This is a genomic window from Novosphingobium sp. BL-S-34, from assembly GCF_056857015.1.
In genome coordinates, this window is sequence record NZ_CM166473.1 from 152,501 (window position 1) to 613,873 (window position 461,373).

At 66.3% G+C, this 461,373-nt stretch carries 349 protein-coding genes and 1 pseudogene (1 of these 350 running past the window's edge); 177 read left to right on the forward strand and 173 right to left on the reverse strand.

All coding sequences use genetic code 11. The annotated features are described in order from the left end of the window. The 4 genes from AC1VV3_RS15020 to AC1VV3_RS15035 all read left to right on the forward strand — a co-directional run. Nucleotides 1–376, forward strand: the end of a protein-coding gene (locus tag AC1VV3_RS15020; RefSeq protein WP_482962691.1) for a TolC family protein. It extends 911 nt beyond the left edge of the window; only the last 376 of its 1,287 coding nucleotides appear in the window; its start codon lies beyond the left edge, outside the window; its stop codon occupies nt 374–376. After that, complete coding sequence (locus AC1VV3_RS15025) at nt 373–1,539, forward strand: efflux RND transporter periplasmic adaptor subunit (RefSeq protein ID WP_482962692.1); 1,167 nt, start codon at nt 373–375, stop codon at nt 1,537–1,539. The genes AC1VV3_RS15020 and AC1VV3_RS15025 overlap by 4 nt, the downstream gene beginning before the upstream one ends. 4 nt (nt 1,540–1,543) lie before the next feature. Further along, nucleotides 1,544–4,774 carry an efflux RND transporter permease subunit gene (locus AC1VV3_RS15030; protein WP_482962693.1) on the forward strand — a complete coding sequence of 1,077 codons (3,231 nt, stop codon included), beginning with the start codon at nt 1,544–1,546 and terminating at the stop codon, nt 4,772–4,774. 345 nt (nt 4,775–5,119) lie between these two features. Beyond that, nucleotides 5,120–6,451 carry a hypothetical protein gene (locus AC1VV3_RS15035; RefSeq protein ID WP_482962694.1) on the forward strand — a complete coding sequence of 444 codons (1,332 nt, stop codon included), beginning with the start codon at nt 5,120–5,122 and terminating at the stop codon, nt 6,449–6,451. Between the two features lie 36 nt (nt 6,452–6,487). Here the strand turns inward: AC1VV3_RS15035 and AC1VV3_RS15040 are convergent, their stop codons facing one another. The 5 genes from AC1VV3_RS15040 to AC1VV3_RS15060 all read right to left on the reverse strand — a co-directional run bounded on the left by AC1VV3_RS15040 (nt 6,488) and on the right by AC1VV3_RS15060 (nt 14,404). Then, nucleotides 6,488–8,584, reverse strand: coding sequence for a glycoside hydrolase domain-containing protein (locus tag AC1VV3_RS15040; protein ID WP_482963145.1), 2,097 nt, complete (start codon nt 8,582–8,584; stop codon nt 6,488–6,490). 2 nt (nt 8,585–8,586) lie between these two features. Beyond that, nucleotides 8,587–9,816: an SGNH/GDSL hydrolase family protein gene (locus AC1VV3_RS15045; protein WP_482962695.1), complete on the reverse strand. Its 1,230-nt coding sequence runs from the start codon at nt 9,814–9,816 to the stop codon at nt 8,587–8,589. 11 nt (nt 9,817–9,827) lie between these two features. Then, a complete protein-coding gene (locus AC1VV3_RS15050; RefSeq protein ID WP_482962696.1) occupies nt 9,828–12,743 on the reverse strand; it encodes a TonB-dependent receptor in 2,916 nt (971 codons plus the stop codon). An 85-nt stretch (nt 12,744–12,828) separates the two neighbouring features. Further along, complete coding sequence (locus AC1VV3_RS15055) at nt 12,829–13,830, reverse strand: FecR family protein (RefSeq protein WP_482962697.1); 1,002 nt, start codon at nt 13,828–13,830, stop codon at nt 12,829–12,831. Further along, on the reverse strand, nt 13,799–14,404 hold the full coding sequence (locus tag AC1VV3_RS15060) for an RNA polymerase sigma factor (protein WP_132267159.1): 606 nt from the start codon (nt 14,402–14,404) through the stop codon (nt 13,799–13,801). The genes AC1VV3_RS15055 and AC1VV3_RS15060 overlap by 32 nt, the downstream gene beginning before the upstream one ends. 224 nt (nt 14,405–14,628) lie before the next feature. Here AC1VV3_RS15060 and AC1VV3_RS15065 point away from each other — a divergent pair. Further along, nucleotides 14,629–15,500, forward strand: a pseudogene (locus AC1VV3_RS15065) (S1/P1 nuclease). Nucleotides 15,501–15,575: 75 nt separating this feature from the next. Here the strand turns inward: AC1VV3_RS15065 and AC1VV3_RS15070 are convergent. From AC1VV3_RS15070 to AC1VV3_RS15080, 3 genes are all read right to left on the reverse strand, one after another. Further along, nucleotides 15,576–15,833: a hypothetical protein gene (locus AC1VV3_RS15070; protein WP_134094532.1), complete on the reverse strand. Its 258-nt coding sequence runs from the start codon at nt 15,831–15,833 to the stop codon at nt 15,576–15,578. 123 nt (nt 15,834–15,956) lie between these two features. Beyond that, the gene (locus AC1VV3_RS15075) at nt 15,957–16,271 is read right to left on the reverse strand and encodes a hypothetical protein (RefSeq protein WP_132267153.1); all 315 of its coding nucleotides are present in this window, start codon (nt 16,269–16,271) and stop codon (nt 15,957–15,959) included. A gap of 218 nt (nt 16,272–16,489) precedes the next feature. Beyond that, complete coding sequence (locus AC1VV3_RS15080) at nt 16,490–19,066, reverse strand: TonB-dependent receptor (RefSeq protein WP_482962698.1); 2,577 nt, start codon at nt 19,064–19,066, stop codon at nt 16,490–16,492. A gap of 425 nt (nt 19,067–19,491) precedes the next feature. Here AC1VV3_RS15080 and AC1VV3_RS15085 point away from each other — a divergent pair, with 425 nt between their 5' ends. From AC1VV3_RS15085 to AC1VV3_RS15095, 3 genes are all read left to right on the forward strand, one after another. Then, nucleotides 19,492–19,677, forward strand: coding sequence for a DUF1289 domain-containing protein (locus AC1VV3_RS15085; RefSeq protein ID WP_442047588.1), 186 nt, complete (start codon nt 19,492–19,494; stop codon nt 19,675–19,677). Between the two features lie 135 nt (nt 19,678–19,812). After that, a complete protein-coding gene (locus AC1VV3_RS15090) occupies nt 19,813–22,722 on the forward strand; it encodes a PAS domain-containing protein (protein ID WP_482962699.1) in 2,910 nt (969 codons plus the stop codon). Nucleotides 22,723–23,158: 436 nt separating this feature from the next. Beyond that, nucleotides 23,159–23,785: a carbonic anhydrase gene (locus AC1VV3_RS15095; RefSeq protein ID WP_132267147.1), complete on the forward strand. Its 627-nt coding sequence runs from the start codon at nt 23,159–23,161 to the stop codon at nt 23,783–23,785. A gap of 150 nt (nt 23,786–23,935) precedes the next feature. Here AC1VV3_RS15095 and AC1VV3_RS15100 read toward each other — a convergent pair whose 3' ends face one another. The 4 genes from AC1VV3_RS15100 to AC1VV3_RS15115 form a co-directional block, all read right to left on the reverse strand. After that, nucleotides 23,936–24,685, reverse strand: a complete 750-nt coding sequence (locus tag AC1VV3_RS15100; RefSeq protein WP_482962700.1) for a hypothetical protein — start codon at nt 24,683–24,685, stop codon at nt 23,936–23,938. Between the two features lie 2 nt (nt 24,686–24,687). Further along, nucleotides 24,688–26,832 (reverse strand): TonB-dependent siderophore receptor, encoded by a 2,145-nt coding sequence (locus AC1VV3_RS15105; RefSeq protein WP_482962701.1) that lies wholly within the window; start codon nt 26,830–26,832, stop codon nt 24,688–24,690. 386 nt (nt 26,833–27,218) lie between these two features. Beyond that, on the reverse strand, nt 27,219–29,249 hold the full coding sequence (gene rpoD / locus AC1VV3_RS15110; RefSeq protein ID WP_482962702.1) for an RNA polymerase sigma factor RpoD: 2,031 nt from the start codon (nt 29,247–29,249) through the stop codon (nt 27,219–27,221). A 288-nt stretch (nt 29,250–29,537) separates the two neighbouring features. Continuing rightward, nucleotides 29,538–30,227: a cold-shock protein gene (locus tag AC1VV3_RS15115; protein ID WP_132267139.1), complete on the reverse strand. Its 690-nt coding sequence runs from the start codon at nt 30,225–30,227 to the stop codon at nt 29,538–29,540. 643 nt (nt 30,228–30,870) lie between these two features. On the opposite strand from AC1VV3_RS15115, the gene AC1VV3_RS15120 reads away from it, so the two are divergent. Next, entirely contained in the window at nt 30,871–32,754 is a 1,884-nt protein-coding gene (locus AC1VV3_RS15120) for an ATP-binding protein (protein WP_482962703.1), read from the forward strand. On the opposite strand, the gene AC1VV3_RS15125 is transcribed toward AC1VV3_RS15120, so the two are convergent. The 10 genes from AC1VV3_RS15125 to AC1VV3_RS15170 all read right to left on the reverse strand — a co-directional run bounded on the left by AC1VV3_RS15125 (nt 32,751) and on the right by AC1VV3_RS15170 (nt 41,225). Beyond that, nucleotides 32,751–33,113, reverse strand: a complete 363-nt coding sequence (locus AC1VV3_RS15125) for a response regulator (protein ID WP_482962704.1) — start codon at nt 33,111–33,113, stop codon at nt 32,751–32,753. The two genes, AC1VV3_RS15120 and AC1VV3_RS15125, sit on opposite strands and share 4 nt — an antisense overlap. A gap of 164 nt (nt 33,114–33,277) precedes the next feature. Further along, complete coding sequence (locus tag AC1VV3_RS15130; RefSeq protein ID WP_482962705.1) at nt 33,278–33,937, reverse strand: cytochrome b/b6 domain-containing protein; 660 nt, start codon at nt 33,935–33,937, stop codon at nt 33,278–33,280. Continuing rightward, nucleotides 33,934–34,266, reverse strand: a complete 333-nt coding sequence (locus AC1VV3_RS15135; RefSeq protein ID WP_482962706.1) for a high-potential iron-sulfur protein — start codon at nt 34,264–34,266, stop codon at nt 33,934–33,936. The genes AC1VV3_RS15130 and AC1VV3_RS15135 overlap by 4 nt, the downstream gene beginning before the upstream one ends. Next, entirely contained in the window at nt 34,263–34,760 is a 498-nt protein-coding gene (locus tag AC1VV3_RS15140; RefSeq protein ID WP_482962707.1) for a VOC family protein, read from the reverse strand. The genes AC1VV3_RS15135 and AC1VV3_RS15140 overlap by 4 nt, the downstream gene beginning before the upstream one ends. Next, nucleotides 34,757–36,097: a DUF1552 domain-containing protein gene (locus AC1VV3_RS15145; RefSeq protein ID WP_482962708.1), complete on the reverse strand. Its 1,341-nt coding sequence runs from the start codon at nt 36,095–36,097 to the stop codon at nt 34,757–34,759. The genes AC1VV3_RS15140 and AC1VV3_RS15145 overlap by 4 nt, the downstream gene beginning before the upstream one ends. A 14-nt stretch (nt 36,098–36,111) precedes the next feature. Then, nucleotides 36,112–37,803: a DUF1592 domain-containing protein gene (locus AC1VV3_RS15150; RefSeq protein WP_482962709.1), complete on the reverse strand. Its 1,692-nt coding sequence runs from the start codon at nt 37,801–37,803 to the stop codon at nt 36,112–36,114. Further along, entirely contained in the window at nt 37,800–39,026 is a 1,227-nt protein-coding gene (locus AC1VV3_RS15155) for a hypothetical protein (RefSeq protein ID WP_482962710.1), read from the reverse strand. The genes AC1VV3_RS15150 and AC1VV3_RS15155 overlap by 4 nt, the downstream gene beginning before the upstream one ends. A gap of 27 nt (nt 39,027–39,053) precedes the next feature. Beyond that, nucleotides 39,054–39,896: a COG4315 family predicted lipoprotein gene (locus AC1VV3_RS15160; RefSeq protein ID WP_482962711.1), complete on the reverse strand. Its 843-nt coding sequence runs from the start codon at nt 39,894–39,896 to the stop codon at nt 39,054–39,056. 1 nt (nt 39,897) lies between these two features. Then, on the reverse strand, nt 39,898–40,356 hold the full coding sequence (locus AC1VV3_RS15165; RefSeq protein WP_132267121.1) for a c-type cytochrome: 459 nt from the start codon (nt 40,354–40,356) through the stop codon (nt 39,898–39,900). A 71-nt stretch (nt 40,357–40,427) separates the two neighbouring features. Continuing rightward, nucleotides 40,428–41,225, reverse strand: coding sequence for a sterol desaturase family protein (locus tag AC1VV3_RS15170; protein WP_482962712.1), 798 nt, complete (start codon nt 41,223–41,225; stop codon nt 40,428–40,430). A gap of 274 nt (nt 41,226–41,499) precedes the next feature. Here AC1VV3_RS15170 and AC1VV3_RS15175 point away from each other — a divergent pair, with 274 nt between their 5' ends. Then, the gene (locus AC1VV3_RS15175) at nt 41,500–42,336 is read left to right on the forward strand and encodes a LytTR family DNA-binding domain-containing protein (RefSeq protein WP_482962713.1); all 837 of its coding nucleotides are present in this window, start codon (nt 41,500–41,502) and stop codon (nt 42,334–42,336) included. 120 nt (nt 42,337–42,456) lie between these two features. On the opposite strand, the gene AC1VV3_RS15180 is transcribed toward AC1VV3_RS15175, so the two are convergent. The 4 genes from AC1VV3_RS15180 to AC1VV3_RS15195 all read right to left on the reverse strand — a co-directional run bounded on the left by AC1VV3_RS15180 (nt 42,457) and on the right by AC1VV3_RS15195 (nt 50,341). Further along, nucleotides 42,457–44,079 carry a family 43 glycosylhydrolase gene (locus tag AC1VV3_RS15180; RefSeq protein WP_482962714.1) on the reverse strand — a complete coding sequence of 541 codons (1,623 nt, stop codon included), beginning with the start codon at nt 44,077–44,079 and terminating at the stop codon, nt 42,457–42,459. Nucleotides 44,080–44,129: 50 nt separating this feature from the next. After that, nucleotides 44,130–45,692, reverse strand: coding sequence for a GH39 family glycosyl hydrolase (locus AC1VV3_RS15185; protein ID WP_482962715.1), 1,563 nt, complete (start codon nt 45,690–45,692; stop codon nt 44,130–44,132). 111 nt (nt 45,693–45,803) lie between these two features. Next, the gene (locus tag AC1VV3_RS15190) at nt 45,804–47,384 is read right to left on the reverse strand and encodes a tryptophan halogenase family protein (RefSeq protein ID WP_482962716.1); all 1,581 of its coding nucleotides are present in this window, start codon (nt 47,382–47,384) and stop codon (nt 45,804–45,806) included. A 59-nt stretch (nt 47,385–47,443) separates the two neighbouring features. Next, on the reverse strand, nt 47,444–50,341 hold the full coding sequence (locus tag AC1VV3_RS15195) for a TonB-dependent receptor (protein WP_482962717.1): 2,898 nt from the start codon (nt 50,339–50,341) through the stop codon (nt 47,444–47,446). A 359-nt stretch (nt 50,342–50,700) separates the two neighbouring features. Between AC1VV3_RS15195 and AC1VV3_RS15200 the strand changes: the two genes are divergently transcribed. The 8 genes from AC1VV3_RS15200 (at nt 50,701) to AC1VV3_RS15235 (ending at nt 66,187) form a co-directional block, all read left to right on the forward strand. Then, the gene (locus AC1VV3_RS15200; RefSeq protein ID WP_482962718.1) at nt 50,701–51,801 is read left to right on the forward strand and encodes a LacI family DNA-binding transcriptional regulator; all 1,101 of its coding nucleotides are present in this window, start codon (nt 50,701–50,703) and stop codon (nt 51,799–51,801) included. 246 nt (nt 51,802–52,047) lie between these two features. Next, nucleotides 52,048–54,336 carry a WD40/YVTN/BNR-like repeat-containing protein gene (locus tag AC1VV3_RS15205; RefSeq protein ID WP_482962719.1) on the forward strand — a complete coding sequence of 763 codons (2,289 nt, stop codon included), beginning with the start codon at nt 52,048–52,050 and terminating at the stop codon, nt 54,334–54,336. Beyond that, the gene (locus tag AC1VV3_RS15210; RefSeq protein WP_482962720.1) at nt 54,333–55,970 is read left to right on the forward strand and encodes a DUF5597 domain-containing protein; all 1,638 of its coding nucleotides are present in this window, start codon (nt 54,333–54,335) and stop codon (nt 55,968–55,970) included. Before AC1VV3_RS15205 ends, AC1VV3_RS15210 begins: the two co-directional genes overlap by 4 nt. A 38-nt stretch (nt 55,971–56,008) precedes the next feature. Further along, complete coding sequence (locus tag AC1VV3_RS15215; protein ID WP_482962721.1) at nt 56,009–58,900, forward strand: TIM-barrel domain-containing protein; 2,892 nt, start codon at nt 56,009–56,011, stop codon at nt 58,898–58,900. A 265-nt stretch (nt 58,901–59,165) separates the two neighbouring features. Further along, the gene (locus AC1VV3_RS15220) at nt 59,166–61,310 is read left to right on the forward strand and encodes a TonB-dependent receptor domain-containing protein (RefSeq protein WP_314466743.1); all 2,145 of its coding nucleotides are present in this window, start codon (nt 59,166–59,168) and stop codon (nt 61,308–61,310) included. Beyond that, nucleotides 61,310–62,389, forward strand: a complete 1,080-nt coding sequence (locus AC1VV3_RS15225; RefSeq protein ID WP_482962722.1) for a PepSY-associated TM helix domain-containing protein — start codon at nt 61,310–61,312, stop codon at nt 62,387–62,389. The genes AC1VV3_RS15220 and AC1VV3_RS15225 overlap by 1 nt, the downstream gene beginning before the upstream one ends. A gap of 267 nt (nt 62,390–62,656) precedes the next feature. Further along, a complete protein-coding gene (locus tag AC1VV3_RS15230) occupies nt 62,657–64,756 on the forward strand; it encodes a galactocerebrosidase (RefSeq protein ID WP_482962723.1) in 2,100 nt (699 codons plus the stop codon). A gap of 15 nt (nt 64,757–64,771) precedes the next feature. Further along, nucleotides 64,772–66,187, forward strand: coding sequence for a glycoside hydrolase family 28 protein (locus AC1VV3_RS15235; protein ID WP_482962724.1), 1,416 nt, complete (start codon nt 64,772–64,774; stop codon nt 66,185–66,187). Nucleotides 66,188–66,233: 46 nt separating this feature from the next. Here AC1VV3_RS15235 and AC1VV3_RS15240 read toward each other — a convergent pair whose 3' ends face one another. From AC1VV3_RS15240 to AC1VV3_RS15265, 6 genes are read right to left on the reverse strand one after another with little or no spacing between them, the layout of a single operon-like run. Continuing rightward, entirely contained in the window at nt 66,234–66,932 is a 699-nt protein-coding gene (locus AC1VV3_RS15240) for a response regulator (RefSeq protein WP_482962725.1), read from the reverse strand. Beyond that, nucleotides 66,929–69,574 (reverse strand): DUF4118 domain-containing protein, encoded by a 2,646-nt coding sequence (locus AC1VV3_RS15245; RefSeq protein WP_482962726.1) that lies wholly within the window; start codon nt 69,572–69,574, stop codon nt 66,929–66,931. Before AC1VV3_RS15245 ends, AC1VV3_RS15240 begins: the two co-directional genes overlap by 4 nt. Beyond that, nucleotides 69,571–70,161: a potassium-transporting ATPase subunit KdpC gene (gene kdpC, locus AC1VV3_RS15250; RefSeq protein ID WP_482962727.1), complete on the reverse strand. Its 591-nt coding sequence runs from the start codon at nt 70,159–70,161 to the stop codon at nt 69,571–69,573. The genes AC1VV3_RS15245 and kdpC overlap by 4 nt, the downstream gene beginning before the upstream one ends. Before the next feature lie 11 nt (nt 70,162–70,172). Further along, nucleotides 70,173–72,221 (reverse strand): potassium-transporting ATPase subunit KdpB, encoded by a 2,049-nt coding sequence (gene kdpB, locus AC1VV3_RS15255; RefSeq protein ID WP_482962728.1) that lies wholly within the window; start codon nt 72,219–72,221, stop codon nt 70,173–70,175. A gap of 10 nt (nt 72,222–72,231) precedes the next feature. Then, nucleotides 72,232–73,935: a potassium-transporting ATPase subunit KdpA gene (gene kdpA, locus AC1VV3_RS15260; RefSeq protein ID WP_482962729.1), complete on the reverse strand. Its 1,704-nt coding sequence runs from the start codon at nt 73,933–73,935 to the stop codon at nt 72,232–72,234. An 11-nt stretch (nt 73,936–73,946) separates the two neighbouring features. After that, a complete protein-coding gene (locus tag AC1VV3_RS15265) occupies nt 73,947–74,036 on the reverse strand; it encodes a potassium-transporting ATPase subunit F (protein WP_132267089.1) in 90 nt (29 codons plus the stop codon). A gap of 397 nt (nt 74,037–74,433) precedes the next feature. On the opposite strand from AC1VV3_RS15265, the gene AC1VV3_RS15270 reads away from it, so the two are divergent. Continuing rightward, complete coding sequence (locus AC1VV3_RS15270; protein ID WP_482962730.1) at nt 74,434–75,843, forward strand: dihydrolipoyl dehydrogenase; 1,410 nt, start codon at nt 74,434–74,436, stop codon at nt 75,841–75,843. Nucleotides 75,844–75,898: 55 nt separating this feature from the next. Here the strand turns inward: AC1VV3_RS15270 and gstA are convergent, their stop codons facing one another. From gstA to AC1VV3_RS15290, 4 genes are all read right to left on the reverse strand, one after another. Further along, nucleotides 75,899–76,495 (reverse strand): glutathione transferase GstA, encoded by a 597-nt coding sequence (gene gstA / locus AC1VV3_RS15275; RefSeq protein WP_482962731.1) that lies wholly within the window; start codon nt 76,493–76,495, stop codon nt 75,899–75,901. A gap of 19 nt (nt 76,496–76,514) precedes the next feature. After that, nucleotides 76,515–76,838: a hypothetical protein gene (locus AC1VV3_RS15280; protein ID WP_132267083.1), complete on the reverse strand. Its 324-nt coding sequence runs from the start codon at nt 76,836–76,838 to the stop codon at nt 76,515–76,517. 109 nt (nt 76,839–76,947) lie between these two features. Further along, a complete protein-coding gene (locus AC1VV3_RS15285) occupies nt 76,948–77,532 on the reverse strand; it encodes an Lrp/AsnC family transcriptional regulator (protein WP_207913003.1) in 585 nt (194 codons plus the stop codon). Nucleotides 77,533–77,581: 49 nt separating this feature from the next. Then, nucleotides 77,582–80,035 carry a zinc-dependent metalloprotease gene (locus AC1VV3_RS15290; protein WP_482962732.1) on the reverse strand — a complete coding sequence of 818 codons (2,454 nt, stop codon included), beginning with the start codon at nt 80,033–80,035 and terminating at the stop codon, nt 77,582–77,584. A gap of 680 nt (nt 80,036–80,715) precedes the next feature. Here AC1VV3_RS15290 and AC1VV3_RS15295 point away from each other — a divergent pair. The 6 genes from AC1VV3_RS15295 to AC1VV3_RS15320 all read left to right on the forward strand — a co-directional run bounded on the left by AC1VV3_RS15295 (nt 80,716) and on the right by AC1VV3_RS15320 (nt 89,741). Beyond that, nucleotides 80,716–83,550 (forward strand): TonB-dependent receptor plug domain-containing protein, encoded by a 2,835-nt coding sequence (locus AC1VV3_RS15295; protein WP_482962733.1) that lies wholly within the window; start codon nt 80,716–80,718, stop codon nt 83,548–83,550. A gap of 75 nt (nt 83,551–83,625) precedes the next feature. Continuing rightward, nucleotides 83,626–85,230: an amidohydrolase gene (locus AC1VV3_RS15300; RefSeq protein ID WP_134094230.1), complete on the forward strand. Its 1,605-nt coding sequence runs from the start codon at nt 83,626–83,628 to the stop codon at nt 85,228–85,230. A gap of 5 nt (nt 85,231–85,235) precedes the next feature. Next, nucleotides 85,236–86,828 (forward strand): amidohydrolase, encoded by a 1,593-nt coding sequence (locus tag AC1VV3_RS15305; protein WP_482962734.1) that lies wholly within the window; start codon nt 85,236–85,238, stop codon nt 86,826–86,828. A gap of 230 nt (nt 86,829–87,058) precedes the next feature. Next, nucleotides 87,059–87,382 carry a DUF485 domain-containing protein gene (locus tag AC1VV3_RS15310; RefSeq protein WP_482962735.1) on the forward strand — a complete coding sequence of 108 codons (324 nt, stop codon included), beginning with the start codon at nt 87,059–87,061 and terminating at the stop codon, nt 87,380–87,382. Nucleotides 87,383–87,396: 14 nt separating this feature from the next. Then, nucleotides 87,397–89,097 (forward strand): cation acetate symporter, encoded by a 1,701-nt coding sequence (locus AC1VV3_RS15315; RefSeq protein ID WP_132267240.1) that lies wholly within the window; start codon nt 87,397–87,399, stop codon nt 89,095–89,097. A gap of 77 nt (nt 89,098–89,174) precedes the next feature. Continuing rightward, entirely contained in the window at nt 89,175–89,741 is a 567-nt protein-coding gene (locus AC1VV3_RS15320) for a hypothetical protein (protein WP_482962736.1), read from the forward strand. A 10-nt stretch (nt 89,742–89,751) separates the two neighbouring features. On the opposite strand, the gene AC1VV3_RS15325 is transcribed toward AC1VV3_RS15320, so the two are convergent. The 3 genes from AC1VV3_RS15325 to AC1VV3_RS15335 all read right to left on the reverse strand — a co-directional run bounded on the left by AC1VV3_RS15325 (nt 89,752) and on the right by AC1VV3_RS15335 (nt 93,402). Further along, nucleotides 89,752–90,717, reverse strand: a complete 966-nt coding sequence (locus AC1VV3_RS15325) for an enoyl-CoA hydratase/isomerase family protein (RefSeq protein WP_482962737.1) — start codon at nt 90,715–90,717, stop codon at nt 89,752–89,754. Nucleotides 90,718–90,860: 143 nt separating this feature from the next. Then, nucleotides 90,861–91,646, reverse strand: a complete 786-nt coding sequence (locus tag AC1VV3_RS15330; protein ID WP_482962738.1) for an enoyl-CoA hydratase/isomerase family protein — start codon at nt 91,644–91,646, stop codon at nt 90,861–90,863. A 28-nt stretch (nt 91,647–91,674) separates the two neighbouring features. Continuing rightward, on the reverse strand, nt 91,675–93,402 hold the full coding sequence (locus AC1VV3_RS15335; protein WP_482962739.1) for an FAD-dependent oxidoreductase: 1,728 nt from the start codon (nt 93,400–93,402) through the stop codon (nt 91,675–91,677). A 177-nt stretch (nt 93,403–93,579) separates the two neighbouring features. On the opposite strand from AC1VV3_RS15335, the gene AC1VV3_RS15340 reads away from it, so the two are divergent. Next, entirely contained in the window at nt 93,580–96,000 is a 2,421-nt protein-coding gene (locus AC1VV3_RS15340; RefSeq protein ID WP_482962740.1) for a CaiB/BaiF CoA transferase family protein, read from the forward strand. Between the two features lie 38 nt (nt 96,001–96,038). Here AC1VV3_RS15340 and AC1VV3_RS15345 read toward each other — a convergent pair whose 3' ends face one another. Genes AC1VV3_RS15345 through AC1VV3_RS15355 form a run of 3 tightly spaced genes read right to left on the reverse strand, consistent with a single transcriptional unit; the run spans nt 96,039 to nt 100,119 of the window. Beyond that, a complete protein-coding gene (locus AC1VV3_RS15345; RefSeq protein ID WP_482962741.1) occupies nt 96,039–98,123 on the reverse strand; it encodes a hydantoinase/oxoprolinase family protein in 2,085 nt (694 codons plus the stop codon). 11 nt (nt 98,124–98,134) lie between these two features. Further along, nucleotides 98,135–99,949, reverse strand: coding sequence for a hydantoinase B/oxoprolinase family protein (locus tag AC1VV3_RS15350; protein ID WP_482962742.1), 1,815 nt, complete (start codon nt 99,947–99,949; stop codon nt 98,135–98,137). A gap of 29 nt (nt 99,950–99,978) precedes the next feature. Next, complete coding sequence (locus AC1VV3_RS15355; RefSeq protein ID WP_165921434.1) at nt 99,979–100,119, reverse strand: hypothetical protein; 141 nt, start codon at nt 100,117–100,119, stop codon at nt 99,979–99,981. Between the two features lie 269 nt (nt 100,120–100,388). On the opposite strand from AC1VV3_RS15355, the gene AC1VV3_RS15360 reads away from it, so the two are divergent. After that, a complete protein-coding gene (locus AC1VV3_RS15360) occupies nt 100,389–100,706 on the forward strand; it encodes a Rieske (2Fe-2S) protein (RefSeq protein ID WP_482962743.1) in 318 nt (105 codons plus the stop codon). 37 nt (nt 100,707–100,743) lie between these two features. Here the strand turns inward: AC1VV3_RS15360 and AC1VV3_RS15365 are convergent, their stop codons facing one another. Next, a complete protein-coding gene (locus AC1VV3_RS15365) occupies nt 100,744–101,715 on the reverse strand; it encodes an AraC family transcriptional regulator (RefSeq protein WP_482962744.1) in 972 nt (323 codons plus the stop codon). A 105-nt stretch (nt 101,716–101,820) separates the two neighbouring features. Then, entirely contained in the window at nt 101,821–104,274 is a 2,454-nt protein-coding gene (locus tag AC1VV3_RS15370) for a TonB-dependent receptor (RefSeq protein WP_482962745.1), read from the reverse strand. Nucleotides 104,275–104,577: 303 nt separating this feature from the next. Here AC1VV3_RS15370 and AC1VV3_RS15375 point away from each other — a divergent pair, with 303 nt between their 5' ends. From AC1VV3_RS15375 to AC1VV3_RS15390, 4 genes are read left to right on the forward strand one after another with little or no spacing between them, the layout of a single operon-like run. Beyond that, a complete protein-coding gene (locus AC1VV3_RS15375; protein ID WP_482962746.1) occupies nt 104,578–105,429 on the forward strand; it encodes an SDR family NAD(P)-dependent oxidoreductase in 852 nt (283 codons plus the stop codon). A 16-nt stretch (nt 105,430–105,445) separates the two neighbouring features. Beyond that, nucleotides 105,446–106,774: a cytochrome P450 gene (locus AC1VV3_RS15380; protein ID WP_482962747.1), complete on the forward strand. Its 1,329-nt coding sequence runs from the start codon at nt 105,446–105,448 to the stop codon at nt 106,772–106,774. An 11-nt stretch (nt 106,775–106,785) separates the two neighbouring features. Then, nucleotides 106,786–107,631 (forward strand): SDR family NAD(P)-dependent oxidoreductase, encoded by an 846-nt coding sequence (locus tag AC1VV3_RS15385; RefSeq protein WP_134094243.1) that lies wholly within the window; start codon nt 106,786–106,788, stop codon nt 107,629–107,631. Nucleotides 107,632–107,636: 5 nt separating this feature from the next. Beyond that, the gene (locus AC1VV3_RS15390; protein ID WP_207913001.1) at nt 107,637–107,966 is read left to right on the forward strand and encodes a 2Fe-2S iron-sulfur cluster-binding protein; all 330 of its coding nucleotides are present in this window, start codon (nt 107,637–107,639) and stop codon (nt 107,964–107,966) included. Between the two features lie 4 nt (nt 107,967–107,970). Here the strand turns inward: AC1VV3_RS15390 and AC1VV3_RS15395 are convergent, their stop codons facing one another. The 3 genes from AC1VV3_RS15395 to AC1VV3_RS15405 form a co-directional block, all read right to left on the reverse strand. Next, the gene (locus tag AC1VV3_RS15395; RefSeq protein ID WP_482962748.1) at nt 107,971–111,432 is read right to left on the reverse strand and encodes an indolepyruvate ferredoxin oxidoreductase family protein; all 3,462 of its coding nucleotides are present in this window, start codon (nt 111,430–111,432) and stop codon (nt 107,971–107,973) included. A gap of 64 nt (nt 111,433–111,496) precedes the next feature. Then, entirely contained in the window at nt 111,497–112,909 is a 1,413-nt protein-coding gene (locus AC1VV3_RS15400) for an aromatic ring-hydroxylating oxygenase subunit alpha (protein ID WP_482962749.1), read from the reverse strand. Beyond that, entirely contained in the window at nt 112,906–114,198 is a 1,293-nt protein-coding gene (locus AC1VV3_RS15405; RefSeq protein ID WP_482962750.1) for a metal-dependent hydrolase family protein, read from the reverse strand. The genes AC1VV3_RS15400 and AC1VV3_RS15405 overlap by 4 nt, the downstream gene beginning before the upstream one ends. A gap of 174 nt (nt 114,199–114,372) precedes the next feature. On the opposite strand from AC1VV3_RS15405, the gene AC1VV3_RS15410 reads away from it, so the two are divergent. Both AC1VV3_RS15410 and AC1VV3_RS15415 read left to right on the forward strand, forming a co-directional pair. Continuing rightward, nucleotides 114,373–114,846: a VOC family protein gene (locus AC1VV3_RS15410; RefSeq protein WP_482962751.1), complete on the forward strand. Its 474-nt coding sequence runs from the start codon at nt 114,373–114,375 to the stop codon at nt 114,844–114,846. A gap of 4 nt (nt 114,847–114,850) precedes the next feature. After that, entirely contained in the window at nt 114,851–116,218 is a 1,368-nt protein-coding gene (locus tag AC1VV3_RS15415) for a hypothetical protein (RefSeq protein ID WP_482962752.1), read from the forward strand. On the opposite strand, the gene AC1VV3_RS15420 is transcribed toward AC1VV3_RS15415, so the two are convergent. Further along, nucleotides 116,184–117,050: an alpha/beta fold hydrolase gene (locus tag AC1VV3_RS15420; protein ID WP_482962753.1), complete on the reverse strand. Its 867-nt coding sequence runs from the start codon at nt 117,048–117,050 to the stop codon at nt 116,184–116,186. The genes AC1VV3_RS15415 and AC1VV3_RS15420 overlap by 35 nt on opposite strands. 32 nt (nt 117,051–117,082) lie before the next feature. Next, nucleotides 117,083–118,051, reverse strand: a complete 969-nt coding sequence (locus tag AC1VV3_RS15425; RefSeq protein WP_482962754.1) for a TauD/TfdA dioxygenase family protein — start codon at nt 118,049–118,051, stop codon at nt 117,083–117,085. An 85-nt stretch (nt 118,052–118,136) separates the two neighbouring features. On the opposite strand from AC1VV3_RS15425, the gene AC1VV3_RS15430 reads away from it, so the two are divergent. Beyond that, entirely contained in the window at nt 118,137–118,847 is a 711-nt protein-coding gene (locus AC1VV3_RS15430; RefSeq protein ID WP_482962755.1) for an IclR family transcriptional regulator, read from the forward strand. A 15-nt stretch (nt 118,848–118,862) separates the two neighbouring features. Here AC1VV3_RS15430 and AC1VV3_RS15435 read toward each other — a convergent pair whose 3' ends face one another. Next, nucleotides 118,863–119,921, reverse strand: coding sequence for an aldo/keto reductase (locus AC1VV3_RS15435; RefSeq protein WP_442047493.1), 1,059 nt, complete (start codon nt 119,919–119,921; stop codon nt 118,863–118,865). A gap of 655 nt (nt 119,922–120,576) precedes the next feature. Here AC1VV3_RS15435 and AC1VV3_RS15440 point away from each other — a divergent pair. The 13 genes from AC1VV3_RS15440 to AC1VV3_RS15500 all read left to right on the forward strand — a co-directional run bounded on the left by AC1VV3_RS15440 (nt 120,577) and on the right by AC1VV3_RS15500 (nt 157,025). Continuing rightward, a complete protein-coding gene (locus AC1VV3_RS15440; protein WP_482962756.1) occupies nt 120,577–121,371 on the forward strand; it encodes a SapC family protein in 795 nt (264 codons plus the stop codon). 251 nt (nt 121,372–121,622) lie between these two features. Further along, complete coding sequence (locus AC1VV3_RS15445; protein WP_482962757.1) at nt 121,623–139,745, forward strand: hypothetical protein; 18,123 nt, start codon at nt 121,623–121,625, stop codon at nt 139,743–139,745. 99 nt (nt 139,746–139,844) lie between these two features. Further along, a complete protein-coding gene (locus AC1VV3_RS15450; protein WP_482962758.1) occupies nt 139,845–145,517 on the forward strand; it encodes an autotransporter outer membrane beta-barrel domain-containing protein in 5,673 nt (1,890 codons plus the stop codon). Nucleotides 145,518–145,811: 294 nt separating this feature from the next. Next, complete coding sequence (locus tag AC1VV3_RS15455; RefSeq protein WP_482962759.1) at nt 145,812–146,111, forward strand: STAS domain-containing protein; 300 nt, start codon at nt 145,812–145,814, stop codon at nt 146,109–146,111. Next, nucleotides 146,108–146,476, forward strand: coding sequence for a response regulator (locus AC1VV3_RS15460; RefSeq protein WP_086492540.1), 369 nt, complete (start codon nt 146,108–146,110; stop codon nt 146,474–146,476). The genes AC1VV3_RS15455 and AC1VV3_RS15460 overlap by 4 nt, the downstream gene beginning before the upstream one ends. Further along, complete coding sequence (locus tag AC1VV3_RS15465) at nt 146,473–148,500, forward strand: chemotaxis protein CheA (RefSeq protein WP_482962760.1); 2,028 nt, start codon at nt 146,473–146,475, stop codon at nt 148,498–148,500. The genes AC1VV3_RS15460 and AC1VV3_RS15465 overlap by 4 nt, the downstream gene beginning before the upstream one ends. A gap of 6 nt (nt 148,501–148,506) precedes the next feature. Beyond that, nucleotides 148,507–149,034: a chemotaxis protein CheW gene (locus AC1VV3_RS15470; protein ID WP_132267025.1), complete on the forward strand. Its 528-nt coding sequence runs from the start codon at nt 148,507–148,509 to the stop codon at nt 149,032–149,034. A gap of 53 nt (nt 149,035–149,087) precedes the next feature. Further along, nucleotides 149,088–150,776, forward strand: coding sequence for a methyl-accepting chemotaxis protein (locus AC1VV3_RS15475; protein ID WP_482962761.1), 1,689 nt, complete (start codon nt 149,088–149,090; stop codon nt 150,774–150,776). A gap of 69 nt (nt 150,777–150,845) precedes the next feature. Beyond that, entirely contained in the window at nt 150,846–152,651 is a 1,806-nt protein-coding gene (locus AC1VV3_RS15480; RefSeq protein ID WP_482962762.1) for a methyl-accepting chemotaxis protein, read from the forward strand. Then, nucleotides 152,648–153,121: a chemotaxis protein CheW gene (locus tag AC1VV3_RS15485; protein WP_482962763.1), complete on the forward strand. Its 474-nt coding sequence runs from the start codon at nt 152,648–152,650 to the stop codon at nt 153,119–153,121. Before AC1VV3_RS15480 ends, AC1VV3_RS15485 begins: the two co-directional genes overlap by 4 nt. Nucleotides 153,122–153,251: 130 nt before the next feature. Then, nucleotides 153,252–154,064, forward strand: a complete 813-nt coding sequence (locus tag AC1VV3_RS15490) for a CheR family methyltransferase (protein ID WP_482963146.1) — start codon at nt 153,252–153,254, stop codon at nt 154,062–154,064. 4 nt (nt 154,065–154,068) lie between these two features. Next, on the forward strand, nt 154,069–155,157 hold the full coding sequence (locus AC1VV3_RS15495; RefSeq protein ID WP_314466784.1) for a chemotaxis-specific protein-glutamate methyltransferase CheB: 1,089 nt from the start codon (nt 154,069–154,071) through the stop codon (nt 155,155–155,157). Continuing rightward, a complete protein-coding gene (locus AC1VV3_RS15500; protein WP_482962764.1) occupies nt 155,157–157,025 on the forward strand; it encodes a hypothetical protein in 1,869 nt (622 codons plus the stop codon). Before AC1VV3_RS15495 ends, AC1VV3_RS15500 begins: the two co-directional genes overlap by 1 nt. On the opposite strand, the gene AC1VV3_RS15505 is transcribed toward AC1VV3_RS15500, so the two are convergent. The 3 genes from AC1VV3_RS15505 to AC1VV3_RS15515 are packed head-to-tail and all read right to left on the reverse strand — an operon-like array spanning nt 157,022 to nt 159,422. Continuing rightward, the gene (locus AC1VV3_RS15505) at nt 157,022–157,879 is read right to left on the reverse strand and encodes an SDR family NAD(P)-dependent oxidoreductase (RefSeq protein WP_482962765.1); all 858 of its coding nucleotides are present in this window, start codon (nt 157,877–157,879) and stop codon (nt 157,022–157,024) included. The two genes, AC1VV3_RS15500 and AC1VV3_RS15505, sit on opposite strands and share 4 nt — an antisense overlap. Further along, nucleotides 157,867–158,232 carry a hypothetical protein gene (locus AC1VV3_RS15510; protein ID WP_314466787.1) on the reverse strand — a complete coding sequence of 122 codons (366 nt, stop codon included), beginning with the start codon at nt 158,230–158,232 and terminating at the stop codon, nt 157,867–157,869. Before AC1VV3_RS15510 ends, AC1VV3_RS15505 begins: the two co-directional genes overlap by 13 nt. Further along, nucleotides 158,229–159,422, reverse strand: a complete 1,194-nt coding sequence (locus AC1VV3_RS15515) for an aromatic ring-hydroxylating oxygenase subunit alpha (RefSeq protein WP_482962766.1) — start codon at nt 159,420–159,422, stop codon at nt 158,229–158,231. The genes AC1VV3_RS15510 and AC1VV3_RS15515 overlap by 4 nt, the downstream gene beginning before the upstream one ends. 15 nt (nt 159,423–159,437) lie before the next feature. Between AC1VV3_RS15515 and AC1VV3_RS15520 the strand changes: the two genes are divergently transcribed. Next, complete coding sequence (locus tag AC1VV3_RS15520; protein WP_482962767.1) at nt 159,438–159,656, forward strand: hypothetical protein; 219 nt, start codon at nt 159,438–159,440, stop codon at nt 159,654–159,656. A gap of 73 nt (nt 159,657–159,729) precedes the next feature. Further along, nucleotides 159,730–160,302 (forward strand): ferritin-like domain-containing protein, encoded by a 573-nt coding sequence (locus tag AC1VV3_RS15525; RefSeq protein ID WP_134094264.1) that lies wholly within the window; start codon nt 159,730–159,732, stop codon nt 160,300–160,302. A 61-nt stretch (nt 160,303–160,363) separates the two neighbouring features. Here AC1VV3_RS15525 and AC1VV3_RS15530 read toward each other — a convergent pair whose 3' ends face one another. Further along, on the reverse strand, nt 160,364–161,053 hold the full coding sequence (locus AC1VV3_RS15530) for a hypothetical protein (RefSeq protein ID WP_482963147.1): 690 nt from the start codon (nt 161,051–161,053) through the stop codon (nt 160,364–160,366). Nucleotides 161,054–161,100: 47 nt separating this feature from the next. Then, entirely contained in the window at nt 161,101–161,574 is a 474-nt protein-coding gene (locus AC1VV3_RS15535) for an NUDIX domain-containing protein (RefSeq protein ID WP_482962768.1), read from the reverse strand. A gap of 169 nt (nt 161,575–161,743) precedes the next feature. Between AC1VV3_RS15535 and AC1VV3_RS15540 the strand changes: the two genes are divergently transcribed. From AC1VV3_RS15540 to AC1VV3_RS15555, 4 genes are all read left to right on the forward strand, one after another. Then, nucleotides 161,744–162,643, forward strand: coding sequence for a LysR substrate-binding domain-containing protein (locus AC1VV3_RS15540; RefSeq protein ID WP_207912999.1), 900 nt, complete (start codon nt 161,744–161,746; stop codon nt 162,641–162,643). Between the two features lie 82 nt (nt 162,644–162,725). Beyond that, nucleotides 162,726–163,634 (forward strand): SDR family NAD(P)-dependent oxidoreductase, encoded by a 909-nt coding sequence (locus AC1VV3_RS15545; protein WP_482962769.1) that lies wholly within the window; start codon nt 162,726–162,728, stop codon nt 163,632–163,634. Nucleotides 163,635–163,680: 46 nt separating this feature from the next. After that, nucleotides 163,681–163,926: a hypothetical protein gene (locus AC1VV3_RS15550; protein WP_482962770.1), complete on the forward strand. Its 246-nt coding sequence runs from the start codon at nt 163,681–163,683 to the stop codon at nt 163,924–163,926. A 165-nt stretch (nt 163,927–164,091) separates the two neighbouring features. Beyond that, nucleotides 164,092–164,559: a hypothetical protein gene (locus AC1VV3_RS15555; protein WP_132267001.1), complete on the forward strand. Its 468-nt coding sequence runs from the start codon at nt 164,092–164,094 to the stop codon at nt 164,557–164,559. A 45-nt stretch (nt 164,560–164,604) separates the two neighbouring features. Here the strand turns inward: AC1VV3_RS15555 and AC1VV3_RS15560 are convergent, their stop codons facing one another. Together AC1VV3_RS15560 and AC1VV3_RS15565 are read right to left on the reverse strand one after the other, a co-directional pair. Then, on the reverse strand, nt 164,605–165,948 hold the full coding sequence (locus AC1VV3_RS15560; protein WP_482962771.1) for an MFS transporter: 1,344 nt from the start codon (nt 165,946–165,948) through the stop codon (nt 164,605–164,607). Nucleotides 165,949–166,075: 127 nt separating this feature from the next. Beyond that, nucleotides 166,076–166,792, reverse strand: a complete 717-nt coding sequence (locus AC1VV3_RS15565) for a GntR family transcriptional regulator (protein ID WP_482962772.1) — start codon at nt 166,790–166,792, stop codon at nt 166,076–166,078. 191 nt (nt 166,793–166,983) lie between these two features. Here AC1VV3_RS15565 and AC1VV3_RS15570 point away from each other — a divergent pair, with 191 nt between their 5' ends. Genes AC1VV3_RS15570 through AC1VV3_RS15605 form a run of 8 tightly spaced genes read left to right on the forward strand, consistent with a single transcriptional unit; the run spans nt 166,984 to nt 174,547 of the window. Further along, nucleotides 166,984–167,967, forward strand: coding sequence for a PDR/VanB family oxidoreductase (locus AC1VV3_RS15570; RefSeq protein WP_482962773.1), 984 nt, complete (start codon nt 166,984–166,986; stop codon nt 167,965–167,967). Between the two features lie 13 nt (nt 167,968–167,980). Then, nucleotides 167,981–169,075 (forward strand): Rieske 2Fe-2S domain-containing protein, encoded by a 1,095-nt coding sequence (locus tag AC1VV3_RS15575; RefSeq protein ID WP_482962774.1) that lies wholly within the window; start codon nt 167,981–167,983, stop codon nt 169,073–169,075. A 10-nt stretch (nt 169,076–169,085) separates the two neighbouring features. Next, nucleotides 169,086–169,964 carry a gallate dioxygenase gene (locus AC1VV3_RS15580; protein WP_314466796.1) on the forward strand — a complete coding sequence of 293 codons (879 nt, stop codon included), beginning with the start codon at nt 169,086–169,088 and terminating at the stop codon, nt 169,962–169,964. After that, entirely contained in the window at nt 169,964–170,326 is a 363-nt protein-coding gene (locus AC1VV3_RS15585) for a hypothetical protein (protein ID WP_482962775.1), read from the forward strand. Before AC1VV3_RS15580 ends, AC1VV3_RS15585 begins: the two co-directional genes overlap by 1 nt. A 22-nt stretch (nt 170,327–170,348) precedes the next feature. Continuing rightward, nucleotides 170,349–171,401 (forward strand): aromatic ring-hydroxylating dioxygenase subunit alpha, encoded by a 1,053-nt coding sequence (locus AC1VV3_RS15590; protein WP_482962776.1) that lies wholly within the window; start codon nt 170,349–170,351, stop codon nt 171,399–171,401. Further along, nucleotides 171,398–172,420, forward strand: coding sequence for a PDR/VanB family oxidoreductase (locus AC1VV3_RS15595; RefSeq protein ID WP_482962777.1), 1,023 nt, complete (start codon nt 171,398–171,400; stop codon nt 172,418–172,420). The genes AC1VV3_RS15590 and AC1VV3_RS15595 overlap by 4 nt, the downstream gene beginning before the upstream one ends. Further along, complete coding sequence (gene fdhA / locus AC1VV3_RS15600) at nt 172,417–173,601, forward strand: formaldehyde dehydrogenase, glutathione-independent (RefSeq protein WP_482962778.1); 1,185 nt, start codon at nt 172,417–172,419, stop codon at nt 173,599–173,601. The genes AC1VV3_RS15595 and fdhA overlap by 4 nt, the downstream gene beginning before the upstream one ends. A 25-nt stretch (nt 173,602–173,626) precedes the next feature. Then, the gene (locus tag AC1VV3_RS15605) at nt 173,627–174,547 is read left to right on the forward strand and encodes a LysR substrate-binding domain-containing protein (RefSeq protein ID WP_482962779.1); all 921 of its coding nucleotides are present in this window, start codon (nt 173,627–173,629) and stop codon (nt 174,545–174,547) included. Between the two features lie 7 nt (nt 174,548–174,554). Here the strand turns inward: AC1VV3_RS15605 and AC1VV3_RS15610 are convergent, their stop codons facing one another. Further along, nucleotides 174,555–176,195 carry an alginate export family protein gene (locus tag AC1VV3_RS15610; RefSeq protein ID WP_482962780.1) on the reverse strand — a complete coding sequence of 547 codons (1,641 nt, stop codon included), beginning with the start codon at nt 176,193–176,195 and terminating at the stop codon, nt 174,555–174,557. A gap of 362 nt (nt 176,196–176,557) precedes the next feature. On the opposite strand from AC1VV3_RS15610, the gene AC1VV3_RS15615 reads away from it, so the two are divergent. Both AC1VV3_RS15615 and AC1VV3_RS15620 read left to right on the forward strand, forming a co-directional pair. Then, the gene (locus AC1VV3_RS15615) at nt 176,558–177,283 is read left to right on the forward strand and encodes an alpha/beta fold hydrolase (RefSeq protein ID WP_482962781.1); all 726 of its coding nucleotides are present in this window, start codon (nt 176,558–176,560) and stop codon (nt 177,281–177,283) included. Continuing rightward, the gene (locus tag AC1VV3_RS15620) at nt 177,280–177,726 is read left to right on the forward strand and encodes a nuclear transport factor 2 family protein (protein WP_482962782.1); all 447 of its coding nucleotides are present in this window, start codon (nt 177,280–177,282) and stop codon (nt 177,724–177,726) included. The genes AC1VV3_RS15615 and AC1VV3_RS15620 overlap by 4 nt, the downstream gene beginning before the upstream one ends. 77 nt (nt 177,727–177,803) lie before the next feature. On the opposite strand, the gene AC1VV3_RS15625 is transcribed toward AC1VV3_RS15620, so the two are convergent. From AC1VV3_RS15625 to AC1VV3_RS15635, 3 genes are all read right to left on the reverse strand, one after another. Beyond that, nucleotides 177,804–180,578, reverse strand: a complete 2,775-nt coding sequence (locus tag AC1VV3_RS15625; RefSeq protein WP_314466803.1) for a TonB-dependent receptor domain-containing protein — start codon at nt 180,576–180,578, stop codon at nt 177,804–177,806. A gap of 79 nt (nt 180,579–180,657) precedes the next feature. Beyond that, nucleotides 180,658–181,845 (reverse strand): MaoC family dehydratase, encoded by a 1,188-nt coding sequence (locus AC1VV3_RS15630; RefSeq protein WP_243654273.1) that lies wholly within the window; start codon nt 181,843–181,845, stop codon nt 180,658–180,660. Nucleotides 181,846–181,936: 91 nt separating this feature from the next. Beyond that, on the reverse strand, nt 181,937–183,019 hold the full coding sequence (locus AC1VV3_RS15635; protein WP_482962783.1) for an AraC family transcriptional regulator ligand-binding domain-containing protein: 1,083 nt from the start codon (nt 183,017–183,019) through the stop codon (nt 181,937–181,939). 252 nt (nt 183,020–183,271) lie between these two features. Here AC1VV3_RS15635 and AC1VV3_RS15640 point away from each other — a divergent pair, with 252 nt between their 5' ends. Genes AC1VV3_RS15640 through AC1VV3_RS15670 form a run of 7 tightly spaced genes read left to right on the forward strand, consistent with a single transcriptional unit; the run spans nt 183,272 to nt 190,447 of the window. Then, nucleotides 183,272–185,611, forward strand: coding sequence for a TonB-dependent receptor (locus AC1VV3_RS15640; protein ID WP_482962784.1), 2,340 nt, complete (start codon nt 183,272–183,274; stop codon nt 185,609–185,611). Between the two features lie 5 nt (nt 185,612–185,616). After that, nucleotides 185,617–186,618 carry a zinc-dependent alcohol dehydrogenase family protein gene (locus tag AC1VV3_RS15645; RefSeq protein WP_482962785.1) on the forward strand — a complete coding sequence of 334 codons (1,002 nt, stop codon included), beginning with the start codon at nt 185,617–185,619 and terminating at the stop codon, nt 186,616–186,618. A gap of 36 nt (nt 186,619–186,654) precedes the next feature. Beyond that, nucleotides 186,655–187,185, forward strand: coding sequence for a nuclear transport factor 2 family protein (locus AC1VV3_RS15650; RefSeq protein WP_442046016.1), 531 nt, complete (start codon nt 186,655–186,657; stop codon nt 187,183–187,185). Further along, nucleotides 187,182–188,078, forward strand: coding sequence for an SDR family NAD(P)-dependent oxidoreductase (locus AC1VV3_RS15655; protein ID WP_134094283.1), 897 nt, complete (start codon nt 187,182–187,184; stop codon nt 188,076–188,078). The genes AC1VV3_RS15650 and AC1VV3_RS15655 overlap by 4 nt, the downstream gene beginning before the upstream one ends. Next, complete coding sequence (locus AC1VV3_RS15660; RefSeq protein WP_134094284.1) at nt 188,068–188,634, forward strand: nuclear transport factor 2 family protein; 567 nt, start codon at nt 188,068–188,070, stop codon at nt 188,632–188,634. The genes AC1VV3_RS15655 and AC1VV3_RS15660 overlap by 11 nt, the downstream gene beginning before the upstream one ends. A 5-nt stretch (nt 188,635–188,639) precedes the next feature. Next, on the forward strand, nt 188,640–189,527 hold the full coding sequence (locus AC1VV3_RS15665; RefSeq protein WP_482963148.1) for an SDR family NAD(P)-dependent oxidoreductase: 888 nt from the start codon (nt 188,640–188,642) through the stop codon (nt 189,525–189,527). Next, nucleotides 189,524–190,447, forward strand: a complete 924-nt coding sequence (locus AC1VV3_RS15670; protein ID WP_482962786.1) for an SDR family NAD(P)-dependent oxidoreductase — start codon at nt 189,524–189,526, stop codon at nt 190,445–190,447. Before AC1VV3_RS15665 ends, AC1VV3_RS15670 begins: the two co-directional genes overlap by 4 nt. Before the next feature lie 43 nt (nt 190,448–190,490). Here AC1VV3_RS15670 and AC1VV3_RS15675 read toward each other — a convergent pair whose 3' ends face one another. After that, a complete protein-coding gene (locus tag AC1VV3_RS15675; RefSeq protein WP_482962787.1) occupies nt 190,491–191,495 on the reverse strand; it encodes an aldo/keto reductase in 1,005 nt (334 codons plus the stop codon). A gap of 2 nt (nt 191,496–191,497) precedes the next feature. Then, nucleotides 191,498–192,337 carry an amidohydrolase family protein gene (locus tag AC1VV3_RS15680; protein WP_482962788.1) on the reverse strand — a complete coding sequence of 280 codons (840 nt, stop codon included), beginning with the start codon at nt 192,335–192,337 and terminating at the stop codon, nt 191,498–191,500. A gap of 183 nt (nt 192,338–192,520) precedes the next feature. Here AC1VV3_RS15680 and AC1VV3_RS15685 point away from each other — a divergent pair, with 183 nt between their 5' ends. The 4 genes from AC1VV3_RS15685 to AC1VV3_RS15700 all read left to right on the forward strand — a co-directional run bounded on the left by AC1VV3_RS15685 (nt 192,521) and on the right by AC1VV3_RS15700 (nt 199,439). Continuing rightward, nucleotides 192,521–193,369: a fumarylacetoacetate hydrolase family protein gene (locus AC1VV3_RS15685; RefSeq protein ID WP_482962789.1), complete on the forward strand. Its 849-nt coding sequence runs from the start codon at nt 192,521–192,523 to the stop codon at nt 193,367–193,369. 61 nt (nt 193,370–193,430) lie between these two features. Further along, nucleotides 193,431–194,159 carry an SDR family oxidoreductase gene (locus AC1VV3_RS15690; protein ID WP_482962790.1) on the forward strand — a complete coding sequence of 243 codons (729 nt, stop codon included), beginning with the start codon at nt 193,431–193,433 and terminating at the stop codon, nt 194,157–194,159. A gap of 52 nt (nt 194,160–194,211) precedes the next feature. Beyond that, on the forward strand, nt 194,212–196,221 hold the full coding sequence (locus AC1VV3_RS15695) for a right-handed parallel beta-helix repeat-containing protein (protein ID WP_482962791.1): 2,010 nt from the start codon (nt 194,212–194,214) through the stop codon (nt 196,219–196,221). Further along, entirely contained in the window at nt 196,218–199,439 is a 3,222-nt protein-coding gene (locus AC1VV3_RS15700) for an alpha-L-rhamnosidase (RefSeq protein ID WP_482962792.1), read from the forward strand. The genes AC1VV3_RS15695 and AC1VV3_RS15700 overlap by 4 nt, the downstream gene beginning before the upstream one ends. A 19-nt stretch (nt 199,440–199,458) precedes the next feature. Here the strand turns inward: AC1VV3_RS15700 and AC1VV3_RS15705 are convergent, their stop codons facing one another. From AC1VV3_RS15705 to AC1VV3_RS15755, 11 genes are all read right to left on the reverse strand, one after another. Beyond that, nucleotides 199,459–201,522 carry a glycoside hydrolase family 2 protein gene (locus AC1VV3_RS15705; protein WP_482962793.1) on the reverse strand — a complete coding sequence of 688 codons (2,064 nt, stop codon included), beginning with the start codon at nt 201,520–201,522 and terminating at the stop codon, nt 199,459–199,461. A gap of 10 nt (nt 201,523–201,532) precedes the next feature. Further along, entirely contained in the window at nt 201,533–203,158 is a 1,626-nt protein-coding gene (locus AC1VV3_RS15710) for a rhamnogalacturonidase (protein WP_482962794.1), read from the reverse strand. Nucleotides 203,159–203,230: 72 nt separating this feature from the next. Continuing rightward, nucleotides 203,231–204,361: an FMN-dependent L-lactate dehydrogenase LldD gene (gene lldD / locus AC1VV3_RS15715; protein WP_482962795.1), complete on the reverse strand. Its 1,131-nt coding sequence runs from the start codon at nt 204,359–204,361 to the stop codon at nt 203,231–203,233. Continuing rightward, on the reverse strand, nt 204,358–205,167 hold the full coding sequence (locus AC1VV3_RS15720; RefSeq protein WP_482962796.1) for a kinase: 810 nt from the start codon (nt 205,165–205,167) through the stop codon (nt 204,358–204,360). Before AC1VV3_RS15720 ends, lldD begins: the two co-directional genes overlap by 4 nt. Beyond that, the gene (locus AC1VV3_RS15725; RefSeq protein ID WP_482962797.1) at nt 205,151–206,110 is read right to left on the reverse strand and encodes a 2-hydroxyacid dehydrogenase; all 960 of its coding nucleotides are present in this window, start codon (nt 206,108–206,110) and stop codon (nt 205,151–205,153) included. The genes AC1VV3_RS15720 and AC1VV3_RS15725 overlap by 17 nt, the downstream gene beginning before the upstream one ends. Further along, nucleotides 206,107–207,273, reverse strand: a complete 1,167-nt coding sequence (locus AC1VV3_RS15730; protein ID WP_482962798.1) for a fumarylacetoacetate hydrolase family protein — start codon at nt 207,271–207,273, stop codon at nt 206,107–206,109. Before AC1VV3_RS15730 ends, AC1VV3_RS15725 begins: the two co-directional genes overlap by 4 nt. Nucleotides 207,274–207,275: 2 nt before the next feature. After that, nucleotides 207,276–208,046: an enoyl-CoA hydratase/isomerase family protein gene (locus AC1VV3_RS15735; protein WP_132266946.1), complete on the reverse strand. Its 771-nt coding sequence runs from the start codon at nt 208,044–208,046 to the stop codon at nt 207,276–207,278. Next, nucleotides 208,043–209,179, reverse strand: a complete 1,137-nt coding sequence (locus tag AC1VV3_RS15740; protein ID WP_482962799.1) for an extracellular solute-binding protein — start codon at nt 209,177–209,179, stop codon at nt 208,043–208,045. The genes AC1VV3_RS15735 and AC1VV3_RS15740 overlap by 4 nt, the downstream gene beginning before the upstream one ends. Continuing rightward, nucleotides 209,176–210,366 carry a CaiB/BaiF CoA transferase family protein gene (locus AC1VV3_RS15745; RefSeq protein WP_314466825.1) on the reverse strand — a complete coding sequence of 397 codons (1,191 nt, stop codon included), beginning with the start codon at nt 210,364–210,366 and terminating at the stop codon, nt 209,176–209,178. Before AC1VV3_RS15745 ends, AC1VV3_RS15740 begins: the two co-directional genes overlap by 4 nt. An 11-nt stretch (nt 210,367–210,377) precedes the next feature. Next, on the reverse strand, nt 210,378–211,124 hold the full coding sequence (locus tag AC1VV3_RS15750) for an SDR family NAD(P)-dependent oxidoreductase (RefSeq protein WP_482962800.1): 747 nt from the start codon (nt 211,122–211,124) through the stop codon (nt 210,378–210,380). After that, nucleotides 211,121–212,299 carry an aldose 1-epimerase family protein gene (locus AC1VV3_RS15755; RefSeq protein ID WP_482962801.1) on the reverse strand — a complete coding sequence of 393 codons (1,179 nt, stop codon included), beginning with the start codon at nt 212,297–212,299 and terminating at the stop codon, nt 211,121–211,123. Before AC1VV3_RS15755 ends, AC1VV3_RS15750 begins: the two co-directional genes overlap by 4 nt. 73 nt (nt 212,300–212,372) lie before the next feature. Between AC1VV3_RS15755 and AC1VV3_RS15760 the strand changes: the two genes are divergently transcribed. Further along, a complete protein-coding gene (locus AC1VV3_RS15760; RefSeq protein WP_132266937.1) occupies nt 212,373–212,732 on the forward strand; it encodes an L-rhamnose mutarotase in 360 nt (119 codons plus the stop codon). Nucleotides 212,733–212,775: 43 nt separating this feature from the next. Here AC1VV3_RS15760 and AC1VV3_RS15765 read toward each other — a convergent pair whose 3' ends face one another. After that, on the reverse strand, nt 212,776–213,519 hold the full coding sequence (locus AC1VV3_RS15765; RefSeq protein ID WP_442046035.1) for a FadR/GntR family transcriptional regulator: 744 nt from the start codon (nt 213,517–213,519) through the stop codon (nt 212,776–212,778). Between the two features lie 150 nt (nt 213,520–213,669). On the opposite strand from AC1VV3_RS15765, the gene AC1VV3_RS15770 reads away from it, so the two are divergent. From AC1VV3_RS15770 to AC1VV3_RS15785, 4 genes are all read left to right on the forward strand, one after another. Then, nucleotides 213,670–214,824: a mandelate racemase/muconate lactonizing enzyme family protein gene (locus tag AC1VV3_RS15770; RefSeq protein WP_482962802.1), complete on the forward strand. Its 1,155-nt coding sequence runs from the start codon at nt 213,670–213,672 to the stop codon at nt 214,822–214,824. After that, nucleotides 214,824–216,095 (forward strand): MFS transporter, encoded by a 1,272-nt coding sequence (locus AC1VV3_RS15775; protein WP_442046037.1) that lies wholly within the window; start codon nt 214,824–214,826, stop codon nt 216,093–216,095. Before AC1VV3_RS15770 ends, AC1VV3_RS15775 begins: the two co-directional genes overlap by 1 nt. An 80-nt stretch (nt 216,096–216,175) precedes the next feature. Further along, nucleotides 216,176–218,923 carry a TonB-dependent receptor gene (locus AC1VV3_RS15780; RefSeq protein WP_482962803.1) on the forward strand — a complete coding sequence of 916 codons (2,748 nt, stop codon included), beginning with the start codon at nt 216,176–216,178 and terminating at the stop codon, nt 218,921–218,923. Between the two features lie 65 nt (nt 218,924–218,988). Continuing rightward, the gene (locus AC1VV3_RS15785) at nt 218,989–220,413 is read left to right on the forward strand and encodes a DUF1593 domain-containing protein (RefSeq protein WP_482962804.1); all 1,425 of its coding nucleotides are present in this window, start codon (nt 218,989–218,991) and stop codon (nt 220,411–220,413) included. Between the two features lie 15 nt (nt 220,414–220,428). On the opposite strand, the gene AC1VV3_RS15790 is transcribed toward AC1VV3_RS15785, so the two are convergent. Both AC1VV3_RS15790 and AC1VV3_RS15795 read right to left on the reverse strand, forming a co-directional pair. Continuing rightward, nucleotides 220,429–221,583, reverse strand: a complete 1,155-nt coding sequence (locus tag AC1VV3_RS15790) for an ATP-binding protein (protein ID WP_482962805.1) — start codon at nt 221,581–221,583, stop codon at nt 220,429–220,431. Next, nucleotides 221,580–222,368, reverse strand: coding sequence for an alpha/beta fold hydrolase (locus AC1VV3_RS15795; RefSeq protein WP_482962806.1), 789 nt, complete (start codon nt 222,366–222,368; stop codon nt 221,580–221,582). The genes AC1VV3_RS15790 and AC1VV3_RS15795 overlap by 4 nt, the downstream gene beginning before the upstream one ends. A gap of 293 nt (nt 222,369–222,661) precedes the next feature. Here AC1VV3_RS15795 and AC1VV3_RS15800 point away from each other — a divergent pair, with 293 nt between their 5' ends. Further along, the gene (locus AC1VV3_RS15800; protein ID WP_482962807.1) at nt 222,662–223,573 is read left to right on the forward strand and encodes an alpha/beta hydrolase; all 912 of its coding nucleotides are present in this window, start codon (nt 222,662–222,664) and stop codon (nt 223,571–223,573) included. 68 nt (nt 223,574–223,641) lie between these two features. On the opposite strand, the gene AC1VV3_RS15805 is transcribed toward AC1VV3_RS15800, so the two are convergent. The 3 genes from AC1VV3_RS15805 to AC1VV3_RS15815 all read right to left on the reverse strand — a co-directional run bounded on the left by AC1VV3_RS15805 (nt 223,642) and on the right by AC1VV3_RS15815 (nt 227,363). Beyond that, nucleotides 223,642–225,057 (reverse strand): CapA family protein, encoded by a 1,416-nt coding sequence (locus tag AC1VV3_RS15805; RefSeq protein WP_482962808.1) that lies wholly within the window; start codon nt 225,055–225,057, stop codon nt 223,642–223,644. 100 nt (nt 225,058–225,157) lie between these two features. After that, a complete protein-coding gene (locus tag AC1VV3_RS15810; protein WP_482962809.1) occupies nt 225,158–226,666 on the reverse strand; it encodes a sensor histidine kinase in 1,509 nt (502 codons plus the stop codon). A gap of 31 nt (nt 226,667–226,697) precedes the next feature. Beyond that, nucleotides 226,698–227,363, reverse strand: coding sequence for a response regulator transcription factor (locus AC1VV3_RS15815; RefSeq protein ID WP_132266921.1), 666 nt, complete (start codon nt 227,361–227,363; stop codon nt 226,698–226,700). Nucleotides 227,364–227,621: 258 nt separating this feature from the next. Between AC1VV3_RS15815 and AC1VV3_RS15820 the strand changes: the two genes are divergently transcribed. Then, on the forward strand, nt 227,622–229,256 hold the full coding sequence (locus AC1VV3_RS15820; protein WP_482962810.1) for a serine hydrolase domain-containing protein: 1,635 nt from the start codon (nt 227,622–227,624) through the stop codon (nt 229,254–229,256). Between the two features lie 76 nt (nt 229,257–229,332). Then, entirely contained in the window at nt 229,333–232,026 is a 2,694-nt protein-coding gene (locus AC1VV3_RS15825; RefSeq protein WP_482962811.1) for a TonB-dependent receptor domain-containing protein, read from the forward strand. 103 nt (nt 232,027–232,129) lie between these two features. Here the strand turns inward: AC1VV3_RS15825 and AC1VV3_RS15830 are convergent, their stop codons facing one another. From AC1VV3_RS15830 to AC1VV3_RS15860, 7 genes are all read right to left on the reverse strand, one after another. Then, nucleotides 232,130–232,855 carry a fimbrial biogenesis chaperone gene (locus AC1VV3_RS15830; protein WP_482962812.1) on the reverse strand — a complete coding sequence of 242 codons (726 nt, stop codon included), beginning with the start codon at nt 232,853–232,855 and terminating at the stop codon, nt 232,130–232,132. Continuing rightward, nucleotides 232,852–235,356: a TcfC E-set like domain-containing protein gene (locus AC1VV3_RS15835; RefSeq protein WP_132266914.1), complete on the reverse strand. Its 2,505-nt coding sequence runs from the start codon at nt 235,354–235,356 to the stop codon at nt 232,852–232,854. The genes AC1VV3_RS15830 and AC1VV3_RS15835 overlap by 4 nt, the downstream gene beginning before the upstream one ends. 10 nt (nt 235,357–235,366) lie before the next feature. Beyond that, nucleotides 235,367–235,861, reverse strand: a complete 495-nt coding sequence (locus AC1VV3_RS15840; RefSeq protein WP_132266913.1) for a hypothetical protein — start codon at nt 235,859–235,861, stop codon at nt 235,367–235,369. 88 nt (nt 235,862–235,949) lie between these two features. Continuing rightward, on the reverse strand, nt 235,950–236,465 hold the full coding sequence (locus AC1VV3_RS15845) for a hypothetical protein (RefSeq protein WP_442046049.1): 516 nt from the start codon (nt 236,463–236,465) through the stop codon (nt 235,950–235,952). Between the two features lie 302 nt (nt 236,466–236,767). Then, entirely contained in the window at nt 236,768–237,763 is a 996-nt protein-coding gene (locus tag AC1VV3_RS15850; protein WP_482962813.1) for an alcohol dehydrogenase catalytic domain-containing protein, read from the reverse strand. A 63-nt stretch (nt 237,764–237,826) separates the two neighbouring features. Next, the gene (locus tag AC1VV3_RS15855) at nt 237,827–238,351 is read right to left on the reverse strand and encodes a nuclear transport factor 2 family protein (RefSeq protein WP_482962814.1); all 525 of its coding nucleotides are present in this window, start codon (nt 238,349–238,351) and stop codon (nt 237,827–237,829) included. Between the two features lie 10 nt (nt 238,352–238,361). Continuing rightward, nucleotides 238,362–239,201: an SDR family NAD(P)-dependent oxidoreductase gene (locus AC1VV3_RS15860; protein ID WP_482962815.1), complete on the reverse strand. Its 840-nt coding sequence runs from the start codon at nt 239,199–239,201 to the stop codon at nt 238,362–238,364. Nucleotides 239,202–239,280: 79 nt separating this feature from the next. On the opposite strand from AC1VV3_RS15860, the gene AC1VV3_RS15865 reads away from it, so the two are divergent. From AC1VV3_RS15865 to AC1VV3_RS15875, 3 genes are all read left to right on the forward strand, one after another. Continuing rightward, nucleotides 239,281–240,192, forward strand: coding sequence for a LysR family transcriptional regulator (locus AC1VV3_RS15865; protein WP_482962816.1), 912 nt, complete (start codon nt 239,281–239,283; stop codon nt 240,190–240,192). A gap of 183 nt (nt 240,193–240,375) precedes the next feature. Next, on the forward strand, nt 240,376–242,889 hold the full coding sequence (locus tag AC1VV3_RS15870) for a TonB-dependent receptor plug domain-containing protein (RefSeq protein WP_482962817.1): 2,514 nt from the start codon (nt 240,376–240,378) through the stop codon (nt 242,887–242,889). Between the two features lie 8 nt (nt 242,890–242,897). Beyond that, nucleotides 242,898–243,998: a cytochrome-c peroxidase gene (locus tag AC1VV3_RS15875; protein WP_482962818.1), complete on the forward strand. Its 1,101-nt coding sequence runs from the start codon at nt 242,898–242,900 to the stop codon at nt 243,996–243,998. Here the strand turns inward: AC1VV3_RS15875 and AC1VV3_RS15880 are convergent. After that, nucleotides 243,985–244,341, reverse strand: a complete 357-nt coding sequence (locus AC1VV3_RS15880; protein WP_482962819.1) for a hypothetical protein — start codon at nt 244,339–244,341, stop codon at nt 243,985–243,987. The two genes, AC1VV3_RS15875 and AC1VV3_RS15880, sit on opposite strands and share 14 nt — an antisense overlap. A gap of 62 nt (nt 244,342–244,403) precedes the next feature. Here AC1VV3_RS15880 and AC1VV3_RS15885 point away from each other — a divergent pair, with 62 nt between their 5' ends. Further along, a complete protein-coding gene (locus AC1VV3_RS15885; protein ID WP_482962820.1) occupies nt 244,404–245,135 on the forward strand; it encodes an energy transducer TonB in 732 nt (243 codons plus the stop codon). Between the two features lie 37 nt (nt 245,136–245,172). On the opposite strand, the gene AC1VV3_RS15890 is transcribed toward AC1VV3_RS15885, so the two are convergent. Next, a complete protein-coding gene (locus AC1VV3_RS15890; protein ID WP_482962821.1) occupies nt 245,173–246,486 on the reverse strand; it encodes a cytochrome P450 in 1,314 nt (437 codons plus the stop codon). 227 nt (nt 246,487–246,713) lie between these two features. Here AC1VV3_RS15890 and AC1VV3_RS15895 point away from each other — a divergent pair, with 227 nt between their 5' ends. Beyond that, a complete protein-coding gene (locus tag AC1VV3_RS15895; protein ID WP_165921425.1) occupies nt 246,714–247,307 on the forward strand; it encodes a TetR/AcrR family transcriptional regulator in 594 nt (197 codons plus the stop codon). A gap of 20 nt (nt 247,308–247,327) precedes the next feature. Here the strand turns inward: AC1VV3_RS15895 and AC1VV3_RS15900 are convergent, their stop codons facing one another. Beyond that, entirely contained in the window at nt 247,328–248,053 is a 726-nt protein-coding gene (locus AC1VV3_RS15900) for an SDR family NAD(P)-dependent oxidoreductase (protein WP_482962822.1), read from the reverse strand. Between the two features lie 522 nt (nt 248,054–248,575). Here AC1VV3_RS15900 and AC1VV3_RS15905 point away from each other — a divergent pair. Further along, the gene (locus tag AC1VV3_RS15905) at nt 248,576–251,356 is read left to right on the forward strand and encodes a TonB-dependent receptor (protein WP_482962823.1); all 2,781 of its coding nucleotides are present in this window, start codon (nt 248,576–248,578) and stop codon (nt 251,354–251,356) included. A gap of 17 nt (nt 251,357–251,373) precedes the next feature. Here the strand turns inward: AC1VV3_RS15905 and AC1VV3_RS15910 are convergent, their stop codons facing one another. Beyond that, the gene (locus AC1VV3_RS15910; protein WP_482962824.1) at nt 251,374–251,562 is read right to left on the reverse strand and encodes a hypothetical protein; all 189 of its coding nucleotides are present in this window, start codon (nt 251,560–251,562) and stop codon (nt 251,374–251,376) included. Between the two features lie 315 nt (nt 251,563–251,877). Here AC1VV3_RS15910 and AC1VV3_RS15915 point away from each other — a divergent pair, with 315 nt between their 5' ends. From AC1VV3_RS15915 to AC1VV3_RS15925, 3 genes are all read left to right on the forward strand, one after another. Beyond that, nucleotides 251,878–253,182: a sugar porter family MFS transporter gene (locus AC1VV3_RS15915; protein WP_482962825.1), complete on the forward strand. Its 1,305-nt coding sequence runs from the start codon at nt 251,878–251,880 to the stop codon at nt 253,180–253,182. An 85-nt stretch (nt 253,183–253,267) separates the two neighbouring features. Beyond that, nucleotides 253,268–254,092, forward strand: coding sequence for a TetR/AcrR family transcriptional regulator (locus AC1VV3_RS15920; protein WP_482962826.1), 825 nt, complete (start codon nt 253,268–253,270; stop codon nt 254,090–254,092). Between the two features lie 227 nt (nt 254,093–254,319). Then, nucleotides 254,320–256,521, forward strand: a complete 2,202-nt coding sequence (locus AC1VV3_RS15925; protein WP_482962827.1) for a glycoside hydrolase family 3 C-terminal domain-containing protein — start codon at nt 254,320–254,322, stop codon at nt 256,519–256,521. Between the two features lie 120 nt (nt 256,522–256,641). Here the strand turns inward: AC1VV3_RS15925 and AC1VV3_RS15930 are convergent, their stop codons facing one another. Then, nucleotides 256,642–258,489, reverse strand: coding sequence for a DUF885 domain-containing protein (locus AC1VV3_RS15930; RefSeq protein WP_482962828.1), 1,848 nt, complete (start codon nt 258,487–258,489; stop codon nt 256,642–256,644). 189 nt (nt 258,490–258,678) lie between these two features. Between AC1VV3_RS15930 and AC1VV3_RS15935 the strand changes: the two genes are divergently transcribed. Beyond that, complete coding sequence (locus tag AC1VV3_RS15935; protein ID WP_482962829.1) at nt 258,679–260,379, forward strand: thiamine pyrophosphate-binding protein; 1,701 nt, start codon at nt 258,679–258,681, stop codon at nt 260,377–260,379. Nucleotides 260,380–260,394: 15 nt separating this feature from the next. Here the strand turns inward: AC1VV3_RS15935 and AC1VV3_RS15940 are convergent, their stop codons facing one another. The 3 genes from AC1VV3_RS15940 to AC1VV3_RS15950 all read right to left on the reverse strand — a co-directional run bounded on the left by AC1VV3_RS15940 (nt 260,395) and on the right by AC1VV3_RS15950 (nt 264,482). Then, nucleotides 260,395–262,182 carry a DUF4153 domain-containing protein gene (locus AC1VV3_RS15940; protein WP_482962830.1) on the reverse strand — a complete coding sequence of 596 codons (1,788 nt, stop codon included), beginning with the start codon at nt 262,180–262,182 and terminating at the stop codon, nt 260,395–260,397. Between the two features lie 451 nt (nt 262,183–262,633). Beyond that, nucleotides 262,634–264,073, reverse strand: coding sequence for an NAD-dependent succinate-semialdehyde dehydrogenase (locus AC1VV3_RS15945; protein ID WP_134094333.1), 1,440 nt, complete (start codon nt 264,071–264,073; stop codon nt 262,634–262,636). Nucleotides 264,074–264,275: 202 nt separating this feature from the next. Then, nucleotides 264,276–264,482, reverse strand: a complete 207-nt coding sequence (locus tag AC1VV3_RS15950; RefSeq protein WP_482962831.1) for a hypothetical protein — start codon at nt 264,480–264,482, stop codon at nt 264,276–264,278. 141 nt (nt 264,483–264,623) lie between these two features. On the opposite strand from AC1VV3_RS15950, the gene AC1VV3_RS15955 reads away from it, so the two are divergent. Then, a complete protein-coding gene (locus AC1VV3_RS15955) occupies nt 264,624–264,983 on the forward strand; it encodes a hypothetical protein (protein ID WP_482962832.1) in 360 nt (119 codons plus the stop codon). 56 nt (nt 264,984–265,039) lie between these two features. Here the strand turns inward: AC1VV3_RS15955 and AC1VV3_RS15960 are convergent, their stop codons facing one another. The 5 genes from AC1VV3_RS15960 to AC1VV3_RS15980 all read right to left on the reverse strand — a co-directional run bounded on the left by AC1VV3_RS15960 (nt 265,040) and on the right by AC1VV3_RS15980 (nt 271,318). After that, complete coding sequence (locus AC1VV3_RS15960; protein WP_482962833.1) at nt 265,040–266,848, reverse strand: M14 family metallopeptidase; 1,809 nt, start codon at nt 266,846–266,848, stop codon at nt 265,040–265,042. 22 nt (nt 266,849–266,870) lie between these two features. Beyond that, complete coding sequence (locus AC1VV3_RS15965) at nt 266,871–269,051, reverse strand: TonB-dependent siderophore receptor (protein WP_482962834.1); 2,181 nt, start codon at nt 269,049–269,051, stop codon at nt 266,871–266,873. Between the two features lie 349 nt (nt 269,052–269,400). Continuing rightward, nucleotides 269,401–269,988: a fasciclin domain-containing protein gene (locus AC1VV3_RS15970; RefSeq protein ID WP_482962835.1), complete on the reverse strand. Its 588-nt coding sequence runs from the start codon at nt 269,986–269,988 to the stop codon at nt 269,401–269,403. A gap of 87 nt (nt 269,989–270,075) precedes the next feature. Next, nucleotides 270,076–270,750: an anti-sigma factor gene (locus AC1VV3_RS15975; RefSeq protein WP_482962836.1), complete on the reverse strand. Its 675-nt coding sequence runs from the start codon at nt 270,748–270,750 to the stop codon at nt 270,076–270,078. Nucleotide 270,751: 1 nt separating this feature from the next. Further along, nucleotides 270,752–271,318, reverse strand: coding sequence for a sigma-70 family RNA polymerase sigma factor (locus AC1VV3_RS15980; RefSeq protein WP_132266868.1), 567 nt, complete (start codon nt 271,316–271,318; stop codon nt 270,752–270,754). 231 nt (nt 271,319–271,549) lie between these two features. Here AC1VV3_RS15980 and AC1VV3_RS15985 point away from each other — a divergent pair, with 231 nt between their 5' ends. Next, nucleotides 271,550–272,623 (forward strand): Ca2+-dependent phosphoinositide-specific phospholipase C, encoded by a 1,074-nt coding sequence (locus AC1VV3_RS15985; protein WP_482962837.1) that lies wholly within the window; start codon nt 271,550–271,552, stop codon nt 272,621–272,623. A 15-nt stretch (nt 272,624–272,638) separates the two neighbouring features. Here the strand turns inward: AC1VV3_RS15985 and AC1VV3_RS15990 are convergent, their stop codons facing one another. Genes AC1VV3_RS15990 through AC1VV3_RS16005 form a run of 4 tightly spaced genes read right to left on the reverse strand, consistent with a single transcriptional unit; the run spans nt 272,639 to nt 277,893 of the window. Next, nucleotides 272,639–273,985: an MFS transporter gene (locus AC1VV3_RS15990; RefSeq protein ID WP_482962838.1), complete on the reverse strand. Its 1,347-nt coding sequence runs from the start codon at nt 273,983–273,985 to the stop codon at nt 272,639–272,641. Nucleotides 273,986–274,014: 29 nt separating this feature from the next. Continuing rightward, complete coding sequence (locus AC1VV3_RS15995; protein ID WP_482962839.1) at nt 274,015–275,292, reverse strand: MFS transporter; 1,278 nt, start codon at nt 275,290–275,292, stop codon at nt 274,015–274,017. A 25-nt stretch (nt 275,293–275,317) separates the two neighbouring features. Next, nucleotides 275,318–276,877 (reverse strand): alginate export family protein, encoded by a 1,560-nt coding sequence (locus tag AC1VV3_RS16000; RefSeq protein WP_482962840.1) that lies wholly within the window; start codon nt 276,875–276,877, stop codon nt 275,318–275,320. A 17-nt stretch (nt 276,878–276,894) separates the two neighbouring features. Continuing rightward, on the reverse strand, nt 276,895–277,893 hold the full coding sequence (locus AC1VV3_RS16005; protein WP_207912993.1) for an MBL fold metallo-hydrolase: 999 nt from the start codon (nt 277,891–277,893) through the stop codon (nt 276,895–276,897). A gap of 150 nt (nt 277,894–278,043) precedes the next feature. Between AC1VV3_RS16005 and AC1VV3_RS16010 the strand changes: the two genes are divergently transcribed. After that, nucleotides 278,044–278,703, forward strand: coding sequence for a TetR/AcrR family transcriptional regulator (locus AC1VV3_RS16010; protein ID WP_482962841.1), 660 nt, complete (start codon nt 278,044–278,046; stop codon nt 278,701–278,703). A 79-nt stretch (nt 278,704–278,782) separates the two neighbouring features. Here AC1VV3_RS16010 and AC1VV3_RS16015 read toward each other — a convergent pair whose 3' ends face one another. After that, nucleotides 278,783–279,922, reverse strand: a complete 1,140-nt coding sequence (locus AC1VV3_RS16015) for an FAD-dependent monooxygenase (protein WP_482962842.1) — start codon at nt 279,920–279,922, stop codon at nt 278,783–278,785. Between the two features lie 137 nt (nt 279,923–280,059). Here AC1VV3_RS16015 and AC1VV3_RS16020 point away from each other — a divergent pair, with 137 nt between their 5' ends. The 4 genes from AC1VV3_RS16020 to AC1VV3_RS16035 are packed head-to-tail and all read left to right on the forward strand — an operon-like array spanning nt 280,060 to nt 285,926. Further along, nucleotides 280,060–282,534, forward strand: coding sequence for a TonB-dependent receptor (locus tag AC1VV3_RS16020; protein ID WP_482962843.1), 2,475 nt, complete (start codon nt 280,060–280,062; stop codon nt 282,532–282,534). A gap of 22 nt (nt 282,535–282,556) precedes the next feature. Continuing rightward, nucleotides 282,557–283,960, forward strand: coding sequence for a sulfatase-like hydrolase/transferase (locus tag AC1VV3_RS16025; RefSeq protein WP_482962844.1), 1,404 nt, complete (start codon nt 282,557–282,559; stop codon nt 283,958–283,960). 9 nt (nt 283,961–283,969) lie between these two features. Then, nucleotides 283,970–284,890: an NAD-dependent epimerase/dehydratase family protein gene (locus AC1VV3_RS16030; RefSeq protein ID WP_482962845.1), complete on the forward strand. Its 921-nt coding sequence runs from the start codon at nt 283,970–283,972 to the stop codon at nt 284,888–284,890. Nucleotides 284,891–284,921: 31 nt separating this feature from the next. Then, complete coding sequence (locus tag AC1VV3_RS16035; protein WP_132266850.1) at nt 284,922–285,926, forward strand: LysR family transcriptional regulator; 1,005 nt, start codon at nt 284,922–284,924, stop codon at nt 285,924–285,926. A gap of 27 nt (nt 285,927–285,953) precedes the next feature. Here the strand turns inward: AC1VV3_RS16035 and AC1VV3_RS16040 are convergent, their stop codons facing one another. Continuing rightward, nucleotides 285,954–286,400 carry a winged helix-turn-helix transcriptional regulator gene (locus AC1VV3_RS16040; protein ID WP_482962846.1) on the reverse strand — a complete coding sequence of 149 codons (447 nt, stop codon included), beginning with the start codon at nt 286,398–286,400 and terminating at the stop codon, nt 285,954–285,956. Nucleotides 286,401–286,510: 110 nt separating this feature from the next. On the opposite strand from AC1VV3_RS16040, the gene AC1VV3_RS16045 reads away from it, so the two are divergent. The 4 genes from AC1VV3_RS16045 to AC1VV3_RS16060 all read left to right on the forward strand — a co-directional run bounded on the left by AC1VV3_RS16045 (nt 286,511) and on the right by AC1VV3_RS16060 (nt 290,322). Next, nucleotides 286,511–287,320: an SDR family NAD(P)-dependent oxidoreductase gene (locus AC1VV3_RS16045; protein ID WP_482962847.1), complete on the forward strand. Its 810-nt coding sequence runs from the start codon at nt 286,511–286,513 to the stop codon at nt 287,318–287,320. Then, on the forward strand, nt 287,320–288,903 hold the full coding sequence (locus tag AC1VV3_RS16050; protein ID WP_482962848.1) for a phytoene desaturase family protein: 1,584 nt from the start codon (nt 287,320–287,322) through the stop codon (nt 288,901–288,903). Before AC1VV3_RS16045 ends, AC1VV3_RS16050 begins: the two co-directional genes overlap by 1 nt. Further along, nucleotides 288,903–289,142: a hypothetical protein gene (locus AC1VV3_RS16055; RefSeq protein WP_482962849.1), complete on the forward strand. Its 240-nt coding sequence runs from the start codon at nt 288,903–288,905 to the stop codon at nt 289,140–289,142. The genes AC1VV3_RS16050 and AC1VV3_RS16055 overlap by 1 nt, the downstream gene beginning before the upstream one ends. A 109-nt stretch (nt 289,143–289,251) precedes the next feature. Continuing rightward, a complete protein-coding gene (locus AC1VV3_RS16060) occupies nt 289,252–290,322 on the forward strand; it encodes a VOC family protein (protein WP_482962850.1) in 1,071 nt (356 codons plus the stop codon). A 6-nt stretch (nt 290,323–290,328) separates the two neighbouring features. Here AC1VV3_RS16060 and AC1VV3_RS16065 read toward each other — a convergent pair whose 3' ends face one another. The 6 genes from AC1VV3_RS16065 to hisD form a co-directional block, all read right to left on the reverse strand. Further along, nucleotides 290,329–291,330, reverse strand: a complete 1,002-nt coding sequence (locus AC1VV3_RS16065) for an MBL fold metallo-hydrolase (RefSeq protein WP_482962851.1) — start codon at nt 291,328–291,330, stop codon at nt 290,329–290,331. 62 nt (nt 291,331–291,392) lie between these two features. Further along, nucleotides 291,393–291,680 carry an antibiotic biosynthesis monooxygenase family protein gene (locus AC1VV3_RS16070; RefSeq protein WP_482962852.1) on the reverse strand — a complete coding sequence of 96 codons (288 nt, stop codon included), beginning with the start codon at nt 291,678–291,680 and terminating at the stop codon, nt 291,393–291,395. Continuing rightward, nucleotides 291,677–292,084: a VOC family protein gene (locus AC1VV3_RS16075; protein WP_482962853.1), complete on the reverse strand. Its 408-nt coding sequence runs from the start codon at nt 292,082–292,084 to the stop codon at nt 291,677–291,679. The genes AC1VV3_RS16070 and AC1VV3_RS16075 overlap by 4 nt, the downstream gene beginning before the upstream one ends. 5 nt (nt 292,085–292,089) lie before the next feature. Beyond that, nucleotides 292,090–293,241 (reverse strand): alpha/beta hydrolase, encoded by a 1,152-nt coding sequence (locus AC1VV3_RS16080; RefSeq protein WP_482962854.1) that lies wholly within the window; start codon nt 293,239–293,241, stop codon nt 292,090–292,092. A 25-nt stretch (nt 293,242–293,266) separates the two neighbouring features. Further along, a complete protein-coding gene (locus tag AC1VV3_RS16085) occupies nt 293,267–294,022 on the reverse strand; it encodes an SDR family NAD(P)-dependent oxidoreductase (RefSeq protein WP_482962855.1) in 756 nt (251 codons plus the stop codon). A gap of 2 nt (nt 294,023–294,024) precedes the next feature. Beyond that, complete coding sequence (gene hisD / locus AC1VV3_RS16090) at nt 294,025–295,356, reverse strand: histidinol dehydrogenase (protein WP_482962856.1); 1,332 nt, start codon at nt 295,354–295,356, stop codon at nt 294,025–294,027. 186 nt (nt 295,357–295,542) lie between these two features. Here hisD and AC1VV3_RS16095 point away from each other — a divergent pair, with 186 nt between their 5' ends. Genes AC1VV3_RS16095 through AC1VV3_RS16115 form a run of 5 tightly spaced genes read left to right on the forward strand, consistent with a single transcriptional unit; the run spans nt 295,543 to nt 299,752 of the window. Then, nucleotides 295,543–296,487 carry a fumarylacetoacetate hydrolase family protein gene (locus AC1VV3_RS16095; RefSeq protein WP_482962857.1) on the forward strand — a complete coding sequence of 315 codons (945 nt, stop codon included), beginning with the start codon at nt 295,543–295,545 and terminating at the stop codon, nt 296,485–296,487. After that, the gene (locus AC1VV3_RS16100) at nt 296,484–297,032 is read left to right on the forward strand and encodes a cupin domain-containing protein (protein ID WP_482962858.1); all 549 of its coding nucleotides are present in this window, start codon (nt 296,484–296,486) and stop codon (nt 297,030–297,032) included. The genes AC1VV3_RS16095 and AC1VV3_RS16100 overlap by 4 nt, the downstream gene beginning before the upstream one ends. Continuing rightward, nucleotides 297,032–297,781, forward strand: coding sequence for an SDR family NAD(P)-dependent oxidoreductase (locus tag AC1VV3_RS16105; protein ID WP_482962859.1), 750 nt, complete (start codon nt 297,032–297,034; stop codon nt 297,779–297,781). Before AC1VV3_RS16100 ends, AC1VV3_RS16105 begins: the two co-directional genes overlap by 1 nt. 50 nt (nt 297,782–297,831) lie before the next feature. After that, the gene (locus tag AC1VV3_RS16110; protein ID WP_482962860.1) at nt 297,832–299,046 is read left to right on the forward strand and encodes an MFS transporter; all 1,215 of its coding nucleotides are present in this window, start codon (nt 297,832–297,834) and stop codon (nt 299,044–299,046) included. After that, entirely contained in the window at nt 299,039–299,752 is a 714-nt protein-coding gene (locus AC1VV3_RS16115; RefSeq protein ID WP_482962861.1) for an SDR family NAD(P)-dependent oxidoreductase, read from the forward strand. The genes AC1VV3_RS16110 and AC1VV3_RS16115 overlap by 8 nt, the downstream gene beginning before the upstream one ends. Before the next feature lie 3 nt (nt 299,753–299,755). On the opposite strand, the gene AC1VV3_RS16120 is transcribed toward AC1VV3_RS16115, so the two are convergent. Further along, entirely contained in the window at nt 299,756–300,955 is a 1,200-nt protein-coding gene (locus AC1VV3_RS16120) for an MFS transporter (protein WP_482962862.1), read from the reverse strand. Between the two features lie 10 nt (nt 300,956–300,965). Next, on the reverse strand, nt 300,966–302,000 hold the full coding sequence (locus AC1VV3_RS16125) for an aldo/keto reductase (protein WP_482962863.1): 1,035 nt from the start codon (nt 301,998–302,000) through the stop codon (nt 300,966–300,968). 114 nt (nt 302,001–302,114) lie between these two features. On the opposite strand from AC1VV3_RS16125, the gene AC1VV3_RS16130 reads away from it, so the two are divergent. Together AC1VV3_RS16130 and AC1VV3_RS16135 are read left to right on the forward strand one after the other, a co-directional pair. Next, nucleotides 302,115–303,026: a LysR family transcriptional regulator gene (locus AC1VV3_RS16130; RefSeq protein ID WP_132266818.1), complete on the forward strand. Its 912-nt coding sequence runs from the start codon at nt 302,115–302,117 to the stop codon at nt 303,024–303,026. Nucleotides 303,027–303,167: 141 nt separating this feature from the next. Further along, nucleotides 303,168–304,715, forward strand: coding sequence for a methyltransferase regulatory domain-containing protein (locus tag AC1VV3_RS16135; RefSeq protein WP_482962864.1), 1,548 nt, complete (start codon nt 303,168–303,170; stop codon nt 304,713–304,715). Nucleotides 304,716–304,728: 13 nt separating this feature from the next. On the opposite strand, the gene AC1VV3_RS16140 is transcribed toward AC1VV3_RS16135, so the two are convergent. After that, a complete protein-coding gene (locus tag AC1VV3_RS16140; protein ID WP_482962865.1) occupies nt 304,729–305,373 on the reverse strand; it encodes an alpha/beta hydrolase in 645 nt (214 codons plus the stop codon). 165 nt (nt 305,374–305,538) lie between these two features. Beyond that, on the reverse strand, nt 305,539–305,925 hold the full coding sequence (locus tag AC1VV3_RS16145; RefSeq protein ID WP_482962866.1) for a hypothetical protein: 387 nt from the start codon (nt 305,923–305,925) through the stop codon (nt 305,539–305,541). 372 nt (nt 305,926–306,297) lie between these two features. Here AC1VV3_RS16145 and AC1VV3_RS16150 point away from each other — a divergent pair, with 372 nt between their 5' ends. Then, entirely contained in the window at nt 306,298–308,058 is a 1,761-nt protein-coding gene (locus AC1VV3_RS16150; RefSeq protein ID WP_314466893.1) for an EAL domain-containing protein, read from the forward strand. Nucleotides 308,059–308,087: 29 nt separating this feature from the next. Here the strand turns inward: AC1VV3_RS16150 and AC1VV3_RS16155 are convergent, their stop codons facing one another. After that, nucleotides 308,088–308,297 carry a hypothetical protein gene (locus tag AC1VV3_RS16155; RefSeq protein WP_132266810.1) on the reverse strand — a complete coding sequence of 70 codons (210 nt, stop codon included), beginning with the start codon at nt 308,295–308,297 and terminating at the stop codon, nt 308,088–308,090. Between the two features lie 414 nt (nt 308,298–308,711). On the opposite strand from AC1VV3_RS16155, the gene malQ reads away from it, so the two are divergent. Then, nucleotides 308,712–310,772, forward strand: a complete 2,061-nt coding sequence (gene malQ / locus AC1VV3_RS16160; RefSeq protein ID WP_482962867.1) for a 4-alpha-glucanotransferase — start codon at nt 308,712–308,714, stop codon at nt 310,770–310,772. Nucleotides 310,773–310,788: 16 nt separating this feature from the next. On the opposite strand, the gene AC1VV3_RS16165 is transcribed toward malQ, so the two are convergent. Both AC1VV3_RS16165 and AC1VV3_RS16170 read right to left on the reverse strand, forming a co-directional pair. After that, nucleotides 310,789–313,206 (reverse strand): TonB-dependent receptor, encoded by a 2,418-nt coding sequence (locus AC1VV3_RS16165; protein ID WP_482962868.1) that lies wholly within the window; start codon nt 313,204–313,206, stop codon nt 310,789–310,791. 142 nt (nt 313,207–313,348) lie between these two features. Continuing rightward, on the reverse strand, nt 313,349–314,380 hold the full coding sequence (locus AC1VV3_RS16170; RefSeq protein ID WP_482962869.1) for an alpha/beta hydrolase: 1,032 nt from the start codon (nt 314,378–314,380) through the stop codon (nt 313,349–313,351). A 138-nt stretch (nt 314,381–314,518) separates the two neighbouring features. Between AC1VV3_RS16170 and AC1VV3_RS16175 the strand changes: the two genes are divergently transcribed. Further along, the gene (locus tag AC1VV3_RS16175; RefSeq protein WP_482962870.1) at nt 314,519–315,076 is read left to right on the forward strand and encodes a DUF1993 domain-containing protein; all 558 of its coding nucleotides are present in this window, start codon (nt 314,519–314,521) and stop codon (nt 315,074–315,076) included. Nucleotides 315,077–315,100: 24 nt separating this feature from the next. Here the strand turns inward: AC1VV3_RS16175 and AC1VV3_RS16180 are convergent, their stop codons facing one another. Continuing rightward, nucleotides 315,101–315,832, reverse strand: a complete 732-nt coding sequence (locus AC1VV3_RS16180; RefSeq protein WP_134094372.1) for a helix-turn-helix transcriptional regulator — start codon at nt 315,830–315,832, stop codon at nt 315,101–315,103. Between the two features lie 97 nt (nt 315,833–315,929). Here AC1VV3_RS16180 and AC1VV3_RS16185 point away from each other — a divergent pair, with 97 nt between their 5' ends. After that, nucleotides 315,930–316,541 carry a glutathione S-transferase family protein gene (locus AC1VV3_RS16185; protein ID WP_482962871.1) on the forward strand — a complete coding sequence of 204 codons (612 nt, stop codon included), beginning with the start codon at nt 315,930–315,932 and terminating at the stop codon, nt 316,539–316,541. A gap of 230 nt (nt 316,542–316,771) precedes the next feature. Here the strand turns inward: AC1VV3_RS16185 and AC1VV3_RS16190 are convergent, their stop codons facing one another. Both AC1VV3_RS16190 and AC1VV3_RS16195 read right to left on the reverse strand, forming a co-directional pair. Continuing rightward, nucleotides 316,772–317,392 carry a response regulator transcription factor gene (locus AC1VV3_RS16190; RefSeq protein ID WP_482962872.1) on the reverse strand — a complete coding sequence of 207 codons (621 nt, stop codon included), beginning with the start codon at nt 317,390–317,392 and terminating at the stop codon, nt 316,772–316,774. Then, nucleotides 317,389–318,963, reverse strand: coding sequence for a sensor histidine kinase (locus AC1VV3_RS16195; RefSeq protein WP_482962873.1), 1,575 nt, complete (start codon nt 318,961–318,963; stop codon nt 317,389–317,391). The genes AC1VV3_RS16190 and AC1VV3_RS16195 overlap by 4 nt, the downstream gene beginning before the upstream one ends. 215 nt (nt 318,964–319,178) lie before the next feature. Between AC1VV3_RS16195 and AC1VV3_RS16200 the strand changes: the two genes are divergently transcribed. Further along, on the forward strand, nt 319,179–319,409 hold the full coding sequence (locus AC1VV3_RS16200; protein WP_132266798.1) for a hypothetical protein: 231 nt from the start codon (nt 319,179–319,181) through the stop codon (nt 319,407–319,409). Nucleotides 319,410–319,475: 66 nt separating this feature from the next. Here the strand turns inward: AC1VV3_RS16200 and AC1VV3_RS16205 are convergent, their stop codons facing one another. Together AC1VV3_RS16205 and AC1VV3_RS16210 are read right to left on the reverse strand one after the other, a co-directional pair. Continuing rightward, complete coding sequence (locus AC1VV3_RS16205; RefSeq protein WP_482962874.1) at nt 319,476–321,461, reverse strand: TonB-dependent siderophore receptor; 1,986 nt, start codon at nt 321,459–321,461, stop codon at nt 319,476–319,478. 275 nt (nt 321,462–321,736) lie between these two features. Then, nucleotides 321,737–322,246: a winged helix DNA-binding protein gene (locus AC1VV3_RS16210; protein WP_314466903.1), complete on the reverse strand. Its 510-nt coding sequence runs from the start codon at nt 322,244–322,246 to the stop codon at nt 321,737–321,739. A 121-nt stretch (nt 322,247–322,367) separates the two neighbouring features. Here AC1VV3_RS16210 and AC1VV3_RS16215 point away from each other — a divergent pair, with 121 nt between their 5' ends. From AC1VV3_RS16215 to AC1VV3_RS16245, 7 genes are all read left to right on the forward strand, one after another. Continuing rightward, a complete protein-coding gene (locus AC1VV3_RS16215; protein WP_482962875.1) occupies nt 322,368–325,991 on the forward strand; it encodes a hydantoinase B/oxoprolinase family protein in 3,624 nt (1,207 codons plus the stop codon). A gap of 24 nt (nt 325,992–326,015) precedes the next feature. Beyond that, nucleotides 326,016–326,705: a 5-oxoproline transporter, DUF969 family subunit gene (locus tag AC1VV3_RS16220; protein ID WP_482962876.1), complete on the forward strand. Its 690-nt coding sequence runs from the start codon at nt 326,016–326,018 to the stop codon at nt 326,703–326,705. Next, nucleotides 326,702–327,655: a DUF979 domain-containing protein gene (locus tag AC1VV3_RS16225; protein ID WP_132266788.1), complete on the forward strand. Its 954-nt coding sequence runs from the start codon at nt 326,702–326,704 to the stop codon at nt 327,653–327,655. The genes AC1VV3_RS16220 and AC1VV3_RS16225 overlap by 4 nt, the downstream gene beginning before the upstream one ends. Next, the gene (locus AC1VV3_RS16230) at nt 327,652–328,659 is read left to right on the forward strand and encodes a DUF2891 domain-containing protein (protein ID WP_482962877.1); all 1,008 of its coding nucleotides are present in this window, start codon (nt 327,652–327,654) and stop codon (nt 328,657–328,659) included. The genes AC1VV3_RS16225 and AC1VV3_RS16230 overlap by 4 nt, the downstream gene beginning before the upstream one ends. Nucleotides 328,660–328,743: 84 nt before the next feature. After that, nucleotides 328,744–329,673, forward strand: coding sequence for a histone deacetylase family protein (locus AC1VV3_RS16235; RefSeq protein WP_482962878.1), 930 nt, complete (start codon nt 328,744–328,746; stop codon nt 329,671–329,673). A 110-nt stretch (nt 329,674–329,783) separates the two neighbouring features. Next, the gene (locus tag AC1VV3_RS16240) at nt 329,784–330,041 is read left to right on the forward strand and encodes a hypothetical protein (protein WP_132266782.1); all 258 of its coding nucleotides are present in this window, start codon (nt 329,784–329,786) and stop codon (nt 330,039–330,041) included. Nucleotides 330,042–330,156: 115 nt separating this feature from the next. Then, on the forward strand, nt 330,157–331,797 hold the full coding sequence (locus AC1VV3_RS16245; RefSeq protein WP_482962879.1) for a S10 family peptidase: 1,641 nt from the start codon (nt 330,157–330,159) through the stop codon (nt 331,795–331,797). 54 nt (nt 331,798–331,851) lie between these two features. Here the strand turns inward: AC1VV3_RS16245 and AC1VV3_RS16250 are convergent, their stop codons facing one another. After that, nucleotides 331,852–332,586, reverse strand: a complete 735-nt coding sequence (locus tag AC1VV3_RS16250) for a FadR/GntR family transcriptional regulator (protein ID WP_482962880.1) — start codon at nt 332,584–332,586, stop codon at nt 331,852–331,854. Between the two features lie 185 nt (nt 332,587–332,771). On the opposite strand from AC1VV3_RS16250, the gene AC1VV3_RS16255 reads away from it, so the two are divergent. The 11 genes from AC1VV3_RS16255 to AC1VV3_RS16305 all read left to right on the forward strand — a co-directional run bounded on the left by AC1VV3_RS16255 (nt 332,772) and on the right by AC1VV3_RS16305 (nt 349,204). Then, nucleotides 332,772–335,531, forward strand: a complete 2,760-nt coding sequence (locus AC1VV3_RS16255) for a TonB-dependent receptor (protein ID WP_482962881.1) — start codon at nt 332,772–332,774, stop codon at nt 335,529–335,531. Between the two features lie 37 nt (nt 335,532–335,568). Beyond that, nucleotides 335,569–337,281 (forward strand): GH39 family glycosyl hydrolase, encoded by a 1,713-nt coding sequence (locus tag AC1VV3_RS16260; RefSeq protein WP_482962882.1) that lies wholly within the window; start codon nt 335,569–335,571, stop codon nt 337,279–337,281. A 92-nt stretch (nt 337,282–337,373) separates the two neighbouring features. After that, entirely contained in the window at nt 337,374–338,612 is a 1,239-nt protein-coding gene (locus AC1VV3_RS16265; RefSeq protein ID WP_482962883.1) for an MFS transporter, read from the forward strand. Continuing rightward, the gene (locus AC1VV3_RS16270; protein WP_482962884.1) at nt 338,609–339,787 is read left to right on the forward strand and encodes an L-rhamnonate dehydratase; all 1,179 of its coding nucleotides are present in this window, start codon (nt 338,609–338,611) and stop codon (nt 339,785–339,787) included. Before AC1VV3_RS16265 ends, AC1VV3_RS16270 begins: the two co-directional genes overlap by 4 nt. Beyond that, on the forward strand, nt 339,784–340,650 hold the full coding sequence (locus tag AC1VV3_RS16275; RefSeq protein ID WP_482962885.1) for an NAD(P)-dependent oxidoreductase: 867 nt from the start codon (nt 339,784–339,786) through the stop codon (nt 340,648–340,650). The genes AC1VV3_RS16270 and AC1VV3_RS16275 overlap by 4 nt, the downstream gene beginning before the upstream one ends. 122 nt (nt 340,651–340,772) lie before the next feature. Beyond that, on the forward strand, nt 340,773–341,510 hold the full coding sequence (locus tag AC1VV3_RS16280; protein ID WP_482962886.1) for an isocitrate lyase/PEP mutase family protein: 738 nt from the start codon (nt 340,773–340,775) through the stop codon (nt 341,508–341,510). 202 nt (nt 341,511–341,712) lie between these two features. Continuing rightward, a complete protein-coding gene (locus tag AC1VV3_RS16285; RefSeq protein WP_482962887.1) occupies nt 341,713–342,285 on the forward strand; it encodes an RNA polymerase sigma factor in 573 nt (190 codons plus the stop codon). Between the two features lie 76 nt (nt 342,286–342,361). After that, on the forward strand, nt 342,362–343,288 hold the full coding sequence (locus AC1VV3_RS16290) for a FecR family protein (RefSeq protein WP_482962888.1): 927 nt from the start codon (nt 342,362–342,364) through the stop codon (nt 343,286–343,288). A gap of 92 nt (nt 343,289–343,380) precedes the next feature. Continuing rightward, a complete protein-coding gene (locus AC1VV3_RS16295) occupies nt 343,381–346,557 on the forward strand; it encodes a TonB-dependent receptor (RefSeq protein ID WP_482962889.1) in 3,177 nt (1,058 codons plus the stop codon). 68 nt (nt 346,558–346,625) lie between these two features. Beyond that, nucleotides 346,626–347,624: a phospholipase C/P1 nuclease family protein gene (locus AC1VV3_RS16300; RefSeq protein ID WP_482962890.1), complete on the forward strand. Its 999-nt coding sequence runs from the start codon at nt 346,626–346,628 to the stop codon at nt 347,622–347,624. A 35-nt stretch (nt 347,625–347,659) separates the two neighbouring features. Then, nucleotides 347,660–349,204 carry an alkaline phosphatase D family protein gene (locus AC1VV3_RS16305; protein WP_482962891.1) on the forward strand — a complete coding sequence of 515 codons (1,545 nt, stop codon included), beginning with the start codon at nt 347,660–347,662 and terminating at the stop codon, nt 349,202–349,204. A gap of 34 nt (nt 349,205–349,238) precedes the next feature. On the opposite strand, the gene AC1VV3_RS16310 is transcribed toward AC1VV3_RS16305, so the two are convergent. The 8 genes from AC1VV3_RS16310 to AC1VV3_RS16345 form a co-directional block, all read right to left on the reverse strand. Next, complete coding sequence (locus AC1VV3_RS16310) at nt 349,239–350,306, reverse strand: YeiH family protein (RefSeq protein WP_482962892.1); 1,068 nt, start codon at nt 350,304–350,306, stop codon at nt 349,239–349,241. A gap of 207 nt (nt 350,307–350,513) precedes the next feature. Beyond that, nucleotides 350,514–351,404: a LysR family transcriptional regulator gene (locus tag AC1VV3_RS16315; protein WP_482962893.1), complete on the reverse strand. Its 891-nt coding sequence runs from the start codon at nt 351,402–351,404 to the stop codon at nt 350,514–350,516. A gap of 129 nt (nt 351,405–351,533) precedes the next feature. After that, nucleotides 351,534–353,312: an IlvD/Edd family dehydratase gene (locus AC1VV3_RS16320; RefSeq protein WP_482962894.1), complete on the reverse strand. Its 1,779-nt coding sequence runs from the start codon at nt 353,310–353,312 to the stop codon at nt 351,534–351,536. 131 nt (nt 353,313–353,443) lie between these two features. After that, entirely contained in the window at nt 353,444–354,208 is a 765-nt protein-coding gene (locus AC1VV3_RS16325; RefSeq protein ID WP_482962895.1) for an HvfC/BufC family peptide modification chaperone, read from the reverse strand. Next, the gene (bufB, locus tag AC1VV3_RS16330) at nt 354,205–355,047 is read right to left on the reverse strand and encodes an MNIO family bufferin maturase (protein WP_482962896.1); all 843 of its coding nucleotides are present in this window, start codon (nt 355,045–355,047) and stop codon (nt 354,205–354,207) included. Before bufB ends, AC1VV3_RS16325 begins: the two co-directional genes overlap by 4 nt. Before the next feature lie 75 nt (nt 355,048–355,122). Continuing rightward, nucleotides 355,123–355,392 (reverse strand): BufA2 family periplasmic bufferin-type metallophore, encoded by a 270-nt coding sequence (gene bufA2 / locus AC1VV3_RS16335; protein ID WP_314466926.1) that lies wholly within the window; start codon nt 355,390–355,392, stop codon nt 355,123–355,125. Nucleotides 355,393–355,478: 86 nt separating this feature from the next. Further along, nucleotides 355,479–356,081 (reverse strand): DUF1109 domain-containing protein, encoded by a 603-nt coding sequence (locus tag AC1VV3_RS16340; protein ID WP_482962897.1) that lies wholly within the window; start codon nt 356,079–356,081, stop codon nt 355,479–355,481. 36 nt (nt 356,082–356,117) lie between these two features. Next, the gene (locus AC1VV3_RS16345) at nt 356,118–356,657 is read right to left on the reverse strand and encodes a sigma-70 family RNA polymerase sigma factor (RefSeq protein WP_442046127.1); all 540 of its coding nucleotides are present in this window, start codon (nt 356,655–356,657) and stop codon (nt 356,118–356,120) included. A gap of 159 nt (nt 356,658–356,816) precedes the next feature. Here AC1VV3_RS16345 and AC1VV3_RS16350 point away from each other — a divergent pair, with 159 nt between their 5' ends. Together AC1VV3_RS16350 and AC1VV3_RS16355 are read left to right on the forward strand one after the other, a co-directional pair. Further along, nucleotides 356,817–357,080, forward strand: coding sequence for a BufA1 family periplasmic bufferin-type metallophore (locus AC1VV3_RS16350; RefSeq protein ID WP_442046128.1), 264 nt, complete (start codon nt 356,817–356,819; stop codon nt 357,078–357,080). Between the two features lie 90 nt (nt 357,081–357,170). Further along, nucleotides 357,171–357,656, forward strand: a complete 486-nt coding sequence (locus AC1VV3_RS16355; protein WP_482962898.1) for a DoxX family protein — start codon at nt 357,171–357,173, stop codon at nt 357,654–357,656. On the opposite strand, the gene AC1VV3_RS16360 is transcribed toward AC1VV3_RS16355, so the two are convergent. Together AC1VV3_RS16360 and AC1VV3_RS16365 are read right to left on the reverse strand one after the other, a co-directional pair. After that, nucleotides 357,628–359,967: a GH92 family glycosyl hydrolase gene (locus AC1VV3_RS16360; protein WP_482962899.1), complete on the reverse strand. Its 2,340-nt coding sequence runs from the start codon at nt 359,965–359,967 to the stop codon at nt 357,628–357,630. The two genes, AC1VV3_RS16355 and AC1VV3_RS16360, sit on opposite strands and share 29 nt — an antisense overlap. 79 nt (nt 359,968–360,046) lie before the next feature. After that, the gene (locus tag AC1VV3_RS16365) at nt 360,047–360,340 is read right to left on the reverse strand and encodes a hypothetical protein (protein ID WP_482962900.1); all 294 of its coding nucleotides are present in this window, start codon (nt 360,338–360,340) and stop codon (nt 360,047–360,049) included. A gap of 253 nt (nt 360,341–360,593) precedes the next feature. Between AC1VV3_RS16365 and AC1VV3_RS16370 the strand changes: the two genes are divergently transcribed. Both AC1VV3_RS16370 and AC1VV3_RS16375 read left to right on the forward strand, forming a co-directional pair. After that, nucleotides 360,594–361,049, forward strand: coding sequence for a DUF4126 domain-containing protein (locus tag AC1VV3_RS16370; RefSeq protein WP_132266730.1), 456 nt, complete (start codon nt 360,594–360,596; stop codon nt 361,047–361,049). Next, nucleotides 361,046–362,431 (forward strand): FAD-containing oxidoreductase, encoded by a 1,386-nt coding sequence (locus tag AC1VV3_RS16375; RefSeq protein WP_482962901.1) that lies wholly within the window; start codon nt 361,046–361,048, stop codon nt 362,429–362,431. The genes AC1VV3_RS16370 and AC1VV3_RS16375 overlap by 4 nt, the downstream gene beginning before the upstream one ends. Nucleotides 362,432–362,547: 116 nt before the next feature. Here the strand turns inward: AC1VV3_RS16375 and AC1VV3_RS16380 are convergent, their stop codons facing one another. The 4 genes from AC1VV3_RS16380 to AC1VV3_RS16395 form a co-directional block, all read right to left on the reverse strand. Then, nucleotides 362,548–364,704, reverse strand: a complete 2,157-nt coding sequence (locus tag AC1VV3_RS16380; protein ID WP_482962902.1) for a TonB-dependent siderophore receptor — start codon at nt 364,702–364,704, stop codon at nt 362,548–362,550. A 215-nt stretch (nt 364,705–364,919) separates the two neighbouring features. Further along, nucleotides 364,920–365,636, reverse strand: a complete 717-nt coding sequence (locus AC1VV3_RS16385) for an NAD-dependent deacylase (protein ID WP_482962903.1) — start codon at nt 365,634–365,636, stop codon at nt 364,920–364,922. Nucleotides 365,637–365,687: 51 nt separating this feature from the next. Next, the gene (gene dmeF, locus AC1VV3_RS16390; protein WP_482963149.1) at nt 365,688–366,656 is read right to left on the reverse strand and encodes a CDF family Co(II)/Ni(II) efflux transporter DmeF; all 969 of its coding nucleotides are present in this window, start codon (nt 366,654–366,656) and stop codon (nt 365,688–365,690) included. A 17-nt stretch (nt 366,657–366,673) separates the two neighbouring features. Continuing rightward, nucleotides 366,674–366,949, reverse strand: a complete 276-nt coding sequence (locus AC1VV3_RS16395; RefSeq protein ID WP_134094407.1) for a metal/formaldehyde-sensitive transcriptional repressor — start codon at nt 366,947–366,949, stop codon at nt 366,674–366,676. A gap of 210 nt (nt 366,950–367,159) precedes the next feature. On the opposite strand from AC1VV3_RS16395, the gene AC1VV3_RS16400 reads away from it, so the two are divergent. After that, a complete protein-coding gene (locus AC1VV3_RS16400; RefSeq protein ID WP_482962904.1) occupies nt 367,160–369,280 on the forward strand; it encodes an ATP-binding protein in 2,121 nt (706 codons plus the stop codon). A 57-nt stretch (nt 369,281–369,337) separates the two neighbouring features. Here the strand turns inward: AC1VV3_RS16400 and AC1VV3_RS16405 are convergent, their stop codons facing one another. After that, nucleotides 369,338–370,699 carry an aminotransferase-like domain-containing protein gene (locus AC1VV3_RS16405; RefSeq protein WP_482962905.1) on the reverse strand — a complete coding sequence of 454 codons (1,362 nt, stop codon included), beginning with the start codon at nt 370,697–370,699 and terminating at the stop codon, nt 369,338–369,340. Nucleotides 370,700–370,754: 55 nt separating this feature from the next. Between AC1VV3_RS16405 and AC1VV3_RS16410 the strand changes: the two genes are divergently transcribed. Continuing rightward, nucleotides 370,755–371,714 carry a DMT family transporter gene (locus AC1VV3_RS16410; protein ID WP_482962906.1) on the forward strand — a complete coding sequence of 320 codons (960 nt, stop codon included), beginning with the start codon at nt 370,755–370,757 and terminating at the stop codon, nt 371,712–371,714. Between the two features lie 128 nt (nt 371,715–371,842). Here the strand turns inward: AC1VV3_RS16410 and AC1VV3_RS16415 are convergent, their stop codons facing one another. The 5 genes from AC1VV3_RS16415 to AC1VV3_RS16435 all read right to left on the reverse strand — a co-directional run bounded on the left by AC1VV3_RS16415 (nt 371,843) and on the right by AC1VV3_RS16435 (nt 380,008). Continuing rightward, nucleotides 371,843–372,379, reverse strand: a complete 537-nt coding sequence (locus AC1VV3_RS16415) for a hypothetical protein (RefSeq protein ID WP_482962907.1) — start codon at nt 372,377–372,379, stop codon at nt 371,843–371,845. Nucleotides 372,380–372,511: 132 nt separating this feature from the next. Next, complete coding sequence (locus tag AC1VV3_RS16420) at nt 372,512–373,510, reverse strand: FecR family protein (RefSeq protein WP_482962908.1); 999 nt, start codon at nt 373,508–373,510, stop codon at nt 372,512–372,514. Beyond that, nucleotides 373,503–374,030, reverse strand: coding sequence for an RNA polymerase sigma factor (locus tag AC1VV3_RS16425; RefSeq protein ID WP_482962909.1), 528 nt, complete (start codon nt 374,028–374,030; stop codon nt 373,503–373,505). The genes AC1VV3_RS16420 and AC1VV3_RS16425 overlap by 8 nt, the downstream gene beginning before the upstream one ends. A 109-nt stretch (nt 374,031–374,139) precedes the next feature. Next, nucleotides 374,140–377,031 (reverse strand): TonB-dependent receptor, encoded by a 2,892-nt coding sequence (locus tag AC1VV3_RS16430; protein ID WP_482962910.1) that lies wholly within the window; start codon nt 377,029–377,031, stop codon nt 374,140–374,142. 244 nt (nt 377,032–377,275) lie between these two features. Then, the gene (locus AC1VV3_RS16435) at nt 377,276–380,008 is read right to left on the reverse strand and encodes a TonB-dependent receptor (RefSeq protein WP_482962911.1); all 2,733 of its coding nucleotides are present in this window, start codon (nt 380,006–380,008) and stop codon (nt 377,276–377,278) included. A 511-nt stretch (nt 380,009–380,519) separates the two neighbouring features. On the opposite strand from AC1VV3_RS16435, the gene AC1VV3_RS16440 reads away from it, so the two are divergent. Beyond that, nucleotides 380,520–382,895, forward strand: a complete 2,376-nt coding sequence (locus AC1VV3_RS16440; protein ID WP_243654262.1) for a DUF3772 domain-containing protein — start codon at nt 380,520–380,522, stop codon at nt 382,893–382,895. Between the two features lie 59 nt (nt 382,896–382,954). Here the strand turns inward: AC1VV3_RS16440 and AC1VV3_RS16445 are convergent, their stop codons facing one another. Next, a complete protein-coding gene (locus AC1VV3_RS16445; RefSeq protein WP_482962912.1) occupies nt 382,955–384,379 on the reverse strand; it encodes a sensor histidine kinase in 1,425 nt (474 codons plus the stop codon). Further along, complete coding sequence (locus AC1VV3_RS16450; RefSeq protein ID WP_207912989.1) at nt 384,376–385,044, reverse strand: response regulator transcription factor; 669 nt, start codon at nt 385,042–385,044, stop codon at nt 384,376–384,378. The genes AC1VV3_RS16445 and AC1VV3_RS16450 overlap by 4 nt, the downstream gene beginning before the upstream one ends. Before the next feature lie 352 nt (nt 385,045–385,396). On the opposite strand from AC1VV3_RS16450, the gene AC1VV3_RS16455 reads away from it, so the two are divergent. The 4 genes from AC1VV3_RS16455 (at nt 385,397) to AC1VV3_RS16470 (ending at nt 389,077) form a co-directional block, all read left to right on the forward strand. Further along, nucleotides 385,397–386,113 (forward strand): nucleoside/nucleotide kinase family protein, encoded by a 717-nt coding sequence (locus tag AC1VV3_RS16455; protein ID WP_482962913.1) that lies wholly within the window; start codon nt 385,397–385,399, stop codon nt 386,111–386,113. 71 nt (nt 386,114–386,184) lie between these two features. Next, complete coding sequence (locus AC1VV3_RS16460; protein WP_482962914.1) at nt 386,185–386,907, forward strand: nucleoside/nucleotide kinase family protein; 723 nt, start codon at nt 386,185–386,187, stop codon at nt 386,905–386,907. After that, on the forward strand, nt 386,907–388,244 hold the full coding sequence (locus AC1VV3_RS16465; RefSeq protein WP_482962915.1) for a lipopolysaccharide biosynthesis protein: 1,338 nt from the start codon (nt 386,907–386,909) through the stop codon (nt 388,242–388,244). The genes AC1VV3_RS16460 and AC1VV3_RS16465 overlap by 1 nt, the downstream gene beginning before the upstream one ends. Before the next feature lie 11 nt (nt 388,245–388,255). Next, on the forward strand, nt 388,256–389,077 hold the full coding sequence (locus AC1VV3_RS16470; protein WP_482962916.1) for a hypothetical protein: 822 nt from the start codon (nt 388,256–388,258) through the stop codon (nt 389,075–389,077). A gap of 73 nt (nt 389,078–389,150) precedes the next feature. On the opposite strand, the gene AC1VV3_RS16475 is transcribed toward AC1VV3_RS16470, so the two are convergent. Then, on the reverse strand, nt 389,151–389,972 hold the full coding sequence (locus tag AC1VV3_RS16475) for a hypothetical protein (RefSeq protein ID WP_482962917.1): 822 nt from the start codon (nt 389,970–389,972) through the stop codon (nt 389,151–389,153). Beyond that, nucleotides 389,969–390,466 (reverse strand): RNA polymerase sigma factor, encoded by a 498-nt coding sequence (locus tag AC1VV3_RS16480; protein WP_482962918.1) that lies wholly within the window; start codon nt 390,464–390,466, stop codon nt 389,969–389,971. The genes AC1VV3_RS16475 and AC1VV3_RS16480 overlap by 4 nt, the downstream gene beginning before the upstream one ends. Nucleotides 390,467–390,570: 104 nt before the next feature. On the opposite strand from AC1VV3_RS16480, the gene AC1VV3_RS16485 reads away from it, so the two are divergent. The 3 genes from AC1VV3_RS16485 to AC1VV3_RS16495 all read left to right on the forward strand — a co-directional run bounded on the left by AC1VV3_RS16485 (nt 390,571) and on the right by AC1VV3_RS16495 (nt 394,056). Then, nucleotides 390,571–391,812 (forward strand): S8 family serine peptidase, encoded by a 1,242-nt coding sequence (locus AC1VV3_RS16485; protein ID WP_482962919.1) that lies wholly within the window; start codon nt 390,571–390,573, stop codon nt 391,810–391,812. Nucleotides 391,813–391,941: 129 nt separating this feature from the next. After that, on the forward strand, nt 391,942–392,802 hold the full coding sequence (locus AC1VV3_RS16490) for a hypothetical protein (protein ID WP_482962920.1): 861 nt from the start codon (nt 391,942–391,944) through the stop codon (nt 392,800–392,802). A 288-nt stretch (nt 392,803–393,090) separates the two neighbouring features. Continuing rightward, nucleotides 393,091–394,056 carry a GGDEF domain-containing protein gene (locus AC1VV3_RS16495; RefSeq protein ID WP_482962921.1) on the forward strand — a complete coding sequence of 322 codons (966 nt, stop codon included), beginning with the start codon at nt 393,091–393,093 and terminating at the stop codon, nt 394,054–394,056. Nucleotides 394,057–394,122: 66 nt separating this feature from the next. On the opposite strand, the gene AC1VV3_RS16500 is transcribed toward AC1VV3_RS16495, so the two are convergent. The 8 genes from AC1VV3_RS16500 to AC1VV3_RS16535 form a co-directional block, all read right to left on the reverse strand. Then, nucleotides 394,123–394,368: a LuxR C-terminal-related transcriptional regulator gene (locus AC1VV3_RS16500; protein ID WP_482962922.1), complete on the reverse strand. Its 246-nt coding sequence runs from the start codon at nt 394,366–394,368 to the stop codon at nt 394,123–394,125. Nucleotides 394,369–394,517: 149 nt separating this feature from the next. Continuing rightward, nucleotides 394,518–395,606, reverse strand: a complete 1,089-nt coding sequence (locus AC1VV3_RS16505) for a nuclear transport factor 2 family protein (RefSeq protein ID WP_482962923.1) — start codon at nt 395,604–395,606, stop codon at nt 394,518–394,520. Beyond that, complete coding sequence (locus AC1VV3_RS16510) at nt 395,603–396,361, reverse strand: SDR family oxidoreductase (RefSeq protein WP_482962924.1); 759 nt, start codon at nt 396,359–396,361, stop codon at nt 395,603–395,605. Before AC1VV3_RS16510 ends, AC1VV3_RS16505 begins: the two co-directional genes overlap by 4 nt. 24 nt (nt 396,362–396,385) lie before the next feature. Next, complete coding sequence (locus tag AC1VV3_RS16515; RefSeq protein ID WP_482962925.1) at nt 396,386–398,707, reverse strand: TonB-dependent receptor; 2,322 nt, start codon at nt 398,705–398,707, stop codon at nt 396,386–396,388. 156 nt (nt 398,708–398,863) lie between these two features. Further along, on the reverse strand, nt 398,864–400,201 hold the full coding sequence (locus tag AC1VV3_RS16520) for an aromatic ring-hydroxylating oxygenase subunit alpha (RefSeq protein ID WP_482962926.1): 1,338 nt from the start codon (nt 400,199–400,201) through the stop codon (nt 398,864–398,866). Between the two features lie 157 nt (nt 400,202–400,358). Further along, on the reverse strand, nt 400,359–401,063 hold the full coding sequence (locus tag AC1VV3_RS16525; protein ID WP_482962927.1) for a TetR/AcrR family transcriptional regulator: 705 nt from the start codon (nt 401,061–401,063) through the stop codon (nt 400,359–400,361). A gap of 240 nt (nt 401,064–401,303) precedes the next feature. After that, a complete protein-coding gene (locus tag AC1VV3_RS16530) occupies nt 401,304–402,596 on the reverse strand; it encodes a DUF2264 domain-containing protein (protein WP_482962928.1) in 1,293 nt (430 codons plus the stop codon). Nucleotides 402,597–402,598: 2 nt separating this feature from the next. Beyond that, nucleotides 402,599–403,510, reverse strand: a complete 912-nt coding sequence (locus AC1VV3_RS16535; protein WP_243654259.1) for a DUF4861 family protein — start codon at nt 403,508–403,510, stop codon at nt 402,599–402,601. Between the two features lie 175 nt (nt 403,511–403,685). Between AC1VV3_RS16535 and AC1VV3_RS16540 the strand changes: the two genes are divergently transcribed. The 6 genes from AC1VV3_RS16540 to AC1VV3_RS16565 all read left to right on the forward strand — a co-directional run bounded on the left by AC1VV3_RS16540 (nt 403,686) and on the right by AC1VV3_RS16565 (nt 412,897). After that, nucleotides 403,686–404,420, forward strand: a complete 735-nt coding sequence (locus AC1VV3_RS16540; protein WP_482962929.1) for a FadR/GntR family transcriptional regulator — start codon at nt 403,686–403,688, stop codon at nt 404,418–404,420. A 78-nt stretch (nt 404,421–404,498) separates the two neighbouring features. Next, a complete protein-coding gene (locus tag AC1VV3_RS16545; protein ID WP_482962930.1) occupies nt 404,499–407,357 on the forward strand; it encodes a TonB-dependent receptor in 2,859 nt (952 codons plus the stop codon). A 152-nt stretch (nt 407,358–407,509) separates the two neighbouring features. Beyond that, nucleotides 407,510–407,635 carry a hypothetical protein gene (locus tag AC1VV3_RS16550; protein ID WP_314466970.1) on the forward strand — a complete coding sequence of 42 codons (126 nt, stop codon included), beginning with the start codon at nt 407,510–407,512 and terminating at the stop codon, nt 407,633–407,635. Nucleotides 407,636–407,663: 28 nt separating this feature from the next. Further along, nucleotides 407,664–408,800 carry a glycoside hydrolase family 88/105 protein gene (locus AC1VV3_RS16555; protein WP_482963150.1) on the forward strand — a complete coding sequence of 379 codons (1,137 nt, stop codon included), beginning with the start codon at nt 407,664–407,666 and terminating at the stop codon, nt 408,798–408,800. Nucleotides 408,801–408,812: 12 nt separating this feature from the next. Beyond that, on the forward strand, nt 408,813–409,649 hold the full coding sequence (gene kduI, locus AC1VV3_RS16560; RefSeq protein WP_482962931.1) for a 5-dehydro-4-deoxy-D-glucuronate isomerase: 837 nt from the start codon (nt 408,813–408,815) through the stop codon (nt 409,647–409,649). A gap of 23 nt (nt 409,650–409,672) precedes the next feature. Further along, nucleotides 409,673–412,897, forward strand: coding sequence for a glycoside hydrolase family 2 TIM barrel-domain containing protein (locus AC1VV3_RS16565; RefSeq protein ID WP_482962932.1), 3,225 nt, complete (start codon nt 409,673–409,675; stop codon nt 412,895–412,897). Nucleotides 412,898–413,000: 103 nt separating this feature from the next. Here AC1VV3_RS16565 and AC1VV3_RS16570 read toward each other — a convergent pair whose 3' ends face one another. From AC1VV3_RS16570 to AC1VV3_RS16605, 8 genes are all read right to left on the reverse strand, one after another. Next, nucleotides 413,001–413,939 carry a metallophosphoesterase family protein gene (locus AC1VV3_RS16570; protein ID WP_482962933.1) on the reverse strand — a complete coding sequence of 313 codons (939 nt, stop codon included), beginning with the start codon at nt 413,937–413,939 and terminating at the stop codon, nt 413,001–413,003. An 80-nt stretch (nt 413,940–414,019) separates the two neighbouring features. Next, the gene (locus tag AC1VV3_RS16575) at nt 414,020–416,512 is read right to left on the reverse strand and encodes a TonB-dependent receptor (protein WP_482962934.1); all 2,493 of its coding nucleotides are present in this window, start codon (nt 416,510–416,512) and stop codon (nt 414,020–414,022) included. Between the two features lie 105 nt (nt 416,513–416,617). After that, complete coding sequence (locus AC1VV3_RS16580) at nt 416,618–417,580, reverse strand: FecR family protein (protein WP_482962935.1); 963 nt, start codon at nt 417,578–417,580, stop codon at nt 416,618–416,620. Further along, nucleotides 417,538–418,110 carry an RNA polymerase sigma factor gene (locus AC1VV3_RS16585; protein ID WP_132266628.1) on the reverse strand — a complete coding sequence of 191 codons (573 nt, stop codon included), beginning with the start codon at nt 418,108–418,110 and terminating at the stop codon, nt 417,538–417,540. The genes AC1VV3_RS16580 and AC1VV3_RS16585 overlap by 43 nt, the downstream gene beginning before the upstream one ends. A 175-nt stretch (nt 418,111–418,285) precedes the next feature. Continuing rightward, the gene (locus tag AC1VV3_RS16590) at nt 418,286–420,700 is read right to left on the reverse strand and encodes a glycoside hydrolase family 2 TIM barrel-domain containing protein (RefSeq protein WP_482962936.1); all 2,415 of its coding nucleotides are present in this window, start codon (nt 420,698–420,700) and stop codon (nt 418,286–418,288) included. 189 nt (nt 420,701–420,889) lie between these two features. Then, nucleotides 420,890–421,750, reverse strand: a complete 861-nt coding sequence (locus tag AC1VV3_RS16595) for a hypothetical protein (protein ID WP_482962937.1) — start codon at nt 421,748–421,750, stop codon at nt 420,890–420,892. Nucleotides 421,751–421,926: 176 nt separating this feature from the next. Further along, nucleotides 421,927–423,327 carry a DUF1254 domain-containing protein gene (locus AC1VV3_RS16600; RefSeq protein ID WP_482962938.1) on the reverse strand — a complete coding sequence of 467 codons (1,401 nt, stop codon included), beginning with the start codon at nt 423,325–423,327 and terminating at the stop codon, nt 421,927–421,929. Next, on the reverse strand, nt 423,324–424,721 hold the full coding sequence (locus AC1VV3_RS16605; protein ID WP_482962939.1) for a DUF1254 domain-containing protein: 1,398 nt from the start codon (nt 424,719–424,721) through the stop codon (nt 423,324–423,326). Before AC1VV3_RS16605 ends, AC1VV3_RS16600 begins: the two co-directional genes overlap by 4 nt. Nucleotides 424,722–425,075: 354 nt before the next feature. On the opposite strand from AC1VV3_RS16605, the gene AC1VV3_RS16610 reads away from it, so the two are divergent. Further along, entirely contained in the window at nt 425,076–425,720 is a 645-nt protein-coding gene (locus AC1VV3_RS16610) for a response regulator (RefSeq protein WP_482962940.1), read from the forward strand. 145 nt (nt 425,721–425,865) lie between these two features. Here AC1VV3_RS16610 and AC1VV3_RS16615 read toward each other — a convergent pair whose 3' ends face one another. Together AC1VV3_RS16615 and AC1VV3_RS16620 are read right to left on the reverse strand one after the other, a co-directional pair. After that, nucleotides 425,866–426,315, reverse strand: coding sequence for a GFA family protein (locus AC1VV3_RS16615; RefSeq protein ID WP_482962941.1), 450 nt, complete (start codon nt 426,313–426,315; stop codon nt 425,866–425,868). Between the two features lie 66 nt (nt 426,316–426,381). Beyond that, complete coding sequence (locus AC1VV3_RS16620; RefSeq protein WP_482962942.1) at nt 426,382–426,936, reverse strand: TetR/AcrR family transcriptional regulator; 555 nt, start codon at nt 426,934–426,936, stop codon at nt 426,382–426,384. Nucleotides 426,937–427,167: 231 nt separating this feature from the next. Here AC1VV3_RS16620 and AC1VV3_RS16625 point away from each other — a divergent pair, with 231 nt between their 5' ends. The 6 genes from AC1VV3_RS16625 to AC1VV3_RS16650 all read left to right on the forward strand — a co-directional run bounded on the left by AC1VV3_RS16625 (nt 427,168) and on the right by AC1VV3_RS16650 (nt 434,937). Continuing rightward, on the forward strand, nt 427,168–429,687 hold the full coding sequence (locus tag AC1VV3_RS16625) for a TonB-dependent receptor (RefSeq protein ID WP_482962943.1): 2,520 nt from the start codon (nt 427,168–427,170) through the stop codon (nt 429,685–429,687). 148 nt (nt 429,688–429,835) lie between these two features. Continuing rightward, nucleotides 429,836–431,107 carry a cytochrome P450 gene (locus tag AC1VV3_RS16630; RefSeq protein ID WP_482962944.1) on the forward strand — a complete coding sequence of 424 codons (1,272 nt, stop codon included), beginning with the start codon at nt 429,836–429,838 and terminating at the stop codon, nt 431,105–431,107. A gap of 13 nt (nt 431,108–431,120) precedes the next feature. Continuing rightward, a complete protein-coding gene (locus tag AC1VV3_RS16635) occupies nt 431,121–431,882 on the forward strand; it encodes an SDR family NAD(P)-dependent oxidoreductase (RefSeq protein ID WP_482962945.1) in 762 nt (253 codons plus the stop codon). Nucleotides 431,883–431,989: 107 nt separating this feature from the next. Beyond that, the gene (locus AC1VV3_RS16640) at nt 431,990–432,844 is read left to right on the forward strand and encodes an SDR family NAD(P)-dependent oxidoreductase (protein ID WP_482962946.1); all 855 of its coding nucleotides are present in this window, start codon (nt 431,990–431,992) and stop codon (nt 432,842–432,844) included. A gap of 52 nt (nt 432,845–432,896) precedes the next feature. Next, on the forward strand, nt 432,897–434,174 hold the full coding sequence (locus AC1VV3_RS16645) for a M24 family metallopeptidase (RefSeq protein WP_482962947.1): 1,278 nt from the start codon (nt 432,897–432,899) through the stop codon (nt 434,172–434,174). A 310-nt stretch (nt 434,175–434,484) separates the two neighbouring features. Beyond that, on the forward strand, nt 434,485–434,937 hold the full coding sequence (locus AC1VV3_RS16650; RefSeq protein ID WP_132266591.1) for a hypothetical protein: 453 nt from the start codon (nt 434,485–434,487) through the stop codon (nt 434,935–434,937). Between the two features lie 72 nt (nt 434,938–435,009). On the opposite strand, the gene AC1VV3_RS16655 is transcribed toward AC1VV3_RS16650, so the two are convergent. Continuing rightward, on the reverse strand, nt 435,010–435,939 hold the full coding sequence (locus AC1VV3_RS16655) for an AraC family transcriptional regulator (RefSeq protein WP_482962948.1): 930 nt from the start codon (nt 435,937–435,939) through the stop codon (nt 435,010–435,012). A gap of 150 nt (nt 435,940–436,089) precedes the next feature. Between AC1VV3_RS16655 and AC1VV3_RS16660 the strand changes: the two genes are divergently transcribed. Then, nucleotides 436,090–437,058 carry an SDR family NAD(P)-dependent oxidoreductase gene (locus tag AC1VV3_RS16660; protein WP_482962949.1) on the forward strand — a complete coding sequence of 323 codons (969 nt, stop codon included), beginning with the start codon at nt 436,090–436,092 and terminating at the stop codon, nt 437,056–437,058. A 29-nt stretch (nt 437,059–437,087) separates the two neighbouring features. After that, a complete protein-coding gene (locus tag AC1VV3_RS16665; protein WP_134094453.1) occupies nt 437,088–438,080 on the forward strand; it encodes an aldo/keto reductase in 993 nt (330 codons plus the stop codon). Nucleotides 438,081–438,178: 98 nt separating this feature from the next. On the opposite strand, the gene AC1VV3_RS16670 is transcribed toward AC1VV3_RS16665, so the two are convergent. Together AC1VV3_RS16670 and AC1VV3_RS16675 are read right to left on the reverse strand one after the other, a co-directional pair. Further along, nucleotides 438,179–439,075 carry a bestrophin family protein gene (locus tag AC1VV3_RS16670; protein WP_482962950.1) on the reverse strand — a complete coding sequence of 299 codons (897 nt, stop codon included), beginning with the start codon at nt 439,073–439,075 and terminating at the stop codon, nt 438,179–438,181. A 210-nt stretch (nt 439,076–439,285) separates the two neighbouring features. Continuing rightward, on the reverse strand, nt 439,286–440,572 hold the full coding sequence (locus tag AC1VV3_RS16675; protein WP_482962951.1) for a DUF6683 family protein: 1,287 nt from the start codon (nt 440,570–440,572) through the stop codon (nt 439,286–439,288). 243 nt (nt 440,573–440,815) lie between these two features. Here AC1VV3_RS16675 and AC1VV3_RS16680 point away from each other — a divergent pair, with 243 nt between their 5' ends. Beyond that, nucleotides 440,816–441,694 (forward strand): pirin family protein, encoded by an 879-nt coding sequence (locus AC1VV3_RS16680; RefSeq protein ID WP_482962952.1) that lies wholly within the window; start codon nt 440,816–440,818, stop codon nt 441,692–441,694. Nucleotides 441,695–442,098: 404 nt separating this feature from the next. Here the strand turns inward: AC1VV3_RS16680 and AC1VV3_RS16685 are convergent, their stop codons facing one another. Further along, nucleotides 442,099–442,794: a peroxiredoxin-like family protein gene (locus AC1VV3_RS16685; RefSeq protein WP_482962953.1), complete on the reverse strand. Its 696-nt coding sequence runs from the start codon at nt 442,792–442,794 to the stop codon at nt 442,099–442,101. A 109-nt stretch (nt 442,795–442,903) separates the two neighbouring features. Beyond that, on the reverse strand, nt 442,904–443,737 hold the full coding sequence (locus AC1VV3_RS16690) for a LysR substrate-binding domain-containing protein (RefSeq protein ID WP_132266573.1): 834 nt from the start codon (nt 443,735–443,737) through the stop codon (nt 442,904–442,906). A gap of 276 nt (nt 443,738–444,013) precedes the next feature. Here AC1VV3_RS16690 and AC1VV3_RS16695 point away from each other — a divergent pair, with 276 nt between their 5' ends. From AC1VV3_RS16695 to AC1VV3_RS16755, 13 genes are all read left to right on the forward strand, one after another. Beyond that, nucleotides 444,014–444,820 (forward strand): ABC transporter permease, encoded by an 807-nt coding sequence (locus AC1VV3_RS16695; RefSeq protein WP_482962954.1) that lies wholly within the window; start codon nt 444,014–444,016, stop codon nt 444,818–444,820. A 35-nt stretch (nt 444,821–444,855) separates the two neighbouring features. Next, nucleotides 444,856–445,653: an ABC transporter ATP-binding protein gene (locus AC1VV3_RS16700; protein WP_482962955.1), complete on the forward strand. Its 798-nt coding sequence runs from the start codon at nt 444,856–444,858 to the stop codon at nt 445,651–445,653. Next, on the forward strand, nt 445,650–446,270 hold the full coding sequence (locus AC1VV3_RS16705; RefSeq protein ID WP_482962956.1) for a cysteine dioxygenase family protein: 621 nt from the start codon (nt 445,650–445,652) through the stop codon (nt 446,268–446,270). The genes AC1VV3_RS16700 and AC1VV3_RS16705 overlap by 4 nt, the downstream gene beginning before the upstream one ends. Next, nucleotides 446,267–447,499 carry a rhodanese-like domain-containing protein gene (locus tag AC1VV3_RS16710; RefSeq protein WP_482962957.1) on the forward strand — a complete coding sequence of 411 codons (1,233 nt, stop codon included), beginning with the start codon at nt 446,267–446,269 and terminating at the stop codon, nt 447,497–447,499. The genes AC1VV3_RS16705 and AC1VV3_RS16710 overlap by 4 nt, the downstream gene beginning before the upstream one ends. Before the next feature lie 26 nt (nt 447,500–447,525). After that, on the forward strand, nt 447,526–448,617 hold the full coding sequence (locus AC1VV3_RS16715; protein ID WP_482962958.1) for an LLM class flavin-dependent oxidoreductase: 1,092 nt from the start codon (nt 447,526–447,528) through the stop codon (nt 448,615–448,617). Nucleotides 448,618–448,723: 106 nt separating this feature from the next. After that, nucleotides 448,724–450,058, forward strand: a complete 1,335-nt coding sequence (locus tag AC1VV3_RS16720; protein WP_482962959.1) for an LLM class flavin-dependent oxidoreductase — start codon at nt 448,724–448,726, stop codon at nt 450,056–450,058. A 23-nt stretch (nt 450,059–450,081) separates the two neighbouring features. Next, the gene (locus tag AC1VV3_RS16725; protein ID WP_482962960.1) at nt 450,082–450,942 is read left to right on the forward strand and encodes a TauD/TfdA dioxygenase family protein; all 861 of its coding nucleotides are present in this window, start codon (nt 450,082–450,084) and stop codon (nt 450,940–450,942) included. 3 nt (nt 450,943–450,945) lie between these two features. Continuing rightward, entirely contained in the window at nt 450,946–451,884 is a 939-nt protein-coding gene (locus tag AC1VV3_RS16730; RefSeq protein ID WP_482962961.1) for an ABC transporter substrate-binding protein, read from the forward strand. A gap of 96 nt (nt 451,885–451,980) precedes the next feature. Then, the gene (locus AC1VV3_RS16735; RefSeq protein WP_482962962.1) at nt 451,981–454,500 is read left to right on the forward strand and encodes a TonB-dependent receptor plug domain-containing protein; all 2,520 of its coding nucleotides are present in this window, start codon (nt 451,981–451,983) and stop codon (nt 454,498–454,500) included. Nucleotides 454,501–454,772: 272 nt separating this feature from the next. Next, complete coding sequence (locus tag AC1VV3_RS16740) at nt 454,773–455,048, forward strand: HU family DNA-binding protein (RefSeq protein ID WP_132266543.1); 276 nt, start codon at nt 454,773–454,775, stop codon at nt 455,046–455,048. Between the two features lie 86 nt (nt 455,049–455,134). After that, nucleotides 455,135–455,605 carry an aminoglycoside 6'-N-acetyltransferase gene (gene aac(6') / locus AC1VV3_RS16745; protein ID WP_482963151.1) on the forward strand — a complete coding sequence of 157 codons (471 nt, stop codon included), beginning with the start codon at nt 455,135–455,137 and terminating at the stop codon, nt 455,603–455,605. A gap of 757 nt (nt 455,606–456,362) precedes the next feature. Continuing rightward, nucleotides 456,363–456,590: a hypothetical protein gene (locus tag AC1VV3_RS16750; protein ID WP_482962963.1), complete on the forward strand. Its 228-nt coding sequence runs from the start codon at nt 456,363–456,365 to the stop codon at nt 456,588–456,590. A gap of 147 nt (nt 456,591–456,737) precedes the next feature. Continuing rightward, the gene (locus AC1VV3_RS16755) at nt 456,738–458,015 is read left to right on the forward strand and encodes an extracellular catalytic domain type 1 short-chain-length polyhydroxyalkanoate depolymerase (RefSeq protein WP_482962964.1); all 1,278 of its coding nucleotides are present in this window, start codon (nt 456,738–456,740) and stop codon (nt 458,013–458,015) included. Between the two features lie 24 nt (nt 458,016–458,039). Here the strand turns inward: AC1VV3_RS16755 and AC1VV3_RS16760 are convergent, their stop codons facing one another. Beyond that, the gene (locus AC1VV3_RS16760) at nt 458,040–458,924 is read right to left on the reverse strand and encodes a LysR family transcriptional regulator (RefSeq protein ID WP_431567485.1); all 885 of its coding nucleotides are present in this window, start codon (nt 458,922–458,924) and stop codon (nt 458,040–458,042) included. 88 nt (nt 458,925–459,012) lie between these two features. Between AC1VV3_RS16760 and AC1VV3_RS16765 the strand changes: the two genes are divergently transcribed. Next, complete coding sequence (locus tag AC1VV3_RS16765) at nt 459,013–461,352, forward strand: arylsulfatase (RefSeq protein ID WP_431567484.1); 2,340 nt, start codon at nt 459,013–459,015, stop codon at nt 461,350–461,352. Nucleotides 461,353–461,373 lie beyond the last annotated feature (21 nt).

Below are 461,373 nucleotides of genomic sequence, written 5' to 3' on the forward strand. Positions count from 1 at the left end.
GGTCTTCAACAATGGCCGGGCCGCTTTCGACCAGGCCAGTGCCCAGCGCAGCCAGGCGGAAGCCCAGCGCCGGGCCAGCGCGCTCGATATCGAACAGGCCATCACCAATGCCCAGGCCGAGGCGGACAATGCCGCCGCGCTGGCACGGACCGCATCGGGACCGGCGCTGGTCGCAGCACAGGAAGCGGCCCGCATCGCGCGCATCGGATACCGCGAGGGCAAGTTCGGCCAGCTCGATCTGCTCGATGCCGAACGCACGCTTGCCGAAACCCGCGTCGCTGCGATCGACGCGCTTGCCGCCTATCAGAATGCCCGCGCGCAGCTGGAGCGCCTGACCGCGCCCGCCGTCGCACCGCAAGTGGGGAACGGATTGTGAAGACCTTCAACAGATACGCCTACGCCGCATTTCCCTTCGCCTTGGCCTTGCCGCTCGCACTCGCTGCCTGCGGTGGTGGCGGTTCCCAGGACGCTGCGCCCACGCCGGAGAAGCCCGAAGCGGGCCAAGCCGCCCACGCCGATGAAGGCGAAATCACACTGACGCCGGCGCAGATCGCTTCGGCAGGCATCCAGATCGGCCGTCCCATGGTGGGAGGCTCCGGCACTCTCGAACTGCCCGGGACCATCGAGGCCGACCCGCAAGGCATGCAGGTCGTTTCCGCCGCGATCGGCGGCCGTGTCGTGGCGCTGGGCCAGAATCTCGGTCAGTCGGTCGGTCGCGGTGGGATCATGGCCGTGATCGAGAGCCGGGAAGCGGCCGTCCTCAAGGGCGAAGTCGAAGCCAGCCGCGCGCGTCTGGCCCTGGCCAACGCGAATCTTGCCCGCGAGCAGCGTCTGTTCAGCCAGCGCGTTACGCCGGAGCAGGATCTGATTGCCGCGCGCACCGCAGCAACCGAAGCGCGGATCGCCTACCGGCAGGCGCAGGGACAGGTATCCGCCGCCGGTGCCGGAGGCGGCGGGCTCAACCGCCTTGGCATTACCGCGCCGATCTCCGGGCAGGTCATCGCCCGTAGCGTCATCCTGGGCCAGACGGTCGACGCCAATGCCGAATTGTACCGGATCGCCGATCTTTCGAGCGTCTCGCTCGCGCTGAGCCTGCAACCTGCCGACGCTGGGCGGGTGAAACCGGGTAGCCCGGTGACCGTCACGGCTTCCGGCCGCAGGGCCACTGGCAAAGTGACGTTCGTATCCCCCGCGCTCGACGTGCAGACGCGCCTCGTGCCGGTCATCGCCGCGCTGGACAACCGCGGCGGAGAATGGCGCGTGGGCGAACCCGTGACGGCTTCCGTCCAGCTTGGCGGCGAAAGCGGGGACGGCGCCGTGCGCGTTCCGAGCACCGCCGTGCAGACGGTGGAGGGCAAGAGCGTGGTCTTCGTGCGCACTGGAGCGGGCTTCCGGGCGGTGCCGGTGACGCCGGGCGACAATGCCGGGGGCACCGTGATCGTCCGTTCGGGCCTGACGGGCACCGAGCAGATCGCCACCACCAACAGCTTCACGCTCAAGGCCGAACTCGGCAAGGGCGAAGCGGCGCACGAGGACTGAGCCGATGATCGCTTCCATCGTCAATTGGGCGGTCGACAAGCGCTGGCTCGTCCTGCTGCTCACCGCGCTTGCCGCCGCCATCGGCGCTGCCGCCCTGTACCGTCTTCCCATCGACGCGGTGCCGGACATCACCAATAACCAGGTGCAGATCAATATCCGCGCCCCGGCCCTCTCACCCGAACTGGTCGAAAAGCAGGTATCCTTCCCGATCGAGACCGCGCTGGCCGGCATTCCCGGCCTCGACCACACCCGCTCGCTCAGCCGCAACGGCTTCTCGCAGATCACGGCCGTGTTCGACGAGAGCACCGACATCTACTTCGCGCGCCAGCAGGTGGGCGAACGCCTCAGCGGCGTGACGCAAGACCTTCCCCCTGGCGTCAACCCGGAGATGGGCCCGATCGCCACGGGCCTTGGCGAGGTCTATATGTGGACCGTCCGCCTCGAACACCGCAGGGATGACAAGCACTTGCCCGGTGAGCCGGGCATGCAGCCGGATGGCAGCTACATCACGCCGGAAGGCGAGCGCCTGACAAACGATACCGACAAGGCGACTTATCTGCGCGCGGCGCAGGACTGGATCGTCGCGCCCTTGCTGAAGAACACCAGGGGGCTGGCCGGGGTCGATTCCATCGGCGGCTATGCCAAGCAGTTCCTGGTCGTTCCGGACGTCCAGCGCCTGGCGGCGATGAGCATCACGCTCACCGATCTGGCCACGGCTCTGGAGCGCAACAATACCAGCGTCGGCGGCGGCTTCGTCGACCGTAACGGCGAAGGCCTGGCCGTGCGTTCGAACGCGCTGATCCAGAATGCCAGCGAGCTTGCGAAAGTCGTCATTGCCACGCGAGAGGGGGTTCCTGTCACTCTCGGTCAGGTTGCCGGCGTCAGGACCGGACAGGCGGTCCGCATGGGTTCGGCGTCCGAGAACGGTACTGAAGTCGTGGTCGGCACCGCAATCATGCGGATCGGCGAGAACAGCCGCACGGTCGCCACGGCGGTCGGGGATCGCCTTCGGGAGATCAATGCCTCGCTGCCGCCCGACGTGATCGTGCAGCCGGTCCTGGACCGCACCGAACTCGTCAATGCGACCATCAGGACTGTCGCCCGGAACCTGGGTGAAGGCGCCTTGCTGGTCATCGTCGTGCTGTTCGCGTTGCTCGGAAACTTCCGCGCCGCGCTGATCGCTGCCATGGTGATCCCGGTTTCCATGCTGCTGACCAGCTTCGGTATGCTCAGGACCGGCGTTTCGGCGAACCTGATGAGCCTTGGCGCGCTGGACTTCGGCCTGATCGTCGACGGGGCCGTCATCATCGTCGAGAACGCGCTGCGGCGCATTGCCGAGGCACAGCATCGTAGCCGCCGCCTGCTCACCGTAGAGGAGCGCCTGGCCACGGTCGCCACGGCTGCGCGCGAGATGATCCGGCCCTCGGTCTATGGGCAGGCGATCATCATTCTCGTCTACGTTCCGCTGCTCACGCTCACCGGTGTCGAGGGCAAGACGTTCGTGCCGATGGCGCTGACGGTCATCATGGCGCTGGCCTTTGCCTTCGTGCTCTCGCTGACGGCGGTGCCGGCGGCGATCGCGATCTGGCTCTCCCGCCGCGTGGAGGAAAAGGAAGGCCGGATCATGACCTGGCTCAAGGCGCGCTACGAGCCGGGACTCGACAAGGCGATGAAGCGGCCGACGATGACCGTGGGTGTCGGCGTGGCCGGCTTCGCCGTGGCCATCGCCGCGTTCGTGGGGCTGGGACAAGTGTTCCTGCCGCAGCTCGATGAGGGCAACCTGCTGATCCAGGCGCTGCGCATTCCGGCCACCTCGGTGCAGCAGAGCCAGGCGATGCAGGTGCCGATCGAGCGGATGATGTCGCGGCAGCCGGAAGTGCAGTTCGTCTTTTCGAAGACGGGCACGGCCGAACTCGCATCGGATCCGATGCCGCCCAATGCCACCGACATGTTCGTGATCCTGAAACCGCGCGATCAGTGGCCGGACAAGCGCCTTGCCAAGGACGAACTCGTCGCTCGTCTCGAAAAGGCGCTGAATGAATTCCCCGGCAATGCCTACGAAGTCACGCAGCCCATCCAGATGCGCTTCAACGAACTGATCGCAGGCGTGCGCGGGGACATCGCGGTCAAGGCCTTCGGTGAAGACTTCGGCGCCATGAATGCCACGGCCGAGAAGATCGCCGGGGTGCTGCGCCGGACCCGGGGCGCCACCGACGTCAAGGTCGAGCAGACCACGGGTCTGCCCATGCTCGACATTCGCGTCGATCGGGATGCCATGTCCCGTCTCGGCGTGACCGCGCAGGACGTGCAGGACATCGTCACCGCCACGCTGGGCGGCCGCGAGGCTGGCATGATCTTCGAGGGGGATCGCCGTTTCCCGGTGGTGATCCGCCTGTCCGAAGCCCAGCGCGCCGATATCGGCCTGCTGCGGCAGGTACTGGTGCCGGTGCCTGGCGGGCGGTTCGTGCCGCTTGCCAGCGTTGCCGATATCGGGATCGCGGAAGGCCCGAACCAGATCAGCCGCGAGAACGGCAAGCGCCGCGTGGTGGTCCAGGCCAATGTGCGCGGCCGCGATGTCGGTAGCGTGGTGGAAGATGCCCGGGCGGCGATTGCCGGCGAGGTCCGTCTTCCCCCGGGCAGCTATCTGGAATGGGGCGGCCAGTTCGAGAATCTCGCCTCCGCCAGGGAGCGTCTGCAACTGGTGATCCCCGCCTGCTTCGCCCTGATCCTGCTGCTGCTCTACGGGGCGCTTGGCTCGATCCGGGACGCGGCGATCGTGTTTACCGGGGTGCCGATGGCATTGGTCGGGGGCGTATTGCTCCTGTTTGCACGGGGTATGGATTTCTCCATAGCCGCGGCCGTGGGCTTCATCGCGTTGTCGGGGATCGCGGTGCTCAACGGCCTGGTCATGGTCTCGTCGATCCAGGACCTGATGCGCCAGGGCATGGAGCGCGCCGCGGCCGCGCGCATCGGCGCGCTCCAGCGCCTGCGACCCGTGGTCATGACCGCGCTCGTCGCCAGTCTCGGCTTCGTGCCGATGGCGCTGGGCAGCGGAGCGGGTGCGGAAGTGCAGAAGCCGCTGGCCACGGTCGTGATCGGCGGGTTGCTCTCGGCAACCCTGCTGACGCTTTTCGTGCTGCCCACGCTCTACGCCCGCTACGGTCGCAACGACCTGCCGGCCGAGGAAGGTCGCGGCGATCCGCCTGGTTCGGACGGATCGGCCACATTCCCGTGAACGGTTTCGGCGCCAGTGTCGCAGCCGGGGATGCCACGGTGCATGGCGGACCTATCCGGTGACTTCCGATGGTCGTAGGACGTCGGTAGGAAGTCTGGCGATCCGCCGATTCCAGCGCCGCGTCAGCCCTCAGGATTTTCCCGATGTGCTGCTGCGGGAGGCCTTGCGCTAGGACAACCCGCCGGGCGACCAGGCATCCAGAAGTTCCCGCGCGCCTTTGCCGGGGCGCGGGAGCGGCGCAAGCTCACCCGGCTCGGGACAAGGAACCTGAACGATGTACGAAGTCATCTTCGTTGGAGGCTCGAAAGCGTTCGCAGGCATGATCCCGGTCCGGGAACCGCAGCTATGCTGATCCTGGGCCATGCGCTTGTTCAGGCGGCGGCGCTGGCGGCTGTCATGCCCGCACTTCCCGCGGACGGGCAGCCGGAACCGTCCGGCGCGGAAGCCTCGGCCGGGCATGGCGATAGTGCGGCCTTGCCGGCCGATCCGCCCGCGCCCGCCGCCCCCGTGGCCTTGCCTGAAGAGGACGCAAAGCCCCCGGCGAAGGACGGGGTTCTCAAGTTCGGCGTGGGCATTCGCGGGCGAGTGGACGTGCGGTTCAACGATGTCGACGGGTCGGGCGCCCGGCGCACGTCGACTCACTTGTCATTCGATACGGTGATCCTGAAGCTCGACTACGATTCGTCCACGTTCTTCGGGGCCGCCGAATATCGTTTCTACGGCGGCAGTTTCATCTACAGCCGCAAGAACGGCTATGACGGTTATCCCGGCGAAGTGAACTTTCCCGCCTACGCCTACATCGGCGCGAAGCTCTCCGCATCGGACAAAGTGACCCTGGGCCTGCAACCGGTGCCTTTCGACGACCGCTACTGGGGCAATTCCTGGTACAACAGCCTGGGCTTCGTCTACGGGCTTGAGGAAGTCTACGATGTCGGGATCAGCTACGGCCATTCGGGCGAGACGCTCTCGTTTGCCGCCGGCCTCTTCCCCACGACAGGACCGGCGGTGATGGGCCAGAGCAGGGACAGTGCCCGCTACAGCGTCAACATCGTGCGCGGCGATTCCTATCTGCCCGATTCCTCGGACAATGCAGAGCGGAACATCGTTGCAGGCAGGGTGCAATATGCCCTTGCCGCCTCGGATCACGGGAAGCTGACGCTGACAGGGTCGGCGTGGCTTTCCGACGTGCACAACTTCGACACGGGCAAGGATGGCTCCCGGCGCGCCTATGCCCTCAGCCTGACCGACGAAACCACGGCGCTGCGCAAGAAACTGCTGGTGGCCCGGCAAGCCATCAATCCCGCCAATGCCGGCCGCAGCGACCTGATCGCGGTGGGCGACTACGATTCCTCGTACAATATCGCCGCCAGGAGCACGATGGCCTTTGGCGAACTGAGCCATCCGATCGAGACGAGGCGCTTCCCGTTCAAGATCAATCTCTACGGCAGCTATGCCCGCGTCTTCAAGGATGCGAAGGGCTTCGCCGATACCCAGCGCTTCAATCTGGGCGCGTTCTGGACCGACAAGGCGAGCGGACGCATTCGCGTCTGGACGGAAATGCTGGTCGGCCGCAACGATCCCTATGTCGGCGCCGGGCAGTTCGTGTCCGGCGGCGCGCAAGGCGGCGACGACCGGTGGAAGACTTCCCTGCTGATCATGGCGGGGTATTATTTCTGATCGGGCGAGGCAGTCCCTCCGGCCTCAGCCATCTTTCTATCGTTGCACCGGCGGAAGTGCGCCGCCGCCTGCCTGATCGGAGGCCACCTGCAGGCGGCCGCCTTCGGTGAGGGCACGGTGGTCGATCTTCATCGCCGGCAGCGAAGCACCGTTCCACGTCGCGGTCTGGCCCTCCCCGGTGCGATGCCTTTGCTCGATCCTGAAGGGAGCGCCGCCTTGGGGATGCACGGTCGCCTCCAGAAACGCGGGGGTGGTGACGACGTACTCCGGCTTGCCGGGCGTCAGGGGGTAGAGCCCCAGGGATGCCCAGACATACCAGGCCGCCATGCCGCCCGCATCGTCGTCCATCCCGTCGGCATAGCCGACGGGATCGAGTGCGAAGCTGCGTCCGTGCCAGGGCCGGGGGCGTTTGCCGGCATTGGTGTACCAGTGGTCGATGGGGCTATCGAGGATCTCGCGGACCAGCGATGCGGTCCGGGCGGGCTGGCCCGCGGCGGAGAACAGGAACGGCGCCTGGATGTCGGGCTGGTTGGTCATGTTGAACAGCCCCTGGTCGAAGAAGCGGCCGAGTTCGCGGCCGAAACGGGCGCGCCCCAGTTCCTGGTCGATCATCCAGTCGAGATCGAACACGGGGGCCCAGCGATATTGCCACAAGGTGCCCTGATAGAGACCTCGCGCCTTCACCACATCGAAATCGGGCGCAACTTCCTTGAATACGCGCTGCCACATGGTCCGGTAGCGCAGCGACCGTTCGTGCAGGCTGGCCGCGAGCGGGCGGTTGCCGATGTCGCTTGCCAGTTCGGCGGCGGCCCAGACGTCGTAAGCCGTCTCGATCTGCTGGTCGGGCGCCTCGTTCGGAAGCGCGTCGAGTTCCTTTATCATCAGCGGAAGGATTTCCGCCGCGTCGAAGCCGCCGATTCCCTTGCGGCGGAAATCGAGCAGGGCGACACCGGCGTGTTCGGTACGCACGGTGATGAACGGTTCGTTCTGCGTGCTCCACTGCGCCTTGCCCGCCAGGTAGAGTTCCGCGAGCGACGCGGCGATGTCCTCGGACCTGACCGGATCGAGAAGCGCGATCAGCGGCAATTGCGTGCGATAGTTGTCCCAGATCGCCCAGCCCGAATAGCGATGATGGCCGCGCGGTACGCGGTGCAGGGTGCCGTCCGATTGCCGGTAGCGGCCATCCGCGTCGTCGATCCTCGCGGGGGTCTGAAGGACGCGGAAAAGGTGAGTGTAGAACAGGCGTGCGCGCTCGCCGCTGCCCGGCACTTGCACCCGGGCGAGTTCGCGCGCCCACTCCGTCCGCGCCTCGCGCCTGACGTGTTCGAGGGACCGATGCGCCGCGCCTCTTTCCAGCACGCGCCGTGCGGAGCGCGCGTCCACGACCGAGAGCCCGGTGCGCATTTCGACGCGATCGCCGGCCCTGACGGCAAAATCGTAGGCCTGCCGCTCGTCACCGAGTGAAATCGGTGCGGCCTTTACCGTCTGGCCGTTACGGCTGAGCGTACCGGCGAAGGACAAGTGATAGACGCCCTGGTCGCACACGGTTCCGGCGGACATGCTGCCGCGCATGTCGCCGGCCTGGCGCTTCTGCCATTGCGCGCTGTGGCGCTTGGTATAGCTGTGCCGCGGATCGAGCACGACGCGTATGGTTCCGGAACGCGGCATGGTGAAGCGCGAGATTCCCACCGCGCCTGCGGCGGCCAGATCGGCGCGAATGCCGCCGCCGTAGCGCACGCTGTACCAGCCCGGTCCGGCCTGTTCGGACGCCTTGTCCATGGCCCAGGGCGCCGTGTCCCCCGCGTAGCCGACCGAGACGAGCAGATCGCCCCCACTGCCGCCGCACCCCACCCCGACGGCGCGGGTATGGGAGAAGCCGAGGAGATGGTCCGCCTGGTAGTCGTAACCGGCATGCTGCGCCGGAACCGTATCGGGAGACAGCTGCACCATGCCGAACGGGCCGGTCGCGGCGGGCGTCAGCTGGCCGTGATCGCCTGACGTCCCGACGAAAGGATCGACCAGGTCCACCGGAGCGGGCGCTTCATCGGCCCAGGCCGGCGGGCAGAGCAGCCCGATCCCGAGGGGGCAGATCCAGAAGCGTAGCTGCACGGCAAGCCTGCCGGTCTTCATCATCGTCAAGGTGTGTTCCTGAACAGGGAAAGCGGGATCGTGCGGCCCATGGCTTCATAGCCGCCGTTGCCGGGATGGAGGTGATCCCCGGAATCGTAACGCCGCTGGACCATGGGCGGGCTGGATGTGTCGCGCAAGGCCGCGTCGAAGTCGATCACGGCATCGAATTCGCCCGCGCCGCGGATCCAGGCATTGGCGCTCTGGCGGGTCTCTTCCATCTCGCGGGTGAAAGCCTTCCAGCCGAAGCCGGGCGTGATCGTGCCGCCGTAGATGCGGATGCCTTTCGCGTGGGCAGCCGCGATCAGCTTCCTGTACCCGGCGATGAGGTCGGACGGTCCGAGCGCCGGTTCGCCGGGCAGAGTGGCACGCCAGATGTCGTTCACGCCTTCCAGCACGATCAGGTGGCTGACACCGGGCACCGAGGCGACGTCGCGCATGAAGCGGTCCACCGCGGCGGTCCCGCGGCCTTCGCGCAGCAGACGATTGCCGCTGATCCCCATGTTGACGACGCCGCACCGCGGCCCCGAGCGACTTTCGATCAACCTTCTGGACAGCACGCCGGGCCAGCCCCGCCAGTCCGGACGGGTGCCGCGCGCGCCTTCGGTTATGGAATCGCCCAGCGTGACGATCGTGCAGGCCGCAGCGGGGTTATGGACGGTCAGCTGGGTGACCAGCGGGCGCAGCTTGGCGGGTTGCAGCGCGGTGCCTTGCGCATCGACGGTGCCGGGAGCGAACGCCGCCGGGAATGCCGCATTGCCGGCCACTGCGGTGCTGGGGCCGGATGTCACGATTTCCACCAGCAGGTCCTCGCCCGCCGTCACGGGGAAGTCGCTGGAGAGCGTCTCTGCCACCTGGCCGCCCGCTATGATCGCGCCGACCCCCGCGGCAAAGGCCAGGGGCCTGCGACTCGCGGCCGCGAGCGCGAAGCCTTCCGCTCCGGCTGCACGGGAAATCGAGATCGCTGCGATGTGCAGGCTTCGGGCGCCTTGCGGGTTGCTCAGCATCAGCCGCACCGCGTCTCCCGTCTGGCTGGCGCGGATGCGATAGCGATAAGTGCCTTCCTGGTTCTCGGTCTTGACGCTGCCTGTCGCAGGAGAGGTGGCATAGCCCCAGGCCCCCGCCCAGCCTTCGTCGGCGGGCCGGGCGTGCTCCTGGCTTGTGGCCGCCGCGGCAGGCGCGGCGAGAGGGGCGGCAAGAGCCGGGACGAGCCAGGCGGCGGCAATCAGGCGCTTCATGTTCGGCCCCTTCAGAACTTGAACCGCAGGGCGGCGGAATAGACGCGGCCTTCGAAATAGACGCGGTCGGTGAAGGCCTTGGCGCCCCAATAGGCCCGCTGCGGGCGATTGAGCAGGTTGGTGCCGTCCACCGTCAGCGAGAGGTTGCGGTTGAAGTTGTAAGTTGCCGAGGCCGCCAGGCGTGAGATCGGGTACCAGTTCAGGTTCTTGGAGGGATCGGTCAGATTGTAGCTGAGCGTGAAGTCGCTGCGCCAGGACCAGGCGACTTTCGCGCGGAACCGGCCGTCATCGTAAAACAGGCTGGCATTGTAGCTGTGCTTCGAGATGCCGGCCGTCTGCCCCTTGAAGGCGGCGGTCACTTCCGTTGCCGGGAGGTTCTGCGCGGAGTCGATATATGTATAGTTCGCCGAGGCGCCGAAGTGCCGCAACAGGCCCGGTGCGAAGTCGAAGAAGGTGTTCGCGCCCACTTCCACACCCTTGATATATCCGTCGCCCGCATTGACGTACTTGGTCACGTCGACGGTTCCCAAGGCGCCGGGGATCGCATCGTCTTCCACCGTCGTCTTGACGATGTAGCCCGTCACGTCCCGGTAGAATCCGGCAAGCGAGATCGAGCCCGTGCGGCCGAAGTAATATTCCAGCGAGAGGTCCCAATTGGTCGAGCGCACCGGTTTCAGGTCCGGATTCCCCGAAGTGGCGATGCCGGTGTAGTCGCCCGACGCGCTCTGGACCTGCACGAGTGCCACGGTGGGATTGAGGTTGGCGAAGTCTGGCCGGCTGAATGTGCGCGTCCAGGCGCCTCGAAGCTGCAGTTCGGGCGTGAAATGCACGATCGCCGTGATCGCGGGGTCCACGTCCACGTAGTTCTGCCGGCCGTGGATCGGCGCGTATCGGGTAATGGTGCCGCCGGTGGTCGGGGTGTTTTCGCGAATGCTCTGGGTGCCGTCGATGGAGAGCCAGGTGTTCACCACGCGCAGGCCCGCCACGCCGTCGACCGGCATTCCCGCCAGTTCGAAGCCGTACTTGAACTGCCCATAGGCCGCGAAGCTCTGCTCCTTGCCGTCGAAGGCGGCAAGCGGATCGTAAGCCGGGCGGCCGTCGTCGGTGAAGTAGCCGGGCTTGAGCGCGCTCACGTAATCGTTGAGCGCGATCACGTTCGCTTCGCTGTTGAGATAAGTGGCGTCATAGCCGACCCAGCCCGTGGGAATGGCCGCATCGTCCCCGCCCGGGCGGCGCGACAGCACGGCGGGCGTCTCTCCGCCCGGAAAGGCGGACATCGGCAGCTTGAGCGCGTTCAGGTCCACCAGCCCGGTGCCCGAACGATATTCGGCGGTGCGGCGGGCATAGCGAAAGCCCGTCTTGAAGGCGCGAAAGAAGCCGGTGCCGGTATCGAGTTCCAGGTCCGTGCGCCATTGCAGGCCCTTGCCCCTTTCCCGCTGGCGCGTGTCCGAATAGGCGCGGACATGGAACTGGTCGATATCGCCCAGATCGGCAGTCGGGTAAGCATAGGACAGCCCGCCCCATGTGCCGTCGCTCTGGAAGGTCGCGTCGATGACCGGCGCCTGGTTGAACCCGAGCAGGAACAACTGCTGGTCCGTCTCGATCCGCGATGTGGTATAGACCGCGCTGGTGGTCAGCGCGGCGATGCCCGACTTGAAGTCGGCGCCGAATTCGATCTGGGTCGTGTCCAGCAGCTGGCGCGTGTGGTTGGAGCGGGCACCCGAGTTGGCCGTTGCGGTGAAGCGGGCGCTCTTGACGATCTGGGTGCCCTCTACCAGCTCGACATTGGCGAGAGCCGTGTTCGCCGCGATGTTCGTCTGGAAATCGGTATCGGTGTAAGTGTTGTCGTCCGTGACATTGGTGGCGCGCAAGTGCAGGCCGAAGTTGTAGGCAGGGCGCCACTGGATCTCGCCGGTCAGGACCGGGCGCTCGTAGTGGCCCTTGGGGTTCTTGGCGAGGATGCCGGTCGGCAGGCTGTAGCCGGCGGGGGTAGTCTGCGGGCCCAGGCTTTCGCGATACGATTCGTAGTAGTCCCGCCGCGTGTAGCTGGCATTGACGAGCACGCCGATTTCGCCCGCCCCGGTATCCCAGTTCCCCGCGACGAGCACGTCGCCGTTGTACATCAGCTTGTCGGCCTGATCGTCGTAGCTGCCGCGCAGGGTGGCCGCGACGCTGATGCCCTTCCTGAAGTCCAGGGGCTGGCGCAGCTGGACGTCCACCGCGCCGCCGATGCCGCCTTCGATCAGGTCGGGCGTCAGGGCCTTGTAGACTTCCATCGAGCGGATCAGTCCGGCCGGATAGCTGTTGAGCAGAGTGCGCCGCGATACGCCCGTGTAGGCCTCCTGGCCGTTGATGGTCGTCACCACGCTGGAGATCCCGCGAATGGTGATGGCCTGGCCTTCGCCGCGGTTGCGGAACACCTGCACGCCGGGCAGGCGGGCGAGCGCCTCGGTGGCGCTGTTGTCGGGCAACTGGCCGATATCTTCGGCGGCGATGGCATCGACGATCGCGTCGGACTTGCGCTTGATGTCGCGCGCGGTGCTCAGGCTGGCGCGAAAGCCGGTGACCACGATGTCATCCGCGGCGGCGGCATCGCTGGGAACCGGCGCGCGCGCCTCGCTCAGCTTCACGCGGCGCAGGACGATCCGCGCACCGTCGTCGGCGGCCACTTCCAGGCCGGTGCCCGCGATCAGCAGGCGCAGCGCGGCGCGGGCATCCATGGGGCCTTTCACGGCGCGGCTGCGCAGCGCTTCAAGGCCCTCGCCCGGCGCCACGATCTGGATCTGCGCCTGCCTGCCCAGCGAGGCTATGGCGCTCGCCATCGGCTGGGCGGGAATGTCGAACTGGCGCTGCTGGGCAAGCGCAGGCGTGGCAATGGCACAGGCGACGACAGCCATGCCGCAGCCGGAAAGAAGTCTCGAATGCATGAGTAACGATCCCCACCAGCGGCGCGTCTGCCGCTTTCGAGGGCTAGATGCGAGGCCGCCGACGATCCTCCATCCCCAGGCAATTTTATTTTCGCGAGAGCACGACGGCATCGTCGCGCTCGGTCAGCCGCAGGCCGTGGGCGAGGGCGGCGGCCTGCGCGAAGCCCTTGGGATCGCTGGTGGAAAAGACGCCTGCAACTTTCAGGCCGGCCACCTGGGGATCGTCGATGACGATCCGGCGGTCCGAATAGCGGGCATATTGGCGCGCCGCATCGCCCAGCGTCAGCCCGGTAAGGTCCATCTCGCCGCGTTGCCACAGGCCCAGGCGGTCGACTTCGCCCACCGAAAGCTGCTCCCGCGTGATCGCGCCTTGCGCAGGTACGGTCATGCGGTCGCCTGCCGCCAGCAAGGCCGGTGCCGCGCCCTTCGCCTGCACTTCCACGCGGCCTTCGCGCACGATGACCGCCACTTCGCCAAGCTCCGAAAGGTGGACCAGGAAGCTCGTCCCGACCACCCGGATCCGCACCGGTCCCGCTTCGACGATGAAGGGGCGGGAAGCGTCCTTGGCGACGTCGAAATTCGCTTCCCCGGCCAGCATGCAGATCCGGCGTTCCAGCGGCTTCATCGCCACCGAGACTTCGGTTCCGGCATTGAGCGTCACGGCGGATCCATCCTCGAGCGCAGTGCGGCGCACGGTGCCCTTGTCTGCCGTCAGGCTGGTGCTTCCGGCCAACCGGTCCAGGCCCAGGGCCACGAGGAGCGATGCCGCCATGGCACCGGCCGCGCCGCCCAGCCATAGCCTGCGGCTCATCACGCGCTGCTCGGAAACGCGCGGGGTTTCGGCCGAGACCTCGGGAATGCCGGTGGCCACCTCGGGAATGTCGCGGTCTACGCCGAGTGCCACGGCGCGGTCGAAATAGGCGTTTGCCGCCATTGCCCGTGCGAAGGCGCCGGCGTGGCGCGGGTCGGCGGCCAGCCAGGCGTCGAGTTCAGCCTGGTCCTGCGGATTCAGCGTGGCGGCATCGACGCGCAGCGCCCACTGCGCCGCGCGCTCGTCAAGCGCGTTCACGCGGTCGGGATCTGTCACTGGTCTCGCTGTCGTCTCGCTGTTCACGCACGCTAGATGACGCATTGCGGACATTTCCGCCACGCCCGATTGCGTTTGTGAGGATCGCGAGCGCCTTCACCATGTGTTTCTCGACCGTGCTCTCGGCGATGCCGAGCGCTTCGGCCACCTGGCGCTGGCTCAGGCCCTGGATCTTGCGCATCGTGAAGACTTCGCGGCAGCGGTCGGGCAGGGCGGCAATGGCCGCGGAGACTTGCGACAGTTCCTGGCGGTCCGCAGCGACCCTTTCAGGCGTCGGGGCGTCCTCCGGGATCTCCAGGAACTGTGCGTTGGCTTGCACGTCGATGGTCACGATCCTGGCGCGGCGCAGCGATTGCAACACGACGGACTTGGCCACTTCGAACATATAGGTTCGCGCATTGCGAATGTGGTCCACCCGCTCGATCGACGCGAGGATCGCGTAGGTTTCCTGGACGACATCGTCCACTTCCAGCCCCGCGGACGCCGTGCGCGCGGACAGCCACTGCCGCAGGGCAGCTTCATGCGGGAAGACATTGCGTCCCAGCCAGACGGCGCGTTCACGGGAAAAGGACATCGACGCCGCGACTATCCGGGCTGCATGACAATTTGGATACAGCGGCGCTCAAGGACGAAAGTTCTCTCCGGCATGGCGGATAGGCGCGCGCGCCGCATCTAGCAGGCGGCCCAGGCGCTCGCAGCCCCGATCCCTGCAGCGAAAGGCCGATGCTGACACCGTTCGGTCGGGACACCGGAGGACCAATGGCGAAATTCAGAATATGGCTGCAAGCGGCGCTGGGCATGGCGTCTGTTTCGCTTGTGGCGACCACGAGCCCTGCCCATGCCTGGACACGGACCGGCCACGCCGCGATCGGCTTCGTCGCGGAAGCCAAGCTCAAGACCGACAACCGCGAGGTCTGGAACAAGCTGGCCGAGATTCTGGACGGCGCCGAATTCTACGATGAGGCGGTCGCGGGCTGGGCGGACGATGTCCGTACCGCGCACCCCGAGCTTATCCATACCGTGCGCATTCCCGTGCTGGGCGCCGTGCCCTCGGCCTCGGACCCGGCCTGCATCGCCGACCAGCCCGAGGTCAGCTGCGCCGACAAGGCCATCGCCCATTACGCCGCCGTTCTGAAGGATGCGAACAACCCCGGCAGCAGCGGCTGGAGGCGCTGAAGTTCATCCTGCACCTGGTGGGAGACCTGCATCAGCCGCTCCATGGGTCGGAGCCCGGCGGCGCGCAAAGCAAAGTGCTGATCCCCGGAGGAATACTCAACGTGGATGCCAATGGCGCGGCTCTGGCCAGCGACGTTCATGCGGTTTGGGATTACGCGATCATCAAGCGGCATGGCCTGACCGCGGTGCAACTGGGCCGGCAATTGTGGGACGATGCCACGCTGGCGCCGCCCACCGGCCTGACCCCGCGCGACTGGGCCGTGGAAAGCCGGAACCTGGCGAAGAAGTACATCTTCCTCGATCCCGTGACGCCCAGTGCCAACGACGCCTACAAGGTCCCGGCATGCGGCGGCCGCACGGGGATCGCGTGCCCGGCAGCGGCCAGGACGATGCCTGCCGACTACGAGACGGAGAACTATTACCTCGTCTCCTATCGGCTCAAGCAGGCAGGGCTGCGGCTGGCCGAATATCTGGTGAACTTGATGGGGACCTGACCGGCAGGCGCGAAAGACCTTCGGCCTCCCGATGGGGCCGGAGGTCTATGCTTCCGCCTGGAGCGGCCCGTCGCCTCAGGAAGCGGTGTTCGGGCCCGAACCCAGGCTTGCCGCGATTTCCTGCTCGGCCGCGGTCGCTTCGGCGATGAGCTGGCGCAGGGCCTTTGCGGTGTCCTCCAGAAGACCCGCGCCAAGCGGGCGCTCCCCGTTCACAAACCGCCGGATCGCGCGCTCGTCTATGCCGAGGCGGCGGGAGAAAGCGGTGGTGCCGCCGAACAGCTGGACGCAATAAGCAAAGTGTTCACGTTGCTCGTCGATCGAAGATTCTGCCATTTTACCTGCCTGTTGGTTCGCTGGTCTTGCCATAGGCGATCTTGCGCGGGAGGCAAATGGCGCCTGCTCGCGCGGCTTTCACCGGATGTCACCGCACTCTCGGGGGCGGGCATGGCAGCCCTTTCAGTTGCCGTCCGCATCGACGGTGAACACCATGGGCTTGCCGCGAGACGTGGGTTCCCAGCCGGCCTCAAGCGCGGCGCGAATGCCCCGCGAGACGATCGCGTCGCCGATCTGGAGGCGTCCGCGCTGCATGCCCTTCATCAGACGTTTCGGCGGGGGGAACTCCAGCAAGGCGCCGCGCTGGGTGTTCTTGCGCTGCAACGCAACGGTCATGCCTCTCCAGCCGTCGAAGTCGTCCCACTGCGGCTCGCTGCGCAGCTCCCATTCATATTGAAGTCCATCGACCTCGACGATACCGGCTAGCTTGTTGGTCATGCCGGTACGCCTAGCAGGTCTCGGCCGGCAAACCACCTGCCGATCGGCGGTGGCGAACAACATTTCCGGACGAGGCCGCTATTCGCCGCAAGGGCCGGGTCGCTCGCCTGCGGCAGTGCGCGGCCGAGCGGGAGCGGCGCGCGATGTCCGCGAAAGCCCGGTGAGGCTCTCGCGGACATCGTATCATCGCCTCTTCTGCCCGGACGAGGGGCCTGTGCTCAATAGGCCGCCGACAAGGTCAGGAACCACTGGCGCGGTGCGATGGGATAGGCCGAATAGCTGTTCGTGGCCGATCCGATCGAGAGCGTCGACACGCCCTCCTTGTCCGTCAGGTTGGTGACGTTGAGCGCGAGTTCCACTTTCTTGAGCGGCAGGACACCGTCCGGAACCCGCCCGGCGACGCGCAGCGAGGTCAGGAAGTAGGAGGAAACGCTGGCGTCGTTGGTGAAGGTGGCGAAGCGGCGGCCGACAAAGTCCCCGATCGCCTGCACCTCGAACGGACCGACATTCAGCGTCGCCACCGTCTTGTTCATCCACTTGGGCGTGCCGGGCAGCTGCTTGCCGCAAGTCGGCACGATCCCGCCCGTGACGATGTAGCCGCCGATGCAGGTGTCAGTGGCCGCACCGATGCCCTGCGCGGTGGAAGTGTAGTCGTTCTGGTACTTGGACAGGTTGTACGAGATCGCATTGTAGAGCGAGAACACGTTCCCGATCCGCAGCGTGACGGCCGCGTCGACGCCGTCGGTCTTCACGTCGCCGACATTCACCAGGGTGGAGGTGCCGCCGGTGATGCCGCTGCCGGCGATCCCGCCCGGATTGGTCGGGATGGCGAGCAGGCGATTGCTGAAATCGACGTGATAGTAGTTGATCTGCGCCTGAAGCGCCCAGCCGTTGGAGAAGCTGCGGCTGGTGCGCAGGCCCGCTTCGTACGTCCAGCTGGTCTCGGGCTTGCCCTCGTCGGCGAAGGCGTCGAACGCGGCCTGGCTGCCGGTGAACCAGGGGCCGCCGCCGCCGGCGAGATAGGCCTGATACTGGCGCAGGTTCTTCTGGACGTTGAAGTAGACCTGCTCGTGTCCGTTGAAGTCATAAGTCGCGCCGAAGGCCGGCAGGAACCAGTTCTTCGTGTTGATCTTGCCTTCGGGCAGGGCGGTGGTCCCGCCCAGCGAGCCGAGGCGCGGCTGCACCGGGAAGCGGCCGCTGGCCCACTGCGCGCTGGTCTTGACGCCGCCCTGGACGAGCAGCGCGTCAGTCACCTGCCAGGTGTCCTGGAGGTGGAGCTGCAACTGCTTGATCCGCGCCTCGCCCTGATACTGGGTGAACAGCGGGTCCATGACATCGCGGGGACGGACATAGGGCGTGCTCAGCGAGGGATCGGAAACCGGCACGGCGTACCAGCGGCGCCACTGGGTGGTGCTGTTGTGCTCGAACCAGCCGCCGAATTCGATCTTGTGGCTGCCAAGTTCGACGCTCGCCGCAGAGATCACGCCGAAGCGGTCGATGCGGTATTCGGTCGTGCGGGTAATCATGCCGGAGCCGCCGGTCGCGGCCAGCAGTGCGGCGCCGGACGCAGCCGCCTGGGCGGTGGTCAGCGCGGTGCAGGCGGCGGGGCGGATGCCGTTGCCATTGGCGCCGAAGCGGCAATTGGTGGGCAGGTTGGCATAGTTCGGATCGAGATAGGCCTGCGCCGTGGTGATCGACTGGCCGAGCGGGCCGGCCACCACGCCGGCGCCGTCGTTGTGGTGATAGTAACCCGTGGTCGACCAGGTGATCTTGTCGGAAAGGCGGGCATCGTAGCGCACATAGCCGAGATAGTCGGTGCGCTGGGCGTCCGAATAGTAATTGCGGTAATTGCTGCCCTCGGACGCCGGAGAGTTTCCAAGCGGGGTCAGGTAGCTTGTCCGATAACCGTCGAAATCGGGATAGAAGAAGGGCTTGGTATAAGGGGTATAGAGCTGGACCGGGGTGGCCGTGCCGCCTGCCGAAGGCTTGAAGAACACGGTCGCGTCCTCGTTCGGCTGCGTCATGTCGTTGTAGTCGAAATAGAGCGTCAGCTTGCCGGCATCGCTGTCGTGCACGAACTTCGCATTGGCCTGCCAGCCCTTCTGGATGCCGTCGAAGTCCCAGGCCCGCGCCCTCTGGCGGACGCCCGAGATATAGCCCGAATTCCCGCCGCCGATGTCGCCGCTGTCGACCCGCAGATAGGTGCGCGAGGTGCCGTAGCTGCCTACGGTCTGCGCGCCGCGAATGCCGAATTCGCCCTGGGGATCGGAGGAGAAGGTCTCGACCGTACCGCCGAGGTTGCTGTTCGAGGGCGTTGCCAGGTCGCCCGCGCCGGTGGCCACGACCACCCGGCCGACGTTCTCGGAAATGACCGCGCGCTGCGGGGAAAGGCCGTTGTAGTTGCCGTAGCTCTGGTCGCCCAGCGGGATGCCGTCCATGGTGTAGCCGAGCTGGTTGCCGGCAAATCCGTGGACGAAGATCTGCGCGTTCTGCTCGTTGTTCCCCCAGGGATCGGCAGTGATGTAGAGGACGCCGGGCAGGGTCTGGATCGCCTTCAGAGGCGAGACGCCGGGAAGGATCTTCTGGATTTCGACTTCGGAGATCGCCGTGGCGGAGCGGGTGGTCTTGGCGCCGGTCACGATGATCGCGCCGTTGCTCTCGCCCGCGTCGACGTCTGCGCTTGCCGAAGGGGCCTCGTCACGCGCCATCGCTTGCGCCGCGGAGCACAGAGCGAGCGCGGTACCGGCGAGCATTGCGCAGCGCACGGCCCTGGAGGCCGATGGAATTGCCGTCATCTGATTGTCTTCCCCAAACCTTGCTGCCGGTGCGTTCACCGAGCGACAGGTCGGTTAGCCAAGCGACGTGGCGGTTTGACTTACCTTTGGTGACAGTAGGGTTTCAGTACCGGGGGCGGCTATGTCCGGTGAAGGCAAGGCGAATGGTGGGAATGGCGGATTTGGATCAGAAAAGCCGCCTTAAGCCAGTGGCTCTATGCGCCGGGCTGGTGTGTAAATGGCCTGACATGTTCAAAAATGGAGGAAAATTTGTTCAAGAACGAGCGGCCCTTTAATAGGTAGTACGCGACTTTCCTCTGGCAATTAAGTTGGCCTCTGTTTCGTCTCGCTCCGCCCTTGCGCGCGGGGGCCGCTGCCGCGAATTAGGGATTATACCTCGCAGGAACAGGGAAGCGGCGCTAAAGGCGGCGCATGGAAATGCGTCTGTGAGTGCCAAGGATCCCTGCATATCGGTGTGCCAGTTCGACGGTAAGTCGGGTTGGTGCCGTGGATGCGCCCGTACCCTCGAAGAAGTGCGCAAGTGGCGCAAGCTGCAGCCCCATGGCCGCAAGTCGATCGAGCGCGAACTTCCGCGCCGGTTGCAACGCCTTGCGGCGCGCGACGGTGGGTGAAGGCGTGCTTCTGCGCGGCGGTTTTTCGCAGAGGACAGGGAACGGCCTCTTCGCCGGAGCGCTTCCCCGTCACGCGCCGCGATTTGCAACCGTGCAGCGCCGGGCAGCCTGCGGAACGGATGAAGAGCCTTTTTGATGACCGAACCTTGTGATTTCGAAGCTGCCCGTCTCGAGGCCCTGGCGCGTTACGACGTCCTGGATTCGCCGCGCGAAAAGGCCTTCGACGAAATCGCGGAGCTGGCAGCGGCGATTTGCGGCACGCCTATCGCCGTCGTCAATTTCGTGGGTGAAGGGCGCCAGTTCTTCAAGGCGGAAGTGGGCCTTGGCCTTCGCGAAACGCCCATAGAGACCTCGTTCTGCATCAAGGCCCTGCTGGAAGAAGACTTCCTCCTCGTGACCGATGCCACGCAGGACGCGCGGTTTTCGGACAATCCGCTGGTCACGGCCGAACCGGGCCTGCGGTTCTATGCGGGCGCGCTGCTCAAGACGGAGGACGGCTACCCCGTCGGGACCCTCTGCGTGCTGGACTATGTCCCGCGCGAACTGGATGCCGTGCAGGAAAAGGCTCTGCGCGTTCTTGCCCGGCAGGCGCTGACGGCGCTGGACCTGCGCCGCGCGGCCGCCGTGGCCGAGATGGAGAAGAAGCGCCTCCGGCACGCGCAGGAAGCGGGCAAAGTGGGCCTGTTCACGGTAGAGATCGCGCAGGACAGGGTCTACCCGACGCCCGAGCTTTGCCGGCTCTACGGGCTTCCGGTCAAGGCGAGCTACCAGACCTCGGACTTCGAGCAATGCGTCGTTCCCGAAGACCGGGCGCGGGTATCGAGCCTGCACGCCCGCTCTGCGGGGACCGGCGAACTCTCGGTCGACTACCGCGTGAAGGATGCGGCGACGGGAGAAATACGCTGGCTGTCGCGTACCGCCGAATACGAGCGGGATAGCTCCGGCACGCCGGTCGGCTTCGTGGGCGCCGTGCGCGACATCAGCGGGCACCGGGAAATCGTGGCCGCCCTGGCGCGGAGCGAGGAACGTTACCGGGCCTTGTTCGAGGCGCTCGACGACGGTTTCTGCATCATCGAATTCTTCGACGGCCCGCACGGTCCCCTGAGCGACTACGTCCATATCGAAGCGAATTCGGGCTACGAGCGCCAATCCGGCATTGCCAATATCGTCGGGCGCAGCTTGCGGGATCTGGAGCCGGAAGATGCGGAAGGCTGGGCCGAACTTTACGGCGAAGTGCTGCGCACCGGCAAGCCGATCCGTTTCGAGCGCTATTTCCTGGCCGCCGGGCGGCACATCGAAGTGTCCGCCTCCCGGGTCGAACCGGCATCGCTGCGCCAGGTCTCGGTCATGTTCCGCGACATCGAGGCACGGCGCCGGGCCGAAGACGCCCTGCGGGCCAGTGAGGCAATCGCCCGAGAGAACATCGATCGGGTGAATCTCGCCCTGTCCGCAGGCGCGATCATCGGCACCTGGTTCTGGGACATCCCGACGGACAGCTTCACGGTCGATGAAGGTTTCGCCCAGACTTTCGGCTTCGATCCGGGGCAGGACCGCGTGGGACTGAACCTCGCGCAGATCGTGCGTTCGGTGCATCCCGACGATCAGGCGCGGCTTTCTGAGGCGATGAACAAGGCCATGGCGGAAGGCGGGGCCTATGCGCATCAGTACCGGGTGCTGCGCGCCGATGGCCGCTATTACTGGATCGAGGCGAACGGCCGCGTCGAGATGGGGCCGGACGGGACGGCGGTGAGTTCGCCCGGCGTGCTTCTCGATATCGAGCAGCGGCGCATGATCGAGGCGGAACGCGACAGCGCGGCCAGCGCGCTGCGTGCGCTCAACGAGACGCTGGAACAGCGCGTCGCCGAGCGTACCGCCGAACTGATGCATGCCGAAGCGCAATTGCGCCAGGCCCAGAAGATGGAAGCCGTGGGGCAGCTGACGGGCAGCCTGGCGCACGATTTCAACAATCTGCTTGCCGGCATATCCGGCGCCCTGGAAATGGTGGGCACCCGGCTCAAGCAAGGGCGGCTGACCGATGTCGACAAGTATCTGGTCGCGGCACAGGGCGCATCGCGCCGCGCCGCCGCCCTGACGCACCGACTGCTGGCGTTCTCGCGGCGGCAGACGCTCGATCCGCGGCCGACCAACGTGAATGCGCTGGTCAACGGCATGGCGGAGCTGATCCAGCGCACGGTCGGGCCGGCGATCCAGGTCGAGACGGTGGGCGCGGCCAGCCTCTGGCCCACGCTGGTCGATCCCGGCCAGCTGGAAAACGCGCTGCTCAACCTCTGCATCAATGCGCGCGACGCGATGCCGCAGGGCGGGCGCATCACCATCGAGACTGCGAACAAATGGCTCGACCGCACGGGCGCGCGCACGCATGACGTTCCCGAAGGGCAATACCTTTCGCTCTGCGTCACGGATACCGGAACCGGCATGACCGCCGACGTGATCGCCAAGGCCTTCGATCCCTTCTTCACGACCAAGCCCATCGGGCAGGGCACCGGGCTGGGGCTGTCGATGATCTATGGCTTTGCCAAGCAGTCGGGCGGGCAGGTCCGCATCTATTCAGAACTGGGCGAAGGCACGACGGTCTGCATCTACCTGCCGCGCCATTACGGCGAGGTCGGCAGCGACCTCGAACTTGCCACGCACACGGCCGATCTCGGCGCCGAAGTGGGGGAAACGGTGCTGGTCGTCGACGACGAGCCGAGCGTGCGGATGCTCGTCACCGATGTCCTCGAAGACCTGGGCTATGCCGTGATCGAGGCGGCGGACAGCGTTTCCGGCCTGCATGTGCTGCAGTCAGACGTTCGGATCGATCTGCTGATCAGCGATGTCGGTCTGCCCGGCGGCATGAACGGCCGCCAGATGGCCGATGCCGGCCGGCAGAGCCGCCCGGACCTGAAGGTGCTGTTCATCACCGGCTATGCGGAGAACTCGGTGATCGGTAACGGTCATCTCGAGCCGGGCATGCAAGTGCTGACCAAGCCTTTCGCCGTGGACACCCTGATATCCCGCGTGCGTGACATCACCGCGGAATGACCTGCGCGCGGGCGGGGAACGGACCTGCCCGTCGCACCATGAATAGAGGCCCCGTAGAGATGCATTCGGCTACGGGGCCTCAGTTTCAGCCTGGTGCGTCTGACCGACACAGACTGACGGCCACATAGCAATCCACCAGGCCGATCCGGACGCGCCTTCATCAGAGGGCGTGGGTCGCAATCGCCCGAAGTGAGAGCCAAGCGTTTGTAAGGACGCGATGTTCCGCGGCCTCTCGGAATAGTCAGGGCCATCGGGCGCGCGATCCTTGCGGCGCTGCTTCCCCTGCGCATTTTGCCGCAGCCCCTGCCGATGCCTGCGCGAGCAGACGGCAACCCATGCCGCGTGCCCGGAAACGATACGTAACCGGCGAGCTAAGCGCCTGAGACTTGCGAAGGCCATTTCCTGCCTCATCCGAATGTTCGAAGGAGATTGATTAGTGGCGACATCCAACACCCTGGCTACCGCGCAGCCGACACCGGACGAGGCTCTGCAGCGCCTGGTGGACGGGAACCGCGCATTCGTTGCCGACCAGCCGTCGCAGTCGGACATCTCGCGCGAGCGCCGTCTCGCGCTGGCCGAGGGGCAGCAGCCCTTCGCAACCCTGGTGGGATGCTCGGATTCGCGCGTCGGCCCCGAGCAGCTGTTCGGAGCAGGCCTTGGCGAGCTGTTCATTGTGCGAACGGCCGGAAACAACGTCGATGCGGCGGGAATGGGTTCCGTGGAGTATTCGGTCAGCGTCCTGAAAGTGCCGCTCATCGTGGTGCTCGGCCACGAGAAATGCGGCGCCGTCGCGGCTGCCGCGGACGTCGTGACCAAGGACGTGCGCTTCCCCGGCAGCATAGGCCGCATGATCGAGCCGATCATTCCGGCGGTGCTGGCAGCCCAGCGCAATGTCGGTGAGGAAAAGCTGGTGGACGTGGCCGTCGAGGAGAATGTCCGCCGCATGGTCGAGCGGCTCCAGACGTTCTCCGAACCGATGCTGATCGAGCCGCAGGAGCGGGGCGAACTCAAGGTCGTGGGCGCGGTGTACGAACTCGCCACCGGCCGGGTGCGCTGGCTCTAAGCCGCCGTCCACCCCGGCAGACGAGAGCCCGACCGCGAAAGTCGGGCTCTCGCCGGTATCAAAGAGAGATACGGCAGGTTGCCGGTTGAGGCCGATCGGCGGCCTTCCGGCAGCTTCCGGCCCTCGGCAAGGTCCACCTCCAAGCGGTCGTCACCGTTTCGCGCCACAGGACTTGCGGCCGGCCCTGGTCCAGGCAATGGCGCTATCGAACAGCTTGCGCCCGGTATCGGTCATGCGGGTGAAGCTGTTGTTTTCCATGCCGATGAACACCCGGCGGGCAGGGGCGAGGTGGTCGTGATCCATCGTCGCCCCGGCCTCGTAGCCGAAAAGGGTCGATTTCTCCGGCTCGCCCGGCCAGGTCATGATGACGTCGGCGCCCAGCCCCGGCTTGCCCCAGCCTGCCGGTGTTCGGGCTTCGGTCCAGGTCCCGAGCCCTGCGGGGATTCCCGCCGCCAGCGGATGAGGCGCGCGGACCAGCCAGAAGTAGTGCCCCGTTTCCAGCTCGCCGAAGTCACTGTCGCGGCGCAGGCCGGTCATCCACAAGTCGTCGAGCAGGTCATTCTCCCAGGTCACCAGCGGGATGCCCATGTCGCGAAGGCGCGTGATGACCGAGCGTTCGGCGGTGAACTGGTTGGAGCGGACCGTGGAGGACATCACCACCAGATCGAACCCGCAAGGATCCGGCATGCCGGCACCACCTTGACCCGCCAGCCCCTCGCTGACGGTCACGCTGTAGCCCAGTTGTTCGAGCCGCGCCTTGACTTGCGGATCGGCCGAACCTCCCGGCGGATCGGCGCGCATCAGGAACAGGATGCGGCCCGCATCCCCCGCGGGCGCGGGAAGGGGCGCTGCGGCGCTCGCCAGCAGCAGGACGACGATGGCGGCGAACGCCTTGCCCATCCTCAGAAGCTCCCGCTCAGGCCGACAAGGAAGCTGCGACCTTCGCCCGGCACGACTTGCGAGCGCGAAACCGAGGATTCCATGTAGTAGTCGTTGGTGATGTTCTTGACGTTGAGCGACAGGCGGACCTTGTCTGCCAGCTTGTACCAGACACTGCTGTCCAGGCGCGTATAGCCGCCGATGCTGAAGCTGTTCTCCAGGTCGCCCTGGCGGTTGCTGGCCGCGAAGACGCCGCCGCCAAGCCCGAAGTTGCGAAGCGCCCCGTCGACCGGTTCCCAGGTCAGCCAGAAGCTGCCGCTCCACTTGGGCACGCCGATCAACTGGTTGCCGCGCGCGTAGTCGGTCGATTCCCGCACGGTCGCGTCGGTATAGGCGCCGTTGGCGATCACTTTCACGCTGGGGCTGATCGAGCCCGAGAGATCGAGTTCCACGCCGCGCGACCGCTGCACGCCGGCGTTGATATTGTAGCCGACGTTGTTGGGGTCCTGCTGCGTCACGTTTTCACGGGTGAGCTGGTACACGGCCAGGGTGCCGCCCAGACGGCCGCCGAACAGCTCCGCCTTGACGCCGGCCTCGTACTGCTTGCCCTTTTCGGGATCGATGGGCTTGCCGTCGATGGTCGGTTCGGGTTTCGACTGGAACGAACGGGTGAAGTCGGCAAAGAGCGAGATATTGGGCACCGGCTTGAAGACCAGTCCCACGCGGGGCGACCAGGCCTTGTCATCGGATTCGTACTGGGTCGTGCCGTGGTCGGACTGCCGTGCATGGTCGTAGCGCACACCGGCCAGCAGATTGATCTGATCGCCGATGTCGATCTGGTCCTGCAGGTAGCCGGACCAGGATTTGGCCTGGACCTTGCGGTCGGCGGCGGGAACGAAAGTTCCGGGCTCGGCGCCGTAGACCGGGTTGTCGATGTCGATCCGGGCCAGCGTGGCACGGGCGAACGTGCGGAAGCGGTAGGACTTCACATATTCGCCGCCGAACACGACGGTATGGCCGATGCCGCCGGTCTTGAAGCGGGCGACCATGTCGGCCTGCGCGTCGTAGTTGTGATTGTTCTCATGTTGCTCGACGGCGGTGCGGGTGACGGTGCGCGCGCCGGTCGCGGCGTTGACGGCCACGGTGTTGCCGTAGTTGATGCCGAACAGGTCGAGCTTGCCTTCGTCGTAGTGGCCGATCTGGCGGATCGTCAGCCAGTCGGTCAGCTCGTGCTCGATGCGATAATTGAATTCGTAGCGCTCGGATTCGGTGGTTGCCCAGCGCTCGCCAAGGAAACGGGTGCGCGGAAGGTCGACCACCAGGTCGCCATCGGCGTCGGTCGTGGCGATGATGCCGCGGTCCGTCTGGTTGTGCTGATGCGCATAAGTGAGGCTGGCGATCACGCGGGTGCGGTCGTCCGGTTCCCACAGCACCGATCCGGAGAGGAACAGGCGGCGGTAGGGCACCAGTATGTCGCGGAACGTGTCTCCGGTCTGGGCTGCGCCGATGAAGCGCACGGCCAGGGTCTTGGCGGCATCGACCGGGCCGGTCACGTCGATCTGGCCGCGTGCGAAATCGTTGCTGCCGGCCTGGACCGAGAAGTTCATCGCGCGCTCGAAGCGCGGCTGCTTGGTGACGATGTTGATGAGGCCGCCCGGATCGCCGCGACCGTAGAGCACGGAAGCGGGGCCTTTAAGCACTTCGATGCGCTCGATATTGGCCATGTCGCGGTAGCTGTCATTGGTTTCGATCGCCGGGCTCAGCATGATCGAATCGACGGCGTAGTACGATGAGCGGAAGCCGCGGATCGTGAAGCTTTCGGAGCGGTTGCCGGCATTGGTCCCGGCCTGGATGCCGCTGACGTTGCGCAAGGCGCTGGTGAGATCGAGGATCTGCTGGTCGTCGATCACGTCGCGCGGCACGAACTGGATCGACTGCGGCACATCCATGATGTCGGTGCCGGTGCGGGTGGCCGTGGTCAGCTGCTCGACCTTGTAGTCTTCGCTGCGCTGGCCGAGCACGGTGATTTCGGAAGAGCGGTTCTGGTCGGATCCGGCAACGGCCTCGGCCTCTTCCGCTTGCGCCATTTGCGGAGATGCGGCGGCGATCCCGAGTGACCATACGAGCGCAAGCAGCGGAGCGCGGCGGCCCCGGACGAGATTCGACATTCGAAGGATTCCCTGTTCGACCCTGGTTTTGGCCCCCCGTTATTGAATATGCGAGTCAGTTGCAAGACAACCGTTTGCATATGTTTGGAGGTGAGCGGTCGGAACTGGGTTCCCCACGAGCAAGTGCGTCCGAAAGCGATGAGCGATCGAACGGTCTTACGGCTACGGGGAGATGCGGATGGGGCGGCAAGTGGCTTCGACGCGGAGCGTATCGAGAAGCTCGGTCGTCAACGAAATGCCGCTATCCCCTGCACGGGGACGGCATGGTGCCGGAGGTTAGGTGCGCGGCTGCGGATCGTAGGGGGCGTCTATCGGCGCGGGCAGGATCGGCGGAAGTGCATTGCCGTGGCAATGCACTTCCGCCGATCCATGCTCGGATTCGGTGTTTAGTCCAGGAACGCGCGCATGATGCGCGAGCGGCTCGGGTGCTTGAGCTTGCGCAGCGCCTTGGCCTCGATCTGGCGGATACGTTCGCGGGTGACCGAGAACTGCTGGCCGACTTCCTCAAGGGTGTGGTCAGTGTGCATGCCGATGCCGAAGCGCATGCGCAGCACGCGTTCCTCACGCGGGGTGAGGGACGACAAGGTGCGGGTGATCATTTCCTTGAGGTTCGCCTGGATCGCCGCATCCACCGGGATGACCGCATTGGCATCCTGGATGAAATCGCCGAGGCTGCTGTCTTCCTCGTCGCCGATCGGCGTTTCGAGCGAGATCGGCTCCTTGGCGATTTTGAGGACGCGCTTCACCTTTTCGAGCGGCATGGACAGGCGCTCGGCCATTTCCTCGGGCGTGGGCTCGCGGCCCTGCTCGTGAAGGAACTGGCGGCTGGTGCGGACCAGCTTGTTGATCGTCTCGATCATGTGCACCGGGATACGGATCGTGCGGGCCTGATCCGCGATCGAGCGCGTGATCGCCTGACGGATCCACCAGGTGGCGTAGGTCGAGAACTTGTAGCCGCGGCGGTACTCGAACTTGTCGACCGCCTTCATCAGGCCGATGTTGCCTTCCTGGATGAGATCCAGGAACTGAAGGCCGCGGTTCGTGTACTTCTTGGCGATCGAGATCACCAGGCGCAGGTTCGCCTCGACCATTTCCTTCTTGGCGATGCGCGCCTCGCGCTCGCCCTTCTGGACCATGTTGACGATGCGGCGAAACTCGGGAAGCGCCATGCCGGTGGCGGCGGCGATGTCCGAGACTTCCGCGCGGATGCGTTCGACCGGATCGACTTCGGCCTCGGCGAAGGCCGCCCACTTCTTGTCCTTCTTGGCCATGTCGGTGAGCCAGGTGTCGTCCAGCTCGCGGCCGACATAAGTCTCAAGGAAGTCGGCCCGCTTCACCTTGTGACGCTCCGCCAGGCGCAGCATCTGGCCGCCCAGCGTGGTGAGGCGGCGGTTGAAGGCGTAGAGGTTGTCGACGAGATATTCGATCTTCGTCGCGTGGAACTTCACCGATTCGACTTGCGCGGTCAGGTCTTCGCGCAGCTGCTGGTACTGGTCTTCCTTGGCGGCCGGGAAATCGATGCCCAGCGCCAGCGCGTCGAGACGCTCCGACTGGAGGCGCTCGAAGGCCTGGAACAGTTCGGTGATGAGCATGAACTTCTCAAGCGCTTCGGGCTTGAGGGCCGCTTCCATCTGGGCGAGGCTGAGGGTGTTGTCCTCTTCCTCTTCCTCGGCTTCGCGCTTGGGGATCGGGTTGCCGTCCTCGTCGACTTCGTCGCCGGACTCTTCCTCGACTTCGTCCTCGTCCTTGAACGAGGGGCCGGCGGTCTTTTCGCTGATCTCGCCGTCGTCGTCGCCTTCACCGTCCTCGGACAGGCTTTCCGGTGCGGGCTCCTTCGAGAGCATGGCGTCGAGATCGAGGATCTCGCGCAGCTGCATCTCGGCGTTGTTGAGCGCTTCGGACCACTGGATGATGGCGTGGAACGTGATCGGGCTCTCGCAGAGGCCCAGGATCATCATGTCGCGACCGGCTTCGATCCGCTTGGAAATCGCAGCTTCGCCTTCGCGGCTGAGCATTTCCGCGGCGCCCATTTCGCGCAAGTAGAGGCGTACGGGGTCGTCGCTGCGGCCGAGCGATTCAGTGCTCTTGCTGTCGGCGGTGCGGCGGCGGGTGCCTTCGCCGCTTTCTGCAAACGCGCCGTCGCCATCGCGATCGTCGTCGGCTTCCTGATCCGCCTCCGAATCGGACGAATCATCATCGTCTTCGTTCTCGACGATCTTGACCCCCATCTCCGAGATGGCGGCCATGACGTCTTCGATCTGCTCGGAAGACATCTCGTCCTGGGGCAGGGCAGCGTTCAACTCGCTGACCGAAATGACCCCAAGGCGCTTGGCGCGCGCGATCAATCGCTCGACCGAGCCTCGGCTGGAATCGATCAGCGGAGCGTCGTTCTCCGCGCCAAAATCTTCGTTACTCATTCGTTCGCCTTATATCCCATATGTCCCATCCGTGGCGGTTGCTCCGCCAGGACAGACACAGGGGTCTGTAAATGCCTTGCCTGACATGCCTGCAAAACGCCATGGGGCTGTCGCGCTACAGGGGTCATTACCTGAAGCCGGCAGGCTACAGATAATAACGCAGCGATGCACCTACAACCGTTCGCCTGGTCGCCGAGTTTCCTCGGTCAAACCAGGCAGAAGCGGGTCCAGTCAATATTCGACGTGCTGTCAAGGCCTTGGCCCGTAAAACGGGCCAAGGCCTGCAACTCAGCGAAGGACCAGATTGACGGCCGAGGACTTGCCGCGACGATCGATCTCGATTTCGAACTCGAGCTGATCGCCTTCGTGCAGGCCCGACAGGCCCGAACGCTCAACGGCACTGATGTGCACGAATGCGTCGGGCTGGCCATCTTCGCGGCTGACGAAGCCGAAGCCCTTGGCAGCATTGAAGAACTTGACCGTGCCGCTGGCGCGTTCACCGGTCGACTGGCGCTGGGCCGGTGCCGATTCGCGGCGCGAGGCGGTGATCACTTCGCCCACGATCGAGAGATTGGTTGCGGAGACCTTGCCGCCGCGTTCCACCAGCTGGAATTCCAGCGTCTGGCCTTCGGCGAGCGTCGTCAGGCCGGCGTCCTGCACGGCACTGATGTGCACGAAAGCGTCGTCGCCGCCTTCGTCGCGCTGGATGAAGCCGAAGCCCTTATCCGTGTTGAAGAACTTCACCACGCCGCTGCCCTGGCCGATTACCTGTGCAGGTGCGCCGCCGCCGCGCGGGCCGCCGAAGCCGCCGCCGCGCTGTCCGCCGCCGCCGAAGCGGTCGTTTCCACCGCCGAAGCGATCATTACCGCCGCCGAAGCGATCGTTTCCGCCGAAACGGTCGTTGCCACCACCGAAACGGTCGTTACCACCGCCGAACCTGTCGCGACCGTTACCGCGATTTCCTCTGTCAAACGACATGACTAAATACGTACCTTCACTGCGTTCGGTGAGAATTCGCCCGTGCGCTTGAACGCGGCACGCCGGACGGAAGAACAATCAGCTTTGAATACGCGGTTTCCCTGTCGGGAACACGATGGCCGGGGACTGATCGTAAGATGCAAGGGGCATTGAAAATCAAAATCTAAGCGAACTATTCTAGTAACCCATACTCTGAAATTCAAAAATGCCAATTTGCGCTTTTGGGCGTTCTGAAAAACCTGTCCCCAAATCGAGCGTTTTGCCGTTATGAACACGGAAATCGCCTTCATTGATTGTATTAATGGTATCAAAGGCGCACTTTATATCCGGAGCACCTCTTGGGACCGGAATCCCTGATCCGCCGGCCCATAGCACCGAATTATCCGGCAGGCCATCGGGGAGCCGATACCCGCAGCATTTTTTACGACGAGGGTGGATCTTTCCGGCAGAGCGGCCTTCCGAAGGCCGATTCCCGCGCGGTCTGCCCCCCGCCCCCGCGACGAAAACCGTGCGGTGGCCGGCCAGCAGGAAACTTCCATGTGGCCCGTCGTTTATGGACAGAAGTGGGCAGACTCCCGGGGCATATCGTTCTAACGTCGATCTGCCACGCCATCGCGCGGGAACGCTCTTGAGTGCCGAGAAAATGACCGATCTGCTCCGCTCCCCCCTGTCGGCGCCGGCCGAGGAAAACGCCGATCTGTTGGACATCGACCTGCTCCAGCGGATCAGCGTGGAGCTGATCGCCGAGCATGATCTGGCGGAACTCTACGGCAAGATCGTGGATGCGGCGGTGGCCATCACCGGCTCGCAGTTCGGGACCATGCAACTGCTGTGCCCTTACGGCGACCCTTCCGGCAACGGCGGAAAACTGCAATTGCTGTGCCACCGCGGCTTGCCAGAAGAGGCGATCGCCTTCTGGCAATGGGTCAGCCCAAGCGCGCTGAGCAGTTGCACGATGGCGCTGCGGTTCGGGCAGAGGGCCATCATTCCCGATTTCGAGGAATGGAGCGAGATCGCCGGCACGGATGACCTCATGGCTTTCCGCCGTGCCGGTATCCGCTCGGCACAGACCACGCCGCTCCTGTCGCGTTCGGGCACGCTGCTCGGGATGATCTCGACTCACTGGACGAAGCCCCATCGCCCATCCGAGCGCGACCTCAGGCTCCTGGACATTCTCGCCCGGCAGGCGGCCGACCTGCTGGAACGCACGATTGCCGAAGAAGCGCTGCGCGCCCGCGAGGCGGAGCTTCGCGATACTTGCGCGGCGCTGCGCGCGGCCGAGCAGCAGCAGGACCAGGTCCAGATCGCCTTGCGCCAGCTCAACGAGACTCTGGAAGAGCGGGTGGAGGCCCGGACGCGGGAGCTGGCGGAATCCGAAAGCCAGCTTCGGCACATGCAGAAGATGGATGCGATCGGCCAGTTGACGGGCGGCGTGGCGCACGATTTCAACAATCTGCTGACGATCATCCGGTCCTCTGCCGATCTGCTCAGCCGCCGCGAGCTGACGCCGGAAAAGCGCCAGAAATACGTGAAGGCGATTTCCGACACCGCGGACAGGGCCGCCAAGCTCGCTGGACAACTGCTGGCTTTCGCGCGCCGCCAAGCGCTGACGCCTCAAGTGTTCGAGGTCGGCGACAAGATCGGCGCCATTTCGGATATGTTGCGCACCGTGGTCGGCTCGCGGGTGTCGGTGGACGTCACGTCCTTGCGCTCGCCCTGTTTCGTGGAAGTGGACGCCAGCCAGTTCGAGACGGCCTTCGTGAACATGGCCGTCAATGCGCGCGACGCGATGAACGGCGAAGGGCGTCTGGTCGTGGAGATCGACACGTTCGACGGCGTTCTGCCGATGCAGGGCATGACGGATCCGCGGGGATCTTTCGTGCGCATTTCGGTCACTGACGAGGGTTCGGGAATTGCCCTCGATCAGATCGACAGCATCTTCGAGCCGTTCTTCACCACCAAGGCGGTGGGCAAGGGAACCGGCCTGGGGCTGAGCCAGGTCTATGGGTTCACCAAGCAATCGGGCGGCGAGATCGAGGTCCGGAGCATGCTGGGGCAGGGCTCCACTTTCATCATGTACCTGCCGCAAGTCGAGGCCCCGGCTTCGTCGCAGGGGGGCGACGCCGAGCAGGGATCATGGCTTGCGGAAGGCCGGATTCTCATTGTCGAAGACAACGAGCAAGTGGGCGAGTTCGCGTCGGACCTGCTTCGGGACCTGGGATACGAGACCCTCGTCGCCAAGGACGCCGCTTCGGCCATTGCCATTCTGGAGACCGCGAGCGAGCGAATCGACGCCGTGTTTTCCGATGTCGTGATGCCGGGCATCGACGGGGTGGAGTTGGGGCAGCGCGTTCGGGACCGGTGGCCCGGCGTTACCGTCGTGCTCACCAGCGGGTATAGCCACGTTCTTGCCAATAATAACCAGCATGGATTCGGGCTGCTGCACAAGCCATATTCGGTGGAAGAACTGTCCCTGGCCTTGTCCGACGCCGGGGTCGGGAAGCGCGCGCCTTCAGCGCTCTCCTAAGTCGTCGGGCTGCAGTTTCTGGTCATCTCGTCGATTTCACGGCGCAGCGTTTCCACGCGATAGGGCTTGGGAAGGAAGCGGCCGTCGTCGGGGATTTCATTTTCCGACGGCCAGGTGTCCCCGGAAGTCAGCAGGAGCTTCATCTTGGGCCATCGCTCGTGGACGATGCGGGCCAGTTCCAGTCCGTTCAGGCTTCCCGGCATGCGGATATCCGTGAACAGTACCAGGACCTCGTTGTAGGCTTCCAGGATCTCGAGCGCCTCGTCGGCGCTGCCTGCTTCCAGGACGTCGTACCCGGCTTCTTCGAGCGCGTCAGTGCCGATCACGCGGATCAGCGCTTCGTCCTCGACCAAAAGCACTTTCTTTTCCAATATCATATCGAGTGGCGGTCCATGGTCATGAACCAACTATACGAACCGTGGGGCCGCCTCGTTCCCGGGCCTTGCGAATTGATCGGCAAGGTCTCGCGCGCATGGGGTGAAGCGTCGACAGGACTGAGGCCTGCCGGATCGGTGGTGGACGCCTAGAGCCCGAAGCCCTTGCTCGCCTGCCAGGCCAGGAGGGCGGCCAGTCCGGCTGCGATGACGAAAGCGCCGAACCGGGCCGGTTTCATGGGAACGATTTCCGCTCCAGCGCCGCGATCGCGCCCGGTCAGCATCGGGCCAAGCAGGTTGCGTCGGCGGAACAGGGCATAGAAGGCGATCGCCGCCAGATGGAGCCCGATCAGGACCAGCAATGCGTCGAAACTGAAGGCATGGATCGCGGCGGCGAGACGGCCCTGATCGAACGACACCAGGAAGGACAGCGGCCCGGAGTCCAGACCGTCCACGTCAGTGGCGAAGAGGCCGGTGCCCACTTGCAGGGACAGGAACGCAAGCATGGCGAGCACGCTGTAACCGCCGAGCGGGTTATGCCCCGCCCGGGGCGTGCCTTGCCCGCCGAGATACCTTCCGACGGCGCGCGGGGAAGCGAACAGCGCGGCCAGCCGCGCGGTGCTCGATCCGAACAGCCCCCATAGCAGCCGAAACGCCAGGAGGCCGAGCAGGGTGATCCCGGAGAGATAGTGCCAGTCCATGTGGCGATTCTCCGCGCTCCACCAGGAGAACGCGAACAGCAGCACGAGCAGCCAGTGGAAGAGGCGGGTCGGCAGGTCCCACACCCGGATGCCGGCCGCCGCGCTCACTTGGCGGCTTTCGGCGCGAAGGATTGGCACAGGCCGCCGGCCGCCACGGGGCCACCGGACAGCATCTGGCAATTCCCGCAGGCAGCCGACGTGCCGGTGAAGAACGCGCAGAGTCCGCAGCGCCGGGCGGGGTTCGTCGAGGCGTCGACATAGCCGAGCGCCCGCCTTCGGCTCTTCTGCATATAAGGCAGCGTGGCCGGGTCGTAGCAGGCGGGCCTGGCGGCCGCGTCATTCGCCTGGGCATTCAGGCGGCCCCCGAATGCGCTGCCGCCCAGCGCCATGCCGAGCCCGCAGGCCTGCGCGAGGATCTGTCTGCGCGAAATGCTCATCGCGGTGCTCCTGCGGCGCGCGTGCTCTGGATCACTTCGAGGGAATAGCCTTCGGGATCCTCAAGCTGCAGGACGCGGTAGCCCTGAGCGACTTCGCGAGCCGGGGGATGGGCGATCCCGGCGGCGTCGAGACGGGCCAGCAGGCCGTCCATGTCGGTGACGCGCAGGACGATGCGATCGAAGGCGCCGCCATGCGTGAGCCTTGCCGGGGCGCCGGGCGCGCTGTCGTGGACAAGGTTCAGCCCGGCCTCGCCCGGATCGGCGGAAAACCGCAGCATGTATTCGCGGCGCTGGCCGTGATCGAGCGTCATGGCCAGCGTCATGCCGAAGGCCGTCCGGTAGAAGGCGAGTTCCCGGTCGATCGAGGCGGACTTGAGCACCGTGCTGACCAGACGCGCCGGCGCCTCCCGGGGCGCAGCCTGTCCCTCGGCCGCGGCCGGGACGGGCAGCAGCGGGATCGCGGCCAGCGCCGCCAGCCATGCACGCGCCTTCATGCGACCAGCTCCCCGATCGACTTCCCGGTCTCCATGCTCTTCGCGCCCCATTTGTCGATGGGTACGCCCATGACCTGCTGGAGCGTCAGGCCCACGCGGCTGATCGGCGTGCCCAACCCGTCGACATAGATGCCGGTCTTGATTCGCCCTCCGGCGCTGCCGGCGGTCATCATGGGAATGTTGTCGATCGTGTGGAACTTGGCGAATTCGGTCTCGGAGTGGGCGAAGACCAGCGTATTGTCGAGCAAGGTCCGGTCGCCCTCCTGCACTTTGTCGAGCGCGGCGACGAAGTAGGTCCAGGCTTCGAAGATGCGGTTGAGGAAGTAGGTCGCCTCGGGCTGGTAGCCGAGCCGGTTGTCGAGCGCTTCCTCATGGGTGAGCTGGTGGTGCGTGATCGTGCTGCCGATCCGCGTGAGCGAGGAGGCGCCGTTGTTGAACATCATGTTGAACACCCGGGTCTGGTCGCAGGCCAACGCCATGACGAGGAGATCGGTCATCAGCGCATGGTTGGCGACGACGTTCTCGATCTCGGCATTGACCGCGCGGTCGGCGACAGGCTGCGGCACCAGGCAGGCCTGGAGGGGCTGCGGCCGGGTGAGTTCGACATCGAGCTGGTTTTCAAGCTGGCGCACCGAGGTGAAGTACTGGTCCAGCTTCTGCCGGTCGGCTGCGCCCACCGCGCCCTCCAGCGCCTTGCGCTGATCGGTGACGGCGGAGAGCACGCTGCGCCGCGCCATGACTTCGGGGTCGGGCGTGAAATCGGCGCTGTTCGGATCCTTGAAGCCGGTGCCGAACAGGCGCTTGTACAGCCCGGCCGCAGAGCCTTCGGACGGATTGAGATTGCCGCCGCCGCGCCCGCTCAGCGAGTTGCGGGGATCGCCGGATGCAGATGTTTCGAGACTGCGGAACCGGGTGCGGGTGCCGATGCGGTCGCCGATGGTGACGTCGAAGCTCTCGCCCGGCAGGCCGCCCTCGGCCGTGAGGGCGCGGCCGGTGCGGATCGCGGGGCCTCCGGACGTGTGGGGCAGGTTGGGGGCGCCGTCGAGCATGACGTTGAAGTTGCCCAGGATATTGATCTTGTGGGCATGGTCCTTGATCACTTCCAGTTCCGGCTTGAGGTCGTAGCCGGATCCGGGATTGTCCGGGAACCAGCGGCTGGGGTTGACGCCCAGCCCCCAGAACCAGGTGCCGAACCGGACCGGCACGGGAGCGCCGGTTGCAGCCATCGCCACGCCGTTACCGTCCAGGAAGATGTCCAGCAGCGGTACGCCCACGGTGATGGCGGCGCCGTTCATCATGCCTTTCAGCGCCAGGCGCCGCGAGATGTCGAATGCCATGGATGGTTTCCTCTCTAGCGCCGCGTCGCCACCAGGGTGGTGCCGGCCTTGATGCTTTCGGTGGGGACTTCGTAAGTCTGCGGCAGGCTCGCGATCGTCTCGATCAGCTGGCGCAACCGGTAGCCCTGGGCCGCAAAGGCGCCTTCGAGCCGTTCGATCAGTTCGCCGTCCTCGCTGGGGCGCCCGGTCGCATATTCGAGTGCGCGGGACGTGACGCAGAGCGTGGCGTCCTTGCTGGCGGCAATGGCCTTGCCCAGCCCGTCGCCGCCGGTGAAGCGGGTGTCGTCCATTTCGCCCGAGACGTCGATCGCGGCCTCGTTCTCGAACCTGCGGAAGCCGCCGATCCCGTCGAAGCGTTCCAGCGGGAGGCCGATGGGGTCGGTGATCTTGTGGCACCCGGCGCAGACCGGATCGGTGGTATGGGCATCCAGGCGGATGCGGGCCGTGGGCATCGCCTTGTTGCCCGTGTCCTGCACGGCGGTGAAGTTCACGTTTCCGGGGGGATTGGGCACCGGCTGGCAGAGCAGGAGTTCGCGGATCGCCCGGCCCCGCAATGTCGGAGAACTGCGTCCGGAATGGGAATACATCGCCAGGAACCCGGCGAGGCCCAGCAATCCCGAACGATCGGATTCGGCCGTGAATTCGTAAGGCACCCAGCCTTGAGACTGGCTGACCGGCACCCGGTAGAGCGCGCCCAGCGCCCGGTTCATCCAGGTCTTGCGGGTGGTGAACAGCTCCCGGTAATCGCCGTCGCCGTCCAGCAATTGCGTGGTGATCGTGCGGAGCATCTGCTCGGGCAGGGCCTGGAGCACGTCCTGGTTGAAATAGGGATAGATCACCGGGTCCTTGGCCAGCTCGTCGAACTTCTCGAACAGCAGCATGTCCGAGAAGAAGGCCCGCAAACCCTGCTCGAAGCGGGGCGAGGCGACCATGCGCCGGACGGTGGCGGCAAGCTGCGGCTGATCGGTCAGCCTGCCCGCGGCCGCCGCATCGAGCAGGGCGGCATTCGGCGCCGAATTCCACAGCATGAAACTGAGCCGGGCGGCGCGAGAATTGTCGTCCAGACGCATCACGCCGGGGCGCACCGGATCGGGCTGGGCCGTCTCCACGACGTAGAGGAACAAGGGCGAGACGAGCATCGCGCCCAGCGCCAGTTCCAGCCCTTTCGCGAAGGACCTGGTGGGACCGGCACCTTCCCCGGCGATGCGGACGTAAAGCGCCAGTTCCTGTTCGCTGAGCGGGCGGCGGAACAGCAGGCGGCCGAGCGGCGCCAAAGTGCGGCCCGCGCATGACGCATCGGCGCCCGCGGGATCGGCCGGGGCACAGGCGGTGAACTGCGCGCGGTGCTCTTCGTCAAAGACCTGCCGGGCGATCTCACGGGCCATGGCGTCGAACTGCTCCAGCCCTGAAGGCGTAATGGCCGCGCTGCGGGCGCCGGAGGCGATGAGCTGGTGCGCGGGGCGGACGATCGGCTCGAACCGGCCCGCCACGCGGATGTCGCTGCCGAAGATGTCGGCAATGCTGTTGCGGTATTGCGCCTCGGTCAGGCGCCGCATTCCGACCACCTGGGGATCCGTGAGCAGCGCCGGAGAGCCATTGGCCTCGGCATGGACCGGCGCGGAAGTCGATGCGGTGCCTGCCAACCAGAGCGTGGCGGCAAGCGTGACCGCCGCGATTCCGAGCGGCACGGTGCGAAACGGGCTCATAGGGTCTTGTTCCCGGCATGTGCGGTCCCGGCGGGCGCGATCCTGGCAGATGGAGCCGGCACGTCGTTGATGAAGGCGGGGACGGCGTAGAGGTTCATGGCGCTGGATACGCCGGAGCATGTGCCGGTTTTCGGATCGCGAATGCCATCGGCATACTTGCGCAAGGTCGCCAGGGTGCCCGCGCAGTCGATGCCGGCAGCCAGAGCCGCACCGGCACCGCCGATCGCGGGGCTCTGGATCACGTCGAACACCGGCCGGTAGCCACCGACAAGGCCGCGCAGCGATCCGTCCGGCTGGAAGGCGAGCCTGAGCTTGGCATGCCGGAAATCGTAGGCGGTCCGCGCACCCCGGATGTCTCGGGCGCCGCCCTGGCCCCAGGTCTGCGCCAGCTTGATGTCCTGCGCATCCGTGACCAGCACGCCGCCCACGATGTGGCCGTGCAGGGCATTGCGATGGCGCGGCGGCTTGTCGGAGATCGTGAAGCTGTAGCCGGGCAGGAAGTTGCCGTGACTGTCCAGTTGCGGACGATCAGGCGTGTTGGCGTAGATCACTTCCACATCGTCGTCGTTTTCCAGGCTGTCGACGCCGCGCAGGAGGATGACCTGCGTCCACTCGCCCGAGGCGTGGAACTGCCGCATGCCGGTGAGGAGGTCGCCGCCGATCCCGTCCTTGCCGCGCCATTCGAGCGTGCAGCCCATCACGCGGTATTCCTGGTTGTCGATCCCGGTGCGCCCGTCGGGCGCGGTGAACTCTTCATGAGAGCAGCTTTCGCCGGGCGCATCCCCGTCCAGGTCCAGCCCGCCCGCATGAGCGCTTTGCACGGTCGCGAGCAGCGGCCGGTCGAACTTGTCGGGCTGCGAGCAGATGTTGGTACCATCGGCGCCGAACACGGTGGCCTGCCAGCGTTTGGTGAGTTCGGGTTCGTTTTCCTTGCGCTCCAGCCGCGCCCGTTCGTCGGCGGGAAGCGAGGCCAGATAGATGTCGCGAACCTTGGGGCTGGTGCCCTTGGGGCAGGCGTCCATGCCCTGGATCACCGGCGGCACGAAGTCCTGGACCACGAAGCCCATGACCCCGCCCGGCGGCGGGGCGGGCAGCGTGCGCGACGGCGCCTCGGCGCGCGCCGGGGCCTCCATCGAGAGTGAGCCGGTCAGCGCCATGAGCGCTGCCACGCCAATGGCAGCCCCGCCGCACATCAGGCCCAGCCCTGTTTTTCCTCTGTCCAATTTGCCTCTCCCCGTTTGTCGTCGTTGTCAGGGTCGCAGTATCTGGCCTCCGGACGGGACAGTGCCCGAATCGCCGGCGGTGCCGACGAAGACGCGCTTGCCCTTGAAGGTCCATTCGGGCTCATCGCCGGCGAGACTGACTTTCCATTCGCCGAGGCCGCTGCTCGCCATGGGCGCCGGAAGCGGCCGCCAGGCGCAGTCCCTCTCGCACTTGCCCGTGAACAGCACGCGGCCCTCCCGGTCGGCAAAGGCATAGGCGCCGTCGATGAAGGCCGTGGTGACGACGCCGGGAGCGGCTGGTTTCGGCGGCGGCGGCACGTATTTCAGCGTGTTCCAGCGTTTGTCGTCGGCGTCGGCGTCATTCCCGTCGGCGCCATCCCCGTCGGCAGGGCGCGTCTTCGCGCCGGTGCGCGTGAACACGAGGTGCCAGCCCTTGTAGACCCATTGCTTGCCCTGCGCCCCATCGATCACGGTCCAGTCCGGAGCCTTGCGCGGGTCCATGAAGCGGTCATCGGCGGTCTTCTCGAAGCCGGCGGGATAGCGGATATTCGCGGCGGAGCCCGCGGGGGCAGCCAGTGCCGTCCAGTTTTGCGCGCAATCCGCATCGCAGAACCGGGCCGGATCAGGCGCCCAGCGCAGGAGCGTGCGCATGTCCAGGCCGTAAAGCACTTTGCCTTTCGCATCGGTATAGACGCTGGCATTCCCGAGCTTGCGGACGCGCACGCCCGGGGGGAAGGGGGATCCGTCCGCCGCGGCGATCGGGAGATCCGCGGGCTGGGCCGAAGCGGGCAGCGACGCCGCGCCCAGCCCGGCCAGCGCTGCAACGGCGGCCAGGGAAGCCTTCCGGGCCATGCCGGTATCCAGCCGCATCTCAGTGCTCGGGCGCGCGGAAGGCGTCATGGCAGGCCTTGCAGGTCCCGCCGAGCTTCTGCGCGCTGAGGCGGATCGCGGCCACATCCTTGGCGGTCACGGCGCGTTGCAGATCGTCGGCGGCTTTCGCGAAAGCGTCCTGCGCGCCCTTGAACTTCGCGGGCTGGGACCAGATCTCGGCCTTCGCGCGGGTCTTGGCGCCGGACTGCGGGCCGGATCCTGCCGGAAACCACTCGTATTGCCCCCGCGAGGCATTGCGGATCTGCCGGACGGACTGCGCGATCAGCACGGTCTGCACTTCGCTGCCACGCAGGCCGTCGTTGACACCCTTGAAGGCGGCGCCGAGTTCCCGGTAGTTGTCCACGCGGGCGCGGACGGTGTCGGCCGGTGCGGCCAGCAGCGGGGTAGCCGCCAGCGCTGCCGCCAGGACCATGGCGCTCGTTCTTGCCCGAACGTTCATCTGTCACTCTCCCGTCTTCGTGGCCGTTTTCCGGCCGATCGTTGTGTCTTTTCGCGTGGGTCGTGGGTCGGTCAGGCTTCTGCGCGCTCGGCGCTCAGCTCCGCGAGTGCGGGGCCGGCCGGGCGCCGTTCGGAGCGGGCCTTGACCGCATCGAAATCGGCTTCGTACTTCTTGCGCATGGTGCCGCAGAGACGGTCCCAGATCGTGGTGTAGCCGCCGAAGTTGCCCGTGAAGTAGCGGTGGTGCTGGTCATGGAAGGTGGCCGTGATGAACCACTTCGTGGCCCATGTACGGTTCCACCAGCGCGGCAGGAATTCGTAGCCCGAATGGACGTAGAGGCCCATGATGATATTGGTCGGCAGGATCAGCGCCATCGTGGCCGGGTGGACCGTGAAGACGGCCAGGAACAGCGGGACGAAGCCGCCGTTGATCATCGATTCCAGCGGATTGACCGACAGGGTGGTCAGCAGGTTCGGCGATGTCGACTTGTGGTGGAGCTTGTGGACCCAGCTATAGACCGGCTCCTTGTGCATCCAGCGGTGGAGCCAGTAGAAGTAAGTGTCGAACAGGAAGAAGTAGGCGCCGAATTCCAGCGCGATCATCCACCAGGGCGCTGCTCCGCTCTGGAACGTGATCCAGCCGTGCATCTTGAGCCAGGCCGAGGCCGAGCCGATGATCTTGCCCGAGATTGCAAGCGTGATCACCGCCACGATGGCCTCGTTGCGCAGGATCTTCCACTTGAAGCCGCGCGGCTGGATTTTCCGGGCCTTGAAGAAGCCGCTGACGATCCCGGCGATCACGCCGGTCGCCACGAACGCCCAGAGCCAGACCGTCAGGGCCTGCTCGCCGGTGAAGAATGTGCCGATCATCGTTGCTGTTCAGGCAAGCGCCACGGCGAAGGCGACGACATGCGCCAGGACGGCAAGCGCTCCGGCAAGGACAAGGGGGCGATAGTGTTCGGTGACCATGATAGTATCCTGTGCTGCGATGCCGCGAGCCACTTGCCGGCGGCGTTGTCGAAGCTCAGGTGACAGGCGGCGATTGGCGGACAATCGGTTTTACGTTACGCAGGGGGATACGACGCCAAGCCGGCAGAAACACGGCGGTTTTCCAATTGGCGCGTCGCAGGCAGGGAGAGTTGGCGTGAACTGGTTGCGGCGAATCCTGATCGAATTCTGGGCCATGGCGATCGTCGCGGCGATAATCGGTTTCCTCGGCCCCTTCGGTACCTATCTGGAGGCCGATTTCATGGGTCGGGTCTGGCGCTGGTGGATGCACCTCATGGGCGCCTACGTGCTGGTGCGCCCCTCGATCCTGCTCTGGACCAGCATCGCCGATGCCACCGCCCTGCCGAAGAGGATGCTGGTCTATTCGGGCGTGTTCCTGTCCAGCTTCCCGCTCGCCATGCTGTGGTCCTGGAGCGCCGGGGCCTTTTTCCACGGGCTGGACGGGTTCGGCGGCATTTTGCCTTTCGCGATGCTGAGCGCGATCGGCGTTCTGGGGGTTGCCATCTGGGCGCGCGCCGTGGACCTGCACCTGGCTGCGGCCCTCGCGCCGAAGGATCGGCCTGCCGCCCTGGCTCCCGAGGCGGCGCCCGTCGCTCGGGCAGCACCTGAGAGCATTTCGACGCCCGATGAAAAGGCCGAGCCGCGCCTTCTCCGCCGTCTTTCGCCCGGCTTCCATGGCCCCGTCATCGCCTTGCAAAGCGAGGACCACTACGTTCGCGTCCATGGCGTCCGTGGCTCGGAGCTGGTCTTCATGCGGCTTCGCGATGCCATCAGCGAGATGGACGATTGCCCTGGCGAGCAGGTCCATCGCAGCTGGTGGATGGCCCGCGGCGCCATCGCCTCTGTCGAGGCCGACGGCCGCAATCGCACCGTCACTTTGCTCAACGGCGCCAAGGCACCCGTGGCCCGCGATTCGGTCTCGCGGCTCGAACGCAAGCAGTTCTTCGCCGAAAACGATGCCCGACTGACGTGAGGCCCGGAACGCGGGCACGAGCTCGGCGCAGCGCATTTCCGCAAGAGCCGCGACGCGGCGGTCTCGCGTCAGCCGATCAAGCGCAAATCAGGAACAGGGCCCAGCCACCATGGATTGCCGTCATGCCACCGCGTTGTTGGCGCGGTAGCGGAAGTCGCGCAGCCGGGCGGAGCCTTTGCCCGCCACATAAATCCCCAAGCGCAGGCTGAGGAAGCCGCCGAAGGTGTTGTGATGGAGGCCGGAGACTTCCATGCGCGTATCGTGGCGCTTCCAGGTGCGGCCTTCGTCGTGCGAATAGTGCCAGGTGACCACGTTCTCGTCGCTGGTCACCCGCAAACGGATGCTCTGCGCGTTCTGGGCGATCCCGGCCCAGGTCAGTTCCTGGGAATATTCGAAGAGCTTCAATAGCTTGGATGTGAAGCCCAGACCGGCATAGGCCTTGTGGTTGTAGAATAGCAAAAGGCCCGCCTCGGCCTCCTCCCCCAGCAGGTCCAGTGTCACTTCGGCCTGATAGTGACGGTCGCCGGCAATGCAGGTCAGCGGCGGCGAGTCATCGGGCGACGTGCCGCTGGCGGTGATTACCATGCCGCCTTCCCGATAGGCGGCGCGGGTTTCGTTGCCGGTCGGCGCGAAGAACGTCCATTGCCGGCCCATGCGGTCCTGCGAGAAATCGTCCGAGAGCGCGGGCGTGGAAGGCGACAGCTTTCCGCCGGCTGGTTTGGCCAGCGGCTGCGACAGATCGCCGCCCTTTGCTCTGAACCAGCCATCAGGCGTCCATTCTATCGGCTCCAGCAGGGTTTGCCGGCCGAGAGTCCGCATGCCGTTTTCGTAGCCGTGGTAGACCATCCACCAGTCGCCCGCCGGGCCTTCGACCAGAGTGGCATGGCCGCGCGACCACCAGGGCTCCGCCGTGCTCTGCGTGCGCACGATTGGATTGTGCGGGCAATGCTCCCAGGGTCCATGGACGGACCGCGACCGTGCCACGATGACCATGTGTCCGGTTACTGGACCGGCCGTGCCGCCAATGGCGGTGACCAGGTAGAACCAGCCGTTGTGCCGCATGAGCTTGGGGCCTTCGGGCGCGAAGTTCTCGACGATCCAGTCATCGGGATAGCGCCATGGATCGTAGGCTTTCTCGAGGGGGCCGTCGGTGGCCAGGCCATCGTCGGTGAGGCGCACCTTGCGAATGCCGTTGGTGAAAAGGTAGCGCCTGCCGTCCTCGCCCACGACGTGCCCGGGATCGATGCAGCCGGGAATGTCGAGATCGATGGGTTCGCTCCAGGGCCCGCGAATGTCATCCGCCCAGATCACGTAGATCGACCACGGTTTGCCGTCCGGAGCGGCGGGCAGGTAGATGAAGTAGCGGCCCTTGTGCCTGATCAGATCGACCGCCCAGACACTGCCCAGGTTGTTGCCCAGCGCCGGGCCGATCGGCGACCAGTTCACCAGGTCGCGCGATTCCCAGATCACCAGGCCGGGGTAGTAGTCGAAGGAAGAGAACGTCATGTAATAGACGTCCCCATCCTTCAGGATCGTGGGATCGGGATGGTCGCCCGAAAGGATCGGATTGCGATAGGTTCCATTGCCGAGGTCGGCCTTGCGCTGGCCTTCGGCTCCCGATCCCCATGCCGGAGGAGTCTGGGCGGCATGGGCGGTTTCCCCGGCGGCAAGCGCGTGCGGCAATGCGGGAAGCGCCGCGCCGGCGAGGGCCCCCTTGAAGATGGTGCGTCGCGTGAAGCTCACGAGAATTCCCTGGTCGTTACGAAATGAGGTCTGCCGCGGAAAATGGCGGTTCAGGCGGGGTCGATCGTGACCAGCACGACGTCGTTGGTCTGCATGGGCAGGGCAATCCGCGCTGTGCCGTCACGGCCGACCGAGATGGTTTTTTCCGTTTCCGGAAGATCGGCGGTGTCCTTCTGGAACAGCGCGATCTGGGCGGCGTCGATGGAGCCGGGCATACCCATGTCGATGTAGCGCGAGAGCGGATCGTTGTGACGGTAGCCGGTGCGGCGGGTGACGATCCGGTATCTGCCGGGCGCGAGATGGTCGACGCGGAATTCCACCGGTTCGCTGGGCTGCGATGGTTGCAGGCGGGTGTAGAACGGCTTGTTGCTGAGTGTCTGGACCGGCTGATGCCAATCCCACACCACGGCGGCGATGGTCCTGCCGCTGCGCGATGCCAGTGCATATTCGTCGGCCACCGGAATCGAGCGGCCGCGCAGGGCATGGAGGTACTTGTAGGCGAACCAGGCCGGCTTGCGGATGCCTTCTCGGTTCATCAGCCCGAAGCCGCCGTGGAACGGGGTGGGCGGCGGGCCGGGTTCCTCGAAAAGGTCGGTGTAGGTCCAGTAGCTCATGCCCTGGGCCAGGCCGGCCGATTTCTTGAGCTTGGTGAGAATGTACGGCGCGCTGATATAGCTGTCATGCACGAAGTCGCGCGGGGTGTAGCTGGTGCTCCACTCGGTGAAATAGAGCGGAATGCCGGGGAAGGCGGAGGCTTCGATCTGCGCACGCACACGGCGTACATCGCCGGTGACGGCATCGGGTGAGGGCGAAAGTTTGGTATCCTGCTTGCCCTGCTCGTCCAGAAACCCGCCTTCGACGCCGTAGCTGTGGGTCGTCACGAAATCGACCGGAAGCTGGTTCTGCCGGGCGTAGTCGAGGAATTCGGGCACCCAGGCCGCCCCTGCGGTGGCAGGGCCGCCCACCCGAAGCCGGGGGTCGATCGCCTTGATGGTTCTGGCGGTATCGCGATAGAGGTCAAGATAGGCGCGCTGATCGGCGCCTTCCCAGAAACCGTCCAGGTTCGGCTCGTTCCACAGCTCGAAGTACCAGCTGCGCACTTCGTCAGCGCCATATCGTTCGCGCATGTGAGTCACGAACGTCCGGATCAGATCGCGCCACATCGCCGGGTCGGGGTGCGAGGTATTGCCCTTCCAGTAGAACAGCTGAAGGTCCGAGGTGCGCATCGCTGCCGGGGTCCATCCCAGTTCGACGAATGGCCGGATGTTCTTCGCCAGCAGCGCATCGTAAAGCGCGTCGATCTCGGTCCAGTCATAGACGATCCGCCCGTCCACCTTGCGCACGGTGCCCAGCACATCATGGAAGATGTCGTGGAAGCGGATGTAACGAAAGCCAAGTTCCTTCGACACCACTTGCAGCTGTGCCTGGCTGTCGGGACGCTTCAGCGTGCCGGGGTAGTCGGAACCGACCGAGAGATCGAAAAAGCGGTCGACCGGCCCCGCGTCTGCGGCGGCATCGATACGAACCGAGCGCTGGGGGCCGTTCCCCTCGGCATGCGCCGGACTTGCCAGAACACAGGCGAGAGCGGTGAGTGACAGGGCAGTGGCTTTCATAAATCCTCTTCCAGCAGATCCCGATCCGCTATCGAACGGAATGGTAGCGCAAACAATTTCAGGCGCAGCGGCGCCGCATGGGCCTTCGCCGGTCAATGTGGGGATGCAAACCTATCCCGCCGCGCTGGCAAATGCCTGCACCGTCGATCCCGCCGGCTCCGCGAGCATCTGGCGCAAAAGGGCACGGTTATCCGGCAGGTTCTCCACGGCGAAGCCGCTCTGCCGTCGCACCTGCTCGAACGCCTCCTGCGCTTCGGCGCGAAGACGCATGACCCCGGCCTGGGCCGACAGGTCCGTTTTCCAGCCCATGCCGTACAACACGCATTGCCAGCTGGTGGCCGGAAACACGTCTATGTTGGGATTGAAGTCCTTTTCGTTGGGAGGACGATGGCGCCACCTGTCCAGCAGTTCGAGAAGGCTGTCCGGAATGGTTTCCCGGCGCACGTTGTCGATCCAGAAATCGGAGTCGACGCGCCTCGTCAGGCTGTAGTGTAGTTTCAGAAAGTCCCGCGCGCGCTCGTACCGCTGCAGCATGATGGCATTGAACTGACGGGCGGAGGTCTCATAGTCGCCGGCCCAGGGGAAGAGATTGGCAATGGCGCCGGCGGCAATTTCCGAGAAGACGATGCCCGTAGCTTCCAACGGTTCGAAGAAGCCGCTGGAAAGGCCCACGGCCACGCAGTTCTTGTGCCAGTTCACTTCGCGGTAGCCGGCGTCGAACCGCAAGCGGCGTGTCGTGACCGCCTCGCCCTGTGCGCCGAGATAGCTGCGCAAGGTGCGCTCCGCTTCCTCGGGCTCGCAGTGGGCGGAGGAATAGACGTAGCCGGTGCCGCGGCGCGTCTGGAGACCGATATCCCAGATCCAGCCCGCATCGCGGGCGGTGGACAGCGTCGCGGACTGGATCGGCGTGTCCGGCGCGCCATAAGGGACTTGTGCGGCGATCGCGCTGTCGCAGAACAGCACGTCCGTGCAGCTTTTCCACTTCTGGCCCAGCGCCTTGCCGATCAGTTCCGCGCGAAAGCCGGTGCAATCGATGTAGAGGTCAGCCTCCTGCACGCCGTGGTTCTGCGTGACGACGCCGGAGATGGCGCCTTCCTCGGTGCAGAAAACGTCCACCACGGTGTCGGATATGTGCCGCACGCCATTGGCGACACTTTGATCGCGCAGTAGCTCTGCCAGAGCGCCGGCATCGAAATGGAATGCGTAGTTCATTACGCCGGCATATTCGGGATGAGACGCCAGTTTTGGCCCGCGCAGGGCGTCCACCGTGCGCTTCTGGGGGGTGCTGGCCTCGTCCCAAGGCGTTTCGCCGGCCTCGCCCAGCAGCCAGTAGGGGAGATACTCCGGCCCGCCCTTGCGGTCGTCCGCTTCCTGAAATCCGTGGAGGTAATTGGCCTGAGCGCCTTGTCCCGCCGGGTGCAGCCAGTCGACGAATTTCACGCCCTGCTTGAATGTCGCTTCGCAGCGGCGGAGCAGTTCCTTTTCGGGGACGCCGATCCGCGCCAGGGTACGCCGGATGGTTGGGAAGGTGCCTTCCCCCACGCCGATGATGCCGATTTCCTGAGATTCGACGAGTGTGATGCGGGCGCCGCCGGGCAGGTCTGCACCCAGTGTCCTGGCAAGGTAGCCGGCGGTCAGCCAACCGGCCGTGCCGCCTCCGACTATGAGAACCTGCTTCGCCTCGGCACGCATCGCGCCAATCTCCCCAACGCAGATCGGGCGGACCGCCTGGTCCGCCCGACTTGTACTTATCAGAACGTGACGTTGATACCCATTCGGTAGCGACGATCGCTCTGGAACCAGCTGCGCCCGTAAAGTTCGCCTCCGGGGTTTCCGCCCATGAGCGTCTTCTGGGTTGCATTCAGGATGTTCTGCGCCTGGAGCTGGACGTTGAAATGCTCGTTGACGCGCAACGTCAGGCCCGCGTCCAACGTCCCGTAGCTGGCGCCATAAACCGGAAGGTTGGTCGCCACGCTCTTGGATGTGCCGGATGCGTCCACATAAGTATAAGTATTGTTCGTGCCGCTTGCCGTGGTCGACTGCAGATATTTCGAACGCCAGCTATAGGCGATGCGCAGCGAGAACGGATCCTTTTCGTAGAGGAAGGCGGCGTTGAGATTGTGCTTCGAAAGCCCCTTCAACGGAACGTTGTTACGCTGGACGCCGTCGATATCGAAGTACAGGTCGCCCGGATTCTTGCTGTCGATGAAGGTGTAGTTCGCCTCCACGCCGATCCCGGCGAGCCAGCCCGGAAGCTGATCGAGGAACGTGCGGCCGCCAAGTTCGATGCCCTTGACCGTGGCCGTCTCATCGGAGGTGTGCGCATCGTTGGTAGTGGCGAGGGCCTGTTCCGAAGTGCCGTCGGCGAATTGCACCGTGACCTGGCGCTGGGCGGCGCCGAATACGACAAGGTCCTTGATTCGCTTGTAGAAGCCGGCGACGTGCAGCGTCGTGCCGGGCTTGGGATACCACTCCAGCGAGAGGTCGAAATTGTTCGACATGGTGGGCTTGAGGGTCGGATCGCCACTGGTCGTCGTATAGTTCGCGAAAGTGTCGGGGGCTCCGTTGCCGGAGCCGGACAGGGTGTTCACGCCCAAGGTTCCCGATGCGCGCAAGTCGTAGAACGAGGCGTTGTCCATCGTGATGTTGTACGCTGCACGGATCTTAATGGCGTCGGCCGGGGCATAAGTCAGGTTAACCGCGGGCAGGACGCGGGTATATTCCGCTCCGTCGTCGCGAATTTCGGCGGCATTGGCGAGCGTAAAGATCGCCCCGTTGCGCGAAAATTGCGTGGAAGTCTGCTGGAAATAGCCCGTGCTGTCATTCTTGACGTTTACGACACGCACACCGGCGTTACCCGACAGCTCGGATTCTCCCCAATTGGTGCCGAAATTGACCATCGCGTAGCCAGCCAACGTCTTGGTGCTGAAGTCGGTCTGATCGTTGGGCAGAATGAAGCCCGGCGTGCGTCCCGGCGCGCCGCCGTACAGGTCGAAGAAGCCCTGGACGCTGGTGTTGCGGATGAAATCCTGGGCGGGGAAATACTGGGTTCCGGGTAGCTGAACGTCTCCACGGAAGAAATTCTTGAAAACGTGGGTTTCGTAGTCGCCCGCACGGCCATCGGCAAAGGAAACCACGGGAGATCCGTTCCAGCCTTGGCCCAGCGCGGACCAGGCGTAGCCGTTGTCCAGGTCGCGCTCGGTGCGCTTCGACCACCGACCACCGACTTTCACCGACTTGAAGAAGCCTTCGCCGACGTCCCATGTCAGGTCGCCCTGGGCGGTGTCCATCTTGCCGGAGTTGTCATTGTTATGCGGCATGACCGCCTGCCAGGCGTAGTTGGCAGGGTCGAGCAACGCGGCCTGAGTGCCCGCCGGCACGGAAATCTGCGGCAGGCTGCCGCTCAGGTCGAGGCCGTAACTGGTGGGGAAGTCGACGGTGCGGAACACCGATATGCGATCGACCGTCGCGGTGGACTTGGTGTGCTGGTAGGAAGCCTGCACTACGATCGGCAGGCTCGTGGGAGCCCAGGTCAGCGATCCCGAGATGTCCTCGGTCTTGTTCTTGCCCTCCCAGTAAGCGGAAGTGCCGCCGCTTGAAATCGCGGCGCCGGTAGGCAGGCCCGTTGCGGCGTCACGCTGGAACACTGCGGGTGACGAAATCAGCCCGCCGTTGTCGTCGAACACGCTCTGCGAAGGATCGACGGCAAGGTTCTGCGAGGTGACGAACGAGCCGTATTCGGAGTCCGTGTTGCTGTACTTGGACTGGAAGTAGATGCCGGTCAGCGTCAGTTCGGGTGTCGGCGCCCACTGGACCGCGCCGTAGATGCCGTCACGCTTGCGCTGGTAGTTTTCCTCGCCGTAGGTGTAGCCGCCGGGGATGAAGTAGTCATTGCCTTGGATGTTCGTCCGATAGAACTCTTCCATGCGGACGAACTGCGATTTCGTGGACAACTGGCTGTGCGCGTAGTCGAATACGAAGCCGAGATCGCCGATGCCGGTGTCGAACTTGCCGGCAACCAGGCCCGAAGCGGAGTAGTCCGTCTTCTGCGACAGATCGCCTATGCTGACGTCGGCCGTGCCGGCAAAGTGCAGGCCGTAGCCGTAGTCGAAGGGCAGTTTGGTGCGCAGATCGACCGAACCGCCGGTGCCGCCTTCGATCTGGTCGGCCGTGGACGACTTGTAGACGTCGACAGCCTGCATCAGTTCGGGCGTGACGTCGCTGAACTGCAGCGAACGCCCGCCATTGGCGCTGAAGATGTCGCGGCCATTGAGGCGCGAGGCGACGCCGGAGAGGCCGCGGATCTGGATGCCCGAACCCTCGGCGGAATAGTGATCGGGATCGTTCAGCGACTGGAAGCGGACGATGGTGACGCCCGGAACGCGCTGAAGGACTTCGGTGATCGAGTTGTCGGGCAATTTGCCTGCATCGTCAGCAACCACCGAGTCGACGATCGATATGGCGTTCTTCTTGCGGTCATCCGCGGACTGAAGCGCTGCGCGGCGACCGGTGACGACGATGGCGTCCGTATCGGCGACCGGCGTTTCCTGGGCGGTGCCATCCTGCGCCATGGCGCAAGGCACGATGCCGGCGGTCGAAAGGCCAAGGCAAATGACGCTAGCGTGCGTGCGAAAGCTCAATTTACGCATAATTCCCCTCCTGAACTCTGCAGTGGAGAATGTGCCCCCTCCTGCAGACTCGTCGCCCCAAGCGATCTTCGATGTGATTCGATAGAATAGATTTGAAACGCGGGCAACAAAATTGGGAGCGTTACCATTTACGCTATAGCAATGGTTTGCATGTTGTCTCTGGTCCGCTTTTGGGATCGTTCCCGAAGCTGTATTTGCAGAATCGGGAGAGCAGCGCGCTGGCGTCGCCGTGCAGGAAACTGGAAATCGGCTCCGGAGCCTTTGACGATGATTGCGCTACCATTAAGCGGTGAATGCGATTTTTCGGCCCTGATCAAGCATCCGCTTTCCACCGGCGGAAGACGTGCTAGACGGTGACCATGTCCGAAAGTGAGCGCAAACGCCGCAGCTCTAAGCCCCGTCAGGCCAAGGCGCCGACGATCGTCGACGTTGCCGCGCTTGCCGGGGTGTCGATGATGACCGTTTCGCGGGTGATCAACTCCGAGCAGAAGGTCCGGCAGTCCACGCGCGATGCCGTGAATGCCGCGATCGCGAAGCTCAACTATGCGCCGAACCGGGCCGCGCGCAGCCTGGCCGGTGCGTCGCAACTGCGGCTGGGCCTGCTTTATTCGAACCCATCGGAGGCATTCCTCAGCGCCTTTGTCGTGGGCAGTCTGGAGGAGGCGGGGCGCTCGGATGTGCAGATCATCGTCCAGAAAGTGGAGGACGGGGAGGACCTGGGTCTCGCCGCGAAGCGCATGGTGGCCGGCGGCATTCACGGCGTGATCCTGCCGCCGCCGCTGAACGAGGCGAACGAGGTGCTCCGGGTCCTGCGCCAGACGGACACGCCCACCGTGGCGGTGACGACGGCGGTTCCGCATGAAGGCATCGCCACTATCATGATCGACGATCGCAGCGCGGCGCGCGAGATGACCGCGCACCTGATCGAACTGGGTCACCGCAGGATCGGCTTCATCGTCGGCCATCCCGAACTTTCCGCCAGCGGCGCGCGGCTGGAAGGCTATCGCGAGGCGCTGGCCGAAGCGTCGATACCTTTTGACGAGGCTCTGGTGGCCCAGGGTTATTTTACGTACCGATCCGGGCTGGATGCAGCCGAGGAGCTGCTTTCGCTGGAAGATCAGCCTTCGGCGATCTTTGCCAGCAACGACGACATGGCGGCGGCGACGGTGGCGATCGCACATCGGCGCGGTCTGGACGTGCCGGGCGATCTTACCGTCTGCGGTTTCGACGACGTGGCACTGGCGACGACGATTTGGCCAGAGCTTACCACGATCCAGCAGCCGATCATGGAGATGAGCCGCCGCGCGGTGGAACTGCTGGTGACATTGCTGCGCAACGACCGCAAGGAGCAGATCGGCGACTTGCGGATCGAGGTGGATTACAAGCTGGTACGTCGCCAGTCCGATGCCGCACCAAGGCGCCGGCCGGCGATGCGCCCGCCAGTGCCCAGCTGGGGCTGAACGCAGCGGAAGCGTCCGTTCAGCTACGGGTATTAACTTGGTTCAGCATGGCCTGACAGCCATCTAAATTCCTTATCTTGTCGTGGCCTGCTCCCGTAATAGCCGCCGAACTATTTGCGTGACCGTCATTTTTCTTCTGTTATGTTAGCGTTATCGATATGAGCTGATGGATGTTAAGGCGCGTCAACGAGCGCGTCGGCTTCTTCAAGCGAGAGGATGAATGGGGGCGTGGGCATCCGTAGGGCAATGAGCGCGCGATCGATTTCGTTCGCAATCGCAGCGGTTGGCGCAGTAGCGGCAGCGTGCGGACCGGTCGTTGCAAGGGACGCCGGCACCCATCTCTCGTCGGCGTCCTCCGACGCTGTTCCTTACGACTGGCGCAGCGTGCGCGCGGGCGGCGGCGGTTTTACCCCCGGCCTGGTGTTCAGCCCGGTGGAGCGGGGCCTTGCATGGCTGCGCAGCGACATGGGCGGCGCCTATCGCTGGGATGCGCGCGCCGGGACGTGGATTCCGCTTCAGGACGGCGTTGCCGAAGGCAGCTTCATGGGAATCGAGAGCATCGCCGCCGATCCTGTCGATGCCGGAACGGTCTATCTTGCCGCGGGCATGAACTGGTCCGCGCCGGCTGCGATCTTCCGCTCGGCCGACTATGGCAAGACCTGGCGCGGGACGCGCGTGCCTTTCGCGATGGGCGGCAACGAGAACGGGCGCGGACTGGGCGAACGGCTCGCCATCGATCCGTTCGCGCACGATCGCCTGCTGTTCGGCTCACGTCATCAGGGGCTCTGGGCCAGCGACAACGCGGGCGCGAACTGGCGCAAGCTGGATGCCTTCCCGCTCGCGGGGCTGGGGCTGCCGACCAATCGGCGCGAGACTCACGGCGGGCTTTCGTTCGTGGTGTTCGATGCCAAAGTGCGCGGCCGAGTTTTCGTGGGCAGCACCGATGCGGGCGAGCGCCACCTGTTCCGGTCGGACGATGGCGGCAGGACGTGGCGCGCCGTTGCGGGCGGCCCGGCGAGTGATCTGCTGCCGGTAAAGGCGGTGATCGGGCGCGATGGACTGCTGACGATCACCTATTGCGACGGCATCGGCCCTAACGGCATTACGCGCGGCGCGGTGTGGCGCTTCGATCCGGCGCGCGATGAATGGCGCGATGTCACGCCGATCAAGGGCGCGGAGGCACCTGTCGGCGGCTACATGGGCGTAGCGGTGGCCGCGTCCGACCCGCAGACCATCGCCGTCAGCACGGTGGACCGGGGCAAGCCGGTCGATACCGTATGGCTCAGCCATGATGGCGGCGCGCATTGGGACGAATTGTGGAAGCGCTCGACCCGCGATGTGTCGGTAACGCCGTTCCTCGATTTCGGGGGTAAGGCGAATTTCGGGCACTGGATCGCGGGCCTTGCGATCGACCCGTTCGACGCCAACCATGCCGCCTATGTGACGGGCGCGACCGTCTATGCCACCGACGAATTGCAGAAGCCGGGCACGATGGCTTGGGCGCCGTGGACTCAGGGGATCGAGCAGACGGCGATCATCACATTCGTCAGCCCCACAGGCGGCGCGCATCTGGTTTCAGGCTTCGGCGATATCGGCGGCTTCCGGCACGACGACTTTGCCGTCTCGCCCGCCAGCCAGCACGTCAATCCGTTCCTGTCGAACACCAATACGCTGGACTTCGGCGGCCGTGCGCCGCTGGTGATGGTGCGCAGCGGCAATACGCATGCTCGCGTAGTGCCGGACACTTCGCTGGCATGGTCGAGCGATGGCGGCGCGACATGGACGCCGCTGCACGTGCCGCAAAGCGTCCCGCGCGCCGATGGTACGCCGCCGCCCGAAGCGACGGGCAATGCCGCGATTACCGTTTCGGCCGATGGCGGCACTTTCCTGGTCGAGACCGACCAGCCCCGGATCACCCGTGATCGCGGCGCTACATGGCAACCCGTCACCGGCTTGCCGAGCCGCGTGCGTGTGACGGCCGACAAGCAGGACGCGCGCCGCTTCTACGCGATCGACTTCGCGAACAATCGCGTGGTGCGCAGCGATGATGGCGGCGCGCAATTCTATGCGGTCGCGGGCAAGGGCCTGCCGGCCGACCTTTCCGCCGCCCGCAACGACAACCGAGAGGCGCCTGCGCCGATCCTGGCCGATGCCAACCGGGCGGGCGCGCTCTGGTTCAATCTGGGCGGCGCGCTCTATAGTTCGACCGACTTCGGTGAGAATTGGGCGCGCACCGGCCAGCCTATCGCTATCGAGCGCTATGGCCTTGGTAAAGCCGCGCCGGGCCGCGATGTGGCGGCGCTCTATGCGCTGGGCGCGGTCGGTGGGCTGCGCGCGGTCTGGCGCTCCATCGACGGCGGCACAACGTGGCAGCGGATCAATGACGAGGCCCACCAGTGGGGCCTGCGCATCCGCGTGATTTCCGGCGACCCGCGCCAGTTCGGGCGCATCTACATTGGCACCGATGGCCGGGGCATCGTCTATGGCGACCCGAAAGAACAGCCAGCCCATAAAACCGGGGACGGGACAGAATGAAAAGCAAAGACTTCATCGCATCGCTCATGCTGGCGGCCGCCATCGGCGTGGCCGCACCTGCCCATGCCCAGGATGCCGCAACGCAGATCCCGCGCATGGAAAGCCGCGACGGCCGTCACGCGCTGATCGTGGACGGCAAGCCGTTCCTGATGCTGGGCGCGCAGGCGAACAATTCCAGCAATTATGCCGGGTCGCTCGACGCCGTCTGGCCGGTGCTGGACGCAATCCACGCGAACACGCTGGAAATCCCGGTCGCCTGGGAACAGGTGGAGCCGGTCGAGGGTAAGTTCGACTTCACGTACCTCCAGACCCTGCTCGATGCCGCACGCGCACATGACAAGCGGGTGGTCCTGCTGTGGTTCGGCACCTGGAAGAACACCAGCCCCAGCTACACGCCTTCGTGGGTGAAGCTCGACAACAAGCGCTTCCCACGCATGAAGGCGCCGGACGGTTCGGACCACTACGTGCTCAGCCCGCTGTCGCAGAACACCATGGCTGCCGACCGACGCGCCTTCGTAAAGGTGATGGAATACCTGCGCGATCATGACCGGCAGAACACCGTGATCATGGTTCAGCCGGAGAACGAGACCGGATCCTACCGCGTGCCGCGCGATTTCTCGGCCGAAGCCAATGCCCTGTTCGCAAAGCCGATTCCGGCGGCGTTGGCCAAGAAGATCGGCAAGTCCGGCACTTGGGAAGCGGCGTTCGGCAAGCAGGCACCGCGCGCGTTCAACACCTGGTACGTCGCCCAGTTCGTCGATGCGCTGGCGCAGGCGGGCAAGGCGGTGAAGCCGCTGCCGATGTACGTCAACGCCTCGCTCGCCGGGCCGTCCAACGTGCCCGATCCCACCGGCGTCGCCAGCGGCGGCCCGCAGTGGGACGTGCTGGACATCTGGAAGGCCGGCGCCCCCGCGATCGACTTCGCCGCGCCCGATATCTACGACCGCAACAGCGCCAATGTGATCCAGTACCTGGACAAGTATACCCGTCCCGACAATGCGCTGATGGTGCCGGAGATCGGCAACGCGAAGGAATTCGCGCGCTTCTTCTGGGCCACCATCGGGCGCGGGGGCATCGGTTTCGCGCCGTTCGGCATGGATGACACCGGCTACTTCAACTATCCGCTGGGCGCCACCGCGCTGGACAAGGAAACGCTGGCCGCTTTCGCGCTGCCCTATGGCACGCTGGCGCCGATCGCCAGCGACTGGGCCCGGATCGCTGCGTCGCGTCCCACCTGGGGCGCTGCCAAGCCGGACGACAATTCGCCCCGCGAAACGGTGATGGGCAAGTGGAAGATCTCCGCCGACTGGGGCCAGTGGCAATTCGGCCAGAAGGACTGGACCTGGATCCCCACCAAGCCCGCACCCTGGGCCGACCAGCCGGTGGGCGGCATGGCCGTGGCTCAGCTTTCGGACACTGAATATCTGATCATGGGCGATCACGTGCGCGTCAATTTCTCGCCCGCGAAGGGTGAGAGTAACGGCGTGATCGTCGCCGTGGAGGAAGGCACGTTCAAGGACGGCAAGTGGGTGACCACGCGCGTCTGGAACGGTGACCAGACCGACTACGGCATCAATCTTATCGACCGGCCGCAAGTGATCAAGGTCACCACCGGCTTCTATTCTTCCAAATAAACGCAAGTGACCGCTGAAGGCGGGCAGGGGATCATGACATGAAGCAATTCACGATGGCAACACTGCTGGCGGGCTCCGTCCTTTCGCTGCCGGCAGTCGCGCTGGCCGCCGAAGCGGGCGTGGAAAACGTACCTGGCGGCGTGGCGGTCATCCCGCAGAGCGGTCCTTCCGATCGCGTCGAAGTGACGCTGCATGGCGATGGCATCTTCCACGTGGTCGCCCATGCGCGCGGGATGCAGGCACCGACCGCCAGCGCCAGCCTGATGGCGCCGAACCCGCCCGCCGCCGGCCAGTACACCGTCAGCCAGAATGCCGGCCATGTTACCGTGAAGGCCGCGAAGGCCACGGCCGACATTGACCTTGCCAGCGGGCAGGTGCGCTTCCTGGACGCGGCGGGTAAGGAACTGCTGGGTGAATCGGCCGCCACCGTCTTCACCCAGACCAAGGCGGACGGCACCCCCTACGTCGCCGTTTCGCAGCAGTTCAACCGCGGCACCGACGAAGGCCTCTATGGCCTTGGCCAGCACCAGCAGGCGGTGATGGATTACAATGGCGAGGACGTGGAACTCGCCCAGCACAACATGGACATCGGCGTGCCCTTCCTCGTTTCCAGCAAGGGTTACGGCCTGCTGTGGGATAACGAGAGCATCACCCGCTTCGGCAACCCCGCCGCCTATACCTTGGTCGGCGATAAGGGCGGCATGAAGGTGACGAGCGGCGGCAAGCCCGGCTTCTCCGCCAAGTACTACCTGGACGACAAGCTGGCGGTCGCCCGCCAGGAAGCCACGGTGGACTACCAGTTCCTGGACGATCAGGCGAAGTGGCCGGAAGCCGGCAAGGCCAAGACCGTCGCGTCGGAGCAGGGCCAGAACACCGCCGGTAACGCCGTGCAGACGCAGAAAGTGGTGTGGGAGGGCGACCTCCAGCCCGACAAGACCGGCACGCACAAGTTCCAGCTCTACGGCTCCAGTTACTACAAGGTCTACGTCGACGGTGAGTTGAAGCTCGATCGCTGGCGCCAGAACTGGAACCCCTGGTACGCCAATTTCGAAGTGCCGATGACGGCGGGCAAGCCCGCGCACATCCGCATCGAATGGGATCCCAACGCCGGCTATATGGCGCTGCTCCACAACGATCCGCTGCCCGAGGCGGACCGCCATTCGGTATGGTTCACCAGCGAAGTCGCACGCGACAAGGATTACTGGTTTATTGCCGGTGGAGACATGGACGGCGCGATCGCCGGCTATCGCCAGCTGACCGGCAAGTCGGAAATGATGCCCAAGTGGGTCTACGGCTTCTGGCAGTCGCGCCAGCGTTACGACACCGCGAAGGAACTGACCGGCGTTGTCGAGCAGTACCGCAAGCTTCAGTACCCGCTCGACAATATCGTGCTCGACTGGCGCTACTGGACGGACGATTCCTGGGGCAGCCACAAGTTCGACCCCAGCCGTTTCCCCGATCCCGCCGCGATGGTCAGCACGGTGCACGGCGATCATGCCAACATCATGATCTCGGTCTGGCCGAAGTTCTATCCGACCACGGATACCTTCAAGGAACTGGACGCGGCCGGCGCGATCTACCACGGCAACTTGCGCCAAGGTAACAAGGACTGGGTCGGCCCGGGCTTCGCCAACACCTTCTACGATCCGTACTCGGCCAAGGGCCGCGGGATCTTCTGGCGCCAGGTGGAAGACCGCATCGCCAAGTTCGGCTTCGACGCCTGGTGGGCGGACGCCAGCGAGCCCGACATGCATTCGAACCTGTCGATCGAGAAGCGCATCGATACGATGGGCCCGACGGCGATGGGTCCGGCGACGGAGTTCTTCAACTCCTACCCGCTGATGAACGCGCGTTCGTTCTTCGAAGGCTGGCGCGGCTTCAAGCCGGACGTGCGTCCGTTCCTGCTGACGCGTTCGGGCTTCGGCGGCCTGCAGCGCTACGGCGCGGCGGTCTGGTCGGGCGACGTGGCCACGCGCTGGTACGACCTGCACGCGCAGATCTCGGCCGGCGTGAACACCGGCATGTCGGGCCTTGCCAACTGGACGCACGACATCGGCGGCTTCTCGGTCGAACCGCGCTTCGCAGCGGAAAAGCCCAAGGCGGCGGACCTCGACGAATGGCGCGAACTGAACCTGCGCTGGTTCCAGTTCGGCGCGTTCAGCCCGCTGTTCCGCAGCCATGGCGAGCAGCCCTGGCGCGAGATCTACGAAATCTCGCCCGAAGGTTCGCCGATGCGCGCCTCGATGGTGTGGTATGACGAGCTTCGCTACCGCCTGATGCCCTACATCTATACGCTGGGCGCGGACACGTACCAGAAGGACGGGTCGATCATGCGCGGCCTCGTCATGGACTTCCCGGAGGACGCGAAGGCCCGCAAGGCCAATGACCAGTACCTGTTCGGCAAGGCCTTCCTGGTCGCCCCGGTCACCACTTATCAGGCGCGCGAGCGGGAGGTCTACTTCCCCGGCACCGGCGTGACCTGGTACGAATTCGGCACCGGAAAGACCTATCAGGGCGGCTCCAGCGCCACCATCTCGGCCCCGGCCGAGCGCATGCCGCTGTTCGTCCGCGCCGGCTCCATCGTGCCGATGGGCCCGGTGATGCAGTATACCGACGAGAAGCCCGACGCGCCGATCACGCTGGTGGTCTATACCGGCGCCAACGGTACTTTCTCGGTCTACAACGACGATGGCCGTTCGCAGCAGTACCGCGACGGGGCGTGGGAACGCATGCCGGTGCGCTATGACGATGCCAGCGGCACCGTCACCATCGGCGCGCGTGAGGGCAAGGGCTATGCCGGCATGCCGCAGAACCGCACGGTTCGCGTCAAATGGGTCGCCCCGGGCCAGAGCGTGGCCGAAGCCACCACGTTCGACGCCGAAGTGCGCTGGACCGGCAAGGCGCTGCAGGTGAAGCGCCCCAAGCGCTGAGCATGAACGGAGCGGCCTCGCTCTCGCCTTCGAGAGTCGGGGCCGCTCCGGCATGTCTTTCGGCCGCCGCGTGTGGCCGGCGACGACAGGCGCGGTATCGCGTAATCCGAGAGGAACCTGAAGCGACATGAAGGGCCTTCGCGCAGCCCTTGCTGCCCTCGGGCCGCTTCCCGCTGTCACTTGGCAGCAGTCGCTAATGCGAGTGACTTGCATTCGAGGGGGATGGCGTTAGAAGGCCGCCCGATAAGGGAGGCCTCAAAAAATCATGATCCGTCATTCGATGCTCGTCTTGCCGCTTGTGCTGACCGCGGCGCCCGTCGCTGCGCAGGAATTCAGACCGGACCAGGGGCTGGACGAAGGGATCGTGGTCACGGCGGCCCGCACCGCGCTGCCGATCAACACCCTGCCGATGACGGTCGACGTGATCGACAACGCCGCGCTCAGCCAGCAGGTGGCCATCGGCGGCTCCATCGTCGATGCGGTTTCGGCGCTTACGCCTTCGTTTTCGCCCACCCGGCAGAAGCTGTCCGGCGCGGGAGAGACCCTGCGCGGGCGCTCGCCGCTCTATGCCATCAACGGCATTCCGCAGACGGCACCTCTGCGTGACGGCGCGCGCGACGGGTTCTCCATAGATCCGTTCTTCGTCGACCGCGTGGAAGTGATCTACGGTTCCAACGCCCTGCAGGGGATCGGCGGCACCGGCGGCATCGTCAACCAGGTGACGGTGGGACCGCCCCGGCAGGACGGGATTTCCGGGCGCGTGCTGGTGCAGGGGAATTCGGACACGGGCTTCAGCGATGACGGCATGGGCGGCAAAGTCGCCGGCCTGGTCGGCTGGCGGCAGGGGCGCTTCGACGCCACGGTCGGCGGGGCCTTCGAAAAGCGCGGCGTGTTCTACGATGGGCACGGGGATCGCATCGGCACCGACCTGACCCAGGGCGAGACTCAGGACAGCCGCTCGTGGTCGGTGTTCGGCCGCTTCGGTTATGCGGTATCGGATACGGCGCGGTTGGATCTCATGGTCAACCGCTTCCAGCTCAAGGGCGAGGGCGACTACGTCTCCGCCAATGGGGACTACACGCGCAACCTGCCCACGACCTCGGTTCGAGGGACCCCGCCGGGCGTGCCTGCCACCAATCGCACGGAAAGTGCGGCGCTGACCTATACGGATACCGCGCTCTGGGGTGGCAACCTGATGCTTCAGGGCTTCCTCAACCGTTCGCGCGACACGTATGGCGGTGAGATCGCCCCGATCGCCACGTTCCAGGATGCCGCGATCGCCCCGCTGGGAACCCTGTTCGACCAGTCCCAGAACCGCAGCCGCAAATTTGGCGGCAAGTTCTCCTATGAGCGCAAGGTGCCCGGCCTGGAGGCGCTGACCGTCATCGTCGGTCTCGACGTGCTGTTCGACAAGACCGAGCAGCGCCTGATCGCCACGGATCGTTCGTGGGTGCCGCCGGCGGAATATCGCAGCCTGGCGCCTTTCGCGCAGTTCAACCTCGCCCTGCTGGACGACGTGCTGCACCTCGCGGCCGGCGTGCGCCATGAGGACGTGCGGATCACCGTCGACGATTATCGCACGCTCGCCAGCTACGGCGGCGGCTTTGCGGTTTCGGGCGGCACGCCGAAGTTCAGCGACAACCTGCTCAACGGCGGCGTCATCCTGGAGCCGTGGAAGGGCATCCGCGCCTATGCCAGCTATGCCGAGGGCTATACGGTGCCCGACGTCGGCCGCATCGCGCGCGCTGTCAGCCGGCCCGGCGTCGACATCGACAACTACGTCAACATCAGCCCGATCGTGTCGAACAACCGCGAACTGGGCGTCGAGGTGAAGCGCGGTCCGCTGGATGCCAGCGCGGCCTATTTCTGGTCGACCAGCAAGAACGGCTCGCTGCTGGTGCAGAGCGGCGGCGTGTTCGAGGTGCAGCGCCAGCGCGTCGAGATCCAGGGGCTGGAGATCAACCTCTCGGCCCAGACCCCGGTGCCGGGGCTGACGCTTTCCACCGGCTATGCCCACCTCATCGGGCGCACCGACGGTTCGGACGACGGCATCGACAAAGTCGACCGCGATCTCGACGGGGCGAACATCTCGCCCGATCGCCTCAACCTGGCGGCCAGCTACCGCCAGGGCGCCGTCTCGGCACGGGTCCAGACCCAGTTCTTCCTTTCGAACAAGTTCGAACGGGCACCGGGCGACTACAACGAGACCTACAGCTTCGGCGGATACGACGTGACCGACCTCAGCTTGCGCTACGATACGCGCTTCGGCGGCGTGACGCTGGCGGCGCAGAATATCTTCGACACCTTCTACATCGACTACTACACCCAGACGGTGCGCCCGACCGACAATGCCCATTTCTTCGCCGGTCGCGGCCGCAACTTCACGCTGAGTTGGGATTACCGCTTCTGATGAAGCTGCTGGACACCCTGCATCGCTGGACCGGGGGGCTGGTCGGCCTGCTGCTGGCGATCATGGGGCTGACGGGCGCGATCCTCGTCCATCGGGATGCCTGGGTCGCGCTGCCTCATGCCGGCGACGCGCAAGTGCAGGGCACGCAAGTTCTGGCGGCGACGGCCGCCAGGCTCATGGCCGATCCGGCCAGGCGGCCGCAGTCGATCACCTTCGCCAATGCGGACTTCGGGCTGGACCGGCTGGCCTACAAGGGCGGCGCCGGGGCCTATGTCACGCAGGCCGGCGATCCGGTGCTCGACTGGAGCAGCCAGTGGGCACGGCCCGAACTGTGGCTTTCCGATTTCCACCAGCACCTGCTCGCAGGCGAAGAGGGCGAAACCGTGATCGGGATCGCCGGTCTCTGCGGCCTGTTCTTCGTCATCAGCGGGACCATCCTGTGGTGGCGGACGCGCCGGACATTCGAATTCCGGCTCTGGCCTGCCCGCATGACGCGCCCGTCCATCGTGCGCCAGCACCGCGACCTGGGCATCGTCATCGCCCCCTTGCTGGCACTCTCGCTGGTGACCGGCACGGTGCTCGTGTTCCGGCCGCTGGCCGCCGTCATCCTCGGCCCCGGCGCGCCCCACGAGATCGACCGGGCGCTGAAGCCGCCCACTGCACCGGCAGCCGCGCTGGCCGACGATCTCGACTGGGCAGCGATGATCCGCGCCGCGCGCGGGCGCTTCCCCGCTGCGGAAGTGCGCAGCCTTGCCCTGCCGCGCGCCGATGGCGGACTGATAACCCTGCGGATGCGCGGTCCGGGGGAATGGTTGCCCAACGGCCGCACGACAGTATGGTTCGCGGCGGACACCGGCCGCATCGTCGCGGCCCGCGACGCCGCCGATCTCTCCGGCAGGGTGACGGCGTACAATGCGCTCTACCCGCTTCATGCCGGAAAAGTGGGCGGCTTGCCGTTTCGCCTGGTCATGACGCTCTCCGGCCTCGGCCTTGCCATGCTGGGTACTTTCACCTTGTGGTCGTTCTGGTTCAGACGGCCGCGGCGGCGCGCTTCGCCAAAGCCGCTCTCCAGCCGCTGATCCGCCTTTCGGCTGCTTCACGGCGTTCCGCGGCACAAGAGCGATTGTGCAGCCCTTTCAATTGTGCCAGCCTTGGTTGTGCCAGCGTTGGCACAAACGATCCTGCGGGCGCGGTCAGGGACTGCGTGACGTTGCGGCTGAGAAGGGTAGAGGATGCGGAAATGGCTGCGGCAAGCAGACAGCACGGTCGATAGCGGCAGGCGCCGGCATCTTTTGGTCGGCGCCTTTGCCGCCCTGCATTATGCCGCTTTGCGCAGCTTCCCCGCGATGGCACGCGAAAGCGTGGAGCCCGGCGAAACCCGGTTGAGGCTGCGGGGGAACCGGCCGGGCGAGCGCTTCGACGGGATCGGCGTGGTGAACGGCGGCGGTGCCACTTCCGTGCTGCTCAAGGACTATCCCGAGCCGCAGCGCAGCCAGATCCTCGACTTGCTTTTCAAGCCCAGGTTCGGCGCATCGGTCAGCGCCCTGCTCGTGGAGATCCCCGGCGACGGCAATGCCACCCAGGGGTCCATGCCCAGCCACATGCACGCGCGGGACGATCTGGATTACGGCCGCGGCTACACCTGGTGGATCATGAAGGAGGCGAAGGCGCGCAATCCCGGTCTCAGTCTCGATGCCACGGCCTGGAGCGCGCCCGGCTGGCTGGGGGATGCGGGCGGGCACTTCGACAAAATGCCGGGACAGGGCGACGCCAAGTTCTTCTCGGCCGATACCGTCGACTATTACCTCAAATGGCTGGAGGGTCTGCGAAGCGTTCACGGGCTTGAGTTGGACGCGATCGGTGTCCGCAACGAAAAGGGCGTCTCCTTCGCTTTCGCCAAGGCTTTCAAGACGGCGCTGAGAACGCGCGGTTTCGGGCAGGTCAAATTGCATGCCTTCGACAACTGGCCCGAATGGAAGCTGGATTTCGTGCCGCAGATGCTGGCCGACAAGGAACTGCGGGACTCGATCGACATCATCAGCGCTCACACGTTCCATTCCAACTTCAAGACCACGCCGGAGGTACGCGCGGCCGCCAGGGCGATGGGCAAGCCGATCTGGAACAGCGAGGACCACGTCTACAAGAAGGGTTTCGACTGCGCCCTGGGCATCGTCGAATGCTTCAATCGCAATTATATCGACAGCGGCGCGACCAAGATCGTCAACTGGTATGACATCGCCGCGCTCTATCCGCTGGAGCCTTATTCCGAAGACCCCGCAGCCCTGCTGGCGCACGAGCCATGGAGCGGGCACTACCGGGTGCGCGAGGCGCTCTGGGGCTATGCGCATTACGGGCAGTTCACCGAGATCGGCTGGACTTACGTGCCGGGCGGCAGCGGGGTGCTGGCGAAAGGCGGCTCTTTCGTCACGCTAAAATCACCGGACGGGAACTTCAGCACGATCATCGAGACGAAGGGCGCCCAAGGGCAGCAACGGATCCGGCTGGACATCGGCCCGGGGCTTGTGCGCCGTCCGCTCTGCCTCTGGCGCAGCACCGCGCGCGAGCAGTTCGCCCGGCAGGCGGATCTCCACCCGCAAGGCGGCAGCGTCTCGGTCATGCTGGAGCCGGACGCGATCTACTCGCTGTCGACCACCACCGGCCAGCAGAAGGGCGCCTTCTCCGATATCCCGGCGCCGAAAGCCTTCCCCTTTCCCTATCACGACCGCTTCGGCGACTATCGCGCGCCGCAAGCGAGCGGGTACCTGCCGCGATATACGGCGGATATCGCCGGCGTCTTCGAACTCACCGACCGGCCCGACGGCCAAGGCCAGTGCCTGCGGCAGGTCGTGCCGGTGCCCACGATCTCCTGGGCACCGGATTGGCGGCCCTATACGATCCTGGGCGATGCGGCCTGGTCCGATTACGAGATCGCGAGCCGGGTCTGGCTTGGCGCCGGGGACGTCGCGGGCATCATGGGGCGGATCAACCATGTCGGCACCGGCTATGGCTTCATCCCCAAGGGCTATTTCTTCGAAGTCGCGGACGGGGGCCATTGCCGTCTGGTCGCCATTCGCGGGAAGAAGGATCCCAGGGCCCCGGTCGGCGATGCCGAACAGCAGGCGCTTCTCGGCAAGGCGGCAGGCGCCGCGCAGGGCGGGGAGTTGCTGCTCGCCCATGCTGCCGTGCCGACGCTGCGTCCGGGCCGCTGGCATGACCTGGGCCTGCGCTTTCAAGGCGAAGAGATCACGGCCCTGCTGGACGGCAAGCCCGTGCTCACGGCGCGGGACGGGATTTACGGAAAGGGCATGGCCGGCTTGCTGGTCGGGCAGACAGCCGACCGGGTCAGTCGTCCCTGGTTCGCGAACATCATCGTCAAGCCGCTGGGCGGGCCGGAGCCGGCGCCGTTCGTGCCGGGCGCTCGCCATGTGCCCATCTATCGAAGCTGATCAGGAGCCAGGCCGTTGAACCGCATCCTTTCCCGCCGCACATTGCTCCACGCGGCGAGCGCCGCGCCGCTGCTGACCATGCCCGCCCTCGCTGCCGCTGGCGGAACGGCCCCGCGGCAGCAGCATGTGCGCGTGAAGGCGCCTTTTGCCATGCCCGATATCGAGGTGCCCGATTTCTCCGCGAGCCGGATCTTCCCGATCACCGATTTCGGCGCGCGGCAGGACGACCAGCAGCGCACCGGCATGGCCATCGACAAGGCGGTGGCAGCAGCCAGCGATGCGGGGGCCGGCACGGTACTGGTCCCGCCGGGCCTGTGGCCGACCGGCAGGATCCACCTCCGCAGCAACGTCAATCTTCACCTCGCGAAAGGCGCGACGCTGCTCTTTTCCGACGATCCGCAGGACTATCTGCCAGCGGTGCAGACATCGTGGGAAGGGATCGAATGCTACAACTATTCGCCGCTGATCTACGCTTATGGGTGCCACAACGTCGCGATCAGCGGGCCGGGGAAGCTCCAGGCGAAACTTGAGCTTTGGAGCCGGTGGTACGCCCGCCCCAAGGCGCATATGGACGCATTGGTTGCGCTCTATCAGATGGCGCGCAGCGACAGGCCGGTGGCCGAGCGGCAGATGGCGGTGGGTGAGAACAACCTGCGGCCGCATTTCATCCAGTTCAACCGCTGCCGCAACGTGCTGGTGGAGGACATTTCGATAGAGGGCAGCCCGTTCTGGACCCTGCATCCGCTGCTTTGCCGCGACGTGGTCATCCGCCGGGTCAGGATCCACGCGCATGGCCACAACAACGACGGCGTGGATCCGGAGATGAGCCAGAACGTGCTGATCGAGGATTGCCAGTTCGACCAGGGCGACGACGCGGTATCGGTGAAATCGGGGCGCGACATGGACGCCTGGCGACTGGGCGTGCCCGCGAAGAACATCGTCATGCGCAATTGCCGCATCGTGAACGGCCATCAACTGATGGCGATCGGCAGCGAGCTATCGGCCGGGATCGAGAACGTCTGGGTCGACAACTGCCACTTCGTGGGAGACGGGCAGAAGAAGGACGGCACGGCGGTGCCGATCGACAACCTGCTGTTCGTCAAGACCAACGAGCGCCGGGGCGGCTTCGTCCGCAACATCCACATGTCGAACGTCACCGCCACGACGCTGGCCGGCAGCGTTCTGGCCGTGGAGACGGACGTGCTCTACCAGTGGAAGACCCTGCTGCCCACGTATGTCCGCAAGCTGACCCCTATCGAAGGGCTTCACGTTCGGGACGTGCAAGTCGGCCATGCCCGCTCGGTCTGCGCGATCGCCGGGGAAAGCGAACTCCCCGTGCGCAACGTATCGCTGCAAGGCGTGGAGGTTCGCGCGCTCACCGGCCCCGCGGTCGTCACGAAGAACGTCGAAGGCTTCACGAACCGCGCCTGATCGGCCGGTGGCGAGTGGCCAGTGGCTAGGAACGCGGAACGCGGTATCAGAGGTCTTCCGCAAGGCGCAGGCGGTAGCCGATGCCCGCGTCGTTGCCGATGATCCGCGGGCGCTGGGGGTCGGTTTCCAGCTTCTGGCGCAAGGCCCGGACCAGGACGCGCAAGTATTCGACATGGCGTTCTGCGGCGTCGGGCCAGACATGTGCCATGATCCGGTCGTGAGTGATGACCCGGCCGGGGAATTCCGCGAGCTGGGACAGCACGGCGTATTCCTTGGGGGTCAGGCGGACTTCGCGGCCGCTCTTCACGATCCGGCGCGAGGCCAGGTCGATAGAGAGATCGCCTATCACGAGAACGCGGCCGTTCCCGCTGCCGCGTGTCATTCTGCCTCGCAGCGCCGCGCGCGCGCGGGCGAGCAGTTCGGCGATGTCGAAGGGTTTGGTGAGATAGTCGTCAGCGCCAAGGTCGAGCGCGGCGACCTTTTCCTCTATCGCGTCGCGGGCCGAAATGACGATGAGCGCCTTGTCGCTATGTCGCTTGATCAGCGGCACCAGTTCCAGGCCATCGCGATCGGGCAGGCCGAGATCGAGCAGGACGAGGTCCGGCTCCTCCTGCGCCAGCAGTTCCAGCGCCTCGCGCGCGTTTTCCGCCGCCACCACGGCATAGTCCGCGTCCGCCATGGCCCTCTGCATGAGGGAGCGAATGTGCGGTTCGTCGTCGACGATGAGGACTTTCGGAGCCGTCATGGAAGGTCCTTGCTATCGAGAGGCACGCCGATCAGCGCTGCGGGAATGCGAATGGTGAAGCCGGGCCCCGGGGCCGCGTCATCGCCCGCCGCTTCCACCGACAGATCCATAGCCTGGGCGAAGGCTTTCACAATGCCCTGAACGCGCGCGGACCCGGTGGCGTGGTGAGGCGCGGCCCCGATTATCGAGAGCGTGATGGCGTCGGGCAGGCGGCGGCAGCGGATCAGGAGTTCCCGTTCCGCGGCGCCGCCGGCGCTGTCGAGCAGGATGACGAGGCAATGGCGCAGAAGCCCCGGGTCGACCCGCACGGGGGGCATGCCGGGCGCGATGTCTATGGTCACGCCGGAATCCTGCCGTGACCGGCGGGTTTCGTGCAAGGCATCCGCGACGGCGCCGAACAGGTCCGTCTCTTCGGCTTGCACGGGCAGGGCGCCGGTTTCCAGACGGGCCAGATCGATGAGCGCAGCTGCCAGGCGGTCGAGCCGCGCGGCCTCGGCTTCGATGAAGCCCGCCAGGTCTGACGATGGACGGCGCTTCATGTCCCGGGCCGCGGCGACGATTGCGGAGAGGGGGCTGCGCAGATCCTGGTCCAGCGCGGAAAGCAAGGCCGCGTTCAGCCCGTCCGGCGCGGCGATCCGGCGCGCCTGCGAATGCTCCGTTTCCAGCGCCATGCGGTCGAAGGCGATGGAGGCCTGGTCGAGCAGGCTCATCAACAGGGGCAGTCGGTCGGACCGGAGCGGGTCGCTGGCGTCGCTCCGGGCGATCCCGAGTACGCCAAGGACACCGCGCGCGGTGCGCAGCGGGTGAAACAGCCAGTCCGATGCGGTCAGCGTGGCGGAGCCGCGTCCGGCGGGCAAACCCCTGTCCAGCGCCCACTGCGCGGCGGCGATCTCGATCTGCCCCAGTCGGTCCTCGGGCGGAAACGCGGCGCGAAGCTCGGGGCCCTGGGGGGTGGGGAGCAGCAGCACCGTCTTAACGTCGAGCAGCCGGGCGACTTCCGCGCAGATCGCCTGGAGCAGCGCCTCCTGCGTCGCCGCGGCGGTGAGCCGGCGCGAGAAGCCGGCCAGCGCGGCGTTCTGGCGCGCGCTCGATCCGGCAAGGTCCGCCTGCGCGTGGACGCGGGCTGCGAACTGGCTGGTGGCAAAGGCCACGCCCAGGAGGACGAGGATGGAGACGACGTTTTCCGGGTTGCTGACCGTCAGTGTGCCGGTGGGCGGCAGGAAGAAGAAATTGTAGGCGAGGCTGGCGGCGAGCCCGGTGAACAGTCCGGCGCGCAGGCCGAATGTCGCGGCGGCGAACATGACCGGCACCAGGAACAGCAACGCGATATTGCCAAGATCGAGCACTTCGACGAGCACTCGCCCGGCCGCGGTCACTGCGGCGACCATCAGTAGGGACCAGAGATAGTGCGACGGCGGCCCCCAGCGCCGGCGCGGGCCACGCTCTCTCCGGCCTCGCGGGACGGCCTCCGCCGCGAACGGCAGGACATGGATCGCCACGTCGCCGATGCTGCCCAGCAGACGGTCCACCGCCGATCCGCGCCGCCGCACGCGCCAGTGGGAGCGGTGAGACTTTCCGGGCAGGATCTGGCCAGTCAGGATCTGACCAGTCGCGATCTGGCCGATCACCAACTGGGTCGCCCGTTCCTGCCGGGCGAAGTCGCGCAGCCCTTCGACTACACCGACGGCCGGAATGCTGGCGGTGGACGCGCCGAGCCGGGAGGCCAGCGCCAGTGCTTCGGCCAACTGGCGGCGATCCTCCTCGCGGAACTGGCGGTCGCGCCGGGTCTCGATATGGACCGCGCTCCAGGGCGCCCTCAGCGCATCGGCCAGGCGCTTGCCCGCGCGAACCAGCCCGGCCGCGTGGGCATCCGCGCCGATGGCGACCATGATCCGGTCGCCCGCGGCGAAACTGCCCGCGAGGGCATGGGCGCGCAGGTGCTCCAGCATCTGCGCGTCGACCGCCTGGGCCGCGCGGCGCAGAGCCAGTTCGCGCAAGGCCGTGAGGTTGGATTTCGAGAAGAAGTGGCCGAGCGCCCGCGTTGCCTCATGCGGGATATAGACCTTGCCGTCCCGCAGCCGCTCGATCAGCTCGTCCGGGGGAATGTCCACCACTTCGATCTCGGCCTGTTCGAGGATCGAATCCGGCACCGTCTCGCGCACGCGGACGCGGGTGAAGGAGGCGACGACGTCGTTCAGGCTCTCGACGTGCTGGATGTTCAGCGTGGAATAGACGTCGATCCCGGCGTCGAGCAGCTCCACCACGTCCTGATAGCGCTTGGGATGGCGGCTGCCGGGCGCATTGCTGTGCGCCAGTTCGTCGACCAGCACCAGGCCGGGGCAGCGTTCGAGAATGGCGTCGAGGTCCATCTCGTCCAGCGCATGGCCCCGGTGATCGACCTGCCGCCGGGGGATGATCTCGTGGCCGCCCAGAAGTGCCTCGGTGTCCCGCCGGCCATGGGTTTCGGCGACGCCCACGATGACGTCGGCGCCGGCATCCCGGCGCTGGCGGCCTTCGGTCAGCATTTCCCAGGTCTTGCCCACTCCCGGCGCGGCGCCGAGGAAGATCTTGAGGCGGCCGCGTCCCTCCCCCGCGGCGGCGCGCAGGAGGGCTTCGGGTGAAGGCCGATCGGCTTCGGTCACGGCACGGGCTTGCGGCCGATGGCATCGAGCCGCCGATTGAGCATCAGGACGTTCACGCGCGGTTCGCCCAGAAAGCCCAGGATCGGCCGCTCCACGGACTGTTCGACCAGGGTCTCGACCGCCGCGCGATCGAGGTTGCGGACGCGGGCGACGCGGTCCACCTGGTAAAAGGCCGCCTCGGGGCTGATGTCGGGATCGAGCCCCGAGGCGGAGGTGGTCACCAGGTCGGATGGAACGGGTCGACCGGGTGCCGCAGTCTGCAGCGCGTGAATGTCGCCCCCCACGCGCTCGGCCAGCACGCGCGAGGCGGGGCCGAGGTTGGATCCGGAGGAGGCAAGGCCGTCGTAGCCCTTGCCCGCTGCCGAGGGGCGGGTGTGGAAGTAGCGTTCCGTAACGAAAGCCTGCCCCACCACGGAGGAGCCGACGATCCTGCCGCGTTCCGCGATCAGGCTGCCGCCCGCCTGGGCGGGGAACAGGAACTGCCCCAGTCCGGTGATGGCCAGCGGATAGGCGAGGCCCAGCAGCAGCGCGAAGAGCACCGTCATCACGAGGGCCGGACGCAGCGACGAAAGGATATCCCGGTTCATTCCATGTCTCCTCAGGCGAGGCCCAGGCCGTTCACGGCCATGTCGATGAGCTTGATGCCGATGAAGGGCGCGATCAGTCCGCCCAGGCCGTAGAGCGCCAGGTTGCGCGCCAGCAGCGGGCCGGCGCCCATCGGCCGGTAGGTCACGCCCCGCAGCGCCAGCGGCACCAGGCAGGGGATGATCAGGGCGTTGAAGACGATCGCCGAAAGGATCGCGCTTTCCGGGGTGCCGAGGCGCATGACGTTGAGCACGCCGAGCCCCGGATAGAGCGCCAGGAACATGGCGGGAATGATCGCGAAGTACTTGGCGACGTCGTTGGCGACCGAGAACGTCGTCAGGGCGCCGCGGGTCATCAGCAGCTGTTTGCCGAGGCCCACGACTTCGATCAGCTTGGTGGGGTCGCTGTCGAGATCGACCATGTTGCCCGCCTCGCGCGCGGCCTGGGTGCCGGTGTTCATGGCGACGCCCACGTCCGCCTGCGCCAGTGCGGGTGCGTCGTTGGTGCCGTCTCCGCACATGGCGACCAGGCGTCCGCCTTGCTGTTCCTTGCGGATCAGCGCCAGCTTGTCCTCCGGCGTAGCCTCCGCAAGGAAGTCGTCCACCCCGGCCTCGGCAGCGATCGCGGCGGCGGTCAGGGGATTGTCGCCGGTTATCATGACGGTGCGGATGCCCATGGCACGCAGTTCGCCGAAGCGTTCGCGGATGCCGGCCTTGACGATGTCCTTGAGGAAGATCGCGCCCAGCAGGCGGCCGTTCGAAGCGACGGCCAGCGGGGTGCCGCCCGCCCGGCCGATCTCGTCCGTCACGCGGCGCAATTCGGTGGCGGCGGCGGTGGCGGCGGCCTCGGGATGGGCGCGCAGGATCGCCTGGACCGCGCCCTTGCGAACCTTGCGTTCATCGGTGTCGATGCCGGAAATGCGGGTCTGGGCCGTGAAGGGTATGACGGTCGCACCTTCGGGCAGCGCGTCCGGGCCAGGTCCGCATGTCTCGCGGGCGAGCAGGACGATCGACCGCCCTTCCGGCGTCTCGTCGGCCAGGCTGGCGAGCAGCGCGGCTTCGGCCAGTTCGGCCGTGGTGGCGCCGCCGACCGGGCGGAACTCGCTGGCCTGGCGGTCTCCCACGGTGATCGTGCCCGTCTTGTCGAGCAGCAGCACGTCGATGTCTCCCGCCGCCTCGACCGCGCGGCCGGACTTGGCGAGCACGTTGAAGCGCACCAGACGGTCCATCCCCGCAATGCCGATGGCGGAAAGCAGCGCGGCGATGGTGGTGGGGATCAGGGTGATGAGCAGGGCGGCCAGGATCGCCACCGGCACCGTGCCGCCGGCATAGCTGGCAAAGCCCGGAATCGTGCCCACCGCGATCAGGAAAATGATGGTCAGGCCCACCAGCAGCAGGGTCAGCGCGATCTCGTTGGGGGTCTTCTGGCGTTCCGCGCCTTCGACCAGCGCGATCATGCGGTCGAGGAACCCCTGGCCGGGATGGACGGTGACACGCACGCGGATCTCGTCCGAGATCACGCGGGTGCCGGCGGTCACGGCCGAGCGGTCGCCGCCCGCCTCGCGGATGACGGGGGCGCTCTCGCCGGTGATGGCGGCCTCGTTGACCGAGGCGACGCCCGCGATCACTTCGCCGTCGGAGGGGATGAGGTCGCCGGTCCGGACCAGTACCACGTCGCCGCGCCGCAGGGCGCTGGCGGGCACTTCTTCGTAGCGGTCGTCCGCGCCGAGGCCGTCTCCCTTCAGCCGCCTGGCGGTCAGTTCGGCCTTGGCGGCGCGCAGGGACGCGGCCTGCGCCTTGCCGCGCCCTTCGGCCAGCGCCTCGGCAAACGTGCCGAACAGCACGGTCAGCCAGAGCCAGAGCACGAGCTGGATCTTGAAGCCGGCGGCCAGTCCGTCATGCCCGGCGATCAGCAGGATCGTGAGCAGGACGGCGACGACGGCAGTGGTGAACATCACCGGATTGCGGATCAGTTCGCGCGGGTCGAGCTTGCGGAACGCATCGCCGATCGCGGGGAGGATCAGGTCTGCGGTGAAAAGCGAAGTCTTGGCGGATCGAGCCATGGGTTGATCCTCAGAAAAGCTGGCCGCGGATCATCGCGAGATGATCGGCAACGGGGCCAAGGGCGAGGCCGGGCAGGAAGGTCAGGCCGCCGACGATCAGCACGATGCCGATCAGCAGGCCGGTCCAGAGCGGGCCGGTGGTGGGGAAGCTGCCCGCGGTAGGCGGGGTGTGCCTGCGGGCGGCGAGGCTGCCCGCCACGGCCAGCATCGGGATGATGATGAAGAATCGGCCGATCCACATGGCGATGCCCAGCATGCCGTCATAGAAGGGCGTATTGGCCGTCAGCCCGGCGAAGGCGGAGCCGTTGTTGCCGACCGCGGAGGTGAAGGCATAGAGGATCTCGGAAAATCCGTGCGGTCCCTTGTTCAGCGGTCCGGCCAGCCCGGCGGGCAGGACCGAGGCGAGGGCGGTGAAGCCCAGGATGACGAGCGGCAGGACGGCGATGGCCAGCACCGCCAGCTTGACCTCGCGGCTTTCGATCTTCTTGCCGACATATTCCGGCGTGCGCCCGACCATCAGCCCCGCCACGAAAACGGCCAGGATCGCGAACAGCAGGAACCCGTAGATCCCCGCGCCCACGCCGCCGACCACGACTTCGCCCAGCTGGATGTTGAACAGCGGCACCAGCCCGCCGAGCGCGGTGAAACTGTCGTGCATGGCATTGACCGCGCCGCAGCTCGCCGCCGTCGTGACAACCGAGAACAGCGCGGAAGCGGCGATGCCGAAGCGGACTTCCTTGCCCTCCATGTTGCCGCCGCCGAGGCCGAGATGATGAAGCACCGGGTTGCCGGCGGCTTCCTGCCAGTACGTCACGGCCGTGCCCGCCAGGAACAGCGCCATCATCGCGGCCAGGATCGCCCAGCCCTGGCGCGCATCGCCCACGGCCTTGCCGAAAGCGTGAGTCAGCCCGGCCCCGATCGCGAAGATCGAAAGCATCTGCACCAGGTTCGTCAGTGCCGAGGGGTTCTCGAAGGGATGGGCCGAGTTGGCGTTGAAGAAGCCGCCGCCGTTGGTGCCCAGCATCTTGATCGCCTCCTGCGACGCCACGGGGCCGAGCGCCAGCGTCTGCTTCACGCCTTCCAGGGTCGTGATATCGACCGATCCCGCCAGGGTCTGCGGCACGCCGCTGGCGATGTAGAACAGCGCCAGCACGGTGCAGAGCGGCAGCAGCAGGTAAAGCGTCACCCGCGTCATGTCGGCCCAGAAATTGCCGATGCCCGCTGCGCTCCTTCGGGCAAAGCCGCGGAACAGCGCGAAGGCGAGCGCTATGCCGGTGGCGGCGGATAGGAAGTTGTGCAGTGTCAGGCCCAGCATCTGGCTGAGGTTCGACATCGTCGATTCGCCTGCGTAGCTCTGCCAGTTGGTGTTGGTGGTGAAGCTCACCGCCGTGTTGAACGCGAGGTGCTCGCCCACGGCGGGAAGGCCGCGCGGGTTGAGCGGCAGCAGCGCCTGCATCCGCAGCACGAGATAAGTCAGCAGGAGCAGCACGGCGTTGAAGATCAGCATGTGCACGGCGTAGCGCCGCCAGGACTGGTCCTCCTGCGGATCGATGCCGGAGAGGCGGTAGAAACCGCTCTCGACCGGGCCGAGCACGGCGTGAAGCGGGGTGCGGCGGCCTTCGTAGAGCGCGAAGAGCCAGAGGCCCATCGGCCGGACGAGCGCCAGCAGCAGGCAGACGAAAGCTGCGATCAGCAGCCATCCCTGATAAGTCATGGGATCGCCTCCTAGAAGCGTTCGGGCCGCGCGAGCACGGCGACGAGGTAGACGAGAAGACCGAGCGCGGTTCCCGCGCCCAGCCAGAGATCGATGGTCATGGCTGCCTGCTCCTCACGCCCTGTCGCACAGCGCCGCGTAGCCGAGGCTCGCCGCCAGCAAGGTCAGGAAGAGGCCGATCCAGAGGATGTCCTGCATGGTGATGCTCCTGCACGCCCATCGCCGCGCGGTGCGGCGGAAGCGATTGCAGCAGCCCCGCTAGCCCCATCCGCCGTAAACATTCGAGACGAGGCTGGGGCCGGTCGCATAGGATTTGCATATGATGGCCCGCACGGGGCCGCTGCCTGGGCCGCCTGCTTCATGAGCCGCAAGTCCCGGCGGAAGGCGCGAACACTTGGCGCCCTCGCGAGTTGTTCCAGGCAAAGGAGACAGCGATGACGAAGATACGGCAGCCGGGCGACAGGGCCCGCTGGAACGGCCATGGCGGTGCGGCCCGGCATGACTGACCGGACCTGCGATGTCGCCATCGTCGGCGCGGGCACGGCGGGCCTTGCTGCCGAGCGTGCGGCCCGGACCAATGGCGCCTCCACGCTGCTGATCGATCCGGCCTTTGCCGGCACCACCTGCACCACGGTGGGGTGCATGCCTTCGAAACTTCTGATCGCCGCGGGCCAGGCGGCCCATGCGGCCCGGCACGCGCAAGTCTTCGGCGTTCGCGCGGAGCCTGTGGTGGATGGCGCCGCGGTCATGGCGCGGCTGCGGGCGCTGCGGGACGGGTTCGTGGCCGGCGTGAAGGCCGAGTTCGGGAAGCTGCCCAAGGGCACGATGCTAAAGGGACGCGCCCGGTTCGACGGTGCGGGCAAGCTGGCCATCGACGACGGCACCAGCGTCACGGCGAAAGCCGTCGTGATCGCCGCGGGGGCCAGACCCTCGGTTCCCGATTTCCTCAGCGAGGTCGGTCATGCCGTGCTGACGAACGAGACATTGTTCGAGCTTGAGGCGCTGCCCGGCTCCGTCGGCGTGATCGGCGCGGGCCCCCTGGGCCTCGAACTGGCGCAGGCGCTGGCGCGGCTGGGAGTGGACGTTGCCGTGTTCGACGAAGGCGAAAGCCTGGCCGGACTGGAAGACGAGGCGATCGCGCAAAGCCTGCGCCAATGCCTGGAAGCCGAATTCGCGGTCCATCTCGGCGTGAAGCTCTCGGCGAAAGCCTCGGGCAAGCAGGTCCGCTTGTCCTGGACGGGAAAGTCCAGGGGGGATGCGACTTTCGACCATATCCTGGCCGCGGCGGGGCGCCCTCCGCAGCTTGCCGATCTGGGGCTGGAAACCACCGGCCTCGCTCTCGACAAGCACGGCGCGCCGAAGACCGACCCGCGGACGATGCAGTGCGGCGATCAGGCCATCTTCATTGCCGGTGACGCCGAGCATGGCCGCCCGGTGCTGCACGAAGCGCAGGCCGAAGGCGCCATCGCCGGCCGCAACGCCGCCCGCTTTCCCGAAGTGAAGCCGGGGCGCCGCATGCCGCCGCTCTCGATCATGTTCACTTCGCCCGCCATGGCCCGGGTCGGCGAAGTGCCCGAGGGCGCCGCAACGGTGCGCGGCGCCGCCTCCTACGAAGACCAGGGACGCGCCAAGGTCTTTGCCACGAACGCGGGCTGCGTGAAGATCGATGCCGATGCGAAAGACGGCCGGCTGCTGGCGGTCCAGATGGTCGGGCCGGCCGTGGAACACAGCGCCCATTTGTTCGCGCTGGCCATCGACCAAGGGCTTACCGCCGACCAGATGCTCGCCATGCCGTTCTATCATCCCACTTACGAGGAAGGCCTGAAACCGGCGCTTCGGGCGATCTGCGATGCGATCAGCGCACCCACCGCCTCCGACCGGGACGATGGCTTCATGCCCGGCGGATGACGGCCCGGGCCAGGTCCTGACTCAAGGCCGCCTAGCCTTCTAGCCCCCAAGTCCCCTAGTCCCCTAGCCCCTCCTCTGCCAACGCCTGCTGGATCGCGGCGCGCTGCGAGAGACGCTCGTAGTAGGACGAGAGGTTGGGCGGCACGTCGAGGCCGACTTTCTCCCTGGCCCAGAACAGCATGACGAAGAGGTAGCAGTCGGCGACGCCGAACTGATCGCCCAGCGCGAATTCCTGGCTGGCCAGCGCATCCTCGAACAGGCCGAAACGCTTGCCCAGCTGGGTCTTCGCGGCGGACTTTGCCTCGTCCGAGGAGCCCGGCTTGAAGAAGGGCGCGAAGCTCTTGTGCAATTCGGTCGAGATATAGGCGAGGGCCTCGAGCGCCCGGAACCGGCCGAGCGGCCCCTGTGGCATGAGGTTTCCGGCCCGGTCGGCGATATAGCCCAGGATCGCCACGTTCTCCGTCAGGACACCCCCTGCGTCGAGGCCGAGGGCCGGGACATAGCCCTTGGGATTGACGGCAGTATAGTCCTCGCCTTCGGCGGTGGTGCGGGTCTTGAGATCGACTTTGTCGGTGGTGAAGGGCAGCTTGCTTTCGATCAGCGCGATATGGTCGGCAAGGCTGCAGGCGCCGGGTGCGTAATAGAGCTTCATGACGGTTCCTCTTCCTGGATCAGGCTTCAAGCGTCCGGGCCTTGCGATCGGCCCATTCCTTGCCGGCGTCCCCGCCCCACAGCAGCCAGGCGATGAACCCGGCCGAAGGGTCGCTGTTGGAATTCCATTTGTGAGTCGCGGTGTCCTTGTCCACGGCGTGACGGGCGAAGTAGCTGTGCATGGACTTCACGTCGCCTGCGCGAAGATCGTGGCGGCCGGCCAGCTGGTGCGCGCGCTCGACGCCCACTTTGGTCCCGCCGCGGCCGAACTTTTCGCGCAGGCGGAGCCCGCGCCTCGCGGCTGCGGCCATCTTCATCGTGGGCCTGAAATGCGGCTCGGTCATCCATCGCTCTCCCGATCTGACGACAGGTCAACGTCGCCAGGCATCGGGCGGTTTCGCGGCGGACGCGCGCCTTGTCGGTTTTCCCGGCCGGAATACCGGCGCGGAGCGACTACTTCGCGGCGTGAAGCGGCCGGTTGAGGATGGCCGGCGCGATCTGGCGGCTGGCCACTTCGCGCAGCACGAAGCTCGATCGGATGCGGCGGACATGCGGCAGCACCGACAGCTCCTTGCGGTAGATCATGTCGTAGTCTTCCAGCGACTGGACATTGAGGATCATCAGGAAATCGGTATCGCCGGTGACGAAGGCGCAGAACTGCATCGAGGGGCTGTCGAGCACGGCCTTCTCGAAGTCCTGCAGCACGGATTCGGCCTGCGAGACAAGCTCGATCGAGACCATCACCAATGTCCCGTAACCCAGCGCGCGGACGTTGAGGTTGGCCGAGTAATGGGTGATGTAGCCCGCTTCCTCCAGGATCTTGCGGCGGCGGGCCACGGCGGTGCTGGACAAGTGCACTTTTTCGCCCAGCCAGACGTCCGATGCACGCCCATCCGAAACGAGCGCGCGCATCAGGCGAAGGTCGGTGTCGTCCAGTTCGTGCTGCATTGGCTTGCCGCGTGCTGCCTCAAGCCAATGCAGCTTGCTGGATTGCATATCCATCCTGATGAGCGCCCCTCTTTTTTGTTTCGAAACCATAGTGCCGGGTTTCCCTTCGATTTCAAACAAAAGGTGCGGGTCTGAGGCGTTATTCGGACAGAATGTTGTCGAACCAGCCGGTTTCGCCCCCGATCGGCATGCCGGCGGGGATCGGCGGGCGCGGGCGGCTGAGCTTGCCGATCTCGGTTTCCAGCCGCTCGGGATCGCCGAGCAGGGCTGCCATGGAGACTTGCCACAGGCCGTCCTCGGAGCCGCTCCTGACCCGGGCAAAGCCCTTGGCGGTATCCTTGAGATAGCCGTCCAGCAGCGCGGCAACGTCTGCGGGGGTGTCCGGATCGCGCCGGGCCGAGGCGATCGTCAGCAGGGCGGTCTGGGCGATCCGGCGCGAAACCGCATCGCCATGGGCGGCGATGACGGGCGACAGCTTGTCGAGCAGCGTGGCGACGCCGGGCTGGGCCGCATCGTAGCCGTGCTGGATGTGCAGGCGCGTCAGGCGCGCGGGGGCAAGCAGGCTGTCGAGCGTCATCTGCGCGCCCACTTGCGCGGCGACGAGCGGATCGAACACTGCCGATCCGGCCCCGCGCAGCACTTCGGGCGCTGCCTCGGCATCGGTGCGGGCGCTCGTGCCGCTGGACAGCAGCATGGAAAGCGCCGCCGGAACCGTCAGTTCGCGGGGGGAGAGCGTGGCGATGAGCGCATCCATCGCCGCCATCTGGTCGGCGGCCGGGACCGGGCGGGGCGTGTCGCGTCCATCGCCGACGACCGCGTATTCGTAGTTCACCCCGCCTACCAGCTTGCCGGTGGCGTCGATGGAATAGCGATGGAACAGCCAGATCGGCACGAACTTGCGGCGCAAGTTGGAGAGCGGCTCACCCGCCAGCAGCACGTTCGGGCCAAAGCCCGACAGCGCGAGCCGGCGTACCGCCATCGTATGCGCGAGATCGGCGGGGGTGTCCTGCCCTTCGGTCCACATGTTGACGCCGGGCACCGCGAGATCGGGGGCGCGGCCGTCGATGTCGGTGCCGTAGATCAGGCCGGCCTTGCGAATGGCGTCGGCCTTGGCCGCTGCTTCGGCATCGCCGTCGATGCCGGGTGCGGGCTGGCCGTATAGCCAGTCTACCGTGAACTTGTCCCACTTGCCGATGCCTGTGGCATAGGCATCGCCGAGGTCCAGCCGGCCGTCGGCGATGCCCACTTTAGGCCCCGGGTAGTCCATCACCGAGGCGCGGTCCTGCAGGCTGGCCTTGAAGTTGTGCACGAAGCCGATGGCATGGCCCACTTCGTGCGCGCCCAGCTGGCTGATCCGTGCGAGGGCCACGCGAACCGGGTCGTTGGCGCCGCCGGTGTTGTTCTGCGCCGTGCCGACCAGGCCTTCGAACACGGTGATGTCCTGCCGCACGCGCAGCGCGCCCAGCACGACCACGCCCTTCACGATCTCGCCGGTGCGCGGATCGATCACGCCCCCGCCGTAGGACCAGCTGCGGTTCTGCCGGTCGGTCCAGTTGACCACGTTGTAGCGCACATCCTGCGGGTCGACGCCGGCGGGCAGGATGGCCACCTGGAAGGCGTCGATGAAGCCGGCTGCGTCGAAGGCATCGGCCCACCAGCGCACGCCGCTCGCCAGGGCGGAGCGGATCGGCTCGGGCGCGGCGCTGTCTATGTAGAAGACGATAGGCTTCTTCACCGGCGATCGGGCCGCGCTGGGGTCGGTCTTCTCCAGCCGGAAGCGGTTGGCATATTCCACCAGCATCGGGCTGCCCAGCGGCGTGCCGAAATCGTAGACCTGGGTGGCGTGGCTGCCGGAGCGAATGTCGAACTTGCGCGGCACGAAGCCGGGCTCGGGCAGGGCCACCAGCGAGGAATGGACGGTGACGCTCACGGCACGGCCATCCGGGGCGAGGACGTCGAGTTCCTTGCCCGCGCTATCGGCGGTGAAGGTCTGGACGGTTTCGAACTCGACGTTCCGGGGAAAGACCTTGACCGACGCCGGGTCGAGGGCGCTGAGTTTCTCCGAGAGCTTGTAGCCCTTGGCGCTTTCGCCGATGGCGCCGGCAAGGTCCATGGCGTCGCTGGTGAGGAGCGGCGTCGCATCCACCGTCACGCCGCCGCCCGCTTCACTCACCACTTCGAGCATGGCTACCGTGCTGAAGGGGAAGCTCGCGCGGGCGCCCTTGGCCACTTCGGCATCGCCGCTCGCCCGGTAGCGGGGGTTTTCGAACAGCACCGCGACTTTGCCGCCCATGCGGCGGAAGACCAGGATCTTGGTATCGCCCTGCATGCCGCGGTCGATGCGGATCGCCGCCGAGCCGAGGCCGGTCTTGATCGCCTGCGTGAACAGGTAGCGGCCCGACAGACCCTCCGCGTCGGCCGCGGGCAGGGTCAGCAGCAACCGTCCTTTGGCGGCGTCGACCAGAACCGGAAGCAGGGCCCCGTCCGGCGACGAGACCACCGCGGCCGGTGCCGCCGCCACGGCCATGGGCGCGAGGCAGGCTACGGCGCAACCGGCGGCGAGAATGGATTTCATGCGGGCGACGATGGACATCTTGGAAGGTTCCCCTGGGAGCGGACGTTCGAAGGACAACGAGACGGCGGCCCCTGTTCGCCGCGCTTGTCTCGCTCTTGCAGCAAGCCTAGCCGAAACCGGACGCAGCTTCCCCGAACTTATCGGGCCGGCCGCACCGCGCCGTGATGGAATCCTGCGCAAACGATCGCAAGGACGTGAAATTCCGGCGTGGTCGCGCTGCCTCTCGTGAAAGTCCCAGCCCTTAGGCGCGATGCTGCACTGCATTTTGCGAATCAGGCCATGGCTGATTTCAGGAACGTGCGTCTTCGCGAAAGCGGATGCATCTTTCTTGCGCGATATTGCTAATCGGTGATGAAATCCGTCGCGTGGGGGTGAAAATCTCCTGAACTTTCGTGGGATCGTTCGCACCCTTGCGGATAGTATCGCAGTAGTCAGGCAGCAGTCCGGGTCGGGAGCAACCGACATCGAAGCGGACATTGCCGGATGATGGAGCGTCCGCGGATTTGGCGGGTGCGGGGAACAGGGGTTCCGACACAGTTAGGCGTCGACAAGGCACCGTGAGGGCGGTGCGTGTTCGCGCGCCTGTCCGGGGCTGCCAGTTCTCCATCCATCGGGATGAGGGCGCCTGTGGCGAGAAACAGTCACAGGGAGTTTTCGCGATGCGCAATGCAGTCCAGACCTCGCGGCGCCGAGGCAATATGGATACCTTTTCAGCGCGCTCGATCCGTGCCCTGCTGCTGGCAGGCGTGGCGGCGCCCTTGCTGGTGGCGACGCCGGCGCTGGCCCAGAGCGCTGCGGTCGATGAGGAACCGGTCAACGATATTGTCGTCACCGGCTCGCGCATCGTCGGCGACGGCTACAGCGCGCCGACCCCCGTGGCGGTACTGGGAGAGGCGGATATCGCCGCCCAGGCGCCTGCGAACATCTCCGATTTCGTGAACCAGCTTCCCGCCATCGCTGGCAGCGGCACGTCCGGCAACAGCTCGGGCGGCCTGTCGAACGCGGGTGCGGGCATCAACTCGATCGGCCTGCGCGGCCTGGGCGTGGGCCGTACGCTGGTGCTGGTCGACGGGCAGCGCTCGGTGGCCTCGACCGTGGGCGGCACGGTGGACATCAACACGATCCCGCAGGACCTGGTGAAGCGCGTCGAAGTCATCACCGGCGGCGCCTCTGCCGCCTACGGTTCGGACGCGGTGGGCGGCGTGGTCAACTTCATCCTCGATACGGGATACGAAGGCGTCAAGCTGGGGGTCGATACCGGCCTCTCCACCTATGGCGACGCCTACAATTACCGTTTCACCGGCACCGCGGGCTTCTCGCTGCTGGATGACCGCCTGCACCTGCTGACCAACGTGTCCTACTTCAAGCAGACCCGCGAGGAAGGGATCAACCGCGACTGGAACGACAGCGGTTACTTCCAGATCAACAACCCCGCCTATGACGGCACCAACGGCGCGCCGCAGCGCCTGGTCGGCAGCGGCATCGGCCCGGCCGGCTACACGGCCGGCGGTCTGATCTCCAGCGGACCGCTGCGCGGCACCTATTTCCTGGGCGAGGGGCAGACCGCCCAGCTCACCTATGGAACCGTCTCCAGCCCCTGGATGATCGGCGGCGACTGGCAGACCACGCTGGACGGGCACCTCGGCACCAATACCCTGGTTCCCCTCGACGAGCGACTGAGCCTGTTCCAGCGCGCCGGCTTCGAGATCACGCCGGATATCGAGATCTTCGGGCAGTTCTCCTACAACCGCTCGGTCAGCGCCAGCTCGTACCAGCAGACGCCCAGCACCGGCGTTTCCATCGCGGCCGACAATGCCTACCTGCTCAGCCAGTATCCCGCCGTTGCCGCGGCGATGGCGGCGCAAGGGCTGTCCTCGATCACGGTGGGCACGTCGAATGCCGGCTTCCCGATCCCGGGCAGCAATATCAAGCGCGAGGTCTATCGCGGCGTCGTGGGCGCCAAGGGCCAGTTCGACATGTTCGAAAAGGCCATGAACTGGGATGTCTACTACCAGAAGGGCGTGACCAAGGCGCGCGAGGAGCTGACCAATACCTGGCTCAATTCCCGCATGGCCCTGGCGCAGGACGCCGTGTTCGACGGTACGGGCAATATCGTCTGCCGCTCCACCCTGACCAATCCGGGTAACGGCTGCGTGCCCATCGACAGGCTGGGTACCGACGGTCCCTCGCAGGAAGCGCTCAACTACATCTACAACGACGGCAACCAGCCGCTGCGCCACCAGACGATCAAGCAGGACGTTGCCGCCGCCACGATTTCCGGCAAGGCCTTTGCGCTGCCGGCCGGAGACCTGGCTTTCGCCACCGGCGTCGAATGGCGGCGCGAGCAGATCGACGGTTCGGTGGATCCGCAGTACAATTCCGGCTGGCTCTACGGCAACTTCCGCGTGAACCAGGGCAAGTACGACGTCTACGAGGGCTTCCTCGAACTCGACGTGCCCATCTTCGACGGCATGAACGTCAATGCCGCCGCGCGCGGCACGCATTACTCGACGTCGGGCTGGGTCGGCACATGGAAGGTCGGCGCCAACTGGCAGGCCATCGACTCCCTGCGCCTGCGCGGCAACATCAGCCACGACATCCGCGCGCCCAACCTGGAGGAACTGTTCGCCGCCGGTACCGCGCGCACCAATTCGGTCATCATCCCGACCGGCGCCGATGCCCCGCAGACCGGATCGCTGCAATTCGTGCAGAACGCCTTCGGCAATCGCAACCTGAAGCCTGAAGTCGCCGACAGCTGGACTCTTGGCGCCGTGTTCGAACCGACGTTCCTGCCGGGCTTCTCGCTCTCGTTCGATTACTATTCCATCCGGATCAAGGACGCGATCGGTTCGATCACCGCCCAGCAGACCGTGGACTTGTGCTATGAGCAGGGGATCAGCTCCTATTGCCCGAACATTCATTTCGTGAACGGGCAGCTCAGCACGATCGACCTCACGCCGATCAACTTCGCGCGCCAGAAGACCAGCGGCTTCGACATCGAGGCCAGCTACGCGGTCCCGGTCGGCCCCGGCACCCTGCGCCTGCACGGGCAGACCACCCATTACATCAAGAACGTTGTCGACGACGGTATCAGCTTCCCGATCGACTATGCCGGCGTCCTGACCAGCGGCACGTATGCCTCGCCCAACTGGGTCTACCGACTGAGCGCCTTCTACGACATCGACCCGGTCAGCTTCAACCTGGTGGCGCGCGGCTTTACCGATGGGGTCTACGGCAACGACTGGATCGAATGCGACGGCGATTGCCCGGTCAGCACCGCGCAATACCGCACGATCAACGACAACTCGATCAAGGGCGCGACCTATTTCGACGCTTCGGTGGACTTCAAGTTCCCGGCGATGGGCGGGGTCGGGCACCTGACCTTCATCGTCAACAACCTGCTGAATAAGGACCCCGTGCTCGTGGGCAACGGGCCTGACGGCAACAATGTGCCGGCTTACGCCCAGACCAACCGGAGCCGCTACGACGTGATCGGCCGCACTTTCCGCATGTCCGCCAAGGTCGAGTTCTGAGTTTCCAATTGCCGCGTTTTTCCATCGGGCGGCAGTGCCCGGTGGAAAAACGCTCCATGAGAGGATGATCGTATCATGAAGACGTTCAAGCGCCCGGCGTTCGCGGCCGCCCTTGCAGCCGCTCTCCTATCCACCGGGCTGGGCAGCGTGCCGGCCCATGCCGCCGCGCCTCAGGCATTGAAGGAAGAAGTTTCCGCCGAAGTGGAGGCCCAGCGCAAGCAGATCCAGGTCATGGTGGACCAGATCTTCAGCTACGCCGAACCCGGTTTCCAGGAAGTCCGGACGTCCGAATACCTCACCGGCATCCTGGAAAAGAACGGCTTCAAGGTGGAGCGCGGCGTTGCCGGCATTCCCACCGCCTTCACCGCCACATGGGGCAAGGGCGGCCCGAAGATCGCGCTGGGCAGCGACATCGACGACGTGCTCGGCGTCTCGCAGACCCCCGGCCTGCCTTACCTCAAGCCGCTGGTAGAAGGAGCGCCCGGGCATGGTGAGGGGCACAATGCCGGCATGCCGCTGATGGTGGCCGCGGCCATCGCGGTGAAGAAGGTCATGACCAGGCACGGGCTCGAAGGCCGCCTGATGCTCTGGCCGGGCGTTGCCGAGGAACTGCTGGCGACCAAGGCCTATTACGTGCGCGCCGGCCTGTTCAAGGATGTCGATGCCTCGATCTTCACGCATGTCAGCTCGGACTTCTCGACCGGCTACGGCGAGATGGGGGGCAACGGCATGGTCTCGGTGGAATATACCTTCCACGGCAAGACCGCGCACTCTGCGGGCATGCCGTGGGAAGGCCGCAGCGCGCTCGATGCGGTGGAGATCATGGATGTCGCCTGGAACTTCCGGCGCGAGCACCTGCCGCTGACCCAGCGCTCGCACATGATCATCACCAACGGCGGCGGACAGCCCAACGTGGTGCCGGACAAGGCCAGCATCTGGTACTTCTTCCGCGAACGCACCTTCGACGATATCCGCAAGCTCTACGAAACCGGCAACGACATCGCCAAGGCCGCAGCTTTGGCCACCGGCACGACGATGAGCCAGCAGACGCTCGGCTATGCGGCGCCCAACTTCGGCAACAAGCCGCTGGCAGAGGCGGCCTATGCCAATATCAAGGCGGTGGGCATGCCGAAATGGAGCGCCGACGACCAGGCTTTCGCCAAGGCCGCGCAGACCTTCAACGAGCGCAAGATGGAGCCGCTGAAGGACGAGGTCACCGAACTCTCCACGCCTGAAAACCGCAAGCCCTCCACGGGCGGCGGTTCCGACGACATCGGCGACATCATGTGGGCCGTGCCGACGATCACCATCCGATTCCCGTCGAACATCCCGAACATGATCGGCCACAATTCCACTTCGGCCTTCGCGATGGCGACCCCGATCGCACACAAGGGCGTGGAAGCGGGGGCCAAGGCCGTGGCGATGACCGTGCTCGACATCCTGACCACACCGCAGCTGGTCACTGACGCCAAAGCCTATTTCACCGACGTCCAGCTCAAGACGGACAATTACGCGCCTGTCCTCACGGACAAGGACGTGCCCGCGATCTGGCTGAACGAGCGCAACATGCAGCTCTACCGCCCGCTGATGGAGAAGTATTACTACAATCCCGCCAAGTACCCCTCGTACCTAGACCAGCTCGGGGTGAAGTATCCCACGCTGACGAAGCCGGCGGAGTGAGCCGAATGCGCAAGAAAGCCCTTGTCGCCGCCGCCCTTGCGGCAGCCTCGCTCCTTCCCGGCGCCGCCCAGGCCGCTGCGGATCCGGCGCTGAAGCAGGAAGTCAGCGCCGCCGTGGAGGCGCAGCGCAAGCAGATCCAGGTCATGGTGGACGAGATCTACTCTTTCGCCGAACCCGGCTTCCAGGAAGTGAAGACCAGCGAATATCTTGCCGGGATCCTCGAAAGGAACGGCTTCAAGGTGGAGCGCGGCGTTGCCGGCGTGCCCACGGCCTTCACCGCGACATGGGGGACCGGCGGGCCGAAGATCGCGCTGGGCAGCGACATCGACGGGCTGCTCGGCGTGTCCCAGGTTCCCGGCGTGGCGGACGTGAAGCCGCTGGTCGAGGGCGCGCCGGGGCATGGCGAGGGGCACAATTCGGGCATGCCGCTGATGGTGGCCGCGGCCCTTGCCGCCAAGCAGGTCATGACCAGGCACGGCATCCAGGGGCGGCTGATGCTCTGGCCGGGGGTTGCCGAGGAACTGCTGGCAACCAAGGCCTATTACGTGCGCGCCGGCCTGTTCAAGGATGTCGACGCGTCGATCTTCGCTCACGTCAACACCGGTTTCGGCACCGGCTGGGGCGATCTCGGGCTTACCGGCATGATCTCGGTCGAATACGAATGGAAGGGCAAGACCGCGCATTCCGCGGCCATGCCGTGGGAAGGTCGCAGCGCGCTGGACGGCGTGGAGCTGATGGACGTCATGTGGAACTTCCGGCGCGAGCATCTGCCGCTCACGCAGCGTTCGCATGATGTCATCACCAATGGCGGCGGCCAGCCCAATGTCGTGCCCGACAAGGCCAGCAGCTGGTACTATTTCCGCGAGAAGGACTTCGCCGCGCTGCGCGGTCTCTATGAGACCGGAAACCAGGTGGCCGAAGCCTCGGCGCTGGCCACGGGTACGACGGTGAGCCGCAAGGTCCTGGGCTTCGCCGCGCCGAACTACGGCAACAAGCCCCTGGCAGAGGCACTCTATGCCAATATCGAGGCGGTGGGTGTTCCGCAATGGTCCGCCGCCGACCAGGGCTTTGCCCGGGCCGTGCAGGTGAAGAACCACCTCAAGGTCGAGCCGCTGCCCGACAAGGTGGCGCCGCTTTCGACACCGGACACCCGCGGCAATGCCAGCTTCGGCGGCTCGGACGACATCGGCGACGTGATGTGGACGGTGCCCACCGTCACCATCGGCTATCCGGCGAACGTGCCGAACGTGATCTTCCACCACGCCACTGCCGCGATGGCGATGGCCACGCCGATCGCGCACAAGGGGACCGTGGTCGGCGCCAAGGCGGTGGCGATGACGATACTCGACCTCGTCACCACGCCGCAGCTCATCACCGATGCCAAGGGCTGGATGCGCGATGTCCAGCTGAAGGACCAGAAGTACGATCCGCTCATCGCCGCCACCGACATGCCCGCGATAGACCGCAATGCGCGCACGATGGCGCAGATCCGGCCGGCGATGCAGCCCAAATACTACGATCCGGGCAAGTACGATTCCTACCTGCAGCAGCTCGGCATAGACTACGAAGCCGCGGGTCGCGAAAACTCCGGCGCTTAGCCTCAGGCGCGCCGACCGGCCGGGGCCAAGATCACCCTGACGAAAGCCAACTGCCCCGGCCGGCTTCTTTCCTCGTACTGCGCTTTCGGCGGCGGCATCGGCTGGCCGCGCAGCCCGGCTGCCGGGCGGTCATGGCCCGGAAGGCCCGTCGCGGCTGCGCATTAAACATTAGATATTCCGGGAAATTCGGCATAGCATCCGCCGCAATATTGCGAGAGAGGGTGCGAAGCATGGATCCTGCAGAACCGGCAGGCGGCGCGTTGCAGCGTGTTGCCGAAGACCCGCGCTATCACGCGCTGGTGGCCCGAAGGTCGCGTTTCAGCTGGACGCTGACAGGGGTGATGCTGGCGGTGTTCTTCGGCTACATCGTGGCCATCGCCTTCCGCAAGGACCTTCTGGCGACGCCGATCCGCAACCATGTGACGACCTGGGGGATCCCGGTGGGTCTGGGCGTGATCCTGGTCGGGATTGCGCTAACGGGGATCTACGTGTCCCGCGCCAATCGCGAATTCGATCCGCTGCTGCAGGCCATCAGGAAGGATGCCGAACAGTGATCGCGCCATTCCGCATGACGCGCTGGGCGGCGGTCGTTTCCGCCTGTTGCCTGCCGCTGCCAGCCCTGGCCGATGCCTTGACGCAGGAAACCCGGCAGCAGGCCGTGAACTGGCCCGCCATCCTCATGTTCGGCGCCTTCGTGCTCTGCACGCTGATGATTACGCGCTGGGCGGCGGGCAAGACCCGGACCACCGCCGATTTCTACACGGCGGGCGGCGGCATCACCGGCTTCCAGAACGGCCTGGCGATCGCCGGCGACTACATGTCCGCCGCATCGTTCCTGGGCATCTCGGCGCAGATCTTCGCGGACGGCTATGACGGGCTGATCTACTCCACCGGCTTCCTGGTCGGCTGGCCGATCATCCTGTTCCTGCTGGCGGAGCGCCTGAGAAACCTGGGCCGCTACACTTTCGCCGATGTCGCCTCGTTCCGCTTCGCGCAGACCCCGGTTCGGCTTTTCGCGGCCTTCAGCACGCTGGCGGTCGTCCTGTTCTACCTGATCGCGCAGATGGTCGGCGCCGGGCAGCTGATCAAGCTCCTGTTCGGCCTGCCCTACTCCTATGCCGTGGTCATCGTCGGCGTGCTCATGACGCTCTACGTGCTGTTCGGAGGCATGATCGCGACGACATGGGTGCAGATCATCAAGGCGGTGCTGCTGCTGGGCTGCGCCACCGTGATGGCCTTCGCCGTCATGGCCAGCTTCGGCTTTTCGCCGGACGCCCTGTTCGCCAAAGCGGTGGAAGTGAAGACGATGCTGGCCGGGCAGGCCGGGGCAGACCCGGCCTCGGCGGCAGCGAAGGGCCGCTCGATCATGGGGCCGGGCAATTTCATCAAGGACCCGATCTCGGCGATTTCCTTCGGCATGGCGCTCATGTTCGGTACGGCGGGGCTGCCGCACATCATGATGCGCTTCTTCACCGTGCCCGATGCCAAGGCGGCGCGGAAGTCGGTGCTCTGGGCCACGGGCTGGATCGGCTATTTCTATCTGCTCACGTTCATCATCGGCTTCGGCGCCATCGTCATGGTCGCTACCGAGCCCGCATTCCTCGACCCGCTGACGGGCGGCCTGCGCGGCGGGAGCAACATGGCGGCTCTCCACCTGGCCGACGCGATCGGCGGCAATCTGTTCCTCGGCTTTGTCTGCGCCGTGGCATTCGCGACGATCCTGGCCGTCGTCTCGGGGCTGACGCTGGCCGGCGCATCGGCGGTGAGCCACGATCTCTATGCCTCGGTCCTGCGCAAGGGACAGGCCAGCTCGGCGGAAGAACTGCGCATTTCCAGGCGCACGGTGCTGGTTCTCGCCGCAATCGCGATCGTGCTGGGCATTCTCTTCGAGAAGCAGAACGTGGCCTTCATGGTAAGCCTGGCTTTCGCGCTGGCGGCTTCCGGCAATTTCCCCGTGCTGCTTCTGTCCGTGCTGTGGAAGGGCTGCACGACGCGCGGGGTCGTCTGGGGCGGTTCGCTCGGCCTGGCCCTCGCGCTCGTGCTCACGGTTCTTTCGCCCACGGTATGGGTGACGGTGCTGGGCAATGCAGAGCCGGTGTTCCCTTATTCCTCGCCCACGTTGTTCTCGATGCCGCTGGCCTTCTTCACCATCTGGATCGTCTCGCTGCTGGACCGGTCCGGGCGGGCGGCGGTGGACAGAAGCGGCTATCCGGCACAGCGCATCCGGTCGGAAACCGGGATCGGCGCAGCAGGCGCCAGCGCGCACTAGGCGAATTGCAGCGGCCGAGGAACGGCCGGGCGCAAGCCGCGTTGAGAGGGAGGAGGGGGCAAGCCGGAGCCGATGCTTTGCCCAGTTACGTTCTAGTCGCAGTGGGTGCCTTGGGTGCTGCCGCCCTCGGGTTCGCGGCGACCAGCGTGATTCCCACGCATATGAAGATGCCGGAGGAAGCCGCGCAACGGTCAGGTTCTTCGGATGCGCTGCCCGCCTACGATCCGGCTTATGGCGAATCGGGAAGCGGAGCCTCCTTCGTCAGCGACACCGGCTTCACCGGCCAGGGCATGCCGCGATGGCTGGAAAGCCAGGACGACCATGGCGCAGGCGCGGACGGCCAGCTCTGGCAGGCCGCGACATATGGCGCCGAGGGGCAGAGCTTCGATGAGGCCTATTCCGCAGCGGAAGATCGGCTGTCCGACGATCCGGGATCGACATCACCGGACAAGGCCTCCGAAGCCGCGGCCGCCGCCGCGCGGGCAGCGGCTGAAGTCAAGGAAGCCGAAGTGGGCGAGATGGAAGCCGCCCGCGCGCCCGTGTCGATAGCCCCGGTAGCGAATGCCCCAACGCCGAACTCTCCAACCTCGAACTCTTCGGCGCCGAACTCTTCAACCCTCGCCGCCGCAGCGGTCCCCTACTGACCGGCTCGTTTCACTCCGCCGCCTTGCGACCGCCTTTGCTCAGGCGCCATTCGGCCGGGTAGAGCGAATCGTTGTCCTTCACGGCATTGTTGAGACCCCGGCCGAACGTCTCCTTGTTGAGCGTGAATTCGTCGGCATCGTTCTTCACCTGGGCCAGCATCGATTCCAGCCATGCGGTCATGATCGAGCCCATGTATTCGCCCTGCTGCTGCTTGTAGGTCTCGAACAGGGTCTTCTGCATGAAGACGACATCGGTAGGCCGCGTGATCGAGCAGGCATGGGCATATTTCGCGACTTCCGCCTCGAGCCGGTCCCGCGGGACCACGCTGTTCAGGAAGTTGCAGTCCTGCATCTCCTTTGCGGTGAAGGGGCGTCCGGTGAAGACCATCTCCTGGAACTTGCGCAGGCCCATCATCTGGGCCCACTGCCACATGCGCGGGGCCCAGCCGACATAGCGGAACGAGGGGTGGCCGAAGAGCGCGTCGTCGGACGAGATCACCAGGTCGGCATCGGCGGCCTGATAGAAGTGCCAGCCGTAGCAATAGCCCTTCACCTCCAGGATGCTGATCTTCTTGAAGTCCTGCAGCGTGCGGCACCCGAAGTTCGAATTGGCGTATAGCTGCGTCAATTGCGCGAGATAGCGATAGCTGCCCTTGGGGGGATAGCGGACGTCTTCCCCCGCACCGATGCGGAATTCGTGCAGCAGCGAATATTCGCCTTCCGCGGCCAGCATCTCTTCCTGCTCGGGAAGGTCGGCGCCGCCGCCCAGGTTGTTGCCGGCGCCGCGGATCACCAGCACCTTGACGTCATCGTCCACGTTCGCGCGGTGGATGAGATCGGCATAGCGCAGCCGCGCCGCGGTGGTGGGTGCGTTCAGGAGGTCCGGACGATTGAGCGTGATCGTCGCGATCTTGGTGGCGGGATCCTTTTCGTAGAGGATGATGTCCTCCGGGTTCGGGCGATCCGCTTCAGCCATCGTCTTCTCCTTTTCGCGCAAAGACGCTCATTCGGCGGCCCGTCCAGATTTCAGGCCGACTTCGGCCCATCACTCGGCTTGCGGTCCTGCGGCGGCAATGACTGGCAGTGAAGTGACACCACCCTCTTCGCGCCATCCCGCCGCTACCGGCCGGTGAAAGCAGGCGCGCGCTTTTCGGCGAAGGCTCGGGCGGCCTCGGCGAAATCCTGGGTTAGCAACCCCAGGACCTGGACGTGGTTCTCCAGTTCCAGGGCGTTCTGGAGCGGGGCATCGAGATTGGCCCACATCACCTGCTTGGTGTGCTTGACGGCATAAGGAGCGTTGGCCGCGATCGTTCGTGCCACTTCCAGCGCACGGTCGAGCAGGCTGCCGGGTTGTGGCAGATGGCTGACGAGGCCGATAGCCAGCGCTTCCTCGCCGATTACGGGGCGGCCGGTCAGCATGATCTCGAAGGCCCGGCCGGCGCCGATCAGGCGGGGCAGGTGATAACTGATACCGCACTCGCCCGCGCTGAGGCCCAGTTTCACGGCTCCGACCAGAAACTGCGTAGACGGCGCGGCGATGCGCACGTCGCAGGCGAGCGCGATGCCCAGACCGGCGCCCACCGCCGCCCCCTGGATCGCCCCGATGACCGGCTGGCGCATCTTGCGGATTTGCTCGATCAGGCCCGAGAACACTTCCTGAAGCGCCATCCATTCCGGCGCGTTTTCCGGCCCTTCCGCAATCGCCTCCTTCAGGTCTAGGCCCGCGCAGAATGTCGGGCCGTCTCCGGCCAGCACGACGACCCGGCACGCATCGTCGACGCTCACGCCGGCCAGCGCTGCCGTCAGCTCCTGCGCCATGGCGACCGTGAGCGCGTTGCGCGCCTCGGCGCGGGCCAGCCGTACCACGGCCAGGTTCGCAATCCTTTCGACGATGACAGAGGCCATGGGCCCTCCTGCAAGAATGGGATCGCGCTCAGATTGTCGCCGGTTCCCGCACGTCCACGGCCTCGCGCATGGCGGCCCGCCGTGCGATGTCGTTCGCGGCGATGTAGCCGAACACCATGGCCGGGCCGATCGTCCCCCCGGCGCCGGGATAGTTGAGGCCGAATGGGCTTCCGGCGGCGTTTCCAGCCGCATAGAGACCAGCAATGGGTGTGCCCCCGGTATCGACCACGCGCGCCTGACGGTCCGCTTTCAGGCCGCCCTTGGTGCCCAGGTCGCCCAGATGGATCTGCACCGCGTAGAAGGGCGCCTCGCGGATTGCGCCGAGTGCGGGATTGGGCTTGCAGGTAGGGTCGCCGAAGGTCTTGTCATAGATCGTCGAGCCGCGGCCGAATTCGGGGTCCTCGCCCTTGCGGGCATACTCGGTCATCCGGCGCGTCACGTCTTCCAGCTTGACCGGATCGACGTCGATCCTGCGCGCCAGTTCGCCAACGGTGTCTCCCCGGAAGATATAGTGATCCCACCAGTCGACCGGGATCGCGCGGTCCGGCATGATCGCGGCGGGAAGGATGCCGCCCGCCGTGAACTTCCTGCGGAAGGCAGCGTCGAACACCAGCCAGCACGGCGTGTTGGCGCCGGTCGCGCGCTGATCGGCCACCATCGCCGCGCCGAAGCGATCGTAGGAGCAGGCTTCGTTGACGAACCGGTCCCCCTCGCGGTTGACGCAGACACTGTAGGGACGGCCCACGTCGAACACCGCCTGGTGTACTTCCTCGAAATTGGAGGCGGAGCGGCTGGGCAGGATCATCGTCGGTGCCCACCAGCCTTCGCCGGTATGTTCGGTGGCCGCGCCGATGGCTTCGGCGGCGATCAGCGCCTCGCCGGCATTCGCGCCCTGCGGCGTACTGCTCCACCAGATCGAGGTCCTGACCGGATAGAAGCGATCGCGCAGCGCCTGATTCCACTCGAACCCGCCCGCGCAGATCACCACGGCGTGGCGGGCCTCTATCTCATGGCGGCGGCCGCGATGGCTCACGGCGACGCCGATGACTTTGCCGTCTGCGATGAGGAGCCGCTCCAATCCGGTCTCCAGCCGGATCTCGACGCCCTTCTCGAAGAGCCTGGCGAGCAGCGGGCCGATCAGCGCCGCGCCGGAAACGAACAGCCGGTCGCGGCGAGTGATCCTGCGGGTGCTGCGATCCTTCCAGTAGCGCCCGATAACCCTGGCGATCATGCGCTTCCAGCCGGCACTGCGGGCGGCGATGGTGAAGGTTTCCTCCAGATTCATCGCATAGCGGTTGAACAGCTTGAAGCGGGGATATTGCTCGCGCACCAGCGGGAACCTGTCTCCCAGCAGGCGACCGTCCCAGGGCGGCATCACCAGGCTGCGGTCGCTGCGCGATCCGGGCAGTTCGGCGAAGTAGTCCGGCCAGGGCATCGGCATCATCGCGATGCCCTCCCGCCCGAGCCAGTCCAGCATTTCGCGCCCGGTATCGACATAGGCTTCCAGCCGGTCGCGGTCCACCGGCCCGCCGATGACGGCGTCGAGGTAGGTCAGCGTCTCTTCGCGCGTGTCGCTGGTGCCGCCCAGCCCGTGATTGGGGATCCAGGCGACGCCGCCCGAGGTGGCGGACGTGCCCCCGTACTTATGCGCCTTCTCCACCACCAATACCCGCAGGCCGAGATCGTGCGCGCGCAGGGCGGCAGTCAGCCCGGCCGCACCCGAACCGACGACGATCACGTCGAAAATGTCGCTCATCGCCATCCTCCCGTTCTGTTCCCTGCCTGGCCTAGCCATGATCGGCCGCGCCTTCGCTGCCCTTCTTCACGCACTGCGTTCTCGGGCTGGTGCGGCTGCAAATCAGGACAACTATGCCCGCCCGGCCCCGGCCTATACCGCAAGACGAGACAGCATCAGCGTGCAGGGGGAGCGGACGTGTCGGCTTTGAAGGGGCTAAGGATCGTCGAACTGGCCGAGCAGGTCGCGGGGGAATATTGCGGCAAGCTGCTGGCCGATTTCGGCTCGGAAGTCATCAAGGTGGAGCGTCCCGCAGGCAGCCCGACCCGGCGCCTCGGTCCGTTCCTGCATGACCGCCCGGAAAGCGGATGCAGCGGGCTTTTCGCCTACCTCAACAGCAACAAGCAGTCGCTGGTGCTGGACCTGGCAACGCGTGCGGGGCGTCTGCGGCTGGACCGGCTCCTGGCCGGCGCCGACGCGGTGATCGACGACCACGGCGGCGCCTGGCTCACCGCGCTCGGCCTCTCTCCCGCCACGTTCCGCGAGGAGCATCCCGGCCTGATCCTATGCTCGGTGACGCCGTTCGGGCTGGACCCACCACCCGAGCGCGCCCATGCGACGGACCTCATCGTCACGCACGCCAGCGGCCTGGGCTATCATACGCCCAGCGCCGCCGATGCCGAGCGGCCGCCGCTGAAGGGGCCAGGGCGCTTCCTGGCCAGCTACGAGGCGGGCCTGGAAAGCGCGCTCTGCCTTGCCGCGGCGCTGCACCGGCAGGGGCGAACGGGGCAGGGGACCTTCATCGATGTCTCGGCGCAGGAGGTGCTCGCGGGACGGCTCGACTACGTGCTCGGCCAGATGATCGCCGGGGACATGGATGTCAGCGAGAGCCGGCGGCAGTTCGACCTTGGCGGGCCGGGCGGCATCTTCCCGTGCCGCAACGGGTTCATCTACGTGTTCCTGACCACGCCGGGCCATTGGCATGCGCTGCGCGGCCTGATGGGAGACCCCGAGGAGCTGCGCGACTTCCCGGCCGACTGGCTGGAGCGGGGGCTGTCGCCGGAGCGCATCGCGGCTTGCCGCAAGCACATGGTGGGCTGGCTGGCGGGGCTGGACAAGGACGAGGCGGCGGCATCGGCGCAGGCCAGCGGCATCACGCTCGTGCCGATCAACGACATGGGGGATCTCGGCCAATCGCCGCAAGTCCGCCACCGGGACTATTTCACCCGCGCCGAACTGCCGGGCGGGGCGGGAAGCGCGCTGTTCCCGACCGTCGGCTATCGGCTCGCGGCAACCCCTGCGAGGATCGCGGCGGCGGCTCCCGAACTGGGGAGCGCCGCGCCGGACCACCCCCCGCCGGACCACCCCCCGCCGGACCACCTTCCGCCGGACAATCGCCCGCCGCGACCGCCAGCCCGCAAGGTGGCCGGAAAGGGGCCGCTCGCCGGGGTCCGTGTGCTGGAACTGACCAAAGTCTGGGCCGGACCCTATGCCGGCAAGCTCCTGGCGTTCCTGGGCGCCGAGGTGATCCGGGTGGAGAGTCTGGGCTCGCTGGACGTGACGCGGAGCTACGGCGTCAGCGATGTGAACAAGGCGCCGGGGTTCATGGCTGTCAATCCGCAGAAGCTGTCGGTCCAGATCGACATGAAGAGCGAGGCGGGACGGGCGCTGCTCAAGCGGCTGGCGGGTACATGCGACATCGTGCTCGAAAACATGCGCCCCGGCGCGCTGGAGCGGCTGGGGCTGGGCTACGAGGCCCTGAGGGCGGTGCGTCCGGACATCATTCTCACATCGATGAGCATGTATGGGGCCGATGGGCCGCTCGCCTACCAGACCGGCTATGCGCCTTGCTTCGTGGCGCTCAGCGGGATGAGTTCGCTGGTCGGCTACGAAGGCGAGGCGCCTTCCGGCATGAATGTCCGCTATGCCGATTCCAGCTTCGGTGCGGCGGCCGCCTTCGCCTCGCTGGTTGCGCTGCGCCACCGCGAGGCGACCGGCGAAGGCCAGTTCGTGGACGTCTCCGCGGTGGAGACCCTGACCAGCCTGATCGGCGATACGGTCATGGATTTCAGCATGAACGGCAGGGTGGCCGCCTGCGACGGCAATCGCCATGCGGACATGGCGCCGCACGGGCTCTATCGCTGCACCGGAGAGGACTGGATTGCGCTGGCCGTCCAGTCCGATGCGGAGTGGCGGGAGCTGGCTTCCCGCATCGGCGTGCCGGGATTGGCCGAGGACCGGCGTTTCGCCGCGCTTGCGGATCGCAAGGCCCATGAGGCCGCGCTGGACGGCCTGATCGCGCAGTGGACGCGCAAGCAGGATGCCGCCGCGCTTGCCGCTGCGTTGCAGGCGGCGGGGATAGCCGCCGCCAAGAGCGCCAATTCGGTGGACCTGATCGGCGACGGGCACCTCTGGGCGCGGGGGTTCTACCGTCATGTCGAGGATCAGGACGGTCAGCCACGCGCGGTTCTCGGCCCGTCATGGCGCCTGTCGGACCCGGCCGCCATCACGCTCGCGGCGCCGCGCCTCGGGGAGCACAATCGCTATGTGCTGGGCGAGATCATGGGGCTTTCGGCGGAAGAGCAGGCCCGCCTCCACGAAGCAGGTGCCTTGCGCTGAGAACGCGCGAAAAGGTCTGTCCCCAGCGCGGGATGGCGTCAGCCGCTCTCGCTCATCTTGACCAGTTCGTAATCGCCCGCATCGTCGACCAGGCACTTCCAGCCGGCGTAGACGACGATGGTGGTGAAGGTTTCCTCGATGATCGCGGGGCCAAGGATCTCGTGCCCGGGCCCAAGCTCGGCACCCCGGTGGATCGGCGTTTCCTCGAAGCCCTGGCCCAGGTTGGCGCGGCGCATCAGGGCTGGCTGCGGGGCATGGGCGGCGACGCTGGTTCCCCTGCCTACCGCGGGAGAGGGCGTCTCCACCGAACTGGCGAGACGGACGCCGGTGATCTCGGGCAGTTCGTGCTCGCGAATGTGGCCGTATTCCTCCTGATGGCGCTGGTTGAACAGCGCGATGGCGCGGGCGGGCAGGTCTTCATCGACGAAGGCCAGGTCGCCCAGCCGGTCTCCGGCGTGGATGTCGAAAGTCAGCGCAAAATTCTGCCCGGGATAGCGCATGTTCATCTGGTAGCGCGCGGTGATCCGTTCGGCGGCGAACTGCGCGGCTTCGAAATGGCGCTGCGCCCGATCGGAGAGTTCCCGCCACATCGCCCGCAGGCGGTCGTTGTCGGCGGCAAGCGCGGGCACGATGTAGGATCGCTCCTCGTCTATGCTAGGATTGGCCACGAGCGTGCCGAGGGCGGAAAACGTCGGCGAGGCCTTGGGCACGAGCACGCGCGCGATGCCCAGATCTTCGGCCTGGATCGCCGCGAACACCGGGCCGTTGCCGCCATAGGCCAGCATGACCATTTCGGCGGGATCCATGCCCTTGCCCGCGGTGATCCGCCGCACGCCTTGCGACATCCTGGCATTGACCATGCGCCAGCAGTCGAAGGCGGCCTGCTCCGCGTCGTAGCCCAGTTCCCGCCCCAGCGCGGCAAAGGCTTCGTCGACGCCGGTGCGCGAGAGTGAGAAGCTGCCCCCGGCAAAACCCGCGTCGGTCGAGAGGATGCCCAGCATGACCAGGGCATCGGTGATCGTCGGTTCGCTGCCGCCGCGCCCATAGCAGATCGGTCCCGGCTCGGACCCGGCCGAGGCAGGGCCGACCTGAAGCGCGCCGCCGCTGACGTGGCAGATCGAACCGCCGCCCGCGCCCAGGGTCTCCACTTTCACCATGGGCACGCCGATCAGGTAGCGGTGGTGCATGTTCCAGCCCGCCTCGGCCGGCGCGCTGCCGTCCCGCACGACGGAGATGTCGTAGGAGGTTCCGCCCATGTCGACGCACAGGATATCGCGGTAGCCCTTGGCGGATCCGACATGGGCCGATCCGATCACGCCCCCCGCCGGCCCGGAGGCCAGCACGCGGATCGGCGCGCCTTCTATATAGTCCACGGTCATGACCCCGCCGCTCGCCTGCATGACCATGAGCTGCCGGGCATAGCCGGCGTCCCTGACGCGGTTCACCAGTTTTTCGAGATAGGAATAGACCCGCGGGGCGACATAGGCGTTGACGATCGTGGTGCTGGTCCGGTCATATTCCGGCGCGCGGGGCAGCACTTCGTGGCTGGCGCAGACCTGCACGCCGGGCAGTTCCTCGGCCAGGATCGCCGCGATGCGCCTTTCGTGGGCGGGGTTCACGAAGGAGAACAGGAGCGAGATCGCCACCGACTCCACGCCTTGCTTCCGCAGCCGCGCGCAAGTCTCGCGCACGGCCGCTTCGTCGAGCGGCTTGTGCACCGTCCCGTCATGCAACATGCGTTCGGGCACCGTCAGGCGGCGGCGACGCGGGGCGATCTGGATGGGCGGCTCCAGGCGGACGTCCCAGATGTCCTCCTTGAAACCCCGGCGGTACTCCACCTCGTCGCGGAACCCCTCGGTGGTGATGAGGCCGGTGACGGCGCCGTTCATCTCGATCAGGGTATTGTCCGCGACAGTGGTGCCGTGGACGATGGTGTCGCAGGCGCCGAGAAAGTCCGCGAGCGCCAAGCCTTCCGTGTCGGCCAGCTTCTGCAGCCCGGTCATGACGCCGAGCGAGCGGTCTTCCGGCGTGGAGAGGTTCTTGTGAAGGCGAACCTCCGTACCCTTGAGCAGGGCGAAGTCGGTGAACGTGCCCCCGATGTCGATGCCGACGCGATAGCCCATCGTTTCCCCCCTCAGGCAGCCGCAGCCATGGTCATGTTCCGGCGCAGCGCCGCCGTGGCATCGTGGTCCACTTCGAGGTCGTATTCCGCGATGCTTCCCTTGAGGATCACGCCGTAGCGGCTTCGCGCGGCCTCGATGCTGACATATTCGTCCAGCACGTCCTCCTTGACCGCTTCGGGATCGCGCGCCAGCGGCGGGCCGAACCCCGCGCCGCCGCCATGCTGATAAGCGATCACCGCGCCCGCCGGGAGCATGGCCTGGGCGGTCTGCTCGATCCGGTATTCGTTCGGCGTGCCCACCTCGAACCGGTTGGAATAGGGAATGGCGTCCTCGCCGCCGCACATGCCCCGCAAGGGGTGGTCGGCCGAGACCATCCAGGCCATCGCCGTCACGGGTTGCAGCACCTGCTTGACGTTGAGGCTGCCCGGCGCGCCGCGCCACTGCCCGGCGCCGCCGGCGTCGGTCGTCATCTCGCGGCTGATGTTGAGGATGGGATAGCGCGTTTCGGCATCCTCGGCCTCGGACAGGATCAGGCTGCCGAGGCTGACCGGGCACGATCCCCAGCCGTCGATCCCCGGCACGGCGGATACGTCCATCGATCGGCAATCGACGCCCTGGTCCATCCACATCGTGCCGGCTTCGTCGAAGCCGATCACCGCATTGGGCATGCCGATCTTGTAGAGCTGCGGGGCGGAGCGCTGCGGCGCGACGTTGCTGAGCGCGAGGCACACGGCTTCGGTGATCTCGCAGGCCGGATGGAAAGAGCCGAGCGCGGCAGGTTTGTTCGGCGGCGGCTGCGCTATCGAGCCTTCGGGGACGATCATCTCCACGGCATCGAAGAAGCCTTCGTTCTTGACGATGTCCGGCGCCATCGCCGCCACGACTTGCGTCATGATATAGCTGCGCGTGTTCGCGAAAGTGTTCCACACGCCCACCAGCTCGGGCCGCGCGTCGGTTCCGGTGAGGTCGATCGTCAGCCGGTCCCCCGCCACACGGCAGGCGGCCTGGACCCGGATGTCCTTGGTTCCCGCCGTGTCGTGGTCGATGAAGACGGTGGCCTCGTACGTGCCGTCCCGCCAACCGGACACTTCCTCGCGGCAGCGCGCGGCGGTGTGAGCGATCGAGTGATTGATCGCCGCCTTCACCCGGTCCGAGCCATAGCGGCCGATCAGGCCCTGCAACCGCGCCGCCCCTTTCTGGACGCCGGTTATCATGGCGGCGAGATCGCCTGCGAACGAGGGAAAGCGGTTGTTGCGCTCCACCATGCGCAGCACGTCCTTGCGCGGCTCGCCGCGGTGCACGAGCTTCAGGCAGGGATAGGAGACGCCTTCGGTGAAGATGTCGGTGGCCTCCAGCGTGAATCCGCCGGGGTCCTTGCCGCCGGTGTCGCCCTGGTGGGCCTGAAGCGTCTGCACCACGATCAGCTCGCCCGCTTCGTCGAAAACGGGCGCATAGATGCAGTAATCTGGCAGATGACCGCCGCCATGGTCGGGGTCGTTGGCGAGGAAGACATCGCCCGGCCCCCAGTCGAACGCCTCGAAGTTCATCAGGCCCCAGCGCACCATCATCGGGTTGACGAAAGTGAGGTGCGGCGTGCCGATGGCGCCCATGGCGAGGCGGCCGTGGGCATCCACGATCGCGGCATTGCGCTCGTTCGACTGGTTTATGATCGGCGAGGACGCCGCGCGGCCGAGATGGGTCGCGGCCTCGAAGCACACCGTCTCGAAGGCGCCCCGGATGATCTCGGCGGTGACGGCATCGATCCCGGCCCCCGTGGGCAGAGGAGCACGCCGGGCCGCGAGCTTGCGGTTGAGTTCAAAGGACACGGTGCCAGTTGCTCCTCATTGTTCGCTCGTCACTGTTCGGTCGGCCAGGTGCCGGCGGCGGATTGGTGGGCCAGCGGCGAGGCGGGATCGCCGATCTCCACCAGCGAGCCGTCCTCCCGCTTGCCGTAGATGGAAAGCGCGAGGCCGAGATCGACTTCGCCGGCTACCACGGAGGGCTGCTTCGGCCTGGCGGCGCCGCGCTTATCGCGACCGGATCCTGCGGATCTTGAGCTTCGCCGCATCCTGTCCCCCCTCCTGAGCATCGCGCGATCGCGCAGCCTCTGCATCCGGTCGCTACGGCCCCATTTCCGGCCCCGCAAGCAGTGCCGCAGCCGCTGCAACGTCCGGCAAGACAGAGTGCAACGTCAGCACAGCGCGCAGGGCCCGGCCCGTGCTAGCGCTGAGGCGACCCAGCCATGGCGAGCGAACCTGCGATCCTATGACCGAGCCCACATTCCTGCGCGCCCTGCACGAAACCGACCTGCCGCCGGGCGAGAAGAAAGCCGTCGACCTGGCAGGCAAATCGATCCTGATCTGCCATGTCGGCGGCCGGTTCTTCGCGGTGTCCAACATCTGCTCCCACGCCGAGGAGCGGCTGGAGTGCGGCCGGATGGGCAATGGCTGGATAGCCTGCCCGATCCACGGTGCGCGCTTCGATCTGGCAAGCGGAAAGCCCAGAAACCCGCCGGCAAAACGCCCCATCGCTACTTATGCGGTTCGCCTTGTCGAAGGATGGATCGAGGTGGAAATGCCTTAGGCTGCCATCCGGAAGAGGCTCGACAGGTCCGTTGCCGTTACGCCGGGATGGACGGATGCCCACGATATTCGCGCGGAGCGAGGCCGTAGCGTGACTTGAACATGCGGCTGAAATGCGCGCTGCTCTTGAACCCGGCCAGATAGGCGATCTCGCTGATGGCATAGTGCTGCATCTTCTCGTCGCCCAGCCATTCGTGCGCGGTGGTCATGCGCTTGTCCCAGATCAGGTTGGAGAACGAAAGCGCGCTCTTCTTCAGCACATGGCACAAGTACCGGAGCGAAATGCCGCAGCTGTCCGCCACCATCCGGGCATTGAGATCGGGGTTGGCGAAGTTCTGGTTGATGTAGCGGGTGATGTCGCCGATCCGCTTGTCGCAGATGGTTTCGCGCGCGGGCGGGTTCCCTGAAAGCCGCGTGATCGTCTTGCTGATGCCGGTGAGCAGCGCCTGCACCAGTTGCTCCGCCATGTCCTGGTCGATCTGGTCGTCCTGTTCGAACACCAGTTCGAGTATGCGGTCGGTCAGGGCCAGTTCGCCGCTGGAGGCCGGGAAGGCGCGGCCCGCTTCGATGTTCTCGCTGAGAACCGCGTAGATCTTGTGGGAGGGGACGACGACGTGCATCACCTCCAGCTCGCTGTTCTCGGGCGGGACAAGCTCCATGTAGAAGGGCCGCGTGGAGCGCGTGATCGCACATTCGCCGGCGTTCACGACGTGCCGGCCGCCGGCGTGGGAGATGGTCATCTGGCCCCGGCGCAGGAACCAGAAGATCACCAGATTGGTCTTGTCGTTGCGGATGTGGCCCCAGGAGCGCCGGAACGCGAGGCCCGAGCGCGAGACTTCCTTGCAGATCGTGTATTCGCCCGCGAGGCTCTTCTCGATCCGCACGTCGATATTGTGCGACGACAGGGGCACCAGATCGCCGTCGTAGTAGTCCGCCTTGTTCGTGCCTCGAAATTCGAACCGCCGGGATTCGTGGTTCGCCGTGGTCATGTCGAACGCGAGAACGGGCATCTGCTTATCCTTCTCCGAAATGCTCTTGCGGCATTGTGATCTACCATAGCTCATTCGTGGGCCCGGCGACAGTAGGCTGGTCGTGATGCCCGGCCGTGGGCCCGGTCAGAATGCGTAGGACAGCTCCAGCCCGTAGGTACGCGGCTTGCCCACGACGGCGCCGTTGTGGCCCAGCGCGACGGCAAGCTGCATGCCGCCCACGAAATAGTCCTCTCCGAACAGGTTCTCGCCATAGAGCGCCGCGGAAAAGTCCGAACCCATGATCTTCTTCCAACTAAGGCGGCTGTTCACCAGGGCATAGCCGGGCAGCTTCGTGCGCGGCGAGACGCTGGCCGCGGCGTTCGAGAAATACTGGCCGGTCTGCGCATAGACTTCGCCGCGCAGGCTGATCTCGCCTGCATCCAGCGCCACCGGCAGGATCACTTCCGCCCAGCCGGTGCCAGAGGCCTTGGGCGTGTCGCCAACCGGGCCGTAGAAGTAGGTGCTGCCGAACAGCTCCACCTGGTTGCGGGTGAAATCCGCATCGGTCAGGGCCAGCTGGCCGCCGAGGCGCAGCCATTCCATGGGCATCACCGTACCCTCGGCCTCGATGCCGCGCACCCGCTCGGCCGGCACATTGGTGGTGAAGGCGATGGAGGCAAGGGGACCTGCAGGGCCGTCGGGATCCGGGAACTCTACGCGCTGGACGTGCTGGATCCACTGGTTGAACAGCGCCAGACTCAGCGAGGCGGGCCGGCCAAAGGCGCGGCCGCCGTACTTGACGCCGGCCTCTATGTCCTGCGTCGTTTCGGAATCGAAGAAGTTGCTGCCGCCCAGCGTGACGATGCCTACCGGATCGAGCGTGCCGTTGTACCCGCCGCTGCGGAAACTGCCGCGCGTCTTGAGATAGAGCAGCCAGTCGGCATCGGGCTTGTATTCCAGGCCGACTTCCCAGCTCGGATCCTGGTAGGTGCGCTTCTGCTGGGGCGGGCCGAAATTGTCCGATCCGGCAAGCTGCACCCCATAGACCCGCTCGCGCGTGTAGCGCAGCCCGGCCGTCAGCCGGAAGCCCGGCGCACCGATGCGCCCGAGATCGTAAGTGCCCTGCGCGTAGAGCGCGTCGGTGTGGTTCTTGATGCGGAAATGGTTGACCGCATAAGTCGGGAAACCGGGATTGGGGGAGAGATCGAAATAGGTCTGCGGGTAGAGCGACCGGGTGTTCTGCCGCTGGAGATAGAGCCCGACGATGAATTCCAGCGCGCCGTCGGCAGCCTTGCCCTGTAGCTGCAGTTCCTCCGAATAGGAGCGCAGGTCCTCCACGTTTCCGAACTCGCCTGCGGGAGCATTGGCGGTGAGGATGGTGGCGAAGGGCGCGCCGAGCTGGGGTTGCTGCGAATCCGTGTAGGAATCCACCAGGCCGAAGATGTTGCGCAGCCGCAAGTCCCCGCCCAGCTCGATCTCCGTCGTGTTCGAGACGTTCCAGTTCTCGCCGAAATGATCGGCTCCGGCAGGGTGGTTGGTCTTGTAGAGGCCGAGACGTCTTTGCTCCTCGACATAGGCGATCAGGCCCGGAGCATAGGCGTTCGGATGCGCGGCAAGGTACCGTGCCCAGGCGCCCGGACCCAGCACGCCGTCCAGCGAGGGGCCGAACAGCAGGCCCGCGCTGCACGACAGGGCAAAGCCGTTGTTCGTCTCTCCGCAGCCGTAGACGCTGTAGGTATAGGAGGCGCCGGTATTGTTCCCTCCGCTGCGCGCATATTGCACCACCGTCGTATTGACGAGGTCGGGCGTGGGCTTGAGCGTCAGGGAGATGCGGCCGCTTTCGCGATTGACCCTGCCGAGGTCCTCGCCTGTGTAGAGATCGCGGATATATCCGTCTGCATATGTCAGGTTGAAGGCGGCGCGCAGCAGCACCTTGTCCGCCACCAGCGGTAGGTTGATCGCGCCTTCGACTTCGCGGCGGTCGTAATTGCCGTAGCGGCCGCGCAGATAGCCTTCGAACCTGTCGGTCGGCCGGGCCGACGTGAACAGTACGGCGCCGCCCGTTGCGTTGCGGCCGAACAGCGTGCCTTGCGGCCCTTTCAGCACTTGCACCGATTGCAGGTCGAAGAAGGTGGCGGCGCCGCTCACCGGCATGGGCACTTCGTTCAGGTAAGTGACGACTGCCGAGGGCGAGCCGCTGAAGATGTCCGCGCTCTGCCCGCGCAGGGAGTAGGTCAGCGAATTGTTGCCCTGCGTCTGGCGGATCGTCAGGCCGGGCACCGTCCGCTGTAGATCGGCATCGGTCACCACCGCGCGCGAGACGAGATCCTCGGCTCCGATTGCCGTGATCGAGATCGGCACGTCGGCCAGGCTCTCTTCGCGCCGTCGCGCCGTGACGACGATGACGCCGCTTTCGCCGGGACCGATCGGGGCGGTGGCAGTCGGCTGTTCCTCCTGCGCGAAGGCCGGCGCAGGCGTCAGCGCGGTGATTGCCATAGCCACGGCCATGGCCGTCGGCGAAGCGAGACCGGCCGTGCCTGTGCCGGAAACGTGCGAGCGGCTGCGATAGGTTTTCAGATGGTCCTCCCCGCTTGGCATTTTCCGCAAGTTGTCCTTGCCGGAACCTTCCCCAGTTCGGTTCGACTCTAAGTTGCCCCAGAGTGATCCGCTATGCCTGCATCAGCAACGGCAAGCGCCTGTGGGCGAGATACCGCCGCGCGATCGATGGGCCTTGCCGGAAACTGCCATGGCAATTGCTCTGACCTGTCAGCGCTCTGCGAAGGCACGTTTTGCCTTGGCGATGTCTTCTTCCCTCGGGCTAAGTGGCGGCACCGGGGACGTGGCCCGCCCATGCAGGCAGGCGCTGCGTCCGAAAACCGGAAGCACGGAGCAGGATGGCGGATGAGGGAGCAAGCGGGCTTGGGCAAGGGTTCGGGGCATCATCCGGCATCCGCGCCGGTCGTGTTGATCACCGGCGCCAGCGCCGGCATCGGCGAGGCGATTGCGCATCGTTTCGCGGCGGCGGGCTACCGGATCGTCGCCGTGGCGCGGCGGCAGGAAAAGCTGGATGCTCTGGCGCGCACCCTGTCGCCCCTGACGCAAATGGAGACCCTCTCGCTCGACGTGGCCGAGCCCGCGAGCGCCGCTCGTGCCGTCCGTTTCGCGCTCGACAGGTTCGGCCGGCTCGACTGCCTGGTCAACAACGCCGGTTCCGGCCGCTGGGCGCCCGTCCACCAGACCGACGACGCAGCGATGGACGAAGTGATCGACATCAGCCTCAAGGCCACGTTCCGTTTCTGCCGAGAGGCCGTGCCCGCCCTTGGGCGCGGCTCCTCGATCGTCACGGTGGGCTCGACCTTCGGCCTGATCGGCGGCTTGGACGGAGGCATCTACTGTGCCGTCAAGGCGGCGCTGGTGGGGCTGACGCAGACGCTGGCGGCCCAGTACGGACCGCAGGGCATCCGCTCGAACCTGGTGGCGCCCGGCGTCATCAAGACCGACATGACCCGCGACCACTGGGACCTGCAGGGATTCCGGCGCCTGAACCAGGAAATGACCCCGTTCGACCGCGAAGGCACGGTTCAGGACGTGGCGAATGCGGTGTTCTTCCTGGCCTCGCCGGAGGGCAGCTACATCAACGGGCAATCCATCGCCGTGGACGGCGGCTGGACGACCACCAAGTTCCTGGCAACCGAGGCGCTCGTCGCGGACCGCGTGCTTCCGCAGGCGGCCGGTGCCGCTGCAAGCCTCTGAAAAGCGGAGATACGACATGGCTGCTGCTGAAACTCAGGTCACCGGCTCCGCGCCCCGTGAGGCGGGACAATGCCCCGCGGCGCAGGGATCGGCGCTTCTCGGCAGTGCCTCGCTGACGGATCCGGTCATCTCGGCCCAGCCCACGGCCTATTACGATGCGATGCGGGCGCTCGATCCCGTCCATTACGACGAGAAGCTGCGGATGTACCTGGTCTCGCGCTACGAGGACATCCAGACCGTCCAGCGCGATCCGATCACTTATTCGGTCGAGCATGGCTACAAGGCGCAATATGCGGCCGGGTTCTTCGAGGAGTTCCAGCAGATCCTGGAACGCGACGGGCAGGGCTATTTTCCCGACGCCATCATGTCCGACCCGCCTTACCACACGCGCATCCGCAAGCTGATGGACAATGCCTTTTCGGCCCACCGCGTCCGGCAGCTGGAACCCCTGATCGAGACCATCGTGCGCGAGACGATCGAGGGCTTCATCGATCGCGGAGAGTGCGACGGGGTCAAGGACTTCGCGGTGCCGGTCACCATCCGCGTCATCTGCGAGCAGTTGGGCATCGACGTCTACGACGCGGACAAGATCCAGCGCTGGTCCATCGCCGTGACTCAGCAGATCGGCCGCATGCAGAACCGCGAGCAGATGATCGCCAATGCCAGGGACATCTGCGACCTCCAGAACTTCCTGATCGCCCATATGCGCGACCGTGAGGCGAACCCGCGCGAGGACATGATCTCCGATCTCGTCCACGCCCGGGCGGAAGGGGAGGACAACCCCACCCTTGCTTTCGGGGAAGCCGTCTCGCTGGTGCGCGCGCTGATGATCGCGGGCAACGAAACGACGGCGACGGCGATGTCGAACATGCTCTACATCCTGGCCACGCAGCCGGAGGTCGCGGAACTGCTGAAGGAATCGGCCGACGATGACCGGTTGCTCTCGCGCTTCGTCGAGGAGCTTCTGCGGATCGAGCCGCCCGTGCGCGGCCTTTCGCGCATGACCACGCGGCCGGTGGAACTGGGCGGCAGGAGCCTGCCCGAAGGCGCGCATCTGCTGCTCATGTATGCCTCGGCCAATGACCAGCAGGACGTGTTTCCCTGTCCGCGCACGTTCGACATGGAGCGTTCCAACCTGGGCCGTCACGTTTCGTTCGGAGGCGGTCCGCACCGCTGCATCGGGCTGTCGCTGGCGCGCATGGAGATCCGGGTGGCGGCGCGCGAGGTGATCCGGCGCATGGAGGATTTCAGGCTGACCGTTCCGGCGGGGGACCTGAAGTACCTGCCCACGGTCGCCACGCATTCGATCGAGTGCCTGCCGATCGCCTTCTCCAAGCGGGCATGAGGGAGCGGCACTTGGGTCAGGAGCTGGCAGGAAAAGTCGCCGTGATCACCGGCGCGGCGCGGGGCATCGGCCGCGCGACCGCCGCGCTGTTCGTGGCCGAAGGCGCAAGGGTGGTGATCGGCGATATCGACGAGGAGGCCGGGCAGGCCGCCGCCCTTGCCCTGGGGGAGGCCGCGATCTTCCGAAAGGCGGATGTGGGCCGGACTGAGGACATCGACGCGCTGGTGGCGGCGGCTGTCGACCGCTTCGGCGCCCTGGACGTGATGTTCAACAATGCCGGCGTCTCGTGCAGGCCGAGCGCCGATTTCCTCGACGACGATCTTGCGGATTTCGAACAGGTGATGCGCGTCAACGTGCTGGGGGTGATCCTGGGGACGCAGCGCGCCGCGCGGCACATGGCCAGGAACGGCGGCGGATCCATCATCAACAACACGTCCATCGCCGGGCTCATTCCGGGGCTGGCCATGCTCGCCTATCGCACCTCGAAAGTGGCCGCGATCCATGCCAGCAAGTCTATGGCGATCGATCTGGCGCAATATGGCATCCGGGTGAACTGCCTGGCCCCCGGTCATATTCCCACCGATCTCAATGCCTTCGCGCCCCCAGGCGCATCGCCAGAGGCGGCCGCGCGTATCCAGGTGGCCATGAAGCCGGTGTGGGATGCGAACAAGCCGCTGAAGCGCCAGGGTACGCCCGAAGACGTGGCGCAGGCGGTCCTGTTCCTCGCGGGCGGCCGATCGGCCCAGATCACCGGCACCGTGCTCGCCGTGGATGGCGGCATATCCGCAGGCGATCCGGTCAATCATTTCAGGGAGCTGATGGCGGCGCGTGCCGCGGCTCTGGGCGAAGGGGCGTGATGGCGATGGGCGTGACAGTGACATTCGTGGAGGAAGGCGGCGCGGAGCGGAAGTTCGAGGGCGTGGAGCCGTCCCAGTCCCTGATGGAAGTGGGCCGCACCCACGGCGTGAGCGGCATTCTGGCCGACTGCGGGGGCGCCTGCGCCTGCGCGACCTGTCATGTCTATGTCGACGATGCCTGGATGGAGAAAGTCGGCAGTGCCGATGCGATCGAGGCGGAAATGCTCGACCTCGTTTCGGAATTCCAGAAGCCGAACAGCCGGCTCTCCTGCCAGATCCGCTTGCGGGAAGAGCTGGACGGGCTGCGCGTCGAAGTGGCGCCCAACGGCTATTGAGCGGTCAGGCCGCCGCCTGTCTCGGCGCCGCGCCAGTGGCGATGGCATCGAACCGTTTCAGCAAGGGGCCGAGCTGTTCGCGATAGGCGGCGACACCGGCCATCTTCACCGGCCCGAACCCGCAGATGAGTGCTGCCGATGCGGCGATTTCGGTCGCGGTGGCGAGTCCGTCCTCGGTCATGCGATCCGCCAGCGAGCAGATCAGCGCGCGATATTCGCCGATCAGCGCCCGCTCCATGCGGCGCTCCGCAGTCATGCCGAAAGGGTCGAGCCGGGTGCCGCGCAGGCTTTTCATGCGGGCGAGCAGCGCGAAGAGGGGGAAGACCCAGCGCCCCATCGCGATCTTGCGCGGTCTTCCTGTTTTCCCATCCTTGCGAAAGGCGAGGAGGGGCGGGGCCAGGTTGACCTCCAGCCGGTAGTAGCGGTCGAACTGCGCAGCTAGTCCGGCCAGGAATGCCGGCGCGGTGTAGAGCCGTGCCACTTCGTACTCGTCCTTGTACGACATCAGGCGGGCAAGCTGCTCTCCCGCGGCCATGAGAAACGGCTGCGGATCGGCGATCCCGCGCGCCGCCAGCCGCCCGGCGATGTCATGCAGGAACGCGCGATAGTCTGCCGCCAGGGCCTCGTCCTGATAGGCGGCAAGGTGGCGGCTGCGGCTTTCCGTCAGGGTTTCCAGATCGGCGGGCATGGGCGAAGCCGGATCGAGCCTGGCGACGGATTCCAGTTCCTCGGGGAAAGCCGCAGCGATCCGGCCCAGCGCCAGCGCGCGCAAGTTGGCCTCCACGGCGGTGCCGTTCAGCCGCACCGCCTCGGCAATGGCGCTCACGCTCACCGGCAGAAGCCCTTTCTGCGCGGCGAAGCCGACCATCAGCAGGTTGGTGAAGATCGTGTCGCCCATCAACCGGGCCGCAAGGGCGAGCGCGCGTACCGATGCGACGTTTCCCTCCCCGACCCGTGCGGCGATGGCAGGCAGGAAGGTGGCGGCGCGGAAGTCCATGTCCTTGCGGGTCTGGAATTCGCCGGTCGGCACGACATCCACATTCGCAACCACCCGACTGTCCGGTCGCAAGGTTCTGACGACATCGGGGGCAGAGGCGACCACGAGGTCGCAGGCGAGCAGCAGGTCGGCCTGGCCGGTGCCCAGTCGGGCGCTCGGAATGCGCGCAGGATCCGCGGCGAAGCGGATGTGGCTCATCACCCCGCCGCCTTTTTGCGCCATGCCCGTCATGTCGAGCACTTTGACCGCCTTGCCCTCGATATGCGCGGCCATGCCCAGCACAGCGCCCACCGTCAGCACGCCGGTGCCGCCGATCCCCGTCACCAGCATGGCATAGCTATCCAAGACAGCGGCGAGCGCCGGTTCGGGCAGGCTTGCGATCAGCGGTTCCAGTGCGCCCATATCGGCGCCGCGCCGCGCGACCTGGGCGCCGCGCACGGAAACGAACGAGGGGCAGAAGCCTTTGACGCAGCTGTAGTCCTTGTTGCACCCGGACTGATCGATGGCGCGCTTGCGCCCGAAGGCGGTTTCAAGCGGGGTGATGCTGACGCAGTTGGACTGGCGCGAACAATCGCCGCAGCCTTCGCAGACGGCGGGGTTGATGTAGAGCCGCATGTCCGGATCGGGCGCATCGCCCCGCTTGCGGCGGCGGCGCTTCTCGTTGGCGCAGGTCTGCTCGTAGAGGATGGCGGAGACGCCGGGCACCGTGCGCAGGTCGCGCTGGACCGTGTCCAGCCGGTCGCGATCGACCACCCGGACTTGCGCCGGGAGCTTGCCGCGCCAGTGCTCGGGCCGGTCCGAGACCAGGACCACCGGATCGACGCCTTCCGCGATCAATTCGGCGGCGATCTGTTCCGGCTGGATATTGCCTTCCAGCGGCTGGCCCCCGGTCATCGCCACGGCATCGTTGTAGAGGATCTTGAACGTCACGTTCGCCGAGGCCGACAGCGCCGCCCGGATCGCCAATATGCCCGAATGCGTATAAGTGCCGTCTCCCATGTTCGAGAAGACATGCCCGGTCTCGGTGAAATGCTGCGCGCCCAGCCAGGGCAGTCCCTCGGCGCCCATGCCGACCACATTCATCGTGCGGCGCTCGGGCATGAAGGCGGCCAGGCCATGACAGCCCGTTGCGCCCATCGCCAGGCTGCCCTCGGGCACATGGGTGCTGGTGTTATGGGGACAGCCCGAGCAGAAGTAGGCCGGGCGAACCGCTCGGGCTGGCTCCGCCGCTGCCGCTTCCAGCGTGGCAAGCCGCTCGGCGGCGTCGCGGGCAGCCCCATCGAGAACTCCAAGTCCCGCCAGCCGCGAAACGAGGACGCGTCGCACCATTCCCGCATCCAGGACATTGTCGAGCGGCAGCAGCGCGTGGCCATGCTCGTCCCGCTTGCCGAGAAGGAGGGGACGCGGGCCGGGCATGGCGAAGAGGGCGGCGGCCAGCTGCTCCTCGATCACCGGGCGCTTCTCTTCCACCACCAGGATCTCGCGCGCGCCGGCGCAGGTGCTGCGCAGGAACGCCTTATCCATCGGCCAGGTCATGCCCAGCTTGACCAGCGCGATGCCGAGGGCCTGGCATCGGGCGGCGTCGAGGCCAAGCGCCAGCAAGGCTTCGCAGACGTCGAGATAGGGCTTGCCCGCGGTCAAAATCACCAGGTTGCGCCGCTCGGGCGCGATGAGCACCCGGTTGAGGCGGTTTGCGCGCGCAAACTGGACGGCCGCAGGCAGGCGCTCGTTCACCACCAGCGATTCCTGCGTCAGCGGCGGCAGGCTGCGGCGGATGTTGAGATCCACCCCTGCCGGACGGTCGGGACGCACGATCCGCAGATCGGGCAGGATGACCGAAGATGTCAGGTCCAGCGTATCGGTGACGGCCTTGAGGCTGACGTATAGGCCGCTGAACCGCGACATCTCCCAGCCGAGCAGGCCATAGGCGATGATCTCGTCGGTGGTGGAAGGCGCCAGGATCGGCAGGAATCCGGCGATCAGCGTGTGTTCGGACTGGTGTGCGGAAGCCGAGGACTTGGCCGCATGATCGTCCCCCGCAACCACCAGCACGCCGCCGTTTGCGTGAGTGCCCTCGAAGTTTGCCAGCTTCAGCGCTTCGCAGGCGCGGTCGACGCCAAGGCCCTTGGCGTACCAGAGGGCGAACACGCCATCGAAGCGCGGCTTGCCGAACCAGTCCACTTGCTGCGTTCCGCGCAGGCTGGTGGCGGCCAGTTCCTCGTTCAGGCCGGGCTCGAAGTGGATCCGGTGCGCGTTGAGCAGGGCCTTGGCCGACCACAATTGCGCATCGAGCGTCGTGATCGGCGATCCGCGATAACCGGTGACATAGCCTGCCGTGTCGCGCCCGGCCGCCCGGTCCCGCCGCGCCATGTCGAGCGGCAGGCGCACGAGCGCCTGCATCGACGTCAGGAACACTTGCCCCGAGGTCTTCTCGAACCGGTCCTGCAAGGCGGCGACGGACTTGGTCACGCAGATTCCTTCGGGCAAGGCCCCAGTGTCTCGGTTCCCCTGGGCTGCTGCGCGCTTTCCCGCATTACCATTGGGGCCTGAACGGCTCCATCGCCATGTACCTGTCCACGGCGGCCTCGAAGTGGCGGATGCGGATTTCCTGATAGTTGGCAAGGGTTATGCCGGGCTTGGCGCTGGCTTCCAGGCCCTCCTGCTGGGCATGGAGATTGTCGGTATCCTGGTCGAGGATGCGGCCGAAACCGGGGTCCATCCCTTCGGCTTCGGCGAAGGACTGGTCGTCGTCCAGGATCTGCACTTCCGCGGTTTCCGGGCGGCGTCCGCCGCGGGGGATCGGCCGCATGAACATGACCTCGTAGATGCAGCGGCGATGGTCGCGGGCGTCGGGCCGGAAGCGGTAGAGCATGGGCAGGGAAATGCCGGGGAAGACGTAGAGGTTGGGGAACATCGTATAGGAATAAGTGTCGAGCAGCTCGGTGTCGGAAACCTGGCTGAGGTCGGCATCTGCGGCCTTTTCGAACATGGCGCGGAACATGTCCGCCATGACCTGCCGCGCGCGCTCGCCCGGGGCCAGCTGCGGCTTGCTGCCGCCCAGCGCGGAGCTGTCTCCCAGCGTGAAATTGTCGATGATGTCCTGTTCGCTGTACTTGCCGGCCAGGTTCGGGCTGACCACGCCGAGCGTGGAGATGAACCGGTTCACATGCTGGCCATAGACGTCGTACTGCGAATTCACGTCGCCGTTGGCCGGGGCGACCTGGGGATGGGTGTCGAGCACATGGTAAGCCTCCTGGAAGGCTTCCACCGTCAGCTTCCAGTTCGCCGGATAGCTCTTCTGGACGTGGAGATAGATGTACCGGTCTTCCAGTTTCCAGGCCTCGAAATGCTTCATGATTTCCGGGCCGAAATATGTCGCCAGCGTCGGCGCATCGGGGTCCATGTTGATGAACACGAAGCCTCCCAGGCACTCCACCCTGGCATCGGGCAGGCGCATCCGCTCCGGGTCGACATGGGCGAAGTCCCACTGGCAGGGGATGTTCCGGTTGGTGCCGTCGAGGTTCCAGCTCCAGCCGTGGAACGGGCACTTGATCTGGCTGCCGCTGCCCAGGGTGTTCGACGGTTTCAGCTTGGTGCCGCGATGAAGGCAGGCGTTGAAATGCGCCTTGATCTCGTTCTCGGCCACGCGGGTGACGATGAAGCTGTAGGGACCGATGTCGTAGACGTAATAGTCGCCCACTTCGGGAATGTGCTCCTCGCGGCAGGCCATCTGCCAGGTGCGGGTCCAGAGCTTGTCGAATTCCTGTTTCTGGAACGCGGGATCGACGTAGCGATCCTTTGATATGTCCTGGCTGCCCAGGTATTCGTAGGATTGCGAGGTCGCCCAGTCCGGGGCGGGAACCCGGTCGCGCGCGATGATGTCCTGCGTGCTTTCCGCAGGGCAGCGCGCCTCGCCGAGCGCGAGAGTGTCTGGCTCAGGCTTCATCCCACTTTCTCCACCTTGCGGCCGGCGGGCGATTTCGCGCGGGCGCCGCTGTCGTTCTTGTGCATCTGGCCGTCCTTCATGATCAGGAGAAGCCTGGCGGTTTCCGTCAGCACGGAGACGTCCGCCAGTGGATCGCCGTCGACCAGGATCAGGTCGGCCAGCGCCCCTTCGGTCAGGGTGCCGAGATCGCCTTGTGCCCTCATGGCCAGCCCGCCGTTGCGGGTGGCGCAGGCCAGCGCAGCGGCGGGGCTGTAGCCGTAGTATTCGACGAAGAACTGCAGGTCCCGCGCCTGTTCGCCCTGCTTGCTCCAGCCGAAGCCGTAATCGCCGCCGATCAGGTGGCGCACGCCGCGCTTGCGCAGTTCCGTGTGCGTGCGGATGGAGTTTTCCATCAGCTCGGGAATGTTCATATATCCGCCGACTTCGGGCGTGAGGCCGAATGCGGAAGCTTCGCCCTTGAGGATCTGGTGGAACAGCCCGACCGTGGGCACCACGAACATCCGGTCGCGGGCCTCCTCCATCATGTCCAGCAGTTCCTCGTCGGCATATTCGCAGTGGAACAGGGCATCGACCCCGGCGCGCAGGCAGGCCTTGGAGCCGGCGATCGAGCGCGTATGGGCGTTGATCTTGCGGCCGTAGGCATGCGCCGTCTCCACCGCGACGCGGATCTCCTCGAACGTCATCGGCGTGGTGTTGGCGGGCGTGGAGGGATAGAAGGGATCGCCGGAGACATCGAGCTTCACATTGTCCACGCCCTCGCGGCAATGGAGGCGCACGGCGCGGCGCATTTCCTCTACACCGTCGACGATCGTGGCAGGGCCAATGCGCGGGTCGTGTTCCTTGCCCTCGTCGCCCATTGCCCCGGTGACGCTGATCTCCAGTCCGCCCGCGCGGATGCGGGGGCCGGGAAGCCGCCCGGCCTCGACCTCGTCACGCACCGCCACGGCAAGCCGCAGCTTCGCTTCCGAGGCGCCATAGGCACTGGTGAAACCCGCATCGATCAGGGCCTTGGCGCCGCGTGCGGCGGTGAAGACCTGCCGCTCCGGTGAGGGGGTGATGAGATCCTCCGTGCGGGTCACGTTCTCGAAGGAAAGGTGCGTATGGCCCTCGGTCATGCCGGGCATGAGGAACAGGCCGGTAGCATCGACGATTTCCGCTCCCGGCGGGCACGGTCCGCCGCCGCGCAGGACGGCGCGGATACGGTTGCCTTCTATCAGCACCTCCCCGGTGAACGGATCGGCGCCGGTGGCATCCCAGATGCTGGCGCCCTGAATCACTGTGCTGCCCATTGGATGACCTTTCTCCATCGGCTTACCGGATCATCCTTTACCGGCTGGCGCCTCGCTGCCCGATGACGGGACATGCACCGCGACTTGTCTGCCCGCGCCAGCACGCGGCGACACGGTTGTTCCGGGGCGGGGGCTGGGGCAATCGACGGGACGCAGGACCCGCAAGAGGCAGCCATGATCCGAGGAATTCACCACGTTTCCGTCCACGTCCGCGATCTCGAACGGATGATCGCGTTCTACCGCGATGCCTTCGGTTTCGAACTCGTGGGCGAGCCTTTCGGCTGGAAGGAGGAGCCGGTGCTGGACGCTCTGATCGACGTGCCCGGCTCTGCGGCGCGAGGGGCCATGCTGCGGACGGGGAACTGCTATGTCGAGCTGTTCGAATTCCAGGCGCCGCCGGGTCGCACCGCGCCGCTTTCCCCGCAGGACAGGGGCTATACGCATTTCTGCATCGACGTGACGCACGACATCGAAGGCGAATACGCTCGCCTGAAAGCGCTGGGCATGACGTTCGGCGCGCCCGCCCCGATCGACATGGGGCATGTCAAATCGGTCTATGGCCGCGACCCCGAGGGCAATGTGATCGAACTGCAGCAGACCGCCGCCCATTGCGACTTCCGGCTCGATCGTCTGCCGCCGGCGGCCTGACCGCATGGGCGAAGCGGAAATTGGCGCCGTCAGCGGCGCGGTCGAGGCGACCGGCCATGCGCGGGGGGACGACACCGGCGTCCTCATGCCGGCGCACGAGGCGGCGCTGCGCCTTGGCGGCGCGGCGTTCCTCACGCGGGCCTTTCACGCCTTCGGTTCGATCTCTCCTGCCAACAGCGTCACCCGGATCATCCGGCTGGAGCCTTGTCCGGGTGGCAGCACCGGGCACAAGTTGTTCCTGTCAGTGGCCTATGCGCTGGAGGAGCCGGGGTTGCAGCGCGATCTCTTCGTGAAGTTCTCGCGAGACTTCACTGACAGCGGCCGCGATCATGCGCGCCACGAGATGGAAAGCGAGGCGCGCTTCGCATCCGTCTCGCGCGCGCCGGGTTTTCCCATTCATGTGCCGAGGGCCTATTTCGGTGACTTCGACCATGCCAGCGGCACCGGCCTGCTCATCACTGCGCGCGTGGCTTTCGGCCGGGACGACATCGAGCCGCAGCGCGAGAAATGCCGGGATCACGAGATCGACGATCCGCTGCCCTATTATCGCGCCTTGATCGCCGCGCTCGCGCGCCTCGCCGCTGCGCACAAGGCCGGGCGGTTGACCGCGGATATGGAGCAGCGCTTCCCCTTCGATCCCGCTGGCGCCGGCGTCGAGCGCGTGACCGGCGACGCGGCAGCGCTGCGCAGGACAGTGGAAGGCTGCCGCCAGTTCGCGGCGGACCTGCCGCAGCTTCTGCCGCCGGAACTGCGCGCGCCCGAATTCTACGACCGCGTTCTGCGCGATGTCCTGCGCATCGGGGAAAACCGCGACAGGCTCGCGGCCTATCTGCTCGGCAATCGGGACCTGATCGCCCTCTGCCACTGGAACGCGCATATCGACAATGCCTGGTTCTGGCGCGACGATCGGCAGGTTCTTCATTGCGGGCTGCTGGATTGGGGCGGGGTCGCGCAGATTACCTTCGGATCCGCGTTATGGGGCTGTCTGAGCGCGGCCCATGCGGGGATGTTGGAGAACGATCTCGACGCGCTGCTCATGCTGTTCCTGCGGGAATACCGCGCGCAGGGCGGCGCTGCGATCGACGCCGAGGAACTGAAGCGCCACTTCTTCGTCCACGTCGGGGTCATGGGCGCGGCGCGGGTGCTGGCTCTCCACAAGGTGCTGCGGCGGCGGCTGCCCGCCGGGGCGCCGATCCTGGGCCCGCACGACCCCCTGGTGGCGGAAGAGGAGGGCCTCCGCACCGTCCTGCACATCTACACCGTGTTGCTGACGCTCTGGTCGAAGGCGGATCTGGGGGCTGCGCTCGACCACGTATTGGCGGCGGAGGGCGGCCCGGTCAGTCCCGAAAGAATTCGGTCAGCATCGGTGTAAGCAGCGGCCAGCGTTCGAAGCGGCCGCGGCGCTTTGCGGTGTCGATCGGGAAGGTGGAGACGTAGTTCCACTCCTGATCGCTCCACGGTGGCTCCACCAGCGAAGAGCAAGGCAGCAGCTCGTGCACCCATTCGGAGGTGCGCCGCGTGTGGGCCATGTCGCTTTGCCCTGAGCGGAAGGTCATAACCGGCATCGTCAGCGCCGCGAAGTCCGCAGGCGCCATGCCCGGTATCGGCGTCTCGTCGCTATAGGCGAATGCCTTGCCCCAGCGCTGCATGATATCGATATAGGCTTCCGCATCCTGCGCCAGGAGGATGTCGCGGATCCGGGGATTGCGCGCGGTCTGGTCGGCCCAGCTCGGCAGCGCCGCCACCGCTTCCATCCCGCCTTTCGAGGCGGCGGCGATCTGGTCTCCGCAATAGAACCAGGCGAGCCCGGCCAGCCCCACCGGTCCGCCGCTGAGCCACCAGATCGCGATCTTGCGGACGTTCTGCTGCATGCGCGCCGCCGCCATCAGCGTTATCCGCGAACCCGCAGAACCACCCGCCATGCGGATGTCCTTGAGCCCCAGCGCCTCGACCAGCCCGACCAGCGCCTGCGCGTTCATCACGGATTCGGAAGGCGCGGTGAAGGCGATGTCGGATGCGCCGCAACCGGGACGGTCCCAGAGCAGCACCCGGTAGCCGGCCTGCGCCAGTTCCGCCCCCAGTTCGGGTACGCCGGCCGTGTCGCGTGCGTAGCGCCCCCCCGGCGTGATGACCAAGGGAGGCGCGCCTTCCTCGCCGAGCAGCTCGTAGTCCAGCATGAGCCCGTCCACGTCGATCCTGGCCATCGATGCTCTCCCCCTTCTTCGCTGTTTCGCCGTCAGGCCATGGCGTCGGCGGAATTCTGTTCCACCGGCGTCGTTTCCCAGCGGCCGAGGCGATAATCGCCGGCAATGGTGGTGCGATACATCAGGCGCTCCTCGTCCGGGTCGTTGCCTGAAACGCAGTGAAGCATCCGCGTGTTGTCCCAGATCACCATGTCGCCCTCGCGCCACTTGTGATGGTAGCTGCAGGCGCCGCCCAGGCGGTTGATTTCCTGGCAGACCGCTTCCAGCAGGGCATCGCCCTCGGGCGTCTCGTTGCCGACCAGGCCCTCGGCCATATAGGCCGAGACATGGAGCACTTTCTCGCCGCTGGCGCGCGTCCAGACCGAAGGGTGGATCGCCCGCGACATCCTGGCCACCTGCTCGTCGAAAGATGCGGGGATCGGCTTGGGTTCGATCATGCGATATCGGGCCGGCTTGCCGAACTTGAGCCGGTCGTACTGGGTGGAGAGCTTGTAGACCACTTCCGTGCCCTCGATCCGCGCGCGCAAGCCCTCGGGAAACATGCGGTATAGCGCCACGCCGTCGAGGAAGCCGGTAATGCCCCCTTCTTCCACCCGCTCGACGGAACGCAGCACGCCCGCGCGGTTCAGCTCGTCGTTATAGCAATGGTCGAAGTGCCACGGCAGCCAATGCGAGAGCGGCTTGCCGTCGACTTCGACAATGCCTTGCCCGCGGCGGCTGCGAATTTCGATCACGCCGGGAAGGCGGCTGGAATCGACGCGGCTGACCGCCTTGACCGGATGCTCCTTGAGCGGGCCGAAGCAGCTGCTGATCGCCAGTTGCATCTCGTCGCTCTGTTCCACGCCCTCGAACACGATCATGCCATGCTCGACGAACAGGGCGTCTATCTGCTGGCGGGTATCGGCATCCTCCAGCATGGCGAGCGTGAGGGCGCCGATCCGGATGCCGAAAGGAAGACCCTCGCCAAGGGGGCTGACGGTGAATGCGTGAGGCTTGGTCATGCAACACTCTCCTTGCATCGCTCACTTTATTGTATTACTAAGTGATACGATGTATTGACTAGTGACATGATAGGAGATTTCCCCCATGGCCGTCAAGCGGGGCCAGAGTGGTGGCCGCATGCTGCAGGTGTTCGAAGCGGTGGCCGCCGCGCAGCCGATCGGCGTCAGTGCGCTGGCGCGCCTGCTGGGGGCGGACAAAAGCGCGGTCCAGCGTGACCTCATGACGCTGGCCGATGCGGGCTGGATCCGCTCCGCAGGCGATGCGAAGTGGGAATTGACGCTGCGCATACTCACCCTGGCGCGCACGCCGCACTCCAGCAACGACTTGCGCCAGCGCGCCCGCCCGGTGCTCGAATCGCTGCGGTCGGCAACCGGGGAGACGGCCTATCTCACCGTGCCCGACGGCGGCCATTTCGTGGTGATCGATGCTCTGGAAAGCCCGCAAGTGCTGCGCATGGCTCCGCCGGTCGGCATGGTCGTGCCTTCGCACGGGAGCGCCACGGCGCGCGCGGTGCTGCCCTATCTCAGCGCGCCGGAACAGCGCGACTTGCTCTCCGCGCCGCCGGACGCGGATCTGCTGGCGCAGTTCGCGGCAACGCGTGCGCGGGGCTATGCCGTGAATGACGGGGACATCGTCGCCGGGGCGGTCGCCATCGCCTCGGCCGTGCTCGGGCCAGACGAGCGACCGCTCGGCACTCTGGTGCTGACCGGCCCTTCGGAGCGCCTTGGCTCTGAACGGCGCGCGCTGCTCGGCGGCCAACTGGCTGGCGCCGCGCGTTTGCTCTCCGCCGCTTAGGATTCCGATCCGCGCCTATACCCGATCACGCAGCTTCACGTTGCCGAACATCATGCTCCGGGCCGGTCCCTGCAGCACATCGATCGGGAAGACCGGCGGCACCGCGCTGGCCGCGTCGAGCCTCGCGAGTTGCTCGGGCGCGATTTCCAATGCCAGTGCACCGAGATTGTCCTCAAGCTGCCCCGGGGTGCGAACCCCGACCACGGGCGAGGCCACGGCCGGATGAGTCAGGGTCCAGGCCAGAGCGAGTTGCGCCGGGGTACAGCCGATTTCGCCGGCAATCTCGACGACCCGGTCAGCAATATCGAGATTTCGCGCCGTCAGCTTTCCCGTGGCGGCATTGATCGCCTTGCGCGAGCCGAGTTCGTCCATGTCGCCGCCGCCAAGATCGGCGCGCGTGTATTTTCCGGTGAGAAGACCCTGGCCCAGCGGCGCCCAGGGCGAAACGCCCAGGCCCATCTCCCGGGCCATCGGGATCAGCTCGCGTTCGACGGTGCGTTCGATCAGGCTGTAGGGGATCTGCAGCGCGCAGAACGGCGTCCAGCCGCGCAACTCGGCAATGGCCTGCATGCGCGAGGCCTGCCAGGCCGGCGTGTCGGACAGGCCGATGTAAAGTACTTTGCCCTGGCGGACGAGATCGTCGAAGCTGCGCAGGATCTCGTCGACAGGCGTGTTGAAGTCCCACATGTGGAGATAGAGCAAGTCGATGTAGTCGGTACCCAGCCGCCTGAGACTGTCCTCTACCGAGCGGATCATGTTCTTGCGGTGATTGCCGCTGGCATTGGGGTCGCCGGGCCTCGTCGTCAGCGAATACTTGGTGGAGACCACCAGGCGATCGCGCCGGCCCTTCAGCAGTTCACCCAGCAGGACTTCGGACTGGCCCATCTGGCCGTAGAAGTCGGCGGTATCGATGAAGTTTCCGCCGCGATCGATATAGAGATCGACCATCCGGCGCGCCTCCTCGTCACTGCTGCCCCACGCGCCCGCGCCCACGCGAAAGGTCATCGTACCCAAGGCCAGCGGCGAGACCCGCAGGCCGGAGCGCCCCAGCAGGCGATAATCGTCGAGTTGCATCGCCAGCGATCATCCTCTTTTCGATCCAGCTCCGGTTTCGACCGAAGGTTGTCTCGCGGCTTCCGATGTCGAAACAACAGCGCCGCGCCAGGCCGTTTCAGGAGGGGATGGTTCCCCGGTCAAGCGCCGATCCCGCATGGCATCAGCTTTGCTGTTCCAGTTTTGGTACGTTGCCGCTGCAGTCAATTTTTGACTTGCGGGCGGGTTGCCGTCTAGACGCAGCCGAACCCCGGAACAGCCGACAAGGCGCGCCGAATCCGATTCGGCATTCTCACCGACCGGGCGTCATGACTGCCGATGATTCGCAGGTCGAATTTCTCCGACTGCCGGTAGCCGAGCGCAGCTTCGAAAAATTTTTTTCCGACCGCTGCAAGGCATCCGGGCAGGTCCAACGCAGGTCCCGCCATTAGCTGCGCGCGCGTAGCATGAAGGACCTGCCAAACGATTAAACCGTCGACATAAAAGCGCTACGTAAACTTCCTTATTGCAAGGAAGTGCGGACATGTGGATAGGCCCGCCGCGTTACATGCTTGCGCGCCCATTTACCTTTGAAAGGCGCGCAATGCCTGTAAGTCATTGATTTACGGCGGATTAGCAATTTGGGGTGCGATCCGTCCGGCAATGACGAAATGGGGTTAGATTTTTGGTGGGGCACATGACGGAATCCAAGCAGAAGAATCGCAAGAGCGCTGGCATCGCGGCGCCGGCAACGAGTGGGCCGCAGGTCAATGGCAGCCTTCCGCTCTATCGGGACCCGCGCCCGGTCAACAGCGCGACGCACGCCGATGCGGCCGTGATCGTCGCGCCGACCGACTTCGGTTTCGCAGCCGGCGCGCCGATGGTCCAGTTGACGGTCGACGAGTTCGAGCGGGCCGGACTCGACTATCCGATCCTGTTCTTCGGCGATGATCGTCAGCCCTACGCCGTCACCGGCCTGGAAGCCGAACACAACCTGTTCGTTTCCGAGGGCCGCTATCAGAATGGCGCTTACATCCCGGCCTATCTGCGCCGCTACCCCTTCGTTTTCGCGCGCGACGAAGGCAGTGATCGCCTGATCCTCTGCCTCGACCACGCCTCGGGCCGGGTCGGCGACAAGGATGCCGAAGATGCGGTCCGTCTGTTCGAAGGCGCCGAGCCGACCGAACTGACGCTGCAGGCGCTGCGTTTTTGCGAGAGCTACGAGGCCGCACAGGCCCGAACCGGCGTGCTGATCGCGCTGCTGGATGAGCTTGACCTGTTCGAGATCAAGCGCGTTCACTACACGGCACCGGAAGCTGCCGAGCCCAGCCTGCTGGTGGAATTCCGGACCATCGACCGGACCCGCTTCGAAGCGCTTTCGGCCGAGCAGTTCCTGCGCCTTCGCGACGCCGGTGCGCTGCCCGCCATCCACGCGCAGATCGCCTCGCAGGCGAAGTGGGACGCTCTGGCCGCCGTTACCCGCGCGACCTGATCCCTGCCGGATCGAAGGCCGTCCAACCTGCGCCGTCCATGCGGCGCGGGAAGGGCGGACTTGGCGCAGCGGGGCGCCGAAACCAATCGGAAATAATTTCCTAACACGCTGATAAGCAGGAAATTATTTCGTCATTTTCTATGTGTTGTTCCGGATTCCTGCTGCGCCAGAGCTGGCGTACAGCACGGGAATCCCGCTCCCGAGGGGCGGGGCCGGGGCGACTTGCCGAATAGGCACCCTGGGGGCTTACCGTGAACACTTCTGAACCTTTCGCTGGCCGTTCCACCGCGAGCAAGGGTGAAGCGCGCCGCGCGCGCACCTGGCGCGCAAGCGCCTCGGTCGCCACTCTTGCAGCGATGATGGTGATGAGCGGCGTGATGCCGGTCCAGGCCTGGGCCCAGGCGTCGCCGGCGCCCAGCCCGACCCCCACACCTGCCCCCACCCCGATCGTCACGCCTCCGGTAGGCGCGCAGATCAAGAACCCCGTCACCGGGGCCTTCGAAACGGTGACCGAACAACTGTCACCCGCGCAAGTGAAGACGGATGCTGACAACGTCATTCTGCTGGCAAGCGAAGTCGGCCAGACGTTCGAAGTTTCCGGCACGACTTACACCGTTACCGAAGTCCAGACGGATACCAACGGCGTCGTGACGTCGGTCAAGCTGTCCAATTCGGTCAACGACAAGATCAGCGAAAACGCGGTCGTCACCTCGATCGCCCCGGCGGCGAATGCGACCGGCGCCGACCCGATTTCGCTGCCGAGCAATCCCGGTGACAGCACCTACCGCAACGTCCAGCGCGGCCGCGGCGGCGGCAACGGACATATCGGCCTGCTGTTCATATCGGCAGGCGATGGCGGTTCGGGTGCCAATGGCCCGGCGATCACCGATAACATTTCGGGCACCATCTCGTCCCAGTCCAGCGGCCTGGCAGCGGTCATCGTTCAGAGCATCGGCGGCAACGGCGGCAACGGCGGCGACGGCTATCTCGGATCGGACGGCGGCACCGGTGGCACGGCAGGCGTGGGCGGCAATGTCAGCCTGGTTAGCACCGCCAATGTGGTGACCACCGGCACCAGCGCTTACGGCATCCTGGTCAGCAGCTCGGCCGGCAAGGGCGGTGCGGGCGGCGACGGGTTCCTTTCCGGCGGCGGCTCGGGTGGCGGTTCGCCGGGCGTGGGCGGCAATGCGAGTGCCACCAACAACGGCACCGTGGCCACCAGCGGCGCGGGCTCCATCGGCATCCTCGCCCAGAGCCTGGGCGGCACGGCCGGTAGCGGCGGCGACAGCTATGGCCTCGTCGCGTCCAGTGGCGGCGGCAGCTTCGGCGGCAAGGGCGGCGATGTCGTCGTCAACCAGAACGGCGTGGTCCAGACCTCTGGCGAAGGCGCGCACGGCGTTCTCGCGCAGTCGGTGGGCGGATCTGGCGGCAGCGGCGGTACCAGCGGCGGCGTCTTCGCCGATTCCAGCTCGGGCGGTGCAGGCGGCCCCGGCGGCAATGCCACGATCACCGCAGGCGCCAATTCCTCCACGAAGACGACCGGCGACTATGCCCATGGCTTCTTCGCGCAGTCGGTCGGCGGCGGTGGCGGCAACGGTGGCACGACCATCGGCGCAGTCGCGCTGGGCAGCGCCGGCAGCCAGGGCAGCGATGCCGGCACGGTCAACATCGCCATTGCCGAAGGCGCCTTCGTATCCACCGCGGGCCTCGGCTCCTACGGTGTCATGGCCCAGTCGATCGGCGGCGGCGGCGGCAGTGCGGGCGTCACCGGCGGTCTCGCGGCGCTGGGCGGTACCGGCGCGGGCGGCGGCAACGGCACTACCGTCACGGTGTCTTCGGGCGCCACGATGGTGACGACGGGAGAATCCGGCAAGGGCATCTTCGCGCAGTCCATCGGCGGCGGCGGCGGCTCGGCTTCGGGCACCGGAGGCCTGGTGTCTCTGGGTGGGTCCGGCGCGGGCGGCGGCAATGGCGGGCTGGTTCAGATCACGCAGACCTCGGGCGGTTCGATCACCACGTCCGGGGCCTGGGCGGATGCGATTTTCGCGCAGTCGGTCGGCGGTGGCGGCGGTTCGGGCTCCGGCTCGGTCGGTCTCGTGGGGCTGGGCGGCAAGGGGGCGAGCGGCGGCCTTGGCGGCACCGTCATTGTCGACAACCAGGGCGCGTTGAAGACCACGGGCGACTACGCCCGCGGGATCTTCGCGCAATCGGTGGGCGGCGGCGGCGGCGCGGGCGGCAATTCGACCGGGCTCGTCGGCATCGGCGGTAGCGGCGCAGGCACCAGCCCCGGCGGCAATGTCTCGGTGACCAATGGCGGCTCGATCTCGACTGCCGGGGTACGCTCGATCGGTATCCAGGCCCAGTCGGTCGGCGGTGGCGGCGGCGACGGCGGCAGCTCCACCGGCCTGATCTCCATCGGCGGATCGGGCGGCGGCGGCGGCAATGGCGGCGTGGTCACCGTTTCGAACAGCGGCACGATCACCACCAAGGGCGACAAGGCGCTGGGTATCATCGCCCAGTCCATCGGCGGTGGCGGCGGCAACGGCGGCTCGACGACGGGCGTGCTCGCCATCGGCGGTGACGGCGGCAACGGCGGCCAGGGCGGCAAGGTCGTTCTCAACCAGACCGGCCTCGTGTCGACCTCGGGCGACGATGCGACGGCGATCTTCGTGCAGTCCATCGGCGGCGGCGGCGGCAACGGCGGTTCGGCGGTTTCGGCGGGGCTCTTCGTGAGCGCCGCTTTCGGCGGTTCGGGCGGCGGCGGCGGCGCCGGCGGCGACATTTGCGTCAACACCAATTCGGCCTGCACCACGGCCAGTTCGAGCATGGGCTCGGCTTATATCGAGACCTTTGGCGAGCGTTCGACAGGCCTCTTCGCGCAGTCGGTCGGCGGCGGCGGCGGCAACGGCGGCTTCGCGCTTTCGGCCTCCGCGGGCCTTGGCGCGACGGCCTCCATCGCGTTCGGCGGTTCGGGCGGTTCGGGCGGCTCGGGCGGTGCGGTGCGTCTTGGCCTTCAGGGCTCCATCGCCACCAAGGGTGACCTTTCCGACGGTATCTTCGCCAGCTCGGTCGGCGGCGGCGGCGGCAATGGCGGCTTCTCGGTCGCCGCGGGCGCCTCGCTCGGCGGATCGCTGACGATGAGCTATGGCGGCGCGGGCGGCGTGGGCGGCACGGGCGGCCTCGTCGATGTCGCCAGTGCCACGCAGATCACCACCGAAGGCGAACAGTCGCGCGGCATCTTCGCGCAGTCGGTCGGCGGCGGCGGCGGCAACGGCGGTTTCGCGGCCAGCGCGGCCCTCGGTGTCGGCGCGATCACGTCGACATTCGGCGGCGTTGGCGGTGCGGGTTCCGACGGTTCGACCGTCAGGGTCGTTTCGGTTGGCAATATTTCCACCAAGGGCACTCAGTCCGACGCGATCTTCGCCGAAAGCATCGGCGGCGGCGGCGGTAACGGAGGCTTCGCGGTCGGCCTGGCAGGCGGCGCTGCAGGCGCTGTCAGCCTGACGTTCGGCGGCGGCGGCGGCAATGGCGGGGCGGGCGATGACGTCTATGTCTCCTCGACCGGCGATCTCGCGACCGAGGGTGCCAGCTCCAACGGCGTGTTCGCGCAATCGGTCGGCGGCGGTGGCGGCAACGGCGGCTTCGCGGTTTCCGGCTCGGCCGGCGGCGTCGGCGCGATGTCGGCGGCATTCGGCGGCAGCGGCGCCAATGGCGGCATGGCCGGCAAGGTGACGGTGGACAGCACCGGCACGATCACCACGATCGGCGCTCTCTCCAATGGCATCCTCGCCCAGTCGATTGGCGGCGGCGGCGGTAATGGCGGCTTCTCGGCCGCAGTCTCGGGCGGCGGGATCGGCGCCGCGGGCGTTTCCATGGGCGGCGCGGGCGCCAATGGCGGCAACGGTGACGAAGTTTCGGTCACTTCGGACGGCGGCATCTGGACGCAGGGTGCGGCTTCGGCGGGCATCCTCGGACAATCGGTCGGCGGCGGCGGCGGTAACGGCGGCCTGGCGATTTCGGCCAGCGGCGGCTGGGCAGGCGGGGCCTCGCTGGCGTTCGGCGGCGGCGCGGGCAATGGCGGCACCGGCGGCAAGGTCACTCTTGTCAGCACCGGTAACATCCTGACCGAGGGCGACAGCGCGCAAGGCCTGTTCGCACAGTCGGTCGGCGGCGGCGGCGGCAACGGCGGCGGCGCCATCGCGGCTTCGGGCGGCCAGGGCGGCGGTATTTCCGCTTCGTTCGGCGGCGAGGGCGGCGACGGTGGCTCCTCGGGCGATGTCGGCATCCACAGCATTGGCGACATTCAGACTCTCGGCGACAATGCCGATGCGATCTTCGCCCAGTCTCTGGGCGGCGGCGGCGGCAATGGCGGCTTCGCGATTTCGGCGGCGGGCGGCCAGTTCGGCGCGGTCAGCCTGTCGATGGGCGGCTCGGGCGGCGTCGGCGGTTCCGCGGGCGATGTTTCGGTCGATTCCGATGGCGACATGACGACGTCGGGCGACTTCTCGGCCGGCGTGCGCGCGCAGTCCATCGGCGGCGGCGGCGGTAACGGCGGCTTCGCGATCTCTGCATCGGGCGCCCAGTTTGGCGCCGTTGCCCTTTCCTTCGGCGGTAACGGCGGCACGGGCGGCGCGGCGGGCGATGTCACGCTCGTTTCGACCGGGGACATCTGGACCGAAGGCAACTATTCGCAGGGCCTGTTCGCGCAGTCGGTCGGCGGTGGCGGCGGTAACGGCGGCTTCTCCGTCAGCGCCGCGGGTGCACAGTATGGCGCAGCAGCGATTGGGTTTGGCGGCACCGGGGGCACCGGCGGCGCGGCAGGAGACGCTGATCTCACCAACACCGGCGACATCGTCACCAAGGGCGATTTCAGCGCGGGCGCGCAAGTCCAGTCCATCGGCGGCGGCGGCGGCAACGGCGGCTGGAGCGTCAGCGCGGCGGGCGGCCAGTACGGCGCCGTGGCCATCGGCTTCGGCGGCAATGGCGGCGCGGGCGGCACGGCGGGCGACGTAACGCTGACGTCCACTGGCCAGATCGGCACGCTGGGCGACCAATCAAGCGGCCTCGTCGCGCAGTCCATCGGCGGCGGTGGCGGCAATGGCGGCTTCTCGGCCGCCGTCGCGGGCGCGCAGTACGGCGCGGCGGCGCTCTCGTTCGGCGGCACTGGCGGCACCGGCAACGATGCGGGCACGGTCACGCTGGCGAACACCGGCGACATCTACACCGAAGGCACGTTGTCCAACGGCATCTTCGCGCAGTCGGTCGGCGGCGGCGGCGGCAACGGCGGCTTCTCGGTCGCTGTCGCAGGCGCGCAATACGCATCGGCGGCGCTGGCGCTCGGCGGCTCGGGCGGCTCGGGCGGCGCGGGCAAGGCGGTCTCCGTCGTCTCCGAAGGCAATATCACCACGCTGGGCGACCAGGCGGACGGCATTCTGGCCCAGTCGATCGGCGGCGGCGGCGGTAACGGCGGTTTCGCCATTTCCGGCACGCTGACGACCAGCAGCGACGGCATTTCGGCTTCGGTCGCCATTGGCGGCAAGGGCGGTTCGGGCGGCGAAGCGGGCGACGTCTCGCTCGTCAGCACCGGCAATATTTCGACCAGCGGCGCCAGCGCGGTGGGTCTGTTTGCCCAGTCGGTCGGCGGCGGTGGCGGCAACGGCGGCTTCGCGGGCGCGCTCTCGCTCTCCGTGGGTAATGCCGTGGCCGTCGGCATCGGCGGCTCGGGCGGTACCGGCAACACGGCGGGCAACGTCTCGCTGAACTCGACCGGCAATGTCGCCACCACGGGCAACCTCGCGGCGGGCATCCAGGCGCAGTCGATTGGCGGCGGCGGAGGTAACGGCGGCTTCAGCCTGACCGCTTCGGCCACGGTCGAAGGCCAGTCGATCGGCAACAGCAGCGGCGGCACGGGTGGCAGCGGCGGCCTTGCCGGCAATGTCGACGTGACCAGCCTCGGCACAGTGCAGACCACCGGCGAATTGGCCAACGGCATCTTCGCGCAGTCTGTCGGCGGCGGCGGCGGCAATGGCGGTTTCTCCGTCAGCGCCAGCCTGTCTGCCAAGGGCGATTCCGACACCCAGAGCGTCGGCGGTAATGGCGGCACCGGCAACGATGCCGGCATGGTCAGCGTCTCCGCCACGGCGGGCGCCAATGCAGCGATCCTGGATTACTCCGTCGTCACATCGGGAACGGGTTCCAACGGCATTCTGGCGCAGTCCATCGGCGGCGGCGGCGGTTCGGGCGGCTTCTCGGTCGGCGGTGCGTTCTCGGGCGAGGGCGACGCAGCCTCGAACCAGGTGGGCGGCAGCGGCGGTGCGGGCGGCAACGCCTCGACCGTGGAGGTCGTCAATGTCGGCAAGATCCAGACCACCGGCAATATCGCCAATGGCGTGTTCGCCCAGTCGGTCGGCGGCGGCGGCGGCAACGGCGGCTTCTCGGTAGGCGCGGGCGTTTCGATCAAGGGCGACGCGGAATCCAGCGTCGGCGGCGGCGAAGGCGGCGCGGCGGGCAATTCCGACGACGTCAGCGTCGACACGACGGGAACGATCTACACCGAAGGTGCGGCCTCCAACGGCGTGCTGGCGCAGTCTGTCGGCGGTGGCGGCGGCACCGGCGGTTTCTCGGTCAGTGCCGGCTTCAGCGCGGAAGGCGACTCCACCAGCGACAGCGTTGGCGGCGGCGGCGGATCGGGCGGCAACGCCGGCAACGTCGCGGTCGTGGCGCGTGAAGGCATTACCACCAAGGGTGATGGATCGAACGGCGTCTTCGCCCAGTCGGTCGGCGGCGGCGGTGGTTCGGGCGGTTTCGCCGTGGGCCTCGGCGTCTCCATCAAGGGGGACGCGGAATCGAGCGTTGGCGGCGGCGCCGGTTCGCTCGGCGGCACGGCGGGCGACGTTTCGGTCACCACCGAAGGCACGATCTGGACCGAAGGCGCGGCGGCAGCCGGTATCTTCGCGCAGTCGGTCGGCGGCGGCGGCGGCAATGGCGGCTTCTCGGTCGGCGCCGGCTTCTCCAGCGAGGGCGGCTCCTCGTCCACCAGCGTCGGCGGTGCCGGTGCGGGCGGCGCGATCGCGGGCAGCGTCTCGGTCCATGCGGACAGCGATATCCAGACCAAGGGCACCGGCTCCAACGGTATCCTTGCCCAGTCGATCGGCGGCGGCGGCGGTAACGGCGGTTTCGCCGTGGGCCTCGGTGTCTCGATCAAGGGTGACGCGGATTCCAAGGTCGGCGGCGGCGGTGCGGGCACCGGCTCGGACGCGGGCGATGTGACCGTGACCGGAACCGGCACGATCGTCACACTGGGCGACCAGGCCAACGGCGTCTTCGCGCAGTCGGTCGGGGGCGGCGGCGGCAACGGCGGCTTCTCGGTCGGTGCGGGCCTCAGCCTCGACGGTACGGCGACCAGCGACAGCGTGGGCGGCTCTGGCGGCGGCGGCGGCAATGCCGGCACCGTCACCGTGGACCGCACGGGCGACATCGGCACCAGCGGCGCCAATGCGAACGGCATCCTGGCCCAATCTGTGGGCGGCGGCGGCGGCAACGGCGGTTTCGCCGTGGGCCTTGGCGCATCCATGAAAGGCGATGCGGAATCGAGCGTCGGCGGCGGCGAAGGCGGCACCGCCGGCGACGGTGCGGACGTGTTCGTTTCTGACGTGGGCACGATCGTCACCAGCGGCACCAATTCCAACGGCATCTTCGCGCAATCGGTCGGCGGCGGCGGCGGCTCGGGCGGCTTCTCGGTCGGCGCGGGCTTCAGCCTCGAAGGCGGGGCGACCAGCACCAGCGTTGGCGGTTCGGCGGGCGCGGGCGGCAGCGCGGGCACGGTTTCCGTCAGCCATGACGGCGATATCCAGACTGCGGGTGCATCGGCCAACGGCGTGTTCGCGCAATCGGTCGGCGGCGGCGGCGGTGTCGGCGGCTTTGCCGTGGGCCTGGGCGCCTCGATGGATTCGGATGCCAAGTCCAGCGTCGGCGGCGGCGCGGGCGGCGCGGCCGGTTCGGCTTCGGACGTCACGGTCGAGCAGATCGGCACGGTGATCACTTCGGGCGCGGCGGCCAATGGCGTGCTGGCCCAGTCGATCGGCGGCGGCGGCGGTGTCGGCGGCTTCTCGGTCTCGGCGGCGCTCTCCTCCTCGGGCGGCGCGGCCTCGGATTCAACCGGCGGCGCCGGTGGCTCCTCGGGCAATGCCGGAACGGTGAGCGTTTCGGTCCAGGGCGATATCCAGACCGACGGCGCCCAGGCGCGCGGCGTGGTGGCGCAGTCGATCGGCGGCGGTGGCGGTTCGGGCGGCTTTGCCGTCGGCGCCGGTGCCTCGATCGAGGGCGACGCAGAATCGGCGACCGGCGGCGGCGCCGGCGGATCCTCGGGCAATGCCGGTGACGTCAGCGTGGCGGTGGACGGCAATGTCGTCACCAAGGGCGCCGCATCGGTAGCGCTGCTGGCGCAGTCGATCGGCGGCGGCGGCGGCGCTGGCGGCTTCGCCGTCGGCGCGGCGCTCTCCAGCAGCGGCGGCGCGACCGCGGAATCGACCGGCGGCGACGGCGGCTCGGCAGGCGACGCAGGCAATGTCAGCGTCACGCACACCGGCGGCATCGAGACCTTCGGCGCGCAATCGGGTGCGATCCTGGCGCAGTCGATCGGCGGCGGCGGCGGTTCGGGCGGCTTCTCGGTCGGCGGCGCGCTGAGCGTCGAGGGTGAGGCGAACTCCACCATCGGCGGCGGCGCGGGCGGCTCTGCGGGTAACGCGGGCACCGTGGACGTGGCCAATACCGGCGACATCTTCACCCACGGCGCCAATTCCACCGGCGTGGTCGCGCAGTCGATCGGCGGCGGCGGCGGCAACGGCGGCTTCTCGGTTTCGGCGGGCCTCGCGCTTTCGGGCGCGGATGCGGTGTCCAGCTCGACCGGCGGTGCGGGCGGTTCGTCCGGCTCGGCCGACGACGTCAGCGTCACTTCCATCGGCAACATCAAGGTCGATGGCGACCACAGCCGCGGCATCGTCGCGCAGTCGATCGGCGGCGGTGGCGGCACCGGCGGCTTCTCGGTCTCCGGCGCGATCGCCACCAAGGGTTCGGGCGCGTTTGACAGTGTCGGCGGCGCGGGCGGTGCGGGCAATGCGGCGGGCAATGTCACGGTCGTTTCGGCGGGCCAGATCCTGACGGCGGGCGATGCCACCAACGCGGTGCTCGCCCAGTCGATCGGCGGCGGCGGCGGCGCGGGCGGCTTCTCGGGCAGCCTTGCGGCAGCGCTGGGCGGCGGCTCGGCGGTCAGCTCGGTCGGCGGCGCGGGCGGCATTGGCTCCGACGCGGGCAATGTGGACCTGACGCTGAGCGGCGCGCTCGGTACGCTGGGCAATGGCTCGGCGGCGGTCGTCGCGCAGTCGATCGGCGGCGGCGGCGGCGTCGGCGGCTTCTCGCTCGGCCTTACAGCGGCTTCGGATGGTGAGGGCGCGAGCGCGGTCACCGGCGGTTCGGGCGGCGACGGCGGCGTGGGCGGCAATGTTCTCGTCTCCACCAGTGCCCTGATCCAGACTCACGGCGCACTGTCCGACGGCGTGCTGGCGCAGTCGATCGGCGGCGGCGGCGGTTCGGGCGGCTTTGCCGTGGCGGGCACGCTGGCGCTGGGCGAAAAGGCGGCCTCGAGCGCCACCGGCGGCGCGGGTGGCTCCGGCCAGAACGCCGGTACGGTCACCATGCAGAACACCGGAGACATCTATACCTTCGGCGCGGCATCGAACGGCGTGGTTGCGCAATCGATCGGCGGCGGCGGCGGCACCGGCGGCTTCTCCGGCTCGCTGACGATCTCCTCCACCTCGGAAGCGGTCGCCAACAGCTTGGGTGGTTCGGGCGGCGTCGGCGGCGATGCCGGTGCGGTCAAGGTAGTCACCACCGGCAATATCCAGGTCCTGGGCGATCGCTCCACGGCCATCGTCGCGCAGTCGATCGGCGGCGGCGGCGGCTCGGCGGGCTTCTCGCTGGGCGCGGCAGCCTCGAAGGCGGCTTCGGCCAGCGACGCGGTGGGCGGCAGCGGCGGCGCCGGCGGTGACGGCGGCACGGTCGAAGTTGCCAACGGCTCGACCGGCACGGTCGTGACCACCGGCAACTTCGGCTATGCGATCCTTGCCCAGTCGATCGGCGGCGGCGGCGGTTCGGGCGGTTTCGCCACGGGCGGCGCGCTCTCGCTGTCCGAAGGCGCGACGTCCTCGGTCGGCGGCGGCGCCGGCGGTGCGGCGGGTGACGGCGGCAATGTCGGCGTCAACAACTACAGCCTGATCCAGACCAGCGGCGACGGCGCCGTGGCGGTCTTCGCGCAGTCGATCGGCGGCGGCGGCGGCTCGGGCGGCTTCGCGGTCGGCGCGGGTCTCGCGGGCGGCAGCGACAGCACGCTCTCCAACGCCATCGGCGGCGGCGCGGGCAGCGGCGGTTCGGCGGGCACGGTCTCGCTCTACAACGACGGCACGATCCTGACGCAGGGCGCCAACGCGACGGCGGTGCTGATGCAGTCGATCGGCGGCGGCGGCGGCAACGGCGCCTTCGCGGTGAGCGGCGCGCTGGCCAAGGGCGGCGCGGCGAACAGCTCCATCGGCGGCGACGGCGGCACGGCGGGTTCGGCGGGCGACGTCACGCTGGTCAACACGGCGAATGCCACGATCGTCACCGAAGGCGCAATGTCGATCGCGGTTCAGGCTCAGTCGATCGGCGGCGGCGGCGGTTCGGGCGGCTTCTCGGTCGGCGCGGGCCTCGCCCTCGAAGGCGATGCCAGCTCGGAAGTCGGCGCAGGTTCGGGCGGCGCGGGCGGTTCGGCCGGTGTGGTTTCGATCGACAACGCGGGCGATATCGGCACACGCGGCGACGGTTCGCTGGCAGTGCTGGCACAGTCGATCGGCGGTGGCGGCGGTTCGGGCGGCTTTGCCGTTTCGGGCGGCCTCAGCGTCAAGGGCGGCGCGGCCAGCAATGCCATCGGCGGCCAAGGCGCGGGCGGCGGTGACGGCGGCCTCGTTTCCGTCACGAGCAGCGGCACGATCCAGACCCTGGGTGCCAATGCGACCGCGGTACTGGCCCAGTCGGTCGGCGGCGGCGGCGGTACGGGCGGGTTCTCCGCCGGTGCGGCAGCGGCCAGCGCGGATGCGGCCTCGAACCTCGTCGGCGGCAGCGGCGGCGCGGCAGGTGCGGGCGGCGACGTCACGATCGCCAACAATGGCGGCACGATTACGACCGATGGCGACTTGTCCTACGCGGTCTACGCGCAGTCGGTCGGCGGCGGCGGCGGTTCGGGCGGCTTTGCAGCCGGCGCGGGCCTCAGCCTCGAAGGCGACGCCGAATCTGGCGTGGGCGGCGGCAGCGGTGGCGGCGGCGGTGCTGGCGGTCTCGTCAGCCTCGACAACACCGGTACGATCGCGACCAAGGGCGCGGGCTCGGTGGCGGTCTTTGCCCAGTCCGTGGGCGGCGGCGGCGGCGCGGGCGGCTTCGCGGTGGGCGCTAGCCTGACCGCGCAGGGCGGCTCGGCATCCGACAGTGTCGGCGGTTCGGGCGGCGCGGGCGGTGCCGGCGGCGTGGTTGGGATCACCACCGACGGCCTGGTCCAGACCGAGGGCGCCAATGCGACCGCGATCTTCGCGCAGTCGGTTGGCGGCGGCGGCGGCAAGGGCGGTTTTGCCGTGGGTGCCTCGGCGTCCAAGGCAGACAGCGCCTCGACCGTGGTCGGCGGCAGCGGCGGCGCGGGCGGCGACGGCGGCGAAGTGACCGTGGCCAATGGCGCGGACGGCGAAGTCGTCACGCTGGGCACGCTCTCCTACGCTGTGTTCGCACAGTCGGTCGGCGGCGGCGGCGGCCAGGGCGGCTTCTCGGCCGGTGGCGCGCTTTCGCTTGAGGGCGACGCCAATTCCTCGGTCGGCGCGGGCGACGGAGCCGGTGGCGGCATCGGCGGCGTGGTTGCGCTGAGCAATGGCGGCAAGATCGGCACGGCCGGAGACGGCTCCATCGCGGTCTTCGCCCAGTCGGTGGGCGGCGGCGGCGGCGCCGGTGGCTTCGCGGCGGGCGGCGGCCTGACGATCGAAGGCGGCGCGGCCTCCAACGCGGTCGGCGGTGCTGGCGGTGACGGCGGTGCGGGCGGCGTGGTTTCGCTGGTCAACACCGGCTCGATCCGCACCGAAGGCGCCAATGCCACGGCGGTCTATGCCCAATCGGTGGGCGGCGGCGGCGGTGCCGGCGGCTTCTCGGTCGGCGCCAGTGCATCGAAGGCGGACGGCGCCTCGAACACGGTGGGCGGCTCGGGCGGCGCCGGTGGCGACGGCGGCGAAGTCTCCATCGACAACGGCGCGAACGGCGCGATCACCACGCTGGGTGACTTCTCCTACGCGGTCTTCGCACAGTCGGTCGGCGGCGGCGGCGGTTCGGGCGCCTTTGCGGCCGGTGGCGCGCTGAGCCTCGAAGGCGATGTGGACTCCAGCGTCGGCGGCGGCGCGGGCAGCGGTGGCGGTATCGGCGGCAACGTCACGCTTTCCAGCCTCGGCGCGATCCAGACGGCGGGCGAGGGCGCGATTGCGGTCTTCGCGCAGTCGATCGGCGGCGGCGGCGGTGCCGGTGGCTTCGCGGCCGGTGGCGGCCTCTCGGCCGAAGGCGGCGCGACCTCGAACACGGTCGGCGGCTCGGGCGGCGCAGGCGGCAGCGGCGGCACGATCGCGCTGGACAACGGCGGTTCGATCCTGACGCTCGGCAGCAATGCGACTGCCCTCTTCGCGCAGTCGGTGGGCGGCGGCGGCGGTGTCGCTGGTTTCTCGACCGGCGGTGCGGCCTCCAAGGCCGATGCGGTTTCGCAGACGGTCGGCGGCGACGGCGGCACGGCGGGTGACGGCGGTGACATCACGGTCGGCAACGCGGCCGGTGGCAAGATCGAGACCCACGGTGCGATCGCCTACGGCGTCTTCGCGCAGTCGGTCGGCGGCGGCGGCGGCGCGGGCGGCTTTGCGGCCGGTGGCGCGCTGGCGCTGGGCGACGACGTGGAGAACGGCGTTGGCGGCGGTATCGGCGGCGCGGGCGGCCTTGGCGGCACGATCGCGGTCGACAACGCCGGCCAGATCGTCACGCTGGGCGACGCTTCGATCGCGGTCTTCGCGCAGTCGATCGGTGGCGGCGGCGGTGCCGGTGCCTTCGCGGCGGGCGGCGGCCTCACGGCCCAAGGCGCTTCGGCCAGTTCGTCGGTCGGCGGAGCCGGCGGCGACGGTGGCGCAGGCGGCACGATCACGGTGTCCAACAGCGGCCTCGTGGCGACGGCGGGCGACCAGGCGGTGGCAATCCTTGCCCAGTCGGTCGGCGGCGGCGGCGGTGTTGGCGGCTTTGCCGTCGGCGGTGCAGCTTCGCAGCTCGATGCCGTGTCCGACACGATCGGCGGCAGCGGCGGGGCTGGCGGTATCGGCGGTGACATCACCGTGGACACCAGCGGCGCGGTCTATACCGAAGGCGCCTTCGCTTACGGCATCCAGGCACAGTCGATCGGCGGCGGCGGCGGTAACGGCGGCTTCGCGGCCGGGGCGACCGTGGCGCTTACCGGCGATGCGCAATCGACCATCGGCGGCGGCGCGGGTGGTGGCGGCGGCCTGGGTGGAACGATCACGCTGACCAACAGCGGAACGATCGAAACGCTGGGCGCCAGCGCGGTTGCGGTCTTCGCCCAGTCCGTGGGCGGTGGCGGCGGTGCCGGTGGCTTCGCCGGCGGCCTCACCGGCTCGGGCGACGGCGCCTTCGGCTCGACCATCGGCGGTGCCGGTGGCGATGCCAGCCAGGGCGGTGACATTGCCGTCAGCAACAGCGGCCAGATCCATGCAGCCGGTGCCAATGCGGCGGGCGTCTTCGCCCAGTCGGTCGGCGGTGGCGGTGGCCTCGGCGGCTTCTCGCTGGCGGCGAGCGGCGCGGTCTCCAGCCTGTCCAACACGCTTGGCGGTTCGGGCGGCGCGGGCGGTGACGGCGGCGCGATCAGCGTTTCCAACGCGGCGGGCGCGACCATCGTGGTCGATGGCGACTTGTCCTACGGCGTATTCGCGCAGTCGATCGGCGGCGGCGGCGGTTCCGGCGGCTTTGCGGTCGACGGCACGATTGCCACCGGCGGCGCGGTCAATTCGACCCTCGGCGCAGGCTCTGGCGGCGGTGGCGGCAATGGAGGCGCGATCACGCTGACCAATGGCGGCAACGTGCTGGCGCAAGGCGCGGGCTCGGTTGCGGTCTTTGGCCAGTCGGTCGGCGGCGGTGGCGGTTCTGGCGGTTTCGCGGGCGGTCTTTCCGTCGGCGCAGGCGGCGCGATCAGCCAGAGCGTGGGCGGCGCAGGTGCCGGCGGCGGCAACGGCGGCGACATCGCGGTGACCAACAGCGGCACGATCCAGACGCTGGAAGCCAACTCGATCGGTGTCTTCGCGCAGTCGATCGGTGGCGGCGGCGGCCTGGGCGGCATGTCCATCTCCGGCTCGCTCAGCACCGGCAGCTCCACGACGACCAGCCTCGGCGGTTCGGGCGGCGCGGGTGGTGACGGCGGCACGATCACGGTCAGCAACAGCGGCGTGATCGATGCCAAGGGCGACTTGTCCTACGGCGTCTTCGCGCAGTCCATCGGCGGCGGCGGCGGCACGGCCGGCATGGTGGTCTCCGGCACGCTCAGCACCGGGCTTGGCGGCATGACTTCCGCGCTCGGCGGCAGCGGCGGCGCGGGCGGCAATGGCGGTGACATCACCGTCACCAACACCGGCACGATCCTGGTGGAAGGCGCGGCTTCGGTCGGCATTCTTGCCCAGTCCATCGGCGGCGGCGGCGGTGCGGGCGGCTTCACCGGCTCGCTGGCCGTCACCGGCGGTTCGCTGAACACGCAAGTGGGCGGTACCGGCGGCGCGGGCGGCGATGGCGGCGACGTCATTGTCACTTCCACCGGCAGCATCGCTACTCTCAAGGACGATTCCATCGCGGTGCTCGCCCAGTCCATCGCGGGCGGCGGCGGCCAGTCGGCCTATGCCATCGCGGCGCAGGCGGGCGCGTTCGACGGGGTCAACCTGACGCTGGGCGCGCAGGGCGAAGGGATCAGCGGCAAGCAGGGCAAGGTCGTCGTCAACCTCTCGGGCGGCATGCTCCAGACGGCGGGCGCGCTTTCCTACGGCTTGCTGGCCCAGGCCATCGGCGCGGGCGGCGGTAACGTCGCACTCTCCGTGCCCGATCCGTTGGAAGTCGGCTCGAACGGCTTGACCCTGCAGCTCGGCAGCGCGGGCGGCGTGGCCGGTGACGGCAACGTTATCGACGTGACCAACGCCAACGAAGTCCAGACCAAGGGCGCGGGCGCCATCGGCTTCGCAGCGCAGTCGATCGGCGGCGGCGGCGGCACCGAAGGTGTTACTGGCGATGTGGTGCTGGGTAGCGGCGATGCCGTCTGGTCCACCGTGGTCGGCGGCAGCGGAGACTCGGCCGGTTCGGGCGCCGCCATCACTATCGCCAACAGCGCGACGATCGTTACCGAAGGCGACGGGGCTATCGGCCTGCTCGCCCAGTCGGTCGGCGGCGGCGGCGGCGTGGGCACGATGGCACTCGGCTTGGCCGACGGATCGCTGGCGGGGGCTTCGCTGAATGTCGGCGGTGCGCAGACCACGGCGGGTAACGGCGGCGACGTGACCTTCACGACATCGACCGGCGCCATCGGCACTTCGGGTAACCTTGCTTCGGCGCTGGTGGTCCAGTCGATCGGCGGTGGCGGCGGCGTTGCCACCTTGTCTTCGATGGAAGGCGGCGCGCTGGGCGACATCACCCTGGCAGCCGGCGCGACCGGCGGCGCAGGTGGTGACGGCGGCAACATCACGCTCGACCAGAAGGCCGACGTGGTGACCAGCGGCACCGGCGCCAATGCGGTGCTCGTGCAGTCCATCGGCGGCGGCGGCGGTCTGGCGACCCTCGACAACACCGGCGGCACCGGCACGGTCACGAACGTCGATCTCGGCGGCGCGGCCAGCGGTTCGGGCGGCAATATCGACTTCACCCTCGATGGCCGTGTCCAGACCACCGGCGCGGGTGCGGCGGGTGTCGTCGTGCAGTCCATCGGCGGCGGCGGCGGTTACGCCAGCGCCGTGGGCGCCAATGCCCAGGGCACGTTGACGCTCGGCACCTCGAACGGCGCGACCGGCAATGGCGGCGACGTTTCGGTGGCGATCAACCAGACGATCACCACCACCGGCGCAGGATCGACGGCCCTGCTGGTGCAGTCGATCGGCGGCGGCGGCGGCGCGGCCTCGGTGGTCGGCGCGGACGGCACCGTCCAGACGCTCGACGTGGTCAATGCCGGCGCGGTGAGCACGCTGCGCATGGCCCGCCTCATGACCCTGGCGGCTTCGAGCGGCTCGGTCGATGCAGGCGCGGTGGACGTGACCGTCGGCGCGGCGATCCGCACCAGCGGCGCCAATGCCAACGGCGTGGTGGTCCAGTCGGTCGGCGGCGGCGGTGCGGCCACGGGCTCGGGAACGGGCGTGCTGGCAGGCTCCGGTGCGGGCAATGCGGTGAACCTCACCGTCAATGCCGACGTCGTGACTTCGGGCGCCGGTTCGAGCGCGCTGGTCGCGCAGAGCACCGGCGGCCTTGGCGGCGGCGCGATCGTATTGGACATCGGCAAGGTTAATGTCGTCGGCGGTCTGGGCGGTCATGCCGTCTCGCTGCTCGGCGGCGCGGCCAACACCGTGACCAATGCCGGTACGCTCCAGACCATGGACGGACAGGAAGGCCTGGTGATCTACGCGGAAGGCGGCGACAACACGATCGTCAACTCCGGCACGATCGTCGGTTCGATCGATCTCGGCGCGGGTGTAGGCAGCTTCACCAACGTCAATGGCGGCATCTTCCTGGCCGGTTCGCTGGTCAACGTCGGTGCGGGTTCGTTCGTGAACTCGGGCATCCTCAATCCGGGCGGCGGCGGCGTCGTGTCGCAGCTTGCCGTGAGCGGCGGCCTGACCCTGACGGCGCAGAGCGAGTACAACCTCGATCTCGACCTGAAGACCAACACGGCGGACAAGGTCGTCGTCTCCGGCGCGGCATCGCTCAACGGGCGGGTCACGACCAATCTCCTCAACCTGGGCTATGCCCGGGCCGGGGCGAACGATGTGGTCATTCTGGAAGCGGCCGGCGGCATCACCGGCCAGGACCTGGTCAAGCTGGTTGCGCCGACATCGGCGGTCGCGACTTTCGGGCTCGACTATTCCTCGGCGAACCAGCAGGTCATCCACTATGTGATCGAGTATGCGCCCAGCGGTCTGACCCAGCGTCAGGCCATGATCGGCAACCTGCTCGACCGCATCCAGGAAACCCCGACCGACGCTTTCGCACCGACGGCTGCCGCGATCATCTCGATCCCGACGGTGGGTGCGCTGGGCACGGTCTACGACAGCCTGACCGGCGAAGGCGTGGTGGCGGCGCAGAGCGCGGCGCTTTCCGCGATCGGCAACAGCCACGATGTGATCGACAGCCAGATCGTCAGCCGCGTCGGCACCTTTGCCTCGGCATGGCGCAAGGAGCCGCTGGGCAACCTCTGGATGGCCGCGCAGGGCGGCCGCCAGCGTCTGGACGGCACCGACGGGGCGCACGACGTGCGCACCAGCGGTTATGTCGTGCAGGGCGGTTGGGACTATCGCCCGGACGCGCGCAGCGTGGTCGGCGCCACCTTTGGCTTCGACCCGCAGAGCTTCTCGGTTCCGGATGTGAGCACCTCGGGCAAGGCGAAGGTTTACACCTTCGGCGCCTATGCGGGCTTCCATCCGGGCGCCTGGACGCTCAGCGCGGACCTGCTCTACAGCGCGGCCAATACCACGACGGTGCGCGACATGTGGCTCTATGCCGATGGCAACGTGCAGGCGCATGGCGATTTCACCATGCATGCCTGGTCCGGCCGGGCCCAGGTGGCGCGCCAGTTCGGCAGCGGCAACCTGGTGTTCCAGCCTTTCGCGGCCGTGGAAGTCACTCGCCTGTCGCTGCCGGGCTATGTCGAGAACCAGGCCGAAGGTCAGGAAGACGCGGCGCTCGGCCTCGCCTTCTTCGGCAAGGACTGGACGCGGACCCGCACGTTCGCGGGCGGCAATGTCGCGGGCCGTATCGAACTGCCGCAGGGCAAGGCCCTCGTCACGACGCTGCGCGCAGCCTGGGTGCACGACTTCGACCCCGATCGCTCGGTCACCGCGGCCTTCGCCGGGGCGCCGGACTACCGCTTCGTCACTACCGGTGCGCAAGCGGTGGGCGACAGCGGCCGGATCGACCTGCGTTCGACCCTGCAGATGCGCAAGGTCGACCTCCAGTTCAGCGTCGGGGCCAATCTCGGCAAGGGCTACAACGATCTCACCGCCATGGCGGGCGTCCGGTTCCACATGTGATCCCGATGCCCCTCGCTTCCATCCTTTCCAGCTTTCTTTCGATCTTGGGCGGGTCCGTTCTGACCCGCCCCACAGAACTGCGCTAACAGGAGAATTGCCTTGAAGACCAAGCTCATGGCCGGCGCCTCGGCGCTGACACTCGTAATGATCGCCCCCGGCGTGTCCCTCGCGGCTCCCTACGGCGAGTGCGGCGTGCCGAACACCTCGGCCAACCCGAACGTCGCTTCGTGTATTTCAGATTCGACCCAGTTCCAGGACGGCATCAAATACGACCAGTCGACTTACGGTACCCCGGCCAATCTCAAGGTCGATCTCTACGGAACCGTGGTCGTCAACGCGACCACCGGTACGACGGGAGTCAACGTCAACGGCTCTACCGACCATGACGCGCTGATCGGCGCGCGCAACGGCGCGAAGATCACCGCGACGCAGGTTGGTCTTCAAACGCAGACCACCGGCGCCGGCAGTGCCGGCATCGAAAACCACGGCACGGTGGCGGCAGGCTTCGTCGGCGCCCAGGCACTCGCTTTCGGCACCGGCACGGCATCGATTGTCAACGCCAGCGACGGCAAGATCACCGTCACGCAGTCCTCGGCCAGTATCGGTGCCGCCGGTCTCGCCGTTACCGGGCAGACCGGCAGCGCGGTCAACCAAGGTACCGTCAGGGTGGACGCGATAGGCGCGGCCGGCTCCACTGCTTACGGTATCGGCGGCATGGGGCTTGGCGGCGGTACGATCACGCTGACCAACGCCAACAGCGTCACCGTCACGAACACGGACGGCGATGCACTGGGCATCGGCACACCCGCTAGCGCAGGGAACCTCGTCCTCGCCAACAACGGCAGCCTCGCCGTGACGTCCGGGTCAGGCAAGGCAACGGGTCTCGGCGCGGTGGGCAATGGGACGGCCGGCACGACGGTGGTGACCAATACCGGCGCGCTTTCCGTCACGTCGCAGAACGGCTTGGCTGTCGGCATGTCGGCTGCGGATCGCAGCGATGTCGCCCTGGCGGCCACGCGCACCAGCGCCGCGAGCGCTTTCACGGTCTCCGGCGTCGATGCCACGGGCTTCCAGGTCACCGGGGCGACCGGCGCGGTCAGCGTGGCGGGCACCGGCCAGACCGTGCAGGTCACCGGATCGAACTCTGCCACCGGAGTCTCGGTCGCGGGCGGCACGACCCAGAGCGTCGCTTTCACCCCCGCCACCGTGGGCGGCACCGCCTATGCGGGCGACGTGAACGTCAATGCGGGAGGCCTGGCCCTGGGCGTAACCCTGAGCGGCGCGACGGATGCCGTTTCGGTCGACTTCACCGGCGCGCGCCTCTCGGTTACCAGCACGGGTGCCGGCGCGACCGGGATTGACGTGGCCGGCGGCAGCTCGGTCGACATCTCGGTGATTCCCGGCAACGGCAGCGGCGCGACGTTCGCGGTCTCCGCAGCGGGCGGCGAGGCCATCGGCATTGCCACTTCGGGCGCGACTGCTGCGCAGAACGTGCAGATCGGCGACACCTTCCGCGTCACCAATACGGCAGGATCGGCCACCGGCATCACGCTGGCTGACGGCACCGACCAGACCGTCACGCTGGATCATGGCGCGACCGTCACGGGTTCGGCAGGCGCGATCGGCATCGGTCTCGAAGGCGGCAGCGGCCTGCTGGCTGTGACCAGCAACGGTGCGCTTATCATCGAAGGCGGCACCGGCGACGCCTTCGGCGTGACCGTCAGCGATGGTACCAGCCAGAGCGTGACGCTCACCGGCGCCCTTCAGGTTACCGGTGCGGGTGCGGCCACGGGCGCCAGCCTGTACGGCGGGACCGACCAGACCGTTTCGCTCGCTTCGGGCGCGACGGTGACCGGCGGAACCGATGCGACCGGCATCCGCCTCGGCGGCGGTAGCGGCGCGCTGGCCGTGACCAGCAATGGCGCGCTGACTGTCGCTGGCGGCACGGGCGAAACAGATGGCATCCGCGTCAGTGACGGTGCCAGCCTGGCGCTTTCGATGGACGGCGCACTGACCGTTTCGGGCGCGGGTGCGACGCGGGGCATCGATATTCAGGATGTCCTCGGGACCATCTCGATCGACGCCGCCGACACTGTTCAGGTCACGAGCACCGATGATACTGCTGTCGGTCTGCAGGCGGGGGGCGACGGTGACGTCAGCGTCGAACTTGCAAAGGGGCTGAACGTCCAGGGCAAGCTCGGTGCCGGCGGCGCTTTCGTGGCGGGCAGCGGCGCGCTGTCGCTGGTCTCGGCGCAGGACTTCGTGGTGACTTCCGAAAGCGGCCTGGCCATCGGCGGATACATGCTGGGCGGCACTGCGCAAGTGGCGCGCTTCGATGGCGATGTCACACTGTCCGGGGCGACTGCAGGCGTCGGCGCGCTCCAGGTCAATGCCAGCGGCCCGGTGTCGCTGTCCGTTGGGGGTGATTTCACCGGGACCAACCTTCAGCAGGGCCTCTTCCAGTTCGCGGGCACGACCCAGTCCATCGATCTGGCCGGCAACTTCTCGCTGACCTCGGCCACCGGCGATGTCCTGGGCGTCGTCCAGTCCGGCGCCGGCGATAGCGCAAGCCTCACCGTGGCGGGTGCCTTCGATGTGACCGCGGCCGCGGGTTCCGCCAGCGGCATCGTTCTCGACGGCGCCAGTGCCTCGGTCTCGCTGGCCCAGGGCATGACCGTTTCGGCCGCGGGCAGCAATGCCACGGGTCTTTCGGCCAACCTCACGGGTGACGCGCAGATTGTGCTGGGCGGCGCGCTGAGTGTAACCAACGACGCGGCTTCGACCGGCGGCAGCGCCACCGGCCTGGCGCTGTTCGGCAGCGGCGCGCAATCCGTCGCGTCGAGCGGTCCGGTCACGGTTTCGGCCGATGGCACGGCCACCGGCTTCGACCTTGCGGGCAGCACCGGCGCAATCGACCAGGTTGCAACCGGTCTCGTCACGGTTGCGAGCGCCAATGGCGATGCCCTCGGTCTCTCGATCGACGGCGGCGCCGACCAGAACGCGGTGCTGAACGGCGGCCTGACCGTCTCCGGCGCGGGCACCGCCACGGGCGTGGTACTCGCCAATGGCACCGGCATCGCCAGCCTCGACCTGCCGGCGGCCCTCTCGGTCTCCAGCGGTGCGGCCGATGCAACCGGCATTTCCGCCGCTAACGGTGCGGGCCTGGCGATCGACGCGCTCGGCGACGTGACCGTCTCGGCGGCCACCGCTGCCACCGGCGTACAGTCCACCGGCTTCACCGGCGCGCAGGATGTGGCGCTCGGCAATGTCGCCGCCATCGCGGGCAGTGGCAGCGGCAGCGTCCTCGGCGTCGGCCTCTCGGGTAACGGCGCGATCACCCTGGCGGATGCCGGTTCGATCGTCGCTTCGGGCATGGGCGGCTTCGGCGTCTCGGTCGAAGGTGCCGGCACCGACGGCGCGATCTCGGTTTCGCTGGCCGATGTCCAGACTTCGGGCGACGGCGTAACCGGCGTGAACCTCGCCCAGACCGGCGCGGGTTCCAGCGGCGACATTGCTGCCAGCCTCGCTTCGGTGGTCACGACCGGCGCCGATGCGGCGGGCGTCACCGTGCAGGCTGGGCAGTCGGGCAATGTCTCGTTGACCCTGGGCAAGAGCGCCGCTCCGGCCCAGGCCCGCGTCGCCCTTGCTGCAACCGTGACGAACGGCGTCTCCACGCAGGGTGCCAATGCCAATGGCGTCACGCTCGCCGTCGTCGATGGCACGGGCACGCTGACCAACCTCGGCACCGTCTCGACCACCGGCGCCAATGCCGCAGGTATCGCGGCAACAGCCAGCGGCAGCGGATCGATCGTCCTCGACAGCGCGGCCGTGACGACCACGGGCGCAGGTTCGGATGGCATTTCGGTCCAGACCGGCACGGGCGCCCAAACCCTGACGGTGCAGAGCGTCATCGCCAGCGGCAACGGTTCGCGCGGTATCGCCGCGACGACCGGCAGCGGCGTAATTGGTCTGGCGGCCAGGACGGTGACGGCTTCCGGGAATGCCATCGAACTGACCTCCTCCAGCGGCGACATCTCGGCGGCTCTGGCGGGCGGCAAGATCGACTCTGCAACCGGCGCGGGCCTTGCCATCGTTACCGGCGGCAGCGCCAAGGTAACGCTGGCCAGTGGCGGCACGCTTCATGGTGCGACTTTCGGCCTGTCCTCGGACGCCGATGGCGGCCAGGATGTCCTGCTCGCGGGCACGGTGGGGGCTGGCAGCAACCACGCCGTTGCCCTTTCGGGCGGCGTCGCCACGCTGACCAACTCGGGCACGATCAACGGCTACATGACCTTCGAAACCGTCTCGACCACGCTGACCAACAGCGGCACCTGGAACGCCTTCGGCGGGGACACTGCGTTTGCCGGCAACGCCACGCTGGTCAACGGCGGCACGATCAACATCAATCCGGCGGCCGCCGCGGCTGCCACGATGAAGATCACCGGTCTCACCACCTTGCGCAATTCGGGCACGATCAGCCTCGTCAACGGTCATACCGGTGACGTGCTCGATCTGGGCAACGCGGCCTTCGTGGGCAGCGGCAATTCGCGTGTCGTGCTGGAAGCCAACCTCGGCGCCAGTGCAGTGGGCGCCAATGCGGCTCAGTCGGCGGATCAGCTCAATGTCGGCGCGGTTTCGGGCACCACGACGATTGCCATCAAGGACCTGAGCGGCGCCACCGGCGCGCAGTTCAATTTCGAGGGCATTCGCCTGGTGAACGCGGCATCGGTCGCCACCGGGGCCTTCGTCCTCGAAGGCGGCGCGGTCAACAAGGGCTTCGTCGACTACCAGCTTCTGACCGATGCGGACGGCAACCTCGATCTCGTCGGCGTGCCCAGCACGCAGGCCTTCGAACTCGTCCGTACCGGCGCCGAAGTGCGCCACTACTGGCGTCGTTCGGGTGATGCCTGGTCGGACCAGATGCGCGCCACGGCGCCGCATGACGGCATGGCGCTCTGGGGCCAGATCCTGGGCGGCAGCGAAACCAACCGCTCGCGTCCGGTCTATTCGGAAACGGTGCTGGGCACGGCCACGAGCTTCGCGCCCAATCTCGACGTGCGCGACAGCTGGTGGGGTGGTCAGTTCGGCCTCGACTGGGGCCGTGGTAGCGATTGGTCCGTCGGCGTGACCGGCGGCTACGTCTCGCAGGAAGGCAAGGTCAAGTCGACTGGCGACCGCATCAAGCTCGACGGCGGCAACCTTGGCCTCTACGCCCGCTACCGCAGTGCTGACGGGCTCTTCGCCCACGCCCTGGCCAAGCTCGACCGTTATTCGGTCAAGTACGACCTCGGCAACGGCGCCAGCGCACCCAATTCGAACGGCACCAGCTACGGCGTCGAAATCGAGGCCGGATATCACATTCGCACCGGCAGCGTGTTCTTCGAACCGTCCGCCAGCGCTTCGTGGTCTGACGCAGACCTCGACGGCTTTGCCGCAGCGGGCGGCGTTGGCGCGAAGTTCGACCATGTCCAGAGCTTCTACGGCCGGGCAGGCATGCGTGCAGGCGTGGAAACCCACTCGGGCGACTGGGCGCTCCAGCCCTATCTGGGCGTGAACTGGGAAGGCGAGATGAATGGCCGACCGGGCGCCACGCTGTCTTCGGGCGGTCAGGATCTCTACTTCCGCGATGCTTCGGAGGGCGGCCGTGCACGTTGGGAGGCCGGCATTCAGGGCGCCTCGCAGGGGCTTTCCGCCTTTGCCAAGGTGGAAGGTGTGACCGGTTCCGGCACCAGCGGCATCGCCGGCCGCGCGGGTGTTTCGATCCGCTGGTAAGCAGGGAAACGCGAAGCGCCGTCTCCTGATAGAGGGCGATCCGCAAGATAGGGGGCCGGCGCACTGCGGTGCGTCGGCCCCTTTTTTCATGTCGGCCGGTATCGCCGTCGGCCACGCACGAAGGGATGTGTTCGGGAAGCATTGCGGCCAGGCTTCGTTACGGCTTCAGGCGAAAAAAATCGGCTGGGAAAGTCCATTTGTGCCGGATTTCCTCTAAAAACAAAGCATCCCCCCGTTCGCGCCGAAGCGGTTCACGCATTTGGCGAAATCCCAGAGGAAGTGATGCGCCACGCCATGGTAGTTCCGGATTCGGTGACGGTTCGATCCGCTCACCAATTCGTGGCAGTTCTCCGCGCGAAGCTTGAAGAAGATCAGGACATTGATCTTGATCTGTCTGCGCTGGCCGAAGTCGATCTTGCTTTCATCGAGATTATTTACTCTGCGCGCGGACAATGGGCGCGTGCGGGCCGCGATCTGCGGCTGACGCAGCCCGCCAGCGGCGCCGTTGCCGCTCTGCTTCAGCGCGCGGGCTTCCTGACGGACCTTACCCCCCCGGACATCGAATTCTGGTTCCACGGAGAACTGCCGCAATGACTGCCTCTATCCTCACTGTCGACGATTCCCCCAGCTTGCGCATGGCGATCCGCATCGCGCTGACCGGCGCGGGATACGACGTCACCGAAGCCGGCGACGGCGTCGAGGGCCTTGCCGCGGCAGGTGCGAAGCGGTTCGACCTGATCATCACCGATCTCAACATGCCTAACATGGACGGGCTGACGATGATCCGCGAACTGCGCAAGGCGCCCGAACAGGCGGGCGTGCCGATCATCTTCCTCACCACCGAGAGCGACGATGCCATGAAGCAGCAGGCCAAGGCGGCCGGCGCCACCGGCTGGCTGGTGAAGCCGTTCGTGCCCGAACAGCTCATCAAGGTTTCGCGCAAGGTGCTGGGCCGGTGAGCACGCAGGACCCGGTCGCGGCGTTCCGCGTCGAGGCGGGCGAACTGCTGGACCAGATCGAGCACGGCTTGCTCGACCTGGGTCACCGGCTGGACGACCGCGCGCTGATCGACGAAGTGTTCCGGGGGCTGCACACGCTCAAGGGATCCGGCGCGATGTTCGGCTTCGACGCGCTGGCCGATTTCACCCATCACTGCGAGACCGCGTTCGACCGCGTGCGCAAGGGGCTGGCCCCGGCGACGCAGGAACTGGTGGCGGTCATCCTCTCCGCACGCGACCACATGCGCGCGCTGATCGAGGGCGACGGCACCGGTTTGGAGAGCGCTGGTGCGGCGATACTGGAGCAGCTTCAGGCGGCGATCGACGCGGCGGGGGGCGAAGCATCCGCTCCTGCTGCTTCTGCCGCGCCGACGGCGCAACCGAAGCAGGTCGCGTGCGGCGGCTGGCGCCTGTTCTTCCGGCTGCCCGCCGATGCCATGGCGAATGGCACCAACCCTCTGATGCTGCTCGACGAGCTGCGCGAACTGGGTGAATGCAAGATCGTCGCGCGCACCGATACGGTGCCGCCACTTGCCGAACTGGCTCCGACCGAATGCCACATCGGCTGGGACGTCGAACTGCGCGGCGACATCTCGCGTGACGATATCGATGACGTCTTCATCTTCGTGATGGATGACATGGAATTGACCGTGGAGCCGCTTGGTGACGAGGGTGCTAAGGCTGCGCCCGAAATCGTCGAGGAACCGCCCGTCGCGGATGTGCCTGCCACCGCGCAGGACGGTCCCGCCAACCGTGCCGGCGGCAACCCGAGCGCCAACCCGAGCACCAAGCCCGCTGGCGAAAGCGTGCGGGTTCCGGCCGAGCGGCTGGACGAGCTGATGGACCGCGTGGGCGAACTCGTGATCGTGCAGAGCCGCTTGTCGCAGCTTGCCAGCGGGCAGGGTTCGGCAGTCGGCAACGAACTGGCGCTGCGTTCGATTTCCGAGGAAATCGAACGGCTTGCCGGCGAATTGCGCGATACCATGATGGTGCTGCGCATGGTGCCCGTTGCCAGCCTGTTCAGCCGCTTCCGCCGCCTGGTCCACGATCTTGCGCGCGAAACCGGCAAGACCATCGAGCTTTCGACCGAAGGCGAGACCACCGAAGTCGACAAGACCATGATCGAGCGTCTGGCCGATCCGATGGTCCACCTGATCCGCAACGCCTGCGATCACGGGTTGGAAACCCCCGAGGATCGCCTTGCCGCCGGCAAGCCTGCGGCCGGACAGGTTCGCCTTTCCGCCCATCAGGCGGGCGGCGAAGTGCTCATCACCATCCGCGACGATGGACGCGGTATCGACCGCGCCCGTGTGCGCGCCAAGGCGGAAACGCAGGGGCTGATCCAGCCCGGCCAGCAAGTGTCCGATCACGATCTGCTGCAGATGATCTTCCACCCGGGCTTCTCCACGGCGGCGCAAGTGACCAACCTTTCGGGCCGCGGCGTCGGCATGGACGTGGTGAAGCGCACGATCGAGAGCCTGCGCGGCGCCATCGACATCACATCGGCGCCCGGCGAGGGCTCCACGGTGGTGCTGCGCATCCCGCTGACGCTGGCGATCATCGACGGGCTGCTCGTCCGCGTGGGTGAGGGCCGCTACGTGATCCCGCTGGGCGCGGTGGAGGAATGCCTCGAACTCAGTCTTGAGGAAGACCTGCGCTCGCGCGGTCGCAGCTTCATCACCTTGCGCGACCGGCTGGTGCCGTTTCTGCGCCTGCGCGAGATCTTCGACACCGGCACGCGGCCCGATCCGCACCAGAAGATCGTCGTCATCGCCACCGGCACCGAGCGTGTCGGCCTGGTGGTGGACCAGATCATCGGCAGCCACCAGACGGTCATCAAATCCATGTCGCCGCTGCACCGCGACGTGGCGACGTTCGCGGGCGCCACGATCCTGGGCGACGGCGGTGTCGCGCTGATCCTCGACGTCGCGCAGCTCGTCATGCTCGGCCAGAACCAGGAGGAGCGGCTTCGCGCCGCCGGATAAGCACCCATGAGCGCACAACCAACCGCCACGCAGTGGGATGCCGAGGGCAATCTCGAAGTGCTGACCTTCAATCTGGGCGCTGAGACTTTCGCGCTGGAAGCCACCCTGGTCCGCGAAATCCTGGACCTTCTGCCGGAAACCCGCGTCCCCGGCGCGGCGCCGCTGCTGGGCAGCGTCGTCAACTTTCGCGGCAAGATCATCCCGATCGCCGACCTTCGGCTGGCCTTCGCCATGCCGGCGGCCGAAGCGACCGTCGACAGCCGCATCGTCGTGATCGAGACGCAAGTCGAGACGGATGCCGGAGGCGAAACGTTCCAGATCGGCATTCGCACCGACAAGGTCCACGAAGTGGCCACGCTGCAACGCGCCGCCAGCGAGGAACCGCCCGCCGTCGGCATGCGCTGGCGCCGCGATTTCGTTCGCGAGCTGGTTCGCCGGCAGGATGGCGTGGTCGTCCTGCCCGATCTGGCCGCGATTTTCCACTCGCTGGTCGGCGGCACCGATGCCGCCAGCCAGCCGTCCACCGTCCATTGAGCCCAGCCGATCAACCGAGCCGATCGGCCGCGCCGACCAACCGCGGAGCCACCATGCGCGCAACCATCAAGCTGAAGCTTTGGGGGACCTTCGGGCTCCTGCTGATCATCATGACGGCGACTATCGTGGTCGGCGTTTCCCGCCTCACCACGCTTAACGACGCTGTCGGCAACCTGGTGACAGGCCCCGCGCGGCAGCTCGACCGCGCCCGCGCCATCGACAGCGGCGTGAGCATGATGGTGCGCGCTGAGAAGAACCTGGTCCTCACCGAGGATGCGCTGGAGCGCCGCGAGCTGGAAACGCGCATTGCCACCACGCGAGACCGGGTCGACCAGGAAGTGGAACAGGGCAATACCGCCGCCTCGGGCGAGACGCGCAGCGCCTGGGCGCAGCTTCGCGAGCAGTGGACCGCGTTCAAGCCGGTGAACCAGCAGGTGAGCGACCTCAGCAGCCGCGACAAGGCTGCCGCCGCTGCGCTGACCATGGGCGAATCGCGCGATCGGGTCCAGGCCGTGACCAAGACCGTCGAAGGCCTGGTCCAGGTCGAGCAGCGGACGATGGCGAAAGCCGACGACGACACCGAAGTGACGTATGGCGCGGCCCGTTCGCTGATGATCGGCATGGGGCTTGCCGCCGTGCTGATCACCGTGATCGCCGCGGCCTATCTGGGACTGGTGATCTCGCGCGGACTGAAGGCGGCCGGCGATGCCATGCGCCAGGTGGCCGACGGTGACCTTACCCGCACCGCCGAAGTCAGGTCCAACGACGAGATCGGCGATCTGCTGGGCCATGTGAACACCATGATCGAGCGCCTGCGCGGCGTGGTCGGGGATGCCACCGTGGCTGCCGAGAACGTCTCGGCGGGAAGCCAGGAGCTTTCGGCCAATTCCGAGCAGGTCTCGCAAGGCGCCACCGAACAGGCCGCCGCTGCCGAGCAGGCTTCGGCCTCGATGGAAGAGATGGCCGCCAACATCAAGCAGAACGCCGACAATGCCGCGCAGACCGAGAAGATCGCGCGTCAGTCCTCCAAGGATGCGGAAAGCAGCGGCGTTGCCGTGAACCGCGCGGTCGGCGCCATGCGAACGATTGCCGAGAAGATCGGCATCGTTCAGGAAATCGCCCGTCAGACCGACCTTCTGGCGCTCAACGCGGCCGTGGAAGCGGCGCGTGCCGGTGAGCATGGCCGCGGCTTTGCCGTGGTCGCATCCGAAGTGCGCAAGCTGGCCGAACGCAGCCAGCACGCGGCAGCCGAGATCGGCGCGGTTTCCACCGAGACCGTGCAGGCGGCGGCCGAGGCGGGCGAGATGCTTTCCAAGCTGGTGCCCGACATCCGCCGCACGGCCGAACTGGTCTCGGAAATCAGCGTCGCCTGCCGCGAACAGGATATCGGCGCCTCGCAGATCAACGAGGCGATCCAGCAGCTCGACCAGGTGACCCAGCAGAACGCCGGCGCTTCCGAGCAGATCTCGACGACTTCCGAGGAACTGGCCGCGCAGGCCGAGGAGCTTCAGGCTTCGATCGCCTACTTCCGCGTCTCCGATCACGCCAATCGCCGCAAGCCTGCGCCGGTGGCGGTCCGTCAGGCGGTCCAGGCGGCGGCTGCGCCGCGCAGGGCACCGGCCCGGCCGCCGCGCGCGCTTTCGGTCGCCGACCAGCAGGCCCGCGCCCGCGGCTTTGCGCTCGATCTCTCCACCGGCGGTCCCGACAGCGAGGATGAAGCGTTCAGCACCCACGCGGCCTGACGTCTCCTCCTGACTAAACTCACATTACCGACTTTCCCCCCAAATCCGCCTTCCAGGATTCCCATTGCCATGCGCGCTACCATAAAGATGAAACTGGGCGTGACTTTCGCCATCATCCTGATCCTGCTTGCAGTCGTCGTCGGCGTCAGCCTGACGCGCCTCGGCACGCTCAACACCGCCATCACCGACCTCATCAGCGGCCCGGCCGCCCGCCTCGACCGCGCGCAGCAGGTCCAGGTCGTGTTCGGCACGCTGGCGCGCAATGAGCGCAACATGACGATGACGAACGACCCGGAGCTGGTGAAGGAATTCGACGACAAGGCCAGCCGCTCGATGACCGAATTCGATCGGCTGCTGGAAGAAGGCGAGGCGAATGCCCAGGCCGAAACCAAGCAGGCCTGGCGCGAAATGCGCACCTCGTACGAGACCTTCAAGCCGCTGGACGCCCGCATCAGGGCGATGGCCCGGGCCGGTCAGAACGACGAAGCGGCCGTGCTGGCGCTGGGCAGCGCCCGCGATTCCCTGGACCGCGTCACCAAGCTGACCGAGGACCTCGTCGCCCGCGCCCGTGAAGACATGGGGAAGGTCGATAAGGAAACCGACGCGCTCTATGCCTCGGCACGCGCCACGCTGCTGACCGTCGCCGCCGTCGCCTTCATCGGCGCGCTCGTCGGCGCGGTGTGGATCTCGCTGATCGTGTCGCGCGGTCTCGGCCGGGTCGGCACTGCGATCAATGCCGTGGCCATCGGCGACCTCGACAACGACGTGGAAGTGACCTCGAACGACGAGATCAAGGACCTTGTCGACACCGTCAACAAGATGACCGCGAACTTGCGCGTCAGCGCCGCCCTGGCCGACAAGATCGCCGACGGCGACCTGACCGTCAGCCACAAGCCCCTGTCGGAACAGGACAAGCTGGGTCATGCCCTCGTCCGCATGATCGAGCGCCTGCGCGGCGTGGTGGGCGATGCCACCGTGGCGGCCAACAATGTCGCCAGCGGCAGCCAGGAACTCTCCTCGACTTCCGAACAGGTCTCGCAGGGCGCGACCGAGCAGGCCGCCGCGGCAGAGCAGGCCTCGGCCTCGATGGAAGAGATGTCGGCCAACATCAAGCAGAACGCCGAGAACGCCGCCCAGACCGAGAAGATCGCGCGCCAGTCGGCCCAGGACGCCGAAGCCAGCGGCATTGCCGTCGACCGTGCGGTAGGCGCCATGCGCACGATTGCCGAGAAGATCGGCATCGTGCAGGAAATCGCCCGCCAGACCGACCTGCTCGCGCTCAATGCGGCTGTCGAGGCGGCGCGCGCGGGCGAACATGGCCGCGGCTTCGCCGTCGTCGCTTCGGAAGTGCGCAAGCTGGCCGAACGCAGCCAAGGCGCGGCCGCCGAAATCGGTGCCGTTTCGTCCAATACCGTCGATGCCGCCACCGAAGCGGGCGAGATGCTCTCGAAGCTGGTGCCCGATATTCGCCGCACGGCCGAACTGATCTCGGAAATCAGCGCTGCCTGCCGCGAACAGGACATCGGCGCGGGCCAGATCAACCAGGCGATCCAGCAGCTCGACCAGGTCACCCAGCAGAACGCCGGGGCCTCGGAAGAGATTTCCGCAACGTCGGAAGAACTGGCGGCCCAGGCCGAGGAACTCCAGGCATCCATCGCCTACTTCCGCGTCGACGATGCCGGCAAGGCGCCCCGTGCCGCCGCCCCGGCCCGCAAGCCAAGCTCGATCTCCGCGTCGATCAAGACGGCGGTGAAGGCGCCCGGCAAGCGCCCTGCGGCAGCCAATGGCCAAGCCCGCACCAACGGCTTCGCGCTCGACCTCGCCATGGGCGGGCCGGACGACCGCGACGACGCCTTCGGGATGCACGCGGCATGAGCGACGTCCAGGAGATCCAGGCCGTTACCTTCGGCCTGGGAGCGGAGATCTTCGCGGTGCCGGTGACACTGGTCCGCGAGATCCTGGACTACCGCGAAACCTTCCGCATTCCGGGCGGACCGGACTATCTGCTCGGCCTCACCGACATGCGCGGCGAAGGCGTGACCACGATCGACTTCCGCCTGCGGCTGGGCCTGCCGCAGACGGAACCGACCCCGGCGACGCGCATCCTGGTGGTGGACATTCCGCTGGAGGACCGCGTGCTGGTGCTGGGGCTGGTGGTGGACCGGGTGATCGAGGTCACCAGCTTCCGGGCGAACCAGATGGGCGGCGCGCCCGATGTCGGCGTGCGCTGGCCGTCCGAATATATCGGCGGGGTGGTGAAGCGCGAAGAGGGCTTCACCGTGCTGGTGGACATGCCGCGCATCTTCTCGGCCGAGGAAGCCTCGCGCCTGTCCTTCGCTGCCTGACGTCTTTCGCTGCCTGACCCTCAATTCGAATCCCGGAGCCGCGCAGATGACCGCAACCGCGCAAACGACAGCCTTGGCCAATCGCACTTCGTCCAGTGCCCTCGCCGCAGGGCACCATGGCAGCGACCCGATGAGCAAGCGCAATTTCGCGCGGCTGGCGGCCTACATCTACGAATATTCCGGCATCAAGATGCCCGAGAGCAAGAAGACCATGCTCGAAGGCCGCCTGCGCCGCCGGCAGCGGGCAAGCGGGTCGCGCACGCTCGACGACTACTGCGATTACATCTTCGCCGGTGAAAACCTGGCGCAGGAAGGGCTCTCGCTGATCAATGCGGTCACCACCAACAAGACCGACTTCTTCCGCGAGCCCGGCCATTTCGACTACCTGAGCAAGGTCATCCTGCCGGAAATGACCGCACGCGGCGTGCGCTCGATTCGTGCGTGGAGCGCGGCCTGCTCGATCGGGCCGGAACCCTATACCCTGGCCATGGTGCTGGACGATCATGCCGAGATCCAGGGCGGGCCGGACTATGGCATCCTGGCCACCGATCTCGATACCGACGTGCTCGAAACCGCGCGGGCCGGCATCTATCCGGCGGAACTCGTCGATCCGGTGCCGGATGCTCTCCAGCGCAAATATGTGATGTTCCCGCGCGATCCGGCGCGGAACGACGTGCGCATGGTGCCCGCACTGCGCAGCGCGATCGGCTTCGCCCGGCTCAACCTGATGGACGATCGCTATCCGGTGGGAGAGCCGATGCATCTGGTGTTCTGCCGCAACGTGCTGATCTATTTCGACAAGCCGACGCAGCGCAAGGTCGTGTCCCAACTGGTCGATTGCCTGACGCCGGGCGGACATTTGTTCCTGGGTCATTCGGAATCGATCACCGGGCACGACCTGCCGCTGACGCAGGTGGCCAATACCGTGTTCCGGAAGGGCTGAGGCAATGGTCACGGGCAAGAAGATCCGCGTTCTCGTCATCGACGATTCCGCCAGCGTGCGCCAGACGATGACCGCGATCCTCCAGGAAGATCCGGAGATCGAGGTGATCGGCTCCGCCCCCGATCCCTTCAGCGCCGCGCGCCGGATTCAGGAGGAGGTGCCCGACGTCATCACGCTGGACGTGGAAATGCCGCGGATGGATGGCATCACTTTCCTGCGCAAGCTGATGTCGCAATGCCCGGTGCCGGTGGTCATGTGTTCCTCGCTGACGGAAGAGGGCTCCGAAACGCTGCTCCAGGCGATGGAAGCGGGCGCCGTGGACGTGATCCTGAAGCCGCGCATCGGCGTGGCCGACCATCTGGCCGAGCACAACCTCCAGATCCGCGATGTGGTGAAGGGCGCCTCCCGCGCGCGGGTGCGCGGACGGCCCGCGGTGCGCGAGGCAAAGCCGGAAGGCCCGCAGAAGAAGCTGACGGCCGATGCCGTGCTGCCGCCGCCGAGCGGCCGGGCGATGAGCCGCACGACCGAGATGGTGGTCTGCCTTGGCGCCTCCACCGGCGGCACCGAGGCGCTGCGCGAAGTGCTGGAGGCGCTCCCCGCCAATGCACCGGGTGTCGTCGTGGTCCAGCACATGCCCGAGAACTTCACCCGCGCTTTCGCCAAGCGCCTCAACGGCCTTTGCGAAATGGACGTGAAGGAAGCCGCGGACGGCGATCCGGTGCTGCGCGGCCATGTGCTGATCGCGCCGGGCGGCAAGCACCTGATGCTGGAGCGGCAGGGCGCGCGCTATCACGTCGCGGTCAAGGACGGTCCGCTGGTTTCCCGCCATCGCCCTTCGGTGGACGTGCTGTTCCGCTCCGCCGCGCGCTCGGCCGGATCGAACGCGGTGGGCGTCATCATGACCGGCATGGGCGACGACGGCGCGCGGGGCCTGCTGGAAATGAAGCAGGCCGGCGCCCGCACATTCGCGCAGGACGAGGCGAGTTCGATCGTGTTCGGCATGCCCAAGGAAGCCATCGCGCGCGGCGCCGCGGACCGGGTGGTGCCGCTTGGCGCCATCGCCCGCGAACTGCTTGCGGCAACCAACCGATGATGACGATGGAAGAACATGGCTGGCCGATGACCGATAGCGCTTATTTCCCCGAACCGGCTCTGGACGAACCGGGCGAGGCCGATCTCCACGGGGGCGTGAACCCTGCCGTTCTCTCGCCCAATGCCCCGGTTGCCCCCGTCGTTTCCAGTGCTTCGCTTGGCGAACTGGCCGAGGCCATTGCCAGGATCGCGGGCGGCCTCGATGCGCGCTTCGTCGCGGCGGGCACGGCGCTTGCCCGTGCCTACGAGATCGTCGAAGGCCTGATCGGTGCGCTCGAAAGCGTGACCAATGCCTTCGAACGCGATGCCGGCGATGCCGCTGTGGGTAATATGCGCGGCACGGCCGACCGGCTGACGCGCCTGCCCGCGATTCAAGCCGCGCGGAAGGAGGCGCTGGTGTCGATCGAGCGCGCCAGCGCGGCGCTGGCCAACCAGATCGATCAGGTCAACCGCACCCTCAGTTTCCTGCGCATCTGCGGCCTCAACATCAAGGTCGCGGCGGCGGGAGCGGGAGACTTCTCCGGGTTCGCCGATACCATGTTCGTCAAACTGGACCTCGGCGAAACCGAGATGGAGGGTCTTTCGAAGGAGATCGGCTGGCTGTCGGAAGCGGTGCCGGCGATGTTCGAGGTCGAACGCCAGCTGGCCGGCGAATGCGCGCTGGTGATACCGCATATCCCCCGCAAGCTGTCCGCCGATGCCGTCGCTCTCCAGGAGCATCAACTGGAGCTGGCGGAACGCGCCTTGCGGATCGCGGAAGTGGCCCGCCATATCCGCGCGCAAGTCGGCACGGCCCTGGGCGCGTTGCAGGTAGGCGACAGCACGCGGCAGAGGCTGGAACATCTGGCCGACGGACTCCACGATGTGAGTGCCTTCATGGCCGCGCCGGGCGCGCTTTCCGCAGAGGTCGCCGGAACGGTGGCGGATCATGCCCTGGCCCTGCTTTCGGCGCAGACGCTCGATACGCTGGACACGTTCCAGCGGGAATCGCGCCTGCTCGCCACCAGCCTGCGCGGGATCGGACCGAGCGCGGCCAGCCTGCTCGAACTGCGCGAGACCGATGAGGGTTCGGGCGACGGTACGGGTGGGGGTGCAGGTGGGGGTGAGGGCGTGTTCCTTCACCGGCTCGAACGCAGCGTGGCCGAAGTGGCGACTGTCACCGAGCGCTTGCGCGAGGCGGATGCCCGCTCCAGTCGCCTGAGCAGCCTGGCCTCGACCACGGCGGAAAACCTCGCCCAGCGATTGGCGACCGTCCACCGCATCACCGGCGAAGTCCAGCAGATGGCCTGGAACACGGACTTGCGCTGCTACCGCATGGGCGAGGAAGGGCGGGGCCTTGCCGTTATCGCTTCCGAGATCCGCGGCTTCGCGGCCACGCTGGCGACGATCGCCCTGGGCATCGCGCAGTCCTTCGACGGGCTGACTGCCGCGGCCGGCGTCATTCGTGGCTCCGAGGAGGATGCGCCGGTCGACGCCGGGGCGGCACTGGCGGAATCGCTGGATTGCATCCGCGATGGCGGAGAGCGCATGCGCTCCGGTCTCTCGGAACTCGAGGAGGGGGCGGTTTCCGTGACCGCCATCCTGGAGGAAACCACCGGCAGGATCGATTGCGAGGCCGAGGTCGGCGGTCCGCTCGCGGCTATTGCGGAGCGGCTTGCCCTGCTCGGCCGGGAGGCGGACGACATGCCAGAGGACGGTGCGGAAGCGCTCGGCCAGCTGCTGGGCGCGATCGGATCGCGCTATACGATGGCCCGTGAGCGCGAAATACACCGCGCCTTCCAGCCGGGCGGCGAGGCGGATACGGCCCCTGCCGCCGATCCGTTCGACCTCGCCCTCGATGACGACGATTTCGACGACGGCCTGTTCTAGGAACCGCCGATCCCAGAGCTGGCCGCCGCCGGGGCACGGGTCGCGGAGGCGCCGTGGCGGTAGCCAGGCTGCGCGGGTTCGCCGAAGGCCGCGAGGATGCGCTGCTGACGCGCGGCCAGGCTGTCGCGATAGGCGGGGTGCGTGACGATATAGGCCTCGTCGTTCTGCACGGCTTTCACCACGGCGCGGCCAAGCCAGAGCGGATCCATCATGTTGGCCTCGATCATCGCGGCGCGTTCGGGATCGTCGGCGGCGCTGGCGGCCGCATCGTGCTGCGCCATCCGGCTGCGCGTGAGGCCGGGGAACAAGGTGGAGACCCCGACGCCGGCCGGCGCCAGTTCCTCGCGCAGCGCGTCCGACAGCCCCAGTACGGCGAACTTGCTGGCCGAATAGGCCGCGAAACTGCCGAATGGCGTGAGACCGTTCATCGAAGACGTGTTGACGATATGCCCCGCGCGCCGGCGCACCATTTCCGGCGCAAAGGTCCTGGTGCCGTTGAAGACCCCGGCGACGTTGATCGCCATGACATTCTCGAAGGTTTCCGGGGTCACGTCCAGCAGCGGGCCGAAGCCCGTGGAGATGCCGGCGTTGTTGCAGAGCACGTCGACCTCCCCGAAGTGCTTTGCCACGGCGTCCTTGGCCCTTTGCCAGCTATCGGGATGGCGGACGTCCAGCTTCACGATCAGGACTTCGGTGCCCGGTGGCAGCGTTTCCGCTTCTTCCTGCGCGAAGTCCGGGCTCAGGTCGGCCAGCACGATACGGGCGCCGCTTTCGGCGAAGGCCCGGGCCATTCCGCCGCCGATGCCGCCACCGCCGCCGGTGATGAAGATCGTCTTGCCGCTCAGTTCGAACATGATGAAATCCCCTGATCCGCCGTGGAGCGATCGATCCGCATCCGGTCTCGCCAGACGGCACTTTTCACTTCGTCCGGTCCCTGGATTTCCACCGCCAGGGCGACATGGCCGAGCGACAGCATCAGGTCCATCAACCGCCGCCCGGCGGGGGGCAGCGTGGCGAGGTCCCGGTCGTCGAGCCAGGTGAGCGCGGCCTCCAGCAGCGGGCTTGCCGCCTCGAAGAAGGCTTCGCGGGCCTCCGGGCTCGATGCCGTGCGCTGCGCCGCCCGCCTCGCGGTGCCGGACAAGCCCCATTGCGCAACGAACGGCTCCAGCGCGGTGAAGCCGTCGGGCAGGGATGACGCCTGGTTCATGGCCTCTCTCCCAGCAAACGGGCATGGGCCTGGACCCGGGAGTCCACTTCATTGAAGAGATGGCGGCAGAGCGCTTCCATGCTCTGGAAATGGATATGGTCCAGCGCACCGCTGGCCAGGCCCTTCTGCCCGCGTTCGATCATCGCGATGTCCTCGCAGTGGATGTCGCGCAATTGCGCCAGGGCATATTCGCGCGCGAAGCGGGTGCTGGCGTTCCTGTCCTCGCCCACCCAGTAGAGCCGCACGACGCCGCGGGAGCGCTCGGCCGAGATCGGGTAGACCGTGTGCGAGAAGGGCTGCGTGGGCGTGCCGATGACGAAGAGGTTGGGGAAGAACGCCAGGTAGTCGCGACCGAAGGGCAGGTCGAGCAAGCCCTGTTCGGCCACGGCGGGAAGGCCCCGCATCGCGGCGGCGCGCTGGAAGGGCTTGAGATCCGGCGCGGGGTTGGACCAGATACGCTGGGTGCGGTGCGGACCGTCGAAGCCCAGGCTGGCCGGGTATCCGAAGGGATTGTCGCCGCCGATCCCGGCGCCGCCGGAGCGGGGGTGGATGAACCGCAAGTGGTAGTTTTCCTGGAAGTTGTCGTACGTCAGCTTCCAGTTGGCGTCGATCTCGTAGGTGTATTGGCTGAAGGTCGTGGCCCGCGCCGCCGGCATCTGCTCCAGCCGTTCGGCATAGGCGCCGAGCCATGCGCGCAGGGGCGGCGCATCCGGTTCGAAATTGACGAAGAGCATGCCGCCGCATTCCTGAAGCGCGACGCGGGGAAGCGCGCAGGCGGGCTTGTCGAGATGGAAAGCCTCGAAGTCCGGCGCGGACAGCAGCGCGCCGTCGGTTCCGTAAGTCCACATATGGTAGGGGCAGGTGAATTTCGACTGGCGGCCCGACGCCTCCTCCACCAGCTGCGTCCCGCGGTGCGTGCAGACATTGTGGAACGCCCGCAGCACGCCGTCCCTGCCGCGCGCGATCAGGAGGGAAGCTCTCGCAAATTCCAGATCGCGGCGCACGAAGCAGCCCGGTTCCGGCAATTCGCAGACATGCGCCACATGGATCCAGCTCTTGAGGAACACCGCCTGGCGTTCCAGCTCGAAGTAAGCGGGATCGTGATAGGCCCGCGCCGGGATCGGCCCGGTGCCCAGCCATGCCAGTTCATCGGGCGGGATGCGCTGAAAACTCGAAGCGGCGTCAGGCACGGAGCGATCCTCTCGTTGCGGATGATCGCGGGTGTACCGGGCGCTTCTTATATTTCCAACACACCTGTTGTAAAAATGGCCGATCACGGTCCGATGATCGTCATGGCGAAGTTCTTTCCGGCGCCTGGGGTCATCGTCACAGGATCAGGGGCGCGGGTGGTGCCGCCCGGCGCGTTGGGGAGAAAGCCGGTCGGACCCGCAGCGAAAGCGGGCTTTCCGGGCGATGCGTCTTGAGAGTCGTTCGCGGGGAACAAGCGCGCCTGCGCAACCATTGCAACGCCAACACTCCCCTAGCGAGGAAACGACCATGACGAAGACGACCCAGGACCGCAGCGCCTTTCTGACCGACGTGGAAACCCTGCGGGCCCGTGCCCGCAAGTCGCTGGACGACGGGGCGGTGATGCCCAGCTACCAGGGCGATGTCGAAAAGACGATCGAGCTGCTGCAGACAGTGGTGGCAACGGAACTCGTCTGCGTCCTGCGCTACCAGATGCACGCCATCGCGGCCGACGGCATCACCTCGAAGAGCGTCGCGGCCGAGTTCGAGGAACACGCCAAGAGCGAGCACGACCACATGCTGATGGCGGCAAACCGCATCGATCAGCTGGGCGGCGAGCCGAACCTGAACCCAGAGGGCCTCGCGTCGCGCTCGGCGACGGAATATGGTGACGGCGGAAACCTCGTGGAGATGATCAAGCAGAACCTGATCGCGGAACGGCTGGTGATCGAGCACTATCAGGAGCTGATCCGCTATTTCGGCGACAAGGATCCCACGACGCGCATCATGCTGGAGCACATCCTGGCCGACGAAGAAGATCACGCGGCCGACATGCACGACCTGCTCGTGGCGCACGAAGGCCAGCCGTTCCTGAAGGGCTGACACCGGGCCGGATCCAGGCTGTTACGGCCGGGATAGGCGCGGGGGCGTCGCACGGCCGGCGCTATTTGCCGGCGGTCTCTTTCGCGGGCAGCAACCGGGCCCAGCGCGCATCCAGCGCGGCCTGCGCACCGCGCGCGCTCACCCGCGAGACCAGCGACACGCCGCGCAAGGTGATGCTGTGCCCGCCTAGCCAGTGGCCCGAGATGCTGTACCCGACATCGTAGATCGCCACGTCCTCATGCGCGGTGCCGTCCACCAGGAAGCGGGTGGTGATGGCCACGGGCAGCCGTTCGTCGCCTCGGCTGTCATCGGGCAAGTGGGCTTCATTGCGGGCTTTCTTCAGTGCCCGCTCGAACCAGGAAGCCTCGATCCGGGGCTCTCCTGTGGTTTCGGCAGGCGAGATGCCGAGCGGCGAGGGGAAGGCGAGGCGCTGGCTCTGGACGGACTGGTCGGCAGAGGCGGGCCTGAGCGCGATCTGATCGCCGCCGGAGCCTGACGACACGAGCACGAGTGTCGCCGCCTGTGTAGACGCGCGGCGGGCATCGGCGCTTTTGGACGCCTCGGTTTCGCTGCGCTGGCTCCAGCTGTTCCATAGAGTCAGGCCGGAAATGGTGACGGCGATCACTGTCAGCACTTCGCCCAGGGTTATCCAGCGGCGCCGGATCGCGGCGGCCTCGTTGGCACGGGCTTCGGCTGCGGCGCTAGCCTTGGGGTCGGGTGTGGAATCGGAATCCGGGGCGCTGTCGTTCACGGCGGCGATTCCATCATCCACGGCCATCGCCGTCAAGCGCAAGCTGTCTACCAGGTGCCGCCGCCCAGCGCACCTTGGCGATATTCCGCGATCCGGCGCAAGGTTGCGGGGGAAGTCGTGGTCGGCAGGCCGTCCAGCGCGAACCAGCCTGCCTGGGCGATCTCGGCCGTATCGTTGCGCTTCAGGCCGTCCGCGCTTCCGTGCGGAGTACGGGCGACGTAGATGACGATGTGGTCGTCCTTGCCCTCGCCCCGGCTGTGGTAGACGCCTAGTATGCGTTCGATCGCGGGGCGGGAGATCGCCACTTCCTCTTCTAGTTCACGCAGCAGGGTCGCCTCCACGCTCTCTCCCTTCTTCACTCCGCCGCCCGGCAGGTACCACTGGTCTTTATAAGTGTGCCGCACCAAGGCGACACGGTCGTCCCGGTCCAGCAGGACGGCGCGGACGCCGATGGTCCGGGGCCTGGTCACTTTCCAGACGATCCGCGCCGCCTTGCCGAGAAGCCGATGATGCAGCGCCATGAAAACTCCCAGGAGGCGGTGTCCGGCCGCATGTCGAAAGTGGACCAGCGCCGCCCGCCCGGCAAGCGGGATTGCCGCATTCCGGCCGTCCCGCGCGATTGCAAGGTCGCCAATTCGCCCCAAGCCGACTATCGCGCCCGATCGTTCGGTGAAAGGATGATGGGCGAACATGGCAGGATACGAACCGCCCCGCATGGATCTGCGCCTCTTGCGGCAATTCGTGGCCGTTGCGGAGGAGCTGCATTTCACGCGGGCGGCCACCCGGCTCGGCATGTCGCAGCCGCCGCTGACGGCGGCGATCCGGCGGCTGGAGGAGGAAGTCGGCGCCACGCTCATCGAGCGCGGCCGCAAGACCGTGCGACTGACGCCTGCGGGGCTGGTCATGCTGGAGCAGGCCAGGCGGCTGATGCGGGCGGCGGAAGAAGCGCTGGCGCTCACGCGCGACACGGCGGAAGGCAAGCGCGGCAAAGTGCGGCTCGGCTATGTCGGCAGCGCCATGTACGGACGTTTGCCCGCCGCCCTGCGCGCCTTTCGCAGGGCCTGCCCCGATCTGCGGGTGGACCTGCATGAGATGACCACGGTCGCCCAGGTTCGCGCGCTGCGAGAGGGCACGCTCGATCTGGGGATCGTGGTTCCGCCGCTGTTCGACCTTGCCGGGCTGCGCACGGCCTCCTTCGACGAGGACAGGCTGGCGATCGCCCTGCCGGTCGGTCATCCGCTGGCGGGCGGCGACGCCGTCAGTGTCTCCCGTCTGGTCCACGAGCCCTTCGTATGCTGGCCGCGAAGCGAGGGGCCGGGCTTCCATGACCAGGTCGTGAACTTGTGCGGCGAGCAGGGCTTCGCGCCGCAAGTGGAGCAGGAGGCGCACAGCATGCATGCCGTGCTTTCGCTCGTCGCGGTGGAGGCGGGCGTGGCGATCGTGCCGGCCAGCATGCGGCAGGTGCGCGCCGCCGAAATCGCCTATTTCCCGATTGCCGGGGACACCGCGCGCTTCGATCTTCTGCTCTGCCGTCCCGAAGGCAGCGTCCCGGCAGCGACCTCCCGACTGGAGGCCGCGCTGCTTCGATAGCCTGCGCCTATCACGGCGGCCTGTCATCGATATTGGACCGGGCCGTGCCTTGCCGCCATTTCCGCCGCGAACGAGGACAGGCATGATCGATTTTTCCGGACGAGTAGCTTTGGTGACCGGCGCCGGACGCGGGCTGGGCCTTGCTTATGCAAAGGGCCTGGCCGCGCGCGGAGCGACCGTCATCCTGCAGGACAGCGGCACGCTGGCGGATGGTTCGGGCCGGGATCCGTCAGTGGCGGAGGCTGCGGCGCGGGCGCTGCGGGAAGCCGGCGCAACGGTCTTCGCGGCGCCGGGCGACACGGCGAGCCGCGCGGCCTGCCATGAACTGGTGGCCGAAGCGATAGGCGTCCACGGCCGGCTGGATATCCTCATCCACAACGCGGGGTGGGTGGGCTACCAGCCGATCGAGGAACTGGAGCCCGATTTCCACGCGCGGATGATGCAGGTCGGCGTCGATGCGCCATTGTGGCTGGTGCAGGCGGCCTGGCCGGCCATGCGTGAAGCGGCGTTCGGGCGCATCCTGCTCACCACGTCCGATCGGGCGATCTACCCGCAATATGCGCAGGCGGGCTTGGCCTCTTATGGCGCGGCCAAGATGGCGGCGATCGGTATCGCCAATATGCTCGCCCACGAAGGCCGGCCTTACGGCATTACCGCCAATGTGATCTCGCCCGTGGCCAAGACCCGCATGTGGGGCGTCGAAGGCGAGCCGGACGAACTGCGGCCCGACGCCGTCGCGCCCGGCGCGCTCTATCTCGTGGCGCCCGATTGCACCGCCAGCGGATGGGTCCTGCGCGCCGCGAACGGTCAATTTGCCGCGACGCAGGCCCGTGAGGCGGCAGGCGTGACCTATCCCCGCGACCTGAACGCGCTCGCCGCCGCGACGCCGGAGGATCTGGCCGCGGCATGGCCGCGGATCGCGGCCGCATGGCCGGAAGCCCGGGCCGATACGCGCGGGCCTCTGGCGGCCAGCCCCTTGCAGGCTTCCTGATTTAGGTCCAACGGACCGTGTTTCCCCCATTAAGCTCTTGAGGAGAATGAAAATTCAGAAGGTAATTCAAGTGATCGTCGTCGTGCTGGTCGCGTTTACGGTCATGTTCGGCGGACGCTGGTACATGTATGTTGCCCAGGCCGAGAGCCCCTATGACGAAGTGGGCATCGCTCTCAACGGCTATATGCCGGGCCCGCTGCAGACCTGGGGCTGCCACAAGCTGAAGGCCCGTTTCGAAAGCCAATTGCCGCCCTATGGCTGCGGCGGTGCGGACGGTCGCACCTGGATCTGACGCAGGCCGGGCAGGGCGACGATCCGCGTCGACCTGCCCGCCGGGGCGCCCCGCCTGGATGGAAAGCGGGGCCTCGATGGAAAACCGACCGACCGACCGGCTTCCGCTCGGATCGGCCCCACGGCGGAATTTGAAATGATACAGACTCGATTTGCGGCAACGCTGATGATCGCCGGACTTGCGGGCCTTCCGGCGCAGGCAGACGCGGCGCGTTCCCCGCTGCTCGCGCAGCCCGAGCAGGCACAAGTGCAGGCGCTCGAAAAGGCGCTGGCCTCGGCGCCTCCGGCCTTGAAGGCGGACGTGGCCGCAGCGCTGCCCACCTTGCGCCCCTACATCGCCACCCTCATGTGCGTGCAGGACGACAGGGCCACGCAAGGACTGGTCGAGAAATTCGTCGGATCGCGCGGGACCGCCATGTTCAACGGCTGGGCCGGCGCGATGTCCCCGGCCAAGCGCATGCGCCACCACGACATGTCGGGGTGCGTCACGGTCACCCGCATCCAGAACTGGAAGCGCGTCGCCGCCAACGAGTTCAGGTTCGACATCCTGTTCACGGCGGAAGACAGCGGCGAGAGCTATCTCTGGAACAATGTGGTGCACAAGGAACCCGACGGAACCTGGCTGATCGCCTGATCTTCCGGCAGGTCGGCGGGGCCGGACAGTACGTCCACGGGGGCGCTATCGCTCTTCGCGCCGACCGGCCCCGCGCCCGAGGGGGAGAGCGGGGAGGATGACGATGGCGGCGATCATCGGCACTGCCAGGGCGATGCAATAGGCCGCGCGGCTCCAGCCGGCGGCCATCAGCATGCCGGCCAGATAGGGCCCGGCCACCGCGCCGATCCGCCCGCCCCCCAGGCCGATCCCCGTCCCCGTGGCCCGCATCTCGGGCGGGAACACTTGCGGCAGGATGGTGTAGAGGCAGGTGATCGCGGTGTTGAGGAAGAAGCCGGTGATGAAGGCCGCCGCGATCAGGGCGACGGCGCGCGGCGGCGCCAGTCCATAGGCGGTGAGAGCCAGCCCCATGCCCACGAATACCGCTGCGGACAAGTTGCGAAGGCCGAAGCGGTTCGCCAGCAATCCGAACAGAAGGCAGCCGATGGCGCCCGCGACGTTCATCATCATGGAGGCGTAGATACCGATACTGTCGCTGAAGCCCAGTTCCGAGAGTATCTTCGGCGTCCAACTGATCGCGAAGTAGACCGTTGCCATCACGCACATGTTGAGCAGCATGACCAGGACAGTGGCGGCGAGCATCGGGCCGCGGAAAAGATCGGCAAAGCCGGGGCGGTTCTCGGCCGTCCGGGCCGCGAGCGGCGGCAGCCTGTCTAGCGGCGCGCGGCCGAGTTTGCGCTGGACCCGGTTGATCTTGTCGAGCGCGCCTGCCGGGCGGCGCGCCGAAAGGAACTGGATGGACTCGGGCAGCAGCCAGAGCACCAGGGGGACGAGCAGGGCAGCCGCCGCCGCGCCGAGCAGGTAGATCGATCTCCACCCGAAAGCCCCGATCAGCGGCACGCCGGCCAGCGCGCCGACAGTCGCGCCGACGGGATATCCCAGCGCCATGCAGGAGATCGCAAGGCTGCGCCGGCGCGGAGACGCATATTCCGCCACGACCGTGTTGATGCTCGCCAGGATGCCGCCGATGCCGAGGCCGGTCAGCACGCGGGTCGCTGCCAGTTGGCCGAGATCGCCGGCAAAGGCCGAGGCGAACATGCCGGCGGCGAGCAGGGCCAGGCAGAACAGGATCGCCGGCCGCCGCCCCAGCTTGTCCCCGAGCGGAGAGATGGTGAACGCGCCGATGCCCATTCCCGCCAGCCCGGCGCTGAACAGCCCTCCCACCTGGGTCGGTGCCAGGCCCCATTCGCGCGATATGGCCGGCGCGGTGAAGGCCACTGCCAGCACGTCGAAGCCGTCGAGCGCATTGATCAATACGCAGACGCCGATAGCGGCGATCTGGAAGACGGACATCGTCTCCCGATCGTCGGTCCCGATGGTGGGCGGCCCTGCCGCCGTGACACTTGCCATGGTCATCCTCTCCAGTCAGCATCCGCTGAAGCGGTGCTTTGGGGGGGATGCTAGGCATGCTGCCTGCGAACGCCCGTATCGCATTCATGCTGGGAGCTATGCCGCTCCTGTTATAGCGGCGCGGTGGCTAGAGGGAACGCCGAAGCGTTTCGCCCATGGCCATGCTACTTTCCTGCGTGGTCGCGTGTTCGCGAAACAGCATTTCGGCGCGCAGGGCGTCGCCCGCGCGCAGCGCATTGACGATCGCGTGATGCTGGCGCTGGGCATAGCGCATGAGGTCCATGATCTCGGCGTCGTCCAGTTCTTCGAAAGCGATGACCGCCGGCGATGTGAAGGGCACGACGTTGCAGCGGGCGATGAGGTCCCGCAGCAGGGGATCGTCGGCGCCTTCCACGACAGCGGTGTGAAAGCGCTCATTGAGTTCGCCATAACGCTCTTCCAGCACTTCCGACAATGTCCCGGCCTGCAGCAGTTCGTCCACTTCGGCGATCAGCGGGGCCAGCGCATCGGCAATCGCCTTGCCTCGCCCGGCCAGCACGATGCTGCGCGCGGCATAGCCCTCCAGCATGGCGCGGAGATGCAGGGCCTGGAGGCTTTCGGCGCGCGTGAACGAACGAACCGCATAGCCGCGCACCCCCGCCTGGACCAGCAGGCCTTCCAGCGCCAGCGCCGGAAGCGCCTGGCGTATCGGCGTGCGGGACATCGCAAGCCGCTCCGCCAGTTCGACCTCGCGCAGCCGCTCGCCCGGCTTCAATGTGCCGCGCAGGATCATTTCGCGCAGCCGGGTCAGCGCCGAAGACTTGGCACGAAGGGTGGTGGCGTCGTCCTGAAGAGAGCTGGTCATGGCGGCGAACCTACACACCTGCTGCGGACCCGCCAAGTTCCGTGGATCCAATTATGGGATCCAAACGCGCCATAAATCGACAATTATCGAAAGGTATTGACGTATTTTGGATCCAAAGTGATTATCCAGGCATCGAATCGCGGCTGAGATCGCAATCGGTTCCACAGGAACGGGCTAACAAGGAGAGGCCGGTGCACGGGCAATTGATCGACATGGTGGTGGCAGGCGTGCGCCAGCTCACGCCGCGCATCCGGGAGTACGTCCTGGCTTCGGCAGACGGTTCTCCGCTGCCTCGCGGCGCGCCGGGTGCGCATGTGGAACTGCACACGCATTCCGATCTCAGCGGGCCGATCGTGCGGCACTATTCGCTTGTCGGCGGGCAGGGGCTCGCGGACGATCGGGCCGATCATTACCGGATCGCCGTCCAGCGCGAGGATCGCCAGCGTGGGTCGGCGCATATCCACGATACTTTCGCCCCGGGAACGCGGCTCAAGGTCTCGCGGCCCAAGAACAACTTCCCGCTCGACTTGCGCGACCGCCGTAGCCTCCTGATCGCCGGCGGCATTGGCATCACGCCCATCTACGCGATGCTGCGAAGCGTGGTGCGGCGAGGGCGGCCCTTCGCATTCGTCTATGCCGGCCGCACGCAGGACCAGCTTGCCTATGCCGCCGAAGCGATGGAACTGGCAGGTGCGGCGGGCAGGCTGCACGTCAGCGGTGATCCTGCGACCGACCACCTCGATATGGCCGCACTGCTCGCCGCCCAGAGCGACGACACCACGGTCTACGTCTGCGGTCCCCTGCAGATGATCGAGGCCGTCCACGCTGCCGCGCGGATGCTGGGCTGGCCCGATGCGCGCGTGCGTTCGGAGCGGTTCACCGCCGGTCCCGCTCCCGACGATGCGCCTTTCGCCGTCGAACTGCGGCGCACCGGCCGCACTGTCGAGGTCGGCCGCGATACCAGCATTCTCGACGCCCTGACCGCCTCCGGCATCGATGTCCTCTCGGATTGCCGCCGCGGGGAGTGCGGATTGTGCCCGCTCTCCATCCTGGAAGGGGGAGAGCGGATCAGCCACCGCGACAGCTATCTTTCCGACGAGGAACGCGCCGCAGGGAACACGCTGTGCATCTGCGTGTCGCGCCTGCCCGGCGGCACCCTCGTACTCGACGCCTGACCGGAGACCCGACATGAACCAGATGACCGCCATCCCCGCCGCCGCCTCTCCGCTGGAAATGGGCCGCTTTGCCGACCAGAACACGCCGCTCGTGTGCAATTGCTGGTACGTCGCCGGCTTCGCGGACGAGATCAGCCGCGACATCATCAGCCGCCGGCTGCTGGGTGTGGACGTCGCGCTTTACCGGACACTGGCGGGAGAGCCGGTGGCGGTGCGCAACCGCTGCCCGCACCGCTCGTTCCCGCTCGCCAAGGGGCGGCTGGAGGGGGATGTGCTCGTCTGCGGCTATCACGGCATGCAGTTCGATCCTTCGGGGCGCTGCCTGGCCATGCCCTCGATGCCGATCGTGCCGACCAATGCCAATGTCGCCGCTTTCCCCACCGCGGAGCGCGGCCCGCTGGTGTGGATCTGGATGGGCGACCCCGACCATGCGGACGAGGCGCTGATCCCGGATACGTCCTGGCTGGCAAGTCCCGAATGGAAGAGCGTGCGCGGGGCCTACCACATCAAGTCGGACTATGTGGCGATGCACGAGAACCTGCTCGACCAGACGCATTTTCCGTTTCTTCACCCCGGCACGGTGGGCACGCCGGAGTTCGCGCGGTCCAAGCTGGACGTGCGGCTGGAGGGCGATGTCGTCGTCATCTACCGCGCGCTCAGGGACGCGCCGCCGCCGGGTATCTACGGCGTGCCGATGGGGCTGATGGACAAGCGCGTCGATCGCTTCTCGGAAGCGCGGTACGTCTCCCCGGCGCTGCACACCGCCTATGCCAGCGTCACGGACAACGCGGACGCTTCGGGCGCGCCGAAGAAGTACCGCTTCAACATCACTCATCTCATCACGCCGGAGACGCAGACTTCGCTCCACTACTGGTGGTTCAATTCGCGCGACCGGAAGCTGGAGGACGAGCAGGCGGACGAGTTCCTGCGCACGGCATCCGAGAAGGCGTACCTCGAAGACGTGGATGCGCTGGAATGGATTGCGCAGACCGTCGCGCAGGATGCCGAACCGCAGTTCGACCTGAATTTCGCCCCCGACAAGCCCGGCCTGCTGATGCGCCGTTCGATCTTCGAACGGGCCGAGGCCGAGCAGGCCCGCGGGCTCTGAGGAGACAGACATGGCCAGAATAATCGGCGGTATCGGCACGTCGCACGTACCCACCATCGGCGTCGCCTACGACAAGGGGCGTCAGGAGGACCCGGTCTGGGCCCCGCTGTTCGAGGGCTATAAGCCCGTTGCGAAATGGCTGGCCGAGAAGCAGCCCGACGTCCTGCTGTTCTTCTACAATGACCACGCGACCACGCTGTTCTTCGACCTCTACCCGACGTTTGCACTGGGCGTGGGCGAGCGCTTCCCGATTGCTGACGAAGGCGCGGGCCTTCGGGGCCTTCCGGATATCCGGGGGGACGTGGACTTCCAGGCGCATATCGGCGAGGCGCTGGTGAACGAGGAATTCGACCTGGCGTTCTTCCAGAACAAGCCGATCGACCATGGCATAGCTTCACCCCTGCCGCTGCTCTGGCCGCATGAGCCGGACTGGCCCGGCACCGTCGTGCCCATCGCCATCAACGTCCTGCAATATCCCTTGCCCACGGCCCGGCGCTGCTACCGGCTGGGGCAGGCGGTGCGCCGCGCGGTGGAAAGTTACCCTGAGGATCTGAAGGTCGTCGTCGTCGGCACAGGGGGCCTTTCGCACCAGATCCACGGCGAGCGCACGGGCTTCAACAATACCGAATGGGATCTCGATTTCCTTGAAACCTTGCGTGACGATCCCGAGCGGCTGACTCAGCTTACCCATGCGGACTACGTGCGACTGGGCGGCGCGGAAAGCGTCGAGCAGATCATGTGGCTGGCGATGCGCGGCGCGCTGGGCGCTTCGCTGGAGGAGATGCACCGCAACTACTACCTCATGACCACCACGGCGATGACCGTCGTCACTTACGAGGAACGCGAGACTGCGGCGGCGGCGCAGCAACGCGAGCAGGAGGTCGCCTGATGTTCACGCAGAACCCGCAGACCCAGGGAATGCCCGAGGGCACTTACGTCTTCGACTTGCGCACCTGCAATCGCCGCCTCGCGTTCAATCGTTTCTTCTGGAACATGATCCGGCCCGAGGCGCGCCAGGCCTTCTGGGACGACGAGGAAGCGGCGATGCGCGCGGCGGGTCTCGACGAGGAGGAGATGGCGCTGGTGCGCGCGCGCGACTGGCTGGGCATCGTCCAGGCCGGCGTCAACTTCTTCGTGCTCGAGAAGTGGGCCCGCGTCGTCAGGAAAACCAATCTGGAAGTCTACGCGATCATGCGCGGCGAGAGCTTCGAGGAATTCATGCAGACCCGCGCCGTGCCGCACGCACGGTGAAGCGGGGCTTGGGAGAAAAACCATGACAACACAGACATTTCCGATGAACGCCTGGTATGTCGCCGCGTGGGACGCGGAAGTTGGGCGCAGCCTGCTGTCGCGCACGATCTGCAACCGCAAGATGGTGCTCTATCGGCGGCAGGACGGCACGCCGGTGGCGCTGGAGGATGCCTGCTGGCACCGCCTGGTTCCGCTCTCGATCGGCACGCTCCAGGGTGACGATGTCCGCTGCGGCTATCATGGGCTGGTGTTCGGCCCCAACGGGCGCTGCACGCACATGCCCTCGCAGGAGACGATCAACCCCTCGGCCTGCGTGCGCGCATTCCCGGTGGCGCAGCGCCACCGCTTCGTCTGGGTCTGGCCGGGCGATGCCGCGCTGGCCGACCCGGCGCTCATCCCCGACCTGCCGTGGCCGGACCACCCGGATTGGGCGGGCGACGGCAGCATGACCGAGGTGAAGGCCGACTACCGCCTGGTGATCGACAATCTCATGGACCTGACTCACGAGACGTTCGTCCATTCCTCCAGCATCGGCAACGAGGCGCTCGCCGAGGCGCCGTTCGATGCCTACCACGGCGAACGCACCGCGCGCGTCGAGCGCTGGGTGCTGGACGAGGAGGCGCCGCCGTTCTGGGCGGGGCAGCTCGGCAAGCCCGGCAAGACCGATCGCTGGCAGGTCATCAACTTCCTGGCGCCTTCGGTGATCTATCTGGAAGTGGGCGTCGCACCCGCCGGAACCGGCGCGCCGGAGGGGGACCGCTCGCAAGGCGTGGACATGCGGGTGCTGCATCTGCCCACACCCTCGACCGACAAGACCTGCTACTATTTCTGGGCCCATCTCCGGAACTACAACATAGGCGATCAGGGCCATACGCGCCGCGTCCTCAATGCAGGCGGCGGCATCATGCTGGAAGACGAGACGGTGATCGAAGCGCAGCAGCGCGCCATCGACGAGCATCCGGATCACGTCTTCTACAACCTCAACATCGATGCCGGTTCGATGTGGGCGCGCCGCGTGATTGATCGCATGATAGCAGCGGAAAATGGGCCGGTCCTGGCGGAGGCTGCGGAATGAGCGGCGAGATTCCGGCCGGCTGGCAATCGGGCCGCGTGACCTCCATCCGCGATGTCACGCCGACCATTCGAGAATTCGGCATCGTCCTCGATCGCGCCGCCGCATGCCCGCCCGGCAGTCACGTCAAGGTGCAAGTCGATGTCGGCGGCAGGATCGACCAGCGGTCCTATTCGGTCGTCGGCCAGGAGGTTTCCACGTTGCGCATCGCCGTGAAGCGCCAGCCGGAGAGCCGGGGCGGCTCGGCCTATATGTGGCGCCTTCGATCGGGCGACGCACTGGCCGTCGCGCCGCCGCGTTGCGATTTTCCGCTCATGCATGGCGCTCCGCATTACCTGCTGGTGGCCGGAGGTGTCGGCATTACGCCCATGGTGGCGATGGCCGCGCAGCTCGCCGCGCGCGGTGCGGACATCCGGATGGTCTACGCGGCCCGCTCCGCCGACGAGTTCGCCTATGGCGAGGAACTGACAGGCTTCCTGGGCGATCGGCTGACCCTCTTCGCATCCGACCGAGGGGAGCAGATCGACATCGCGGACGAGATCCGCCGCATGCCGTTGGACGGTGAACTCTACATGTGCGGTCCGCTGGGATTGATGGAAGCCGTGCGCGGCGCCTGGGAGGAAGCAGGGCGTCCGCGCTCCAAGCTGCGCTACGAGACGTTCGGTTCGAGCGGTAGCCATCCGGCCAAGGCGTTCACCGTGAAGGTCCCGCGACTGGGCGCAGAAGTGCTGGTCCGCGAGAACGAATCCATGCTGGATGCGCTTGAAGCGGCAGGCGTCGAGGTCGTTTTCGAGTGCAGACGCGGAGAATGCGGCCTTTGCGCGGTCGATATCGTCGAGGCGAAAGGCGAGATGGATCACCGCGACGTCTTCTTCTCTTCGCGCCAGCACCGTGAAAACCGCCAGATGTGCGCCTGTGTCTCGCGCGTGGCGGGGGGCAGCGTGACGATCGAACCGGCCTGGCGAGGCGACGATGCCTTTGCTTTCGCCGGACCTGAACTTTCCATGGGAGAACCTGCATGAGCAGCAATCGCGGCGTCGTCTATCTGGAACCCGGCAAAGTGGAGGTCCGGGACATCCCCGACCCCAAGTTCGAGGATCCGCGCGGCCGGAAGATCGATCACGCGGTCATTCTCAAGATCGTGACCACCAACATCTGCGGATCTGATCAGCACATGGTGCGTGGCCGAACCACCGCTCCGGCGGGTCTGGTGCTGGGTCACGAGATCACCGGCGAAGTCATCGAGAAGGGCGCCGATGTCGAGATGCTCGACGTGGGCGATCTGGTCTCGGTGCCGTTCAACGTCGCCTGCGGCCGCTGCCGCACCTGCCGCCACGGCGACACCGGGGTATGCCTCACCGTGAACGACGGGCGTGCGGGCGGGGCCTATGGCTATGTCGACATGGGCGGCTGGATCGGCGGACAGGCGCGCTACGTCATGGTGCCCTATGCCGACTTCGATTTGCTCAAGTTTCCCGACCGCGACCGGGCCATGGCGAAGATCCGCGACCTGACGATGCTGACGGACATCCTGCCCACCGGCTTCCACGGCGCGCTCAACGCGGGTGTGGGCGTCGGTTCGACCGTCTATGTGGCGGGGGCGGGGCCGGTGGGGCTGGCGGCAGCGGCTTCCGCCCGCCTGCTGGGTGCGGCCGTGGTGATGATCGGCGATTTCAACCCGGATCGCCTGGCCCATGCCCGGAAGGTCGGTTTCGAGCCGATCGATCTCTCCAGCCACGATCGGCTGGGCGACCTGGTGGAGCAGGTGGTCGGCGTGCCCGAAGTGGACAGCGCCATCGACGCGGTCGGCTTCGAGGCGGTCGGCCACGGCGGCAAGGAGCAGCCCGCCATCGTGCTCAACCAGATGATGGAAGTGACCCGCGCGGCGGGCTCCATCGGTATTCCGGGGCTTTACGTCACCGAAGACCCCGGCGCGCACGAGGCGCAGGCGAAGACCGGCAATCTCAGCCTGCGATTGGGGCTGGGCTGGGCGAAGTCGCACAGCTTCCACACCGGTCAGACTCCCGTGCTCAAATATAACCGGCAATTGATGATGGCCCTGCTGCACGACCGTCTGCCCATCGCCGACATCGTCAACGCGCAAGTGATCTCGCTGGAGGATGCCCCCAAGGGCTACGAGACTTTCGACAAGGGCGCCGCCGCCAAGTTCGTCATCGACCCCAATGGCATGGTGGCATCCTGACTTGGCGCACTATCTCGAACAAAGGTTGAAGATCCGCCATCTGCGGGTGATCGACGCGCTGGAGCAGCACAAGAGCCTGCTCCGCGCGTCGCGTGCGTTGCGGGTCAGCCAGCCAGCCCTGTCGCGCACCTTGCAGGAGGTAGAGGAAATCATCGGCGCCGAAATATTCGAGCGCCATCCTCGCGGCGTGCGGCCCAATGCCACGGGCGCGGTCCTCACCGCGGGCGCGCGCAAGCTGCTGACCACCATTCGCGAGCTGGAAGGGCAGCTGGACCGGCTTTCCGATGGCCAGCGGCGAACCATCCGCGTCGGCGCGCTCCCGGTGGCCGCGCATGGCCTGTTGCCTGCCGTTCTGGCCAATGCCGGCGAACAGGCCGCCCGCCTGACGATCTCTGTCATCGAGGGCAAGACCGACCAGATGATCCCGGCGCTGCTGTCAGGCGAAATCGACGTCATCGTCGGCCGCCTCTATCCCCCGTCGCAGCCTGACAATCTGGTCCGGCGCGTGCTGTACGACGAGCCGATCTCGCTGGTGGCCCGCAGCGACCATCCGCTTTTCGCGCTTCCCTCCGTCAGCGCCGCGGACGTGCAGCGCTATACGCTGGTGCTGCCGTCGGTCAGCACGCTGATGGAACGCGACGTGCGCGAGATACTGGAACAGCTTCGGCTGGATACCGATGCGGCCGTGCAATCGACATCGGTGGGCTTCATGCGCGAACTGCTGCTTTCGGGCACGTTCGTCAGTGCCGTGCCGCGAGTCCTGGTCGCGGGCGACCTAGCGCGCGACACGATGCGCATCCTGCCGGTGGCAGTGCCGTCAGCCCCGCGCCCGGCCGGCATCATCCACCGCGGACCGCTGGGCGAGGCTGGAAAGCTGCTGCTGGCCGAACTGCAACGCGAAGTTGCCCGGCTGGAGGAAAGCGACATCGTCGAAAACCTGGCGTGATGGACTGTCAGAAGCGGAAATCGGCCCAGAAGCCGAAGTAGTCCGAACTGCGTCCGCCGCCGGACTGCAACGAATCGCTGGCGATGAAGTGTGTGAAATAGGCGTGGAAGCTGAGGTTCTTCGTCGCCAGATAATCGGCCTGGAGGTTCAGCCCGGTTCCCACGAAGCGGCCGCCGTCCGTCGGGCGCAGAAGCGGAAAGTTGGTCGGTCCGGCATAGACCGCGTCGGCGGCCGTGGCGCGCCAGAACAGTTCCGGTCCGCCGACCAGCGAGAGCTTCTTGCTCGGCTTGAGCGTCAGCGTGGGCGTCACGTCGATCAGGTTGGACATGTTGAGCCATCCCGCATCGCTGTAGAGCGGCGTGCGCGGGAAAGGGGGCGCGAAAGTGCCGATCTCGCCGTCGTTCGGATCGTCGTCGCCGCTGAACCAGTTGAACCGGCCGCCGAGGCGCGGCTTCATCGGAAGATCGGCGAAAGTATAGCCCCCCTCCAGCAGCATGCCCCAGGCCTGGATCTTCTGGCCGGCGAAGCTGCCGCTCTGGTAGGTGCCTTCCGCGTCCCAGTCGAAGCCGCGGGCGCGCCCGGAAAGGCGCAGGCCCCAGCTCTGGCGGCTTTCGGTTCCCGTCAGCGTGGTATAGCGGGCATTCTCGCGGTAGAGATCGTACCAGTAGAGGTCGACCGCCAGGTTGGGCGCCAGCAGCCCCGGTGCGCTGGCCACGTAGACGCCGTTGAAGTGCCGTCCATTCTCGGGGCCGTCGTCGAACATGCCGGGTTCGAACGTGACCGGCTTTACCGCGAAGGCATCGACCCGGAACTTTCCTTCCTCGATCAGCGTCCCGCGAATGCCCTGATAGACGTAGCGCACGTTCACCCCGTCCCGCAGGCCGACGAGTTTGCCATTGCCGATCGGCATTTCGAAGCGGCCCGGACGCAGGGTCAGCTTGGTGGTGTCGCCCAGCGGCAGCGTCACGTCGATGAAGGCCTGGTTGATGTCCAACTTGTCGCGGTTGGGCGGCGTGGCGAATGTCTCGAAGAATTCGCGGTTGTCGCCCAGTTCGAGGAAAGCGCGCACATTGCGGCCCAGGTGCAGGTCGGCCACCAGGCGGAGGCGCTGCTGCAGGGCGGAGAGCTTGTCCTTGCCCTTGGCGCCGAGGTTGAGCGCGCTCCAGTACGTATAGTTGTAGCGGGCCTCGCCGCCGATCGAGAGATAGACCTCGGGATCGTCGCCCAGCGGCAGATAGCGCAGCGCTTCCAGCGGAGAAGTGCGCTTGGCGGGATTGGCCAGGCAGGTCCAGTCCTCGGTCCAGCGCAGGCTCTGCGGGGTGCAGGGCGTTGCCGTCCGCCCGCCCGGTACCGGCTCCGGGATAGGCGGCGAGGCGGGCGGCGGGACCGGCGGCGGGGCGCCGATCTCCACAGGGGGAAGGGGGCGCACGGCGCGTTCCTGCGCGGCGGCAGCAGTCACGATCACCGGCACGGGGACAGGCGTGAGGACAGGCGGGGCACCCGGCGCAGAGGGGACTGCAGAGGCGGGCGCGGCGGAAGATGCATCGCGGTTCGGCGCCTCGCCGCCGGCCTGCTGCGCCAAGGCGGGCTGGGCCAGCGCCAGCAGGGCGCAGGCAGCCGTCATCTCTGGGAAAAGCCCAAGGGCCATTCGGGAATCCTCGTCTATCGGAAAAGGGTATGTCGGTGCAGGAACATGCCCGGCGCTTTCCCCGTCACGATGCAGGGGAGGGCGGGCACGAAGGGCCTGGCTAACGCAGTGCGGCTGTCATGGTGCATCCTCTTCCGCCTGCTGTGCAGGTCGCTTCTATCTTGGCGGCTCCGATGGAACCGATGGGCAGAGGTTACGCATCGATCCGGCCATAGGGCGTATGCTTTCCGCCGAGGCCGCTATCACCAATTGCGATAGCGGCGACATGCCGGAAGCGCATAACGTGGCGCGGCAATTGAATAGGACCGGATCGTCCCGCAGTGCTCTACCCGGTGGGACAACCCGGCAACCAGCGAGCGCTTGTGCGACAGACGATCATCCTGCTTCCCGGCCTGTTGTGCGATGCCTGCGTGTGGGAACATCAGGTGGAGCACCTTGGCCGATCCTACGAGGTTCAAGTGCCCGACTTGCGGCATTTCGACAGTATCGCGGCCATGGCGCGCCATGTGCTGGAGCAGGCGCCCGCGCGCTTCTCGCTGGCCGGCCATTCGATGGGCGCGCGGGTCGCGCTGGAAACGGTGCGGATGGCGCCGGACAGGGTCGAGCGACTGGCGCTGCTGGACACCGGCATTCATCCCGTCCGCCCGGGCGAGGCCGAGCGGCGTCAGGCGCTGATCGAGCTTGGCGAGCGCGAAGGCATGGAGGCCCTGGCAAACGTCTGGCTCCCGCCCATGGTGCGCAAGGGCCGCCTCGATGCCGATCCGGAACTGAACGCGCGTCTTCATGCGATGGTCCACCGGATGGGCGCGGCGGTCCATCGCGGCCATATCGCCGCGCTGCTGGGACGGCCCGATGCCGTGGCCGCCCTTGCCGCAGTGCGCTGCCCGGTGCTGATCGGCGTCGGCAGCGAGGATGCGTGGAGCCCGCCCGCCCAGCATGAGGAGATCCTCGCGGCGCTGCCGGGCTCGCTCTACGCGGTGTTCGACGGCAGCGGCCACATGGCGCCGATGGAAGCGCCCGAAGCCGTGACCGCGGCGCTGGAACGATGGATGGCATTGCCCCTGAACAAGGAAGCAGGAACCGCATGACACGCGAGGATCAAGATATTTCGAACGCTTCGGAGATACCCGGCGCTGCCGGGAGCCTGGCGATCGAGCAGGCCGTCGTGCGCCAGATCCATCGCTTTGCCCAAGCGAACGATGCGCACGATCACGATGCCTTGGCTGCCATGTTCACGCAGGACGGCACGTTCGCTCGGCCGACGGCACCCGGCGCCCCGGTCTGCGGACGCGAGGCCATACGCGCTTTCTTTCGCGACCGCCCGGCGCGGCGTACCCGCCACATCATGGCCAACACCGTCGTCGACGTGCTCGGCGCGTCGCGCGCCCGTGCGCGCAGCTATGTCGTGCTCTATAGCGGCGAGCGCGGCGAGACCGTTCTGGTGGGTGACTTCGATGACGAACTGCACCTGGAGCCGGACGGCGTCTGGCGCTTTGTCAGCAGACGCGGATCGCTGGCATTTGCGGAGTGACGGCGCCCCGGCCCAGGTCTTGACGGTTCGGAGCGGCACCGTCCGAGCGCCCTGGCCCGGACGGTGCGCCCTGCGGATCAGAACTTCTTGCTGACGCCGAACTGGACGATGCGGCCGATGCTGAAGCCCGTCCCTTGGGTAGTGTCGAAACCGAGGCTCGCGGCCGAGCGGAACTCGGAAGGCGAGACATCGAACAGGTTCTGGACATTCAGCGTGAACGACAGGTCGCTGGCCCAGGCGGACTTCGCTTTGACGTCGTACTTGAAGAACAGGTTGATCGTGTCGAAGGCCGAAACCTTGGTCTGACCGAATTCGACAAGGCCGCGCTTGTAACCGGACGTGTGGTTCCAGATCACTTGCGCGCGCAGCCCGCCAACTCTGGTTCCCAGAGTGCCCTGGATGCGGAACACCGGGGTGTTGAAGGCGAGATCGTCGGACAGCGGCAGCGAGGGCAGGGCACGCGATTCCTGCGAAAGACGGTAGTTGCCGTTCACGCTCGCATCGAACGAGGCAAACCTGGTGTCGAGCACGTAGTTCGCGGAAAAGTCGATCCCGTCCAGCGTGGCGGTGCCCAGGTTGCGCGAACGCGTGTCGAGCGCCACCAGCACCGGTGAACTGGTGCCGCCCGAGGTAATGAGCGCCTGGCCCGTGGAGGTCGGGTTGGCCACGGTGAAGTTGAAATTGGCCGGATCGAACTGCGTGAGATAGGCCGCCAGTTCCTGGCCGCTGGGCCGCACCGAATAGAGCTGCGGGAAATTGGCGTAGTAGTCGCTGAGGTCGGCGCCGGTGACGGGCCTTCCGATCGTTCCCTTCAGGTCGATGTTGTAATAGCTGACATTCAGCGTCAGCCCCGACAGGAACGGCGGTTCGATCTGGGCACCGATCGACCAGTTGGTGGCCTTCTGCGGCTGAAGGCCCGGGGCGGTGCCCGAAACGAACAGCCCGATTTCGCCCGGAGCCGCGGTCACGCCGGGGGGCGTGCGCAGGAATGCAGCCGGCACCGTCGCCACGGCGGAGGCCAGGACGCCGAGCTGGTCGACCGGGGAAGGCGCCGTGAACGACTTGCCCCAGTTGCCGCGGATCGCGATCCATTCGACCGGGCGCAGGGTGGCGGCGAGCTTCGGATTGAAGGTGTCGCCGAAGTCGCTGTACTTGTCGTAGCGGCCGGATGCGGAAAGGGTCAGCTCGTTGATGAAGGACATCGCGTTTTCATCGCCGACGATCGGGATCGACAGTTCTCCGAATACCGAATCCACCTTCTGGATATACGTGGCCGGGTTCTGGAGCGCATAAGTGGATGCATTCGTGGTGCGGCGGGTGAAATTGTCCTGCATGTGCTCGTAGCCCGCGGCCGCGCGCAGCATGCCGCCCGGCAGTGCGAAGAGTGGTCCATTGACGATGGCCCGGTAGTCGTAGAACTCGTTCCGTCCGCTGCCGCTGGCATAGCGCAGCAATCCGGATGCCACGCCGGGCGCGGTGGCGCCGACGTCGTAGGGATTGAGAGTGCGCGCCGCGAGCGCGGCAGACTGGGCGGCCGCGCTGATCTGGGCGTTGTTGAAGGACGTCGTGGCGATGCCGTAGCTGAACAGACCGCTGAATTCCCAGTCCGAGCCAAGCTCCACCGAGACGGAAGGGGCAATGCGCCAGGTTTCCAGATCGGTCTGCTGGGTGGCGGACCGGGTTCCGAAGAGCGGGCTGTAATCGAACCTGACCACTTGCGGCAGCCCGGCATTGGCGTCTGCGGTCGGGCGGTAGAACGGCGAGGCGGCCGTCAGCGTGGCCTGCCCTGCCGCACCCGTGCCCAGGGCGCCGGTGCCCAGGGTTCCGTTGACCTGGCTGATCGCGCGATTGGCGTAGAGCGCGGTCATGTCGAATTTCACGCCGCCGGAAAGCCTCTGGTTGAGCCGGGCGAACACGGTATGCAGTGTCGAAGTCGGATAGATGGCGACCGGATCCGAGAAATCGCAGACATTGGGCCCGCCCGCGACGAGGCCCGAACCGGAAGGCACATAGGCGGTGGTGCCGATGGTCGCGTTGGGCGCGGCGCAGTTGCGGCCGGTGGGGATGTCGGTGTTCCAGTCGACCTGCTTCACCCAGTCCCGATCCACGCCGTAGACGCTGTCGTGATGGGAGTAGCCGTAGGCGACGTAGAAACCGCCCGAGCCCCAGTCCTTGCCCGCCAGCGCGCTGGCTTCGATCGACTGGTAGTCCTCGCCGATGCCGTAGCGGGCATCGGCCTGGATGCCGTCGAACCGGTCGCGCGTGACGAAGTTGATGACGCCGCCGATCGCGTCCGAGCCATATACCGCCGAGCCGCCATCGGTCATGGCCTCGACGCGCGCGATCACGCCGGGCGCGATGATGTCGGGATCCACCGCGACCTGCTGGATGCCCGCACCGACGACACGCTGGCCGTCGAACAGGACCAGCGTCTGGGCGCCGCCGCTGGTGTTGGCGCCGGGCAGGTTGCGCAAGTTGGGACGGTTGATCGGGTTCGACCCGTTGGAGCCGGGCTGCTGCGATATGCCGGCGGGCAAGGCATTGAAGAAGTTGCCGACTTGCGGAATGGTGCTGAGCACCTGGCTGGTCGAGGCCGCGCCGGTGGCCGCGATCTGGTCGGTATCGACATTGATGACGTTGTTGCCGGCCGGAGCGATGCCGCGAATGAGCGTGCCGATCACGACGATCGGTTCGCTGGTCACCTGGTCTGCCAGCGGTTGCTCGGGCGCCGGAGCTGGCGCCTGAGCTGGCACCTGGGTCTCGGTCTGGGCCATCGCTGCGGCGGGTAGCAGCGCGATGGTTGCCGCTCCCAGTGCCAGCCGGGTCGCCGAACGCGTGTAGATGTTTGCCATTTCCTGTTTCCTCCCCTGGAAAAATGTTTGGAATCCGTCTTCAAATCCGTCTCGTCAGCTTTGATCTGATCGAGACGATTCAGAGTGGCAGTTGCACCTCGTTGACCGAAGTCACCACGACCTTCCCGTCCTGATTGGTCATGCGGACCTCGATGCGCACGACGGGGAAACCCCACTCGGAATTCTCGATCTTCTCGATCACCTCACCCTCGATCCAGGTTACGTCGCCTTCGAAGGCGGGGCCCCGGAACTCGCTCTTGGCGTGGCGGACCATGCCGTCGTGGCCGGCCCAGAAGGCCAGATAATCGGTGTTCCAGGCGGCCATCGTGGCGCCGTAGCCATAGGCACGGTGCATGCCGATCTCGCTGGCGCGGCCGTCGTCGATATGGCCGCGCGAGGGGCCCAGGTAGAGGCCGTCGCGCAGGCGCGGGTCGACAAGGGCGCCTTCCTCGTCGAACGAGAAGCCCTCGATCCAGCCCATGTCCTGATTGACCCAGCAATCGGGCACGCCTTCGATGCCCTGCCAGTAGAAACTGCCCCAGATGTTGAACACGAAGGCGCGGTATTCGGTGGTGAAGCTGGCGATCGAGTGAGGGCCGATGACGCGGCGCGGAAGCTTGTCGCCCACCGCGACCGCCTCGAACCGGGGGGAGACGCCGTCGCGGTTGGACAGGAACCAATCGCGCCGCGCCTGGTCGATCCCGGCAAGTTCGGCCTGGGTCCACTTGTGCGGGGTGCCGGCGGTGGAGGCGTACATTCCCCGCTTTTCCGCTTCCTTGGCAAGATAGCGGATGACCGTGGGGCAGGACTTGGCAATGAGATCGCCGCGCTGGTTGCGGTGGATCGTGTCGCCGCGCTGGAACAGGGTGGGGCCGGCGAAGCGGGTGTCGGTCAGCTTGTAACCCGTGAAGATGCGCTCGTGGGAAATCCGGTCTCCGGGGCGCACGTTGGTGCCGTACCACCACCATTCCTCGCCGCCGAAGATCATGTGCTGGCCTTCGATGCGTCCGACGCAGGCCTGATTGTTGCCATGGCCGTAGTCGAGCGCCACCAGCATCGATTGCGGCGCAATGAGATCGCCGAACTTGCTCTGCTGGGCGAAGCGCTGGTCCCAGTGCAGCGGGTTGACGTAGTCCATCGCCATGACCCAGCGGCGGATATCCGTCTTGTTGCAGGGCTCCCAAAGCTCGCCGCCGCCGACCTGATGGCCCAGCCGCCATTCGACGTCGCTGATGTCCATGATCGCGTCTTCTGCCGTTTCAGCCAAAGGTGCATCCTCCGTTCGTTATGCAAAGGAGAGATGCTGCACCGGCCCGGATCAGACTTGTCGTATCCGGACAATCATGGCCCGGCCGGATTTACAGTCTGGCCAGAGCGCTTTCCCGCAAGGCGCGCGCCCGCAAGTCGCGGGGGCTGGAACCCAGCATCTGCTGCGAGAAATGGGACAGGGCGGATTGTTCGGCAAAGCCCAGCCGGCGTGAAATGACCTGCAATTCGACGTCTGTTCGCCCGATGTAATAGGCCAGGTAATCGCAGCGGACCTGGTCCTTGATCCGCTGGAAACTCGTCCCTTCATCGTGGAGGCGCCGGTTCATCGTGCGGGGGTGGAGAGCCAGCAACCGCGCGACGCGTTCGCTGGTGCATTCGTTGGTGCTGAGCCACTGCATGACGATTCCGCGCACCCGCGCGCTCACCGAGGGACGGACATCCCGGAAGGTCGAGCGCAAGTGGGCGATGGCTTCGGTGCGGGCGTGGGCATCCGCGTCATGGATGGGGAAGGCCATGTCGGCGGCGCGGAAGGCTATGCCGTCCTCGGTGCGGCAGAAACGCACCTCGCAGCCGAAATAGCGGCGGTAGCTGCGCAGCGTTGCCAGGGTGCCGTGCCGGAAATGCACTTCCCTGGCCCGCGCCCGGCCGCCGGTGAGCACCATGGCGCCGAGGTGGCCCAGCAACATGAGTTGCTCCACGGCCTGACAGCGGCCCAGCAAAGTGCCGACCAGCACGTCGTGCCCCAGGAAGACATGGGCGCCGGAAGCCGTCGCGGCTTTCCAGACCCGCGCAGCAAGCGAGTGGGCATTGTTGTGCACCACCGCCAGCGTCGTGGCTTCGCCGAAAGTGCGGGCATGGGCCATGAGCGTCCCGAGCCGGCCGTAGACGCCGCGGCCGCCCTGCCGCAGGGCGAGCCGCATGCCGAAATCGGCTGCGCCCAGTTCCCGCGCGGCGCGGTCCACCAGGGCCATCCACTGCTCGTAAGAGGCGGCGCCTTCCCGTTCGCAGTCGGCTTCGTCGAGCCCGGATCCGGCCAGCATGACCTGCGGCTGGCCGCCCAGTTCGCGGACGAGTTCGGGAAAGTGGCGCAGCAGGCGCGCGCCCAGCAGATGGCCGCCGGCTTCGCTGTTCGAAGCCCTGCCGCCCTGAGGAGCCGGGTGCCTTGCTTCCATTTCCATCCGTAAACCTCGAACGATGGGGGACACGCCTTTCAGGCATGCTTTCTCCGCGCGTTTCGATCAAGCGTTCGCGCGCCTCCACCGCGTTTCATCGCCCGGCCGAAGTCGGAACGCGCGCCGGACGGATTGTCCCGATCCAGCAAGTCGGGCCGAAGAATGCCCGGCAAGGCTCTGGCGGTCCGGCCGGAGTCGGCTGCGGGGGTGCCAGATCCGATCACGGGGTCAGGCGCAACAGGGGAGAGTGTCATGGCTGAAGCGCGTTTCGCGGGCGCTGCATCGTTTTATGGATTGATGGCGGCATTGCTGATGTTTCCGCAAGTCGGACATGCGCAGGATCAGGCCGCGCCGCAGCCGGCAGCCGCCTCCTCCGAGATCATCGTCACCGCGCAGCGCCGCGCCGAACAGTCGCGCGACGTGCCGATCAGCGTCACCTCGCTGGGGGCGGAGCAGTTGGCGACTGCCAATGTCCAGCAGCTTTCCGATACCGCGCGGGTAACGCCGGGCCTGCGTTTCGACAGCCAGGGACCGGCGGTGCAGCCTACCATTCGCGGCGTCGGCACGGCCATAACCACTTCGGGCGGCGGCCCCAATGTCGGCATCTATGTCGATGGGTTCTTCCAGGCCAATACCTACATGTCGGACTTCGACCTGCTCAATGTCCGCAATATCCAGGTGCTGAAGGGACCGCAGGGTACGCTGTTCGGCCGCAACACCACGGGCGGCGCGATCCTGGTGACCACGGCCGATCCCAGCACGGATACCGGCGCGGAGGCCAAGGTAAGCTATGGCCGCTTCAATGCGCTGAAAGCGCAGGCCTATGCCACCTTCGGCATCAGCGACCGCGTCGCGATCGACGTGGAGGGGCTCTATCGCCGCGGCGACGGCTATTTCACCGACCTTGCCACCGATGACGATAATATCGGCAGGTACGAAAACTGGTCGCTGCGCGTGGGCATGAAGGCCGATCTGACCGACGACGTCTCGCTGCTGCTGCGCTGGGTCCATGCGGAAACCGACGATCCGACCACCCAGCTGGTGAACGCCTATGTCGACAAGAGCGGCGGCGCGGGCTTCCTCGACAAGGTTTCGCCCGCTGGTCAGGCGATCTACGGGGCGTCCAGCTCCCAGGGACTGCCGCTGGTCTATTTCTATGCGCCGTCATCGACTTATGCCACCAAGCCGGGGCAAGTCCTGCTCAACACCCCGGTCGATTTCCGCACCAATTCGGACGCGCTTCAGGCAACCTTGAAGGCCGATCTGGGCCTTGCGGAGTTCACCTCCTACACCCAGTACCGCAAGGACCTGTCGCCCTATCACGGCGATCTGGACGCGACGGCGCTGCCGTTCTTCAACATTTTCGTCGGCGTGAATGACGAGACCTGGAGCCAGGAATTCCTCGTCAATTCGAAGGCGGGATCGCCATTGCAGTGGACGGCGGGCCTCAATTACTTCCAGATCCGCGACACCTGGGACATCGGCGCCAGCTTCGGCGGATCGCCCTATGGCCCGTTCGGCGGATCGAGCACGACGACCAAGTCCTACGCCGCATTCCTGGACGCGACATATGCGGTGAGCGACCAGCTGTTCTTCACGCTGGGCGGCCGCTACAGCCATGACACGGTGGGCGATGCCTACTTCGTCACCAACGCGACGACCACGTCCTACATCGGGCCGGACGGTCTGCCGGTGTCCTATTCGGGCGGCGCGGGCGTGCGCATCCCGGTCAATACGCTGAAGAACGACAGCTTCACGCCGCGCGTGGTGGTCCGCTACAAGCCCAGCGAGGAATCCAGCTTCTACGCATCGTGGACGCGGGGCTACAAGGCGGGCATCCTGAACGTCGGCGGCTATTCGCAGCAGCCGGTGAAGCCCGAGAAGATCGATGCCTTCGAAGTGGGCTTCAAGTACGACGATCGCCGCTTCTCCGCCGATCTTGCGGGCTTCTATTACGATTACAAGAACCTGCAGGTTTCCAGCTATCAGAATGGCGCGGCGCAGATCCGCAATGCCGCGTCCTCGGAAATCTACGGGCTGGAGGCGCAGCTTCGCTACAAGGTCAGCGATGCGTTCTCGCTGCTGGGCGGTGCGGCCTGGACTCATGCGCGGTACAAGTCCTTCACCAACGCGCCCTATTACAGCTATTGCGATCCGGCGATTGCGGACCTGAGCAATGCGATGGCCTGCATCCCCACCGCTCTGGGCGGGTTCGGACCGGGCGCGATCACGCAGACCTCCACCGACGCCTCCGGCTACAAGATGCAGCGCGCGCCCGATTTCACCGGTAATATCGGCGCCAGCTACCGGCTGGACCTCGCCGGCGGCGGGCTGACTCTGTCGGGCAATCTCTACTACACCTCCAGCTTCTATTTCGATCCCGAGCAGCAGTTCAAGCAGAAGGGCCATGAAGTGCTGGCGCTGCGGGTGGAGTGGACGGACCCGTCGGAGCGCTACACCGTGGCGGTGTTCGGCGATAACGTGACCAACACACGCTATCGCACGCAGGTCTTGTTCAATACGCTGGGGACGGGTTCGGTCTGGAACGCGCCGGTGACCTACGGCATCCAGCTGGGCGCGAAGTTCCGGTGAAGGCCATGCGCCTTGCGCCCGCGGGCGGCGAACGGCAGCTCGAACTGGTGGAGCTGCCGGCAGCGGAGGCTCTGAGGCCGGGCGAGATACGCGTCCGGGTGCACGGCGCATCGCTGAACTTTCGCGACGGGCTGGTGATCGGGGGCGTGTTTCCCTCGCCGCCGGGGCTGATCCCGCTGTCCGACTGCGCGGGCGAAGTGGTGGAAGTCGCTGCGGGCGTGACGCAGTTTGCCCTGGGCGACCGGGTGATCAGCACCTTCCACCCCAATTGGCGCGACGGCCATGTCGACCGCGCCGAACTCGACAATGCGCCGGGCGGTCCCGCGGACGGCTTCGCTTGCGAGGAAGCGGTGCGTCCGGCCTCGCACTTCACGCGCGCGCCGGGCAATCTCTCGCTGGTGGAAGCTGCATGTCTGCCCTGCGCGGCGGTGACGGCATGGCGCGCAGTAATCACGGACGGGCGCGTCAGCCCGGGACAGCATGTGCTGGTGCAGGGCACCGGCGGCGTTTCGCTGTTCGCGCTGCAATTCGCCAAGGCGGCGGGTGCCACCGTCATCGCCATCGGTTCGACCCCGGAAAAGCACGAGCGCCTGCGCGAACTGGGTGCGGATCACGTCATCGACCGCATCGCCACGCCGGAATGGGGAGACGCCGTGCTGGAACTGACCGGCGGGCTCGGCGTCGAGCATGTGATCGAGGTGGGCGGCCCGACCACGCTGGCGCAGAGCTTCAAGGCGGCGCGGACGGGCGGCCATATCGCGATCATCGGCGCGGTGGCCGGGTTCGATGTCGATACGATGCCCTTCGCCGCGGTCCAGGCCAAGCGCCTCTGCCTTCAGGCGGTGACGGTCGGCAGTCACCGGGACCAGATCGAGATGGTTCGCGCGATCGAGGCCCATGATATTCATCCGGTGATCGACCGGGTGTTCCCGCTTCACGCCCTGGAAGACGCCGTTGCGCACATGCGTTCGGGCCAGCAGGTGGGCAAGATCTGCATCGAAATTTGAACGAATTCGGGCTGACACCGAAAACGGAGAGGACCAATGACGCCAGACATCCAGACCCTGCTCGACCGCGAGGCGATCCGCGATTGCGTCGCCCGCCTTGCGCGCGGTGAGGACCGGCGCAGCGCGGACCTGATCCGCTCCTGCTGGTGGCCGGAGGCGCGGTTCGACTACGGTGTCTATGCCGGTGATTTCGACGCCTATCTCGCCTGGGTCGTGCCCGGCGCCGATGCCATCAAGGATACGCAGCACCTGATCGGCCAGTCGGTGATCGAACTGGACGGCGACAGCGCACGCGTCGAAAGCCACGTCTTTTCCTATCACCGCGTGGATATGGGGGAGGGAGACCGCGATACCTGCATCGGCGGCCGCTACCTCGACACGTTCGAGAAGCGCGACGGGCAATGGCGCATTGCCGACCGGGTGATGCTCTACGATTGGGAGCAGGACTGGGGCGCGGCGGCCGATTGGTCGAAGGGCGTGATGGGCTATCCCTTCACCGCCGAGCACTTCCCCGGCCGCGCCAAGGGCGATTTCAGCGAGCGCTGGTTCGCCGGAGAAACGGCATGAGCGCGCCGCTGGCCGGCAAGGTCGCGCTGGTCACCGGCGCCAGCCGGGGCATCGGCAAAGGCATCGCGCTGGTCCTGGCCGAACAGGGCGCGACCGTCTACGTCACCGGGCGTACCGTGCGGGAGGGAGACTACTACCTGCCCGGCACCGTCGGCGGAACGGCCGCCGAATGCGATGCGCGCGGCAAGGAGAGCGGCGGGCGCGGTGTTGCGGTGGCCTGCGATCATGGCGACGATGCCGCCGTGGCCGCGCTGTTCGAGCGGATAGCCGCCGAGCAGGGACGACTCGACATCCTCGTCAACAATGCCTTCACGCTCTCGGACGACTTGTTGGAGCCCAAGGCCTTCTGGGAAAAACCGCTCTCCAACCTGGAGATGTGGGACGTGGGCGTGCGGTCCAACTACGTGGCGGCCTGGCACGCTGCCAGGATCATGGCGCCGCAGAAATCGGGGTTGATCGTGGCGATTTCCGGCTTCGCGGCCGTCACTTACACGTACAGTGTCATCTTCGGCACGTCCAAGTCGGCAGTGGACCGCATGGCGCGCGACATGGCGATCGAACTGGAACCGCACGGCGTCGCCTCGCTGACGCTCTGGCAGGGCTTGACCTTGACCGAGAAGGCGCAGGACAATCTAGCCAGGATGGGCGACAAGATGACCGCCTCGATCACCCAGATGCACGGCAGCAGCGTGGAGCATCCGGGCCGGGTGATCGCCGCGCTGGCCGCCGATCCCGCTGTGATGAAGCGTTCCGGCGGAGAATTCGTCACGGCCGAACTCGCGCAGGAATACGGCCTGACCGACGTGGACGGCCAAGTGATCCAATCCGCCCGCGCCTCGCGCGGTTCGCCCCTATGGAAGCCCATTGCGGAGGTAGACTACCGTGGCAAGTGACACCCCCCGAGACCGCGCGGCGCGGTTGGACGAACTGCTGGACAAGCAGGACATTCGCGAATGCCTGGCCCGCTTTTCGCGCGGGATGGACCGGTTCGACCGGGACATATACCTCTCGGCGTTCTGGGACGATGCGACGATGGCGGCCGGGCCCTTCGTCGGATCGGCGGCGGATTGCTGGGACTGGGCGGTGCCGATGCACGAGGCCGGGCAGATCCTCACCCATCACGCGCTGCTCCAGACCACCATCGATCTCGACGGCGACACCGCCCATACCGAAACCTATTATCAGTTCGTCGGCCGCAATCGCGGCGAGCTGCTGTGGATCGCAGGCGGCCGTTACATCGACCGGCTGGAGCGGCGGGGAGATGTCTGGCGGATCGCGCTGCGCACCAATGTCATCGAATGGGGCTCCATGCCGCCGCCTATGGCCGTTCCCTTCTCGGACGTTCCGGGCATCGCGCTGAACGGCGTGTCCAGTCGCGACAAGGACGACCCGTCCTACCAGCGGCCGCTCGTCAACCGCCGCGCGCCCAGCAATCCGGCAAGGAAGTGAGCGAGGTGGGCCGGCTCTCCGACGGACTTGTCGGGAAAGTCGCGGTGGTGACCGGGGCCACGCGGGGGATCGGCAAGGGCATCGCCTGCGCGCTCGCGGAGCATGGCGCGACCGTCTACGTCACGGGCAGGACGACGGGCGCGGGCCAGAACCCCTTGCCGGGAACGCTTGCGGAAACGGTGGCGGAGGTGGAGGCACGCGGCGGCAAGGGCGTGGCCGTTGCGCTCGACCTCAAGGACGACGCGCAGATCGCCGCACTGTTCGCGCAAGTGCGCCGGGACGAAGGGCGGCTCGATATCCTCGCCAACAATGCCATGGCCATTCCGGAGGCCATGACCCGCCGCGACGGGTTCTGGGAAAAGCCGCTGGATGCGTGGGAAATCTGGGATACCGGCATGCGTGCCGCCTATATTGCCGCCTGGCATGCGGCGCGGATCATGGTGCCGCAGGGTTCCGGCCTGATCGCCGCGCTCTCCGGCTATGTCGGCGTGACGTATACCTACGATGTCGTGTTCGGCACCACCAAGACCGCCACGGACCGGATGATGCGCGACATGGGGCACGAGCTGCGCGATACCGGCGTCAGCGCCGTCTCGCTCTGGCAGGGCTTCACGTATACCGAGCGGGCGAGGGAAAACCTGAAGACGGTGCCCGGCATGGCCGGCCAGCTCAACAGCGCGGTCGGCTCCTCGCCCGAGTTCCCGGGGCGGGTGATCGCCGCGCTGGCAATGGACCCGCAGGTTCAGGCGCGGTCGGGCGGGACTTTCATCAATGCCGAACTCGCCGCCGAATATGGCGTGACGGACAAGGACGGCCGCACGATCCCCTCGCTGCGCGAAACGCGCGGGGCGCCGCTGTGGAGCGCCGGCGAAACCACCTGGAGCAAGCCATGAGCGAACGCCGTTTCGATGGAAAAGTGGCCGTCATCACCGGCGGTGCGCGCGGGTTGGGCCGTGCCTATGCCGAACTGCTGGGCGGGCTGGGCGCGCGGATCGTGGTCGCCGACAACGGCAGCGCGCTCTCGGGCTCCGGATCGGATGCCGGCCCGGCCGAAGAGGCCGCCCAGGCTCTTCGCGACGCCGGGTGCGAGGCGGTGGCCTGCACCGAGAGCGTGGCTACGGAACCGGGCGGCAAAGCCATTGTCGAGGCCGCGCTGGATGCCTTCGGGCGGGTCGACGTGGTGATCCACAACGCGGGCAACAACCGCTTCGCGATGCTCGACGAGATCAGCTACGACGATTTCCGCAGCGTGGTGGACGTGCACTTGCTGGGCGCTTTCCACGTCGTGCGCCCGGCTTTCGAGCGCATGGTGAAGCAGGGCTATGGCCGGGTGGTGCTCACCGGGTCGATCGGTGGGCTCTATTCGATGCCGAGCGTGGTCAACTACGCCGTGTCCAAATCTGGCATGATCGGGCTGAACAACATCGTCGCCATCGAGGGCGCGGCGCATGGGGTGAAATCGAACATCATCCTGCCGGGCGCGGTGACGCGCATGGCCGAAGGACTGGATACCTCGCAATATCCCGCGATGGGCCCGGAACTGGTCGCCCCGGTGGTGGGCTGGCTGGCGCATGAAAGCTGTTCGGTGACGGGCGAGATGTACGTCTCGATGGGTGGCCGCGTGGCCCGCGCCTTCATCGCCGAGACCGAGGGCGTCTACCGGCCGGACTGGACCATCGACCGCGTGGCGGCGGAAATCGGCGAGATCCGCGACATGTCCCACCAGTGGACCTTCCACCCCGCCGAGGACGGTTTTTCCGAGCATATGGCGCGCAGTTTCGAATTGGTGCGCCGAGGCGTGGAGGCGGGCTAGGCGTTCGGTTCCATCGTTTGACGGCCGTGCGGAAAGGTTCGGCTCAGGCGGGTTGAGGCGCGCGGCTGTCGACCAGCCCGGCTTGGGCAAGGGCGCTCCAGAAGCTCTCGGGGATCGGCGTGGACATCAACGCCAGCGCGGCATCCAGTTCGGCCTTCGTGGCGATGCCGGGAATCACGGCCTCCACGATCGGATGGCGTACCGGAAACTGCAATGCCGCCGCCGCCAGCGGAATGCCGAATTCGGCGCACAAGTCTTCGATGCGGCCCACCCGCGCGATGATATCGGCAGAGGGCGCGCCATATTCGTAAGGCGCGGGCAGGCCATTCCGCACCCCGCGCGCGAGAATGCCGGAGTTGAAGGGCGCCCCGGCGACGATGCGCACTCCGCGCGCGGCGCATAAGGGAAACAGGCGATCGAGCGGCGATTGCTCCAGCAGGGTATAGCGCCCGGCCAGCAGGATGACGTCGAGATCGGCGTGGTCCAGGACTTCCTCGCAGACCGCCGTTTCGTTCACGCCGAGGCCGATCGCGACCACCGCGCCGCCGTCGCGCAGTTGCTGCATGGCGCGCAGGCCCCCGCCCAGGAACTGCCGCATCCTTTCGGCATGGTCGGCGCCATGGGCATAGCTGCCGATGTCGTGTGCCAGCAGGATGTCCACGCGATCGCGTCGCAGGCGTTTCAGGCTGGCCTCGTGCGAGCGCAGGACGGCGTCGTAGCCGTAGTCGAACACGCTTTCGAACGGCTCGGGCGAGACGAAACCCTGACGTAGGGCGGTGAGATCGGCAAGGGGGGCCGGATCCAGGCGGCGGCCGACTTTCGTGGAGATGATAGCTTCGCCTGCCGGGTCCAGCGTGGCCAGCGCTTCGCCTAGCCGCTTTTCGCTCAGCCCGAAGCCGTAGTGCGGTGCAGTGTCGAAATAGCGCAGGCCCGCCGCCCAGGCAGCCTCGATCACCGCGAAGGCCTCCGCGTCGGGGACCGGGCGATAGAGGTTGCCGATCGCGGCCGAGCCGAAGCTCAGCGGTGCCGGGAACGATTGCGTCGCCATGCTTACTCCAGTCCGTAGAATTGACGTGCCGCGCCTTCGAACAGGCGTTGCCGGTCGGCCGCGCCAAGATCGCCCACCAGCATCAGGGTATCGTCGATCCAGCCGGCATAGCTGTCGCCCATGTGCATGAGCACCGGCCAGTCGCTGCCCCACATGGTGCGCGCGCCGAAGCATTCGAACACATGCGCGGCATAAGGCGCCAGCGCGGCGGCGTCCTGCCCCTCTGCCTGCTGCGTGCGCAGACCCGAAAGTTTGCACCACACGTTCGGCAGCCGGGCGAGGGCGGCAAGGTCCGCGCGCCAGGGGTCCATGGCAAGGGCGGCCGCGCCGGGCTTGCCGGCGTGGTCTATGACGATGGGAATCTGCGGCCAGGCCTCTGCGAAGCGGGCGAGAGCGGGCAAGTGCCGCGGCTCGACGAGGGCATCGAAGCGCAGGCTCTGCTCGGCCATGGCCGCGATGGCGGGGTGCAGTTCGTGTCGCAGGAGCCATTCGCTGTCGGCCATGGCCTGGAGCATCGGGCGCAGGCCCACGCATTTGGGGCGCCGGGCCAGCGCGGCGATGCGCTCCGGCGCGCTGGGCGCGTCGAGCGCGGCCCAGGCGACGATGCCCAGCACCATGGGTTCTTCGGCGGCAAGGGCGAAGAGCCAGTCCGTATCGCGGTCGTCGGGCTGGGACTGGACGAGCACCGTGCCCGCAAGATCGACACCCGCGGTGGCCGTGGCCAGGTCGGGCGGAAGGAAATCGCGGTTCAACAGTGGCCAGTCGGCATCGGGCCAGCTACATTCCGGCGCGGAAATGCGCCAGAAGTGCTGATGCGAATCGAGAATGCGCGGACGCGTCACCGGCGCCGCTCCGGATCGGGCCGACGGCGCGCCGCGGCTCTGCAGCGGGTCGTCCGAAACGCGGCGGTCATGTCTTCTCCCTTGCCTTCCGGCCTTGCGCCCTGAATAAACATACGACATCATACAACATGCGATGCGGCTGTCCATGCCGCCCTGACAAATCAAGATGAAAGGATGCCAAGAATGAAACTCTGCCGCGTCGGCGAAGCCGGAAACGAGCGCCCAGCGATGATCGATGCCGAGGGCGGCATCCGCGACCTTTCCGGCCATGTGGGAGACATCGATTCCGGTGCGATTTCGTCGGACGCCTTGTCGCGCCTTGCCCAGATCGACCCGGCTTCGCTGCCGCTGATCGAAGGCCCGGTGCGCTATGGCCCTTGCGTGGGCGGGACGCGCCAGTTCGTCGCCATCGGCCTCAACTATGCCGACCATGCCGCCGAATCCAACCTGCCGATCCCCGAGGAACCGGTGGTCTTCAACAAGTGGGTGAGCTGCATCCAGGGGCCGAACGATCCGGTGACGATCCCGCGCGCCTCGCGAAAGACCGATTGGGAAGTCGAACTCGGCGTGATCATCGGCACCGAGGCCTACAATGTGGACGAAGCTTCGGCGCTCGATCATGTCGCGGGTTACTGCGTCGTCAACGACGTGTCGGAGCGTGAGTGGCAGCAGGAGCGCGGCGCCACCTGGGACAAGGGCAAGGGCTTCCCCGGCTTCGGGCCGATCGGACCCTGGCTCGTCACCGCTGACGAAGTGGGCGATCCGCAGGCGCTGGGCATGTGGCTGGAGGTCAATGGCAAGCGCGTGCAGGACGGCAGTTCCTCGACGATGATCTTCACCGTCGCCCAGGTCGTGTCCTACCTCAGCCAGTTCATGACGCTGCTTCCCGGCGACGTCATCACCACCGGCACCCCGCCGGGCGTCGGCCTCGGCCAGAAGCCGGAGCCCTGGTACCTCAAGGCGGGCGACGTGGTGACCCTGGGTATCGAGAGGCTGGGCACGCAGCGGCAGGAGTTCGTCGCGATAGACTGATTGACAGCAGGCGCCCCATGCGTTTAATTCATCATACGTATTACGTGATGATGGAGAGGGTATGGGGCGTCTTGCTGGTAAGACTGCACTGGTGACGGCGGCCGGACAGGGTATCGGCCGCGCCAGTGCCGAAGCGTTCCTGCGCGAAGGCGCGCGGGTGATCGCGACGGACATCCGCGCCGATGTGCTGGCGGACTTCGAGGGTGCGGAAACGCTGGTGCTCGACGTGACCGATGCCGATGCCGTGAAGGCTGCTGCGGCGGCGCACCGCGACATCGACGTGCTGTTCAACTGCGCGGGCTTCGTCCATCCCGGCACCATTCTCGACTGCGACGAGGACGCCTGGGCCTTTTCCAACGCGCTCAATGTCACGGCGCAATACCGCATGATCCGGGCCGTGCTGCCGCAGATGATCGCGCTCGGGCGGGGCTCGATCATCAACATGTCCTCGGTTGCATCCAGCGTGAAGGCCGTGCCCAACCGCTTCGCCTATTCGACCACCAAGGCAGCGGTGATCGGGCTGACCAAATCGGTCGCGGTGGACTTCGTCACTCAGGGCATCCGCTGCAATGCGATCTGCCCCGGCACGGTGGAAACGCCCTCGCTGCTCCAGCGCCTGCGCGACACCGGCGATTTCGAGAAAGCCTATGCGGAATTCACGGCAAGGCAGGCGATGGGCCGCTTCGGCCGACCGGGGGAGCTGGCAGCGCTGGCGGTCTATCTGGCTTCGGACGAGTCCGCTTTCACCACCGGCGGGATCCATGTGATCGACGGCGGCTGGACCAGCTGATTCCGCACAAGAACAAGAATCCGGACAAGAACAAGAAAAGGGAGACGGAACTATGATCGAGGCCCGCCGCATCGCGCGCCTTCTGGCCATGCTGGCGACGGGCGCCAGCGCCCTGCCGGCCATCGCCCAGGAGCGCGCCGTCGAAGTGCACGTCTCTCCGCAAGGCGACGACCGCAATCCCGGCACGGCAGCGCGGCCGGTCCGCTCGCTTCCCCGCGCGCAGGCCCTGGTGCGGCGCAGCAATGCCAAGGCGGATGTAACGGTGCTGCTGGGAGAGGGGACCTACCGCCTGGAGGCGCCGCTCTCGTTCCGGCGCGGCGATGGCGGGCTGGGCGGTCATGCGGTGACATGGAAGGCGGCGACGGGCGCGCATCCCACGATTTCCGGCGGCATGGCGGTGACGGGGTTCAAGCCTTACGATGCGGAGCGCCGCATCTGGGTCGCGGATGTGCCCAAGGGCCTCGATACCCGGCAGGTCTGGGTCGACGGCACGCTGGCGGAGCGGCCCTGGGTGGAGATCCGCGCCGCCGACGTGACGTTCGATGCGCAGGGCTTCACCGTGGTGAACCCCAAGCTGGACTGGCTCTCCACGCTGGCCCGGCCAGACCGGGTGGAGCTGGAGGCGACCGGCTTCTTCACCGATCGCTTCTCTCCGGTGAAGGCCATCGCGAGCGGCCGCGTGACGATGCAGCAGCCCGCCTGGGACAACAACACCTGGGGCTACGACACGATCTCCAAGCCGATCTTCCCCGACGACAGCCGCCTGTTCCTGACCAATGCGCTGGAATTCGTCGGCAAGGCGAACGAGTGGCACTCGCGTCCCTATCAGTGGGTGATCGACCCGCAGGCGGGCAAGCTCTATCTGCGCATGGGCCTGGACGAGGACATCGCCGGGCGCGAGGTGATCGTGCCCCGGCTCGAGGCGCTGGTCTCCATCGCGGGCACGCCCGAGGCGCCGGTGGAGCGGCTGCGCTTCGAAGGCCTGCGTTTTTCGCATACGAGCTGGCTCGGCCCCTCGCGCCCCACCGGCTATGCCAACCAGCAGAGCGGCGCGTTCCTCTACGAGACCTCTCCGATCCGCCCCGCCGATGCCTGGCAAAGCTGCGGCTGGGGCTGTACCGAGTTCGAATCGATGCGCCAGAAATGGCACCAGATGCCTGCCGCCGTGCAAGTCTCCGCGGCGCGCGACGTCACTTTTACGGGCAATACCTTCTCGCAGCTCGGCCAGGTGGCGCTCGGCATCGGCAATGACGCCAATGCCAATCTTTCGGGCGTGGGGCTGGCCGTGCAGGGTGTGCGCGTGACGCGCAATCGCTTCGCCGTGATTTCGGGCAGCGCGATCATGGCGGGCGGCGTCCGGGTCGAGGCGCACCACCCGGCCGATCTCCGCCTCGTCAACCGCGACCTCGCGATCGAGGACAATATGGTCGTCACCGTCAGCCAGGACTACCGCGACAACGCGGCGATCCTCACCACTTACGTAACCGGCGCGCGCATCGCTCATAACGACATCAGCGATGCCCCCTATGACGGGATCGCCGTCGGCTGGGGCTGGGGCTACAACGATGCGGGCGGCAACCCGAATTACGACGAGAACGCGAAGGGCTACGTCCACAACACCAGGTTCACCACGCCCACGACGCTGCGCGATACCGTGGTGGAGGGTAACCGCATCCACGGCGTGAAGACCTGGTTCATGGACGGCGGCGCGATCTACAACCTTTCGGCCAACCCGGACTCGGTGATCCGCGGCAATCACATCTTCGACATCGGCAACCGCATCGCGATCTATCTCGACGAGGGTTCGAAGCACTTCAGGATCGCCGGCAACGTCGTCGAGACGGGCGGCAAGTGGCTCAATATCAACACCGCGGGCGCCATGTACAAGCGGCGCATCTCCACTGACAACCTGGCCACCGGCAACTGGCACACGGTCAACACCACCGGCGGGCGCTGGCTGGAGGAGATCGGCAACGTCGCGCGGGACAATCCGCTGGTACCCGACCGGAACTGGCCCGCCGAGGCGCAAGCCGTGATCGACGCGGCCGGGGTGCGCAAGTGAGCGGGGCCGGCCTTGACCGCCGTGCGCTGCTCAAGAGTGCCGGCGCGCTGGGTGCAGCCGCAGGGATGCCGCTGGGTTCGGCCCTGGCGCAGGACGCGGCGGCGCTGCGCGTGGTCGATCTTCGCGCCGAGGGACTGGTCGGGCCGATCGGGCTCGACCAGCAGGACGTGCGGCTGTCGTGGCGGCTGGAAAGCGACCGGCGCGGCGTGACCCAGACCCGCTGCGAGGTTCAGGCCGCGTCGAGCGCCGCGCTGCTGGAGGCGGGCACGCCGGACTTGTGGCACGCGGGCGAAGTGCTCACCCGCCGCAGCATGGACATGGGCTGGCTCGGTGCGCCGCTGAAGTCGCGGCAGAAGGTCTACTGGCGCGTCCTCGTGCGCGACGATGCGGGCCTGCGCGCGACCAGTCCGGTCGCCACGTTCGAGATGGGCCTGCTCGACAAGGCGGACTGGCAGGCGCAGTGGATCGAGGCGCAGACCGAGCTGGAACGCGCCGACCGCGCGGCCGGTCTCGTGTGGATGCGGGGCGACCGCACGGCGGACGAGTCCCCGCGCTTCTTCCGCCTCGCCTTCGATCTGGCAGAACCCGGGGACGTGACGCTGTTCACGGCGGCGAACTTCAAGTCGACGCTCTGGCTGGATGGGGCGCAAGTGGAAGTCCCCGTGGGTTTCAAGCGTTTCGGTATCGATCCGGTGGCGGTGACGACGCGCCGGCTGGCGGCGGGGCGTCATGTGCTGGGCTTCCGGGTGGAAAATCCGCGCGGCTTCAATGGGCCGAAAATCCACGAGATCGCCGCTACCGCGATGATCCGTACCGCTGGCCGGCGCCTGACCAGCGAGACGATGCGTACGGCCGTCCATGCGCCCGAGGGCTGGTCCGAGGCGTCTTTCGACGATGCGCGCTGGGCCGCGGCGACCCGTTCCGCCGACCAGCCCCAGGCCTGGCCGCGTAGCGGTGCCTATATGCTCAGGCGCGAGTTCCGGCTGGCCAAGCCGGTGCGGCAGGCGCGGCTGCGCATGACGGCGCTCGGCGCCTATGTGGCGGAAATCAACGGCGCGCGTATCAGCGATGTCTGCCTTGCGCCGGAAAGCAGCGATTTCCGTTCCACCGCGCTCTACCGCACTTACGACGTGACGGCGCTCCTGCGTCCGGGCGCCAACGCCATTGGCGCGATGCTGGGAGAGGGATGGTATGGCAGCTACCACGCCCCGGCCGGGCGCTATGCTTTCGGCGATCCGCCGCTGCGGCTGTTCGCGCAGCTTGAGGTCGAGCACACCGACGGCACCCGCTCGCTTGTCGCGACCGACAAGGATTGGCAGTTGCGCCCCGAAAGTCCGGTGACCCAGGCGGAAATCTACTACGGCGAGGATTACGACGCCCGGCTGGAGCAGCCCGGCTGGTCGCAGCCGGGGTTCCGGGGCGCCGGCTGGGTGCCCGTGCGGATCGGCGAGACCCCGCCTTGTGCGCTGGTCGCTCACGTCGGCCCGCCGATCCGCCCGATCGAGCGCATGGCGGCGAAATCCATCACCAGCTTCGAAGGCGACCGGCACGTCATCGACTTCGGCCAGAACTTCGCGGGCTGGGTGGAACTGAAGGCCCGCGGCGCGGCCGGGAAGCAGGTCTCGCTGCGCTTTGCCGAAATCCTCGGCGCGGACGGTCATGTCGATCAGGCGAACTTGCGGTCGGCGCGCTGCGCCTGCCTCTATACCCTGCGCGGCGATCCGGCGGGCGAAACGTACCAGCCGCACTTCACCTATTTCGGTTTCCGCTATGTCGAAGTCAGCGGACTGGGCCGCGTACCCACCGCAGACGAGATCGCGGGGATCGTCGTATCCAGCGCCTTGCCCGAAACCGGGCGGCCGCTGATCGAGAACCGGATCATCCAGGGCCTGTGGCAGAACAGCCGCTGGAGCCAGCGCTCCAACTTCTTCGGTGTGCCTACCGACTGCCCGCAGCGCGACGAGCGGCTGGGCTGGACGGGGGACGCCAACGTGTTCTGGGACGCGGCGGCCTTCACCATGGACGTCGGCCCGTTCACCCGCCGCTTCATGGGCGACATGCGCGACGCCCAGGGGCCGCGCGGGGAATTCCCGGACTATGCGCCTTCCGGCTGGCGCGACCAGTTGCTCGGCGCCTCGCCGGGCTGGGCGGATGCCGGGGTGATCCTGCCCTGGACGGTCTGGCAGCGCTACGGGGACACCGCGATCGTGGAGCGCAACTGGCCGGCGATGACGCGCTACATGCGCTTCATCGCCGACAGCAACCCGGACCATGTCTGGCGCCACTTGCGCGGCTACGACTATGGCGATTGGGTGGCGCTGGACGCCAAGGAGCCGGGGGACGAGACCACGCCCAAGGACCTCATCGCGACGGCCATGTGGAAACGCTCGGCCGATGCCATGGCGCAGATGGCACGCGGGGCGAAGCGCCAGCCCGAGGCGGAACGCTACGAGCAACTGGCGAAGGACATCACCGCCGCCTTCGCCGCGGCCTTCGTGCGGCCGGACGGCAGTGTCGGCAACGGGTCGCAATGCGGCTACATCCTCGCGCTGCGTTTCGGACTGGTGCCCGAGGGCCTGCGCGCGGCGGCGACGGCGAAGCTCGCAGCGGATATCCGGCGCCGCGGCACTTTGCTCTCGACCGGGTTCCTGGGCACGCCGTTCAGCCTCGATGCCCTGGCGGACCAAGGCGAGCATGCGCTGGTCTACGACCTGCTGCTGCGCACCGCCTTTCCCTCGTGGGGCTACATGATCGCCAAGGGCGCGACCACGATCTGGGAGCGCTGGAACGCCGACATGGCGGACGCTTCGATGAATTCGTACAACCACTATGCGCTGGGCGCGGTGACGGGTTTCGTGTTCCGCCGCGTGGCCGGGATCGATCCGCTCGACGCGGGCTTCCTCAAGTGGCGCTTCGACCCGGTGCTGGACCCGCGCCTGCCGCGCGGCGGGGCAAGCTACGAAAGCGTGCTCGGCCGTATCGTCACGGAGTGGAGCACCGCGGCCGGGCAGTTCGATGCGCGGCTGGTGGTGCCGGCGAACTCTCGCGCGGAAGTCTGCCTGCCGGCCCGCTCGGCCGATGCCGTTCGCGAGAGCGGGCGCGCACTCCCGGACGTACCGGGGGTGGAGATCGTCGGCATGCGCGGCGATCGTCTGGTGATCGAGGTCGGTTCGGGCGAGTACCGTTTCACGGCCCAGGGTCCCTCGTCCCGGACCTGATCCGGGGCGAGGGGGACGCTCAGGGCCGGGTCGTCCAGTTCCAGGTTACGGTATCGATCAACGTCCCGGCGCGCGCTTCCACGCGGTTGCTGCCCGGCGCGAGGTCCACCGTCCATGCGGCTATATGGTCGTCCACCGGCACTTTCGTCCAGGCGCCGCCGTTGAGGCGCATCTCCACTTCGGGGCGGTTGGTGAAAGCCTGCGCCACGACGCGCTGCGTGCGCTTGTTCACGTCGCGGCGGCTGGCGAGGTGCAGCATCGGCGTGTCCGACCAGTTCGCCTGATACCAGTACCAGGCATCCTTGCGCGTCTTGCGGTCCTCGGTGACGAGGCCCTTGTCGTTGATCGCGGGACGATCCCCCTCGTTGCGCTTGAACGAGGGATAGTCGATGCCCACCCACACGAAGCTGGACCAGAGGAACGGCCGTTTCTTCATCTCGCGCCAGTGCTTGATGTGGAAGTCGGTCTGGTACTGCTCGGGGTGCCAGTAGCCGTTCGATTCCGGGCGCTTCATCACCGGGTCTTCCTGGTGCAGCACACTGGCGCCCGCGCCGTATTCGCTGACGCCGAACGGCCGGCCTGGCATATTGGCGTGAAGCGCGTCGGCCCAGGGGCCGATGTCCTCCGAATTCGTCCAGTACCAGCCGAAGTATCGGTTGTAGGACACCGTATCGCTGTGCTGCGCGATGGGATCGCTGTCGTCTAGGCAGCAATGCGCGTAAGTCGTCGGACGCGTGGGATCGAGGGCTTTTGCCGTGGCCTGGAGTTCGGACAGGATGCGGTTCGAGGCTGCATCCGACTTGCGGATCTCGTTGCCGATGCCCCAGAGCGCCACGGAGGGGTGGTTGCCGGTCTGCGCGATCAGCTCGCGCATCTGTTCGACCAGGTTCTCGCGGAAGGCGTCGGAAGGATCGTGATCGTCGATCAGCGGCACTTCGGTGAGCACCAGCAGCCCCAGTTCGTCCGCGCGTTCGTAGACCCGGCTCGGATGCTGCATGTGCGCCAGGCGCAGGCCGGTCGCGCCCATCTCCGCGAACAGGCCCAGGTCCTCGTCGATCTCGGCATCGGTCACGACCGGACCGCGGCCGAAGCGGGTGGGCAGTTGCAGGTTGACGCCGTGAAGCGGGTAGGGCGCGCCGTTCAGCAGGAAGGTGCCGTCCTTGCGCACCGCCACGGTACGCACGCCGAGCGGTACGCTGGCGCTGTCGATCACGCGGCCGGATTCGGCGATCTCGGTGACCACGCGGTAGAGATAGGGGGCCTTCACGCCCTGCCAGAGCCGCGCATTGTGCAAGGCCAGCGACTGCTCGATGCTGGTTTTCTCGCCTGCCCCAAGCATGACGGTGCGCGAGGCGCGGGCGACGACTTTGCCTGCGGCGTCGAGCACGCGGGTGTCGAGGCTGAAGCGCGCAGCCGAGGTCCGCGCGTTGCTCAGCGCGGCGGTGAGCGCCACCGCCGCCTCGCGGCCCTTCAGCGAGGTGGTGCGGACCTGCACGCCGGGTCCGGCATGGTCGAGCCGGTCGAACGCCAGCGCGTCTTCCTCGATCAGGCCGACCGCGCGGGCCAGGCCGCCGAAAACGTTGAAGTCGCCGTTGAGCGGGGCGATCTGCGTGTCGCGCGCATTGTCGACGCGCACGGCCAGGACATTGTCCCCGCTGCGCAGAGCCTCGGTGGCGTCGAAGCGGAAGGCGCCGTAGCCGCCCTTGTGCTGGCCCAGCCGGCGGCCGTTCAGCCAGACTTCGGCCTTCAGCGAAACTCCGCCGAAGTTCAGCAGATAGCGCTTGCCCGCTTGCGGGCTGGCCGCAAAGCCGAGGCGGTACCAGGCCGGGCCGCGATAGTAGACGCCCTCCGGTTCGCCGCGCGCCTTGGCGCCGCCGATGCCGGAGTCCTGCGCATTGTAGGTGTGCGGCACCGAGACGCTCTGCCAGGCGCGGTCGTCGAAGGCGGGGGCCTCGGCACCGGCGGCATCGGACTTCACGAAATGCCAGCCCTCGGCCAGCGGCCGCTCGCTGGCGGCCAGTACGGGAACCGGCGCTCCGGCGAGAAGCAGGCCGAGCAGGGGGCGCAGGGATCTCTGGATCATGGTCAGCCTCTCAGGCGAGTTTCACGACGGCGCCGATGGCGATGTCGCTGCTGGCGTTGGCGCGGATCGCTTCGCCGCGCGCGTGGGGGGATCGCAGGCCATCGACCATTGCGCCGGCCACGTCGTTGAACAGCACGGCAGGGCGCGCGTCGGGCGCGGCGACATCGAACGTCACGTCGCGCAGCACCACGTTGCGGGCATGGCGCACGTAGAGGCCGTGGGCCGGGAACGTACCCATGAAGCTGGGTTCGAGGCTGGAGGCAGGCCGCTCCGGGATGGCGCGGACGGCGTCCTCGGCCGTGCCGCCGCCTGCCGCGCGAACGTGGACGTCGGAAAAGGTCACGTCCTCCACCGGCGCACCGGGATTGCCGACGATGCCGCAGGCATAGGGACCGGGCGCGCCCGAGACGTTGATGCCCGAAAACCGCACGCGGCGCACTTTCGAGGGTCCGGTCCCGACGGGCGCGCGGTTGCGCGCGGCGAGGCGGACGAAGATCGGATGGTTCACGGGATTCTTCAGGTTGATGTCGCGGAAGGTCACGTCCTCCAGAACGCCGCCGTCGATCGCCCCCAGCTGCAATCCGCGCGTGTTCTCGCACGTGCAGTCCGCGATCAGGATATTGCGGAAGCCGGTGGCGGAATCGGTGCCGAGCTTGATCCGTCCGAGCACGCCCACGTCGTCCACCGAGCGATAGGGCGAGGGGCGATACGTGCCGTCCACCAAGGAGCCGAGGTCGTAGCCGCTGGTCTTGCAGCCGATCACCGATATCTCCTCGCAGAACACCGGCGCGTTCAAGGCATAGCTGCTCTTGAGGACGATGGCGTCGTCCTTCGGGGCGTTGACCGTGCAGCCGGTCACCCGCACGTCGCGGCAGCAGTCGATGTCGATGCCGTCGCGGTCGGTATCGACGGTGAGATTGTCGATAGTGACGCCCTGCGATCCCAGCACGTAGCAGGCGAAGTGCCCGCCTTGCAGGATCGTGAAGTCGCGCAGCAGCACGTTGCGGCAGCGCTTGAGCGCCACGGCCTTGTTGCCGCGCCCTTCGTAGGCCATCTCGCGCGGGATGGCGCGGCGGGCGGCATCGGGGGACAGGCCCTGCTCGCGAGGGGACTTCCAGCCTGCGATACCGTGCCATCGCGGCGCCGGTCCCTCGCGGTCGAGCCCGAGGCCGTGGATCATGCCGCGTCCGATGATCGCAATGTCGCTCAGGTCGATGCCGTAGATCAGCGCATTGCGGAAATGGGCGACGCCGTAGTCTACGTATTGCTCCTCGAAGACGCCTTCGGGGAGGTCGTACCCGCCCTTGTGACGGCGCGGGTCGGCCGCCTCGATGACGCTGCCGGGCATCAGTAGCAAGGTAACGTGGCTGCGCAGGCGTATCGAGAAGCACAAGTAATGGCCGGGAGGCACGACGACGGTGCCCCCGCCCGCATCGCTCGCGGCGGCAATGGCGCGGTTGAACGCGTCGGAATCGATGGCCGCCCCGTCGCCTCTGGCGCCGTGGTCGCGAACGTCGTGGAATCCGGAAAGAGCGCCTGCCGCGCGCACTGGCACGGCGCTCATCGCAAAGGCCGCGCCAAAGCCGAGCGTCACGGCGCGGCGGCTGAATTCCGCCCGTTCGATAACGCGGTCCATTCCTGCTCCCTCAAACTTATGTTGTATGACGTATTACATAAGCGAGAGGCGCTGCCAACTCTTTCCGGCCGGTTACACCAGCATGTCGCGGGTAATGTTCTTCACCGATGTCACCCCGCTCAGGGCCATCGTCACTTTCATGCCCTGGGCGATGAGGTCGAGCAGCCTGGTCACGCCGGCCTCGCCTTCCGCCGCCAGCGCGTAGATATAGGCCCGCCCCAGCAACACGCCGCGCGCACCGAGCGCCAGCATGCGCACCACGTCGAGGCCGGTGCGGACGCCGCCGTCGACCAGCACGGTCAGTTCGTCACCCACGGCATCGGCGATGGCGGGCAGGGCCTCCGCGGTCGAGATCGCGCCGTCGAGCTGGCGGCCGCCGTGGTTGGAGACGATCACCCCATCGGCGCCGAGCCGCACCGCGTCGCGCGCATCGGCCGGATCGAGCACGCCCTTGACGATCATCTCGCCCTGCCAGAAGTCGCGGATCCATTCGAGGTCGGACCAGGTGATCGATGGATCGAAGTTGGCACCCAGCCAGCCAATGTAGTCGGCAAGGTCGGTCGGCTTCTGCCGGTAGTGGGAAATATTGCCGAGATCGTGCGGCCGGCCCAGCAGGCCCACGTCCCAGGCCCAGCGCGGGTGCGTGACCGCTTGCAGCATCCGGCGCATCGGAGCGGCGGGGCCGCTCATGCCGGAATGGGCATCGCGGTAGCGGGCACCCGGCAGCGGCATGTCGACGGTGAACACCAGCTTGGTCACGCCCATCGCCTGCGCCCGTTCCAGCGCGTGCCGCATGAAGCCGCGGTCCTTCAGCACATAGAGCTGGAACCAGATCGGCGCGCCGCTGGCCGCGATCACGTCGGCCAGAGGGCAGACGCTGACGGTGGAGAGGATATAGGGTACGTTCGCCGCCCGCGCGGCGCGGGCCACCTGCAATTCGCCGCGCCGCCGCATCATGCCGCCAAGCCCGATCGGGGCCAGCATGACCGGCATGTCCATCGTCTCGCCCAGGATCCGGGTCTCAAGGCTGAGCGCGGAGACATCCCGCAGCACGCGCTGGCGCGGGCGCACGGTTTTCAGCGCCGCGCGGTTGGCCTCCATCGTCTCCTCGGAGAAGGCCCCGCCATCGACATAGTCGAACAGGAACGGCGGCAGGCGGCGGCGCGCCGCTTCGCGAAAGTCGAGCGGAGAGGAAACGATCATGAAGGGTCCCTGAGACTGCGGTCGGGATTGAGGTGGAGCACGAGGTCGGCCCGGTCCGGCATCTCGGCGAGGATGTGGCGGGTAAGGCGCTCGTAATGCTGCACGAAACGGTCGAGCGCGGGGTCATCCATGACCTGCGAGCCTTGCGCTTCGCCGCGGGCGATGCGGTCTCGCAGGACGTCCTCCTGCTGTCCGCGCCAGCCGCGCACGACCTCGAAGCCGGGCGCGGCGAGCAGGACGAGACGGTCGATGCGCGCGAAAAGCGCGGCGTAAGTGCTTTCCAGCAAGCTGTTCACATGGCGGCGCCAGACGGCGTCCGGATCCTCATCGCGTTCGAGGGCGTTGATCGGCGCCGCCAGCGCGGATTCGCTTTGAGGGCGGGCAGCCACGCACCAGCCTTCGAAAACGAGCAGGTCGAGCACGGCGGGAACGGGATCGCCGGTGGGCACGGGTTCGTCCCGGCCCTTGTCGAAACGGTGCAGGGTGACCGGCGCACCGGCGCGGATGGCGCCGAGCAGGGCGGTACCGCGCGCGGCATCGTGGGTGCCGGGAACGCCGCGCGTGGCGAACAGCGGATGGACCTCGCGCGCCAGATCCGCGCGCGCGGCGCGGCCGAGGTAGAGGTCGTCGAGGGAGAGGACCGCGACGCGGTGGCCCAGCCCCTCCATCCGCGACTTGAGGTCTTCGGCCAGCGTGGATTTGCCCGAGCCCTGCGATCCGCACAGGCCCACAATCAGCGGGCCGCTGCGCGGCGCCTCCAGCCAGCCCCGGACGGCCGCGGCGACCCGCTCAGACGACTGGGTCAAGCAGTGGTTCCCCCGCGAAGAAGCGGTCGAGGTTGTCAGCGACTTTCATGCCCATGGCGGTACGCGCCTCGATCGTCGCGCTGCCGAGATGGGGCAGCAGGACGACATTGGGAAGGTCGACGAGCGCAGGGTGGACCTTGGGCTCGGCTTCATAGACGTCGAGGCCCGCGGCGGCGATCTGCCGGGCAGCGAGGGCCTCGGCCAGCGCCGCTTCGTCGATCAGGGTGCCGCGCCCGGTGTTCACCAGCACGCCGTGGGCAGGCATTCGCGCCAGCAGGGCGGCATCGACCATGTGCCGCGTCTCGGCGCCGCCGGGCGCGTGAAGGGACAGCATGTCGGCGCGCTCGGCCAGTTCGCCGAGGTCGGCAAAATAGGCGTCCTGCGGCATGTCCGGCGCAGGGCGGCGGCTGTGGTAGGCGATGCGCATGCCGAAAGCTTCGGCCCGCTTCGCCGTCGCCCGTGCGATCCGCCCGAATCCGACGAGCCCCAGCAGCTTGCCCGACAGCGACTGGCCGACAAGGTGCGTCGGCCGCCAGCCGGTCCATGCCCCGGCGCGAAGCTCGCGCTCGCCTTCTCCGGCGCGGCGGCTGGCCATGAGCAGCAGGGTCATGGCGATGTCCGCGGTAGCCTCGGTCAGGACGTCCGGGGTATTGGTGACGGCAATGCCGAGGGCGCGCGCGGCGGCGAGATCGATGTGCTCGAAGCCGGCGCCGTAATTGCCGATGATGCGTGCGCGGCGATCGTCTACTTCCATGACCGCACGGGTGATGCGGTCGGTGACGGTGGGGCAAAGCGCGTCATGCTCGCGCATCGCCGCGGCCAGTTCGGCCTCGCCCAGCGGCCTGTCGGTATCGTTCAGGGTGACGTCGTAAGCGGCGGCAAGCCGGGTCTCGACCTCTTCCGGCCAGCGGCGGGTGAGCAGGATTTTCGGCTTCGCGCTCATAGCAGTCCGCGCCCCGCCAGGTTGCGCATCAGGGCGCCGGCGCCGAAGTCCCAGGGCGCGCAGCGGTCCGTGGCGGTCACCCGGTTCACCAGCGCGCCCAGCGGGCCGGCGGCGATTTGCACCACATCGCCCGTCTTGTGCGTGAAGCCGTGCCCCGGCTCGTCACGGTCCTGGGTCGGCGCGAACAGCGTGCCCAGGAACAGGACCAAGCCGTCCGGATAGCGGTGATGCGCGTTGCGTGCCTGCGCCGCGAGGTCCGCCGGCGCCCGGCTGATCTCGCGCATTTCCGAACGTCCCTGCATCACGAAGCCATCCTCGCCGGTCACTGTCAGCGTGAGGCTTAGGGTCTCTACCGAGGCAAGGTCAAACGCTCCGTCGAACAGGCGCACGAACGGCCCTATCGCGGCAGCGCCATTGTTGTCCTTGGCTTTTCCGAGCAGCAGGGCGGAGCGGCCTTCCACGTCGCGCAAGTTGACGTCGTTGCCCAGCGTTGCGCCGACGATCCGGCCATCCGAGGCGATGACGAGCACCACTTCGGGTTCCGGATTGTTCCAGGTCGAAGCGGGGTGGACGCCGATTTCGTGGCCGGTGCCCACGCTGGCCATGGGCTGGGCCTTGGTGAAGATCTCCGCGTCGGGACCGATACCGACTTCGAGGTACTGGCTCCAGGCGCCGGCCTCGATCAGGGTCTGCTTGAGCGCCATGGCCTCGGGCGAGCCGGGCCGCAGGGCGCGCAGATCGTCACCGACGAGGCCCCGGACTTGTGCGCGGATCTCGGCGGCGGCTTCGGGATTGCCGCGCGCGCGTTCCTCGATCACGCGTTCGAGCATGGACGTGACGAAAGTGACGCCCGCCGCCTTCACGGCCTGGAGGTCTATCGGCGAAAGCAACCAGGCGCGCGCGGCATCGCGCCTTGCCGGATCGCTGTTGGCAAGGATCGCCGCCAGCGGGCCGAGGTCCTCGCCCTGAGCCTGGCGCAGAGCGGTTGCCGGATCGGCTGCTTCGCACAAGTCGCGCGCCGTGGGGAAAGCGGCGCTTATGTCGATCACGCGTTCGCCGTCGATACGCACCAGCGAGGGGCCTTCCGCCTCGGGCCGCCAGACCCGGCCGAACAGCAGGGCGTGGGGGTCGGCCGGGAGGATGGCCGCGGGCGAGAGGTCCATGTTCAGCGCCTTTCGAACACGGGCGCCCGGCGCTCCGCGAAAGCGGCGCGGCCTTCGGCGGCGTCGGCAGTGGCGAAGCAGATGGCCTGCAAGTCGCGCTCGTACTCGATGGCTTTTTCGTAAGGCATCTGGTGGGCGGCGCGCAAGTTGAGCTTGGCAGTCTCTGCCGCGATCGGCGCGCGCGCGGCGATCTGGCCGGCGATTTCGCGGGCGCGGGGCAGCAGGGCGTCCGGCTCGGTGACTTCGCTGACGAGGCCCCATGCCTCGGCGCGGGCGGCGTCGATCATCTCGCCGGTATAGAGCATCAGCGCCGCGTTCGACATGCCGACGGAGTGCGTCAATCCCACTGCCATGCCGCCGCCGCCGATCCAGCCGAGCTTGATCTCCGGCGCGGCGAAGCGGGCATGGACCGAGGCGATGCGGATGTCGCAGGCCATGGCCGTTTCCAGCCCTCCCCCGAGCGCATAGCCGTTGATCGCCGCGATCACGGGCTTTCGGCAGGCCCGCAGCGCGTCGCAGTAGTCCTGCCGGTTGCGGAAGTCCCACGGGGTTGCATAGGCATCGAGAGTCGCGATGTCGGAGCCGGCGCTGAACGCCTTGGCCCCCGCCCCGGTGACTATCGCCACGCGGACCTCGTTCGAGGTGTTGCAGGTGGCCACGGCCTCGACCAGCGCCTGGGCCATGTCCGGCGTCATGGCGTTGAGCTTTTCCGGGCGGTCGAGCGTGATCGTGGCGATGTGATCGGCGATTTCGAAGCGCAAGTTGGCGCTCATGTCTCGGTTCCCTCGATGTGGTGGCGGGCGAATGCGGCCTCGATGTCGGCGAGGACCGGCGCGGCGGGTTCACGGGCGAGCAGGCCTTCGCGCAGGCGGGCGGAGGCTTCGGTCTGGAAGGCGATGGCGCCGTCATGGCGGGGGCGCAGCGAGGCCGCTTCCAGCGTGGCACGGGTGGCGGCGTAGAAGCCGCGCCACTCCTGGTCGACGGCCCGATCGTCCCATGCCCGGCGCAAGGCGGGCTGGCCATCGTGGGCCGGGATGAAGCGGCGCTGGGCTTCCTCGCCCATCAGCCACGACAGATGCGCGCGCAGTTCGTCGGTCACCGTGCAGCGGCGCGATACGGCGATGCCGGTGCCGCCGAGCATCGAGCCGATCCCGGCGCGCCCGCGCGGGGCATCGGCGAAGGCGGCGCCTTCCTTGGCGTAGTTCACGTAGCCGTAGACGAGCGGGACCAGCGCGAGGTCCTCCCCGCCCGACAGGGCTTCGAGCAGGGCGATGGGGTTCTGGTCGATCCGGGCGCGGGTGGCATCGCCCGTCAGCGCGGCCATCCATTCGTAAGCTTCGCGGCCGGTCTCGGGATCGACGAAGCGGTCCCCGGGCCGGTCGTTCGAAGACAGCGACGCCGCGATGGACTGAAAGGTGAGCGCGGCATGGGGGCCGGACAGCGACAGCGCCACCGGTTCACGCCGGGCAAGGTCCACGACCGCCTGCCATGTCGTGGGCGGCGCCCCGATCCGTGACGGGGCATAGGCCATAACCTGGCTTGCCGCGTCGAGGGGCAGCGCCCAGTGCGCGCCCGCATAGTGGTAGCTTGCCAGCGAAGGGCCGATCGCGGCGGTTTCCAGCGCGGCCAGGGCTTCCGCGCCGACGACCTGCGCCATCGGGATCAGGCAGTCCTGCGCCACTGCCTCTCCGACGTGCGGATGGTCGAGCACGATGAGGTCGTAGCGCTCGGCAAGGTCGGCGATGGGATGGGATTCGAACCCTTCGAGCGGATGGCGGTCCCAGGCGATCGACAGCCCCTGCGCGGGCGCGACGCTTGCGGCGGCCGCCTCCAGCGCGCGGTAGCCGCGCGGGTGGTCCCAGGTGAGGCCGCGGTAGGCAGGCCCGGCCGTTTCGACGTCGCTCATGTGTGCTGGCGCACCACGCCGGACTCGATGAGCTGTGCGATGTCCTCCGCGCTGCGGCCGGCTTCGCGCAGGATGTCCTCGCTATGCTCGCCCACCAGCGGCGCGCCGCGCGTGATCGCGGAAGGCGTGCGCGAGAAGCGAATGGGGAAGCCGGGCACTTTGACGCGGCCTTCGGTGGGGTGATCGTACTCGACGAACGTGCCGTTGTGCTTGATCTGCGGATCCTCGACCAGGTCGGCATAGCCGTAGACCGGGCCGCACCAGATGTCGGCGGCGCGGAACTTCTCCAGCCAGTGCGCCGTAGGCTGCCGGACGAGGTGGCCCCGGATGCGGGCGAAAATGGCATCGCGCTGGGTCCAGCCGTCGCGCTCCTCCTCCATGCCGGCGAAGAAGGGGTCGTCGAGTTCGCGCGCCAGCGTTTCGAAGCGCGCCATCGCCAGTGTCATGTAGCCGTCCGCCGTCTCGAACACACCGTAAGGCGCGCGGATGTAACTGTGCGCATGGGGCTCGGCCGAGCGGGTCTGCGGCTTGCCGCCGACGGTGAACACCGACAGCTCCTGCATCTGGATCGTGGTGATGGCATCGAGCATGTTGACTTGCACGAGCTGCCCTTCGCCGGTCCGTTCGCGGTGGAACAGGGCCGCCAGCGCCCCTTCGAAGGCGCTGTAGGCGGCGATGGCATCCACGAGGTACTGGCCGGCGGGGGAAGGCGGCGCGCCTTCGCTCCCGGCCGAGAGCATCGCGCCCGACATGCCCTGCAGCAGCAGATCCTGCCCCGGCAGCATGCGATAGGGGCCGTCCTCGCCGTAGCCCGACATCGAAACGTAGATAAGGCGCGGGTTGATGGCGCTCAGGGTGGCGTAATCGACACCCAGGCGCTCGGCCACGCCGGGGCGGTAGTTCTGGAGAAAGACGTCGGCGTCCTTCACGAGGTCCAGCAGCACGGCCTTGCCCTCGGGCGACTTGAGATCGATCGCCAGCGAGCGCTTGTTGCGGTTGAGCGAGAGGAACGAGACGTTGATGCTGTTGCCCGCCGCGCCGCCCGCCGAGGCATGGCGCTGCCATTCGCCGCTGGTAGGCTCTACCTTGACCACGTCCGCGCCCATGTCGCCCAGGCGCTGGGCGGCGAAAGGCCCGGCCATGGCGATCGAGCAGTCGAGCACGCGGATTCCATTGAGGATCGTCATTTTCTGGTCCTTCAGGACATGGTCCAGCCGCCGTTGACCTGCAGCGTCTGTCCGGTGATGAAACCCGCCTCGTCGGCGGCGAAGAAGGCGATGGCGTGGGCAATGTCGGACGCGGTGCCGCGCCGCTTGATCGCCTGCGCATCCAGCACCGTGCGGTCGTACCCCTCGGGATCGGGGTGGATTTTCTCGGCATCGGTGGGGAAGGCGCCGGGGGCGATGGCGTTGACGGTCACGCCCCAGCGTCCGAATTCTCGCGCCCAGGCGCGGGTCAGGCCGACCAGCGCGCCCTTGGAGGCGACATAGGGGGACAGGTTCGCCCAGCCGCCCGAGAGGGTGATGCTGGAGATGTTGACGATCCGCCCGAAGCCCTTCGCACGCATCCCCGGCAGCGCGGCCTGCACCGCGACGATTCCGGCGTCCACATTGATGCGCTGGACGAACTGGTGCTCCTCGATCGTGTAGTCCTCGAAAGGCTTCGAGGGATAGATCGCGGCGTTGTTGATCACCACGTCGATGCCGCCGTGGCGCGCGGCCAGGGCATCGAGCGTGGCGCGCAGGCCGGGCAGGTCTGCGAGATCGGTGCGCGAGACGGTCAGCCGGCCGGGACCGCGCCCTTCGGCGGCAGCCACGAGAGCGGCGATCTTGGCATCGTCGTTATCGAGCGCGATGACATGGGCGCCGCGTTCGATCAGCAGCAGCGTGGTGTCGAGGCCGAGCCCGCCGGCGGCGCCGGTATAGAGGATGGTGCGGCCCTTCACGCGGCGCTTCCGATGGCGGGGAAATTGCCGGTGGGAACCGGATATTCGTCCTCGGGCTGACGCGCTGCTCCGTCGATTCGCGCGATGGCGGCAGAGACGGCGGCCTCATCCGGCAGGACCCGCAGGACCGTGTCGTAGCGGCGCTCCTCGCCGTGATCGAGCAGGATCAGTTCGCCGCGCTCGCGGGCGAAGTCCTTGCCGAGAACATGGTTGGTGGCCGGCTCGATACCCACCGCATAGTGGCCGGCATGAAGGTTCTGCCACTCGAACATGCAGGGGAACTGATCCTTGCGGGTGGTGACGGAGAAGCCGAACCCGATGGCCTCGTTGACCAGGGCGACTTCGACCCGGCCTGCCGCGTCGGGCGCCATGTCGTGCTGCCAGACCTGCTCGTGGAAGTTGACGATGGGCGCCGGCATTGTCCGGTAGCCCACGCCCTGCCGGCGGTAGTCGTCGGCATGGGCGGCCCAGAGCACTTCGCGCACCGGCGCCACGTAGCGCGCGCCTTCGGCGACGACCGGATGGCCGACGTTGATGTGGTAGCAGAACATGTGCGGCGTGGTGTAGAAGCCGTGGTTCACCACGCGGTCGGTCATGCGGATCTCGTCGCTGCCGAGGTCCGCCTCGATGCGCCGGATGAGGTGCAGGTCCTCGCCGAAAACGGTGGACTGGCGCACCACGCCCTCGGCCCAGAAGGTGCAGGAATCCCCCTCCCAGCGCTCGCCGTAGCCGGTGAGCTGCGCGGGGATGGTGCCGACGCGGCCGTGGAGGGAGGAGGAAACGACCTCGCGCGGGCCGTAGTTGTAGTGGCCTGCCGGATCGTCGTGCATGAACAGGATATGGTCGAGGCCGCAGGTGATGTTCAGGCCCGACATCGAGCGGAACCAGCCGAGGCCGCCTTCACCCTCGTAGTCGTGCAAGGCCGGGTTGCGGAAGCCGGAGGGCGAATGCCAGCCAACCGCGCGTCCGGCGTGATCGCACTCGGCGATGTCCATCGCGCGGTCCACCAGCACCGTGAAGCGCAGGCCGGACCCGGTGCGGAATTCCAGCAGGCGCACGCCGCGCTCGACGCCGTCGCCCAGCGTCATCAGGCGCACGCCCGCGAACTGCGACAGGGATCCGGTACGCTCGGCGAGATGCCGTCTCGACATCTGCGCGCCATATAGCAAGGCCATGCCTGCCCTCTCCATCTTGTAAGACGTATGATGAATACGTAAGGAGATGGGAAGCGTCAACCGGGAGAGTGGAATGAGCCAATTCGTGCGCAGGTGCTTCGCCGTGGACCTGGTGGACGAGCCGGAAATGATCGCGCGCTATCGCGCCTGGCATGCGCCTGGCGGGCCGCCCGCGGCCGTGACCGAAGCGATCCGCGCCGATGGGGTGCGCGATCTCCAGATCTGGCTGGTGGGCGACCGCATGTTCATGACGATGGAGCAGGATGCGGCCATGGCCGCCGATGCGGAAGGCAAGGCGGCGCGCGATGCGGCCAATCCGGAAGTGCAGGCGTGGGACGCGCTCATGCGCACGTTCCAGCGCCCGCTGCCTTTCGCGCCGGACCGGACCTGGGCCGAAATGGAGCGGATCTACGCGCTTTCGGAGCAGCCCTGAAAGCGCCCGCGCACGGTCGAGCCGGAGGGCCCGACCCTGGCGGCTAGGCCTGAGGGCCGCTCGCCCGGCGCCGCGCCCATGACGATTCGATATGTTCGCGCATGGCTCTCGACGCCGCTTCGGCATCGCCATCGACGATCGCCTGGTAGACCTTGCGATGCGCGGCATGGGTGTTGCGGACGTGCTCGACATTGAGCGTGCCCGAATAGCCGTGGGTGTTGAGGGCGCGCGACTGGATGCCGTCGATGATCGCCTTGCTCAGGCGGTCGCCCGACATGCGCATGATCACATCGTGAAAATTCACGTCTTCGTGCACATAGGCCGCGGGGATTTCCACCAGGCTTTCCAGCTTGTCGATCTGGGCCTTGAGTTCGGCGAGGCTCTCCGCCGTGGCGCGCTTCGCCGCCTTGGCCGCCATCGAGGCTTCGAGGGAAGAACGGATTTCCGAAAGGTTGTCGAGATAGGCCAGGCCGTCCTCGCGCCGGAACAGCGCCGCCAGGATCATCGGGTCCAGCAGGTTCCAGTCGCTCTGCTCGCGCACGATGGTGCCGCGTCCCTGCAGGGAGACAACGAGGCCCTTTTCGGTCAGCGCGGTGGTCGCTTCCCGCACCACGGTGCGGCTGACGCCGAAGTGGTCGCACAGCATGTTTTCGGGGGGAAGGGCCGAACCGGCGGGATAGACTTCGGTGACGATGGCGCTGACCAGTTCCTCGACCACCGCTTCCGCAAGGCGCGGACGCCGCCGTGTCTTTGCGGGCGCTCCGAGGCCGACAACCCTATCCTGCATGCTCTTTTACGCCCTTGATTCATGGTGACGCGCGTTCTTGGCGCCTGATTTACGCTGAACCGACTTGACCAAGCGCGTCAAGGGTTGTCAAACGACATAGATCATACATAATACGAATTACGAACAGGCCTTAGGTCAGGGGATTCCCGAATGAAGATCACAGGCTACCGCAGCCTCACCGCCTTCCACGACTGGCAGCGCCCCGTGGGCGACGTCAACGGCATCGTCGAATCGGGCATTACCGAAGTGCCGGTTCTGCTGGTCGAGACCGACGGCGGGCTGACCGGGATCGGGCTGGGATCGCACCGCGAGATCGACCGGCTTTTCCCCGCCGTGGAAGGCGCGGACCCCCGCGGGGTCGCAACGCTCTACGATGCGATGCTCTCGCATGTCTTCAAGAGCGGCCATGCCGGCGCCACGTTCGGAACGATCGCGGCCATCGACATGGCGCTCTGGGACCTGAAGGCCAAGATGGCGGACGAGCCGCTATGGCGCACGCTCGGGGCCGGGGACCGTTTCGTGCCGGGTTATGCCTCGGGCCTGTGCTACGGCCTCGATGACGAGGCTTTCGCGGCGCATTACACCCTTTGGGCCGAGCGCGGATTCACCGCCGCCAAGATCAAGGGCGGACGCGACCTCGACCGCGATATCGCCCGGCTCGAAACGGTGCGCGGCATTCTTTCGCGCAACACCACGCGCCCTGCGGTCATGCTGGACGTCAACGAAGCGTGGAACACCAAGCAGGCAATCCGCCACCTTGCCGAGATCGAGAAGCGCGTCGACCTGACGTGGATCGAAGAACCGGTGCGCCGATGGGACGCGGCCGGGCATGCCCAGATCGCCCGCGCCGCGCGGACGGCAGTGGCGACCGGCGAAAATCTCACCGGGTTGGAGCAGTACGGACCGTTGTTCGATGCGCAGGCGGTGGATATCGTCCAGGCGGGCAGCGTCTGGGGGATCACACATTTCAATCGCGTCGCAATGGCCGCCCATGTACGGGGATTGCCGGTATCGCCGGTGGCCTACAACGCCAATCCGGTCGCGCATGCGGCGGCCGCGCTGCCGAACATGATCGGCATCGAAGTGCAGGACTTCGGCTTCCCGACCGGCTTCACGGTCGACCAGCAGATCGCCGAGGGCGGCATCATCCTCGGTGACGCGCCGGGCCTCGGGATCTCGATCGACGAGGCCGCGGTGGCCCAGTCCGTCACTGCCATCGGCTGGGGCGAGCGCGGCGGCCCACATCGCCGGCCGGCGGGTGCGGGGCTTCGGCTCGTTCCCGATACGCGGCGGGCGGCGGAATGATGCACGGCTCTGCAACCCAGGGCGCAGAGGCCCGAACGCCCTGGGTCCAGGGTGCGGCGCGCTGGCGCCTGCAACTGTCGCTCATGGTGAACTTCTTCCTGCTGATGGGGCTCTACAGCGGCGTGCTGGGGGTGCTGCTGCCCAACCAGATCGCGGAGCTTTCTCCCGCCTCCAAGGAGAACAACCTCGCACTCCTCTTCGCGATCACTTCGGTATTCTCCACGCTGGCGACGCCGATCGCGGGTGCCCTGTCGGACCGCACGCGCAGTCGTTGGGGACGGCGCGCGCCGTGGATCGCCATCGGCTCGCTGATCGGCTCTGCATCACTGTTCGGGGTGTCGATGATGACCGGGTTCTGGTCGCTCATGGTGCTCTGGGTCATGGCGGCGGTGGCCTACAATTCGATGCAGCCGGCGATGACCACGCTGATCGCGGACCGCTTCGCGCCCGAGACGCGCGGCAGTGTTTCCGGCATCGTCGGCGCGGGCATGACGGCGGGGCTGACCGCAGGCACGGTGGTGGCAGGCTATCTCGCCTCGCAGCGAATGCTGGCCTACGGTCTTTTCGCGGGCGCCATCGCCGCATCCTGCGTGGCTTTCGTCGCGCTCAACCGCGAACCGCCCAGCGATGCCCTGCCGCGCCGCCCGATCCACTGGGCCGCCTTCTTCAAGAGCTTCTGGATCAGCCCGCGCGAGCATCCCGATTTCGCCTGGGCCTTCGCAAGCCGCTTCACGATCTACATGGGCTACCAGGCGGTGGCGGCCTACCTGCTCTATATCCTGCGCGACTACGTGGGACTGGGCGACGACGCCTCGAACCTGGCCATTGCCAACATGGCGATGGTGACGCTGGTGTGCCTCGTCGTGTCGTCGCTGGCATCGGGCTGGCTTTCCGACCGTCTGCAGCGGCGAAAGCCCTTCGTGATCGGCGGCAGCCTCTTCATGGGCGCGGCGATGGTTGCGCCGCTGCTGGCGCCCTCGATGGCCGGGATGTGGGTCTACGCGGCGGTGATCGGGGTGGGCTACGGCATGTTCATGTCCATCGACATGGCGCTGATGACGCAAGTGCTGCCCAAGGCCGCGCTGGGTGATGAGGGCAAGGACCTGGGCGTCCTGACCACCGCCGTGAACATCCCGCAGATCATCAGCCCGGTCATGGCCGCGGTCCTGCTCGGGATCTTCGGCGGCGACTACCGGGCCATCTTCATCGCGGCGGTGGTCTTCGTCTTCGGCTCCGCACTGTGCGTGCTGCCGATCAAGTCGGTACGGTAAACATCATACATATGATGTAAGTTGACATGAAAACGATAGCAGGTCATAAGATCTGCAAAGAATTTGGAGGGAGAGTCGAGATGTCGAACGAGGGAAGGTTTCGCAGTGCGGCCAGGTTGGCGCTGCTTTTTTCTGCCGCATCGGTGCTAGCGCTGGCAACTTCGGCACAGGCGCAGGAGGCCGTGGGTAACCAGGGCGCTTCGGAGGCCGCCGACAGCGAGGCCGAGAACGTCATCATCGTTGCGGGCATCCGCGCCAGCCAGAAGGTCGCGATCGACATCAAGCGCGATTCCATCGCGGTTGTGGACTCGATCGTCGCCGAAGATCTGGGCAAGCTGCCCGACCAGAACGTCGCGGAATCGCTCCAGCGCATCGCCGGCGTCACCATCGAGCGCAACCGCGGCGAGGGCCGCTACATCACCGTGCGCGGCTTCGGGCCGAAGTTCAACGCGGTGACCGTCAATGCCCGCACGCTCGCCACCGACAACAACGGCCGCGAGTTCTCGTTCGACGTCATGCCCTCGGAAATCATCTCGGGTGCGGACGTCTACAAGTCGCCCCAGGCCAACATCAACGGCGCCTCGATCGGTGCCACCGTCGATGTGAAGACCCTGCGCGCGATCGACCAGAAGGACCAGTTCGCCATCAGCGCCTCCGCCGGCCAGATGTGGGCGGAGCTGGCCGACAAGTTCAATCCCGAGGTTTCGGGCGTGGCGTCCTGGCGCAATGCCGACAAGACCATCGGCGTGTCGATTTCGGGGGTCTATACCAAGCGCGACACCCGCAACGACGAATTCACCATCGGCGCCGGCCATGTCTATCGCTCCAGCACGGACTCCTATTACAACGCCGGCGGGGTTCCGGGCGCGCGCATCGGGCCGAACGTGGCGCCGTTCAGCCGCGTCTCGATGCCGTCGAACCTCTCGCCGTTCTTCTTCGAGCGCAGCCTCGAACGCTACGGCTTCTCCGGCTCGCTGCAGTTCCGGCCGACCGACACGCTGACGCTGTCGTTCGACGGGCTCTACTCCAAGGCGGACTTCCGCGAGCAGCAGACCGGCCTTGCCTACGACTTCTCCGGCGGCACGCTGGTAGAGCAGGTCGTGGAGGACAACGAGGCTGTCTACCAGCGCTACCAGGGCGGCTTCGTCGACCAGATCCTGCAGTACGACCACCGCAAGGTCATGACCAACCAGTTCGGCGGCAACATCGAGTGGAAGCCCACCGAGACGCTCAAGATGAGCTTCGACGCCTCGCGTTCCAAGGCGGAACGGCGCGGCAAGGAGGACAACCTCTTCACCACCATCCGGCGCAAGAACATCGACTTGTGGTTCGATCGCCGGTCGGGCAGCCCGATCTACGAATATGGCTTCACCAGCCCGAACTACCCCAATGCCTCGACCAACCCCAATGGCATCACCGCGCACTATTACATCTGGGGCGGCGGCACCGATGTCGACGACAAGATCGAGGAATACCGCTTCGACAACGAGTGGAAGGCCACGTCCAACCTTTCGCTCTTCGCGGGCGCCATGTATTCGCGGCGCACCAAGACGCTGACGGGCGACGAGATGCCCTTCGGCGAGCAGTGCGCCTATTGCGGCTCCGACCGCGTCCTGCCGGCTTCGCTGTTCAGCCCGACCAACCGCAACTTCTTCCAGGGCAGCGGCCCCAGCAACATCGTCCGCGACTGGGTGATCTACAGCCCGCAGCAGCTCGTGGGCGTGATCGACCAGTTCGCGGCCGCGGACGGGAAGGCGTTCAACCCGGCGGTATTCTCGCCTTCGGCCTCCTCGGTCGTCGATGAGAAGGTGAAGATCGGCTATTTCATGGCCAACTTCACGACCGACCTCGGCTCGATGCCGCTGACCATCAATGCCGGCGTGCGCTACGAAGGCACGACCTACACCTCGACCGGCGCATCGCGCACGGTCCTTAGCGCCCAGCCCAATGGGCAGGGGCAGAACATCATCGTCGTCTCGCCCATCGTGCCGGTCGGCTTCGAGGGCAAGTACCATGACTGGCTGCCCTCGGTGAACATCAAGCTGGAGGCGACCAACGAACTGATCCTGCGCCTCTCGGCCTCCAAGGTGATGACGCGCCCGACGCTGACCGACCTCTCGCCGCGCCAGTCGATCCAGACGAACCCCGGCAACGAGACGATCAGCCGCGGCAATCCCGACCTCAAGCCGTTCCGGGCCAAGCAGGTGGAGGCCGACATCGAGTGGTACTTCACCGGCAACGCGCTGCTCTCCGCAGCCGTGTTCTACAAGAAGATCGATTCGTTCGTGACGCTGGTGACCACGCCGCAGCTGGTAGACCAGGTGACGTTCCAGGTGACCGTGCCCGACAACGGCAAGGGCGCGACCGTGAAGGGCTTCGAACTCGGCTATCGCCAGGCCTTCACCACCCTGCCTTCGCCTTTCGACGGCCTCGGCGTGCAGACCAGCTTCAACTACACCAAGTCGAACGCGAACTACACGAACCAGGTGGCGGGCGTCTCCTACGGGCTGGAGGGGCTTTCCAAGACCTCCTACAGCCTCGTGGGCTTCTACGAGAAGTACGGCGTGCAGGCCCGCCTCGCCTATACCTGGCGCGACAACTTCCTGCAGGTGGCCTCGGGCCGCAACGGCGAGCCGGAGTATTTCGACGCCTATGGCCAGCTTGACGCGGGCCTGTCCTACGAAGTGACGCCGCAGTTCACCGTGTTCGCGGATGCGCTCAACCTCAACGATGCCAAGGAGTTCATCTACTCCGTCAGCACCGATCGCACCAAGGAGTACCGCAAGACCGGTCGCCGTTTCTCGGGCGGTGTCCGCGTCCGCTTCTGACGATCATCCGTGGTGGACCGGGGGCGCCTGTCGCTTCCGGTCCTTCGCGCATCCGGGGAACATGCATGTTGATGAAGCGCCTGGCTCCGGCCCTGCTTGCACTGGCCCTGCCGGGATGGACGGCGCCGGGATGGACAGCGCCGGCAGAGGCGGCGGCGGCCGCGCAGACCGCCGCCACCAAGCCGCGCGTGATCGTCCTGACCGACGTGGGATCGGACCCGGACGACATGGAATCGATGGTGCGGTTCCTGCTCTACACCAATGAATTCGATGTCGAGGCGCTGATCCCTTCCACATCGCGGCACCTCAAGGATTCGGTCCACCCCGAGCAGATCCTGCGGCGCATCGACGCTTACGAAGCCGTTCTCCCCAACTTGCGTGCTCACGCCAGAGGCTGGCCCTCCGCTGCGGACCTTCGCTCGAAAGTGAAGCGCGGACGGCCCGAATACGGCATGGCGGGCGTGGGTGCGGGCAAGGACACCGAAGGCTCGCGCGCCATCGTCGCCGCGCTGGAAAGCCCCGATCCCCGGCCGCTCTGGATCTGCGTCTGGGGCGGGGCGGTGGATCTGGCCCAGGCGCTGTGGTCGCTGCGCGAAACGCGCCCGGCGGACGAGGTGGCCAGGCTCGCGGCCAGGCTGCGCGTCTACTCGATCTCCGACCAGGACAACGCCGGGCCCTGGGTGCGGCGGCAGTTCCCGGACGTGTTCTGGATCGTCAGCCTGACCGCGCATCGGCATTACAACCTGTCGACCTGGGGCGGCATCTCGGGCGACCGGATGTACTACTTCGACGGCCCGGACTTCACGACCGTATCGAAGGAATGGCTGCGCGAGAACGTGCAGATCGGCCCGCTGGGTTCGCTTTATCCGAACTACGAATTCATCATGGAGGGAGACACGCCGAGCTTCCTCTACCTGATCCCCAACGGCCTCGGGGATCCCGAGCATCCCGACTATGGAAGCTGGGGCGGGCGCTACGGCAAGGTCTCCGAGTGGGACGGCATCTGGACCGACACCAGCGATCTCGTCACCGGGATCGACGGGAAGCCCCGGCAGACCAACAAGGCGACGATCTGGCGCTGGCGCGAGGCTTTCCAGAACGATTTCGCCGCGCGCATCCAGTGGACTCTGCAGTCCGCATTCAAGGGCGCCAACCATGCCCCCACGCTCGTGCTGAACGGCGCCGGCGGCACTGCGCCGGTGGAGATTGCCGCCCGGCCCGGCGAGACGGTGCGTATTTCCGCGGCAGGATCGCGCGATCCCGACGGCGATGCGGTGGATTACATCTGGTGGCAGTACCGCGAGTCCGAGGCGGTCAACCGTAACCCGCGCGTCGAACTCCAACGCGGAGACCCCGTCGAAACCCGTTTCGTGGTGCCCGACGTGAGCGAGACAACCCGCTTCCACGTCATCCTCGAAGCCCGCGACAAGGGGGCACCCGCGCTCACCAGCTACCGGCGCGCGATCGTTACGGTAAGCCCCCGGCGCTGACGGCTCGGGCGCCTGTCAGAGGTCCGGGCGTTTCGCCGGCTGGCGGCAGGGCATGCGCAAAGTGAAGCGGGTTTCGACGGCGTCCGACGCGGCCGTGAGTTCACCGCCGTGGGACCGCGCGATTTCGAGCGCGATGTGAAGGCCGAGGCCCAGGCCGCTCTGACTGGATCTGCCGGGCCCGCGCACGAAGGGTTCGAACAGGCGGCTCATGGTTTCCGCCGGGATGGGATCGCCGCCGTTCACCACCGAGAGTTCGAAGATCCCGTCCCGCGTGAAGGCGCCGAGGCGAACCGGTCGATCCGCGGCGCCGTGCGTCAGCGCATTGCCGAGCAGGTTCGACACCAGCTGGCCGAGGCGGCCGCGATCGGCCTCGACGGGGGCGTCGATCTCGATCAGGGCCTCGATCACGCGCGGGCCGGCAATGGACCGCATTTCGGCAACGACCTGGTGGAGGACCGGTGAAATGTCCGTATCCTTGTCGGGAACGATGCCGATCCCGTCCCCGAGTCGGGCCTTCGCGAAGTCCATGACGTTGTTGATCAGCGCTGATGCGCGCGAGATGCTGCCGTCCATCAGGCCCAGGACTTTGCGGCCGCGTGGGCTGATCGGTTCTTTTTCGAGCATGCGCAGCCCGCTCGTCAGCGAGGCGAGGGGGTTGCGCAGATCGTGACCCAGAACCGCGATGAACTGCTCGCGAAAATCGGAGGCGGCTTTCTCTTCACGCGCGTCCGCTTCCGCCGCCGCCCGCGCCGTGCGCAGGTTCTGTTCGTAGCGGCGGCGCTCGACGGCGTTGGAGATCGTGATCCGCACGAACAGGGGATTGCCGTCGGCATCGCGGCGCTCGGCGGCATTGATGAGGACGGGCAGTTTATCTCCGCCCGCACAGGCCAGGTCCAGCGCGACTTCGGTGAACGATCCCTGCATCCGCAGAAGCGGGGCGAAATGGGTTTCGTAGAAAATCTTGCCGCCCATCGTCAGCAGATCGGAGAGACGCTTGCCCTTCAGCGCCGAGGGCACGGTTCCGATCCAGTCCGCCAATGTCTTGTTCGCACGCAGGATGCGGCCGTCCTTGTCGGCGGAAATGTAGCCGCAGGGGGCGTTTTCGAACAGGTCCTCGAGATCGTCCAGCCCGGCCTGATCCTCGATGGCGGTTCGTTCTTCTCCGCTCAAAGGAAGCTCTTGATCGCTGCGATCGTCTCTTCAGGGGCGCTCAGGTTCGGGCAATGCCCCGTGGCTTCGAGGATCACGAGTTCGCTGCCGGGAATCGCGTCATGGACGAATTCGCCCACGCTCAAGGGCGCGATCACGTCGTCGCGGCATTGCAGGATCAGGGTTCGGGCCTTCACGTTCGCAAGGTCTTCGCGATTGTCGGACAGGAAGGTCGTGCGGGCGAACTGCTTCGCGATGGCCGGATCGGTGCGGCAGAAACTGTCGGTAAGCTCCTGCCCCAGTTCCGGACGGTCCGGATTGCCCATGATCGTGGGGGCCATCGCCTGCGACCACCCGAGATGGTTGCTGTCGAGAAATTCCAGCAATTCGGCGATCTGGTGCTCGGCGAACCCGCCGACGTAATCGCCGTCATCGATGTACCGCGGCGAAGGACCGACCAGGACCAGGGTATCGAACAGTTCAGGCGCGCGCTGGGCCGCGATGATGCCGATCATCGCGCTGACCGAATGGCCGACGAAGATGCCGTTCTCGACACCGGCCGCGCGCGCCAGCGCGATCACATCGTCCGCATAGCCCGAAAGCTCGCGGTGCCGCTGGTCATAGGCCGAAAGGTCGGAGCCGCCGAAGCCGATATGGTCGAACAGGACCACCCGGTAATCGTCTTCGAAGGCGGGGGCGACGAAGCGCCACATGTTCTGGTCGCAGCCGAACCCATGGGCGAAAAGCATGGTGCTGGTGCCCGAACCGCTGATCCTGGCATTCTGGCGATCGAACACTTGCGACATAGCCGTCTTCCTAGGACAAGTTTTCGGGCCGATCCATCGATAATCGCTGGCCTTTGGCGGGGCAGGGGGCATCGGCGCCTGCCAGGCGCCTGCTCGCAATGGGGCAATTCGCCGCGTCCCGGCAGGCGGGCGATGGCTGGACGAAGCGCGCGAGGGGCGCGCGGCGCCCCTATAGAAAGGGGCTATGGCATCGCAAAATCTGGCTATTTGACCCTGTCTGCGGTGCATGTCATCCGAACGCCAGGACAGAACAGAGGGGAGAGAGGCCGATGCCGGCAAGGAACGCTTTTCGCATGCTCGCGGCCGTGAGCATGCTGGTTTCGCAGGGCCTTCATGCGCAGCCGGCGGATTATCCCGCGCCCGCGCCGGCCCAGGCACCGGCAGAGCCGGGCGCCATCCCGCTCTACGGCGCCAAGACCCCGGGTTCGACCGGCACCGAAGTCTGGGCCCGCTATTTCGGGAAGGACTATTCGGTCCGCAATGTCACGCGGCCGACGCTGACCCCCGTGCTTCCCGATCCGGCCAAGGCGACGGGGGCTGCCGTCATCGTCGCACCGGGCGGTGCATTCATGGCGCTCTCCATGTCTCACGAGGGCTGGGACGTTGCCAAGGCTCTTGCCGATCGCGGCATCGCGGCCTTCGTCCTCAAGTATCGGCTGCTCCCGACGCCGAAGGACGAGCAGGAGGCCGGCAAATATGTCTGGAAGAAGATGAGCGAGGGGATGCCGGACCCTGCGAAGATGCCCGTGCTCGGCAATCCCAAGGCCACCGAGGACGGCCTCGCCGCGCTGAAGATGGTGCGGGACAATGCCGCGAAGTGGCGCGTCGATCCTGCAAGGGTGGGCATGATCGGGTTTTCGGCCGGCGCGATGACTTCGCTGCAGACCGTGCTCGCCGCCAGGGTGGGCGAACGTCCGGCGTTCTTCGGGTACATCTATGGCCCGCAGGCCAGGATCGAGGTGCCTGCAGATGCACCGCCCCTGTTCGATGCGATCGCCCTGGACGATCCTCTGTTCCCTGCAATGGGCTTCCCCATTGCCCAGGCATGGCAGGCGGCGAAGCGGCCCGTCGAAATTCACGGCTATCAGCAGGGCAGCCACGGGTTTGGGATCGGCAAGCCGAACACCACGACGACGCTTGTGATGGATGAGTTCACCGCGTGGCTGGCCATGCAGGGCTTTCTCACGCCCGCGCCGGGCAACTGAAGGACCACCTGCGCCGAGGCGGCCCCATGACGCCTGAGAGCGCATGGAGCCCGCCTTGGCGATGCGGATCAGTTCGAGGCGCCGACCCGGATTACACCGACACCGCGTTCGATGACGATTTTCGTGCCGTAGGGCTGCGAGAGCGTCTGCAGCCGGGCAAGGATGCGGGCGCCGGTCGCCGCATCGGCCATGTGCGGCACACCGCGCCCGGCGCCGCTGGCGTTCACGCCGAGGTCGACGGGGTAGAGCCGCACTTCGGCAAGCTGGCCGTCGTGGTAGCGGGAAGTGGCGATCACCGTCTCGTAGAGGTTGGGGTCGGAGAATTCCTTGGCGTTGCGCGCGGCGAGAAGTTCGGGCGTCGTGACGGCGCCGGGGGTGACGCCGAACTGGTCGTACATGTCGGCCGGCACGTCATCGAGCGAGTTGTTCATCATCGCAAAGTTGCCGAGCGAGTAGAAGATCGGCTTGCCCTTGTAGATCTCGATCCCGCGCAGCTGGTGCGGGCCGTGGCCGACATAGACATCCGCGCCGGCATCGATCGCCTGATGAGCCAGCCCTTGCGCGAACCCGGCAGCCGTCTTGCTGGCGTTGCCGGGTTCATGGTTGTGCAGGGAGAACACCGCGAAGTTGCCGTTCTCCTTGGCCTGCCGGACCGCCAGCAGGTTTCCGGCCACGTCCTTCGGGTTGAGGTCGTACTCGATCTTCATCGGCGAGACGGCATCGGCGGCGAGGCGGTATTCGCGGCCCTTCATCTTCACCGGCGCGCCGTCCTTCGTTCCTGCAAGGCGGGCGATCACGGCAAGGTCGGTCTGCGACACCAGCCCCACTTCGGTGCTGCGGATCGTATTGGCGCCGCCGCGTCCCGGTACCTGGCCCAGCGGATCGGCGGCTGGCGACATCGGCGTGAAGGTGGTGGTCGCCGAAACCAGGCCGATGCGGCCATGGCCGGCGTCGAAGTAGGCAGGCGCCCGCGCGGCGGTCATCGAGCGGCCGGTTCCGGCATGGACGACATGCGCCTTGTCCAGCAGGTCCAGCGTGTCGATCATGCCTTCCACGCCCCAGTCGGTGGCATGGTTGTTGGCGTGGCCGACGATATCGATGCCCATGCCGGCCACGTCCGCCGGCACTCTGGGGTCCGCGAGCATCCAGGTGCCGCCGGATTCGGCTTGCGGCGATCCCTTGAACGTCTTGAGATCGAGCGCGGTCGTCTCGAAATTGCCGAAAGTCACATCGGCGCCGCGCAGGAGGCGGAGCATGTCGGGCGACTGCCGCTCCAGCGTCGCCAGCATCGGGCGCAAGTAGATGAGATCGCCGACGGCCGCGAAAGTGAAGTCGCCGGCGATGGGCGAGCTGGGGACGGTCGTGACGGCCGGCAGCGCGCCGCCTTCCTCTTCTTCCTCCGCGAACGCAGGCATTGCGATGGCGGCGAAGGCAGCGGCGCCCGCGACAAGCAGGGCGCGGAAGGCGCGGTGGCGGATAGGCATGACGGAATTCCCCTTGGACTGGCCCGATAATGGCTGGCCTTCCGGGTTATCGCCTTGGGCTGACACGAACCTGTCGCGCCCGCAAAGTCGGGGAACCGGGTCAGGCCGCCGCGGCGGAAAATTCCACTCTGGCACAGAGGCCCTGCCCGGTGCGGCCATCGCCCAGCGTCACTCGCGCGCCGAGCCGCTCGGCCAGGGCCCGGGCGATCGGCAGGCCGAGGCCCGTGCCGGAAGCCTGACTCTGCCCCCGCACGCGGTAGAAGCGTTCCCATACCCGTTCGCGTTCTTCGGCGGGAATGCCCGGCCCGGTATCGTCGATCTCGACGAAGGCATTTTCCCCGCGCCGGCCGAGATGGACCGAAACTGCGCCGCCGGGCCGGTTGTAGCGAATCGCATTGTCCAGCAGGTTGCCGATCAGTTCGGCAGCCAGGCGCGGTTCGCCGATGGCGGTGACGGCGCCGTCGCTCTCGTCCTCGTAGCTGATGTCGATATTGGCCGGCGCCAACGCGGCACGATCCGCGGTGACCGACGACGTCACCTCCGACAAGTCGAAGGGTTCGAGCAGCGTACCTTCCTGATCCTCGCTGCGGGCAAGCGCGATGAGTTGGCGCAGCAATTGCTCCAGTGAATCTATCGCATAGGGAATGTCTTGAAGCGCGGCTTGCCCTTGCGGCGATTCCGGGCCGTAGCGGTCGAGCACGTCCAGCTGCACGCGCGCGACGGCAAGCGGGGTGCGCATCTGGTGAGAGGCGTTCGACGTGAACTGGCGCAGCGAATCCGCCGCCCGGTCCAGGCGCGCCATCAAGCCGTTGAACGCGGCAACGAACGGCCGCATCTCCACCGGCGCCGTCTGCGACGCCTGCAGCCGGAAGGAGGGCGATGCGTCCTGCCGGGCCTGCTCGACCTGCCGCGTCATATCCAGCAGGGGGCGCAGGCCCCAGTGGATCGCCCACCAGAACAGCAGCCCCGTCACGGCGAGCGCGGCAAGGCCCACCAGGAAGACGCGCAAGGTGAAGTTCTTCTCGAAGGCGGCGCGGTCGTCCACATAGTCCGCGATCTGGATGGCGATCAGGCCGTCGTCGCCCGCGGCGCGGCGGATCTCGGTGGCGATCCGCACCGGCTTTCCGCGCAGCGTCCCGTCGCGCAGATAGGCCGCCTGCGTGACGGCCTGCGCGTCGGCCGGCTCCAGGTAGCCCCGCACCAGCCGGTGCTCGCGGTAGGCATTGTAGAAGGTGGCGGGGGCATGCGCATCGGTCACGCCGTTCCACTGGCGTGCATAGTCCGCGGGCGGCAGCAGGGCGGCGTCACCCGCGATCGCCCTGGCGCCGCGATAGACGCTGTAATGCACCACCGGCCGGGCGCGGCGCTTGAGCAGGTGGATCGCCAGGGGGACCAGCCGCACGCGGTCCTGCGGGGGACTGTCATAAGCCAGGCTGAGCGTGCGGACCGAGCCGACCAGTACGCGGTCGACCGTATCGGCCTCGGTATTGTGCGTGACCAGCACCGTCACCACGCCGAAGAACAGCACGAGCGCGGCGAGCGGCAGCATGACCGCGCCGGTCAGGCGCACCCGAAGGGACGGCGCGCGGGGGGAACGAACGTGAAGCATGGGGTCTGGCGTCGGTGGGTCTGGCGGCGGTTCAGGCCGCTTCGATCATGTAGCCCAGCCCGCGCACGGTCCGGATCGCCGGGCCGGAGGGCTGGAGCTTGCGGCGAAGGCGGCCGACGTAGACCTCCAGCGCATTGGGCGTAACCGCATCGTCGAAGGCGAAGACCTGGGCGGAAAGGCGTTCCTTGGGGATGACCTTCCCCGGGCGGCCCATCAGCGTTTCCAGCACGGCCAGTTCGCGGCGGCGCAAGTCGATCACGCTGTCGTCGAGGGAGACGGTGCGGCTGGACCGGTCGAACACCAGCGTACCGATGCGGAGCACCGGATCGGGCGTGCCCTGACTGCGCCGGACCAGCGCACGGATCCGCGATTCGAGTTCGCGCGGGTCGAAGGGCTTGGCCATGTAGTCGTCCGCGCCGCGGTCCAGACCGTTGATGCGATCGTCCACCATGTCGCGGGCGGTGAGGATGATGATCGGCGTCACCTCGCCCCGCGCGCGCAGGCGCGAGAGCACGTCCAGACCGTCGAGGTCGGGCAGGCCGAGGTCGAGGATGATCGCCGCATAGGGCTCTGCGCCGGCCATCTGCAGCGCATCCTCGCCGTTTTCGAGGCGGTCCACCGAAAAGCCCGCAGCCTCCAGCGAGGCTGCGACGCCGCGCGCCAGCCTCTCATCATCTTCAACCAGCAGCAAACGCATCAAAAAATCCCCGAACAGCGACCCGTTTCCCTCCCCCAAGGATGTGAAATTTCGCCATGCATGGCTCTACGCATAACAAATGCCAAGCCTTTGCGACATGTTCTTGCAAATGATTGCACAAAAGCTTGACGCTGGGCGCACATGTCAGGTTCGTGACAGCGAGACCGTCTAGCGCCCCTATCGAACGCAACACCGCCTGCGCCGGAGGTCGATCGGCCCTGGAGCGCGGGTTGCGGGATCGAAAAGGGATCTTGCGACATGAAGTTGAGCCTGACGCCGATTGCCGGCGCGATGACTGCGATTGGAATGGCCGGTGCGGCTTACGCGGCGCCTGCGCCGGTCACGCCCGCTGCGGCCACCGAAGCCCAGATCGCGCAAGTCGACGCGATCTTCGCACGCTGGGCGCATCAGGATACGCCGGGCTGCGCGGTTGCCGTATCGCGCGGCAGCGAGATCCTTGCCCAGCGTGTCTACGGCATGGCCAGCCTGGAACTCGGCGTCCCGGCAAAGCAGGATTCCATCTATGAGGCGGGATCGGATTCCAAGCAGTTCACCGCCGCTGCCACGCTGATGCTGGCGCGCGAAGGCAAGCTCTCGCTTGACGACGACATCCGCAAGTACGTTCCCGAAATGCCGGACTACGGCGCACCGATCACCATCCGCCACTTGCTGCACCACACCAGCGGCCTGCGCGACTGGGGTTCCGTCGCCGCGATCGAGGGCTGGCCGCGCAACAGCCGCACCGCGGACAACAAGGACATGCTGGACATTCTGGTCCGCCAGAAGCAGCTGAACTTCGCCCCCGGCGCGCACTACCTCTACAGCAACAGCAACTTCAACCTGCTGGCCATCATCGTCCAGCGCGTAAGCGGCCAGTCGCTGGCGGACTTCACGCACGACCGCATTTTCGTGCCGCTGGGCATGAGCCACACCCGCTGGCGCGACGACCATGGCGAAGTGGTCCCCGGCCGCACCGGCGCCTACGAATTCGAGAACGGCGTCTATCGCAACGACCAGGTGATCGAGGACGCCTACGGCAACGGCGGCTTGCTCACCACGGTGGACGATCTGGTCAAGTGGCAGGCCGCGCTGGATGATGACCGCTTCGGTCCGGGCTTCACCGAGGCCATGCAGCAGCCGACCCGGCTGAACGACGGAACCCGCATCGCCTATGCCCTGGCCGTGGTGAACCTCGACCATCACGGCGAGCAGGAAGTCAGCCACTCCGGCTCGACCGGCGGCTACCGCGCGTGGATGGCCCGTTATCCCAGGCAGAAGCTGGCAGTCTCGCTGCTGTGCAACGGCGGCAATGCCGATACGCCGACGCTGGGCCGCGATGTCGCGGACGTCTTCCTGCCCGCTTTCAAGTCCAGGCCCTACACGCCGAAGGGCCCGCTGCCGACCGGGCTCTATGCCGACGGCATGACCGGCTTCCCGGTTCGCTTCGCCGCCGATGCGCAAGGCCAGCTCACGGCTGACGGCCGCACGCTGGAGCCGGTAGGCCCCGGCCGCTGGGCCCTGCGCGAGGATGTGTTTGCTTTCTCGAAGAGCGGCCTCGTGCGCGAAAACCGGGAGGGCGAGCGCATCGCCTACCGCAAGGTCGAGCAGGTCTCCGCCTTCGATCCCAAGGACTACGCAGGCCGCTTCTGCGGCGTCGATACCGGCGGCTGCCTGACTTTCCGCCAGCAGGGCGATACGCTGGTTTATGACGGCCCGCGCTGGTCGGGCCGTCCGCTGACCGCGGCTTATGCCGATGTCTTCACCGGCGACGCGCTGCCGCAGTCCTCATCCATGACCGTCAAGTTCAAGCGCGATGCCGGCGGCAAGGTCACCAGCCTGCGCTTCGGCGAAAGCCGTGCCTACGATGTCGAGTTCCGCCGCACCGACGGCTGAGCCCGTTCCCAGAAAACTCACCAAAAAAGAAGCCGCTCAGGGGCGGCCGGATAATCTCAAAAAGGGGTCCAAGAAAATGCGTGATACCAACCGGAAGTTTCGCCAGTTGCTAAGCGGCGGCACCGCCGCCCTCGGCCTGACCATGGCCTTTGCCCAGCTGGCAATGGCGCAGGATACCGCGCCCGTCGGCGCCGCCGAAGAGAGCGGCCCCGACATCGTCGTCTCGGGATCGCGCATCGACCGCAAGGGCTTCGACGCGCCGACGCCGACCACGGTCGTCGGCGAAACCGAGCTGCGCCTGGGCGCCCGGCCCAGCCTGGCGCAAGTGCTGAACGACCTTCCGCAGTTTCGCGCCACGCAGACGCCTGCCAGCACGGTGGCCAACACCAATTCCAGCGCTTCTGCCATGGACCTTCGCGGCCTGGGCGTGACCCGCACGCTGACCTTGCTCAACAACCGCCGCTTCACCGGCGCGGCCGACCTCAACACCATTCCGCAGGGCCTGGTGAAGCGCGTGGACGTCGTCACCGGCGGCGTGTCGGCGGCATGGGGTTCGGGCGCCATCGGCGGCGTGGTCAACATCATCCTCGACGACGAGCTTGAGGGCCTGACCATCGGCGCGCAGAACGGCATTTCCACGCGCGGCGACGGCTATCGCTACAGCTTCGACGGCACCTTCGGCACCAAGTTCGCGGACGGCCGCGGCCACTTCATGTTCGGCGCCGAATACCAGAACGACGAAGGCATCCTCGACCGCAATTCGCGCAAGAACGTCGGCAGCTCGAACCTGTTTTCGCCCGTGGGCGGCGATCACGACTATGTCCTGGTGCGCGACGTCAACGCCTCCAACACCAGCCTCGGCGGCCTGATCACTTCGGGCACGCTCAAGGGCCAGACCTTCAATGCGGACGGCAGCTTGCGCGCCTTCCAGTATGGCAGCCAGATCAGCGGCACCACCATGGTCGGCGGCGAAGGCGTTGCCACCAATGACGAATACGCCCTCACCAACCCCTACCAGCGCGTGAATTCCTACGCCCGCGCCAGCTTCGAAGTGGGCGACGCGACGTTCTGGGCAGACGGCAGCTACAGCCGCATCTGGGCCAGCTATCCATTCTACGCGGAAAGCGGCACTTACACGATCTCGGCCAGCAATCCCTACGTGTCGGACACGATCCGCAGCCAGCTTGCCGCCGCGGGCGAAACCAGCCTGAAGGTCGGCCGCGTGTTCGAGGACTACGGCTACCGCACCTTCGACTACTACCGCCAGAACGTGGAAGGCGCGATCGGCGTGGACGGCAGCTTCGCCGACGGCAAGTGGCGCTACAGCGCCTATTACAGCCACGGCGAAATGCGCAACATGCAGAGCTACCACAACCAGATCACCGGCGCGAACCTGACCAATGCGCTGGACGCGGTGACCGATTCCAGCGGCAACATCGTCTGCCGCGTGGCGCTGACCGATCCCACCACCGCCTGCGCCCCGCTCAACATCCTGGGCACCGGCACTGCCAGCCAGGCGGCGGTCGACTATGTGTTCGGCAACGATGCGCGCGCGGTCTACACCACCAAGCTGGACACGACCGGCGCCAGCCTGCGCGGCGATCCGTTCTCGACCTGGGCAGGCCCGGTCTCGATCGCGGTCGGCGCCGAGGCACGCTGGGAGGAACAGGTGACCAGCGGCCTTGACGCCGTCTCGGCCGCCAAGGGCTTCAGCCGCTTCAACTTCTCGCCGCTGAATGGCGGGTTCAATGTGCAGGAAGCCTTCGGCGAAGTGGCCGTGCCGCTGCTCGACAAGCCCTTCAGCAAGATCGACGTCAACGGCGCCGCCCGCTACAGCCACTACAGCACCAGCGGCGGCATCTGGTCGTGGAAGCTGGGCCTGACCGACCGCATCTTCGACAACCTGCTGCTGCGCGTCTCGCGTTCGCGCGACATCCGTTCGGGCAGCCTCAGCGAACTGTTCACCACCACCACGACCAGCTTCTCGACCGTGGCGGAGAACGGCAACACCTATTCTGTCACTCGCTTCGGCGGCGGCAATGCGAACCTGAAGCCCGAGATCGGCAGCACGCTGACCCTGGGCGCGGTGTTCACGCCCACCTTCCTGCGCGGCTTCAACCTCTCGGTCGATTACTACGACATCAAGCTGCGCGATGCGATCACCTCGCTGGGCGCGCAGGACATCGTCACGGGATGCAACAACGGCAACACCTCGCTCTGCAGCCAAATCGTGCGCGACAGCTCCGGTGCGCCGACCACGATCTACACGACCTACATCAACCTGGCAGAGTACAAGACCAAGGGCGTGGACATCGAGGCCACGTACCAGTTCCCGATGAGCACGATCGCCTCCAACCTGGGCGGCAACCTGCGCCTGCGCGGCCTGGCGACTTACGTGCCCAAGGTGCTGATCAACGATGGCACCACCACCGTGGACCGCGCGGGTGACGTGGGCGACAACGTCAGCTTCGGCACGCCGCACTGGCGCGCCAGCGGCATCGTCACGTATACGAGCGATACCTTCTCGCTCGACACCCGCGTGCGCTATGTCGGCGGCGGCAAGTTCAACCATGCGCTGGACATCGCCAACAACGACATCTCGGCCCGCGTCTACGTGGATCTTGGCGCGCAAGTGAACGTCGACAAGTTCACGATCTTCGCCAACGTCAACAACCTGTTCGACCGCGATCCGCCGCTGACCACGTACGGCGCGATCCACTACGACACCATCGGCCGCTACTTCACGATGGGCGCCAAGGTTCGCTTCTGAGCCAACCGGACGAAGCGCAAGGAATGGCGGTCCCTCGGGGCCGCCATTTCCGTATCCGCAAAAGGCCGACAGCCGCCGCCGCGGGCAGAACGGCAGCGGTGGTTCAGAACTTGTCGGTCGTCGACGATTTGCCGGTCTGGAGCCGGTATTCCACCGGGGTGTCGCGCTCTATGGGGACGGTCCAGTCGGCGTTCGCGTAGAGACGCATGGCAGGCAGCGATGCGCAGTTCCTGCCCGCCGCGTCGCATTGCCGGCCTTCAGACATCTCCACGCTGGCATTCGAGCCATTGTGGAACGTGATCGCCCTGGCCGTTCGCGTGGCCGTGACTTTGCCGGTGGCCACTGCCGGCCGGACGATAATCAGCACGTCGTAGCCGATGAAGACCTTCAGGGCGCTCTGTTCTGCCGATATCGTTCCGGCCACCGGCTTGATCGCCAGGCGGTAGACCCGCTCGTCGCCGCCGCGCGGCGCCACCAGCGCTACCCGCACCAGCTTGCGCTCGCCGGGTTCCAGCACCAGTTTCTGCGGCGTGACCAGCAGGCCCGTCACGGCGGGGTCGGCGGAATCCACGCGCTTTTCCTGGGGCGTGCCCGGAGCCTGGATCACGGCAGGCTCGGCCAGCACATATTGGCGCTCGTTGCTGTCGTTGCTCACTTCTATGTCGTCGCGCGGCGGGGTGTCGGCGGGCAGGTCCACGATCACCTTGCTCAAGGCGATGCCCGCCTCTGCGGGAACCGCGCCGGCCATGGCGGCAAGGGGCAGGGCGGCCCGGATCGCGATGCGGCGCAGCAACTGCGGTTGCGAAAGGCTGGGAGCAGGCATCATCATGGTTCGACCTTGGTTTGGCTGGGCGGAGAATCGGAATCGGCGGCCAACCGCGCGACCGGCTGGCAGATGAGGTCGCCGACGGCGGCATAGCCGTCGACGGGATCGAGGGCGTCCAGGGCGACCTTGCAGACCGAGCCGTCGCGGCTGCGGACGATCAGGGTCGCGCCCCGGCTGGTCTGGATAAGGAAATGGCCCCGCTCGTCGCTTTGGGCCAGGTCGCCGCCGGCGGCGATCTCGGCCTGGACGATCGGCTGGCCGTCGGCGCGCACCAGTCGCCCGAACACTGCCGCGACCGGCCTTGCGCGCCAGACGAGTTGAACGACATTGCCGGGGTAGAGGCTCACTTGCCGCGCCTTCGCGTCGTAATCGCTAAGAACCTGGCCCTTGGCACGAACGCGCACGGCATAGGCACGGTAGGAGGGCAGGGTCACGGTGAGGTCCTTGCCGCCTCGCGCGGTTCCCATCACCCGGTTGTCCACCAGCACCTCGAAGAAGGCGTCGGCATCGCCGTCGTCGATGTGGACGACCACCATGGCATCGCCGTTCCTGCCTTCGTTGAAGCGGACGCCGCCCTGGCCCACGACCAGCGCGGTGTTCAGCGATGCGGCGTACTGGGTTGCGCCGCCGGAGAAGGGCTGGACCAGATTGACGTTGCCCCCGCCCACATCGCTGCGGGCCTGGACTTGCGCCTGGGCGTAAGTAAGGCCGTTGGCGTGCTGCACGCCGCCGTCGGCCTGGACTTCCGCGCCCGCCACGTCGTCGAACCGGCGCGAGACGTTGATGCCGCCCTGTAGCCCGTCGCGCAGGCCCTCGTTGCCCGGACCGACCTGGCCGGCGCCGGTCACCGTGTAGCTGGTGCGGGGGCGGGTGACGATCAGGTTCAACCCGACGTAGGCCTGCCGCCCCAGGCTCGTGAAGGTGTAGTTCCCGTTGAAATCGAGCGATGCCGAGCGCCAGCGCTTCAGCGGGAGATAGAGGGCCGGGCCCAACGAATAGTCGCGGCTGGCCTCCTGCCGGCGGTAGGTGCCGACAAGGGACAGTCGCCCCTGCCCGATGCGATAGCCCACCGCGCCGCTGAACTGGGTGTAGGCGCCCGAATAAGGGGCATATTCAAGGCCGCCCGGTGCCGGCAGGACCAGGTCGGTGGTCGCCAGCAGCGGCCCTCCGCCCGGGTTTGCGATATGGCGGGCGTCGAGGTCGAGACTGAGCCGCCCCGCGCTTGTGCGCGAAATGTGGCCGTAAAGCCCCAGGCCGCCGCTGTTCGAGACATGGACCGAAGCGTCCAGTTGCCAGTCGCCCTGGAGCACCGTGGCGCCCGCCGCGCCCCATTGGCGCTTGTCAGTGCCGATCACGCCCAGGTTGACGGCCAGAGCGGGCGAGATGCGCCGCGCCCAGCCTCCCTGGAACAGCGGCGTATGGGTGATGTCTCCGATCAGGCCCCGGTTGTTGCGCACCAGCGCGCCCGCATAAAGGAAGAACGCGTCATGCCCCGTCATCGGCAATGTGCTGCTGCGCGAGAAGAAGCGCTGCTCGTCGCGCGTCGCGCCCGAAGCCGAGGTAATCCGCAGGATCACCGTGTAAGAGCCTTCCGGCAGTGCGGACGTATCGAGGGCCTGGTTCCCCGCATCGTACATCTGCGATGCCATGATGCGCCCGTTCACCAGAATATCCACCCGCGCGCGCTGATCGAGGAACAGGATCAGCGGGCTGCCCATCAATTGGTCGCGATCCAGCCTGGTGTTGAACTGCGTGGCGAGGCCAAGGCCGACCATCTTGACGCGGTCCAGCAGAGTGTCTCCCGGAATCCAGAAGGCGCCCGCGGTATAGCGCAGTCCGGGACGGTCGAGTTCGCCGGCCAGCGTGTCGGTCTGGAACCCGGAATAGCTCGCCTGCTGGAAGCTGGCGCGGATGCGGCCCGTGCCGATCCCGATGACGGCGGTGTCCTGAAGGTAATACTCGGCTGCTTGCCCGCGCGCGCCGGTGATCGTTCCCGATATGAAGTTGACCAGCGCGGGCGTGTCGGCGGGGGGCGGCAGGTTCTGCATCCGCACCGCCGCCTGAACCGAGAGGAAGCGCGGGGCGACGATTATATCCACCCGGTAGCGCGCGGGATCGAAGACGATGGCAACGACGTCCGGCTTGGGCCGGGGGCAGGGGCTGGAACTCTCCACCGGGCAGATCGCCTCGGGATGGGGATCGAGGTCGGGCGCGCCAAGGGCGGCCGTCAGCCGGGGGCGGTCGCTGATGTCGGGCAGGCTCTCCACCAGCTTCTGCGCGTCCACGAAGCGGAAATGGCCGGGCTGCACCACCGCCACGGCCTCGCCTATCCGCACGCCGCCCATGTAGACATCGAGCACCACCTGCTGCGGACCGGTCAGGTCCTCGAAGCCGGGCGGCGCGTCCACCTTGAGGGCGGGGGCGGCCGCGGCCGGGCTTGCGATCGCTCCCGCGCCGGTGATGGCCATGCCGCCCAGAGCGACGAGGAAGCGTGCCCGCGCCATGCCTCGCCGGTCAGTTCGGCGACACCATGAGCGTCAGCGTTCCGGTATAGGTTCCGGCCTGGGCGGCACTCAGACTGGCGGCGGGCAGGGAGACGATGAGACTGGCACTGCTCGCCAGCAGGCCGCCCAGCGAACAGAGAATGTTGATCCCGTTGGGCGAGGTGAGGGGCTGGCCGGATGTCATGGCCATGCCGCTCGTCTGCCCTCCGGAAAAGGACCATTGCACGGTATAGGCCAGCAGGGCCGCGCCATTGGCGGTATTTGCCAGCGTGAAGGCATTGCTCGCGCCCGATCCGGTGGCCCTGATCGTATATCGCGAAAGGCTGGCATAGACGCACACCGTCTGCGAAATCGCCGGGCTCGCCGTCAGGGACGAAAGCGTGCCGAAGGAGACATCGCTCAGCGCATTGATCTGGAATTGCTGCGCCTGCACCTGGGAGACAGGCAGGAGCAGGCCGGTCAGCGCAAGAGCGCAGCCTGCCGCCCGCCCCATCGACGAAGCCATGAACGGTCCTTCCCTTGGAGAGGCCGCTGCCGCTTCCGCATCGGGCGGGACCCGATGTGCCGAAGCGGCAGGCCCTGGTGAGCGCGCCTTACTGCGGCGTCACCAGCAGGGTCAGTACGCCGGTGTAAGCCGCATTCGCGATCATGGAGTTCTGGTCGGTGGCAAGGATGGTCACGAAGAGCTTCGCGGTCGGGCTGGCGCCGGCGGCGCAGAGCGGGGTGACCGCCGTGCTGGTGAAGGCGGCGGACGTGACATTGGTCGTCAGCCCGGTGCCCGAAGTTGCGCTAGCCGAATTGGCCCAGGCGACGGTGTAGGGCACGGGCGCGTTAGTGCCGCTGGCGAGTGTGAAGGCGCCAGTCGTGCCATTGCCGGTGGCCCTGATCGTATAGCTCTTGCTGGAAGTATTGCTCCACACGCAGACGTTTTCGGTCTGCTGCGCGTCGGCGGCACCCGTCAGCGCGCTGAATGTGATGTCGGTCAGGTTCGAGATCTGCACCAGCCCGGCGATGGTGGCGTTGATGGTGACGGTGCCGGTGGATGTCGTTCCCAGCGCGCCCTGTGTTGCCGCATGGGCAGAGGCGACAGGAAGAATAGAGCCCATCATGGCAAAGATCATTAAGGAACGGCGCAAGCGATTGTTGTTAATCACATTCATGGCCTTCAATCCTATCAGGACCACCGAAGATGGATATGATCCAATATGACTTCGATTGCGGTCGTTGAAGACCACCTATCTAACTCAATAAATTCGTTCAGTGCCATAGAGATCCCGAATATATTGGATGTCAGACCGGCTGTAATTTTGCACCGATCCAGTTCCATCATTAATAATGACGAAAATCTGTTCATTCGATAATCTGGCGGGGGTGCCGCGGGCCCACGCGGGACGGCTGCGACTGTGGCTCGTCAACCCTGCGTAAGGCGCGGATCGACGATGGTGCGGATCGGTGCCGATGGGCCGGACATGTCCGCCATGGCCTGCGCCACTCCGGCGATGCCGATCCGTTCTCCAAGCCAGGGACGCACATCGATGCGCCCATCGGCGATCGCGCGCAGGGCAAGCTGCATGTCCTGCGGCTCCTCACCCCCTGCGAACTGGATGTTGAGCCGCTTGTTCTGGGCCGCGAAGACCAGCAGCTGTTCCGGCTCCATGCAGTAGCCGCCCATGACGATGCGCGCATCGAACCCGACGGAAGAGACGATCTGCTGCAGCATGCCCGGCATGCCCACGTTCTCGTAGACCAGGTTCACGCGCCGGCCGCCAAGATCCGGCAGCGGCGCATAAGGAGAGATCTCGCGCGGATCGACGGCGATTTCCGCGCCCATGGCGATGGCAAGGTCGCGGCGATCCTGATGGAAGTCGGCGGCAACGACGGGCGCGATGCCCAGAAGCTCCAGCCCGGCGATGACGCCCAGGCCGATCGCCCCGCAGCCCAGCACCAAGGCGACATCGTCCTTCGTCGGCCGCCCGCGCCGCGCATGCTCCAGCCCCACGGCGAGCGGTTCGGTGAGGGCCGCAAGATCGTCGTCCAGATCCGACGGCACTTCCAGCATCATGTCCTCATCGAGGAGCATGTATTCTCCAAAACCGCCAGGGCAGTCGTGGCTGAAGCCGACGATGGCATGGGCGCCCGACTGCCGCATGATCGGGATGGAGGTGACCTTCCGCCCGGGCTTCACCTTGCACGCACTGCCGGGACCGTAATCGATGACTTCGCCGACATATTCGTGCCCGGGCACGAAGGGCCGCGCGAAATCGAGACCGGCGTAAGGCCCGCCGTGCGACCGGGACAGGGCGATGATCGTCTCGCCGGCGTGGAGGAAGTGCGCGTCGGACGCACACATTCCGCAGCTATGCGTTCGCACCAGGGCCTGGCCTTTGCCGGGGACGGGGTCGGGCATGTCGCCAAGGCGGACCAGGCCTTTCTGAATGTAAGCGGCTCGCATGGGACGGGGCCTTTCGGATCAGGGCTGCGCGCGGAGCACCGCGTAGGAAGGATCGTTTGCATCGCGCCGGGACAGCGGGTCGGCGGAGAGGCCGCCTATGTCGCGCATCTCGTCGAAATCGCGAATGGCCATGCGGTGATCCAGCGCCCAGCGGCCATCGCGGCGCGACCAGCGGTCGACGTAGCGGGAGCAGGTCGTGATCTGGAACGGCGTCTCTCCGCGCAGGCCTTGAAGCGTGGCGGTGACGTAGGACTCGCTGCCGGCGGTGTCGCCGCGCAGTTCGATCAGGATGTTCGCGATCTGGTGCGAATGGCGTAGCAGTTTGCGGTGATCGGCGCAGATCCTGTCGATCACATCCCGCCCGCGCCCGCTGTAATAGCCGCCGCCGTATTCGGCCGTCGCATCCTCGTGCCAGACCGAATGCCCGAGCGGAATGTCGAGCCGGTCGACGGCCCGGCAATAGCGATGGATCTGTTCGGTGATCGCCTGCTTGTCCAGAAGGGCCTGAATGTCGCGGGCCTGGATATCATTGCGCCCCGCCATGCCGAATACCTCAATTTCGTGTGCTCCCGGCCATGTCCGCCATGGCCTTCTCGATCATCAGGATGCGCTCGCGCCGCGCTGCCGCCGATTGGGGCGCGTAGCCCTGCTCGTCATCGGCCAGCCCCCAGTTATGGACGGGGCCATGAGGCAAGCGCTCAAGCCCCACCCGCGCGACGTCTTCGGGCGAGGCGAGGCCGGCGGGGACGGGCGCGCCGCGGCTCTCCAGCAGGCGCCGCAGCTCCGGCGTATCGGTGCGGCCGAGCAAGAGGTTCAGCACATCGACGCCGTGCCCGCGCAATTCGGCCCAGAGGCCCTCCCCGAAGCACAAGTCGAACGCTTTCGTGCCGGAATAGACACCAAGCCCCCGTGCGCCGCCGTAGCAGGCCCCGGAGCCGACCAGGATGATCCCTCCGCGCTTTCGGGTCCTCATCGCCCCCGCGAAATGATGGCAGGCCAGCATCGTCGTCACGACATTGCGCTTCACGAGATCGAGCCAGGCCTGCGGATCGTTCGAGAGAAAGCTGGAACTGTTGGGATCGGCACCGGCATTGCTGACGAACAGGCCGATTTCCCGCCCTGCGCTGACAGTCTTGAGCTGTTCGGCGGCACTGTCGGAGGCCAGATCGATCGTTTCGGCGGTGCATTCGATGCCGTGCGTCGCCGTCAATTCATGGGCAAGCGCCTCAAGCGGGGCGCGCCTTCGGGCGATCAGCACCAGGTTGAGACCGCGCGCCGCCAGTTCGCGGGCGAAAGCCGCCCCGGTTCCTTCGGATGCACCGGCGATCAGCGCCCAAGGGCCGTACTTCTCGGTAAATGCCATGGCAGGCCGCTCCCCCTCGTGTTGTTTCATGGGGACATAAAATGGCTGTACCCATGCATCCATTTCAATTTACGTGCTCCTGTCATCGCAGAATGAGATAGGTCGTCATATGGAAATGCGCCGCCTGAGCTACTTCGTGCGGGTCGCCGAAGATGCCTCGCTGACCCGCGCGGCAGGGGTTCTCAATATCGCGCAATCGGCCCTGAGCAGGCAGATGCGCTTGCTTGAGGAGGAACTGGGCGTCGCGCTGTTCGCCAGAACGCCGCGCGGCATGCGCCTGACGAGCGAGGGCGCGCAGCTGCGAACCGCCGTTGCCGGGCCGCTGCGCGAACTGGAGCTGGCCATCCAGAACATGCGCGCGCTCCCTTCGCAGATCGACGGCAACGTGGCGCTCGGCCTGACGCCGGGCATTGCCGATCTGATTGCGCGGCCGCTGGCCGAGGAACTTCACGCGACTTTCCCGAGAGTCCGTTTCCGGCTGAGCGAAGGGCCGACGGGCAGCCTGGAGGATTGGCTTCGGCGCGGGATGATCGACCTGGCCGTGCTGGAGCAGCCCTCCCAGAGCGAGCAATTGGTGGTCGATCCGCTGGCCGATCTGCCGTTCTGCCTGTTCGGCGCAAGCGCGGCCTCCGAACTCGGGTCGCAGGCGCCGGACACGCTTCTGAGCCCGGATGCGGCCTTCGCGTTCCCCCTGATCGTGCCTTCCCACCATATGGGCATGCGCCCGGCCATAGACGATGCCGCGATGCGAACGCGCGTGCAGCCCCGGATCGCGTTCGAGGCGGACTGCACGCGGCTTATTAAGGATCTGGCACTCTCCGGAATGGGCCACGCCCTGCTGCCGCTGGCCTACATCGGCGCGCAGGACGGGAATATGCGCGTGCAACGGATCGACGATCCCCTGTTCACGCTGAGGATTTCGCTCTGCACCCGCAAGGACAGCCAGATCTTCGGCAGCAAGCGCGCGATGATCGATGCCGCCATTGCCCGAATCCTGCGCGAGAAGCTGGCGCTGGTTTAGGGCAGGGCCTGCAGCTTTCCCCGTATGGATGCTCACCGGGACCAGAGGGCGCGAGATCGTCGCCCCGTCACCGCGCGGTCCGACGCGCTCCAGACACGCGGCAAAATATGCTAATGAGAATCGGTTGCAATAGCTGACTTGTCTGGCTAGAGGCCGCCCCAACAAAACAACAGGGGTCGCCCAATGCATATTACACTCGCGCGAGCGTTGCTCGCGACGGCTATGGTCGTGCCTGCCATTCCGGCGCAGGCGCAGGACCAGTCCGCCTCCGGCACGGTCGAGCAGCAGTTGCCGGCAGTCGTCGCGGACGGAGAGCGGGCCGATGAAAGCTATGTCATGGGCACCGGCGCGGAGGCCGGGACGACGCGGATCACCGAGAAGGAAATTCGCGCCCGCGCGCCGGGCTCCGGCGATGCCAACCAGCTTCTGAAAGCGTTGCCCACCGTGCAGTTCCGGCGCGACGAGTACATGGCAACGCGCGAGGATATCCAGGATATCCGTCCGTCCGACATCTCGATCTCTGGCGGGCGCTACTACGAGAACCTCATCACGCTCGACGGCATCGATGCCAATGCGCGGGTGGATGTCACGGAGAACAAGGCCGCGAACTTTGCCGAACCCGTGGGCGCGTCCGCGCAGGCGCTCTGGGTCGACACCAATCTGATCGGCGAGATCACGCTTCGCGATTCCAACGTCTCGGCAGAGTACGGCCGTTTCACCGGCGGCGCGCTAGACATCAAGACCCGCGCACCGAAGCGCGAGTTCGGCTTTACCAGCACAGTGTCCTACAGTTCGGACGCGATGACCCATTTCAAGATCTCCGAGGGATCGCGCGAAAGCCTGAACGGAGAGCTTCCCGCAAAGCCCTCGTTCGAGAAGTGGCGCTATGGTGCGACCGTCGACCTTCCCCTCAGCAGCGCCATCGGCCTGCTCCTGGGCTACAACCGATCGCAGTCGCGGGTCACTTATACCAAGGCGGAAGCCTACGGCAGCAAGCCTTACGGCCAGTCCAGCACCAGCGACAACTTCCTCGCCAAGGCGGATGCGGATCTTGCCGGCGACCTGAAGCTGACCGGGCAGTTCTCCTACACGCCTTACGAGAGCGAGGCAGAGGTGAACAATTCCATCGATTCGCAGATGGTGTCACACGGGGGCGGCGTGACCAGCCGGCTTGAACTGGCCAAATCGGGCGAGACCAACTGGTCGCTTTCCGCCAGCTTCTCGCACAGCGATACGAGCCGCGACGCGCCCGGCACGCTCTACAGCATTTCTTCGTGGACCGAAGTGGGCAGCGGATGTTCCACCTCCACCAACTGCGCGATCGGCAGCTTCGGCGATATCCGGCAATGGCAGAACAATTATGCGTTGACCGGGCGCTGGTCGATGCCGCTGGGGCCGGGCCGTCTTGCCGCCGGCTTCGACTACCAGCGGATCGAGGCGATGCGCAGCCGCCTGGAGGACAATTATTCCTACCGGGGCACGACGGACCAATCGGACGCGGCGACCATCGCCTGCGCACAGCCTGACAGCCTGACTTGCACCACTGGTGAATATGCGCTGACGACCGCTTCGCTCTATCAGGCCTATCGCGCCCGCGTGAACCTGGACAGCGTGTCGGGATGGGCGGAATACACGGCCGAGATCGGCGATTTCACGCTGCGCGGCGGGCTGCGCTACGATTACGAGAGCTTCCTCGGCAATAGCAACTTTTCCCCGCGCCTTTCCGCGACGTATGCGCTGCCGTGGGACGGCTGGAGCGTGACGCTGGGCGCCAATCGCTATTACGGACGCTCCATGCTGGGTTATGCCCTGCGCGAGAAGTACCCGGACAACTACATCTACACGCGCACCGGCGTCACGAGCAGTGGGATCACCACCTATTCCGACGAGGACTGGTATCTGTCCAGCACCAGCCATACGGAAAGCTATTCGGACGGCGAGAAGAAGACGCCCTATTCGGATGAACTTTCGGCCGCGCTGTCGGCACGCCTGCTGGGCGGCAGCCTCAGGATCAAGGGCATCTACCGCGAGGGGCATGACGAGTTCACCCGCTCGGCGGGCGAGAAGGTGAGCAAGACTCTCGATAACGGTAAAATCTCGACCTATACGCAGTACGTCCTCACTAACGACGGCTACAGCAAGTACCGGGGCGCTTCCTTCGAATGGACGCGCAGCTTCGGCAAGCACTCGGTCGCCTTCAATACCAACTTCTCGAAGACCACATCCACCAACGACGACTATACGGTGAAGGTGGACGACGACCTGGCGAACCTGATGGTATCGTTCCAGGGGCAGGTCCTGAGCTATTCCGAGGTCATCGCCCTCAACCAGCGGCCCGACATGGCGGTGCCGTTCATGGCCAACATGACCTGGACCGCCCTCTGGCTGGACGACCGGATCACCACCAACGTCAATCTGCGCTATACGGACAAGTTCAAGCGTATCGAGGATACCGGCAGGAACGAGACCATCGATGGCGCCAGTTACGATGTCTACGACTATGTGAAGTATCCGCGCTCGATCGACGTGAACCTCAATGCGCAGGCCGAACTCGTCCGCTCCAGCTATGGCGTACTGACTGCGGACGTGCGCGTGGCGAACCTGTTCGACCGGATTCCCTCGCCGAACAGCACGGCGACCGCGCAGCCCTACCAATATGGACGCTCGTTCTGGCTCGGCCTCAACTACCGGTTCTGATCGTCTGGATGTCCGGTTTCCGCCTGCTGCCGCGTTTCGTTCTGACGCTCGCGATCCTCGCGGTCGGGGGGAGTGTCGTGGGCCGCGCGCAGCAGGCGGGCGGGGAGGGAGTTCCGGCAGTGGGGGCACTGCGGGCGCTCTATGCGGGCGGTCCGGCAACATGGCCGCGCCCGCGCCTGGGGGAGGGGGCTCGCTTCACCGAGTTCGGCCCGCTTCCCCGGCTCCCCGAAGCCTCTCCGCGCGAAAAGGCGCTGGCGGAGATCGGCAGGCGCATGTTCGATGATCCGGCGCTGTCGCGTTCCGGCCAGATCGCCTGCTCCTCGTGTCACAGCCCGGAACTGGGCATGGCGGACGGGCTGCACACCGCGTTCGGGCATGACCGGCAGCGGGGGCGGCGCAATGCCCAGTCGCTCTATGCCGCGGCCTGGATGACGCCCTTATTCTGGGACGGCCGCGCGGCAACGCTGGAAGAGCAGGCGCTCCACCCTCTGCTCGACGGCAAGGAGATGGCGGGCAGTGCGCGCCTGATCGAACCGCGCATCAACCGCGACAAGGGCTACCGCGCCGCGTTTCGTGCCTTGGATGGCCATCGCCGCGTGACCTTGCAGAACGCCGCCGCCGCGATCGCGGCGTTCGAGCGGACCTTGCGGCCTCCGCGTTCGCGTTGGAGCCGGGTAATGCAGCGGGGCGTCTCGGTGCTGACCGATCAGGAACTCGCAGGTCTGCATCTGTTTCGAACGAGGGCGGGGTGTGCCGCCTGCCACAATGGACCGCTGCTGAGTGACGGGCAGTTCCACAATCTCGGCATCAGTTTCTACGGGCGCTCTCGCGAGGATCTGGGGCGCTACGAGGTTACGCGCGATCCGGCGGATGTCGGTCGGTTCCGCACACCCTCCCTGCTGGGCGTAAGCCGCAGCGCGCCTTATATGCACAATGGTCTGTTCCCCACGCTCGAGAATGTCGTTGCGCTCTATAACGGCGGGGGCGGACGGGATCGGGCGAGGCGAATGGGCGAGGCACCCGCGCCGATACCCGACCCGCTGGTTTCGAAACTCGATCTGACGCGAGACGAGCAGGCCGCGCTCGCTGCCTTTCTCAGGACGCTTTAGCGTGAGCGCGTCTGGCTACGAGATAAGTGAGCGCGGGCGGCAGGATCGCAACCGGCGCGGTCCACGCGAATGGATCGGCAAAGCCGAGCAGCAGGCCGAACAGGCCGAAAACCAGCGCGGCGCCGTTCACGAGGGTCTGAAACGCGATGCGGCGGCGAAGCGGGCACAGGATGCGGGCAACATTGCCGAGCCAGAGCAGCGCCAGCAGCGCGAAACCCGCCACCAGAGCATGCTCGGGAGAATTGCCGAGCGCATGCAGCGACAGCAACTTGCCGACGAACCCGAGGCAAAGCAGCGCGTAAGCGCCGTTGACGGAAAGGGCCAAGATATCCAGCCAGCGCAATTTCATCGCAGTTTCCCGATATGCTATTGCGACACGATAGCAATAAAAACAGGTGGCGGGCAATGAATTCGTTTCGAATCTCGTCGCTTGCTCTGACTTGCGCCGTCCATGTGACGGTTCTCGGACTGGCGTGGGTGGCGTTCGGTCCCTCCAGACAAGTGGGCGAACCCGGGCACAGGGGCGTCGTGTCGTTCCGCTCGGTGGACCTCTCCCGGCCGGACGAGACGCCGCAGGCCGAGCCCGCGCCGGATCCGCCTCGCAAGTCCCTCGCCGTGGTGAATGCGACCGATGTGCCCGCGCCGCCCGTCAGGCCCCTGGTGGAGGTGGTCGCCCCGGTTTCCCCGCTGCGCCTGTCGGACGACATGGCTCCGGCGCCTGCCGTTCCGCTTCTCGCGGCATCTCGGCCGCCGTCTTCGAACCCTGGATTGACGGCGGGGTCGTCATCCGGCGAGGGCAAGGCAGCCGCGCAGGACCGTGCTGCGCCGCCGTCTGCGGGTAGCCGGGGCGAAGATTCCTATGCGCGCCGGGTCTTTGCATGGATCGGCCGCCACAAGGGTTATCCGGGGCGTCTGGCCCGCAAGGGCTGGGAGGGCACGGCCTTGGTGCGCCTGCTGATCGACGAGAACGGCCGCCTCGAAACGGCCGAACTGGTTGGCTCCAGCGGCCATCCGCCCCTGGACGGCCTCGCGCTGAAACAAGTGCGCGACGCGGTGCCCTATCCGCGTCCCCCCAAAGGCCTCCCGCGCGCCGGACGGCAGTTCCTTGTGCCCATGACTTATCAGCTGGAAGGATGAGCGGGCGGGTTGATTCCCATGATTCAACCGGACGAACTCAAACCGTGGGTTCCAGTTCGACATGGAGGTTCGCGAGGCCTCGCATGCTATAAGTGGGCTCGAAATCCAGGATGCGGTTCTCGGCGGTGCCGTGGCGATCTTCCGACAGCGATATCCAGCGCGTGTGTTCGAGGAACTTCTCGAAGACGATGCGGACCTCATAGCGCGCCAGCGGCGCCCCGGCACAAGTATGGGCGCCGCGGCCGAAGGCCAGGTGCTGTTTGATACCCGGCCGCCCGAGCCTGAACGCGTGAGGTCCCTCCCACCGGCGTGGATCGCGATTGGCGGCGGAAATGGCGATCACCACCTTGGTCCCCGGCGCGATCTCCATGTCGCCGACCCGCATGGCACGCCTGGCAAGGCGCTTGACCACTTTCGTCGAGCCTTCGAGCCTCAGCACCTCCTCGAGAAACGCCGGGATCAGGCTATGATCGTCGCGGAGTTGCTGCTGCAGGCCCGGCACGTCGACGAGATAGCGCATGGCATTGCCGATCAGCTTGGCGCTGGTGTCCTGCCCCGCTCCGAACAGGAAAGTGGCGAGACGGATCAGTTCCGGGATGTCGGGCTGGGTGCCGTCCGGATAGCTGGAGTGGGCGAACTCGGAAAGGACGTCGTCCCGGGGCGGCTGGGCCCGGCGCTCGGAAATGTAGCGGTAGAAATAGGCGGCCATATATTCGAGCGGATTGACTTCTTCGGTCTCGCGCGGCCTTGCAGCCCATTCCGCTTCCTTGCCCGGAGGCGGCGCGGCCTCCATGTTTCCGGGCGGCGGGGCAAGGTCGATGATGCGGCGAAAATCGTCCCGGTCGGCTTCCGGCACGCCGAGGATATCCGATACCACGAAAGTGACGAAGGGGCTGGCGATCGCGCCGATCAACTCGCATCCGCCCTGCGCGACGACGCCGCGAACCATGCGATCGGCGAGCGCGGTGACGTAGGCCTGGTTGGCCTTGAGGCGCGAGGGCGTGAAGAGGGCGGAGATCAAGGCCCGCGATTGGGCATGCGGCGTGCCGTCTTTGGCCACGAGGAGATCGGCAAGCGGGATGTCGCCGCGGTGCTCCTCGATCTGCCCGGAGATGTCCTCGGCGTCGGGTTCGAACGGCAGCGGCAGAAGGGGGCCACTGACACTGATCGCGTTCGACCAGTCGGCCGCGTTGTTGAGCAGCTCGACCGCTTCCGCAAAGCCGGTGACGAGGACCAGGTCGCGGTTGGCCATGCGGCATACCGGTCCCTTGGCGCGCATTTCCTCGAACCAGTCGTAAGGATCCAGCAGGACCGTGCGGTCGGTGTAGTAGTCGCGCTCCGTCGTGTTCATGATGCTCTCCCGTCAGATAGGGCCAGGGTCTCGGTCCGCACGGGGCGAGACCGCCGCCCATCGGCGCCGCTTCGAATGATTTTAGGCATATGAAGGCCGGCAAATGCCTTGACGCGGCGGGCCATTCGATGATGACGCCGATACCACCGCGTCGATGAATGAGCAGCCCGCCTTGCCGTTTCGGCACGCCGCGTATTACCGTCAGCGTGCAACAGAGGATTGTTCGAGTGTCGATTCCAGACCGCGCCCGCGAACGCATCAGCAGACCGCACGACGCCCGCGTGACGCGCTCTCGCGAAGCGCTGAAAACAGCGCTGCTCGAACTCATAGACACCAAGCCCCTCGATCTCATCACCATCAAGGAGATCACGGCGCAGGCGAAAGTCAGCTACCCGGTGTTCTTCCGGCAATTCGCCAGCAAGGAAGACCTGCTGGCCGATGTCGCGACCGAACAGGTGCGCCATCTGCTGCGCCATTCGCAGCCCGCGTTCGAGCGCAAGGCCACCAGCTCGCTCGATGACTTGTGCCGCTACGTGAACGATCATCGCAAACTCTGGTCGACCCTGCTGACAGCCGGCGCGAACGAGAAGATGCGCGCGGAATTCTCGCGCATCGCCAACGAGATCGCGGAGAGCAGGCCCCGCGCCAACCCGGCCCTGCCGGCCGATCTCGTTACCGAACTCGTCACCAACGCCATATTCGACATATTGCGCTGGTGGCTGCGCCAGGACGAGGACTATCCCGTTGGCAATGTGGTCAAGTTGCTGGACACTCTGGTCGTGCGCGCGTTCACGCGGCCGATCGCGATCCATCTGGACTAGGTTGCCCGACATCGGCCGGCTCAGGAGTACATGCCGCCGTTCACGTTGATCTCCTGCCCGGTCACGTACCCGGCATGGTTCGAACATAGCCAGTCGCAGGCAGAGGCTATGTCTTCGGGCATGCCGATCCGCTTCAGGGGGACGCCCTGCACCATCGCATCGATGCGCGGATTGCTGCCGTCGACCTCGGTACGGCGGCTCAGCCCGGTATAGACGATCGCCGGCGGGATCGTGTTGGCCGTAATGCCCAGTTCCGCGAATTCGCGTGCCACCGCCTTGGTCAGCGACGTGACGCCGCCTTTCGATGCCGAGTAATGCGCCATGCTAGGCGCGCCGACTTGCGCGCTCATGGACGAGATCGTGACGATCCGCCCCCACTTGGCCGCGATCATGTCGGGGATGGCCAACTGGATGCAGTGGAACATGCCGGTGAGGTTGACATCCAGCATGCGCTGCCATTCTGCCACGGTCATTTCGACGAAGGGCTTGTATTCCGAGATGCCGGCATTGGCGATCAGCAGTTCGATCGGGCCGAACACCTGGCGCGTTTCGGCAACAGCCGCTTCCACCTGATCGCGGTCCGCCACATCGACGGTGAAGGGACGCGTGTCGAAGCCCCGCGCATTGAGCGTGTCCGAGGCTGCCCGCACCTCATGCCCATTGCGGTCCATCATCGCCACCCGGTGCCCCTTGGCGGCAAACCACTGCGAAACACCCAAGCCGATGCCGGAAGCAGCGCCCGTCACGATTGTCACTCGTCCCATATCGAGTCCTTTTACATTATTCAAAGTAACGTAAAATTCGAAACCTCGCAGGTCAATCCACGCTGGAGCGCGCGATGGGACTTCGCCCCGGCGTTGTTTCACGGTCGGGCTGGCTCGCTGATCCCGATCAATCGCAAAGCGCCTGATCTCCCCGCAGCGGCAAGTTCATCAGACAGTGCGCAGCCTGTCACGGTTGGTGCGTCCGACGGGACGACATTCCCGACGGTGGCGGCATTCCGGTCACCAGCACCGGGCCACTACCCTTCAAAGTTTTAATCCAACAGCCGCCGGGCCGGAGCCGCCGCCTTTGTCGCCACTTCGATGGCCTGTCAGCGCACGGCTTTGCGACATTATCTGACGCAGGCGATATACTCAGACTAATTTTCGATTGTCGAATCGATTTGAGAAAGATAAATGAAACTCAAATATACAGATATTCCCGATCATACGGACCTTTAGTGGGTCGTCGGATCAGCGGAATTGGGGAAACGGGGGAGATGCCAGATGCTTAAAGTCGGACTGTATCTATCGTGCGCCTATGCCGCCTTCGCGGCGCCTGCTTATGGTCAGGACATCGCACGCGATGAGGCCAATCAAACGGATCAGAAGTCTTCGCAGCAGGATAAGGCCGATACTGCGGCTTCGGATCCTGTCTCGGCTGAGGACATCATCGTCACGGGCTTCCGGGCCAGCCTGTACAATGCGGCGCAGATCAAGCGGGAATCCGATGCGATCGTCGATGCCATCGTTGCGGAAGACATCGGCAAGCTGCCGGATAACAACGCAGCGGAATCGCTTGCGCGAATATCGGGCGTCCAGGTCAGCCGGTCCGGCGATGAAGCCAACCAGGTTCTTGTCCGCGGCCTGCCCGATGTCACCACGACTTTCAATGGACGCGACATATTCACGGCGGAATCTCGCGGGGTGGCGCTCTGGGACTTCCCTCCGGGCGCGTTGCGCGCGCTTGAAGTCTTCAAATCCGGCACGGCCGATCTGGTCGAGCCCGGGCTGGCCGGTCTCATCAACGTCCGCACCTGGCGCCCGTTCGACTTCAAGGGGTTCGAAATCGCAGGCGCCGTTCGCGGTACTTACAACGACCAGTCGAAGAAGTACGATCCGGCCAATGCCAATCTCCAGATCACCGACCGCTGGCAGACCGGTATCGGCGAGATCGGCGCGCTCATCAACTTCGCCTATACGCAGCAACAGTTCCGTAATGCTGCCCGGTGGAACAGTGCCGACGTATTGGCGCCAGATGTCGCCAACACGGTCGAACCGGAATCGGTCGGCCGCGACTTCGTGTTTCCCGAGGCCGTCGGCGTCTTCTACAACAGCGGCATCCGCAAGCGTCCGTCGATCAATGCCTCGCTTCAGTGGAAGCCGGCGCCCAATCTTGAAATCTACGTCGATGGCCTGTGGCAGGCCTATCGCGGCCGCGACGCCAACGACTTCTTCGCGACATCGCTCCGCTTTGCCGGCGCGCAGCTCAGCAATGTCGTGCTCGATCCCGACGAACCGAACAAGGTCGCAAGTCTGACCAAGACGGGAGGCTGGCGCCCGGACATCTATCGTTCGACCGTCAATGGCGACACCAACACCTACCAGGGCGCGATCGGCGCGATCTGGACGACCGGCAAGGCGACGATCTCGACCGACTTCGCTTATACCGACAGTACCTTCAAGCAGACCGAATGGAGCCTCGATTCCGCCCTGACATCGGCCCCGACGGTGGATGCGGCGTTCGACGTGAAGGGATCGGCTGCCTTCTCGCTGCCTGGCTTCGATGCGACCGACCCCAGCCATTACCAGTTCCGCGGGTTCTTCGACCGCACATATGTCGGCAAAGGAAACGGCATCCAGTGGCGGGGCGACATTTCGCTCGAAACCGACATTCCGTTTCTTCCGCAGTTGCAGGTCGGCAGCCGCGTGACCACGCGCAATTCCTCGGTCCGCTCAGGTTCGCGCTATGCCTACCTCATGGACCTAGGCATCGGCATGAACGAACTCGGCCTGGGCGCCATGTCGCTGGTGGACGACAGCTTCCGGGGCGGCGTGCAGGGCTTCACGCAATGGCTTGCCCCTGAACGGTCGGCCATCCGCAGCAACATCGATGGCCTGCGAGCGATTGCCCTTGCCGGGTTGCAGCAACTCTCGGCTCTCAATCCGAACGATGCCGGGCTTGCCGACAACGTCGCGCGTTGGTCCAGCACCGACGTGCCGATCGACCCATTGGCATCGTGGGAGGCAAGCGAAAAGACATATGCCGCCTATGCCCAGGGCAAATACGCTTTCGACATCGGCGGAGTGGATGTCGGCGGCCTTGTCGGCGTGCGCATCGTCAACACCGACGGCGTCTATTCGGGCACGTCACTGGTGGACGGAGTTCAGACCCCGGAACAGAACCGGCAGAACTACGTCGACGTCCTGCCCAACGTCAGCATGCGCATTCGTCCCACGGACAAGCTTCAGGTTCGACTGGCCTATACCGAAACGCGGACCCGGCCGACTTTCGGCCAGCTCAATCCGGCGGTGAACATCACGCGCGCGCAGAACACCGGCGGCACGCCGGGGCGCTATGACGCTTTCGGGCGCGCCGGCAACCGCGATCTCGCGCCGCTGACCTCGCGCAATTACGATGGCACGATCGAATACTACTTCTCACCCCGGGCGGCGGCAGGGATCTCGGTGTTCTATCGCGATCTCGACGGCTTCATCAGCGACTATACCCGCGATGTACAGGATCCGGTCTATGGCCTGATCCAGGTCGTGCGTCCTGAAAACGCGGGTTCCGGACGCATCAAGGGCATCGAGGCCGGGTTCCACAGCTTCTTCGATTTCCTGCCGGGCTGGCTTTCCGGGTTTGGCGTTCAAGCGAACGCAACGTATCTGGACGGCAAGAACCAGCTTCCCAATGCTCTTGGGCAAGACACCAAGATGGTGGCCATCCCCGGCGTGTCGAAGTGGAGCTACAACGCCGTATTGTTCTACGAGCGGGGTAAGCTCTCGACCCGCCTTTCTTACAACTATCGCTCGAAATTCACCAATTTCTATTCGCCGGATGCCAATGGAAATCTCTACGTAGGCGAAGGCACAAAGCCGATCGCACGGTTGGATTACTCCCTTTCCTACACCGTCATTCCGGCCATCACCATCACGGCGGACGTCAGCAACATCCTGGGCAAGCCGTTCAACAACTACCGCTACTTCAACCAGACCCAGACCTACCCGCGGGATATCCGATACGAAGGCCGCTATTTCGGATTGGGCACGCGCTTCCGCTTCTGAGGACTTGCAGGCGCTATTCAACCTTCCGCGCCTGCAGCCACTAACCCGTCCGGTTCAATGATCGGACGGGTTCCTTGTTTGCACAGATGATCTTGTGTCCTTCGCATCCTGCCTTGTTCGGCCGCGCTGCGCCTGAAGCGCTCAAGCGTGGGAAGCCTTTGCCCGGGATTGCGGAGGGCAAGCCGGATCCGCAGGAACTTGTCCATGCCGATCGAATTTTGCACGCATCGCGGATCGCTGCATCATTCACGATGGACTTAGGCGCTGCCTCTTCGTAGCAATTCCTGACGAGGCGGAAGCGGTTGGTCTTTGGCCGGGAGAGAGCATCGTGAGCGAGAACCAGGGCAGCGCCAGATCCGCGATCACCGTGTTATCCCCGCAGCATTTGCCCTCTCCTTAGGTGTCGTGGATTTTTCCCGAGGTGGCTGATGGGCTGAAGCTGGGGCGTATTGGCGTGCGTTCGACTTCAGCGGGAAAATTCGGCTCCAAATCGTGAGTTTGGTTGGAAAGGACACATCCTGATGAATGCGACGCTTTTCCGGGGTGTGCTGGTCGGCGCGCTGGCCGGGCTCCTGTTCGGTTTCGACACGGCGGTGATCGCCGGCACCACGGAAGGCATCCGGACCGCCTTCGGCCTCGACGCCACCGGCGTCGGGGTAACCGTCTCCAGCGCGCTCTGGGGCACGCTTGCGGGCGCTCTGCTGGCAGGCATTCCGGGGGACCGCTACGGTGCGCGCGCGTCGTTGTCGGTGATCGCGCTGCTTTACCTGGTGTCCGGGATCGGTTGCCTGTTGGCGATGAACTGGCCGATGCTGCTCATCATGCGGGTGCTGGCGGGCTTTGCGGTGGGCGCATCATCGGTACTGGCGCCGGTCTATATCGCCGAGATCGCTCCGGCCGAGCGGCGCGGCATGATGGTGGGCGCGTTCCAGCTCAATGTCGTGCTGGGCATTCTGGTCGCCTATCTCAGCAACTATTTCGTATCGAGCCTTCATCTCGGCGCGCTCGACTGGCACGTCAAGTTCGGCGTCACCGCGCTTCCGGCTGTGCTGTTGCTGGTGATGATGCGAACCATCCCCGACAGCCCGCGCTGGCTCTTCGCCAAGGGCCGCGAGGCGGAGGCCGCTGCCGTGCTCGGCAAGCTGGGCAATGCCGATGTGGCGGGCGAGATGGCCGTCTGGCGCCGGGTGGAGGAGCAGAGCCACGCCCCGCGGCTCAGCTGGAAGCGCCACCACCGGCCGATGCTGCTGGCGATCGCCATTGCCGCGTTCAACCAGCTCTCCGGCATCAACGCGATCCTCTATTACCTCAACGACATCTTCGCTGCCGCCGGCTTCACGGGTGTTTCGGCGGACCGGCAGGCCATCGTCATCGGCGCCTGCAACCTGCTTTTCACCGGGCTGGCGCTCACCGTGATCGACCGGATCGGCCGCAAGACTTTGCTGTTGATCGGTTCCGTGGGATTGACGGCCGCGCTGGCAGGCGTGGCGACGATTTTCGGCAGTGGCACTCATCAGGGCTGGCTGCTCTATTTGCTGATCGGCTTCATCGCCTTTTTCGCTTTCTCTCAGGGCGCGGTGATCTGGGTCTATATCAGCGAGATCTTCCCTACCGACGTGCGCGCACGCGGTCAGAGCCTCGGCTCCTCGGTCCACTGGTTCATGGATGCGGTGATCGCCTTCGGCTTCCCGCTCGCTGCCGCGCATGCCCGCGCCCTGCCGTTCTGGCTGTTCGGCGCGATGATGGCGCTGCAGTTCGTGGTCGTGCTGGCCTTCTTCCCGGAGACCAAGCGCAGATCGCTGGAAGCTATCGGCGAGGCCATGTAAGGCAGGATCCGTCGGGGGCTGGCTGTCCTCCCCGCGCATTCGCAGGGACCGCCGAGCAATCGGGATTGCCATCGTCACGGCCGAATTGACCCCGCCGCCCATCGCGGCGGGGTTTCGCATGTCGGGCCTCTCGTGCATCCTCCCGGGCGATCACGGGCCCCGGCTGATCGGGCAAGGCATGGAGAGCATCATTCACAAGCAGCCACCGGACGCGCCCACCGCTTCGGAACGGGCGGCGAAACAGGGCGAAGCTTCTGGCGGCCGCCGGCGGCTGTCGCAGGCGCGGGCCGAGGCCACGCGGTCGCGCATCCTGCATTGCGCGCGCCAGGTCTTCGCCGCGCACGGGTTTGCCGCGGCCAATGTGCGCGACATCGCGCGGGCCGCCGGCACGACCCATTCGATGATCACCTACCACTTCGGCAGCAAGGACGAACTCTGGCGCGAGGCCGTGCGCGACATGTTCGCGCTGCTCCAGCGTCAGGTCATCGATCCGGTGGAAGCCGAGGCGGAACTCGATTTCGAACAGCGGTTCCGCAAGCTGGTCCACCTCTACACCCGCTACAGTGCCGAGCATCCGGAGCATGCCCGCATCACCGTTTCCGAAACGATCGCGGGCGGCGAAAGGCTGGAGTGGATGGTGCGGGAGTTCGTCAGCGCCAACCAGGCCGCCACGACCGGAAATCTGACGCAACTGCTGGACCGCGGCCTGGTGCCGGACATGCCGCTGCCCTCGCTGCTCTACGCGATGGTCGGCATGATCCAGCTGCCTTTCATGCTGCAGAAGGAGGCGCAGCTCGCGATGGGTTACGACTTCATGACGGACGAGGCCGTGGAATCCCATGCCGAGGCCGTGGTCAGGCTTCTGACGGGCTCGGCTCACGGCCCCGCGACAAGGAAATCTCCGAGCTGATCCTTTGACCGGCGGCGCGGCGCAACAAGCCGCTTGACGCGGCTGGCGTTCGCCCGCATCTCTTTTCGTCCAGATGGACGAAAACAGGGGAGGGGGTTTGTGATGTCGCGATCGGCTGGTCTTTCGGCGCGCTTGTCCGCCTTCACCGATGGTTTCGAGACACGCCATGGCGGCGTTCGTCCTGCCATCCGGGCCGACCACCGCCGCTTGAAATCAGGATCGCCGACATGACCCTTCGCCATTCGTTTCTTCTCGCCGGCGCGGTTGCCGCGTCCACGGCCATGCCGGCTGCCGCGCAGGATCGCGGCGCGGCGGCTTCCGCGCGCGCGGAACGGACGCTTGAGGCGATGACGCCGGAAGAGAAGACCGTGCTCACGGTGGGCATCATGCCCATCAAGCTGACGCCGACTTCGCCCGAGCCGCCGGCCGAAGCGGTTCCCGGCGCGGGCTATATCACCGGCATTCCCCGGCTCGGCGTCCCCGCGCTTCTGGAAACCGACGCCAGCCTGGGTGTGTCCTATGTGTTCGGCCTTCGCAAGGACGGCGCCACGGCGCTGCCTTCGGGCCTGGCGCAGGCGGCCACCTGGAACCCCGAACTGACCGAGCAGGGCGGCCGGATGATCGGCGCGGAGGCCCGCGCCAAGGGCTTCAACGTGCTGCTGGCGGGCGGCGTGAACCTGATGCGCGATCCGCGCAACGGCCGCACTTTCGAATATTTCGGCGAGGATCCTCTCCTGGCCGGTACTCTGGCCGGCCATGCCATTCGCGGCGTGCAATCGAACCACATCATCGCGACCATCAAGCACTTCGCGCTCAACGGGCAGGAAACCGCGCGCAAGGAAGTCGACAGCGTCATTTCTCCGGCGAATGCCCACGAAAGCGACCTTCTGGCGTTCAAGATCGGCATCGAGATCGGCAATCCCGGCGCGGTGATGTGCGCTTACAACAAGGTCAATGGCCATTCGGCCTGCGACAACGACTGGCTGCTCAACAAGGTTCTCAAGCAGGCCTGGGGCTACAAGGGCTTCGTCATGTCGGACTGGGGCGCGGTGCCTTCGCTCGGCACGGCGCTGAACGGACTGGACCAGCAGTCCGGCTCGGAGCTGGACAAGGACGTGTTCTTCGCCGCGAAGCTGGGCGCTGCGGCGAAGGCTGACCCGGCCTATGCCCGGCGGCTGGATGACATGAACCGGCGGATCCTCTGGGCCGTCTACGACAACGGCCTGGTCGAAAATCCGGTGAAGCCGGGCGGTGCTATCGATTTCAAGGCGCACGGCGACGTTGCCGAGGCGGTGGCGCGCCAGGGCATCGTGCTGCTGCGCAATCCGCGCGGCGTGCTGCCGCTGGCGGCTTCGGCCAAGCGCATCGCCGTGATCGGCGGCTATGCGAACAGCGGCGTTCTGTCCGGCGCGGGCTCCAGCCAGGTGCAGGGCGAAGGCGGCGCCGCCGTGAACGTGCCGCAGGGGGGCGAGGACGATTTCTCGCCCTTCCTGTTTGAAGCCTATCATCGGTCGGTGCCGATCAAGGCCATCCGCGCCGCCGCGCCTCAGGCCCAGGTGAACTATCGCAGCGGCCGTTACATCTCCGAAGCCGTGACTCAGGCCAAGGCGGCGGACATCGCCATCGTGTTCGCCACGCAGTGGTCCAGCGAGGGCTTCGACCAGCCCGACCTGTCGCTGCCCAACGGCCAGGATGCCCTGATCGCCGCTGTCGCCGCGGCCAATCCCAATACCATCGTCGTGCTGGAAACCGGCGGGCCGGTGCTGATGCCCTGGCTGGACAAGACGGCGGCGGTGCTGGAAGCCTGGTACCCCGGGGCAAGGGGCGCGGAAGCGATTGCGGCGGTGCTGTTCGGCCAGGCCAATCCTTCGGGCAAGCTGCCGATCACGTTCCCCACCGGCATCGACCAGTTGCCGCGCGCCGCGATCGAGGGCTTCGATACGGTCGAGCCGGACTTTGCCGGAGCGCCCGACGTGCACGGGCAGAGGCTGGTGGCGGACTACAATATCGAAGGCGCGGATCTCGGCTATCGCTGGAACGCGGGCAAGGGCCAGAAGGCGCTGTTCCCCTTCGGCTACGGCCTCAGCTACACCCGGTTCGCGGCTGACGCGCTGAAGACCGACGGCGCGAAGGCGACGGCCCGTGTCACGAACACCGGCAAGCGCGCCGGCGCCACGGTGGCGCAGCTCTACCTGGTATCCCGCGCGGGCAAGCCGGTGCAGCGTCTGGTCGGCTTCCAGCACGTGGAACTGGCTGCGGGGCAGGGCAAGGCAGTGGCCATGACCATCGACCCGCGTCTGCTCGCCGACTGGCGCGAGGGCAGCTGGGTGCTCGCTCCCGGCGATTACGCCTTCGCGCTGGGTGAGGATGCAGAGCATCTCGGCCCGGTAACGACGGCGCGCCTCAAGGGCCGGACCTGGAAGGACTGATCCCGGCCCGCCGGCCCCGTCCATGAAAAAGCGGCCTGGATGTGCATCCAGGCCGCTTTTCCCATTTGTTTACGGGCAGGCAGCGAAGGCAGCTTACGCCGCCCCCTCTTGTCCCGGGGTTCAGCCGGCGGCCTTCTGCGCCGATACCCAGTTGTCGACCACGCGTTCCAGGACCGTCAGCGGCATGCCGCCGCCCGCCAGGGCGGTGTCGTGGAAGCCGCGAATGTCGAAGCGGCTGCCGAGCGCCGTGCGCGCCTTTTCCCGCAGGCGGACCCATTCGTTGTGCCCGACCTTGTAGGCACAGGCCTGTCCCGGCCACGAGCAATAGCGCTCCACTTCCGAGGTCGCCCCGCCTTCGGCGCGGCCGGTATTGTCGATGAAATAGCGGATGGCCTGTTCACGGCTCCAGCCCTTGGAATGGATGCCGGTATCGACCACCAGTCGCACCGCGCGGAACAGCAGGCTCTGGTAGAAGCCGACGCGGCCGAGGGCGTCGTTGTCGTAGGCGCCCAGTTCGTCCGCCAGTTGTTCGGCATAGAGGCCCCAGCCTTCGGCGTAGCTGGAGAAGAACATGAGGTTCATCAGCTTGGGCGCGGCGGGGCTTTCCTGCTGCAGGGCGATCTGCAGGTGATGGCCCGGAATGGCCTCGTGATAGGTTAGGGTGGGCAGGCCGAACTTGGGCCAGTTGGCCGTGTCAGTCAGGTTGATCCAGTAGATCCCCGGCCGCGTGCCGTCGAGGCTGGGCGAATTGTAGTACCCCTGCGAGGCGCCTTCCTGGATCTCCGGCGGCACGCGCTTGATCTGCACGCCGGACTTGGGCAGGCGGCCGAAAGCCTTGGGCAGCAGGGCCTGCATCGCCGCCATCTGCTCGTTGAGATGGGCGACGAGTTCGACTTTGGCGGCGTCGGTGTTGGGATAGACATTGGCCGGGTTCGCGATCAGCGAGGCCATGCGTTCGCCCACCGTGCCTTGCGACATGCCCTGCTTCTTCAGCATTTCGTCCGAACGCGCGGTCAGGTCCGCCACCTGCTCCAGGCCGATGCGATGGATTTCGTCGGCAGTCATGCGGGTGGTGGTGATGTAGTTCAGGCTATTGGCGTAATACTGCGCGCCCTGGGGCAGGCGCGATACCGAAGCCTCGTGGCCGGCCTTGAGCAGAGCAGCCTTCAGGGCGTCGTTCTGGCGCTGAAGGGCAGGATAGACCCGCTCGGCAACCAGCTTCTCCACCCGCGCGCCCCATTCGCCGGGGATCGACTGTTCGTGCGTGCGCCGCACGATCGACTGGACGAGCGTGGATTCTCCGGGCTTCGTGCCCAGCATGCCCGCCTGCAATCCGATGGTCTTCTTGAGGATGAAGTCGGGCGGGATCACGCCCCGGCCGAAGTCTTCGCTCATCCGGTCGGTTTCTGCGGCAAGGACATCCGCGAAGTCTCCGACGCGGGCCACATAGGCTTCGGCATCGGCCGCAGTCTTGATGGTGTGCTGGTTGTCAAGGAAGTCGCCGGTGTTGAGATAGGCGCCGCCGCCCTGGCTGACGCGGTAGACCTGCGGCCATCCGCCCTGCCCATAGGGGATGGCGTAAGTCTTGATGATGGCATCGAGATTCGCCGCAACGGTGTCGTAATAGATGGCGTCCTGCGCCGTCATCGAGGCGCGGTTCAGAGTGCCCAGTTCGGCGCGTGCCGCGCGGACGCGGGCGCGGTCCTTCTCTTCCTGCTCCAGCGTAGGCACGGTGAGGCGGGACTTCAGCGCGGCGCGGGCCCCGGTGTCCAGCCCCAGCTGCGTCGCGGTTTCCGGCGAGGCATCGACCTGGGCTTCGAAATACTTGTCCATGAAGGCGGCCAGGGCGGGATCGGCCGAACCGGCAGCGGCACCCTTGGGCGCGGATATGCGGGCAAATGCCGGACCGGCGGCGGCGAGTGCGGCCCCCGCGGACGCGGTGGCAAGGAAATGGCGACGGTCGATCATGGCGGCTCCCGCTTTGTTGCGGCGGAAGCCTACGCCACTTGCCCGCACGAATGCAATTGAAGCCATGCCGAAGATTTCCATTGCCTCATCGGTTCGGGCCGGGGCGCCCTATCCGGCCGGGCAGGCACTTTTCGAGGAGCACATGGGGCGGCGATGCGTTGGGAAGGTTTGGTCATTCGAGGAGCCATCATGTCGAAAACCGTTGCCGAACTTCTGGTCGATACGCTTGCACAGCTTGGCGTGGAACATGTGTTCGGGGTGGTCGGCGATGCCCTCAATCCGTTCACTCACGCACTCGATGCCGATGACCGGGTGGAATGGATCGGCGTGCGGCATGAGGAAGGCGGCGCGCTTTCGGCAGCCGGGCAGGCCAAGCTGACCGGGCGGCTAGGCGTGTGCTGCGGCACCACCGGTCCCGGCGGCAATCACCTCGTCGCCGGACTTTACGAGGCGCGCAAGGACCATGCGCCGGTGCTGGCGATCACCGGCGGCGTGCCGGCGGAGAAGCGCGGCACGGACTATCTGCAGGAAGACGATCCGGCGCTGCTGTTCCGGGACGTGTCGGTCTACAGCCAGGTCATATCCGCCGCGGAACAGGCCCCGGCGGTGATCCGCGAGGCGATCGCGGCGGCTTATGCCGAGCGCGGCGTGGCGCATATCAACGTGCCGCCGGATGTCTTCTCCGCGGCCGTGCCGGGACCGGTACAGAGCCTGGCCACCCTGCGTCCCCGCCCCCAGATCGCGCCGGCGCCTGCCGACATTGCCGAAGCCGCGCGCCTGATCGGCGAGGCGAAGACCGTCGCGGTATTCTGCGGCAACGGCTGTCACGGCGCTGCGGCCGAGCTGGAGCAGCTCTCGGAACGGCTGAAGGCGCCGCTCATGCACACCTTCCGCGGCAAGGACATCCTGCCGTTCGATCACCCGCACTGGATCGGCGGCGTGGGGCTGATAGGCTCCCGCGCCGGTGTGGACGCCATCAACGAGGCCGACCTGCTGATCATGCTGGGCACGGACTACCCTTATTCCGAGTTCCTGCCCGGCCACGGCCATGTGATCCAGATCGACGAACGCGCGCTTGCGCTGGGGCGCCGGGCTCCGGTGACGCTCGGCATCGTCGGATCGGTTCGCACTGCGCTGACGATGCTGCTGGAACAGCTTCCCGCGCGGACGGACACGGCGTTCCTGGCCAAGGCGCAGGCCGCGCGGGCGGATTGGAACACCATGCTCGACAAGCGTGCGGACACGGCGCGGACGCCGGGCAAGTTGCATCCCCCGGCGGTGGCACGCGCCGTGAGCGACCACGCCGCGGACGATGCGATCATCGTCACCGATACCGGGGAGGTCACGCTATGGGCCGCGAACTGGTGGCGCCAGAGCGGGCGGCAGCGGGGCACCGGCTCGTTCAACAATGCAGCGGTCGGCACCGGGCTGGGCCTCGCCAACGGGGCGCAATTGCTCGATCGCGGGCGGCAGGTGATCGCTCATGTCGGCGATGGCGGCATGACCATGCTGCTCGGGGAGTTCATGACCAGCGTAGAGCACGACTTGCCGGTGAAGATCGTGGTCTATGACAATGCCCAGTGGGGCCTCGTCCATCTCGAAATGGAGGCGGCCGCGCTCCCGGCCGCGAAAGGAACCACTTTCCCCAACGTCGATTTCGCCCTGTTCGCGCGGGCCTGCGGCGCGCAGGGCTTCACCGTCAGCGACCCGGCGCGGCTCGACGCCACGATGGCGCAGTTCCTGGCGGCGCCGGGGCCGGCCATCCTCCACGCCATCGTCGACCCCGACGAGTTGCCGACGATGCCGCACATAGAACCCGCCCAGGTCATGCGCTTCGGTATCGCAAAAGTGCGCGAGGCCTGGCGAGGGCTGCGCAAGACCGGCAGCTGATCCGGGTTCAGGGCGTCACTCGAACTCGCTGCCGACCGGCTGGCCATCCACGAAGACCTGGCGGCGCGTGACCTTGCGGATCTCGACGCGTCCCGCCTTGAGCGCGGTTTCGAGGCGCTCGACGGCTTCCTGGCCGGTGACGTTGGGCCGCCCCGGCGCGGGGTTCCATGTGCCGTTCTCACCCTTCCAGAGGAAGCTCCGGTCGTTGGTAACGATCACGGCCTCGTCGCTGTCCTTCTCGAAGAGAACGGTACAGGCGCCGGAGAATCCGCAGGCATTGTAGCCCTGGAGCTGGTCGTGGAGCGCCTTGGGCAGCACCGTGCCGCGTGGCAGCACCAGCAGGCGCGCGGGGTCGATGGGCGTCTGCCGAGGTTCGATCGAGACCGGGTCGAGCGACCAGCGGCTCTTGGCATCCCGCGCCTTCTTCGCGGCGGCTCGGATTTCCGGCGTGCGGCCGGTTTCGGCGAGGCGGCGGGTGGCAGCTTCACCGGCGCGGCCGAAGTCGAAGCGCATGGCGCGCCAGTCGAACTTGGCCAGCGGTGTCCGTCCGCTCTGCAGCCGGGCGAGTTGGTCGCGCGTGGACAGGGCGCCGAAATTGATCAGCGGCGTGGAGAGTACCAGCGCCACGAGGCAGAGCCCGGCCGCCAGGCGCAAGTTGGCCGTGCGCAAGTGGGGAGCTGCTTGGATGCGCCAGCGCACGAGGACGACGAGATAGGCCAGGCCATAGGCGCAGGCAATGGCCGTGAAGACCACGGCCCAGAGCCGGTCCGGCGTCAGGCCATATTGCTGGATGCGCAGGCCGGTGGAGATCGCGGCAATCGCGCCGAGCGGCAGCATGGCAATGCCGAGCGCGGCCACGCTGCCGCGCAGCAGGGGACTGCGCGCCTCATGCGGTGCCTCGTCCCCGATCACGGCATTGGCCAGGGAGAGTGCGCCGATCACGCAGCCGAGCAGGATCGGGCTGGTCGAACGGGTCGCGTCCCACAGCGGCGCGAGGCCGGTGAAGGGGGTCGCCGCCAGGAAAACGACCAGGCCAAGCGCGAGCACCGGCGCCAGCACGGACAGGATCGTCGTCACCACGCGCTGCAGCAGGCGCAGGATGCCGTCACGCTCGCGCAGGAGGCCGATCCCGGCGCCGAGCGCGGCGCCCGTGAGCAGGAGCGCTGCCCAATCCTTTGCCAGCAGGTCCTTGAGCAGGCTGATGCCGATCAGGCGGAACAGTTCGGACAGCAGCAGCACCATCGCCCAGACCACGCCGACGAAGACCCATGCCGCGCACCACAGCACCACATTGGTCCAGGCGTGGCCATGCGCTTCCGGATAGGGAATGGTGATCGACCGGGGGCGTCCCCGCTGCTCATGGGCAGACGAGCCCGGCATCAGGCGCGCGTCCCGCCAGGCCTGGAAGAGAGGCGCGGCGATCACCACGGCCAGCACGGCGCAGACGATCCGCCAGGGCTCTTCGCCATGTTGACTGCCGAAAGGGCCGTTCCAATAGATCGTCAGCGCGACCACCGCTCCGCCGATCGCGGCACAGGCGGCGCTCCAGTGGATACGCGTGCGCTCCACGAGGAAACCGAAGATCAGCGACCCGATGCCCAGGAACGTGGCCAAGGCCATGCGGGTCTGCATCAGGTCGAAATCGCCGTGATGCTTGTCCGGGCGGACGATCCAGTAGATCGCCAGGCCCACCACTGCCCCCAGCAGGGCAAGGCCCCAGGATCGCAGCGGCCATTCGCCCGCCTCGGCTTCGCGAGAGGCGGCCGCATGTTGCGGGATCGCGGAATCTTGGGGGCTGTTCATCGCTGTCCTCTCGCGAAGGTCAATTGACGGTGCTCGGGAAGGTCTTCCAGGCCTTCGCCCGTTCGTTGCGCCTGGCTGGCCGAGGTAGAGACGGCCAGTGACCTTGCGGAGGCCGCAAGCCCGCAAAGCGCTTTGCAGCCCGTCCGAACGGGAAAACGGGACATGCGGCATTCCTCGATCTGCTGCTTGTCCCGATAGCTATCTCAAAATTAAGCGGCGTTCAATATCTTATTTTACGCTGTGTATTTCGGACACGAGGGTGCATTTGCTTTAGGGGAATGCTCGGGATCTATCGGCGCGAACTTGCCGCGCTTACGGCTGACGGTGCTCCCGTGCGGTAGTGGCTGCGTTTGCCCGGTGACGGCGAAATGGGTCTGACGCGAAAATCGCGAAAGCGCCGGCGGGCGCTCTCGCGATCTTCTGTCGGTCATGCCGGACGCGAAGCCGGAGCTTAGACGTTCGCCACCACGACGGCGCGCGTGTTGAGGTAGTTGTCCAGTGCTTCGGGGCCGCCTTCGGTGCCGTAGCCTGAATCCTTGATGCCGCCGAAGGGCAATTCCGCCGAGGAAGCAGCGGGCGTGTTCACCCAGAGCATCCCGACTTCGACCCGCCGCGTCAGCAGGTCGGCATTGGCGAGCGACCGCGTGAAGGCATAGCCGGCCAGCCCGAAGGAGAGGCGGTTGGCTTCGGCGATCGCTTCTTCCAGCTTGTCGAAGCCGCGAATCCCGGCGACCGGACCGAAGGGCTCGTCGTTGAACAGGCGGGCATCGAGCGGGACATCGGCCAGCACGGTCGGCTGCCAGAAGTTGCCGACTTCGCCGATCCGCTCGCCGCCGGCAAGCAGGCGCGCGCCGCGTGCCACGGCGTCCTGCTGGAACTCGGCCATGGCCGTCAGGCGGCGGTCGTTGGCGAGCGGGCCCATCTGGGTTTCCGCGTCCAGGCCGTCACCTACGGAGATGCCCTTGGCCAGCTCGGCCATGGCCTGCGCGAACTGCTCCTTCACGCTGTTGTGGACCAGGAAGCGTGTCGGCGAGATGCAGACCTGCCCGGCATTGCGGAACTTGGCGCGCCCGGCGCTGCGCACGGCGAGGTCGACGTCCGCATCCTCGCAGACGATCACGGGCGCATGGCCGCCGAGTTCCATCGACACCCGCTTCATGTGTTTGCCGGCGAGGCTGGCGAGCAGCTTGCCGACGGGCGTGGATCCGGTGAAAGTGATCTTGCGGATCACCGGGCTGGCGATCAGGTATTCCGAGATCTCGGCAGGGTCGCCATAGACCAGGTTGAGCACGCCGTCGGGAAGACCGGCATCCTGGAACGCGCGAATGAGCGCGGCCGGGCTTGCGGGGGTTTCCTCCGGCGCCTTGACGATCATCGAGCATCCGGCGGCCAGGCCCGCGCCGATTTTCCTGACGACCTGGTTGATCGGGAAATTCCAGGGCGTGAACGCGGCGACCGGGCCGACCGGGTCCTTGATCACCATCTGGCGGACCGACAGGTCGCTGCGGTGCGGCACGAGGCGGCCGTAGACGCGGAAGCCTTCTTCGGCGAACCATTCGATGATGTCGGCCGCTGCCATGGTCTCGCCCTTGGCTTCCGCCAGCGGCTTGCCCTGCTCCAGCGTCATCACCCCGGCAATGTCGGAGGCACGCTCGCGCAGGAGCGCGGCTGCCTTGCGCATGATCGTGCTGCGCCTGGCGGGCGTGAAATCGCGCCAGACTTCGAACCCGCGCTCAGCCGAGGCGAGCGCGAGGTCCAGATCCGCGCGGTCGGCATGGGCAACGCGGCCGATTTCCTGTCCGGTTGCGGGGTTCTGAACCGCCAGCGTCCGGCCACCGGCGGCATCGCGCCACGCCCCGTCGATGAAAAGCTGGGTATCGGGATAGGCCATTGCTGCACTCCTTTAGGCGGGGCCGGCGCCGGAAGAAACCGCGCTCGGCCGGACCGACCATATCGGAAGCCGAGGCCATGGCCGCAACCGGCGCAAGGCCGGATGGGCCGTGCAATTGGAGTTTCGGGACTTGCCCTTTTCTCATCGTACGGCGCGCTGGGACAGCCGGCGCGCCGCCGATGAAAACGCGGGCGCGAGGACGTCAGGGCAGATTGCCGTCCCGCCGCTTTTCGCTGAGTTTCCGGGCCGCATAGGCGCCCACGGCCGCGGCGGCGATCCCGGCGAGGCCGAAGCGGCGCAGCACGGTTGCGGCCACGACCCCGGCAATCGCGCCGCCGGTTTCATCGACACCCGCCACATTGCGGGCGATCCGTTTGCCCGCGATTCCTCCGATGATCTTGCCTAGCATTCAACAGTCTCCTTCTGAGAAAATAGCGAGCGGGGCCGCCGATGGTTCCGTCCCCGACCGGCTGCGATCCCGTCAGGACCGACCTTGGGTTCTGTCCTTTCGCCCCGAATCTGGCTAGGGCGGCGGGAATTGGAGATAGAGATGAGCGATCCGTCGAAGGCATGGGATGGGGAACAGGTCCGCAAATGGCTGGAGCGCCGGTTCGAGGCTTCCCGGCTGGATCAGGCCGCGGCGGATCGGCGCGGGTATGAAGCGCAGGACGATTACGACAAGGCGGCGGCCGAGGAATGGGTCTGCCGCACGTTGAAGTCTGCCGACTGCACGAACGAGCAGGCCGCCTTCGCCCGGCGTATCAAGGAACTGATCGCTCAGGACGAGTACAAGGTGACGGGCATCTACGACGACAGGCGGTTCGAACGGAACGTGCGCGGTCACCTGAGGAAGCTGGCGAAGATGACCAAGGCCAACGAAGGCTTCGAGAAAACCCTGCGCTATCAGTGAGCAGGGCCGAAGGGCGGGCGCGTCCGCGCTCCAAACCCGTCGGCCCCGGCGCTGCATCAGGTCTCCCGGCGGATCGGATAGACCCCGGTTTCCCGGTTGGGCGCCGGCGTGCGCTCCATCAGCCATTCCAGCCGCGCTTCGGGGTCCTGCGCGAAGGAAGCATCGCTTGCCACCCGCGCTTCGAAAGCGGTGCGGATTTGCGCATCGCGGGCCAGCAGCGCATCGGCGATCGGCGCCAGCACGAAGTCCTCGCTTCCCGCTGGCGGGGAAAGCACTTCGGGGAAGAAGCCCCAGGCCAGGAACGAGTCCTGGCTCTCCGGCTCCAGCAGGGCCGCGGCCAGAAGCCCGAGCGGCTGGTCGGACGGCACGCGGATGGTGCCGGCGGGCACCGTCTCTGTTGCCCGGGCATGCTCGAACCTCGCCTGCAGCGGCACCCGGCCGTCGTGCGGGGCCTGGAGGGCGGGATCTTTCAGGCGCACCCGGTCCAGTTCCAGCGCGCGGGCCTGTTCGAGAATTTCCATGCGGATCCCGTGAAGGCGCAGGCGGTCGATCACTTCGGCTTGCGCGGCCGGCACCAGCCAGGCCTTGGGCAGGGTTACGGTTTCCACCGGCTCCTGGCCGACGATCGGCATGCGCAGGCTCTTCGGCCGGGCGGTCCAGCGCTGCTCCATCCGTCCCGAAGCGGGCGAGGCATAGCTTTCGAAGGCGACGCCCTTGAACCCCTCGACCCAGCCCACCGGCTCCTTCGCCGGTTGCCAGCGGGTCAGCAGGGTTTCCGGGCGGGCGGCACGGTCCGCCGCTTTCGCCGCGGCAATGGCGGGGGCATCCTGCGCCGCCAGCGTCATCGCTTTTTCCAGCAGGACGTAAGTGCCGAGCACCCGCTGGCGATAGGGCTTGAGCATGTGGTTCTCGACCAGCACCGTGGGCACGCCGATGAAGTCTCCATAACCCGTCGAGTAGCGCGGCCCTTCCGGGCTCTGGCGGATGCCGCTCTCCGGGCGGCGCGTGTCGATCGGGCTGGGGTAGATCGTGGGGGTGTGGCCCGCCTTGGCAAGCGCTGCGGTGACGCCGGGACCGAAGCGCTGCTCCAGCCAGTCCGCCGTCGCGCGGTGGCGCGCATAGCGGCCCCACCCGGCATAAGTGAACGTGATGTCGTACTGCATGTCGAAGCCGCCGCTGACGTGGCAGTCGATGTAAAGGATCGGATCGAGCCGCCGTAGCAGGGCGATCATCGCGCGGGTTTCAGGCGCATCGGCCTTGGCATAGTCGCGGTTGAGATTGATGCCGCGCGCATTGCCCTCGGTGCCTTTTTCGTCCGGCCCGCGCACATGGAGGAAGTTCCAGGCGCTCATGCGCTCGTGGCCGTCGATGTTGAGGATCGGAACGAAGACCAGGTCCACCTTGTCCAGCAGGCGGTCCTTGCCGCGCAGGGCGATATCGTGCAGCAGCATCAGGCCGGCGTCCTTGCCGTCGATCTCGCCCGCGTGGATGCCGGCCTGGACCAGGACCACGGGCTTGGACTTGCCATCGGCGGCAGGGCCCTTGCTCGCGCGGACCAGCAGCATGTCGCGCCCTTCGCCGGTCTTGCCGAATGTCTCCAGTGCAATGAGCGGCGACGCCTGGGCAAGGCGTTCGAGCCAGGCGCGCACTTCCGCGTAGCGCGGCGTGGCTGCGAAGTCGGACACTTCGGCAGGGGTGATCCAGGGGTCGTCTTCGCGCGCGACCAGTTTCTCGCTGGCGCCCGACCAGGCGAGTGCCGGGGGCAGGACATGGGGCGGCGCGTGGCTCGCCTGCGCGGAAGGCTGCGCGAGTGCGGGCGAGGCAAGCATGGAGAGCGCCGCGAAGGCGAGGGAAGTCTTCAGCATGAGGAGGGTCTCCCGGAGGATTTCAGAAGCGGGCGCGCAGGCCGACGGTGCCGGTGCGAGGGGCGCCCGGCTGCACCCAGAGCGGAGTATAGCTGTTGGCGTACCAGTCCGCGTCGAAGAGATTGGTCACGCTGCCGAACAGCGCGACTGTTTCCGTCAGTTCCAGCTCGCCGAACACGCGGGCCAGCGTATGCGCGGGCAGCGTAAAATCGGTGCCGGTTTCGCCGCGCCGCCGGCTGACATGCTGCACGCCGCCGCCCAGTGTCGCTTCGCGCGAACCGATGGCGAATGTGCGCGCGATCTGCATGTTGACGTTGTGGTCCGGGATGTTCGCCAGCGGATCGCCGGGATTGACCTGGAAGGAATAGGCGGGGTCGAGGACGCTCGAACGGGCCTCCGCATCGATATAGGCATAGCTCAGCAGAAGGTCGAAATCGCCGGGGAGCCGCCCGGCAAGGTCCAGCTCCACGCCGCGGCTGCGGGCCTTGCCGATCGCGACCGAGAAGCCGGGGTTGTTGGCGTCGCTGGCGAGCACGTTGGACTTTTCGAGCTGGAACACGGCCAGGGTTCCATTCAGCTTGCCGCCCAGCAGAGAAAGCTTCACGCCCGCTTCCAGGGACTCGCTGGTCTCGGGATCGAAGATCAGCCCGGCCGCGTCGGTGCCGACATTGGCGCGGAAACCCTGGCCGTAAGCGGCATAGAACGTGACCGGCGCGCTCAGCTTGTAGACAAGGCCGGCCTGGGGGCTGAACCGCCCCTTGGTCCGCTTGCTGCGGGTGGCGGTCAGGCGGTTGTCGGTTTCCAGCGTCACGCTGTCGTAGCGCCCGCCCAGACGAACCTGCAGGCGATCGGTCAGTTCGATCTGGTCCTGGACATAAGAGCCACCAGCGCGTTGCCGGTCGACCCTGTCAGTGATGACGGCGGTGGCGGGCAGGGGATACTGTCCGTAGACGGGATCGAGAATGTCGATCACGTAGCCTGCCGCTGCGCCGGGGTTCGATGCCAGGAGCGGCGGGCGAAAGCGGCGGAACACCTGGTCGTACGTGAAGGAGTCGTAGTCGGCCCCGATGAGGACGCGGTGGCGCAGGCTGCCCGTATCGAACAGGCCGGCGAGTTCGGCGCGGACGACGGAATGGTCCGCATCGTAGTAACGCGAGCGTCGTTGGCGCGACAGCGAGCGACCATCGCTGTAGACCGCCTGGCGCGAAGCCACCGTTTCCGCATCGGAGGAAAAGCCGGTCAGCAGGGTCTTGCGGATGCTGCCGCCGACAAGCAGGCTCCAGCCGCCGCCAAGCTCGTGCTGAAGGCGCAGTTGGTGGCCGGTGGCGCGTGCGATCGTGTCTCCGTCTCCCGGCTCGCCCAGAAAGCGGGAGCGTGGAACGGTGTGGAAGTTGCCGTCCAGAACCACGATACCGCGATCGAACGGCACTTCCACCCGGCTCTTCTCGAAATCATAGGTCAGGCGGGTGCGCTCGCCCAGCGAGAGGCCGATGGACGGCAGGAAGCCCCAGCGCTTCTGGTGGACATGGTCGCGGAAGGTGTCGCCGTCCTCGGCATAGCCGATCAGCCGGGCGGTGAGGCCGCCGGTCAGCGCCAGATTGACGTCCGCCTCGCCGCGCAGCCGGTCGAAGCTGCCGTATTGCACCGAGGCAGTGCCGTAAGAGCGGCCCAGTTCGGCCTGCTTGGTCACCAGGTTGATGGTGCCGCCCGGCTCTCCGCGCCCGATGAGGGCAGCCGCCGGGCCCTTGAGCACTTCCACGCGTTCGATCCCGGCCACGTCGCGCGGGCCGCCGAAGCCGCGTCCGCCGTTGAAACCGTTGACGAGATAACCGCTCGGCATGTTCTCGTCGCCGGTGAAGCCGCGAATGGCGAAAGCGTCCCACAGCCCGCCGAGCGTGTTCTGACGGGCGACCGATGCGTTGAGGTCCAGCGCGTCGCTGAGCCGCTGGATGGTGTTGCGTTGCAGGGTCTCGGCATCGATTTCGGCAATCGACTGCGGGATTTCGGACAAGGCGAAATCGCCGCGATAGGCCTGGCGCACGCCGGTGACGGTAATGGCGTCGCTGCGCTCTTCGCCCGAAACCTCTTCTTCCCGGCGCTGCTCCTCCTCGACCGTTTCCGCAGAGACGGGAAAGGGCGCCATCGCAAAGGCGAGCGGCAGGGTTCCGGCCAGCAGGCGGCCGTCCTTGGCGAAACGAAACATGATGACCCCCGGTAGTGACGTTGCGGCGGAAGCGCGCAAACGCTCCTGACGGAGGGGCTTCTGTCAGTGCAGCTTTCGTGCGTCAATGATATGTTGCAACATCACTTAAAATTCGGAGGTGACCCCGTTGCCGTCGCGGCCACCGGTCCCTTTTGCAGCGCCCGCTTACAGCTCAGGCCCGCGACCGGAAGTTATGGGGAATAACCTCGGTCACGGGCCTGAAACTGCGCCGCTATGTCGATCGTGCGACCCGAAGGACCGCGGCGGTGTGGTTCTCCCGGCCATGGGACCGGGAGAGGGTCATGAGGCAGCGACTCTTGTCAGTCGGCCCCATGCGGAAAAACGGGTGTCAGGGCATCAGGACGGTGTCGACGACATGGATCACGCCGTTGGACTGCATGACATTGGCGATGGTGATCCTGGACTTGCCGCCCTTGGCATCGGTGAGCCACCAAGCGCCGGCCTTGTCCTTCCAGGCGGTGAGCTTCTCGCCCTCCACCGTGGTCAGCATGGCCTTGCCGCCGTGCGCCATCGCATTGGCGGCGATGTCGGCGGCGGTCATCCGTCCGGCCACGACGTGATAGGTCAGGACCTTGGTGAGCATCGCCTTGTTCTCGGGCTTCATCAGCATGTCCACGGTTCCGGCGGACAGCTTGGCGAAGGCGGCATTGGTGGGTGCGAAGACGGTGAAGGGCCCCGGTCCCTTGAGAGTGTCCACCAGCCCGGCAGCCTTGACGGCGGAGACGAGCGTGGTGTGATCCTTGGAATTCATCGCATTGTCGACGATGTCCTTGGTCGAATACATGGCAGCGCCGCCGACCATCGGATTGCCGGCCATCGCCTTGTCGGCGGGTGCCTTGGCGCCGACCGAGGCGGCGCCGGAAAGCAACAGGGCGGCGGTGAATGCGGTTGCAAGCGTGCGGGGTAGGGCGTGCATGTCTGACATCCTCTCTTCCGTTTCGCATTCCGTTTCCTGGGATGCGCTCCAGATACGGTGCATCGAACGGCCCGGATGCAGAGGCGATCAGATTTCCGAGATTTTTCCGGTCATGACCGGCGCGGCGCTGGGCGCCTGGTGCGGTGCGGTGGCCGGATCCTCCATGGTGATGGCCAGCGTAGCCCCGGTTTTCAGGAAGGGCCGCATGGGATCGGCGACCGGCATTTCGGCGCGTCCGGCCTGAATGAGCCCCAGCGAGCGCGGTACGCCGTCCTTCGGGATAACCCATAGTTCCGGACTCTTGCCGGTGCCGGTGGGAGAACCGGCGTCGAAGCGCAGGACCCCGCGGCGGGGATCGAACGCGACGGCCATGATCGCGCCGCCTTCCGCGCCGGACATTTGCGACACCGCCATGCTGCCGTCGGGAACGGTGGGTGCCGGTCGCATCGCCACGAACAGCGCCAGGCTGGCGGCAAGGGCGCCCGCGCCCAGCGCGGTGGCCCGCCAGGCACGCAGCCCGCGCGGAGCCGCGGCGACCGGCGCGCCGATCCGCGCCGCAATGGCGTTCCACACCCTGGATGAAGGCTCGGCGGCGGGAACTGCGGTCAGCATGGGCGAAAGCCGGAGCTGCCACTGTTCCACCCGCCGCGCGAAGGCCGGGTCGCTCAGGCAGAGGCGCAAGGCGGCGGCGCGATCAGCGCCGTCAAGCAGGCCGAGCGCAAGTTCGGCCGCCAGGCCGTCGCGATCCTGATCTTCGGGCATTTCAACCATCGCCCAGGCAATCCTTCAATTTCTGCATTCCCCGTCTGATCCAGCTCTTGATCGTCCCCAGCGGCGTATCCGTGCATTCCGCCAGTTCCTGATAAGTCAGCCCTTCCAGGAACGCGCGGCGGATCGCCTGCGCCTGCTGCGGTTGCAGCCCTTCCAGGCAGAGCCGCAAGCGCCGGTGCTCGTCGTCTCCCTCGATCACCGCATCCGCCAGCGGGCTTTCATCGGCAATGGCTTCCACGACACCCTCGGGCGCCGTGTCGAAGCGCCGGTCGGAGCGGCGCCAGTCGATCGCGGCATTGCGCGCAATGGCGGCGAGCCAGGTGATCGGGCTGGCTTTCGCCGGATCGAAGGCCGAGGCGCGGCGCCAGACCTTGACGTAGACGTCCTGAAGCACGTCTTCCGCCGCCTCCCGGTCTCCGCAGATGCGCAGGCAAATGCCGAAAAGCTTCGCGCACGTCATGTCGTAGACCCGGCGCAAACCCGCAGGATCGCCGGCGGCGGCCAGGTCCATGGCCGAAACCAGTCTTGCCCGCTCGTCTGCCACGGCTGTTTCTCTCATCCGTCCGTCCTGACCTCAAGCCTTCCCCGATCAACGGCCGACGGCGCAATTGGCTGCCCGGGCTCCCGGGCGAATTCGCATGATATACGCAGCGGGCCGGCGCGCGGATGCACCCTTGTCGCAATCCGCAATTTCAGCGCCTTGTCGCGCCGATCTGCGCGCTTCGTCAAATGCCTGTAACCGAAGGCGGGAAGGGGCCTTGCGCCAGACCGGCATTTTTTCGGAGCCTTCATGACCCTGTCCGTCCTCGTCCTTGCCGCCGCCGCGATTGCCGCCCAGCCTGCCCCTGTTCCTGCACATGCGCCGAAGATGAACGATATCCAGGCCGTTGGCACGCACAATAGCTACAAGCAGGCGATGAGCGATGCCGTCCGCGCCCGGATCGCGGCGCAAAGCGAGAAACTGGAAATGGCGCTCGACTATTCCCACCGCCCCCTGTCGGAGCAGCTCGACCATGGCGCGCGCCAGTTGGAGATCGACGTCAACTACGACCCCGCGGGCGGCTACTACGCCAAGGGCGCCGCCGACGCGGAACTGCTGAAGCCGGGCTTCAAGGTGCTGCACATGGCCTTCAGCGATGCGGCCAGCAGCTGCGAACGGCTCGTCACCTGCCTTGCCGAGGTCCGCGACTGGTCCGACGCCCATCCCGATCATGCGCCGATCATGCTGATGTTCAATGCCAAGGAAGACGCCGATCCCGAGCACGGCAAGGCGGCGCTGCGCTTCGACGAGAAGGCCTTCGACGCGCTGGACCGCGAGATTCTCTCGGTCATCCCGCGCGGGAAACTGATCCTGCCTGACGACGTTCAGGGTCGCTATCCGACCCTGCGCGAGGGCGTGCTGGCTGGAAACTGGCCCAGCCTTGCCGCGGCGCGGGGCAAGATCTTCTTCGCGCTCGACGAGCACGAAGCCAAAGTCGCGATCTACCGCGGCAAGCGCAAGTCGCTGGAAGGGCGGGTCTTCTTCGTGAATACCGATGAGAACTCCCCGGCCGCCGCCTATCTCACCCTCAACGATCCCATCGCCGAGGCCGACCGCATCGCGCGCGACGTGAAGGCGGGGTTCATGGTGCGGACCCGCGCCGATGCCGATACATGGGAAGCGCGCGCGGGAACGCTGGCGCGTCTGCGCGCGGCGCTGGCGAGCGGCGCGCAGTACATCTCGACCGACTATCTCTGGGAAGACCCGCGCCTGCCGGGATACCGCGTGTCGCTGCCGGGCGGCGCGCCGGTTCGGTGCAATGCGGTGCGGCTTGCCGGTCAGGATCTGGCGGACTGCACGGCGGACCTCGCCTCGGTTCGGTGAGGGCTTGGAGGCCTCTCAGGCCTGAGCGGACGGCTCGCCCGAGGGCTGGTCGTCCCGCTCGCGCAGCAGGAGCAATGCTCCTGCCGCGACGAGCGAGCCCATGCCCATCAGCACGGCGACGATCGACAGGCCGAACCCGGCATTGAACAGGAAGCCCGCGACGATCGGGCCGAGCGCGGCACCGCCCCGGCCGATGCCGATGACGAAGCCGGTGCCGCCCGCGCGCACTTGTGTGGGGAAGACCCTGGCGAAGAGGGCGTAGAGGCCGACCACGCCGGCATTGGTGCAGAAGCCCGCCGCTCCGGCGATCAGCGCCAGTCCGGCGAGGGTCTCCTGTCCCTGGCCGAACAGCGAAACCAGTACGGTGGAGGCCAGCATGGCCACGATCACCAGCTTGCGCACCGCGATCCGGTAAGTCAGCAGGCTCAGCAGCGTAGCTCCTGCCAGGCCGCCGACATTCGCCCAGACCAATACGTCGCCCGCCTTGGATGCGGCATAGCCCATGTCCACGACGATCTTGGGGATCCACTTCAGGATGAAGTAGAAGGTCATGATGTGGCAGAAGTAGCCGAGCGTCAGCAGGACGGTGCTGCGCGCGAGGCCGGGGGCGAAAAGCTCTGCGATGGACGCTCTGGCGGCGGTGAGGGGCGCAGGCGGAAGCGCGTCGACGGTTTCGTGGCCGAGGCGGCGCAAGGTGGCGTTGATCCGCTCCAGCGCGCCGGGGCCGCGCTTCTGCAGCAGGAAGCCGATCGATTCCGGCAGGAGGAACCAAGCGATCGGCAGGAACACTGCCGTCACTACCGCGCCGAACATGAAGACGTCGCGCCAGTGGCCGGTCGCCAGCAGGCCGGTGGCGATCGAGCCGCCGACGATGGCGCCCATCGGATAGCCTGCCGCCATGATCGCCACCGCCAGGTTGCGATGGCGGTCGTTCGAGAACTCTGCCACCAGGGCATTGGTGCAGGCCAGCATGCCGCCGATCCCCAGCCCGGTGACGAGCCGGATGATCGAGAGGTTCACCACCGAACTGGCCGTCGTCGCCATGGCCATGCCGCCCGCCATGATGACGAGGCAGGCCAGCACCGTCGGCCGCCGTCCGATCCGGTCGGCCAGGTTGCCCAGCGCCACCGAGCCCACCGCCATGCCGATCAGTTCCATCGACAGCACCAGGCCGAGGGCGGCCCGGTCGATCCCCCATTCCGAGGCGATGCCCGGCGAGGCGAAGCTGATCGCCAGCACGTCGAACCCGTCAAGCGCGTTGAGCAGCACGCAGAGCGTCACTGCCGCGATTTGCAGGGGTCGCATCGTTCCCTTGGACAGGATAGTCTGGGGCGACAGGATGGATTGGGGATCTCTGGTCATCGTCATGTCCGGTCTTGCGCGTTTACGCCCTAAAGCGACGGCGGATGGTGAACGGCGCGGTCGATCCGGCCGTAGGTTCGTTCCAGGCACCCCGCGGCCATCATGACCAGGGGCACCGGCAGCGCGAGGCACAGCAGCGCGGTGCCGCTTTCGACATCGCGCATCGTCAGGTAGCCGATCAGCAGCGGTCCGCAGGCCGCGCCGATCCGTCCCAGGCCCAGTGCCCAGCCCAGGCCGGTTGCGCGCGCGGCGGGGGGATAGAACAGCGAGGCGGCGGCGATCATGCCTTTCTGCCCGCCGCCGATGCCCACCCCGGCCAGCATGGCGGCGGCATGGAACGGCGCGCCGCCCCTGGCCGCGAAAGTGCCGAGGAAGACGATGCCGGTCAGCCCCACCGCGCTCATCGCCACGAGGGCGCGGAACGGGCCCATGCGGTCCGCCCACCAGATCATCGGCAAGGCGCCCAGCGCGGTGCCCAGCGTGAACATGCTGGTTGCCGCGACGGCGCTGGAATAGGACAGCCCTTCGCGCGCGGTCAGCAGCGGAAGCCAGGACTGGAGCGCGTAGAACAGGCCCAGCCCGATCGAGAACATGATCCAGAACAGCACCGTTCCGGCGCGCAGGCGCGGCGCGAAGAGGGCGGCGAGGGGGCTGGCGCTCCGAGGCTTGATCTCCTCGACGGGCAGCGCCGCGCTGAGCATCGCGGCGATGAGCAGGGCCAGGGGCACGGTCGCTCCCCAGGGCGCGCGCCAGCCGGAGCGGGGGACGACCCAGCCGCTCACCAGCCCCGCCGCCAGGAAGCCGAGCGAGAAGGCGACATAGATGCCCACCACTTGCGCGCCGCGCCAGCGCATGCGTCCGTGCTGGCTGGCGATGGAAACCGCGCTGGGCAGGGCGGCGCCGATGGCGATGCCGGTCAGTACCCGGCCGAGGAACAGCACTTCGAACCCCGGCGCGACCACGCAGACCATCGTTGCCAGCGCCAGGCCCAGCATGGCCCCGCAGAGCACGGGCCTTTCGCCCACGCGATCAGCCAGCGGCGCGACGAAGATGTAGCCCAGGAGCAGTCCGAAGATCGCGGAGGACAGCAGCGGGCCGATCAGCGCGCTTTCGAGCTGCCAGTCATGCACCAGTCCGGGCATCGAGAAGCTCAGGGCCTGAAACGCATAGCCGCTGACGAACAGGGCCATGGCGCAGTAGAGGACCACTTGCCGTTCGCGTCCCTTGGACCGCACCACCCGCACACCGTCTCCCGCCGCCCGGCCGCGCCACGGGGGGCAGGCCCCCGTCCCGGCAGATGCGACCATCGGGAAAGCGGAACCGGCCACCGCGTCAGAACCGCAGGGTCATCATTGTCTGGACGAACAGGTTATCGCCATAACCCGCGCGGCGTAAGACCTTTCCGGCGTCTACGTAATTTACGAAGCCGGTGAGTGCGACATGCGGGTTCAGCGCCCAGTTCGCCTTGAGGCGGGCCACATTGGCGACATGCTTGCCCGCCACGTTCTGCGTGCCGGCGTAGACTTGCGAGTTGCCGCGATAGACGGCGTCGTTCTGGTCCGGGCGCCAGTAGAACCCGGTTTCGCCGGTCAGCGAGAATGTCTTCGTCACTGGCACCACCAGCGTCGGCGCCACGCCCATCAGGTTGACCGCGCCCAGGTAGTTGTCGTCGCTGAAAATGATCGTGGCGTTGTAGAGGAAGTTGAACGAGCCGACTTTCCCCGAACTGTCGAAAGTGCCGCCGCCCGAGGCATAATCGGCATGGAAACCGAGCCGGGGCGACGAGGCGCCCTTGGCCAGCGCGACCGACTGGTTGGTGCTCATGGCCCAGGCATCGACGGCGCGGGCGCCGAAACGGCCGTCCTGCTTCATCGCCGTCCAGTCGAAGGCGACCGGGCCGAGGCGGCCCCAGAGCCGCGCGCCGTAGGTCTCGCGCCGGTCCTTCCCGGAAAGGCGGCCGAGGGTGCGGTCGTCGTCCTCGAAGTGATAGTAGAAGGGATCGAGGTAGACCGCCGTGCGGCCCTTGGGCGCGCCGCCGGCAACCACGAAGCTGGAGTAGATACCGCTCAGGGTCTCGCCGTTGCCGATCTTGTCGTCCAGCAGGCCGGTGCCCTGCTCGGTCGGCACGAAGTGGAAGGCGCTGAAGCGGAACCGCCGCCAGTCCATCGACAGGCGGGCGCCGTTCATCGAGACGCGGATGTTGGGATTTTCGCGCGGGCTGATGATGAAGCGGGGGCCGTCGAAGAACTCCTGCCGGCCCACCGTCACCCGTGCCGTGCCCGAGCCGACCGGCGCGCGCACTTCGGCGAAGAGCTGCTGGACGATCAGGTCGTTCTGCTGGATCGCTATGTGCCGGTTCTCGTTCTTCCCGAAGATCCGGCCCGACGCCAGTTCGCCGTAGAAGCGCACCGCGGGGCCGATCCTGAGATCGGCGCCCAGGGTCGTGCGCGAGAGCACTTCCACGCGGTTGGTCGTGTCGGAAAGCAGGGGCCGGGTGGAAAGGCTGACGCTGGCGCGCTGGTCGCCGTTCAGGGTCAGCGAGACGTCGCCGTCCGCCGCCAGCGGAATGAACTTGAGCGGAGAGGCCCATTCCCGCTTCGCCTTCTGGCTTCGCAGGAAGCGCCAGTCTTCCGCCCCGCGCAGCATCATGTAGTTGGGGCCGGTACGCGGCCCCTGTCCGTCCGCTTCGGCCGGATAGGGCGACTTCAGCGGATCGCGTGCCGGGGTGCCAGCGGGAATGACGGGCTGCGGCGACGCGGCGACCACCGTCTGCGCGGGAACCGGCTGCACGTCATCGCCCGTGGCTGCGAAAGCGCAGCCCGGCAAGAGCAGTCCGATCGTCACGCATCCGGTGAGGCCCCGATCGCGCAGCGGAAAAGTCCGGTTGCGCATGATCGTCCTCTCGCGGCTTATCCGAGGGGGATTTCCATGAGGTCGCGGCCGACCACGATCTCGCCCTTGAAGTGCCTGGCCACTTCGCTGCGCCACATGTCGTCCGTGATCCACTCCATGTCGCCGGGCACGAAGTGGCTGAGCACCAGCTTCCCGACTCCGGCGCGGGCGGCGATCCGGCCGACCTGTTCGGCGGTGGTGTGGCTCTCGATCAGGTGGTTGCGGAAAGTGGGAGTGCCGTTGGCCCGCTTCACCAGTTCGTCCACGCCGGGGACGTAGAGCACTTCGTGAACCAGCACGTCGGCGCCCTTGGCGAAATCGGCCAGGGCGGGATTGTAGGCGGTGTCGCCCGAATAGACGACACTGCCGTAAGGCGTTTCGAAGCGATAGGCCAGGTTGTCGAGCGGGGGGTGGGGAGTGGTGAAGGCGGAGACCTTCACGCCGCCGTCAGACATGACCGGCCCCTGTTTCGGGGCGAAATCATGCGCGCGCAGCAGCGTGGCGGGATCGACGCGGCCCTCGTCCGACATGCGGGTGGCGATGTCCATGTGATTGAGGCGCCAGAAGTCCGCCGCCATCGCCTCTATGCCCACCGGGCCATAGGCGTCGACCGGGCTGCGCAGCGCGCCTGCGGCCCACATGTTGTAGACGAGATTGCCGAATTCGAGCTGGTGGTCCGAATGCATGTGCGAGATGAAGATCGCGCGGATATCGGCAAGGCCGAGCCCGGCTTTCACGATTTGCGCCGTCACGCCCATGCCGGTGTCGATGACGTAGACTTTGCCGTCCACCACCAGGGCATTGGCCGGGTTGGAGCGGGTGCCGCCCACGCGGGGACCGCCCTTGGTGCCGAGCAGCACGAGCTTCGCACCCTTTGCCGAGGCCTTGGCGGTGCTGGCCGGCTGGGCAAGCAGCGAAGAGGCGGAACCGGCCAGCAGGCCGCCGGCAGCGGTGGTCATGGCCGCCTGCAGCAGGCCGCGGCGGTTGAGCATGGGGATGCGCGACGCGAAATTCATGAAACTCCTCTCCACTCTGGGATCCAGCCCTGATCGGGCTTGTTGGCCTTCGCCTAACATCGCCCCTCAGAGCGAGTCAACCAGAATGCGAATCTCATTCGGTTTATCGAAGCGTGGACAAGCGGCGCGCTATCGGCAATGCCTCTGTCCATGACGGAGGCGGCGGTGGCGATCGAGATCGAGGATGACCTGGCGAAAGTAGGGGTGACGCCCGCCGTGCAATCGCGCAGCCGCGCCTTGCGCGATCGCCTCATTCGCGAGGCGCTTGCCATCGCGCGCAACCAGCCCTTCGATGATGTCAGCATCATCGATATCTGCGCGGCGGCAAGCTGCTCGACGGGGGCCTTCTATTCGCGCTTCCCGGACAAGATCACGCTGTTCAAGGCAGTCATGGTCTTCGCCGCCGCGGAATCGGGCCCGCTTCTGGAAGGTATCGTGCGCGAGGCGCCCTTCGAGGAGATTCTGCCCAGGCTGGTGAAGGCGCAAGTCGATCGCTATCTGCGTCAGTCGACGTTCTTCAGGTCCGCCTTCAAGGTCAGCCTCGACGCCGAACAGGCGTGGGAGCCGTTTCGCCGCAATGCCCAGAACCTGGCAAGCGCCTATATCGAGCGCCTGCTGGCGCTGCCGGCAATCGACGCGGAGCACGTGAGCCTGGAACGGGTGCGCTTCGCCTTTCAGGTGATGTACGGGGTGCTCAACAATACCCTGATCAACCGGCCCGGCCCTTTCGTCCTCGAAAGCGACGAATTTCCCGCCCTGCTCGAGGACGCGATGCTGGCCACCATGAGGCTGCCGCCGATCCCGGCCTGACTCACGGCGCCCCGGGCTTGGCCGGGCGTGCCTGTGCGAAAGGGGGGCGCCGAAGCGCCCCCATCCCTCGCGCGCGCGGTCAGAACGGCTCGTTGAGCCGCGCCAGCGCGCCTTCCAGCAAGGCCTTGTGCCGGTCCGGCGAGCCGTGCTCCAGTTGCAACCTGCCGATGCCCACGCTGCTTTCGATCACATCGCGGCACCGTTCGAAGCGGCGCTCCTCGTAGGCAGCCAGACCTTCTGCGACCGTGCCTGCCCGGGCCAGTTCCTCGGCCAGGACGACGCCGCTTTCCACCGCCATCCCGGCGCCGGAGGCCAGATGGGGGGTGGTGGCGTGAACCGCATCGCCCACCAGTACGATCCGCCCGTTGCTCCAGGACCGGGGTTGGAGCGCGGCGGAGAGCGGGCGGTAGTTGATCCAGTCCCCCCGGGTCATGTTGTCGCGAATCCATCCGGCATTGCCGCCGAAGTCCGCGAGCAGCCCCTTCAGGGTGGTATAGAGTTCCTCTTCGTCCATGAAGGTTTCGCGCGGTTCGTGAGGCGTGAGCATCCACATGTAGACACTGTCCGGGCTGCAGGCGGTGATGCCGCAGGGGTTGTCGTGGCCCAGGAAGAATTCCCCGGCCTCCAGACCGGGGGGCTTGCGGATCGAGATGCGCCAGCAGCCCTGGCCGGTCGGCTGCGCCGGGGCCATGTGGGGAAAAGCGATCTCGCGTACGGTGGAATAGACGCTGTCGGCCCCGACAACGAGGTCGTAGCGGCCCGTGCTATCGTCCGAGAAGGTGACGTCCACGCCGGTTTCGTCGGTTTCGAGCGTGGTAACGGTCAGCCCCAGGCGGACGGGGATGGCAAGGTCCTGCACCCGGCGCTGCATGATCCGGTGCAGCACCGGGCGCATGATGCCGCCGGTTGCGGGCAGACCTTCCTCGATCACGGGTTCGTCGAGATCGTGGAGATGCGTGCCGTCATGACGGAACAGGCGGGTCTTGTTCGTGATGGCGCCGGCCTTCTTGATCTCCTCCAGCAGGCCGAGCCGCCGATAGGCCCGCAAGGTCGGCCCGGTTATGGTTATGCCCGCGCCATAGACCCGCCATTCCGGATCGAGGTCGATCAGGTCCACCCTGACGCCGCGTTCCGCAAGGCTGATGGCCGTGGCCATGCCGCCGATCCCCCCGCCCACGACCAGTGCCGTGGCGATGCTGCTGATGCTCTCCCGTATCATGAAGACGAGAGGTAACGCGCCCGCTCCGCCAGACAAATCCGAACTGTGGATGCCTGGCCATCGATACAATCGGTGTGACCGGGAGCGATGGCTTGGCTAGCCCTGTGGCCAAGAACAAACACAACGGGAGGAGCGCCATGCGCAATCGACTTATCCATTCATCGAGTCTGGCCGTCCTGGCGCTCGCCGTTTCCGCAGCCGCCGCGCCGGCCCCGGCGCAGGAGGCGGTACCCGCCGCGAGCCCGCCGGCGCAGGACAACGCGGGGATCGGGGACATCATCGTCACCGCGCAGCGCCGCTCGGAAACGCTCCAGAGCGCGGGCATCGCCATCGATGCCGTGGGCGGCGAGAACCTGATCCGGCAGGGCATCACCCAGGCCGACGCCCTGAACAAGGCGGTTCCCGCGCTGACCGTGACCAATGGCGGCGGCTCCAACACCTCGATCTTCCTGCGCGGCGTCGGCAATATCACCAACAACAGCTATAACGATCCCGCCGTCACCCCCAGCTACGATGGCGTGGTGTTGGGCCGGGCGGCCGGTGCCTTCGGCTCGGCCTTCTACGACCTGGCGCGCGTCGAAGTGCTGAAGGGGCCGCAGGGCATTCTCTATGGGCGCAACGCCACCGGCGGCGCGGTCAACATCATTCCCAACCGTCCCGAACTCGGCCGCAATTCCGGCGGCTTCACGCTTTCGGTGGGCAATTACGACGCCGTGGGCGCGGAAGGGTTCTTCAACCTTGGCCTGGGCGACAACGCCGCCTTGCGCGTCGCCGCCACCCACCAGTACCACGACGGCTACAATCGCGACGGCAGCGACGATGCCAACCGCAGCGGCATCCGCGCGCAACTGCTGTTCGAGCCTACCGACAAGCTCAGCATCCGCTTCGGCGGCGATTATACCCATGTCGGCGGCGTGGGCGCGGGATCGAGTTATATCGGCGCCTTCACGCCCGGCCCCAACGGCTTCACTTTCGCGCCCGCGACGGGGCTTGGATCGTCCGAGGGCTTCAACACGGATGCGGCCAATGCCTATCGCCAGACCCAGCTCGGCGCGCCCGGCTTCGGCTTCCTGAATGCGCTTAACCGCCAGCAGATGATCGATGCCACCTATTGGGGGCTCAATGCCGAAGTCACGCTGGAAACCGGGATCGGCACGCTGACGGTGCTGCCAGCCTATCGCAAGACGGACTTCACGACCTACTTCTACGGACCCGCCTTCAACACTGCCTATAACGACGAGCAGGACCGCCAGGCCAGTCTCGAAGCGCGCCTTGCGGGCAAAGTGGGGATGTTCGACTACGTCGTGGGCGGCTTCTATTTCGACGAGAAGATCCGCAACGTCGGCGAATACAACCAGGAATTCGTGCTGCCCATCCAGCGCTATACCCACAAGACCACCAGCTGGGCCACCTTCGGCCAGCTTACCGCCCATCTCACCGACCAGTTCCGGCTGATCGGCGGCCTGCGCTATACGCACGACAAGAAGTCGATCAACGGCATCATCAACAACTTCATCGCCTATTGCGGCGGGCTGCCGCCCGTCACCCCGCCGGGATCGTTCGCGCAGGGCTGCGCGGTGCCGGGCAATCTCCCTCACTTCCCCAATTTCACCACGACGGGCGAGACGGTGAACTGGCTGATCGAAAACGGCTATATCGCGCCCGGCAGCACCGACGATGCGAACGGTCAGTTCTATCCGCTGCTGAACGGCGCCGGGATCATCCAGAAGACCTATTATCCCGTGGTCGATTCCGGCAAGTTCAGCCGCGTGACCTGGAAGGCGGGTGCCGAATTCGACATTGCGCCGGAATCGCTGCTCTATGCTTCGGTGGAAAGCGGCTACCGTGCCGGCGGCTTCCAGCTCTCCGAAGGCAATCCGAGCTACGATCCCGAATTCATCACGGCCTATACGATCGGATCGAAGAACCGCTTCCTGAACGACCGTGTCCAGCTCAACCTCGAAGCCTTCTACTGGAAGTACAAGGACCAGCAGATCAACTACTTCACGGTTTCGCCGGATTCCGTCCTTATCAACACCATCGACAATGCCGGCCGTGCCGACATCAAGGGCTTCGACGTCGATCTCATGGTCAAGCCGATGCGCAGCACCACGCTTTCCGCCAAGGTCCAGTACCTCGACACCGAGTACAAGGAGCTGACGCTGACGACCGCATCGCCGCGCAACAACATCAATTGCCCCTATACCGCTACGGGCAACTTCCTCAGCGACGGAAGCACTCCGATCCTGGCGTTCGACTGTTCGGGCCGTCCGCTGCTCTATTCGCCCAAGTGGACGATTAACCTGGGCGCGGAACAGATCGTGCCGCTGGGTGACAAGTACGAACTGGTCGGCAGCGTCAACACATCCTGGCGTTCCTCGCAGTACGGCGCCTTCGAGTACCTCGATTTCGAGAAGATCCGGCCCTACTGGCTGACCGACGCCAACCTGACCCTGCGCATGGCGGACGGCGTTTTCTCGATCGGGGCCTATATCCAGAATATCGAGAACAAGCGCCGGATCGCCACGCCGCAGTCTTCGCCCATCGGCTTCGCCGTGGCGCGCTATACCGCGCCGCGCACTTATGGCCTGCGTCTCTCGGCGAGCTTCTGAGAATATGGCCGAGGAACCGAGGATGCCTGCCGATCGCCGCCGGGTGCTGGGATGGCTGGGCGCGACGACCGCACTCGTCGCGCTTGCCGGGCCGGGAAGGGCGCTTGCCCGCCCGGCCCCTTCTTCGGGGCGCCCGCCGAACATCGTCTACATCATGGCTGACGACCTCGGCTATGCGGACCTTTCCGCCACCGGATCGCATGCGATCCGCACACCGGCCATCGACAGTCTCGGCCGTGACGGGGTGCGGTTGACGCAGGGCTATGCCAGCACGCCGATCTGCTCGCCCACGCGCACGGCGCTGCTGACCGGCTGCTACGCCCAGCGCTTCGCCATCGGTATCGAGGAACCGCTGGGCCCCGGCGCGCCGCCGCATATCGGTGTGCCGCTGGACCGTCCGACGATCGCCTCGGTCCTGCGCGACCGGGGCTATCACACCAAGCTGATCGGCAAGTGGCACTTGGGCGAGCCGCCCGAACACGGCCCGCTCCAGCACGGCTACGACGAGTTCTTCGGCGTCGTCGAAGGCGCGGCGGACTATTTCCGGCATCACATGGTCATGGGCGGCAAGGACGTCGGCGTGGGCCTTGCCCAGAACAATGCGCCCGAACAGCGGGAGGGCTACCTCACCGACTTGTTCGGCGACGAGGCGGTCAAGACCATCGAGGGGGCAGGCGACAAACCGCTGTTCCTGTCCCTCCACTTCAACGCCCCGCACTGGCCCTGGGAAGGGCGCGAGGATGCGGCGGTGGCCAAAGTCCTGCCCAATTCCTTCCACTATGACGGGGGCAATCTCGCCAAGTACAAGGAAATGGTGGAGGCGATGGACCAGAACGTCGCCAAAGTGCTGGCCGCGCTGAAACGCACCGGCAAGGCGGACAACACCATCGTCGTCTTCACCAGCGACAACGGGGGCGAGCGCTTCTCGGAAACCTGGCCCTTCATCGGCCACAAGGGAGAAGTGCTGGAAGGCGGCATTCGCGTGCCGATCCTGATGCGCTGGCCCGGGCAGATCGCGCCGGGATCGATCTCCGATCAGGTCATGGCCTCGATGGATTTCCTGCCGACGTTCCTGACGATGGCCGGGGGTGACGTGGCCAAGGCGGGCAAGTTCGACGGGGTGGACCTCTCCGCCCAGCTGATCGGCAAGGCTGCACCGGTGCCGCGCACCCTGTTCTGGCGCTTCAAGGCGAACGAGCAGGCCGCCGTGCGCCAGGGCAACTGGAAATACGTGAAACTCGGCGGGAAGGAACACCTCTACAACCTGGCCGAGGACGAGCACGAACGCGCCGAACGCGCTGCTGCCGAGCCCGCCAAGCTGGCCGAGTTGAAGGGCCTGTGGGACGGCTGGAATGCCCAGATGCTGCCCTACCGCGTCGATGGATATTCCGAGGACGTCCGCAAGGCGTACTCGGACAGATACTAGGAGAAGAACGTGAAAGTGCTCGTTACCGGCGCCGGCGGTTTCGTCGGCCGGCAACTGGTTCGCCGCCTTCTGGATGCGGGCCATGCGGTCGTGGGGATCGACAGCCATGCAGGGGCCGTTCCGGCCGGCGCGCAGGCGGTGGAAGGCGATCTGGGCGATGCCGCCGTGCGGGCGCAAGCTCTGGCCGAGGGCTGCGACGCGCTCGTCCACCTCGCGACCGTGCCGGGCGGGGCGGCGGAGGCCGATCCTCTGGCTTCGCGGCGGATCAACGTCGATGCCATGTACGACCTGCTGCTGGAGGCAAGCGCGCGCACGCCGGGCTTGCGGGTCGCCTATGCCAGTTCGATCGCGGTCTATGGCGATCCGCTGCCGGCGCATGTCGACGACGGGACCCCGCTTTCGCCCAGGATGATCTACGGCGGGCACAAGGCGATGATGGAGCATGCCGTGGCGATGTTCTCCAACCGCGGGCTGATCGACGGCGTGACGGTGCGCCTGCCCGGCATCCTCGCGCGGCCGAAAGGGCCGTCGGGCATGAAATCGGCTTTCATGTCGAACCTGTTCCATGCCCTGAAAGCGGGCGAGGCCTTCACGTGTCCGGTCTCGGCCGCGGGCACGATCTGGGCGGAATCGCTGGAATGCGCGGCGCGAAACTTCGTACACGCCCTGACGCTCGATACCGCGCTGCTGCCACCGACCCGCGCGGTGACGCTGCCGGCGCTGCGCCTGACGATGGGTGAGCTTGCCGCCGAGATCGCGCGCCAGTGCGGCGTCTCCGCCGATCTCGTGCGCTACGAGCCTGACGCCGCGCTGGAGGCCGCCTTTGCCGCGCAGCCGCCGCTTGCCACGCCGGCGGCGGATCATGCGGGCTTCGCGCATGACGGCGATGCTGCTAGTCTCGTCGCCAGCGCCCTTTCGACTTTGGAATAACCACTAGCGAAACGGGGAGCGGGAGATGGCAATGCGTTTTGGAAGACTGGACCTCAACCTGCTGGTCGCGCTCGATGCGCTGCTGAGCGAGAAGAGCGTCTCGCTCGCGGCGGACCGGCTCTGCCTCTCGCAATCGGCAACCTCCAGCGCGCTGGGCCGCCTGCGCGAGTATTTCGCAGACGATCTGCTGGTGGTGAAGGGCCGCAACATGATCCTCACCACCCGCGCCGAGGAACTGATCGAACCGGTCCGCGCGGTGCTGGAGCAGATCCGCACGACCATCTCGGTCGCCCCGGCCTTCGATCCCATGACGGCCGACCGGCAAGTGCGGATCATGGCCTCCGACTATTCCACGCAGGTCCTGCTGGCCGAGGCGCTGTCGGAATTCGAGCGCGATGCCCCGCAGATGCGCTTCGAGATCCAGCCGATGAACGACTTTCCGATCGAGGCGCTCGAACGCGGCTACATCGATCTCCTGCTGACCATCGATTACGCGATTTCCGCCGATCACCCCAGCCTGATCCTGTTCGAGGACGACTATGTCGTGGTCGGCTGGGAGGGCAATCCGGCGATGCAGGGGCCGATGACCAAGGACGTCTACTTCGAACTCGGCCACGTCACGGCGCGGTTCGGCAAGGCTCGGGTCCCCGCCTTCGACGACTGGTTCGTGCGCCGCCAGAAGCAGCAGCGGCGCGTCGAGGTGGTGGCGCCGACGTTCCTCTCGATCTCGGGCCTGGTGATCAATACCAACCGGATCGCCACGATCCACCGGCGCCTGGCCGAGCAGGTGGTGCAGAACATGCCTCTCATCATGCGGGAGATCCCGTTCGATTTCCCGCCGATCCGCGAGGCTCTGCAGTGGCACTTGTCCAACAGCAACGACCGCGCCCTGCGCTGGATCGTCGAGCGCCTCCAGCTCATCGCCGCGCGCAAGGTCGACGAACCCGGCAATGTCGTGGCATTCGCCGCGCAGCGGATCGACCGCGACGCGCTGGAAGTCGAGTATCGGATGAACCACCCTCAGCCGCCGCGCTGAGCAGCCTGCGGTCCAGGAGTTGACGGCCTAGTCCTCCGCCTCGCGCGCATCGAAAGCGACGCGTGCGGCAAGGATGGAACCCTCGTTGGCATTGACCCAGTCTATCATCGCCCGCGCCTGCAGGGCCAGCGCCCTCCCCAGCGAGGTTAGGGCATAGCTGACGCGCGGCGGTACGTCCGCACTGATGCTTCGCTCCACGAAGCCGTCGCGTTCCAGGGCGCGCAGCTTCTGCGTCAGCACACGCTGCGAAACGTCGCCTTCGTTGGACAAGTCCGACAGCAACCGGCGCAGCGCGGCATGGCGGCATGGTCCGGTGGTCAGCACCAGCAGCACCAGCGTGGTCCAGCGGTCTCCCAGCGCCCCCATGACATTGCGCACCGGCGCATCGCGGGCGGTGCCATGCGCCGCCATGTCGTCCGCCAGCGCGACGATGCCTGGCCGCGCGGGAAGGTCGTCCTCCGCCTCTGCCATCATCGCGCCGGTCCGCCCGAGGGTACAAAAAAGTGCCGTCTTCTCACCATCGAAGGCCACTTTATGACCAGTGAGGACAGGGTCAATCGCTGGCTCGCAAACGGGAGAGAAACATGGCCATCGACGCCATCCGCCTCGACGGGAAAGTGGCCGTCATCACCGGCGGGGCAGGAGGGATCGGCTCGGCGACAGCGCGGCTGATGGCGGCGCGCGGCGCGCGGGTCGTTATCGCGGACATTGCGGAAGAGGCCGCGGCGGCGCTCGCCGGGGAACTGCCCGGTGCCATTGCGGTGCCTCTCGATCTGGAGCAGGAAGCCTCGATAAAGGCGCTGATCGCCCGGACGCTCGCGCATTTCGGCCGGCTGGACGTGCTGCACAACAACGCCGCGCTGCTCGGCCCCGACATCGCCCGGAACGACGGTGATGTGGAGCACATGGCCACCGCGCTCTGGGACCGGACTTATGCGGTCAACGTGCGCGGCACGATGATCGCCTGCCGCGCCGCCCTGCCGCACTTGCGCGAGACGCGCGGCAACATCGTCAACACCGTCAGCAACCTGGCGCTGCAGGGCCACATGATCCAGGCAGCCTATTCCTCGTCCAAGGCGGCGGTGATCCAGATGACCCGCGCCATCGCCGCCAGCCACGGCCTCCACGGCGTGCGCTGCAACGCCGTCGCCCCCGGCATGACGATGACCCCGGCGCTGCGCGAAGCCTTCCCGCCGGTGCTGCGCCAGGCAGTGGAAGCCGAAACCCTGCGCGACCGTCTGGGCGAGCCGGAGGACATTGCGGAGGCAGTGGCCTTCCTCGCCTCCGACGCGGCATGCAACATTACCGGGCAAGTGCTCGTCGCCGATGGCGGCTGCGCCAGCCACGTTCCCGGAATCGCACAGTTCCGGGCCTTCTTTTCGGGAGAACAGTGATGAGCCAGTACGACATCGTCGTCATGGGCGGGGGCCACAATGGCCTCGTCGCCGCCGCCTACATGGCCAAGGCGGGCAAGAAGGTGATCGTGCTGGAACGAAAGCCGCACTACGGCGGCGGCGTTTCCACGCGTGAGCTGATCCAGCCCGGTTTCTGGCATGACGAGCACTCCAACGTGCACATCATGATCCAGGGCAATCCGATGCTGCGCGAGGACGAACTGGGCCTGCTGGGCAAGTTCGGCCTGGAATACATCTATCCCGAACTGCCCCATGCCTCGATCTGGGAAGACGGGACGATGGTGCGATCCTGGCGCGATCTGGACCGCACGTGCGAGGAAATCGCCGCCTTCTCGCCCCGGGATGCAGAGGCCTATCGCAAGTTCGCCACCGCCTCGATGGCGGCGCTGCCGATGTTCATGTCCGGCCTCTATGCCCCGCCGTTCCCGATGGGCGCCTTCGTGGCGATGATGGACCAGTCGGACGAAGGGCGCTTCCTGCTGGACGTCATGCAGCGCTCCGCGCTCGATGTGGTGAACCAGTATTTCGAAAGCGACCTGTTGCGCCTCCACATCGTCCGCATGGTCACCGAGAACCTGCAGATGCCCGATGAACTGGGCACCGGCATGGGCGCTTTCCTGATGCCGGGGATCATCCACGCCTATGGCTGCTCGATGCCCAAGGGCGGCTCCGGCCAGCTCTCCCACGCGCTGGTCCGCGCGATCGAGCATTTCGGCGGCGAAGTGCGCTGTAATGCCGAAGTGCGCCGGGTGATCGTGTCGGGCGGGAAAGCAGCGGGCCTCGAACTGATCGATGGCGAGACTTTCATGGCGAAGGACGGCGTGATCGGCGCGATACACCCGCATGTCCTGCGCAAGTTCGTGGCCGAAACGCCTGAGCCGGTGCTTGAGCGTGCCGAGCGGGTCACCCAGTCCACCTTCTCGATCAACCTCACGCACCTGACGCTGAAGGAGCGGCTGCGGCTCAAGGTCGGCAATGAAACCAATGCCATGATGACCGAGCTGATGGACTTCTACACCATGCGCGACATGCTGCTGGAGTACGACAAGCTGCGGCGCGGCGAAGTGTCCGAACGGCTGATCGCGGGCGGGGACAACACGATCTTCGATCCCAGCCGCGCGCCCGAAGGCGCGGGCGTGTTCTACGGCGTGAACTTCGCTCCCTACGATCTTTGGCCCGGCGGACCGGCTTCGTGGGACGAACGCAAGGAAGAGATCGCCGACAAGGCGCTGGCGCAGTACCGCAAGTTCTACGCGAACCTTGATGACGACAACATCACCGGCCGCCTGATCCGATCCCCCGTCGATCATGAACGCGACAGCCCGGCCAGCTTCCTGAAGGGCGATATCCACGGCTGCGCGCCGTTCTTCTACCAGTCGGTGGGCCACCGCCCGACGCCGGACCTCGGCTCGTTCCGGGTGCCGCAGATCGACGGGCTCTACCTCGTCGGGCCGTTCATGCACCCGGGCGGCGGCGTGTTCGGCGCGGGCCGGGCGACGGCGATCCAGATGATGGACGACCTCGACATCGAATTCGACAAGGTCTGTGGGGAGCGCGTGTGATGGCCGATGCCAAGAAGAAAGCGCCGGTCATGCGCATCCTCGACGCGCAGGACAAGGAACTGATGGCCGTGCGCCGGATCGAGCGGGATGGCGAAAATCTGGTCATTCGCGGCAAGATCTTCGGGGCCATGCCGATGGTGGCGAAAGTGACGCCCGAGGAAGCGCGCGCCGCGCTGAAGCTGCTCGATGCGCGGACGATCCTGTTCGTCGTCAGTCTGCTGTTCCGCAAGAGCCGGTGAAGGCTGGCCGCATCGGCCCGCTCGATAGCACCGATCCCATTCCATGCGTTTTTCGGCGCGGCCCGCGGCCTCCATAAGGAAGGCTCAAGCAGCCGGGATAGAAACAAGCATGAGCATTCTGGGAGTTGAGAGCGTCCTGTTCGGCGTCGCGGACGTCGCGGAGCACACGCGGTTCTGGACCGATTTTGGTCTGCCGCTGGAAAGCGCCAGCGCGGACGAAGCGGTGTTCCGTCTGGCCTCGGGCAGCCGGGTTATCGTCCTGCGTCACGGCGATGCCCGCTTGCCGAGTCCGGATCCCTTTCCGGGAGACGGTCTCAAGGAGACCGTCTGGGGCGTCGATACCGCCGAAAATCTCCAGACGATCGCGGCGAGCCTGGCGGGGGAAGTCCCGGTGACGCGGGATGCGGACGGCACCGTCCATGCCGTCTGTCCGGACGGCCAGCCGCTGGCGCTGCGGGTGTGGGACAAGCGCGCGTTCCATTCGGAAGCCAGCCCGGTCAATACTCCCGCCAGCTATCCGCGCTTCAACCAGCACCGCATCTGGCGCAGCAAGGCGGTTCCCAAGACGATCAACCATGTCGTGTTCTTCTCGCCCGACTATGTCGGCAGCTTCGAATTCTACGAACGCCATTTCGGCTTCCGCTACGTCGATCATTCGAAGGGATCGGGCATCTTCGCGCGGGCCGGGGGGACTTACGAGCATCACTCGATCTTCTGGGTGAACTGCGACCTGCCCATCGCACCGGACTACTTCAAGTTCATGCACATCGCCTTCGGCATGGACGATATCGACGAAGTGATGCTGGGCGCCAACATCATGGAGCGAAAGGGCTGGAAGAACGAGAGCATGAACAGCTCGGGCGGTATCTCCCGCCACCGCATTTCCAGCGCGATCTACTATTACTGCGACATGCCCGGCAAGGCGGGCGAGGCCGAGTATCACGCCGATACCGACTATCTCGACGACAACTGGGTGCCGCGGGCCTGGGACTTCCGGTTCGGATCGCTGCTTTGGTCGAACAATGCGCCGCCGATCTTCAGGGGCGACAACATTCCCTGGGACATGGCTTTCGACGCCGACCGCGCCAGCTTCGAACCGTTCCGCAAGGACAGGCCCGGCAAGCGCCCGATAGAAGGCAAGCTGAGCGAGTTGACCGAGGACGACGAGCACGCCCTCTGACGGCGCTCACAAGGCCAAGAGCGGATCGAACGCGGCGCATTCGCCCGGTAGCAGCGGGACGAATGCGGCCGGGTCGATCCCGCGTTCCACCAGCCCCGCGCGCAGTCGCAGCGCGGGGTCTTCGCGGGGCTCGTCGGTCAGCTTGAAGGTGCCCCAGTGCATGGCCACGGCAGCGCGGGCGCCAAGGTCGCGCATGATCTGGATCGCCTCTTCCGGGTCGGTGTGCTGCGCGGCCATGAACCAGCGCGGGTCATAGGCGCCGATCGGCAGCAGGGCGAGATCGGGCGGGCCGAACTCCTCGTGCAGGCGGCGGAAGATATTGCCGGTGCCGTATCCGGTATCGCCCGCGAAGTAAATCAACCGCTCCCCCACGCGCAGCATGAAGCCGCCCCACAGCGCCATCCGCCGGTCGCCCATCCCGCGTGACGACCAGTGCAGGGCAGGGACGATATGCGCCCGTGCGCCGGGGGCGATGTCGAAGGCGTCGCCCCAGTCGCCGGCCGATACCCGCGCTTTGGGAATGTGGCGCAGGATGGTGCTGTCGTTGCCCAGCGGCGTGACGATCAGCGGCGCATGCCGGGCATGGAGGGCCTTGAGCGTCGGGATGTCGAGGTGGTCGTAATGGTTGTGCGAAAGCAGGATCGCATCGATCGGCGGTAAGTCCTCGATGCGGATACCCGGCGCCGTCACCCGCTTCGGCCCGGCGAACTGGACCGGGCTCGCGCGGTCGGACCAGACGGGGTCGGTGAGGATATTCAGCCCGCCGACCTGGATCAGCAGCGTGGCATGACCCACCATCGTGACGCGCAGGCCCTCCACCCGGCTTTCGGGGACGACGGGGGTGACGGCTATCGTCTTGGGCCATTTCGTGGCGGGCGCGGTGCGGCGCCAGCGCAGGATATCGCCGAAGGAACGGTCGGTTTCCGGCTCACCGGCAGGATTGAGAAAGCGCGTTCCGTCGAAATGGTCGGTGACGGGTCCGGTATAGTAGCGATTGCGATCTGGCATGCGGGGGCGACCTCCGCACGCCATGTAGGAACGGCCTGCGGAAGTGCGAGGGCAGAACCGCGTTAAATCAACGCGAAGTGCTCGACCGAAGGTGTGCCCACGAAAAACGGTCCCGCCAGCGCGCGCCAGGCCTGGAAGCCTTCGGACCCGCGAAAATCGACCATGTGGGCCTCCACGCTCTCCCAGCCGACGACAAGGTGATAGCGTTCGGGGTTCTCCACCGAGCGATGGAGCGCGAAGGAGACGTACCCCTTTGCCGCTTCGAAATGCGGTCGGGCTTGCGCGACGGCAGCCTCGAATTCGGCGGCGCGGGCAGGGTCGATGGTCAGAGTGGCTATTTCGTGGATCACAGGTTCGGCTCCTCGACGAATTCGATCAGATTGCCCGCACAGTCGCGGATGAAGCAACCCTTGCCGAAAACTTCGCGCACGACGAAGGCGATGTCGGCCTGCTTCTCTTCCATCTCCGTCAGGAATGCTTCGAGGTCTTCCACCCGGAAGGCGACGTGCTTGTTGCCGTGCGTCTTGAGGTCGCGCGGCGGGAAGCGGCGGTCTTCGGGGAGGGCTGCGGCGCCCTCCACCTCGAAGATCTCGAACCGCAGCGGCCCCTTGCGGACCATCGCAGTGCGGGACTTTGCCGCCTTTATGTAGAACGTCTTCTCGACCTCGAACCCCAGCACGCGGCCGTACCAGTCGATCGCTTCGTCAAGGCTGGGGACAGAGACACCCCCGTGGTGGAAAGTGAATTCGGCCATCTGGATCAGCCCATTTCCGCAAAAGTCTCTGCGCACCAGTCGGCGATGTAGTCGCGCATGCCGGTGCCGTTGTCGGCGCCGCAGTGCTCCACTTCGAAGTCCTTTTTGGTGAAGACGCGCAGCGTGCGCTTGGGGCTGTTCACGGCCTGATCGTAGCTGAGCTGGGCGTTGAAGGCGGGGATCTGGCGATCGTTCTCGCCATGAGTGATGAGGAAGGGGACGCGGATTTTCTCGACCTGTCCGTCTAGCGTGATCTGGTCGGCATATTCGAGGAAAGCCTCGCGGTCTTCGATGCCGAACACCCACATGACGTGATCCCAGTAATGCGGCACCGGGTTCTCGCCCTCATTGGCGATGCGTTCGCGCTGGCGACGGCCCCAGACGTGGTTGGCGCCCATCACCGCGCATAGCGCGTAGCGCGGCTCATTGGCGGCGATGCGCGGGGCGTGGTAGCCGCCGAAGGAGAGGCCGAAAATGCCGATCCGGTCATGGATTACGTCATCGCGCGTCAGCAGGTATTCGAGCGCGGGGGTGCCCCAGCGTTCGCCGTCGAAAACGGCGGGAAGGTCGTGCTTGCGGATCGCTTCGCCAGTGCCGGGCTGGTCCACGAAGAGGGTGTTCATGCCCCGCTCCAGGTTCGACTGGCCGTGGCCCGCCATGCAGACCTGCTCCTTCATCGAATCGAGCCCGTTGACCGAAACCAGCGTGGGGCGCGGCGTGCCGGAACCGTCGTGGACGAAGATGCCGGTATAGGCGCGGTCCTCGTAAGGGATTTCCACCTTGTCGATGTGCAGCCCGCGCAGCTTTGCACCCTTGTGGAAGAGTTCCAGGCCCTTGTCATAGGCTGCCCAGCGCGGGGCATAGTCGCGGCTCTGCATGCGCTCGGCGGCGAGGTAGTAGCCCGAGGCGCGCAGGTACTTGGTGCCGGCGGAGAGCAGATAGCCAGCCGCCTCGTCGGCCTCGGCATTGGCGCAGACCTGATCGGCGACGGCGATCCAGCTATCGAACATCTGCGCGGAGCCGGCATCGGCACCAGCCTTGCTCGCTTCCATGATCGGGCGGTTGGCCTCGTCGATCTCGCCATAATTGCCGCCGCAGGCGAGCGCGAGGTTGGTGGCAAGGTTCCAGACGTAGTTTCCGGGAAACGGTTCGAACATGATCTATCCTGCGATTTTGAGATGATTATTCGGCAGTCCAGCCGCCGTCGACGACAAGGCTGGTGCCGGTCATGAGCGCGGAAGCGTCGGAGGCGAGGAACAGCACCGCGCCCATCAGATCCTGCACCTGGCCGATGCGGCCCAGCTTGATCTTGGAAAGGACGCTGGCCTTGAAGGCCTCATCCTCGAAGAACGGCTTGGTCAGCGGTGTTTCGATGAAAGTCGGGGCGATGGTGTTGGAGCGGATGCCGTGGGGGGCAAGGTCCAGCGCCATGGCCTTGTTCATGCCCTCCAGCGCCCACTTGCTGGCGCAGTAGAGCGAGCGGTTCGGCCCGCCGACGTGGCCCATCTGGCTGCCCATGTGGATCAGGCTGCCCTTGGTGCCGGTGTCGAGCATTCGTTTCACGCAGGCCTGCGCCACGAAGAAGGCGGACTTGAGGTTGAGGTCGAGCACGGCGTCGTAATCGTCCTCGCTCACTTCCCACATAGGCTTGGGCCGGTTGGTGCCGGCGTTGTTGACGAGAACGTGGAACGGCGCGCGGTCCGCGAAGAACGCGGCGACGGCGGCGAGGTCCGAAACATCCAGCGTCGCGGCCTGCGCGCCATTGCCGATTTCGTCTGCGGCGGCCTCGATCTCGGCCGAGGTGCGGGCGACGAGCGTGACCTCGGCACCCGCGGCGGCCAGCGCGGCAGCGGCGCCGAGGCCGATGCCCCGGCCCGCCCCGGTCACAACAGCCCGTCGCCCGTCAAGGCGCAGGCTCGGCGTCTGCGGGATCGCCATGATCAGGCCGCCGTTTCGGGCGTCGGCTCCGCCTGCCCGGCATAGGGCACGTTGCGGCCGCCGAAGCGGCGCACGCGGATGTTGGCCTGTTCGCCATGCCCAGCGAAGCCTTCCAGCGCACAGAGGCGCGAGCAGTATTCGCCGATCAGCGCCGAAGCCTCGTCAGTGGTGACGCGCTGGTAAGTGCAGGTCTTCAGGAACTTTCCGACCCACAGGCCGCCCGTGTAGCGCGCCGACTTCTTGGTGGGCAGCGTGTGGTTGGTGCCGATCACTTTGTCGCCGAAGCTGACATTGGTGCGGTTGCCCAGGAACAGCGCGCCGTAGTTGGTCATGTTGTTCAGGAAGTAATCCGGATCGGCGGTCATCACCTGCACGTGCTCGCTGGCGATCTCGTCGGCGACCTTGACCATTTCCTCGTAGCTGTCGGCCACGATCACTTCGCCGAAGGTTTCCCATGCCTTGCGCGCATGGTCTGCGGTGGGGAGGATTTCGAGGAGACGGTCGATTTCGGCCATGGTTGCGCGGGCGAACTTCTCGGAATTGGTCAGCAGCACGCCGGGGCTGTCCGGGCCGTGCTCTACTTGCCCGAGAATGTCGGTGGCGGCGATTTCGGGATCGCAGCCGATCTCGTCGGCGATGATGAGCGTTTCGGTCGGCCCAGCGAAGAGGTCGATGCCGACGCGGCCGAAAAGCTGGCGCTTGGCCTCGGCGACGAAGGCATTGCCGGGGCCGACCAGGATGTCGACCGGATCGATGCTCTGCGTGCCGATCGCCATGGCGCCCACGGCCTGAATGCCGCCCAGCGCATAGATCGCATCGGCCCCGGCCATGGCCTGCGCGGCGACGATGGCGCGTGCCGGCTGGCCCTGGAACGGCGGGGCGCAAGTGATGACGCGCTTCACGCCCGCGACCTTGGCGGTGATCACCGACATGTGGGCGGAAGCGAGCAGCGGATATTTGCCACCGGGCACGTAGCAGCCGGCCGAACCCAGCGGGATGTTCTTGTGGCCCAGCACCACGCCCGGCAGCGTCTCGACTTCGACATCCTTCATCGAATCGCGCTGGATCTGCGCGAAGTTCTTCACTTGTGCCTGCGCGAACTCGATGTCCTTGCGTTCCTGCGGGGTCAGGCTGTCGACGCAGGCGTCGATCTCGGCCTGGCTAAGGCGATAGTCGTCGCGGTCCCAGCCGTCGAACTTGATTGACATGTCGCGCACCGCTTCGTCGCCGCGCTTCTCGATATCGGCGAGCGCCGCCTCGACGATGTCGCGGACCTTGCGGTCTGCGTCTGCCTTTGCCTCGGCAGTGGCGCCGCGCTTCAGCCAGGTGGCCATGATATTCTCCCGATCCGGTGTGACGTGATTTTCATCGGACCTAGCGCCGGGCAGCGAGCGGGGACCATCGCATGTTATCGATGCCTTGCTATCGATCCTATGCCGTTGTTGCCGCAAAGGGGCTTCGCTAGCCCGGTTCTCAAGCAAAAACCTTTCGACACGGCATTCTTGGGAGAACAAGGAACAATGCGCCTCGCCACTCTCGATGACGGCACCCCGGACGGGCGCCTCGTCGTCGTTTCGCCCGAAGGCGATCATTATGCCCACGCGCCGGTGGATACGCTGCAACAGGCGATGGAAAGCTGGGCCTTCGTCGCGCCGGTATTGGCCGAGATTTCCGAATTTCCCGAGGCGCTCGACGCTGCGCTGCTGCGTGCGCCGCTGCCGCGTGCGTGGCAGTGGCTCGATGGTTCGGCTTTCGCCTGCCACGGCGAACTGATGGACAAGGCGCTGGGCGTGGTGCCGGTGAAGACCGGCAAGCCGCTGATGTATCAGGGCACGTCCGACAAGTTTTACGGTCCTGTCGAGGACGTGCGCTACCTCACCGAAGAGAACGGCATCGATTTCGAGGGCGAGTTCGGCGTGATCGTCGATGCCGTGCCGATGGGCACTTCCGCCGAGGATTGCCTGAAGCACATTCGCCTGATCGTGCAGATCAACGACTGGTCGCTGCGGAAGCTGGCCGGGCCGGAGATGAAGACGGGCTTCGGCTGGGTCCAGGCCAAGCCGCCCTGCTCGATGGCGCCCTTCGCGGTAACGCCGGAGGAACTGGGCGACCAGTGGCGCGGCGGCCGCGTCTGCATGGACCTGCTCGTGGACTGGAACGGCAAGCGCTTCGGCGCCGCCAATGGCGAGCCGATGGGCCATGGTTTCCACGAACTTGTCGCCCATGCCTGCGCCACGCGCGATCTGGTGGCGGGCACGGTGATCGGATCGGGCACCGTCTCCAACGAGAATTACCGCGAGATCGGCTCCTCCTGCATTGCCGAGCGGCGCGGGATCGAACTGGTCGATTTCGGTGAGCCGCGCACGGAATTCATGCGCTTTGGCGACAGCGTGCGCATGCAGGGAACCCTGGCCGACGGCCGCGCGCCGTTCGGCGTGATCGAACAGAAGGTTGTGAAGGCATGAGCGAGGTTCTCTCCGATTCCGGCCTGCCGCCGGTCCAGCGCGTCGTTACCGGGCATGACGAGAATGGCCGTGCCGTGTTCCGCTCCGAAGACGTGACGCCGACCAGGATGGTGCCCTCTGGCGATGCTTCGTTCCTGACGATCTGGACCACCGCCACCGTCCCCGCCGACAACAATGACGAGACCGAGGGCCGCGAACGCCCCACCGGCACCACGCTGGAAGGCGGCTCGGTGATCCGCGTGGTCGACATGCTGCCGGGCAAACAGAGCCCGATGCACCGCACCAACTCGATCGACTATGGCATCGTGCTGAAGGGCGAGATCGAGTTGGAACTGGAAGACGGCCGCAAGAAGACCGTGCGCGAAGGCGGCATCATCGTCCAGCGCGGTACCAACCACCTGTGGCGCAACACCACCGACGAAGTCTGCCGCATCGCCTTCATCCTGATCGAAGCGCCTGCGTACCTCCATGACGGCGTGCCGCTGGACGAGGCCAAGCCCGAGCAGGTCGATCCGGTCTATAACGAGGCGGCGAGTAAGGCCTGATGTTCGACCTTACCGGCAAGAGCGCGATCGTCACCGGCTCTACGCGCGGGATCGGTCGCGCCATTGCCGAGGGGCTGATCGCCCAAGGCGCGCGGGTGGTGATCTCCAGCGAGGACGCCGGGGATACCGCGCGCGTTGCCGCCGAACTCGGCATGCCGGGCCAGCCCTGCGATGTGACCGACGATGCCGCGCTGGCCGCATTGGTCGATCGCGCGGTGGCGGAGTTCGGGGGGCTGGATATTCTTGTCTGCAATGCCGGGATCACCGGCAAGGCGGGAGCCTTCGCCGATCTCGACATGGCCGACTATGCCCGCGTCATGGCGATCAACCTCACCAGTCAGGTTTCGCTTTGCAATCTCGCTTTGCCGCATATCGCGGCGCAGGGCGGCGGCGCGGCGGTGCTGGTGTCCAGCCTCTCGGGCCTGAGGGGCAATGGGCTAATCAATGCCTATGCCCTCGCCAAGGCGGGCGTGGCGCAACTGGCGCGCAATCTGGCGGTGGAGTGGGGACCGCGCGGCGTGCGCGTCAACGCGATCTCGCCCGGCTTCATCGCCACCGAGCTATCTGGCCCGCTGCTGGCGGACGAGGCTTTCATGACCCGCCGCATGGCGATGACGCCGCTGCGCCGACCCGGCACGCCGCAGGAAGTGGCAGGCGCGGCCGTGTTCCTCGCCTCCGATGCCGGGGCTTTCGTCACTGGACATAATCTCGTCGTGGACGGCGGTACGCTCATCACCGACGGAAGCTAAAAATTGTGTTTCTATCGGCCCGGAGACAGGCGGCCGAAGAAAGGGAGAGAATGACACGCCATCCCGAGCCGGGCCTGCTGACCGGCATATCGCTGCTGCTGCCGATCACGCTGACGACCATGGCCATCGTGCTGCTGGCGCCGATCATCCCGGATCTGATGGCACACTATGCCGGGGTGCCGGGCCATGAATACTGGGTGCCGATGATCCTCACGCTGCCTTCGCTCTGCGTGGCGTTGCTTTGTCCGCTGGCGGGGATACTGGGAGACTGGTTCGGGCGGCGCCAACTGCTGCTGGCGGCATTCCTGCTCTATGCGGTCGTCGGCGTGATGCCCGTGTTTCTCGATGATCTCACCCATATCCTGATTTCGCGCGCAGGCGTGGGCATTGCCGAGGCCCTGATCTACGTGCTCTCGACGACGATGATCGGCGACTATTACAAGGGCGCCTCGCGCGACAAGTGGCTGGCTGCGCAGACGGCCTTCGCCTCGATGTCGGCGCTGCTGTTCTTCAACCTCGGCGGGGTGCTGGGAGAAGGCGGCTGGCGGACGCCGTTCTGGGCCTATGCCTCGGCGCTGGTCATGTTCGCGCTCGTCTGGAAGTTCACATGGGAGCCATCGCGCGAGGGCACCGCCGATGTCGAGGCCGATGCGCCGCCGCACAACCGCTCCTGGGCGGGTTTTCCCTGGGCAACGATGGCGATGATCGTGGCGATCACGATCTATGGCTCGGTGTTCTTCTATACGGTGCAGATCCAGGCGCCCAGCGGGCTGGCCGAACTCGGCATGGTCAGTCCGGCGGAGCGGGGGTTCCTGACATCCATCGCCTCCATCGGCGTGCCGCTGGGGACCTTCATCTATTCGCGCATCGGCACACGGCTGGCAGTGGGACGGCTGCTGCTCCTCGAGTTCGCCCTGCTGGCCATCGGCTTCATGCTGATGGCCAGGTCCGGCACCGTTCCGGGCTTCCTTGCCGGATGCTTCGTCAACCAGATCGGGGCGGGGCTGCTGCTGCCGACTTTGCTGGTCTGGTCGATGTCGATCCTCAGGTTCGAATTTCGCGGCCGGGGGACGGGCTTCTGGCAATCGGCCTTCGCGTTCGGGCAGTTTCTCTCCCCGCTGGTGGTGACTTTTGCGGGCCGGCACACAGGCGGCCTGCTGGGGGCCTTTGCGGTCCTGTCGCTCGCCGCGCTGGGCGGGGTCGTCGTGGCACTGATCGCTTCGCGCGCATCGCATGGCGGCAATGGGGCGATGGCACATGGCTGATCGTCTCGCGGGCAGGATCGCCGTGGTCACCGGTGCCGCGAACGGCATAGGCGAAGGCGTCGCGCGCATCTTCCGGCAGGAGGGCGCGCGGGTGATCGGCATCGACCTTTCGGGAACGGACGAGGCCTGCAATCTCATCGACGAGGCGGCCACCAGCGCGCTCTTCGCCAGGATCGGCGCGGATCACGGCCGGATCGACGTCCTCGTCAACGCGGCGGCATTCGCAGTCTTCTCGTGGATCGAGGACCTGAGCTATGCCGACTGGAAACGGACGCTGACGGGCGAGCTGGACATCATCTACCTGGCGACCCGCGCGGCCTGGCCCTGGCTCAAGGCGAGCGGCACGGCCAGCATCGTCAACTTCGCATCGGCCAATGCGCGCCATGCGCTGGAGGGGTCTCCGGCGCTGGCGCACTGCGCGGGCAAGGGCGGGGTGCTGGCGATGACGCGGCAACTTGCCATGGAAGGCGCCCCGCACGGCATTCGCGCGAATACGATAGCGCCCGGTTTCATCAGGACGGCGGCCACGGCCCGGCACCTGGAGGCGGATCCCGACTTCGGGCGCCGGGTCCTGGCCGGAAACATGCTCAAGCGGCTGGGCGAGCCGGAGGACATCGCCTGGGCCGCGACCTGGCTTGCGAGCCCGGAGGCGCGTTACGTCACCGGAGCGGACATCGCCGTGGATGCGGGGGCTACGGCCTGGTAGATCTCACGATAGCCGCGCGCCGCCAGTGCATTCGGCTGCCATTTCGCCGCCCTGGCGTGCCGCGCGCTTGCCGCTCGTCAGGAGCAGCGCCGCCAGGCCGATGACGGAGGTTGCCGCACCGGCCAGCGCTACGGCAGGATAGCCCAGATCGAGAGCGATCACGCCGCCGCCCAGCGCCGCGCCCAGCGCATTGCCCAGATTGAAGGCGCCGATGTTCATGGACGATGCCAGGTTGGGCGCGTCGCTGGCTGCGTCCATGACCCGCACCTGGAGCGGCGGCACCAGGGCGAAGCTGGCGATGCCCCACAGGAAGATCACGATCGCGCTAGGCGCGGCATGGGTCATCGTCATGGCGAAGGCGATCAGGATCGCGGCAAGCGAAGCCAGGGTGACGATCAGCGTGCGATCGACCGAACGGTCCGCGAACTTGCCGCCCAGCCAGTTGCCCACCGTCAGGCCGAGGCCGTAAGTCACCAGCATCGCCGTGACGAAGCCGAGAGAGGCGCCCGTCGCCTCGCGCAGGATCGGGGTGATATAAGTGAACACGGTGAACATGGCGCTGGAACCCACGATCGTCAGGGCCAGCGCGCCGAGAACGGGCTTGCGGATCAGGACGCGCAGTTCGGCCGCGACATCGCCGCCGTCCGTAGCGGGCAAGGGAGGCAGGGTCAGGCGCAGCGCCGCCATCGTGACACCGCCCAGCGCCGCGATGCCCCAGAACGAGGCGCGCCAGCCAAGGTGCTCGCCCGCCCAGGTCGCCAAGGGCACGCCTACGACATTGGCGATCGTCAGCCCCATGAACATCGCGGCTACCGCGCCGGCCTGGCGGTGCGGCGGGACCAGGCTGGCGGCGACCACCGAGCCGACACCGAAGAAGGCGCCGTGGTTGAAGGAGGTCAGCACGCGGGCGGCCAGAAGCATGCCGTAGCTGCCGGATACCGCTGCCAGCAGGTTGCCCAGGGTGAAGATCCCGGCCAGGGCGATCAGCAGCGTGCGGCGCGGCACCCGCCCGGTGGTGAGCGTCATCACCGGCACGCCCAGCACCACGCCCAGCGCATAGGCGCTGATCAGCAGCCCGGCGGCGGGGATGGAGACGCCCAGGTCTCCGGCAATGACGGGCAGCAGGCCCATCGGTGCGAATTCGGTGACGCCGATTCCGAAAGCGCCGACGGACAGGGCCAGAAGGCCGGGATTGAGCTTCATCGGATGGTCCTCAGACCAGCGGTGGGTTCAGCCGAGCGAACCCTTCCTGCTGGCGATAGGGGGTGTGGGGATAGGGCGGCAGCACCTCGCTGGCGGCATCGAGCCGGGCAACCTGCTCGGCAGTGAGCGACCAGCCAACCGCGCCGAGGTTCTGGCGCAGCTGTTCCTCGTTGCGCGCGCCGATGATGACCGAGGAGACGGTCGGGCGGCGCAGCAGCCAGTTGAGGGCGATCTGCGGCACGCTCTTGCCGGTTTCCCCGGCGATGGCTTCCAGAACGTCGACCACGGCGTAGAGCAGCCCCGTTTCGACCGGCGGCGCGAACTGCTCGGTATCGTGCAGGCGGCTCCCCGCCGGTACGGGGCGACTGCGGCCGATCTTGCCGGTAAGGCGGCCCCAGCCGAGCGGGCTCCAGACCAGCGCGCCCAGACCCTGGTCCGCCGCGAGCGGCATGAGTTCGTGCTCGTAGGCCCGGCCGACCAGCGAATAATAGACCTGGTGGGCCACCAGCCGCGGCATTCCGTGGCGGTCGGCGACGGCCTGTGCCTTCATCACCTGCCAGCCGGGATAGTTCGAGACCCCGGCGTAGCGGACCTTGCCCGCGGCGATCAGCCGGTCGAGCGTGATCATCAGCTCTTCCGCGGGCGTATGGGCATCGAAGGCATGGAGCTGCAGCAGGTCGATCCGGTCGGTGTCGAGACGGCGCAGCGCGGCCTCCACCGCGCCGATAAGGCGCGAGCGCGAGGCGCCCCAGTCCTGCGGTCCGTCGCCGGTGGGCAGCCCGGTCTTGGTGGAGATCAGAGCGTCGTCGCGGCGGCCCTTGAGCGCCTGGCCGAGGATTTCCTCCGAGGCGCCGTTCGAATAGACATCGGCCGTGTCGAACAGCGTGACGCCGGCCTCCAGGCAGATGTCGAGCAGGCGCCGCGCTTCGGCGGTATCGCTGCTGCCCCAGGCGGCGAAGAGCGGACCCTGGCCGCCGAAAGTGCCGGTCCCGAAGCTCAGGGCGGGGACACGCAGGCCTGATGAGCCGAGTTGACGATATTCCATGAACAATCCTTCTCTCGGAAGCGGCGAATTTGCTATGCAGACGCATAGATGGCGGCAAAATACCGAAGGCGGTACTGCCCACGAACGCGAAGGAATTTTGACTGTGACGCAAAGATGCTGAGCGAAGCCAAGCTCGCGGGCGGCACTGACCGGGCCCGTGCGCTCGAGCTGTTCGTGGCGGTGGTGGAGCAGGGCAGCTTTTCGGGCGCCGGCCGGCTGCTGGACCTCAGCCCTTCCGCCGTCAGCCGCGCGATCGACAGGATCGAGGCGCGGCTGGGCGTGCGGCTGCTGCTGCGCTCGACCCGGGCGCTGGCGCTGACGTCGGAAGGTCAGTCCTATCTCCAGATGGCGCGCCGTATCCTGGCCGATCTCGACGATGCCGAACAGCTCATCGCCGATCAGGGCGCGCCGCGCGGGCGCTTGCGGATCAGCGCCGCACTCTCGCACGGACGGCTATGCGTGGTGCCCTTGCTCGGCGCGTTCGCAGCGCGTCATCCGCATATCCTGGTGGACATTGCGCTTACCGACACACTGGTCGACGTGGCGGCAGGGCAGGCAGATATCGCCATCCGGTTCGGACCGCTCGCCGACAGCACGCTGACGGCGCGGAAGCTGGGCGAAACGCGCCGGGTGATCGTGGCCGCGCCGGACTACCTCGCGCGGAACGGCACGCCGCAGGAACCCGAGGATCTCCACGGCCATAACTGTCTCAACTTCAACTTTCGCAGGGCCGAGCCGGTCTGGCCATTCCTGCGCGAGGGGCGCGAATTCGCGCTTTCCGTGAAGGGCAGCATCGAGGCCAACAACGGAGAGACGCTGGGCCAGCTCGCGGCGGCGGGGGTCGGCTTGGCGCGGGTGGGGCGGTTCAGCGTGGAGCGGGAGATCGCGGACGGGCGGCTGGTGCCCATTCTGGAGGCGTTCAATCCCGGAGATGTGGAGTTCATCCACGCCGTGTTCGTCGGCGGCTACAGCACCCCGGCGCGCATCCGCGTCTTCGTCGATTTCCTCGCCGCGAACCTTCGCTGACACGGGCGAGGCGCCGCGAGGCGACCGCTATCCCTAAGCCGGCCGCCGATCGGCCCCGGGCCGCGCAAGGTCCGTTTCGTCAAACCGTCACGGTTGGCGTGCCAAGCCGGGCACTGGCGAATTATGATCGGGGTGCGACAGATGGATGACCGGACGCATGGCTACGACGTCTCGGTAGGCTACACTTACGGCTATTGCCGGGAAATGGCGCCTGCCTGGATGGATCTTGCCGCGGGAGCAGGCGAGACTTCGGCAGCAGGGGGCGGGCGCTTCCTGGAACTCGGGTGCGGGCAGGGCATCGGACTGTGCCTGCTGGCGGCGGCCAATCCAGGCAGGGCGTTCGTCGGCATCGACCTGATGGCCGAGCATGTCGACCATGCGAACGGGATCGCGGCATCGGCCGGTCTTGCCAATGTGCAATTCGTCCAGGGAGACTTCGTCGAGCTGGCACGATCCTGGCCGGAGGCGCTGGGCCGGTTCGATCATGTCGCGCTCCACGGCGTCTACAGCTGGGTCACGGCGCCGGTGCGCCAGGCGCTGCTGCAGTGCATCGGGCAGGCGAGCGCGCCCGGGGCGCTGGTCTACATCGGCTACAATGCGCAGCCCGGCTGGCTGGCGACGATGCCCTTCCGGCACATGGCGCGGCTTATCCACGAAGAAGGGGCGGCGCCGGTGGCGGAAGTGCTGGACCGTTCGATCTCGCTGTTCGAACAACTGCGCGGCGGGGGCGCTGCCACCTTCCAGCTGCTGCCCGGGCTCGGCGCGAGGCTGGATTCGCTGCGCAAGCGCGACATTGCCCAACTGGCCCACGAATATCTGCACGAGGGGTGGGAGCCGATGTGGCATTCGCAAGTCGCCCGCGAGGTGGCCGGGGTCGGGTTGGCTTTTGCGGGCTCGGCAACGCTGCCCGAAGCGCTGCTGCCCGCCTTCCTGCCCTCGGCCCTGCGCGACACGATCCTGGCGCAGGGCGATCCACTGCTGCGGCAGGACGTGCAGGACTTCGTCATCAACCAGTTCTATCGGCGCGACGTCTACCGACGCGGCGAAGCGCCTCCCACACCCACACCCACACCCACGCCCACACCCGGCGAGCGGGCGGCGCAGACCCGCTTCCTTCTGCTCGATGCCCCTGCACCCGGGGCAACCCTGTCAGTGCGCACGCCCTTCGGCGAACTCGCGCTGCAACCGCCTGCCTATGCCGGGATCGTCGAGGCTCTGGCGGAACGATCGCTGACACTGGCGGAACTGGCGGTGCTGCCGAAGGCCGGCGGCAAGGATCTGGCGGAAGTGCTGCAACTGGTGCTGATGCTGCTACATGCCGGAACGCTCGGCATTGAGGCGCCGCGCACGGACCACGCACCCGCCCAGCGCCTGAATGCGGCCATAGCGCGCGAAGCGGTACGCGGCATGCCTTACGACCATCTCGCGGCGCCGGCGATCGGCGGCGCCGTGCCCGTCGACTTTGCCGACCTCATGCTCATCGATGCCTGGCTCGCGCTTGGCGATCTGGCCGACGAGACGGCGCTGTCCGAACGGCTGGTCCTTTCGCTCGCCGGATCCGGCAGGACGCTGCAGCGCGGCGGAAGCCCGCTCGAAGGCGTCCAGGAACGCCGCGAGGCACGCAGCCGCGCGCGGACATTCCTGGACCGTGACCTGCCGAAATGGCGAGGGCTCGGCGCGCTCGCCTGAGCGGGCGCCGGAGTCAGGTCAGGACGCGCCGCGCGAAGTTCGTGGCGGCGACGAGACCGTCCTGGCTCACGCCGTGGCCGATCCCCGGCGAGACATGCGTCTCTATCGGCACGCCGGTTTCGGTGAGGACGGTGGAGGCCATCTCCATCGAGCGGAACGGCACGACTTCATCCTCGGTGCCGTGGATGAGCAGGACCGGCGGGCGGCTGCGGATGTCCGCCTGCAGGCTTTCCGGCGCCACGAGCATGCCGGAAATGCCGACGATGCCGGCTGCTGCATCGGGGCGCCGAAGGCCGACGTGAAGCGCCATCATCGTTCCCTGGCTGAAGCCGACGAGAAGCAGGCGGTCGCTGGAAAGGCCGGCCTTTTCCAGTTCCGCCGTGATGAAGGCGTCCAACCCGGGCGCGGCCGCCGCTGCACCCGCCGCGCGCTCGGCCATCGAGAAGGTCTCGATCGGCCACCACTGGTAGGCGGCGGCCATGTGCGGCAGCTGCGAGGGGGCATTGGGCGCGACGAAGGCCGCGCCGGGAAGCATGGGCTGCATCGCGGCCGCCAGCGCGATGAGGTCATCGCCGTTGGAGCCATAGCCGTGGATCAGGACCACGAGCGCATCGGCACTGGAGCCGGAGAGGGGGGCGAGGCGGGGGCCGTCAAGCAAGGCGCATATCCTTTCGGCGGATCGGGGAGATCCTGGTCGCAACTCTGAGAGGCCGAAATTCGCCTGACGGCAAGCGCGAATTTCCCATTCGAAAGCGGCGCGGCGCCGAGAACCTGCGGAGCGTTGCGAAATTCCGGCCGCCGGTTCCCGCCGCTGGCGGGCGGCTCAGTGTCCGGCGCGGGAAGGCGGCTCGCAAAGCGAAGCTGCCTGCTCGGCCAGGGCGAAGTCACCGGCCTGGAGCGCTGCACGCTTCGCGCTGGCACATTTCCCATCGGCCACGAGTGCGCCCACCGTTTCGCGAAGTTCCTGCCCCTTGCGGGCCTGCGCGAGATTTTCCTCGTCCTCCCGGCGCTGCTGGTTTTCGTTTCGCTGTCGCTCCAGTTCCTGGAAGGAGGAATAGCGCTGCCAGGCCGGGTTGTCGCTGGCCCCGCCGGATCGGACGCTGCAACTGGAGACATTGCCCAGAAGGTAGCAGGTCGAGGTCTGGGCTGCAGATGGCAGCGACAGGAAGGCGGCAAGAGCGGCCGCGCCGGAAGCCAGCACAAACTTCATGGATAAACCCCCTAAAGCGAAACCGCGAGGAACGGCGCCGCGCAATTTCATGAAGCCTTAAAGTAGCGCTTTGGCCCTCTCGTCAAGGTCTTGATCCTGCCATGATGCCGGGCGCGCGCAGTGGCACGTTACTTGGATGGCGGCCGCAATGTTTATGGACTTTGTCACGGCCAGCGGAACTTCGACTGCGCGTAGTCCTTCCTATGGGGTGGAGAACGTCCCCGAGCGGGCGGCAGAAACGGGAAAGCAACCGGATCGGCTGTTTCCCTTCATGCCCGATCACGGGGAAATTAAGTTTCCATAGATACAGTGGCCTTGCGTGCAAAACAGCGGATGTCTCATGTGATTGACTTTCAAAGCACTATTTTGGAGATGATTGCCAAGGGGCAGCCGCTATCCGAGACGGTGTATCGTCTTTGCCGTGAAGTTAATCGCCTGGCGCCGGATGTAATCTGCTCCGTTGTGACTGCTGATGCCGATGGATGTCTCCGTCCGCTGGCGGGTCCGGGGCTTCCCCCTGCCTTTTGCGATCTGGTCAGCGGCGTTGAAATCGGACCGACCATCGGGGCCTGCGGGGCCGCGCTCTATTTCGGGACCGAGGTGCTTTCCCAGGACATTGCGGAAGATCCGCATTGGGAGGGCTTTCGCGATCTCATCCTGCCGCTGGGAATACGCGCCTGCTGGTCGAGCCCGATCCTGGGGGCGAACCGCGAGCCGATAGCCACTTTCGCCTTCTACTTCGGAGAGAAACGCGGGCCGACCCAGAGCGAGCGGGAGATCGTCGATCAATGCGTCCACTTGTGCGCCATCGCGCTCGACCGGGAACGGCGGGTGGAAGACCATAACCGTCGCGCCCATACCGATGCCCTGACGGACTTGCCGAACCGGGCGGCTTTCAATGCCGCGCTTTCCGGTCTGAGCTGCGAGATCCCCGGCGCCTGGGCGCTGGCGGTGATCGATCTCGACAATCTGAAGGTCACCAATGACGCCTTCGGCCACCAGGCGGGGGACAGCCTGCTGCAACTCGTGGCCGAATGTCTCTCCCGTGCAGCGGCGCCGGAGCCGCTGTTCCGGATTGGCGGGGACGAGTTCGCCGTGATCGTCCAGGACCCGGCCGCCCTGCGCGCGCTGGACGAGACCATGGCCGGCTACCTCGCGGCGCTGGCCCGCGCCGGCGGGCAGGTGGACAACCCCATCGTGCCGCGTGCCACCATCGGCTATGCCGAACTGGCCCCGGGCGACCTGCTGCCGGAGCGCGTGCGGCAGAAGGCCGACTTTGCGCTCTATCACGCCAAGGATACCGCCCGCGGTTCCCACGTTCCCTACTCCGACGAAATCGGATCGCGCATCACCCGCAGGCTCGCTGCCGTTCGCGAGGTCGACGTCGCCTTGCGCGAACACCGCATCGAGACGTTCTATCAGCCGATCGTCCTGATCGAGACCGGCGAGATCGTCGGTGTGGAAGCGCTTTGCCGCATGCGCAGCGGCGACCAGCTGGTGTCGGCCTCCGCCTTCCATGAGGCGACGTCCGACGCCGGCGTGGCGACAGCGCTGACCAGACAGGTGATCTCACAAGTGGCCAGGGACGTCCGTGGCTGGCTCGATCTGGGGATCGCATTCCAGCATGTCGGCATCAATGTCTCGTCGGCCGATTTTCACAGCGGCACGATCTACGCGGTGCTCGCCGAAAGCTTCGACCGGGAGAATGTCCCGCTGAAGCATGTGATCGTGGAAGTGACCGAAGTGGTCTGCATGGATGACGACGCGGGGATCGTTCGCAAGTCGATGCAGGCGCTGCGTTCGCGGGGCATCCGGCTGGCGCTGGACGATTTCGGCACGGGCTATGCCTCGCTTACCCATCTGATGACGGTGCCGGTGGATATCATCAAGATCGACCGGAGTTTCGTGGAAGACCTCGTTTCGAGAGGCCCGAGCGCCGCCATCGTCGAGGGTGTCATCGGCATTGCCAGGCGGCTGGGCATCAAGGTGGTGGCCGAAGGAATCGAGAATGCCGACCAGGCCCGCGAGCTGCTGGCGCTCGGCTGCCTGCTGGGACAGGGTTTCCACTATTCGCGGGCGGTTCCCGCTGCGGAGGCGGGGGCGATGATGCTCAAGCTGGCGGAGACCGTCTAGCCGCCTCAGGGCAACCGCAGCCCGCCCTGTCAGGCCTTGAGGCTGGCAGGCATCCACACGTCGTTCGCGGGACGGCGGATGGAACAGAGCTTCCGGGCACCTTCCCAGAGTTCCGCCGAACGCTTCGAAGCCTCGCGGTGGGCGATAACGAGCGCGCCGGTCATGTCCGAAGCCTTGAATTCGAGACGCCGAGCCACGCCGATATCATCGTCCGAGAACTTCAAGGTATAGGTCTTCATACGTGGCTCCAGCTAACCGGATGTCGTTGCACGCAACCCGTAAAGCGTGATTCTGGTTAAAATTTCGACGGTTAAGGTTGGCAAAGGGCAAAAAGTTCCTGCACCCCCGGGGCGTAAGCGCCGGGGGCGTCGGAACTTGCATTTTAACCGGCAAGCCGTTGGACCTGTCCAAACCATGCGCTGGCGAGAGCACCGCCGGCTGTGAAAGCCGGGAAGCTACCGCGATAAACAGGCGGCCGGGCAAGCGGGCGACCGGGAAGGCGCCCGAACCACGCGCCCTCTTTCGGCGCCGGGGCCTGGTTCGGAACCTTGCCGGTCTTGCGGCTTTGCCTTTGAACGAGGAGGCGAGATGCGACGGAACATTTTCGGTGCAGGTCCGAGACCGGAAACGGTTCGGCGCTTGAAGGTGCCCCCTTGTCTCTAGACGTCGGCGCCGCGCCCAAGTGCGAGCCGCGCACGCCGCTCCACGATCTTGCCGCAGCGGTGGGCGTCATGCGCGCCTGGCGAAGCGCCGAGGGATGCGAGTGCCTGGTTGCCGACGAGGTGCTCGTCTCGGTGCTCGGTGCGCTGGGCTATGCGGCCGGGTCGGACGACGAGATCAGGCAGAGCTTCGCCCGGTGGCGGGAAGAGGCTCTGGCGCTTCCCGGTCTGATAACGGCGGAGCAAGGATCGCCCGTCCGCTTGCCCAAGGCGCTTGCCCACTTGCACCGGGTGGATCTCGTTTCGGAGGACAGCGGCATTTCGCGCGCCTTGCCTGCGCACGATGGGCTGGTCATGGCGATCGAGGAGCCCGGCTATTATCGACTCCATGCCGGCGGCCAGTCGGTTCGGTTGGCGGTCGCTCCGCACCGTGCCTTCTCGCTCGGCCATGACCTTCATGGATTGAGGACATGGGGTGCGGCCATCCAGATCCCTTCGCTGAGGAAGCATGGCCCCGCGCCATTCGGCGACCTGGGGGCGTTGGCGGATGCCGCGGTCCGCTTTGCAGGGCTTGGCGCCGATGCGCTCGCGATCAGTCCGGTACATGCGGTCTTCGCCGGTCAGTCGAGCGGGTTCAGCCCCTATGCCCCATCGAGCCGCCTGTTCCTGAACGCCGCGCTGGCAGCGCCCGAACTCGCGGGCCTGGAGCCTTACGCGGAGCCGGAGGGTGCTGCCCTGATCGACTGGGACGAAGCCCTGCCGCGCCGCCTGGAATCGATGCGAAAGCTCCATGCCGCTTGCGGCAGCGAGGTGCGGGAACAAGTCGATGCCTGGGCTGCAAAGGTAGCGGGTGCCCATGGGCATGCGCTGTTCGATGCGCTCTCGCTGCATTTTGCGGCGCATGGCCGGGGCTGGAAGAACTGGCCCTCCGGCTATCACGATCCCTCCGGCAGGGAGGCGAAACGGTTCGCCGGGGACCATGCGGAGGAGATCCGGTTCCACCTCTTCGCGCAGTGGCTTGCCGCGCGGTCGATGAAGTGCGTGCAGCAGTCCGCGCTGGAGGCCGGGATGAAGATCGGCATCGTCAAGGATCTCGCGGTCGGGATCGATCCGCTAGGCAGCGATGCCTGGGCGATGCAGGAGAGCGTCCTTTCCGGGCTGACCATCGGTGCCCCGCCGGACCCGCTTGGCCCGGATGGGCAGAACTGGGGGCTGACCAGCTTCTCGCCGCGCGGGCTGGTGGCCAGCGGGTTCGAACCGTGGCTGGCCATGCTGCGCGCGGGGCTGCGCGATGCGGGCGGCTTGCGGATCGACCATGCCTTCGGGCTGGCGCGGCTATGGGTGATCCCGGAGGGTGAGCCGGCCAGCAAGGGCGCCTACCTCAACTATCCCATTCACGACCTGACGCGTCTGGTCGCGCTGGAATCGCACCGCGCCCAGGCCTTGATCGTGGCGGAAGACCTGGGCACGCGGCCTCCGGGTTTCGACCATCTGCTGAGCGACCGGGAATTTCTGGGCATGCGGGTGCTCTGGTTCGAACGCGACGACGACGGAGGCTTCCAGGCCGCGTCCCGCTACGACCGTTCGAGTGCGGCGATGACCGGAACGCACGACACGGCGACCGTGGCAGGCTGGTGGTCCGGCCGTGACCTCGAATGGAACCGTGCCCTCGGGCGCGGCGCGGCAGGCGAGGCTGCGGACGACCGGCGATCCGCCGACCGGGCGGCGCTGTGGCGCACGATCGGCGAAGGAAAGCCTCAGCCTCTGCCGAGCGAACCGGCCGACGCCGTCGATGCGGCGATCCGCGAGATTGCGCGGGCGGGGTCCGACCTCGCTATCGTGCCGCTGGAAGATATCCTCGGCCTGGAGGAACAGCCGAACCTTCCGGGCACCGTGGACGAACATCCCAACTGGCGCCGCCGCATGACCGCGCCGCTCGATGCGATCCTGGATGGTGAGCGCGTCGCGGCGCGGATCGCGATGCTCGATGGGCGGCGCAGCATGGCATTTCCCGAGGAGGACGCCGCGAGCCGGTCTGCACCGCCCGCCGTTTGAAGGGGCGCGCCTGCCGTCAGCGGCCCTGCAGCAGGCTGCTCTTGAGCGTCAGCTGCAACGTGACCGAGCGCGGGGGGCTGGCCGTGCCCAGCACGTCGCCCTGAACCGTCGCGGCGGTGCCCGTCCCGCTGGCGGTGGCGCCCACGACCGAGCCGGCGACGACATAGAGCCTGTTCGTGAGATTGCGGCCGATCAGCGCCAGTTCCCACGGTTTGTCCTCCCCGCCGTTCAGGGTTACCGCACCGTTGAGCAGCCAGTAGGAGCCCTGGCGGTTCAGCGGATTGGCTTCCGTCTGGGTGATGTAGCTGCTCGAATAGCTGGTATCGACGGCCAGGGTGCCGCCCAGGCGTTCGGAGAAACTGTGGTCGTAGGCGGCGCCCGCGGTCAGTGTGAACAGCGGTGCGCGGAACAGCCGCTGTCCGGTCTGGTCCTGATCCTGATAGGGGTTTGCTGCCGTGCCGTATGTGGAGGCGGCGAGGCTCGGATTGCGCGGGTTGAGATTACAGCCGGCGGCCACGGACTGGCCGGCGTAGCATCCGCCGATAAAGTCGGTGTAGCGCGAGTGGTTGTAGGCCGCCGCCGCATTGAGCGAGAGCCCCGCAAGCGCGTCCGGCCGCAGGGTCACGCTGGCCTCCACGCCCTCGATCTCCGCGCCCCCGGCGTTCTGCGTCAGCTGCGTGAAGGAGGCATTGTCGTAGCGCGAAAGCTGGAGGCCGGAATACTTGTAGTAGTAGCCGACGAGGTCGAACAGGATTTGTCGTCCGGCGAGGTATCCCTTGATCCCGGCTTCGCCGCCTTTCGCGGTCATCTGGCCATAGGACAAATCCACGCGGGGAAGCGAAGGGTTCGCCTGCGAGCGCAGTGTGGTGGGCACCGTGTTGAAGCCGCCGGAAGTGAAGCCCTCGCGATAGGCGGCATAGAGCGTGAGGTCGTTGCTCGGTCGCCAGGTGAGGGTGACTTCCGGCGAGAAGTCCTCGTAAGTCCGCCGCGGGTTCAGCACGTCGATCGGGCTGGCGAAGGAAGTGCCCTGGAGGGACTTGTCCTCCCACGAATAGCGACCACCCGCCGCCAGTTCGAGGTCGTCGGCCAGCTTGTAGCGGCCTTGTCCGAAGACCGAATAGGCGCTGGTATGCACGTCATAGAAAGTGGAGCCGACGAGGAAAGGCCGTGTCGTCCCGCCGAAGTCGACGGCGAAGGCCTGCCGGATCTTGAAGTGCGCGTCCTGGAAGAATCCGCCGAAGAGCAGGTTGAACGGCCCGTCGAAATCGGTCGCGACGCGGATTTCCTGGCTCACTCCGTCCGCGACGATGTCGTTCGATGCCCCGAAATAGGGGACATTGGAGAAGGTGAAGGGATCGACCGACTTTTCCCCGAGCCGGTAATAGCCGGTTACCGACGATAGCGTGAGTTCGTCGGTAAGGTCCTGGTCGATCGACAGGGAGGCGAGGAACTGGGTCGACTTCACGAAGGGAACGCCGTCACCCAGCGTCGGGTCCAGCGCCGTCATCCGGGCGGGCAGGATCACGCTGTAGAACTTGCGGTTCAGCTTGCAGTCGATGGCGCCGGACAGCCGGCTGACGCCGCCCGGGCAGAAGACGATCTGCGACCCGCCGGTCGGCCCCACACCGTCGCGGATGCGGCGGCCATAAGCGACTTTGGCGGTGGCCCTGGTGGTGCCGCTCGGCGAATGGAAGGACAGCGTGCCGCGCACGAACACGTCTTCGGCATTGTAGCTGTCTGCCGCCGGGCCGGGCGTGACGCCGGCGATCGGCACCGCGACATTACGGAACCAGCCATCCTCCTTCGAGTAGTAGCCCACCACGCGGGCGCCGACAGTCTCGGTCAGCGGCGCCGAGACGGAGCCTTCCACGAAGCGCTGGTCGGCTGCGAATTCGTAGCCGGTGCGCAGCTTCGCCTCGAAAGTGGAGCCCGGATCCTGGGATACCAGCGAGATGATGCCGCCGGGGCTGTTCTTGCCGTAGAACAGGGCTTGCGGCCCCTTGAGCACTTCGACGCGGGAGAGGTCGATCTGGCCAAGGCGGATCGCGTTGCCGTAGCTGATCGGGATGCCGTCTATGTTGAGGGTGACTGCCGTTTCGGTCGAAGGATTGGAAATGCCGGATCCGATACCGCGCAAGTTGATCGAGCCCCCGACCTGGTTCTGCGATTCCGCGATGACGAGCTGGGGCACCTGCTGGCTGATCGAGGTAAGCGTGACCGTGGCATAGCGCTGGAGCTGCTCCTGGGACAGCGCCGAGACCGCGACCGGGACGTCCAGCAGGCGTTCGCTGCGCTTGCGGGCCGTGACGATGATCTCGCCCGATCCGGCGGCGGTGGCACTGGAAGGCGCTTCCTGGGCGCGGACTTCAGGCGAGGTGAGAGATATGCCGAGAATTGCCGCGGCAAAGCCCACCGCCAGTTGTTGCCTGTCCATCGTCTTCTCTCCGCCGCACGTGAACGGCGAGGGTTGGTGGACAGGCATTTTGTGTCAATCGACCGAAAGCCAATGATCGGCGGGGCGACGTTTGCTTCCTCTCCAGTCAAGTCATCATGGGATCAGGCGCAAGCAGCGCGCTTTATTCGTTCCAATGCGCTTGAATGAAGCGCCGAATTTCCGCTTCCAGTTCCGTGTCTTCCGGGGTGCCGCCCATGAAGCCGCCATGCGGCATCGCCTCGAAGACGTGAAGTTCGGCCGCCACGCCCGCCTGCCGCAGCGCGCGGTGCATCCTGACGGTGTTCGACAGGAAAAGGTCGCGCGTGCCGGATTGCAGGAATGTCGGCGGGAAGCCCTGCAGGTTCGCGAACAGCGGGGAGAGGCAGGGATCGGCGAGATCGATGCTGCCTGCATAGAGACGGTTGTTCGAGGGCAGCGGGCGTGGCAGCACCACGTCGAGCATGCGGTTGGTCTCGAAGCTGTCCCCGGATTCGGTCAGGTCCACTTGCGGCGAGAGCAGAACGAGGCTGGCCGGCATCGGCAGGCCTTCCTCCCGCGCCCTGAGCAGCATGGCCGCGGCCAGGTTGCCTCCGGCCGAGCGGCCGCAGATGGCGATGCTGCCCGGAGCATGGCGTTGCAGAACGACGCGATAGGCCGCCAGGGAATCGTCCAGCGCGGCCGGATAGGGATGCTCGGGCGGCATCCGGTAATCGACGCCGTAGCAGGCGATGCCATGCTGATCGGCCTGGCGGCACGCGCCGATGCGGCAGGCCTCTCCGCCGCCGACGACGAGGGCGCCGCCGTGGAAGTCGATCAGGGCCCTGCCGTCTTCGGCCGGAGCCTCCGGCATCGCGACGTGGATCGTGGCACCGCCCTGTTCCATGGTCGTTGCGGCGGCGCGCAGGCTGCCGGCGAGACCTTGCACGACGGCGGCGTATTGCGCGTCCGCTGCGGCCTTCATGCGCATCCAGCCCGCGAAATCGTCCGGTTGCGGCATCTCGTAGTGGGCATGGAGGGGGATGCCGTCCTCGCCGACGAGACGAGCCAGCGCCGCCTGCGCCTCTTCGCTGATCGACCGGGGGATCGGGATCGCCCTGGGGCCGAGCTTCACGGCGCCTTTGTCGCCGATCTTGCTGCGATCCGTGCCGCCGTTGCCCGCTTTGCTATTGTTCATTGTCTCGCCGCATGCTTGTTCGTCCATGACCAAGTGTTCGATATCGCGTCGAAAGGCGGCCGGATAACGTTCACTATGTCTTGCCGCCAGCGCCCGTGCAAGCCGTGCCGCCTGGCCCCAACGATCGGAAAGACCATCATGACGCTGCCGGATATCCTAGTGCCTACCTACCTCCAGATGCTCGGCGCCTTGTCGGCATGGCTCGGCAAGGCCGAAGCCGGCAATCAGGCCGATGCGCTGATGGCGGCGCGTCTGGCTCCCGACATGTTTCCTCTGTCCACCCAGGTCCGCTTCGCCTGCGTCCAGGCACAGGAAGGCATGTTCAGGCTGCGCGGAGAGCCTCTTCCGCCCTCGATCGCGGAACTGCTCGACGAAGGACGCAAAGGGGCCGAGCAGCCCGGCTCGATTGCCGAGGCGCGCACCAGGATCGCCGAGACCGTGGCGATCGTGGAGCAGGCGGCGGCCGGCATGCCCGAGGTCGATCCGGCAGCCGCCATCGCTCACGCCCTGCCGCAAGGCATGGTCTTCGATCTGGACGCGGCCCAATATGTCCGCGACTGGGCGCTGCCGCAGTTCTACTTCCACGTCATGACCGCCTACGCCATTCTTCGCGCCCAAGGCGTGGACCTGGGCAAGGCGGACTATGTCGCGCACATGTTCCCTTACCTCCGGCCGGGCACCATGCCCGGGCAATAGGCGCGGACCGGACCTGTCACCGGTTCACGCTTCGGCGGCCGCGCGCTGACGGGCGCGGCTCGCCTCCGCCATGTGCCGTTTCCAGCGCTGGCGCAGGGTGCTGGCCCGGACTCCGTGCCGATCGTCCAGGAACTCCGCCTGGAGCACGCGGTCGGCGCGGAAGTGGCGGAAGTCCTCGCGCATTTCGCACCAGGCGGCCAGCATGCGGGCGTTCTCCATGAAGCCCACGATCACCGGCCAGATGGTGCGCCGGGACGTGCGGCCCTGCTCGTCGCGATAGTCGAGGACGATCTTGCGCCCCTCGTGGATCCAGGTGCGGGTGCGGGCCAGGTCTATGCCGTCAGGCGCCATGGACCGGCCCGGCCACTGCCCGCTGGACGGCGTGCCGATGGAGGGCGTGGCGATGACCGAGCGCAAGCGTTCGGGCGCGACGCAGGTGATCTTGGCGATGAGGTCCCGCGCGGCGCGGGCCAGCACCGGATCGCCGCGGCCCATCACCCATTGCGCGCCCAGCACGGCAGCCTCGATCTCGTCCGTCGTCAGCATCAGCGGCGGCATGTCGAACGCGTCGTCGAGGATATAACCGAAGCCGGTCTCGCCGCGGATCGGCACGCGCTGCCCGACGAGGTCGGCGATGTCGCGATAGACGGTGCGCTGCGAGACTTCGAGTTCGCCGGCGATCTCTCCCGCCGTCACCGCCCGCGACGACCGCCTGAGGATCTGGATGATCTGGAAAAGTCGGTCCGCCCGTCGCATCGCATGCCCCCTACTGACAATATGCTGTCAGTAGGGCTTCTCTATCGGGAACTTCGCGGCGTGACCATGCACCGCGAGAATTCCAGGAGACCTACCGATGCTCACTTTGTTCCATGCGCCGAATTCGCGTTCCTCCCGCATCGTCTGGATGCTGGAGGAATTGGGCGCGTCCTACGAAATCCGGCCAGTGACCATCTTTCGCCCGATGACGGGAGAGGGTACTCCGGACGCATCCAACCCCCATCCCGAGAAGCGCGTGCCGGCGCTGGACCACGACGGTGTCTTTCTGGCAGAATCGCAGGCCATCGCCCTCTACCTCGCGGATGCCTTTCCCGAGCAGGGCCTGGCGCCGAAGCCCGGCGATCCGCGCCGCGGTGAATACCTGACCTGGATGGCCTGGTATGTGGCGGAAATGGAGCCGGCTCTCTTTGCCGGATTTACGGGAGATCTCGAAGGATCGCCAGAGAAGCGGCGCGGCTACGATGCGGTGCTGCGAAAGCTGGCCAGTGCCTTTGCGGCGGGTCCCTACGTCATGGGCGAGCAGTTTACGGCTGCCGACATTCTCATCGGCAGCGCGCTGAACTTCGCCCGCCGGGCGTTCCCCGAAGATGCCGCGATGGACGCCTATGTCGCGCGGTGCCGCCAGCGCCCCGCCGCCCAGCAGGCATTGGCGCGGGACGGTGCCGCCGGTCTGCAGAACGCGGCCTGACCCTACTGACGGCACCATCGCCCCGATGGCGCCTTCGGCAAAACCGGACTTCACGATGGACCGGGAGCTTGCGAAAAGGCCGGCGCAGGCTCGGGAGCCTGGCCGGCCAGGGCAGCCTGGTCCATTGTGGAATTCGGACAGGCCTTCGGGTCGCATGGGGAAACTGGCGCGGGGCAAGTGCCGGGTCGATCCGGGAAATTCCCGGTGTTCCGAAATTGGGGGCCGGAGACCTAGACTGCTTCCCCGCGGCTGTGAGCGATGAGCTGGGCCAGGCCGTTGGTCCTTGTCTTGGTGACGATGGCTGCGCGGTGATCTTCCACCGTCCGCGCGGAGATCGCCAGGCGCTCGGCGATCTCCTTGTTGGAGTGGCCGCGCACCAGCAGGTCGAACACGTCGCGCTCGCGCCGGGTGAAGGCGGCGGTCATGGCGGCGATGCGCCGCTCCCGCGCGGACCAGCACAGGCCTTCGGCCACGGCGGCGATCAGGCGCGGTTCGTCGATCGGCTTTTCGAGATAGTCGATCCCGCCGTGGCGGCGCACCGCATCGACGGCATGGGCCGTCGTCGGCCAGGCGGTCATGAACACCAGCGACACGGCCGGATCGCGGGCGCGCAAGGCGTCGGCGAAGGCAAATCCGTCCATTTCGCCCATCTGGATGTCGCTGATGACGCATCCGAACGCGCAATCCGGTAGGATGGCCAGAAGCGCCCGCGGGTCCGTGAAGGCCCGCGCATCCATCCGGTTGCGCGCCAGCAATCGCGCCACGCTGGCGCCGAGATCGGCATCGTCGTCCAGCACGGCCACGAAAGGGGCGACGGGAGAGGCGGCGGGAGAGGTGGCGGGGTCGGTCATGGCAGGGGTCCGGCGACGAGGGGCAGGGACAGAACGAAGCGCGCGGTATCGACGTCGTCCTGCCCGACGAGCGTGCCGCCATGCGCCTCCACGATGGTGCGGGCAATGACGAGACCGATCCCCATGCCCGCCCCCAGGGGCTGAGCGTCGGTTTTCCGTGCGGCCACGAGCGGATTGGTCACTTCGATGCGGACTTCGTCGGCGACGGCCCCGGCGCGCAGCGCGATCGCTTCGCCGGGGCTGGCCGCGACGGCGTTGCGCAGCAGGTTCACAAGGGCCTGCGTCAGTTCGATCTCCTGCGCCTGAACGGCAAGGTCCGGGGCGATGCCGAGACAATCGATCCGGCCGCCGGACGCGCGTAATTCGGCCGCGACGATCTGGCAGGCGGTCTGGAGCAACATGGAAACGGGCAGCAGCGAGGGCTCGTCCACGTCGCGGCCGCCGAAGCGGCGCAGGCGGCGCACGAGGTCGGATAAGTCGCGCGCCTTGCGATCGACCAGCGCGGCGCTCTCGGCGATGTCGGCGTCAAGATGTTCGGTCGCCCGGGCGAGGTGGCCGGCCTCGATGGCCAGGGTGGAGAGCGGCTGGCTGATCTCGTGGATCACCGCCACCGACATCGCTCTCAGGGTCTTGAGTCGCTCGGCCTGGAACAGCAGGCGATTGCGTCTCTCCAGCATGATCCGCGCGGTCTTCTGCGCGTCGGAGAAGCTCCCCGCGAGCCAGGTGACCAGCACGACCGCGGCAATGCCCAGGTGCAGCTCCAGCCGCGTCGCATCGTCCAACTGGCCGGACGAATAGGGAAGGAAGGCCAGGACTTGCGCCACGATCGCCAGCCAGGCGGCAATGCGGCCGTGGCGCAGGCCGATCCAGGCGCCCGCCAGCAGTCCCGGCGCCGGCTGCGCGCCCAGCCCGGCGCGCCACAGGGCAATCGTCAGCAACAGGCAGCCCGACAGGACGAGCGCATCCTCCAGTACCGCACGCCGCGCGGGCGGCCGGGGCAGAGCCTGCCGCGGGCCGCCCGTCAACGCCGCGATCCACAGCAGGGGCGGCGCCAGCACGAGGATGCCAAGCAGGTCTCCCACGGCTGGCCCGGTAAGCGAGATCGCGATGTCCACACCGATGCGGTATCGCCCGGCATCGGCCGGCAGCAGGGCGTCGATGGGCGCCACGAGCAGGGCATTGAGCGCCGGTGCCGCAACCGCGGCCAGCCCCATCATCATCGGCGGCAGTGAAAAGGTGTCGTCCTTGCCTCGCGCAATCCCGCGCGTGACGGCCAGCGCCAGGCCATACGTCAGCCCCGGCCGCATCGCGCCGATCACCGCCTGAAGCAGGCCCGGAGCCCCGATGTCGATGACGCCGGCGCTGAAGTCTGCGGCCAGTTCGGCAAGGACCAGCCAGGGTGCGAAGCGGGCGCCCCGGCTCCACAGCACGGCGAAACGCAGACCCGCGGGCGGGTACCATAGCGAGAAGAAGCCCGCACCGCTCCAGGGGCTGGCCGTCCAGTGCAGCAGCGCGAACGCGAGCGCGTAGAGGACCAGCAGGGGCAGATCGCTCGCCCGCAAATCTATCATTCGCCCTTTTATCCGGCGGTCATGATGGTGTGGGAGCGCGGTCATCGGCGCAAGCTGTGGCAGATCGCAAGGCGCGGATAAACCCGGAGGTTTTACGGTAGCGGGACGATCGCGCCCCGGAGCGGACGAACCGCGGGTTCCTGTTGCCCGGCGCACTTATCGACAAGGCGAGGCAGGGCAAGGCAGCCTTCGGCCGCCTCATCGTTTTCTGAGTCATGACAAATGACACCATCAGCCGCGGTACCCTTCGCGAACTGCTGGATGCTCTGGAAGCGAGCATTCCCGGTTACTGGATCGACGGGCCCTATCCGCCGACATCCCGGGGCGGGGTGAGCAACTGGCAGGCCATGGCCTATCCGAAGGGCGCATCCGAAATGGCCGGCATGCTGGCGGCCAAGCGGCGGATCGACGAGCTGAAGGCGCGCAACCCCATCGTCGTCTGGTAAGCGGGCGCTCCGATCGAACCGTAAGGGGGCCGCGCCGGAACGAACGCAGCCCTCTCTTCAAGGCCCCTACATCCGCATCCCGATCGTGGCGAGCAGCGTCCGCGCCTGCCCGGGAACGACGCGCAGGGCATTGCCGGCGGACTGGTCGTAATTGCGGTTGGTCAGGTTTCGCAGCGTCATGCGGGCATAAGCGCTGTGTCCGGAGGCGACTTCGAAGGCGTAGCCGGCGTTGAGGTCGAACGTCGTGTAGCCGTCCAGGAAGAAGGGCACGCTCGTCGATCCGTTCGGGGCCTGGGAAAGCCCGCCATAGCGTCGGGCGACGCGATAGGCGCCGCCGCCGAGCGAAAGCCCGTCCAGCGCGCCGCCGGGCCGGTAGGACAGCGCCAGGCTGCCGGTATGCCGCGCCACGTTCACGACATTGTCCTGGAACGTGCTCTGCGGGTCCTGGGCGTCCGTATAGGCATAGGACAGGATCACGCTCAGGCGGCGCGTGATCTCACCGGCGAGATCGAATTCCACCCCGCGCGAGGTGACCTTGTCGCGGGCTTCGGTGATCGTATTGCCGTCGCCGATATCCACCGTTTCCAGGACGTTGTTCTTCCGGATGTCGTAGACGGCCAGAGTGGTGGTGACGCCGGAAAACAGCTCGGCCTTCAGCCCCACTTCGTAGCTGCGGCTGCGCTCGGGCGGGAAGGGCCCGGAGGCCGGCTGGCTGCCCTCGGCGGGAACCGAGGGGTTCGGCGCGAAGGCGCGCGAATAGCTGGCATAGACCGACATGTTCGGGCGAGGTTGAAAGACCAGTCCCAGCCGCGGCAGGAAAGTATCGGTCTTCGACCGGTCGCTGACTTTCGAGCCGCTTTGCGTGAAGTCCCGGAAGGTCTCGTAGCGGCCCCCCAGCACCAGTGTCCAGGCATCGTCCAGCATCACCAGGTCCTGAACGTAGAGACCGGCCGTCCTGTAACGATCGACTGTTGCCGAATTGGGGGTGACAGTCAGCTCCGCGAGGTTCTGGTCCAGCAGGCCGTAGACCGGATCGTATATGTTGAAACCGCCCCGTCGCGGCGAATCCACCTGGAAGCCGCGCAGGCTTTCGTAAGTCTCGTAATCCGCGCCGAACAGCAGCTTGTGGCGCATGCCCAGCATCTGCACATCGCCGTGCAGGTTGAGCGAGAGATAGTCACGGTTGTCGTGAAGGTCGCGGTTGCCGTCGAGACTGCGGACGAGTTCGCCGGTCGCTTCGCCGTCGGCGCCGACCACCAGGCTGCGCGGGCGCACCTGAAGGTCGGAACCCGAAGTGCGCTGGATGGCGTACTTCGCCTCCATTCGCCAGCCCGGCGCGAAAGCGTAGCCAAGCAGGACGTTCCCCGAATGAAGCCTCTGCTTCAGCGTGGTGAACGCTTCTCCGAAGTACCGCGTGGCGGGCGTGTCGAGCCGCTTGCCGTTGTAGTATACGCGGCCGCGGTCGAAGGGCTGGGTGCTGTCGGTATATTCGTAAGTGGCCAGAAGGCTGAAGCCGTGGCCGTTCCACGAAAGGTTGGGGGCCACGAACGTGCGTTCGATGTCATGTCCGTGCGGGCGCCAGTAGTCGCTGTCCTCGCGCTCGCCGATCAGGCGGAATGCGAAGCCGCCGCCGAGCGGGCCGGTAACGTCGGCCATCTGCCGGCTCTGTCCGCGCGTGCTGGCATTGGCACTGATGTTGTAATGGAAACTGTCGAGCGGTTTCTTGGTCACCACGTTCACCAGGCCGCCGGGCTCGAAGCGGCCGTAAAGCAGCGAAGCCGGGCCCTTGAGCACTTCCACCCGCTCGGTCGAGGCATTGAGCGCACGCACCTGGACGCTCAGGTAGCCGTCTCGCAGGACGGAGCCCTGGCCGCTCTCGAAGCCGCGGATCATGAAATTGTCGCCGGTGTTGCCGAACGAATTCGCCTCGGTGATGCCGCTGACGTTGCGCAGCACGTCGGTCAGCGTTTCGGCCGATTGCTCCAGGATCACGGCGTTGGAGATCGCCGTGATCGATTGCGGTGTCTTCAGCACGGGCACGTCGATTTTCATGCCGGTGCTTGCGGTGGAAATGCCGTAGATTCCTTCGGACCGTCCATTCACGACGATCGGGTCGTTTTCTTCGGCAGCCCATGCCGCAGTGGAAAGGACCGGCGCCGCCAGCGCCAGTGACTTCAGAATTGCTAACCTGGAAATGTCGCGCCCCTGTCAAAATGCTGCAGCGCAATAGGCTATTTTGCATATGCGAATCAATCGCATTATCAGCATTTTCGTTCGGGGACGGATCGCGCGGACGCGGATGCAGCGCGTCCGGCCGGTTCAGTCGGTCACAACGTGGCGGCGGCGCGGGCGGCCTGGCTGTAGTCTCCCGAGAGCATGCGCAGCGCTTCGGCCATTTGCGAGAGAGTCTCCTCGCTGAGCGAGGACTTCACGTCGCCGACCAGCACTTTCTCGCGGATTGCGCGATAGGCGTCGCAGAATGCGATGCCGGCAGGGGTCACTTCGATGACCTTTTCCTTGCCGACCTTGCGCGTCTCCACCAGTCCGGCGCGGGAGAGCTTGCGCACGGCGTAGTTCACCAGATGCGCATCCTCGACATGAAGCACCAGCATGAGGTCCATGAACCGCTTCGGGCGGTCGCGGTGGCGGACCGAGTGGAGCACCAGCACTTCCAGCGGCGCGAGCTGCTGGCCGGCGGCGGCGGCGCAGCGCACGATCCATTTCTGGTAGGCATTGGCCGCCAGCGTCAGGCTGAATTCCAGCTCGGAAAGGGCGGGAGACGCGCCATCTGCCAGATGGGCGGAGGAAATGATCGGACCCGGTTCGATGGCGCTCATGCGGTTTTATGAAATCCCGGCGGAGCGCTTGTCAATGATGCCGGGCCTGCCTGCACCCAGCTTGACAGGCGGGGCCAAGACCCCTCATTGATAATTTATCGATAAAATATCGGAGTGTGCGATGTCGTCGGGTTGGCAGTTCTGGATAGACCGTGGCGGCACGTTCACGGACATTGTCGGCCGCAGGCCGGACGGCACTTTCGTTTCCACCAAGTTGCTCAGCGAAAACCCGCAGCGTTACCGCGATGCCGCCACTGCCGGCATTCGCAGCCTGCTGGGGCTGGAGGCGGACGAGCCTCTGCCCCACGGGCTGGTGGCCGAGGTGAAGATGGGCACCACCGTCGCCACCAATGCCCTGCTGGAGCGGCAGGGGGCATCGCTGCTCCTGGTCCTCGACGAAGGGTTCGGCGACTTGCTGGAGATCGGCGACCAGAGCCGTCCCGACCTGTTCGCGCTGGATATTCGGCGACCTTCGCAGCTCTATACGGCTGTCGAGGAAGTGGGTGGGCGCTGCGACGTACATGGCCAGACGATCTCGGAACTGGACGAGGACGCGGCTGCGCGGATGTTCGCCCGCCACCGGGCAGAGGGGATATCGGCCTGCGCCATCGCGCTGGCGCATGGCTGGAAATACCCCGCGGCCGAGCAGCGGCTGGCGGAACTGGCCAGGGGGGCCGGCTTCACGCAAGTCTCCACCAGCCACGGCACCAGCGCGCTGCTGGGCCTGGTGCCGCGCGCGTCGACGGCCGTGGTCGATGCCTATCTCTCGCCCGTATTGAGCGACTACGTGGGCCGCGTGGTGGACCGGCTGGGCGATGTGCCGCTCTATTTCATGCAGTCCAACGGCGGCCTCACCGAGCATGACAAGTTCCACGGCAAGGACGCGATCCTGTCCGGCCCGGCAGGAGGCGTGATCGGCGCGGCCCGGACCGCGCAGGCGGCAGGCTTCGATCGCATCATCGGCTTCGACATGGGCGGCACGTCCACCGACGTGGCGCTTTATGCCGGGGCGCTGGAGCGGGTGGTCGACGCCGAAGTGGCGGGTGCCAAAGTCCGCGTGCCGATGATTGCGATCAATACGGTGGCGGCGGGGGGCGGATCGATCCTGCACTTCGACGGCGCGCGCTACCGCGTCGGGCCGGACAGCGCCGGGGCCGATCCGGGGCCGGCCTGCTATCGCCGCGGCGGCCCGCTGACGGTAACCGATGCCAATGTCATGCTGGGCCGGATCGCGCCCGCGTTCTTCCCGGCGATCTTCGGGCCGGAAGGAACCCTGCCGCTGGACCGCGAGGTGGTGGCACAGGGCTTTGCCGCGCTCGCACAGGAGGTCGCGGCGGCGACGGGACGGTCTTCCGATCCCCGCGAAGTGGCAGAGAGCTTCGTGCGCGTGGCCGTGGCCGCCATGGCGCGCGCCATCAAGGAAGTCTCCACCGAGCGCGGGCACGACCTTGCCGATTTCACCTTGCAGTGCTTCGGCGGCGCTGGCGGCCAGCATGCCTGCATGGTCGCGCAGGAACTGGGCATCTCCACGGTCTTCATCCATCCCTTCGCGGGCGTCCTGTCGGCCTATGGCATGGGCCTGGCCGACCGCAGCGAAGTGCGCCGCGTGGCCGTGGAGCGTCCGCTCGATGGCGCTGCGGCCGCCGCGGCAAGCGCGGATGCGCGGCAGATCGCGGCGGAGCTGGCCCGCTCGATCGTGCAGTCCGGCGACGAAGCACTGCTGCGGACCGAGGCCCGCGTGCACTTGCGCTACGAAGGCACGGATACCGGCATTGCCGTTGCGCTGGACGATGACGCCGCCATGACCCTGGCCTTCGATGCGGCGCATGTCGCGCGTTTCGGGTTCTCCACGCCGGGTCGCGGGCTGGTGATCGACAGTATCGAGGTGGAAGTGATCCTGCCGGGCGAACCGGCGGCGATGCCGCAACTGGCGCGGCGGCCGGAAGGCGCGCTGCCGCCGGTGCTCACGCGCATGCCGCTCTGGGCGAACGGCGCGGAGGCGCTGGCCGACGTTCATGACCGCGCGGCTTTGCTGGCGGGGGACCGCATCGTCGGCCCGGCGCTCGTTCGCGAGCCGCTGGCCACCACGGTGGTCGAACCCGGCTGGACAGCAACGACCGACGACTGGGGCAACCTCGTCCTGCGGCAGGAAGGCGCATCGGCAGACCGCAAGCGCCGCGACGATGGCGGCGTGGCCGACCCGATGATGCTCGAACTGTTCAACAACATGTTCATGGCGGTTGCCGAGCAGATGGGCGCGGTGTTGCGGCACACTTCCACCAGCGTCAATATCAAGGAGCGGCTCGATTTCTCCTGCGCGCTCTTCGACGCGGGCGGCCAGCTGATCGCCAATGCCCCGCATGTGCCGGTCCATCTCGGCGCGATGGGTGAGAGCGTGCGTGCGGTGCTGGCCGCGCGGGGCGACAGTCTCCAGCCCGGGGACATGGTCGCGCTCAACGATCCCTACCGCGGCGGCACTCACTTGCCCGATGTCACCCTGGTGGCGCCGGTCTTCGACGAGGCGGGCGAGCACATCCGCTTCTTCGTGGCCAACCGCGGCCATCATGCCGACATCGGGGGCATCGCGCCGGGCTCCACGCCTGCGGATTCGACCAGCCTGGAGGAGGAAGGCGTCGTCATCGACGATTTCCTCCTGCTCGAAGGCGGCGCATTCCGCGAGGCGGCCTTGCGCGAACTGCTGTCCTCTGCCCGCTATCCGGCGCGCAATCCCGACATGAACGTCGCCGATCTCAAGGCCCAGGTGGCGGCCAACGAGACCGGCATCCGCGAGATCCTGGGCCTGATGCGCCGCTATGGCTGGCCGACGGTCTCGACATATGTCGGCCACATGATGGCCAATGCCGAAGAGAGCCTGCGCCGGGTGATCGACCGCATCGGCGACGGTGCATTCGATTACCGCATGGACGACGGCGCCCGCCTGCGGGTGAGCGTGACGGTGGACCGCGCGCGCCGCAGCGCCACGATCGACTTTACCGGCACCGATGCACAGCGGCCGGGCAACTTCAACGCCCCGCCTGCCGTCACGCGCGCTTCGGTGCTCTATGCCTTCCGCTGCCTCGTCGATGCCGACCTGCCGCTCAACGAAGGGTGCCTCGTGCCGCTCGACATCGTCGTGCCGGAGGGAACCTTCCTTTCGCCCCATCCCGGCGCGGCGGTGGTGGCCGGCAATACCGAGGTAAGCCAGGCGGTCTGCAATGCCCTGCTCGGCGCGCTCGGCGCCACGGCCAGCGCGCAGGCGACGATGAACAACTTCCTGTTCGGCAACGAGCGGGTGCAGTACTACGAGACGATATGCGGAGGCGCCGGGGCCAGTCCGCGCTCGCACGGGGCTTCTGCCGTTCACACCCACATGACCAACACGCGCATCACCGATCCCGAAGTGCTGGAAATGCGCTACCCGGTGCGGCTCGAAACGTTCGCGATCCGCAAGGGATCGGGCGGAGAGGGGCGGCATCGCGGCGGTGACGGCGTGGTGCGCAGGATCATGGCGCTGGAGCCGCTGACCGCCACCATCGTTTCGTCGCGGCGCAGCGAAGGGCCGTTCGGTCTCGACGGCGGCGCGGCGGGGCAGCCCGGCCGGCAATGGGTGGAGCGCCGGGACGGATCCCGGAGCGATCTGGCCGGCACGGCGGAAACGCCGCTGGCACCCGGCGACGCCATCGTCATAGAAACGCCGGGCGGCGGCGGCTTCGGGGCGCCGGCCGATTCCGACGCCGCGGTCTGAACCGCTTCGAGGGGAAAGCATGACATGCTGGTTCTGTTAGCCGTCGTCGTACTGGTCGCCGGGCTCGTCGTCCGGGTCAATCCGCTGGCCGTGGTGCTGGCTTCGGCCGCTACGGCGGGGCTGGCGGCGGGCCTGCCGTTCCTCGACCTGCTCGCCCGGTTCGGCGCCGCCTTCAATGCCAACAAGTTCGTCACGGCGGTCTTCCTGGTGATCCCCACCATCGGGTTGCTGGAACGCCATGGGCTGCAGGAGCGCGCGAAACAGCTCATGCGCGGTTTGCGCGGCATCACGCTGGGCCGCCTGCTGCTGGCTTACCTGCTCGCCCGCCAGCTGACTTCCGCCGTGGGCCTGACGCAACTTGGCGGACAAGTGACGATGGTGCGTCCCATGCTGGCGCCGATGGCGGAAGCGGCGGCCGAGAAGGACGGATCCGGGCACGACAGCGACCGCGCGAAAGCGCTCGCGGCGGCGACGGACAATATCGGCCTGTTCTTCGGGGAGGACATCTTCCTCGCGATCGGCTCCATCCTGCTGATGAAAGGCGTGATGGAAGGCTACGGCATGAAAGCCGAGCCCTTCGCGCTTTCGATGTGGGCCGTGCCGACGGCGATCGCGGCCTTGCTGATCCATGGGACGCGGGTAATGCTGCTGGATCGCCGGAAGCGCCCAGGTACGAATGCTGCTGCAGATTCATCGACGGATTCGGCAGCGTGATCGGCCTCGAACTCGTCTATGCGCTGGCGGGCGCCATGTTCCTTGGCTTCGCGCTGGTCACGGCGTGGCACCGCCGGGACCGCAAGGGCCGCGCCACGGCGCTCCTCTGGGGGCTGATCGCGCTGAGCTTCCTGCTGGGCGACTATATCGGCGACATGGCCAACGGTCTGCTCGCCATCGTCATCGTCGTCGTCGCGGCTTCGGGACGTACCGGAGCCGCGCCGCCCGAGAGTGACGGGACCGCGAGCGCAACCGCGCTGGAAGCCTCTGCCCGGCGTTACGGCAACCGCCTGTTCCTGCCCGCCCTGGCCATCCCGGCCATAGCGCTGGGAGGAACGGTGCTGTTCAAGTCGGTGCCCGGGATCGTCAAGGCTTCCGACGCCACGCTGGTCTCGCTGGCGCTGGGGGCGGTGGTCTCGACCGTGATCTGCATGGTCTGGTTCCGGACGAAGGCGCAGGCGCCGCTGCGCGAAGGCGTGCGGCTGGCCGATGGCCTGGGCTGGGCGATCCTGATGCCTCAGCTCCTCGCCAGCCTTGGCATCATCTACGCCGCGGCGGGAATGGGTTCGGCGGTGGGGCACCTGCTGGACTACGTCGACACCGGCGGCAGCCTGCTGGCGCAAGTGGCGCTCTATTGCACGGGCATGGCGCTGCTCACCGTGCTGATGGGCAATGCCCTGGCCGCGTTTCCGGTCATGTTCGCCGCTATGGGCGCGCCTCTGCTGGTCAACGTGCAGCACGGCGACCCGGCAGCCGTGGCCGCGATCGGCATGCTGGCCGGGTTCTGCGGCACGCTGCTCACGCCCATGGCGGCGAATTTCAACCTGGTGCCGGCGGCCCTGCTGAACTTGCGCGACACTTACGGCGTCATTCGCGCGCAGGCGCCCACCGCGCTGGCCATGCTGGTGGCCAATATATTCCTTCTCTACTTCCTGGGGTTCTCGCGATGACCACGATCCTGACGGCGGAACACGCCTCGCGCTTTGCGCAGCTCACCCTTGGCCACCTTGGCCGCGAATATCCCAACAAGCTCGACCATGTGCTCGCCGGGCCGGAGGACGCGCAGACGCCTTCCGCGATGCATCCCGTGTTCTACGGCAGTTTCGACTGGCACAGCTGCGTCCATGGCTGGTGGCAGGTGATGCGCCTGCTGCGCCAGTTCCCCCGGATCCCGGAAGCGCCGGCCATTCGCGCGCATGCGGATGCGATGCTGGTGCCCGGGAAGATCGCCGGCGAGATCGCCTATCTGGCCCGCCCCCTGTCGCAGGGCTTCGAACGGCCTTACGGTTGGGGATGGCTGCTGGCGCTCCATCACGAACTCTCGCTGCATGAGGATGGCGCCTGGGCGGAGGCACTGGCGCCGCTGGCGGATATCTTCGCGCAGCGTTTCGCGGGCTACCTGCCGAAGCTCACTTACCCGATCCGCCACGGCATCCACAGCAATTCGGCCTTCGCGCTTGTCCTGGCCCACGAATGGGCGGCATCGCGGCGCGCCGACCTTGCCGGTCTGATCGAGAGCCGGCTGCAGGACTGGTTCGCCGAGGACCGTGCGGCCCAGGCCTGGGAGCCGTCGGGCGACGAATTCCTCTCGCCGACGCTGACCGAGGCCCTGGCCATGAGCCGCGTCCTGCCCCCGGCCGCCTTCGCGCTCTGGTTCGATGCTTTCCTCCCGGACATTGCCGAGGGGCAGCCCCGGACTCTCACGGTTCCGGCTTTCGTTTCGGACCGCACTGACGGCAAGATCGCGCATCTCGACGGACTCAACCTCAGCCGGGCCTGGTGCTGGCGCCAGATCGCGGCCCAGCTGCCCGAGGGCCATTTCGTCCGCCGCGAGGGCGCCGCGATTGCCGAACGGCATCTGCAGGCCGCGCTGCCTCATGTCGCGGGCGACTATATGGGCGAGCACTGGCTGGCGACGTTTGCCCTTCTGGCAATCGGCAGCCCGGGGCTCTAGCGCCGCGCGATCGGCAAGCGGGCCCGCGCCGGCTCTGGTGCGCGGGCTCGACGGCCACTGCCGGGACCGCTAGTCTGCCGGGTGATGCTGCATGTCGTCCACCATCCCGCATATGTGGTCCCGACAAGGGCGGCCGGAACATTTCTTCACGACAAATATGCGCTGGTGATGCACGCGCTTCGCGCCAGCCATGCGCCCATGACCGAGCACCTGCCGGAAGAGATGCCCCGCCGCTGGCTCGAAGCCGTCCATGACCCGGACTATGTCGAGGAAGTTCTCAGCTGCACCGTTCCGGCCGCCAAGGTGCGCAGGATCGGGTTTGCGGTGGACGCGGGCATTTCCCGGAGATCGCAGCTTTCCGTCGGCGGCACCTGGCTCGCGGCGAAGCTCGCCTTGCGGCACGGCTATGCGGCCAACAGCGCGGGCGGCAGTCATCACGCGCTGGCGGATACAGGGGCGGGCTACTGCGTGTTCAACGATCTGGCCGTGGCCGCGAACCGGCTGATCGAGGAGGGCGATGCCGCCCGTATCCTGGTCCTGGACCTCGACGTTCACCAGGGAGACGGCACCGCGGCGCTGACTGCCGGCCGCGGCGACATATTCACCTTGTCCCTCCATGCGGAGAAGAACTTCCCCACCCGTAAGGCGCGCTCCTCCCTGGATATCGCGCTGCCCGACGGGATGGGCGATGCCGCCTACATGGACATCCTCGGCCGCACGCTGCCGGGTGTGCTCGATGAATTCATGCCGGACCTGATCCTCATGCAGGCCGGTGTCGACGCCCATGGCGACGACCGACTGGGCCGACTGGCGCTGTCCGATGACGGCCTGCTCGCGCGGGACCGGATGGTCGCGCGCGAAGCGCGGCGGCGGGGCCTCCCCCTGGCGAGCACTCTGGGCGGCGGCTACGGCGCGGACCGCGCCGCCGTGGCGGGCAGGCACGCCCGCACCGTTCTCGCCCTGGGCGCGGGCCTGCACAATGCGGCAGGCGAGGCGGCCGGTCATGGTGCCTGAGATATCGCGGCTTCGGGAACAGGCCGATTTTTCGAAGCGGGGCCTGCGGGAGGTTGCACGGGCGATCCCGCCATGCAACCTAGCGTCTCTGTCACTTTTGAAGGACTTGCATGATGCCGACGATGCAGGACAAGCGCCACGATTTTCTCTGGCTGGTCCAGCTCTGGATGCAGCGGGAAAGAGACGTCGCCGGCTGGACCGCGGCTTGCGGTGACGCGGTGGCGGCGAGCTACCGCATCCCCGCCGACATGACGGCGCGGGACGCCGCTCACGATTTCATGGCCTTCAACAGCGAAGCCTTTCGCGGCGAGGCGGAGAACAAGTGTCCCGACTGGATGAACGCACTCCAGGATCCGCATTACGAATGATCCCCTCCCACCGGACGGACTGCGGCGCACCGGCCATTCGGAAACGGGGCGGGCGTGTCATCGAAAATGGTATCGCGGCCTGACGATGCGGCCGCATTTTCCCGAAAGACGCTGGATGAAGTATTCTTTGGCCGCCCTGCCGCTCGCCTCGCTCCTGGCCGCGTCTGCCGCGTTTGCCGCACCTGCGGCCAGCGCGCCGGACGTGCCTGCGGGCGATGCCGAAAACCCCGCGCTGTTCCAGCCCGAAGCGGTGCAGTCCACGGGCGCGGTTTCGATCGCGGGTTCGCGCCTGGCCTACCACGCCGTGGCGGGCACGCTGGTCGTTCATGCCAAGGGATGGGAGGACACCGACGCCCTCGATGCCCGTTCGTCCGAGGACGACGACGACAAGAAGGTCGGCAAGGCCGAAGCCTCGATGTTCTACACCGCCTATTTCAAGGACGGCGTGCGGGCGCCTGGACGCCCGATCACCTTCCTTTTCAACGGCGGTCCCGGATCGTCCAGCGTCTGGCTCCACATGGGCGCCTTCGGTCCGGTGCGGGTGGAAACCGCCGACAGCGCCCATACCGGGCCGGCGCCGTACAATACCGTCAATAACGACGCGAGCCTGCTCGACGCCAGCGACCTCGTGTTCATCGATGCACCCGGCACCGGCTTCAGCCGCATCGCGGGGAAGGACAAGGCCAAGGCCTTCTACGGCGTGGACCAGGACATCGACGCCTTTTCGCAATTCGTGGAGCAATTCCTCTCGAAATACGGTCGCTGGAATTCGCCCAAGTACCTGTTCGGCGAAAGCTACGGCACGATGCGCGCGGCCGGCATGCCCCTGGCGCTGCAGGCGCGTTCGATCGACCTGAACGGCGTGATCCTGCTGTCGGACATCCTGAATTGGGATCTGATGCCCGACGATCCGCAGTCCAATCCCTCGGTCGACCTGCCCTATATCGTCGCCTTGCCGACTTACGCGGCGACGGCATGGTATCATCGCAAGCTGGCTGACCGGCCGGACGATCTCAAGGCGCTTCTGGCGCAAGTGGAGGCCTTCGCCACCGGGGAATATGCCCAGGCGCTGATGAAGGGCAATGCGCTGACCGACGCCGAGCGGCGGCAAATCGCGGAACGACTGGCGGCCTATACGGGCCTATCGGCCGACTATCTCCTGAAGACCAATCTCAGGATCGAATATGGCGCTTTCCAGAAGGAACTGCTGTCGGACCAGGGACTGACAACCGGCACTCTGGACACGCGCTTCGCCGGGGCGACGCTCGATCCGCTCAGCAAAGTGGCGGACTACGACCCGCAGAGCGCGGCGCTGGAGGGCGCTTACGTTGCCGCCTTCAACCAATATGCGCGCGGCACCCTGCATTACGCGGCGGGCGAGGGCGGCGAGAAGCAGTTCAAGCCCGGCATCGGCATCTATGGCAGCTGGGACTATCGGCACAAGCCGCCCGCCGCCGGGAAGCCGTTGATCGCGCTGCCCAATGTGCTGCCAGACCTGGCCATCGCGATGAAGCAGAATCCGACGATGAAGGTCATGGTCAACGGCGGCTATTACGACGTTTCGACGCCTTATTTCGAAGGCGTGTTCGAGATGCGGCACTTGCCGGTGCCACCCGCCCTGCAGGCGAATGTCGAGTATCAGTATTACGAGTCGGGCCACATGGTCTACGCGCACCTGCCGTCACTACACGCCCTTCACGACAACGTGGCCGCGTTCATCCGCAAGACGTCGGGGGGAAGTGGAACGGGTCGCTGACGGAACTGTCGCAAGCGCCGAATCTCGTATGAAAAATAGAAGAGGTCCTGGCTTCTAAGCGCCCGACATTCCCGCATCGCGCGAGGCATTGCCGATGAGGGCGAGCATCTTGAGTCGCGCCTCTTCGGGGTCTCCGCGCAGGATGGCGTCGAACACGGCATCGTGATCCGGCATGGGATCGCGCGATTCCTTGCGTTCGTCGCGGGCGAAGCGAGTGGTCCAGGCGACCACGGCGGTCACCGAAGTGGCCAGATTGATGAGCGCCTCGTTGCGGGTGGCCATCAGGATCAGGTTGTGAAAGCTCTGGTCAGCTGCACGGCCTTCCGAGGTCTGTAGCCCGAAACGGCGCATTTCCTCCAGGGCATGACCCATGCGCGAGATGTCCTGTCCGTCGCGGCGCATGGCCGCGAACTGGGCTGCGGCGGGTTCGACCACGGTGCGCAGTTCGAAGATGTCCCGCAGAAATTCCGGCGTCGGCCCGGCCTCGAACATCCAGGCCAGAACATCGAGGTCGAGGATGTTCCAGCGCAGACGCTCGTTGATGCGGGTGCCGCTCTTGGTCCGGCTATAGACCAGGCCCTTGGCGGAAAGAACACGCACGGCTTCCCGGTAGGCGGTGCGCGAAACGCCCTGTTCCGCGCTGTAGCGCTCTTCTCCCGGAAGCATTTCGCCGGGCTGGTAGCGGCCTCCGACGATCGCGATCGCCAGGTCGTGTGCGATCCGATCATGGATCGCCCGTGTCGGCTGCGTCGCGTGCCGCGACAGGGGATGGTCGTCTTCAACGCTCATCCACCCCTCGTCTGCGGTCCTCGCGCTGACGTCAAGCCCGGAGCGACGTTGTCGTGGACATCTAGTATGAGAAAAAAATACCAAATTTGGCTTTGGAGCGGCGATATGCCGGAATCAGGCTTGTCATGCCGAGAATGATCGGCAATCTAGTATGAGAAATAAAAGACAGACTCGGAGGGGATATCATGAAAACTGGATTTGGTCTGGGCAGCGCATCCGCGATCGCCATCCTTTTCACGCTATCAGGCACCGCCCACGCCGCTCAGGACGCCGCACAGGTTTCCGGGCCAGACTCTGCGCAGGATGCCGCTCAGGCCGTGGCAGCCGGGCGCGGGGGCGAAGCGCCGGACCTGGGCGTTTCCAGCCAGGACATCATCGTCACCGGCATGCGGGCCAGCCTCTCTTCCGCGCAGAACATCAAGCGCAACGCCCAGCAACTGGTGGACTCGGTCGTGGCCGAGGACATCGGCAAGCTGCCGGACAACAATGTCGTGGAGGCGCTCCAGCGTGTGCCCGGCGTCCAGGTCGCTCCGCGCGCGCGCGGGGAATCCGCCACCGTGCTGATCCGCGGGCTGCCCGACGTGGTGACGCTCATCAACGGGCGCAACATCTTCACCACCACCGGCCGCTCGCTCTCGCTTGCAGACGTTCCGGCGGATCTGGTGGCCGGCGTCGACGTCTACAAGTCCCGTTCCGCGGAGCAGCTCGAAGGCGGCATCGCCGGTCTTATCGACGTGCGGACGAGGCGGCCGTTCGACTTCAAGGGTTTCCAGCTCGCGCTGGCCGGCCGTGAGGTTTACAGCGAGCAGGCCGACAAGATCGACCCCTATGCCAGCGCATTGCTGACCGATCGCTGGTCCACCGGCATCGGCGAGATCGGCGCGCTGGTGAGCGTTTCATTCCACCAGACCCGCTACCGCGACGAGACCATCTTCGGCGGCGGCTACTTCGGATACAATCTCGACAACAGCCGCGCGCCTTACACGCCCGGCGTACCGCTCGACCCGCGCGGAACCAGCGCTGCCGACCCCCGGGTGTTCCGCACCGATGTCATCGGCGCCTTCGACCGGATCGGCACGCGCAAGCGGCCCGCCGTGAACGTCGCGCTGCAATGGGCGCCGGACGACCGGCTGACCGTCCATGCCGACGGCCTGTTCTACGGCTACCGCGAAAAGGGCAACGGCAACCAGAACTTCACCTCGATGAACGGCACGCTGCTCTCGCCGCTCCAGTTCGTGGACGACACCAAGCTGGTGCAGTCGCTGAGCATCGCCGGCGGGCGCGTGGCGCAGTTCGGGCAGGCCTACCAGAACACCGCGGACCGCTACCAGGGTGCGCTCGGGGCGGATTGGAAGAGCGGCGACTGGGAGGCATCGAGCGAGTTTTCCTATACGCGCTCCAAGGCCACCGACATCGCCAACAACCTCGATGTCGATTTCATCGCCGCGCGCACGGATGCGGTGTTCAACAATGGTTCGGGAACGCCGACTTTCGTGCTCCCCGCCGACGATATCGCCGATCCGTCACGCTATTATCTCTCGCGCCTCTCGACGACGCGCACCGTGGGTGACGGCAAGGAGCTGGCGTGGCGTGCGGACGTCTCCTACCGCTCGCCATTCCTGATCTTTTCCGGGATCGACGCCGGCGCCCGCATCAGCAAACGGGATGCGAGGTCGGACTCCTTCGTGCAGACCGTCAATTGCTCCGCCACCGGCGCGGTCAAGTGCTACTCCATCAAGGCGGACGATCTGCCCGGCCTGATGACGCTGACTCCCGGCGGGTTCTACAAGGGCACGCGGCCTTATGCGCGGCAATGGGCGACGCCTTCCACCAGCTACCTGCTCGATCGGATCGGCGATTTGCGCCAGACCTTCGGCTTGGCCGCCGCCGATCCGGCTTTCCAGGATACGCAGCACTTCGACATCACCGAGAAGAACTACGCCGGCTATCTGCAGGCCAATATCGAGGCGGGGCGGCTGGATGGGCAGATCGGCTTGCGGGTTATCCGCACCGACATCACGTCGAACGCCTTCCTGGTCCTGCGCGGGGCGACCTCGCCCGTCACGATCCGCAATGAGAGCACCGACGTCCTGCCCAGCCTGGCGCTGCGCTACAAGCTGAAGGACAATCTGTTCCTGCGCTTCGCCGCCAGCAAGACGATCACCCGGCCCAGCTTCGCCCAGCTCAACCCGGCAGTGACGCTGACGCCGCCCGTCCCGGGACAGCAGCCTTTCGGACGCGGCAGCAGCGGCAATGCCGACCTGAAGCCGATCCGTTCGGACAATTACGACCTGTCGCTGGAATGGTACATCGATCGGTCCAGCTCGATCACCGCCACCCTGTTCCGCCGCGACGTGACGGGCTTCATCCAGTCCGTCACCAGCAATTTCGATATCGACTACCTCGGGGCCGACAACGGGGTCTACCAGATCACCCGGCCGGAAAACTCGGGCTCGGGCAAGATCCAGGGGATCGAGGGCGGTGTGACCCTGTTCCCCAAGGGGCTGCCCACCTGGCTCGACGGCATCGGCGTGAGCGCGAACGGCACCTATATCGACGGCAAGAACAAGGCGCTCTCTCCCCTGCCGGGCGTCACCGGATACATGGACATCCCGTTCCAGAACGTCTCCAAGTATTCCGCCAGCGCGACGTTGATCTATGAGAAGGGCGGTTTCTCGGGCCGGGCATCCTATGTCTGGCGCGACAAGTACAACGCCGGGCTGCACTTCACCGGCATCAATCCGAATTTCATCACCAATGGACAGATCAGCAACCTTGACCTGTCATTCTCCTATGAGATCAATCCGGACTTCACGGTCGTGCTGGACGCGACCAATGTGTTGAAGAACCTTTACAAGACCTCTTTCAACGACCCGGCGCTCTTCCCGCGCGATACGGTCCTTTACACCCGCACCATCGCGCTCGGTTTCCGGGCCAAGATGTGAGGACTTTGGCAATGCTCCCATTCAAGAGGATGACCCGATGACGATACCCAGGGCGATCGCTGCAATGGCCGCGTTCATGACGCTTCCCCTGCCGGTCCATGCGCAGACGGCGGCCGGCAAGGCCGGGACGGCGCTGGCCGATACCGCTAGGGACGTGACCGTCACCGTCGATACCGCCCGGGCCGAGGGCAAGCTGCCCCCCGTGTGGCGGTTCTTCGGTGCCGACGAGCCGAACTACGCGACGATGAAGGACGGCCGCAAGCTGCTGGTCGAACTGGGCAAACTGAAGTCCGGCCAGGTCTACTTCCGCGCTCATAATCTCCTGAGTTCGGGCGATGGCACGCCGGCCTTCAAGTGGGGCAGCACCAATGCCTACAGCGAAGGCAAGGATGGCAAGCCGGTCTACGACTGGACGGTGGTGGACGGGATCATCGACGCCTATCTGGCGCGCGGCGTGCGGCCCTATCTCCAGATCGGCTTCATGCCGGAGGCCCTGTCCAGCGCGCCCAAGGGTACGCCTTACCAGCATAGCTGGCGCCCAGGCTTCGACTACAAACTGATCGCCACCGGCTGGACCTATCCGCCGAAGGATTACGAGAAGTGGGCGGAACTGGTGCGCCAGTGGACGCTCCACAATATCGAGCGCTACGGCAAGGCGGAGGTGGAAAGCTGGTACTTCGAAGTCTGGAACGAGCCCAATTCCAACTTCTACTGGTCGGCAAGTCCCGAGGAATTCTACAAGCTGCACGACTACGCCGTTGCAGCGATCCGCAAGGCCCTGCCGAGCGCGCGCGTGGGTGGGCCGGATGTGGCGGGGCCCGGCGGCACGTTCATGGACGGTTTCCTCAAGCACGTATCCTCGGGGAAGAACTATGCGACCGGCGAGACCGGCACGCCCACCGATTTTCTCTCGTTCCATGCCAAGGGCAAGCCCTCCTTCGTGGACGGACATGTCCGCATGGGCATAGCCACGCATCTGCGCGAGACCGATGGCGGTTTCACCAAAGTGCTGTCGATCCCTGCGCTGGCGGGCAAGCCGGTGGTGATCGGCGAAAGCGATCCGGAGGGCTGCGCGGCCTGCCCCGGCCCGCAGAACGACTATCGCAACGGCACGATGTATTCCAGCTACACGGCGGCCAGCTTCGCGCGGATCTGGGAACTGGCGCAGAAGCGCAAGGTCAACCTGGAAGGCGTGTTGTCCTGGTCCTTCGAGTTCGAAGACCAGCCCTGGTTCGCCGGCTATCGCCAGCTTTCCACGAATGGCGTCGACCTGCCGGTGCTCAACGTATTCCGCATGTTCGCCCAGCTTGGCGAGACGAAGCTGGCGACGCTCAACGCCGCGCAGATCCCGCTCGAAGCGGTGATGGCGCAAGGCGTGCAAGGCAATGCCGACATCGGCTCCATCGCCACGCGAACCGCCGAGGGCAAAGTGGCGCTGCTGCTCTGGCACTATCACGACGATGACGTCGCCGGGCCCGCCGCGCAGGTGACCGTCAACCTCAAGGGCCTCAAGGTCGCGCCTGCCGGGGCGAGCCTGTGGCGGGTGGACCGCGATCACGCCAATGCCTTCGCGGCCTGGCAGAAGATGGGATCGCCCCAGTCTCCCGACCAGAACCAATATGCCCAGCTGGAAGCCGCGTCGCGCATGCAGGCGGAGCGGATCGCCGTGAGCGCAAGCGGAAAGGATGCCCGTGTTTCGCTGCGCCTGCCGCGTCAGGGTGTCGCCCTGGTCATGCTCGACGCCCAGTGAGGATGGCAGACGTGGAAGCCGTGACCGGGACAGGGACAGGGACAGGGACAGGGACAGGGACAGGGGCAAGGCCTGAGACAGCATCAGGTCCGATGCGGGGACGCTGGGCGATTGCGGCCATGATCGCCGTCGCCATCGCCATCAGCTATCTCGACCGCCAGACCCTGCCCTGGGCGATCAAGTATATCGAAGCCGATATCCCGATCGGCAACCAGACCAAGGCCTTCCTCGATTCCGCCTTCCTGGCCACGTATGGCCTGATGTACCTGGGTGGTGGCTGGCTGCTCGACCGCGTGGGAACGCGCGCCGGCTTTCTGGCGATCATGGTGTTCTGGTCCCTGGCCTGCGCCAGCCACGGGTTTGCGGGCGGGATCGCGGCGCTGGTCGTCAGCCGCCTGCTGCTGGGCATGGGGGAGGGCGGGGGCTTCCCCGCCGCCACCCGCGCCGTCGCCGAATGGTTCGCGCCCCGCCACCGCGCGGCGGCCATGGGACTGGTCAATGCCGGCACGGCGGTCGGCGCGGTCATCGCACCGCCGCTGATCGCAGGCGTGCTGGCCTATGGCCACTGGTTCGGCCTGGCGAGCTGGCGCTGGGTGTTCTTTCTTACCGGCGGCCTCGGCCTGGCCTGGGCGGTCTGGTGGTTCCTGACCTATCGCACGCCGTCCGAGAGCGCGGACGCGGAAGTGACGAGCGGCCCCGCGCCGACGCTGGCCGGGCTGGTCGCCCGCCGCGAGGTGCGCGGCGTCGTCTGCGCCAAGTTCCTCAGCGACGGCGCGTGGTACTTCTACTTGTTCTGGCTGCCCAAGTACCTGTTCGAGGCGCATGGCTTCGACCTCAGGCAGGCCGCCACCATCGGTTGGATTCCCTATGCCGCCTCGGGCGTGGGCAGCCTCTGCGGCGGCTGGCTGTCGAGCCGCCTGCTTTCGTCGGGTCATTCGGTCAACGCCGCCCGCAAGATCGCGCTCGGCGCCAGCGCCGCCTGCATGCCCTGGGTCATGTTTGTGCCGGCTACCGCTTCGGTCGCGGCCGTGATCGCGATCTTCAGCCTCGCCTTCTTCGGCCAGCAGAGTTGGTCCACCCTGGTCATGACCCTGCCGACCGACCTGGTTCCGCGCCGCGCGCTGGGGCGGCTGGCCGGGCTGGTCGGCCTGGGGGGCGCTTTCGGCGGCATCGTCATGGGGCAGGCGGCAGGCTTGGCGCTCGACATGGGGCTGGGCTACCCGCCCGTGCTGACCGTGGCCGCCATGCTCCACCTGATCGCCTTCGCGCTGATCTGCCTCACCATTCCCCGCATCTCGCAACTTGATTTTTCAGGAAAGGTCCTGCCTTGAAGATCACCGAAGTCCGCACCCGCGTCGTCCAGTGGCAGGGCGATACCGTGCCGCTGCCGCCGCATTTCTGCACCAATCCCATGGACCTCGTGTCCCCCATGCTGTCGCCCGAGACCATGGGCACCTTCACGTTCCATGGCTGGCTGATCGTGGAGATATTCACCGACCAGGGGCTTGTCGGGATCGGCAATGCCGCGCTGGCGCCGCTCGTCACCAAGCAGATGATCGACCAGTACCTCGCGCCCCTGCTGATCGGGCAGGATCCGTGGGACAGCGAGTTTCTCTGGCAGCACATGTACCGCAAGACGATGGCCTTCGGGCGCAAGGGCGTGGCGCTGGTGGCCATTTCCGCGCTCGATATCGCGATCTGGGATCTCATGGGCAAGTCTGCGAAGCAGCCGGTATTCCGGTTGCTGGGCGGGCGCACCAAGGCGAAGATCCCGGTCTACGCCAGCCGTCTCTATTCGGTCCCGCTGAACGAACTCGCCCAAGAAGCCGCCCGCTACAAGGCGCAAGGCTACAAGGCGATGAAGCTGCGCTTCGGCTGGGGGCCCATCGACGGCGCAGAGGGCATGGCCCGCAACGTCGAACTGCTTCGCACCGTGCGCGAGACCGTGGGGGACGAGATCGACATCATGGCCGATGCCTACATGGGCTGGAGCCTCGATTATGCGAAGCGCATGATGCGGCTGATAGAGCCGTTCAACTTACGCTGGCTGGAAGAGGCGATCATCCCCGACGACATCAACGGCTATCACGAGCTGCGTCGCTTCGGCACTACCCCCATCGCGGCGGGCGAGCACGAATTCACCAGCTTCGGCTTCCGCCAGATGATCGAGGCCAGGGCGCTCGACTACTTCCAGTTCGACACCAACCGGGTGGGCGGCATCACTGCCGCGCGCAAGATCCAGGCGCTGGCGGAAGCCTATTCCATCCCGGTCGTCCCCCATGCCGGGCAGATGCACAATTACCATGTGGTGATGGCCAGCCTCAATTCTCCGATTGCGGAGTACTTCCCGATGGTGGACGTAGAAGTCGGCAACGAGCTTTTCTGGTACATCTTCAAGGGTGAGCCGCAGGCGGTGGACGGGTACATCGACCTGGACGACAATCTTCCGGGGCTCGGCCTCGAAATCGACGAGGATGCCCTCTCGCGCTTCAAGGTGATCGGATGACGAGGATGAAAGTGGCCGTGCTCGGCCTGGGTATCATGGGCTCCGGCATGGCGCGGCAGTTGCTGGCAGCGGGCTTCGAGGTCGCCGTGTGGAACCGCAGCGCGGACAAGGCGCGGCCGCTGGCGGATGAGGGCGCGCGGATTGCGGCCTCACCGGCGGATGCCGGAAACGGGGCTGCGGTCGTCATCGCCATGCTGGCCGACGATGCGGTGTCCCGCGCGGTCTGGACCGGCGAAGACGGCGCTCTGGCGGCCATGCACGAAGGGGCGATCGCCCTGGATTCCAGCACGCTCACCGGCGGTTGGGTGACCGAACTGGCGGCGCTGGCCGAGTCGCGCGGCGTGCGGTTCCTAGAAGCACCGGTGACCGGCAGCCGCGATCAGGCGGCGCAAGGCGCGCTGCGCTTTCTTGTCGGCGGGGCAGCGGACGTCCTCGAAGCCGCGCGTCCCGTGCTGGACGCGATGGGAGGCACGACGGTCCATCTCGGCCCGGTCGGCAGCGGTGCCACGGTGAAGCTCGCCAACAACTTCCTCTGCGGCGTTCAGGCGGCCAGCCTGGCCGAAGCCCTGGCGCTGTTCGAAAAGCGCGGACTCAACGTGGAGCAGGCCGTCTCGGTCCTCACCGAAGGCGCCCCGGCCAGTCCGCTGCTCAAGGCGGTCTCGCGCCGCATGCTCGACCGGGCCTACGATCCGCACTTCTTCGTGCCGCTGATGGCCAAGGACCTGAGCTACGCCGGTCAGGCTCTTGCCGAGGCCGGAATTCCGTCCACCATTGCGGAGGCGGCGCGGAAGCGGTTCCTCGATGCGGCGGCGGCCGGACATGGGGAGCAGGACATCGCCTCGATCATCGAACCGCTGCGGTAATCCCGCGGGCCCTTGCGGGGGGCGGCGATTGCGGTGCCGGAAGCATGACGCCGTCCAATCCCGGTTGCAGCATCCTGTTCGGCGAGGTAGAACAAGACGAGAACTTTCAAACGGGAATAGTCATGCTCAACACCGAGGAAAAACGCGCCCGCTTTCGCGCACTGCACCAGGATGGCTTCTTCATTCTCCCCAATGCCTGGGATGCCGGCAGCGCGAAACGGCTTGAAGCCCAGAGTTTCCAGGCCATCGCCTCCACCAGTGCCGGTGCGGCCTGGGCGCTGGGCAAGGATGACGGCCAACTGAGCTGCGACGAAGCGGTCGCGCATCTCGAAATGCTGGTCGCGGCAACCGGCCTGCCGGTGAATGCGGATTTCGAGAACGGGTTCGCGGACGCGCCAGAGGCGGTCGCCGCCAATGCCATGCGCGCGGCGGCCACCGGCATTGCCGCCCTGTCGATCGAGGATTGGTCGGGTAGCGCGATCTACGACCGAAGCCTCGGGGCCGAACGTATCGCGGCCGTGCGCGAAGCGCTCGATCCCGATGTCCTGCTGGTGGGGCGAAGCGAATTCTTCCGCGCGCCGGAAACGCCGGCCGCCGAATGGATCGCGCGTGCGGTCGCCTATAGCGAGGCCGGCGCGGATGTCCTGTTCGTGCCTTTCATGCTCGATCATGGCGCCGTTGCCGAACTGATCGCCGCCGTCGCGCCCAAGCCGGTCAACGTGCTGGTCGCCAGTTTCGACACGATCCCGGATTACGCGCGACTGGGCGCCCGCCGCTGCAGCGTGGGCGCGGCGCTTGCCGGCACGGTCTGGAAGGCCTTCGACGAGGCTGCGGCCGCGTTGAAGGGCTTCGAAGCCTGATCCGCACCTCGCGGCGATCTGCCGCGAGGGCGCGATTCTCTCTGCCGGCCGGTGAGAGCCTTTCCGGTTCGACCGGCCGCAGAACCATGCAATGCCATTCGCGCCAGGCCGACGCGGCGTCTATTTTCGGTCCATGTAGCAAAACTTACATTATAGTCGCTTAGTCGCGGGCCGTCCTCTTCTCGCTGCCGAGCCATTCGCCGTGACCGCGCCTCAAGTTCGCCCGATTGATCGTTGGTTCGTCGACGAAGTCCTGCCGCATGAGCGGGCCTATCTCGCTTATGCGCGCCGCACCGTTCGCAACGACGAGGAGGCGGGCGATATCGTGCAGGACGTCTACGCCAAGCTGTTCACGCTCGATGGGTGGAGCGCCATTGCCAATCCGCCGGGCTATGTGATGCGCATGATCCACAACCAGGCGATCGAGCGTATCCGCCAGGCCCGGGTCGTGACCATGCAGCCGCTGCCCGAACTGTCGCTGCACGAAGTTGCGGACGATACGCCCGACAGTTTCCGCACCGTCGCCGCGCGGATGCAGATGGCGCATGTCCAGAAAGCTATCGCAACCCTGCCGGAGCGTTGCCGGATCGCGCTGGTGCGCCGCCGCTTTGCAGAGGAAACCCCGCGAGAGATCGCCAGCGATCTCGGCATCAGCGTCTCCACTTTCGAGAAACGACTGGCGCGCGCGGTCGAACTTCTGACCCATGCCTTGACCCCGCAGGACCGAACTTGCGAGGCGCCATCGGAAGGCGTGCGGGAGAAGATGCTTCTCTGATTTGCGCCAGCTTGATAGACAAGGGTCTCAGGACCGACACTTAGCCGATCGCAACCCACTGCAGACGCCGCGATACATGACGAATTCGAAAGATCCTCTGGGTCAGGATGCCCTTCTTGCGGAAGCCTCGCGCTGGTTCGCGGCGCTGGACGCGGGAACCGCGCGTCCGGATGAGTTCGAGGCGTGGCGCACCGCCAATCCTGCCCACGCCGTGGCCTATGCGCGGATCGTCGCGAAATGGGAGGGCATCGCCGGGGCTCCGGTCGCCCCGGCCGTGCCTTCGCGCGCCAGTCGGCGGCAGTGGCTCAAGGTTGCCGCCGTGGGCGTGCCGATGGCCGTGCTCGGCTCCGGCTTCCTGGCCGAGCGCGCCTATGCCTGGGATTCGGCGAAGACCGGGATTGGCGAGACGAAGCGCGTGGCCTTGCCCGACGGCAATGTCGCCTACCTCAATACTGACAGTGCACTGTCCTGGCGGTTCGGCCGCCACGAGCGGACACTCCGGCTGGACCGCGGCGAGATGGCGCTGGACTTGCGGCACGGCGGCGCGGCGACCTTGCGCGCCAACGACGCTTCACTGCCGCTGGCGCCGGGCCTGTTCGACGTCAGGATCGAGGACGGCCATGCGGAACTGACGCTGGTGGACGGCGCGGCGCTGCATCTGCCGCAGACCGCGAGCGGCCTGACCTTGCGCCGCAACGATTCGGTCATTCTGGTCGAGGACGGCTCGCCGCGCCTGGAAACGCGCAGCACGGAGCAGGTGGCCTCGCTGATGGCATGGCGGATGGGCGAGATCGTTTTCCTCGACGAATCCGTGGCGGAGGCGGCGAGCGAGTTCAACCGGCATCTCACGCGCAAGATCACGGTGGGCGATTCCGAACTGGCGCGTGAAAAGATCGGCGGTCGCTTCGATCTCGACCGGCCGGACCAGTTTCTTCAGGCCGTGTCCCTGAGCCTGAACGCGCGTGTCGTGACCAATGCGACGGGTTACGAACTGATCCGCTGAATTTTTTTGCTTCGACTTGGAGGCAAACCTTTTCAATCCCGTCATCCCCGCGAATGGCGCAGACGTTGCGCCATATCGGGGGTAAGATTTTCATGTCCGTCCGTAGGTTCAATTCGCTTGTCGCCGCCATGGTCGCCTCGACCGCGATGCTTGCCGTTCCGGCGCAGGCTGCCACGATCTATTTCGACGTTCCGTCGCAGTCGCTGGGCCAGGCGCTGATCGCATTCTCGAAGCAGGCCAAAGTCAAGATCGTCTATCCGGCGGCCAAGATCCGCGGGCTGACGGCGGCTTCGGTGCGCGGCACGATGACCCGGCAGGAAGCGCTGAGCCAGCTGATCGCCGGTTCGGGCCTGCGCGTGGTGGGCGATGACGGTCAGGTGGTGGCGCTGGCGCAGGCCACGGAGGGAAACGGTCCCGTTGCTGCGGCGAGTGAACCGGCCCCGGAACCCGACATCGTCGTGACCGGCTATCGCCAGTCGATCGAGGAAAGCCTGGAGCAGAAGCGCCAGGCCAATGCCTTCGTCGAAGTCATCAATGCAGAAGACATCGGCAAGTTTCCCGACAAGAACGTCGCCGATGCCCTGCAGCGCATGCCCGGCGTGGTCATCACCCGCGACGGCGGCGAAGGTTCCCGCGTCAGCATTCGCGGGTTGCAGCCCGGTCTTACGCAGACTTTGCTGAACGGCAACTTCCTGGCCGGCGCAGACAGCGGCGATCCCCAGCGCTCGTTCAACTATGTGATGCTGCCCGCCAACTTCATCGCCAGCACCGAAGTCTACAAGTCTTCCGAGGCACGACTGGAGGAAGGCGGCATCGGCGGCACGATCATCCTGAACACTCGCCGCCCGTTCGACGTGCCTGCCGGATCGGGCTTCATCTCCGCCGAAGGCACGTATTCGGACAATAGCGACAAGTTCGAGCCGCAGATCGGCGCGCAGTTCTCGTGGAAGAACGAGGACGAGACGATCGGTTTCCTGGTCGGCGGCGTCTACCAGAAGCGCACCAACCGCGAGATGCGCTCCACCGCGGGCACCTGGCGCTGGTGGAGCGATCGCGGCGCCGATGGCCAGGTCCTCGAACGCGCGATCGACGTGAACGGCAATCCGATCGCCAACGATGCGGCGGTCTCCTACTGGACCGGCGGCGGCCAGAGCACGATCGACGGCGATCACTACACCGGATACTGGGCGCCGCAGTCCGTGCGCGCCGAAGTCTTCGACCAGGATCGTGAACGCTTCGGCATCCAGGCGACCGCGCAGTTCCGTCCGACCGAAAACCTGACGATTACTGCGAACTACTTCCGTTTCGAATATAGCAGCGACTATGTGATGAACCAGCTGACCATTCCCGAGTGGGGATATGGCAAGTTCTTCAGCGACGCCGTGTTCGACCAGAGCGGCACGGTGATGAAGTCCGCCGCCTTCTCGGTCGACGGCGCGCCCTGCCTTGCCGCGACGCCGATGTGCACGATGGAGACGCCGCGCCTCACGGGGTATTATTCCAAGGAGAAGCAGCACTCGCAGACGTTCGAAGGCGAGGCGCATTACAAGCGCGACCGTTTCGACGCGGTGCTGAAGGTGGGCAAGACCGCGTCCCGCGGCGGCCCGACGATGCGGTTCCAGGTCGCGGCCAAGCCGCGCATCACCGTGACGGGCCAGGAGCAGAACGGCAACTTCCTCAGCGCCTGGGATCTCAGCAGCAAGGGCGTGGCGATGGAGTTCTCGCCCGAACTGCAGCAGAACCTGATGAACGGCGTGGCCCAGATCGACATCGGCGGCACCAATTCCAGCTTCACCAACAGCGCGATCGACCAGCCCTACGTCCAGCTGGACCTCACCCGCTCGTTCGATGGCAGCTTCCTGCGCTCGATCCAGCTCGGCGGAAAATGGCGCCGCCTGAAGGTCCACCGCGAGACCGGGCGCAACGAATGGTACGCCGATGCGGAGAACAAGATCCGCTACCAGAACACGCCGGCCGGCGCCGTCGCGCAGCCGGAATACTTCTACGATACGCCGATGGGCAACATCAACGGCGGGTTCAGCGCCAACCTCTATCCCGGCGTCGATTTCAAGCGCTATCTCGACATCATCAATGAGCGCTACGGCCCCTCGGTGCGCGAGCCGGAGCCGAACAACGTCTACAATCTCAGCGAGGAAGCGCTGGGCGGCTATGCCCAGGCGAACTTCGGCAGCGGTGGCCTTCGCGGCAACCTGGGCCTGCGCGTCGTCAAGACCATCCAGCGCGACGAGACCTCGGACCGCCTCCAGTACCTCGTCGACTACTGCGTCGACGGACCGGGCGGCCCGTTCGATCCCAATCGCCCTCTGGGCGCGGACGGCAATTGCCAGGTCCTGCCGCTCGCCAGTCGCGAGATCATCGAGAACATTCGCCTGCACGAACGCAAGAGCTACACCGATGTCCTGCCCAGCCTGAACCTGTCCTATGACATCACCCCCACGCTGCTGCTGCGCGGCGCGGTGGCCAAGGTGGTGTCTCGGCCCTCGATCTCGGACCTCGCCGGGGCGCGTTCGCTGACCTACAAGTCGGAAGCCTATGCCTTCGACCGCGACCAGTTCGGCGAATTCGCCGGCTGGTCAGGCAGCGGCGGCAATTCCCAGCTCAAGGCGTTCAAGGCCTGGCAGTACGACATCGGCCTGGAATGGTACTTCCGCCCCGGATCGGTCGTCGGCGCCACGGCTTTCCGCAAGGACGTGTCGAACTTCATCGTTCCGCTGGTGATGGACGTGACCCGCGACGTGGCCGGCGAGCAAGTGCTGATCGAATCCTATTCCACGGTCGCCAACGGATCGAGCGCCGTCTCGCAGGGCGTCGAAGTCTATGCGCAGCACACGCTGCCCTTCGGCCTCGGCGCGCAAGTGAACTTCACCTACAACGACACCTCGACCGCCGACGTGACGCTCGACGGAGAGAAAGTCGGCACCTCGCCGCTGGTGGGCAGCGCCAAGACGCAGTTCAACGCCTCGGTCTTCTACGAGACCCGCCGCATGTTGCTGCGCGCCTCGTACAACCGCCGCGGAACCGTGGTGGGCGGCCTGTCCTCGGGCCTCAACACTTATACCGCGCCTTACGAGCAGGTGGACCTCAACGCCTCCTACGAGATCCGGGACGGCCTGATGCTCACTGCCTCGATCATCAACCTCACCAAGTCGCACGAGTGGCAGTACCTGGGCAGCGACACCAAGGACCGCCTGACCAGCTCGGTCTACTCGGGTCGCCGCGCTTACGTCGGTATCTCGTACAACTTCTGACGTTCCGGCCGGCCCTGCGCTGCAGGCGCCGGGCCGGCCCTTTGCCTTTCTTGCGGAAACCTTCTCCCATGCGCAAACTTGCCTTTGCCGCCCTTTCGTTGCTTGCGACCGTGCATGCTCCCGCCGCTCTCGCCTGGGGCGGGCGGGGCCACGCAGTGATCGACCAGGCCGCGCTCGATACGCTGCCGGACGACGGCCCGGTGTTCCTGCGCCGATATGCCGAATATATCGGCGAAGAGGCGGGGGCGCCGGATACCTGGCGGTCTTCCTCGGAGCCGTTCTCCAAGATCGACGAGGATCCCAACCATACCTGGTTCGTCGAGCGGCTCCGCTTCCTCGATCCGGTGCCGCGCTCCCGCTATGCTTTCGTGCTGGCGCTCCACCGCGAGCATGAGCGGGTGGTCAAAACCGACCCCAAGGCCGCCGAGCGCCTCAACGTGCGCTGGACGGGCACGATGCCTTATGCCGTGATGGAAGGCTACGGCCGCATCGTGGCCGGGATGCGGAGCCTGCGGTCCAAGCGTTCGAAGGGGGAACCGACCGCGCATATCGAGCAGACGCTGGCATTCTACACCGCCTGGATGTCCCACTATATCGCCGATGGCACCAACCCGCATCACGTCAGCATCCATTGCGAGGGCTGGTTCGGCGACAATCCCAGGAACTACAATCGCAGCGGCGGCATCCACGGCCATTTCGAGATCGGCTATGCGGATTCCATCGATCTGCAACCGGCCGATTTCGAAAAGCGCATCGGCGTGCCGCAGCGGCAGGAAGGCGACCTCTTCACCCACGTCCTCACGTTCCTGAACGAGAGCAACCGGGACGTGGAGACGATTTTCGCGCTCGACAAGCGCGGGGTGCTGGCAGACCCGGCGAGCCGCGAGGGCCGCGAATTCGTCTACCGCCGCAGCGCGGCAGGCGCCGCCATGCTGCGTGACCTGCTGACCCGCGCCTGGAAGGAAAGCGCCCGGCCGGGAGAGGGCGATCCGCGCCCGCAGGATCCCGCAGGTCCGCACTACGACCCGGAAACAGGATCGGCCCCAGCGCCGCTCACCGCCCCTTGACCAGGAGAACCTCCATGCTTTCGGTCTCCCCTTTCATGAGCCTGGATCGCCGCACCCTGATGAAGGCCGGCGGCGGCCTGGCGCTTCTGGCGGGTGTGCCTGCCTCCGCCGCGGTACTGACCCGCCCGCTCGGCGCCGATCCTTTCACGCTGGGCGTGGCTTCGGGCGATCCCTGGCCGGACGGCTTCGTGATCTGGACCCGGCTGGCCCCGCGCCCGCTCGATGAGCATGGAGGGATGCCGCAGGCTGCCGTGCCGGTGGGCTGGGAAGTGGCCGAAGACGCGGGCTTCCGCCGGGTCGTGAAGACGGGGCAGGCACTGGCGCGGCCCGAACTGGGGCATTCGGTTCACGTCGAACTGTTCGGCCTGCAGCCCCATCGCCACTACTGGTACCGCTTCACGGCACCCGGCAGCGATACCAGCCCTGTCGGCATGGCCCGCACGGCGCCCGCCGCGCAAGCCGCCGTCGATCGCCTGCGCATCGGCGTGGCGGGGTGCCAGCACTGGGAGGCGGGCTTCTTCGACGCCTGGGGCGCCCTGGCGCAGGAGCCGGACCTCGACCTCGTATTCCACTATGGCGACTACATCTACGAAGGCCGCGGCAACCCGAAGGCCGTTCGGCACCATGCGGGCGACGAGATCTACAGCCTTGACGACTATCGTCGCCGCTACGCGCAGTACAAGGCCGACCCGCACCTCAAGGCGGCGCACCAGGCCTGCGCTTTCGCGGCCTCGTTCGACGATCACGAAGTGGACAACAACTGGGCGGGCGACTTCGATCAGGACGGCACGCCGCCCGAAGTGTTCCTGCTGCGGCGCATGGCGGCCATGCAGGCCTGGTACGAGAACATGCCGGTGCGCCGCGCGATGGTCCCCGGGACGCAGGGCATCACGGCCTATCGCCGGCTCGACTACGGGCAATTGCTGCGCACCCATGTGCTGGATACGCGGACCTTTCGCACCGACCAGTCCTGCGGCGATGTCGCGCGTTCGGATGCCTGCACGCCGGAGGCCCATGCCAGCCCGCAGATGCTGGGCCATGCGCAGGAAGCGTGGCTGGACGAGGGGCTTTCGCGGCCCTCGACATGGAACCTGCTGGCCCAGCAGGTCATCGTCATGCCGCTTGACGTGCGCGCGGCGGGTGCCGGCAAGCCCACGTTCGAGACGGATCTCTGGGATGGCTATCGTCCGGCCAGGGCGCGTCTCGTGGAAAGCATCCGCAAAAACGGGCTGACCAATGTCGTGATCGCCACGGGCGATCATCACAAGCATGCGGCCGGTATCGTGCCGGAGCGCGACGAGGCGCCGGACGGCAAGGCCGTCGCCGTCGAGTTCCTGGCGACCTCGATCTCGTCCGGGGGCAACGGCCATGGCGAGGCCGGGCTGGCGCACGTTCTCGACAACAATCCCAACCTCGATCTCTACACCGATCGCAGGGGCTATCAGGTGTTCGATGTGACGCCGCGGCTTTGGACCACGCATGTGAAGGTGATGGACGACGTGGAAAAGCCGGACGGCACCGTGCGGACGCTGATGCGCTACGAAGTGGCGCCCGATGCTGCGGCGCTGCACCGGGCCTGACGGGCAACCTGTCTCCGGTCAGGCATGCAAGGGGTCAGGCCATGTGAAGGGTCAGGACCAGTGCCAGGCTCATCGCGCCCAGCACCAGCAGCGAAAGGACCACGGCGGCCGTGACCCGGCCGCCGGCGGACGCCACCGTGCGGACATCGACGCCCAGGCCGAGCGCTGCCATCGACACGACGGTCAGGAAGGTCGCCGTAGTCTCGGCGGGCGCGATCAGGCGCTCCGGCACGAGGCCGAACGAGCGCAGCGCGATGAGGGCCAGGAACCCGACGATGAACCAGGGCACAAGGTGATGAAGCGCCGGTCTCGCGCGGGCGGGGCGATCTCCGGCGGGGTCGCGAGGCCAGGTTCCTCCCGTTTCGTTGCAGAGACGCGGTGCGGCGAAGGAGAGCAGCAGGCACACCGGCCCGAGCATCAGCACCCGCACGAGCTTCACCAGCGTGCCCATCTGCACGGCCACCGAGCCCAGCGGCGCCGCAGCGGCGAGGACTTGCGGCACGGCATAGACGGTGAGCCCTGCGAGCGCGCCGTACTGCAAGCCGCCAAGGTGCAGGGCCGCTCCGAACAGCGGCAGCACGAGAACGACGACGACGCCCAGCACGGCGGTAAAGCCGATAGAGGCCGCCACGTCGTCACTTTCGGCGCCGATCACGGGGGCAACTGCGGCAATGGCCGAGTTTCCGCAGATCGAATTTCCGCAAGCGACGAGCAAGGCCATGCGCGCGGGCAGGTGAAGCAGGCGTCCGACCACGAAGCTTGCGGCAATGGCCAGCACCACTACCGCCGCGATGCCGAGCAGCAGGGCCGGTCCTGCCGCCAGGATCGTCGCGGCACTCACGGAAACGCCGAGCAGGACCACTGCCGCCTCCAGCAGGAACCGCGCGCTGAAGGCGATCCCCGCCTGCCAGCGCGGATCCGGCGTCCAGATGGAGCGCATGGCCGTGCCGATCACGATCGCCAGCACGAGCGCCTCCAGCCAGGCTTCGCCCAGTAGCGCCTGCTCGGCGCGCTGGCAGAGGTAAGCCGCGCCGGTGACGGCCAGGCAAAGCGCAAGGCCGGGGATCAGGCGGATCGCTCGGGTGCGCAGGGTCGGTGTCACGGCTGTCTCCTTGGGTCAGGAAACAGATGCTCTGCGAAGACCGATCATACTAATGGCGAGTTATTGTCATTCCAATCTGCCGGAGAGATCGATCGCGCGCCCTGGATTGGCGGTCCTGGCGGCCTAAGGCTTGCGCGCGACGTTTAAGCGCGCCGGCGTCTCCATCGGTATGATCGCTTCCATCGATCAATCAGGGCTGCTCGCCGATCAGATGATCCAGTCGGGCTGCGCTTCGTGGTCGCGGATGATGTCGAGCAAGGCATCGGCCGCCTTGCTGCGATAGCGCTCCTTCTGCCGCAGCCCGAAGAAAGGCCGCCGTGGCAGGTGAAACGGCAGGGCATGAAGGGAGCGGGCACCCAGCGCGGTATCGACGACCAGCTTGGAGAGGACGCCGTAACCCGCGCCGGTCAGAACGGCGGCGAGGACCGCTTCGTTGGACGGCAGCGTCAGCACCACGTCGAGCGCGCCGGGATCGAGACCGCGATCGCGGACCGCCGCTTCGAACGTCGAGCGGGTGCCCGAGCCTTCCTCGCGCATGACCCAGGGCGCTTTCGCAAGCCAGTCGTTAGTGACCGCCTCTACCGGCTCCCGGCCGACCATGACCATCTGGTCGGCGCCGACGGGCCAGCGTGCCAGCGCCGGATCGTCGACGGCGCCTTCGATGAAGCCCAGTTCTGCGTCGCCCAGATGGACGGCGTGGGCGCTCGCTTCGGTATTGGCGATGGCGACCGACAGCGCGATCCCCGGATAGCGGCGCTTGAATGCGGCAAGGCGCGCGGGCAGCCAGTAGCCGGCGATGGTCTGGCTGGCGACGAGGCGCAATGTCCCGCGCTTGAGGCCGCCATATTCCGCCAGGGCCAGTTCGGCGCTTGCGGCGCGGGCGACGACGGCGCGGGCTTCGTCCAGGAACATCCGGCCGGCGTCGGTAAGCTCGATCCCGCGACCGACGCGGTTGAACAGCTTCACGTCGTGGCGGATTTCCAGCGCTGCAATCGCGCCGCTCGCGGCCGACTGGGTGACGTTGAGCGCCCTGGCCGCCCGAGTGACATGCTCCCGTTCGGCGACCGCGATGAAGATGCGCAGCTGTTCAAGCGTCATCCCGGCGATGTGCCCCGCGCCTTGGCCGTTGGCAAGGCGCGGGTGCAGGAAGGTGTTCGATATTCGGCGCGGCGGGGGATCGCTCCCCCGCCCGGTGTTCGCCAAAAGTGATATTTAGTGATTAGGCGCTCAGTGATTGTGTCGGGGCGTCTTTTCGGCGATGCGCCGGTACTTGACGGCCATCTCCATCACCGCGCCGTCGGCCATTTGTCCGGTCTTTTCGCGGAACAGTTCCTCCCACGGCGTATGGCTCTCGGGGATCGGCGGCGGCCCCTCGGCCTTGCGGGCGGCGATCTCGGCCTCGTCCACCAGGGCGTTGCAGGTGCCGGCGCGAATGTCGATGCGGATAGTGTCGCCGGTGCGCAGCCACGACAGCCCGCCCCCGGCGGCGCTCTCGGGCGAGCAGTTGAGGATCGAGGGGCTGTCCGAAGTGCCCGACTGGCGGCCGTCGCCCAGGGTCGGCAGCCACTGCACGCCCAGCTTGATCAGGGCATCCGGCGGCTGCATGTTGACGACTTCTGCCGAGCCGGGCCAGCCTTGCGGACCGGCGCCGCGCATGACGAGAATGCAGTCCGCATCGATCTGCAGCGCGGGATCGTTGATGCGGTGGTGGTAGTCCTCGCCCCCTTCGAATACGATCGCCCGCGCCTCGAATGCGCCTTCCGAGCCGGGGCGGGAAAGGTAGCGGTCGTGGAATTCGGCGCTGATCACCGAAGTCTTCATGATGCCGAAGTCGAACAGGTTGCCCGAAAGCGCCAGGAAGCCGGCCTTTTCGCGCAAAGGCGAGGCGAAGGGCCGGATGACCTCGCGGTCTCGCGCCTCGCGGCCCTGGAGATTGTCGGCCAGGGTTTCGCCAGTCACGGTCAGGCACTGGTCGGCGAGGACGCCGGCCTGCTGCAGTTCCCACATGATCGCGGGGACGCCGCCGGCGCGGTGGAACCGTTCACCCAGGAAACGTCCGGCGGGCTGCATGTCGAGGATCAGCGGCAGGTCGTAGCCATGTTCGGTCCAGTCGGCCGCGGTCAATTCGACGTCGGCATGGCGGGCCATCGCCATGATGTGCGGCTGCGCATTGCTCGATCCGCCGATGGCGCTGACCACGCGGATGGCGTTGAGGAAGCTGTCGCGCGTCAGGATCCGCGAGGGGCGCAAGTCCTCGTGCGCCATTTCGACGATGCGGCGTCCGGTTTCATAGGCGTATTGGCCGCGTTCGCGATAGGGCGCCGGGATGGCGGCGCAGCCCGGCAGCGAGAGGCCGAGCGCCTCGGCGACGGCGTTCATCGTCGAAGCCGTGCCCATGGTGTTGCAGTGCCCGGCCGAAGGTGCGCTGTCGCAGGCACGCTGGAGGAATTCCTCCTCGTCGATATCGCCCGCCGCCAGCTTGCGGCGGCTGCGCCAGATGACGGTGCCGGAACCGACGAGATCGCCTTCGTGCCACCCGTCCAGCATCGGCCCGCCGGACAGGACGATGGCGGGAATGTCCACCGTGGAAGCGGCCATGACTTGCGAAGGCGTGGTCTTGTCGCAGCCGGTGGTCAGGACCACGGCGTCGATCGGATAACCGTAGAGGATCTCCACCAGCCCCATGTAGGCCAGGTTGCGGTCAAGCGCGGCGGTCGGGCGGCGGCAGTTCTCGAATATGGGATGAACGGGGAACTCCATCGCGATCCCCCCCGCATCGCGAATGCCGTCGCGCACTCGCTTCGCGAGGTCCAGGTGGATGCGGTTGCAGGGCGACAGGTCGCTGCCCGATTGCGCAATGCCGATGATCGGGCGGCCGGAGCGCAGCTCGGCGGGGGTGATGCCGTAGTTCATGAAGCGCTCGAGATAGAGAGCCACCATGTCCGACCGCGCAGGATCGGCGAACCAGTCCTGCGAGCGGAAACGGCGTTCGGGAATAGCGGTCATGGTCTTCATCCTCTCTCGGCACTGCCGCTGGACACCTAGCACATCCTGGCGGCCCCAATGCAAGGGCCCCGGCGACCGCGGGGGAAGAATGGACGATGACTTGCGGATGGCGGGCCTGCCGGGCCCGGTCGTTACGCGGCGGCCGAAGGCGGGGCCGCGCCGACGATGAGGCCGTCGCCGATCCATTTGCCCAGAAGGGCGGCGGCGCGGGCCATGCCGGGTTCCTGGCCCAGCGCCTCGGCCAGTGACGCGCAGAGCGCCGTGAAATCCTGCCCTGCGGCGCAGAGGGCGATGGCCTGCTCTTCTACGGCATCGATGGTGCGAAAGGTGGGGGCGAAGTCCTGCCGCCACACCAGCAACGCGGCGGCTTCTGGCAAGCGCGCGGCTGCGGACGGCGTTTCGCCGGCAGCCAGAGCCGACCAGATCGCGGCCGCATTCGTCGTGGCGGGAAGGATCTGCAGGCTGGGCGCGAAGCGGAGGACGGCGGTGTCCCAGTCGACCGCCGCGAGATCGGTCAGCGACATCGGCGCGGCATCGGGCGCCGTGAACGCGCGGGACAGCGCCCATTCCAGCGCCGCCAGTTCGGAGACTTCCGCATCACCGGGATAGAGGCGGGCCAGCGTCTCGGCAAAGCCGGCGGGATAGACGTCCAGCGTCCAGGCATGCGGAGGCACCGCGTCGATATGAGCGATGGAAGCGGCGAGAAACGCTTCGTCGCCCAGCCAGGCATGGGTGTGCCCCAGCGTTTCGGCCAGGCAGGTGACCAACTGCGTGCGATAGTTGTTCTGATAGACCGACAGGCCGGGCCGGGCGGCCGGGCCGATGCGGCGCGCCGCATGCTCGGAAGCTTCGACCAGCCATCCGCGAAAATCGCCCTGAAGTGCCGCGAGGTTCATGCCGCCGCCTTTCGCCGGGCCGCCGTGCCGATGCGGCGCGCCGTCTTCAGTTCGGCCAGCAGTTCGTCCAGCGGGGGAATGGCGTCGTCCCGCTCGATCATCGTCGCCACCGGGCCGAGGCGGCTCATGGCATGTTCGTAAAGGGTCCAGACCGGGGTCGGGACGGAGCGGTCATGCGTGTCGATCAGCATGTCCTCGCCCTGGCTGTGCCCCGCGAGATGGACCTGGCGCACCCGTGCGGCAGGGATGCCGTCCAGATAGGCGATCGGATCGAAGCCGTGGTTCACGGCGCTGACGTGGATATTGTTGACGTCCAGCAGCAGGTGGCAGCCGGTGCGCTGGCACATGGCATCGATGAAGGCCCATTCGCTCATCGTCGATCCATCGAAGGCGACGTAGCTGGAGGGGTTCTCCACCAGCATCGCGCGGCCCAGCACATCCTGCGCCAGGTCGATGTTCGCGCAGACCACGTCGAGCGCTTCGGCGGTATAAGGCAGGGGGAGCAGGTCGTGGGAATTGAAGCCTTCGAAACGCGACCAGCTGAGGTGGTCGGACACGAACAGCGGCTCGATCTCGTCGACGAGTGCCTTCAACCTTTCGAGATAGGCGCGGTCGAGGCCGTCGGCCGAGCCGATCGACATCGAGACGCCGTGCAGCGCCACCGGGTGGCGTTCCCGCACGCGCCGCAGGATGTCGCGCGGGCGGCCGCCATCGACCATGAAGTTTTCCGAGATGACTTCCACGAAGTCGACGTCGATCTCGGTTTCGAGAAAGTCGCGGTAATGCTCCCTGCGAAGGCCGAGGCCATAGCCGGAGAAAGTCGGGACGGGTGCGTTCATGGTCATGCTCGCGGCAGGTTGGCGGGGGGAAGGCGGGCCCGGGCGGAAGCGAAACCGCCCGGGCCGTCCTGCATTTTACTTGGCCTCGGTGGTGCGGCCGCCGGCAGCGGCGCAGGCCTTGGCGGTCATTTCCTTGAAGCCGTGGCCCTTGCACGCGTTCATGCCCTTGCAGTCGTTCTGGGCGGTCTTGCAGTCCGAAGTGCCCTTGCAGCTGTTGACGCCGTAGCAGTGGATGGCTTCGGCCTTCGCGTCCTGGGCGCTCGCGGGCACGGCATTGGCAGCGGCGCCGAGAGCGAGCAGGGCGGCCGTGGCGGCGAAAGTGATGCTGGTGGACTTGGCGTTCATGGATCGATCTCCCGATGGGTAGTGCCGGTTTGGCCCTTCCAGTTCGGCGCGGAGCGGGCCGGGGTTACAGCGCCGACAATTTCTTTTTACCAGCGCAGCACGCGAGGCCCCAGCAGGGCCCCGGCGCCCGCCGCCAGCGCGATGCCCAGCGTATACCACGTCAGCACGAAGATCGCCGAGACTTCCGGGCAGTGCAGGCAGTAGAGGGTCGCCGCGCAGGACCCTGCGGCAAGCCCCGCTGCTGCCCCCGCCGCGCGCAGCCGCGTGGGCGCCAGTCGGCGGAACGACCAGAGCAGGCCGACGAAGATCGGCGCGGCCAGCATCAGCACCAGCGAAGAACAGACCTTCCAGCTATGCCCCAGCCACATCGCCAGCCATTCCGCCTGCGGGACATGGCCCATCTCTACCACGCCGATAACGGCGAGCAGGCAGACCGGTACGGGCAGCAGCCATAGCCAGCGCGACGCGGACCTGCCCGGCCGCGCCAGTCGGGCGACCAGGATCAGCGCGCAGACCGCCAGCGAGAGCGTGTAGAGCCACTTCACCCAGAACGAATAGCCGCGCATCGCCAGGCCCAGATCGGGCCGGATGCCCAGGCCGATGGCGATCAGGATGGCGGTGGCCGCGCCGCCCATAAGCAGGCCCAGCGCGATCCGCCGGGCTACCGCGTGGCGGCGCACCGGCTTCACGTCGGCCGAGAGCGTGTCGATGAGAAGTCTCGACGTTCATCGCCGCTCTCCCGCGATACGGGCGGCCAGCGCCTTGAGACCCCGATGGACCGAGACTTTCACGTCCGACGCGCCAAGGCCCGCGCGGTCGGCGGTTTCGGTGATGCTGAGACCGTCGATCCGGGTGGCGCGGATGGACTCCGCCTGCTTGGGCGGCAGCTCCGCAAGCAGGCGGTCAAGGTCCATGCGGGCATTGCTGGCATCCTCGAAACCTTCGGCAACCAGGATTTCCTCCAATCCCTCGATCGGGCAATTGCGGCGGCGGAGCCGGAAGTGGTCGATCATCTTGTAGCGCGCGACCGCAAAGAGCCATGGGGTGAACAGGCGGTCACGGTCGTAAGTGGCGCGCCGGGTATGCACGGCGATCAGCGTTTCCTGCACGAGGTCCTCGATATCGTCTTCGCCGCCCTGCATGCGGCGGCGATAGAAAGCGCGGAGCAGGGGGACAAGCGCACGCAGCAACGCGGCATGAGACGGCGCGTGGCCATTCAGCCCGCCGATCATCATCGCCCTCAGTTCGTCTTCGCTTGCCTGCATCGATGCTCCTCACCCCCATTCGGGAAAGCGGCCGCAAAGGTTACAGGTCTGTCTAGAATAAATTTCGGCGCCGCGCACTGTAACCTTCGTCGGCATCGGTCCGAACTGGCTTTCATGAAGCGGCCGAATGACCGGCCTGCACGAGAGGAGACTTCCGCCATGAACAAGACCCCCGCCGCGCTCGCCGCCGCCCTTGCCCTGTCCGTCGCCGGCCATGCCGCAGCGGCGCCCGCCGCCCCCATGGAAAAGTGCTACGGCGTCTCGCTCGCCGGAAAGAACGATTGCAAGGCCGGTGCGGGCACCAGCTGCGCCGGCACTTCGAAGACCGACTACCAGGGCAATGCCTGGAAGCTGGTGAAGGCCGGTTCGTGCGAGAAGATCAAGACGCCCAAGGGCCACGGCTCGCTGACGCCCAAGGCCTGAGCCCTTCAGCGAACCCGTTCAGCCCGCATCCGGCCAGTGCTGTGATCCGCCCTGGCCGGATGCGGGCGCTCTTTCACGGAACACCGCGCCATGCCCAAGCTCCAAGCCTTTTCCGATCGCGCCGCCGCGCTGGCGGCCCGCCTCCTGCCCGAGGATCTGCTCCTGCTGATCGCCCGGCTGGGCATAGCGGCGGTCTTCTTCCAGTCCGGCCGCACCAAGGTGGAGGGTATCCTTACCATCACCCCCGGCACCTTCGAGCTGTTCCGCAGCGAATATGCGCTGCCGCTCGTATCGCCCGAATTCGCGGCCAGGGCGGCGGCCTATTCCGAACATGTCTTCCCGATCCTGCTGTTGCTGGGGCTGTGCACCCGGCCGGCCGCAGCCGCCCTGCTGGGCATGACCGCCGTCATCGAGATATTCGTCTATCCCGATGCTTGGCCGACGCACCTCAGTTGGGCTGCGATCCTGCTGCCGCTCATCGCGCGCGGCGGCGGCGCATGGTCGTTCGATGCGCTGATAGGAAACATGCCGGGGGCGGGGCGGACGGTCAGTGCGCCGACATCGAGAAGGGCCTGACTCCGCGACCTGAGCCCCATGCCTTGTCGGGCCGGGCCTGCATCACGAAGCGAAGCGTGCCGCCGCCGCGTATTTCGGCATCGGAGATCCATGCGCGGTCGAGCGGGCGTCCGTTCAGTTCCACTTTGCCGACATAGGGATTGGCGTCGGAGAAGGCGTCGGTCTCGATGGTGAAGGTCTTGCCGCCGGGCAGCGTGATGGCGGCATGGCTCACAAAGGGGCGGCCGATCACATACTGGTTGGATCCGGGCGTCACCGGATAGAAGCCAAGACCCGTGAAGACCAGCCAGGCCGACATCTGGCCCAGGTCGTCATTGCCGGACAGGCCGTCCGGCGTGGGCTTGTACTGGCTGTCGACGATCTGCTTCAACCGCTCCTGCGTGCGCCACGGCGCGCCGGCATGGGCGTAGAGGTAGGCGACGTGATGGCTCGGCTCGTTGCCGTGGATATATTGACCGATCAGGCCGGAAATGTCCTCGGCATGGCTATAGTCGAGTTTGGAATTGTCGAAGTCGAACATGGCGTCCAGCCGGGCGATGACCTTGCCGTCGCCGCCGAGCATGCGGAACAGCCCGGCCTGGTCCTGCGGCACGAACCAGCTATATTGCCAGGCGTTGCCTTCGGTATAGTCCGAACCGTAGTTGATCGCGGTGGGATCGAACGGCGTGCGGAAAGTGCCGTCGCTCTTGCGAGCGCGCAGCCAGCCGCTCTTCGCGTCGAAGGAATTGCGCCAGTATCCGGCGCGCTTTGCGAACCGCGCGGCCTGATCCTTGCGGCCCATGGCCTGCGCCATGCGGGCGATCGTCCAGTCGTCGTAAGCGTACTCGACCGTCTTCGATGCCGCCTCGGGTTCCTTGTCGATCGGCACGTAGCCGCGCTGGATATATTCGGCCAGGCCGCCGTAGGGCGCATAGTCGGCGCTGGCGACCATCGCGTCGAGCGCCCTCGCCGCATCGAACCCGCCGAGGCCCTTGAGATAGGCATCGGCGATCACCGGCGCGGCATGATAGCCGATCATTGTCCAGGTTTCGCGCCCGGCGAATTGCCACACCGGCAGGATGCCCCAGGGACTGTACTCGCGGCTGGCGACCAGCGAATTGACGATGTCGGACGTGGTCCTTTCCGGCTGTACCAGGGTCAGCAGCGGGTGCTCGGCGCGGAACGTGTCCCAAAGCGAAAAAGTCGAGCGGAACGTGAAATCGCGTGCGATGTGGACCTGATCGTCAGGACCGCGATAGCGCCCGTCGGTGTCGCTCCATACGCTGGGTGCGAGCAGGCTGTGATAGAGCGCGGTATAGAGACTGGTCCGCATCTTCGGCGGTGCGTCCATGCTGAGCCGGGCCAGGGCGTCACGCCACTGCCCCTCGGTGCGGCGGCGCACGGTATCGAAATCGGCGCCCTCGGCATCGAGATTGGCGATGGCGCCTTGCTCGTCCACCCCGGACAGCGCGACGCGCACTTCCAGCGGCCGGTCCAGCGAGCCGAAGTCCAGCCGGGCCTCCAGCGCCTTGCCCAGCTTCTCGGCCACGCCGTCCGCGCTCCGGCCCGGCAGCGCCTGCGGCGCGCGGAAGCCCTTGTAGGGAACGTGCTCGTCACGGTCGATGAAGGCGTGGTCTTTCAACGGCGCGGAAAAGCGCATCGCGAAGAACAGCTTGCGGCCCGGCGCCCAGCCGCGCGTCTCGCGAAAACCGGTGATCGTGCCGTCCTCGTGCACGTGCAGGCCCGACCACAGGATCTTGCCGGGATAATCGTAGAGGCTGCTGCGCAAGTCGATCACCAGGTGCGCGTCCGTGTCCTTGGGGAAAGCATAGCGATGGATGCCGACGCGGGTTCCGGCGGTCAGTTCCGCACGCACGCCGCTGTCGGCCAGGGTCACGGCATAGTAGCCCGCGCTGGCCACTTCGGTCCCGTGCGAGAAGCGCTGGCGATAGCCGGAACCGGGCCGGTCGGCGCTGCCGGGATCGAGCTTCACGGCGCTGGCCGGGCCGACGGCGGGCATCACCAGCAGGTCGCCGAGGTCCGAGTGCCCGGCTCCTGAAAAGTGCGTGTGGCTGAATCCCTGGATCGTGCTGTCGTGATAGCTGTAGCCGGCGGCATGGGCGTAGCAATCGCGTATCTGGCAAGTCGCGTCGGTATCGGGCGAGAGCTGCACCATGCCGAACGGCGCGCTGGCGCCCGGGAAGGTATGTCCTTCGGGGCCGGTGCCGATCATCGGGTCCACCCAGCGCAGCACGTCGTCGTCCGGCACCGCGGCCAGCGGTTGCACGAAAAGGGCGCTGGTCAGCAGGGCGACCGAAAGGAGAAGTCTCATCGCCGCATGATAAGCCGAGCCATGACGGCTGTTCAACCGCGCGGCGAACCTTCCTGGAAGGCTCGCGAGGCGGTTCTGCTCATCGGCGGCGGTTCAGCAGGCAGGCGACCGCGCTGGTGGCCGCGATCGGCCCCATCCAGTCCACCCACTGATCGAGCTTCGGCCATACCCGCAGGTCCATCGGCGCCCACCACGGCATATTCGCCCTCAGCCCATGTCCGTAGACTTCGATCCAGCGATACTCCGCCTGCGCCACCTCACGCCCCAGGAAATAGGCCGAGGCCGCCACGGCCCCGCTCCACCAGTTTCCGGTGAGAAGCCGAAACAGGCCCTGGATCGCCAGGGCCGCGAGAGTGTGTTCGAGAAGGCTCATCCGTGCCGTCTAGACCGATCGGACGGCCTGCGCATACCGTTCTTGAGCGAAACAGCCGAGGCCGCAGGATGCACATGGCGCCAGTCTGGATCTATCCATGATCTCCCGGCCTTGGCCTTTGGTGGAATGCCGGTATAGCTTTCGAACCGGCAGCGGCCCAAGCGATGTGCCGTCTTCTCCTGCCATGCCGCCGGCCAGAGTGATCCGCAGACGCGTTAACGAAAAGCGAAACAACTCATAAGGAGTTCGACTTATGCTCGTGCTGGCCTTTCTGATCGGGATCGTTGCGGGCCTGCGGTCGATGACCGCTCCGGCCGCAGCGGCTTTCGCGGCGCGTTTCGGCGGCCTGCATGTGGCCGATACGCCGCTCGCGTTCATGGGCTATGCCTTCACGCCCTGGATCCTCGGCGTCCTGGCCCTCGGCGAACTCGTCACTGACAAGCTTCCCTCAACCCCCAGCCGCAAGGTGCCGGTGCAGTTCGGGGGCCGTATCCTGACCGGCGGGCTCTCCGGGGCGACCATCGGCGCTGGCAGCGGCAGTCTGATCGCCGGGCTGCTGCTGGGCGCGCTCGGTGCCCTCGTCGGCACGCTTGGCGGCGCGGCGGCGCGCGGGGCGCTGGCAAGGGCCTTCGGAAGCGACCGCCCGGCGGCCCTTCTGGAAGATGTCGTGGCAATCGCGGCGGCCGTCATGATCGTGAGCCAGGTATGACCGAGCATTTCGACGCCATCATCGTCGGCGCCGGTCAGGCCGGTCCCGCGCTGGCGGGGCGCTTGACGGCTGCCGGAATGACCGTCGCGCTCATCGAACGCCGCCATGTCGGGGGAACCTGCGTCAACACCGGCTGCAGACCCACCAAGACGATGGTGGCCAGTGCCTATGCCGCTCACCTCGCCCGCCGCGGTGCCGATTTCGGCGTGAGCAGCGGTGCGGTCTCGGTCGATATGGCCAAAGTGGCGGAGCGGGCACGCCGGATCATCCTCGATGCCCGTCACGGCAACGAGGATTGGCTTCAGGGCATGCCGGGACTTGAGCTGGTTCGCGGCCATGCGGCCTTCCTCGGCCCGGGGCTCATGGCGGTGGGTGAGCGCCGTCTGTCGGCGCCCCGGATTTTCCTCAATGTCGGCGGCCGTCCGGCTATCCCCGATCTGCCGGGCGTCAAGGATGTCGCCTTCCTGACCAATGCCGATCTGATCGCGATCGACAGTCTGCCCCAGCATCTCGTGGTCATCGGCGGCAGCTACATCGGTCTGGAATTCGCGCAGATGTTCCGCCGCTTCGGCAGCCGGGTCAGCGTGGTGGAAATGGGACCCCGCCTGATCGCCCGGGAGGACGAGGACGTTTCCGAGGAAATTCGCAGTATCCTTGAAGCCGAAGGCATCGAGGTGCGCACTTCGGCCACTTGCATCAGCCTGGCGCCGCACGAAACGGGCGTCTCCGTTGGGGTGGACTGCCAGACCGGCGCGCCGTCGATCCATGGCAGCCATGTCCTGCTGGCCACCGGGCGGCGACCCAACACCGACGACCTCGGCCTCGACAAGGCGGGGATCGCCACCGACGCCCGCGGTTACATCACGGTCGACGATCAGCTCGCCACTACATGCGAAGGCGTCTGGGCCCTCGGCGACTGTAACGGCAAGGGGGCTTTCACTCACACGGCGTGGAACGATTACGAGATCGTCGCTGCCAATCTGCTCGACGGCGAGGCGCGCCGCGTCAGTGCGCGGATCCCTGGCTATGCGCTTTACATCGATCCGCCACTCGGCCGTGTCGGCATGACCGAGAGCCAGGCCCGCGCCAGCGGCCGATCGTTGCTCGTGGCCAAGCGTCCGATGTCCCGGGTCGGCCGCGCGGTGGAGAAGGCGGAAGCGCTGGGCTTCATGAAGCTCGTCGCCGATGCCGAAACGCGTGAAATCCTCGGCGCCGCCATTCTCGGCACGTCGGGCGACGAGGCGATCAGCGGCGTGCTCGACCTGATGAACGCAGGCGCTTCGATCGATACGCTGCGCTGGGCCGTGCCCATTCATCCCACGGTAGCCGAACTGCTCCCCACCCTTGCCCTGGACGCGAAGCCGGACGGCGGCGCGTTATGACCGCCAGCGGGCGGGCATTTGGTAAGGCCGTGGGTCGGGCAGGGGCGCGGAAGGACGGCTCCTGACGGAACCGTCCTTCCCATTCGATCAGGCAGGAGACCTGGGGCGGCCCCCGATCACAGGCTTGCGCGCAGCGATGCGGTGAAGGCCCGCGGCGAACCGTAGCGCGCGCTGCCGATGAACAGGCCCGAATAGTAGGTCTTGTCGAACAGGTTATCGAGATGCACCGCCAGCGACAGCCGCTGCGAGAAGCGATAGCTTGCCAGAAGATCGACAATCGCGAAGCTGCCTTGCGTATAGATCTCGCCGTTGGGGCCTTCGCCGTCTGCCGTCGTCTTGCCCTGCCACGTCAGGTTGCCGCCCAGCGTCAAGCCGTCGAGGTCGCCGGGCAGGCGATATGTCGTGAACATCTTGAAGCTGTTCTTCGCGACTTGCGGCAGCTGGCGCACGCCGTCGCGATCCTTCGCGCGGGCGTTGGCGAAACCGCCAGCCACGCGCCAGCCGGGCAGCACCTCGCCAGTGACTTCCAGTTCGAAGCCCTTCGACTTCATGCCCGACACCGCGTGATAGGCCGTGCTGCCGTCCGGCGCGAAAATGCCGGCGCCGTCGGCCAGGGCATAATTGTCCTGCTTCATGCGGAAGACCGCCGCACTGGCGCTCAGCTTGCCGTCGAGGAAATCGGCCTTGAGACCGGCCTCGTAAGTATTGCCTTCAAGCGGCGCGATGATGTCTCCGTCCACCGTGCGCTTGGTCTGCGGTTCGAACACGCTGGCGTAGCTGACATAGGCGGAGATGGTCTTCGTGAAGTCCAGCACGATACCCGCATAAGGCGTGAAGACGGCTTTTTCGTGCGTGCCCGGCGTCCAGATCCGGGCCGCGCCTTCGTCCTGCGAATAGCTGTCCTGCTTCCACCATGTCAGGCGTCCGCCGGCGATGATGGAGAGCGGCGCAATCGGCTTCAGCCGCGCCACGCCTGCCGCGCTGGTGGTCCGAACGCGATTGCCGCCAAGGGCGCCCGTCGCCGTCAGGTCGGGCTTGGGGTAGCTTCCGGTCTCGAAGAACTCGTAGGCGTTGATGGAGGAGTTCATGTATTCCGGGCCGTCCCACCAGCCGGGGTAGAGCGTCTGGTCGTCGTCAAACTCGGCGTGGCTCAGGTTCAGGGCGATATGCTGTTCCTGGCCGAGCGCCTCGAAGCTGCCGCGCAAATTGGCATAGACGGCGTCCAGCGTCAGGTCCGATGCCCAGCGCGTGGAATAGAGCGTGCCGCCAAGGCCGGTATCCTTGTCGATCGACGAGCCGAAGAAGTACCCGATCGTCTCGTCGTAAGAGCCGGACTTGTGCTCGGCGCTGACCTCCAGATGCCAGTCGCTGCTGAAATCATGGGCCAAGGACGCGAAGAGATTGACGCTCTTGCGGTGGAAGTCCGACCAGTCCGTGCCGCCATTGGTCGACCGCGCGAAATGCGTCTTGGTGCCGTCGGTGAAGTAGAGCGGGACCCCGCCGCGCGAGGCGGCTTCGTTGCGGAAGTTCTGATATTCCACGCCGGCGGTAAGGAGCGTGTTGGGGGTGAGGTCCGCTTCCACCACGCCGTAGAGCGCCTGGCGCTTGACGTGTTCGCGGTCGATGAAAGTGTCGTTTTCCTGCAGGGCCCCGGCCACGCGGGCCCGCACTTTTCCGTCGGACGTCAGCGCTCCGCCAACGTCGCCCTCGACCCGGTACATGTCCCAGGAGCCCACCGTTGCGGCGGCGGTGGCGCGGGTGGTCGTGCCGGGGCGCTTGCGGACCATGTTGATCGCCGCGGAGGGCTGGCCGGTGCCGGTCATCATGCCTGCCGAACCGCGGATGACCTCTATCCGGTCATAGGCGATCATGTCGGCCGTGTCTTCGGTGAAGCCATAGATATTGATGGGCCGGGCCACCCCGTCGACGAGGTAGTTCTGCACCGCGAAGCCGCGCGCGGTGTAGTTGGTGCCGTCCGTTCCCAAGGCGCTGGAGCGGTTGGACTGGATGCCGACGATCTGCTCCATCACTTCGGAGATGTCGTAAAGGCCCTGTTCTTCCATGCGGGCGCTGTCGAGAACCGTCACCGACTGCGGCGTCTCGCGAGAGGAGAGGCTGAGACCGGTCGTTTCCGTGGCCCCGGTGACGACGATGGCGTCAGGTTCGGGATCTTCCGCGGTGTCTTCCGCGCGGGCGGCGGTGGCGGTCAGCAGACCTATCACCAGCATGGACGGAACGGAATAGCGGGCGCGGATCGTGCTTCGAACGGACATCTTTTAGCCTCCCCTGGCTATGGCTCAGGCGGGAAGCTCCCTGCCTCCCCATCTGCGGGCGGCGGACTAATGCGAATGAGTTGCAGATGCAATATCAGCTAAGCATTTATTTTGTAAGGGACAGGAAACCGTTGCGAAACGAAGAGGGTCGGCTTGTCGCAGGCTTTGCCGGGGACTGACGGGCGTGCTGCTTGACTGGGACCGGTGTGACGAGGTCAGCCTTCCGCGCCGGACTCGATCGTCAGGTAATCGACCAGCGCCGGAACCTCGCGCGTTGCCGGACCTTCGAAAAAGCGCCGGAAGTCCGGGCTGTCCGAGCGCCGCAGATTGACCTCGATCGTGATCGCGCGGTTGTTACGGGCGTGCTTCACGAGCCCGGCGGCCGGGTGCACCGTTGCCGAAGTCCCGATGGCGATGAACAGGTTTGCGCGAGCCGACAGCTCTTCGCTGCGCTGTCGGTGATAAGGGGCTTCTCCGAAGAGGACGACGTCCGGTCGCAGCGCCGGTTCTTCGCAGGCCGGGCAATCCTCGCGAACGGCGAGACTGCCGGTCCAGGAGAAGCTGCGTTGGCAGCTTTCGCACCGCGCCGCGTCCAATTCGCCGTGCATGTGCAGGACCTGCCGGCTTCCCGCACGCTCGTGGAGATTGTCGATGTTCTGCGTGATGAGCGTGAATTCACCCCGGTTCTCGCGCTGCCAGTGGCGTTCGAGGCGGGCGAGGGCGAGGTGGGCGGCGTTGGGCTCCACTTGCGCCAGCTGGGCCCTTCTGGCGTCGTAGAGATCATGCGCTTTGTATCGGTCCCCCGCGAAGCCCTCGGCCGAACAAAGCGCTTCAAGTGCGCGATCGTCCCAGCGCGGGGTGGAGCTTCGGAACGTGGCAATGCCGCTCTCGGCGGAAATCCCGGCTCCCGTGAGGATGACGATGTTGGTCAAGCTGTCCCGCGCTGGTTTCGAGGTTCAGTTCGCTATCCGATCTGCCGCACGTCAGACGTGTGCGACTTCGACCGTCAGGTGTTGCAGCTCGTGAACCGGCACCAGCCGGCGACGGATTTCGGCGGCGTCGATGCCCGGCCTGGCCGCCACGCTGACGATAGCCGAGTGGGCTTCGGGGCCGACCTTCCAGACGTGGAGGTCGGTGATCTGCGCGTCGCCCGGCGTCTCGATCAGTTCCCGTGCTTCCTCTGCGACGTGATCGTCGGTCCGGTCGAGCAGGATCGTCGCCGTGTCGCGCATCAACGACCACGACCACCGTGCGATCACGACCGCGCCGACGATGCCCATGACAGGGTCCATCCACATCCACCCCAGGTAGCGGCCAGCGAGAAGCGCTGCGATCGCCAGCACCGATGTCAGGGCGTCGGCGAGCACATGGACATAAGCCGAGCGCAAGTTGTTGTCGCCGCCGTGGCCATGATGATCCCCGTGCTCATGGTGGTGGCCATGCCCGTGCCCATGGTGGTGGCCATGCCCGTGATGGTGACCATGATCATGACCGCCGGAAAGAAGGAAGGCGGAGGCGATGTTGACCGCGAGGCCGAGGACCGCGATCCACGTCGCTTCGGCGAATGCCACCGTGATCGGCTCGAACAGACGCAGGAGCGATTCCGCGCCGATCGCAAAGGCGACAATGCCCAGCACGAGCGCCGAGGCGAAGCCAGCCAGGTCGCCCACTTTGCCGGTGCCGAAGCTGAAGGCACTGCTGCGCGCGTGGCGCTTCGCATAAGCATAGGCGGCGGCCGCCACGCCGAGCGCCCCGGCATGCGTGGCCATGTGGAAGCCGTCTGCCAGGAGCGCCATCGATCCGGTTGCGTAGCCGGCGATGATCTCGCCCACCATCATCGCCGCCGTGAGTGCCACCACCCAGCGCGTCCGCCGCGCATTCTCGTCATGCGCAGCGCCCAGGAAGACGTGCTCATGGGTGAGGTGCGTGAAATTGCCCAAGGGGGCGGCCATGGCGGGTGCTTGTCCGCTCACTTCGTATACCTCCGGATCACGGTCGCCAGATCCTCCGCGCCCTTGTGACGCTCCTCCTCGGACAGGCCCGGCGCCGCGACATGCGCTTCGAGATGATCGACGATGACTTCGTCCAGCAGGCCGTTCACGGCCCCGCGCACCGCAGCAACGACGTGGAGGACTTCGCTGCAGTCGGCGTCCCCGGCGATCGCCCGTTCCACCGCCGCAATCTGCCCGGCGATTCGCTTGACCCGTGCCAGCAGTGCGTCGCGGTTTTCGCTGATGTGAGCCATTTCTTCCCCTGGTTTCGACTTTGGCCACCGGAATCGTCGATCCGGTCATGGCGAGCCAAATAGCCTAGGGGGGTATGGTATGCAAGCCCTCGGGCCCGCTCCTGCGCTCGGCACGTCCGGGCTCGTTATCGGGCAAGAGGCCGAACCGGCTGCATTTCCCCGTCGCACCGGGCCGGACACTATGTTAGCTGTGCGGACTGAAAGGCGTTCATGACCTACAGCCACGCTCCCTCGCCGCAGTCCACGAATTCGCAGTCTTTTCTGATCGAGGCCAGCGAGCGCCTGGCGACGGCCCGGTCCATGGCCACGGTTGTCGACATCCTGCGCGATACGGCGCGGAGTGCCGTGGGGGCCAAAGGGATCGCGGTCGTGCTGAAGGACGGTGATCTATGCCACTATGTGGCGGAGGACGCCGCTGCGCCTTTGTGGAGCGGCAACAGGTTCGATGCGAAGCTTTGTATCTCCGGCTGGGCGATGCAGCACGTCGAGACGGTGTCGATTGCCGATGTCCGCAACGATCCGCGCATTCCGCAGGCAGCCTATGCGCCGACGTTCGTTCGCAGCCTTGCGATAGCACCGATCGGCCGGCCCGAAGCCATCGCGGCGCTGGGCGCCTATTGGTCGAAACCGGAGCCGCCGGACGCGGCCAGCGTGGCGCGCCTGGAAAGCCTTGCCGCGCTGGCCGGGATTGCGGTCGAGAACGCGCGGCTGCTCGATCGCAACCGGGAAGACGCCCGCCTCAAGGCCATCATGCTGGCGGCGGGGCGAATGGGAACCTGGTCGTTCGACGTCGTTTCGGGCACGCTCGATGCTTCCGAAACCTGCCGCAAGAATTTCGGCCGCGATCCCGCCCTGCCATTCACGTACGAGGACCTCCATGCCTCGATCCACCCTGACGACAGTGCCTGGGTCAATGCCGCCATCGGCACGAGCCTGAAGACGGGCTGCGATTACGATGTCGAATACCGGGTCCTGACGCAGTCCGGCGAGACCCGCTGGATCGGCGTCCGGGGGCAGCCTGCGTTCCGGCCGGACGGCTCTCCCATCGGCCTGTCCGGCGTGTCGATCGACATCACCGAGCGCAAGCGCATGGAAGAGGCGCTGAAGACTTCGGCCGCCACGCTGGAGCACCTTGTCGAGGAGCGCACGCGGGAACTCGTCCGGACGCAGGAAGCCCTTCGCCAGTCGCAGAAACTGGAAGCGATGGGGCAGCTGACCGGCGGCGTCGCGCATGACTTCAACAATCTGCTGACGCCGATCATCGGCAGCCTCGACATGCTGCATCGCCGGAAAGTCGGCGGCGAGCGCGAGCAGCGCCTGATCAATGGCGCCTTGCAGTCGGCGGACAAGGCCCGAACCCTCGTCCAACGCCTGCTGGCCTTCGCCCGGCGCCAGCCGTTGAAGCCCGAGCCGGTGGACATGACCGCGCTGATCATCGGGATGTCCGAGCTGATCGGCACGACGATGGGCCCGCAGATCCAGCTAAGGCTCGATCTGGCTGCGGATCTGCCGATGGCGAACGCCGATCCCCATCAGGTCGAGATGGCCTTGCTGAACCTGTCGGTCAACGCGCGCGATGCGATGCCGCAGGGGGGCGGGCTGGTCATCACTGCGCAGCTTTGCGATTCCGCGCAATCCGTGGCCGCGGGCATGGACGGCGCTGCCTATGTGGTGATCCGCGTCTCGGATTCGGGCCATGGCATGGACGAAGAGACCCAGCAGCGCGCGATCGAACCGTTCTTCTCCACCAAGGGCGTAGGACAGGGAACCGGGCTGGGCCTGTCCATGGCGCATGGATTGGCGCGGCAATTGGGAGGCGCCCTCAAGATCGACAGCGCGCTCGGCACCGGCACGACGATCGCGCTCTGGTTTCCGGCGACCTCGGCGCCGCAAGTGCCTCTCGATGCGGTGCCGGTGCGGCAGGTCCGCGCTGCGGGCGTCGCGCTACTCGTCGACGATGAGGACCTGGTCCGGGCGAGTACGGCCGATATGCTCGTCGATCTCGGTTTCGAGGTCGTCGAGGCCGGTTCCGGGGCCGAAGCCCTGGCGCTCGTGCAAACGGACGCGCGGATATGCGTCATGGTGACCGATCACCTGATGCCGGCGATGACCGGCGTCGAACTGGCAAGAGCATGCCTGGCACTCAGGCCGCTGATGCCGGTGCTGATCACCTCCGGCTACTCCGATGCGGTGGGCCTTGCATCGGATCTGCCGCGGCTGGAAAAGCCTTTCCGGCAGGCCGAACTCTCCGAAGCGCTGGAAAAGATCATGCCGGCCATCGAAGCCGAACCGATCGCCTTCACCCTGATCGAGCCTCCCCCGGCCGAGTGATGGTTCGGTTCCTCGGGCGGCTCGGCAGGTCGCTTCGGTCCGCGCACCATGCTGCACCTACCCGCTTTCATCGATGGCGGCGCGAAGGGTGTCTTCGACACGCTGACTGTCGGATTGCGCGACGTTGAAGCGGAGATAGGGCGCGGCCGACTGGGATACGCTGAAGACGTTCCCCGGCGCCAGCACCACGCCCTTGCTCAGGCATCGGTTTGCAATGTCCGCCGAATCCAGCCCGTCTGGAAGCCGGCACCAGAGATAGAAGCCGCCTCGCGGCATGGTCCAGGGCGTGATCCCAAGCCTGTCCAGCCGCGTCGCCGTCCTGTCCATGGACACGGCCAGCCGCTGGCGAAGCTCGCTCATGTGCTTGCGATAGCTGCCGCCGGCCAGCACGCTGGCAATCAGTTCCGTCGCCACGGGGCTGGGGCCGCCGAAACTCGTCGCGACCTGAAGGTCGATCAACCCCTCGATCCAGTCCGCCCGCGCCGCAATGTAGCCGCAGCGGACCGACCCTGACAGCGTCTTGGAGAAGCTGCCAATTCGAATGACGCGGTCGAAACCGTCCAGCACGGCCAGCCTCGCCGAGGCAGAGGGCTGGAAATCGGTGAAGATGTCATCCTCGACCACGATCAGATCGTGCGCGGCCGCCGCGCTCAGAAGTCGGTGTGCCGTCTGCGGCGACATGGTCGCCCCGGTCGGGTTATGGAGGGTTGAATTGGTGATGTAGAGGCGGGGCTTGTACGCCTTCAGCGCGGCCTCGAACGCGGCCGTATCGGGGCCTGTATGGGTGTAGGGAACCCCCACCAGCTCGACCCGATGTGCGCGCAGCAAAGCCTGGAAATTGAAGTAGCCGGGGTCGTCCACCAGCACGGTGTCGCCCGGCCGCAGCAGAAAGCGGCAGATCAGATCGATGGCCTGCGTTCCCGAGCCGGTAAGCAGCAGTTGATCGGCGCCGGCTTCGATCCCCTCATCGGCGAAGCGGCCGAGAAGCAGCCGCCGAAGCGCCAGCGATCCTCGCGTGCCGCCATAGTCCGTCAGAATGGAGGCCTGCCCGCGGGCGAGGCTGCGCAGCCCCTTGCGCAAGGCCTCGTTCGGCATCCAGTCGGCGGGGAGCCATCCGCAACCGGGCTTTGCCATGGTGTCATCGGCGTCCAGCGATTGCCGCGATACCCAGAAAGGATCGACGGCGCGATCGCGGCGCGGCCCGAGTTCGCCGATGGCGAGCGGCGGCATGTTCGATCCGGTGACGTAGAAGCCGGACCCCCGCTTGGCCCGGATCACGCCTTCGGCGGCGAGACGGTCGTATGCCTCCACGACCGTCGAAGGCGAAACGCCCATGGTGTCGGCAAAGCTGCGCACCGAGGGCAGGCGGTCGCCCGGGCCGAGCACCCGGCTCGCTATCCGCGTTCGAATGGCGTCCATCAGCCCTCGGGTCCGTGATCCTGCAAGCTGTCGTTCGATCGTATCGGACATTTGTATGGGCACCTTCAGGCATACAATTATGCCATTTTGTAAGGTTCTGTTCCTGTTTGAGCCAGCGAATTCGTTCTACCCGGATCGCGAAAGCGAGGGATCTATGGAACGCAGTACCGCCGGTTGGGGCAGTGGCCTTCTGGGCGTTATCATCTTCAGCGGTTCGCTGCCGGCCACGCGCGTGGCCGTATCGGATATGAGTCCCCTGTTCGTGACATCGGCGCGCGCGGTCATCGCCGCGCTGCTGGGCGCGTTCTTCCTGGTCGTCCTTCGTCAAAGCAGGCCCGCGCGGGAGGACGTGCCATCTCTCGCCATCGTCGCGACCGGGGTGGTCGCCGGCTTTCCGCTGCTGACGGGCCTGGCTCTCCAGCACATAACCGCCGCGCATTCCGTCGTCTTCGTCGGCATGTTGCCGCTTTCGACGGCGATCTTCGGCGTCCTTCGCGGCGGCGAACGGCCCAAGCCCGCCTTCTGGCTATTCTCCACGATGGGCGGGGCGGCGATAGCCGGTTTCGCGCTTCGCAGCGGTGGAGGCGGGTCCGGAACCGGTGACTTGCTGATGGTGGCCGCGATCGTGCTGTGCGGCCTGGGGTATGCGGAAGGGGCAAGGCTGGCGCGGCGGCTGGGCGGCTGGCAGGTCATCAGTTGGGCGCTGCTGATCCCGCTGCCGATCATGGCTCTCGTCGCTGTCGCGGCAAGGCCGGCCAGTTGGTCCGGGATCGGCTTCAGCGCCTGGCTCGGCTTCGGTTATGTCGCTGTCTTCTCCATGATGCTGGGCTTCGTATTCTGGTATCGCGGGCTGGCGCTGGGTGGAATTGCAGGCGTCGGCCAACTTCAACTGCTCCAACCGTTCCTGGGTCTGGTCCTTGCAGGCGTGGTTCTGGGAGAGACGGTGGGCTGGCCAATGATTGCCTCCGCCGCGTTCGTCCTTCTCTGCGTAGCCGGCGCAAAGCGGTTCGCCTGATTTCGATCGGGCTTTGGCCGGAGGGCCGTGACCTTGGCGATGCGAGCAGCGTCCCGGCTTGAACCGAACCCGGATTGCTACACGACCGGCGCTGCTTCAGCCGGTCATTGCCCTCCGAAGGGCGCCTCTCACCTGGCCGGGGGGCACTCCACCCGCGTCAAGGTGTAGTCCGCGAAAGGCTGCTCCGCCTTCCTGGGTTCAAGCGCGACGATGCGCCAGTGGATGCGATCCGCCTGAACCTCCCAATGGTTCACGAATTGCGCATCCGCATAGGCATAAGTGATGTCGAAGCCGCCGACCTTGCTGGTGCCGGTTCCGGTCGACGTCATGGCGCCCCCGAAGCTGTCGGCCCAATAGCCCGTGATGTCGTCCCTGCTGCCGGACAGCACCATCGTGCCGCCAAAAACGAGATGTGCGGCGTAGCGGTCGGCGGTATCGTCCCTGGCCGTGCTTTCCGTGTCGACGGAGAACATGGCGCCAAGGAGGATCGAGCGTCCTTCCAGCGTGGTCTTGACGGGTTTTCCCATGACTTCGCCGGTGCCAGCCCAGCAGCCGGAAAGCGCCGTGACAGAGGGCGGCGCAGCGGGATCTCCAGGTTCGCCCGCCTGGGCAGGGCCTGTGGCGAGCGCCAGAGACGTGCCGATTGCGATCCAAAGTTGATGCACGATTTCCCCCCGAAATGCCGATCCGCTGCCTGACCGAGCGCGGCCCATCCTGCAACCGGAAAGACGAATCGTGAGCCGATTCAAGGCGCCTGGAAAAGTCGCCACCGGCCGGTCGGCATGACTTCAGGATATCTACACAAGGTAGAGCGCGTCCTTCCGCTGCATCAGTTTCAGGCCGAACAGGGCGCCGATCAGTTCGAGCGACTGGCGCGGGTTGTCCAGGCGGAAGCGGCCGCTGAACGTGAGGCTGGCGAATTTCGGATCGGCGATCCGCACGGGCGCGGGGCTGTAGCGGGCCAGGCGCTGGACGGCGAAGCCCAGCGGCATGGCGTCGGCGTCCAGCCAGTCGCTCTGCCAGTCGGGATGCGTGGCGGGATCGAACGAGCCGGTCGAGAAGGAGGCGCCGTGCACAAGGGCCCAGCGGTCGGCGGGCACCACGCGGGCGGCCTGGCCCGCCACGTCAAGGCGCACGCGGCCGGAAAAGACGCGCAGTTCGCTGGCTTCGGCCAGATGATCGACGCTGAAGCTGGTGCCCAGCGCGACCATGCCGACATGCGGCGTGCGGACTTCGAAGGGCCGCAAGGGATCGTGGCGAACGTCGAAGCGCGCGGCGCCCTGTTCCAGGCGGACTTGGCGGCGCCCTTCCGAGAAATCGACCGCCACCCGCGATGCCGCGTCCAGCAGCAGGCCGGACCCGTCGGGCAGCTGGAAGCGCCGCCGCTCGCCTGTGCGGGTGGCAAAGCGCAGGCTGGGGGACGTTTCCGCTGCCTGCTCTCTCGCGAACCAGAGACCAGCGAAGGGCAGGGCAAGGGCACCGGCAAGTCCGGCCGCAAGGGCCTGACGTCGGCCGACCAGCGGTCCGCGCCGATCGGAGCGGCCGTATTGGCGCGTTCCCGCGCCCGAACGCAGTTGCTGCAGCGGCGGCAAGTCCTGGATGGGGCTATCTTCGCCATCAAGCGCATCGATCAATGCGGGATCGCCCAGCAGCCGGCGCATCCGGGCAAAGGCGGCGGCATTCTTCGGCGTTTCTCCCAGCCAGCGCGCCAGTTCACGGCGCTCGTCGGCGGTCAATTCATCGAAGCGGTCGGCCCAGTCGGCGGCGAGTTCGAGCGTAGTCAGCTGGTCATCCATTGTTTTTGTGCCCCTCTCCGGCCGTGTCCAGATCGCCCTCCAAGGCTTGCGTCAGGTCCGCCATGGCGCGTACGAGGTGCTTCTTCACGGCCTCCAGGTTCAGCCCGAGTTCCGAGGCGATCTCCTGCCGGGATTTTCCATCGACATGGCGCAGGCGGAAGACCCTGCGCCGCATCGGGGTCAGCCGCGCAAGCGCGGCTTCGAAGCGGGCGAAACGCTCCCGGTAGTCCAGCACCTCGTCCGCCAGCGGCATGTCGCAAACGAGTTCCAGCAGGTCGAGTTCGCTGCCCGGCCGGTTTGCCTGGCCGCTCTTGCGCACATCGGCGAGGATTACCGAATCCGCCACGCGAAAGGCATAGGCCAGCGGATGTTCGATGGCCTGCCGCTGTTCCTGTTCCATCACCCTGGCAAGGGTTTCCTGCACAACGTCCTCCACACCGTCGGGATCGCGCATGCGCTTGCGCACATAGCTTTTCAACCGGCCTACCCCGGCCAGCAGCGGGCTGGTGGCATTGCTCATGAACATGCGCGGCATCCCGGTCGAAAGAAGCGCGGCCGAGAAAAACCGCCGCGCTCGGAGTGTAGAGGCATGAGGGTGCCCGGCGGGGACAGGAGCGATTTTTCCGTCATCAGAACGTGCAGCGCATGCCAAGCGAGAAGACCCGGCCGGAGCGGGTCCGCGCCAGCAGGCGTTTGGCCTCCCGGTCGGTATATTGCGTGATCGGCGCGTCAGTGAGGTTGCGGGCCTCGAACATGGCCTGCAGGTTCCCCGTGAGCTTGCCGTGAGCCGCGAAATCCAGCGTCATCGCGCCCTCGATCCATTCGCCGATGTTGCCGTTGTTGCCGATGTCGATGCGATAGGTGCCGCGCCATGCCGCTGCCACGCGGGCGTCCCAGGTCCGGCCGGTGTAGTAGAGCGTGGCATTGCCCGACCAGCGCGAGAGGTCGATCAACGGCAGCTCCATCGCGGTTCCGTCGTAGATCACCTCGCTGTGGCCCGCGGCATATGTCAGGTTGGCCTGGATACCCAGCCGGTCGAAGGGCGCGGGCAGGAAGCGCAAATCGCGCTGGACCGCCGCTTCGGCGCCGACGATGGAGGCGCCCTGGCCGTTCAGGGGCCGCACCACGTTGTACAGTGCCGATCCGTCCAGCCCGTCATAGAGGAAGGACAGCGGCAGCCCGGTCTCGGCATAAGCCATGACCGTGGTTTCGGAAGTGATGAAGGACGCCATGCGCTTGTAGAACAGGCCGAGCGAGGCATAGCCATCGTGCCCCATGTAGCGTTCCAGCGAGAGATCCAGCGCGGTCGCTGCGAAAGGCTTGAGCGCAGGGTTGCCCGTCTCGACCGTGCCGCCGAACGGGGTCGAGTTGACCGACGCAGCGGCGCGCACGTCGGCGACGTCGGGCTGGTTCAGGTTGCGGCTGGCGGAAAGGCGCAGGCGCACGTCGGGCGCCAGGTCAAGCCTTGCCTGGAGCGAGGGCAGCCACGCCGAATGGCGGCTGCGCTGCCCTACGGCGATCAGCGTCGTATCGTCGCTCGCTTCGCCCGAGGACAGGGTGTCCATCCGCAGGTACTGAAGGCCGAGTTCTGCCTCCACCGGGACCGTGCCCAGCGCGAAGTCGAACTGACCGAGGGCGAAGACGGCGTAGCCATTCTCGCGCACGCGGTAGGCCGTGCCGGGAAGGTTGGAGGTGGCGGTGAGGTCACGGGCCTGGCCGAGCGCCGCGAAAGTGGCGTCAAGATCGGCGACGACGTAGCGCGCGAGAGAGCGCGCGTGGATCAGAGCGGTGGCGGCCTGTTCGGCCCCGCCGCGATAATCGGCGGTAACGCGGCGTTCGTAGCCGCTATTGCCGAAAAACCGGTAGCTGCCGCCCATACGCAGTTCGACATGCGCGCCGAGCCGCCGAACGAGTTCGACCCGGGCCGTTGCATTCTGGTTGAGGATGGCATCCTCGCGCACATCGGCGCGCATGAGGTTCCAGTTCGCCGCCTCGGCAATGTCGAAGCCATAAGCATTTCGCGGATGCGCGCCAGTGGCGGCATAGGCGAAATCCTGGCCCGGGGCTTCCAGGAACACTTTGTCGAACACCGGTTCCTCGAAGTCCGATCGGGCATAGCCGGCGCGAACCTCGACGCGGGTCGAAGCGCCGAGCGGGCGCTGCAGGGAAAGCACGGCCTGGTTGAAATCGGTGTGATCCTCGGTGATCTTGCGCTCGGTCCGCATGTCGATGCCGCTGAAATCCGCTGCGACCATCGTCTTGCCGACGATCTTCACCGAATCGAGCACTTGCGTTCCGTCCACGGTGCCGCTTGTGAGACCATTGGTGCCGGCCGCCGCCAGCGAATATTCGCCGCGGTGGTTGGACAGGCGCGCGTGGATCAGGTCGAGCGTGACATGCAGGCCATCGTCGCTCTCATGCTCCAGCGATCCGACCAGGTTCAGGCGGTCGAAACGGTTGGTCCATGTCGAATAGGTCTGGCCACGCGACATGTAGACGGGATCGCCGTCGCCGGTCAGTCGCGCCCGGTCTGCGGCGCCGACGCCGGGGCCGATGTTCGCCGTTCCGAACGTCACGGGCACCCAGTCCCAGTTGCGATAGCCGTATTCGGTCACTGCGTTGCGGCTGTAGGAGGCGGCGAACAGCGCGCCCCAATTGTCGCCCCGGCGCGAGACTTCGGCCGTGATCTGCGGGGTGACGGCGCTGTCGTTCCCCGATGTGCGGCCCTGGACCGAAAGCAGGGTTACATCGCCCGGCCGGTCGAACGGCCGCAACGTGTGGAGCGCGACGGTACCGCCGATGCCTCCGGCGTCGAGATCGGCGGACCAGGTCTTGCGCACTTCCACCCCGGAAAACAGCCCGGCGTCGAAAACCGAATAGTCGAAGCGCCGCTGGCGGCTGGCGGACCCGCGATTGTCCATGCCGGAAGCGGTCGTCGCCAGCGCTTCGATCCCGTTCAGCGTGGTGCGGGTGAACAGCGGGCCCAGCCCGCGCAGCGAGATCTGCCGCCCTTCGCCGTTGTCCCGGCTGATGGCGATGCCCGGCAGGCGCTGCAGGGCATCGGCGGCGTTGTGATCGGGAAAGGCGGCAATGTCCTCCGCGCGCGTCACTTCCAGGGTGGAGCGGGCGGCGCGTTTCACGGCGACGGCCTGGCGCAGGCTTTCGCGGTAGCCGGTGACAACGATCGGTTCTGCGGGAGGTTCCTGCACGACCGGCTCGCCTGGCCCCGGCAGGGGCACGGTGACCGGCAAGGGCGCGGGAGCGGGGGTCACCAGATAGCCGCCCGGCACTTGCCTGACCGTGACGGGCAGCCTGTCGGTCACTTGCCGGATCGCCTCTTCCACCCCGAAGCGCCCCCGCACCGGGTGCGTGGTGCGCAGGTCGGCGGGTATCGAGGTGACGATCTGCACGCCGGAGCGGCGCGAAATCTCCGCCAGGGCGTCGGCAAGGCGCAGCACCGGAACGTGGAGCGAAACTTGTGCTTCGCGCGCCTCGGCGGCCACCGGGACGATGGCAAGCACGAGGCATGAGGCAGCAAGACGGCGCGACCGGGCACCGGGGAGGAGCGAAGACACGGGGAGCGCCCTTTCGAGGGCGCGCCTAGCGCGGCCAGATGACAGTCATGTGAAATGGATGTGACTGAAAACCGGGAAGCGAGGCCCGATGAAAGCCGGCCCGGACGCGGCGGCGTCCGGGCCGGAAACGACAGGCAGTTCCGGGTGAGCGGCCTGCCTGCCGGGTGGGCTGTTACAAGGGCATAGGCGATCAGAATTCGAAGCGCACGCCGCCCATGATCGTGGTGCCCGAACGGGTGTTGACGTAGAGGCGCTTGGTGCTGTCCGAGTATTGCCTCTCGTGCTGGTTGGTGAGGTTGATCGCGTCGAGCGTGAGCTGGACGCCCTCCATTACCTTGTAGTGGGCCGAGGCATCGACATAGATCGTCGCGGCATAGCCCGAGAGATCCTGGTCCAAGCCCAGCGTGCTGGTGATCGGCGCCGCGCTGTAGACGTAGCTGCTGCGATAGTTGGCCGATCCGCGAATGTCGAACTTGGCATCCTGGTAGTAGAGCGTGATATTGCCGTTGTACTTGCTCAGGCCCTCCAGCGTGGTGCTGGCGCCGCCGGTGTACATCGTCGAATAGTCGTACTTCGAATTGACGTAGGTGAAGTTCACCGCCGTACCGAAGTGGTCGAAGGGCGCGGGCAGGAACGTGAAGTCGGTCTGCGCGGCCAGTTCCAGGCCCCAGAGGTCGGTCTTGCCCAGGTTCACCGGGCGCGAGAACGAGGTGACGACGGTGCTGCCCGTCACGCCCGAGACGAGGTCGGTCGAAAGTCCGGTCTCGCTGTAGGGCACGTCGTTGACGGTTTGGGTGGTGATGAAACCGTCCAGCGTCTTGTAGAACAGCGCCGCGCTGACCGATCCGACTTTGCCGAAGTAATATTCGAGCGAAAGGTCGAGGTCGGTGGACTTGTAGGGCCCCAGCGCCGGGTTGCCGACCGAGACTGACAGTTCGCCGTTGTCACCCACGGAAACGGTGCCATTGACCGCCAGCGAGCCGAGCGAAGGCCGGTTGATGTTGCGCGCGGCGGAGGCACGGACCACGAGGTTCTTCGTCGCGTCGAAGATCAGGTTCATGGCGGGCAGGAAGCCCTGGTAGCTCGATGAGACGGCGATCGGGGTATCGGTTCCGCCCACCGTGCCGATGCCCGCGGAAAGGATGTCGGTGTGGTAGTAACGGCCGCCGACATTGCCGCGGAACGGCAGGTTTCCGAGCATGTGGTTCCAGTCATACTGGACATAGCCGGCAGCAGTACGCTCTTCCACCGCGAAGACGCTGTTCTTGGTGGTCAGATAGTCGCTACGGTCGATGCCGAGCACGTCGAGCGCCTTGTCGTAATCGACGATCACCCAGTCCTGGCCCTTGTAACCGGTATAGACCTTCGAATAATCGCTGATATCGGCGCTGACGGTGCCGTTCTTGAATGCGGTCAGCAGCGCGTCGTTGTAGGTGCGCTTGTAGCCCGAGTTCTTGAAGCGCCGCCATTCCCCGCCAATCGAGATCTTGTCGTCCGGGGTGATCTCATAGGCCAGCGCGCCCTTGACGTTGTCGAAGGCGGTGTCCTGGAAGCTCTGGTTCATGTCGATTTCGTGCGCGTGGTAATTCGCCGCGTCGCCCGTGTCCCAGCCATAAGTGTTGACCAGCGAGTAGTTGCCGCCGCGATAGTCGGAGATCACGTCGCCATAGGCTTCGGTATAGAAGTGGTCGTCCACCGGCATGTCGTAGCTGGAGCGCTCGATGCCGCCCAGGAACGTGGCTTTCAGGCCGGGCACGATCTCGGCATCGCCGCTGAGGACAAGCTGCTTGAAGGTGTTGGTGGTCTTCTGGATGCGCGTTTCCGTGGCCGTCTGGGCGCCGGACACATCGAGGTAGGTCACCTCGTTCTGCTCGTTCCATTCGATGTCGTTGATGGTGGAGTTGGGGTAGGTCACGCCGGCGAAAGTCTGACTACCGCCGAGCCAGGTCGAACCGCCGCCGCCGCGCGAGGCGAGGTGGGTTTCGAAACGGTCGGCCTTGTACTTGCCGTAGAGGCCGTCCAGCGTCAGGTGGACGGTGTCGGCCGGGTTCCACTGCGCCGACGCGGTCACGCCAAGGCGGTCCTGCGTGCTGTCCCAGACCGACTGGCGGTTGCCGCGCGCGAAGTGCAGTTCGCCGGAATTGATCTTGTCCTGCTCCTCCTGCGTCAGGGCCGAAATGTCCGAGCCGTTGGCCTTGTTCAGGCGCCAGCGATACGTGTCGACGCCGGTTTCGCGGGTCTGGCGATGGCTATAGGCGGCCGAGACGAGGATGCCGAAATCGCCCCAGTTCTTGGAGACGAGGCCGGTGAGGCGCGGCTGGAAGTCCTTGGTCAGCGTATTGGTGCCGCCCGAAGCGGAGAAGGCGACCTTGGTGCCCGAATAGTCGAACGGACGCGCGGTATAGAGACCTACGGTGCCGGCCAGCCCGCCTTCGGTCTGCTCGGCCGAGAACGACTTGCGCACATCCACGCGGTTGAAGAGTTCGGCGGCGAAGATGTTGAAGTCGAACGCGCGGTCACGGGTGCCCTGGCCGCGGCTGTCCTGCGGGGAGTCGACGTTGCCCAGCACTTCCATGCCGTTCAGCTGGACGCGGGTGAAGTCCGGTCCCAGGCCGCGCAGGCTGACGCGGCGGCCTTCGCCGGCTTCGCGGTTGATGGCGACGCCCGGAAGGCGCTGGAGCGCTTCGGCGAGGTTGAGGTCCGGGAAAGCGGCGATGTCGTCGGCGACGATCGAGTCCTGGATGATCGTGGCATTGCGCTTCACGTCGCGGGCACCCTGGAGGCTGGCGCGGAAGCCGGTGACGACGATGCTGCCATCGTCCTGCGTGGGAGCGGCCGCCCCCGTTTCAGCCTCCGCCAGCGCGGGCTGCGCCGCGAAGGCGAGAGCTGTCGATACCAGCCAGAGACTGCGCCTGTTCCACATTGTCGTTTCCCTCATCTTCCATTGGTCGAAACCGCGGCCCGGATCGGGTCCGCAATCGAGGGTGAAGAGAGGGATGGGGAGGAGACGGGGACAAAAGAATTTTGTGAAAGTTCAAAGACTATTTATGACATTTCTATGAAATGAATAACGGTTTGGGGTTGGTCGGGTGTGACATTTGAAAAACTGACTAGATGTTTCGCGGTGCGTAGATGAGTTAGTGGTCCTTGCTGGGAACTATTTTGTAACGAGCTGAGTCTCGGCGGAAACGATCTTGCCAAGAGATGCTTGAGCACTTTCCACTTCGCCTGATCAGCTGACGCCAATAAATGCCGAACGAACTGGCTCTGGGGTGATCGAGGAGCGTCCCGTGCCATCGGCAGATTCTGTCCGCCGAGCATCACACTCCATTGCCCGCTTCCGCGATTGTGTCCGATAGGGCGCCCAGCCTACATAGCGCCGGCGTTGCCGGTCCATGCGGTGCCGGGGCTGCAGGAAAACGGAGATCGCTCGAATGCTCGCGAAAAGGCTCGCGCTGATGTTCGTCATGTTTGCGCTGTTGATGCCCGCCGCGGCCACGCCTGTTCTTGCGCAATCGGAGCCTTTGGCTGCGCTTTCGCAGGACCTTGCAGCGGCAGAGAGCGACATCCGGTCGGTCGACAGGTCGATGGATGCGCGCATGAGCGACAGCGATCAGAAGCTGGCCTGGGCCAAGGTTCTGGCCGCCAAGTCTTCGGCCACCGATACGAGCGCCAAGCTCCAGGAACAGATCACGCTGCTCGATGCCAAGCTCGAAGGGCTGGGGCCGCAGCCGAGCAGCGGAGAGGCCCCTGACATCCAGCGGCAGCGAGCGAGCCTGGCAAAGCAGCGCTCTGCCATCGACTCCGCGATCAAGCGCGGGAACCTGCTCGCCGTCGAGGCGCAGCAGCTTGCCGATGAGATTTCGGAAAGCCAGGCCCAGGAACTGGGCGAAAAGCTGTCTACACGTTCGCCTTCTCCGCTGGCGCCCGGTTTCTGGAGTGCGCTCGCGCACGCCTGGCCGCGCGACAGCAGGCGCGCCGCGATGTTCGTCCAGCAGGGACGGTCCCAGATTGCCTACAGTTTCGATCACGGCACGCCCTGGCTCGCGCTGCTGGGCCTGATCGTGGGATTCGTCATCCTGGTTCCGCTGCGTTCTTTCGTGCGAAGCACCGGGCGAAAGATGCTCACCGAAGGTTTCCCGGCACGCTCGGTCCGCCGCTCGGCCAATGCCTTGTGGCGGGTGCTGGTCGGCACGCTGGCGCCGCTGCTGGCGGGGCTCGCCTTCGTTCAGGGGCTGCGCTGGGCATCCATGGTTCCGCCGAGCTGGAATGCGCTGCTGGGCACCTTCGTTGCCGCAGCGGCGTTCTCTGGCTTCACCATGTCGGTCCTGGGCGCGCTGCTCATGCGCAGTCAGCCCTCATGGAGAATAGCCCGGCTGAGCGACCAGGCCGCTTCTCGCCTGCGGCCCTATACCATCGTGCTCGGGTGTCTTGCCTTCTGCGCGATCATGTCGAACGCGCTCAATCTGACGCTGGGTACGAGCGCGACGGCCACGGCCTGTACCCAGGCCATTCTCGCGCTCTGCCATATCCTCCTGATCGGGGCGAGCCTGGTCACGCTCGGCCGGCTTCGCTCCGCGCAGGCCAGCGAGGGGAGCGGGCAGGTCGCTGCCGGGCTGGGCCTTGTCAATCTGCTGGCCTGGGTGGCGGTTGGGGGCGCTTTCCTGGCCCTGCTCACAGGCTATTTCGGGTTCAGTCTGTTCGTGCTGCAGATGATCGCCTGGGCGGTCGTGCTGGGCGCCGGCGTCTACCTGCTGATGGCGGCGATCGACGATGTCGCCTCGACGGTGTTCGACCGTTCGAGTCCCTTCGGGGATGCACTGGTTCGCAGCCTCGGTCTGCGCGGCAGTGCGATCGACCAGTTCGGCGTTCTGCTTTCAGGAATCCTGCGCGTCACGGTGGTGATTCTGGCACTCGGGATGCTGCTCTCGCCGTTCGGTGCGGGCAATGTCGACAGCCTGTTCGGGCGCCTTGGCCTTCTTGCGCAAGGTTTCGAAGTCGGCGGCGTCAGCGTTTCGCCCGGTGCGCTGGTGCGCGGGGGGCTGGTCCTGTTCGTCGGGCTGGCGCTTGTCAGGGCCTTCATGCGCTGGCTCGATCACCGATACCTGCCCGCCACGGATCTGGACGGAAGCGGGCGCAATTCGGTCAGCCTCGTCGCGCGCTATGTCGGCGTGGCCCTCGCGGTAATCTGGGGGCTGGCTTCGCTCGGGATTGGTGTCGAGCGTATTGCGATATTGCTTTCGGCGCTCTCGGTCGGGATCGGTTTCGGCCTTCAGGCGATCACGCAGAATTTCGTATCGGGCCTCATCCTGCTTGCCGAACGGCCCATAAAGATCGGCGATCTCGTCCGCGTCGGCACCGACGAGGGCGACGTCAAGCGGATCAGCGTCCGGTCGACGGAAATCGAACTGGCCGATCATTCCACCCTGATCGTGCCGAATTCCGAGCTGATCACGAAGACGGTCCTCAACAAGACACTGGCCAGCCCACTGGGCCGTTTGCAGATCCAGTTCTCCGTACCGATCGATGTCGACGCAGACGCAGTTCGCAAGATCGTGCTGGAAACTTACGCGGCCGAGGAAAGCGTGCTCAGCGAGCCCGCGCCTTCCGTGTTCATCGATTCCATTGCCGATGGGCGGATATTCTTCAACAGTTTCGCCCACGTAGCCACGCCCCGCGCGGCCTACGGAGCGCGCAGCAATTCGTTCGCCACTCTCCTCCGCCGGTTCCGTCAGGACGGAATCGCGATCGGCACGGTCCCGCAGCGGCTCGAACTGGTAGGGGCCTTGCCCGGCGACAGAGATAGCTGACCGGCGGCGGGAGAGGCGGCGGACTTTTCGGATGCCGCGCGAGATCCCAAGGGTGCGGGTTATGCGCTTAGGCCATGATCGATCGCGGCGGGCAGGCTGAGGACCACGAGCAGTCCGCCGCCGTCCTGGCGATCTTCGAGCCGGACCGTCCCGCCTGCCAGCTTCATCGCTTTCACCGCGATGGACAGGCCGAGGCCGCTGCCCGCTTCGTTCGCGGTGCCGCGCTCGAAGCGGCGCAGCAGGCGGTCGCGATCGGCCGGGGGCACGCCGCAGCCCCGGTCGCCCACGGTAATGGCAAGGCGATCGGAACTGCGGACGATGGCGATGTCCACTTGTCCGCCGTCCCGCGCATGGACCGTCGCGTTGCCGATCACGGCCGAGAGTGCGATCTGCAGCGAGGAGGGGTCGCAGCGCCAGCGCACGATGTGATCGGGCGTGACGGAGAACTCCATCGTTTCCGGGGGCAGATGGATCAGCGTTTCGGCCACGACGTCCGCCACCAGTGCATGGACATCCACCGAGCGGGTGGACACCGCCGTCGCGTTCAGACGGGCAAGGGTGAGCATCCCGTCGATCAGGTCGCCGGCCCGGTCCACTACCGCGAGCAGGCGGTTCGTTTCCTCCTGCTGCGGGGCGGGCACGCTCTTGCGCAGGAGCTGCGCCTGCGCGCGGATCGCCGCCAGCGGCGTACGCAGTTCGTGCGCGACATCGTCGGTAAAGGCCTGTTCCAGCTCGTAGGCCTGGTCGAGGCGAACGAACAGCTTGTTCAGCGCGACGATCAGCGGGCCAAGGTCGCGCGACCAGTCGCCGCGCGCCAGCGGTGTCAGGTCCGCCAGCGAGCGGGCGTTCAGCGTGCTTGCCAGCCGCTCGACTTCGGACAGGCTCTTGCGCAGGGTCCACCAGAGCACGAGCATGCTGGCCGCGATCAGCAGCAGGAGCGGCAGGGCCAGCTTGCGCAGTACCGGAACCATCGAGAATTCGCGCATGGTGTCGCGTTCCGCCACCACCACCAGCAGGCGGGGATCGCGGCCAGGCAATCCGTAACTGCGCCAATGATCGCCCACGGCGATGAAATCGTGCAGTCCGGGTTGGCGCGGCACGAGGCTGACCGGCGCGCCCCAGCCGGACTGGGCGACCGGCTGGCCCTCCCAGAAGACCGCGAACATGCACCAGTCGTAGGAGGCGTGAAAGGCCTTGCGCTCCTCGTCCGAAAGCAGAGGGTCATCGTCGAGTTTCTGCGGCTCTCGTGCCTGATCCTGCGCCTGATCCTGATTTTGCCCGCGGGCGGCGAGCACGCCTGCGGTCAGCTCGTCCTGCATCATCATGTAGAGCAGGCGCGAGGCGTTCACGAGCTGCGCATCGGAAGCGCGGCCGATCTCTCGGTTGGTGACGGAATAGAGGATCGCGCCCATGCCCAGGCCCGTCAGCGCCAGCAGGATCAGCACGCGGCGATAGAGCCGGCTGGAAAGCGACGAGCGCTTCATGCGTGCGGCCCGCCCACCATGTAGCCGAGCCCGCGCGCGGTGCGGATGAAGTCGCGCCCGAACTTGCGGCGCAGCGCGGATATGGCGACTTCGACGGTGTTCGATTCCACCCAGTGCTCCTGGTCGTAGAGTTCCCCTTCGAGGTCGGCCTTGGAGACGAAGCGCCGGGCACGCCGCATCAGCAGGGCGAGCACGCGAAATTCCTTGGCGGTCAGCGCCACCACCTCGCCCTCCAGCGAGGCGACGTGGCCGGAGAAATCCAGCGTCACTTCGCCCACGCTCACGCTGTCGGCCGAGCGGCCGTCCTTGCGCCGAAGCTGCGAGCGGATGCGCGCGGCCAGTTCCTCTAGGTCCACGGGCTTGACCACATAGTCGTCGGCGCCGGCGTCCAGCCCGGCCACGCGCTGGCGAGTACGGTCGAAGGCGGTCACGACGATCACCGGCGTTGCATTGCCCTCTGCGCGGAGCTGGCGCAGCACCTCCAGCCCGCCCATGCGCGGCATGCCGAGGTCCAGCAGGATCACATCGTAAGCGTTCACGCTGGCCGCTTCGAGGACGTCGTCGCCCCGCGCGAAGAGATCGACCACATAGCCGTCCAGCTCCAGCGCGCGCTTCATCGCCGGGCCGAGGTCGGCATCGTCTTCGGCAACCAGCAGACGGGGCAAGGGCCAGGCTCCCAGAGCAAGTGAGCGGCACGGATCCGCCGCGGCAAGCCTTTCGCCTATGCCAGCTTTCGGGGGCCGTCAAACGGGCGAAATATCTTTTTCGCGCCATCAGCCTCGCATCAGCTTCGGGGTCTAGGGCCTGTGGATCGACCTGAATTCAGGCGGCGCTTTTGCAGGAACCCCCCTCCGCCACACCCGGCAAAGACCGGCAGGCGGAGCCATCACGGCCCATTCGAATATGACCATCCACCTGTCTCCGCGCGATCTCGCATCCTGGATCGTAACCCGTCCCTCCCATGGCCCGGCCTTTCCGGTCTCGCGACGGAAGGCCCGAAACCCCCTCGCACCCTGTGTGGCGCTGATAGGCCTGGACGGGTCGGGAAAGTCCACCCTGGCCAGCGATCTCGTTTCGCTGCTCGACCGCCGCTCGCCCACCCGCTCGATCTACCTCGGGCTCGGCACCGGCGATCTCGGCCGCCGGATCGGCGGGATTCCCGTGATCGGCCGACTGGCGGAGCGCTTCCTGACCGGCAAGGCGAAAAAGGCGCATGACGGCAAGGCGCATGACAGCAAGGCGCATGACAGCAAGGCGGGGCCGGAGCGGGAGAAGCGCCTGCCCGGCCTGGCGACGGCGCTGGCGATGTTCGGCTTTTCGCTGGCGCGCAGGCGGCGCTTCCGCAAGGTGCTCGATTTCCGCCGGCACGGTGTGCAGGTCATAACCGACCGCTATCCGCAGGCCGAAGTGCCCGGCAGCTTCGATGGCCCCGGCCTGTCCTGGATGCGCAAGGGTTCGGCGCTGGTCCAGCGCCTGGCCTCGCGCGAGCGCGCGCTTTACGCCGAGATGGCCGCCTATCGCCCGACACTGGTGATCCGGCTCAACGTCGATGTCGACACGGCACTGGCCCGCAAATCCGATCACCAGCGCGACATGCTGGAGAAGAAGCTCGCAGTGGTGCCCACCTTGCGCTTCGGCGGGGCGCAGATCGTCGACGTCGATGCCACCCGCCCTTACCGCGAAGTGCTCGAAAGCGTGCTGGCGGTGCTGCGCCGCCATGGCCTCGAGGCCTGAAGCTTCGCGTTCCGGTCTTCCCCTGCGGCAACACGATCGAGCCGCTGCCCCATCGATTTTCAGGTTTCCAGATGATCCGTAATTCCCTTCCTCCCCTCATCGCCGTCGTCGGTTGCGACGGTTCCGGCAAGTCGACCGTCACCGAGGCGCTGCGCCTCTGGATGAGCGCGCGCCAGCCCACGCGGATCTGCCATCTCGGCAAGCAGTCCGGCAATATCGGCCGCCGCATCGCGCGCCTGCCGCTGCTGGGCGGAAAGCTCGACAAGTCGATCCACGCCAAGGCGCAGAAGGCCCAGACCGACAAGGGGCCAGGCGTCCTGGCGGCTATGGTGATCTACATGTTCTCTATGCGGCGCGTGCGCCGGTTCGGGCGCATGATGAAGCTGTGGGAAGGGGGCCATGCGATCATCGCCGACCGCTTCCCCCAACTGGGCGTGCCGGGGCCGATGGATGGTCTCGGCCTGGCCGGTGCGGGCGGGGGCGGTCTCGTCGGCTGGCTGGCACGCTCGGAGCGCCGCCGTTACGCGGCGATGGTGGTCAATGCGCCCGATCTGGTGCTGCGGCTTAACGTCTCGCTGGAGGTGGCCCTGGCGCGCAAGCCCGATCACCGCGCTTCCTCGCTGGCGCGCAAGGTGGCCGACGTGCCGCGACTCACTTTCGAGGGCGCGCCCATCGTCGAGATCGATGCGGATCTGCCGCTTGAACAGGTGCTGGCGCAGGCCAGGGCCGCGATCGAGCGCCGTCTGGCGGAGATCGAAGCGCGGGACCTTGCCTCCGACAGGAAGGCGGCGTGATGAAGTCTCTCTCCATGAAGCACTGGTTTGCCGATGGGGTGTTCCGCACGATCGTGCGCAATGCCTCCTACCTCGGATCGAGCAAGCTGGTCGGTGCGCTGCTGGGCCTGATCGCGCTGGCCTGCGCCGGGCGCGGACTGACGCCGGCCCTGTTCGGCACGCTGGTCATCATCCACTCCTATGCCAATGGCGTCGGCGCGCTGGTCAAGTTCCAGACCTGGCAGTTCATCGTGCGCTATGGCACCCCGGCACTCGGACGCGGTGACCTTGGCGAATTTCGCGACGTCACCGGCTTCGCTTTCGGGTTGGACTTTGCCAGCGGACTGGTGGGCCTGGCGGGGGGACTCGTCCTGCTGCCGTTCCTGGCTGCCTGGTTCGGTATTCCCGCCGAAGATGTGCAGCTCGCGATGCTCTACTGCACGCTGATCCCGACAATGACGGCGGCAACCCCGACCGGCATCCTGCGCGTGCTGGACCGGTTCGACCAGATCGCCGTGCAGCAGATGGTCACCCCGGCACTGCGCGCGCTGGGCGGCGTGATCTCCTATTTCGGCGGCTTCGGTTTCGCCGGCTTCGTCGTCACCTGGTATCTGGCCGACCTGCTGGGCGACTTGTGCCTCTGGGCGATGTCGGTGCAGGAACTGCGCCGCAAGGGCATTCGCGGCGCGCTGCGTCCCGGCCTGGCGGGACCGGGACGGCGGCTGTCGGGCGCGTGGGACTTCGTGTGGACCACCAATTTCGCCCATTCGATCTGGGCGGCCTGGGGCCCGGTGAGCAACCTGATCGTCGGCGCCTTGCTCGGGCCGACCAGCGCGGGCCTGTTCAAGATCGCGGCGACCTTCTTCGATTCCGCCAGCAAGCCCGCGGATCTCATGTCGCGCAGCTTCTATCCGGAGATCATGCGCCTCGACCCTGCGACGCGCCATCCCTGGCAGCTTGCCATCCGCAGCGCGATGATTTCCGGCGGCATCGGCTTCGTGATCCTGCTGGCGGTGATCCTGGGCGGCGAACCCGTGATCGGGCTGGTGTTCGGCAAGCGCTATGTCGAAGCCTATGACCTGCTTCAGCTCATGACCGCCTCGCTGATCGTGACGATGGCCAGCTTCCCGCTGGAATCGCTGCTCTACATGGCAGGACGCCAGCGTTCGGCGCTGGTGGCGGAAGGCGCGGCGGCGGCGGGCTATGCGGTGCTGCTTTTCGTACTGATCCATATGTTCGGCATCACGGGCGCGGGGCTGGCCTATGTCGCGGGGGTGTGCCTCAAGGCACTGTTCATGTTCATGCCCACGCTCTGGGCCTATCGGGCACGCGGGACGCTTCCGCATATCATGGCGTAGGAGGCGCACGCATGAGCAGGCATTTCCCGCAGGAAACGCTTGGCGCGCTGTTCGACGCCATCGAGATAGACGACGTGGTGGACCCGGTGGTCAGGCTGCCCGATCCGATCACGGTCGAATGCTCGCAGGAGGAGATGGCCCGCTGCCTGGACCTGTGCCGCCAGTTTTGGCGGGAACGGGCAAGTCAGGCGGAGATGCGCGCGCTTGTCGGCACGCTCCTGCTGACCGGCGACCTGCCGCAGGACGCCCGCGCGCGCTACAAGCATATCCGTGCGGCCTACAAGCAGCTGCGCTTCGCCCTGGTGCTCTATGGCCGCCCGCACAAGGCGCCGCTGCTGTTCCGCACGACGGTGGCGATCATGGGGCATCTGCAGGACGCGTTCCGCAACCGCCGGCGCGCGGCGATCCTGGGTTTCGCGCTCATGCTCCGCGTGCTGCTGGCCCGGCCGGCCTGGGCGGCGGTGCGGCGTGAGGTGGGCAAGGTGCGACTGGACGATGCGCAGGGCTTCCTGGCCTTTCGCAAGGCCGAGTTTCGCAAGCTGAGGGGCTGGCTCAGGGACGGGGCGCTGACCGGGCACCGCTTCCACATGATCCGCAAGGTCGTCAGCCGCCAGGTCTCGTTCTACGACACCTTGCGGACGCTGGAACCCGACGAGCACGCCTATCGCATGTCGCGCTTCCTCAGCGCCATCAACGGGCTGATGGGCAGCATGCACGACGATCTCGTGGAACAGGCCGGCAAAGGGCACCGCGACTACCACCGCGACGATGTCCCCATGCCGGAAGACATTCTGGTCCGCCTGCAGGCCCTGACATCGGCCTATCCGGCATGATGGGCCGTCAGGATCGGCACCGGCATCGGCATTGGAGTCGGGGGCGGAGCGGCCCCGCCGTCACCCCGACAGCCTAACGCCATCCCTTCTCGATCACCGCCCGTTCCTGGGCGGCATCGAGAGGATCGCCGCGCATCATGTCCTGTGCGGCGGCGAGCATGTCGCCCTGCACCGAACCGGCCTGCCGGTAATCGCTCGATGGCCCGCCGCCGCCCGCCATGGTGCGTTCGAGCAGCCAGGTGCCGTCTCGCCGGCAGGCGATGCCCGAAGTGGCCGTGCCTGCGAACACGCGGCAATAGTCGCCGCCCTGCCGCCTGAAACTGGCGAGCATGCGAAGGCCGTCGACATCGCCTGCGGATGCCAGCTGACGATCCAGCGTTCGCGCCAGCGAACCCGAAGCGGCCAGCCCTGCGCGCGTCTGGGTGACCGGGCCTTCGCGGTGCAACTGGCTGCCGAGCATCAGCCCGAGCACCAGTGAGGCGGCGATGGCGAAGGCCATGCGGCGATCCGCGAAAATCGGCACGTTCGGGCGCCTGGCTGCGCGATCGCGCGCCTTTTCGGCTTCCTTGCGCCGGGTACGGGCCGCAGCAAGGTCGACGACTTCGGCGGGTGAGGGGGCGGCTGCGGGGGCGGGAGCGGGGGCGACCTTGTCGGTCGTGGCCTGTCCGGCATCCGCGGCGGCGGCGCGGGCGATGAGGTCGGTCAGCGCAAGGGGTACCGGCTCCTGCGCAACCGGATCGAGGCGGCCGCGCAGCGCGGCGCGCAGGCCGCGCTCCGCCTCCAGCCGCCGGGCGAGGACGGGATCCGCAGCGATTGCGGCTTCCACGCGCGCGGCCTCTTCGCCGGACAATTCACCATCGGCCAGGGCCATGAGCTCTTCGGGGGTCACGCTCATGCGGTTTCTCCAAGTTCCTTCAAAAGCGCCTCGCGGCCGCGGCCGAGGCGGGAGGTCAGGGTGCCCTGCGGAATGCCGATGATCTCGGCCGCTTCCTTGTAGGCAAAGCCCTCGACCAGGACGAGCACCACGGCTTCGCGCTGGTCGGCGGGGAGGCGCGCCAGCGCCCGATCGACATTGCCAAGCTCGACGCGGTTTTCCGCATCGCGGTCTCCTGCCATGCCCACGTTCGTGCCCTCGTCCTCGTGCACGAACGTTCGTGCGCGGCGGCTGCGCGATCTCGTCTCGTCAATCCACTGGTTGCGCATGATCCGGTACACCCAGGCATCGAGCCGCGTGCCTTCCTGCCACTGGCCGCGGGCCACCAGAGCGCGTTCGACGGTGGTCTGGCACAAGTCGTCGGCATCCGCCGCGTTCTGTGTCAGGCCACGCGCGAAGCGGCGCAGGCGGGGCAGCAATGCCGTCAGTTGGTCGCAGAAGTCGTGCGTTCTCATCGAAATATCGTTTCCGTGAGGATGAAACGTTCCGATGGCACCGTTTCATCCTTGAGCGCCACCGATTTTTGCTGTGGGAACGAGGAATGGGTCGAAGGTCTGAAATGCGTGCGGTGCTGGCCGCGCTGATACTGGCCGCGCTGGCGGCCCCCGCCGCCGCGCAACTGGGATTGCCGGGCGGGTTGGATCCCCTCGGCACGATCGATCGCACGCGGTCGGCCGTTTCGGGTGCTGCCGAGAATGTCGTCGACCGCTCGGTTTCGGGGCTCTCCACGATTGCCGGCAATGCCGGCCAACTGGCGCAGGACCGGCTCGGGCGGCTGCGCGATTTCGTTGCGGCCCGGCGCGGCAGCGTCGACTGGGACGAACGCCACGAACCGGCCCGCGCCGGCGAACTGCTGCTGCTCGATCCCGATGCGGACAGCCTCGCACGGGCGGCGGAGAAGGGCTTCGCGCTGATCGAACAGGCCGGGATCGCGGACCTCGGCATCGCCTATGCCCGCCTTTCCACCCCGAAAGGCGAGCCGCTGGCCCGGGCCATTGCCGACTTGCGCCGCATCCTGCCGGGCCGGGAGATCACGGCAGACCATTTGCACTTTCCCTCAGGCGCTGCCTCGGGAAAGAGCGGTGCAAGCGCGGCGGCAACCGCGCTGCCCAAGGGCGGCACGGTGGGCGTGATCGATGGCGGGATCGCCGGATCGGACCGACTGGCCGCGCAAGGCGCCTTTGCGGCCGGGGCACCGAAAGCGAGCGACCATGCCTCGGCCATCGCCTCCTTGCTCAAGGGGGCGGGCACGACACGGATCTACGGCGCCGATGTCTACGGCACCGATCCTGCGGGCGGCAATGCCCTGGCGATCGCGCGCGCCCTCGGCTGGATGGCGGCGCAGCGGGTGCCGGTGGTCTCGATCAGCCTGGTCGGGCCTGCCAATCCGCTGCTGGCCCGCGCGGTGGCAGCGGCGCGGGCCAGGGGCATCGTTGTGGTGGCGGCCGTGGGCAATGACGGCGCGGCGGCGCCCCCGGCCTTTCCCGCGTCCTATCCCGGCGTCGTCGCGGTCACGGGGGTCGATGGGCGCGGGCGCGTGCTGATCGAGGCGGGTAGGGCCGCGCATCTCGACTATGCGGCGCCCGGCGCCGACATGACGGCGCTGGTGCCGGGCAAAGGGCGCATCGGTCTGCGCGGCACCTCATTTGCAGCGCCGCTTGCCGCCGCCCGGATGGCCGCGCGGATGGGACCGGGCCGCGACGTCGGCGCGGTGTTGCGGGCGACCAACACCGAAGCCCTGGCCCCTTCACGGCGGACCGGCCGCGGCGTGCTCTGCATGGTCTGCCGGACCGGCGGCTGATCGCGCTTTCGGTTTTTTCGGCGCGCCGAGGGATGAAACCGGCAAGGCCATCCGTTTCTCTCCCAGACCCTTCGCAAAGCGTTTCGGCGCGGCGGTGGACAGGACGAGAAGAGGAAAGGAACCGGAACGATGAAGATCATCCCTGTGAACAAGACGCGCGGCGTGAAGACTCTCTCCAAGGCCAATCTCGGCGCGGCGCTGGCGGCTGTCGCCATCGCCATGGCTCCCGGTGCAGCGCAGGCCCAGCTTCTCGGCGGTGGCGGCGGCCTCGGCGGCAGTCTGGGCGGGGCGCTGGGCGGTTCCTTCGGGGGCAGCATCGGGTCTGTCGGCAATTCGATCGAAGGCATGGGCAGCGGCGCCGGCGACATGAGCGTCACGCGCAGTGCCCGTTCGGCGACCGGATCGGCTTCGGGAAGCGGCCGTGGCAGCGCCAGCAAGAAGGTCACGGCGCCCGCTGTGTCCGCGCCCGACACCTCCGGCGCCAGCGAGGCCGTTTCCAACGCACGCGGCTCGACCAGCGGACTTGCCGGATCGGCCGTTTCGGGCGTGACATCGCGGGCCGGATCGGCCCCGGATACGCTCGGTTCGCTCGCCGGCAACACGGCGGCTTCGGGCAGCGGTGCCGTCTCCGGTGCGGCGAGCCATTCCGCGTCTGGAACCGGCGCGAGCGGCTCCGCGACGGGTAATGGCGCATCGAGCGGCAACCTGACCGCCCCGGCACTGCCCGATGCCACCGGTACAGCCGGCGGTGCCGCCTCCCGCCTTGCAGGGACCGTGGGATCCGCCCGCGACATGACAGCCAGCCGCGCATCGGACGCAGCCTCTTCGGCGCAGAACACGGCTTCGACTGCGAATGCGCAAGGCTCCGGCACTGGCGAGGGCACGGTTTCGGCCGGAAAGCACAATGCCTCGGCCGCGGGCGCAGCTTCGGGCTCGGGTTCGGCCAGCGGCGGCTCCGTCAGCCTGAGTGCCTCGGCAAACGGGAACTGAACCGAAAGCCCCAGAAGCGAAAGCAGGAAACCGTACTGTCAGGACAGGACGGAGGAAACGAAACCCGCGAAAGCTCACCACGGCTTCCGCGGGTTTCGATGTCGCTGCGCAAGCCTCGCCCGATGCTGACCGATGAGGCTGCCAAGGCTACAGACTTTTCGCGCAGGGTGCGCTGGCAGGCGGATTTAACGATATGGAAATCTGCCACCAGCAAGTAATGGTGTGACGCGATTCCGCGCCGATGCTTTTGAAACGATTTATGGGGCCAGACCTTCGATGACTCCCACCATGGCTGTTAACGACCTGGCGAGCGCTGCGGCGCCGGGGATGGAAGTCGATCCGGCGGTCTACAAGACCCTGCTGGAATCGACATTGGCCATTCCATGGAAGATCGACTGGGCGACGATGCGCTTCGCATACATCGGCCCGCAGATCGAACCGCTGCTTGGCTGGTCGCAGGAAAGCTGGATCTCGGTAGAGGACTGGGCCTCCCGTATTCATCCGGACGATCGCGAACATGTGGTCAATTTCTGCGTCTCGCAGTCGGTCGCAGGCAAGGACCACGAAGCGGACTACCGGGCGTTGACCAAGGATGACGGCTATGTCTGGATCCGCGACGTCGTGCATGTGGTGCGCGGCGAAGGCGGGGAGGTCGATAGCCTGGTCGGCTTCATGTTCGATATCAGCGAGCGGAAACGCATCGAGCACGAACTCATCAAGATGCAGAAGAAGCTCGAGGCGCTCTCGTTCGAGGATGGCCTGACCGGAACGTCCAACCGGCGCCATTATGACGAGCGGCTCAAGGCGGAGTGGAAAGGCGCCCAGACCGGCCAGCATCCGCTTTCGCTGATCCTGCTCGATATCGACCACTTCAAGGATTACAATGACTTCTACGGCCACATTCAGGGCGATGAATGCCTGGTCAGAATAGCGAACGCGCTGAAGGAGATCGGAATCCGTCCTCGCGACGTGGTCGCTCGATGCGGCGGGGAGGAGTTCGTCCTCCTGCTCCCGGAAACGAACGAAGCTGCCGCGTCCGTACTGGCAGAGCGTTGCCGCGCGGCGATCGAAGGCCTGCATATCCGGCACGAACGGTCCAGTTGCAGCGCATTCGTGACCGCGAGCGTCGGCGTCGGGACGGTCATTCCGCCTTTCGACAGTGATGCGCTCCATTTCTGTGATGCCGTGGACAAGTTGCTCTATGCGGCCAAGCAGGAAGGTCGCAATCGGGTCCGATCGACAGTCTCGGCATAATTGCGGCTGCCGTCGGATGTGATGATCCGGGGGGCGGGCCCACTGCGGGCATCGGCTCGGGGACGGTCATCCGGCATCGTCGTTGAGGACGCGTTCGAACACGCCCAGATTGAAGGCGAGGTAAATGGCATGCCTTCGGTTGATCGCCTTGAGCTTCAGGCAGGCATTTCTTAAGTGAAACCGCACCGTCGTGTGGCTTATCCCCAATGACCTGGCGATCACGGCATCGGTTTCACCTTCCGCGCTGAGCAACAGGGTCTCGAATTCTCTGGAAGAGAGGAGCGGTTTCTCATCATGGGAATTCGCATCCATCTGGAGTGCTCCGGCGCGCATGGCCTAATGTTGCGCGAAACCATTCGGTGCTGATCGGGTAGCCGAATGGCCAGGCGGGGGATTTTCAGGACGCCGCATATCCCGCGTCGACGTGAAGGGCATCGCCGTGTCCATGCCGATCTCCATATTCAATCCGTTCGTTGGCTCAGGAAGGCATAGACGGGATCGTCTTTGCCCCGACAGCCGTGGAGATCGAGCGCGGCGTACATTCCGCCCGTCATGTCGCGCGTGCTGGGTTCGCTGCGCGCCCAATCGAGTACGAACGTACGATCGGCTATGGCCCAGCGCCCGTCGCGGCGTTCGAAACGGTCTACATAGCGCCCGCCCGTGAGCGTATCCGTCTTCTCGTTGCCGCGGCTGGTGGACACGGCGATCACGTAGGTTTCCCCGACCGCCCCGTCGCCTTCCACCTCGATCCACTGATTGGCGATCGAATGGAAGGTCTGCTCGTAAGCACTCTCCACCAGCCTGCAGATCTCGGAGGCGAAGTCGCGGCCGTTGCCGTTGAACACACCGCTGACGATGGAGGCGTCCTCATGGAACACTTCCGACAGCAAATGCGGGTCCGCGCGGTCCACGCCGCGGCAGTAGGCCATGGTCACATCCGCGATCTGCTGTCGAGAGATCACTGCATCGATCGCCTGTTCGCTGTGTGTCATCGGCTTTGATCCTTTTGTCCTGTTCCTTGCATAAGCCTGGGCAAGCAGCGCGATCCCGGCGTCGGCGGCCCCATGCCCGCCTGTCGGCAACTGGCTGCCGAGCGAGCCCACGCCCGGCAGAGGCAATCCCCCGTCCCAGTTGAGGCTGGTGTCCAGCACGTAATTGCGCTGCGTCAGGCGCCAATGGCCGGAGCGTTTGTCGTGCCGGTCGAGGTAACGACCGCAGATCAGGTGCTGCGTGGCCGGTCCCTGCGCGCCGGCGCTCGATGCATAGGCCATGACATAGCTTTCGGAGATTGCCCGGTCGCCGTCCGTCTCGGTCCACATCTGGCCGGTTCGGTGCAGGGTGACCGGGCCGGCTTTCTGGGCCTCTGAAAGAATGGCCACGAATTCGGATGCCGCGCCGGTGAAGAAGCGGTAGTCCACGAGTGCATCGTCATGATAGCAACTTGCCAGCAGGCCCGCGTCCGCACGGTCCACGCCCCGGCTGTGACGGGCGAGCACGTTTGCGATGTCCTGGCGATCGGCCAGCCAGCCAATGTCCCGGGTGCCGGTCATCGCAGGGTCTCCCCATTGTCGATGACGATATGAGTGCCCGTGATCTGGCGCGATTCCTCTGAAGCCAGGAACAGCACGAGGTTGGCAACGTCATCGGGACGCCCTTGGCCATGCGCATGGACCTGATCGAGCCCGGCGTCGTCCTGCGGCAATTGATCGAGCGCCTGCCGGGTCATCGGCGTATCGTGGGCGCCGGGCGCGACGGCGTTGACGCGGATGCCGTAGCCCATGTCCTGGCAGTGTACCGCGACGCTGCGGGTCAGGGCGATGATACCTGCCTTGGCCGCGCTATAGGCCGGGATCGCGGCAATGCCCTTGAGCGCCGCGACTGACGCGACATTCACGATCGAACCGCCCCAGGGTCCGTCGGCCCTCTTGGTCATGTGCGGCAACGCGGACTTGCAGCCCAGGAAGCAGCCCTCGACCATGACCTGCATCTGAAGCCGGAAGGTCTCCAGCTCGCATTCCTCGACATTGCCGAAACGGACCAGCCCGGCATTGTTGACCAGTATGTCGAGCCGGCCGAAACGGGCCATCGTCTTCGCCACGACGTTGCGCCATTGGTCCTCCTCGCGGACGTCGTGCTGAAGGAACATGGCGCCCGGTATCGAGGCGGCGACCGTGCGGCCGCGATCGACCTGGACGTCCGTGATGACGACACTGGCGCCCTCCGCCACCAGGAGCCGTGCATCGGCCTCGCCAAGGCCGGAAGCGCCTCCGGTAATGAGCGCGACTTTGCCTGCTACGCGGTTCATCCTGCTCTCCTTCCCATGCGCATGTCAGAAATCGAAGCTGAACGAGCCGCCCCACTGGCGCGGCGGGGCATAGCCGGCCAGCCCGGCATAGCCCGGACTGTCGTAGACGGTCGAAAGATAGCGCGAATCCAGCAGGTTGGTCGCCCATAGCCCGATGGACCAGACGCCGCCGCGCGGCTTGTAGGTCAAGGAGGCGTCGACAAGGTGGGTGGGCTGGATTTTCGAGCGCGGGGTGTCGAGGATCGCCGTGTAATACTTGGAACTGGTGTAGGTATAGCTCACGTCGCTGACCAGATCGGCATCGTCGCCCAGCGGGATCACGAAGTTCGCGCCGAAGCTGCCGTTCCACTTGGGCGCGTTCTGAAGCCGGTAGCCTTCCAGGTCGAGCGTCTCCCCGCTGAGGGGATCGCCATAGAGGAAGGTCTTGTACTTCGCGTCGAGATAGGCGAGCGAGGCGCGCAGGGTCATGCCGTCTACCGGGGCCGCGGTGGTTTCCAGCTCGAATCCCTTGATTTCGGACTTGCCGGCATTGAGGATGCGGTTGCCCTGGGTATTGGTGTCGGTGTCGAAGTAGATCTGCGCCACCTGCATGTCGCGATAATTGGTGTAGAACGCCGCAAGGTTGACGCGCAGGCGGTGATCCAGGAAGTCGGCCTTCACGCCGGCTTCGAAAGTATCGACTTTCTCGGGATCGTATGGATTCTCGCCGTCGGCGGGCACCCCGACGCGTGCCGTGAAGCCGCCCGACTTGAAGCCGCGCGCCCAACTGGCATAGAGCAGGGTGTCGTCGGCGATTTCATAGTCGGCGCCCAGCTTCCAGCCGACATTGTCCCAGCCTTTGCTGCCGCCCACGGTGAAGCTGTCGATGACGGTATTGCCCTCGCCGGTGTAGTTCGATCCTGCGGCCGCGCCGATGCTGGTGATGAGGCTGGGGGCCGATTCCGTCCGCTCGTGCGTGTAGCGGATGCCTGCCTGAAGCTTGAGCCGGTCGGTCACTTCCCAATAGGCCTGCGCGAAGCCGGAAATGGAGTAGTTGTCCTGATCCTGCAAGTTGGTCTGGAGCAAGCCCGGCGCCGCGAATTGCAGGCGGTAGGCCTGGATGTGATCGTAATGGTCCTTGAGGTAGAAGCCGCCCACCAGCACGTTCAGCCTGTCCGAGAGTTCCAGATTGGTGCGCAGCTCCTGGCTGAACTGCCAGCCCACGGTTCGGCGGTACGTATCGTTGAGGAACAGGGGGGTACCGTCCTGATCGGTATATTCGCGGAGCTTGAAGCGCTTGTATCCGGTTATCGCGGTCCAATCGCCCAGGCCGGTATTGCGCCAGTTCATCGTCAGCGTGCCCGAATAAGTGTCCATGTTGGACTGATCGGGAACGGAATTGTTGGCGCCGTAATATTTGTCTGGCGCTATGCACATGCCGTTCGTGGCGCAGGGGCTGACGTACATTCCCTCGGTGCCGGGGGCGACGTAGAGCACTTCGCCGGGCCGCGCCCCGTTGATGACGATGGGCGATCCATTGCGGGCATTGACGTATTCGCCCTGAAGCGTCGCATCGAAATTGGCGCTGGGCGTGAAGCGCAAGTAGGCCCGCACCGCGTCGAGGTTCTTGCGCCCGAGGTCCGATCCGTCGACCACGTTCGTCACCCAGCCCTTGCGCTGGGTATGAATGCCCGCGACCTTGAGCGAGAGCACGTCATCGACCAGCGGCGCTTCGATGGAGCCGGTGAGGTCCATGCGGTTGTAATTGCCGTAGACCGCCTTGACGTGACCGCCGAACTTGCCTGTGGGCTGGGCGGTGACCACGTTGATGACGCCGCCGGTGGTATTGGCGCCGAACAGCGTGCCCTGGGGGCCGCGCAGCACTTCGATGCGGTCCACGTCGTAAAGGTCGAGCAGCGCGCCCATCGAGAAGAACTGCGGGACGCCGTCGACCACGATCGACACCGTATTGCCGGCGTAGGGGTCGGGTTCGATAACGCCGATGCCGCGCACGGTGAAAACGGCGCTCTGCGGGGTATTGGCGAAGTTGTCGATCTGGACGTTGGGAATCTGGCCCTGAAGCGCCTGAAGCGAAATGCCCTGGGTGCTGGCCAGTGCTTCGCCGCCCACCGCCGTGATCGAGATCGGCACGTCCTGCAGGTTCTCGGCCTTCTTCTGCGCCGTGACGACGATCTCCTGGATGCCCACCGGCATCCTGCTTTCGGGCTGGCTGGTCTCGGTCGCGGCGAGTTGCCGATCATCCTGGGCGCTGTTCTGGGCGCTATTCTGGGCGGGGGCCGCCTGCGGCAGGATCATCGCCCCGACAGCAAGAGCGAGGGGTGAGCTTGCATTGAGCCAGTTCTTCATCTTCCTACTCCCAACTGTTCTGTTTTTTATGGTTAGAGGTCGTTTCCCCGAACATGGCGGGCCAGCCGCCGGAAGTGGCGGGGGAACGCCGGGATCGGCTTGGCGCAAGATGCGTCGCTCATGGTTGGCGGTCCCGGTGCCGGGACCGGCGCGCCTTCAGCGGCGGCCTTCGAGGTAGTCGTTCAGCACTTCGTGGAAGAAGCGCACCCGGGTTTCCTGCGCGGCCAGATAGGCGTCCTGGTACCCGCGGGAGTGCATTCCCCGTTGCTGGCCTTCCGCCAGAAGCATGTCCTGATAGACGATCTGGTCCCTGATCTCGGGTACGCCGCGGCCATTGTCGAAGGCGCGGCGCTGCATCTCCGCCTCGCGCAGGGGCTGGGGACCGGCCATGACCGATTCCACCACGCTCTGCCCCGCAACGGGGAAGGCCATGCACCACAAGTCGAACGTGCATTTGTTCGGATCGGTCGGATGCGGTTCGGTCCGGAAGAACACCAGATTGTCCGGCAGGAAGCTGATCGTGACATTGGGGAAGATCACCGTGTGCGGACTGTCGGTGATCTCCTCGTCGTCCATGTTCTCGTAGTGGACGTAGCCGCGCTCCTTCCAGAGCCGCTTTTTCGCGGCCTTGAGGTCGAGCCAGCCCTGCATCGCCTTGGTTTCGAAATCGGGATAGGACTGCGGATCGATGTCCCAGGCCTGCAGGATCGCATCGAAGGGATGGTCCACGCCCTCGGGCAGACGGTCCGAGAGGGAAGGGCGCATGGGCTGGACGGTGCGGCCATGGCCCCCCGGCCACATCTCGTGCCGAGCGGTATCGACGTCCTGGTCGATCCATGGCGGCACTTGCGGATGGGCGGTGCGGGTGTGGTAGCTTTCCGAGAAGTTGTCGGTGGCGAACTTCCAGTTGGTGTCGAGGTCGATCTTCATCCAGAACACGCGGACGGCGGTATCCATCGGATAATGGCGATAGAGTTCCGGCATCGGTGCCAGGAAATCCAGAAGTTCCGGGGCCTCTTCGTCCATCGTGTACCACACGAAGCCGCCCCAGGTGGCGCAGCGCAGTTCCTTCAGCTTGAGCTTGCCGCAGGGATTGCCCTGGGGAAAATCCTCCGGATCCTGCGCCTTTGCCAGCACGCCGTCCTTGCCCCAGACCCACCCGTGATAGGGGCACTGGAAGGATTCCTGGGAGCTTGAATTCCAGACGAGGCGTTGCCCGCGGTGACCGCAGGTGTTGTAGAACGCCTTGATCGCGCCGTCCTCCTGGAGAACGCAGAACACGGATTCGTTCATGAAGTCATGGACGATGTAGTCGCCGGGTTCCTCCAGTTCGGCAGTGCGGCCGGCGACATGCCAGATGCGGGTCCACATGTGGTCCCATTCGCGCTGCATGAAGGCGGGGGAGGTGTAGCGATCGCCCGTGATCGGATCGCCCCTGAGGTTCGCAGCGTCGCGCCCATCCAGCGCGGACGCAAGGGTGCCTTGCCTTCCCATCTCGTTTTCCTTCCGGCATGTGCCCGATCCGGCCCGTCCCTTGTCAGGACCCTGGCCGGCGCCTCTCTCCTGGCGCACCGCTTTGCCCGAAAGCCTGCAGCCGCCTGTCGAGAAGAAGAATAACGAATTTGGTCGGTCGACCTACCTGTTAAAACAATCAGGCCTGCAGGCTGACGAGGCCCGCCGTGAAGAACCGCAGGGCCGGCTGGGCGATGTCCTCAAGCTTACGGGCGGAAAAGTGGCCATCGGTAAGATCGTCCAGGAACCCGGGATCCTGCACCATGAAGATCAGGGCCGCCTCGATCAGATAGACGGCGGCAAGAAGGTCGCTCTCGGCCATGGCCGGCAGGTGGATCCGCAACCGTTCCGTGAGCATGCCGGAAATAACCGACAGCTTGGCCAGGATCGGTCGCAATTCCGGCATGCGATACGCGCTCATCAGGTGCGAGGTCATGACGATGTAATTGCGCAGAGGGCTGGCCTCGCATGAGGCGGCGGTGAGGAACGGCAGAATGAAGGCGGTCACGATTTCGCGAGGCCCGAATTCGCCTTCAGCCGCTTCCGCAAGCTCGAAGCTTGCCGCGATCCTGCCCTGCAACAACGGCAGCTTGCGTTCCAATGCCGCATCGAGAATGAGGTGTTTGTTGCCGAAGTGATAGTGGACCACGCCCATTCGGACACCCGCTTGCGCCGCGATATCGCGAAGGGAGGTTCCCAGATAGCCGTTTTGCGCAAAAAGCACTTCGCAGGCATCTAGAATCGCATGGCGCGTTGCCTCTCCCTTGGTGGAGGGCCGTGCGGAATGCTGAATGGCTGGCGTCGACATGTGACAGGTCATCGCTTCTAAACGGCCGTACAGCAACCCGATCTCGTATTAAATCCGCCGGCTTCCCTCTTCCAGGCCCGGTGCCAACCGGGCACCGGGCCTGGAAGGCCATGTTACGGGACACATCCTCGTGGCTCGGAGTTAGGAACGTGCGCAGCAAAGCCAAGGGCGGCGAGATCGTCGGATTCCGGCTTTTCAGTTCGACGGCGGCCCGCGCATCAGGCAGCCAGGTCTTGCAAGGCAAAGCGCAACGGCAGGGATGGGCGGCTTGCGGCGTCAGACCTCGATGTAATAGTCCTTGGGAAAGTCCGCTCCGCCATAAGCCTTGCGCATGGTCCACGGCTGCGCATCCGCTTGCCAATAGCTGTCGCTGGCTGGCAGCCCGAGCGCCAGTAGGCTTTCTGCGGCGATATACATGCTGCCGGCATTTGAATAGACATCGCCCAGGCTGGGCTGGTGCCGGGCGAAGCCGATCGTCAGAAAGCCCTTGGCGTCGAAATTGCTGGGATCGGTGAAGATACGGCGCTGCGTTGCCAGCGTGGCAGCCCGCACCTGACCTTCGGGCAGCTTGGCGTGAAGCAGCCTCCTCCACGCGAGATAGGCCAGCGGCTGGTGGACTGCCGTACGGTAAGTGAGCGACCGGCCGACCGGCGGAAATGCGCCATCCGGGCCGATCATGCGCTCCAACACCTCACCGAAGCGCTGCATCCGCTTCACTTGCGTTGCCAGGCGCTCTGCGGGGTCCAGCTTGTTGAACTTGACACCGGTGCGGACCAGCACATCCAGGATCTGCGTGAGCATCGGATGGATGACGTAGCTGTTGTACATGTCGAAGTGGAAGTGCTCGCCGTCGCCGTACCAGCCGTCTCCGACATACCATTCGCCGAACTTGCGGAGGGCAAGGTCGATGCGGATCGGGTCCCACTGGGCGCCGACAGACAGCAGGAAGGCTTCGTTCATGGCGGCGAACAGCAGCCAGTTCGTGTAGGGCGGCGTTACGTGCCGCAAGCCCTGGATCTCGGCGATGATCCGGGTCTTGGTGGCCGCGTCCAGCGGGTCCCACAGGGTTTTCGGCGCGCGCAGGAGGGCGCTCGTGAAATAGGCCGAATCCACCAGCGGCTGGCCTTCTGCGCTCCACAGCAGGTAGTCCGGGCTCTTGGGATCGACGCTGTGAACGTAGCTTGCCAGCGCCTGCTCCCGCAATTGGGCGCGCAGGCGCGATTCCGCGCTGTTGTCATCGGGCAGGGCGAGCCAGGGCGTAATGCCGTCGATCAACCGGCCGAATGCCTCCAGATAGGCGACCTTGGGATTCCGGCCATCCCAGCTTGGGCTGAGTTCCGGAGACCAGTCCTGCTGAAGACGCCCCTGCGCCATGCGGGAGAGCACCGGCGTCGCCATGCGTTCCAGCAGGCCCAGCATATAGGCGCGGTCATCCGTTCCCGCATGGAGGCCGGCCTGGCCGAGTGGCTTTTGCCCGGCAACGCGGGCAGCGGCGGCGCCGGTCGAAAGCGCTGCGGTGCCCGCCACGGCGCCAGCCAGCAGCGCGCGGCGATCCAGATTCATGGTCATGTTCAGTCCTTTGGAATCGAGAAGTCGAGCGTTTGGGAAGCAGCGTAGGCGTCCCACGCCTGCCGCGTCGCGAACATGTCCTGTCCCTTGCTCCACGCGCTGCCCGAATAGTAGACAAAGGGCTTGCCGGGCAGAACCTTGAGCAGGACGAGGTAATTGTCCGCATCCTGTTTCACTTCGGCAATCATGCCGGGGTCGACGCGGACGGCGATCGCCATGTGGCCATGCGCGCCGTCTTCGGGTCCCCACCAGGAGATCAGGCCCTTGGCGCGATCGATCGTCGCTTCGCCATCGCGCGCGCCGGTCGTGCGCTTGCCGATGCCGATCCCGACCACCAGCGGCGCCGGGGAATCCGATTGCAGGGTCGAGACCATCCGCGTGAAATGCGTGCCGAGCGGCAGCGTGAAGCGGCGTGTCTCCCAGACCTTGCGATCCACATCCACCGGCCATGGCGCGTAATCCACGCTGAAATCCGCCTCCTTTCCGCCGGACTTCAGGATACGCGCGCGCAGGTAATTGCGGGAGGTCCACAGCTTGTTGTCCTGCCAGATGCCCAGCCCACCCGCGCCGCGCCCGGTACCCACGTTGTAGAAGTCCAGGCCTTCGCCGTGATAGCCGTGCTGGTCGCCGCTGCTTAGCTGCCGGTCGGCGAAGGGCCAGGCGACGTTCTTGCCCCAGCTGTCGATGCCCGACCCCGATGGCGGTTCGGCCGCTTCCAGCGCGCGGCCATAGATGCGGTGCGCGGTCTTGTCGTTTTCCCAGAGAAGGTCGTCATAGCGATAGGGGGCGAACTGGGCGACGGCGGCCGGCGTCTTGCTTTTGGGCGGAGGAAGCGGCTTTTCCACCTTGAGCTGCGCGTCGTCCTGCCGCTGGGCGTACAGGCTGGCCGGCGCGCAAGCGATCGCTATTGCCAATCCCGCTGCGATCCTGCTGCGCGCGGATCTGTGAAACTGCCCCATGTCCTCTCCAAGACTATGTGTCGAAGTTGTATGCCAACCTGATAAATTGCTATCTGTCGTTTGCCAAGCGCTTCGTGTAGGAATGGAACCGTTCGGGAGGTTTTCTCCCGTCAACGACGAAAGACTGCCCATGGTGAAAGCCGCCTCCCTGGCCGATATCCTCTACGCGAAGCTGGAGGAGGAGATCATCTCCGGGGTCATTCCCGCCGGCTCCAAGCTGCCCGCCCAGAAGGACATTGCCGAGCGCGAAGAAGTGAGTCGGACCGTGGTGCGGGAGGCTGTGGCCCGGCTGGAGGCGCAGGGCTTTGCGGTCGCCCGTCAGGGGTCGGGTGTCTATGTCTCCGAAACGGCGCAGTACCGGGCCTTTCAGGTCACGAAAGAAGAGCTTTCCGAGCTTTCCGACGTCATCAAGCTACTGGAAATGCGGCAGGCGATCGAGGCTGAAATGGCCGGTCTTGCGGCGGCCCGGCGCACGCAGGCGGATATTGCCGAAATGCGTGCGGCGCTGCGGCGCATGCGCGAGGTGGGTGACGATCCCGCCGCTTCGGCACAGGTCGATAGCGAGTTCCATCTCGCCATCGCCCGGGCGACGCAGAACGATTATTTCGTGCGATTCATCCAGTTCCTGGGCGTGAGGCTGGTTCCGCCGCGCAGTCTCTATCTGCGCAATCAGTCCGAAGACGTGCATCAGGCCTATGTCGGCAAGGTCAGTGACGAGCACGAAGCCTTGCTGGAGGCCATCATTCGCATGGACATCGAGGGCGCCCGCCTGGCAGCACGGCTGCACATGCAGGAGAGTCTGATCAGGCATTCCGAACTGAGCGACGCTATCGCCAGCGGCAATGACGGATCGAGGCCCAAGTAGTCCGACAATTGACAAGCGTCCAAAGTTATATGACAACTCCCTCATCGCGCGACGAATCGCGGATGAGGGAGGATGATCATGAGGGTGGTTACAGCCGCAGTCTCCACGGTGAGCGCTTTGGCAATTCTGGCAGCCTGCAACGCAGCCTCCGCGCAGGAGGCTGCCGCATCTCGTACCTCGGGTGAGGAGCCGAAAGCGGCGCCGGCAACCGAGGAAATTGTCGTCACCGGATTTCGCAAGAGTCTTCAGCAAGGGATCGAGCTGAAGCGTGAGGCCATCGGCGTGCGGGATTCCATCGTCGCGGAGGATATCGGCAAGTTTCCCGAGGCCAATGTCGCGGATTCGCTGCAGCGCATTCCCGGCGTGTTCCTGTCGAGGGACGGCGCCTCGAACGAAGGCCAGCGCATCAGCATCCGCGGTCTGGGCTCGGAATTCACCGTCACCACCATCAACAGCGCGCCCGTTCACACCACGTCATCGCAGAACGTCGGATCCTCGACGCGTGACTTCAACTACGACGTCTTTCCATCCGAACTGTTCGGCCGGGTGGACGTCTACAAGTCGCCGCTGGCCAACCTTGAGGAAGGCGGCATCGGCGGCAATGTCGACCTGCAGACGCCGCGTCCGTTCGACAGCGCGGGCCGGGTGATCCGCTATACCGCGCAGGCCAACTACAATACCCAGTCGAAGAAGTGGCAGCCGCGCGGATCGCTGCTGTTCAGCGATACTTGGGGCGATTTCGGCGTCCTGGTGGGCGCGGCCTATGCCAAGAACGTCAACGAGCGTTCGGGCTTCCAGTCGACCGGCGGCTACAATTCCTCCGCGATCGGTTCGCTGGCCTATCGAGGGCCGACGACCGTGGGCGGGCCGTTCCAGTTCCAGATGGATCTCGACAATCCGCTGGCGAACTATGGCGATCTGACCCGGGACCAGATCAACAACGCTTATTTGCCGCGCTTCTATCGGGTGTTCACATCCAACAATACACGCGAACGCATCGGCATGGTGGGGTCTATCCAGTACAAGACCGATCGCCTGGACGTCAGCGTGGACGGCATATACTCCGAACTGAAGGATGAGGCGGACGAATTCACCTTCGGCGCAGCGGTCCGCAATTCGCGCACGGTGCCCGGCACCACGAGTGCCCCCGGGGTCGGCACGAATTCGGGCATCATCCCGCTCGATGTGCATATCGACGAGTTCAACAATCTTTACGGCACCTTCGGCAACACCAGCTTCATCCAGGAAAGCTTCTTCCGAAACGCCCGCACCCGCTTCAAATACGGCATCGTACGCGCGGTCTACGACCTGACCGACACCATGAAACTGTCGGCGCAGGGCAATCTCAGCGACAGCAATGCGCGCTACACCGCCAATCGTATCACCAGCAATCTCTACGGGATCACCAGCACGTTCGACCCGACGGGCAACGTCACTTATCCCACGATCAGTTCGCCGGTCGATTTCACCGATCCCGCCAACTTCACCGCGCCGGGCCTCGGCTTCTCGCTCAATCGGGAGATCGACAAGGAAAAGACCGCCCGCGCGGTCCTGGACTGGGATCTGGTCGACGATGGTGACCGCACGTTCGCCGTCAAGCTGGGCGGCAGCTATGTGGACACCGGCAAGGAAATCTCGCAGCAGGACGGCAGCAGCATCGCTTCTGCCCAACTTGCCGGGATGGACGTGTTCTCCAACATGGACCCGTACATCCAGTTCGGCCAGATCCGCGACGGTGGTAACCCGGGCTATCCTTCGCAGTTTGCCACGTTCCCGCGCTCTTTCGTGATGGATGATCTGGATGCCAATGCCGCCAACGCGGCGGCGCCGGTCAATCTCAATGGCGCGTTCAAGGCCAATGAGATCGTCAAGACCGCGTTCTTCGAAGCGAACTTCACGCTGCCGGTCTTCGGCAAGGAACTGCGCGGCAACGTGGGCATGCGCTATTCCGACACCTCGACGATCATTCACAACTACCAGAGCGCCGGCGCCGGCGTGTTCCTGCCGCAGCGGCGCGAGGGGGGCTATGACAACTGGCTGCCATCGGCGAGCCTTGCCTATGACGTCACTGACAAGGTCGTCGTGCGTGCCTCGGCCGGCAAGACGATCACCCGCGCGGCACTGACGGCGATTGCCGGCGGCACCGTCGTGCCCAACGTGTTCAATGCCGACGTCACGGTGGGCAATCCGAACCTGCGCCCGCAGATGGCGACGCAATTCGACGCGGGCGTGGAATGGTACTTCGCGCCGGGCGGGTTGCTCAGCATCGGGGCCTTCAAGAAGGACATCGTCGACCGTGCGATGGCGGTGCAGGACTTCGTGACCTTCGGCTCGCTCGGCCTGCCGGACAGCGCCTTCAATGCCGTATCGCTAGGCTTCCCGGGCGGCGACATTCCCGACGATTTCCTGATCCGCCGGACCCAGTACGTCAATCAGGGGGAACTGAAGCTGAAGGGGCTGGAATTCGCCTATCAGCAGAACTTCACGTTCCTGCCCAAGCCGTTCGACGGGCTGGGCTTTACCGGAAGCCTGACCCTGATCGACCAGAAGGGCGACGACTTCGTCACGACGGAAGGTACCCGCGTGCCGATCCAGTTCGTGCCCAAGTATTCCTACAGCGCCACGGCGTTCTATGAAAAGGGACCCTTTGCGGTACGCGCATCCTACAACTACCGCGCGAAGACGGGCATCACTTCGCAGAACACGGGGAACGACCAGATCCCCTATACGGCACCGCAGGGCTTCCTGGACGGCACGATCAGCTACAAGCTGAACGACATGATCGAACTGCGGATCGATGCGCTGAACATCACCAACGAGAACGTCTATATCTATTACTCCGACCCCGACGGTCCGAAGGGCAATGGCCAGTCGCGGCGCGACAACTCGTTCTTCAATGGCACGACCGTCTCGTTCGGCGTTCGCGGCAAATTCTGAGCCACTCCCGGCCGGGCGCCCGGGCGGATGTCCCGGGCGCTCTCTCTTTCGCGAGAGGATGACCATGCAGCAGGTGCCGCAAACCGTCGTGGAGGAGGGTGCAAGGGCAGGCGTGTCCGAAAGGCGGATACCCTTGCCGGGCCATCGGCGGAATGCCGATCGCCACGTTCGTCGGCACCGTTCTGCAATTGACCGGCAGCCATTCCTTGATCTTCATGGCGCCGGATGCGCCATTCTCATCGCCCTTGCGGCGCTTCACCTCATCAGCCCCCGCCTGACCCCGACAGGAGAACTCGCCTCGTGAATATCCGAAACCTGTTCCCCGCTGCACTGATCTGCGCGGCCTTCGCTACGCCCGCCCTTGCGGCGCCGACGGCACAGTCGCCCGTTGCGGCGGCGGTCAAGCTGGCCGACTGGCAGCTGGCCCATCTCGATGACCTGTCGCACATTCCCCGCGCCACGGAGGAGACCCGCAAGACCCGCGGGTGGGAGCAGGCCGTGTTCTGGGTGGGCATGACCGCGCTGGCCGATGCGGGCGCGCCGCCGCGCATTACCGAGGCGGTGCTGGCGATGGGCCGGCGCAACGCCTGGCGTCCGGGCGACAACCTCTATTTCGCCGACGATCAGGCCATCGCCCAGGCCTATGTCTGGGCGGCCGGCCACGGTGCGGGCGCGGCGGCGCTGGCCCCGACGAAGGCGGCGTTCGACACGGTGGTGGACAAGCCGGCCGTCACCACGCTGGCCTTCGCCATCCCGCCCGAAGGCTATGGCGCGACCGAGTGCCTGAAGCGCTGGTGCTGGTGCGACGCGCTGTTCATGGCGCCGCCCGCCTTCGCCGAACTCTCCCGCCAGACCGGCGACGAGCGCTACCTGAGGTTCGCGATGAAGGAGTTCTGGGCGACGACGGACTTCCTCTACGACCCGGCCGAGCACCTCTACTATCGCGACAGCCGTTTCTTCGAGCGGCGCGACAACGGCCGCAAGGTGTTCTGGGCGCGGGGCAACGGCTGGGTGTTCGGCGGCATGGCGCGGGTGATCCCGCTGCTTGGCGCCGGCAGCGCCGACCGCACCCGGATGGAGGCGCTGTTCAAGGACATGGCGGCGAAGGTGAAGAGCCTGCAGAAGCCGGACGGCTACTGGGCACCCTCGCTCCTCGCACCGGAAAATTCGCCGCCGGAGACCAGCGGCACGGCGTTCTATACTTACGGCCTTGCCTGGGGAATCCATCAGGGCCTCTTGCCAAGGGCCGAGTATGAACCCGCGGTGCGGAAGGGCTGGGCGGCGCTGGAACGGGCGATCCAGCCGGACGGCCGCCTCGGCTGGGTGCAGCAGGTGGGCGATCGGCCCGACCAGGTTCTGCCCAGCGATACCCAGTACTTCGGCGTCGGCGCCTTCCTGCTCGCCGCGACGGCAGTGGCGGAACTCGACCGCAAGCCGCGCTGACGGAGACGATCCTTGTTTGAAAAGACCTATTACGAAGTCCACCCCGACATGATGCAGGGGGCAAGCAACGAAGACCTGCGCGAGCGCCATCTCGTCTCCGGCCTGTTCCGGCCGGGCGAGATCGTGCTGACTTACTCGCATGGTGAGCGTTTTATCATCGGCGGCGCGGTGCCGGGGCGCGAGCCGCTGGTGTTGCCGTGCCAGAGCGAACCCGAAAGCGCCGCCGGGCACTCCCTGCTGGAACGCCGCGAGCTGGCGGTGGTCAACATCGGGGCGGGCGTGGGGGTGGTCACGGCCGGGGGGCAGCCGTTCTCGCTGGCGAAGCATGAGGCGCTTTACGTGCCGATGGGCACCGATGCGGTCAGTTTCGCGGGCGAGGGCGCGCGCTTCTATCTGCTGAGCGTGCCCGCGCACGCTCCGTTTCCCTTGCGCAAGGTGGGCATGGCCGATGCCAACGTAATGCGGCGCGGCAGCCTGGAGAATTCCAACGAGCGCACGATCTACCAGCTGATCCTGCCGCATACCTGCCAGAGCGCATCGATCTGCCTGGGTCTTACCCGGCTGGAGCCGGGAAGCGTGTGGAACACGATGCCGCCTCACGTCCATGAGCGCCGCTCTGAAATTTATCTCTATTTCGATCTGGATCAGGACGATCGGGTGTTCCACTACATGGGGCGGCCCGAAGACTTGCGCCATATCGTGATGGAGAACGAAGACGTGGTGATCTCTCCGCCGTGGTCGGTCCACATGGGTGCCGGGACGCAAAACTACAGCTTCATCTGGGCGATGGCGGGCGAGAACCTGGATTACGAGGACATGGACGTCCTCGACATCTGCCAGCTGCGATAACGGGAGGGAACTAGGTGTCTCGCATGGGGAAATGGCGCGCGGCGGCGGCCGGGATCGGATTTTTGACGGCTACCATGGCGCAGGCGCAGGCGCCGCAAGTGCAGCCGGTGCAGGTCGACCCGTCCCGCCCGGACTGGGAAAATCCGGCGGTCAACGCCATCGGCAAGCTGCCTGCCCGGGCGACCGGATTCCCCTTCGAGAGCCGCGAACGCGCCATTGCCGGTCATCGCACCCATTCGTCCCGGTTCCTGTTGCTGAGCGGGGAGTGGAAATTCGCGCTCTCCCCCAGCGCCGATGCGCTGCCTGCGGGTTTCGAACAGCCCGGCTATGACGTGTCCGGCTGGAAATCGATCAAGGTTCCTGCCGACTGGCAGGCCGAAGGGTTCGACCAGCCGCGCTACAACAACATCACTTATCCCTTTCCCGCCGATCGGCCGCTGATCCCTCACGCGACCAATCCGGTCGGATCGTATCGCCGCGACGTGGAGGTTCCCGCGGGATGGAGCGGAGAGGATGTGATCCTGCACATCGGGGCGGCGGGATCGGCCTACTCTGTCTGGGTGAACGGCCGGAAAGTCGGCTACTCGGAAGACAGCAAGCTGCCGTCCGAATTCGATGTGACGGGCTTCGTCCATCCGGGCCGCAATACGGTGGCCATCCAGGTGTTCCGCTGGTCGGACGGATCCTATCTTGAGGATCAGGATTTCTGGCGCGTATCGGGCATCGAGCGCGAAGTGTTCCTGATGGCGGCGCCGAAGACGCGCATCCGCGACTTCTTCGTCCACGCCGGGCTGGACGACAGCTTTGCAACCGGCACGCTGGCGATCGACCTCGCGGTCACCCCCGGCGCCGCCACGAGCGCGCGCTACGTGCTGATGGACGGCGACCGAACGGTTCTGGAAGGGCGGCAGGCGGTCAGCGCCGGGCAGGCCGAGCGCAACGTCACGCTCACTGGCCGCTTGCCCGGCGTGAAGCCGTGGACGGCGGAAACGCCTCATCTCTATTTCCTGCTGGTCGAACTCTACGACGGCAAGGGGCGCATCCTCCAGTCCACTTATGCGCGCGTCGGTTTCCGCGATGTGGCGATCCGGGACGGTCTCGTCACCGTGAACGGCAAGCCGATCACCATCCGCGGCGTCAATCGGCACGAGCACGATCCGGAAACTTTCCACGTCGTGTCGCTGGAGTCGATGGAGCGTGACATTCAATTGATGAAGCGCAACAATATCAATGCGATCCGCACGTCGCACTATCCCAACGATCCGCGCCTCTACGAACTTGCCGACCGCTATGGCCTCTATGTCATGGACGAGGCGAACCTCGAGAGCCATGCCTACATGGACTATGCCAACAAGCATCCGGAACGGCGGGCGGAATTCCAGCTGGGCTTCGATCCGGCGTGGAAGGACGCGCATGTCAGCCGCGCGGTGAACATGGTGGAGCGGGACAAGAACCACCCTTCGGTGATCTTCTGGTCGCTGGGGAACGAGGCGGGCATCGGTCCGAACTTCGCGGCGGCAGCGGCAGCGGTAAAGGCGCGAGATCCGGACCGGCTCATAAGTTACCTGGGCTGGGGCACCTGGGACGGGATCAGCGACCATCGCCCCAACTGGTACGCGGACATCTACGCGCCGATGTACGATCCGGTGGAGAAGCTGGTCGACTATGCCAAAAACTGGAACTTCAAGCAGCCGATGATCCAGTGCGAATATGGCCACATGATGGGCAATTCGGGCGGCAACCTGAAGGAATACTGGGACACGATCTACGCCTACCCGGAAAAGCTGCAAGGCGGCTTCCTGTGGGACTGGGTGGACCAGTCGATGTACCGCTATACCAAGGACGGGCGCCGATACTGGGGTGGCGGCGGAGAATATGGTCCCAATCCTGGCGGTGATATCGAATTCGGCGATGGCTTGCTGCAATCCGATCGGACCCCCAACCCGGCATTGTTCGAAGTGCGCAAGGTCTACGCGCCGATCCAGTTCGACGGGTTCGATCCGGCGACTGGCCGGGTTACCGTGCGCAACCGGCACGATTTCACCGACCTTTCCGGCTACACCTTCGATTGGGAACTGCTGGAGAACGGCGTTGCCACGGCGCATGGCACATTGCCGGCACCCAGCGTGGCGGCCCATCACGCCGGTATTCTCACCCTTCCGGTGGAGACGTTTCCGCGCCGCGCCGGGGCGGAGTATTTCGTGACCGTCCGGGCCCATGCCAAAGCGGGCAGCGTGCCGGCGGTCGGGGAGGGACAGGTGATCGGCTGGGAGCAGTTCGCGCTCGATCCGGGCGCGCGCGTCATGGCCTCAGCCGTGGCGGGGCCGGTGGCGACCTCGGAAAGAGGCGGGGTCATCGAACTCTCGGCGAGCGGCGCCAGCCTGACGGTCGATCGGGCCACTGGCCTGGTCAGATCCTATGCCCGCAACGGGCAAATGCTGGCCTCGGGCGGCACGCCCAATTTCTGGCGCGCGGTGACCGACAACGACATCGGCATCGGCACTGACCACCAACTCGCCGTGTGGAAGGCGATGAGCCACGAACGCAAGCTGGTCGGCGTCACCTTGCGCGCGCTTGACGAAGGGGCGCGCGAAATTGCCGTGACCTACGAACTGGGCAAGGCAGATGCTCGTTTCGCGCTTCATTACCGCATGGCGGGGGATGGCTCTCTGGCGGTTTCGGGCGAGTTCACGCCGCTCAATACCGATCTGCCGCCGCCCTTCCGCGTGGGCCTGGAATTCAGCCTGCCGACCGATCTGGATACGGTGGAATGGTACGGACGCGGGCCGCACGAGAGCTATGTGGACCGCAAGACCTCAGCCCCCATCGGTCTCTGGCGCGGCCCTTTGGCGGCGCAGAACCACGATTACATCCGCCCGCAGGAGACCGGAAACAAGGTCGACGTGCGCTGGATCGAAGTATCGGGCGCGGGCAGGGGGCTGAGGGTGGAGGGAGAGACGCCGATCATGGCGAATGCCCTGGCGTTCCCATACGAGGATCTCGACCGGCATGCCCCCGGAACGTGGAAATCCACCGATATCCACCCGCACGATCATGGCACCCTACTGATCGATGCGGCACAATGGGGCGTGGGCGGCGATACGCAGTGGAGCGAATTCGGCAAGCCCATGCTCCCCTATCGCACCCGTCTGGAACCCATGCGCTTCACGTTCCGGATCAGCACGTTCGACGGCGCCGGAACCGCGCCGGACAGCGCAAGGCCGGCGAACAATGCCGAACATGAATGATGCGAGCGGCAGCAGGCGCGTTGGTTGCAGGGAGGATGGCCCGACAGGGCCGTTCGTCTAGGCGGCCGGTGGCGCTGAGGCTCTGGCCGGGGGCGGGACATCGTCAGATCGGCACGTCTTCGCGATCGGGCGTGACGAAGCCGTAAGTGCGATACCTGCTGGTGAGGCTCTGCCCGTCGATCGTGATCTCGGTATAGCCTTCCGGCGTGCCGAGGAAGGCGCCGCGCCAGTCCGCGCCTGCCACGGCGCCGGTCGACAGGAAGCGCAGCCCGTTCAGGTCGATCTGCTCGTAGACATGGCTATGCCCCTGCAGCACGGCGAGAACGTTGTAGCCGCGCAAGATGCGCAGGACTTCGCGGCCGTTGACGACGAATGTCCAGTTGTGCGGGGTATCGAGCCAGGACTCGGGTTCATAGCACTGCATGGCCGTGACGAGGGGGATGTGCGTCACCACGACAATGCGCTGGCCATGGGGCAGGGCGGCAAGGTCGGTGCGGAGCCATTCAAGCTGTTCCTGATCGACGCGTCCTTCGTAGTTGCGGTCGGCGGTCAGCCCGATGGAATCCAGCACGACGAAGTGAACGCCCTTGTGGTCGAAGGTGTAGTACCGCGGCCCGAAGCGATCGATGTAGAACTGCTTCCCGTAGTCGCGCTCGTCCGGCGCCACACCGCTCTTGGGAAAGACGCCAAGGCAATCGTGGTTGCCCAGGACGTGGCGGACCGGCTTGCGCAGATGGGCTTTTTCCGTGCGCTGGTAGAGGTCCATCAGCATCGTCGCGCGTGCGCGGCCGGTTTCCAGGGCGTCTTCGACGTGATCGCCGCCGTGGATGACGAAGTCGCTATCGCTGGCGGAAATCTGCTCGAAACACATCGCGCAGGCCCGGTCTGCTTCCAGTTCCGGGCGGATGTGCGTGTCGCTGAGGAAGGCGAAGCTGAAGCGCTGGCCACTGGAACGGGGCGCGGCAGAAGTCGGGGCGGCGACCAGGTTGATCGGCATCAGGGACGTGCCCAGAGCGACTTTCAGGAGATTGCGGCGGTCCATGCTGGTCCTTTCCGGGATGTGTTCGGGACGTGCTTCGCGCCGGGCGAGCGCACGTCCCGTTCAGGGCTTTTCGGCAGGGGTCAGAAATGCAGGCCGATGGTGGCGAAGACCTGCCGCGGTGCCGCCGGTTGGAGCGTGGTGTAAGTGCCAGCCGCATCCGAGGTCACGAAACCGGCCGTCCCGGTAGAGGCGATGTAGCGCTTGTCGAACAGGTTGGTGACATTGACCTGGAAATCGATGGCGCTGCTGAGGCGATAGCCGGCGGAAAGGTTGACGTTGACCGCACCCGGCAGCACCGCGTCGTTGAGGTAGCTGTAATAGCGGCGGCTGCGGTAATGGGCGGAAAGCTGGCCCCAGAGCTTGCCGTCGTCGTAGTTCAGCTCCGCGCTGGCGACGTTCTTGGGCGAGGCGACGACCTGCTTGCCTTTCGTTGCGATCACCGCGCCGCCCTCGGGCTGCACGTTATCGTCATAGGTCGCATCGTTGTAGGCGTAGCTGCCGTAGAGCGACCAGTGCGGGGCGAACTTCCAGTTTGCCGCTGCCTCGACACCGCGCGAAGAAACGCTGCCGACGTTCTGGAGCACGTTCTGGTTGCCCACGATCGTTGCGCTGATCGAGGAGGCGAGCAGGCGATTGGTGAACTTCACATAGTAACCGGTCAGCGAGAGCTGCAGGGCACGATTGTGGAAGCGGTAGCCCGCCTCGAAAGTGTTGGTCATCTCCGGCTTCAGGTTGGCGCGGATATAGTCGAACCCGGCCTGCGAACTGCTGGAGAACGGTCCGCTGGAGGCGGAGGCGACGAAGGCGGCCATGTTGCGCGTGTAGTCGGCGAAGAATTCGCTGGTGTCGTCCAGTTGGTAAAGCAGTCCGGCCGTGGGCAGGAACCAGTTCTCGGCCTTGATCGAACCGTCGATCGGCTTGCTGCTGGTGATCGTGTTCGCGGTGCTCCTGGAGACGACGCCTTTCACTCCGGCGTTCACGCGCAGCCGGTCGGTGGCCTGCCAGGTGTCGCCGATATCGAGCTGAACCGTGTCGGTGGCGAACTGGTAGTGCCAGTTGGTGGTGAAGGGATTGGTGTAGAACTTCTGGAAGTTCTTCGGTGTCACACCTTCTTCCAGGCCGTAGAGGTAGGAGCCCTGCTCGAAGGCATTGTGCTCATACCAGATGCCGCCCTCGATCTTGTGGTCCCCGGCCTGGAACATCAGGCGCGAGATGCCGCCCTTGCGGTTGACGTTGTAGCGCAGCGCCGAGACGGAGATCGGCGAGCCGCCATAGGCCTCGGGCGTGGGGTCGTAGGGGTCGGCCCAGGTGCCGATGCCCTTGTCGAGATGGATGTAGGCGGTGGTGAAGCCGGAAAGACGCGGGCCCAACTGGTATTCGAGCTTCTCGTAAGCCAGCAGGTCGCGCCGCACGCCGCCGCCGTTGTAGACGGCATCGTCGGCATTCACGTAAGGCGCCGGAACCGTACCGCCGTTCTGGACGATGCGGGCGAGATCCTCGGCCGTCTGGAAGCTCTCGATATTGTCGAAGTTCCAGCCGTACTGCTTGATCTTGGCCAGTGAGAGGTCGTTATAATCGTCCTCGCGGCGGTCGATCAGGTTGAGAAAGGTGGTCGAGGTTACGGCATCGCCCAGCGGCTGCACGTATTTGGCGTTGAGCTGGTCCTGTTCCTGCTTGCCCCATCCGCGCCATTTGCCCTGCCGGTCATGCGCGTAGGAAATGGCGAGCCGTCCGCCCCATGCAAGGTCGCCGCTGTTCATCCGCACGAAGGAACGCCAGGAGTCCTCGCTGCCGTAGCTCTGCTGCAGGTCGAGCCCGAACTTCGCCGTGGGTTCGATGGAGGTGAAGTCGACCGTGCCGCCGATGTTGCTGGTGGACGCCGTTCCCAGCGCGCCGCTGCCCTGAGACAGCGTGGCGCCGCCGTTGTTCTCGCTGAGAAGCGCGCGGTTGATCGATAGGCCGTTGTTGTTGCGGTACTGCATGTTGCCCAGCGGCACGCCGTCCAGGGTATAGCCCATCTGGTCGGTAATGAAGCCGCGGATCGAAAGCTGCGTGGCCGCCTCGTAAGTTCCGTGCGCGTCCGAGGAATCGAAGTTCACGCCGGGCAGGCGGCCGAGCGAACGCAGCGGGGAGGTGCCGGCCGTCGTCTTCTCCATCGCTGCCACGGACACGGTCTGGACCTGGCGCGATTGCCCCTGTCCCAGAACGACGATGTCCTGGCCGGTGGCGCCCGCGTCCGCCACGGCCACAGGCGCGGCATCGCGGGTCTCGGTGGGCGAGACCTTGAGGGAGATCATGCTCGGGGTCTCGCTGGCCACGACCAGCCCCTGCCCGGCGATCAGGCGGCGCAGGGCCTCGGCGCGGGTGAAGCGGCCGCGCAGCGCGGCGACCCGGCGATTGGCTACGGCGTCATAGGGAAACACCAGGTGCACGCCCGCCTGGTTGGCGAAGCGGTTGAGTGCGGTGGCCGTATCCGAGGCCTGGATGTCGAACTGGATCGGTGCCTGCTGCGCCAAGGCGGCAGCCGGCATCGCGGCCGCCACGATGGCGGTCGTCGTCAGATACTTGAACATGGAATTTCCCCGCTGGATGCGATTGTCGGGGCAAGGATGGATGGGGGCGAAAAAACCGCTATCCGGCGGCAGAAATTTTTTCAGCGACCTGGGTCAGGGGGTGAGTCAGGCATGAGTGAGCACGATGTTTCCATCGGCCCCGGCAGTGGCCTTCACGCCGAAAGACGTGCGCAGTGCCTCCAGGAATTCGGTGGGATTGGTGGTGGCGAACGTGCCGCCGATGCGCAGGCGCGAGAGGTCGGGATCGCCGATGACGATCTTGCCGCGCAAGTACCGGTTCATTTCCGCCAGTGCGTAATCGAGGCTTTCGCCGTTCAGCACCAGCGTATCGCGGCGCCAGGCGGTGATGCGGGTGAGGTCTGTCTCGCGCTGCCGTACATTCGCCTGCCCGGCCGTGGCCAGAGCGACGTCGCCGGGCTGGAAGGGGCGGGCCGCATCGTCCAGCGTTCCGCTTCCCGAAAGCACCGCAAGTTCGCAGCTGGAGCCGCGAAGGCGGGCGTTGTAGTCGCCCGGCGCCAGATGGAACGTACCGCCCGGCGTCATCAGGCTAAGCCGCCGGCCCGGATCGAGCTGGATGCCGATCTCTCCGCGCTCCAGCCAGAGCCGGGGTGACTTGCCGTCTTTCCAGTAGATGCTGCTGTCGGTGTTGAGGTTCACCGAGAGGCCCGGCACCTCGGATATCGCGCGGCGCTCTCCGATCCGGGTCTCGGCGCTGTTGCGGGCGGCCGCACGCATGGCGAACCCGCCGCCTGCGAGGGCCATCGCGCCCGCCGCCGCGGCGATGCGCAACATGCGCCGGCGGGTCGGTTGCTCGTCCGGGGCAGGCGCAGGCGCGGGCGCATCGTCCGGCACCGCTGGCTTGGGATTGCCCGAAATCCGCGCCAGTTCGCTCATGTCCCGCCAGGTGCTCGCCACTTCGGCGAACGCGACGGCATGACGCACGTCTGCCGCCCGCCACGCCTCGAACGCGCGCCGGTCGGCCGTTCCGGCGTCGAGCGAAGCCAGCCACCCGGCCGCGATGTCGGTCAGGTCAGCGGCTGGTTCAGGGATTTCGGAACGGTCGGACACAGTTCCTCCGCTTGGGCGACACGCTCGCGGCGTGCCTTCGTGATGAGGGAAAGCCCCTTAGCGATATGCTTTTCAACGGTCGATAGCGATATGCAAAGTTCTTCGGCGATGCGCGGCGGCGACATCTGCTGGATCTTGCGCATGTGCAGTACCCGCCCGCACTGGGGCGGCAGTTCCTCGATCAGGCGTAAGAGAAGCTGCAGTTCGGACCGTCCGGAGCTGACGGCGAAAGCGTCGGGCGACGGGTCGGCCACGTCCAGCATGTCGAGCGAGGCGAGAAAGTCGATCCGCACCACGTTGGCCCGGCGAAGCCGCTCCAGGGCGAGATTGCGGACCACGGTGAGCACGAAGCCGCGCGGCGAGGCGATGTCCCGGTAGTCGGGCGCGGCGAGCACGCGTGCATAGGCTTCCTGAACCAGGTCGTCCGCCTCGTCCCGGCCGCAGAAGTGTGCGGCTCTGGCGCGATAGGCCGCTGCGTGAGGCAGCACTTCGACCATGAACCACCGGTCGATTTCACGTAGCCAGCTCAAGGCGCACTCCGGATTGCTGGAGGCGCCCTAGGCGGCGGGTCTTACAGTTATGCGTCACCTCAGGCGATTTTCGTCGGCTCTCGCTCAACGCACCTGGATTGCGGCCGGTGATGACCGTGCATGGCGACAGCCCTAAGCAATGCCGAGGCCAGAGCTGTTTGCCTTTATCCCGTCGTCATTCGGTTGCGGACAGATCGACGGTGCCGCCTTTCAGGCCCTCTGCCGTGGCGGTCACGGTGAAGCGGCCTTGGCCAGCGCCTCGCACCAGAGCGACGGCCAGGCCGTCCTGCGCCGTGCGGTCGGGTGAAGGGAAGGGCGTATGATCGACCGAGGAGCCGTTGTCGGTTGCGATCAGCTGCCCTTTGCCTTTGACCGCGAAATGCAGGCGCTGGGCGGCGGAAGGCACTGTGACGCCGTTCGCATCGACAACCCGCGCGCGAACGTAGACCATGTCGTCAAACGTGGAGCCGACGGTCGGTGTATCCGGCGTCAATGCGATGCGAACCGGCTTGCCTGCTGTCCGCAAACTGTCGGACACGGCCTCGCTGCCGGCATCGCGGCAGGTGGCCCGCACTTCGCCCGGCGCATAGCGCACGGCCCAGCGCCGCGGAGAAGCATCGGCATTGATCGGCAGAGTGCCGAGCGAGTGGCCGTTGAGGAAGGCCTCGACCTGCCGGCAATTGCTGTAGACCTCGATCGTTTCGTCATGCGGTGTGCGATCCTGCGGCGTCCAGTCGTCGAACAGCGCGACTTTGGGCTTGGGCGTCGCGACGGCGATCATGGTGGGCAGGACAGGCTGGTTCGGACCGCCCGCACCATCGGTAGACGGGCCTGCCGCTGCCGGATCGGCATTGCGCACGACATGCACCACCGGCCGGTCGGACCACCAGCTTTCGCGCTCCATGCCGCTGATCTTCTGCCGCCCGGTGCGATCGAGCAGCCCGGCCGGGTTCTGGATATTGGGCCAGCCGGATCGGTTCGCCTCGCCCAGATAGTCCACGCCGGTCCAGAGGAACATGCCGGAGAAGGGCGCGTAGTCCCGCACGGGCACCCAGTTGCTGCGGTTATGGGCGTTTTCGGTGCCGACGATGCTGCGCTTCGGATTCTGCTTGTTGGCTGCGATCAGCTCGTTTTCGCGGTAGTTCTGGCCCACCACATCCAGCATGTCGGCCAGGCCGTTGTCATAGTCCTTCGTCACGTTCGGGCGGAACAGCGCCATCGTTACCGGGCGCGAGGGATCGGCGGCATGGACGATGTCGAGGATACTGCGCAGCGCTGCCTTGGCTTGCACCGGATAGGCGGTGTCATGGATCTCGTTGCCGGCGCTCCAGAGCACGATGCTGGGGTGGTTGCGGTCTCTGCGCACCATGTCCAGCGTATCGCGCTTGTGCCAGTCTCCGAAGAAGAGGTGATAGTCCTCCGGCGTCTTGGCGACGTTCCACTGGTCGAACAGCTCGTCCATCACGATCAGCCCCAGCTCGTCGGCCAGGTCGAGGAATTCGGGGCTGGGCACGTTATGGGCAGTGCGGATCGCGTTGACACCCTCGGCCTTGAGCGTGGTGAGCCGCTGGCGCCACACGGCAAGCGGCACGGCGGCCCCCACCGCGCCGCCGTCATGATGCAGCGCCACGCCTTTCAGCTTGAAGTTGCGGCCGTTCAGCCAGAAGCCGGTTGCGGGATCGAACCGGGCTTCGCGTATGCCGAAGCGGACATCCTCATTGTCCAGCAGCGTGCCGTCGGCGGAGAGCACGCGGACGGCGGCGCGATAGAGCGCGGGATCGTTCGTGTCCCAGCGGTGCGGACGGGACAGGACGATCCGGACCGGCAGGATACTGGTCCGCCCGGCGGCGATGCTGGTGGCCGGAGTGACACTCCGCGCCACTTCGCGCCCCTCGGGGTCGGTCAGCAGCAGTTCGACCTTCACCCCGGCCGCGGCCGGGCTGTCGTTCTGCACTTCGGCGGTGGCTTCGATCGTTGCCTGGTCATCGCCGATGGCTGCCGCGCGCACATAGAGGCCGCCCTGCGGGATATGCACGTCATCCGTCTCGATCAGGCGGACGTGGCGGTAGATGCCAGACCCGGTGTACCAGCGCGATGAGGGGGCGGCGGACGTGTCGGACCGCGCGGCGATCACGTTGGGTCCATCCGTGCGCAGATGGCGCGTTATGTCGTAGCGCTGGCTGACATAGCCCATCGGGCGATAGCCGACGTGGTGGCCGTTCACCCAGACGCCGCTGCGCTCCATGATGCCGTCGAATTCCATGAAATAGCGTCGTCCGGGCCGCGGCTGCAGATCCAGCGTCCTGCGATACCAGGCGACGCCGCTCGGCAGGAAACCGTTCTCGCCTGCGGCCTTGGCATTGGGATCGAACGGACCGGCAATGGCCCAGTCATGCGGAACGCTGACGACCCGCCAGGAAGAATCGTCCAGCGTGGTCGTTTCCGCGCCTTCCGGATCGGCCTGGATGAAGCGCCAGCCATCGGGGAGTGGGGTGACCGCACGCGGCGCGGCCTGAGCTGCGCCGATCGACGCCAAGGCTGTCGTCAGCGCATAGAATATCGCCCTGCTGCCCGTCTTGCGCACCCGCATGTCCTCTCCTGCCGTGGCTTATTCCCCTTGGCCTAAATGAAATCCCGCTATTTGCAATAAGGTTTCATCATGCGGCAATGGAGGGCTTGGCCAAGCCATTGGAGGAGGGCAGTCGAGGCAGGGTCACGATCAAGGCCATGACAGGCTGCGGGCTGATCGAGATGCCCACTCCATCCCGATATCGGCCGCTCAGGCGGCAGGCTTTGCCGTGGCTTTTCCCAGCAGGTGCAGCAGGGGCATGGAGAGCACGGCGCTCAGGATGAAGAACAGCAGGATAGCGGCAGGTGCGAGCTTCTCGTCTGGGAAATTCACTGCCGCGATGCCCATGGCGATGCCTGGATGGCGCGCTGCGGCGGCGAGCGAGTGGGCTGCCCTGTCTTCCGGCGTGGGTCCGGCCAGGAGGTAGCCCGCCGCCAGTCCGGCCAGGATCATGGCAACGATCGCCACGATCGTCCCGTCGCCCATCACGGCCCACAGCGCCGGGGCAATGACGAAGAGCAGCACGAGCGCGCAGGCGGCCAGCAGCAGCAAGGCGAAATGGCCGAGTGCGGAGGCGAAAGTGCGGGCACTCTCCCCGAACAGGCGCTGGGCGAGAAGCCCCAGGGCCAGCGGTACGGCGATGAGCATTCCGAGCGTCTTGACGATGCCCGGCACCGACACATGAGTCTCGATCCCGAAGACGTGGCCCGCCAGCGCTATGCCTATCGGCGCGGCGACAAGCGAGGCGAGCGAGGCGCCCACCATCAGGCCCGTGGTGTAGGACGCGGCCCCTCCGGCCTTGATCTGCTTTTTCGGAAGCAGTGGGGGCACCGGCGAGAACGCGAGTGCGATGAGGGCGATCTCCACCGCCGGTTTCAGCTCGAAGGCATAGGCGATGAAGATGGCCACCGCGGGCACCACCACGAACATCGCGATGAACGCCCGCAGGCCCAGCCGCCATTCGCGGAAGAGATAGAACACGTCGGCCGCCCGCGCGCGCAGCGCCAGGGCCAGAACGCTCAGGAAGATGCTGGCCACCAGCGCCAGCTTCAGGGCACTGAGCAGGGTCATTGCTTGCGCAGGAGGATTTTCATCTCTGCCTCATGATCGATCGCGGCCGCGCCGCTGACATCCACGGGATCCGTGCTGGGTGCCGAGAAGAGTGCGCAGCGGCCGCGGCGACCGGGTATCGGGAGAACACTCCAGATCGGCGGGATATTTTCCCAAGACATGTGCCGCGCCCGGCGTCACGACGCGGTGATGTCCGGCAGCTTCCAGCTGGCGTCGAAATAGGGCTGCAGCGGTGCATAGAGCCGGAAATAGGCGAACCAGGCGCGGCCGGGGGCGGTGGGGATCCAGTTGCTTTCGGGAGACCCGGTTGGCGGCTCGGGCGCGAAGATCAGGGTGACCGAACCGTCCGGATCGGCGGCCAGATGGCTGCGCGATCCGATTTCGGCCTTGTCGTATTTCGTGTCGATGAAGCAGCGCGTCTCGATATCGTAGAGCGCGACCGACCACCAGGGGCCGGCGGGCACTTCCGGGGGAACGCGCAGCGAATAAGCCTTGCCGCCATCGAACCACTGGCCCTGGGCGTCGCGATAGGCGGAAAGATAGGCCTGGCCCTCGCCCGGCGTGTGAGTGGTCATCCCCTCCGACAGGCCCACCGCCTCGTAGAACCACGAGGCGCGCTCATCAAGCTGCGAATAGAACTCGGCCTGCTGGCTCATGCCGACGTTCACCGCGCGGTCCCAATGCCCGGCATAGCGGGCGGTTTCGAAGCGCTTGTCGAACGAATTGGCCATCGCCATCAGCTGGCCGATCTGCGCTCCGTCCGTGAGGGCGCGGACCTGATCGGCCGCCGGATGGAAGGGCTTGTCCTTCTCGATGCCCAGCGGCTTGAGCATCGCCATGAACAGCCGGTCCTCCTCCTTCACCGGCTCCACCTGCAGGGTTTCGTGCAGACGCTGCCAATAGGCCATGCCGGTAGGCTGGGTGCCGCTCCATGGCCGGCCTTCGGGCGTGACGATGCGGGTTTTGCGCGGGTTTGCGGCCTCGCTCGCCGGATAGACCTGATAGGCGTGCAGGATGCGGTCCGCCTCGGCGGGGTCGGTGGTGAGGATGCGGAAGGCATGGAAAACGTTGAACGTCTGGCTCCGGACGACGAAATCGGCTTCCACGCCGGCAGGCACTTCCTGCCCCGGACCGAGCAGGAGGTAGCGGCCGCCCTTGCCCTTGTCGGGGCCGGTCAGGCCGAAATCGCTGCTGGAATGCTCCCAGAAATCGCCGGCGCCGCCCGCCGTTTCCCCGGCCGGAAAGTCCACGATCAAGGGACCGGTCTTCGCGGTATCGGCAAAGCCCAGGACATAAGGCGTGGTGGCGTTGGCCGTGATGAGCCCGAGCTTGTCGCGCACCGAGACATATTGGACGACATCGCCGTCCTTCGCGCCGAACACGGTCTCATGCTGGTTCTGCCACTGGGCATAGCTGACGATCGGCAGCGCCCAGAGATAGCATTGGCAGGCGCGCTGGAAATCGCGCTGGGCATAGAGCGTGTCGATCGCCGCCTGGTCCGGCAATCCCTGGCGGTCGAGCGAGAGCGCGCCGATGCGGGTTTCCGTGGCGGTGTAGCCGTCCGGGATCTTGCTCATCGTCCGGATACCTTTTCGATGTCGGGCGGCACCCACGTCTTTTCGAAGAACCGCTTTTGCGGGCCATAGAGACGGAACAGCACTTCGAAGCCGCGGCCGGGCCGGGTGGGGACCCAGTTGGCCTCCTTGCCTGCGGGCGCCTCGGGGCCGAAGAACAAGGTGACCGATCCATCGGCATTGCTGCCGATGCCGTGGCTGCTCGATGCGCGGCTGGCGCGCGGCACGCCCTGGATGAGTGCATGGGTCTCACGGTCGTAGGCGGTGGCCGACCAGTAGAGATCGACCGGGGCGTCTTCCGGTACTCGCAGTGTGTAATGCGCCTCGCCGTCCAGCGGCTCGCCATCCCGGTCGCGGATCGCCATGAGATAGAACTGCCCGGCGCCGAGATGCTTGGCGCTGAAATAGGCCATCGAATACGTCACGCCCCGGCCGTCGACCGGATAGGAATCGGGGTCGGCGAAAAAGCTGGGCATCCCCTCCACGACTTCCTTCAGCGCAGGCAGGGACCATCGCCCGCCGGTATAGAAGGGCGGATCGAACGCGGCCTCGTAAAGCCCGTCCAGGCAGGCCAACGCCTCGTCGGCGTCTTTGTCGAGCAGGTCGGCGGTGTCGGCGTCCGGCGCGAAGACGGCGCCCTTGGCAATGCCCAGCGAGCGGAGCGGATCGATCATCGCCTTGTCGCGCGTGAGCCAGGGTTCCCGATCCACTATGCGGGCAAGCGAATGGAAGAACCGGGCATCATAGGGGATCGTGGCGTCGAAGGGGATGCCCGCCAGGTCGACGAACCGGGTCTCCGGCGGGTTTCCGGCGTCTGCCAGCGGATGGAAGCGGATGCGCCGCCCATAGGCAACGGCCCTGGCGACATCCGCCTCGCCGCTGCTCTTGACGTTGGAGCGAAGTATGGCGAAGCCCTGATAGGTATCCGAGCGGAGCGCGATATAGCCTTCGGGCACGGTGCCTTCATGATCCGGCGGCAGGATCAGGTATTTGCCGCCCTTGCCCTTGTCGAACCCCGCCGGGCCGACATCCTCGATCGCATTCTGCCAGCAATCGTCCACGCTGCCGGTGATCGAACCGCCTTCGGCCGGCGGGATTTCCAGCACCATCGGCCCATCCCGCGTGTCGTAGAAGGGGTTGAGGTAGATCGTGTCGGGGTTCGGTGTCAGGGTCTGGTTTTTGTCATCGAGCAGTCTGGACCAATAGGCCACCTGGTTCGCCGCGCCGCCTGCCGCGATGAAGGCCTGGAGCATCAGGTCGAAATTCACCGCGGGCATGCCCCAGATCACCGCCTCGACCGCGCGGCGATAGACGGTTCGCCGGGCGATCTCCTTCGGCGAGTAAGCCGCGGCCGTCTCGCCGAGAGCCTTGCGCGACGCGACATTGTTTTCTGGCATGCCTGCGCTCCATTGGAAAACGCCAGCCTATTGGGAACGGTTCGGCATTGTATCCGGGAAGACCCTTGCAAATTCCGGCGGTATCCGGGGCCTGGCCCTGATCTTCGTGGAACTTCGCGGTCACGCAGTGGGGCGAGGACAGGGAGGCGGCTCATCGGTTTCGATGCCGATAGCCATTTTCTCTAAATCCGTCCTTTGCCTGCAATCTTTACCTTGTACATCAAAGACAACCAGCTATCGGGGTTTTTCCGGATAGAGAAACCTTACTCCACTCTCCTAGGTAATATCCCTAGAGAATCGGGGTCGCCAATAATCATCCCTAGTTTTGCAACTCGCGATATGACGAGGTGGATTATGGCGACGAAGCTATCGAGCGTGATGGTCGTCGATCAGCAGGAAGTTTTTCGTTTAGGCGTGAAGACTCTGCTTGAACGCAAGGAGCAATGGAAGGTTGTCGCCGATGCAGCGGACGGCCGGGAAGCCCTGAATTTGGCGGCAACGGTTCAGCCCGATCTGGTGATCCTTGATCACACCCTGCCCTCGCTCAACGGCATCGATCTCTCGCGATGCCTGCGGGAGAGATTGCCGGCGCTGAACATCATATTGTTTACATCGTTCATCACGGACGATCTGGTGATGGACTATATCAGCGCCGGCGTCCGCGCGATCGTGCTCAAGACCGACAGCTTCGATCAACTCGTCGCCGCGGCCCGCAACGTTCAGCTCGGGAAGGCCTATATTTCCTCATCCATGTCCGAATTCGTGGCGGAAAAGCTCTTCCAGCATGTAAATCTCCGGCAGCAGACACTGACCTGCCGCGAGCGGCAGGTGGTCCAGCTCGTCGCCGAAGGGCAGATGAACAAGCAAGTCGCCCATATCCTGGGTGTGAGCGCCAAGACCGTCGAAACCCACCGCGCAGCTGCGATGAACAAGCTGAATTTCGTTTCGGTATCCCAGCTGGTTCGATACGCGGTCAGGAACAACCTGGTTTCGATATAGAAATACGAAAATCGATGGCTTGATCGGCGTCGCGATTTGGGCGCTGCGGGGAGGTGTCCGGATTGTCCTGGACGCCCCCCGTTACAGCATCGGCGACATTCCCGAGGCATCATCCCGGTCCGTGCAGAGGGGGCGAGGGTGACGGCTACTCCGGCAGGCCGGCCAGTCTTGGAACATCGGCCATCCGGTCCTCCCAGCTTGCCCGGCTGGAGAGGCAGATATGGGCATCCGGGGAGATGACGACTTCGTCATCGAGGCACCCCGCGGGCACTACGAGCAAGGCGCCGTCCATCTGGACGTTCGGCAGGCCGGATCCGCAGATCGCGCAGAAGCTCCTGGCATGGCGCGTCCCGGGAATGCGATAGTGCACGATCCGATCGCTTCCGCCATGCCACACTATTGTTGCCTTTGACGAAAACAGGTTCGATGCATGCGCTGACCCCGTGTCCTTTCGGCAGCGACTGCAGTGGCAGAGATAGAAGTTCTCGAAAGGCCCGTGGATGGCGAACCGGACCGCGCCGCATTGACAGGAACCGGATGTCACTGACGTCATCGCTGTCTCTCCATTCGGTCGGGGGGTCGAAAGGCACGGCATAATGTGTCAGAGCATGCCGGAGAAGGCGATCCCCGAGGATCCTCCCGCCAGTCTGCCAGCTCCCGCTCATTTGCGGGGTTGGGAAAGTGCCGCCACCATGTCCAGAAGCATCTCGGCGAGCGTGGCGGGGCTGAGGCGCTCGGCTTCGGGCTGGTGAAGCCACCACGAAATCGTCTCCACGATCAATGTCACCGTGCAGACCGCCGCCAGATCGGCAGGCAGCCGGGTTTCGCCCAGCCCGCCCTTGCTGACCAGCGCGCGGGACACGGCGAGCAGTTCCTCGCGCATCGCGCCCGCCGCGCCCCCGTTCAGCAGAGCTGTCCACAATGCGCTGCGTTCTTCGACGTAGAGACAAAGCGCTGTAAAACCGGCTAAATTATGACCGACCGGCAATGTCATGGCGACAAGCCGGTCGATTTGCTCCCGCGCGATCTGATCCAGAAGTGCTTCTTTGCTTTCGTATCGGCGAAAGAATGTTGCCTTGTGAATTCCGGCTGTCCGACAGATTTCGACGATCGTGATCTGGTCGAACGGACTTTGAATCAAGAGAGTGAGCAGCGCCTGTTCCAGCGCCTCGTCCGTGCGGGCCAGGCGTGGGTCTTTCCGGGTTGACGACGTCATTCGCACCTCGTTATGCGACCAGTAGTCGCAAAGCGACAATGAGTCGCATAGACGACTCATGTGGGGAGAGAAAGGGAACTTCGGGAATTTCCGATGGGACGTTTCCATTGACGTCGCAGCGGCACGATCCGCGGCGCATGGCCGCCCGGGAAAATGCAGATTCCAGAAGGGACGAGACCGGCCGAGACTGGTGAGCACACCGATAAAAAACAAAACGGGATGGGATCACTGATGACAAAGAAGCGCTATTTCGCATTGATAGCTTCCACTTCGCTCGCCTCGGTGCTGGCACCCAAGGCCGGCGCTCAGGAGGCCGCGGGCCGGAACGTCTCCACCGCGAATGCAGACATCATCGTCACTGCCCGCCGGGTGGAGGAGCGTTTGCAGGACGTTCCCATCTCGATCACCGTTTTCAATCAGCAGGAGATCTCCCGGGCCAATATCGTCAATGCGGAGGACCTGGCCAAACTGACGCCCTCCCTTTCGGCGAACACCAGTTTCGGCAGCGAGAATTCCACCTTCGCCATTCGCGGCTTCGTTCAGGATATCGGCACCGCGCCGTCCGTGGGCAACTATTTCGCGGATGTGGTGGCGCCGCGCGGCGGCAGTCCCAGCATTCCATCGGGGGACGGCGCGGGGCCGGGCAGCTTCTTCGATCTGCAGAACGTGCAGGTGCTGAAAGGGCCGCAGGGAACGCTCTTCGGCCGCAACACCACCGGCGGTGCGGTGCTGCTCGTGCCGCAAAAGCCCACTTCCGCTTTCGAGGGCTATGTCGAGGGCACTCTGGGCAATTACGACCAGCGGCGTTTGCAGGCCGTGATCAACATCCCCGTGGCGGAAACCTTCCGGGTGAGGCTGGGCGTGGACCGGCAGAAGCGGGACGGTTGGCTACGCAACACCAGCGGCATCGGGCCATCCCGCTTCAACGACATCGACTATCTGGCGGCCCGCGCCAGCATCGTGGCGGACCTCACGCCGAACCTCGAAAACTACATGATCGCCTCCTACACCAAGTCGGACACGAGCGGCCCGCTCCAGAAACTGATCGCCTGCAACCCCGGCGTTGCGCTTGGCGATTTCGCCTGCGCCCAGCTCGCGGATGCCGAGGCCAAGGCCGAGGGCTTCTATACGGCGCGAAGCGATGTGGAGGGTGCCAAGTCCAAGACCGAGACCTGGCAGGTCATCAATACGACCACATGGCAGGCATCGGACCACCTGACGGTCAAGAACATCGCCAGCTATGCCCAGTTGAAGCAGACGCTGCGCTCCGCGCTGTTCGGCACCCAGTTCTCCACCCCGGCAATCCCCGGCTTCCTGCCCAGCGTGCCGTTCAACTTCGCAACCGTGATCCCGGCGCCCAATGCAAAGGGGCTCAGCAATCAATCGACCTTCACCGAAGAATTCCAGTTGCAGGGCAATTCGGGCGACGGGCGGCTCACTTGGCAGGCCGGGGTCTACTACGAGCGATCGGCGCCGCTGAGCCTGACCGGATCGCAGTCTCCCAACACGATCAACTGCACGGATATCGCGCAGTTGCAGTGCACGGACATTCTCGGTTTCCTGGCGAACCTCAATCCGAACGTGACGCCGCTGGTGGTGGCGGGGATCATTCCGCCGATCCAGGCCGGCAGCGTCAACTACACCGTAGGCCGCCTTACCACGCGCAGCATCGGCACATATGCGCAGGCCAATTATGCGCTGACCGATCAGCTCAAGCTGACCGCAGGCATCCGTTACACCTGGGACCGGCAGCAGAGCGACACCGCGCAGATCAGCTACCTGTTCCCCACTTTCCCGGTGCCGGTCGGACCGCCGACCGCCAGTTGCACGCGGGGCAACACCAGCCTTCCCGATTGCGCGCTGCAGCTCTCGCAGAAATCCTCGGCGCCGACCTGGCTGGTCGGGCTGGACTTCAAGCCGGTGGAAGACCTGCTGCTCTACGCCAAGTACGCGCGCGGCTACCGCACGGGCGGCATCAAGTCGGACGCGCCGGTCGCCTTCTCGGTATTCCGTCCCGAGAAAGTCGATGCTTACGAGATCGGCCTGAAGTCCAGCTTCCGCGGCCCGGTGAGAGGCAACTTCAACGTCGCTGCGTTCTACAACGATTTCTCCGATCAGCAGCTTCAGGTCGGCTTCGCGGACAATCCCGCCGTCAACGGCGGCGTCTCCGCCACGGCAGGCCCGGTGAACGCGGGCCGCTCGCGCATCTATGGCGTGGAAGTGGAAGCGGGTCTCAATCCATTCGACGGCCTGTCGCTCAACGCGAGCTACGCCTACCTCAATACCAGGATCAAGTCGGTCGATCTTCCGCAGCTGCCCCCGACAGACCCCTACATCGTCTCCTCCACCGTGCTGCCCGGAGACCAGCTGGCCCTGGCGCCCAAGCACAAGGTGGTCCTGGCGGCGAACTACATGCTGCCACTGGGCGAGGGCGTGGGTGCTGTTTCGGTGGGCGCGACGTACAGCCACACCGGCAAGCAGCGGGTCAATTACGCCGCGCGCGATGCCGCCAGCATCGCCGCCAACGGCGGGCGGGACATCGGCGTGCTTGCGCCCATCGACCTGCTCAACCTGAATTTCGATTGGCGCCGGATCGCCGGGTCGCCGGTCGACTTGTCGCTCTTCATGACCAACGTGACGAAGGAGCGTTACTACACCTTCACCCCGGGCCTGTTCGCAGTGGCCGGGTTCGAGGTGGCGAACCTGGGCGAGCCGCAAACGTACGGCGCGCGTCTCCGGTACAGCTTCTAGTCCGGTGGAGGGCGGCGCGTTTTCATGACTCTACCTCCAGACTGCGCCGCCCTTCTTTTTCCTTTCGAACCACCCTCCGGCTGCATCGCAGGGGCCGGTTCACCTGACCGGGATGCCAGGATCCGCCTGAACAACGGGAGAGTTTTCCATGACTCAGCTCGCCGAACGTGATTACTTCACCGACCACGATATTCTCCTCGATCCCTACGCCTACTTCAAAGCGGCGCGCGAGCGGGGCCCCGTCTACCGCCTTCCCGGCCGCGACATCGTGCTGGTCACGGGGTTCGAGGAGGCGCTGGAAGTTTTAAAAAACACGGATGACTATTCGTCGGTCATTGCGCCGCAGGGGCCTGCCGCGCCCTTGCCGTTCGAGGCCGGGGGCGACGACCTCTCGCCCCTGATCGAGGCCCATCGCGGCGGCTTCGTGGGCGGCGACCTGCTGGTGGCCTACGACGGCGAGCAGCACACGTTCTCTCGCTCGATCCTCAGCCGCCTGTTCACGCCATCGAAGCTGCGGGCCAACGAAGCGTTCATTTCCGAGCTGGCGGGCCAGCTGGTCGGGGACGCGGTCGCGGCCGGGCGCTGCGAACTCATCAAGGACATCGCGACGCCTTTCGTGACCCTCGTGATCGCGGATCTGCTGGGCGTTCCGGCCGACGACCGGCAGGTGTTCATGGACGCCATCGACGCCGGGCCGCCTCCGGGCAGTCTCGATCCCGACGATCTCGCGGCCCAGAACCAGCCGCTGGTCCTCATGGGCATGTATTTCGCGCAGTACGTGGCCGACCGGCGCCAGTCTCCGCGCGGGGACGTTCTCAGCGAACTCTCCTCCGCCGCCTATCCGGACGGATCGCAGCCCGACCTGATGGAGATCGTGCGGCTTGCGACGTTCCTGTTCGGCGCCGGGCAGGACACCAGCGCCAAGCTGCTTGGAAATGCCATGCGCCATCTGGTCGACATGCCGGCGCTGCAGCAACGGCTCCGCGCCGATCCGGCGCTCATTCCCGATTTCCTTGAGGAAGTGCTGCGCCTCGAAGGTTCCACGAAGATGACCGCGCGGCTGGTGAAGAAGCCCGCGCAGATCGCCGGCTTCGATGTGCGTCCGGGAGAAAAGGTCTTCATCGCCCTTGCCGCCGCCAACCGCGATCCCCGGCGCTGGGAGGATCCCGGGAAACTCATCCTCGGCCGCCCGCGCATCAAGGAACACCTCGCTTTCGGGCGCGGCGCGCACGTCTGCGCCGGGGCGCCGCTGGCGCGGGTGGAAGTCCGCGCGATTTTCGAGGAATTCCTGTCCCGCACCAGCGACATCGGCCTCGACGAAACGATCCACGGGCCAAGAGGCGCGCGCAAGCTGGAATACGAACCCAGCTTCATCATTCGCGGTCTGGCCTCGCTGAACCTCAAGCTCACTCCGGCCTGAACGGGATAGGATCATGACCAGGGAAACGAACAAGGATCGCGTCGTCGTCGTCACCGGCGGCGCATCGGGAATGGGGCTCGGCATCTGCCGGCTCTTCGCAAAGAATGGCCATCCCGTGGCGATGCTCGACCGGCAGGAAGAGGCGTTGGAGCGCGAAGCGGGCGCGCTTCGGGCCGAGGGGGCGAACGTGCTTCCACTTCGCGCCGACGTGGGCAACCGGGACGATATGGCCGCCGCTTACGATGCGGTGAGACGCAGCCTCGGCCCGATCAGCATCGTCATCGCCAATGCGGGCATTTCCGCCTCGGCAGACTTCCTCACGATGTCGGTCGAGACCTGGCAGCGGATGATCGATGTGAACCTCAACGGCGTGTTCCACACGGTCCAGCTTGCCGCGCCGGACATGGTGGCGCGCAAGTGGGGCAGGATCGTGACGATCTCCTCGCAGGCGGCGCAGTCGGGCGCGCAGGACCGTGCGCATTACGCGGCCTCGAAAGGCGGGGTGATCGGGCTCACCCGTTCGCTGGCGCGCGAACTCGCCGTTCACGGCATCACGGTCAACACGATCCCCCCGTCGCTGGTCGATACGCCGCTGGCCCGCGCCGGGGTGAACTCGGGAGAAGTGCCCCCGCTGGAGGTGATCGCCCAGGCCATCCCGATTGCCCGCCCAGGCACGCCCGAGGATATCGCGAACGCCTGCGAATTCCTGTGCTCCGACAAGGCAAGCTACATCACGGGCCAGGAAATCAACGTGAACGGCGGGACGTGGATGTAGCCCTTGGCAGGCCGGCAGGCGACCTTGCCGCGACCCGCACGACCATAACTCCGCCGAAAGCCGCCGCGCGCTTTGGCCCGGATCGATCCATCTCAGGAAAGAGCGCAATGACCGACGAACTGAAGGGCTGCACGGCTGTAGTGACAGGGGCGGGTTCCGGGTTCGGCGCGGCGCTGGTAGACCGGTTTCGCGAAGCGGGCATGAAGATCGCGGCTCTCGATATCGACGGCAGCGCCGCGCAGCAGGTGGCGGACCGCGTTGGCGCCCAAGGCGGGGAGGCGATGGGCCTGCGTGTCGATGTCGCCGATGCGGGCGCCGTGCAGGCTGCGGCCGAAGCCGTGGCGGATCGCTTCGGGGACTGCTCGATCCTGTGCGCGAACGTGGGCGTGCAGCAGTTCGGCCCCCTGGAGCGGCTGACGGAACAGGAATGGCGCTGGGTGCTCGACGTCAACGTCATGGGCACCATTCATACGGTCCAGTCCTTCCTGCCCCTCATCCGCCGCTCGAAGGGGCCGAAGCGTATTCTCGTCACGTCTTCGTCGGCGGCTTTGACGCCGGGCATACGCATGGGAGCCTACACCGCCTCCAAATACGCCGTGACCGGCTATGCCGAGACCTTGCGGATGGAACTGGCCGGGGAGGGCATCGGCGTTTCGATAGCGTTCCCCGCGGGCATGGCGACCCGGCATCTGGAAAGCAGCGCCCTGGCGCGGCCACGAGAAATGGGCGAGATGGAGATAAGACGAGACGATATCGACGCGATGATGAAGAGCAGGGGCATGACCTCGGCGGACCATGTGGCAACGGCCGAACATGCCGCGCGCAATATCCTCCCCGATCTGCTGGCGAACGAGCGCTACATCGTGACTCATGGCGCTTATCGTGCCCAGCTGGAAGAGACGTTCGACGCCCTGCTCAAGGCGCATGACCGAGGGCAGGACGGTCCATCGCCCGGCACCTGAACCGCACGGCACTGCCGGCTTGACGGCGATCGATCCTGTGCCATGATTTCGCATGAGCACTTCTCTTCGATCCGATCGCCGCGGCCTGATCCTTGGTGGAGGCGCGCTGGCGATCTCCATGCTGCTGCCCGGCCCGCTGCTGGCCGACATCGACACCAGCGATCTGCGCAAGATCACTTCCGATGCGGTTCCCATCTCGCGCTCCGAACGCGAAGGGCGCCTCGAACGCGCCCGAAGGCTGATGCGGGAGCATGAGATCGATGCCATCCTGATCGAACCTGGCGCGAGCCTGGCCTATTTCACCGGCATCGAATGGTGGCGCAGCGAACGCCTGACGGCAGCGCTGCTTTTCCAGAAGGGCGATCCGGTGATCGTCACTCCGTTCTTCGAGGAACCCTCGGTGCGCGAGACCCTGGCGATCCCGGCGGACGTGCGCGTCTGGCAGGAAAACGAGGATCCGATTGCGCTCATCGCCGCTACGCTGAAGGAGCGCGGTCTTTCCAGCGGCACGGTGGCCGTCGAGGAAACGGTCCGCTTCTTTGCCAGCGACGGTCTCTCCAAACGCGCGCCGGGAACCAGGATCGTTTCCGCGAACCCCGTCGTGCGCGGCTGCCGCATGATCAAGACGCCCGCCGAGATCGCGCTGATGACGAAGGCGACCGAAGTGACGATCGCGGCCTATCGCTGGGTCTGGCCGCGCATAAGGGCGGGCATGACCCCGCACGAGATCGGCGCACTGATGGACGCGGCGACGGTGAAGCTGGGCGGCACGCCGGAATTTTCGCTGGTCCTGCTGGGCGAGGCTTCGGCCTATCCGCACGGGTCGCATAAACCCCAGACCGTGCGGGAGGGCGAGGTGATCCTCATGGACTGCGGTTGTACCGTCGAAGGGTATCAGTCGGATGTCTCGCGCACTTTCGTTCTCGGGAAGGCGCCTTCCGAGGTCCGTGCGATATGGGATACCGTTCACGAAGGTCAGCAGATTGCTTTCGATGCCGCGCAAGCGGGACTGCCTGCGGGCCGTGTCGACGATGCTGTTCGCGCTTTCTACGAGAAGCGCGGCTTCGGTCCCCGCTATCGGTTGCCCGGCCTCTCGCATCGCACCGGCCACGGCATCGGCCTCGATGGCCATGAGCCGGTCAACCTGGTTCACAACGAAACGACGGCGCTGGCCCCGGGCATGTGTTTCTCGAACGAGCCGGGGCTCTATTTGCCCGGCAAGTTCGGCGTGAGGCTCGAAGACTGCTTCCACATGACGACCAACGGCCCCGCCTGGTTTTCCAACCCGCCCATGTCGTTGGAGCAACCAATCGGAACTGTGGCGCCATAATGGACGACCGGCCATCGACTGCCTGAAAGACCGGGCCACCTCACGCGACTGAACGGCGCCACGCCACGCTTCGTCTCATCTGCTTCTTGCCAAAAACCCTGGACCTGTCCTGACGCGGGAGTATCGCGCTCAGCGTCGAATTCCAGCAACTGGCCCCGCTGCGAGTGTGCAGGGTTTTTTCTCATGAATAGGGAGTTTTACCGTGACTAGACCTTTCGGCCTCGGGCGATATTCCGTTTTGGCGTGCGCCGCGGCGACCCTCGCGCTTCTGGGCACGGCCCAGGCCTCTTTCGCCGAGACCCAGACGGACATGGCCGAGGCGATGGCCCAGGCGAAAAGCGGTTGCTCGCAAAAGGAATTCGTTCAGTTCCTCGACGCTTTCATCGCCTCGCCGGCGGTGCGCGCGAAATACACCGCGCCGTCCGTCGAACAGCGCGCGTTTCGCCAGCCCGCCAAGGCGTCCGGCACCAACCTTCCCGCCAGCAATTACCGGATCTTCAACGTTTCGCATGTCGACTGGCAATTCGCCGACACGGCATCCGTCAAGCGCTGGGAAGCCGATCCGAGCCAGCCCTACACCGCGCTGGATGTGAAATTCGAGGACCTGCCCGATGGCAGTTACAGGTTCACGTATCAGCCGGCGATCCTGCGGGACGATGAAGAGGGTGACGGTTGGACGGTCGAGCGGCACATTGGCAAGCCGGCCGGCTATCTGTTCGCATGGCAGAACGGCTGCTGGCAGCTCACGCAGGATCTTCGCTGAACGAAAGCGCGGCGAGCGAGCAGGCAACCGTTCGGAGAGCGGCCGGGCCTGCTGTCACGCCGAGGCTAAAAATCAGGTCAGATCGAACCGCTCGGAGGTCGCCTCGCGCATCCGGGCGGCGTCCCGCGTCGGCGGCGATCCGAACTGGCGCGCATATTCGCGGCTGAACTGCGAGGCGCTCTCGTAGCCGACGGCGAATGCCGCGCGCGCGGCGTCCGGGCTGGCCGTGAGCAGGCGCCGGGCGGTCTGGAGGCGCAAGCTCTTCTGGTATTGCAACGGGCTCATGCCCGTAGCGGCCTTGAAGTGCCGGTGAAACGAAGGAACGCTCATCCCGGCAATTTCGGCGAGCGCTTCGGTGCGCAGCGGCTGGTCGAAATTGCGACGAATGCATTCGATTGCGCGGCGCGTGCGCGAAAGGCGGCTGTCCTCGCGCCCGATCTGGCGCAGCATTCCGCCATGGCCGCTCTGGAGCAGGCGGTAGAGCACCTCGCGTTCGCGGGCCGGACCAAGGATCGGGATGTCGGCCGGACTGTCGAGAAGGGCCAGAAGTTGCTCCCAGGCATCCAGGATTTCGCGGGTCACGGGTGCCACGCCGAAGCCCGCCAGCGGGCCTGCCGGTTCCGATGGCCCGGACGAGCGCGGCAGTTCGGCAAGCAGCTCGGCCAGGACTTCGCGGTTGAGCGCCAGGGTCGTGACGATATAGGGCCGCTCGCGCGATGCCTCGGTCACGCAACCGACGGCGGCGACCTCAACCGACGTCACGAAGCAGGTTGCGGCATCGTAGCGCAGCACGCGATTGCCGATGGTCACTTGCTTGGCGCCGCGCAGGACCAGGCAGATCATCGGTTCATACCGGCTGCTGATCGTTCCCCCGGCTTCGCATGCCATGTGAACCCGAAGGCGCGGCACCGGCATGTCTGCGGGCATATCGCGGGCGGGCCCGGGAATATGGCGCTCCACGCGCCGGCACATGCGATTGAGCGTGTCCTGCATGAACGTCATTATCGGGCTGCCTGCGGGGTGATGCAACCGCGCTGATAGGATTGGGCAAGGCGTTGAGACGATCGGGCACCCTGGGGAAGGGGCCGCGCCCTATATCCGCCTCCTGGCCTCACCGTCTCAAGGGGTGAGCGCCACGAACCGGAGACAATCATGACCCATCCTTTCGGAGAGACTTCGACCGCCGACGAGGTGCTTGGCGGGATCGACCTTCGCGGCAAGCGCGTGCTCGTGACGGGCGCTTCTGCCGGCATCGGCATAGAGACCTGCCGCGCGCTGGTGGCCCACGGTGCCGAAGTGGTCGGCGCGGTGCGCGATCTGGCCAAGGCCGAGCGGGCGACCCAGCAGGTGCGTGCGGCAGCCGAGACCGGCGGCGGCAGCTTCAACCTGGTCGAACTGGACCTGGCATCCCTTGCGAGCGTGCGCGCCTGCGCGGACGGCCTGAATGAGGCGGGACAGCCGTTCGACATCGTCATCGCCAACGCGGGCGTGATGGCGCCGCCTTTCGGGCAGACCGCGGATGGGTTCGAAACCCAGTTCGGCACCAATCACCTGGGCCATTTCGTGCTGGTGAACCGCATCGCTTCCTTGCTGCGCGAGGGGGGCAGGCTGGTGAACCTGTCCTCGGCCGGGCACCGCTATGGCAACGTCGACCTGGAGGACCCGAACTTCGAGCGCGGCGACTACGATCCCTGGCTCGGCTACGGACGTTCGAAGACGGCAAACATCCTCTTCGCCGTGGAGTTCGACAGGCGGCATCGCGACAGGGGCATACGCGCCGCGGCCGTCCATCCGGGTGTGATCTGGGATACGGAGCTGTCCCGCCACATGACGCAGGACGAAAAGGAGGCGCTCGTCGCCTCGATCGGCGCGAGCCTGGAAGCGGCGGGCGCCTCTGCGCTGGTCTACAAGTCGATACCGCAAGGCGCGGCCACCACGCTCTGGTCGACGGTGGTGGCCGAACCATCGCAGATCGGCGGGCGGTACTGCGAGGACTGCCAGGTCGCGGAAGTCCAGGAGAGCGATGGCCTGCGCGGCGGCGTGCAGCCTTATGCGCTCGATCCGGACAACGCGAAGGCGCTCTGGGCGAATAGCGAAGAGATGGTCGGCGAGCGTTTCTGACGCCGGGCCCGAACAGAGGAGACGACAACATGAAGTACCGCACTCTTGGCCAAGGCCTGAAGGTATCCGCGATCGGTGTCGGCTGCATGCCGATGATCCGCGAAGGCAACATCAACTATGGCCTCGCCGATGACGCGGTTTCGACCCGCACCATCCACGAGGCGATCGACCTTGGCATCACGTTTTTCGACACGGCCGAGATGTATGGGCCGTTCCGCAACGAGGAACTGGTCGGCGCTGCCATCAAGGGCAGGCGCGAAGGGCTGGTCATCGCCACCAAGTTCGCCATGCGCTGGGATGGCGATACGCCGACCCACGTCGATGGCAGCCCCGAAAACGCGCGGCGCGCCTGCGAGGGATCGCTGAAGCGCCTGGGCATCGACACCATCGACTTGTTCTACCAGCACCGCGTCGATCCGAACGTCCCCATCGAGGAGACCATCGGCGGCATGGCCGAACTGGTGAAGGAGGGGAAGGTGCGCCACATCGGCCTGTCCGAAGCGGCCGCCGATACGGTGCGCCGGGCCGCCAGGGTGCATCCGATTGCAGCGCTGCAGAGCGAATATTCGATATGGGAGCGCGACGTGGAAGGGGAGATCCTCGATGCCTGCCGTGAGAACGGCGTCGGCTTCGTGCCTTACAGCCCGCTGGGGCGGGGTTTCCTGGCCGGCGGCATTCGCAGCCTGGACGATCTTCCGGCGGGCGATTGGCGGCGCAACGATCCGCGCTACTCGCCCGAGAACATGCCGAAGAATCTTGCGATCGTCGATGCGGTCCGCTCGGTGGCCCAGCGGCACGGTGTCTCCAATGCCCAGGTCGCGCTGGCGTGGTTGCTGGCGCAAGGGGACGATATCGTCCCGATCCCGGGGTTCAAGCGAAGCGAAACGCTGCGCGACAGCGCGGGAGCCCCCGACGTGACGCTCACTGCCGAGGATCTGGCCGTGATCGAGGCTGCGGCACCCAGCGGCCGAACGGCCGGCCCGCGCTACAACGAAGCAGGGATGGCACGCGTCAAGCTCTGACCGATCGCGCGAACCGGAAAGCAGGGCAGGCCGGCAACGATCGCCGGCCTGCCTTCGCGCGAAAAGCGGGCTGAAAGCGGTGCAACCCTGCCCGGCAATCAGCGCAGCACGTAGTTCGCCGGAGAGACCGGATCGGGCAGGTCGGTCATTCCCAGGGCCGACAGCATCTCGCGCTCGACAGTGCGCACCATGGCGTCGAGCGGGAGGTCGTTGGGTTCGAGGCCGAAGGGATCCTCGAGCTGATCGCCCAGTGCATCCAGTCCGAAGAAGGTGTAGCTGACCAGCAGGACCGGAAGGAGTGTCCACCAACCCAGCGAACCGGCCAGCGCGAAGGGCAGCGCCAGGCAGAATATATATGCGGTGCGGTGCAGCAGCAGCGAATAGCTGAAGGGAACAGGGGTGAGGGCAATGCGCTCGCAGCCGGCCTGGACTTGCGCGAGTAGGTGAAGCTGTTCCTCGATGAGGGAATGGTGGATCGCGCCAACCCGCCCGTCCCTCGCCAGTTCCAGGCCGTGGCGGCCCAGTTCGCGAAGCAGGCTGTCACTGGGATTGACGGCATCGTCCCATGGCCCGCTGCCGCAGCGCCTGGCGATTTCTTCCGTTTCCCCGCTTCCGCGCAGCCGGGCGGCAAGGCCCGCCGTAAAGCCGCACATGCCGATCAGGAACCTGCGCTGATCGGCATGTTCGAGAGTGACGACGCGGCGCGCAAGTGAGCGGCCGGCGATCACGAGCGAGCCCCAGAGCTTGCGCCCCTCCCACCAGCGATCGTAGCAGGCATTGTTGCGAAAGCTCATGAAGATCGAAAGCGCGATGCCGATCAGCGTGAAAGGCGTCGTGCCGATCCGGGAAAACAGGTCCGGCCGCTGTCCGGCGGCGATGACGGCCAGACAGCTGACGGCAGCGATCGTCACCAACCTGCCGACGATACGGGGAAGGATCGATCCCCTGATAGCGAAAGCGACATCCCAAAGGCCCGGTTTGGGGCGGACGATCATAGGGAAATCTCGGCAGCATTCGCGGCGGGACCATGCGCGGCCACGACATGCGGGGGCTTGCCGTCACGCTGGTAGCGGGTTGCGCAAGCCTGGGTTTCGATCAGCATGGCATGGCTCTAATCCAAGCCGCCGACCAGCCGCAAGAGCCACTTTCGCAGGGATCCTTGCAGCGGTTGCAAGGCATTCGCATGGCGGGTGCGCCTTGCCGGCCTAGTCCGTGACGAAAGTATCGCCGCCGATGAAGACCATGTCCTTCGAAGGGTGTGCAGGCCGCCCGGTCGCGCCGTAAGCGAAGCTCGTCCGCTTTACCCGCCCGTCGACATATGTGAGTTCCAGGGTGGTGCCGGACAGCCGGTAACGCCCGCTGCCACCAGTCTTGCGCCCGGCGAAAACGCCGCTGCCCATCGCGCCCATGTTGGATCCCTCCACGAACTGCCCGTCCGGCGTGAAGCGGATCTTGTCCACGAACAGTGCCACGGTCGTTCCGCCGCCTTGCAGCCCGCTGGAGCTGGTGCGTGAATAGGCGCCGGAGAGGGTCGCGCCGCCCTGTGCGCTGGAGAAGGCCGGAAAGAAGTTGCCGGAGGGAAGCGTGTAGTCGTTCGAATGGCCGTCGCTGCCGGTCAGACGAAAGCCTCCGCCTGCCTGCTGCCAACGCCCCCAGCGGTGCGGCTCGCGCGCCTTGGACTCTGCGACGTTCAACTCGTCGAGCGGCGTGGCGCCGATCTCCCAGTACTCGCCGTTGCCGAAGAATGCGAGCGGCTCCCAGTCGACCCCGCCGCCGCCCGAAATCGCGCGAAAATACAGGCCGGCAGCTTTGCTCGGGGCAGCCATCCCTGACGCCCGCACGGGTGTCGGGGCAGGGGGCGGCGGGGCGGTTCCCGCTGCCGATGGTGCCCCTTGTCCGGCGAAGCCCTTCGCCGTCAGCGTCATGCGGCGCATGTCCACCTTGAGCAGAGCGGCGGCCTGCGCCTGGACGGCGTCACTCACCTGCCGTTTCATCGCGGCGCCCTGCGTGGCTGCGGCCTGCATCTGGATTTCGGCAAGCAGCGCCTGGAGCAGCATGGTGTCTCCGATATCCTGCCGCCCGCGGTCGTCCAGGGCGGCGAAACCGGGATTGGCGAGCATCACCTTGCGCATCTGCGCCCGCACCGCCTGCGCTGTCTCGCGATCGGGGCGGCTGTCATCGACAATGCCGTTTGCGGCCAGCCAGGCGGTCATCCAGTAAGCGGAGACGAGATCCACCACGTCTTCGATATCGAAGCCGAGTTTCCCATAGGCGGGCCGGACCTTGGCGATGATGTCTTCCCGGAACAGCTTCTCCAGTTCCGCCCCGGCCTGCGGCGATTTCTGCCCGAACAGGGCGACGATCTTCGCCTCCTTCTCGGCAAGGAGCGCGGGGTCCCGGTGAAAGCGGGTGGCCGGTTCGGACTGCGCGGCGGCCGCCGGGCCAGAAGCCAGCAGCAGGAGGGCAGACTGTATCAGGACGCGGGGGAGCATCGAACCTCCTTCGGGACATACCGAACCGCGCTGGCCGCTGAGACATAACGCGGTCATGACAGGGGCGATAGGCCGTTCGAATGATGGGGCGAACGGTCCCCGCCACACCACCTGACCATGCCATCAAGCTGCAATGGATTGCCATCACGGGTCCTCCTGCTATCCGGAGCACCAGAACCGCGTTCGGACCTCACGAAGCAAGACCAGCGCTTTGCGCCGCGTGCTTTCCAAAAAGGAATTCCCATGACCAGCCGTTCCGTTGCCGGCATCCATCCCGCCCGCCGCGACGATATCGCTGACCTCGTCACCCGGCGGCCGGTGCCGGGACCGGGCCTCGATCAGGTCGATCCGTTCCTTTTCCTCAATCATCACGGCCCGCAGGTCTATCAGCCCGGAAACAACGGCCTGCCTTTCGGTCCGCATCCGCACCGCGGCTTCGAGACGGTGACCTTCATTCTCGAAGGCAATCTCGCCCACCACGACACGGGCGGCCATGAAAGCATCATCGAAGCGGGCGGCGTGCAATGGATGACGGCAGGCTCCGGCCTGATCCACGCGGAAGTGTCACCGCCCAGTTTCAAGCAAGCGGGCGGTGCCCTGGAAATCCTCCAGCTCTGGGTCAATCTCCCGTCGCAGCTGAAGATGTCACCTCCGCGCTACACCGGCGTTCAGGCCGACGGCATTCCCGCGATCCCGATCGCCGGAGGGCAGGGTACCCTGAACCTGATAGCGGGCACGTATGGGGACCTCACCGGGCCTATCCCGTCGCTCACCGGCGTGTTCATGTCGACCGTGCGTCTGACCGCCGGCGCGCGGATCGACCTGCCGGCTCCCAAAGAGCGGAGCGTGTTTCTTTACGTCGTATCTGGAAGCGTCTCGGTCAGCGGCGAGGCCGTGAACGCCTGGCATCTCGTCACCGTGAGAGATGATGGCGACACCCTCGCGATCGAGGCGCAAAGCGACGCGGTACTCCTGTTCGGCCACGCCGACCCGATCCGCGAACCGGTGGTGGCCCATGGTCCCTTCGTCATGAACACGCAGGCGGAAATCGGCGAGGCCATCCGCGACTATCAGGCCGGCAAGTTCAACGGCACCGGCCCCTTGCGCGGCGTCGGGCAGTAACGGCGCCGTTCTTGCGGGGAGGGGTACTCTCCGCAAGGCTTGCCTTGAGGGGAGGTGCGCTGAAGAAGGGTGATGGCGGAGGGGCGCTCGGATTTACCCTGGGACCCGCCGCCTTTCCCTGCCTAATTGACCGCCAGCGCCTTCCCCAAAGCGGAAGGTGTTCGCGGAGGAATCGACGCCAGATTTCCGGCCGATGAGGGAGCGCGCGAAGGCGCTCCGAACAAATCGGCGCCAATGGCGGTCTTGTGGCGAAAAAGCTGACCGGGCGTGAGTGATGACGGGGATCATCCTTGGGACCGCAGCGGTCACCGTGAGCGCTCAACAGGCAATGGGCCGCAACACAGGCCAGAGCCGGAGTATGCGTCCGTGCTCAATTTCGCCATTCGCTGGCCCCGGCGCGTTTTCTATAAGGATGACTGCACATCAAGCGGTTCGCCGAAGTGCCCGAGGCTTGTTCCCTGGCTTGCCAGGGCGCTCAGGATCGTTTCGCTGCCAGTGCGTTGCAGCCAATCGGGGCTCGCTTCGAAGAACAGGACCTTCGCGTCCTTGCCCAGCACCAGGACGGCAGGCTGGTCGATTTCGTAACTGAACGTGCCGAGTGTCGAGCCTATCCATTCCTGGCCGGGCTCGACTTCAGGCTGTTCTTCGGGCAGAAACGTGATGCCGAGGTCTCTCGCCAGTGCATAGCCGGGGTCGCTGGCGACAATGAAGCCAAGCTGGTGGCGCTCGATCAGCGCCCGATCGACGGGGATCTGCGCGCTGACGGCAACGAGTGGAATGCCTTGCTCGCGAAGCGTGGGCCATAGGGTTTCGTTGTAATAGGGCAGGGCGATGTTGCAGGCCGGGCAGCCGCCGAAGCGGAAGAACACGAGCGCCGCCGGTCCCTTTGCGAGAAGCTGGTCGCGGGTGAGTTCCCCTCCATCCTGGTCGATGAGCCTGAAAGGTGCGATCACGTCACCCGCGCGCGGCAATGTCGCGGGGTCGTGACGTCTGGTCAGTTCGCGGCGCTGCGCAGCGTTTCGCTCGAGCTGCTCGGCGCTCCATGTCCGTGCGCGCTCGGCCTGAAGCTCGGTGAAACGATCCTTGAGGCTCTTCGTCATTGTTTCCCTCCGGATGGATGTCCGGGGGCAAGGCTAGGCGGGGCGCCGCGGCGGCGATAACAAGAAGCGCTGTCGCACCCTTGATAATTTTCAATAAGGGCTTGGCGGTCTACAGCGCGGCCACGACTTCGCGCGCCAGGCTGGCCAGCTGGCTTGTCGGGCCGTCCAGGTTCGGTGCGGTCTGGAGAATGCATGAGACGTTGGGAAGGGCGGGCAAGTCTCCATCCTCCAGCGGCGCGTCACGCAGGAACAGATGCGTGCGGCAGGTCACTCCCAGCCCGGCATCGACAGCCGCCCGCAAGGCAGTGAGGTTGGGCGTCTCCACAGATATCCGGTAGGGCCGCCCGGCTTCCTCCAGAGCATGGATCGCCGCTTCGCGAAAGCGGCAGGGCGGCTCCAGCACGGCGAGCTGCACCACGGTTTTCCGGGCAAGATCGGGATTGCCGTACCAGGCCATGGGCGCACTGGCGATGGCGCCCGGATCGCTCGCCGCGGCAAAGCCCAGCACGATATCCAACTGACGACGTTCAAGCTGGCCCAGCAATTCCGCGGTTCCGGCGATCCGCGAATAGAGCTGCGCCTCGGGATGCAGTTCGGCGAAGCGGGCGAGAAGCCCGGACAGCAGCATCTCGGCGAAATCCTGGACCATGCCGATTCTCGCAGGCCCGGTGAAATGGCCCGCGGTTACGGCGGCGACGGCCTCGTCATGAATGTTCAGCACCTTGCGGGCATATTCCAGCATCAGTTCACCCGAGGGGGTCAGCGTGAGCCGGCGGCCGTCGCGGTGGAACAGGGCCTGCTGGAGCAGCTCCTCCAGACGCTTGATCTGCAGGCTCAGTGCGGACTGGCTCACGAAGACCCGTTCCGCTGCGTTGAGCATGGAGCCCGTATCGACGATCGTCACGAAGCTGCGCAGCAGGTTGGTCGGCAGATTTACAGGCATGTGAGAATCACTCGCTCAGAGAGGGCATCGGCGCGAACCTAGCGGCCCGCACTATCTCAACCAAATTAGTAGAGTTTGTCTCGCTGATGGCAATCCTTGTGTGGCTGCACAGGAAGAGGCGGGCGGCATTCACCCCGCTTGCTGCACGATTCAGCTACGAAAATCCGTGGTTTCCCTGCGTTATGAGCGCGGCTGATAGGCCTTTCGTCAAAACTCAATTGAATTAGTAGACAATGCGATGTCTCTTCCGCGGATGCCATATCCGAGAAGACACCAATGAGCGCCCGCCCGTCCTCCCGCATCCTCTCGTTCGGAGCGCTGGCCCAAACGCTGCGCAGCGCACGCTGGCTGTCGCCCTTGCTGTTCCTGCTGCTGTGGGAGCTGGGATCGCGGTGCGGCCTCATTCCCGAACGCACTCTGGCGGCGCCGTCGACGGTGCTGTCGACGATGCTGGACATGGCGCTCTCCGGGGAGCTTTCGAACAACCTCTGGGTCTCGTTCCTGCGTGTGGCGATCGGACTCGCGATCGGGATCAGCATTGGCGTTGTGCTGGCGCTGGTCGCCGGGCTGTCGCGGCAAGGAGAGGTCGCGGTCGATCCGATCATGCAGATCAAGCGCACGATCCCGACGCTGGCGCTGACACCCCTGTTCATCGTCTGGTTCGGGATAGGCGAAACGCCCAAGATCGCCCTGATCGCCTTCGCCTCGATCTTTCCGGTCTATCTCAATCTGTATAGCGGCATCCGCAGCGTGGACGTGCGGCTTCTGGAGGGTGCGCGCAGCTTCGGCTTGAGCCGTGCCGAGCAGATCTGGCATGTCATTCTGCCCGGCGCGCTTCCCTCGCTGCTGGTCGGGCTGCGCTATTCCCTGTCGGTCGCCATCCTCGTGCTGGTCGTTGCCGAACAGATCAACGCTTCGGCCGGTCTCGGCTATCTCATCAACAATGCACGCGACTTCATGCGGACCGACATCATCGTGGTCTGCCTGATGGTCTACGCGGTGCTTGGTCTTGCCGCCGACGCCCTGGTGCGCGCCGTGGAAAACCGCGCCCTGGTGTGGCGCCCCAGCATCGTCTCGCAATGACGCCCAGATCCGCACCTTATCCGGAGAACCCAGCCATGGACGCCCGTAAGATCGGTCCGCACCGCGCAACAGCGCCCGAATTCTACATGACGCCGCCGGTCGTCCGCCTGCGGGACTTCAGTCGCAGCTTCGGCGATGACACTGTCATTGCGGGGTTGAACCTCGACATCGCACCGGGGGAGTTCGTGACCCTGCTTGGCCGGTCCGGCTCGGGCAAGACCACGTTGCTGCGCACTCTGGCGGGGCTCGATCCGACGACCGGACAGGATGTCACGGTTCCAGACTCGCGCGCGGTGGTGTTCCAGGATGCGCGGCTGCTGCCGTGGAAGAAAGTCTGGCGCAATGTCGCGTTGGGGCTTCGGCAGGGCGATGTGCGCCGGCGGGCTGAGGATGCCTTGCGCGAGGTGGGCCTAGAGCACCGGCTCGATGCTTGGCCGCTGACGCTTTCCGGCGGCGAGGCGCAGCGGGTTGCGCTGGCCCGCGCCCTGGTTCGCGAACCCAGCCTGCTGCTGCTGGACGAGCCTTTCGCGGCGCTGGACGCTCTGACCCGGCTGCGGATGCACGAACTCGTGCTCGCGCTCTGGACGCGGCACCGGCCGGCGGTGATGATGGTCACGCACGATGTGGACGAGGCGATCGCGCTGGCCGACCGGATCGTCCTCCTGGACCAGGGCCGCATCGTCACGCAGGAGCGGATCGAAGCGCCCCGCGGAGAGCGCGCCCATGTCGCGCGAGGGCTGCGCAGCCGTCTACTGAGCGCGCTTGGCGGGCACGTAGCCGAAGGTCCCTCGCCGGCCGAGATCATCGCGCTTCACGCCGGAGGCGTGGCATGAACGCGCCGGTTTCTCTCGTCATCCCTGCGAACGATATGGCGCCGCTGCGCCGCTTCGTGAGGGGCTTCGCGGCCTTGATCGACAGCGGCGCCGGACAGGCGGAAATCCTCGCAGACGGCGGCGACCTGCTCGCCCGCCTGGTCTCGCGCGACGATTGGCTGCCCGATGCCTTCGCCCGCCCGCATCCCGCGCGCTATCAGCAATACCTCCTGCACTGCGACAGTGCCGAGCGTTTCAGCGTGGTGTCCTTCGTCTGGGGGCCGGGCCAGGCAACCCCGATCCACGATCACCGCGTCTGGGGCCTAGTCGGCGTGCTGCGCGGAGCGGAGCGCGTGCAGAACTACCGGCGCCGCGGGGATGGCTCGCTCGTCCAGCAAGGCGGGACCGGAGACCTTCGCGAAGGCGAAGTGGAGGGGATCGATCCCCACGTTGGTGACATTCACCGCGTGGCCAATGCCTTTGCCGACCGAACCTCGATTTCGATCCACGTCTACGGGGGCAATATTGGCGCCGTCGAGCGCGCGACGTACCGCGACAGCGGCGAGGAACGCCCTTTCATCTCGGGCTATGCGAACGACGTTCTGCCCAACCTCTGGAATGGAGCGATCCGGGCATGAGTGTTTCTCCCGCCCAAGTCCGAAGCGCCTTGCTGGGCCGCCGTGAGATAGCGCTCATCGATGTACGGCAGGAGGCTCAGTTCGCGCTCGGCCACCCGCTTTTCGCAGCGCAGATTCCGTTGCAACGCATCGCTCTGGAAGCGCCCTGGCGCATCCCGCGCAAGGATACCCCAATCGTGGTCTATGACGACGGGGAGGGGCTTGCCGAACCGGCGCTGCACCAGTTCCGCGCGCTCGGTTATACGCGGGTCGACCTGCTGGCAGGCGGACTGCCAGGTTGGCGTGCAGCGGGCTATGAACTGTTCGAGGACGTCAACAGCTACTCGAAGGCCTTCGGGGAACTGGTGGAGCATCGCCGCCAGACACCGTCGCTTCCAGCGCCGGACGTGCTCGCGCTGATCGAGGAAAAGGCCGATATCGCCATTCTCGATGCCCGCCGGTTCGAGGAATATGCGACCATGAGCATTCCGGGCGGCCGCAGCGTGCCGGGCGCGGAACTCGTACTGCGAGCGCCCGTTGCCGCGCCGGATCCGGATACGACGATCATCGTCAACTGCGCCGGGCGCACGCGCAGCATCATCGGCACCCAGTCGCTTATCAACGCGGGCCTGCCGAACCGCATCTTCGCTCTGCGCAACGGTACGATCGGCTGGACATTGGCCGGGCAGACGTTGGAAACCGGGCGGCAGGAAAACGTCGACAAGGGCGAAGAGGGCGGACAGGATCTTGCCCGCACGCGGGCCCGTGACGTGGCCTACCGCGCCGGGGTGCGCCGGATCGACGGCGCGGACCTCAGGGCTTTGCTCGCCCACGACGATCGCACTCTCTATCGCTTCGACGTGCGCCAGCCTGCCGAATTTACGGCCGGTCATCCCGCGGGGTTCCGCAATGCGCCGGGCGGGCAGCTGGTGCAGGAAACCGATCATTTCGCACCCGTGCGCGGCGCGCGCATCGTGCTGGCCGACGACCTCGGTTCGCGGGCCGACATGACCGCTTCGTGGCTTGCCCAGCTCGGCTGGGAGGTGCTGGTGCTGGCTGACGCCTTCGACGGTCCGCTGGAAACCGGAGGTGACGGCGCCCCGGCGCCGCGCGGGGCGCATGGCCGCTACAAGCGCCCTTACGAAGGCACGGACAACCGCGAGACCGCCATGCAGGCCTATCTCGACTGGGAATACGGCCTTGCCGCCCAGCTGGAGCGCGACGGCACTCACGGCTTCTTCGTCATCTGATCCCACACCTCAGGGAGAATTGCATCATGACCGTCAAGTTCATCGGCTATATCGGCTTCAACGACAGTTCGGAGATCCACGGCGGCGCGCGCTCGCGGGCGCTCGACCGGGACTATGTGGAGGCGGCCGCCCGCGCGCAGGAAGCGGGCGGGTTCGACCGGGTGCTGATCCCGTTCGGCTCCAGTTCGCCGGAAAGCCAGATCGTTGCGGCCCATGCCGCCGCGATCACCACGCGTCTCGGTTTCCTGGTCGCGCATCGGCCGGGCTTCACTCAGCCGACGCTCGCCGCGCGCCAGTTGGCGACGCTGGACCAGCTCTCGGGCGGCCGCGTTGCCGTGCACATCATCACCGGCGGCGCCGACGAGGAGATGGCGCGCGATGGCGACGGGCACACCCTCAAGGCCGAGCGCTACTTGCGCAGCGACGAATATCTGGACGTGCTCAAGCGCGAATGGAGCGAGCCGGCGCCGTTCGACCATTCGGGCCGTTTCTACGACGTGCGCGGCGGCTTCAGCGCCGTGAAGCCCGACAATCTGCCGGTGTTCTTCGGCGGCTCCTCGCCCGAAGCGATCGAAGTCGCGGGGCGCCATGCCGATGTCTACGCTCTCTGGGGCGAAACGCTGGAGCAAGTGGGCGAAGCCGTGCGCGCCGTCCGCCATGCCGCCGCGCAGCACGGCCGCAACCCCGGGTTCTCGCTCTCCTTGCGTCCGGTCATCGCCGATACCGAGGAAGCAGCGTGGAAGAAGGCCGACGAGATCACCGAGAAAGTCCGCGCCCAGCGCGAGGCGGCGGGCTTGCCGACCAGCGGCCATCGACCGCCCAATGCCGGATCGCTGCGCCTGCTCGAAACCGCCCAGACCCAGCGCCGAGACACTCGCCTCTGGACCGGCGTGGCTGCGCTCACCGGCGCGGCGGGCAATAGCACCGGCCTTGTCGGCACGCCCGAGCAGGTGGCGGATGCGCTGCTCGAATATTACGACATCGGCATCGACCACTTCCTGATCCGGGGCTTTGAACCGCTGGCAGACGCCATCGACTATGGCCGCGACCTGATCCCGCTGGTCCGCGCCAAACTCGCCGCGCGCGAGGGAGCGGACAAGGTCGCGCTGGCAAGCTGAATCCGGCCTCCCGCGCTTTGGAAATACTCACCTTCCTATCAGCCATCCGCGTTGGTTCGTCCCGGCCCACCCGCATAGCCTGACACCACGCAGAAGGAGGAAAGACATGACCACCCGACAACTCAAGCTCGGCTTCATCCTGCACGGCGTCGGTCCCGGTTGGGACGACTGGCGCCACCCGGACGCCCAGGTCGATGCCAGCACCAGCCTCTCGTTCTATACCCGGCAAGCGCAACTCGCCGAGCGCGGAAAGTTCGACTACCTCTTCGTGGCCGATAGCGTCTCGATCAACGCGCGTTCTTCTCCGCACTATCTCAACCGGTTCGAACCACTGACGATCCTCTCGGCGGTGGCGGCGGTGACCGAACGCATCGGCCTCGTGGGCACGGCCACGGTCAGCTACACCGAGGCCTACAACCTCGCCCGCCAATTCGCTTCGCTCGACCATATCAGCGGCGGCCGGGCCGGTTGGAACGTGGTCACCTCGTGGCTGGAAGGGAGCGCGGCCAACTTCGGACGCGACAAGCACCTCGACCATGACGTGCGCTATCGCCTCGCCGAGGAATATCTCGACGTCGTCAAGGGCCTCTGGGACAGCTGGGAAGACGATGCGCTCGTCCGTGACAAAGCCAGCGGACAGTTCCTCGATCCCGCCAAGCTCCACGAACTGAACCACAAGGGCGAATTTCTCTCCGTAAAGGGCCCGCTCAACATCTCGCGCTCGCCGCAGGGGCAGCCGGTGATCTTCCAGGCGGGCTCCTCGGAAGACGGCCGCAACTTCGCCGCCCGCCATGCCGAGGCGATCTTCACTCACCAGGAGGACCTTGCCGAGGCACAGGCTTTCTACGCCGATGTCAAGGCGCGGGCGCGGGGCTTCGGCCGTGATCCCGAGCAGCTTCTGGTGCTTCCCGGCAGCCGGCCCGTGGTGGGTTCGACCGAGGAAGAGGCCGAGCGGCTCTACGGCGAACTGGCGGGCCTCGTCAGTCTGGAGAACGCGCTTCGGGCGCTCGGCCGTTCGTTCAACGACCACAATTTCAGCGTCTACGATCCTGAAGGCCCGTTCCCGCAGCAAGTCGCGGAAGAAGGGCGCAGGAGCAACCAGAGCGCGTCCGAGCGCGTGCTGGCCGATGCCGCCCGCGGGCTGACGCTGGGCGAAATTGCCCTGCGCGTCGCCACCCCGCGCAGCCACTTTACCGGCACTCCCGAGCAGATCGCGGACCGCTTCCAGCTCTGGCTCGAACAGCGCGGATCGGATGGCTTCAACCTGTTCGAATCCCTGCCCGGCCAGCTTGAGGTCTTCGTCGATCAAGTGGTGCCGATCCTGCAGGCGCGCGGGATCTACAAGCGCGACTACCCCGGCAGCACCTTGCGCAAAACGCTGGGGCTGGACGTTCCCGCCAACCGCAACACCGCCGCGCGCCTGCGCCGCGACGCCGCCTGACACGAAAGCAAAGGAGAAGATTCATGGCCAGCACCGCTTCCACTTTCGACGTTTCGAGCACTGACCTCGTCATCCGCCCCGTGCAGCCGACCATCGGCGCTGAAGTGGAGGGCGTAGACCTTTCCAAACCCCTGACGGAAGAGCTGCGCTCCTCCATCCGCGCCGCGCTTCTCAAGTGGAAAGTCCTGTTCTTCCGAGACCAATCCATCGACGACGCCCAGCAGGCGGCCTTCGCGGCGAACTTCGGCCCGCTCTACACTCATCCCACCACGCGCCACGATGCGGCGAACAAGGAAGTCCACGCCATCGCTGCGCGGGAGGACCGGGAATACGAGAAGAAGCTCGGCTACAAGCTCAGGGCCGGGGAGGCTTATCACACCGATACGAGTTGGCGGCTCGTGCCGACCTGGGGCGCGGTGCTGCGCGATGTGAACCTGCCTGAAGTAGGCGGCGACACGATCTGGGTGGACGCGAACCTGGCATACGAGACCCTCGCACCGGAACTGAAGGAGCGCCTGGAGGGCAGGCACGTCACGCACAACTTCGTGCCCGCGCTGGAGCTTTCGGGCCACGAATACCCCATCGTCGCGCACAAGATCGTACGCACGCATCGCGAGACCGGAGAGAAGATCCTCTGGGTCAACTTCTCGCAGCAACCGCAGATACTCGGCCTGGAACTGTCGGAGAGCCGCGAACTGCTGGAAGAGGTGCTTCGCCAGTACAAGCGCCCGGACCTTCAGGCGCGGTTCTCCTGGCGGCCGGGCACGGTCGCGTTCTGGGACAATCGTGCCACGGTGCACTTCGCCGTGCGCAATTACGGCGATTTCCCGCGCGAGCTGCATCGCATCCTGATCGCGGACGAGCCGCTCTGGACGGATCTCTGAACTATGATCGATAGACGCGGCCTGCTTGCAGGACTTGCCACGACTGCCGCCCTAGCCGCTTGCGGCCGGGGCGGCAGCGCGAATACGGACGTGCTGCGGGTAGGCAGCCAGAAGGGCGGCACGAAATCGCTCATGCTGGCTTCCGGTGCGCTCGATGGCGTCTCCTACGAAGTCGAATGGTCCGAATTCCCGGCGGCGCAGAATCTTCTTGAAGCGCTTGGCAGCAGTGCGGTCGATCTCGGATTGGTCGGCGATGCCCCGTTCCAGTTCGCTTATCAGGCGGGGAGCCCGATCAAGGCCGTGAGCGCGCAGCGTACACAAAGCCGTATCGACGGTGCGCTTTCCATCCTGGTGCCGGCGCGTTCGCCAGTCCGCGACGGCAAGGGCCTGAAAGGAAAGCGGATCGCCACGACGCGCGGCAGCGTCGGGCACTACCTGGTGCTGCGATCGCTGATGGCTTCGGGCTACGGTCCGGGCGACGTCGAGCTGGCGTTCCTGTCCCCCAGCGATTCCCGCGCCGCGCTCCAGACCGGTGCGGTGGATGCCTGGTCCACCTGGATGCCCTATGTCGCGGCGGCGCAGGCCGAGGGCGATCGCATCGTCGTCGACGGCAGGGACTTCGTCCAGGGCTACGGCTTCGACGTTGCGCCTGAAAGCGCCATCGAGCGCAAGCGCGCGCAGCTGAGCGATTTCCTCGCGCGAGAGGCAAAGGCCCTGCAGTGGGCCCGGAACCATGTCGATCAATATGGCGCGGTCCTTGCCAGGGAAACCGGGCTGCCGCCGGACATCGCGCGCGCGACGGCGGAAAAGAATGTGCGTCTGCGTGTACCGATCGACGCCGGCGTGATCTCCGATCAGCAAGTCGTGCTCGATACTTTCCGCCGCTTCGGAGAGGTCAAGACTGTGCGGCCGATCGACAAGGCGTTCGCGGATCACATCTGAGATAAGCAGAAATGAAATTGAATTGAGGGAATTCAATTTAAATATTCATGACGGGAATGGGAATAAGCTCTCGTGCTTATTAATTTGGGGGCTTAAGTGAAAAATACTGTAATTGCCGGTTTCCTTGCGAGTGTTTCAATAATCGCCGTTTCTCCTGCCAGAGCAGAAGAGGTTGCCGATGCCGCCAGCACTGCGGCGGAGGCAGATGCCGGCGCGATCGTCGTCACCGGCGCGCGCGGCCGGATCCAGCGTTCGGTGGCGGACAGCCCCGTGCCGATCGACGTGATCAGCCCGCAGGAACTGAAGAATACCGGGCGCACCGGTCTCAAGGAGATACTCGGCAACATCATCCCCTCCCTGAGCATGCCTGCGCTGGGCGGCGGCGGGACCTCGGCCAGTGTCCGGCCGATCTCGATCCGGGGGCTTTCGGGTGACTATGTGCTCGTGCTCGTCAATGGCAAGCGGCGGCATACGACATCGCTGATCAACAATCTCTCGCGCATCTCGGGCGGATCGACGCCTGTCGACATCGACCTGATCCCGACCAGCTCGGTCGGCAGGATCGAAGTCCTGCGGGACGGTGCCGCCGCGCAATATGGATCCGACGCGATTTCCGGCGTCATCAACATCATCCTCGACAATTCTCCGCATGGCGGCGAACTCTCGGTGACCGGCGGGCAGCTTTACGAGAAAGGCGGCGCCTTGGCGCAAGTCGCGGGCTCCTACGGCACGCCGCTGGGCGACGGCGGCTTCGCACGGTTCTCCATAGAGGCGAAATATCACGACCGCGCCGATTCCTCGGCCGAGCCCATCCCTTATGTCTATCCCCTGGTGAACGGCCAGCCCGATCCGAGGGAGGCCGATGCGGACCATCTCATCGCCGGCGGCTACGGCCGCTCCAATCGCGACAAGATCGTCGACACCAGTTACAATGCGGAATTGCCGGTCGGCGAGGATACCACGCTCTACTCGTTCTCCACGCTTAGTTACCGCAACATCAAGGATGCCCGCGGCGCATACTTCGCGGCAGCGACCGGGTATAACGGTCTCGCCAACAGTTCCGGCGCATCGGTCTTGCCCCAGCTCTATCCTGCTGGCTTCCAGGCCTACCGCCGCATCTGGGAATGGGACTGGCAGACGGCGGTGGGACTGCGCACCCAGTTTGCGGAATGGTCGCTGGACCTGTCGACCAGCTATGGGCGCGACAACGTGAAGCTGGGCGCCGAGAACACGCTCAATCCCTCGCTGGGGCCGGACAGCAAGAGCAGCTTTTTCATGGGCCGCCAGAAGCAGGACCTGTGGGTGAGCAATCTTGACCTCAGCCGCGAGCTGGATCTCGGTCTTGCCGGGCCGTTAAACCTCTCCCTGGGCGCGGAGCAGCGCTGGGAGCGTTTTCAGAACATTGCAGGAGAGCCCGATTCCTACAGGGACGGCGGCTACGTGATCCCCTTGGATAACACGCCTTTCGGCCAGCTCTATGGTGGCCGTTCGCCCTCGCCGGGGCTCGTTTCCTTCACCGGCACATCGCCGGCCGACGCGACAAGCATCAGCCGCAATAACCTGGCGGCCTATGCGGACGTTTCCGCCGATGTGATGCCGGGCTGGTTTGTCGGCGTCGCCGGCCGGTTCGAACATTATTCCGACAGCGCGGGCAACACCTTCAGCGCCAAGGCGTCCACCCGCATCGAACTGGCGAAGGGACTTGCGCTGCGCGGCGGTGTCAACACCGGCTTCCGCGCGCCGTCGCTGGCGCAGACGGCGTTCTCGACCACGCAGAACACCGTCACGGTTATCGGTGACGAGCGCGTGTCGACCGTGTCGAAATTCCTGCCGGTGAACAGCGCAGCAGCGATTGCACTGGGGGCAAAGCCGCTCAAGCCGGAGAAGTCTCTCAATTTCACGGCGGGCGTGACCTATGAGACCGGCCCGTTCCGCCTGACGATCGATGCCTATCAGATCCGTATCGACGACCGTATCGTGAAAACCGAATTCCTGGGTACGGCATCCAACGGCGGGGCGGCGATCAAGGACATCCTCGTCGAAAACGGCATCGATGACGTGGATAGCGCCCAGTTCTTCACCAACGCGATCGATACCCGCACGCGCGGGGTCGATGTCGTCGGCGAATATACGCTCGATACCGCCTCGCTCGGCACATTTCGCCTGAACGCCGCCTACAGCTACAACAAGACGAAAATCCTCCATGTCATCGACAATCCCGAGGAACTCAGTGACCTGAACGTCACCTTGTTCGGCCGGCAGGCCCAGCGCGATCTCGTTGCGGCCCTGCCCCGCAGCAAGGTGGTGTTGTCCAGCACCTGGTCCCTGGCCAAGTTCCGGGCGCTGGCCCGCGTGACGCGCTATGGCAAGTACACCGAGTCCAGCAATGTGGCGGCTTCTGACCGCACTTATGGTGCCAAATGGGTGGCCGACGCTGAAGTGGGCTATCAACTCACCGACAATCTCGACATCGCTGTCGGTGCCAACAACCTCTTCGACGCATATCCCGACAGGAACGGCACCGTCGCTGCAGACGGATCGGGGCTGTACGGGAACTTTGCGCCCTTCGGCCTCAGCGGCGGCTTCTATTATGCCAGACTTGGCGCGAAGTTCTGATGCGGCGCGAAGGACTGGCACGCCCAAATCCTCGCACCGCGCGGAGCGATTCGTCTGAAATTCAAGAACGAACTCGTGGCGGAACCCGGCAGGCGCTTTCGTTTCTGTCGTTTCTCTATCCACAGGCTGTGGACAAACTGTGCGTGAGTGTGGGTAGGGGGCACTGATCGGCTTTGCAGGCGCCCTGCAATGATCCATGCTTGGTTTTGCCGCTGTGACCCGCATTTCGAGGAGCGCGGCAGACCCGAAGATTTCGACAGGACGAACCAATCATGAATAACAGCGATCTCGCCGACACCATTGCCGCCGCTCACGACCTCACCAAGGCCGATGCCCGCAAGATCGTCGACGCCGTGTTCGAAGCGATCGGCGATGCGGCCGCCAAGGGCGACGAAGTCTCGCTGAATGGCTTTGGCAAGTTCAAGGTCAAGGACAGCCCCGAGCGCGAAGGCCGCAATCCTGCGACCGGCGAAGCGATGACGATCAAGGCCTCGAAGAAGCTGTCCTTCACGGTCGCCAAGGCGGTCAAGGACAAGCTGAACGGCTGATCCGGCTCATGAGAGCGGCGCTGACGGCTGGGTCGGCGCCGCTCTTGCTTTGCCAGCTGTCCAATCCGACCGTGAGACCGCGAATGATGATCGTGCGGATTGAGATTGGCGATGAAAGCGATCTCGACGAGTGGGCTCCGCTCCGGGCCGGGCTCTGGCCTGACGGGACTGCGGCCGAGCACCGCGAAGAACTTGCAGATATGCTGTCAGGCCCGCAATTGTTTGCCGGGTTTCTCGCGCGGGGTGCGCGCGGCGAACTGATAGGGTTTGCCGAAGCCGCTTTGCGCATCGACTACGTCAATGGCTGCGAAACCTCGCCGGTCGCGTTCCTCGAAGGACTGTACGTCGCCGAGGACAGCCGCCGTCTCGGCATCGCTCGCGGCTTGGTTAGCGCTGTCGAGCAGTGGGCCCGGCAGCGAGGCTGCGCCGAGCTTGCCTCCGACGCCCTGCTTGAGAACAGCGCGTCCCACGCGGTGCATGCTGCGCTGGATTTCGAGGAGACCGAGCGGGTCGTGTATTTCCGCAAGGTTCTGGACGATCCGCATTCGCTCAGTTGACGGCAGCTTGGGCTGCCGCTTCAGCAAAACGGCTTATGCAAACATGCCCGCGTCTGAGCCTCGGCTGATGCAGGCGATCGCGGCGAGCGTATCACCTAAGCGGGAGGCGTCGCTGCCAGCGGGCTCTCTTTCATGGGGCGCGCAGCATGCCATCCGCCTGGGGCAGATCGTTCGAGCGGTACCCCGCAAGAGTCGCATAGAGCAAGATAGCCGTCACCTTTGCCGCGAGAGACCGAGACAAGTGATGGCTTATGCCGTCCAATGAAGCAAAAGATGGCCATGAAGCCCTGATACGCGAGATTGTGGGCGGCGTCAGCTAATGGAGCACTCGCTTTCCACAGGATCGATGGCCGGCCTCGCTCCCCGACGTGCCTCAACCCGGCTGTCAGGCGTCATCGAGATACGGCAGCGGTCAGGTGCAAGGCTTGCGCTGGCCTGCTGGAGCGAGGGAAGGGTGTCCAACTTCTTAGCCAGGGCAAGCGACGCGCAGCGCCGAAATGGCAGCCCGTAGAGGTGGCAATCACTCCATGGTTGGCTCGATAGGCCATCTTGCCGCCGGGTTCATCGTCGCTGCGCTCAAGGCGGATTCCGGTTGACGACAAGGCTGTTGATAACCTGAGCGCATTTGCGGAATTGCGTGCCGTGCCGGACTGGAATCCGGGACTCTGGCCCGCTACGGCGCGCAGCCCGACCCTTTTCGGTTTCGACCAGAACCGCCGGGTTCGCTTCTCGTTGCGATCAAACCAGGGAGTTTTTCATGACCGGAGCCGAACTGGCTGCAGCTCGCAAGAACCGAGGTCTTTCGGAAATCGAACTTGGCAAGGCTATCGGCTATCGGGATCCTGCGCGCGCGGTTCGCCGGCTGGAAGCCTCGGAAAAAATCAATTCGCGGGCACTCACCATGATCAAGGTCGTGTTCGGCGCGGTCGATCAGGACAATGTTCGCGAGCGCGGAACCCGTCGGCGGATGCCGCATCCCGACTAGCTGGCATTCGCTTTCTAGATTGGAAGGGATGATCGCCGTCAGCTTGTTGCGGCGTTGAGAGGCTTGGCCCGCCGCTGAGAGGTGCCGGTGGCTTGAGCTGTTATGAGTGACGCCTGCTAAAGGCTGCTCGAAGCGGCCCGGCAAAAATTGAAAACCGATTCACCTTGCAACAATCCCGTTCGTCACCATTTGATGTTGCAGTGCAGCAAAATGGTGGAGCGCTCCTATCCTGTGCCTGCCCCATTTCAGCAAGGATATGCCATGCCAACGATATCGGAGACCATCGCTCACTTGGCCGCCTTGCGGAAAGGGGCGGCACCTGGCGCATTTCAGGGCCATAGCCGCCTGCGGGAACTGAGCCAGTTCGGGGAGAACCCTGGAGCCCTGCGCGCGCACCTCTATCTCCCTCCCACCATGTCCAAGCATCCGGCGCTGGTGGTGGTACTCCACGGCTGCACCCAGAACGCGGCGGGCTACGACATGGGTGCCGGATGGTCCGAGATGGCCGACAGGCATGGGTTTGCTCTGCTTTTTCCCGAGCAGCAGGCTTCGAACAATCCGAACTTGTGCTTCAACTGGTTTTCGAAAGAAGACAGCCGTCGCGGTGCGGGCGAGGCGCAGTCCATCAGAAACATGATCGCGGCCGTCGTGGCCCGGCATAATATCGACGCCGCCCGCATATATGTGACCGGCCTCTCTGCCGGCGGCGCCATGACGGCGGTCATGCTGGCGACCTATCCCGAAGTGTTTGCGGGAGGCGCTGTTGTTGCCGGTCTGCCTTACGGGAGCGCCTATGGTGTGCCGCAGGCCCTCGAACGCATGCGCGGCCAGAATATGCCCGAGCGGAGCGAGTTGGAGATGCTGGTCCGCGAGGCGACCTCTCATACTGGGCCGTGGCCGACGCTCTCGGTCTGGCATGGCAGCGGGGATGCAACGGTAGCCGACCTCAATGCCACTGCCTTGCTGAGGCAATGGGGCGCCTTGCACGATATCGGCGAGACGCCGGATCTCAGCGAATCCACGGGCAGCCATACCCGCCGTGTCTGGCTGGACCATCACGGACGCCCGGTCATGGAGGATCATCGCATTGCCGGCATGGGGCACGGTACCCCGTTGAAGACGTCCGGCAAGGATGCGTGCGGACGGGCGGGGGCCTTCATGCTGGAAGTGGGGGTTTCCTCAAGCTACCAGATCTGCAGTTTTTGGGGACTCCTCGATGACCACCAAGAAGCGAGGGCGGCCGAACATTCTCCGGATACGGCGCGAATTCCGGAACCCGCCGAGATGAACGGACTGATGGTTTATGAAGGCCGGCGCCTGCATCCGATCCCGCCCTCGGAATCCGGGCAGAGCGGCCGGACCCGAGAGGCAGGCGTGCGCAAAGTGATCGAGGATGCGCTTCGTGCCGCGGGTCTCATGCCTTAGCACCAGGACAGGCGAGCAGCGACATCATACCTCCGCCTGCGCCAGGAGAGTGCGGATTTTTTCCGCTACGGCCGTGACTGTCGGGGAACGGGTGCGGCTGCGTTTCGTAATCAGGCAGACCTCGCTATGGGAGGGCGGGAATCCGCTGACTTCCAACTGGACCATGCGCCCTTCGCGCAGATCATCGGCCAGGAACGCAGGCGAGGAAATCCAGACGCAATCGCTGCGCAGCACCGTTTCGCGCAGGACGTGAAAATTGTCGCAGATGAAACTTCCGGCCGGGTCGCCCTGGCCATCTGGCAGTTCGACGGCACTGGCGGCCGGATAATCCTCCAGATCGGCGTTGGTGACCAGGCCTTGCCGAGACAGGGGATGGCCGCCGCGCACCATGAAGGCAACGCCGATCCGGCCCAGTCGCTCGATCCCTGTGCTCGGGATGCGGCCGAGATTCCAGTTGCTGCCGAGGATCATCTCGATCCGGTCGTTGACCAGTTCGGTGACGAGTTGATCGGGCGCGCGCACCAGGGTGCGAATGCGGATTCCAGGCCAGGCATGCAGGAGAGAGCCGGCCAGGTGCGGCAGGAACAGTCCGGCCATCAGCGGCCCAAGCCCGATGGCGACTTGTCCCGGCTTGCCTTCGGGATAGCGCCGAAGGCTGCGCTCCAGGTCTCCCGCGGCGTGAAGCAGCTTTTGCGCGTGTTCGATCACATGCAGTCCGGCAGCCGTGGGATGGACCCCGCCGCGCCCCCGATCGAACAACATGACACCGTGCCTTTTCTCGAAGGCGGCGATGCTGCGGCTCAGCGCGGGCTGAGTGATGCCCACTTCCTCCGCCGCGCGCGAGAAGCTCTGGTTACGGGCGACCGCAACGATATGGCGCAGGCGCGGCAGGTCCATCGGTATTCCCATGATGCATGCAATGTTGCCTTGATATGCATTGGACAGCCTGATCGCGCGAGCCCTAACTTGCCTGCGAACGAAGCGAGGGAGGGACGCGATGGGCAAGATCGGATGGCGGACAGGCGCGGCGGCATTGGCGATGGCAGGGGCGGCGTCCGCACACCCTGCGGCGGCGGATAGCCAGCCCGCTCGCACGATCCTGCCCGTGCCGGCCGCGCCGTTCACGGGAACGGTGGCGGAGAATGTCCTGGATGCCAAAGGCTTTGCCCAAGCCGCGATCCAGGCGCCCGCCGGAGCGCCCAATGTCTTCCTGATGATGAGCGACGACGTCGGTTTCGCGATGTCCAGCGCTTTCGGCGGCCCCGTTCCGACACCCAATTTCGAACGGCTGGCAGCCCGGGGCCAGCGCTACAATCGCTTTCACACCACCGGGATCTGCTCGCCCAGCCGCGCGGCGCTGCTGACCGGTCGCAACCATCACAACGCCGGGGTCGGCTGGTTGAGCGATGTGCCTTCGCCATTTCCGGGCTACGGCGGGAAAATCTTGCCGGAAACCGCCACGATCGCCCAGGTCCTGCGGCTGAATGGCTACAGCACGGCGATGTTCGGCAAGCATCACAACCTGCCGTCCAACGAACGCAGTGAGGCGGGGCCGTTCGACAGCTGGCCGACCGGTCTGGGGTTCGATTACTTCTACGGGTTCGTCAGCGGGGATAGCGACCAATATTCGCCAATCCTCTATCGCGGCGTCCAGCGCGCTGAGCAGGACGATGGAGAGGCACGCCTGCTCGACAGCCGCCTGGCCGAGGATGCGATCCGCTGGATCCACAACCAGAAGGCGGCAGCGCCGGAAAAGCCGTTTCTCGTCTACATGGCGCCCGGCTCCACCCATGCGCCGCATCAGGCTCCAGCGGACTATATCGCGCGTTTCAGGGGCAAGTTCGATGCCGGCTGGGATCTTCAGCGCGAACAGACCTGGCGGCGGCAACTTGCCATGGGCATCATACCCAAAGGTACGCCGCTGACCCCGCGCCCCGCGGAAATTCCGGCCTGGAAAAGCCTGACTTCGGGCCAGAAGGCTTTCGCTGCACGCACGATGGAAGTCGCCGCGGCGCAGCTTGTCTATCAGGACGAGCAGATCGGCCGCGTGATCGACGAACTGCAGCGAATGGGCCAGTTGGACAATACCTTGGTTGCGCTGGTGATCGGGGACAATGGCGCCAGCGCGGAGGCAGGGCCGAAAGGCACGATCAACGAACTGCGCTCGATGGGCTCGCATGATGAAAGCGAGGCATGGATGCAGGCCAACATCGATCGGCTCGGCGGCTCGATGACCTATGAAAGCTACCCGGCCGGATGGGCCTGGGCGATGAACACGCCGCTGCGCTGGACCAAGCAGTACGCCTCGTTCCTGGGCGGCATCCGAAACGGCATGATCCTTTCCTGGAAGGGACACATGGCGCATCCCGGTGCGGTCTGCGGTCAGTTCTCGCATCTGGTGGACATTGCGCCGACGGTACTGGAGGCGGCGCGCTTGCCAGCGCCGCAAAGCGTCTATGGCGTCCGCCAGAAGCCGATGGACGGCGAAAGCCTGCTGGCCAGCCTCGCCTCCTGCGATGCGGCAAAACCGCGCACCCAATACTTCGAGATCGGCGGGAAGGCCGGCCTCTATCACGATGGCTGGTTCCTCTCGGGTGATGATGGGCGCCTGGCGTGGCAGAACCTTCCTGCCGCCGGTGAACGGCCCCCGGTGCAATGGTCCCTCTACAATCTCGATCGGGATTTTTCGCAGTCGAACGATCTTGCCGCGAAGGAGCCTGCCCGGCTTCAGACCATGCTCGATCTGTGGAAGCGGGAGGCGGCGCGCAACAACGTGCTTCCGCTCGATCACCGCTTCGGCATGGCGCGCGGAGCGGCGATGATGCGCGGCAGCGGTCGCAAACATTTCGACTTCTGGGGCAAGGATGTGAGCCTGCCCGCCAATACGGAGCCGGTGCCGTTCGCGCGCAGCTTCACGCTCGCTGCCGATCTGCGACTGGATAGCGACACCGCTTCGGGGGCGGTCATGGCGTTCGGCAGCCGCTTCGGAGGGTGGAGCCTCTATCTGGACAAGGGCCGTCCCGCGTTCATTGCGGCGCGTTCCACCGATCCCGATGAGATCACCCGTGTCGCCGCCGATCGGGCGCTGCCTGAAGGTACGGTCACGCTGACCATGCGCTTCGCCGTCGACAGGCCGGGCGGCCCGGCCACCGTCACGCTCAGTGCGAATGGCGCAGCTCTCGCGTCGGGGCGTCTGCCCACGTCCATGCTGATGGCGGCTGGAAACGGCGAAACCCTGGACGTGGGACGCGATCTGGGCGTGCCGGTAACGGCCTATCGCAGTCCGCAAGGCCGCATCGAGGGCGACATCGCTCATCTCAGCCTGGATTTCGATTGACTGCGCCGGGCGCCCGGATTG

Bases quoted from the DNA above. Each gene is read 5' to 3' on its own strand.
- AC1VV3_RS16605 (WP_482962939.1), bottom strand. From the start codon at position 424,721: ATGCCAGAAAACAATGTCGCGTCGCGCAAGGCTCTCGGCGAGACGGCC.
- AC1VV3_RS15560 (WP_482962771.1), bottom strand. From the start codon at position 165,948: ATGGCAAGTGTCACGGCGGCAGGGCCGCCCACCATCGGGACCGACGAT.
- AC1VV3_RS16680 (WP_482962952.1), top strand. From the start codon at position 440,816: ATGACCAGCCGTTCCGTTGCCGGCATCCATCCCGCCCGCCGCGACGAT.
- AC1VV3_RS16010 (WP_482962841.1), top strand. From the start codon at position 278,044: ATGACGGAGGCGGCGGTGGCGATCGAGATCGAGGATGACCTGGCGAAA.
- AC1VV3_RS15185 (WP_482962715.1), bottom strand. From the start codon at position 45,692: ATGAAAGCCACTGCCCTGTCACTCACCGCTCTCGCCTGTGTTCTGGCA.
- AC1VV3_RS16260 (WP_482962882.1), top strand. From the start codon at position 335,569: ATGACGATACCCAGGGCGATCGCTGCAATGGCCGCGTTCATGACGCTT.
- AC1VV3_RS15510 (WP_314466787.1), bottom strand. From the start codon at position 158,232: ATGAACCAGGCGTCATCCCTGCCCGACGGCTTCACCGCGCTGGAGCCG.
- AC1VV3_RS16765 (WP_431567484.1), top strand. From the start codon at position 459,013: ATGGGCAAGATCGGATGGCGGACAGGCGCGGCGGCATTGGCGATGGCA.
- AC1VV3_RS16020 (WP_482962843.1), top strand. From the start codon at position 280,060: ATGCGCAATCGACTTATCCATTCATCGAGTCTGGCCGTCCTGGCGCTC.
- AC1VV3_RS16565 (WP_482962932.1), top strand. From the start codon at position 409,673: ATGGGGAAATGGCGCGCGGCGGCGGCCGGGATCGGATTTTTGACGGCT.
- AC1VV3_RS15215 (WP_482962721.1), top strand. From the start codon at position 56,009: ATGAAGCAATTCACGATGGCAACACTGCTGGCGGGCTCCGTCCTTTCG.
- AC1VV3_RS16520 (WP_482962926.1), bottom strand. From the start codon at position 400,201: ATGGGAAGGCAAGGCACCCTTGCGTCCGCGCTGGATGGGCGCGACGCT.
- AC1VV3_RS15420 (WP_482962753.1), bottom strand. From the start codon at position 117,050: ATGGCCAGGATCGACGTGGACGGGCTCATGCTGGACTACGAGCTGCTC.
- AC1VV3_RS16350 (WP_442046128.1), top strand. From the start codon at position 356,817: ATGAACAAGACCCCCGCCGCGCTCGCCGCCGCCCTTGCCCTGTCCGTC.
- AC1VV3_RS15830 (WP_482962812.1), bottom strand. From the start codon at position 232,855: ATGATGATGCCTGCTCCCAGCCTTTCGCAACCGCAGTTGCTGCGCCGC.
- AC1VV3_RS15195 (WP_482962717.1), bottom strand. From the start codon at position 50,341: ATGCGTAAATTGAGCTTTCGCACGCACGCTAGCGTCATTTGCCTTGGC.
- AC1VV3_RS16465 (WP_482962915.1), top strand. From the start codon at position 386,907: ATGAAGTCTCTCTCCATGAAGCACTGGTTTGCCGATGGGGTGTTCCGC.
- AC1VV3_RS15845 (WP_442046049.1), bottom strand. From the start codon at position 236,465: ATGATGGGCTCTATTCTTCCTGTCGCCTCTGCCCATGCGGCAACACAG.
- AC1VV3_RS16630 (WP_482962944.1), top strand. From the start codon at position 429,836: ATGACTCAGCTCGCCGAACGTGATTACTTCACCGACCACGATATTCTC.
- AC1VV3_RS15945 (WP_134094333.1), bottom strand. From the start codon at position 264,073: ATGGCCTATCCCGATACCCAGCTTTTCATCGACGGGGCGTGGCGCGAT.
- AC1VV3_RS16050 (WP_482962848.1), top strand. From the start codon at position 287,320: ATGAGCCAGTACGACATCGTCGTCATGGGCGGGGGCCACAATGGCCTC.
- AC1VV3_RS16365 (WP_482962900.1), bottom strand. From the start codon at position 360,340: ATGAGCCTTCTCGAACACACTCTCGCGGCCCTGGCGATCCAGGGCCTG.
- AC1VV3_RS16100 (WP_482962858.1), top strand. From the start codon at position 296,484: ATGAGCGAGGTTCTCTCCGATTCCGGCCTGCCGCCGGTCCAGCGCGTC.
- AC1VV3_RS15525 (WP_134094264.1), top strand. From the start codon at position 159,730: ATGACGAAGACGACCCAGGACCGCAGCGCCTTTCTGACCGACGTGGAA.
- AC1VV3_RS15380 (WP_482962747.1), top strand. From the start codon at position 105,446: ATGGCTGCTGCTGAAACTCAGGTCACCGGCTCCGCGCCCCGTGAGGCG.
- AC1VV3_RS15100 (WP_482962700.1), bottom strand. From the start codon at position 24,685: ATGGGCAAGGCGTTCGCCGCCATCGTCGTCCTGCTGCTGGCGAGCGCC.
- AC1VV3_RS16170 (WP_482962869.1), bottom strand. From the start codon at position 314,380: ATGAACAATAGCAAAGCGGGCAACGGCGGCACGGATCGCAGCAAGATC.
- AC1VV3_RS15590 (WP_482962776.1), top strand. From the start codon at position 170,349: ATGACAACACAGACATTTCCGATGAACGCCTGGTATGTCGCCGCGTGG.
- AC1VV3_RS16470 (WP_482962916.1), top strand. From the start codon at position 388,256: ATGAGCAGGCATTTCCCGCAGGAAACGCTTGGCGCGCTGTTCGACGCC.
- AC1VV3_RS16255 (WP_482962881.1), top strand. From the start codon at position 332,772: ATGAAAACTGGATTTGGTCTGGGCAGCGCATCCGCGATCGCCATCCTT.
- AC1VV3_RS15300 (WP_134094230.1), top strand. From the start codon at position 83,626: ATGAAGACGTTCAAGCGCCCGGCGTTCGCGGCCGCCCTTGCAGCCGCT.
- AC1VV3_RS15335 (WP_482962739.1), bottom strand. From the start codon at position 93,402: ATGAGCGACATTTTCGACGTGATCGTCGTCGGTTCGGGTGCGGCCGGG.
- AC1VV3_RS15710 (WP_482962794.1), bottom strand. From the start codon at position 203,158: ATGGACCGCGTTATCGAACGGGCGGAATTCAGCCGCCGCGCCGTGACG.
- AC1VV3_RS16345 (WP_442046127.1), bottom strand. From the start codon at position 356,657: ATGCAGGCAAGCGAAGACGAACTGAGGGCGATGATGATCGGCGGGCTG.
- AC1VV3_RS15140 (WP_482962707.1), bottom strand. From the start codon at position 34,760: ATGAAGGCGCGTGCATGGCTGGCGGCGCTGGCCGCGATCCCGCTGCTG.
- AC1VV3_RS16175 (WP_482962870.1), top strand. From the start codon at position 314,519: ATGACGCTGCCGGATATCCTAGTGCCTACCTACCTCCAGATGCTCGGC.
- AC1VV3_RS15500 (WP_482962764.1), top strand. From the start codon at position 155,157: ATGACGATGGAAGAACATGGCTGGCCGATGACCGATAGCGCTTATTTC.
- AC1VV3_RS16245 (WP_482962879.1), top strand. From the start codon at position 330,157: ATGAAGTATTCTTTGGCCGCCCTGCCGCTCGCCTCGCTCCTGGCCGCG.
- fdhA (WP_482962778.1), top strand. From the start codon at position 172,417: ATGAGCAGCAATCGCGGCGTCGTCTATCTGGAACCCGGCAAAGTGGAG.
- AC1VV3_RS16035 (WP_132266850.1), top strand. From the start codon at position 284,922: ATGCGTTTTGGAAGACTGGACCTCAACCTGCTGGTCGCGCTCGATGCG.
- AC1VV3_RS15865 (WP_482962816.1), top strand. From the start codon at position 239,281: ATGGAAATGCGCCGCCTGAGCTACTTCGTGCGGGTCGCCGAAGATGCC.
- AC1VV3_RS15535 (WP_482962768.1), bottom strand. From the start codon at position 161,574: ATGGCGCTGCATCATCGGCTTCTCGGCAAGGCGGCGCGGATCGTCTGG.
- AC1VV3_RS15485 (WP_482962763.1), top strand. From the start codon at position 152,648: ATGAGCGACGTCCAGGAGATCCAGGCCGTTACCTTCGGCCTGGGAGCG.
- AC1VV3_RS15875 (WP_482962818.1), top strand. From the start codon at position 242,898: ATGTCCGGTTTCCGCCTGCTGCCGCGTTTCGTTCTGACGCTCGCGATC.
- AC1VV3_RS16620 (WP_482962942.1), bottom strand. From the start codon at position 426,936: ATGACGTCGTCAACCCGGAAAGACCCACGCCTGGCCCGCACGGACGAG.
- AC1VV3_RS16480 (WP_482962918.1), bottom strand. From the start codon at position 390,466: ATGAGAACGCACGACTTCTGCGACCAACTGACGGCATTGCTGCCCCGC.
- AC1VV3_RS16410 (WP_482962906.1), top strand. From the start codon at position 370,755: ATGGGCACCTTCAGGCATACAATTATGCCATTTTGTAAGGTTCTGTTC.
- AC1VV3_RS15855 (WP_482962814.1), bottom strand. From the start codon at position 238,351: ATGGCGGGGCGCAATGATATCCAGGCCCGCGACATTCAGGCCCTTCTG.
- AC1VV3_RS15610 (WP_482962780.1), bottom strand. From the start codon at position 176,195: ATGGCCCTTGGGCTTTTCCCAGAGATGACGGCTGCCTGCGCCCTGCTG.
- AC1VV3_RS15735 (WP_132266946.1), bottom strand. From the start codon at position 208,046: ATGAGCGCCAACTTGCGCTTCGAAATCGCCGATCACATCGCCACGATC.
- AC1VV3_RS15635 (WP_482962783.1), bottom strand. From the start codon at position 183,019: ATGGAAGCAAGGCACCCGGCTCCTCAGGGCGGCAGGGCTTCGAACAGC.
- AC1VV3_RS15540 (WP_207912999.1), top strand. From the start codon at position 161,744: ATGGCAGGATACGAACCGCCCCGCATGGATCTGCGCCTCTTGCGGCAA.
- AC1VV3_RS15205 (WP_482962719.1), top strand. From the start codon at position 52,048: ATGAGCGCGCGATCGATTTCGTTCGCAATCGCAGCGGTTGGCGCAGTA.
- AC1VV3_RS15580 (WP_314466796.1), top strand. From the start codon at position 169,086: ATGGCCAGAATAATCGGCGGTATCGGCACGTCGCACGTACCCACCATC.
- AC1VV3_RS16460 (WP_482962914.1), top strand. From the start codon at position 386,185: ATGATCCGTAATTCCCTTCCTCCCCTCATCGCCGTCGTCGGTTGCGAC.
- AC1VV3_RS15650 (WP_442046016.1), top strand. From the start codon at position 186,655: ATGACGCCAGACATCCAGACCCTGCTCGACCGCGAGGCGATCCGCGAT.
- AC1VV3_RS15400 (WP_482962749.1), bottom strand. From the start codon at position 112,909: ATGAAGCCTGAGCCAGACACTCTCGCGCTCGGCGAGGCGCGCTGCCCT.
- AC1VV3_RS15970 (WP_482962835.1), bottom strand. From the start codon at position 269,988: ATGCACGCCCTACCCCGCACGCTTGCAACCGCATTCACCGCCGCCCTG.
- AC1VV3_RS15955 (WP_482962832.1), top strand. From the start codon at position 264,624: ATGAGCGATCCGTCGAAGGCATGGGATGGGGAACAGGTCCGCAAATGG.
- AC1VV3_RS15760 (WP_132266937.1), top strand. From the start codon at position 212,373: ATGAGCCAATTCGTGCGCAGGTGCTTCGCCGTGGACCTGGTGGACGAG.
- AC1VV3_RS16280 (WP_482962886.1), top strand. From the start codon at position 340,773: ATGCTCAACACCGAGGAAAAACGCGCCCGCTTTCGCGCACTGCACCAG.
- AC1VV3_RS15870 (WP_482962817.1), top strand. From the start codon at position 240,376: ATGCATATTACACTCGCGCGAGCGTTGCTCGCGACGGCTATGGTCGTG.
- AC1VV3_RS15045 (WP_482962695.1), bottom strand. From the start codon at position 9,816: ATGAAGCGCCTGATTGCCGCCGCCTGGCTCGTCCCGGCTCTTGCCGCC.
- AC1VV3_RS15410 (WP_482962751.1), top strand. From the start codon at position 114,373: ATGATCCGAGGAATTCACCACGTTTCCGTCCACGTCCGCGATCTCGAA.
- AC1VV3_RS16300 (WP_482962890.1), top strand. From the start codon at position 346,626: ATGCGCAAACTTGCCTTTGCCGCCCTTTCGTTGCTTGCGACCGTGCAT.
- AC1VV3_RS15820 (WP_482962810.1), top strand. From the start codon at position 227,622: ATGAAGTTGAGCCTGACGCCGATTGCCGGCGCGATGACTGCGATTGGA.
- AC1VV3_RS15190 (WP_482962716.1), bottom strand. From the start codon at position 47,384: ATGCGTGCCGAGGCGAAGCAGGTTCTCATAGTCGGAGGCGGCACGGCC.
- AC1VV3_RS15555 (WP_132267001.1), top strand. From the start codon at position 164,092: ATGATCGCCGGACTTGCGGGCCTTCCGGCGCAGGCAGACGCGGCGCGT.
- AC1VV3_RS15690 (WP_482962790.1), top strand. From the start codon at position 193,431: ATGGGGCGTCTTGCTGGTAAGACTGCACTGGTGACGGCGGCCGGACAG.
- AC1VV3_RS16180 (WP_134094372.1), bottom strand. From the start codon at position 315,832: ATGCGACGGGCGGACCGACTTTTCCAGATCATCCAGATCCTCAGGCGG.
- AC1VV3_RS16105 (WP_482962859.1), top strand. From the start codon at position 297,032: ATGTTCGACCTTACCGGCAAGAGCGCGATCGTCACCGGCTCTACGCGC.
- AC1VV3_RS15960 (WP_482962833.1), bottom strand. From the start codon at position 266,848: ATGCTGAAGACTTCCCTCGCCTTCGCGGCGCTCTCCATGCTTGCCTCG.
- AC1VV3_RS15375 (WP_482962746.1), top strand. From the start codon at position 104,578: ATGAGGGAGCAAGCGGGCTTGGGCAAGGGTTCGGGGCATCATCCGGCA.
- AC1VV3_RS15995 (WP_482962839.1), bottom strand. From the start codon at position 275,292: ATGGTCGCATCTGCCGGGACGGGGGCCTGCCCCCCGTGGCGCGGCCGG.
- AC1VV3_RS16320 (WP_482962894.1), bottom strand. From the start codon at position 353,312: ATGACCGCTATTCCCGAACGCCGTTTCCGCTCGCAGGACTGGTTCGCC.
- AC1VV3_RS16650 (WP_132266591.1), top strand. From the start codon at position 434,485: ATGGCCGAGGCGATGGCCCAGGCGAAAAGCGGTTGCTCGCAAAAGGAA.
- AC1VV3_RS16685 (WP_482962953.1), bottom strand. From the start codon at position 442,794: ATGACGAAGAGCCTCAAGGATCGTTTCACCGAGCTTCAGGCCGAGCGC.
- AC1VV3_RS15150 (WP_482962709.1), bottom strand. From the start codon at position 37,803: ATGAGCCCGTTTCGCACCGTGCCGCTCGGAATCGCGGCGGTCACGCTT.
- AC1VV3_RS16275 (WP_482962885.1), top strand. From the start codon at position 339,784: ATGACGAGGATGAAAGTGGCCGTGCTCGGCCTGGGTATCATGGGCTCC.
- AC1VV3_RS16235 (WP_482962878.1), top strand. From the start codon at position 328,744: ATGCTGCATGTCGTCCACCATCCCGCATATGTGGTCCCGACAAGGGCG.
- AC1VV3_RS16425 (WP_482962909.1), bottom strand. From the start codon at position 374,030: ATGAGCAATGCCACCAGCCCGCTGCTGGCCGGGGTAGGCCGGTTGAAA.
- AC1VV3_RS15490 (WP_482963146.1), top strand. From the start codon at position 153,252: ATGAGCAAGCGCAATTTCGCGCGGCTGGCGGCCTACATCTACGAATAT.
- AC1VV3_RS15430 (WP_482962755.1), top strand. From the start codon at position 118,137: ATGGCCGTCAAGCGGGGCCAGAGTGGTGGCCGCATGCTGCAGGTGTTC.
- AC1VV3_RS15965 (WP_482962834.1), bottom strand. From the start codon at position 269,051: ATGTTTCGTTTCGCCAAGGACGGCCGCCTGCTGGCCGGAACCCTGCCG.
- hisD (WP_482962856.1), bottom strand. From the start codon at position 295,356: ATGGCCACCTGGCTGAAGCGCGGCGCCACTGCCGAGGCAAAGGCAGAC.
- AC1VV3_RS15990 (WP_482962838.1), bottom strand. From the start codon at position 273,985: ATGACCAGAGATCCCCAATCCATCCTGTCGCCCCAGACTATCCTGTCC.
- AC1VV3_RS15785 (WP_482962804.1), top strand. From the start codon at position 218,989: ATGTTGATGAAGCGCCTGGCTCCGGCCCTGCTTGCACTGGCCCTGCCG.
- AC1VV3_RS16080 (WP_482962854.1), bottom strand. From the start codon at position 293,241: ATGTTCGAACCGTTTCCCGGAAACTACGTCTGGAACCTTGCCACCAAC.
- AC1VV3_RS16045 (WP_482962847.1), top strand. From the start codon at position 286,511: ATGGCCATCGACGCCATCCGCCTCGACGGGAAAGTGGCCGTCATCACC.
- AC1VV3_RS16610 (WP_482962940.1), top strand. From the start codon at position 425,076: ATGGCGACGAAGCTATCGAGCGTGATGGTCGTCGATCAGCAGGAAGTT.
- AC1VV3_RS16625 (WP_482962943.1), top strand. From the start codon at position 427,168: ATGACAAAGAAGCGCTATTTCGCATTGATAGCTTCCACTTCGCTCGCC.
- AC1VV3_RS15135 (WP_482962706.1), bottom strand. From the start codon at position 34,266: ATGAGCATTTCGCGCAGACAGATCCTCGCGCAGGCCTGCGGGCTCGGC.
- AC1VV3_RS16695 (WP_482962954.1), top strand. From the start codon at position 444,014: ATGAGCGCCCGCCCGTCCTCCCGCATCCTCTCGTTCGGAGCGCTGGCC.
- AC1VV3_RS15360 (WP_482962743.1), top strand. From the start codon at position 100,389: ATGACCGAGCCCACATTCCTGCGCGCCCTGCACGAAACCGACCTGCCG.
- AC1VV3_RS15975 (WP_482962836.1), bottom strand. From the start codon at position 270,750: ATGCCCGAAGATCAGGATCGCGACGGCCTGGCGGCCGAACTTGCGCTC.
- AC1VV3_RS16250 (WP_482962880.1), bottom strand. From the start codon at position 332,586: ATGAGCGTTGAAGACGACCATCCCCTGTCGCGGCACGCGACGCAGCCG.
- AC1VV3_RS16370 (WP_132266730.1), top strand. From the start codon at position 360,594: ATGCTCGTGCTGGCCTTTCTGATCGGGATCGTTGCGGGCCTGCGGTCG.
- AC1VV3_RS15910 (WP_482962824.1), bottom strand. From the start codon at position 251,562: ATGGACAAGTTCCTGCGGATCCGGCTTGCCCTCCGCAATCCCGGGCAA.
- AC1VV3_RS15460 (WP_086492540.1), top strand. From the start codon at position 146,108: ATGACTGCCTCTATCCTCACTGTCGACGATTCCCCCAGCTTGCGCATG.
- AC1VV3_RS16660 (WP_482962949.1), top strand. From the start codon at position 436,090: ATGACCCATCCTTTCGGAGAGACTTCGACCGCCGACGAGGTGCTTGGC.
- AC1VV3_RS15480 (WP_482962762.1), top strand. From the start codon at position 150,846: ATGCGCGCTACCATAAAGATGAAACTGGGCGTGACTTTCGCCATCATC.
- AC1VV3_RS16710 (WP_482962957.1), top strand. From the start codon at position 446,267: ATGAGTGTTTCTCCCGCCCAAGTCCGAAGCGCCTTGCTGGGCCGCCGT.
- AC1VV3_RS15210 (WP_482962720.1), top strand. From the start codon at position 54,333: ATGAAAAGCAAAGACTTCATCGCATCGCTCATGCTGGCGGCCGCCATC.
- AC1VV3_RS16655 (WP_482962948.1), bottom strand. From the start codon at position 435,939: ATGACGTTCATGCAGGACACGCTCAATCGCATGTGCCGGCGCGTGGAG.
- AC1VV3_RS16005 (WP_207912993.1), bottom strand. From the start codon at position 277,893: ATGAATTTCGCGTCGCGCATCCCCATGCTCAACCGCCGCGGCCTGCTG.
- bufB (WP_482962896.1), bottom strand. From the start codon at position 355,047: ATGAACGCACCCGTCCCGACTTTCTCCGGCTATGGCCTCGGCCTTCGC.
- AC1VV3_RS15595 (WP_482962777.1), top strand. From the start codon at position 171,398: ATGAGCGGCGAGATTCCGGCCGGCTGGCAATCGGGCCGCGTGACCTCC.
- AC1VV3_RS15625 (WP_314466803.1), bottom strand. From the start codon at position 180,578: ATGGCAAACATCTACACGCGTTCGGCGACCCGGCTGGCACTGGGAGCG.
- AC1VV3_RS16060 (WP_482962850.1), top strand. From the start codon at position 289,252: ATGAGCATTCTGGGAGTTGAGAGCGTCCTGTTCGGCGTCGCGGACGTC.
- AC1VV3_RS15780 (WP_482962803.1), top strand. From the start codon at position 216,176: ATGTCGAACGAGGGAAGGTTTCGCAGTGCGGCCAGGTTGGCGCTGCTT.
- AC1VV3_RS15115 (WP_132267139.1), bottom strand. From the start codon at position 30,227: ATGTCGTTTGACAGAGGAAATCGCGGTAACGGTCGCGACAGGTTCGGC.
- AC1VV3_RS15980 (WP_132266868.1), bottom strand. From the start codon at position 271,318: ATGAGAGAAACAGCCGTGGCAGACGAGCGGGCAAGACTGGTTTCGGCC.
- AC1VV3_RS16665 (WP_134094453.1), top strand. From the start codon at position 437,088: ATGAAGTACCGCACTCTTGGCCAAGGCCTGAAGGTATCCGCGATCGGT.
- AC1VV3_RS15035 (WP_482962694.1), top strand. From the start codon at position 5,120: ATGCTGATCCTGGGCCATGCGCTTGTTCAGGCGGCGGCGCTGGCGGCT.
- AC1VV3_RS16190 (WP_482962872.1), bottom strand. From the start codon at position 317,392: ATGACCGACCCCGCCACCTCTCCCGCCGCCTCTCCCGTCGCCCCTTTC.
- AC1VV3_RS16700 (WP_482962955.1), top strand. From the start codon at position 444,856: ATGGACGCCCGTAAGATCGGTCCGCACCGCGCAACAGCGCCCGAATTC.
- AC1VV3_RS16115 (WP_482962861.1), top strand. From the start codon at position 299,039: ATGGCTGATCGTCTCGCGGGCAGGATCGCCGTGGTCACCGGTGCCGCG.
- AC1VV3_RS16505 (WP_482962923.1), bottom strand. From the start codon at position 395,606: ATGACCGGCACCCGGGACATTGGCTGGCTGGCCGATCGCCAGGACATC.
- AC1VV3_RS15285 (WP_207913003.1), bottom strand. From the start codon at position 77,532: ATGGTTTCGAAACAAAAAAGAGGGGCGCTCATCAGGATGGATATGCAA.
- AC1VV3_RS16645 (WP_482962947.1), top strand. From the start codon at position 432,897: ATGAGCACTTCTCTTCGATCCGATCGCCGCGGCCTGATCCTTGGTGGA.
- AC1VV3_RS16550 (WP_314466970.1), top strand. From the start codon at position 407,510: ATGCCGATCGCCACGTTCGTCGGCACCGTTCTGCAATTGACCGGCAGC.
- AC1VV3_RS16640 (WP_482962946.1), top strand. From the start codon at position 431,990: ATGACCGACGAACTGAAGGGCTGCACGGCTGTAGTGACAGGGGCGGGT.
- AC1VV3_RS15470 (WP_132267025.1), top strand. From the start codon at position 148,507: ATGAGCGCACAACCAACCGCCACGCAGTGGGATGCCGAGGGCAATCTC.
- AC1VV3_RS15805 (WP_482962808.1), bottom strand. From the start codon at position 225,057: ATGCCTATCCGCCACCGCGCCTTCCGCGCCCTGCTTGTCGCGGGCGCC.
- AC1VV3_RS16095 (WP_482962857.1), top strand. From the start codon at position 295,543: ATGCGCCTCGCCACTCTCGATGACGGCACCCCGGACGGGCGCCTCGTC.
- AC1VV3_RS15280 (WP_132267083.1), bottom strand. From the start codon at position 76,838: ATGACCGAGCCGCATTTCAGGCCCACGATGAAGATGGCCGCAGCCGCG.
- AC1VV3_RS16130 (WP_132266818.1), top strand. From the start codon at position 302,115: ATGCTGAGCGAAGCCAAGCTCGCGGGCGGCACTGACCGGGCCCGTGCG.
- rpoD (WP_482962702.1), bottom strand. From the start codon at position 29,249: ATGAGTAACGAAGATTTTGGCGCGGAGAACGACGCTCCGCTGATCGAT.
- AC1VV3_RS16670 (WP_482962950.1), bottom strand. From the start codon at position 439,075: ATGATCGTCCGCCCCAAACCGGGCCTTTGGGATGTCGCTTTCGCTATC.
- AC1VV3_RS16145 (WP_482962866.1), bottom strand. From the start codon at position 305,925: ATGAAGTTTGTGCTGGCTTCCGGCGCGGCCGCTCTTGCCGCCTTCCTG.
- AC1VV3_RS16290 (WP_482962888.1), top strand. From the start codon at position 342,362: ATGACGAATTCGAAAGATCCTCTGGGTCAGGATGCCCTTCTTGCGGAA.
- AC1VV3_RS16750 (WP_482962963.1), top strand. From the start codon at position 456,363: ATGACCGGAGCCGAACTGGCTGCAGCTCGCAAGAACCGAGGTCTTTCG.
- AC1VV3_RS15120 (WP_482962703.1), top strand. From the start codon at position 30,871: ATGACCGATCTGCTCCGCTCCCCCCTGTCGGCGCCGGCCGAGGAAAAC.
- AC1VV3_RS16025 (WP_482962844.1), top strand. From the start codon at position 282,557: ATGCCTGCCGATCGCCGCCGGGTGCTGGGATGGCTGGGCGCGACGACC.
- AC1VV3_RS15675 (WP_482962787.1), bottom strand. From the start codon at position 191,495: ATGGCGACGCAATCGTTCCCGGCACCGCTGAGCTTCGGCTCGGCCGCG.
- AC1VV3_RS16000 (WP_482962840.1), bottom strand. From the start codon at position 276,877: ATGCGCAACCGGACTTTTCCGCTGCGCGATCGGGGCCTCACCGGATGC.
- AC1VV3_RS16570 (WP_482962933.1), bottom strand. From the start codon at position 413,939: ATGGACCGCCGCAATCTCCTGAAAGTCGCTCTGGGCACGTCCCTGATG.
- AC1VV3_RS16240 (WP_132266782.1), top strand. From the start codon at position 329,784: ATGATGCCGACGATGCAGGACAAGCGCCACGATTTTCTCTGGCTGGTC.
- AC1VV3_RS16265 (WP_482962883.1), top strand. From the start codon at position 337,374: ATGCGGGGACGCTGGGCGATTGCGGCCATGATCGCCGTCGCCATCGCC.
- gstA (WP_482962731.1), bottom strand. From the start codon at position 76,495: ATGAAGCTCTATTACGCACCCGGCGCCTGCAGCCTTGCCGACCATATC.
- AC1VV3_RS15565 (WP_482962772.1), bottom strand. From the start codon at position 166,792: ATGACCAGCTCTCTTCAGGACGACGCCACCACCCTTCGTGCCAAGTCT.
- AC1VV3_RS15810 (WP_482962809.1), bottom strand. From the start codon at position 226,666: ATGCTTCACGTTCGTTCCCCCCGCGCGCCGTCCCTTCGGGTGCGCCTG.
- AC1VV3_RS16210 (WP_314466903.1), bottom strand. From the start codon at position 322,246: ATGAGCGCCATCGAACCGGGTCCGATCATTTCCTCCGCCCATCTGGCA.
- AC1VV3_RS15950 (WP_482962831.1), bottom strand. From the start codon at position 264,482: ATGCTAGGCAAGATCATCGGAGGAATCGCGGGCAAACGGATCGCCCGC.
- AC1VV3_RS15270 (WP_482962730.1), top strand. From the start codon at position 74,434: ATGACTGACCGGACCTGCGATGTCGCCATCGTCGGCGCGGGCACGGCG.
- AC1VV3_RS15145 (WP_482962708.1), bottom strand. From the start codon at position 36,097: ATGGCATTCGACATCTCGCGGCGCCTGGCGCTGAAAGGCATGATGAAC.
- AC1VV3_RS16135 (WP_482962864.1), top strand. From the start codon at position 303,168: ATGGATGACCGGACGCATGGCTACGACGTCTCGGTAGGCTACACTTAC.
- AC1VV3_RS16200 (WP_132266798.1), top strand. From the start codon at position 319,179: ATGACAAATGACACCATCAGCCGCGGTACCCTTCGCGAACTGCTGGAT.
- AC1VV3_RS16110 (WP_482962860.1), top strand. From the start codon at position 297,832: ATGACACGCCATCCCGAGCCGGGCCTGCTGACCGGCATATCGCTGCTG.
- AC1VV3_RS15345 (WP_482962741.1), bottom strand. From the start codon at position 98,123: ATGGGCTATCGCGTCGGCATCGACATCGGGGGCACGTTCACCGACTTC.
- AC1VV3_RS15080 (WP_482962698.1), bottom strand. From the start codon at position 19,066: ATGACGGCAATTCCATCGGCCTCCAGGGCCGTGCGCTGCGCAATGCTC.
- AC1VV3_RS15425 (WP_482962754.1), bottom strand. From the start codon at position 118,051: ATGACCAAGCCTCACGCATTCACCGTCAGCCCCCTTGGCGAGGGTCTT.
- AC1VV3_RS16760 (WP_431567485.1), bottom strand. From the start codon at position 458,924: ATGGGAATACCGATGGACCTGCCGCGCCTGCGCCATATCGTTGCGGTC.
- AC1VV3_RS16500 (WP_482962922.1), bottom strand. From the start codon at position 394,368: ATGGATGCGAATTCCCATGATGAGAAACCGCTCCTCTCTTCCAGAGAA.
- AC1VV3_RS16205 (WP_482962874.1), bottom strand. From the start codon at position 321,461: ATGAAAATCGACGTGCCCGTGCTGAAGACACCGCAATCGATCACGGCG.
- AC1VV3_RS16635 (WP_482962945.1), top strand. From the start codon at position 431,121: ATGACCAGGGAAACGAACAAGGATCGCGTCGTCGTCGTCACCGGCGGC.
- AC1VV3_RS15070 (WP_134094532.1), bottom strand. From the start codon at position 15,833: ATGGCAGAATCTTCGATCGACGAGCAACGTGAACACTTTGCTTATTGC.
- AC1VV3_RS15160 (WP_482962711.1), bottom strand. From the start codon at position 39,896: ATGCGGCTGGATACCGGCATGGCCCGGAAGGCTTCCCTGGCCGCCGTT.
- AC1VV3_RS15930 (WP_482962828.1), bottom strand. From the start codon at position 258,489: ATGATCGACCGTCGCCATTTCCTTGCCACCGCGTCCGCGGGGGCCGCA.
- AC1VV3_RS16675 (WP_482962951.1), bottom strand. From the start codon at position 440,572: ATGCTCCCCCGCGTCCTGATACAGTCTGCCCTCCTGCTGCTGGCTTCT.
- AC1VV3_RS16705 (WP_482962956.1), top strand. From the start codon at position 445,650: ATGAACGCGCCGGTTTCTCTCGTCATCCCTGCGAACGATATGGCGCCG.
- AC1VV3_RS16085 (WP_482962855.1), bottom strand. From the start codon at position 294,022: ATGGCGATCCCGCAGACGCCGAGCCTGCGCCTTGACGGGCGACGGGCT.
- AC1VV3_RS16295 (WP_482962889.1), top strand. From the start codon at position 343,381: ATGTCCGTCCGTAGGTTCAATTCGCTTGTCGCCGCCATGGTCGCCTCG.
- AC1VV3_RS15705 (WP_482962793.1), bottom strand. From the start codon at position 201,522: ATGATCCAGAGATCCCTGCGCCCCCTGCTCGGCCTGCTTCTCGCCGGA.
- AC1VV3_RS15290 (WP_482962732.1), bottom strand. From the start codon at position 80,035: ATGTCCATCGTCGCCCGCATGAAATCCATTCTCGCCGCCGGTTGCGCC.
- AC1VV3_RS16040 (WP_482962846.1), bottom strand. From the start codon at position 286,400: ATGATGGCAGAGGCGGAGGACGACCTTCCCGCGCGGCCAGGCATCGTC.
- AC1VV3_RS15695 (WP_482962791.1), top strand. From the start codon at position 194,212: ATGATCGAGGCCCGCCGCATCGCGCGCCTTCTGGCCATGCTGGCGACG.
- AC1VV3_RS15840 (WP_132266913.1), bottom strand. From the start codon at position 235,861: ATGGCTTCGTCGATGGGGCGGGCGGCAGGCTGCGCTCTTGCGCTGACC.
- AC1VV3_RS16715 (WP_482962958.1), top strand. From the start codon at position 447,526: ATGACCGTCAAGTTCATCGGCTATATCGGCTTCAACGACAGTTCGGAG.
- AC1VV3_RS15495 (WP_314466784.1), top strand. From the start codon at position 154,069: ATGGTCACGGGCAAGAAGATCCGCGTTCTCGTCATCGACGATTCCGCC.
- AC1VV3_RS15775 (WP_442046037.1), top strand. From the start codon at position 214,824: ATGCACGGCTCTGCAACCCAGGGCGCAGAGGCCCGAACGCCCTGGGTC.
- AC1VV3_RS16215 (WP_482962875.1), top strand. From the start codon at position 322,368: ATGTCGTCGGGTTGGCAGTTCTGGATAGACCGTGGCGGCACGTTCACG.
- AC1VV3_RS16315 (WP_482962893.1), bottom strand. From the start codon at position 351,404: ATGACGCTTGAACAGCTGCGCATCTTCATCGCGGTCGCCGAACGGGAG.
- AC1VV3_RS15825 (WP_482962811.1), top strand. From the start codon at position 229,333: ATGCGTGATACCAACCGGAAGTTTCGCCAGTTGCTAAGCGGCGGCACC.
- AC1VV3_RS15315 (WP_132267240.1), top strand. From the start codon at position 87,397: ATGACGCGCTGGGCGGCGGTCGTTTCCGCCTGTTGCCTGCCGCTGCCA.
- AC1VV3_RS15645 (WP_482962785.1), top strand. From the start codon at position 185,617: ATGCGCCTTGCGCCCGCGGGCGGCGAACGGCAGCTCGAACTGGTGGAG.
- AC1VV3_RS15640 (WP_482962784.1), top strand. From the start codon at position 183,272: ATGGCTGAAGCGCGTTTCGCGGGCGCTGCATCGTTTTATGGATTGATG.
- AC1VV3_RS15925 (WP_482962827.1), top strand. From the start codon at position 254,320: ATGACCCTTCGCCATTCGTTTCTTCTCGCCGGCGCGGTTGCCGCGTCC.
- AC1VV3_RS16590 (WP_482962936.1), bottom strand. From the start codon at position 420,700: ATGCGGGTGCGCAAGACGGGCAGCAGGGCGATATTCTATGCGCTGACG.
- AC1VV3_RS15765 (WP_442046035.1), bottom strand. From the start codon at position 213,519: ATGCAGGATAGGGTTGTCGGCCTCGGAGCGCCCGCAAAGACACGGCGG.
- AC1VV3_RS15575 (WP_482962774.1), top strand. From the start codon at position 167,981: ATGAACCAGATGACCGCCATCCCCGCCGCCGCCTCTCCGCTGGAAATG.
- AC1VV3_RS16395 (WP_134094407.1), bottom strand. From the start codon at position 366,949: ATGGCTCACATCAGCGAAAACCGCGACGCACTGCTGGCACGGGTCAAG.
- AC1VV3_RS16165 (WP_482962868.1), bottom strand. From the start codon at position 313,206: ATGGACAGGCAACAACTGGCGGTGGGCTTTGCCGCGGCAATTCTCGGC.
- AC1VV3_RS16530 (WP_482962928.1), bottom strand. From the start codon at position 402,596: ATGACCATGAATCTGGATCGCCGCGCGCTGCTGGCTGGCGCCGTGGCG.
- AC1VV3_RS16545 (WP_482962930.1), top strand. From the start codon at position 404,499: ATGAGGGTGGTTACAGCCGCAGTCTCCACGGTGAGCGCTTTGGCAATT.
- AC1VV3_RS15225 (WP_482962722.1), top strand. From the start codon at position 61,310: ATGAAGCTGCTGGACACCCTGCATCGCTGGACCGGGGGGCTGGTCGGC.
- AC1VV3_RS15105 (WP_482962701.1), bottom strand. From the start codon at position 26,832: ATGTCGAATCTCGTCCGGGGCCGCCGCGCTCCGCTGCTTGCGCTCGTA.
- AC1VV3_RS15800 (WP_482962807.1), top strand. From the start codon at position 222,662: ATGCTCGCGGCCGTGAGCATGCTGGTTTCGCAGGGCCTTCATGCGCAG.
- AC1VV3_RS16355 (WP_482962898.1), top strand. From the start codon at position 357,171: ATGCCCAAGCTCCAAGCCTTTTCCGATCGCGCCGCCGCGCTGGCGGCC.
- bufA2 (WP_314466926.1), bottom strand. From the start codon at position 355,392: ATGAACGCCAAGTCCACCAGCATCACTTTCGCCGCCACGGCCGCCCTG.
- AC1VV3_RS15885 (WP_482962820.1), top strand. From the start codon at position 244,404: ATGAATTCGTTTCGAATCTCGTCGCTTGCTCTGACTTGCGCCGTCCAT.
- AC1VV3_RS15170 (WP_482962712.1), bottom strand. From the start codon at position 41,225: ATGATCGGCACATTCTTCACCGGCGAGCAGGCCCTGACGGTCTGGCTC.
- AC1VV3_RS15090 (WP_482962699.1), top strand. From the start codon at position 19,813: ATGACCGAACCTTGTGATTTCGAAGCTGCCCGTCTCGAGGCCCTGGCG.
- AC1VV3_RS15670 (WP_482962786.1), top strand. From the start codon at position 189,524: ATGAGCGAACGCCGTTTCGATGGAAAAGTGGCCGTCATCACCGGCGGT.
- AC1VV3_RS15075 (WP_132267153.1), bottom strand. From the start codon at position 16,271: ATGACCAACAAGCTAGCCGGTATCGTCGAGGTCGATGGACTTCAATAT.
- AC1VV3_RS15755 (WP_482962801.1), bottom strand. From the start codon at position 212,299: ATGGCCTTGCTATATGGCGCGCAGATGTCGAGACGGCATCTCGCCGAG.
- AC1VV3_RS15860 (WP_482962815.1), bottom strand. From the start codon at position 239,201: ATGAAACAACACGAGGGGGAGCGGCCTGCCATGGCATTTACCGAGAAG.
- AC1VV3_RS15620 (WP_482962782.1), top strand. From the start codon at position 177,280: ATGACACGCGAGGATCAAGATATTTCGAACGCTTCGGAGATACCCGGC.
- AC1VV3_RS15940 (WP_482962830.1), bottom strand. From the start codon at position 262,182: ATGAACAGCCCCCAAGATTCCGCGATCCCGCAACATGCGGCCGCCTCT.
- AC1VV3_RS16475 (WP_482962917.1), bottom strand. From the start codon at position 389,972: ATGAGCGTGACCCCCGAAGAGCTCATGGCCCTGGCCGATGGTGAATTG.
- AC1VV3_RS15365 (WP_482962744.1), bottom strand. From the start codon at position 101,715: ATGCCCGTTCTCGCGTTCGACATGACCACGGCGAACCACGAATCCCGG.
- AC1VV3_RS15295 (WP_482962733.1), top strand. From the start codon at position 80,716: ATGGATACCTTTTCAGCGCGCTCGATCCGTGCCCTGCTGCTGGCAGGC.
- AC1VV3_RS16495 (WP_482962921.1), top strand. From the start codon at position 393,091: ATGGCTGTTAACGACCTGGCGAGCGCTGCGGCGCCGGGGATGGAAGTC.
- AC1VV3_RS15220 (WP_314466743.1), top strand. From the start codon at position 59,166: ATGATCCGTCATTCGATGCTCGTCTTGCCGCTTGTGCTGACCGCGGCG.
- AC1VV3_RS15310 (WP_482962735.1), top strand. From the start codon at position 87,059: ATGGATCCTGCAGAACCGGCAGGCGGCGCGTTGCAGCGTGTTGCCGAA.
- AC1VV3_RS16150 (WP_314466893.1), top strand. From the start codon at position 306,298: ATGATTGCCAAGGGGCAGCCGCTATCCGAGACGGTGTATCGTCTTTGC.
- AC1VV3_RS16575 (WP_482962934.1), bottom strand. From the start codon at position 416,512: ATGTTCAAGTATCTGACGACGACCGCCATCGTGGCGGCCGCGATGCCG.
- AC1VV3_RS16485 (WP_482962919.1), top strand. From the start codon at position 390,571: ATGCGTGCGGTGCTGGCCGCGCTGATACTGGCCGCGCTGGCGGCCCCC.
- AC1VV3_RS15905 (WP_482962823.1), top strand. From the start codon at position 248,576: ATGCTTAAAGTCGGACTGTATCTATCGTGCGCCTATGCCGCCTTCGCG.
- AC1VV3_RS15685 (WP_482962789.1), top strand. From the start codon at position 192,521: ATGAAACTCTGCCGCGTCGGCGAAGCCGGAAACGAGCGCCCAGCGATG.
- AC1VV3_RS15455 (WP_482962759.1), top strand. From the start codon at position 145,812: ATGGTAGTTCCGGATTCGGTGACGGTTCGATCCGCTCACCAATTCGTG.
- AC1VV3_RS15030 (WP_482962693.1), top strand. From the start codon at position 1,544: ATGATCGCTTCCATCGTCAATTGGGCGGTCGACAAGCGCTGGCTCGTC.
- AC1VV3_RS16015 (WP_482962842.1), bottom strand. From the start codon at position 279,922: ATGATACGGGAGAGCATCAGCAGCATCGCCACGGCACTGGTCGTGGGC.
- lldD (WP_482962795.1), bottom strand. From the start codon at position 204,361: ATGATCGTTTCCTCTCCGCTCGACTTTCGCGAAGCGGCGCGCCGCCGC.
- AC1VV3_RS15815 (WP_132266921.1), bottom strand. From the start codon at position 227,363: ATGCGTTTGCTGCTGGTTGAAGATGATGAGAGGCTGGCGCGCGGCGTC.
- AC1VV3_RS16615 (WP_482962941.1), bottom strand. From the start codon at position 426,315: ATGCCGTGCCTTTCGACCCCCCGACCGAATGGAGAGACAGCGATGACG.
- AC1VV3_RS16125 (WP_482962863.1), bottom strand. From the start codon at position 302,000: ATGGAATATCGTCAACTCGGCTCATCAGGCCTGCGTGTCCCCGCCCTG.
- AC1VV3_RS15405 (WP_482962750.1), bottom strand. From the start codon at position 114,198: ATGGGCAGCACAGTGATTCAGGGCGCCAGCATCTGGGATGCCACCGGC.
- AC1VV3_RS15740 (WP_482962799.1), bottom strand. From the start codon at position 209,179: ATGAGCGACGTCGAAACGGCCGGGCCTGCCTACCGCGGCCTCACCTGG.
- AC1VV3_RS15985 (WP_482962837.1), top strand. From the start codon at position 271,550: ATGACCCTGTCCGTCCTCGTCCTTGCCGCCGCCGCGATTGCCGCCCAG.
- AC1VV3_RS15390 (WP_207913001.1), top strand. From the start codon at position 107,637: ATGGGCGTGACAGTGACATTCGTGGAGGAAGGCGGCGCGGAGCGGAAG.
- AC1VV3_RS15725 (WP_482962797.1), bottom strand. From the start codon at position 206,110: ATGAGCGCGAAGCCGAAAATCCTGCTCACCCGCCGCTGGCCGGAAGAG.
- AC1VV3_RS15795 (WP_482962806.1), bottom strand. From the start codon at position 222,368: ATGTCGCAAGTGTTCGATCGCCAGAATGCCAGGATCAGCGGTTCGGGC.
- AC1VV3_RS16440 (WP_243654262.1), top strand. From the start codon at position 380,520: ATGCTCGCGAAAAGGCTCGCGCTGATGTTCGTCATGTTTGCGCTGTTG.
- AC1VV3_RS16305 (WP_482962891.1), top strand. From the start codon at position 347,660: ATGAGCCTGGATCGCCGCACCCTGATGAAGGCCGGCGGCGGCCTGGCG.
- AC1VV3_RS16435 (WP_482962911.1), bottom strand. From the start codon at position 380,008: ATGTGGAACAGGCGCAGTCTCTGGCTGGTATCGACAGCTCTCGCCTTC.
- AC1VV3_RS15935 (WP_482962829.1), top strand. From the start codon at position 258,679: ATGTCGAAAACCGTTGCCGAACTTCTGGTCGATACGCTTGCACAGCTT.
- AC1VV3_RS15730 (WP_482962798.1), bottom strand. From the start codon at position 207,273: ATGGACCTCTCGCCCGCGGCCATCCTCCCGGCCGACCCCCACGCCCTG.
- AC1VV3_RS15230 (WP_482962723.1), top strand. From the start codon at position 62,657: ATGGCACGCGAAAGCGTGGAGCCCGGCGAAACCCGGTTGAGGCTGCGG.
- AC1VV3_RS16195 (WP_482962873.1), bottom strand. From the start codon at position 318,963: ATGATAGATTTGCGGGCGAGCGATCTGCCCCTGCTGGTCCTCTACGCG.
- AC1VV3_RS15240 (WP_482962725.1), bottom strand. From the start codon at position 66,932: ATGACGGCTCCGAAAGTCCTCATCGTCGACGACGAACCGCACATTCGC.
- AC1VV3_RS16420 (WP_482962908.1), bottom strand. From the start codon at position 373,510: ATGGATGACCAGCTGACTACGCTCGAACTCGCCGCCGACTGGGCCGAC.
- AC1VV3_RS16220 (WP_482962876.1), top strand. From the start codon at position 326,016: ATGCTGGTTCTGTTAGCCGTCGTCGTACTGGTCGCCGGGCTCGTCGTC.
- AC1VV3_RS16595 (WP_482962937.1), bottom strand. From the start codon at position 421,750: ATGACCCTGCTCAGTGCCCTGAAGCTGGCGCTGGTGGCCAGCATCTTC.
- AC1VV3_RS15475 (WP_482962761.1), top strand. From the start codon at position 149,088: ATGCGCGCAACCATCAAGCTGAAGCTTTGGGGGACCTTCGGGCTCCTG.
- kdpC (WP_482962727.1), bottom strand. From the start codon at position 70,161: ATGAACCGGGATATCCTTTCGTCGCTGCGTCCGGCCCTCGTGATGACG.
- AC1VV3_RS16380 (WP_482962902.1), bottom strand. From the start codon at position 364,704: ATGTCCGTTCGAAGCACGATCCGCGCCCGCTATTCCGTTCCGTCCATG.
- AC1VV3_RS15505 (WP_482962765.1), bottom strand. From the start codon at position 157,879: ATGTTCGAACTGAGCGGCAAGACGATCTTCATCACCGGCGGCGGTGGC.
- AC1VV3_RS15745 (WP_314466825.1), bottom strand. From the start codon at position 210,366: ATGACGATCCTCAATGGAATCCGCGTGCTCGACTGCTCGATCGCCATG.
- AC1VV3_RS16740 (WP_132266543.1), top strand. From the start codon at position 454,773: ATGAATAACAGCGATCTCGCCGACACCATTGCCGCCGCTCACGACCTC.
- AC1VV3_RS16515 (WP_482962925.1), bottom strand. From the start codon at position 398,707: ATGAAGAACTGGCTCAATGCAAGCTCACCCCTCGCTCTTGCTGTCGGG.
- AC1VV3_RS15330 (WP_482962738.1), bottom strand. From the start codon at position 91,646: ATGGCCTCTGTCATCGTCGAAAGGATTGCGAACCTGGCCGTGGTACGG.
- AC1VV3_RS15265 (WP_132267089.1), bottom strand. From the start codon at position 74,036: ATGACCATCGATCTCTGGCTGGGCGCGGGAACCGCGCTCGGTCTTCTC.
- AC1VV3_RS16600 (WP_482962938.1), bottom strand. From the start codon at position 423,327: ATGAGCAAGATCCCGGACGGCTACACCGCCACGGAAACCCGCATCGGC.
- AC1VV3_RS16065 (WP_482962851.1), bottom strand. From the start codon at position 291,330: ATGCCAGATCGCAATCGCTACTATACCGGACCCGTCACCGACCATTTC.
- AC1VV3_RS16055 (WP_482962849.1), top strand. From the start codon at position 288,903: ATGGCCGATGCCAAGAAGAAAGCGCCGGTCATGCGCATCCTCGACGCG.
- dmeF (WP_482963149.1), bottom strand. From the start codon at position 366,656: ATGGCCGCCCCCTTGGGCAATTTCACGCACCTCACCCATGAGCACGTC.
- AC1VV3_RS16730 (WP_482962961.1), top strand. From the start codon at position 450,946: ATGATCGATAGACGCGGCCTGCTTGCAGGACTTGCCACGACTGCCGCC.
- AC1VV3_RS16510 (WP_482962924.1), bottom strand. From the start codon at position 396,361: ATGAACCGCGTAGCAGGCAAAGTCGCGCTCATTACCGGAGGCGCTTCC.
- AC1VV3_RS16120 (WP_482962862.1), bottom strand. From the start codon at position 300,955: ATGAAGCTCAATCCCGGCCTTCTGGCCCTGTCCGTCGGCGCTTTCGGA.
- AC1VV3_RS16325 (WP_482962895.1), bottom strand. From the start codon at position 354,208: ATGAACCTCGCGGCACTTCAGGGCGATTTTCGCGGATGGCTGGTCGAA.
- AC1VV3_RS15060 (WP_132267159.1), bottom strand. From the start codon at position 14,404: ATGTCCTTTTCCCGTGAACGCGCCGTCTGGCTGGGACGCAATGTCTTC.
- kdpB (WP_482962728.1), bottom strand. From the start codon at position 72,221: ATGGCTCGATCCGCCAAGACTTCGCTTTTCACCGCAGACCTGATCCTC.
- AC1VV3_RS16405 (WP_482962905.1), bottom strand. From the start codon at position 370,699: ATGGACGCCATTCGAACGCGGATAGCGAGCCGGGTGCTCGGCCCGGGC.
- AC1VV3_RS15850 (WP_482962813.1), bottom strand. From the start codon at position 237,763: ATGCCCGACCCCGTCCCCGGCAAAGGCCAGGCCCTGGTGCGAACGCAT.
- AC1VV3_RS15835 (WP_132266914.1), bottom strand. From the start codon at position 235,356: ATGGCGCGGGCACGCTTCCTCGTCGCTCTGGGCGGCATGGCCATCACC.
- AC1VV3_RS16490 (WP_482962920.1), top strand. From the start codon at position 391,942: ATGAAGATCATCCCTGTGAACAAGACGCGCGGCGTGAAGACTCTCTCC.
- kdpA (WP_482962729.1), bottom strand. From the start codon at position 73,935: ATGACTTATCAGGGATGGCTGCTGATCGCAGCTTTCGTCTGCCTGCTG.
- AC1VV3_RS15200 (WP_482962718.1), top strand. From the start codon at position 50,701: ATGTCCGAAAGTGAGCGCAAACGCCGCAGCTCTAAGCCCCGTCAGGCC.
- AC1VV3_RS16185 (WP_482962871.1), top strand. From the start codon at position 315,930: ATGCTCACTTTGTTCCATGCGCCGAATTCGCGTTCCTCCCGCATCGTC.
- AC1VV3_RS15305 (WP_482962734.1), top strand. From the start codon at position 85,236: ATGCGCAAGAAAGCCCTTGTCGCCGCCGCCCTTGCGGCAGCCTCGCTC.
- AC1VV3_RS16400 (WP_482962904.1), top strand. From the start codon at position 367,160: ATGACCTACAGCCACGCTCCCTCGCCGCAGTCCACGAATTCGCAGTCT.
- AC1VV3_RS16445 (WP_482962912.1), bottom strand. From the start codon at position 384,379: ATGAAGCGCTCGTCGCTTTCCAGCCGGCTCTATCGCCGCGTGCTGATC.
- AC1VV3_RS15325 (WP_482962737.1), bottom strand. From the start codon at position 90,717: ATGGCTGAAGCGGATCGCCCGAACCCGGAGGACATCATCCTCTACGAA.
- AC1VV3_RS16230 (WP_482962877.1), top strand. From the start codon at position 327,652: ATGACCACGATCCTGACGGCGGAACACGCCTCGCGCTTTGCGCAGCTC.
- AC1VV3_RS15440 (WP_482962756.1), top strand. From the start codon at position 120,577: ATGACGGAATCCAAGCAGAAGAATCGCAAGAGCGCTGGCATCGCGGCG.
- AC1VV3_RS15915 (WP_482962825.1), top strand. From the start codon at position 251,878: ATGAATGCGACGCTTTTCCGGGGTGTGCTGGTCGGCGCGCTGGCCGGG.
- AC1VV3_RS15770 (WP_482962802.1), top strand. From the start codon at position 213,670: ATGAAGATCACAGGCTACCGCAGCCTCACCGCCTTCCACGACTGGCAG.
- AC1VV3_RS15435 (WP_442047493.1), bottom strand. From the start codon at position 119,921: ATGCAACTCGACGATTATCGCCTGCTGGGGCGCTCCGGCCTGCGGGTC.
- AC1VV3_RS16155 (WP_132266810.1), bottom strand. From the start codon at position 308,297: ATGAAGACCTATACCTTGAAGTTCTCGGACGATGATATCGGCGTGGCT.
- AC1VV3_RS15370 (WP_482962745.1), bottom strand. From the start codon at position 104,274: ATGCCAAGCGGGGAGGACCATCTGAAAACCTATCGCAGCCGCTCGCAC.
- AC1VV3_RS15415 (WP_482962752.1), top strand. From the start codon at position 114,851: ATGGGCGAAGCGGAAATTGGCGCCGTCAGCGGCGCGGTCGAGGCGACC.
- AC1VV3_RS15050 (WP_482962696.1), bottom strand. From the start codon at position 12,743: ATGCATTCGAGACTTCTTTCCGGCTGCGGCATGGCTGTCGTCGCCTGT.
- AC1VV3_RS16720 (WP_482962959.1), top strand. From the start codon at position 448,724: ATGACCACCCGACAACTCAAGCTCGGCTTCATCCTGCACGGCGTCGGT.
- AC1VV3_RS15550 (WP_482962770.1), top strand. From the start codon at position 163,681: ATGAAAATTCAGAAGGTAATTCAAGTGATCGTCGTCGTGCTGGTCGCG.
- AC1VV3_RS15040 (WP_482963145.1), bottom strand. From the start codon at position 8,584: ATGATGAAGACCGGCAGGCTTGCCGTGCAGCTACGCTTCTGGATCTGC.
- AC1VV3_RS15545 (WP_482962769.1), top strand. From the start codon at position 162,726: ATGATCGATTTTTCCGGACGAGTAGCTTTGGTGACCGGCGCCGGACGC.
- AC1VV3_RS16690 (WP_132266573.1), bottom strand. From the start codon at position 443,737: ATGCCTGTAAATCTGCCGACCAACCTGCTGCGCAGCTTCGTGACGATC.
- AC1VV3_RS15585 (WP_482962775.1), top strand. From the start codon at position 169,964: ATGTTCACGCAGAACCCGCAGACCCAGGGAATGCCCGAGGGCACTTAC.
- AC1VV3_RS16540 (WP_482962929.1), top strand. From the start codon at position 403,686: ATGGTGAAAGCCGCCTCCCTGGCCGATATCCTCTACGCGAAGCTGGAG.
- AC1VV3_RS16725 (WP_482962960.1), top strand. From the start codon at position 450,082: ATGGCCAGCACCGCTTCCACTTTCGACGTTTCGAGCACTGACCTCGTC.
- AC1VV3_RS15890 (WP_482962821.1), bottom strand. From the start codon at position 246,486: ATGAACACGACGGAGCGCGACTACTACACCGACCGCACGGTCCTGCTG.
- AC1VV3_RS15165 (WP_132267121.1), bottom strand. From the start codon at position 40,356: ATGAACGTTCGGGCAAGAACGAGCGCCATGGTCCTGGCGGCAGCGCTG.
- AC1VV3_RS15655 (WP_134094283.1), top strand. From the start codon at position 187,182: ATGAGCGCGCCGCTGGCCGGCAAGGTCGCGCTGGTCACCGGCGCCAGC.
- AC1VV3_RS16375 (WP_482962901.1), top strand. From the start codon at position 361,046: ATGACCGAGCATTTCGACGCCATCATCGTCGGCGCCGGTCAGGCCGGT.
- AC1VV3_RS16075 (WP_482962853.1), bottom strand. From the start codon at position 292,084: ATGGCCGAATTCACTTTCCACCACGGGGGTGTCTCTGTCCCCAGCCTT.
- AC1VV3_RS16360 (WP_482962899.1), bottom strand. From the start codon at position 359,967: ATGAGACTTCTCCTTTCGGTCGCCCTGCTGACCAGCGCCCTTTTCGTG.